This is a genomic window from Exiguobacterium sp. s146, assembly GCF_018618415.1.
GTDB lineage: Bacteria > Bacillota > Bacilli > Exiguobacteriales > Exiguobacteriaceae > Exiguobacterium.
In genome coordinates this window covers 509,281-970,653 of record NZ_JACSMA010000001.1, presented here as the reverse complement: position 1 = coordinate 970,653, position 461,373 = coordinate 509,281, and the positions used below count along the sequence as shown (strand labels likewise).

457 protein-coding genes, 3 tRNA genes, 1 other RNA gene, 1 pseudogene, 4 riboswitches and 2 other annotated features (1 of these 468 only partly in view) are annotated in these 461,373 nt (G+C 53.1%); of the genes and pseudogenes, 100 read left to right on the top strand and 362 right to left on the bottom strand.

All coding sequences use genetic code 11. The features are described 5' to 3' along the window. Positions 1–98 precede the first annotated feature (98 nt). Complete coding sequence (locus KNP83_RS04970; RefSeq protein ID WP_021067727.1) at positions 99–362, top strand: DUF2626 domain-containing protein; 264 nt, start codon at positions 99–101, stop codon at positions 360–362. Positions 363–399: 37 nt separating this feature from the next. Here KNP83_RS04970 and KNP83_RS04965 read toward each other — a convergent pair whose 3' ends face one another. Beyond that, a complete protein-coding gene (locus tag KNP83_RS04965; RefSeq protein WP_214761059.1) occupies positions 400–1,020 on the bottom strand; it encodes an MBL fold metallo-hydrolase in 621 nt (206 codons plus the stop codon). Positions 1,021–1,177: 157 nt separating this feature from the next. Here KNP83_RS04965 and KNP83_RS04960 point away from each other — a divergent pair, with 157 nt between their 5' ends. Then, positions 1,178–1,357 (top strand): DUF2759 domain-containing protein, encoded by a 180-nt coding sequence (locus KNP83_RS04960; protein WP_214761055.1) that lies wholly within the window; start codon positions 1,178–1,180, stop codon positions 1,355–1,357. Between the two features lie 84 nt (positions 1,358–1,441). Here the strand turns inward: KNP83_RS04960 and KNP83_RS04955 are convergent, their stop codons facing one another. From KNP83_RS04955 to KNP83_RS04850, 22 genes are all read right to left on the bottom strand, one after another. Next, entirely contained in the window at positions 1,442–3,358 is a 1,917-nt protein-coding gene (locus KNP83_RS04955; protein ID WP_214761052.1) for an LTA synthase family protein, read from the bottom strand. Positions 3,359–3,600: 242 nt separating this feature from the next. Then, entirely contained in the window at positions 3,601–4,563 is a 963-nt protein-coding gene (locus tag KNP83_RS04950) for an ROK family glucokinase (protein ID WP_214761050.1), read from the bottom strand. 93 nt (positions 4,564–4,656) lie between these two features. Further along, on the bottom strand, positions 4,657–4,851 hold the full coding sequence (locus KNP83_RS04945) for a YqgQ family protein (RefSeq protein WP_021065735.1): 195 nt from the start codon (positions 4,849–4,851) through the stop codon (positions 4,657–4,659). Next, positions 4,848–5,870 carry a M42 family metallopeptidase gene (locus KNP83_RS04940; RefSeq protein ID WP_214761048.1) on the bottom strand — a complete coding sequence of 341 codons (1,023 nt, stop codon included), beginning with the start codon at positions 5,868–5,870 and terminating at the stop codon, positions 4,848–4,850. Before KNP83_RS04940 ends, KNP83_RS04945 begins: the two co-directional genes overlap by 4 nt. Before the next feature lie 15 nt (positions 5,871–5,885). Next, positions 5,886–6,938: a rhomboid family intramembrane serine protease gene (locus KNP83_RS04935; protein WP_214761046.1), complete on the bottom strand. Its 1,053-nt coding sequence runs from the start codon at positions 6,936–6,938 to the stop codon at positions 5,886–5,888. Between the two features lie 154 nt (positions 6,939–7,092). Further along, the gene (locus KNP83_RS04930) at positions 7,093–8,049 is read right to left on the bottom strand and encodes an L-lactate dehydrogenase (RefSeq protein ID WP_214761044.1); all 957 of its coding nucleotides are present in this window, start codon (positions 8,047–8,049) and stop codon (positions 7,093–7,095) included. 169 nt (positions 8,050–8,218) lie between these two features. After that, the gene (locus tag KNP83_RS04925) at positions 8,219–8,938 is read right to left on the bottom strand and encodes a DUF92 domain-containing protein (protein WP_251139185.1); all 720 of its coding nucleotides are present in this window, start codon (positions 8,936–8,938) and stop codon (positions 8,219–8,221) included. A 29-nt stretch (positions 8,939–8,967) separates the two neighbouring features. Then, positions 8,968–9,522, bottom strand: a complete 555-nt coding sequence (locus tag KNP83_RS04920; protein WP_214761040.1) for a 5-formyltetrahydrofolate cyclo-ligase — start codon at positions 9,520–9,522, stop codon at positions 8,968–8,970. Positions 9,523–9,576: 54 nt separating this feature from the next. After that, the gene (gene rpmG, locus KNP83_RS04915; protein ID WP_255313299.1) at positions 9,577–9,741 is read right to left on the bottom strand and encodes a 50S ribosomal protein L33; all 165 of its coding nucleotides are present in this window, start codon (positions 9,739–9,741) and stop codon (positions 9,577–9,579) included. Positions 9,742–9,825: 84 nt separating this feature from the next. After that, complete coding sequence (locus tag KNP83_RS04910; RefSeq protein WP_214761037.1) at positions 9,826–12,027, bottom strand: 1,4-alpha-glucan branching protein domain-containing protein; 2,202 nt, start codon at positions 12,025–12,027, stop codon at positions 9,826–9,828. A 14-nt stretch (positions 12,028–12,041) separates the two neighbouring features. After that, positions 12,042–12,812, bottom strand: a complete 771-nt coding sequence (locus KNP83_RS04905; protein ID WP_214761034.1) for a DUF4912 domain-containing protein — start codon at positions 12,810–12,812, stop codon at positions 12,042–12,044. 118 nt (positions 12,813–12,930) lie between these two features. Further along, positions 12,931–13,593: a phosphate signaling complex protein PhoU gene (gene phoU, locus KNP83_RS04900; RefSeq protein WP_214761032.1), complete on the bottom strand. Its 663-nt coding sequence runs from the start codon at positions 13,591–13,593 to the stop codon at positions 12,931–12,933. Between the two features lie 15 nt (positions 13,594–13,608). After that, positions 13,609–14,370, bottom strand: a complete 762-nt coding sequence (gene pstB / locus KNP83_RS04895; RefSeq protein WP_251026185.1) for a phosphate ABC transporter ATP-binding protein PstB — start codon at positions 14,368–14,370, stop codon at positions 13,609–13,611. A gap of 103 nt (positions 14,371–14,473) precedes the next feature. Next, positions 14,474–15,385: a phosphate ABC transporter permease PstA gene (pstA, locus tag KNP83_RS04890; protein WP_214761028.1), complete on the bottom strand. Its 912-nt coding sequence runs from the start codon at positions 15,383–15,385 to the stop codon at positions 14,474–14,476. A gap of 1 nt (position 15,386) precedes the next feature. Next, complete coding sequence (gene pstC, locus KNP83_RS04885; RefSeq protein ID WP_214761026.1) at positions 15,387–16,331, bottom strand: phosphate ABC transporter permease subunit PstC; 945 nt, start codon at positions 16,329–16,331, stop codon at positions 15,387–15,389. Positions 16,332–16,414: 83 nt separating this feature from the next. Further along, positions 16,415–17,350 (bottom strand): PstS family phosphate ABC transporter substrate-binding protein, encoded by a 936-nt coding sequence (locus tag KNP83_RS04880; RefSeq protein WP_214761024.1) that lies wholly within the window; start codon positions 17,348–17,350, stop codon positions 16,415–16,417. 153 nt (positions 17,351–17,503) lie between these two features. Continuing rightward, positions 17,504–19,561 (bottom strand): peptidoglycan D,D-transpeptidase FtsI family protein, encoded by a 2,058-nt coding sequence (locus tag KNP83_RS04875; protein WP_214761022.1) that lies wholly within the window; start codon positions 19,559–19,561, stop codon positions 17,504–17,506. Positions 19,562–19,727: 166 nt separating this feature from the next. Next, on the bottom strand, positions 19,728–20,336 hold the full coding sequence (locus tag KNP83_RS04870) for a superoxide dismutase (protein WP_128122266.1): 609 nt from the start codon (positions 20,334–20,336) through the stop codon (positions 19,728–19,730). Between the two features lie 84 nt (positions 20,337–20,420). Then, positions 20,421–21,890, bottom strand: a complete 1,470-nt coding sequence (locus KNP83_RS04865; protein WP_214761018.1) for an alpha-amylase — start codon at positions 21,888–21,890, stop codon at positions 20,421–20,423. Between the two features lie 125 nt (positions 21,891–22,015). Next, a tRNA-Ile gene (locus KNP83_RS04860) sits at positions 22,016–22,089 on the bottom strand. 5 nt (positions 22,090–22,094) lie between these two features. After that, positions 22,095–22,171: transfer RNA gene (locus KNP83_RS04855), tRNA-Met, on the bottom strand. 111 nt (positions 22,172–22,282) lie between these two features. Continuing rightward, positions 22,283–23,929 carry a Na/Pi cotransporter family protein gene (locus KNP83_RS04850; RefSeq protein ID WP_214761016.1) on the bottom strand — a complete coding sequence of 549 codons (1,647 nt, stop codon included), beginning with the start codon at positions 23,927–23,929 and terminating at the stop codon, positions 22,283–22,285. 180 nt (positions 23,930–24,109) lie between these two features. Here KNP83_RS04850 and KNP83_RS04845 point away from each other — a divergent pair, with 180 nt between their 5' ends. From KNP83_RS04845 to KNP83_RS04835, 3 genes are all read left to right on the top strand, one after another. Continuing rightward, positions 24,110–24,559 (top strand): hypothetical protein, encoded by a 450-nt coding sequence (locus KNP83_RS04845; RefSeq protein ID WP_251139183.1) that lies wholly within the window; start codon positions 24,110–24,112, stop codon positions 24,557–24,559. 211 nt (positions 24,560–24,770) lie between these two features. Beyond that, entirely contained in the window at positions 24,771–25,892 is a 1,122-nt protein-coding gene (gene ispG, locus KNP83_RS04840) for a flavodoxin-dependent (E)-4-hydroxy-3-methylbut-2-enyl-diphosphate synthase (RefSeq protein WP_021065716.1), read from the top strand. A 71-nt stretch (positions 25,893–25,963) separates the two neighbouring features. Continuing rightward, positions 25,964–26,545: a hypothetical protein gene (locus KNP83_RS04835; RefSeq protein ID WP_251139182.1), complete on the top strand. Its 582-nt coding sequence runs from the start codon at positions 25,964–25,966 to the stop codon at positions 26,543–26,545. 51 nt (positions 26,546–26,596) lie between these two features. Here KNP83_RS04835 and KNP83_RS04830 read toward each other — a convergent pair whose 3' ends face one another. From KNP83_RS04830 to KNP83_RS04815, 4 genes are read right to left on the bottom strand one after another with little or no spacing between them, the layout of a single operon-like run. Then, complete coding sequence (locus tag KNP83_RS04830) at positions 26,597–27,994, bottom strand: NAD(P)H-hydrate dehydratase (protein WP_214761014.1); 1,398 nt, start codon at positions 27,992–27,994, stop codon at positions 26,597–26,599. A 58-nt stretch (positions 27,995–28,052) separates the two neighbouring features. Then, a complete protein-coding gene (locus tag KNP83_RS04825) occupies positions 28,053–28,463 on the bottom strand; it encodes a Fur family transcriptional regulator (RefSeq protein ID WP_214753275.1) in 411 nt (136 codons plus the stop codon). Beyond that, complete coding sequence (locus KNP83_RS04820; RefSeq protein ID WP_214761012.1) at positions 28,450–29,313, bottom strand: metal ABC transporter permease; 864 nt, start codon at positions 29,311–29,313, stop codon at positions 28,450–28,452. Before KNP83_RS04820 ends, KNP83_RS04825 begins: the two co-directional genes overlap by 14 nt. Continuing rightward, a complete protein-coding gene (locus tag KNP83_RS04815; protein WP_214761010.1) occupies positions 29,310–30,068 on the bottom strand; it encodes a metal ABC transporter ATP-binding protein in 759 nt (252 codons plus the stop codon). Before KNP83_RS04815 ends, KNP83_RS04820 begins: the two co-directional genes overlap by 4 nt. A 188-nt stretch (positions 30,069–30,256) precedes the next feature. Here KNP83_RS04815 and KNP83_RS04810 point away from each other — a divergent pair, with 188 nt between their 5' ends. The 3 genes from KNP83_RS04810 to KNP83_RS04800 all read left to right on the top strand — a co-directional run bounded on the left by KNP83_RS04810 (position 30,257) and on the right by KNP83_RS04800 (position 34,214). Next, a complete protein-coding gene (locus tag KNP83_RS04810) occupies positions 30,257–31,789 on the top strand; it encodes a Ppx/GppA phosphatase family protein (RefSeq protein WP_214761008.1) in 1,533 nt (510 codons plus the stop codon). Next, positions 31,786–33,951 carry an RNA degradosome polyphosphate kinase gene (locus KNP83_RS04805; RefSeq protein ID WP_214761005.1) on the top strand — a complete coding sequence of 722 codons (2,166 nt, stop codon included), beginning with the start codon at positions 31,786–31,788 and terminating at the stop codon, positions 33,949–33,951. The genes KNP83_RS04810 and KNP83_RS04805 overlap by 4 nt, the downstream gene beginning before the upstream one ends. 92 nt (positions 33,952–34,043) lie before the next feature. Further along, positions 34,044–34,214 carry a DUF1427 family protein gene (locus KNP83_RS04800; RefSeq protein ID WP_021065708.1) on the top strand — a complete coding sequence of 57 codons (171 nt, stop codon included), beginning with the start codon at positions 34,044–34,046 and terminating at the stop codon, positions 34,212–34,214. Positions 34,215–34,246: 32 nt separating this feature from the next. Here KNP83_RS04800 and KNP83_RS04795 read toward each other — a convergent pair whose 3' ends face one another. The 5 genes from KNP83_RS04795 to KNP83_RS04775 all read right to left on the bottom strand — a co-directional run bounded on the left by KNP83_RS04795 (position 34,247) and on the right by KNP83_RS04775 (position 39,899). Next, positions 34,247–34,852, bottom strand: a complete 606-nt coding sequence (locus KNP83_RS04795; protein ID WP_251139181.1) for a hypothetical protein — start codon at positions 34,850–34,852, stop codon at positions 34,247–34,249. Beyond that, positions 34,812–35,714 (bottom strand): deoxyribonuclease IV, encoded by a 903-nt coding sequence (locus tag KNP83_RS04790; protein ID WP_214761003.1) that lies wholly within the window; start codon positions 35,712–35,714, stop codon positions 34,812–34,814. Before KNP83_RS04790 ends, KNP83_RS04795 begins: the two co-directional genes overlap by 41 nt. Before the next feature lie 81 nt (positions 35,715–35,795). Further along, positions 35,796–37,148 carry a DEAD/DEAH box helicase gene (locus KNP83_RS04785; protein WP_353048513.1) on the bottom strand — a complete coding sequence of 451 codons (1,353 nt, stop codon included), beginning with the start codon at positions 37,146–37,148 and terminating at the stop codon, positions 35,796–35,798. Positions 37,149–37,200: 52 nt separating this feature from the next. Beyond that, on the bottom strand, positions 37,201–38,139 hold the full coding sequence (locus KNP83_RS04780) for a sugar ABC transporter substrate-binding protein (RefSeq protein ID WP_214760998.1): 939 nt from the start codon (positions 38,137–38,139) through the stop codon (positions 37,201–37,203). Then, positions 38,136–39,899, bottom strand: coding sequence for an ATP-binding protein (locus tag KNP83_RS04775; RefSeq protein WP_214760996.1), 1,764 nt, complete (start codon positions 39,897–39,899; stop codon positions 38,136–38,138). Before KNP83_RS04775 ends, KNP83_RS04780 begins: the two co-directional genes overlap by 4 nt. Positions 39,900–40,019: 120 nt before the next feature. Here KNP83_RS04775 and KNP83_RS04770 point away from each other — a divergent pair, with 120 nt between their 5' ends. Beyond that, entirely contained in the window at positions 40,020–40,973 is a 954-nt protein-coding gene (locus tag KNP83_RS04770) for a 4-hydroxy-3-methylbut-2-enyl diphosphate reductase (protein ID WP_214760995.1), read from the top strand. 44 nt (positions 40,974–41,017) lie between these two features. Here KNP83_RS04770 and KNP83_RS04765 read toward each other — a convergent pair whose 3' ends face one another. From KNP83_RS04765 to KNP83_RS04640, 26 genes are all read right to left on the bottom strand, one after another. Next, on the bottom strand, positions 41,018–42,130 hold the full coding sequence (locus KNP83_RS04765; RefSeq protein ID WP_214760993.1) for a Nif3-like dinuclear metal center hexameric protein: 1,113 nt from the start codon (positions 42,128–42,130) through the stop codon (positions 41,018–41,020). Then, positions 42,130–42,846, bottom strand: a complete 717-nt coding sequence (locus KNP83_RS04760) for a tRNA (adenine(22)-N(1))-methyltransferase (protein WP_214760991.1) — start codon at positions 42,844–42,846, stop codon at positions 42,130–42,132. The genes KNP83_RS04765 and KNP83_RS04760 overlap by 1 nt, the downstream gene beginning before the upstream one ends. Before the next feature lie 97 nt (positions 42,847–42,943). Then, positions 42,944–43,282, bottom strand: a complete 339-nt coding sequence (gene cccA / locus KNP83_RS04755; RefSeq protein ID WP_021065699.1) for a cytochrome c550 — start codon at positions 43,280–43,282, stop codon at positions 42,944–42,946. 132 nt (positions 43,283–43,414) lie between these two features. Then, positions 43,415–44,509 carry an RNA polymerase sigma factor RpoD gene (gene rpoD, locus KNP83_RS04750; RefSeq protein WP_021065698.1) on the bottom strand — a complete coding sequence of 365 codons (1,095 nt, stop codon included), beginning with the start codon at positions 44,507–44,509 and terminating at the stop codon, positions 43,415–43,417. A gap of 35 nt (positions 44,510–44,544) precedes the next feature. After that, positions 44,545–46,365: a DNA primase gene (gene dnaG, locus KNP83_RS04745; RefSeq protein WP_353048512.1), complete on the bottom strand. Its 1,821-nt coding sequence runs from the start codon at positions 46,363–46,365 to the stop codon at positions 44,545–44,547. 107 nt (positions 46,366–46,472) lie between these two features. Beyond that, entirely contained in the window at positions 46,473–47,321 is an 849-nt protein-coding gene (locus KNP83_RS04740) for a pyruvate, water dikinase regulatory protein (protein WP_214760985.1), read from the bottom strand. Further along, positions 47,308–47,937, bottom strand: a complete 630-nt coding sequence (gene ccpN, locus KNP83_RS04735) for a transcriptional regulator CcpN (protein WP_214760983.1) — start codon at positions 47,935–47,937, stop codon at positions 47,308–47,310. Before ccpN ends, KNP83_RS04740 begins: the two co-directional genes overlap by 14 nt. A 21-nt stretch (positions 47,938–47,958) precedes the next feature. Then, positions 47,959–50,013, bottom strand: a complete 2,055-nt coding sequence (gene glyS / locus KNP83_RS04730; RefSeq protein WP_214760981.1) for a glycine--tRNA ligase subunit beta — start codon at positions 50,011–50,013, stop codon at positions 47,959–47,961. Further along, the gene (gene glyQ, locus KNP83_RS04725; protein WP_370447070.1) at positions 50,006–50,899 is read right to left on the bottom strand and encodes a glycine--tRNA ligase subunit alpha; all 894 of its coding nucleotides are present in this window, start codon (positions 50,897–50,899) and stop codon (positions 50,006–50,008) included. The genes glyS and glyQ overlap by 8 nt, the downstream gene beginning before the upstream one ends. Before the next feature lie 288 nt (positions 50,900–51,187). Next, entirely contained in the window at positions 51,188–51,937 is a 750-nt protein-coding gene (gene recO / locus KNP83_RS04720; RefSeq protein ID WP_214760980.1) for a DNA repair protein RecO, read from the bottom strand. 3 nt (positions 51,938–51,940) lie between these two features. After that, positions 51,941–52,849, bottom strand: coding sequence for a GTPase Era (gene era, locus KNP83_RS04715; protein ID WP_214753083.1), 909 nt, complete (start codon positions 52,847–52,849; stop codon positions 51,941–51,943). Positions 52,850–52,884: 35 nt separating this feature from the next. Then, a complete protein-coding gene (locus KNP83_RS04710) occupies positions 52,885–53,235 on the bottom strand; it encodes a diacylglycerol kinase family protein (RefSeq protein ID WP_214760978.1) in 351 nt (116 codons plus the stop codon). Beyond that, the gene (gene ybeY, locus KNP83_RS04705) at positions 53,232–53,708 is read right to left on the bottom strand and encodes an rRNA maturation RNase YbeY (RefSeq protein WP_214760976.1); all 477 of its coding nucleotides are present in this window, start codon (positions 53,706–53,708) and stop codon (positions 53,232–53,234) included. Before ybeY ends, KNP83_RS04710 begins: the two co-directional genes overlap by 4 nt. Continuing rightward, entirely contained in the window at positions 53,686–55,767 is a 2,082-nt protein-coding gene (locus KNP83_RS04700; protein WP_214760973.1) for an HD family phosphohydrolase, read from the bottom strand. The genes ybeY and KNP83_RS04700 overlap by 23 nt, the downstream gene beginning before the upstream one ends. A gap of 18 nt (positions 55,768–55,785) precedes the next feature. After that, a complete protein-coding gene (locus KNP83_RS04695) occupies positions 55,786–56,742 on the bottom strand; it encodes a PhoH family protein (protein WP_031199860.1) in 957 nt (318 codons plus the stop codon). Positions 56,743–56,876: 134 nt separating this feature from the next. Continuing rightward, entirely contained in the window at positions 56,877–57,311 is a 435-nt protein-coding gene (locus KNP83_RS04690; protein ID WP_214760971.1) for a hypothetical protein, read from the bottom strand. A gap of 5 nt (positions 57,312–57,316) precedes the next feature. Continuing rightward, positions 57,317–58,297, bottom strand: coding sequence for a flotillin-like protein FloA (gene floA / locus KNP83_RS04685; RefSeq protein ID WP_034778121.1), 981 nt, complete (start codon positions 58,295–58,297; stop codon positions 57,317–57,319). Further along, complete coding sequence (locus tag KNP83_RS04680) at positions 58,294–58,806, bottom strand: NfeD family protein (RefSeq protein WP_214760969.1); 513 nt, start codon at positions 58,804–58,806, stop codon at positions 58,294–58,296. The genes floA and KNP83_RS04680 overlap by 4 nt, the downstream gene beginning before the upstream one ends. A 136-nt stretch (positions 58,807–58,942) precedes the next feature. After that, a complete protein-coding gene (locus KNP83_RS04675; protein WP_021065683.1) occupies positions 58,943–59,392 on the bottom strand; it encodes a GatB/YqeY domain-containing protein in 450 nt (149 codons plus the stop codon). 33 nt (positions 59,393–59,425) lie between these two features. Then, positions 59,426–59,620, bottom strand: coding sequence for a 30S ribosomal protein S21 (gene rpsU, locus KNP83_RS04670; protein WP_029334745.1), 195 nt, complete (start codon positions 59,618–59,620; stop codon positions 59,426–59,428). Between the two features lie 77 nt (positions 59,621–59,697). After that, positions 59,698–60,363 carry a deoxyribose-phosphate aldolase gene (gene deoC / locus KNP83_RS04665; protein ID WP_214760967.1) on the bottom strand — a complete coding sequence of 222 codons (666 nt, stop codon included), beginning with the start codon at positions 60,361–60,363 and terminating at the stop codon, positions 59,698–59,700. 91 nt (positions 60,364–60,454) lie between these two features. Further along, a complete protein-coding gene (gene rarD / locus KNP83_RS04660; RefSeq protein WP_353048511.1) occupies positions 60,455–61,333 on the bottom strand; it encodes an EamA family transporter RarD in 879 nt (292 codons plus the stop codon). Between the two features lie 131 nt (positions 61,334–61,464). After that, positions 61,465–62,622 (bottom strand): bifunctional cystathionine gamma-lyase/homocysteine desulfhydrase, encoded by a 1,158-nt coding sequence (locus KNP83_RS04655; protein WP_214760963.1) that lies wholly within the window; start codon positions 62,620–62,622, stop codon positions 61,465–61,467. Continuing rightward, positions 62,588–63,526, bottom strand: a complete 939-nt coding sequence (locus tag KNP83_RS04650; RefSeq protein ID WP_214760961.1) for a PLP-dependent cysteine synthase family protein — start codon at positions 63,524–63,526, stop codon at positions 62,588–62,590. Before KNP83_RS04650 ends, KNP83_RS04655 begins: the two co-directional genes overlap by 35 nt. Before the next feature lies 1 nt (position 63,527). Then, on the bottom strand, positions 63,528–63,995 hold the full coding sequence (locus KNP83_RS04645; RefSeq protein WP_214760959.1) for an S-ribosylhomocysteine lyase: 468 nt from the start codon (positions 63,993–63,995) through the stop codon (positions 63,528–63,530). Further along, on the bottom strand, positions 63,992–64,636 hold the full coding sequence (locus KNP83_RS04640) for a class I SAM-dependent methyltransferase (protein ID WP_214760957.1): 645 nt from the start codon (positions 64,634–64,636) through the stop codon (positions 63,992–63,994). The genes KNP83_RS04645 and KNP83_RS04640 overlap by 4 nt, the downstream gene beginning before the upstream one ends. A 338-nt stretch (positions 64,637–64,974) precedes the next feature. Here KNP83_RS04640 and KNP83_RS04635 point away from each other — a divergent pair, with 338 nt between their 5' ends. Next, positions 64,975–68,634 (top strand): S8 family serine peptidase, encoded by a 3,660-nt coding sequence (locus KNP83_RS04635; protein WP_214760955.1) that lies wholly within the window; start codon positions 64,975–64,977, stop codon positions 68,632–68,634. Positions 68,635–68,721: 87 nt separating this feature from the next. On the opposite strand, the gene KNP83_RS04630 is transcribed toward KNP83_RS04635, so the two are convergent. The 6 genes from KNP83_RS04630 to hrcA all read right to left on the bottom strand — a co-directional run bounded on the left by KNP83_RS04630 (position 68,722) and on the right by hrcA (position 75,113). After that, positions 68,722–69,468: a 16S rRNA (uracil(1498)-N(3))-methyltransferase gene (locus KNP83_RS04630; RefSeq protein ID WP_214760953.1), complete on the bottom strand. Its 747-nt coding sequence runs from the start codon at positions 69,466–69,468 to the stop codon at positions 68,722–68,724. 3 nt (positions 69,469–69,471) lie between these two features. Further along, positions 69,472–70,410 carry a 50S ribosomal protein L11 methyltransferase gene (gene prmA, locus KNP83_RS04625; RefSeq protein ID WP_214760950.1) on the bottom strand — a complete coding sequence of 313 codons (939 nt, stop codon included), beginning with the start codon at positions 70,408–70,410 and terminating at the stop codon, positions 69,472–69,474. An 18-nt stretch (positions 70,411–70,428) separates the two neighbouring features. Further along, positions 70,429–71,538, bottom strand: coding sequence for a molecular chaperone DnaJ (gene dnaJ, locus KNP83_RS04620; RefSeq protein WP_021065671.1), 1,110 nt, complete (start codon positions 71,536–71,538; stop codon positions 70,429–70,431). Between the two features lie 109 nt (positions 71,539–71,647). Further along, complete coding sequence (dnaK, locus tag KNP83_RS04615; protein WP_214760947.1) at positions 71,648–73,471, bottom strand: molecular chaperone DnaK; 1,824 nt, start codon at positions 73,469–73,471, stop codon at positions 71,648–71,650. 29 nt (positions 73,472–73,500) lie between these two features. Continuing rightward, a complete protein-coding gene (grpE, locus tag KNP83_RS04610) occupies positions 73,501–74,073 on the bottom strand; it encodes a nucleotide exchange factor GrpE (RefSeq protein WP_214760944.1) in 573 nt (190 codons plus the stop codon). A gap of 17 nt (positions 74,074–74,090) precedes the next feature. Further along, on the bottom strand, positions 74,091–75,113 hold the full coding sequence (gene hrcA / locus KNP83_RS04605; protein WP_021065668.1) for a heat-inducible transcriptional repressor HrcA: 1,023 nt from the start codon (positions 75,111–75,113) through the stop codon (positions 74,091–74,093). A 191-nt stretch (positions 75,114–75,304) separates the two neighbouring features. Between hrcA and KNP83_RS04600 the strand changes: the two genes are divergently transcribed. Further along, positions 75,305–75,910: a DUF1054 domain-containing protein gene (locus tag KNP83_RS04600; RefSeq protein WP_214760941.1), complete on the top strand. Its 606-nt coding sequence runs from the start codon at positions 75,305–75,307 to the stop codon at positions 75,908–75,910. A gap of 43 nt (positions 75,911–75,953) precedes the next feature. On the opposite strand, the gene hemW is transcribed toward KNP83_RS04600, so the two are convergent. From hemW to lepA, 5 genes are all read right to left on the bottom strand, one after another. Further along, positions 75,954–77,120: a radical SAM family heme chaperone HemW gene (gene hemW, locus KNP83_RS04595; RefSeq protein WP_214760939.1), complete on the bottom strand. Its 1,167-nt coding sequence runs from the start codon at positions 77,118–77,120 to the stop codon at positions 75,954–75,956. Between the two features lie 65 nt (positions 77,121–77,185). Beyond that, entirely contained in the window at positions 77,186–78,370 is a 1,185-nt protein-coding gene (locus tag KNP83_RS04590) for a DUF1015 domain-containing protein (protein ID WP_214760937.1), read from the bottom strand. Between the two features lie 12 nt (positions 78,371–78,382). After that, positions 78,383–79,546 carry a 3-phosphoglycerate dehydrogenase family protein gene (locus KNP83_RS04585; protein ID WP_214760935.1) on the bottom strand — a complete coding sequence of 388 codons (1,164 nt, stop codon included), beginning with the start codon at positions 79,544–79,546 and terminating at the stop codon, positions 78,383–78,385. Continuing rightward, positions 79,524–80,600: a 3-phosphoserine/phosphohydroxythreonine transaminase gene (gene serC / locus KNP83_RS04580; protein ID WP_214760933.1), complete on the bottom strand. Its 1,077-nt coding sequence runs from the start codon at positions 80,598–80,600 to the stop codon at positions 79,524–79,526. Before serC ends, KNP83_RS04585 begins: the two co-directional genes overlap by 23 nt. Before the next feature lie 101 nt (positions 80,601–80,701). Then, positions 80,702–82,525: a translation elongation factor 4 gene (lepA, locus tag KNP83_RS04575; RefSeq protein WP_214753357.1), complete on the bottom strand. Its 1,824-nt coding sequence runs from the start codon at positions 82,523–82,525 to the stop codon at positions 80,702–80,704. A gap of 220 nt (positions 82,526–82,745) precedes the next feature. Here lepA and rpsT point away from each other — a divergent pair, with 220 nt between their 5' ends. Continuing rightward, entirely contained in the window at positions 82,746–83,006 is a 261-nt protein-coding gene (gene rpsT, locus KNP83_RS04570) for a 30S ribosomal protein S20 (RefSeq protein WP_021065661.1), read from the top strand. Between the two features lie 30 nt (positions 83,007–83,036). Here the strand turns inward: rpsT and KNP83_RS04565 are convergent, their stop codons facing one another. Then, the gene (locus KNP83_RS04565; protein ID WP_214760931.1) at positions 83,037–83,471 is read right to left on the bottom strand and encodes a GNAT family N-acetyltransferase; all 435 of its coding nucleotides are present in this window, start codon (positions 83,469–83,471) and stop codon (positions 83,037–83,039) included. Between the two features lie 9 nt (positions 83,472–83,480). Beyond that, the gene (gene holA, locus KNP83_RS04560) at positions 83,481–84,491 is read right to left on the bottom strand and encodes a DNA polymerase III subunit delta (protein ID WP_353048522.1); all 1,011 of its coding nucleotides are present in this window, start codon (positions 84,489–84,491) and stop codon (positions 83,481–83,483) included. A 90-nt stretch (positions 84,492–84,581) separates the two neighbouring features. Between holA and KNP83_RS04555 the strand changes: the two genes are divergently transcribed. After that, the gene (locus KNP83_RS04555; protein WP_016508105.1) at positions 84,582–84,746 is read left to right on the top strand and encodes a YqzM family protein; all 165 of its coding nucleotides are present in this window, start codon (positions 84,582–84,584) and stop codon (positions 84,744–84,746) included. 60 nt (positions 84,747–84,806) lie between these two features. Here KNP83_RS04555 and KNP83_RS04550 read toward each other — a convergent pair whose 3' ends face one another. The 7 genes from KNP83_RS04550 to KNP83_RS04520 form a co-directional block, all read right to left on the bottom strand. Next, entirely contained in the window at positions 84,807–86,939 is a 2,133-nt protein-coding gene (locus KNP83_RS04550; RefSeq protein WP_214760927.1) for a DNA internalization-related competence protein ComEC/Rec2, read from the bottom strand. Position 86,940: 1 nt separating this feature from the next. After that, the gene (locus KNP83_RS04545; RefSeq protein ID WP_214760925.1) at positions 86,941–87,510 is read right to left on the bottom strand and encodes a helix-hairpin-helix domain-containing protein; all 570 of its coding nucleotides are present in this window, start codon (positions 87,508–87,510) and stop codon (positions 86,941–86,943) included. Positions 87,511–87,665: 155 nt separating this feature from the next. Continuing rightward, a complete protein-coding gene (locus KNP83_RS04540) occupies positions 87,666–89,309 on the bottom strand; it encodes a methyl-accepting chemotaxis protein (RefSeq protein WP_214760924.1) in 1,644 nt (547 codons plus the stop codon). Further along, a complete protein-coding gene (locus KNP83_RS04535; RefSeq protein ID WP_214760922.1) occupies positions 89,306–90,277 on the bottom strand; it encodes a BMP family lipoprotein in 972 nt (323 codons plus the stop codon). Before KNP83_RS04535 ends, KNP83_RS04540 begins: the two co-directional genes overlap by 4 nt. Before the next feature lie 141 nt (positions 90,278–90,418). Continuing rightward, positions 90,419–91,933: a flotillin lipid rafts scaffold protein FloT gene (locus tag KNP83_RS04530; RefSeq protein WP_214760920.1), complete on the bottom strand. Its 1,515-nt coding sequence runs from the start codon at positions 91,931–91,933 to the stop codon at positions 90,419–90,421. Positions 91,934–91,936: 3 nt separating this feature from the next. After that, entirely contained in the window at positions 91,937–92,458 is a 522-nt protein-coding gene (locus tag KNP83_RS04525; RefSeq protein ID WP_214760917.1) for an NfeD family membrane protein, read from the bottom strand. Continuing rightward, positions 92,458–92,859, bottom strand: a complete 402-nt coding sequence (locus tag KNP83_RS04520; RefSeq protein ID WP_214760914.1) for a hypothetical protein — start codon at positions 92,857–92,859, stop codon at positions 92,458–92,460. Before KNP83_RS04520 ends, KNP83_RS04525 begins: the two co-directional genes overlap by 1 nt. 123 nt (positions 92,860–92,982) lie before the next feature. Here KNP83_RS04520 and rnhC point away from each other — a divergent pair, with 123 nt between their 5' ends. The 3 genes from rnhC to KNP83_RS04505 all read left to right on the top strand — a co-directional run bounded on the left by rnhC (position 92,983) and on the right by KNP83_RS04505 (position 96,149). Next, positions 92,983–93,894, top strand: a complete 912-nt coding sequence (rnhC, locus tag KNP83_RS04515) for a ribonuclease HIII (RefSeq protein ID WP_214760911.1) — start codon at positions 92,983–92,985, stop codon at positions 93,892–93,894. Positions 93,895–93,966: 72 nt separating this feature from the next. Beyond that, on the top strand, positions 93,967–94,779 hold the full coding sequence (locus KNP83_RS04510; protein ID WP_214760909.1) for an alpha/beta fold hydrolase: 813 nt from the start codon (positions 93,967–93,969) through the stop codon (positions 94,777–94,779). Between the two features lie 347 nt (positions 94,780–95,126). Then, positions 95,127–96,149, top strand: a complete 1,023-nt coding sequence (locus KNP83_RS04505) for a PTS sugar transporter subunit IIC (RefSeq protein ID WP_214761659.1) — start codon at positions 95,127–95,129, stop codon at positions 96,147–96,149. Positions 96,150–96,190: 41 nt separating this feature from the next. Here KNP83_RS04505 and pheT read toward each other — a convergent pair whose 3' ends face one another. The 9 genes from pheT to infC all read right to left on the bottom strand — a co-directional run bounded on the left by pheT (position 96,191) and on the right by infC (position 103,745). Further along, on the bottom strand, positions 96,191–98,566 hold the full coding sequence (pheT, locus tag KNP83_RS04500; protein WP_214760907.1) for a phenylalanine--tRNA ligase subunit beta: 2,376 nt from the start codon (positions 98,564–98,566) through the stop codon (positions 96,191–96,193). Between the two features lie 12 nt (positions 98,567–98,578). Continuing rightward, on the bottom strand, positions 98,579–99,601 hold the full coding sequence (gene pheS / locus KNP83_RS04495) for a phenylalanine--tRNA ligase subunit alpha (protein WP_214760905.1): 1,023 nt from the start codon (positions 99,599–99,601) through the stop codon (positions 98,579–98,581). A 302-nt stretch (positions 99,602–99,903) separates the two neighbouring features. Continuing rightward, a complete protein-coding gene (locus KNP83_RS04490) occupies positions 99,904–100,650 on the bottom strand; it encodes a TrmH family RNA methyltransferase (RefSeq protein WP_214760903.1) in 747 nt (248 codons plus the stop codon). 1 nt (position 100,651) lies between these two features. Next, a complete protein-coding gene (locus tag KNP83_RS04485) occupies positions 100,652–101,731 on the bottom strand; it encodes a M42 family metallopeptidase (RefSeq protein WP_214760902.1) in 1,080 nt (359 codons plus the stop codon). Between the two features lie 23 nt (positions 101,732–101,754). Then, positions 101,755–102,237, bottom strand: a complete 483-nt coding sequence (locus KNP83_RS04480; RefSeq protein WP_214760899.1) for a dUTP diphosphatase — start codon at positions 102,235–102,237, stop codon at positions 101,755–101,757. Positions 102,238–102,260: 23 nt separating this feature from the next. Then, positions 102,261–102,515 carry a hypothetical protein gene (locus KNP83_RS04475; protein ID WP_128122206.1) on the bottom strand — a complete coding sequence of 85 codons (255 nt, stop codon included), beginning with the start codon at positions 102,513–102,515 and terminating at the stop codon, positions 102,261–102,263. 86 nt (positions 102,516–102,601) lie between these two features. Then, positions 102,602–102,961, bottom strand: a complete 360-nt coding sequence (gene rplT, locus KNP83_RS04470) for a 50S ribosomal protein L20 (protein ID WP_021065642.1) — start codon at positions 102,959–102,961, stop codon at positions 102,602–102,604. Between the two features lie 28 nt (positions 102,962–102,989). After that, positions 102,990–103,184 carry a 50S ribosomal protein L35 gene (gene rpmI, locus KNP83_RS04465; protein WP_021065641.1) on the bottom strand — a complete coding sequence of 65 codons (195 nt, stop codon included), beginning with the start codon at positions 103,182–103,184 and terminating at the stop codon, positions 102,990–102,992. Between the two features lie 30 nt (positions 103,185–103,214). After that, positions 103,215–103,745, bottom strand: coding sequence for a translation initiation factor IF-3 (infC, locus tag KNP83_RS04460; protein ID WP_128122205.1), 531 nt, complete (start codon positions 103,743–103,745; stop codon positions 103,215–103,217). Between the two features lie 338 nt (positions 103,746–104,083). Between infC and KNP83_RS04455 the strand changes: the two genes are divergently transcribed. Beyond that, positions 104,084–104,293: a hypothetical protein gene (locus KNP83_RS04455; RefSeq protein WP_214760897.1), complete on the top strand. Its 210-nt coding sequence runs from the start codon at positions 104,084–104,086 to the stop codon at positions 104,291–104,293. 51 nt (positions 104,294–104,344) lie between these two features. Here KNP83_RS04455 and KNP83_RS04450 read toward each other — a convergent pair whose 3' ends face one another. The 8 genes from KNP83_RS04450 to KNP83_RS04415 all read right to left on the bottom strand — a co-directional run bounded on the left by KNP83_RS04450 (position 104,345) and on the right by KNP83_RS04415 (position 112,497). After that, positions 104,345–105,208 (bottom strand): DUF1002 domain-containing protein, encoded by an 864-nt coding sequence (locus tag KNP83_RS04450; RefSeq protein WP_214761658.1) that lies wholly within the window; start codon positions 105,206–105,208, stop codon positions 104,345–104,347. Between the two features lie 112 nt (positions 105,209–105,320). Further along, complete coding sequence (thrS, locus tag KNP83_RS04445) at positions 105,321–107,258, bottom strand: threonine--tRNA ligase (RefSeq protein WP_214760894.1); 1,938 nt, start codon at positions 107,256–107,258, stop codon at positions 105,321–105,323. Between the two features lie 312 nt (positions 107,259–107,570). Further along, a complete protein-coding gene (gene dnaI / locus KNP83_RS04440) occupies positions 107,571–108,485 on the bottom strand; it encodes a primosomal protein DnaI (protein ID WP_214760892.1) in 915 nt (304 codons plus the stop codon). Between the two features lie 5 nt (positions 108,486–108,490). Continuing rightward, positions 108,491–109,843, bottom strand: a complete 1,353-nt coding sequence (locus tag KNP83_RS04435) for a DnaD domain protein (protein WP_214760890.1) — start codon at positions 109,841–109,843, stop codon at positions 108,491–108,493. Positions 109,844–109,884: 41 nt separating this feature from the next. After that, positions 109,885–110,352: a transcriptional regulator NrdR gene (nrdR, locus tag KNP83_RS04430; protein ID WP_021065634.1), complete on the bottom strand. Its 468-nt coding sequence runs from the start codon at positions 110,350–110,352 to the stop codon at positions 109,885–109,887. 12 nt (positions 110,353–110,364) lie between these two features. Beyond that, positions 110,365–110,736, bottom strand: coding sequence for a hypothetical protein (locus KNP83_RS04425; RefSeq protein WP_214717496.1), 372 nt, complete (start codon positions 110,734–110,736; stop codon positions 110,365–110,367). A 111-nt stretch (positions 110,737–110,847) separates the two neighbouring features. Beyond that, positions 110,848–111,234, bottom strand: a complete 387-nt coding sequence (gene speD / locus KNP83_RS04420) for an adenosylmethionine decarboxylase (RefSeq protein ID WP_029595188.1) — start codon at positions 111,232–111,234, stop codon at positions 110,848–110,850. Positions 111,235–111,465: 231 nt separating this feature from the next. Continuing rightward, the gene (locus KNP83_RS04415) at positions 111,466–112,497 is read right to left on the bottom strand and encodes a glyceraldehyde-3-phosphate dehydrogenase (protein WP_214760888.1); all 1,032 of its coding nucleotides are present in this window, start codon (positions 112,495–112,497) and stop codon (positions 111,466–111,468) included. Between the two features lie 155 nt (positions 112,498–112,652). Here KNP83_RS04415 and KNP83_RS04410 point away from each other — a divergent pair, with 155 nt between their 5' ends. Next, the gene (locus tag KNP83_RS04410; RefSeq protein WP_214717500.1) at positions 112,653–113,135 is read left to right on the top strand and encodes a site-2 protease family protein; all 483 of its coding nucleotides are present in this window, start codon (positions 112,653–112,655) and stop codon (positions 113,133–113,135) included. A gap of 17 nt (positions 113,136–113,152) precedes the next feature. Here the strand turns inward: KNP83_RS04410 and coaE are convergent, their stop codons facing one another. From coaE to dnaE, 15 genes are all read right to left on the bottom strand, one after another. Continuing rightward, a complete protein-coding gene (gene coaE / locus KNP83_RS04405; RefSeq protein WP_214760885.1) occupies positions 113,153–113,758 on the bottom strand; it encodes a dephospho-CoA kinase in 606 nt (201 codons plus the stop codon). A 12-nt stretch (positions 113,759–113,770) separates the two neighbouring features. Further along, positions 113,771–114,595, bottom strand: a complete 825-nt coding sequence (gene mutM, locus KNP83_RS04400; RefSeq protein WP_214760882.1) for a DNA-formamidopyrimidine glycosylase — start codon at positions 114,593–114,595, stop codon at positions 113,771–113,773. A gap of 20 nt (positions 114,596–114,615) precedes the next feature. Further along, positions 114,616–117,213 (bottom strand): DNA polymerase I, encoded by a 2,598-nt coding sequence (gene polA, locus KNP83_RS04395; RefSeq protein ID WP_214760881.1) that lies wholly within the window; start codon positions 117,211–117,213, stop codon positions 114,616–114,618. Between the two features lie 207 nt (positions 117,214–117,420). Then, the gene (gene pnpS / locus KNP83_RS04390) at positions 117,421–119,148 is read right to left on the bottom strand and encodes a two-component system histidine kinase PnpS (RefSeq protein ID WP_214760879.1); all 1,728 of its coding nucleotides are present in this window, start codon (positions 119,146–119,148) and stop codon (positions 117,421–117,423) included. Further along, on the bottom strand, positions 119,145–119,849 hold the full coding sequence (locus KNP83_RS04385; protein ID WP_214714578.1) for a response regulator transcription factor: 705 nt from the start codon (positions 119,847–119,849) through the stop codon (positions 119,145–119,147). The genes pnpS and KNP83_RS04385 overlap by 4 nt, the downstream gene beginning before the upstream one ends. A 186-nt stretch (positions 119,850–120,035) precedes the next feature. Continuing rightward, entirely contained in the window at positions 120,036–120,971 is a 936-nt protein-coding gene (mdh, locus tag KNP83_RS04380) for a malate dehydrogenase (RefSeq protein WP_214760877.1), read from the bottom strand. Between the two features lie 30 nt (positions 120,972–121,001). After that, positions 121,002–122,270 carry an NADP-dependent isocitrate dehydrogenase gene (gene icd / locus KNP83_RS04375; RefSeq protein WP_131437491.1) on the bottom strand — a complete coding sequence of 423 codons (1,269 nt, stop codon included), beginning with the start codon at positions 122,268–122,270 and terminating at the stop codon, positions 121,002–121,004. A 118-nt stretch (positions 122,271–122,388) separates the two neighbouring features. Continuing rightward, entirely contained in the window at positions 122,389–123,501 is a 1,113-nt protein-coding gene (gene citZ, locus KNP83_RS04370; RefSeq protein ID WP_214760875.1) for a citrate synthase, read from the bottom strand. Positions 123,502–123,684: 183 nt separating this feature from the next. Further along, positions 123,685–124,149, bottom strand: coding sequence for a DUF441 domain-containing protein (locus KNP83_RS04365; RefSeq protein WP_214760873.1), 465 nt, complete (start codon positions 124,147–124,149; stop codon positions 123,685–123,687). Between the two features lie 67 nt (positions 124,150–124,216). Next, on the bottom strand, positions 124,217–125,959 hold the full coding sequence (gene pyk, locus KNP83_RS04360) for a pyruvate kinase (protein WP_214760869.1): 1,743 nt from the start codon (positions 125,957–125,959) through the stop codon (positions 124,217–124,219). A gap of 95 nt (positions 125,960–126,054) precedes the next feature. Continuing rightward, positions 126,055–127,023 (bottom strand): 6-phosphofructokinase, encoded by a 969-nt coding sequence (gene pfkA / locus KNP83_RS04355; protein WP_214753413.1) that lies wholly within the window; start codon positions 127,021–127,023, stop codon positions 126,055–126,057. Positions 127,024–127,183: 160 nt separating this feature from the next. Then, positions 127,184–128,119, bottom strand: a complete 936-nt coding sequence (locus tag KNP83_RS04350; protein ID WP_214760867.1) for an acetyl-CoA carboxylase carboxyltransferase subunit alpha — start codon at positions 128,117–128,119, stop codon at positions 127,184–127,186. Beyond that, positions 128,112–128,966 carry an acetyl-CoA carboxylase, carboxyltransferase subunit beta gene (gene accD / locus KNP83_RS04345; RefSeq protein WP_214760864.1) on the bottom strand — a complete coding sequence of 285 codons (855 nt, stop codon included), beginning with the start codon at positions 128,964–128,966 and terminating at the stop codon, positions 128,112–128,114. The genes KNP83_RS04350 and accD overlap by 8 nt, the downstream gene beginning before the upstream one ends. A 14-nt stretch (positions 128,967–128,980) precedes the next feature. Continuing rightward, positions 128,981–129,535 carry a FadR/GntR family transcriptional regulator gene (locus tag KNP83_RS04340; protein WP_021065617.1) on the bottom strand — a complete coding sequence of 185 codons (555 nt, stop codon included), beginning with the start codon at positions 129,533–129,535 and terminating at the stop codon, positions 128,981–128,983. A gap of 74 nt (positions 129,536–129,609) precedes the next feature. Beyond that, positions 129,610–132,780: a DNA polymerase III subunit alpha gene (dnaE, locus tag KNP83_RS04335; protein ID WP_353048510.1), complete on the bottom strand. Its 3,171-nt coding sequence runs from the start codon at positions 132,778–132,780 to the stop codon at positions 129,610–129,612. A 102-nt stretch (positions 132,781–132,882) separates the two neighbouring features. On the opposite strand from dnaE, the gene KNP83_RS04330 reads away from it, so the two are divergent. Continuing rightward, positions 132,883–133,074: a YtzJ family protein gene (locus KNP83_RS04330; protein WP_214760859.1), complete on the top strand. Its 192-nt coding sequence runs from the start codon at positions 132,883–132,885 to the stop codon at positions 133,072–133,074. Positions 133,075–133,092: 18 nt separating this feature from the next. Here KNP83_RS04330 and KNP83_RS04325 read toward each other — a convergent pair whose 3' ends face one another. Then, on the bottom strand, positions 133,093–134,058 hold the full coding sequence (locus tag KNP83_RS04325) for a DHH family phosphoesterase (protein WP_214760857.1): 966 nt from the start codon (positions 134,056–134,058) through the stop codon (positions 133,093–133,095). A gap of 77 nt (positions 134,059–134,135) precedes the next feature. Between KNP83_RS04325 and KNP83_RS04320 the strand changes: the two genes are divergently transcribed. After that, positions 134,136–134,450, top strand: coding sequence for a YtpI family protein (locus KNP83_RS04320; RefSeq protein WP_251139179.1), 315 nt, complete (start codon positions 134,136–134,138; stop codon positions 134,448–134,450). Between the two features lie 43 nt (positions 134,451–134,493). Here KNP83_RS04320 and KNP83_RS04315 read toward each other — a convergent pair whose 3' ends face one another. Beyond that, complete coding sequence (locus KNP83_RS04315; protein ID WP_214760855.1) at positions 134,494–135,804, bottom strand: DRTGG domain-containing protein; 1,311 nt, start codon at positions 135,802–135,804, stop codon at positions 134,494–134,496. A gap of 161 nt (positions 135,805–135,965) precedes the next feature. On the opposite strand from KNP83_RS04315, the gene KNP83_RS04310 reads away from it, so the two are divergent. Further along, positions 135,966–137,063 carry a M24 family metallopeptidase gene (locus tag KNP83_RS04310; protein WP_214760853.1) on the top strand — a complete coding sequence of 366 codons (1,098 nt, stop codon included), beginning with the start codon at positions 135,966–135,968 and terminating at the stop codon, positions 137,061–137,063. A 44-nt stretch (positions 137,064–137,107) separates the two neighbouring features. Here KNP83_RS04310 and KNP83_RS04305 read toward each other — a convergent pair whose 3' ends face one another. Together KNP83_RS04305 and KNP83_RS04300 are read right to left on the bottom strand one after the other, a co-directional pair. Further along, on the bottom strand, positions 137,108–137,830 hold the full coding sequence (locus KNP83_RS04305; RefSeq protein WP_214760851.1) for a metallophosphoesterase family protein: 723 nt from the start codon (positions 137,828–137,830) through the stop codon (positions 137,108–137,110). 12 nt (positions 137,831–137,842) lie between these two features. Further along, the gene (locus KNP83_RS04300; RefSeq protein ID WP_214760849.1) at positions 137,843–138,568 is read right to left on the bottom strand and encodes an SDR family oxidoreductase; all 726 of its coding nucleotides are present in this window, start codon (positions 138,566–138,568) and stop codon (positions 137,843–137,845) included. A gap of 183 nt (positions 138,569–138,751) precedes the next feature. Between KNP83_RS04300 and KNP83_RS04295 the strand changes: the two genes are divergently transcribed. Further along, positions 138,752–139,189, top strand: a complete 438-nt coding sequence (locus KNP83_RS04295) for a universal stress protein (protein ID WP_021065608.1) — start codon at positions 138,752–138,754, stop codon at positions 139,187–139,189. A 48-nt stretch (positions 139,190–139,237) separates the two neighbouring features. Here the strand turns inward: KNP83_RS04295 and KNP83_RS04290 are convergent, their stop codons facing one another. The 5 genes from KNP83_RS04290 to tpx all read right to left on the bottom strand — a co-directional run bounded on the left by KNP83_RS04290 (position 139,238) and on the right by tpx (position 144,242). Then, positions 139,238–140,260: a serine hydrolase domain-containing protein gene (locus tag KNP83_RS04290; protein ID WP_214760847.1), complete on the bottom strand. Its 1,023-nt coding sequence runs from the start codon at positions 140,258–140,260 to the stop codon at positions 139,238–139,240. A gap of 153 nt (positions 140,261–140,413) precedes the next feature. Continuing rightward, positions 140,414–141,007, bottom strand: a complete 594-nt coding sequence (locus KNP83_RS04285; protein WP_214760845.1) for a 3D domain-containing protein — start codon at positions 141,005–141,007, stop codon at positions 140,414–140,416. A 421-nt stretch (positions 141,008–141,428) separates the two neighbouring features. Beyond that, positions 141,429–142,640 carry an acetate kinase gene (locus KNP83_RS04280; RefSeq protein ID WP_214760843.1) on the bottom strand — a complete coding sequence of 404 codons (1,212 nt, stop codon included), beginning with the start codon at positions 142,638–142,640 and terminating at the stop codon, positions 141,429–141,431. 126 nt (positions 142,641–142,766) lie between these two features. Then, the gene (locus tag KNP83_RS04275; protein ID WP_214760841.1) at positions 142,767–143,654 is read right to left on the bottom strand and encodes a class I SAM-dependent methyltransferase; all 888 of its coding nucleotides are present in this window, start codon (positions 143,652–143,654) and stop codon (positions 142,767–142,769) included. A 99-nt stretch (positions 143,655–143,753) separates the two neighbouring features. Continuing rightward, a complete protein-coding gene (tpx, locus tag KNP83_RS04270; protein ID WP_214760839.1) occupies positions 143,754–144,242 on the bottom strand; it encodes a thiol peroxidase in 489 nt (162 codons plus the stop codon). Between the two features lie 155 nt (positions 144,243–144,397). Between tpx and KNP83_RS04265 the strand changes: the two genes are divergently transcribed. Beyond that, a complete protein-coding gene (locus KNP83_RS04265; RefSeq protein ID WP_214760836.1) occupies positions 144,398–145,216 on the top strand; it encodes an NAD kinase in 819 nt (272 codons plus the stop codon). Between the two features lie 43 nt (positions 145,217–145,259). On the opposite strand, the gene KNP83_RS04260 is transcribed toward KNP83_RS04265, so the two are convergent. Together KNP83_RS04260 and ezrA are read right to left on the bottom strand one after the other, a co-directional pair. Next, positions 145,260–146,831, bottom strand: a complete 1,572-nt coding sequence (locus KNP83_RS04260; RefSeq protein WP_214760834.1) for an amidohydrolase — start codon at positions 146,829–146,831, stop codon at positions 145,260–145,262. A 74-nt stretch (positions 146,832–146,905) separates the two neighbouring features. Continuing rightward, a complete protein-coding gene (ezrA, locus tag KNP83_RS04255; protein ID WP_214760832.1) occupies positions 146,906–148,636 on the bottom strand; it encodes a septation ring formation regulator EzrA in 1,731 nt (576 codons plus the stop codon). A gap of 237 nt (positions 148,637–148,873) precedes the next feature. Here ezrA and KNP83_RS04250 point away from each other — a divergent pair, with 237 nt between their 5' ends. Both KNP83_RS04250 and rpsD read left to right on the top strand, forming a co-directional pair. Further along, entirely contained in the window at positions 148,874–149,356 is a 483-nt protein-coding gene (locus tag KNP83_RS04250; protein WP_214760830.1) for a GAF domain-containing protein, read from the top strand. 221 nt (positions 149,357–149,577) lie between these two features. Then, entirely contained in the window at positions 149,578–150,177 is a 600-nt protein-coding gene (gene rpsD, locus KNP83_RS04245; RefSeq protein ID WP_029595169.1) for a 30S ribosomal protein S4, read from the top strand. Positions 150,178–150,219: 42 nt separating this feature from the next. On the opposite strand, the gene KNP83_RS04240 is transcribed toward rpsD, so the two are convergent. Beyond that, positions 150,220–150,846 carry a GTP pyrophosphokinase gene (locus KNP83_RS04240; protein ID WP_214760827.1) on the bottom strand — a complete coding sequence of 209 codons (627 nt, stop codon included), beginning with the start codon at positions 150,844–150,846 and terminating at the stop codon, positions 150,220–150,222. Between the two features lie 107 nt (positions 150,847–150,953). Further along, positions 150,954–152,201 carry a tyrosine--tRNA ligase gene (gene tyrS, locus KNP83_RS04235; protein ID WP_214760825.1) on the bottom strand — a complete coding sequence of 416 codons (1,248 nt, stop codon included), beginning with the start codon at positions 152,199–152,201 and terminating at the stop codon, positions 150,954–150,956. Between the two features lie 46 nt (positions 152,202–152,247). Continuing rightward, positions 152,248–152,445, bottom strand: a binding site (T-box leader). 167 nt (positions 152,446–152,612) lie between these two features. On the opposite strand from tyrS, the gene KNP83_RS04230 reads away from it, so the two are divergent. Then, positions 152,613–155,093 (top strand): transglycosylase domain-containing protein, encoded by a 2,481-nt coding sequence (locus KNP83_RS04230; protein WP_214760823.1) that lies wholly within the window; start codon positions 152,613–152,615, stop codon positions 155,091–155,093. 44 nt (positions 155,094–155,137) lie between these two features. On the opposite strand, the gene acsA is transcribed toward KNP83_RS04230, so the two are convergent. Further along, complete coding sequence (gene acsA, locus KNP83_RS04225; RefSeq protein ID WP_214760822.1) at positions 155,138–156,844, bottom strand: acetate--CoA ligase; 1,707 nt, start codon at positions 156,842–156,844, stop codon at positions 155,138–155,140. A gap of 155 nt (positions 156,845–156,999) precedes the next feature. Here acsA and KNP83_RS04220 point away from each other — a divergent pair, with 155 nt between their 5' ends. Genes KNP83_RS04220 through KNP83_RS04210 form a run of 3 tightly spaced genes read left to right on the top strand, consistent with a single transcriptional unit; the run spans position 157,000 to position 159,440 of the window. Further along, entirely contained in the window at positions 157,000–157,629 is a 630-nt protein-coding gene (locus tag KNP83_RS04220) for a GNAT family N-acetyltransferase (RefSeq protein WP_214760821.1), read from the top strand. Positions 157,630–157,641: 12 nt separating this feature from the next. Then, positions 157,642–158,274: an acetoin utilization AcuB family protein gene (locus tag KNP83_RS04215; RefSeq protein ID WP_214760820.1), complete on the top strand. Its 633-nt coding sequence runs from the start codon at positions 157,642–157,644 to the stop codon at positions 158,272–158,274. After that, positions 158,271–159,440, top strand: a complete 1,170-nt coding sequence (locus tag KNP83_RS04210; RefSeq protein WP_214760817.1) for an acetoin utilization protein AcuC — start codon at positions 158,271–158,273, stop codon at positions 159,438–159,440. Before KNP83_RS04215 ends, KNP83_RS04210 begins: the two co-directional genes overlap by 4 nt. Positions 159,441–159,490: 50 nt before the next feature. Here the strand turns inward: KNP83_RS04210 and ccpA are convergent, their stop codons facing one another. The 4 genes from ccpA to KNP83_RS04190 all read right to left on the bottom strand — a co-directional run bounded on the left by ccpA (position 159,491) and on the right by KNP83_RS04190 (position 163,101). Further along, positions 159,491–160,504 (bottom strand): catabolite control protein A, encoded by a 1,014-nt coding sequence (gene ccpA, locus KNP83_RS04205; protein WP_214760815.1) that lies wholly within the window; start codon positions 160,502–160,504, stop codon positions 159,491–159,493. Between the two features lie 126 nt (positions 160,505–160,630). Further along, complete coding sequence (locus KNP83_RS04200; RefSeq protein WP_214760813.1) at positions 160,631–161,722, bottom strand: bifunctional 3-deoxy-7-phosphoheptulonate synthase/chorismate mutase; 1,092 nt, start codon at positions 161,720–161,722, stop codon at positions 160,631–160,633. Positions 161,723–161,858: 136 nt separating this feature from the next. Then, positions 161,859–162,560, bottom strand: a complete 702-nt coding sequence (locus tag KNP83_RS04195) for a YtxH domain-containing protein (protein WP_214760811.1) — start codon at positions 162,558–162,560, stop codon at positions 161,859–161,861. A gap of 22 nt (positions 162,561–162,582) precedes the next feature. Then, a complete protein-coding gene (locus KNP83_RS04190) occupies positions 162,583–163,101 on the bottom strand; it encodes a DUF948 domain-containing protein (RefSeq protein ID WP_021065587.1) in 519 nt (172 codons plus the stop codon). 173 nt (positions 163,102–163,274) lie between these two features. Between KNP83_RS04190 and KNP83_RS04185 the strand changes: the two genes are divergently transcribed. After that, positions 163,275–164,387 carry an aminopeptidase gene (locus KNP83_RS04185; RefSeq protein WP_214760809.1) on the top strand — a complete coding sequence of 371 codons (1,113 nt, stop codon included), beginning with the start codon at positions 163,275–163,277 and terminating at the stop codon, positions 164,385–164,387. Positions 164,388–164,428: 41 nt separating this feature from the next. On the opposite strand, the gene KNP83_RS04180 is transcribed toward KNP83_RS04185, so the two are convergent. From KNP83_RS04180 to KNP83_RS04155, 6 genes are all read right to left on the bottom strand, one after another. Further along, complete coding sequence (locus KNP83_RS04180; RefSeq protein WP_214760807.1) at positions 164,429–164,881, bottom strand: Dps family protein; 453 nt, start codon at positions 164,879–164,881, stop codon at positions 164,429–164,431. A 101-nt stretch (positions 164,882–164,982) separates the two neighbouring features. After that, on the bottom strand, positions 164,983–166,290 hold the full coding sequence (gene murC / locus KNP83_RS04175; RefSeq protein ID WP_214760804.1) for a UDP-N-acetylmuramate--L-alanine ligase: 1,308 nt from the start codon (positions 166,288–166,290) through the stop codon (positions 164,983–164,985). Between the two features lie 88 nt (positions 166,291–166,378). Continuing rightward, positions 166,379–167,434, bottom strand: a complete 1,056-nt coding sequence (locus KNP83_RS04170; protein ID WP_214760802.1) for a hypothetical protein — start codon at positions 167,432–167,434, stop codon at positions 166,379–166,381. A gap of 53 nt (positions 167,435–167,487) precedes the next feature. Continuing rightward, positions 167,488–168,108: a YtpR family tRNA-binding protein gene (ytpR, locus tag KNP83_RS04165; RefSeq protein WP_214760800.1), complete on the bottom strand. Its 621-nt coding sequence runs from the start codon at positions 168,106–168,108 to the stop codon at positions 167,488–167,490. A gap of 48 nt (positions 168,109–168,156) precedes the next feature. After that, positions 168,157–168,948 (bottom strand): DUF1444 family protein, encoded by a 792-nt coding sequence (locus tag KNP83_RS04160; protein WP_214760797.1) that lies wholly within the window; start codon positions 168,946–168,948, stop codon positions 168,157–168,159. A gap of 5 nt (positions 168,949–168,953) precedes the next feature. Next, entirely contained in the window at positions 168,954–169,265 is a 312-nt protein-coding gene (locus KNP83_RS04155; protein ID WP_214760795.1) for a thioredoxin family protein, read from the bottom strand. A gap of 114 nt (positions 169,266–169,379) precedes the next feature. Here KNP83_RS04155 and KNP83_RS04150 point away from each other — a divergent pair, with 114 nt between their 5' ends. Beyond that, positions 169,380–169,712: a hypothetical protein gene (locus KNP83_RS04150; RefSeq protein ID WP_214760793.1), complete on the top strand. Its 333-nt coding sequence runs from the start codon at positions 169,380–169,382 to the stop codon at positions 169,710–169,712. Positions 169,713–169,759: 47 nt separating this feature from the next. Here the strand turns inward: KNP83_RS04150 and KNP83_RS04145 are convergent, their stop codons facing one another. Together KNP83_RS04145 and KNP83_RS04140 are read right to left on the bottom strand one after the other, a co-directional pair. Further along, positions 169,760–170,776 carry a PTS sugar transporter subunit IIC gene (locus KNP83_RS04145; RefSeq protein WP_214760791.1) on the bottom strand — a complete coding sequence of 339 codons (1,017 nt, stop codon included), beginning with the start codon at positions 170,774–170,776 and terminating at the stop codon, positions 169,760–169,762. A gap of 130 nt (positions 170,777–170,906) precedes the next feature. After that, complete coding sequence (locus KNP83_RS04140) at positions 170,907–171,980, bottom strand: M42 family metallopeptidase (RefSeq protein WP_214760788.1); 1,074 nt, start codon at positions 171,978–171,980, stop codon at positions 170,907–170,909. 136 nt (positions 171,981–172,116) lie between these two features. Between KNP83_RS04140 and KNP83_RS04135 the strand changes: the two genes are divergently transcribed. The 4 genes from KNP83_RS04135 (at position 172,117) to dhaM (ending at position 174,476) form a co-directional block, all read left to right on the top strand. Continuing rightward, complete coding sequence (locus KNP83_RS04135) at positions 172,117–172,419, top strand: PepSY domain-containing protein (RefSeq protein ID WP_021065576.1); 303 nt, start codon at positions 172,117–172,119, stop codon at positions 172,417–172,419. 104 nt (positions 172,420–172,523) lie between these two features. Further along, positions 172,524–173,501, top strand: coding sequence for a dihydroxyacetone kinase subunit DhaK (gene dhaK / locus KNP83_RS04130; protein ID WP_214760785.1), 978 nt, complete (start codon positions 172,524–172,526; stop codon positions 173,499–173,501). Positions 173,502–173,524: 23 nt separating this feature from the next. Beyond that, positions 173,525–174,115 carry a dihydroxyacetone kinase subunit DhaL gene (gene dhaL, locus KNP83_RS04125; RefSeq protein ID WP_214760782.1) on the top strand — a complete coding sequence of 197 codons (591 nt, stop codon included), beginning with the start codon at positions 173,525–173,527 and terminating at the stop codon, positions 174,113–174,115. After that, on the top strand, positions 174,108–174,476 hold the full coding sequence (gene dhaM / locus KNP83_RS04120) for a dihydroxyacetone kinase phosphoryl donor subunit DhaM (protein ID WP_251139178.1): 369 nt from the start codon (positions 174,108–174,110) through the stop codon (positions 174,474–174,476). Before dhaL ends, dhaM begins: the two co-directional genes overlap by 8 nt. Positions 174,477–174,499: 23 nt before the next feature. Here dhaM and KNP83_RS04115 read toward each other — a convergent pair whose 3' ends face one another. Both KNP83_RS04115 and trmB read right to left on the bottom strand, forming a co-directional pair. After that, positions 174,500–175,009 carry a hypothetical protein gene (locus tag KNP83_RS04115; RefSeq protein ID WP_251139177.1) on the bottom strand — a complete coding sequence of 170 codons (510 nt, stop codon included), beginning with the start codon at positions 175,007–175,009 and terminating at the stop codon, positions 174,500–174,502. Between the two features lie 105 nt (positions 175,010–175,114). Continuing rightward, positions 175,115–175,762 (bottom strand): tRNA (guanosine(46)-N7)-methyltransferase TrmB, encoded by a 648-nt coding sequence (trmB, locus tag KNP83_RS04110; RefSeq protein ID WP_214760776.1) that lies wholly within the window; start codon positions 175,760–175,762, stop codon positions 175,115–175,117. 135 nt (positions 175,763–175,897) lie between these two features. Between trmB and cydS the strand changes: the two genes are divergently transcribed. Further along, positions 175,898–176,008, top strand: coding sequence for a cytochrome bd oxidase small subunit CydS family protein (cydS, locus tag KNP83_RS15255; RefSeq protein ID WP_021065570.1), 111 nt, complete (start codon positions 175,898–175,900; stop codon positions 176,006–176,008). 45 nt (positions 176,009–176,053) lie between these two features. Here cydS and KNP83_RS04105 read toward each other — a convergent pair whose 3' ends face one another. The 6 genes from KNP83_RS04105 to pepV are packed head-to-tail and all read right to left on the bottom strand — an operon-like array spanning position 176,054 to position 183,072. Then, on the bottom strand, positions 176,054–176,848 hold the full coding sequence (locus KNP83_RS04105) for a phosphotransferase (protein ID WP_483297896.1): 795 nt from the start codon (positions 176,846–176,848) through the stop codon (positions 176,054–176,056). Between the two features lie 50 nt (positions 176,849–176,898). After that, positions 176,899–179,064 (bottom strand): type I pullulanase, encoded by a 2,166-nt coding sequence (pulA, locus tag KNP83_RS04100; protein ID WP_214760772.1) that lies wholly within the window; start codon positions 179,062–179,064, stop codon positions 176,899–176,901. Positions 179,065–179,085: 21 nt separating this feature from the next. Beyond that, positions 179,086–179,925, bottom strand: coding sequence for an NERD domain-containing protein (locus KNP83_RS04095; protein WP_214760770.1), 840 nt, complete (start codon positions 179,923–179,925; stop codon positions 179,086–179,088). Next, the gene (gene thpR / locus KNP83_RS04090; RefSeq protein ID WP_214760768.1) at positions 179,895–180,470 is read right to left on the bottom strand and encodes an RNA 2',3'-cyclic phosphodiesterase; all 576 of its coding nucleotides are present in this window, start codon (positions 180,468–180,470) and stop codon (positions 179,895–179,897) included. Before thpR ends, KNP83_RS04095 begins: the two co-directional genes overlap by 31 nt. A 5-nt stretch (positions 180,471–180,475) precedes the next feature. Further along, positions 180,476–181,627, bottom strand: coding sequence for an MFS transporter (locus KNP83_RS04085; protein ID WP_214760766.1), 1,152 nt, complete (start codon positions 181,625–181,627; stop codon positions 180,476–180,478). A 59-nt stretch (positions 181,628–181,686) separates the two neighbouring features. After that, positions 181,687–183,072, bottom strand: a complete 1,386-nt coding sequence (pepV, locus tag KNP83_RS04080; RefSeq protein ID WP_214760764.1) for a dipeptidase PepV — start codon at positions 183,070–183,072, stop codon at positions 181,687–181,689. A gap of 306 nt (positions 183,073–183,378) precedes the next feature. Between pepV and KNP83_RS04075 the strand changes: the two genes are divergently transcribed. Beyond that, positions 183,379–183,600: a DeoR family transcriptional regulator gene (locus KNP83_RS04075; RefSeq protein ID WP_081637897.1), complete on the top strand. Its 222-nt coding sequence runs from the start codon at positions 183,379–183,381 to the stop codon at positions 183,598–183,600. Positions 183,601–183,683: 83 nt separating this feature from the next. Here KNP83_RS04075 and KNP83_RS04070 read toward each other — a convergent pair whose 3' ends face one another. Further along, positions 183,684–184,394, bottom strand: coding sequence for a pseudouridine synthase (locus KNP83_RS04070; protein WP_214760762.1), 711 nt, complete (start codon positions 184,392–184,394; stop codon positions 183,684–183,686). Next, entirely contained in the window at positions 184,394–186,091 is a 1,698-nt protein-coding gene (locus tag KNP83_RS04065) for a putative polysaccharide biosynthesis protein (protein ID WP_214760760.1), read from the bottom strand. The genes KNP83_RS04070 and KNP83_RS04065 overlap by 1 nt, the downstream gene beginning before the upstream one ends. A gap of 128 nt (positions 186,092–186,219) precedes the next feature. Here KNP83_RS04065 and KNP83_RS04060 point away from each other — a divergent pair, with 128 nt between their 5' ends. Continuing rightward, positions 186,220–187,494 (top strand): BaiN/RdsA family NAD(P)/FAD-dependent oxidoreductase, encoded by a 1,275-nt coding sequence (locus tag KNP83_RS04060; RefSeq protein WP_214760758.1) that lies wholly within the window; start codon positions 186,220–186,222, stop codon positions 187,492–187,494. A 411-nt stretch (positions 187,495–187,905) separates the two neighbouring features. Here KNP83_RS04060 and KNP83_RS04055 read toward each other — a convergent pair whose 3' ends face one another. The 4 genes from KNP83_RS04055 to KNP83_RS04040 form a co-directional block, all read right to left on the bottom strand. Further along, the gene (locus KNP83_RS04055) at positions 187,906–188,418 is read right to left on the bottom strand and encodes a pyrophosphohydrolase domain-containing protein (protein WP_214760756.1); all 513 of its coding nucleotides are present in this window, start codon (positions 188,416–188,418) and stop codon (positions 187,906–187,908) included. A gap of 14 nt (positions 188,419–188,432) precedes the next feature. Further along, positions 188,433–189,473 carry a hypothetical protein gene (locus tag KNP83_RS04050; RefSeq protein WP_214760754.1) on the bottom strand — a complete coding sequence of 347 codons (1,041 nt, stop codon included), beginning with the start codon at positions 189,471–189,473 and terminating at the stop codon, positions 188,433–188,435. 117 nt (positions 189,474–189,590) lie between these two features. After that, a complete protein-coding gene (leuS, locus tag KNP83_RS04045; RefSeq protein WP_214760752.1) occupies positions 189,591–191,996 on the bottom strand; it encodes a leucine--tRNA ligase in 2,406 nt (801 codons plus the stop codon). A gap of 38 nt (positions 191,997–192,034) precedes the next feature. Further along, positions 192,035–192,252: a binding site (T-box leader), on the bottom strand. 42 nt (positions 192,253–192,294) lie between these two features. After that, complete coding sequence (locus KNP83_RS04040) at positions 192,295–193,485, bottom strand: MDR family MFS transporter (protein ID WP_214760749.1); 1,191 nt, start codon at positions 193,483–193,485, stop codon at positions 192,295–192,297. A 170-nt stretch (positions 193,486–193,655) separates the two neighbouring features. Here KNP83_RS04040 and mnmL point away from each other — a divergent pair, with 170 nt between their 5' ends. Both mnmL and mnmM read left to right on the top strand, forming a co-directional pair. Continuing rightward, the gene (gene mnmL / locus KNP83_RS04035) at positions 193,656–194,639 is read left to right on the top strand and encodes a tRNA modification radical SAM protein MnmL/YtqA (RefSeq protein ID WP_214760746.1); all 984 of its coding nucleotides are present in this window, start codon (positions 193,656–193,658) and stop codon (positions 194,637–194,639) included. After that, positions 194,593–195,165, top strand: a complete 573-nt coding sequence (gene mnmM, locus KNP83_RS04030; protein WP_214760744.1) for a tRNA 5-(aminomethyl)-2-thiouridylate-methyltransferase MnmM — start codon at positions 194,593–194,595, stop codon at positions 195,163–195,165. The genes mnmL and mnmM overlap by 47 nt, the downstream gene beginning before the upstream one ends. Positions 195,166–195,197: 32 nt before the next feature. Here mnmM and KNP83_RS04025 read toward each other — a convergent pair whose 3' ends face one another. Together KNP83_RS04025 and KNP83_RS04020 are read right to left on the bottom strand one after the other, a co-directional pair. Further along, on the bottom strand, positions 195,198–195,914 hold the full coding sequence (locus KNP83_RS04025; RefSeq protein WP_021065554.1) for an alpha/beta fold hydrolase: 717 nt from the start codon (positions 195,912–195,914) through the stop codon (positions 195,198–195,200). Between the two features lie 89 nt (positions 195,915–196,003). Then, a complete protein-coding gene (locus KNP83_RS04020; RefSeq protein ID WP_214760742.1) occupies positions 196,004–196,474 on the bottom strand; it encodes a GNAT family N-acetyltransferase in 471 nt (156 codons plus the stop codon). A 164-nt stretch (positions 196,475–196,638) separates the two neighbouring features. Here KNP83_RS04020 and KNP83_RS04015 point away from each other — a divergent pair, with 164 nt between their 5' ends. Next, positions 196,639–197,136 carry a hypothetical protein gene (locus KNP83_RS04015; protein ID WP_214760740.1) on the top strand — a complete coding sequence of 166 codons (498 nt, stop codon included), beginning with the start codon at positions 196,639–196,641 and terminating at the stop codon, positions 197,134–197,136. A gap of 39 nt (positions 197,137–197,175) precedes the next feature. On the opposite strand, the gene metK is transcribed toward KNP83_RS04015, so the two are convergent. Beyond that, complete coding sequence (gene metK, locus KNP83_RS04010; protein ID WP_214760738.1) at positions 197,176–198,384, bottom strand: methionine adenosyltransferase; 1,209 nt, start codon at positions 198,382–198,384, stop codon at positions 197,176–197,178. Positions 198,385–198,516: 132 nt separating this feature from the next. After that, positions 198,517–198,636, bottom strand: a riboswitch (SAM riboswitch). Between the two features lie 315 nt (positions 198,637–198,951). Between metK and pckA the strand changes: the two genes are divergently transcribed. Beyond that, complete coding sequence (pckA, locus tag KNP83_RS04005) at positions 198,952–200,523, top strand: phosphoenolpyruvate carboxykinase (ATP) (RefSeq protein ID WP_214760737.1); 1,572 nt, start codon at positions 198,952–198,954, stop codon at positions 200,521–200,523. A 35-nt stretch (positions 200,524–200,558) separates the two neighbouring features. Here the strand turns inward: pckA and KNP83_RS04000 are convergent, their stop codons facing one another. From KNP83_RS04000 to KNP83_RS03945, 12 genes are all read right to left on the bottom strand, one after another. Continuing rightward, positions 200,559–201,314, bottom strand: coding sequence for an alpha/beta hydrolase family protein (locus KNP83_RS04000; protein ID WP_214760735.1), 756 nt, complete (start codon positions 201,312–201,314; stop codon positions 200,559–200,561). Beyond that, a complete protein-coding gene (gene ytkD / locus KNP83_RS03995) occupies positions 201,295–201,768 on the bottom strand; it encodes an RNA deprotection pyrophosphohydrolase (RefSeq protein ID WP_214760732.1) in 474 nt (157 codons plus the stop codon). The genes KNP83_RS04000 and ytkD overlap by 20 nt, the downstream gene beginning before the upstream one ends. A gap of 98 nt (positions 201,769–201,866) precedes the next feature. Next, positions 201,867–203,219, bottom strand: a complete 1,353-nt coding sequence (locus tag KNP83_RS03990) for a glucose-6-phosphate isomerase (protein ID WP_214760729.1) — start codon at positions 203,217–203,219, stop codon at positions 201,867–201,869. Positions 203,220–203,326: 107 nt separating this feature from the next. Beyond that, positions 203,327–204,490: an iron-containing alcohol dehydrogenase gene (locus tag KNP83_RS03985; protein WP_214760727.1), complete on the bottom strand. Its 1,164-nt coding sequence runs from the start codon at positions 204,488–204,490 to the stop codon at positions 203,327–203,329. Positions 204,491–204,558: 68 nt separating this feature from the next. Next, positions 204,559–205,557 (bottom strand): Gfo/Idh/MocA family protein, encoded by a 999-nt coding sequence (locus KNP83_RS03980; protein WP_214760725.1) that lies wholly within the window; start codon positions 205,555–205,557, stop codon positions 204,559–204,561. 94 nt (positions 205,558–205,651) lie between these two features. Next, a complete protein-coding gene (yugI, locus tag KNP83_RS03975; protein ID WP_016509788.1) occupies positions 205,652–206,044 on the bottom strand; it encodes a S1 domain-containing post-transcriptional regulator GSP13 in 393 nt (130 codons plus the stop codon). 194 nt (positions 206,045–206,238) lie between these two features. After that, positions 206,239–207,483, bottom strand: coding sequence for a lysine N(6)-hydroxylase/L-ornithine N(5)-oxygenase family protein (locus KNP83_RS03970; protein WP_214760724.1), 1,245 nt, complete (start codon positions 207,481–207,483; stop codon positions 206,239–206,241). A gap of 59 nt (positions 207,484–207,542) precedes the next feature. Then, positions 207,543–208,730 carry an aminotransferase gene (locus KNP83_RS03965; RefSeq protein ID WP_214760722.1) on the bottom strand — a complete coding sequence of 396 codons (1,188 nt, stop codon included), beginning with the start codon at positions 208,728–208,730 and terminating at the stop codon, positions 207,543–207,545. After that, positions 208,727–209,221 (bottom strand): Lrp/AsnC family transcriptional regulator, encoded by a 495-nt coding sequence (locus KNP83_RS03960; RefSeq protein WP_021065542.1) that lies wholly within the window; start codon positions 209,219–209,221, stop codon positions 208,727–208,729. The genes KNP83_RS03965 and KNP83_RS03960 overlap by 4 nt, the downstream gene beginning before the upstream one ends. Before the next feature lie 3 nt (positions 209,222–209,224). After that, entirely contained in the window at positions 209,225–210,025 is an 801-nt protein-coding gene (locus tag KNP83_RS03955; RefSeq protein ID WP_214760719.1) for a glycosyltransferase family 2 protein, read from the bottom strand. Then, positions 210,022–210,270 carry a NifU N-terminal domain-containing protein gene (locus KNP83_RS03950; protein WP_214760717.1) on the bottom strand — a complete coding sequence of 83 codons (249 nt, stop codon included), beginning with the start codon at positions 210,268–210,270 and terminating at the stop codon, positions 210,022–210,024. Before KNP83_RS03950 ends, KNP83_RS03955 begins: the two co-directional genes overlap by 4 nt. A 12-nt stretch (positions 210,271–210,282) precedes the next feature. Further along, on the bottom strand, positions 210,283–210,516 hold the full coding sequence (locus KNP83_RS03945) for a DUF1871 family protein (protein ID WP_214760714.1): 234 nt from the start codon (positions 210,514–210,516) through the stop codon (positions 210,283–210,285). Between the two features lie 509 nt (positions 210,517–211,025). Between KNP83_RS03945 and KNP83_RS03940 the strand changes: the two genes are divergently transcribed. The 3 genes from KNP83_RS03940 to KNP83_RS03930 are packed head-to-tail and all read left to right on the top strand — an operon-like array spanning position 211,026 to position 214,826. Beyond that, positions 211,026–213,293 (top strand): ribonucleoside-diphosphate reductase subunit alpha, encoded by a 2,268-nt coding sequence (locus KNP83_RS03940; RefSeq protein ID WP_214760712.1) that lies wholly within the window; start codon positions 211,026–211,028, stop codon positions 213,291–213,293. 29 nt (positions 213,294–213,322) lie between these two features. Then, positions 213,323–213,829: a flavodoxin domain-containing protein gene (locus KNP83_RS03935; protein WP_214760710.1), complete on the top strand. Its 507-nt coding sequence runs from the start codon at positions 213,323–213,325 to the stop codon at positions 213,827–213,829. Continuing rightward, positions 213,786–214,826, top strand: coding sequence for a ribonucleotide-diphosphate reductase subunit beta (locus tag KNP83_RS03930; protein ID WP_131471322.1), 1,041 nt, complete (start codon positions 213,786–213,788; stop codon positions 214,824–214,826). Before KNP83_RS03935 ends, KNP83_RS03930 begins: the two co-directional genes overlap by 44 nt. Positions 214,827–214,883: 57 nt before the next feature. Here the strand turns inward: KNP83_RS03930 and KNP83_RS03925 are convergent, their stop codons facing one another. Both KNP83_RS03925 and KNP83_RS03920 read right to left on the bottom strand, forming a co-directional pair. Continuing rightward, positions 214,884–216,827 carry an N-acetylmuramoyl-L-alanine amidase family protein gene (locus tag KNP83_RS03925; protein ID WP_214760708.1) on the bottom strand — a complete coding sequence of 648 codons (1,944 nt, stop codon included), beginning with the start codon at positions 216,825–216,827 and terminating at the stop codon, positions 214,884–214,886. 127 nt (positions 216,828–216,954) lie between these two features. Then, positions 216,955–217,743: a MazG nucleotide pyrophosphohydrolase domain-containing protein gene (locus KNP83_RS03920; RefSeq protein WP_214760706.1), complete on the bottom strand. Its 789-nt coding sequence runs from the start codon at positions 217,741–217,743 to the stop codon at positions 216,955–216,957. A gap of 85 nt (positions 217,744–217,828) precedes the next feature. Between KNP83_RS03920 and ytvI the strand changes: the two genes are divergently transcribed. Beyond that, a complete protein-coding gene (gene ytvI / locus KNP83_RS03915; RefSeq protein ID WP_214760704.1) occupies positions 217,829–218,956 on the top strand; it encodes a sporulation integral membrane protein YtvI in 1,128 nt (375 codons plus the stop codon). 4 nt (positions 218,957–218,960) lie between these two features. Here ytvI and KNP83_RS03910 read toward each other — a convergent pair whose 3' ends face one another. Both KNP83_RS03910 and KNP83_RS03905 read right to left on the bottom strand, forming a co-directional pair. Beyond that, complete coding sequence (locus KNP83_RS03910) at positions 218,961–219,620, bottom strand: DUF429 domain-containing protein (protein ID WP_214760701.1); 660 nt, start codon at positions 219,618–219,620, stop codon at positions 218,961–218,963. Positions 219,621–219,755: 135 nt separating this feature from the next. Next, positions 219,756–221,198, bottom strand: coding sequence for a leucyl aminopeptidase (locus tag KNP83_RS03905; RefSeq protein WP_214760699.1), 1,443 nt, complete (start codon positions 221,196–221,198; stop codon positions 219,756–219,758). Between the two features lie 329 nt (positions 221,199–221,527). Between KNP83_RS03905 and ptsP the strand changes: the two genes are divergently transcribed. Then, entirely contained in the window at positions 221,528–223,246 is a 1,719-nt protein-coding gene (gene ptsP, locus KNP83_RS03900; protein ID WP_214760697.1) for a phosphoenolpyruvate--protein phosphotransferase, read from the top strand. Positions 223,247–223,288: 42 nt separating this feature from the next. Here the strand turns inward: ptsP and ptsG (KNP83_RS03895) are convergent, their stop codons facing one another. From ptsG (KNP83_RS03895) to KNP83_RS03875, 5 genes and pseudogenes are all read right to left on the bottom strand, one after another. Beyond that, the gene (gene ptsG, locus KNP83_RS03895; RefSeq protein WP_214761652.1) at positions 223,289–225,319 is read right to left on the bottom strand and encodes a glucose-specific PTS transporter subunit IIBC; all 2,031 of its coding nucleotides are present in this window, start codon (positions 225,317–225,319) and stop codon (positions 223,289–223,291) included. A gap of 139 nt (positions 225,320–225,458) precedes the next feature. Then, a pseudogene (gene ptsG / locus KNP83_RS03890) lies at positions 225,459–226,958 on the bottom strand (glucose-specific PTS transporter subunit IIBC); the annotation flags it as partial. A gap of 217 nt (positions 226,959–227,175) precedes the next feature. Continuing rightward, a complete protein-coding gene (gene glcT, locus KNP83_RS03885; RefSeq protein ID WP_021065527.1) occupies positions 227,176–228,021 on the bottom strand; it encodes a glucose PTS transporter transcription antiterminator GlcT in 846 nt (281 codons plus the stop codon). A gap of 106 nt (positions 228,022–228,127) precedes the next feature. Further along, positions 228,128–228,445, bottom strand: a complete 318-nt coding sequence (locus KNP83_RS03880) for a YuiB family protein (RefSeq protein ID WP_021065526.1) — start codon at positions 228,443–228,445, stop codon at positions 228,128–228,130. A gap of 125 nt (positions 228,446–228,570) precedes the next feature. Then, complete coding sequence (locus tag KNP83_RS03875; protein WP_214760693.1) at positions 228,571–229,782, bottom strand: NAD(P)/FAD-dependent oxidoreductase; 1,212 nt, start codon at positions 229,780–229,782, stop codon at positions 228,571–228,573. A gap of 266 nt (positions 229,783–230,048) precedes the next feature. Between KNP83_RS03875 and KNP83_RS03870 the strand changes: the two genes are divergently transcribed. Both KNP83_RS03870 and KNP83_RS03865 read left to right on the top strand, forming a co-directional pair. Then, on the top strand, positions 230,049–231,026 hold the full coding sequence (locus tag KNP83_RS03870; protein WP_214760691.1) for an NAD(P)/FAD-dependent oxidoreductase: 978 nt from the start codon (positions 230,049–230,051) through the stop codon (positions 231,024–231,026). Between the two features lie 92 nt (positions 231,027–231,118). Next, on the top strand, positions 231,119–231,556 hold the full coding sequence (locus KNP83_RS03865; RefSeq protein ID WP_214760689.1) for a GNAT family N-acetyltransferase: 438 nt from the start codon (positions 231,119–231,121) through the stop codon (positions 231,554–231,556). Between the two features lie 18 nt (positions 231,557–231,574). Here KNP83_RS03865 and KNP83_RS03860 read toward each other — a convergent pair whose 3' ends face one another. Next, complete coding sequence (locus KNP83_RS03860; protein WP_214760687.1) at positions 231,575–232,435, bottom strand: Rossmann-fold NAD(P)-binding domain-containing protein; 861 nt, start codon at positions 232,433–232,435, stop codon at positions 231,575–231,577. A 127-nt stretch (positions 232,436–232,562) separates the two neighbouring features. Between KNP83_RS03860 and KNP83_RS03855 the strand changes: the two genes are divergently transcribed. Then, positions 232,563–232,805, top strand: coding sequence for a hypothetical protein (locus KNP83_RS03855; RefSeq protein WP_214760684.1), 243 nt, complete (start codon positions 232,563–232,565; stop codon positions 232,803–232,805). 40 nt (positions 232,806–232,845) lie between these two features. Here KNP83_RS03855 and KNP83_RS03850 read toward each other — a convergent pair whose 3' ends face one another. Next, positions 232,846–233,202, bottom strand: a complete 357-nt coding sequence (locus tag KNP83_RS03850; protein ID WP_021065521.1) for a HesB/IscA family protein — start codon at positions 233,200–233,202, stop codon at positions 232,846–232,848. A 97-nt stretch (positions 233,203–233,299) separates the two neighbouring features. Next, positions 233,300–233,441, top strand: a riboswitch (FMN riboswitch). Positions 233,442–233,600: 159 nt separating this feature from the next. Between KNP83_RS03850 and KNP83_RS03845 the strand changes: the two genes are divergently transcribed. Continuing rightward, complete coding sequence (locus KNP83_RS03845) at positions 233,601–234,188, top strand: ECF transporter S component (RefSeq protein ID WP_031199812.1); 588 nt, start codon at positions 233,601–233,603, stop codon at positions 234,186–234,188. A gap of 125 nt (positions 234,189–234,313) precedes the next feature. After that, positions 234,314–234,817, top strand: a complete 504-nt coding sequence (locus KNP83_RS03840; protein WP_214761650.1) for a nucleotidyltransferase family protein — start codon at positions 234,314–234,316, stop codon at positions 234,815–234,817. Between the two features lie 123 nt (positions 234,818–234,940). Here KNP83_RS03840 and KNP83_RS03835 read toward each other — a convergent pair whose 3' ends face one another. Then, complete coding sequence (locus KNP83_RS03835) at positions 234,941–236,152, bottom strand: NupC/NupG family nucleoside CNT transporter (RefSeq protein ID WP_214760682.1); 1,212 nt, start codon at positions 236,150–236,152, stop codon at positions 234,941–234,943. Between the two features lie 210 nt (positions 236,153–236,362). Next, positions 236,363–236,599 carry a YuzB family protein gene (locus KNP83_RS03830; protein ID WP_214760681.1) on the bottom strand — a complete coding sequence of 79 codons (237 nt, stop codon included), beginning with the start codon at positions 236,597–236,599 and terminating at the stop codon, positions 236,363–236,365. 97 nt (positions 236,600–236,696) lie between these two features. Between KNP83_RS03830 and KNP83_RS03825 the strand changes: the two genes are divergently transcribed. Together KNP83_RS03825 and KNP83_RS03820 are read left to right on the top strand one after the other, a co-directional pair. Next, positions 236,697–237,752 (top strand): NAD(P)/FAD-dependent oxidoreductase, encoded by a 1,056-nt coding sequence (locus KNP83_RS03825; protein WP_214760679.1) that lies wholly within the window; start codon positions 236,697–236,699, stop codon positions 237,750–237,752. Between the two features lie 238 nt (positions 237,753–237,990). Continuing rightward, positions 237,991–239,421 (top strand): S8 family peptidase, encoded by a 1,431-nt coding sequence (locus KNP83_RS03820; protein ID WP_214760677.1) that lies wholly within the window; start codon positions 237,991–237,993, stop codon positions 239,419–239,421. Between the two features lie 35 nt (positions 239,422–239,456). Here the strand turns inward: KNP83_RS03820 and KNP83_RS03815 are convergent, their stop codons facing one another. Then, a complete protein-coding gene (locus KNP83_RS03815) occupies positions 239,457–239,750 on the bottom strand; it encodes a DUF1462 family protein (RefSeq protein ID WP_214760675.1) in 294 nt (97 codons plus the stop codon). A 96-nt stretch (positions 239,751–239,846) separates the two neighbouring features. On the opposite strand from KNP83_RS03815, the gene KNP83_RS03810 reads away from it, so the two are divergent. Further along, positions 239,847–240,104, top strand: a complete 258-nt coding sequence (locus tag KNP83_RS03810) for a NifU family protein (RefSeq protein WP_232819607.1) — start codon at positions 239,847–239,849, stop codon at positions 240,102–240,104. Between the two features lie 34 nt (positions 240,105–240,138). On the opposite strand, the gene KNP83_RS03805 is transcribed toward KNP83_RS03810, so the two are convergent. Continuing rightward, the gene (locus tag KNP83_RS03805; RefSeq protein WP_214760673.1) at positions 240,139–240,909 is read right to left on the bottom strand and encodes a TIGR01457 family HAD-type hydrolase; all 771 of its coding nucleotides are present in this window, start codon (positions 240,907–240,909) and stop codon (positions 240,139–240,141) included. Between the two features lie 4 nt (positions 240,910–240,913). Then, positions 240,914–241,357, bottom strand: a complete 444-nt coding sequence (locus tag KNP83_RS03800; protein ID WP_214760670.1) for a DUF86 domain-containing protein — start codon at positions 241,355–241,357, stop codon at positions 240,914–240,916. 158 nt (positions 241,358–241,515) lie between these two features. On the opposite strand from KNP83_RS03800, the gene glpX reads away from it, so the two are divergent. Further along, entirely contained in the window at positions 241,516–242,496 is a 981-nt protein-coding gene (gene glpX, locus KNP83_RS03795) for a class II fructose-bisphosphatase (protein ID WP_021065511.1), read from the top strand. Positions 242,497–242,529: 33 nt separating this feature from the next. On the opposite strand, the gene KNP83_RS03790 is transcribed toward glpX, so the two are convergent. The 8 genes from KNP83_RS03790 to KNP83_RS03755 all read right to left on the bottom strand — a co-directional run bounded on the left by KNP83_RS03790 (position 242,530) and on the right by KNP83_RS03755 (position 249,546). After that, positions 242,530–243,198, bottom strand: coding sequence for a DUF975 family protein (locus tag KNP83_RS03790; RefSeq protein WP_214760667.1), 669 nt, complete (start codon positions 243,196–243,198; stop codon positions 242,530–242,532). Positions 243,199–243,297: 99 nt separating this feature from the next. Continuing rightward, the gene (locus KNP83_RS03785) at positions 243,298–243,603 is read right to left on the bottom strand and encodes a hypothetical protein (protein ID WP_214760665.1); all 306 of its coding nucleotides are present in this window, start codon (positions 243,601–243,603) and stop codon (positions 243,298–243,300) included. Between the two features lie 166 nt (positions 243,604–243,769). Next, positions 243,770–244,150, bottom strand: coding sequence for a YutD family protein (locus KNP83_RS03780; protein WP_021065508.1), 381 nt, complete (start codon positions 244,148–244,150; stop codon positions 243,770–243,772). Positions 244,151–244,198: 48 nt separating this feature from the next. Further along, the gene (locus KNP83_RS03775) at positions 244,199–245,533 is read right to left on the bottom strand and encodes a bifunctional metallophosphatase/5'-nucleotidase (RefSeq protein WP_214761648.1); all 1,335 of its coding nucleotides are present in this window, start codon (positions 245,531–245,533) and stop codon (positions 244,199–244,201) included. Between the two features lie 20 nt (positions 245,534–245,553). Continuing rightward, positions 245,554–246,399 (bottom strand): DUF72 domain-containing protein, encoded by an 846-nt coding sequence (locus KNP83_RS03770; protein ID WP_214760663.1) that lies wholly within the window; start codon positions 246,397–246,399, stop codon positions 245,554–245,556. Between the two features lie 17 nt (positions 246,400–246,416). Further along, positions 246,417–247,598 (bottom strand): MFS transporter, encoded by a 1,182-nt coding sequence (locus KNP83_RS03765; protein ID WP_214760661.1) that lies wholly within the window; start codon positions 247,596–247,598, stop codon positions 246,417–246,419. Positions 247,599–247,713: 115 nt separating this feature from the next. Continuing rightward, positions 247,714–249,033, bottom strand: a complete 1,320-nt coding sequence (brnQ, locus tag KNP83_RS03760) for a branched-chain amino acid transport system II carrier protein (protein WP_214760659.1) — start codon at positions 249,031–249,033, stop codon at positions 247,714–247,716. A gap of 240 nt (positions 249,034–249,273) precedes the next feature. Continuing rightward, a complete protein-coding gene (locus KNP83_RS03755; protein ID WP_214760657.1) occupies positions 249,274–249,546 on the bottom strand; it encodes an acylphosphatase in 273 nt (90 codons plus the stop codon). Positions 249,547–249,639: 93 nt separating this feature from the next. Between KNP83_RS03755 and KNP83_RS03750 the strand changes: the two genes are divergently transcribed. Next, a complete protein-coding gene (locus KNP83_RS03750) occupies positions 249,640–251,022 on the top strand; it encodes an alanine/glycine:cation symporter family protein (protein ID WP_214760655.1) in 1,383 nt (460 codons plus the stop codon). A 36-nt stretch (positions 251,023–251,058) separates the two neighbouring features. Here the strand turns inward: KNP83_RS03750 and KNP83_RS03745 are convergent, their stop codons facing one another. The 12 genes from KNP83_RS03745 to KNP83_RS03690 form a co-directional block, all read right to left on the bottom strand. Then, positions 251,059–252,033, bottom strand: a complete 975-nt coding sequence (locus KNP83_RS03745) for an L-lactate dehydrogenase (RefSeq protein ID WP_214760653.1) — start codon at positions 252,031–252,033, stop codon at positions 251,059–251,061. 109 nt (positions 252,034–252,142) lie between these two features. Then, entirely contained in the window at positions 252,143–252,574 is a 432-nt protein-coding gene (locus tag KNP83_RS03740; protein WP_214760650.1) for a DUF6678 family protein, read from the bottom strand. Positions 252,575–253,014: 440 nt separating this feature from the next. Beyond that, positions 253,015–254,412, bottom strand: coding sequence for a Fe-S cluster assembly protein SufB (gene sufB / locus KNP83_RS03735; RefSeq protein ID WP_214760648.1), 1,398 nt, complete (start codon positions 254,410–254,412; stop codon positions 253,015–253,017). A 19-nt stretch (positions 254,413–254,431) separates the two neighbouring features. Next, on the bottom strand, positions 254,432–254,866 hold the full coding sequence (gene sufU, locus KNP83_RS03730; protein WP_029595098.1) for a Fe-S cluster assembly sulfur transfer protein SufU: 435 nt from the start codon (positions 254,864–254,866) through the stop codon (positions 254,432–254,434). Continuing rightward, a complete protein-coding gene (locus KNP83_RS03725; RefSeq protein WP_214761646.1) occupies positions 254,856–256,076 on the bottom strand; it encodes a cysteine desulfurase in 1,221 nt (406 codons plus the stop codon). The genes sufU and KNP83_RS03725 overlap by 11 nt, the downstream gene beginning before the upstream one ends. 1 nt (position 256,077) lies before the next feature. Then, entirely contained in the window at positions 256,078–257,346 is a 1,269-nt protein-coding gene (gene sufD, locus KNP83_RS03720) for a Fe-S cluster assembly protein SufD (protein ID WP_214760646.1), read from the bottom strand. Positions 257,347–257,358: 12 nt separating this feature from the next. Then, positions 257,359–258,120, bottom strand: coding sequence for a Fe-S cluster assembly ATPase SufC (gene sufC, locus KNP83_RS03715; protein ID WP_114166887.1), 762 nt, complete (start codon positions 258,118–258,120; stop codon positions 257,359–257,361). 172 nt (positions 258,121–258,292) lie between these two features. Beyond that, positions 258,293–259,507 carry an MDR family MFS transporter gene (locus KNP83_RS03710; RefSeq protein ID WP_214712833.1) on the bottom strand — a complete coding sequence of 405 codons (1,215 nt, stop codon included), beginning with the start codon at positions 259,505–259,507 and terminating at the stop codon, positions 258,293–258,295. A 101-nt stretch (positions 259,508–259,608) separates the two neighbouring features. Continuing rightward, positions 259,609–260,442 carry a MetQ/NlpA family ABC transporter substrate-binding protein gene (locus KNP83_RS03705; protein WP_214760644.1) on the bottom strand — a complete coding sequence of 278 codons (834 nt, stop codon included), beginning with the start codon at positions 260,440–260,442 and terminating at the stop codon, positions 259,609–259,611. Between the two features lie 29 nt (positions 260,443–260,471). After that, positions 260,472–261,134: a methionine ABC transporter permease gene (locus tag KNP83_RS03700; protein ID WP_021065492.1), complete on the bottom strand. Its 663-nt coding sequence runs from the start codon at positions 261,132–261,134 to the stop codon at positions 260,472–260,474. Next, entirely contained in the window at positions 261,124–262,152 is a 1,029-nt protein-coding gene (locus tag KNP83_RS03695; protein WP_214760642.1) for a methionine ABC transporter ATP-binding protein, read from the bottom strand. The genes KNP83_RS03700 and KNP83_RS03695 overlap by 11 nt, the downstream gene beginning before the upstream one ends. A 77-nt stretch (positions 262,153–262,229) precedes the next feature. Next, a riboswitch (SAM riboswitch) is annotated at positions 262,230–262,335 on the bottom strand. Positions 262,336–262,788: 453 nt separating this feature from the next. Continuing rightward, positions 262,789–263,046, bottom strand: coding sequence for a thioredoxin family protein (locus tag KNP83_RS03690; protein ID WP_214760640.1), 258 nt, complete (start codon positions 263,044–263,046; stop codon positions 262,789–262,791). A 187-nt stretch (positions 263,047–263,233) separates the two neighbouring features. Between KNP83_RS03690 and KNP83_RS03685 the strand changes: the two genes are divergently transcribed. Further along, a complete protein-coding gene (locus KNP83_RS03685) occupies positions 263,234–264,286 on the top strand; it encodes a PTS sugar transporter subunit IIC (RefSeq protein WP_214760637.1) in 1,053 nt (350 codons plus the stop codon). Positions 264,287–264,328: 42 nt separating this feature from the next. On the opposite strand, the gene gcvH is transcribed toward KNP83_RS03685, so the two are convergent. The 6 genes from gcvH to KNP83_RS03655 all read right to left on the bottom strand — a co-directional run bounded on the left by gcvH (position 264,329) and on the right by KNP83_RS03655 (position 271,377). Then, complete coding sequence (gene gcvH / locus KNP83_RS03680; protein WP_021065488.1) at positions 264,329–264,712, bottom strand: glycine cleavage system protein GcvH; 384 nt, start codon at positions 264,710–264,712, stop codon at positions 264,329–264,331. Positions 264,713–264,751: 39 nt separating this feature from the next. Continuing rightward, positions 264,752–265,114: an arsenate reductase family protein gene (locus tag KNP83_RS03675; protein WP_214712825.1), complete on the bottom strand. Its 363-nt coding sequence runs from the start codon at positions 265,112–265,114 to the stop codon at positions 264,752–264,754. Between the two features lie 45 nt (positions 265,115–265,159). Continuing rightward, entirely contained in the window at positions 265,160–265,888 is a 729-nt protein-coding gene (locus KNP83_RS03670) for a hypothetical protein (RefSeq protein WP_251139176.1), read from the bottom strand. A gap of 87 nt (positions 265,889–265,975) precedes the next feature. Next, a complete protein-coding gene (locus KNP83_RS03665) occupies positions 265,976–267,760 on the bottom strand; it encodes an acyl-CoA dehydrogenase family protein (RefSeq protein WP_214760635.1) in 1,785 nt (594 codons plus the stop codon). Between the two features lie 13 nt (positions 267,761–267,773). Beyond that, a complete protein-coding gene (locus KNP83_RS03660; RefSeq protein WP_214760634.1) occupies positions 267,774–268,946 on the bottom strand; it encodes an acetyl-CoA C-acetyltransferase in 1,173 nt (390 codons plus the stop codon). A gap of 19 nt (positions 268,947–268,965) precedes the next feature. After that, positions 268,966–271,377, bottom strand: coding sequence for a 3-hydroxyacyl-CoA dehydrogenase/enoyl-CoA hydratase family protein (locus tag KNP83_RS03655; RefSeq protein ID WP_214760633.1), 2,412 nt, complete (start codon positions 271,375–271,377; stop codon positions 268,966–268,968). A 213-nt stretch (positions 271,378–271,590) separates the two neighbouring features. Here KNP83_RS03655 and KNP83_RS03650 point away from each other — a divergent pair, with 213 nt between their 5' ends. Continuing rightward, positions 271,591–272,493: an SDR family oxidoreductase gene (locus tag KNP83_RS03650; protein WP_214760631.1), complete on the top strand. Its 903-nt coding sequence runs from the start codon at positions 271,591–271,593 to the stop codon at positions 272,491–272,493. Positions 272,494–272,744: 251 nt separating this feature from the next. Then, the gene (locus tag KNP83_RS03645) at positions 272,745–273,155 is read left to right on the top strand and encodes a hypothetical protein (RefSeq protein WP_214760629.1); all 411 of its coding nucleotides are present in this window, start codon (positions 272,745–272,747) and stop codon (positions 273,153–273,155) included. 123 nt (positions 273,156–273,278) lie between these two features. Here the strand turns inward: KNP83_RS03645 and KNP83_RS03640 are convergent, their stop codons facing one another. From KNP83_RS03640 to secA2, 6 genes are all read right to left on the bottom strand, one after another. Further along, a complete protein-coding gene (locus KNP83_RS03640; RefSeq protein WP_214717675.1) occupies positions 273,279–274,196 on the bottom strand; it encodes a proline dehydrogenase family protein in 918 nt (305 codons plus the stop codon). A 157-nt stretch (positions 274,197–274,353) separates the two neighbouring features. After that, entirely contained in the window at positions 274,354–275,025 is a 672-nt protein-coding gene (trhA, locus tag KNP83_RS03635; RefSeq protein ID WP_214717679.1) for a PAQR family membrane homeostasis protein TrhA, read from the bottom strand. A 94-nt stretch (positions 275,026–275,119) separates the two neighbouring features. Then, a complete protein-coding gene (locus KNP83_RS03630; RefSeq protein ID WP_214760627.1) occupies positions 275,120–276,562 on the bottom strand; it encodes a carbon starvation CstA family protein in 1,443 nt (480 codons plus the stop codon). Positions 276,563–276,770: 208 nt separating this feature from the next. Beyond that, positions 276,771–279,515 carry a bifunctional 2',3'-cyclic-nucleotide 2'-phosphodiesterase/3'-nucleotidase gene (locus KNP83_RS03625; protein ID WP_214760625.1) on the bottom strand — a complete coding sequence of 915 codons (2,745 nt, stop codon included), beginning with the start codon at positions 279,513–279,515 and terminating at the stop codon, positions 276,771–276,773. Between the two features lie 290 nt (positions 279,516–279,805). Next, a complete protein-coding gene (locus KNP83_RS03620) occupies positions 279,806–280,627 on the bottom strand; it encodes an SLAP domain-containing protein (protein WP_214760623.1) in 822 nt (273 codons plus the stop codon). 1 nt (position 280,628) lies between these two features. Next, positions 280,629–282,998: an accessory Sec system translocase SecA2 gene (gene secA2, locus KNP83_RS03615; protein WP_214760621.1), complete on the bottom strand. Its 2,370-nt coding sequence runs from the start codon at positions 282,996–282,998 to the stop codon at positions 280,629–280,631. Between the two features lie 237 nt (positions 282,999–283,235). Between secA2 and KNP83_RS03610 the strand changes: the two genes are divergently transcribed. Both KNP83_RS03610 and KNP83_RS03605 read left to right on the top strand, forming a co-directional pair. Beyond that, complete coding sequence (locus KNP83_RS03610; protein ID WP_214760619.1) at positions 283,236–284,531, top strand: Y-family DNA polymerase; 1,296 nt, start codon at positions 283,236–283,238, stop codon at positions 284,529–284,531. After that, the gene (locus tag KNP83_RS03605; protein ID WP_214760617.1) at positions 284,528–284,857 is read left to right on the top strand and encodes a YolD-like family protein; all 330 of its coding nucleotides are present in this window, start codon (positions 284,528–284,530) and stop codon (positions 284,855–284,857) included. Before KNP83_RS03610 ends, KNP83_RS03605 begins: the two co-directional genes overlap by 4 nt. Here KNP83_RS03605 and KNP83_RS03600 read toward each other — a convergent pair. Together KNP83_RS03600 and KNP83_RS03595 are read right to left on the bottom strand one after the other, a co-directional pair. Continuing rightward, positions 284,854–286,410, bottom strand: a complete 1,557-nt coding sequence (locus tag KNP83_RS03600) for a SulP family inorganic anion transporter (RefSeq protein WP_214760615.1) — start codon at positions 286,408–286,410, stop codon at positions 284,854–284,856. The two genes, KNP83_RS03605 and KNP83_RS03600, sit on opposite strands and share 4 nt — an antisense overlap. 140 nt (positions 286,411–286,550) lie before the next feature. Continuing rightward, a complete protein-coding gene (locus tag KNP83_RS03595; RefSeq protein ID WP_214760612.1) occupies positions 286,551–287,963 on the bottom strand; it encodes an NAD-dependent epimerase/dehydratase family protein in 1,413 nt (470 codons plus the stop codon). 132 nt (positions 287,964–288,095) lie between these two features. On the opposite strand from KNP83_RS03595, the gene KNP83_RS03590 reads away from it, so the two are divergent. Next, positions 288,096–288,299: a hypothetical protein gene (locus KNP83_RS03590; RefSeq protein ID WP_251139174.1), complete on the top strand. Its 204-nt coding sequence runs from the start codon at positions 288,096–288,098 to the stop codon at positions 288,297–288,299. A 201-nt stretch (positions 288,300–288,500) separates the two neighbouring features. Here the strand turns inward: KNP83_RS03590 and KNP83_RS03585 are convergent, their stop codons facing one another. The 25 genes from KNP83_RS03585 to KNP83_RS03465 form a co-directional block, all read right to left on the bottom strand. After that, the gene (locus tag KNP83_RS03585; protein ID WP_214760610.1) at positions 288,501–289,763 is read right to left on the bottom strand and encodes a hypothetical protein; all 1,263 of its coding nucleotides are present in this window, start codon (positions 289,761–289,763) and stop codon (positions 288,501–288,503) included. Between the two features lie 2 nt (positions 289,764–289,765). Then, positions 289,766–291,490, bottom strand: a complete 1,725-nt coding sequence (locus tag KNP83_RS03580; protein WP_214760608.1) for an AAA family ATPase — start codon at positions 291,488–291,490, stop codon at positions 289,766–289,768. A gap of 471 nt (positions 291,491–291,961) precedes the next feature. Next, the gene (locus KNP83_RS03575; RefSeq protein ID WP_214760606.1) at positions 291,962–292,609 is read right to left on the bottom strand and encodes a type IV pilus modification PilV family protein; all 648 of its coding nucleotides are present in this window, start codon (positions 292,607–292,609) and stop codon (positions 291,962–291,964) included. After that, positions 292,606–293,085 carry a GNAT family N-acetyltransferase gene (locus KNP83_RS03570; RefSeq protein WP_214760604.1) on the bottom strand — a complete coding sequence of 160 codons (480 nt, stop codon included), beginning with the start codon at positions 293,083–293,085 and terminating at the stop codon, positions 292,606–292,608. Before KNP83_RS03570 ends, KNP83_RS03575 begins: the two co-directional genes overlap by 4 nt. Positions 293,086–293,263: 178 nt before the next feature. Then, positions 293,264–294,229 carry an HNH endonuclease signature motif containing protein gene (locus tag KNP83_RS03565; RefSeq protein ID WP_214760602.1) on the bottom strand — a complete coding sequence of 322 codons (966 nt, stop codon included), beginning with the start codon at positions 294,227–294,229 and terminating at the stop codon, positions 293,264–293,266. Positions 294,230–294,300: 71 nt separating this feature from the next. Next, complete coding sequence (locus KNP83_RS03560) at positions 294,301–294,909, bottom strand: hypothetical protein (protein ID WP_214760600.1); 609 nt, start codon at positions 294,907–294,909, stop codon at positions 294,301–294,303. Positions 294,910–295,099: 190 nt separating this feature from the next. Then, positions 295,100–295,255, bottom strand: a complete 156-nt coding sequence (locus KNP83_RS03555) for an alcohol dehydrogenase (RefSeq protein WP_214760597.1) — start codon at positions 295,253–295,255, stop codon at positions 295,100–295,102. A 127-nt stretch (positions 295,256–295,382) separates the two neighbouring features. Then, positions 295,383–295,738, bottom strand: a transfer-messenger RNA (tmRNA) gene (gene ssrA / locus KNP83_RS03550). Between the two features lie 49 nt (positions 295,739–295,787). Continuing rightward, positions 295,788–296,258 (bottom strand): SsrA-binding protein SmpB, encoded by a 471-nt coding sequence (gene smpB, locus KNP83_RS03545; RefSeq protein WP_029595066.1) that lies wholly within the window; start codon positions 296,256–296,258, stop codon positions 295,788–295,790. A 49-nt stretch (positions 296,259–296,307) separates the two neighbouring features. Then, the gene (gene rnr / locus KNP83_RS03540) at positions 296,308–298,713 is read right to left on the bottom strand and encodes a ribonuclease R (protein WP_214760595.1); all 2,406 of its coding nucleotides are present in this window, start codon (positions 298,711–298,713) and stop codon (positions 296,308–296,310) included. 16 nt (positions 298,714–298,729) lie between these two features. Next, complete coding sequence (locus tag KNP83_RS03535) at positions 298,730–299,470, bottom strand: alpha/beta hydrolase (protein WP_214760593.1); 741 nt, start codon at positions 299,468–299,470, stop codon at positions 298,730–298,732. Between the two features lie 102 nt (positions 299,471–299,572). Beyond that, positions 299,573–299,797, bottom strand: coding sequence for a preprotein translocase subunit SecG (gene secG / locus KNP83_RS03530; protein WP_012726902.1), 225 nt, complete (start codon positions 299,795–299,797; stop codon positions 299,573–299,575). Between the two features lie 73 nt (positions 299,798–299,870). Further along, positions 299,871–300,758 carry a YitT family protein gene (locus KNP83_RS03525; protein ID WP_251139173.1) on the bottom strand — a complete coding sequence of 296 codons (888 nt, stop codon included), beginning with the start codon at positions 300,756–300,758 and terminating at the stop codon, positions 299,871–299,873. A 55-nt stretch (positions 300,759–300,813) separates the two neighbouring features. Beyond that, on the bottom strand, positions 300,814–302,154 hold the full coding sequence (locus KNP83_RS03520) for a glycosyltransferase (protein WP_214760589.1): 1,341 nt from the start codon (positions 302,152–302,154) through the stop codon (positions 300,814–300,816). Then, positions 302,151–303,359 (bottom strand): glycosyltransferase family 4 protein, encoded by a 1,209-nt coding sequence (locus tag KNP83_RS03515; RefSeq protein WP_251139232.1) that lies wholly within the window; start codon positions 303,357–303,359, stop codon positions 302,151–302,153. The genes KNP83_RS03520 and KNP83_RS03515 overlap by 4 nt, the downstream gene beginning before the upstream one ends. Positions 303,360–303,380: 21 nt before the next feature. After that, positions 303,381–304,262: a UTP--glucose-1-phosphate uridylyltransferase GalU gene (gene galU / locus KNP83_RS03510; RefSeq protein ID WP_214760585.1), complete on the bottom strand. Its 882-nt coding sequence runs from the start codon at positions 304,260–304,262 to the stop codon at positions 303,381–303,383. A 245-nt stretch (positions 304,263–304,507) separates the two neighbouring features. Then, entirely contained in the window at positions 304,508–305,305 is a 798-nt protein-coding gene (locus tag KNP83_RS03505) for a phosphotransferase (RefSeq protein WP_214760582.1), read from the bottom strand. A gap of 325 nt (positions 305,306–305,630) precedes the next feature. Then, positions 305,631–306,923, bottom strand: a complete 1,293-nt coding sequence (gene eno, locus KNP83_RS03500; RefSeq protein WP_214760580.1) for a phosphopyruvate hydratase — start codon at positions 306,921–306,923, stop codon at positions 305,631–305,633. 37 nt (positions 306,924–306,960) lie between these two features. Then, complete coding sequence (gene gpmI, locus KNP83_RS03495; RefSeq protein WP_214760578.1) at positions 306,961–308,499, bottom strand: 2,3-bisphosphoglycerate-independent phosphoglycerate mutase; 1,539 nt, start codon at positions 308,497–308,499, stop codon at positions 306,961–306,963. Continuing rightward, positions 308,500–309,252: a triose-phosphate isomerase gene (gene tpiA, locus KNP83_RS03490; RefSeq protein WP_214760576.1), complete on the bottom strand. Its 753-nt coding sequence runs from the start codon at positions 309,250–309,252 to the stop codon at positions 308,500–308,502. It abuts the gene before it with no gap. A gap of 18 nt (positions 309,253–309,270) precedes the next feature. Then, positions 309,271–310,455, bottom strand: a complete 1,185-nt coding sequence (locus KNP83_RS03485; protein ID WP_214760574.1) for a phosphoglycerate kinase — start codon at positions 310,453–310,455, stop codon at positions 309,271–309,273. Positions 310,456–310,554: 99 nt separating this feature from the next. After that, entirely contained in the window at positions 310,555–311,562 is a 1,008-nt protein-coding gene (gene gap, locus KNP83_RS03480; protein ID WP_214717731.1) for a type I glyceraldehyde-3-phosphate dehydrogenase, read from the bottom strand. 58 nt (positions 311,563–311,620) lie between these two features. Beyond that, positions 311,621–312,649 carry a sugar-binding transcriptional regulator gene (locus KNP83_RS03475; RefSeq protein ID WP_251139172.1) on the bottom strand — a complete coding sequence of 343 codons (1,029 nt, stop codon included), beginning with the start codon at positions 312,647–312,649 and terminating at the stop codon, positions 311,621–311,623. 109 nt (positions 312,650–312,758) lie between these two features. Next, entirely contained in the window at positions 312,759–313,016 is a 258-nt protein-coding gene (locus tag KNP83_RS03470; RefSeq protein WP_021065444.1) for a glutaredoxin family protein, read from the bottom strand. Between the two features lies 1 nt (position 313,017). Further along, positions 313,018–314,160 (bottom strand): RNA polymerase factor sigma-54, encoded by a 1,143-nt coding sequence (locus tag KNP83_RS03465; protein ID WP_214760571.1) that lies wholly within the window; start codon positions 314,158–314,160, stop codon positions 313,018–313,020. Positions 314,161–314,283: 123 nt separating this feature from the next. On the opposite strand from KNP83_RS03465, the gene KNP83_RS03460 reads away from it, so the two are divergent. Both KNP83_RS03460 and clpP read left to right on the top strand, forming a co-directional pair. Further along, positions 314,284–314,356: transfer RNA gene (locus KNP83_RS03460), tRNA-Arg, on the top strand. Between the two features lie 151 nt (positions 314,357–314,507). Then, positions 314,508–315,083, top strand: a complete 576-nt coding sequence (gene clpP / locus KNP83_RS03455) for an ATP-dependent Clp endopeptidase proteolytic subunit ClpP (RefSeq protein WP_024370422.1) — start codon at positions 314,508–314,510, stop codon at positions 315,081–315,083. Between the two features lie 42 nt (positions 315,084–315,125). Here clpP and KNP83_RS03450 read toward each other — a convergent pair whose 3' ends face one another. From KNP83_RS03450 to hprK, 13 genes are all read right to left on the bottom strand, one after another. Then, on the bottom strand, positions 315,126–315,821 hold the full coding sequence (locus KNP83_RS03450) for a MerR family transcriptional regulator (protein WP_214760569.1): 696 nt from the start codon (positions 315,819–315,821) through the stop codon (positions 315,126–315,128). 57 nt (positions 315,822–315,878) lie between these two features. Next, the gene (locus KNP83_RS03445; RefSeq protein ID WP_214760567.1) at positions 315,879–316,319 is read right to left on the bottom strand and encodes a hypothetical protein; all 441 of its coding nucleotides are present in this window, start codon (positions 316,317–316,319) and stop codon (positions 315,879–315,881) included. Between the two features lie 62 nt (positions 316,320–316,381). Then, a complete protein-coding gene (locus KNP83_RS03440; RefSeq protein ID WP_214760564.1) occupies positions 316,382–316,897 on the bottom strand; it encodes a DUF2179 domain-containing protein in 516 nt (171 codons plus the stop codon). 95 nt (positions 316,898–316,992) lie between these two features. Further along, positions 316,993–317,229 (bottom strand): hypothetical protein, encoded by a 237-nt coding sequence (locus KNP83_RS03435; RefSeq protein WP_021065439.1) that lies wholly within the window; start codon positions 317,227–317,229, stop codon positions 316,993–316,995. Between the two features lie 87 nt (positions 317,230–317,316). After that, positions 317,317–318,270 carry a DNA-binding protein WhiA gene (gene whiA, locus KNP83_RS03430; protein ID WP_214760562.1) on the bottom strand — a complete coding sequence of 318 codons (954 nt, stop codon included), beginning with the start codon at positions 318,268–318,270 and terminating at the stop codon, positions 317,317–317,319. A gap of 31 nt (positions 318,271–318,301) precedes the next feature. Next, positions 318,302–319,297, bottom strand: a complete 996-nt coding sequence (locus KNP83_RS03425) for a gluconeogenesis factor YvcK family protein (RefSeq protein WP_214760560.1) — start codon at positions 319,295–319,297, stop codon at positions 318,302–318,304. A 1-nt stretch (position 319,298) separates the two neighbouring features. Continuing rightward, entirely contained in the window at positions 319,299–320,171 is an 873-nt protein-coding gene (gene rapZ, locus KNP83_RS03420) for an RNase adapter RapZ (protein ID WP_128124256.1), read from the bottom strand. A 125-nt stretch (positions 320,172–320,296) separates the two neighbouring features. Continuing rightward, a complete protein-coding gene (gene trxB, locus KNP83_RS03415) occupies positions 320,297–321,250 on the bottom strand; it encodes a thioredoxin-disulfide reductase (RefSeq protein WP_214760557.1) in 954 nt (317 codons plus the stop codon). A 68-nt stretch (positions 321,251–321,318) separates the two neighbouring features. Next, positions 321,319–322,791, bottom strand: a complete 1,473-nt coding sequence (locus KNP83_RS03410; RefSeq protein ID WP_251139171.1) for a tetratricopeptide repeat protein — start codon at positions 322,789–322,791, stop codon at positions 321,319–321,321. A gap of 295 nt (positions 322,792–323,086) precedes the next feature. Next, positions 323,087–323,569: an acyltransferase gene (locus tag KNP83_RS03405; protein ID WP_214760555.1), complete on the bottom strand. Its 483-nt coding sequence runs from the start codon at positions 323,567–323,569 to the stop codon at positions 323,087–323,089. Next, a complete protein-coding gene (ppaX, locus tag KNP83_RS03400; protein WP_214760552.1) occupies positions 323,562–324,212 on the bottom strand; it encodes a pyrophosphatase PpaX in 651 nt (216 codons plus the stop codon). Before ppaX ends, KNP83_RS03405 begins: the two co-directional genes overlap by 8 nt. Then, positions 324,212–325,030, bottom strand: a complete 819-nt coding sequence (gene lgt / locus KNP83_RS03395; protein ID WP_214760550.1) for a prolipoprotein diacylglyceryl transferase — start codon at positions 325,028–325,030, stop codon at positions 324,212–324,214. Before lgt ends, ppaX begins: the two co-directional genes overlap by 1 nt. Then, a complete protein-coding gene (gene hprK / locus KNP83_RS03390; protein WP_214760548.1) occupies positions 325,030–325,968 on the bottom strand; it encodes an HPr(Ser) kinase/phosphatase in 939 nt (312 codons plus the stop codon). The genes lgt and hprK overlap by 1 nt, the downstream gene beginning before the upstream one ends. 153 nt (positions 325,969–326,121) lie before the next feature. Between hprK and KNP83_RS03385 the strand changes: the two genes are divergently transcribed. Beyond that, complete coding sequence (locus tag KNP83_RS03385; protein WP_029595046.1) at positions 326,122–326,478, top strand: hypothetical protein; 357 nt, start codon at positions 326,122–326,124, stop codon at positions 326,476–326,478. Between the two features lie 49 nt (positions 326,479–326,527). Here KNP83_RS03385 and KNP83_RS03380 read toward each other — a convergent pair whose 3' ends face one another. The 4 genes from KNP83_RS03380 to uvrB form a co-directional block, all read right to left on the bottom strand. Next, positions 326,528–326,887: a hypothetical protein gene (locus KNP83_RS03380; RefSeq protein WP_214760546.1), complete on the bottom strand. Its 360-nt coding sequence runs from the start codon at positions 326,885–326,887 to the stop codon at positions 326,528–326,530. Between the two features lie 61 nt (positions 326,888–326,948). After that, positions 326,949–328,127 carry a DUF4097 family beta strand repeat-containing protein gene (locus tag KNP83_RS03375; RefSeq protein ID WP_214760544.1) on the bottom strand — a complete coding sequence of 393 codons (1,179 nt, stop codon included), beginning with the start codon at positions 328,125–328,127 and terminating at the stop codon, positions 326,949–326,951. A gap of 66 nt (positions 328,128–328,193) precedes the next feature. Beyond that, a complete protein-coding gene (uvrA, locus tag KNP83_RS03370; RefSeq protein WP_021065426.1) occupies positions 328,194–331,067 on the bottom strand; it encodes an excinuclease ABC subunit UvrA in 2,874 nt (957 codons plus the stop codon). Continuing rightward, positions 331,068–333,044, bottom strand: coding sequence for an excinuclease ABC subunit UvrB (gene uvrB, locus KNP83_RS03365; RefSeq protein ID WP_251139170.1), 1,977 nt, complete (start codon positions 333,042–333,044; stop codon positions 331,068–331,070). 114 nt (positions 333,045–333,158) lie between these two features. On the opposite strand from uvrB, the gene KNP83_RS03360 reads away from it, so the two are divergent. The 3 genes from KNP83_RS03360 (at position 333,159) to glpK (ending at position 336,400) form a co-directional block, all read left to right on the top strand. Further along, positions 333,159–334,043: a sulfite exporter TauE/SafE family protein gene (locus tag KNP83_RS03360; RefSeq protein WP_214760541.1), complete on the top strand. Its 885-nt coding sequence runs from the start codon at positions 333,159–333,161 to the stop codon at positions 334,041–334,043. Between the two features lie 101 nt (positions 334,044–334,144). Continuing rightward, a complete protein-coding gene (locus KNP83_RS03355) occupies positions 334,145–334,852 on the top strand; it encodes an MIP/aquaporin family protein (RefSeq protein WP_214760539.1) in 708 nt (235 codons plus the stop codon). A 30-nt stretch (positions 334,853–334,882) separates the two neighbouring features. Next, positions 334,883–336,400, top strand: coding sequence for a glycerol kinase GlpK (gene glpK / locus KNP83_RS03350; protein ID WP_214760536.1), 1,518 nt, complete (start codon positions 334,883–334,885; stop codon positions 336,398–336,400). A 41-nt stretch (positions 336,401–336,441) separates the two neighbouring features. Here glpK and KNP83_RS03345 read toward each other — a convergent pair whose 3' ends face one another. The 11 genes from KNP83_RS03345 to cspD all read right to left on the bottom strand — a co-directional run bounded on the left by KNP83_RS03345 (position 336,442) and on the right by cspD (position 348,788). Then, positions 336,442–337,578 carry a PDZ domain-containing protein gene (locus KNP83_RS03345; RefSeq protein WP_214760534.1) on the bottom strand — a complete coding sequence of 379 codons (1,137 nt, stop codon included), beginning with the start codon at positions 337,576–337,578 and terminating at the stop codon, positions 336,442–336,444. Between the two features lie 40 nt (positions 337,579–337,618). Beyond that, positions 337,619–339,022, bottom strand: coding sequence for a S41 family peptidase (locus KNP83_RS03340; protein ID WP_214760532.1), 1,404 nt, complete (start codon positions 339,020–339,022; stop codon positions 337,619–337,621). A 98-nt stretch (positions 339,023–339,120) separates the two neighbouring features. Next, a complete protein-coding gene (locus tag KNP83_RS03335) occupies positions 339,121–340,494 on the bottom strand; it encodes a murein hydrolase activator EnvC family protein (protein ID WP_214760530.1) in 1,374 nt (457 codons plus the stop codon). Between the two features lie 30 nt (positions 340,495–340,524). Next, entirely contained in the window at positions 340,525–341,427 is a 903-nt protein-coding gene (gene ftsX, locus KNP83_RS03330; RefSeq protein ID WP_214760526.1) for a permease-like cell division protein FtsX, read from the bottom strand. Continuing rightward, positions 341,417–342,103: a cell division ATP-binding protein FtsE gene (gene ftsE, locus KNP83_RS03325; protein WP_214751732.1), complete on the bottom strand. Its 687-nt coding sequence runs from the start codon at positions 342,101–342,103 to the stop codon at positions 341,417–341,419. Before ftsE ends, ftsX begins: the two co-directional genes overlap by 11 nt. 434 nt (positions 342,104–342,537) lie before the next feature. After that, positions 342,538–342,870: a cytochrome c551 gene (gene cccB, locus KNP83_RS03320; RefSeq protein ID WP_021065416.1), complete on the bottom strand. Its 333-nt coding sequence runs from the start codon at positions 342,868–342,870 to the stop codon at positions 342,538–342,540. Between the two features lie 107 nt (positions 342,871–342,977). Continuing rightward, positions 342,978–343,835, bottom strand: a complete 858-nt coding sequence (locus KNP83_RS03315) for a YitT family protein (RefSeq protein ID WP_214760524.1) — start codon at positions 343,833–343,835, stop codon at positions 342,978–342,980. A 61-nt stretch (positions 343,836–343,896) separates the two neighbouring features. Continuing rightward, a complete protein-coding gene (prfB, locus tag KNP83_RS03310) occupies positions 343,897–344,997 on the bottom strand; it encodes a peptide chain release factor 2 (RefSeq protein ID WP_214760522.1) in 1,101 nt (366 codons plus the stop codon). A 54-nt stretch (positions 344,998–345,051) separates the two neighbouring features. Continuing rightward, entirely contained in the window at positions 345,052–347,574 is a 2,523-nt protein-coding gene (gene secA / locus KNP83_RS03305; RefSeq protein WP_214760520.1) for a preprotein translocase subunit SecA, read from the bottom strand. A 141-nt stretch (positions 347,575–347,715) separates the two neighbouring features. Continuing rightward, entirely contained in the window at positions 347,716–348,276 is a 561-nt protein-coding gene (gene hpf / locus KNP83_RS03300) for a ribosome hibernation-promoting factor, HPF/YfiA family (protein ID WP_214751729.1), read from the bottom strand. Between the two features lie 314 nt (positions 348,277–348,590). Continuing rightward, positions 348,591–348,788, bottom strand: coding sequence for a cold-shock protein CspD (gene cspD / locus KNP83_RS03295; protein WP_021065411.1), 198 nt, complete (start codon positions 348,786–348,788; stop codon positions 348,591–348,593). A 273-nt stretch (positions 348,789–349,061) separates the two neighbouring features. On the opposite strand from cspD, the gene KNP83_RS03290 reads away from it, so the two are divergent. The 8 genes from KNP83_RS03290 to KNP83_RS03255 all read left to right on the top strand — a co-directional run bounded on the left by KNP83_RS03290 (position 349,062) and on the right by KNP83_RS03255 (position 354,713). Beyond that, complete coding sequence (locus KNP83_RS03290) at positions 349,062–349,556, top strand: competence protein ComK (RefSeq protein ID WP_214760518.1); 495 nt, start codon at positions 349,062–349,064, stop codon at positions 349,554–349,556. A 90-nt stretch (positions 349,557–349,646) separates the two neighbouring features. Beyond that, positions 349,647–351,311, top strand: coding sequence for a hypothetical protein (locus KNP83_RS03285; RefSeq protein WP_251139169.1), 1,665 nt, complete (start codon positions 349,647–349,649; stop codon positions 351,309–351,311). Between the two features lie 9 nt (positions 351,312–351,320). Next, positions 351,321–351,611 carry an EscU/YscU/HrcU family type III secretion system export apparatus switch protein gene (locus KNP83_RS03280; RefSeq protein ID WP_214760514.1) on the top strand — a complete coding sequence of 97 codons (291 nt, stop codon included), beginning with the start codon at positions 351,321–351,323 and terminating at the stop codon, positions 351,609–351,611. Then, positions 351,608–351,988: a flagellar export chaperone FliS gene (locus tag KNP83_RS03275; RefSeq protein ID WP_214760512.1), complete on the top strand. Its 381-nt coding sequence runs from the start codon at positions 351,608–351,610 to the stop codon at positions 351,986–351,988. The genes KNP83_RS03280 and KNP83_RS03275 overlap by 4 nt, the downstream gene beginning before the upstream one ends. Further along, positions 351,972–352,796, top strand: coding sequence for a flagellin N-terminal helical domain-containing protein (locus KNP83_RS03270; RefSeq protein WP_214760510.1), 825 nt, complete (start codon positions 351,972–351,974; stop codon positions 352,794–352,796). The genes KNP83_RS03275 and KNP83_RS03270 overlap by 17 nt, the downstream gene beginning before the upstream one ends. A 20-nt stretch (positions 352,797–352,816) precedes the next feature. Beyond that, on the top strand, positions 352,817–353,260 hold the full coding sequence (locus KNP83_RS03265) for a YaaR family protein (protein ID WP_029595028.1): 444 nt from the start codon (positions 352,817–352,819) through the stop codon (positions 353,258–353,260). A gap of 9 nt (positions 353,261–353,269) precedes the next feature. Then, entirely contained in the window at positions 353,270–353,935 is a 666-nt protein-coding gene (locus tag KNP83_RS03260; protein WP_214760508.1) for a DUF2225 domain-containing protein, read from the top strand. Between the two features lie 280 nt (positions 353,936–354,215). Next, on the top strand, positions 354,216–354,713 hold the full coding sequence (locus tag KNP83_RS03255; RefSeq protein WP_214760506.1) for a DUF1572 family protein: 498 nt from the start codon (positions 354,216–354,218) through the stop codon (positions 354,711–354,713). Positions 354,714–354,749: 36 nt separating this feature from the next. Here KNP83_RS03255 and KNP83_RS03250 read toward each other — a convergent pair whose 3' ends face one another. The 4 genes from KNP83_RS03250 to KNP83_RS03240 all read right to left on the bottom strand — a co-directional run bounded on the left by KNP83_RS03250 (position 354,750) and on the right by KNP83_RS03240 (position 356,501). Then, positions 354,750–355,391, bottom strand: coding sequence for a DUF4352 domain-containing protein (locus KNP83_RS03250; RefSeq protein ID WP_251139168.1), 642 nt, complete (start codon positions 355,389–355,391; stop codon positions 354,750–354,752). A gap of 148 nt (positions 355,392–355,539) precedes the next feature. Further along, positions 355,540–355,971: a DUF4352 domain-containing protein gene (locus KNP83_RS03245; RefSeq protein WP_251139167.1), complete on the bottom strand. Its 432-nt coding sequence runs from the start codon at positions 355,969–355,971 to the stop codon at positions 355,540–355,542. After that, positions 355,910–356,167, bottom strand: a complete 258-nt coding sequence (locus KNP83_RS15040; RefSeq protein ID WP_251139166.1) for a hypothetical protein — start codon at positions 356,165–356,167, stop codon at positions 355,910–355,912. The genes KNP83_RS03245 and KNP83_RS15040 overlap by 62 nt, the downstream gene beginning before the upstream one ends. A 148-nt stretch (positions 356,168–356,315) precedes the next feature. Continuing rightward, complete coding sequence (locus KNP83_RS03240) at positions 356,316–356,501, bottom strand: hypothetical protein (protein ID WP_214760504.1); 186 nt, start codon at positions 356,499–356,501, stop codon at positions 356,316–356,318. 190 nt (positions 356,502–356,691) lie between these two features. Here KNP83_RS03240 and KNP83_RS03235 point away from each other — a divergent pair, with 190 nt between their 5' ends. Next, positions 356,692–357,069 carry a DUF3021 family protein gene (locus tag KNP83_RS03235; RefSeq protein ID WP_214760501.1) on the top strand — a complete coding sequence of 126 codons (378 nt, stop codon included), beginning with the start codon at positions 356,692–356,694 and terminating at the stop codon, positions 357,067–357,069. A gap of 52 nt (positions 357,070–357,121) precedes the next feature. Here the strand turns inward: KNP83_RS03235 and KNP83_RS15035 are convergent, their stop codons facing one another. The 11 genes from KNP83_RS15035 to KNP83_RS03175 form a co-directional block, all read right to left on the bottom strand. Next, positions 357,122–358,711, bottom strand: coding sequence for a flagellin N-terminal helical domain-containing protein (locus KNP83_RS15035; protein WP_251139165.1), 1,590 nt, complete (start codon positions 358,709–358,711; stop codon positions 357,122–357,124). Between the two features lie 142 nt (positions 358,712–358,853). Continuing rightward, positions 358,854–359,207, bottom strand: a complete 354-nt coding sequence (locus KNP83_RS03220; protein WP_214760499.1) for a flagellar protein FliT — start codon at positions 359,205–359,207, stop codon at positions 358,854–358,856. After that, positions 359,204–359,578 (bottom strand): flagellar export chaperone FliS, encoded by a 375-nt coding sequence (fliS, locus tag KNP83_RS03215; RefSeq protein WP_214760498.1) that lies wholly within the window; start codon positions 359,576–359,578, stop codon positions 359,204–359,206. The genes KNP83_RS03220 and fliS overlap by 4 nt, the downstream gene beginning before the upstream one ends. A 15-nt stretch (positions 359,579–359,593) precedes the next feature. Then, positions 359,594–361,267: a flagellar filament capping protein FliD gene (gene fliD, locus KNP83_RS03210; RefSeq protein WP_214760496.1), complete on the bottom strand. Its 1,674-nt coding sequence runs from the start codon at positions 361,265–361,267 to the stop codon at positions 359,594–359,596. A 12-nt stretch (positions 361,268–361,279) separates the two neighbouring features. Further along, positions 361,280–361,636, bottom strand: a complete 357-nt coding sequence (locus KNP83_RS03205) for a flagellar protein FlaG (RefSeq protein ID WP_214760494.1) — start codon at positions 361,634–361,636, stop codon at positions 361,280–361,282. Positions 361,637–361,703: 67 nt separating this feature from the next. Next, complete coding sequence (locus KNP83_RS03200; protein WP_214760492.1) at positions 361,704–364,061, bottom strand: methyltransferase domain-containing protein; 2,358 nt, start codon at positions 364,059–364,061, stop codon at positions 361,704–361,706. 25 nt (positions 364,062–364,086) lie between these two features. Continuing rightward, the gene (locus KNP83_RS03195; protein WP_214760490.1) at positions 364,087–365,616 is read right to left on the bottom strand and encodes a glycosyltransferase family 2 protein; all 1,530 of its coding nucleotides are present in this window, start codon (positions 365,614–365,616) and stop codon (positions 364,087–364,089) included. A gap of 69 nt (positions 365,617–365,685) precedes the next feature. Continuing rightward, positions 365,686–366,507: a flagellin N-terminal helical domain-containing protein gene (locus KNP83_RS03190; protein WP_214760488.1), complete on the bottom strand. Its 822-nt coding sequence runs from the start codon at positions 366,505–366,507 to the stop codon at positions 365,686–365,688. A 231-nt stretch (positions 366,508–366,738) separates the two neighbouring features. After that, positions 366,739–368,031: a methyl-accepting chemotaxis protein gene (locus KNP83_RS03185; RefSeq protein ID WP_214760484.1), complete on the bottom strand. Its 1,293-nt coding sequence runs from the start codon at positions 368,029–368,031 to the stop codon at positions 366,739–366,741. Positions 368,032–368,158: 127 nt separating this feature from the next. Beyond that, positions 368,159–368,986, bottom strand: a complete 828-nt coding sequence (locus KNP83_RS03180) for a GNAT family N-acetyltransferase (protein WP_214760482.1) — start codon at positions 368,984–368,986, stop codon at positions 368,159–368,161. A 58-nt stretch (positions 368,987–369,044) separates the two neighbouring features. Continuing rightward, positions 369,045–369,530, bottom strand: coding sequence for a hypothetical protein (locus KNP83_RS03175; protein ID WP_214760480.1), 486 nt, complete (start codon positions 369,528–369,530; stop codon positions 369,045–369,047). Between the two features lie 157 nt (positions 369,531–369,687). Here KNP83_RS03175 and KNP83_RS03170 point away from each other — a divergent pair, with 157 nt between their 5' ends. Continuing rightward, positions 369,688–370,185 (top strand): hypothetical protein, encoded by a 498-nt coding sequence (locus KNP83_RS03170; RefSeq protein WP_214760478.1) that lies wholly within the window; start codon positions 369,688–369,690, stop codon positions 370,183–370,185. A gap of 33 nt (positions 370,186–370,218) precedes the next feature. On the opposite strand, the gene KNP83_RS03165 is transcribed toward KNP83_RS03170, so the two are convergent. The 3 genes from KNP83_RS03165 to KNP83_RS03155 form a co-directional block, all read right to left on the bottom strand. Next, positions 370,219–370,512 carry a putative quinol monooxygenase gene (locus KNP83_RS03165; RefSeq protein ID WP_214760476.1) on the bottom strand — a complete coding sequence of 98 codons (294 nt, stop codon included), beginning with the start codon at positions 370,510–370,512 and terminating at the stop codon, positions 370,219–370,221. A gap of 2 nt (positions 370,513–370,514) precedes the next feature. Next, complete coding sequence (locus tag KNP83_RS03160) at positions 370,515–371,468, bottom strand: DMT family transporter (protein ID WP_214760474.1); 954 nt, start codon at positions 371,466–371,468, stop codon at positions 370,515–370,517. Positions 371,469–371,566: 98 nt separating this feature from the next. Next, positions 371,567–372,427 (bottom strand): YitT family protein, encoded by an 861-nt coding sequence (locus KNP83_RS03155; protein ID WP_214760471.1) that lies wholly within the window; start codon positions 372,425–372,427, stop codon positions 371,567–371,569. 162 nt (positions 372,428–372,589) lie between these two features. On the opposite strand from KNP83_RS03155, the gene KNP83_RS03150 reads away from it, so the two are divergent. Then, a complete protein-coding gene (locus tag KNP83_RS03150; protein ID WP_214760469.1) occupies positions 372,590–373,504 on the top strand; it encodes a YitT family protein in 915 nt (304 codons plus the stop codon). A gap of 30 nt (positions 373,505–373,534) precedes the next feature. Here KNP83_RS03150 and KNP83_RS03145 read toward each other — a convergent pair whose 3' ends face one another. From KNP83_RS03145 to KNP83_RS03095, 11 genes are all read right to left on the bottom strand, one after another. Continuing rightward, entirely contained in the window at positions 373,535–374,590 is a 1,056-nt protein-coding gene (locus KNP83_RS03145; protein ID WP_251139164.1) for a GGDEF domain-containing protein, read from the bottom strand. A gap of 99 nt (positions 374,591–374,689) precedes the next feature. Then, positions 374,690–374,917, bottom strand: coding sequence for a carbon storage regulator CsrA (gene csrA, locus KNP83_RS03140; protein WP_214760467.1), 228 nt, complete (start codon positions 374,915–374,917; stop codon positions 374,690–374,692). Continuing rightward, positions 374,917–375,354: a flagellar assembly protein FliW gene (gene fliW, locus KNP83_RS03135; protein WP_214760465.1), complete on the bottom strand. Its 438-nt coding sequence runs from the start codon at positions 375,352–375,354 to the stop codon at positions 374,917–374,919. The genes csrA and fliW overlap by 1 nt, the downstream gene beginning before the upstream one ends. Before the next feature lie 15 nt (positions 375,355–375,369). Further along, positions 375,370–375,945, bottom strand: a complete 576-nt coding sequence (locus tag KNP83_RS03130) for a DUF6470 family protein (protein ID WP_131472892.1) — start codon at positions 375,943–375,945, stop codon at positions 375,370–375,372. Positions 375,946–375,948: 3 nt separating this feature from the next. After that, positions 375,949–376,878: a flagellar hook-associated protein FlgL gene (gene flgL / locus KNP83_RS03125; protein WP_021066559.1), complete on the bottom strand. Its 930-nt coding sequence runs from the start codon at positions 376,876–376,878 to the stop codon at positions 375,949–375,951. Between the two features lie 6 nt (positions 376,879–376,884). Then, positions 376,885–378,378 (bottom strand): flagellar hook-associated protein FlgK, encoded by a 1,494-nt coding sequence (gene flgK, locus KNP83_RS03120; RefSeq protein WP_214760463.1) that lies wholly within the window; start codon positions 378,376–378,378, stop codon positions 376,885–376,887. 12 nt (positions 378,379–378,390) lie between these two features. Continuing rightward, positions 378,391–378,747 carry a flagellar export chaperone FlgN gene (gene flgN, locus KNP83_RS03115; RefSeq protein WP_214760461.1) on the bottom strand — a complete coding sequence of 119 codons (357 nt, stop codon included), beginning with the start codon at positions 378,745–378,747 and terminating at the stop codon, positions 378,391–378,393. 112 nt (positions 378,748–378,859) lie between these two features. Then, the gene (locus KNP83_RS03110) at positions 378,860–379,111 is read right to left on the bottom strand and encodes a flagellar biosynthesis anti-sigma factor FlgM (protein WP_021066556.1); all 252 of its coding nucleotides are present in this window, start codon (positions 379,109–379,111) and stop codon (positions 378,860–378,862) included. Between the two features lie 24 nt (positions 379,112–379,135). After that, on the bottom strand, positions 379,136–379,525 hold the full coding sequence (locus KNP83_RS03105) for a flagellar protein (RefSeq protein WP_251139163.1): 390 nt from the start codon (positions 379,523–379,525) through the stop codon (positions 379,136–379,138). Between the two features lie 13 nt (positions 379,526–379,538). Beyond that, complete coding sequence (locus KNP83_RS03100; protein WP_214760459.1) at positions 379,539–380,207, bottom strand: ComFC family protein; 669 nt, start codon at positions 380,205–380,207, stop codon at positions 379,539–379,541. Beyond that, entirely contained in the window at positions 380,204–381,361 is a 1,158-nt protein-coding gene (locus KNP83_RS03095) for a helicase-related protein (protein ID WP_214760457.1), read from the bottom strand. The genes KNP83_RS03100 and KNP83_RS03095 overlap by 4 nt, the downstream gene beginning before the upstream one ends. A gap of 183 nt (positions 381,362–381,544) precedes the next feature. On the opposite strand from KNP83_RS03095, the gene KNP83_RS03090 reads away from it, so the two are divergent. Then, on the top strand, positions 381,545–382,288 hold the full coding sequence (locus KNP83_RS03090) for a hypothetical protein (RefSeq protein ID WP_214760455.1): 744 nt from the start codon (positions 381,545–381,547) through the stop codon (positions 382,286–382,288). Between the two features lie 34 nt (positions 382,289–382,322). Here the strand turns inward: KNP83_RS03090 and KNP83_RS03085 are convergent, their stop codons facing one another. The 7 genes from KNP83_RS03085 to KNP83_RS15205 form a co-directional block, all read right to left on the bottom strand. Next, on the bottom strand, positions 382,323–383,636 hold the full coding sequence (locus KNP83_RS03085) for a hemolysin family protein (protein ID WP_214761627.1): 1,314 nt from the start codon (positions 383,634–383,636) through the stop codon (positions 382,323–382,325). 201 nt (positions 383,637–383,837) lie between these two features. Further along, positions 383,838–385,472, bottom strand: a complete 1,635-nt coding sequence (gene treC, locus KNP83_RS03080; protein ID WP_214760453.1) for an alpha,alpha-phosphotrehalase — start codon at positions 385,470–385,472, stop codon at positions 383,838–383,840. An 83-nt stretch (positions 385,473–385,555) separates the two neighbouring features. Further along, on the bottom strand, positions 385,556–387,004 hold the full coding sequence (treP, locus tag KNP83_RS03075; RefSeq protein ID WP_214760451.1) for a PTS system trehalose-specific EIIBC component: 1,449 nt from the start codon (positions 387,002–387,004) through the stop codon (positions 385,556–385,558). Between the two features lie 202 nt (positions 387,005–387,206). Further along, positions 387,207–387,872, bottom strand: a complete 666-nt coding sequence (gene treR, locus KNP83_RS03070) for a trehalose operon repressor (RefSeq protein ID WP_251139227.1) — start codon at positions 387,870–387,872, stop codon at positions 387,207–387,209. A 91-nt stretch (positions 387,873–387,963) separates the two neighbouring features. Beyond that, a complete protein-coding gene (locus tag KNP83_RS03065; protein ID WP_214760447.1) occupies positions 387,964–388,812 on the bottom strand; it encodes a DegV family protein in 849 nt (282 codons plus the stop codon). 94 nt (positions 388,813–388,906) lie between these two features. Continuing rightward, complete coding sequence (locus tag KNP83_RS03060; protein ID WP_214760444.1) at positions 388,907–389,599, bottom strand: response regulator transcription factor; 693 nt, start codon at positions 389,597–389,599, stop codon at positions 388,907–388,909. Positions 389,600–389,624: 25 nt separating this feature from the next. After that, complete coding sequence (locus tag KNP83_RS15205; protein WP_214760442.1) at positions 389,625–390,749, bottom strand: sensor histidine kinase; 1,125 nt, start codon at positions 390,747–390,749, stop codon at positions 389,625–389,627. A gap of 174 nt (positions 390,750–390,923) precedes the next feature. Here KNP83_RS15205 and KNP83_RS03050 point away from each other — a divergent pair, with 174 nt between their 5' ends. Continuing rightward, positions 390,924–391,565, top strand: a complete 642-nt coding sequence (locus tag KNP83_RS03050; protein WP_214760440.1) for a YigZ family protein — start codon at positions 390,924–390,926, stop codon at positions 391,563–391,565. A 41-nt stretch (positions 391,566–391,606) separates the two neighbouring features. Next, positions 391,607–392,629, top strand: coding sequence for an LCP family protein (locus tag KNP83_RS03045; RefSeq protein WP_214760439.1), 1,023 nt, complete (start codon positions 391,607–391,609; stop codon positions 392,627–392,629). 49 nt (positions 392,630–392,678) lie between these two features. On the opposite strand, the gene KNP83_RS03040 is transcribed toward KNP83_RS03045, so the two are convergent. From KNP83_RS03040 to KNP83_RS03020, 5 genes are all read right to left on the bottom strand, one after another. Beyond that, positions 392,679–393,731 carry a glycosyltransferase family 4 protein gene (locus KNP83_RS03040; protein ID WP_214760438.1) on the bottom strand — a complete coding sequence of 351 codons (1,053 nt, stop codon included), beginning with the start codon at positions 393,729–393,731 and terminating at the stop codon, positions 392,679–392,681. Positions 393,732–393,855: 124 nt separating this feature from the next. Then, positions 393,856–394,269: a Rok-like winged helix domain-containing protein gene (locus tag KNP83_RS03035; RefSeq protein WP_214760437.1), complete on the bottom strand. Its 414-nt coding sequence runs from the start codon at positions 394,267–394,269 to the stop codon at positions 393,856–393,858. A gap of 220 nt (positions 394,270–394,489) precedes the next feature. Further along, a complete protein-coding gene (gene pgmB / locus KNP83_RS03030; RefSeq protein WP_214760433.1) occupies positions 394,490–395,155 on the bottom strand; it encodes a beta-phosphoglucomutase in 666 nt (221 codons plus the stop codon). A 200-nt stretch (positions 395,156–395,355) separates the two neighbouring features. Further along, a complete protein-coding gene (locus KNP83_RS03025; protein WP_214760431.1) occupies positions 395,356–395,691 on the bottom strand; it encodes an Asp23/Gls24 family envelope stress response protein in 336 nt (111 codons plus the stop codon). A 73-nt stretch (positions 395,692–395,764) separates the two neighbouring features. Beyond that, positions 395,765–396,820: an acyltransferase family protein gene (locus KNP83_RS03020; protein WP_214760429.1), complete on the bottom strand. Its 1,056-nt coding sequence runs from the start codon at positions 396,818–396,820 to the stop codon at positions 395,765–395,767. Between the two features lie 276 nt (positions 396,821–397,096). On the opposite strand from KNP83_RS03020, the gene KNP83_RS03015 reads away from it, so the two are divergent. Further along, positions 397,097–397,585, top strand: coding sequence for a hypothetical protein (locus tag KNP83_RS03015; RefSeq protein ID WP_214760427.1), 489 nt, complete (start codon positions 397,097–397,099; stop codon positions 397,583–397,585). Here KNP83_RS03015 and KNP83_RS03010 read toward each other — a convergent pair. Then, positions 397,582–398,181 carry an alpha/beta hydrolase gene (locus KNP83_RS03010; protein WP_214760425.1) on the bottom strand — a complete coding sequence of 200 codons (600 nt, stop codon included), beginning with the start codon at positions 398,179–398,181 and terminating at the stop codon, positions 397,582–397,584. The genes KNP83_RS03015 and KNP83_RS03010 overlap by 4 nt on opposite strands. Continuing rightward, positions 398,178–399,122 carry a VOC family protein gene (locus KNP83_RS03005; protein ID WP_214760423.1) on the bottom strand — a complete coding sequence of 315 codons (945 nt, stop codon included), beginning with the start codon at positions 399,120–399,122 and terminating at the stop codon, positions 398,178–398,180. The genes KNP83_RS03010 and KNP83_RS03005 overlap by 4 nt, the downstream gene beginning before the upstream one ends. A 118-nt stretch (positions 399,123–399,240) precedes the next feature. Between KNP83_RS03005 and KNP83_RS03000 the strand changes: the two genes are divergently transcribed. The 3 genes from KNP83_RS03000 (at position 399,241) to KNP83_RS02990 (ending at position 401,803) form a co-directional block, all read left to right on the top strand. Beyond that, positions 399,241–400,131 carry an ABC transporter ATP-binding protein gene (locus tag KNP83_RS03000; RefSeq protein ID WP_214760421.1) on the top strand — a complete coding sequence of 297 codons (891 nt, stop codon included), beginning with the start codon at positions 399,241–399,243 and terminating at the stop codon, positions 400,129–400,131. Then, positions 400,121–401,314: an ABC transporter permease gene (locus KNP83_RS02995; RefSeq protein WP_214760419.1), complete on the top strand. Its 1,194-nt coding sequence runs from the start codon at positions 400,121–400,123 to the stop codon at positions 401,312–401,314. Before KNP83_RS03000 ends, KNP83_RS02995 begins: the two co-directional genes overlap by 11 nt. A 63-nt stretch (positions 401,315–401,377) precedes the next feature. Further along, a complete protein-coding gene (locus KNP83_RS02990) occupies positions 401,378–401,803 on the top strand; it encodes a hypothetical protein (RefSeq protein WP_214760416.1) in 426 nt (141 codons plus the stop codon). Between the two features lie 66 nt (positions 401,804–401,869). Here the strand turns inward: KNP83_RS02990 and KNP83_RS02985 are convergent, their stop codons facing one another. Continuing rightward, positions 401,870–402,469 (bottom strand): helix-turn-helix domain-containing protein, encoded by a 600-nt coding sequence (locus KNP83_RS02985; protein WP_214760414.1) that lies wholly within the window; start codon positions 402,467–402,469, stop codon positions 401,870–401,872. 86 nt (positions 402,470–402,555) lie between these two features. Continuing rightward, the gene (locus tag KNP83_RS02980) at positions 402,556–403,056 is read right to left on the bottom strand and encodes a PTS sugar transporter subunit IIA (protein WP_029594982.1); all 501 of its coding nucleotides are present in this window, start codon (positions 403,054–403,056) and stop codon (positions 402,556–402,558) included. Positions 403,057–403,262: 206 nt separating this feature from the next. On the opposite strand from KNP83_RS02980, the gene KNP83_RS02975 reads away from it, so the two are divergent. Further along, complete coding sequence (locus KNP83_RS02975; protein ID WP_214760412.1) at positions 403,263–404,957, top strand: M3 family oligoendopeptidase; 1,695 nt, start codon at positions 403,263–403,265, stop codon at positions 404,955–404,957. Positions 404,958–404,968: 11 nt separating this feature from the next. On the opposite strand, the gene KNP83_RS02970 is transcribed toward KNP83_RS02975, so the two are convergent. Further along, positions 404,969–405,397, bottom strand: coding sequence for a carboxymuconolactone decarboxylase family protein (locus tag KNP83_RS02970; protein ID WP_214760410.1), 429 nt, complete (start codon positions 405,395–405,397; stop codon positions 404,969–404,971). A gap of 118 nt (positions 405,398–405,515) precedes the next feature. On the opposite strand from KNP83_RS02970, the gene KNP83_RS02965 reads away from it, so the two are divergent. Further along, complete coding sequence (locus KNP83_RS02965; RefSeq protein WP_214761625.1) at positions 405,516–405,944, top strand: Lrp/AsnC family transcriptional regulator; 429 nt, start codon at positions 405,516–405,518, stop codon at positions 405,942–405,944. Between the two features lie 29 nt (positions 405,945–405,973). Here KNP83_RS02965 and KNP83_RS02960 read toward each other — a convergent pair whose 3' ends face one another. From KNP83_RS02960 to KNP83_RS02950, 3 genes are all read right to left on the bottom strand, one after another. Continuing rightward, on the bottom strand, positions 405,974–406,864 hold the full coding sequence (locus KNP83_RS02960; RefSeq protein WP_214760408.1) for an aldo/keto reductase: 891 nt from the start codon (positions 406,862–406,864) through the stop codon (positions 405,974–405,976). Beyond that, entirely contained in the window at positions 406,861–407,364 is a 504-nt protein-coding gene (locus KNP83_RS02955; RefSeq protein WP_214760407.1) for a cupin domain-containing protein, read from the bottom strand. The genes KNP83_RS02960 and KNP83_RS02955 overlap by 4 nt, the downstream gene beginning before the upstream one ends. Positions 407,365–407,446: 82 nt before the next feature. Then, complete coding sequence (locus KNP83_RS02950; RefSeq protein WP_021066521.1) at positions 407,447–407,773, bottom strand: winged helix-turn-helix transcriptional regulator; 327 nt, start codon at positions 407,771–407,773, stop codon at positions 407,447–407,449. Between the two features lie 260 nt (positions 407,774–408,033). Here KNP83_RS02950 and KNP83_RS02945 point away from each other — a divergent pair, with 260 nt between their 5' ends. Together KNP83_RS02945 and KNP83_RS02940 are read left to right on the top strand one after the other, a co-directional pair. Next, positions 408,034–409,236 (top strand): MFS transporter, encoded by a 1,203-nt coding sequence (locus tag KNP83_RS02945; RefSeq protein WP_214760405.1) that lies wholly within the window; start codon positions 408,034–408,036, stop codon positions 409,234–409,236. Positions 409,237–409,246: 10 nt separating this feature from the next. Next, a complete protein-coding gene (locus tag KNP83_RS02940) occupies positions 409,247–410,194 on the top strand; it encodes an LLM class oxidoreductase (protein WP_214760402.1) in 948 nt (315 codons plus the stop codon). 51 nt (positions 410,195–410,245) lie between these two features. Here KNP83_RS02940 and KNP83_RS02935 read toward each other — a convergent pair whose 3' ends face one another. From KNP83_RS02935 to KNP83_RS02885, 11 genes are all read right to left on the bottom strand, one after another. Continuing rightward, complete coding sequence (locus tag KNP83_RS02935; RefSeq protein ID WP_214760400.1) at positions 410,246–411,091, bottom strand: pentapeptide repeat-containing protein; 846 nt, start codon at positions 411,089–411,091, stop codon at positions 410,246–410,248. A gap of 80 nt (positions 411,092–411,171) precedes the next feature. Then, positions 411,172–412,425 (bottom strand): hypothetical protein, encoded by a 1,254-nt coding sequence (locus KNP83_RS02930; protein WP_214760397.1) that lies wholly within the window; start codon positions 412,423–412,425, stop codon positions 411,172–411,174. A 76-nt stretch (positions 412,426–412,501) separates the two neighbouring features. Next, a complete protein-coding gene (locus KNP83_RS02925; RefSeq protein ID WP_128123335.1) occupies positions 412,502–412,930 on the bottom strand; it encodes a CBS domain-containing protein in 429 nt (142 codons plus the stop codon). Between the two features lie 389 nt (positions 412,931–413,319). Then, the gene (locus tag KNP83_RS02920) at positions 413,320–414,120 is read right to left on the bottom strand and encodes an alpha/beta fold hydrolase (protein WP_214760395.1); all 801 of its coding nucleotides are present in this window, start codon (positions 414,118–414,120) and stop codon (positions 413,320–413,322) included. An 86-nt stretch (positions 414,121–414,206) separates the two neighbouring features. Then, positions 414,207–415,319 (bottom strand): M14 family metallopeptidase, encoded by a 1,113-nt coding sequence (locus KNP83_RS02915; RefSeq protein ID WP_214760393.1) that lies wholly within the window; start codon positions 415,317–415,319, stop codon positions 414,207–414,209. An 88-nt stretch (positions 415,320–415,407) separates the two neighbouring features. Next, on the bottom strand, positions 415,408–415,809 hold the full coding sequence (locus KNP83_RS02910) for a hypothetical protein (RefSeq protein WP_214760391.1): 402 nt from the start codon (positions 415,807–415,809) through the stop codon (positions 415,408–415,410). Positions 415,810–415,919: 110 nt separating this feature from the next. After that, complete coding sequence (locus KNP83_RS02905; RefSeq protein WP_214760388.1) at positions 415,920–416,390, bottom strand: flavodoxin family protein; 471 nt, start codon at positions 416,388–416,390, stop codon at positions 415,920–415,922. 72 nt (positions 416,391–416,462) lie between these two features. Then, the gene (locus KNP83_RS02900) at positions 416,463–416,822 is read right to left on the bottom strand and encodes a hypothetical protein (RefSeq protein ID WP_214760386.1); all 360 of its coding nucleotides are present in this window, start codon (positions 416,820–416,822) and stop codon (positions 416,463–416,465) included. A gap of 297 nt (positions 416,823–417,119) precedes the next feature. After that, on the bottom strand, positions 417,120–417,362 hold the full coding sequence (locus KNP83_RS02895; protein ID WP_214760384.1) for an SWIM zinc finger family protein: 243 nt from the start codon (positions 417,360–417,362) through the stop codon (positions 417,120–417,122). Next, the gene (locus KNP83_RS02890) at positions 417,359–417,781 is read right to left on the bottom strand and encodes a hypothetical protein (RefSeq protein WP_214760382.1); all 423 of its coding nucleotides are present in this window, start codon (positions 417,779–417,781) and stop codon (positions 417,359–417,361) included. The genes KNP83_RS02895 and KNP83_RS02890 overlap by 4 nt, the downstream gene beginning before the upstream one ends. Beyond that, complete coding sequence (locus KNP83_RS02885; RefSeq protein ID WP_214760380.1) at positions 417,778–418,428, bottom strand: SIMPL domain-containing protein; 651 nt, start codon at positions 418,426–418,428, stop codon at positions 417,778–417,780. The genes KNP83_RS02890 and KNP83_RS02885 overlap by 4 nt, the downstream gene beginning before the upstream one ends. A 222-nt stretch (positions 418,429–418,650) precedes the next feature. On the opposite strand from KNP83_RS02885, the gene KNP83_RS02880 reads away from it, so the two are divergent. Then, complete coding sequence (locus tag KNP83_RS02880; protein WP_214760378.1) at positions 418,651–419,331, top strand: excalibur calcium-binding domain-containing protein; 681 nt, start codon at positions 418,651–418,653, stop codon at positions 419,329–419,331. A gap of 61 nt (positions 419,332–419,392) precedes the next feature. Here the strand turns inward: KNP83_RS02880 and KNP83_RS02875 are convergent, their stop codons facing one another. From KNP83_RS02875 to KNP83_RS02825, 11 genes are all read right to left on the bottom strand, one after another. After that, positions 419,393–419,566, bottom strand: coding sequence for a hypothetical protein (locus KNP83_RS02875; RefSeq protein ID WP_214760377.1), 174 nt, complete (start codon positions 419,564–419,566; stop codon positions 419,393–419,395). 33 nt (positions 419,567–419,599) lie between these two features. Further along, entirely contained in the window at positions 419,600–420,343 is a 744-nt protein-coding gene (locus KNP83_RS02870; protein ID WP_214760374.1) for a hypothetical protein, read from the bottom strand. Next, positions 420,340–420,885 carry an RNA polymerase sigma factor gene (locus tag KNP83_RS02865; protein ID WP_214760372.1) on the bottom strand — a complete coding sequence of 182 codons (546 nt, stop codon included), beginning with the start codon at positions 420,883–420,885 and terminating at the stop codon, positions 420,340–420,342. The genes KNP83_RS02870 and KNP83_RS02865 overlap by 4 nt, the downstream gene beginning before the upstream one ends. 57 nt (positions 420,886–420,942) lie before the next feature. Then, positions 420,943–421,452, bottom strand: coding sequence for a HEAT repeat domain-containing protein (locus tag KNP83_RS02860; protein WP_214760370.1), 510 nt, complete (start codon positions 421,450–421,452; stop codon positions 420,943–420,945). A gap of 74 nt (positions 421,453–421,526) precedes the next feature. Continuing rightward, positions 421,527–424,097 carry an ABC transporter permease gene (locus KNP83_RS02855; RefSeq protein WP_214760369.1) on the bottom strand — a complete coding sequence of 857 codons (2,571 nt, stop codon included), beginning with the start codon at positions 424,095–424,097 and terminating at the stop codon, positions 421,527–421,529. Continuing rightward, positions 424,094–424,777 carry an ABC transporter ATP-binding protein gene (locus KNP83_RS02850; protein ID WP_214760367.1) on the bottom strand — a complete coding sequence of 228 codons (684 nt, stop codon included), beginning with the start codon at positions 424,775–424,777 and terminating at the stop codon, positions 424,094–424,096. Before KNP83_RS02850 ends, KNP83_RS02855 begins: the two co-directional genes overlap by 4 nt. Positions 424,778–424,862: 85 nt before the next feature. After that, a complete protein-coding gene (locus KNP83_RS02845; protein ID WP_214760365.1) occupies positions 424,863–425,864 on the bottom strand; it encodes a sensor histidine kinase in 1,002 nt (333 codons plus the stop codon). A 1-nt stretch (position 425,865) separates the two neighbouring features. Continuing rightward, positions 425,866–426,546, bottom strand: a complete 681-nt coding sequence (locus KNP83_RS02840; RefSeq protein WP_214760363.1) for a response regulator transcription factor — start codon at positions 426,544–426,546, stop codon at positions 425,866–425,868. A gap of 96 nt (positions 426,547–426,642) precedes the next feature. Then, positions 426,643–427,134 (bottom strand): hypothetical protein, encoded by a 492-nt coding sequence (locus KNP83_RS02835; protein ID WP_214760361.1) that lies wholly within the window; start codon positions 427,132–427,134, stop codon positions 426,643–426,645. A 34-nt stretch (positions 427,135–427,168) separates the two neighbouring features. Continuing rightward, entirely contained in the window at positions 427,169–427,339 is a 171-nt protein-coding gene (locus KNP83_RS02830; protein ID WP_214760358.1) for a hypothetical protein, read from the bottom strand. A gap of 98 nt (positions 427,340–427,437) precedes the next feature. Beyond that, complete coding sequence (locus tag KNP83_RS02825; protein WP_214760356.1) at positions 427,438–428,451, bottom strand: tRNA dihydrouridine synthase; 1,014 nt, start codon at positions 428,449–428,451, stop codon at positions 427,438–427,440. A 138-nt stretch (positions 428,452–428,589) separates the two neighbouring features. On the opposite strand from KNP83_RS02825, the gene KNP83_RS02820 reads away from it, so the two are divergent. After that, the gene (locus KNP83_RS02820) at positions 428,590–429,144 is read left to right on the top strand and encodes an AAA family ATPase (RefSeq protein ID WP_214760354.1); all 555 of its coding nucleotides are present in this window, start codon (positions 428,590–428,592) and stop codon (positions 429,142–429,144) included. A 65-nt stretch (positions 429,145–429,209) separates the two neighbouring features. Here KNP83_RS02820 and KNP83_RS02815 read toward each other — a convergent pair whose 3' ends face one another. The 6 genes from KNP83_RS02815 to gatC all read right to left on the bottom strand — a co-directional run bounded on the left by KNP83_RS02815 (position 429,210) and on the right by gatC (position 435,568). Further along, positions 429,210–429,782 (bottom strand): dihydrofolate reductase family protein, encoded by a 573-nt coding sequence (locus tag KNP83_RS02815; RefSeq protein WP_214760352.1) that lies wholly within the window; start codon positions 429,780–429,782, stop codon positions 429,210–429,212. Positions 429,783–429,859: 77 nt separating this feature from the next. Next, complete coding sequence (gene rlmD, locus KNP83_RS02810; RefSeq protein ID WP_214760350.1) at positions 429,860–431,221, bottom strand: 23S rRNA (uracil(1939)-C(5))-methyltransferase RlmD; 1,362 nt, start codon at positions 431,219–431,221, stop codon at positions 429,860–429,862. Between the two features lie 96 nt (positions 431,222–431,317). Beyond that, positions 431,318–432,319, bottom strand: a complete 1,002-nt coding sequence (locus tag KNP83_RS02805) for a diacylglycerol kinase (protein ID WP_214760348.1) — start codon at positions 432,317–432,319, stop codon at positions 431,318–431,320. A gap of 61 nt (positions 432,320–432,380) precedes the next feature. Then, entirely contained in the window at positions 432,381–433,811 is a 1,431-nt protein-coding gene (gatB, locus tag KNP83_RS02800) for an Asp-tRNA(Asn)/Glu-tRNA(Gln) amidotransferase subunit GatB (protein ID WP_214760345.1), read from the bottom strand. 12 nt (positions 433,812–433,823) lie between these two features. Continuing rightward, a complete protein-coding gene (gene gatA, locus KNP83_RS02795) occupies positions 433,824–435,266 on the bottom strand; it encodes an Asp-tRNA(Asn)/Glu-tRNA(Gln) amidotransferase subunit GatA (protein ID WP_214760343.1) in 1,443 nt (480 codons plus the stop codon). An 11-nt stretch (positions 435,267–435,277) separates the two neighbouring features. Next, positions 435,278–435,568, bottom strand: a complete 291-nt coding sequence (gatC, locus tag KNP83_RS02790) for an Asp-tRNA(Asn)/Glu-tRNA(Gln) amidotransferase subunit GatC (RefSeq protein WP_021066487.1) — start codon at positions 435,566–435,568, stop codon at positions 435,278–435,280. Positions 435,569–435,785: 217 nt separating this feature from the next. Here gatC and KNP83_RS02785 point away from each other — a divergent pair, with 217 nt between their 5' ends. Beyond that, complete coding sequence (locus tag KNP83_RS02785) at positions 435,786–437,489, top strand: methyl-accepting chemotaxis protein (protein ID WP_214760341.1); 1,704 nt, start codon at positions 435,786–435,788, stop codon at positions 437,487–437,489. A 39-nt stretch (positions 437,490–437,528) separates the two neighbouring features. Here the strand turns inward: KNP83_RS02785 and KNP83_RS02780 are convergent, their stop codons facing one another. From KNP83_RS02780 to KNP83_RS02770, 3 genes are all read right to left on the bottom strand, one after another. Further along, positions 437,529–438,905: an alanine/glycine:cation symporter family protein gene (locus tag KNP83_RS02780; protein ID WP_214760339.1), complete on the bottom strand. Its 1,377-nt coding sequence runs from the start codon at positions 438,903–438,905 to the stop codon at positions 437,529–437,531. A gap of 231 nt (positions 438,906–439,136) precedes the next feature. Next, on the bottom strand, positions 439,137–439,574 hold the full coding sequence (gene bcp / locus KNP83_RS02775; protein ID WP_214760338.1) for a thioredoxin-dependent thiol peroxidase: 438 nt from the start codon (positions 439,572–439,574) through the stop codon (positions 439,137–439,139). A 12-nt stretch (positions 439,575–439,586) separates the two neighbouring features. Further along, positions 439,587–440,402: a nuclear transport factor 2 family protein gene (locus KNP83_RS02770; RefSeq protein WP_214760336.1), complete on the bottom strand. Its 816-nt coding sequence runs from the start codon at positions 440,400–440,402 to the stop codon at positions 439,587–439,589. A 171-nt stretch (positions 440,403–440,573) separates the two neighbouring features. On the opposite strand from KNP83_RS02770, the gene pruA reads away from it, so the two are divergent. After that, complete coding sequence (gene pruA / locus KNP83_RS02765) at positions 440,574–442,118, top strand: L-glutamate gamma-semialdehyde dehydrogenase (protein ID WP_214760334.1); 1,545 nt, start codon at positions 440,574–440,576, stop codon at positions 442,116–442,118. 55 nt (positions 442,119–442,173) lie between these two features. Then, on the top strand, positions 442,174–442,542 hold the full coding sequence (locus tag KNP83_RS02760; protein WP_214760331.1) for an iron chaperone: 369 nt from the start codon (positions 442,174–442,176) through the stop codon (positions 442,540–442,542). Between the two features lie 48 nt (positions 442,543–442,590). Here KNP83_RS02760 and KNP83_RS02755 read toward each other — a convergent pair whose 3' ends face one another. The 6 genes from KNP83_RS02755 to KNP83_RS02730 all read right to left on the bottom strand — a co-directional run bounded on the left by KNP83_RS02755 (position 442,591) and on the right by KNP83_RS02730 (position 448,048). Next, the gene (locus KNP83_RS02755; protein WP_214760329.1) at positions 442,591–443,406 is read right to left on the bottom strand and encodes a ZIP family metal transporter; all 816 of its coding nucleotides are present in this window, start codon (positions 443,404–443,406) and stop codon (positions 442,591–442,593) included. A 93-nt stretch (positions 443,407–443,499) separates the two neighbouring features. Continuing rightward, positions 443,500–443,964: a 6,7-dimethyl-8-ribityllumazine synthase gene (ribH, locus tag KNP83_RS02750; RefSeq protein ID WP_285801532.1), complete on the bottom strand. Its 465-nt coding sequence runs from the start codon at positions 443,962–443,964 to the stop codon at positions 443,500–443,502. Then, a complete protein-coding gene (locus KNP83_RS02745; protein WP_214760327.1) occupies positions 443,961–445,145 on the bottom strand; it encodes a bifunctional 3,4-dihydroxy-2-butanone-4-phosphate synthase/GTP cyclohydrolase II in 1,185 nt (394 codons plus the stop codon). Before KNP83_RS02745 ends, ribH begins: the two co-directional genes overlap by 4 nt. Next, positions 445,145–445,786 (bottom strand): riboflavin synthase, encoded by a 642-nt coding sequence (gene ribE, locus KNP83_RS02740; protein ID WP_214760325.1) that lies wholly within the window; start codon positions 445,784–445,786, stop codon positions 445,145–445,147. The genes KNP83_RS02745 and ribE overlap by 1 nt, the downstream gene beginning before the upstream one ends. Continuing rightward, entirely contained in the window at positions 445,767–446,846 is a 1,080-nt protein-coding gene (gene ribD / locus KNP83_RS02735) for a bifunctional diaminohydroxyphosphoribosylaminopyrimidine deaminase/5-amino-6-(5-phosphoribosylamino)uracil reductase RibD (protein WP_214760323.1), read from the bottom strand. The genes ribE and ribD overlap by 20 nt, the downstream gene beginning before the upstream one ends. A 152-nt stretch (positions 446,847–446,998) precedes the next feature. After that, positions 446,999–447,141: riboswitch (FMN riboswitch) on the bottom strand. A 94-nt stretch (positions 447,142–447,235) separates the two neighbouring features. Further along, entirely contained in the window at positions 447,236–448,048 is an 813-nt protein-coding gene (locus KNP83_RS02730; protein WP_214760320.1) for an undecaprenyl-diphosphate phosphatase, read from the bottom strand. 452 nt (positions 448,049–448,500) lie between these two features. On the opposite strand from KNP83_RS02730, the gene KNP83_RS02725 reads away from it, so the two are divergent. After that, positions 448,501–449,142 (top strand): homing endonuclease associated repeat-containing protein, encoded by a 642-nt coding sequence (locus KNP83_RS02725; RefSeq protein WP_235045171.1) that lies wholly within the window; start codon positions 448,501–448,503, stop codon positions 449,140–449,142. 341 nt (positions 449,143–449,483) lie between these two features. Here KNP83_RS02725 and KNP83_RS02720 read toward each other — a convergent pair whose 3' ends face one another. Together KNP83_RS02720 and KNP83_RS02715 are read right to left on the bottom strand one after the other, a co-directional pair. Then, complete coding sequence (locus KNP83_RS02720) at positions 449,484–451,166, bottom strand: GGDEF domain-containing protein (RefSeq protein ID WP_214760317.1); 1,683 nt, start codon at positions 451,164–451,166, stop codon at positions 449,484–449,486. A gap of 127 nt (positions 451,167–451,293) precedes the next feature. Continuing rightward, the gene (locus KNP83_RS02715; protein ID WP_214760315.1) at positions 451,294–452,127 is read right to left on the bottom strand and encodes a DegV family protein; all 834 of its coding nucleotides are present in this window, start codon (positions 452,125–452,127) and stop codon (positions 451,294–451,296) included. A 169-nt stretch (positions 452,128–452,296) separates the two neighbouring features. Between KNP83_RS02715 and KNP83_RS02710 the strand changes: the two genes are divergently transcribed. The 3 genes from KNP83_RS02710 to KNP83_RS02700 all read left to right on the top strand — a co-directional run bounded on the left by KNP83_RS02710 (position 452,297) and on the right by KNP83_RS02700 (position 456,137). Further along, positions 452,297–452,995, top strand: coding sequence for an ABC transporter ATP-binding protein (locus tag KNP83_RS02710; protein ID WP_214760313.1), 699 nt, complete (start codon positions 452,297–452,299; stop codon positions 452,993–452,995). Positions 452,996–453,000: 5 nt separating this feature from the next. Beyond that, complete coding sequence (locus KNP83_RS02705) at positions 453,001–455,322, top strand: ABC transporter permease (protein WP_214760311.1); 2,322 nt, start codon at positions 453,001–453,003, stop codon at positions 455,320–455,322. Positions 455,323–455,408: 86 nt separating this feature from the next. Continuing rightward, positions 455,409–456,137 carry a DUF4261 domain-containing protein gene (locus KNP83_RS02700; protein ID WP_251139162.1) on the top strand — a complete coding sequence of 243 codons (729 nt, stop codon included), beginning with the start codon at positions 455,409–455,411 and terminating at the stop codon, positions 456,135–456,137. Between the two features lie 9 nt (positions 456,138–456,146). On the opposite strand, the gene KNP83_RS02695 is transcribed toward KNP83_RS02700, so the two are convergent. The 6 genes from KNP83_RS02695 to pulA (KNP83_RS02670) form a co-directional block, all read right to left on the bottom strand. Next, entirely contained in the window at positions 456,147–457,064 is a 918-nt protein-coding gene (locus KNP83_RS02695) for a DUF5996 family protein (protein WP_214760307.1), read from the bottom strand. A 106-nt stretch (positions 457,065–457,170) separates the two neighbouring features. Further along, positions 457,171–457,494 carry a thioredoxin family protein gene (locus KNP83_RS02690; RefSeq protein ID WP_021066467.1) on the bottom strand — a complete coding sequence of 108 codons (324 nt, stop codon included), beginning with the start codon at positions 457,492–457,494 and terminating at the stop codon, positions 457,171–457,173. 20 nt (positions 457,495–457,514) lie between these two features. Then, positions 457,515–458,366, bottom strand: a complete 852-nt coding sequence (locus KNP83_RS02685; RefSeq protein WP_058764323.1) for a DegV family protein — start codon at positions 458,364–458,366, stop codon at positions 457,515–457,517. Positions 458,367–458,499: 133 nt separating this feature from the next. After that, on the bottom strand, positions 458,500–458,916 hold the full coding sequence (locus KNP83_RS02680) for an RDD family protein (protein ID WP_251139161.1): 417 nt from the start codon (positions 458,914–458,916) through the stop codon (positions 458,500–458,502). A gap of 18 nt (positions 458,917–458,934) precedes the next feature. Next, positions 458,935–460,008: a nitric oxide synthase oxygenase gene (locus KNP83_RS02675; RefSeq protein WP_214760302.1), complete on the bottom strand. Its 1,074-nt coding sequence runs from the start codon at positions 460,006–460,008 to the stop codon at positions 458,935–458,937. 198 nt (positions 460,009–460,206) lie between these two features. After that, positions 460,207–461,373, bottom strand: the 3' end of a protein-coding gene (pulA, locus tag KNP83_RS02670) for a type I pullulanase (protein ID WP_214760300.1). It continues 1,755 nt past the right edge of the window; only the last 1,167 of its 2,922 coding nucleotides appear in the window; its start codon lies beyond the right edge, outside the window; it ends in the stop codon at positions 460,207–460,209.

The window sequence follows — 461,373 nt, the reverse complement described above, 5'->3', positions numbered from 1 at the left end:
ATTATTTTGCTCAATTCACACGTTTTCATAGCATTTTTCTGAATGTGTTGGTAAAATAGTGAATGAGAATGGAATAATGCACGTATGGGGGGATTAACATGGCGAGAATGTTCCGTGTCCTAGGCTTTTGGACTGGGTTGATCGCGGCGCTTGCTTTCGTAGGCGCACTCGGTGGAGATCAAAGCAGTAGCGAACATAGTGGTGACTTCGTCGTAATGGGTCTTGTCTTTTTAGCTCAAACTATTTTCTTCGTCGCACTAGGCTACTTGAAACTTACTGAAAAAACGTATGTATACGTGTTCGGCGCGTATTTGACTGTCTTCTTCGTCGTCTTCACGTATTGGAGTAACTTCCAAATGTAAAAAAAGATTGTCTCCTCGTGAGACAATCTTTTTTTGCTTATCTGTCGAAAAACGGGTTCGACCGAATCTCGGCCTCGAGCGTCGTCTTCGGTCCATGACCTGAATAGAGCACCGTCTCCCCCGGCAACAGTTGGCGCATCCGATCGATCGATCCGAGCAACGTCGCCTGGTCGCCCCCGTATAAATCGGTACGCCCGACAGACTGTTTGAAAATCAAATCCCCACAAAAGGCGACACGTTCGGTCGGGATGTGGAGCGTGACACTTCCCGGTGAATGGCCAGGCGTGTGGTGCAACTCGATGGTGAACGCACCGATCTCAAGCGTCTTGCCTTGATAGACCCGTTCGGCCGGTCGCATCGCCGAACTCGGCAGATGAAACTTCGCCGCCCCGTTCTTCTCGTCGTCCATCAGCCACGTCCGTTCCGCTTCATGGACATAGACCGGGACGTTGTAACGATCGCGCAAAGCGTCGATTCCCCCGATGTGGTCAAAGTGGGCGTGCGTCAACAGAATAGCGTGCAAGACTCCGAATCGGTCCACCGCCTCAAAGAATTTCGGGTCGTCCGTGCCCGGGTCGACAATCAGGACCGTGCCTTCTTTTTCGAGCACGTAGCCGTTCTCTTGGGCCAGGCCCGATGTGATTCTTACTATGTTCATCCAGAACACCTCCCCCATCATTCTAATCGATATTGTGGCAAAATTGTAGCGGAGGCTTTCTTTTCTCGACAGCGTCTACATTATCGGATAAAATAATAATGATATTTCAGTGAAATTTTTATGAATTTCATGACGTATAATAAAGGGGGAACTCGTCATGCATTTGTATGAACCATTTGGATGGATCTCGCTCATCGTTGCACTCGTTGCAATCTGGGGAATGGCCCGTTCGTTTAAGAAGCGCCAATTCTTTCCACTTGCTTTCGCCGCGATCACTGTACTCGTTTTCGGATTTTTCGGCGTCGCGACATTGATTTACGGTGGAATTCCAGGTTAATGAGCACCAAGACGACTCTGGTCGTCTTTTTTTGTATAACAAAACAAGCGCCGTCCCGACGAAACCGGAACGGCGCTTGTTTTGTTATTGTTCGGTCTGCTCTTTAAAGCGGAGCAAATCGGAGTAAATCAAGTCATCGTTCATTTGGAGAATCTTCTCTGCTTCCGCACTATCCGGCCCACAGAGTGAGACGTCCTCGACGGCTTCACCGCTCGAGGCGTCATAACATGTCGACTGCGTCCACACGTATTCGTCGGTGATGACGGTGCCATCCCGGAAGATGGCGCGGCTCGTCCGTTCTTCTGAGAACAAGTCGCTTCCGAAACCGACCGTGTTCGACGTGTCGATTCCGAGCAAGTGCAAGATTGTCGGCTTCATGTCGACATGACTGCCGATCGTCTCGTGCACTTCACCCTTGTCTTGTCCCGGCAAATGAACTGCGAATGGGACCGCTTGGAGCTTGGCGACATCGTATGGTGTCAACTCGTCTTTGCCGAGCAAATCGGCCATCGCGTCGTTATGGTTCGTCGAGATGCCGTAATGGTCGCCATAGACGACGAAGATCGTGTCGTCCCACATGCCGTTCGCCTTCAACTCGTCAATGAACAAGCCGAGCGCGTAGTCTTGGTACGCGAGCGCTTGCGGGAAGTTGTTGAGCGTCGTCGAGCTCGTCTCGAATTTCGGCACGAGCTCGTAGTCCTCGCTCGGCATCGTGTACGGGAAGTGGTTCGTGAGCGTGATGAACTTCGCGTAGAACGGTTCCGGCAGCTCCTCGAGCATCGGAATCGACTGTTCGAAGAAGCTGTCATCGAGCAGTCCCCATTCCGTCATGTCCTCGGGATTGCCAAGGTCATAGCTCTTCTCATCGAAGAACTGGTCGACGCCGATGTTTTTATACATCAAGTCCCGGTTCCAGAACGATTTGTTGTTCGCATGGAATACGGCCGAGTAATAGTTATCTTCCTTAATCAATTCAGGGAGCGCCTGATACTTGTTATCGGCGTTCGTGAAGTAAACGGCACCGCGCGGGAGTCCGTATAGCGAGTTGTCAAGTGCGAACTCGGCATCTGACGTCTTCCCTTGGCCGACCGTATGGTAATAGTTCGGCCAGTAGTGGGATTCTTCAATCAGTTTGTTCAAGTTCGGCGTGATGTACTCGCCGTTTGGAGCCTTCATGTTGTGCGTGAAGTTTTGGGCCGACTCGAACGAGACGACGACCACGTTTTTACCTTTATACTTCCCGAAGTAGTCAGGGTTCGGTGCCGCGTAGTGTTGACGGGTATACTTCTCGATTTTTGCGAGTTCTGACCCGTCCGCCATCGCCTTCTGGGCCGACGTCTTCGTTTGTAGCATGGCATCGTAGACGTGGAAGTTGAACGTCCCGATATTTTTGACCAACAGTTCCCGGTCGAACGAACGCGTCAACAGTTCCGGACGCTCCGTTTCAGCGAGCGACAAGTTGAACAAGAACACGACGACGGCCGTCGCGAACGTCACGAGCGCTCTCCGATGAGAGGCGGCCGTCGCTGTCGCATTGATCCGCCAGAGGATAAACGGCAAGACGAGCACGTCCCCGAGGATGATCAAATCTTTCCATTCCAACAGTGACGTGAACGATGTCGACAACGTCTCCATGTTCGACGGTTGCAAGATGACCGGCATCGTCAAGTAGTCGGTGAACTCGCGGTAATAGACCGCATCCGCAAACAAGATGAACGATGCTGCCGCATACAGCATGTACAAGACCCATTTCTGCTTATTTCCTTTAAAGAAGAAACTGAACGCGAATAGGAATAGCGTGGAGCTGATCGGGCTGATCAGCAAGATGAATGCTTGCGCGGTGTTTTCAATCGGGATATTGAAGAAAAATTGGTAAACTACGTACGTCTTCGTCCAAAGCAATAACGAGAAAATCCAGAATAACCGATATTCATGAAACGAAGCGCGGACCGTATCATTCAGTCGCATAGTAAGCTTCGAGAAGCTCTGAGATGACTTCATCTGACGGCCTCCTCCTCTGTTCAACGGGCGACGAGCTCTACAGACTCGGTGCCCCTATTTTTATATAAGTCCAATCGACTTGTTATCTATTTCACGTAAGATAACAGTCCGGTATCAAGTCCAAATCTTACCCCTTTTTTAACAAAAAATCAACTCCGTCATTACAAATTTTACATTATCCCATACCCGTTCCAAATGAAAAACACGCCTGCAACAAAAACGCAGGCGTGCATGGACAAACGTTATACACGAGTCGGGATAAAGTGTTTCCGGGCGAGCCACGCACAACCGATGACTCCCGCGTCGTTCTCGAGTTCCGCGATTTTAAACGCGGTCGACGTATAGACTCGTTCGAGGGCGAACCGTTTGAACTGTTCGTCGAGCGGCTCAAGGAGCGCTTCACGCGCTTTCGAGACGCCGCCGCCGATGACGATCATCTTCGGGTTCAACGTGTTGGCGATATTCGAAATCGTCAATCCGAGATATTCGGTCATCTCGTTCACGACCTCTGTCGCGACGGCATCGTTCGCTTTATACGCCTCGAACACGTCGCGTGCCGTCACTTCTTTCAGCTCGTTCAACGAGGTCGTCCGGTCTTTACGCTTCTGTAGCGCCAGTCGGGCGACACCGGTCGCCGAGGCGATCGTCTCGATACAGCCTTTGCGGCCACAGCCACACATGACCGCTTTCGTTTCATCGCGTTCGACCGTGATATGACCGATTTCCCCAGCCATGCCGGCAGCCCCGTGGACGATGCTTCCGTTCGTGATGACACCGCCACCTACTCCCGTGCCGAGTGTGATGGCGAGCAGTTCAGACGCGCCTTCGCCCGCTCCTTTCCACATCTCACCGAGTGCGGCAGCGTTGGCGTCGTTCTCTAAGACGGCCGGCAAGCCGACCGCTTTCTCGAATTCGCTGACGAGCGCAAAGTTTTTCCACCCGATGTTCGGCGAATATTCGACGACCCCTTCGGAAAAATTGATGTAGCCTGGCGCCCCGATGCCCGCACCTGCGAAATCTTGTTTTGCTTTGCCCGACGTTTCTAAGTAGGCTTCGAATGAAGCGGCGATATCGGTCGGAATATGTACCCCGTTCTCACGAATATCCGTCGTAATCTCCCACTTGTCAGAAATAATCCCGTTCATATCAAGGACGGCCATCTTCACCGTCGTTCCACCAATGTCGATTCCTAATAACCACTTCATATGTTCCACTCCTCGTCTCGATTAAATCGCTTTCATCCCATAGTTTACACTAATAAACCCCTAGTGCAAACCTTTGCACTAGGGGTTTTTCTGTCAATCTCTTGAATTTTTCAATTCGTGGGTCAAAATGATTTTGGCCGTGTCATACTCCCGTTGTTCAATCATCCCGCCCGCATGCAACTCATCGAGTTCCATCATCATGAGCCCGATCTCGGCATCGCGTTCTCCGATATAAATGATTGTGCCGAACGACTTCAAAAATTGCTGGACGTCATAAAAATTTTTCATCGTCCGTCCACCATCGCTGTGAGCACGTAACGGTACAGCAGTTCCCGTGTCGCTTCGAGCGATTTGAGATGCGTCCGCTCATAGCTGTGGCTCGACTCGATGCCAGGCCCAACGAGCGCGTGGCGCACGTCGTAACCGGCCCCGATCGCCGCCGAGGCGTCCGATCCATAATACGGATAGATATCGACTTTATAAGCGATGTCATGTTCCCGGCATAGTGCCGTGAATTGACGGCGCAATCCGAGGTCATACGGACCAGACGAATCTTTCGCGCAAATCGAGACCGTGTATTCGTCCGAATGTTGCCCGTCCCCGAGCGCCCCCATATCGACGGCGATATACTCGGTCACCGCTTCCGGGATTCCGGCATTTCCACCAAATCCGACCTCTTCATAGTTCGAAATCAAATAATGGACCGGGTGCGGCAATTCCGCCTCGGCCAAATCTTTCGCCAAATCGAGCAAGATGGCAACGGATGCCTTGTCATCGAGGTGACGCGACTTGATATAACCGGCATCAGTCTGACGGAAGCGCGGGTCGAACGAGACGAAGTCCCCGACCTCGATCCCGAGGGTCCGTACGTCTTCGGCTGAATGGACGTCAGCGTCCAAACGTACCTCGATATTGGCCGCCGTCCGCTCGGCGCCGTTCGTGTCTTTATAGACATGGACGCTCGATTGATGAATGAGAATCGTCCCTTCAATCGGTGCACCCGTCTCAGCATGCACCAAACAGTTCTCTCCTTCGATTGCGGTCCAGGCGTAGCCGCCGACCTGCGTCAACCGCAAGCGGCCGCTCGGCAATATCTCTTTCACCATCGCCCCGAGCGTATCGACATGGGCCGTCAACAGACGCGCCCGCTCCGATGCCCCTTCAAACGTCGCCAGAAGTGCCCCCTTGTTCAAGCGTTTCGTAGGGATTCCGAGCGCCATAAGTTCTTGTTCGACGAATCCGATCGCCTCGTCCGTCATCCCGGACGGACTTGGAATTTCAACCAATTGCTTCAACGTTTCAATCATAGCCTTACTCCTTTGTCATCGATTGTAGCCGAGCCAAAATAATGCGCCGGACGCCACGAGCGCGAATCCCGCAAATAGCAGGCGCCGCTTCTTCACGTGTTCATCCGGTAAGCCGACCACTCCCGCCATCAGAAAGCCCCCGACGAGTCCACCCGCGTGTGCGGAATGGTCCAAACTAGCGCCAAGGACGAAAGCGAGTCCTACATTCAATCCTAACATAATAAACAGCGGAGGACCGAGCGTCTTCATAAATAAGGAGCGGTCACGGAGTCCGAAATAGAGCAGTGCCCCGACAAGCCCGAACAACGCCCCTGATGCCCCGGCCGAGATGGCTTCGCTGAACGCATATGAGGCGACCGTGGCGATGACACCCGCCAACAGATAAATGGTGGCGAAACGCATCGACCCATACATCCGTTCCACGAGCGGGCCGAGTGACCAAAGCGCGAACATATTGATGACAAAATGGAACCAACCGATATGGAGGAACATCGGGGTGATCAGACGCCACCATTCCCCTTCATCGATGAGCGGATTCACTTTCGCGCCGAAGCGGATGAGCGTGTTCGGATTGAGCGTCGAGCCAATCGATTCGGCGAACCACATGACGAGGAACGTCACGAACATGAGCGCATAGACGAACTGCGGCTTCCCAAAGGCGAACCGTTGCTTCAGTTCGTTCTTCCGCTGTTGGTCGAGGGCGACGGCACGCGGGCGATACGACGTTTCCGTCTCGGTGCACGGCCGCATCTCGAGCTTCACTTTCGCCGCAATCGGGAACGTGAGCGACGACAGCCGCTCCTCATCGACGAGCGGGTCACCATAAATGTGCACATGCAGCTTCTCGCGGCCGATGCGGGCCAACCGAAACGAATTCATGACCTCCTCGACGTCCATGGCGACATGGTTCGCCCACGCCTTGTCCGTCCGTATGTAGAGGTGATAGACGTCCCCCGCTTTCGTATCGAACAACAAAAGTGCACGCGACGGCTCCAAGACGCTTTCGATGCGCCCTCCTGCTTCAACGGCACGATACACATCTTCCCAAAAACAAGCTGGTTCTGTCATCTTGGCTCACCTCCTTCTATACCTTCATTCTAAAGGAATTTAGCCGTGAGAACAAAATCGAGCCTCGCCCCAATCTTCCCCTTTCATCCTTTTGTTCACAAAAAAACCGTAGTGGCGGAAGCCGACTACGGTCAGGATGGAACGAGCGATATGCTTATAGGACAGGTTGCATCGTTTTCATTAACACGTCTGCCGAATGATGCATCTTTTGTTTTTCTTCGTCTGACAACTCGATCTCCACGACTTGACGGACGCCTTGACGGTTGATGATCGCCGGTACGCCGATGTGGATATCGTTCAAGCCGTATTCCCCATCCAAGTGTGCGCCGACCGTCAACAACGTGTTCTCGTTACGGAGCACGGCTTTGACGAGACGGAGCAGACCGAGACCGATGGCGTAATAGGTCGCGCCTTTCCGCTCGATGATGTGGTAGGCCGCGTCACGGACGTTGACGTAAATGTCTTCGAGGTCTTCCCATGTGTACTCATCGTTCTCTTCAAGCAACTGTTCGACCGATTTTCCGTAAATGCGGGCGTTGCTCCAGGCTGCAAATTCCGTGTCCCCGTGCTCACCCATGATGTAGGCGTGGCAGTTGCGTGGGTCGACGTTGAAGTAGTCGCCGAGCATATAACGGAGACGTGACGTATCGAGTACCGTTCCTGAGCCGAACACACGGTGCTTCGGTAGACCGGAGTATTTCCAGGCCAAGTGCGTCATGATATCGACCGGGTTCGAGGCGATGATGATAATCCCGTCGAATCCAGATGCCATGATGTCCCCAATCATCGATTTCATGATTTTGGCGTTTTTCTCGACGAGATCGAGGCGCGTCTCACCCGGCTTTTGCGGAGCACCGGCAGTGATGACGACGATATCTGCTGCACCACAGTCCGTATAGTCCCCTGCCCAGACGCGCATCGGTGAAGAGGCGAACGAGACGCCGTGGTTCAAGTCCATCGCTTCGCCTTCCGCTTTCGATTTGTTGATGTCGATAATGACGAGTTCCTCGCAAAGACTGGCTGTTGTCAATTGATACGCAAAGCTGGCACCGACCGCTCCGGCCCCGACGAGCGCGACCCGTGTTACTTTGGCATGATTTAATGTTTCCATATTGATTCTCCACCCTTCGAACAATCTGTTTCATGTTTTTGTTATGTCTGTTACATAAAGATTGTAACATCATTCACAAACACTCACTACTAAGGAAACCGTTTTCACTTTGGCGATATTGTGACAAAATTCACATTCATTTGAAACATCTACATTTTCTGTACTACCCTCATCGTAACAAGAGGAAACTAATCGTCGCGGCCGCGGCGATTGACAAGAAGTTGACGGCGTCATTGCCGAGAAAACGCCAGCCCGACACATAGACCGTCGGCTCACGGTGATGCACCTTCTTCTCGGTCAACTTGCCGCACACTCGGCATCGGTATTTGCGTTGCACCGTGGCCCCTAACAGCGTATCGACGACGCTGCCGCTCAATCCGAGGGCGATCAAGACGAGCACGAACGTCACGTCGATTTCGATAAACGGAAGCGAGGCGACGATGATGACCGTGGCCCCGACGATCGACATGATCGTTCCGAACACCGACACGCCACCGCTCGTTCCCGGTTCGACTTCACGGAACGTCCGAATCGAGCGCGGCTTGCGCTTGGCGAGCACCCCGAACTCGGATCCCCACGTATCGCTCGTCGCCGCGGCAATCGAGGCGATATAGGCGAATAACCAGGCGTCGTTCGGGAGAAGTACCATCCCGAACGCCGTCACCATGCCGATGCCTCCGTTGGCGAGCACTTGGACGAAATCACGGGGACCCGATTTTTCAACAATCTCATCGATGGGCGCCTTGTCCCGGGCACGATATTTCGAGGCGAGCGACGATGTCGAGAAGAAGACACCGAGTAAATACAGCCCGAACCAACCGAAGCCGTAGCCGATGACCGTCCCCGTCACGACCGTCAAGACGGCACCGGAGCGAGTCAAGGAGTGCAATCGATAGCCCGCAAAGGCCACCATGCATGTTACAACGAAGATGGCGAACATAAAATCGTTTCCCTTTCCGTCACGATGAATTCGACAGGAATGTCGTGTGGCTCAATCGGAATCTCATCGAGCAGTTGGACGTCATAGGCCAATGCGATGGTCGTCCCATTGTATGTGGCGAGGTAGCGGTCATAATAGCCACCTCCCCATCCGATGCGATAGCCGGCTCGGTCAAACACACGGCCAGGGACGATACAGACGTCAATCATGCGCGTCGTCGCTTCAGTCGTGGGTTCTAGTATGTTCATGACGCCCGGCTCGAGATCTTCAAGCGAATGAATCTCATGGAACGTGAGCCCCTGATTCGTAACTTTCGGCACGAACACTGATTTTCCTGCCTGCCAAGCCAATCGGATGAGCGGTAACGTATCAATCTCTAAATCGAGGGCGAGCGTGACGGCGACCGTATCCGCTTCTCGCCATGCCTTCAGTTCGGTCAATGTATGTATCATGACGCGGTCCCGGTCCGACCGATCGCCGAGCTCACGAATTCGACGATGAACGTCTTGCCGAAGTTGTTTCTTTTCAATCACTTCAATTCCCCCTTGTTCAAAAAAAGGCCGCCACATGAGTGACGGCCAGTCTCATTATTTCACTTCGCGGTAAAGCGTGTGACGACGGAGACGTGGGTTGTATTTGCGCAATTCGAGGCGCTCTGGGTTGTTACGTTTGTTTTTCTTCGTGATGTACGTGCGATCGCCTGTTTCTGTGCAAGCTAGTGTGATTTTAACGCGCATTTCTTTCACTCCCATCTTACTAATGTTGTATCAAGTGCTTTTGCTTTACAGTCTAAGCATACTCAATTATCCTACCAATTTTTATTTGAAAAAGCAAGGTTATTTCGTGTTCTTTTTCAAACGTTTTTGCCCGTATGGCGAAGCATCGAGCGGCAGGCAGGTTTTTACGTTATCGCCAATCGCATAGCGCATTCCGACTTCCTCGGTCGATAGTTGTTCGCAGATATACACCGTATCGGCTTCAGCGAGGACGCTGTTCTCGATTCGATGGATTGCGTCGAACAAACCGCCGTGTCCGTGCGGATTGCGGGTCGTTTCAAAGGACAACATAGTTGAGTATAACGGAACTTGTAGTGCTTTCGCAAGCGAACGTGCCGCAGGAATTGTCATCCAATCAAATTGATGGATCACTTTGAATGCGACTTTGGTAACTAGTTCATGCACGAGTTTGACGTACGCCACGTTTTGGGCCGCGACCTGGTTCATCACGTGTTCCAAGAATGGGCTCGTCAGGCGGACCCGATAGACGTGTACGTGGTTGTGACGTTCATACTCCGGTAACCCTTCCTTGAACGGAGTCAAGACGTACACCGTCTCGCCTTCCGCCGCCCGCGCTTCGACTTCGTCGATGACACGGCGTCCGAGGTCACCGACGACGTTGCCCGTATATTCTGGCGTCAAGACGAGAATCGCCTCGCCTTCACTGCCGCGTTCCTCGGTCACATAATAATCGTGCGGAGACAGGAACGTGTCGATGTCAATGTCCACATCATCTAGGAACGGATAGGCGCGATAATGGTCGGCGAGCAGTTCTTCCGACAACTTGTCCTGATACAGTGCCGTTTCGAGCTCGGCGAACAGGCGTGTATGCTCACGGAAACGTTCGGCCGCGTATTGGGCCGTCGTCTGGCCGTCGAGGATGAAGGCCCAGTCACTCGATACGGCGAGGACGTAATGTCGCACGAGTTGGATGAGCGCCCGGTCGACGAGCGGTGAGGCGTGACGATAGTCGGCCACGTCTTTGACGAGCTGTGTCTCCATCATGTGCAAGTGACGGAGCATCCATTCGTTGCGCTCGTTAATCCACACATCCCCATACCCTTTGCGCCCCCACGTGTTCATCGAGACATGGACCGTCTCGAGGTCTTGGAAATGGCGCTCGAGGAACAACGCCGGCGTGATCGTCTCGATGCCGAACTCTTCGAGCCGTTCGGCGACTTTGCCGAGGAATTCAGGTCCTTCAAACCACCAATGTCCGAACAACTCGGCATCGAACGGCGCCGTCACAAGGAACGGCGGGAACGTTTGTCCACCATGGGCCTCGAGATGGCCTTCGAGCGTCTGAGCGAAATCGAGGGCGTGGTTGTCGATTTGATGCTCGGCCCAAGCGCGGACGTAAAAGTCTTTCTCATCCGTGTCGCCCGTGATACGGTGCATCTTCAGGCCGGTATCGAAACGAATCCCTTCCGGGTGCATGAACTTTTCGATATACGCCCAATCACGATCATAGGCGAGGTCGCGATAAAACTCGCGATAGTCAGGATGACCAGGGTACCCGATCATCGAGCTCCAAATCTTCCCGGAGATGATTTGGTCACGCGGGAACAAGGCGACGCCGTGCGGCGAGTAGACCGGTGCGCCAATGCCTTTGTCCGGCGTCGGGTCGGCATCGAGCAAGGCGTGCTCATCGACGAACGTATAACGGATGCCTTCCTCGTATAAGATGCGGTCGACACCCGGCGTATAGGCACACTCCGGCAACCAAATCCCGGTCGGGCGGAACCCGTAATGACGTTCGAAACAGTTCAACCCGGTACGGATTTCCGCGCGGGCGGCCTGCTCTGTGAACAAATGCGGATTGAAGCCGTGGGTCGCCGTACATGTGACCATATCGATGAACCCTTGCTCACGATATGTACGGAACGCATGGTTCAAGTTTTTCTCCCAATGCAAGAACGTTGTTTTCAAATCGTTGTAGCGCTGACGATAAAAATGGAGCGTCTCGACTTCCGGTTCGCTTCGTCCTTCGGCGAGCTCGATGTCAATCAATTCGAGCATCTCATCCAAATGTTCCACGTAACGGTCCTGGACGAGCGGGTCGGCGAGCATCTCGACGACGGGCGGTGAGATACTGACCGTCCAATGGAGCGGTCGCTGTAGACGGTCGACTTGCCACAGAATCGGGATATATGTCTCGGAGATGGCTTCATACACCCATCTCTCTTCTAAGCGGTGTTTCTCTTCATGTCGCACGTACGGAAGGTGGGCATGAAGGACGAGTGAAAAATAACCTGGTTTCATCAAATAAATCCTCCTCAGCGCACGAATCGGTATGCAGAATATTTAGGTAGCGTGTCGAGCAGTTCTGGAGACTCGACTTCTCCATATTGCCAACGTCGTACCGGTTCAGCGAAACGACCATGGCCGGCTGGCTCCGCACGTGGCGTGTCAATCGGTGAAGATGCGAGCAACGGAAGGAATTCCCCTTCCATCGTCCGAATCCCAAACTCGAACACATATGTCGTGTTCGGATCGAGTGGTCGAACGAACCAACTGTTCGTCATCTCTGGCAATTCGAACGTATACGACCGGTTCGCATGACCGCTCGCATAATCGAGCAAGGTGATGTCAAGGATTCGGAACGCCTTCGGCAAATCTTCCCACGGACGCATGAACTGCATCGACAACGTCTCTTTGACGCTGTCTGACACTTCCCAAAAGACGTAGACGGCGTTCGGCGATTGGACGACCGCATGCATCAAATCTTGATCATAGCGGTCTGGAAGCTTCCAGAACCCGCCTAGGCCTTTATCTAACAGTGGTGATTGGACTGGCAGCTCGTGTTGCAGCGTCGAAGCGACCTGCTTCCCAGATGAGGCGGGTACTTGCTTCGGTTTCGGAGTCATTGCTTTCTTCCCTTCGGTCTTTCGTTTTGAAGCGGCGGCGACCGGTTTGGCCGGTTCGCCGTGTTGGGAACGCCATTTACGCCAAGCGTACTGCACTTTCCCGATTGGCATGTCTAATTGTTCTGCAATCTGTTTTAACGTTAGTCCTTGTTGCTTCAAGGAAACGATTTTCTCTTCCATCTATAGGTGGCTCCCTTCCTAAAAAAAATCCATGTGTTCTACTATTCGCCTCCAACCCGTGAATTCCTGCACAAAAAAAAGTAAAGAACAACTGGTCTGTTGTTCTTTACCACTCTTCTTACTGGTTTAAATCATAATGTTTCCCTTTTTCGAGGAAAATGAGGTGTTCTCCGAAATTCGTCACGTGATCACCCATGCGTTCTAAATAGCGGGCGATGTTCGAAAACTCATAGACGTCGTTCGTGCCGACAGCCATCGTCGGCACAGACCCCATATATTGTTTAATCGTTTGCAAGTTCAAGTCGTCGATGACTTTATCCATCTCGTTCAAGTCACGGACTCGGCTGACCTCGCCTTTTCGGTAAGCACGCGTCGCCAGCTCGAGCATGTCAATCAACTGTTCGGCCATCTGTTTGAGCGGCTTGATGTCTAACACGTATGGCACGTGCTCGATGCGCGCGACGGCTTTGGCGATATTCGTCGCATAATCTGCGATCCGCTCAAGGTCGGTCGCCGATTTCATCGTCACGATTAAGCGGCGCAAGTCGGTCGCGACCGGTTGTTGTTTCGCTATCAATAGGATCGCCTCGTCATTGATTTCAAGCTCGAGTTCATCGAGTTCGTTGTCATTGTCGATGACCGTCTGGGCGAGCACGAGGTCGCGTTTCTCAAGTACTTCGATGGCCGTGGCCGTCTGACGCATCGTCAAATTCGCCAAGCGAACGACCTTGTCTTCTAATTCGTTTAACTTCGTATCAAAAAATGTGCGATTTTGTGCCATGATTGTCTCCCCTTCTTAACCGAACCGGCCAGAAATATAGTCTTCAGTCCGTTTGTCCGTTGGATTCGAGAAGATTTTGTCAGTCGCATCGAATTCGACGACTTCTCCGTTCAAGAAGAACGCTGTCTTATCCGAGACACGGGCCGCTTGCTGCATGTTGTGTGTAACGATGATAATCGAATACTGCTCTTTCAACTCTTGAACGAGCTCTTCGACTTTAAGCGTCGAAATCGGGTCAAGTGCTGATGTCGGCTCATCCATGAGGATGACGTCCGGTTCGATGGCAAGTGTCCGGGCGATACAGAGACGTTGCTGCTGTCCACCCGAGAGGCCATACGCGTTCTCGTTCAAGCGATCTTTCACTTCATCCCAGATGGCAGCGCCGCGAAGCGAGCGTTCGACAATCTCATCAAGCACTTTTTTGTTTTTAATGCCGTGCGTCCGCGGTCCGTACGCCACGTTGTCATATACCGATTTCGGGAACGGGTTCGGTTGTTGGAACACCATGCCGACCGATGTCCGAAGATCTTCGACTTTATAATCGCGGTCGAAGATGTTGCGGCCATGATACAAGATTTCACCATTCGTACGGACAGACGGCACGAGCTCGACCATCCGGTTCAACGTCTTGATGAACGTCGACTTCCCACAACCCGACGGACCGATGATGGCCGTCACTTCGTTCTTCTTGATATCGAGGTTGACGTCGATCAACGCCTGATCGTCGCCATACCATAAGTTCAAGTTGTTCACGACATAGGCACTGTCTTTTTGCATCACCGTTTCGTTCGGTTGAGTTGTCGTTGTATTCACTTCATGATCTCCTTTGAGTTCTATTTGTTTCATCATCTCGAGAGTCCTCCTCGTTACCTGCTACGACTTAATGTCGATTCGTGTACTTGTTACGGATATAGATGGCAGCCGAGTTCATGATGATCAACATCGTCATCAAGACAATGATTCCGGCAGCTGCTAGGTTTTGGAATTCAGCTTGCGGACGGCTCGTCCAGTTGTAGATTTGAATCGGGAGCGCCGTGAAGTCTGAGAAGACACTGCTCGGCGTCGTCGAAATGAACGTCGCCGCTCCGACCATAATCAATGGGGCCGTCTCCCCGATGGCACGTGATACGGCCAAGATGATTCCGGTGATAATCCCTGGAATCGCCGACGGCAAGACGACGTTGAACGTCGTCTGCCACTTCGAGGCTCCGAGTGCGAGCGACGCGTGGCGCAATTCCATCTTGACGGAACGAAGCGCTTCTTGCGACGCGACGATGACGATAGGAAGACTCATCAATCCAAGTGTCAACGCACCCGCCATAATCGAGTTCCCGAGTTCCATGACGCGAACGAAAATCGTCAACCCGAGCAATCCGAAGACGATTGACGGGACGCCGGCCAAGTTCGAGATATTCACCTCGATAAATGACGTGACTCGGTTTTTTGGTGCGTACTCTTCTAAATAGATGGCGGCACCGACACCGACGATGAACACCATCGGCACGATGAGGAACATCAACCATAACGTCCCGATCAAGGCTGGATAGAGACCGGCCTGTTCCGGGCGACGGGATGGGAAGTTGCGGAGGAAGTCCAAGTTCACCCAGCCGCCACCTTTCGAGACGACGTCATAAATCAACGTCGATAGGACGAGCAGGGCAAAGACGAGACCTGCTAAAAAGACGTACTTAAAAATTTCATTTAATTGAAGACGGCGCTGGATCCGTTGTGAAACGGAAGCACGGTCCATCAAGTTCTTCGTATTCTTGAACTCACTGTTCGGCAATGCCATATTAGTACTCCTCTCTGAAGCGGCGCGTCACCCAGTTCGCGAACAAGTTCATCACTAGGGTGAAGACGAACAATAGCGCACCGACCGCATAGATACTGTAGTATTCGATTGTCCCGTAGCCTGCGTCACCTTTGGCGATTTGGACGATATACGCTGTCATCGTTTGAATCGCGTTCAGCGGGTTGAACTCGAAGTTCGGTTGCGACCCACCGGCGATTGTCACGATCATCGTCTCACCGATGGCGCGGCTCATCCCGAGGACGATCGAGGCGATAATCCCTGAGAGCGCGGCTGGCATGACGACTTTGATGGCGACTTCGAGACGCGTCGCGCCAAGGCCGAGCGCACCTTCACGAATCTTTTTCGGGACGGCGCTCATCGCGTCTTCCGAAATCGAAGCAATCATCGGAATGATCATGATGCCGACGACGATTCCTGGGCTAAGCGCGTTATAAATCTTTAATCCAGGAATGAGTGCTTGCAAGATTGGTGTGACGAACGACAAGGCGAAGAATCCGAAGACAATCGTCGGTACACCAGCGAGCACTTCAAGAATCGGCTTCAAAATCGTACGGGCCCGTTCAGACGCATATTCGCTCAAATAAATCGCTGACGCCAAACCAAGCGGTACAGCAACAATCATGGCAATGACGGTAATCTGGAGCGTCCCCATGACGAGGGCCCAGACGCCGAACCGTTGATCGGCACTAAGCGGATACCATTCAGTCGAGCCTAAAAATTCGGCGACCGGAACGCGCTCGAAAAACTTGAACAGTTCAAACCCGAGTGTGAACGCGATGCCGACCGTCGTGACGACCGAAACGAATGCGCTCAAGAATAATAAGAACGGCATGATTTTATCAAACACGTTCGTCGTGCTATATTTCTTTTTCTTATTGGTTTCAATCATCTCTCGAATTGAAAACCCTTTGTTTGGTTGATTCATCTCGTGTATCGCTCCCTACCTCTTCATACTAGAAAGCACGGCGAGAAGGCGAGAGCGACTCTCACCTTCTGCCTTCTGCGCTATTATTCGCCAGCAATCTCGTCGATCACTTCAGCGTTCTCATCGTATCGTGCTTGTTCCATGCCGACATATCCAACTTCTTCCGCAAGAACGGCTGCGTTCTCGTTCAAGAAGCGTGTGTAGTCAGCGACTTGTGGCTTGTCTTTCAATGACGCGTTGTTCACGTATGTGTAAATCTCACGTGAGAGCGGGTAAGACAAATCGTTGATCGTATCAGTCGTCGGTTCGATGCCTTCTACGTTGAGTGCACGTAACGTGTCTTTGTTTTCAATGTAATACGCATAACCGAAGAATCCGATCGCACCTTTCGTACCGGCGACACCTGTCACGAGGACGTTATCATCTTCTGACAATTGCGCGTCTTCACGAATGTCCGTGTCTTCAAGGACGGCTTCATTGAAGAAGTCGAACGTTCCTGAGTCTTTACCTGGTGAGAAGAATGAGATTTCTTCGTCCGGCCAGTCCGAGCGGACGTCTTTCCATGTCTTCACGTTAGGGTCAGTCCACATCTTGTTGAGTTCGTCGATTGTGATATCTTGGGCCCAATCGTTCTCTGGGTTGACGACGAGCGAGAGACCATCGAGGGCGACAGCGAGTTGCGTGTACTCGACACCATTCTTCTCAGCTTCTGCCGCTTCTTCTTCCTTGATTTCACGTGATGCGTTCGAGAAGTCTGTCTCGCCTGTGACGAAACGCTTGAATCCGCCACCTGTACCTGAGACACCTACCGTTACTTCAACGTCTGGCTGTTCAGCTGAATATTCTTCGGCTACGGCTTCCATGATTGGGAAGACTGTTGACGAACCGTCCATGACGACTTTACCTGAAAGTCCTTCACCGTCGGCTGCGCCACCTTCTTCATTGTTCCCACACGCTGCACCGATAATGGCCACCGAAGTGATTGAAGCGACTAACGCTGATTTTTTCATCCAAGACATTTCTGACGTCCTCCTTGAGTTTGCTTTGATTTGTGTTGTGGCTTCGTTGTTCTGTCCTACAATTAACATCCTAATAAACTACTATTAACGAGAAATAAACGGAACGTAAAAGAATTGTAAAGACGAAAAAAAGAAGCCACCGAAGTGACTTCTTTACTGAATCTGTGCTTGGACGTCTTCTAAATCAAAATACGCCTTCATGATATCGTGCGCGACACGGGTGTTAATCCCTTCTGCCTCGAGGCCTGGCATGATGATGGCCCAGGCGATTTCCGGGTCGTCATATGGTGCCCAGCCGACGTGGTTCGAGTTGAGGGTCTTAATCGGTTCCCCGTTCGCATTTCGCTTCGCCTGACCATCTGGCCCTTCCGCGATCGCTTGAGCGGTACCAGTCTTCCCGGCCGCCGTGATTCCCGTCTGTTGGAGGATGCGCGACGTTCCGCTCTCGACCCCTTGCCGGAATCCTTGACGCGCCCGTTGAAGAAATTCATCGCGAATGTCGACTTTATTGAGCGCGTTCGGTTGGAACGTGCTGACGACTTGCTTGTTCGACTCGTCGAGTGAGCCGGGTTCGATGATTTCTTTCAAGAGATGCGGTTGAATGCGGTAGCCGCCGTTCGCGAGCGTCGACGTATACTGTGCCAACTGAATCGGCGTGTACGAGATGAACTGCCCGATCGACATGTCCATCAGGAGCGTGACACGGTCCGGGACGCTCCGGAATCCGATTGATTCGTACGGGAGATCAATCCCTGTCTCGATGCCGAGTCCGAACTGTTTATAGTAATGTTCCATCGTATTGAACGCCTCGGTCACGTTCTCCCCGACGATTTGACCGGTCGAATAGTAATCGGCGAGCCGTAGGGCGATTTGGAACATATAAATGTTCGATGACAAGGCGAGGGCATCCAGGTCGTTGATGTTCCCCATATTCCGGTACGACGACTTGAGCGACGAACCGATGCGAATCGGCGTGTCATAAATATATTCACCCGGTTGGATGACTTCTTCTTCAAGTCCGAACGCGACCGTCGCACCCTTGATTGTCGAGCCGATTTGACTCGCCCGCAGGACCGTCCCGGTCGAGACGTCTTTGAATTCGTTCGTTTCATAGTCGAGCTCTTGTCCCGAGAGGGCGAGCAATTCACCCGTTTGTGGGTTCATGACGACGGCGAAGGCACGGTCAAAGTGCGGGCTGCCCGAACGGCCGGCTCGAATCGCTTTCTTCAAAATCTCATCGATTTCTTTTTGGAATTCGATGTCCGTCGACAAGATGATATCTTTCCCTGGGTTTCCGCTGACGCGGGTCGGTTCTCCGACCGGCTCCCCTTTATACGTCGTGAAGACGTCATAGGCTGGTGTCCCGCGCAGCACGTCCTCATACTGTTGCTCGAGATAAGACGTTCCGACCCGATCGTTCAAGCCGTAGCCTTTCGCTTGATATGAGGCGCGTTGCTCGGCCGGGATTTGACGATAACTTCCGAGGAAGCTTTGGAACGTCTCGCCGAACGGATAATCCCGTTGGTAATACGGTTCGACGCTGACACCAGGAAGCAACTCCAAGTTTTCTTCAATCAGTGCCATCTCTTTTGGAGACGCCCCGATTTTAATGACTTGCGGGTCGAGCGCGTAGCCCGACTCCATATTGTGTTTGATGGCGATGATTTCCTCGGTCGCATCATCAAACGTGATTTCCGCGTCCGTGATCGAATCGAGCAACAACTGGTCGACGTCTTGGTTCGACAAGGCAGCGCGTTCCTCTTCCGATAAATCGGCCAACAGGTTTTGGACCCGTTCTTGCGAGCGCTCCGGATCGATGGCAATCCAATAATCCTTGCGGTCCCGCTCCGTCACTTTGCGATCCTTCTCTGGCACGTCGACAATCTCCGAGAGCTTGATGGCGACTTCGAGCCGCTCTTCCGTCTTCGTCACTTGCGACCGGCGATACATGACCGAGTAGTTCGAAATCGTGTCGGCGAGCACTTGGCCGTTGCGGTCATAAATCTTCCCGCGCGGCACCTCGTACTTGATTTTGCTTGATTCTGTCTTTTGAACTTCCCGGGCAATCAACTCACCGTTGACGATTTGAACGACTCCTAAACGGAAAATGAGCGTCGCAAATAGGATGAAGACGATAAAGAACAATAGGTTCAATCGCAACGGAAGGTGGTTGCGCCGTTTTCTCGGCACTTTCACACGGTTTTTGGCCAATTCAGTTGTCTCCTCTCTGATTCGTTTTCTTCTATAAGTATAGGTCATATATTTGTCGGAGTTATTTCTATTTTTCGACTCGATTTTCACTATATCATAATTTGTTTACAAATTAATGAAATGTATAAAAAATCCCGAGATTCGATCGAATCTCGGGATGACGTCATTATTTTGCGTCTGCGTAAAGCTTCGCGACGTAATCCCAGTCGATGACGTGGAAGAACGCTTGGATGTAATCCGGGCGACGGTTTTGATAGTTCAAGTAGTACGCGTGCTCCCAAACGTCGAGACCGAGGATTGGCTGAACGCCTTCCATGATCGGTGAGTCTTGGTTTGGTGTCGAAGTGACTTCGAGCTTGCCGTTTTTCACGACGAGCCAAGCCCAACCAGAGCCGAAACGAGTTGTCGCCGCTTTCGTGAACTCATCTTTGAACGCGTCGAAGCTGCCGAACGCTTCGTCGATGGCAGAAGCGAGTTCGCCGGTCGGAGCGCCGTTCTCGTTCTTCTTCAACAATTTCCAGAAGAATGAGTGGTTCCAGTGACCGCCACCGTTGTTGCGGACCGCTGTTTGAATGTCAGCAGGAAGTGAATCGAGATTTTGAAGCAACTCTTCGAGTGAAGAGTAGTTCACGTCTTTTCCTTCGAGTGCATTGTTTACGTTCGTGACGTATGTGTTGTGGTGTTTCGTGTGGTGGATTTCCATCGTGCGTGCGTCAATGTGTGGTTCAAGTGCATCGTATGCGTAATCAAGTTGTGGTAATTCAAATTTAGCCATAACTAAAATCCCCCTTAAAATTGGTTTGAACAACGTTCGTTTTAAATGTAACAGATTTGTGACGGCTGACTCAATTGTAATGCTTCATTCGACGTCTTGTTCTGGCAACGCCCAAACCGAAATCGAACCTGCCGATACTTTAAATACCCCATTCCCGTCTTCATCAATCTCGACGACCTCATCGACGGTCTGCGTCAAATCGACCCATTTCTCACCGGCACGATGCTTGCCGACGAACATTTGTTTTTCGGCCGCTTCACTGTTCGAGATGAGGACGGCACAACCTGATCGTTCGATCTCCTCGACACCGTGACGAACCCAACCGATGACATGTTCGTCATCGAAGTAGTCGTCCTGTTGTCCGTATGCCTTTTCACGACGTGCATAAAGGAGCGGATCGATGGCCACTTTCTTCCCGTCGGCCGGGTGCGGTCCGTTGATGCCATAGTAGTCACCATAGAACACACATGGGTAACCGTCTTGGCGAAGCAAGATTAAACCGTAGGCGATTTGTTTGAACCAGTCTTCGACCCATGACTCGAGCGCTTCCGCCGGTTGTGAGTCGTGGTTGTCGACGAACGTCACCGAATGGAGCGGGTGGGACTGGACGAGCGTATCGTCAAAGATCGTCCGCATATCAAACGATTCCCCTTCTGTCGAGGCGCGTTGCAAGTTGTAATGGAGCGGCACATCGAACAAGTCGACGTGGTAATCAATGTTGTCGAGGAACTCACGGCAGGCATCGAGCTCGGACTTCCAGAACTCGCCGACCAAATAGAAGTTGTCGCCTTTTTCAGCTTTCATTTGCTGGCTGAACTCTTTGACGAAATCATAGTTGATGTGTTTGATGGCATCGAGTCGGAACCCATCGCACTGCGTCTCTTCGATGAACCATTTACCCCAGCTCAGTACTTCTTCCCGCACTTCTGGATGGTGATAATCGATATTGGCGAACATCAAATAGTCATACACGCCAAACTCGTCGTCGACGTTGTCGTTCCATTTCTTATTTTCACCAAGGATAAAGAAGATACCGCTGTGATCGTTCGCCGCGTCATAGTCTGTCCCGTTGAAGTGATGGAAGTTCCATTTAAAGGACGAGTATTTTTCGTTTCGACCTTCAAAATCGAACTTGGTCCATCCTTCAATCTCGAACGGTTCTTCCGACAATACTTTCGTCCGATCTTCCGGGTCGACTTCGAGTACATCGAACTTCTCCGTCTCATCGGCCCCGGCTTTATGGTTTAAGACGACGTCCATGTAGACTTGCATGCCAAGTTCTTGAGCGTGCTTTGTCGCCTCGAGCAACTCTTGTTTCGTCCCGTATTTGGTCGCGACCGTTCCTTTTTGGTCAAACTCGCCTAAATCATACAAATCGTACACGCCATACCCCGTATCCTCGTCGCTCTGTCCTTTCGTGACAGGTGGCAACCACAATGCGGTAATTCCGACTTCCTTCAATTCAGAAGCTCGTTCTTTCAATCGCTTCCAATGTTTCTGGTCAGCCGGGACGTGCCATTCAAAAAATTGCATCATCGTATGATTTCGTTCCATCTCGCTTCGCCTCATTTCATATTTTTCAAAAAACAAAATGCTAACGGATATTTACCCAGGAGTTTGGATTTGAAAACAAAAATTGAAAACAAAAAACAGCTTTCATCAGAAAGCTGTTCACAAAATGGACCCTGTAGGACTTGAACCTACGACCGGACGGTTATGAGCCGTCTGCTCTAACCAGCTGAGCTAAGGGTCCTTTATTGGTAGCGGCGGAGGGAGTCGAACCCACGACCTCACGGGTATGAACCGTACGCTCTAGCCAGCTGAGCTACACCGCCACGTTGTTATACAGTAATAATATACTGAATGAACCCCTTACTGTCAATCAAAAGTCACAACCAGACAAAAAATCCCTCCGGTTCGTCTAAACCGGAGGGAAACGTAATCGCTTAAACCGTTACTTCGTTTGTAGCATCTTCAAGCGTGATCTCTGTGATGTTCATTGCGTGGTCACCGATTCGCTCCAAGTTCGAGAGCATATCGACGAAGAACATACCTGCTTGACCGTCACATTCGCCTGTATTCAAGCGGACGACGTGGTTTTTACGGAATTGTCGCTCGAGCATATCGAGTTTCGCTTCCATTTCGATGACTTGACGGGCTTCGACCATGTCTCCACTCGCGAGCGTCTGGAGCGACTTCTCAAGCGTGGCACGTGTCAAATCGTACATTTCCGTCAATTCTTTTTGAGCGTCAGTTGAGAGCGTGACGCGTGTCGCTGTCTTATAATCGATTAACTCGATGATATTTTCGACGTGGTCACCGATGCGCTCGATGTCGTTGATGGCGTGCATGAGCGTCTTGTGTTCTTGTGATTCTTGCTCCGTCAAATCGACAGCGGCGAGTTTCACAAGATAATCCGTGATTTTCGAGTTGAGCGAGTTGAGCGCTTCTTCGATATGCGCCGACTTCTCAGCGTGCTTCTTATCACCGGTCGCCATATAGTTCCGCGCCTCATTAAGTCCGAGTTTCGCGAAATCACCCATGCGGATGACTTCAAACTTCGCTTGTTCAACCGCGATTGATGGTGACTGTTGGATGAAGATTGGATCCAAGTGCTGCGCTTTCGTATCGACGATTGAATCTTCACCTGGTACGAGTTTCGTCACGATCCATGCAATCGTTCCGATGAACCAGAACTGGATGAACGTATTGACGACGTTGAACGTCCCGTGGGCGAAGGCGATTTGCATCTTGTCTTCAATCGCTAAGAAGTCTGTGATCCAGTAAATATATTGTGTGAACGGAATCAACAAAATCATGAAGATGGTCGTCCCGACAATGTTAAAGATGACGTGGGCTGCTGCCGCACGACGGGCTGCGACCGAGGCACCGATTGAAGCGAGTACCGCTGTGATCGTCGTCCCGATGTTGTCTCCGAAGAGGACCGGAAGTGCCGCGTCCAAGTCGATTGATCCGCCGGCGTACAATTCTTGTAGAATCCCGATTGTTGCGGATGACGATTGAACGATGACAGTGAAGACCGTACCGACGATGACACCGAGGAACGGGTTGTCACTCATTGATTGCGTCAAGTCGATGAAATATTCGCTTGAACGAAGTGGCTTCATTCCGCTTCCCATGAGTTCGAGACCGTAGAAGAGCATCCCGAAACCGAAGAAAATTTGACCCAAATGTTGCAACTTCTCTTTTTTGAAGAAGAACAAGAGAATCGCACCGATCGCGATAATCGGCAACGCATAGGCGCCGACGTCGAAACCGATGATGAATGCCGTCACCGTCGTCCCGATGTTCGCACCCATGATGACGCCGATTGCTTGACGGAGCGTCATAAAGCCAGCGCTGACGAGACCGACCGTGATGACGGTCGTACCTGACGACGATTGAATTAAGACCGTTACGATAATACCTGCCAGTACTCCGAGGAACGGATTCGATGTATACTTATCAAGGATGTCACGCAGGCGGTTACCTGCTGACTTTTGGAGGCCGTCTCCCATCGATTTGATACCGAAGAGGAAGATCCCTAATCCTCCAAAAAACATGAATAACATTTCTTGCAAATTGTATTCCACGATTTTTGTACTCCTTTTGATTGTAAGTTAGTTGTGTTTGCTTGGTTTTTAATGCCCTACTCATTATGCCCGCATCACCCAGTCGATGTAAACAGGTTTAATGTTAAGGTTTTATTAATCCACTGTATGATTTTTGTTTGTTTTTTAGAGTTTGTACTATAACAGATTGGAGTTCCGTTTATGCTCAAGACAACGATTCAGTTTGTACGTCATAGCCTTTACCCATCAAAACAGGCGCTTCGCCTTCGTTTGGCCCCGCTCCACGCCTATATGTTGGCGAGTTTGATGTTGACGTTGACGGTAACGGTGTTAGATTACATCGTGTTACAACCCGATTTCTTTTGGCCGATGTGGTTGTTTTTACATGCTTTTGCGATTTTCTTCTTCTATATGGGACTCGTCGCTCTAAGCGCCCTGCTCGTCCAACTCGTCACGAGATGGCGTACAAAGAAGATGTGGGCCTATCGCCAAGCCTGGCCGTATACGGTCGCGATGTCGCTCATTCCGACAGTCAGCCTCGTCGTTCTGTATCACATCGCACCATCTGCGGCTTGGTTCGGGATTCTTCTATTACTCATGTACTTGATTGTTCCGCTGTTCCAAGCTCCAATCAAGAAGACACGTTCCTGACAACAAGTGTCATCCCATTTTCCGCGTACATAAATCGGTCTGTAGACGGTGGAAAATTATGAAGCATCTGTTAAGATAACGTTAGCGTTTCGTCAGAGCACATCTCGCAAGCGCTTGCTGGGTGCTTTTTCACAAACATTTCGTTATGATAAGAAGGAAACCAACCATCTTAAATCGATTGGAACCTTTCCAAAAGAAGGAGATTACGTATATGTCAGAAATTTTGCATCGTTCATTAACTCGTCCGATTCGTGTCGGTAACCTCATCATCGGTGGATCGAATGAGGTCGTCATCCAATCGATGACGACAACAAAAACGCATGACGTAGAAGCGACCGTCGCCGAGATTTTACGTCTCGAAGAAGCAGGCTGCCAAGTCGTCCGTGTCGCTTGCCCGGACGAGCGCGCTGCCGATGCCCTCGCTGAAATCAAGAGCCGCATCAATATCCCGCTCGTCGTCGATATTCATTTCGATTATAAATTGGCGCTCAAAGCCATCGAGAGCGGTGTAGATAAGATTCGAATCAACCCGGGTAACATCGGTCGTCGTGAGAAAGTTGAAGCGGTCGTCAACGCCGCCAAAGCAAAAGGCATCCCAATCCGTATCGGTGTCAACGCCGGCTCGCTCGAAAAGCAATTCCTTGAGAAGTACGGTTATCCGACGGCACAAGGAATGGTCGAGAGTGCCATGCACCACGTGAAAATCTTAGAAGACCTCGGCTTCTATAACACGATCATCTCGCTCAAGGCGTCTGACGTAAACTTGGCCCTCGAAGCGTACACGCTCGCGGCCAAGACGTTCGATTACCCGCTCCACGTCGGAATTACGGAATCGGGCCCGCTCTTCTCGGGATCACTCAAGTCAGCGGCCGGTCTCGGGGCAATCCTTTCGCTCGGTATCGGTTCGACGGTCCGCGTCTCGCTATCTGACGACCCAGTCGAAGAAATCAAAGTCGCCAAAGAAGTACTCAAATCGTTCGGTCTCGCGGCCAACGCGGCGACACTCATCTCGTGCCCGACATGCGGACGCATCGAAATCGACTTGATTTCAATCGCGAAAGAAGTAGAAGAGTATATCCAGAACATCAACGTCAACATTAAAGTCGCTGTTCTCGGCTGCGCGGTCAACGGACCGGGTGAAGCCCGTGAAGCCGATATCGGTATCGCCGGTGCCCGTAACGAAGGTTTGCTGTTCCGTCACGGAAAAATCATCCGTAAAGTCCCGGAAGCCACGATGGTCGAAGAATTGAAGAAAGAAATCGATGCCATCGTCGCCGAGAAACTTGCCGCTCGTGAACTCGAGGAGCAAGAACTCGCCAACCAATCTAACTAATCCTTCGCCCGCTCGGTTGCAACCGAGCGGGCTTTTGGTACAATAAGGGTTATGAGCAAGGAGGGACGAACATGCATATTGGAATAGACATCGACGGAACCGTCACGGATCCGCAAAGTTGTTTTCATTACATGAACGACGCACTCGGGTACGCCATCGATTACCATCAGGCGACCGAATATGAGTTGCATACGTATACAGATATGACACAAGAGGCATTTTGGCGCTTCATGATTGAGCAAGGCCACGAGGAGGCGATTTATCGTCGCTCACTTCCCCACTCTGAAGTGAACGCCGTTCTCTGGCACATGCGAAAAGCACACCGTCTCCATTACGTCACAGCTCGTAGTGAAGCCGTCCGCTCCGTCACCGAGGAGTGGATTCGGCAACATGAGCTCCCACTCGATTCGCTCATCATGACAGGGAGCCATGACAAGGTCGGCGTCGTCAAACAGCTCGCGCTCGACTTGTTCATGGAGGACCGTTACGAAAACGCCATCTCGATCCATGAACAGACGAATATTCCGGTCCTATTGTTCGATGCGCCGTATAACCGCAAACCGTTACCGGACGGGGTGAAACGAATTTCGTCTTGGAACGAGGCGCAACACATCGTCAATCACTTCGAGACGACCAAGTCCATCACCATTTAAAAAAAGCCTCATACACGTTGGATAAGAGTATCCATTGTGTATGGGGCTTTTTTATATGCGTCCAATCGCTTCGATGACGTCCGTTGCGAGGACACTCGCTGGATGCATCTGCCGGCTCGCGGCTTGAGCCGCGAGGGCGTGCCACAGGACGGCTTGTTCGTTCGGAGACGGGTCCGTGTCGATTCGGTCCGTCCGAGCCCATAGCGCGAGCAACATGCCGGTCAACACGTCGCCGCTCCCTCCTTTCGAGAGGGCCTCGGCTTGAATCGTATTGACCGCTCCCGTCCCGTCCGGTTTGACGATGAGCGTATGCGTCCCTTTTAAGATGAGGTGAATCCTGTGTTGGCGGGCGAAGTCCGACGCGATCCGGAACCGGTCTGCTTCAATCTCGGCGACAGACAGTCCCGTCAAGCGGGCGAACTCCCCCGGATGCGGCGTCAACGTGAGTGGACCCGCTGCCTCAAGATGACTCGTCGTCAAAGCGCCCGCATCGACGATGAGTGGTTTTGATTGACGACTGACGGTTCGCCATAACCGGTCCGACCGTTCGTCGTCGACGAGTCCCGGACCAATTGCTGTAGCCGCATATGCTTTGTCCGGTAACTCATCGATCGTGTAATACATCGCCTCCGGTAAACTCGACGCCATGACGAGCGCTTCGGGCGGGATGGCGAGGTCGAGCAACCCGATTCCCGTTCGCAGCGCTGCCCGGGCGGCTAAGAACGGAGCTCCCATCAAATGACGGCTCCCGCCAATCAAGCAACCATGACCGTATCGATTCTTATGTCCGTATGGATCGCGCTCGAGTAAGTCCCGGTCAAAGTCTGACTCCGTCAAGACGCGCCATTCAGACGTGTGGGGCAGTCCAATCTCGACTACCTCGACCGTGCCGTAATACGGGGCCGTCTGTGATAAAAAGGCACTCCGTTTATAACCGTGTAGCGAAAACGTCGTCTCCGCTTCGACGGCATGACCGTCAAATCCCGTCGCGTCATCGCTCGGGACACCCGACGGTACATCGATGGCCATAACGGGTGCCGCTTGTGCACGCACCCAAGTGATGACATCTCTCGCTGTTCCAGTGACCGGACCGTGAAATCCAACCCCGAACAAGGCATCGACGATATAGTCTGCGTCTCGAGGTTCCTCGACGATGGTGACGAACCGGCGCGCATACGCCGCATGCCGTCCCGCTTCCGGTGACTTCGGTTCACCGAACGGGGCATATACGGAGACGTCACACCCTCGCTGTACCAATTCTCGGGCCACGACCCAGCCATCCCCACCGTTGTTGCCAGCCCCGCAGATGACGAGGACAGACGAGTGGGCTGGGAAGGTCAGACGTGCCGCCACGGCCGAAGCTGCCCGCTCCATTAAGACGTCGCCCGGCATCCCTTGGTGAAGTGCCGACGCATCGGCCTGTTTGATTTCGGCTGCGGTGTAAATCATCTCGACTCCCCCTCTCTCGATTCGACAAAAAAGGGATTGAATTCACAATCCCTTCTCGTCACTTACATTGTTTACAATACCCGTAAATCTCAAATTTATGATCGACGACCTCAAAATCAGGATCGAGCGTCTCGACAAAGCGCATCGGGCACAGTTCGAGTAGCTTCGTCTTGCCGCAACCGCGGCAAATCAAATGGTGATGATGATGATTCGACCCACATGTGACGCGGAACGCCTTCTCTCCGTTCAATTCGGTCGCTTCGAGCAACCCTTCCTCGGCGAACGATTTCAAGTTGCGGTATACCGTGTCAAAACTCATCGTCGGATGTTTCGCCCGCATATAGTCGAGGACGTCCTTGGCGCTGACGTAACGCTCTTCAGCTGCGAGAAAGGCAAACATCTCAATCCGTTTCGGTGTCACTTTGAGCGACGACGATTGCAGACGGGTCAATTGTTCAGTTTCCTTCATAACGAACCTCCTTCTTCCGAGCGAGTCCGAGTCGTTCGGCCAACATGACGACGGCTAAGATGATGACGGCGAGCAAGACGATGACACCACCCGGGGCGACGTCGAGCTCATAGGCAAGGACGAGTCCGCCGATCGTCGCGACTTCCCCGAACACGATTGACCAAACAATCGTCTGTTTGAAGCTGTTCGTGAACCGGAGCGCGGCCGCGACTGGCAATGTGATCAGGCTCGAGACGAGCAGCGTACCGACGATCCGCATACTGACGGCAATCACGAGCGCGACGACGAACATGAACAACACGTGGAGCATCGTGCTCGGCAGACCCGACACTTTCGCCTGTTCTTCATCGAACGACAAGAACAACAGCTGTTTATAAAATACGACGATGACGAGCAACGTGATGCCCGCCACAGCGAGAATCATCCAAATGTCTGATAAACTGACCGCCGAAATCGATCCGAACAGGAGCGTCGACAAATCAATCGAGAATCCGCGCGATAACGAGATGAAGATGGCACTGAGTCCCATCCCGGCCGACATCATGATCGGAATCGACAACTCTTGAAAATGGACGTATTTTCCGCGGAGCCAATTGAGGCCGAGCGCGGCGAGGACCGAGACGAGGGTCCCCAGGTAGAGTGGGTTCAAGTCGCTGAACAGCAGAATATACTGCCCGAGGAACAGACTGAACGAGATTCCGGCAAGCGTCATATGAGACAACGCGTCGGCAATCAAGCTCATTCGTCTGACGACGACGAACGAACCGATGAGCGGCGCAGTGAACCCGATGACGACGGCTGCGATGAACGCATAACGTAAAAAGCTGTACGTGAACAGATCCGAAATCATGACGTACCTTCATGAACGAGCACTTTGACCGGGTACGGCTTAATCGCCGTCAATTCGCCGAGCTCACTATATTCTTTTAAGCCACAGTTGCACGCCATCCGGCCGTGATCGAGATGGACGACTTTCGTGACGAGGTCGGTGACGACGTTCAAATCGTGGGTCACGAGAATGAACGTGCATGACGTGTGCTCGCGTAACAGATGGAGCACCTCATAAAAGTCGCGCAAATGTTTTTGGTCGACCCCGACCGTCGGCTCATCCAAGATGAGCAAATCCGGTTGATTGACGATGGCTCGAGCGATAAAGACGCGCTGTTGCTGCCCGCCTGACAGGCTACCAATCTTCCGATGTCGGAACTGCCACATATTGACCGTCTCAAGCGCATTTTGGATGGCCGCCTTGTCTTCGATGTTCAACCGTTTGAATAGACCGAGGCGTCCATAGCGGCCCATGGCGACGACTTCCTCGACCGTCACCGGAAATCCTGAGTTAAAGGACGCGGCTTTTTGGGAAACGTAACTGATACGAGACTTGTCTTTAAACTGTCCTTGAGGACGTCCGAACAGCTCGACCGATCCGGTTTGCGGCGATAACAGGCCAAGAATCGTCCGAATGAGCGTCGACTTGCCGGACCCGTTCTCCCCGACGACGGCGACGAAGTCGCCTTGTTTAATCTCGATGGACACGTCCTGTAGCGCGGCGGTCCCATCGTAATGATAGGAAACATGATTTAATTTTACGACGGATGTCGTCATAAGCTACCCTTCTCTCGTGTGATAAATCGTAATCATTTCTACTTGCTTGGCGTCTGTATTATACAGAATATCAGTCCATGCTTCAAGTATGAGGCGACGCGAGCCGATTGACGTCGCACGAACTGAAATCCGAATGTATTTTGATGATCTTCGTTGTACACTAGAGATAACGCAGAGGGGGTTTTTCCGTGGAGAAAAAACTAGCAGTCATCGATATCGGGTCCAACTCGATTCGTAACGTCATTTTTGAAGTGAACGGCCACGGCCAGTATTTTGAACGGTTGAACGTGAAGGAAGTGGCTCGGCTGTCGAGCCATATCACCGATGACAATGAACTGTCCGAATCCGGCATCGAGGCGCTCATCGAGACGCTGAACCACTTTCATCGCTTGAACGTGCATCACGAAGTGAAAGAAGTGTTGCCCGTCGCGACGGCCGCCATCCGCAACGCCAGCAATTCCGAGGCCATTTTAGAAGAAGTCCGGCAAGCGACCGGTATGGAGATTCGGTTGTTGAGTGACTATGAAGAGGCGTTTTACGGCTACTCGGCCATCATCAACTCGACGTATATCGAGGACGGCTATTCGGTCGATATCGGCGGTGGTTCGATGGAAGTGACCTATTTTAAGGACCGTGAGCTCGTCTTCTATCACAGCTTCCCGTTCGGGGCCGTGACGCTGACCGAGGATTTCATGAAAGGTGACACGCTCACGAAAGAAGAACGCAAACAGTTGACGGCGTTCTTGAAGAAGTCGTTTAAAGAGATTGATTGGCTCGAGCCGCACGGCGTCCCGCTCGTCGGTGTCGGCGGGACGGCCCGAAACCTCGTCCGGGTCGAACAATCGCTGTCCTTGTTCCCGCTCGAAGGGATTCACCAATATACGATTGGGGCCGACCGGCTCCATGACGTCGTCGATGAACTCATTCACATGTCGCCGAAACAGCTCGGGCGTCTCGACGGTTTGTCGAAGGACCGGATGGACATCATCGCCCCGGCCGTGACCGCCATCGATGAGTTGGCCCGCTATTTGAAAGTACCTGAGTTCATGATGAGCAATAACGGGCTACGCGAGGGCTTGTTCTATGAATACTACTTATCAGAAAATAATCGGGTCCGTTTCGAGGACGTCAAAGAAGAGAGTTTCCGTCACTTCGAGAAACAATACGCCGTCGATCTGGTCCGGCATCAACACTTGATTCACCTGGCTCGCCAAATCTATACCGGTTTGATTGAGACGAAGACGATTAAAGCGAAACCGTTCGAACCCGGACTCTTAGAGGGCGCGTGCCGACTCGCATATGTTGGAGAATATATCGACCATAACAATAAGAGCGATCACACGTTCCACTTGATCACGACGAACGACTTTAAAGGGATGAACAACGAGGACCGGCTCGCCCTCGCCTTGGTGACGTCGTATAAATCGAGGCGTCTGCTTGACCAACATATCGAAGGCTTCCCCGAATGGTTCGACTCGAAGATGTTGAAGAGCCTAGAGTTGCTCGGCTCAATCGTCAAGCTCGTCGACGCGCTCGATTTGACCGAACGTCAAGTCGTCGAGAACGTCGAGGTATCCTCGAACGATGAAGGTCTTGTCTTGACGCTTCATACGCACACATCTCCGCGCTTTGAACTACAGCGCGGCATCCGCCATAAAAAACATTTGGAACGTGCGATTGACCAACCGATCGAGTTACGTGTAGAGGAGAGAGAGTCATGACCGTCTACTTACCCGAACATTTCAATAACCGTGAGCTCAGCTGGCTGAGTTTCAACGAGCGCGTCTTACAGGAAGCGATGGACGAACGCAATCCGCTCATGGAACGACTGAAATTTCTTGGCATCTTCAGTTCGAACCTCGACGAATTTTATATGGTCCGTTTCGGCGGATTGAAAGATGAGGTGCTCGCCGGCTTCAACCGTCCCGAAGACAAGGCCGGGCTGACGCCGAAGCAACAAATCAAAGCCATCTCGATTAAAGCGCAAGAACTCGTCGAGATTCAATACGCGACGTATAAGAAGATCCTCAAACAGCTCGCCGCGGAGAATGTCCGTTTCTTGCGGCCGAAACATTTGAATAAGGCGCAACTCGAGTTCGTCAAACTCTATTTCCGGACGCACGTCTTCCCCGTTTTGACACCGATTGCCGTCGACGCCTATCGGCCGTTCCCGATGCTGTTGTCGAAATCGCTCAACATCGCCGTCGAGATCGCCTCGACCGATGAAGGCAAGAAACGGCTCGCCCTCGTCCAAGTGCCGGCCGTGTTGCCACGTTATCTCGAACTGCCGACCGACGATGAGGAACATACGGACTTGATGTTGCTCGAGGACGTCATTATCCAGTTCATCGACTCGCTGTTCAAAGGGTTCGAAGTCGAGTCGACGATGCCGTTCCGCATCACGCGCAACGCCGATATGCCGTTCCATGAGGAAGGCAGCCGCGACGTCTTGAAACAGATCGAGAAAGAGTTAAAGAAACGGCGATACGGGGTCGCGATTCGGCTCGAGGTCCAGCAACGGTCGCTCAGTAAAGCGTTGCTGTTCATGCTCCAGGACGTGCTCGACCTACATGACCGAGACATCTTCCTCGTCGACGGACCGATCGATTTGACGTTCTTGTTCGGCGTCTATAATAAAATCGGGATTGAATATGACGAGATGATCAACGAGACGCTCATCCCGTTCGTCCCGGAAGGACTCGAACCGGGGAAGGACTTATTCCAGGCGGTATTGAAAAAAGACTACTTGCTCCATCATCCGTACCATTCGTTCGACCCGGTCGTCCGCTTCATCGCCCAGGCGGCCAAAGACCCGAACGTGCTCGCCATCAAGCAGACATTGTATCGCGTCTCCGGCGACTCGCCGATCATCAAGGCGCTGACCGATGCGGCCGAGAGCGGGAAGCAAGTGACGGTGCTCGTCGAATTGAAGGCCCGGTTCGATGAGGAGAAGAATATCCAATGGGCGAAGCAGCTCGAGAAGGCCGGCGCCCACGTCATTTACGGCTATAAAGAGTTAAAGACCCACTCGAAAATCACGCTCGTCGTCCGCATTCTCGAAGGCGGTGTGTTACAACGGTTCGTCCATCTCGGCACCGGCAACTATAACGACTCGACGGCCAAACTGTACACCGACATCGGCTTGTTGACGACGAATGAAGAGCTCGCCGAGGACGCGACCAATTTCTTCAACTGGCTGTCCGGGTACGGAGAGCGTCCGTCGTGGCATAAGTTCGAGACGTCGCCGGACGATATGCACGACTTCTTCCTTCAAAAGATTGACGACGAGATCAAGCTCCACGAGAAGTACGGCAACGGTCGAATCGTCGCCAAGATGAATTCGATCACCGATAAACCGATTATCACGAAACTATACGACGCCTCGCAGGCCGGCGTCAAAATCGATTTAATCGTCCGCGGCATCTGCTGTCTACGTCCGGGCATTAAAGGCATCTCGGAAAATATTCGCGTCATCTCCATCATCGACCGCTATTTGGAGCATTCACGCATCTTCTACTTCTATCAAAACGGAAAAGAAGACTTGTATTGCTCGTCTGCCGATTGGATGACCCGCAACATGCGCAAACGGATCGAGATTCTCTTCCCGATTCTTGACGCGGGACATAAATCGTACATTAAAGACATGCTCGCCTTGCAACTCGTCGATAACGTGAAAGCCAGAATCCAGCGCGCCGACGGCAGTTACGTCTACTTAAAACAAGAAGCTGGACAAGAACGGATTCAATCTCAAATCATCATCCACCAATATACAGGGGGGCGCTGGAACAACATTCCGAGCGTGTTCGAACGGGAACCTTCGAACTGGGCCGAGCGAGAAGTCCTTCGCTTACGGGCTGAAAACGAGAAAATGACAGATGACTGATGTTAGACTTCTCAAACGAGAATGAACATTGTATAATAAGTTCGGTTACCTGTTAATAAAGCGTTTTCATTTCGATTATGGAGGAATCATTCATGCAAGAAATCCTATTGTCATTGCTCGCTGGTCTCATTTGTGGCATGATTTTCACCGCTTTGAAGTTGCCGCTCCCTGCCCCGCCGGTCTTACCTGGCGTCATCGGCATCTTCGGCGTGTTTCTTGGGATGAAAGTATATCAATTCGCACTCGCGAACTGGCCATTTTAATGCAAAAAACGAAGCCTGCGGGCTTCGTTTTTTTATATCTCGTAATGTTTTGCTTTGTGACACGTCGGACAAAGCCACGTGCCGTTCCCCGCTTCAAGATGATACTCCATCAGTTGAATCCCGATTGCGCCGAAACGGTTCAAGTCATCCCCGCACGCTGCACAGACGGTCGTCGGGGCGAGTTGGGACAACGCCTGTTCCTCGGTCAAGTGCGCACGATACGTGTCTTGGGTCCATTTCGCAGAAGGGACGCGGTAGCCTTGCTCCCATTTGGTGCGGATGACGTCGTCCGCATCTCCTTCATACATCCCGGCTCGAAGGAACGGGTGATGAAAATCAAGGCCGATCACGTCGACGAGGCTATACGCTGTCATCTCTGGCCCCGCTTCCGTCCGCCAATAGCGGTCGAACGGGCGCTCTGTCGTCTCGACGAGCATGACCTCGACTTCGGCCACGATCCCGTGTCCGACAATCTCAATCCAGGCCGTGGCCTCGTCAATCCGCCCCTCGACATAAAACGGGCTCGCTTCTTGAAAATACGTCGGGAGCGCGGACCAGACATCATACACGTTCGGGTCGATTCGAATGAGGCTCATCTTATTGGTGCGAGAGCGTGAACTGTTCGCGCCATTCAGCATCGAAGCGGTTCGCTCGGAACATCTCAATTTCTTGCTTATACGGTGCCACTTTCGTTTTCTCACTGATTGGAATATATGGCGTCTCTAAGATTTTAGGCAAGTGGGTGAACGCCTCATGATGGATGATGCGGTTCAACGTATCAAACCCGATCTCCCCGTACCCGATATTCTCATGCCGGTCTTTCTTCGCGCCGCGGACGTTCTTCGAATCGTTGACGTGAATGACACCGAGACGATCGAGTCCGACGATGCTGTCGAATTGTTCGATGACACCATCCAAATCGCCGACGAGGTCATAACCTGCGTCGTGGACGTGACACGTGTCGAAGCAGACCGACAGGCGATCGTTATGTGTCACCCCATCGATGATCGTCGCCAGCTCCTCGAACGTCTTGCCGAGCTCGCTGCCTTTGCCGGCCATCGTCTCGAGCGCGATTTTGACCGTCTCATCGCCGGTGAGCACTTCGTTCAACCCTTCGATGATGCGGGCGAGTCCGACATCTTCGCCGGCACCGACATGGGCACCCGGATGGAGCACGACGTGACGGGCGACTTGGAGCGCCTCGGCCCGTTTAATCTCAGCGGCCAAGAACGACACGGCGAGTTCGAACGTCTCCGGTTTCGTCGTATTGCCCAAGTTGATGATGTATGGGGCGTGGACGACGATTTCCTCGATGTCGTGCGCCGCCATGTGGGCCAGCGCCGCATCGATATTCAAGTCTTCAATCGGCTTGCGACGTGTGTTTTGGGGCGCACCCGTATACACCATCATCGTGTTGGCACCATAAGATACAGCCTCTTCACTACCTGCGAGCAACATCTTCTTACCGGAAACTGAAACGTGGGAACCAATTTTTAACATAATCATTTCTCCTTCATTCTCATCTGTCTTTAGTGTACACAAAAAGAAGAATCGACTCCACGAAGTCGATTCTTCTTTTGCTTAGCGACGGTTCTTCTTACGAACTTCGCGACGTTCCTTACGTTGGCTCTGCATATGCTCACGTGAGGCCGTCTCTTTCAATTTATACTTGAACTTCTTCTTGTAACCAGGCTTGACTTTTTTCTTCGCCTTCTTGATTTCGCCCGCCATCCGGCTGTGAGCGGTTTGTGAGACTTTCATCTTCCGGTCGGTCGTGCGGCGTTTGCGCGTCTTAATCTCTTGGAGCGAACCGTTCTTCACATCGACATGTTTGAACGTGAAACCACGCTCTTCGAGTCGATTGATCGGACCGTTCTCGTGATCTTCATACAACGTGTACGCTTCGCCCGTCTCTCCAGCGCGGCCCGTCCGGCCGACACGGTGCGTATAGAAGTCGAGGTCTTTCGGAATGCCGAAGTTGATGACATGCGACACACCTTTGATATCAATACCGCGCGCCGCCAAGTCGGTAGCAATCACGAACTGATATTTCGCGTCGTTGATGTCTTTGATCGCTTGCTTACGGCGACGGGCTTGCATGTCCCCGTGAAGCGTGCCGACGTTGAGTCCCGCCTCGCGGAACGACGTCTCCAACTCATCTGCATCTTGTTTTGTGTTCGTGAACACGAGACAGACGAACGGGTTAATCGTTTTAGCGATTTCGACCGTCAACGCCTTACGGTCACGGTGACGGACCGGGATGACGTGATGCTTGATTTTCGGAACGACACGATGCTCTTCACTCGCTTCCGCGTAGCGCGGATCGTGCAAATATTTCTTCAAGAACGGCTGTAACTTCTCAGGGATCGTCGCTGAGAAGACCATCGTTTGAAGTTTTTCCGGCAACGCCTGCGCGATGCGGTCGACTTCAGGCAAGAAGCCCATGTCGAGCATTTGGTCAGCTTCATCGACGACGAAGTGCGTGACTTTGTGCGGGAATAACGCTTGGACTTTCATCAAGTCGAGCAAACGACCTGGTGTCCCGATGATCAGTTGTGGTGGGTTTTTCATCTTGTCGATTTGTCGTTCCCGGTCAGTTCCTCCGACAATCAGACTCGTTTTAATATAGTCCGGCTGTTTGACGAGGAGTGTTTTCAACTCTTCGTGAATCTGCCAAGCGAGTTCGCGCGTCGGTGCGACGACGATGGCTTGGACCGATTCTTCTTTCGGATCGATTGCTTCTAAAATAGGTATGAGGAATGCAAGCGTCTTCCCCGTCCCGGTTTGTGATTTCCCAATGATATCGCGGCCATTCATGGCAGCCGGGATAATCCGGGCCTGAATGTCCGTCGGTACTGTGATGCGCTTTTCTGTCAAGGCATCGACGATAAACGGTAACAATTTGAACTGTTGGAAGCTGTTCAATCGATACACCTCCTGTTTCTTTCCACTTTTCCTAGCATAGCGGAATCTAATCATTTGTCAATTAATCTTTTACGAGCCCTTCATATAAATAGCTCGATGTGTAGTAGTGTGGTGCGATTTTCTTGCCGCTCAAATGGAGTTCGAGCGCTTTGAATCCGACCTCGATCATCTCGTTCGGAGATTGGACGACCGTCGCATTCACTTTGCCGTTATGAATGAGCGGATAAATCCCCGTCACCCCGTCGACCGACACGAGTGTTTTGTCGCTGAGGCCATGACTTTCGAGGGCACGGACGACACCGAACGTATTGTCATCGTTATGCGAGAAGACGGCATCGAACGGGATGTCGGCCTCGAGCCAGCGTGACATCTCAATCTCGGCTTGGAACGTATCATAGTTGCCGGTGATGGAGGCGACGACTTGAAGGTTGTCGTTCGCCTTATCATATTCCGTCAATCCGAGGCTCCGGTCAATCGTCGAGCGGACCTTGGCCGTCCCGCGCACTTCGACGACTCGAATCGGACGGTCGAGCCCGGTGTGTTGGGCGGCGATATGGTTCGCCGCCATGCGGCCGATCTCGACGTTGTCGGACATGACGGACGTCAATACGCTCTCATGATCGATCATGCGATCAATCGCGATAATCGGGATTCCTTCCCGTTCGGCACGCTCGAGTGACGGACGGATGAACGCCTCGTCGAGCGTCGTCACGAAAATCGCTTCGACCCCGCGATCAATCAAGGCGTCCAATTTTTCTTTTTCAAGCACCCGTGAGTCCTCACTCGTCGTCGGGACAGGGATGAACCCTTTTTGATTCGCCGTGCGGACGAAAGCAGCCAATAATTTATTGGCGTGTTCATGCTTCTCACTGACGAAGACGAAACCGACTTCGTTATTCTCGCTCGTCCGTTCCGGCAATTGAATCGATGTGATCAATAAAATCGAGAATGCCCAAACGACAGGCAGCCATAACCAGTAATGTTTGAATCCTTTCGTCATGGGTTCGACCGCCTTGGGATTTTAATCATCATGGCCGTACCTTCTCCTTCAACGCTCTCGATTTCCATTTCACCGTTCACGGCTTTCAAGTATTCGCGAATCATATAGAGACCTAAGCCGTTGCCATTCTCTTTCGTCGTGTAAAACGCCGACCCGACCGATTTGACTTGGGACTCAGTCATGCCGATGCCGTTATCCTTAATCAAGAAACGGTAATCCCGCTCCGTGAATTGAATCGTGACCGTGACATTCCCGGCGGCCCCTTTCGAATCGACCGCTTCGACCGCATTTTTGAACAAGTTGTAAAGGACTTGAATGAGCATATCGCTCGAGCAGTAAAACGGCGGCATGTCTTTCGGGACGTTCAATTCCCAATTCGTGACCCGCTTATAACATTCGGCGTCGAGCAAAAATTCGAGGCGGTTCGCGAATTCCGTCATATCGAGCCACTCTTCCTGCAGTTTCGCCTGGTCCGGCTTGGCGAGCGTGAGCATCGTCGTAATCAAATGGTTGGCCCGGTCGAGCTCCGACAGGGCGAGGTCGAGCATTTCTTGACTACTATGGCCTTCTTTCACCATCTGTAACGTGATTTGAACCGGTGTGAGCGGGTTCCGGATTTCATGAGCGATTCCGGCCGCCAGCTGTCCGAGCGAGGCGAGCTTCTCTTGCTGGAGCAACAGTTGTTGCTGGCTGAGCTGTTCGCGCCGCGCCGTCTCCATGCGGCGGGAATAGTCGTTGTACGTATCAAGCAACGTCTCGACTTCTTTGGAGCCGGTCCGTTCCAGTTGAATCGGTTCGAGCGACTGCTGCTTCTTGATGTTTTGCACGAGCTCGAGGAGCGGACTCGTCAACGTCTTCGATAAGAGCAGTCCGACCATGATACTTAAAAAGAACGTGACGAGCGTAATCATCAAATATTGCCAACGCGTCGCATAGACCGCCTCATACACGGAATCGGTACTATGTTTGGCGAGGACGCTCCAGCCGGTGACGCGTGCGTCCGGTTCATACATGATGACGTCATCCTCGGTGCTGAACACCGTCCGCACCGCATAGTCGTCCGTCGCCTCGATAATCGAACGGGACAGACGCCGTTCCGCGTCCGTGACGAGATTGAATGAGGTCGATAACACTTCGCCCCGCTCGTTCAACAAGTAAAGAATCATATCGTCGTTCGCCGATTCGAGCATCCGTCGATATAAATCGGAATTGAGCACGCTGATGCTGCCACCGAACATTCCGACCAACCGGTTATCCTCTAGTACCGGTACGTATAAGAACGTCCCGACGTCTCCAGAGATAGAAATCGGTTCGCTCATGAACAAGTCGTTGCCCCCACCGTTGAGCACTTCTTTGAACTTCGCATCGGCCTTCAACGTCGTGGCCGGCACTTGACGCTGCGAATACCAGGTAAAGGCGTCGCCCTGTAAATCGTAATAAAAGATGGAAGTGAAGCTCGTGCGCTGATTCAAATAACCGGTACGAATCCGTTCTTCGATGTACGTCTCGTTTCCGACGTAGGCGCCGAGATAAACCAAATCTTCATACAGTTTACCGAGTCGCGTCTCCAAGTTCTCGATACTCCCGTCAATCGCATAATCAAATTGTTCTTTCGCTAGCTCTTCCGCCCGGGACACCGTCACACGATCGGCAGAGAACGCTAGTGAAGAGATGACAAGTCCTAGTATAATGAAGATAATAAATGTAATCTGAAAGAAGTACGATTTTCGAACTTCAAGCAATGTTCTTAAGCGTTCCACGGTGTCCCTCCTTTCTAACCTTAAGATTATAGCATGAATACACGCAATTCTTTTCGTATTTTCGAAACAATGTTAGACTAATACGTATGAAAGCATCGCGAAAGGAGCGTTCCTTACAAAATGAAAGTTAAAAAAATCAGTCCACGCGGATATTGCTACGGCGTCGTCGATGCCATGAAGCTCGCCAACGAAGCTGTGGCCAACCCAGATTTACCGCGTCCCATCCATATACTCGGCATGATCGTCCATAACCGACATGTCACCCAAGCGTTCGAGGACCTCGGCGTCAAGACGGTCGACGGCGAAGATCGCATGAAAGCACTCGAGACCATCGACCGCGGAACGGTCGTCTTTACCGCTCACGGCATCTCGCCGCTCGTGCGGAAACGTGCCATCGAGAAAGGATTGACGATTGTCGACGCCTCGTGCCCGGACGTTTTGGTCACGCACGATTTGATTCGTGAAAAGACGGCCGTCGGTTATGAGGTCATCTATATCGGGAAACATGGACACCCGGAACCAGAAGGTGCCATGGGCGTCGCCCCGGGCAAAGTCCACCTCATACAATATGAACGAGATTTCGAGGCATTGCCGGCCCATCTCTACGAGACGAAAATCCTCGTCACGAACCAGACGACGATGAGCCAATGGGACGTCTCGGCCTTAATTGAAATGATTCAAGCACGCTATCCGCACGTCGAAGTGCATAACGAGATTTGTAATGCAACGCAAGTGCGTCAAGAAGCAGTCGCCGAACAAGCTGGCGATTGCGAACTGTTAATCGTCGTCGGCGACCCGAAATCGAACAACTCGAACCGTCTGGCCCAAGTCTCGAAAGAGATTGCCGGCACGAACGCCTATCGCATCGGTGACTTGAGCGAGCTTGACCTCGCTTGGCTCGATGGTGTCGAGACCGTCGCCGTCACGTCGGGCGCGTCGACCCCGACGCCGATCACGAAAAAAGTGATCGACTTCTTGAGCCAGTACGACCCGCTCGATTTGAGCACACATGACAAGACGCCTTATCTTGAACTTCGTAGCATCCTCCCGAAAGTGAAGGCGCTCCGCAAATGACGTCGAAACGCCGCTCTCCTAGGAGAACGGCGTTTTTTTACTAATCAATAAAAACGAAACGGATTCGTATCGGCTTCGGATACAAAGAATTCGACATCGAGCTTCGCGCGTTCTCCTTTTTGACGCATGACCTCGACGACGCCTTGCTTCATGACGCTCTCGACATGATGACCGGGGTCGACGACCGAAAGGCCGAGTGCCATCGCGTCGTGGGCCACATGGAAATACAAGTCGCCCGTCACGTACGCGTCCGCGCCTTTGAAATGGGCGGCCGATACATACTTATTGCCATCACCACCGAGGACGGCCACTTTCTCAATCATTCGATTCGAATCGCCGATGACACGGACCGCCTCGACGCCGAAACTCGCCTTCACGTGCTCGGCGAAATCGGCGAGCGTGAGCGGGGTCGAAAGACGACCGATACGCCCAAGCCCATAGACGGGCCCGTCAATCTCATCCCGAACCAAGTCGTAGGCGACCTCTTCGTAAGGGTGTGCCTCTATCATCGCCTTGAGCACGCGCTTCTTCCGGCTCTCCGTGACGACCGTTTCAATCTTCACTTCCTCGACGTGCTCCGTTTTCCCGTGACGACCGAGGTACGGGTCGGATCCTTCGAGCGGCGTGAACTGGCCTTCGCCGGCGACAGTGAACTGACAATCCGCATAGTCACCAATCTGTCCTGCGCCGGCCCGACCGAGCGCCTCTGATACGACTTTTCGGTGCGTCGTCGGGACGAACACGGACAGTTTATACACCGGTTCTTCATACGTCGGAATCAGTACTTTCGGCTCGACCAATCCGAGCGCCTCGCTCATCCAATCGTTGACGCCACCCTGACAGACGTCCAAGTTCGTATGGGCCACATAGACGGCGATCTCATGCTGAATACATTTCATGACGATGCGCCCTGCGGCACTGCGGTCGTTCACTTGTTCGAGCGCACTGAAAATCGGTGGATGATGAGCGATAATCAAGTCGACGTCCCGTTCAATCGCCTCATCGACGACCGATTCGAGCACATCGAGCGTCACCATGACCCGACGTACCGGTTTATTCAATGTACCGATTTGAAGACCGATTTTATCGCCCTCGACGGCAAGATGTTTCGGCGCAAACTCGTCAAACAATTGGATGACATGGTTTCCGTTCGCCATTAGTTGCTCACCTCTCTCATTTTGTCACGCAGCGTCTTGAACTCCTCCTGTTTCCGGATGAGCGCCTCGGTCTGTGCCCCTTCGGCCATTTGACCGAGCACGTAATCGAGCTTGTCCGCTTCGCGTCCCCACTTCAGCTTGAACGCCTCGGGACGCGTCTCGAGCAGGTATGGACCGAACATGAGCTGCCACGCCCGTTCCGTTTCATCCGAATGATAGCGCGTCTCCGTCCCACGTTCACCGACGAGAATCTCATATACTTTATCGTTCTCTTCGACAATCGACTCGGCGATTAAGACGAAGCCGGCGTCGAGCAACCACTCGCGGACGTGTTGTCCATCCACGTTCGGCTGCAAGACGAGCCGTTCGACGGCACCTAACTTGTCACGACCGCTTTCTAAAATCGACCGAATCAAACTTCCGCCCATCCCACAGATGGAGATGCAGGTCGCCTCATCTGCTTCGAGCACGGCGAGCCCGTCACCGAGCCGGACATCAATCTGTTCCGTTGCGCCAATCAACGCGACTTGCGCTTTGGCCGCCTCCATCGGTCCCCGGTTCACTTCGCCGGCGATGGCTCGATCGACAATACCTTGTTGCACGAGATAGCACGGCACATAGGCGTGATCCGATCCGATGTCGGCCACCACGCTGCCTTTCGGGATGAAATCGACGACTTGCTTCAATCGTCGGTCTAACGTCACTTGTTCTTGCATAGGGACAACTCCTTTTTCTACTTCTTCACTATTAGGGTAACGAATATTGATACTGACGACAATAAAAAACGTACCCCGCTAGGAGTACGTTTCCCTCTTATTGTTCGAGCAACCAAGTTGCGAGCACGTCCGCCTCTTCGGCAGTCGCGAGGCCAGCTGGCATCGCACCTTTACCGTTGACGATGATGTTCGTGATCTCTTCTGCTGACAAACGTTCGCCGACACCCGTCAAGGCTGGACCGACGCCGCCTTCAAGATTTCCACCGTGGCAACCTGTGCAGCCTTTAGCCGCGTACAAGTCTTCCGGGTTCATCTCAGTGACCGACGGACCTTCAGCAGCTTGTTGTGCTTGGTTGACGCCGAAATACGATAATGAGACCATGGCAATGATTGCGACGATCGCAATCGCTGCAAACGGTAACAATGGATTACGCATTGCATTTCCCCCTCATGTTCATTCCAAATTTCTACCCATCACTATTTTACTCAAAAAATAATAAAGAAGGAAGGAAAATCACTCATTTTCCTTCCTTTCTTCTAAAACTTCACATTTTATTCAAAAACACGATTAATCGAGGAAGTCTTTCAAGCGTTTCGAACGGCTCGGGTGACGAAGTTTGCGAAGTGCCTTCGCCTCGATTTGACGAATCCGCTCACGGGTGACGCCAAACACTTTCCCGACTTCTTCAAGCGTACGCGTGCGACCGTCATCGAGACCGAAACGGAGACGGAGAACGTTCTCTTCACGGTCCGTGAGCGTGTCGAGCACATCTTCAAGTTGTTCTTTAAGCAATTCATACGCGGCCGCATCTTGCGGTGCCATCGCATCTTGGTCTTCAATGAAATCACCGAGGTGTGAATCGTCCTCTTCACCGATTGGCGTCTCGAGCGAGACCGGCTCTTGAGCGATTTTCAAGATTTCACGCACCTTCTCAGGTGTGAGTTCCATCTCTTTGGCAATCTCTTCAGGTGACGGTTCACGACCGAGGTCTTGCAACAACTGACGTTGGACACGAATCAATTTATTGATCGTCTCGACCATGTGGACCGGAATCCGGATTGTCCGGGCTTGGTCGGCGATGGCGCGGGTGATCGCTTGACGGATCCACCATGTCGCGTATGTCGAGAACTTGAACCCTTTCATATAGTCGAACTTCTCGACGGCTTTAATGAGGCCCATGTTCCCTTCTTGAATCAAGTCGAGGAAGAGCATGCCACGTCCGACATAGCGTTTCGCGATTGAGACGACGAGACGGAGGTTGGCTTCGGCAAGGCGCTTCTTCGCCTCTTCGTCACCTTGTTCAATCCGCTTCGCGAGTTCGGTCTCGTCTTTCGCGCTGAGCAAATCGACGCGTCCGATTTCTTTCAAGTACATGCGGACCGGGTCATTGATTTTAATGCCTGGCGGGACGGACAAGTCGTTCAAATCGACCTCTTCGTCCTCTTTTTTCGATGGTGTCTCTTCGGCATCGGCCGCATCTTCTGTGACGCGGATATCTTTACCTTCTAAATCTTCGATGAAGTTATCGATAAAGTCTGAATCCACCTCGAAATGGCTGAGACGGTCTTGAATCTCCTGCATCGATACGACGCCTTTTTTCTTCCCTAATTTCTCAAGTTCCTCTATGGCGTTAAATAAATCCTCTTTTTTCTTCTCTGCCATCTAGCAGTTCAACTCCTTCCAAACTTCCTCCACGTTCATCGTTCACGAAGACGACGACTCCGGGTAATCAATTCTTGTAACTTGGATGCCTGGTCTACTATACTTTCGGCATCTTGTCCGATTTCCCTTTTCGCCCGTTCGATTTGACGCTGTTCCTCATAACTGTTTATGACCTTAATGTATTCATCTAAAACCTCTTCGGTCAGTTCATCCGGTGCGGCCATGAGTCGAACCTCGGCATAACGATTCGCGTAGTCCGGACGTTGGTCGCAATACCGTTCCATGAATGGCGGTGCGACTTGTTCGAACTCTTCATGCGTCATGTCTTCGGAGACGATTTCATACAGTGCCGTCGCCAACATACGATGTACCTCGTCCTGGTAGGCCAGGCCGAGACGGTCCCGGACGAAACGAACCCGCTCCGGTCCGCTCAACATCGCGCGCAGCAATAACTTCTCCGCCTTGACGTAGCGTGGTTCGTTCGCTTTAGACGAACGCCGGCGGACCGGCTCCGGTTCGCGTATAGGCTGCGGTGCGGCTTCTTTCGAGGCCGCCTTCGGCATGCGCGACAAGAGCGTGTCGACCGGGATCTCAAATTCGTCGGCCAGTTTCTTCACATACAGGTCGCGACGAATCGAATTATCCGTTTTACTGATTTCCACAAGCATAGATTCAATAAACCGAATCCGTTCTCCTTCTCGATTCATGTTTTTCCCACGCCGGAGCGTGCGGTTCATGAAATCGAGAACGGACAACCGTTCCGATTCGACCAATTTACGCCATTGTTCCGCCCCGTTCGTCCGAATGTAGTCGTCCGGGTCGGTCTTTTCAGGTAGCATCAACACTTGCACGTCGAGCGGAAAACTTTCGAGCAGGCGGACGACTTTCATCGTCGCTTCTTGCCCGGCCGTATCGCCGTCGTAACAGATGATGACTTCTTCGACCATGCGGGCCAAGGCGCGAGCATGTTGGGACGAGAACGCCGTCCCGAGCGAGGCGACGACTTCTTTCGTCCCGGCTTGTGCGACTTGCAGGACGTCGACGTTTCCTTCGACGAGCAAGACACGTTTTTGTTTGCGCATCGTGGCCCGGGCCTGGGAGAACCCGAATAAGAGTTCACTCTTGTTGAATAACGGTGTATCCGCCGTATTGACGTACTTTGGCTGTCGCTCATCGATCGCCCGTCCGCTAAATCCGACGATGGTGCCGTCTCGATCCGCAATCGGAAAGACGACTCTGCCTTCGAACCGGTCGAAATATTCACCGGACCTCGACTTAGAAATCAATCCCGCTTCTACCATGACCTCGAGGTCGAAACCTCTCCGCTCTAATGAATCCACGGTGAACCGGCGATGGTCGGGCGCGTAACCAATTTTATACTGCCCGATCGTCGATTCCTCTAAACCGCGCTGTTGCAAGTACGTCAATCCGACTTCGCCCGCCTCGGTCTTCATCAACACTTCATGATATAAGTCGGCCACGACCCGATGGGCATCGCGCATCTGTTTGCGGAGGACTTGGTCACGCGACAACTCTTCATCGCCCGACACGCCGCCCTCGATGGCGATATTCGCCCGCGTCGCGAGACGTTCAATCGTCTCGGGAAACGATAGTCCTTCCGTCTCCATGACGAACGTGAACACGTTTCCACCGGCGCCGCACCCGAAACAGTGATACATCCCTTTCTCGGGGGACACGGAAAACGATGGGCTGTTCTCCGAGTGGAACGGACAAAGCCCGACGAGGCGATGTCCTTGCTTCTTCAACTCAACGCGTTCACTGATTAAATCAACGATATCTGTGGCTTGTTTTACTTCCGCAATGACTTCATCCGGTATCCGCGGCAACTTGACCACTCCCTATCCAAACTCGCAACGAAACGGAACGTTCACCACGTTCCGTTTCAATGTCATGTCAGTACTCTATTATACCGTTATCACCAGTCGATTACTAATCCGAGTGCTCAATCCTCTTTTGATTGATCGAGCATCCGCAAAATGATGCCGGCCGTCTCTTCGACAGCCTTGTTCGTCACATCGATGACCTCACAACCGATTCGCTCGTAAATCCCACGGGCATATTCGAGCTCTCGGTTAATTCGTTCAAGTTGGGCGTAGTCGGCCTCGGGTTTTAGGCCGAGCGACTTCAACCGTTCCATCCGAATCGAGATCAATTTGTCAGGTGAGATGATCAAGCCAACACACTTGTCCGGCGGCAGTTCAAACAGTTCTTCCGGCGGGCGTGACTCTGGCACGAGCGGGACGTTCGCGACCTTATAGCGCTTCAGTGCCAAATACTGCGAGAGCGGCGTCTTCGACGTCCGAGAGACGCCGACGAGGACGATATCCGCCTTTTTCAACCCGCGTGGATCACGTCCGTCATCGTATTTGACCGCGAACTCCATCGCTTCGATTTTACGGAAGTAATCCTCATCCAACCGATAGATGAGTCCCGGTTTTTCGCGCGGACTCTCGCCGAGTTGGCCTGCGAGCACATCGAGCAAGTCCCCTAACAAATCGACCGTCTTGACACCGTACTCATGTCCGAGACGGACGAGCAGCGACCGATGTTCTTCATTGACCAACGTGAAGGCGATGACCGCTCCTTGGGCACGCGCTTGTGTCACGACATCCTGAATCGTCTGTTCATCTTCGACGAACGGGATGCGGAGCGTCTCAATCGCATTCTCATGGAATTGGATGCTCGCGGCCCGGACGACGAGTTCACACGTCTCGCCGACCGAGTCGCTCACGACAAATACGAGTTGTTTTTGTGTCAGTGTCAAACCAGATTCCTCCTCAGAACGACTCATCGTTAGCGAGCGCGATCAATACTTTCGTCATGTTCGTCTTCGTCATGCGACCGAGCACGATCAGCTTGCCATCCTTCTCTTCAACGACCGGCATGGCATCGATTTGTTTCTCAATCAACTTCATTCCGGCCCGAATCAACGTCTCACTCTTCTCACACACCGTGATGTTCGGCATCCGGGTCATGATGACGTTGACCGGCAATTGATCGAGATCTTGATTGCCGATGGCGGCCCGGAGCAAATCTTTACGTGATAGGACGCCGACGAGCTCATTGTCTTTCCCGACGACGAACAGCGAGCCGACGTCTTCTAAGAACAACGTCACGACAGCGTCATACACCGTCATCTCGTTACTGACGACTTTCGCCGACGACATAAAGTCGCCGACCGTCAGCGAGTCGAGTTTTTCTCGAAGCAAAGATGAGTTTCGTTTGCCGACGAACGTGTAGCCGACACGCGGTCGAGCTTCTAGTATTCCAGTCATCGTCAAGATGGCAAGGTCCGGTCGGAGCGTGGCCCGGGTGAGCGATAATTCTTGGGCGATCTGCTCTCCCGTGATTGGTCCGTTGACCCTTACGATTTCAACGATCTTCTGTTGGCGTTCATTCAGCTGCATAGCCAACCCCCTCAAGTTTGGTCAGAGTACGAGCGCGCTAAAATCGGCGACACGCTCGATCGTCGCAGCGAGTCGCTTCATCTCGCGCAGACGGTTCTCACGAATCGCCTCGACATCGCTCATGACCATTGTATTTTCAAAATAAGCGCTAATCGGATGTTCTAGAGCGCGCAATGATGCGATTGCCTGATGATAGTCGCCCACCTCGACCGCGCGTTCCGTCTCCGGTAACGTCGCTTCGATGGCAGCGTGGAGATCTTTCTCCTCCGTATTTTCAAACAATGATGAATCGACGTCCCCTGCCTCGCCTTTTTTGGCGATGTTGACGACGCGTGTCAATTGTTCGATGAGCGTTTTCGCCTCGCTCGTGAGCATGGCTTGAACCGCATCCGCTCTCGCATCGAGTCGGTCGATTGCAAGGCCAGTCGTCAAGACGGCGTCAATGACATCGTAACGGACGTGTCGCTCTTGCAGACGATACTTCAAGCGAAGCATGAAGAAGTCCTCGAGTTGCGCCTTGACTTGTTCTTTATCGGCATCGTAAAGTCCTGCCTGAAGTTGCGAATCGACAACTTGTGAAAGTAATTTGTCGAGTGGCAAGGCAATCTTCCAATCTGCCAAAATTTGAACGACCCCTTGGGCTTGGCGACGGAGCGCGAACGGGTCTTGTGAACCGCTCGGGATCATGCCGATTCCGAAGAAGGCGGCAATCGAATCCAGTTTATCGGCAAGGGCAAGTACGGCACCCGTCGGCGTCGCCGGCGAGTCATCCCCAGCAAAGCGCGGCATGTAGTGCTCACGGATTGCCGCGGCCACTTCCTTGTCCTCACCTTGTTGAAGCGCATATTTCTCGCCCATCACCCCTTGGAGTTCTGTGAACTCGTACACCATTTGGCTGACGAGGTCGAACTTATGGATGGCACCGGCACGAGCCACTTTGGCCGCATCCGCCTGGAACAATGGTGCAAGCGTTCCTGCGAGCTGTTCGACGCGACGGACCTTGTCTCCCGTCGTGCCCAATTTTTCATGGAAGACGATGCGGTCGAGACGGACGAGTTGCTCGTCAATCTTCGTCTTTTGGTCTTCCTCATAGAAGAAGACGGCATCAGCAAGACGGGCCCGGATGACCTTTTCGTTCCCTCTGGCAACGTTTTGAAGGTGTTCGGCATTCCCGTTACGGACGGTCACGAAATAGTTTTGAAGCGTTTCACCGATATAGACCGGGAAATAGCGTTGATGTTCTTTCATCGTCGTAATCAAGACCTCTTCCGGAAGTTCGAGATAACGGACATCGAATTCACCGAACAGTGCAGTCGGCCACTCGACGAGGTTCGTCACTTCTTCGAGCAACGACGCGTCAAGCGGGACGGTCCAGCCCTGTTCTGAAGCCAATTCCTCGATTTGACGTTCGATGCGTCCTTTCCGGTCCTCGTACGAAGCGACGATGAACTCGCGTTCAAGCGTCTCGGCGTAAGCGGCCGGTTCTGGGATGACGACGTCACCCTTGCTCAAGAAACGGTGACCACGTGTCACGTTCCCCGTCTTCACGCCTTCGATTTCGAAATCGATTTGTTCGGCACCGAATAAGGCGACGAGCCAACGAATCGGACGCATGTAGCGCAGGCTGCTCGTGCCCCACTTCATGTTTTTCGGGAACGTCATGCCACGGACGACGTCTTCGAGTGCCGGGAGCAACGTGCTCGTCGGTTGACCTGATTCATGACGGTCGGCGAAAACGTACTCGACACCCTTCTCTTCAGCGAAATACAAGTCGTCGACCGACAGACCGCGGCCACGGGCAAAACCAGCGGCTGCTTTCGACCAGTTCCCTTCAGCGTCTTGGGCGATTTTCTTCGCCGGTCCGCGAAGCGTCTCCGTCAAATCTTGTTGGTTCTCTTCCACGTCCTTGACGAGAACGGCGAGGCGGCGCGGTGTCGAATAAACGGTGATCGCACCGAATTGGACACGGGCTTCCGTCAAGAAGTTCGTGACGCGTTCCGCCAATTGTTTCTCTGAACGAAGGACGTATTGGGCTGGCAATTCTTCAAGTCCGATTTCTAATAAAAGGTCACGCATCAAGGGCACCTGCTTTCTGTTGGTTCAAAAGTGGGAAACCGAGGCGTTCCCGCTCTTCGATAAATTTGGCGGCACATGCACGAGACATGTTACGGACGCGTTGAATGAAACCGGTCCGTTCTGTCACCGAGATGGCGCCTTTCGCATCGAGAAGGTTGAACGTATGCGAACATTTAAGGATATAGTCGTAAGCCGGGAAGACGAGGTTTTCGTCCAAGGCACGCTTCGCTTCTTTTTCATACGTGTCGAACAACGTGAACAACATGTCGACGTCCGAGAGCTCGAACGTATATTTTGAATGTTCGAATTCCGGCTGATAGAAGATATCGCCATACTTGAATCCGTCTGTCCAGACGAGGTCGAACACGCTCTCGACTTCTTGGATGTATGACGCGAGACGTTCGAGACCGTACGTGATCTCGACGGCGATCGGGTCACACTCGATTCCACCGACTTGTTGGAAATACGTGAACTGGGTGATCTCCATCCCGTTCAACCAGACTTCCCAACCGAGTCCGGCCGCACCGAACGTCGGGTTTTCCCAGTTATCCTCGACGAAACGGATGTCGTGCTCGAGCGGGTTGATGCCAATCAACTCTAAGCTCTCTAAGTAAAGCTCTTGGATGTTGCTTGGCGACGGCTTCATGATGACTTGGAATTGGTGGTGCTGATACAGGCGGTTCGGGTTTTCTCCGTACCGACCATCTGCCGGACGACGTGATGGCTCTGTGTAGCAAACGTTCCACGGCTCGGGTCCGAGACTCCGTAGGAACGTCATCGGGTTCATCGTGCCGGCCCCTTTCTCCACGTCATACGCTTGCATCGTCAAACAGCCTTTCGACGCCCAGAAGTTTTGCAACGTCAAAATAATTTCTTGCACGGTCATGTGCTTCATATGTGACACCTCCAAAAGTATTGAAACGACAAAAAACGCCCCTATGTGCCATGCACATAGGGACGGGATTACCCGCGGTTCCACCCTACTTGCCTCGAGATGAGGCCACTCTTTGGATTGTGGGCGCTCCGGAATTGCCATTCACTTCAACCTGGCGTTCGGCTTCCACCTTCCCGAACTCGCTGCACCCACGGTATAAAAGCTACTTGTTTTCCTTCATTGCGCACGCTATTTCATTTGTCTAATCGTAGATTATGGTATCGAATCTTGTCGAAAAAGTCAATCATCGTTCAAGTACAATCGTTGCATTTGGTCGAGGACCCGTTTCGTCTTCAACCGCAGCCCGCTATAGGAGTCCATATACGCATCAAACAGCTGTCTGAGCAGAATCCGTGTCTCTTTCGTGAGCGGGACGTTACTGAATTCGGACAGCTCGTGCCGGCTCATCAAATAGATCAGCTTCGCCAAACGCTCGCTCATGCGAATCGATCCTTCTTCTTGGTGCCGGGCACAAAGAAAACCGCCGGCCGTCACCGAGAAGTACATCGGGTCGGTCACATCGTTACACCGGATACATCCGGTCAAGACCGGTGCAACCCCGAGCAAGTGCAATATGCGCAGTTCAAAGTGATGCGTGATCACGTCAGGGTCCATGCCTGCGTTGAGCGCCTGTAAGGCGTCGTTCAAGATGCGATAGAGCGGGCGGTTCGGGACGCGGTCCTCCACCGTCCGGTCGACGAGTTCGAGCCAGTACATGGCGTATGCCATGCGCTCGACGTCTTTTCGGATTTCAGGATAAGACGTGATCACGTCCGACGATTTCAATTGGCCGAGGCCACGACTCGCCGGAAAGATATACACCGCCTCGACGAACGGCTGACTCGACGAATGCAGACGGCTACCCGGCTTCTTCGCCCCTCGTGCCATGACGGCAACTTTTCCGAGTTCTTCGGTGAACAAGGTGACGACTTTGTTCGACTCTCCGTAATTGACGGTCCGAATAACGATTCCCGTGACCTTTTGCAACATGGCTTAATACTCGTCGTCGCGGAAACCGAGGTCGCGGAGTTGGCCCATCTTGTTACGCCAATCTTTTTGCACTTTCACCCATAGGTTCAAATAGACTTTCGTCCCGAGGAGCGCCTCGATGTCGTGACGCGCCTCTGTCCCGATCTCGCGAAGCATCGCACCTTTTTTACCGATGACGATTCCTTTTTGCGAATCACGCTCGACCATGATGACGGCCTCGACATCGATCATTTCCGAGTTTTCCCGTTTCTTGATCGATTCGATGGCGACCGCGATGGAGTGCGGCACTTCATCTCGCGTTTTATGGAGCACTTTCTCACGAATCAATTCCGAGATGATGAATCGTTCCGGGTGGTCGGTCACTTGGTCGGCCGGGTAATACATCGGTCCTTCCGGGAGCAACTTTTTGATTTCCTTGAGGAGCGGTTCGACGTTGTTGCCTTGAAGTGCCGAAATCGGGACGTACGCCGCGAAATCAAGTTGGTTCGTATACTGCTCGATGACAGCCGGAATCTCGTCCGGATGAATCAAGTCGATTTTGTTCATGACGAGAATAATCGGCGTATCGAGCCCTTTCAACTTCTCGATGATGAACTCATCGCCGGCGCCGCGCGGTTCCGTGACGTTGACCATGAAGAGGATGGCGTCGACTTCACGAAGTGCGTTCGTCGCGACTTTCATCATGAAATCGCCGAGACGGTGTTTCGGCTTATGAATCCCTGGCGTGTCGATAAAGATGATTTGTGAATCATCCGCCGTATAGACACCTTGGACCTTGTTGCGCGTCGTCTGAGGCTTGTCTGACATGATGGCAATCTTTTGTCCGATAACCCGATTCAAGAACGTCGATTTCCCGACGTTCGGACGACCGATGATGGACACAAAACCTGATTTAAAATCTTCTTGATACATAGTGCACCTGCTTTCTAAATTTCCAATACGCTCAATCATATAACGAATTTGTCGATTATATAAGGGCCAAAAATGAATAATGCCGTGATGGCGGCCCCGATTGCTGCGACGAGGACCGACCCGGCCGCGACATCTTTCGCTTGTTTCGCGAGCGGGTGGATGTCTTTCGTGACGAGGTCGACCGTGCGTTCGACCGCTGTGTTCATCAATTCGAGCGCGATGACGAGCACGACCCAGCCGAACAGAATCAAGTTCTCGAGTTTCGTCGTCGGGAGCCACCAGGCAAACGCGACGACGAGCAGACTCGATACGAGATGAATCAGCATGTTGCGTTCGGTCCGCACCGCGTGCACGATCCCGTGCAAGGCGAACCAGAACGGTTTCACACTTCGCCTCGTTTCAGCTCGAAGTGAGCGAGCACTTGTTCTTGGCGTGCCGTCATCTCTGCTTCTTCCTCGGGCGTCATATGGTCATATCCGAGCAAGTGGAGGAATCCGTGAATCGCCAAGAATCCGAGTTCCCGTTCGAACGAGTGGCCATAATCGGCCGCCTGTTCCCGGCAGCGCTCGACCGAGATGAGAAGGTCTCCGAGGAGACGGGGCTCGTCTTCATCGAGCATGAAGTCCATCTCGTCTTCTCCCATCTCGTCGAAGGCGAAGCTGATGACGTCGGTTGCCGTATCTTTACCGCGCCATTCTCGGTTGATTGCTTGAATCTCATCATTCGTCAAGAATGTGACCGATAGCTCACTCGGTTCTTCGACGTCTTCTTCTGTCGCCGCATGGACCAATATAGATTCAACGAGCTCGATTTGAGCATCCGACAATAAGCCGTGCTCATCGTTCGAAATGATTTGCATGTAAGTCTCCTTCTTTCTTCAGTTCTGGATACTCGATCCGTTCGTGGAACAGGCCGGTCAGCGTCTCACACGCGCTTTCCCCGACGCGCCATATTTCTTTCGTCGTCAACTCGCAGTCTTCGAATTGTCCGTCTTGTAGCTTATCACGAATGATCGAACTGACGAGCTGACGAATCCGTTCTGGCGTCGGTTGCTTCTGCGACCGGACCGCCGCCTCGATTGAATCGACGATCATGACGACCGCCGCCTCGCGCGTCTGCGGCTTCGGTCCCGGATAACGGAACCGCGATTCACTGACGTCACGCGTTTCTTTCGCTTTCACATAAAAGAACTTCAAGAGCGATGTGCCGTGATGTTGCTCGGCGATATCGATAATCTCTTTTGGCAACTTATACCGACTCAACAGGTCGGCCCCGTCATACGGATGGGCCATGATGATGTCGGCCGATTCCTCCGGTGTGAGCCGGTCATGCGGGTTGACGCCGTTCTGCTGATTCTCGATGAAATGGAGCGGGCGCTCGGTCTTCCCAAGGTCATGATAATAACTGGCGACCCGGGCGAGCAGACCGTCGGCGCCAATCGCCTCACATGCCGACTCAGCCAAATTGGCGACCATCATGCTGTGATGATACGTGCCTGGCGCCTCCATCAACAACTTGCGCAAGAGCGGATGCGTCGGGCTCATCAGCTCGATGAGACGACCCGACGACAGCACGCCAAACCACGGTTCGAGGAACGGCAAGAAGCCGAACGTGAGCACGATGGAGAGCAACGCGCTCGTGATGGCGAAGCCGGACAAGTACGCGACCATCTCCCACGTCACTTGCGTGTTACGCAAGAACAACAGTGCGAGCACCATGATGATATTGATGATGCCGAGCAACACGCCGGACAGGAATAGTCGCTTGCGCTGAATTTTCGGTTCGACGAGGAAGACGGCCAAGAAACTTCCGGTCGCGAAATAGACGACCGTCATGAAGCTCGTATTTTGCCCAAAACTCGCCACAACCGACCCGGCAATCATCGTAATCAAAGCCGAGGCGAGCGCGACCCGCTCATCGACGAGGATGCGCAGCAAGAGGACGACGAACGCCGTCGGTGCGAGCACATACGCATACGTCGTAAACTCGATGCCGATATACCCGACACCAAAGAAGATGCCGAGCTGTAACAATAATAAGCCATAGACGGTAATCAAGATTTTAGGGCGGAGTAACAATTGTTGAATTTTCGACCGAATCAACATGAAGAGAAATCCGGACGTCAACAGTCCGCTCAGTAAGTATGACCCGAATAACGGTGCGAACGAACGATTGGGATCGATGGCTCCTGTCAATTCGAGCTTTCGATAGATTTCGCGCGTCACGACCTCGCCTTGATTGACGAGTAGCTGGCCTTCTTGAATGATGACCGGCTCGACTGCATCGACCGCCTGCTGTTCCCTTTCGCGCGTCGCTTCGGAGTCGAACACGTAGTTCGGGACGATCAATTGATCGCTCAGGCTATTGGCGATGGCCCGGAACTCGAGTGAGAGCGGTGATTGGTCGACGAGCGTCTCGGCCCGTTCTCTCGCTTCTGAGATCGACTGTGAGCTCGTCTCGATGCGGTTTTCCATCACTTCTTGGAGTGCGGTCACGGTGACGTCTTCGACCGTACGACGCGTGTTCTCGCTCGCCTCGAGCAGAAGGTTCAGTTCATCGTCACCGAGGAATCCGTTCACTTCGGTCGAGTTCAAGCGATTTTTGATGTCCGACAGCTCGGTGTCCGCTTCCGTCTCTTCGAACGCCGCGAACAGTTGCTCGACTTTGGCGATTTGTTGATCGGCGAATTCGCGCCGCAACGAGAACTGACTGCCGACGCTGTTGACCGCCTCTTGACGCAACCGCTCCGTCGCTGTCCGATCTTCAATCGTGACCGGTGAGCGGATGTCCTGCTCGGCAATGCCGAGTGGTTCGACGCTAATGATGGATGGGCGCACTGTAAAGTATAGAATCGCGCCTAGAATGAGAAAAAAGAGGACGGAGATTGTCGCGACCGTCCAATGACGTGCTTGCTGCATCAGTGCCCCCCCTTTTGGTTATGTGAGTTCGGTGCTATAGGCGTTAATGATTTTCTTGACGAGCGGATGGCGAACGACGTCGGACGACGTGAAGTGTTCGAAGTGAATCCCATCGACCCCTTCGAGCAGGTGAAGCGCTTCTTGAAGCCCAGACGCCTTCCCTTTCGGTAAATCGACTTGCGTCAAGTCACCGGTGACGACCATTTTTGAGCCGAACCCGAGTCGCGTCAAAAACATCTTCATCTGTTCTTTCGTCGTGTTCTGCGCCTCGTCTAAAATGACGAACGCGTCTTCAAGCGTCCGACCGCGCATGTAGGCGAGCGGCGCGACTTCGATTGTGCCGCGTTCGAGCAACCGGTTCGTCTGTTCGACGCCATAGACGTCAAACAGGGCGTCGTATAATGGACGCAAGTACGGATCGACTTTCTCTTTCAAGTCCCCGGGCAAGAAGCCCAAGTTCTCCCCCGCTTCGACCGCCGGACGCGTCAAAATGATCCGTTTGACTTGCCCTTCTTTCAACGCCCGTGCCGCCAAGACGACGGCCAAGTATGTCTTCCCGGTCCCCGCCGGTCCGATTCCGAACACGAGGTCACGTTTTTCGATGGCCCGGACGTAGCGGCTCTGCCCGACCGTCTTCGCCCGAATCGGTTTCCCTTTGTTTGTCGTAAAGACGACCCGCTCATAATGCTCGAGCAATTCGTCGCCTTTGCCGACCTTGATGTGTTGAATCACACTGATGGCATCGCTCTCGTTCAAGCGAGCCCCTTTTTTTACGAGTTGTTGCAACGTCTTGATGACGGCCTTCGTCAATTCGAGCGTATCGGCCGTATCGGCCTGAATGATCAATTCTTCTCCGCGAGGAGTGAGTGCGACCGCGAGTTCTGCCTCGATGGCTTGAAAGACCTCGTCCTTCGGTCCGAGGAGCGCCTGCGCTTCGTTCGCATGTTCCATGACGAACGGAATTTTATCAGTCATAATCAATGGTTGTTTCTCCTCCCCATCAGTAGATTGTTCCTTCTTTACTTTAGCACTATCAAGCCGTTCGTGAAAGAAAGACCGTTCATTCCTCCAACAAAAAGAGGCAGTGACACGGAGTCACTGCCTCAGGTTTAACGACGGCGTTTCGACACCGGCGGTTGCAAAATTTCACTCCACACGACCGCTTGTCGAACTTGCTTCATCGACATGCGCGGTTGTGGCCGCGACTCGGTCGTCTCGGTAATCGGTGGAATCTTGACCGTCTGTTCGAACTGGGCACTCACGTGCGGCAGTTCTTCACGTCGACGCGGTGCCTGTCGGTCTGTCGTTTCGGCCGGTGCGGCGACACGGCGGCGCAGTTTCTGAGGAGCCGGCTTGTCTTGATTGTTGCGCGGCTCGTCGAACGTCGCCTCGACTTCCTTCATCATGTCACCGACCGTATCGAGATACCGCTTCAAATCAGTACTCGGCGGCCGTTCTCCAGTAGATGATGATTTCTCCATCCGCTTCATGACCGCCGAGGCGATTCCGAAGGCGGCGAGGAGTAATACCCATAATCCATCCATTCCGGTCACTCTTTGTCAGATTCGACTGGGTGACCGATCGCTTTGCGCATTTCCGTATCTGCTTGAACATTCAAGTAGTTGACGTAGTCCATGACCCCAAGTTTGCCGTGACGAAGCGCATCGGCCATGGCGAGCGGAACTTCCGCCTCGGCCGCGACGACTTTGGCGCGCATCTCTTCGACAGACGATTTCATCTCTTGTTCACGGGCAATCGCCATCGCGCGGCGTTCTTCCGCTTTCGCTTGCGCGATTTTCTTATCTGCTTCGGCTTGGTCGGTCTGAAGGACCGCCCCGATGTTTTTACCGATATCAATGTCGGCGATATCGATCGATAGGATTTCAAACGCGGTCCCTGAATCAAGACCTTTTGTCAATACGGTACGTGAAATCATATCCGGGTTCTCCAAGACGTGTTTATGGTTGTGCTGTGAACCGATCGTCGAGACGACCCCTTCACCGACACGGGCGATAATCGTCTCTTCCCCGGCACCCCCGACAAGACGGTCGATGTTGGCGCGGACCGTGATGCGGGCTTTCGCCTTCACTTCAATCCCGTCCATGGCCACACCGGCAATGAACGGTGTTTCGATAACTTTCGGGTTGACGGACATTTGGACCGCCTCTAACACGTTACGGCCAGCGAGATCGATCGCGGCGGCACGTTCAAATGAGAGTTCGATATCGGCACGGTGGGCCGCAATCAAGGCGTTGACGACACGGTCGACGTTACCGCCGGCCAAGAAGTGACTCTCGAGCTGGTTCGTGTTCAAGCCGATGCCGGCTTTGACTGCTTTGATGAGCGGGTTGACGATTTTCGACGGGACGACGCGACGGAGTCGCATCCCGATTAGTGTGAAGATCGAGACGTGGACGCCAGCGGCGAACGAGCTGATCCACAGCCCGACCGGTACGAACGTGAAGAACACGGCGAGTGCGATCAATCCTCCACCTGAGATGAGTAACGTAGTCAATAGTTCTGGTGTCATTCTGTTACATCCTCCTTCGGCTCAATAAAGCTACGGACGACGACGCGTCCTGAATCGACTTTATACACCTGAATTTTAGTTTGCGAATCGAGATAGCTACCTTCTGTCACGACATCAATCCGTTCTCCGTCAATTTCAGCGGTACCCGCCGGGCGAAGCGGCGTCAACGTGACCCCGACTTTCCCGAGCAACCGTTTGCGGTCATCGTGGGACAAATACCCTTTGTCGGTCGACGTCGAATCGGTCAAAATTAACCCTTTATACATGAGCGAACGATTGGACTGCAGGCGACGATAGGCCCAAAATCCGAGTCCGGCGACGATGGCCGTGGCTAAACCGAGTGACAACCATAGTTGACCAATCGTGGCGCCCGCCATAATCAAACTGGCGACGACCGCCCCAATCCCTAGCACGCCGAACAATCCAAAACCGGCAACGAACACTTCAATTCCTAGAAGGACGATTCCGACAAAAAACACCGTCAGAATCACTCCGAGACCAAATGTCATCGTATTGCTACCCCCTTCCGAGTTACAAAGCTACCTCTTATCTCTAGTGTATACGAAACAAGTTTGCTTTTGGTTTCGGAATACGCAAAAAAAGACAGAAACTTTTGGTTTGACCCAAAAATCTCTGTCTCTCTCATTAATTCGTCAATTGTTGTTTGACAATGCGGTTCACAAGACCACCGTCTGCCTTGCCTTTAACTTGAGGCATGACGACGCCCATCACCTTACCCATATCCGACGGGCCTGTAGCATTCGTTTGAGCAATAGCTGCTTTCACGATTGCCGTGACTTCATCTTCAGAAAGTTGTTCAGGCATATAGGCCTCTAGTACGACAATCTCGTCAGCAACTTTAGATGCAAGGTCTTCACGACCAGCGCTTTCGAATTCTCGGAGGGAGTCTCTGCGCTGTTTCATCTCTCGGTTGAGCACCGTGAGTTCCTCTTCCTCAGTTAGATCTTGTCGACCAAATTTGATGGCCTCATTTTGGAGCGACGCTTTGACCATCCGGATCGTCGTGAGACGATCTTTCTGTTTCGCGCGCATGGCTTGCTTCATGTCGTCCGTCAAGCGTTCTTGAAGACTCATGAGCTAACACCCTCTCTACAAATGAAACTGAAATTAGAATTTCTTACGCTTACGCGCAGCTTCTGATTTCAATTTACGTTTTACGCTTGGCTTTTCGTAGTGACGACGTTTGCGAACTTCGGCAAGAGTGCCATCTTTCGAAACACCGCGTTTGAAACGACGAAGAGCGTCTTCAAGCGATTCGTTTTTACGGACACGAGTTTCCACTAGTTTTCCCTCCCTCCGAATTACACGACTAAGGAAACGTGTTTCACACGTCATAACATATTATAGTGAAAGTAAGTCGTGCGGTCAACCACTAGTTATTAATAGTCGCTGTCTGAACGTCCGCCTGTGACGATGGCGATTCCAGCCGATGCGCCGATGCGCGTCGCGCCGGCATCAATCATCGCTTGTGCGCCTTCGTAATCACGTACGCCGCCTGAAGCTTTGACGCCGAGATCCGGTCCGACCGTCTCACGCATGAGGCGGATGGCTTCTACCGTCGCGCCGCCTGTCGAGAAGCCAGTCGACGTTTTCACGAAGTCTGCGCCGGCTTTGACTGAAAGCTCAGCCGCTTTTTTAATTTCTTCTTTAGTAAGGAGGCATGTCTCGAAGATGACTTTGACAAGCGTCCCGTTCGCCGCTTCAACGACAGCACGGATGTCACGCTCGACGAGGTCGAAGTCGCCGTCTTTCATGGCACCGATGTTGATGACCATGTCAATCTCATCCGCTCCGTTGGCGATCGCGTCTTTTGTTTCGAACGCTTTCACTTCTGGCGTGTTGGCTCCGAGTGGGAAGCCGATAACCGTGCAGACTTTGACGTCGTCATCTGATTTGAGTTGTTCCGCCGCGTACTTGACCCATGTCGGGTTGACACAGACGCTTGCGAATTTATATTCGAGCGCCTCGGCACAAAGTTTCGTGACTTGATCTTTCGTTGTTTCTGCTTTCAAGGCTGTGTGGTCGATATAACGTGCTAATTCCATCGTAAAATTCCTCCTCTGATATATCGGTCTGACATATAGGTCTGACATCTAACATATTATCATGTTTTGCTGAAATGTAACAGCTTTCAATTTAGACGAGTTGACGGCGTTTCCGTGTCTGCACCCAGCTGTTCCAAGTAAAGAAGAAAATGGCAATCCATATACATGTGAACGCAAAGATGTGATAGCCCGTGAACGGTTCATTATAAAGGATGACGCCAATCGCGAGACTGAGCGTCGGCGCGATGAACTGAAGAAACCCGACGAGCGTGAACGGGATATGTTGCGCCCCGTACCCGAACAACAGCAACGGCAACGCCGTCATCACGCCCGTCCCGACCAAGGCGACCCAAATGACCGGCTCGGTCGTCATCGTCAGTCCGCCCTGTGACGTCTGCCAGCCCAAGAATAGAATCGCGACCGGCACGACAGCGAGCGTCTCGATACCGAGACTGACCGTCGACGCAAGCGGACGGCGTTTCTTCACCATGCCGTAAAACCCGAACGTACTGGCCAGGATGAATGCGATCCATGGGAACGATCCATAACCGAACGTCAACACGAGCACGCCAATCGCCGCCACGGTCACGGCCAGCCACTGGACTCGATTTAATGATTCCCGAAAAACAAGTACACTTAACACCATGCTCACGAGCGGATTGATGTAATAGCCGAGTGACGCTTCGATGATATAGCCGTGATTGACCGCCCATATGTAGACGAACCAGTTGGCGCTGACGATGAAGCCGTTCAACATGAAGGCGTTCCTTGTCGCCCGGTGCCGGAGCGCATAGTTGAACTCGGACCACTGTTTCGTCCATTTCAAGACGAGTAAGATGAAGAGGAACGACCAGACGATGCGATGGGCCAAAATTTGACCGCTCGGTATTTCTTGCAAAAACTTCCAATAAATCGGTAGGACGCCCCACATGACGTAGGCCCCAACCGTCGGCATGACGCCTTTGTTCACTCTGTTCACCCGCTCTCGTAATCAATTATCGTCAGTGTAGTCGATGCGATTAGGACATTCAAGCGAATTCTTTCGCTTTCGGCACGATAAAAAAGGTGCGCTCGCGAGCGCACCTCGAATCATTATGCAGCTTAGTTTGGAATCGTCGCCACGGCCGCGAGCGCCTGCTCCAAATCTTCCTTCAAATCTTGGACATCTTCGAGACCGACCGAGATGCGGACGAGTCCGTCCGTAATCCCGAGTTCGAGACGACGTTCGGCCGGGATGGACGCGTGCGTCATCCGGGCCGGGACGCTAATCAAGCTCTCGACTGCGCCGAGACTCTCGGCGAGCGTGAAGTAGTTCGTCTTCGCGACGACAAGTTCGGCCGCCTCGGCTGAACCGACGTCGAAGGCGATCATGCCACCGAAGCCGCGTGCCTGCGACAAGTGCACCCGCTTCGCTTCCTCGCTACCGACGCTCGGATGCAGGACACGGCTCACTGCCTCGTGCTTCGTCAAATAATCGACGAGGGCGAGCGCGTTCGCTTCAATCTCTTCCATGCGGACCGCGAGCGTCTTGATGCCGCGGACGACGAGGAAGCTGTCTTGCGGCCCGAGCACCGCGCCGACGGAGTTTTGCAAGAACGCCAAGCGCTCCCCAAGCTCTTCCGTGCGGGCGACGACGAGACCGGCGACGACGTCGCTATGACCGCCCAAATATTTTGTGGCGCTATGAAGCACGTAGTCCGCCCCGAGTTCGATCGGGTTTTGGAAATATGGTGTCATGAACGTGTTGTCGACGACGAACAGAACGTCCGCCTCGTCGGCGATGGCGCGGATAAGACGCATGTCGGTCACGTTCAACAGCGGGTTCGTCGGTGTCTCGACGTAAATCATTTTCGTGTTCGGTTGGAGCGCTTCCCGGACCGCTTGCGTATCGGCCGTATCGACAAAAGATGCCTCCAGGCCAAGTGATTGAAATACTCGATTGAATACACGGTACGTTCCCCCATATACGTCAGAACCGACGATGACGTGGTCCCCTGATTTCAGTAGCATTAAAATGGTCGAGATGGCTGCCATGCCAGAACCGAACGCGAACCCGCGGGCACCACCCTCGATATCGGCGATTAGCGTTTCAAGTGCCGTCCGTGTCGGGTTGGCCGTCCGCGAATATTCATACCCTTCGCGGAGATTGCCGATGCCGTCTTGCTTATACGTGCTCGTCTGATAAATCGGTGGCGTGACGGCTCCCGTCAACGGGTCCGTCGTCTTACCGCCGTGAATGAGTGCTGTTTTTGTACGCATATTCTGCCTCCTTGACTATTCCTTGACTTAAATAACGTTCAACGCTGTCCGGTAAAATCGTCACGATGACCCCTTCGGTCATGTGTGACGCTTCTTTCACGCAAGCCGCGATGGCCGCGCCAGATGAACTACCGACGAGCAAACCTTCTTGCTTGGCCAGATGGGCGACGTAATAGAACGCTTCTTCGTCCGTAATCGTATAAATCCCGTCGACGAGGTCGCGTGGCAAGAACGCCGGCCACGCCTCGACACCGATGCCTTCGGTCTTGTGCGGTCCTGGAGCCCCGCCATTTAAAATCGACCCTTCCGGCTCGACGACGATTGTTTTCGTCCCGTTCGGCCGTAACTTGCTGGCGACACCTGTGAACGTGCCGCCTGAACCGGCCCCGGCGACGAACACGTCGATGTTCGGAAGGTCTGCCTGAAGTTCGAGCGCGAGCGTGTCGACGTACGCATCCGGATTATCCGGATTCGAGAACTGTTCCGGCACGTAGGCGGCGTGTTCTTCGGCGAGCTCTTTCGCCCGCGCGATGGCGCCTTTCATCCCGAGCTCAGTCGGCGTGTTGACGACGGTCGCCCCGAGGAGCGCCATGAGTGCTTGCTTTTCTTGACTGAACTTTTCGGGTGTGACCGTCATCAAGTTGATGCCGTAACGTTGACAGGCGAGCGCGAGCCCGATCCCGGTATTCCCGGCCGTCGGTTCGACGACCGTTGCCCCGCGTTCGAGTTGTCCACGTTCAAGCGCCCGTTCAATCAATTGCAGACCGAGCCGATCTTTGACGCTTCCGCCAGGGTTCATCATCTCGAGCTTGCCGTATACTTTGACGCCTGGAGGCACCGGTAACGTCCGCAATTCGAGAAGAGGCGTCTCCCCAATCAAGTCATAGACGCTTTGGACAATCATTTTATGCTTCGTCCTTGAAGATGATGTGCCACTCGTCACGCTTGGCGAGCATATCAGCCGCAAGCTTCTTCGCGCCTTCGAAATCATGATGGTTCGCACTTCCGCATTGAATCGGGTTTTGCGCCGGCAATTCCGTCGCATTTGCCGCATCACGGAGTGTCTTTTCGACGAGGTCGAGCATCGCTTCGTAGTCCCCATCGTTCAACATCGTCCAATAGAAGCCTGTCTGGCAACCCATCGGCGAGACGTCGATGATTTGATTCGAGTGGCTGCGGCTGTTCTCGGCAATCAAATGTTCGAGCGAATGGACGGCGCGCATCGGCATGAGCCCTTCGTTCGGTTGAATGAAGCGGATGTCATATTTATAAATCGTGTCCGCCGTCCCCTTCTTCACGCCGGCCAACCGGACGTAAGGCGCTTGTACTTTTGTATGGTCCAAATTAAAGCTTTCGACTTTATAACTTTTCATGATTGAGTTCCTCCTGTTTGTTTTGTGGCCACGACGAGCCAAACGAATTTATTTTTTTGCGTGAGTGTCACCGTGTAGCCGTTTGCTTCAAGCATCGCTTGAATCGTTTGCGTATACGGATAAAACTCTCGATTCAAATCTTCGAGTAAATCGGTATAGCCGTTCGCTTCGGCCCAGTCCAAGATGTCCCGTTTCGCCGATTGCGAGGCGAACATCGTATCGAGCAAGACGAATCGCGGGGCGTCGAGATGTTCGACGTAACTCCGAATCGCCGTCCGTTTCTCGTCATCCGTCAAATGATGGAACGCATAGGACGACACGATCGTATCGACCGACCTGTCCGTCGGATAGTTGAGAAAATCACCATCGACGATATCGATTTGTAACTTTTCGGCCGCGACGGCGCGCATTTCTGGAGACGGCTCGACCGAAATCAATTCGTGGCGCTCCAAAATTTTCGCGCTCAAGTTTCCTGTCCCGCTCCCGAATTCCATGACCCGGCCTTCTAATTGGTCGACGACCTCATTGAGCATCGTCTCGTATCCGGCGAACACTTCACGATATTGCTCGTCATGTCCGGTCACGGTCGTGTCGTATTCTGACGCCCATTCTTTAAAAATGTCCATGAATTGTAATCCCATGCTGTCACCCCATCATCTTTATTCCGACTATATCGATAAGTTTTATATGATTAATCTACTACAGACTGTATCAACTTCTGGACAAAATCTCAAGTGAATTGCCCATATAGTTCATAAAGAGCTCGATTTTTTTCTTATTCCGATCAAAAAGTCAGGAAGTGAGAAAAGACCTATCCACCTGTTGACGTGTATAGGTCCAAAGTAATTGTCAGAATCTTTTAATTTGTTCAAATTCATTACCCTATCGTTTAAAAAACAGGGAGTATTTCGGTTGGATATCCGCTATCATTTTCCACAAATGGATTTATTTTTTCAAAAAACGATTGGAGGATACCAAATTGCCACAACCGAAATTTTATTTGAATGTCTCCCTCGCGACTTGCCTCGCGTTGACGCCCGGCCTACTCGGCCTCGGCGCAGAACCTGTCCTAGCCAAGCCATCCGTCAAACAGAGCGTGAGCTCGACCGACAAACATGAAAAATTACGCGTCGTCGTCGAACTCGTCGGGGCCCCTGCCATCGAACAAGCCAAGAAAAAAGGTAAAAAATTTAACGAGTTGACGAAAACGGAGAAAGACGGTGCTCAAAAGCTCGTCAAAGCCGAACAGAAGAAAGCGAAAACTGCGATCTCGAAAAAAGGCGTCAAAGCCGTGACGCTCGAAGAGTTTACGACCGTCTTCAACGGATTCAGTACGATGCTCACAGCGACCGACGTCAAAAAGGTCGAAGCGTTGCCTGAAGTCGCAAGCGTCCACGTCGTCAACGAATATGAACGTCCAGAAGTGAAACCGGATATGGTCACGAGTAACGGCATGGTCCAATCTCAGCAGACGTGGGGTGATTACGGGTTCACAGGTGAAGGGACGATCGTCGCTGTCATCGATACGGGTGTCGACGCCGACCACCGCGATTTCCGTCTCACGGATGACTCAAAGGCCGAATTGTCTCAAACAGAAGTTGAGACGGCCGTCAGCACGTTCGGTTTACCTGGAGCTTACATAAACGAGAAAGTCCCATACGCCTATAACTATTATGATGAGAACGATGATATCCGTGACGATTCACCTGGTGCCTCGATGCACGGGATGCACGTCTCGGGTACGGTCGCTGCCAACGGGGATGAAGCGGCCGGTGGCTTGAAAGGTGTCGCTCCTGAGGCACAAGTGCTCGGGCTCAAAGTATTCAGTAACGACCCGAACTACGCTTCGACATATGGCGATATTTACATCAAAGCCATCGATGATGCTATCAAACTCGGTGCGGACGTCATCAACATGAGTCTCGGCTCGACGGCCGGATTCGTCGATGCCGACTCACCGGAGCAACAAGCCGTCCAACGCGCCGTCGATAACGGTGTCTTCATGTCGATCTCGGCTGGAAACTCGGCCTACTTCGGCAACGGGTATGATCTGCCGTACGCCAATAACCCGGACACAGGCGTCGTCGGTGCCCCGAGTGTCAGCTCGGCGTCGACATCTGTCGCTTCGCTCGAGAACGATCAAATTCAATTGGACGCGTTCTCGGTCAAGTCGGGTGACGCCACAGACAAAATCGGTTGGAAAAAACAAGACGGTCCCGCTTTCACACAAGGCAACTACGACCTCGTCTACGTCGGCGACGGCCAACCGAGCCAATACGTCGGCAAAGACGTCAAAGGGAAAATCGTCCTCGCGGTCCGCGATGGCAGTTACTTCTATTCAAACATTCAACAGACAGCCGAAGCGAACGGCGCGGCCGGCGTCATCGTCCGCGGAGCCGTCGGTCACGGCGATTATGTGAGCATGGCATTGGCGAACCCAAAAATCCCGATGGCCTCGCTCAGCATCAAAGACGGGAACACGTTGCAACAACGTCTCCTCGCTGGTGAACAGATGACGATCGGCTTTGCCGGCGATCGCCTCAGCGTTGTCAACGGCGCGGCCGGTCAGCTCTCGAACTTCACGTCATGGGGTATGACGCCAAACCTTGACTTTAAGCCAGAGATTTCAGCACCGGGCGGACAAATCTTCTCGACGTTGAACGACAACCAATACGGCTTGATGAGCGGGACCTCGATGGCCGCACCTCACGTGGCCGGCGGAGCCGCCCTCGTCCTCGAGCGTGTCGACCGCGACTTCAATTTGACAGGCACGGCACGCGTCACGATGGCGAAGAACTTGCTCATCAACACGTCGAAAGCTGTCACAGACATCGGACCGCTCAACAAACAGTTGCAACAAAACCTTCCGTACACGCCACGTCGCGGTGGAGCCGGTCTCATGCAATTGCATGCTGCCGTCTCGACACCGGCGATCGCATATGAGAAGAAGACGAAAGAAGCCAAAGTCGCGCTCAAGGAATTGAACCGCAGCAAAGCGACGTTCACGCTCGTCGTCGAGAACTTGTCAGACAAGGCCGTGTCGTATAACGTGTCCTCATCACTCCAGACCGATCTCGCCATCGAGCAGACGGCCGGACTCGTTCAGAACGCGATGGAAGCACAAGCGCTCGAGAACGCAAAAGTGACGGTCAACGGGAAGAAAGTCAGTACGGTTAAAGTCAAACCGAACGCGAAAGTAGAGCTCAAAGTTGCGCTCGACGTCTCGAAAGCGAAAGTGCTCAATCCGAAAACGCTCGACGGTCTCGTACCGGCGAAGGACGTCTTCGAGAACGGTTACTTCGTCGATGGATTCGTCCGCTTGACGGACGTCAACGGTGCTGAGGGCAATCCGTCACTCGTCGTACCGTTCGTCGGTTTCGAAGGCGACTGGGGCAAGGCACCAATCTTCGATGCTTCAATCTATGAAGATGGCTCGTTCTATGAAGTATCAGGGATGGTCGACCAAACAGGGAACTATCTCGGTTCGAACCTCGACCAATCGGTCTCTGCCGACGCAATCGCCTTCTCACCAGACAAGGATGGCTCAAAAGATGTTGCCGTACCGGTGTTCTCGTTGCTCCGTAACGCCAAGGACGTCAAGTATCGCATCGTCGACGAGGCCGGTAATGTCGTCCGGACGTTGTTCCAAGACGAAGAACTTCGTAAAAACTACTTTGATGGCGGTGCCAACAAACAATATTATTACTCGGCCGCTTACACATGGGATGGCCAGTTGAACGGCAAGCCAGCACCGGCCGGCAAGTACTTCTATGAAATCGAAGGAAGCATCGATTACATGAAGAAACAAGCCCAGACACTTCGCTTCCCAGTCAAAGTCGATTACACGGACCCGACGTTCACGACGAAATGGCAAGGAGAAAGCTTGGCCGTCCAAGCGAAGGATGAATTCTCCGGAATCCATTCGGTCGAATATTTCTTGAACGGAAAATCGGTCGCCAAGCAAGCGGACGGCAAGGCCTACACGTTCACAGGCGTCAGCGACGCCGATCAAGTCAGCGTTCGCGTCGTCGACCACGCCGGCAACAGCACGACGAAGACGGTCGCTTACTCGACAGACGCGGATAAGCCGGGCGTATTCGTGAACGCCCCCCTCGCTTTGACGCCATACGCGACATCGGTCGTCCCGGTCGCTGGAACGATTCAAGACGCATCTGCGATTCAGTCGTTCCAAGTCGACGGTGTTGACGTGTCGCTCACATGGGACGATGCGAAGAAAGAACACGTCTTCAACACGACGCGGACGTTTGTGGACGGTGTCCATAAGTTACGCTTCGTCGCCGAGGATGCGGCAGGCAACGTCGCCAACTTCCAACGCGCGATTTTCGTGGATACGACACCAGCCAGCATCGAACTTGGAAAACTGCCGAAAAAGATCGGTAAAAAACAAACGTCGGTCGACGTCGCTGTGACAGTGAAAGACAACTTCGACGAAGTGAAACTCGTCGTCAACGGTGACTTGAAATTCAGCCAAGCGCTGAAAGCCCCGTATGAGATGCGTTCATTCGCGAAAACACAGACGGTCACACTTCCTGTGACGTCAGGTGAGAACACGTTCACGTTCGAGGCGACTGACCTCGCCGGCAACGTGACGACGAAGACGATCACACTCGTCAAATAATGAACCCGACAGGCTCGCGCCCAAATCGCGAGCCTGTTTTTGCTTGATAAAAAACGGCTCCCGCATTCGCGAGAGCCGTTTGATGTGTTAATTCAGTTCGAGTGCATAAGAGACAGCCGCGAGCGCATAGAGCGGCGCCGTCTCCGAACGTAAGATGCGTGGTCCGAACGCACAGGCCTGTGCCCCGCGTTCCGTCCATTCGTTCACTTCAGCCTCGTCAAAGCCGCCTTCGGGCCCGACGATGAGCAGTAGCTTCGCCCCAGGTCGAACTGCTCGCAGCACCTTCGCAAACGCTGCTTGCTCCCCTTGCTTCGCTTCTTCCTCATAGGCGATGACGACGGCATCGAATGCATCGATCCGGTCGGTCAATTCCCGAGGTGTGATGAATTGGCACATCGGAACGACGGCACGGTACGACTGTTCGGCCGCTTCCTGCATGATTTTTTGGAGCCGTTCGATTTTTTTCGGTGCCTTTTTGGCGTCCCACTTGGCGACCGAGCGCTTCGACTCGAACACCCAAAAGTGATGCATGCCAAGCTCGGTCCCTTTTTGGGCGACGAGTTCGACTTTATCGCCTTTCGGGAGCGCATAGGCGAGCGTCACATCGACGGGAAGTTCGGTCGTCGCTTGACGGCGTTCGAGGACTCGTGCCGTGCCCGTCTTCTTCTCGAGCGTCACGACCTCGGCCTCATACTCGAGACCGGTACCGTCTAAAAGCACCAAGCGATAACCGGGTGTCTCCCGGAGCACTGTCCCGATATGATGAACGACATCGGCCGGTAACCTGGCCGTGTCATTGACAAACGATTCACGCGGTAAAAAGTAACGTTGCATGGCTCATCCTTTCTTCGCGATGATGGCGACCCAGTCTTCCATGACCCGTGTCTCTTCAATCGCGAATCCAGACGCCTTGAGCGCTTCCGTCACTTCGCCGCGTTTCTGTCCGATGATGCCCGACGTGATGAAGTAGCCGCCTGGCTTAACGCGCGCGTATGCGTCGTCGATGAACAACATGATGACATCGGCCAAAATATTGGCGACGACGAGGTCGTACTCGCCCGTCATCCCTTTCAACAAGTCACCCGTCTTCACGTCGATGATGTTGCCGACACCGTTCGTCTCGACGTTTTGACGCGCCGATTCGACGGCGACCGCATCCAAATCGAGTGCCTCGACCCGTTCGGCCCCGAGCTTCGCAGCGGCAATCGCAAGGACGCCCGACCCCGTACCGACGTCAATCAATCGGTCACCCGGTTGGATATAGTTCTCAATCGCTTGAATGCAGAGCATCGTCGTCGGATGCGTGCCCGTCCCGAATGCCATGCCCGGATCGAGCAAGATGACGTTCTCTTCCGGTTGTGGCTCGTAATCTTCCCAAAGCGGGACGATCGTCAAATGTTGCGAGATTTTGACGGGCTTGTAGTACTGCTTCCACGAATGGGCCCAGTCCTCTTCGTCCATTTCGACGACCGTCACGTCCCCTGTGCCGATATCGAGCACATGACGCAAGCCGTCCACTTCTTTTTTGAACGCGGCGAGCGTGTCTTGGAAATCACCCGAGGCCGGGACGTATGCTTTCACATAGACACCGGACGTCGGATACGATTCACGGCCCGACACGTCCCAAATCTCGCCGAAATGGTCCTCGGCCATCATCTGGTCGTAATCTTCGACGTCCTCGATGACGACCCCTTGTGCCCCCACTTCATGTAGTAAATTCGATACGGCTTCGACTGCCTGCTGTGTCGTGTGGACACAAATCTCAGACCATTTCATTGTTTGAACACGCTCCTTTTACTGGCTAAAAAACTTCTTCATCTTTTGGAACAGGCCGTGTTGTTCTTCGACGCCTGCTTCCCCGCTAATCTCTTCGAATTCACGGAGCAACTCTTTTTGACGGTCGGTCATATTCGTCGGCGTCATGATGACGATATTGACGTATTGGTCGCCATTGCCGCCACCTCGGACGCTCGGCATCCCTTTGCCGCGCAAGCGGAATCGTGAACCTGTCTGCGTGCCGGCAGGAACTTTCAAACTCACTTTACCGTGCACGGTCGGCACTTCGAGTTCTGCACCGAGTGCGGCCTGGGCGAACGTGACCGGCATCTCCATCGTGATATGTTGGTCGACCCGCTCAAAGATCTCATGGGCCCGGACCCGGACGACGATATATAAGTCGCCGGCTGGACCGCCGTTAAAGCCTGGACCGCCTTTGCCTGAGAGACGGATCTGTTGACCGTTGTCAATCCCGGCTGGAATCTTGACTTCGACTTGCTTCTGTTTCTTCACATGGCCAGCACCGTGACACGTCTCACATTTTTCTTTAATCGTCTTCCCGCTACCGTGACATTGGCTACACGTCCGCTGATTGACCATCCGGCCGAGAATCGTGTTCTGTTCGACCGTCTCGACACCGCTGCCGCCACAACGGCTACACGTGTCCGGTTTCGTTCCCGGCTTGGCGCCGCTGCCCATGCACGTGTCACATTCGACTTCGATTTCCAGGTCGATGATTTCCGTCTTCCCGGTGACGCTCTCCATGAAATCGAGATCGACGACGTATTGATAGTCTTCGCCGCGTCGTGGGGCGTTCGGGTCTTGACGACGTCCACCGCCGCCACCGAAGAACATGTCGAAGATGTCGCCGAAGCCGCCTTGGAAGTCGCCACCGCCGCCGAATTGGCTGGCCCCTTCAAAACCGAAACGGTCGTATTGGGCCCGTTTCTGCTCGTCTGACAATACTTCGTACGCTTCACCGAGCTCTTTGAACTTGTCGGCCGCATCCGGCTCTTGGTTGATGTCAGGGTGATATTGGCGTGCCAGCTTGCGATAGGCACGTTTGATGTCTTGCGCCGAGGCCGATTTATCCAGGCCAAGCACTTCATAATAATCTCGTTTCGCCACGTTACTCTCTCCTCTACACTGTCTAAACTAAAATTCTACCGAATCTACCTTAACATGGAAAGAGCCAAAGCAGAAACCTGCTTTGGCGCTCTCCTCTCTATTGGTTGCCTTATTTGCGATCGTCGAGATCTTCAAACTCAGCGTCGACGACGTTGTCGTCTTTCGCTTCCGTCTGTGTCTCGGCACCTTCAGCACCTTGCTGTTCAGCCATGTTCGCATATACTTTTTGCGTCAACTCTTGCACGACGTTCGACAATTCGTCCTTCGCCGTACGGATGGCTTCGAGGTCTGTGCCTTCGAGTGCCGTTTTCGCTTTTTCTTTCGCAGCTTCGGCGCGCTCTTTGTCCGCAGCGTCGACTTTGTCGCCGAGGTCTTTGATTGCTTTGTCCGTAGCGAAGACGAGTTGGTCTGTCTCGTTGCGAAGTTCAGCTTCTTCTTTACGCTGTTTGTCAGCTTCCGCGTTCGCTTCCGCTTCTTTCACCATGCGCTCGATTTCAGCCTCGTCGATACCTGAAGACGATTGAATCGTGATCGACTGTTCTTTGTTCGTACCGAGGTCTTTCGCCGATACGTGAACGATACCGTTCGCATCGATGTCGAATTTGACTTCGATTTGTGGCACACCACGTGGTGCCGGCGGAATGTCCGTCAACTGGAAGCGGCCGAGTGTCTTGTTGTCTGGTGCCATCGGACGTTCCCCTTGAAGGACGTGGATGTCTACCGCTGGCTGGCTGTCAGCAGCCGTCGAGAAGACTTGTGATTTCGATGTCGGGATTGTCGTGTTGCGGTCGATCAATTTCGTCATCACGCCACCCATCGTCTCGATACCGAGCGAGAGCGGAGTCACGTCGAGAAGGACGACGTCTTTGACGTCACCGGCAAGGACACCACCTTGGATGGCTGCTCCGAGGGCAACGACTTCATCCGGGTTTACGCCTTTGAACGGCTCTTTCTTCGTGAAATCATGAATCGCTTTTTGAACCGCTGGGATTCGTGTCGAACCACCGACGAGGATGATCTTGTCGAGGTCAGACGGTGTGAGACCTGAGTCTTTCAACGCGCGGCGCGTCGGCTCCATCGTGCGCTCGACGAGGTCAGCTGTCAACTCTTCGAATTTCGCACGTGTAAGTGTCGTTTCAAGGTGAAGCGGACCAGCTGCTCCGGCCGTGATGAACGGAAGGCTGATGTGTGCGCTTGTCACACCTGAAAGGTCTTTCTTCGCTTTCTCGGCTGCATCTTTCAAACGTTGAAGCGCCATCTTGTCTTGAGCGAGGTCGATGCCGTTCTCTTTTTTGAATTCAGCTACGAGATAGTCGATGACTTTTTGGTCAAAGTCGTCCCCGCCGAGACGGTTGTCCCCTGCTGTTGCGACAACTTCGAAGACGCCGTCGCCAAGTTCGAGGATCGAGACGTCGAACGTACCGCCACCGAGGTCATAAATCAAGATCGTGTGGTCTTCACCTTTATCGAGACCGTAAGCGAGGGCAGCTGCCGTCGGCTCGTTGATGATCCGTTTGACGTCGAGACCGGCGATTTTCCCTGCATCTTTCGTCGCTTGACGCTCTGCATCGTTGAAGTAGGCAGGAACCGTGATGACCGCCTCTGTCACTGATTCACCGAGGTAGTCTTCAGCATCTTTTTTCAGTTTTTGCAAAATGATTGCCGAGATTTCTTGCGGTGTGAACTTCTTGCCGTCCACTTCGACCGTATGCGCCGTTCCCATGTGACGTTTAATCGATTGAATCGTGTTCGGGTTTGTAATGGCCTGGCGTTTTGCCACTTCTCCGACTTGGCGCTCTTCACCTTTGAATGCGACGACAGATGGTGTTGTACGGTTCCCTTCCGCGTTCGAGATGACGACTGCTTCGCCACCTTCCATGACTGCCACACATGAGTTCGTTGTACCTAAGTCAATTCCGATAATTTTACCCATTGTCTATTCCTCCATCTAATTAAGTAATGTTATTCTGAGACTTTTACCATGCTCGGACGAATGACGCGTCCGTGCATTGTGTACCCTTTTTGAAGCTCCATCGTCACAACGCCCGATTCGAACTCATCGCTCGGCTCTTGCATGACCGCTTGATGATAGTTCGGGTCGAACGGTTGGCCGACCGCATCAATCACTTCGACGTTCTCACCGTTCAAGACGTCGAGCAACTGGCGGTGAATCATATCGACGCCCGCTTGAATCTGCTTGGCGTCGTCCGAAGTCGCTTCGACTTGGAGAGCGCGCTCGAAGTTATCGATGAGCGGAATCAATTTTTCGACGACCGTCTGTGACGCGAACTTCACGCGTTTTGCGTTCTCTTCGTTCGTCCGACGACGGAAGTTATCAAAGTCCGCACGGATGCGGAGCTCGCTCGCTTTGAGTGCGTCGATCTCTTTTTGCAAATCCGTCCCTTCAGAAGTTTCTTCCACAAACTCAACATTTGAAACCTCTTCTGCTTCGACAGCCTCTGTCTGTTTCGGATCAAAATCTTTTTCTTCGAGCACTTCTTCTGGTTCAGGCCCGTTTTGTTTGTCAGTTGTCATAATGAGGCTCCTTTCCATCACTCTTCTAATTTCGTTCGCCGTAACGCCTCAATGATTTGTCCCATCATTTGGACACCGTGTCGATAGTCCATCCGGGTCGGTCCAATCATCGCGATCGTCCCGAACGTCTTCCCGTCGAGCGTATAGTCCGACGTGATGACGCTACAATTTTGAAGCGCGACGATGCCATTCTCGCTACCAATGCTCACATAAATTTCGCGGTTTGGCAACGATTCGAGCCAGTCGGTCAACCGTTCCTGTTCATCGATCCATTCGAGGAACGGACGCAACGTGTCGAGCGTCTGAAACTCGGGTTGGTTGAAGATGTTCTTCTTCCCCCCTAGATATAGCGAAGCAGGATGCTGGACTTCGACGGTCGATTGAATGAGTTGCATCATGAACTCAAATTGTTCCTGGTGCGCGAGTCGAAGTTTGGCCACTTCTTCCCCGATTCGGAACTTCAGCTGACCGAGTGGAGTTCCTTTGAGACGATCGTTCAAGAAACGAATCGTCTGTTCGACCAAATCAGGCGCCATCGGGGAGTCGAAAACGACCGTCCGATGTTCGACGTGGCCTTGATCGGTCACGATCAAGACGACGCCGCGCCGTTCGTCGAGCGGCATCAAATCGATTCGGGCCAGACGATTCATCTGGCTGTTCGGACCGAGTGCCACCGTCGTATAGTTGGTCAAATCAGAGAGCAGGTCAGCGGCTTGACGGATGAGCACTTCCGACTCTTGGGCCGAAGCGCGCAGTCGTTCACCGAGACGATACGTCTCACGCTCGTCGATGATTTTCGTCTCGACGAGATGGTCGACATAATACCGATAGCCGACCTCGGACGGGATGCGCCCGGCCGACGTATGCGGTTTTTCAATCAAACCCATGTCTTCTAAATCGGCCATGTCGTTCCGAATCGTCGCCGAACTGAATGATAAGTCATCCCGTTTCGATAACGTCCGCGACCCGACCGGTTGGGCCGTCTGAATATAATCATCGATGATGGCTCGTAAAATGAGCAATTGTCTCTCTGTCAGCACAACGTCACTCCTCTCTGAAGGATTGGCCTCGCTTTATTAGCACTCATATTTACTGAGTGCTAATCACACTTCAAATATTATCACGTTCTCCTTATTTGTCAATTCATTTGGCTCATTTTTTCCAAGCCGTTCGAGCGTCGGATGATGCATGTCTGCCCAACATTCGGTATGATACGACATGAGGTGATTAGATGTTTACAACACAACAATTCGACGTATTCACGCAGGACGGACTCGACGCCCGCATGGCCGGGATCCGCTCCAAGATTCAACCGCTATTCCACCGGATTTATGACGAGGTCGGGCCCCAGCTCGAAGCCGACGTCGGCATTCCGCTCTATCTGCATGTCGCCAAACACGCCCGCCGGACGGTCAATCCGCCGAAAGACACATGGATGGCCATCTGCCACGATAAGCGCGGCTATAAGAAACATCCCCATTTCCAAGTCGGCTTATTCGATGACCGCGTCTTCGTCTGGCTCGCTTTCATCTATGAGATGCCAAATAAGGAAGCGATCGGCCGCCGACTCATGGCGCTCGACCTCAAATCGGATTTCCCCGACTTCCATATCGCCGGGGACCATATGAAGAAGGACGCCTTCTTAATCGAGGACACGTCGTCCGAATCGATTGAGACGATCATGGAACGCTTCGCGACCGTGAAGAAAGCCGACTTCTTGATCGGCCGTCAACTGCCGGCCGACGCGTCCATCCTCCAAAACGAAGCCGCCTTCTTGGCGCTCGTCGAGGATACGTTCAGCCGGCTCATGCCGATTTATCGTGACCTCGTGTTATAACCGAAACAAGGGCGAACCCGCATTGGGTTCGCCCTTTTGTTGTTCAGTTAGATACTTGCGCTTGCGAGTCGTTCCATTTCGCTTCACCGATAAAGGCCGCGAACGCCTCATTGGCGAGCGGGAGTCCTGACTCGGTCAAGCGGACGTGGGTGTCCGTCGTCTCAATCAATCGCTTCGCCTCGAGCTCCGTCAAGACGTGACCGAACACCGAACGCATCGATGCACCGTACTTCGACTCGAACGTCGCAAACGATACGCCTTGACGCATCCGGAGTCCGAGGAACAGCTCTTCTTCCATCTTCTCGACCGTCTCAAGCGTCGTCGTATTGCGCACCGGCAAGCCTTCCGCCTTGATATAGTGCGGAATCGGGGCGATGTTGGCCCGACGTTCCCCATTCAAGTAACTGTGCGCGCCGGCGCCGAAGCCGTAATACTCTTCATTGCGCCAGTACACTTGATTATGACGGCTCTCCCGTCCTTCGAGGCTATAGTTTGAAATCTCATATTGTTTCAAGCCACGCCGTTCGAGCGTCTCCATCACTTTCAAGTACATCGCGACCTCGATATCCTCACCCGGGAGGCGCAGCTTCCCTTTTCGCTCTTGAATCGCGAACACGGTATGCGGCTCGAGAATCAACGAATAGGACGACACGTGTTGAATCGGGAGTTGGAACGCCAAGTCGAGGTCACGCTCGATTTGCTCGAGCGTCTGTTCCGGCAATCCGAACATTAAGTCGATCGAGATGTTATCGAATCGCTTCGCGGCCTCCGTCACGGTCGCAAACACGTCATCGGCCCGGTGCGTACGACCGATGCGCTCGAGTCCGCCGTCATCGAACGTCTGGACGCCGAAACTGACGCGGTTGACCCCGCCTTGTTTCATCGTGTCGAGCTTCTCGGCACTGACGAAATTCGGGTTCGCCTCGACCGAGTATTCCAGATTCGGGGACGCGAGCGGGAGCAGATGACGCGCGACCATGTCCATGAGGCGTTTCATCTGCGCCTCATTGAGCGCCGTCGGTGTCCCGCCGCCGATAAAGATCGTCTCGATCGTATCGGTCGGGTATTGTTCGAGCGAGAGGATCATTTCCCGTTCAAGTGCATCTAAATAGTCATCAACCGGTTGGTTCTTTAAGAACACCTTGTTGAAATCGCAGTAATAACAAATATGTTCACAAAATGGAATGTGAAGATATACGGCTTTAGCCATGGCGGCCACCCCTTTCTTCTCTTCCATTTATAACGCTTTTCACGCCATGATGCCACTCTGCACGTTCAATCGAACCGATGAATGAACAGTCCGCTCTTCAATTTCGGTTCAAACCACGTCGATTTCGGCGGCATTTGCCCGTTCTCATCGGCAACGCGCATCAGCTCGTCCATCGCCGTGGCATGACACGTCAACACGACGACGTCATCCCGTTCAGCCAAGCTGGCGAGGCGTGTTGGGGCATCCTTGCCGCCGATGAAATCGATTCGGTGATCGGTGCGAACTTCTGTGACGTGAAAATACGGTTCGAGCACATCTCGCTGCAACGTCGCGACGTCTAGGACCGTCGTCGTCTGCCGTTTTTTGAGCACGTGATGTTCACCGCGATACGACAATCCGAACGTGCCTCGTTCATTCGGCACGTGCAACTCATCCACCGACTCAATGTCATAGGAGAAAGCGAGACCATCGAGCAGCGTCATCACTTCTTCCGGGGCCACTTGATTCAAAATGCGGTGATACGGCAAAATCGTCAGCTCATCGCTCGGGAACAAGACGCCAAGGAAGTGGTCCCGCTCTTGTCTCGTTTCCCCTTCATGAATCGGGCTGCGGGCGACGACGGCTGCGGCTTTGGCCCGATGATGCCCGTCGGCGATATAGATGGCCGGAATGCTGGCCCCGATCATGATGACGCGTGCTTGATGCTTGGACGGCACGGCATAGCCTTCATGGACGACACCTTGACGGTCTGTGAAAGCGAACAACGCCTCTCCTGTCGTCGCGTCGTCCAAGATGCGACGCAACCCTTCGTCCGGCGCGTGGCTCATCAAAATTGGGCCGGTGTGCGCTTTCGTCGCCGATACGTGCTCGACGCGTTCGCGTTCTTTCACAGCGCGTGTGTGCTCATGAATCTTGATGCGACCTGCCTCATAATCGGTCACCGAGAACGTGGCGACGAGACCTGTCTGGACACGCCCTTGATCGGTGAGCCGATACACGTAAAACCCGTGGGTCCGCTCGGTCAACTCGCTCTCGTAAAGCCGTTCGAGTTCCTGACGGGCTCGTTGCCCCCACGTCTCGAGCGGCATGTCCGCCGTGAACACTTCTGGTTTATCGACCGTAAGGAACGAGTCGGGACGTTGTTTGACGTCCTCACGTGCTTGTTCGACGCTGACGATATCGTACGGGTCGGCGGCGACGTTCTCGGGATGGGTTGGCATGTATGGGGCAAACGGTTTGAATACGACCATGGTCATTCCTCCTTAAAATTCGCGGACGCGCATGACGCCCTCGATGTCATACAAGGCGTGCACAGATAGCGTCTCATGTTTATGGTTGTCGATGTCGATTAACGTATAGGCCACGTCGTTACGACTCCGGTTGACCATGTTGTCGATATTGATGCCGTTCTCAGCGAGCCGGCTGGCGATTTGACCGACCATGTTCGGGACGTTCAAATGGAGCACGGCCAAACGCCGTTTCCCGACATACGGGAGTTCGGTGTTCGGGAAATTGGCCGAGTTCCGGATACTTCCGGTCTCGAGATACAGTTTGAGCGTATCGACGGCTTGAATCGCGCAATTGACCTCAGACTCGTGCGTCGAGGCGCCGAGGTGCGGGAACGAGACGACTTGTGGATGTCCGAGCAACACTTGTTTCGGGAAGTCGGTGATGTAGGTCGCCACGTTGTCATCGAGCGCTTCCAATAAATCGACGTCGTTCACGAGTTCACCCCGCGCGAAATTCAAAACGGTAACGCCCGGTTTCATCTGTTTGAACCACGTCGCATCAATCATGTGGCGCGTGTCATCCGTGAGCGGCATATGAATCGTCAGGATGTCGACATCGGCGAGCAACTCGCTCAACTGTTTCGCCCGTTTCACTTGTTGCGAGATGTTCCAGGCCCCGTCGACTGATAAGTGCGGGTCGTATCCGATGACATCGATGCCGAGGTGGAGCAAATCGTTCGCGAGCGACGCCCCGATTGCACCGAGACCGACGATGCCGACTCGTTTGCCCCGTAGTTCGGACCCGACGAAACGCCGTTTCTGTTGTTCCATCGCTTCTTCGAGCGACGTCTGATCGGCAAACGTGTGATCGTTGACCCAGTTCACGCCTTCTAAAATCGGACGGACCGATAGCAGCATGCTGGCGAGGACGAGCTCTTTGACCGCGTTCGCATTCGCGCCCGGCGTATGGAACACGACGACCCCTTGACGGGCCAACCGGTCGAGCGGGATATTGTTCACGCCGGCACCGGCCCTGGCGATGGCGAGCAAGTAAGGCGGGATGTCCGCCTGATGGACATCATGGCTTCGAATCACCCAGGCGTCGGCTTGCTCGGCGTCATTGACGGCATACTCGCTCGGCTCGAAACGCCGTAACCCGTCTTCTGCGATTTGGTTATACGTTTTTATATGAAACATCTTGTCCCTCCTGTTCAAACTCATGCATCACTTCGATGAGACGTTTCACGCCCTCGAGCGGCATCGCATTATATAGACTGGCTCGCAGGCCTCCGACCGAACGATGACCGCCGAGCTCGATTAACCCATGTGCCTCGGCGAATCGTTGAAACGCCTCATCCGTCCCAGCGTCCCCTGTCGTGAACGGAATGTTCGTCAACGACCGCTCTGTGCCCGAGACGACGGCATGAAACAAGGGCGACGCATCCAACGCATCGTAAAATAGACTACTCTTCTCGACGTTGCGGCGTTCCATCGCCTCGACCCCGCCTTCGTCCTCGACCCAGGCGAGCACACGCTCGGCGACATATAGACTAAACGTCGACGGAGTGTTGAGCAGCGAATCGACGTGCTGACTGTATGCGAGATAGGATGGCAACTGACGGTCGACAATCAACTCGCGACGGATGATGACGAGCGTTAATCCGGCCGGTCCGATATTTTTTTGGGCACCGGCATATAACAGCCCATAGCGTTTGACGTCAATCGCTTCCGCCAAAATGTTTGACGAGACGTCGGCGACGAGCGGGACATCCGTGTCCGGGAGCTCGGTATAGCGCGTCCCTTCAATCGTGTTGTTCAACGTCACATGAAGGTAGTCGACGTCGGAAATCGTCTGCGGCCATGCAGGAAGTTCACGATACTTGGTCGCTGCCGAACTGCCGACGACGACGACATCCCCGAAGTGTTTCGCATCGGCAATCGCCTTCTTCGACCAAACCCCGCTGTCAAGATAGGCGAAGCGGCGGGTCTCGCGCAGGTTCATCGGCACCATCGAAAACTGTAGTGTGGCCCCGCCTTGCAGAAACAGGACGGCATAGTCGTCAGGAATCTGCATCAACCGCCGCAATCTCGCCTCGAGCTGCTCGACAATCGTGGCGAACGCATCAGAACGGTGACTCATCTCAACGATGGACACCCCTTGTTTATAGGAAAGAAACTCGGCTTGCACTTCACGTAACACCGGTTCCGGTAAGACACCCGGTCCGGCTGAAAAATTATAGATCACCGCCACTCCTCCTCTGTTTATCTGTAAGTACGTACTATTCCGTACCAGACGTACCGAATCCTGCCAAATGACAAAAATCGCCCTTATCCGGAGATAAGGGCGAACGATTATTCTTCGTCCATCGACAAGACGGACATGAACGCTTCTTGCGGCACTTCGACGGAACCAACCATCTTCATGCGCTTTTTACCTTCTTTTTGCTTCTCGAGCAATTTACGTTTCCGCGAGATGTCACCACCGTAACACTTGGCAAGGACGTTCTTACGGAGGGCTTTAATCGTCGAACGGGCCACGATCTTCGTTCCGACCGCTGCTTGAATCGGCACTTCAAACTGCATGCGCGGAATGAGTGCTTTCAGCTTCTCGACGATGACTTTCCCACGTTCGTAGGCAAAATCACGGTGTACGATGAAGCTCAAGGCATCGACGAGCTCGTTGTTGAGGAGGATATCCATCTTGACGAGACGCGACGGACGATAGCCGATCAAGTCGTAATCAAGCGACGCATAGCCTTTCGTGCTCGACTTCAACTGGTCGAAGAAGTCATAGACGATCTCACTGAGCGGGATGTCATACGTGATTTTGACGCGGGTCGTGTCGATATACTGCATATCGATGAAGCTGCCGCGTTTCTTCTGACAGAGTTCCATGATGGCCCCGACATAGTCGTTCGGAGTCATGATGGCTGCCTTGACGTATGGCTCTTCAATCGATTCGACTTTTTGTTGCTCGGGCATCTTCGACGGGTTATCGACGTGAACAACCTCGCCCGCCGTCGTCGTGACGTGATAGATAACCGACGGTGCCGTCGTAATCAAATCGATGCCGAACTCGCGCTCGATGCGTTCTTGAATGATTTCCATGTGAAGCATGCCGAGGAATCCGCTACGGAATCCGAAGCCGAGTGCCTGTGACGTCTCCGGCTCGAACTCGAGCGCCGCGTCCGACAACTGAAGCCGTTCAAGTGCTTCACGCAAATCGTTGTACTTCGCTGCGTCAATCGGATAGAGACCGCAGTAGACCATCGGGTTCATCTTCCGGTAACCCGGGAGCTGTTCCGTCGACGGATTTTTAGCGAGTGTGATCGTGTCACCGACCCGAACGTCGCCGACCGTTTTAATCGATGCCGAGAGCGTCCCAACGTCCCCGACATTCAATTCTTTTACCGATAACGGTTTTGGTGTCGAGACGCCGAGGTCCGTGACTTCGAACGATTTACCCGTCGACATCATTTGTACTTTGTCTCCGACTTTGACCGAACCGTTGACGATTCGAATCGAAGCGACGACACCGCGATAGGCGTCATAATACGAGTCGAAAATCAACGCTTGAAGCGGCGCTGACGGATCTCCCGTCGGTGCGGGGACGAGTTCGACGATTTGTTCGAGAATCTCTTCAATCCCGATGCCCGCTTTGGCCGAAGCCGGTACGGCATCACTCGCATCCAAACCGATGACGTCCTCAATCTCTTGACGGACGCGTTCGACATCCGCAGACGGCAAATCAATTTTGTTGATGACCGGGATGATTTCCAAGTCGTTATCGAGCGCGAGATAAACGTTCGCGAGCGTCTGGGCCTCAATCCCTTGTGCCGCATCGACGACGAGGACAGCCCCTTCACATGCTGCGAGCGAACGAGACACTTCATACGTGAAGTCGACGTGTCCCGGTGTATCAATCAAGTGAAGGATGTACTCTTCTCCGTCTTTTGCGGTATAGTTCAATTTAACGGCGTTCAACTTGATTGTAATCCCACGTTCCCGTTCGAGATCCATCGCGTCGAGCGTCTGTTCTTTCATTTCACGCGCCGTGAGCGCACCAGTTCTCTCGAGAATCCGGTCAGCGAGCGTCGACTTCCCATGATCGATGTGGGCGATGATGGAAAAGTTCCGAATCTTCTTCTGACGATTCTCTAATTCTTGTTTGTTCATATATGGGTTCACCTATCCTTCTCATGCATACCGTGTCATTATATCAAAATCCTAAGTTAATGTGTACGACCTACTTCAACAATACCACATATAGTTTTCAGAATAATCATCAAGTGGTTGCTTTTCGAATAAGCGTTTGCTACAATTGTGCTTGTTCTGTTGAATGATTACTTGAAGTAATAAGAACATACACTTTCTTGTTTCAGGGGGTGACAAAACAATGGCAAACATCAAATCAGCAATCAAACGTGCAAAAACTTCTGAAAAGCGTCGCGTCGCAAACTCGCAAGAGAAAGCAGCAATGCGTACAGCAGTGAAACGTGTTGACGCTCTCGTACTCGAAGGAAACAAAGAAGCTGCTCAAGAAGCTTTCGTCCTCGCTACGAAGAAAATCGACAAAGCTGCAGCAAAAGGTCTTATCCACCAAAACAAAGCTGGCCGTGACAAATCACGTCTTGCAGCTCGCATCGCAGCTCTCTAATTAGAGACTAAAACGAAACAGCCGCCTCCATTAGGAGCCGGCTGTTTTTTGGGTTCGCATGACGTAATGGTAGCCGATTCCGGGGATGTCAAACGCGTCACCGACCGTCTTCAATCCGTTCCGTTCATAAAATCGGACCGCGACGGCTCGGGCGTTGCACCACCAATCGGCATCGAGCTCGCGATGGAGCGCCTGCAAGAAGGCCGACCCGATCCCCCTCCCAGCGACATCGGGAGCGGTCGCCATGCCGCGCAATTGAAATGGCACGCGGTCGCCCGCAAACTCACGGCTTTGCCGCATGACGGTCGCGATGGACACGACACGACCATCTTCGACCCAGGCAAAGTGACGCGTCGTCTCCGCATCATCCCCGTCAAAATAACACGTCTCCACCGGCAACCCCGGCCGCAACACTTCATGGCGGAGCGGAATCATCGCTTCTAGCCCTACTTCCTGTAATCCCATGTCCTCACCTCACAATAATGTCAATTGGCAGACGAGCGTATCAAACACGATCTGCTTGTCACCCCGTCCCGTCTTCATCGCCTCATCCGCGTCGGCAATCAAGGTCAGCGCCCGTCCGAGTTGAGCCTCGGAGAAGTTCCGGCTCGCTTGCGAGGCCAATTTCACCGTATACGGATGCGCCCCGATTTTCGAGGCGATTTGCTTCTCGCCATACCCCTTCTCCGTCAACTGTTTGGCGAGATACATATTCCGGTATTGACGCGCCAGAAGCGCCAACAAACCGATCAACTCTTGACCTTGCTTCTCTAAATCACGAACGAGCCGAAGCGCCGCATCCGCACGCCGCGCCACTAAAAACTCGGACAGTTGGAACACGTTGTCTTCGAGTGTGCGCGGGACGAGGTCGTTGACGATCTCAATCGGAATCTCGGCCCCTTCACTCGCGTACAGTTGCAACTTCTCGAGCTCGCGGACGAGTTTGCCCCAATCATCCTGACAAAGGAACAACAGCCGCTCGACGGTCGCCCGCTCCATCTTTTGGCCGCGTCGGTTCAATTCGTCGCTGACGTAGCGCATCAGCTCCGACTGGCTCGGCTTTTTCGCCTCGAGCACGATGGCCCGCTCTTTCAAGCGCTTGACGACCTTTTTCCGTTCATCGAGCTTCTCTGCCTCGATGATAAAGACGAGCACGGAATAAGGCGCCGGTTGTAACGCGTATTCGGTCAGCCGCTCGACGTTTTGTTTTTGCTTCTCTTTGGCTCCCGTCAAAAACTGGGCCTGTTTGACGATGACGGTCCGATATTCGCTAAAGAACGGGACCGTCTCCGCCTCATCGAGCGCCGTGTCGAGTGACGTCTCGTGCAAGTCGAGCTGCATGACATCAAAGTGGTCACCGGATGGGTTGGCCGCTTTGATGATGGCCCGCTCCCACGTCTCTAGCAAATATTTTTCTGTCCCAAATAGGACGTACACGTTCGACAACTTTCCGTTATGCAGCCACGGTTCATTCAAAACACACACCACTTTCACAATTTATTCTTATCTAAACATAGATTATCCTTCACTGATTCGCTATACTTAGGACGGAACCATTTCAAGGAGGGACTCACTATGCATATTAACTCTGTTCGCCCACAAAGCGAAAACCCGTTCGAGAACGACGTACAGTGCAAACGTAACGATGCCATCGATTCAGCAATCGGCTTCATCGTCCCGTTCGGCTTTTTCTTCACCATCTTCGCGATCGGTGTCCTCATCAAGTTCTTGAGCCTATAAGTCAGTCAGAAAGCGATTGCCCCGGGGGAGCAATCGCTTTTTTAGTTTATCATAGTTTTTTCATGGCGGTACCGCCTTCGTCACAATCCCACGACACCGATTTCGTTCACAGACGACCATCCCGTCCTCGTCGGTCCGCAATACCCGCCTTCCTTCGAGACGTTGTAACGTGTCGAGATGCGGATGTCCGTACCGATTGTTCCGGCCGACACTGATGATGACCCATTCCGGATCAATCCGGTGCAACAGCTCCTCACTCGATGATGTGTTCGATCCATGATGTCCGAGTTTGAACACATCGACATCAACAGTCGGAATCATTCCTTCCCGCTCCTCCGGCAAATCCCCAGTCAATAAATATGTGAGCATCCCGACCTGCATGAACAGCGACACCGAGTTCGCATTCTCGTCCTCGCCCGCCTCGCCCGGGGCGACGACCCACATCCATGGGTACGGCCGGTCCCCGCTCTTCAGGAGACGGACCGGAACCTGATAGGCCGCCAGCTCGGCCAGCAAAGCATTTCGTTTGGCTGAATCCGCCACTTCCGCCGACAACCATACCTCATCGACGTCGACGGACGAGAGCAATCCGGACAGTCCGCCGACGTGATCATGATCGGCATGGGTGAGCAACAAAAAATCGAGACGTGTCTCTCCCCGTTTCCATATGTACGGGGCGACGACGTCCGCCCCCGGGTCATACGTGGACCGCTTCGACTCCTTCGGATCTTGAAACACCCCGCCGACATCGATGACGCCCGTGACCTCGCCATACTCGACGACGATGGCATCGCCTTGCCCGACATCCAAAAATGTGACGCGTGGCTCCTCGATCCATTCAAGGCCGCCATGCATGAGCATTAAGCCGAGCACGGCCAGCCCCCAACCGCTCCATCGTTTCCATTCGAGGAGCATCAATCCGCTCCAGAGGACGATCGCCAAGGCAAGAGCGTGCCAAAACGTAAACTCATGCAGCGGGAGCCACGGCTGCCAGTCGTGATGCAAGGCGAACGTCCCGTTCAGGCCATCGAGAATCGGATGCAAGAGCGGTTCAGCGGTCGGCACGATGTACGCGACCAGGGCGAGCGGAATGACGACCCAGGAGATCAAGAACGCACCGACGACGTTATACACGGGTGCCAGCACCGAGATAATCGGTTGGACGGGCCATAACAAGATGAGCCCGAACCATTGGGCGTATACGGCCAGTCCGAATGGCCCGGTCCAAATCGAACGGGTCACGAGCAAGAACAACGTCATCGCGACCGTCAACTGAAACCCTAAATTCCACAACAAGTACGGCTGCAAGGCGAGCAAGAACGCCGCGCACCAACTGAGCAGCCGAATCGGGTCACGGACACGATAGCCGAACAAGGACAGCCCGAGCAGGACGTCGGCGACGAGCACGGCCCGGGCCACCGGCGGCGAAAATCCGGTCAACCATCCGAACAACGTGACCGCCACGAGTATCAACAGCGTCTTCGTCTCGCGTCGGAGCGGTAACGGTTTCGTCAACCAACGCAGCCCGAGCACGAGTAGCGCGATGTGTGACCCGGAGATGACGAGCAGATGAAGCAGACCGGTCACTCGGTAAGAGAACGAGGTGTCCTCGTCGAGCAACCGGCTCTCCCCGAACAATAACGCCTCCATGTAGAGCGCCACATCCGGTCGGTACGTCGCCTCGATTCTCGCGAGCTGTCGCTCCTTCCAACGGAGCATCTCTCCAGCAATTCCATCACTCGGACCGCATGCCTCGATGGCGGTGTCCTTCCCTTTGAACACAAGTCCGGCCCCGTGTGCCCACGCCGCCTCGTCGAATCCGCCCGTATTGCGCAGTGGGGCGAACGGGGTATCGGTGAATGTGACGAGACACGTCTCGCCCGGACGACCGAGCGTGAGTTCACGACCGGTCAACACACCTTCCGTCCCATCGATTTGTCCGTATAGACGTGCCGTCGGACCATTGTCCCGCCGGCTCTCGATGGTGAACGCATAAGGACCGTCCGCCGGCAACGGTGCGGCGTCAGGACGTACGAACACGAATAGGACGAGCAAGGCAGCACCGACGTGCGCATACATGGATTGACCACGCCAAGTGAAGGCGATGGCGACGGACAACAGGACGCAGAGGGCGACCGCCCCGTGTATCCCGGCGAGCAACAGACTGATGGGCAACAACGGATACAGTGGCATGTCATGGAACCAACAGATAGCCTTCCATGCTTTCTAACGTCTTCTCCCCGAACCCTTTGACGTTGCCAATCTCTTCATACGACTTGAACGGCCCATGCTGTTTCAAATGATTGAGAATCGCCTCGGCTTTGGCCGGACCGATGCCCGGTACGGTCATCAGTTCGTCTTTCGTCGCACTGTTGACATGGACCCCGTTCGTCCCCCCGTTCGCTTCTTCAGCGGCCGGCATAACGACCGTCTCCCCCTTTTTCGGGACGCTCACTTTCGTCCCATCGACGAGCAATTGGGCCAAATTCAATTGTTCGGGATCGGCCTCGGCCGTCAAGACGGCGAGAGACAGCACGTCCCCGACACGGGCCCCTTGCGGCATCGTATACATATCGGGCGCCTCGACCGCCCCGGTCACATAGACGACGATTTCGGTCGGGACACTCGGTTCGACCTCCGGCTCGGGTGTCGCGACGAACTGTTCGACCATCGGTGTCTCCGGTTCTTTCGAGTAAAACATGTAGCCCACCCCAATGAATAGTCCGACGAGCAGCACGATGACATACCGTCTCCACTTTTCCATACGTCTCCTCCTCGCGTGAGTCTCTCCTCTAGTATGAGGAAATGGGCATCGGTGCGCCCGGTCCGCCTTTGACGGTTCTGGCGCGCTCCTGACACAGAAGCGCGGGCGTCTCTTCCGTTTCGAGACGACAAAAAAGAGACAAGCCGAAACTTGTCTCAGTGCTCTTCAAAATGTTGGACTTGGCTCGCGAGTGCTGCGGCCTGCCCTTCTAATTCTTGCATCAAGGCGAAAATTTGATCGAAGCTCGCTTGCTGTTCTTTCATCGAGGCCGCGACTTCTTCATTACCGGCTGCGAGTTCCTCGGTCACGCCGCTCACTTCCTCGACCCGTTTCAACACGTTCGTGACTTCCGTGCTCGATGCGACCATCTCGCGTTCGATTGTCCCGACGAACGAGGCGACGTGATCGGTCCGATCATGGATTCGACTGAACGCCTGCTTCGTCAATCCGAACGCTTCAAGCTGTGCCGTCTGCTCACGACTCGATTCTTCGACCATGTCCGTCAAGCGGACGACCTCATCGCGAATCGTCTGCACGACGCCGAAAATTGAACGTGTCGCCACGTTGCTTTCTTCCGCCAACTTCTTCACTTCGCTGGCGACGACCGCAAACCCGCGTCCGGCTTCTCCGGCGCGTGCCGCTTCGATGGCGGCGTTCAAGGCGAGCAGATTCGTCTGGGCGGCGACGTCTTCCACGAGTTTCGCCATCTTCTCGATTTCTTCGGTCTTTCGGGCGAAGTCATCCATCCGATGGACGAGTGATGCGTTGCGCGCGCTCGAACGCTCTAGGATCGCCTCCTGATCCGTCAGCGTCTCGATGCCGGCCGCGACCTCACGGGTCATCTCGGTCGTCTGTTCGGTCGTCTGCTTCGTCTGGTTCAAACTCGTCTCGAACGAGGTCGCCATGATTCCGACCGATTCGAGCGTCTCTTGCAGTTCGGTCGCAATCGACTGGGCCCCATTCGCCATCTCATCGACCGCATTCGTGATGTTCGACGTCGTGCTGACCACGGCCTCGTTCTCGGCGGCCGCCGTCTCCGTCATATCGTTCACTTTCATCGACGTGACACGGATGGACCCGATGACCGTCTGTAGAGACAACGTCATCTCTTGCATGGCCCGTTCCAAACGTCCGATTTCGTCACGTCGCGTCGAATCCGGCAATGAAATCAACCGGCCAGCCGCGATTGCTTCCGCCGCCTCAACGTTTCGCTCGAGCGGATGCGTGATCGAGCGGGCGAAGAAGAAGTTATAGACACTGAGTGCCGCGATGACGAAAGCGGTCAACAAAATCGAAACGAGAAACAGACGTTTCGTCTCGCTCGCCGCTTCGGCCTGTAGCGCCTCGTAGAACGTTCCGTTTTTCAAGAGGAGCGTGTTCACATCGTTCAACACGCCTTCAAGCTTGGCCGCTTGAATTCGGGCCGCAATCCCTGCGGCCTCGGCCGCCTCCACTTCGGCTTCAATCCGTTCATATTTCGTCGTCGCCCGTTCCAGGTGCGTCGCAAATTCCGGAATCAAATATGTTTGTTCGAGCATCGCGAACGTTTCCCCGTTCGTCGCCCGGATGCGCTCGAGTTGCGTCACTGTCGATTGGCTCATCTGCTCTCCGAGCGATGTCCAAAGTGACTGTTCTTGCAAGAGCGACGTCTCGAGCTGTGACAGCTCGATCATTTGCGAGCCGTACTGTTCATTGTACGTCTGCAATCGGTTGAGCGTCGATAATACATAACTCATCATCAACACAATCAACAAGACCGTGAAGACGGTAGAGAAGATAAACCGTTTCCGTAAGCTCATTTCAGCGTCCCCTCCATCAACTGTTTCTGAAACGCTTCGAACCGTTTCATCTCGTCTTCATCAAATTGGACGCGACGAAGCGCGGCCAATCCGACACCGCCTTCATCCATCCCGAGTTCGACGTGGGCACTGAACGCTTCGTCCTCAATTCGATTCGCGATTTCGACGATGGCCAAGTCGACTTGTTTCAACATCGACGTGATGACCGCATCCGGTGCGATCATCGATTGATCGCTGTCGACACCGATCGCCTTCACACCGTTCCGCTCAGCCGTTTCCAACACACCGACCCCGGTCAGTCCAGCTGCCGCATATAAGACGTCCGCTCCGGCCTTGATTTGCTTCTCCGCCAACTTGCGACCGAGTTCAGGTGAGGCAAAATCGTTCGCATAGTCGACGAGCATCGTCACGTCGTTGTTGACGCTTTTTGCTCCGAGTTCGAAACCGGTCCCGAACTTGTTAATCAATTCGTTATCGACTCCGCCGATGAACCCAATCTTGTTCGATTCCGTCTCGAGCCCCGCGACTGCCCCGGCGAGCGCACTACCTTCCGTCTCTTTGAACGTCACGGACATAACGTTCGGCAACGTCGAGACGGCATCAATCAATGCGAATTGTTGCTCCGGATATTCGGCCGCCACCGTCTCCAAGTCCTCCTGACACGCGAATCCAAGGCCGATGATGACATCGTGTCCGTCGGCGACGAGCTGTTCAAATCCGGCTTTATACGTCTCTGTCTCTGTAAGCTCGCGGTAATCGACGAACCATTCCCCCGTCTCACGAAGTTGTCCCATGCCGCGCATCGCCGCGTCGCTGAACGATTGGTCCCCAAGACCAACATCAGATAGCACGACGCCCATCGATTGACGGGTTTCCACAGTTGCTTCGGGCTGGTCAATCACAGACTGACAACCTGGCAACCAAGTCACACATGCGGCCAACAAGCCGATGATGAGTGATTTTTTCATAATAGCTACTTCCTCTCTCTAATGGTCTGACATCTCACTTATCGTCAGAAATCGATTGAGTTTGAAGCCTTTCGTTTCAAATTTAGGGGAATGAGCGTGAAACAAAAAGCCACAGACGATGACGTGTCTGTGGCTTCCTGCTTATTCTTCCGTCGCAGCGAACGTCGATTCGCTCAACTCGCGACTCGCACTAGGCTGAACGTTGCCTTTTCCAGCAAAGTTGTCGAGTAAGTCTTTCATATCGATTCCTGACGACGCTTTGAGCGTCTGTTGTAGCGACGCCATCAAGTCAGTGGCATAACCCGTGACTTTTCCGGCTCCGCCGTCTTTGCCGCTGCCCGTATCGACGACCGTAATCTTGTCGATATTGCCAAGCGGTGCCGCGATCTGTTTCGCATAGTCCGGAAGCATCTTGACGACCATGTCGAGGATGGCGGCTTGACCATACTGCTCGAACGCTTCGGCAATCTTTTGTTTCGCTTCCGCTTCGGCGAGACCCGTCAAGCGGATAATCTCGGCTTCCGCTTCACCTTTCGCTCGTTCCGAATCGGCCTCGGCCACACCGGCGAGGCGGACCCGTTCGGCGTCGGCTTTCGCTTCCGCTTCGATACGGTACTTCTCGGCGTCGGCTGAGGCGATTTGACGAGCCTTGTCGGCTTCGGCAGACTGTTCGATCGCGTAACGATCGGCATCGGCTTTCTTCTTCACTTCTGAGTCATACTGTTTCTCACGACGCATGATTTCTTTCTCTTCGAGCTCGATTTGCTTTTGACGCTCGATGATTTGGACCTGCATCTGTTGCTCCGTGACTTCCTGTTTGGCGCGGGCCTCTTCGAGTTCGTACGCTTGGTCGGCGCGGGCCTTGGCCACGTCTTGTTCACGACGATATGCCGCGATGCGAAGCTGGTTCTCCTTCTCGGCTTCCGCGATTTCCGAAGCCCGTTCGAGTTCCGCTTTCTTCGCGTCCTTCATCGCTTCCGCTTGTTTGATGCGCGTCTCTTTGTCCGCTTCGGCCGTGGCAATATCGGCATCGCGCTTCACTTGAGCGATTCGCGGTTTCCCGAGCGATTCGAGATAGCCGTTCTTGTCACGAACATCTTTGATTGTGAACGAGACGATGACGAGGCCCATCTTGGCCAAATCTTGTGAGGCGACGCGTTGTACTTCTTGTGAGAACTTGTCGCGGTTTTTATAAATCTCTTCGACTGTCATCGAACCGAGAATCGACCGGAGGTGACCTTCGAGCACTTCCTTCGCCTCGTTCTCGCGTTCAATTTTTGGTTTGCCGAGGAATTGTTCGGCCGCCGTGGCGATCTCACTGATCGAGCCGCCGATTTTGATGATGGCTGTCCCGTCCGCCATGACCGGTACACCTTGCTCGGTATACACTTCCGGCGTCGTCACCTCGAGCTTGCTCGAGAGTAGGCTGAGCGGTTCTGCCTGCTGGAACACCGGCAAGACGAACGTTCCGCCCCCACGGATGATTTTGACGCGGTTGCCGGACGCATCGCTATGGACGTTCTTTTTTCCTAAGTAACTTCCGGTAACAATCAACGCCTCATCCGGTCCGACCGTGCGATACTTCAAGACGAAGACGAAAATCAAGGCAAGTAAGATCACCCCGACGATAATACTGGCTAAAATGGCTGTGCTCATAGATTAAAACTCCTTTCGGATTGTCGGCTCGTCATATTCCATGACGACCGCAATGTTTCGTTCGACTTCGATGATGATGACACGGCGATCACTTGGAATCGCCTTGCCGTCTACACTTTGGGCCGTCTTCAAAATCGAACCGATGACTGACTCGACGAGTACTTCACCGTATCCGCCTTCAGGAACAGGGACGGTCAATCGCCCGACAAGTCCGACGAGCGATTCATCGGTCATTCCGATCGATTCTTCCGCGTTCGACAGCGGCAAGAGGATGAATAAGTACAGGAGCGTCGTGAGCGCGAATGAACCGACGAGGGCGACGGCGAGCCCAATCATCGGTGACACGTGGGCAAGCGCGTTTAAAATCAATCCGATGCCCGCACCGAGCGCTAAAAAGGATAAGATGACGGCGGGATTGAACCAACCATCAAATACATCGAACGCATCTGAAAAAATCATGTACACGAATGTCCCGAGACCCGCGATGATGAGTACCCACCAATACAGCTGATCTAACGATTCCATTACCACTCCTCCTCGGCGCGTCGCTGTCGTTCGTACGAAAGAACGCGGCGCAAATGTTCGACTTCGAGCGCGAGCGCCTGTTCAATCGTGTCCCACTCTGCCAACGGTCGGCTCGGTTGACCGACAGACTGGCGGACCCGTCCTAACGTCTGCTCGAGACGCAAGCGATTATAGCGATCGACCGCCTCCGTCCGTTCTTGTCGCAGCAGTGACAAATAGTGATCGACTTCTGCTTGTAACGCAATGATTTGCTCGGTCGCCGCTTCCGACGATTCCTGCATGAGCAAGCGACGCACCCTGACTTGATGGGCGATCAGTTTTGCAATCCGAGCCTCAAGCTCGAGAATATGTTTATAGAGAGATTCTGCCTCATCTTCATCCATGTCATCGCGCCACCACATCTCCGACTCACCTCGCTTCTTTCTTGACTCACTTGTCTATACGTTTAGAGCGAAACTTTGGTTTCAAAATATCTAAAAAAAATGTAAGATTGATTTGCTAGCGTTAGAAAGGAAGTGCTCACATTGGGCAATCAAGTCATCAAATTATCAGTTGCCGCCCAGGAGGAACTCATCGCGAGTTATCGGGCCCATTCAGTCAAGCCTCCGCCACACGCACGATTCAGTGCCAAAACACCTCAGTGTGTGATTACGGTCTACAATTCGGGTAAAGTCATGTTCCAGGGACGCGATGCCGACACGGAAGCCGCCAAATGGGGAACGAGCATTAAAAAAGAACCGAGTGTTCCGAAAAATGTTCTACCGGAAGGCTTTTCGGACTGGTCCGTCATCGGGAGTGACGAAGTTGGAAAAGGTGATTATTTCGGACCGCTCGTCGTCGTCGCCGCCTACGTGCCAAAAGAGAAAATCGCCCTCGTCAAAGAACTCGGGGTCAAAGATTCCAAACTGTTGTCGGACACAGAAATCGTCCGCATCGCCAAAGACTTGCACGTCACCATCACCTATCAGAAGGCGACGCTTCATAATCCGGCGTATAATAAGATGCAACGGACGATGACGCAAGGCAAAATGACGGCCATCGCCCATAACGCCGCTCTGTCCGCCTTATTGCAGAAGCTCGATGCGACACCAGACGCGATTTTAATCGATCAGTTCGCTGAAAAGAACGTCTACTACAACCATCTTCGTTCTGAAAAAGCTGTCGTCAAAGATGATGTCTATTTCTCGACGAAAGCGGAAGGACTGCATGTCGCTGTGGCCGCTGCCTCCATTCTCGCCCGCGCCTTGTTCTTAAAAGAAATGGACAAGTTGAGTGCGACGCTCGGGGTCACGTTACCGAAAGGTGCCGGCGCCAAAGTCGACCAAGTCGCGGCCGATTTGATTCTTCGTTACGGTCAAGCCCGCTTGAACGAGGTCGCGAAAGTTCACTTCGCCAACACGAAAAAAGCAATCCGCTTGAGCGAGTTGAAACGATAGTCCTACATTTGTAGATATGGTATATTGTTTTTAGGGTTTAATGAACTTAAAAATTTTTGGAGGATAGCGTTCATGTTGCATTATAAAACGTACACATTAAGCGACGACCACCCTTGGGTCATCTTTATCCATGGCGCGGGTGGAAGTCTGTCGCATTGGTATCGTCAAATTCGGCCGTTCAAAAAGAAATATAACGTGCTCCTGCTCGATTTACGTGGACACGGCGGCTCTTACAACGCAGAACAGTCGTTGAATCAACCGCTGAACGCGTATACGCTCGACGTCGTTGTCGAAGATGTCGTCGAAGTCATGGACCACTTACAGATTGAAAAAGGTCACATGGTCGGCTTATCACTCGGGACGATTGTCATTCAAGCGATGTTCGAGCACCATCCGGAGCGAATCGCTTCGGTCGTACTCGGCGGGGCCATCGTCAAGTTCAACGTCCGCTCGACGTTGTTGATTCGCCTCGGCAGTCTCGTGCAGAGCTTCGTGCCATACATGTGGCTATATCAATTGTTCGCGTGGATTTTGTTACCGAAAAAACGGCATAAGAAATCACGCATGATGTTCGTCCGCGACGCGGCCAACCTGTGTCAGCGTGAGTTCATTCGTTGGTTCAAGATGACCGAGAATATGAATCCATTGCTTCGTCATTTCTCGTCAATCGAGACGAACGTACCGATTCTCTATATTATGGGTGACGAGGACTACATGTTCCTTGAAGCCGTCGAACGGACCGCCAAACATCAACCGACGGCACACGTCCAAGTCGTCTCGGACTCGGGCCACGTCGTCAATGTCGACCAGCCCGATCACTTCAATTCGATCTCGATGGCCTTCATCGATCAACAAGTCGGCTCATTCGCAGCCAGCACGTCATAACGCATCAATTCAACAGAGGTGACGCTTTCATTTGAAAAGTGGCCACCTCTGTTTTTGTTCGCTTCCCAAATATTTTCAAATAAATTTTCAGAAAATATTGATTATTGAAAATCATCGTGTTACTCTTAGACAAATCTTAACAAACGGAGGAGCTGGCAATGATGAAAACCCATGCGCAACACGGCCTACTGATTATTATTCGACTGAGGGACTAAAAATCGACTCGATGACCGAGACGAATTTTTGGGCCCTTGTTTCGATGGTTTCGGACGAGGCGCTCATGGAATGACCGACGCGCCTATCCCATCCGGATAGGTTTTTTTATTGGATTGACACACATAGAGGAGATGATGGAAGTGAAACAGTACGCAATGGATCGAATGATCAAAATATCAGCAGGAATGGCAAGCGCCGTCCTCGTCACGCTCGGGGTCGGACTCTTGATTGAAACGATTGGGAAGATGGCCGGCATCGAGACACTCGTCTTGATCGGGCAAGTCGCGAAATCATTGCTCGCCCCGGCTCTCGGTGCCGGTGTCGCTTATCAGCTCGGCGGCAACACGCTCATTTTGTTCAGCTCGATGATTGCGGCAACCGTCGGTGGTGCGGCGCTCCAAGCGACCGAGAGCGGGCTCGTCCTCGTTCCGGGTCAACCAATCAGCGCCTTGATCGCAGCAGCGGCTGCGGTATGGTTAGGTAAACGTGTCCTCGGCAAGACGAAATTCGATATGATGGTCGTCCCGGTCACAGCCGTCCTCGGAGGCGGCATCGTCGGCGTCGGCGCAGCCGCCGTCACGACACCGCTTATCAACTCGATTAGCGCTAGCATCACCGCGTCGGTCAATACGTCGCCAATCGCGACATCGCTCGTCATCGCGCTCGTATTCAGTGTCATGCTCATGTCGCCGGCTTCATCGGCTGCCCTCGCCATCGCACTTCAACTCGACCCGGTCGCCAGTGCCGCCGCGTTGATCGGATGTACGGCCCAGTTCGTCGGCTTCACACTCATGGCATATCGTCAAACAGATCCGGGCGGTTTGGTCGCCTCGTTCTTCGTCACACCGAAAGTTCAGTTCCCGAACGTCGTCAAAAACCCTCGTGTTCTCATGCCGCCGTTCATCGCAGCGATGATCAGCGCACCGATCGCGACACTCGTCTTCTCACTCGAAGTGCCTTATGAGATTGCGGGACTCGGGCTCAACTCATTGATTGCGCCGCTCAACATCCTTGCCGCGCAAGGCATGGACGCGTTTCTCATCTTCGTCGGGACCGGAGTCGTCCTTCCGGCCGTCGTCACGCTCGTCTTGTATAAAGTGACATGCCTCGTCGGTTGGACAAAGTTCGGCGACTTGGCACTCGAAGTTCAATAATAAAAAATGGTGCCCACCTCGTGTGGACACCATTTTTTAAGTTATGCGCGAACTTCCGCACCGTGCGCCGTTTGCACGGCAGTGAGAATCGCTTCATAAGACGCCGTCACTTCTTCATCTTGAAGCGTGCGGGTCGGATCTTGATATTTGAGCGAGAAGGCGATTGATTTCTCGTCGTCCCCTACGTTCTCCCCGATATAGACATCGAACAAGGCGAGGTCAATCAGGAGCGGTCCAGCCGCCTGTTTGATCGTCGCTTCGACTTGACCGGCCGGGATATCCCGTTTCAACACGAGCGCCAAGTCGCGTGTGATCGATGGGAAACGTGGCACATCTTCATAGATGAGCTCGGCAGTCTGTTGCAACACGTCCAAGTCAAGTTCGAAGACGTATACTTCTTTCAACCCGTACACGTCTTTGGACACGCCCGGGTGGACTTGTCCGACGTAACCGATGACACGTCCATCGATGAGCACGTTTGCGGTACGACCTGGGTGCATATCCGCAATGACGGCCGCCTCATACGTCGCTTCGATGCGTAGCGCAGACAAGAGCGTCTCGACGGCACCTTTGGCGACGAAATAGTCGACCGGGACACGTGTGCCTTGTGAACGATGATCGTACCAGAGTCCCGTCAATACGCCGGCGACCCGCTCCGTTTCACGTGGCAACGTCTCGCCTTGTTCGACATAGACACGCCCTGTCTCATACAACCGTACGTTCGCTTGTTGACGCGACGTATTATAACGTGCCGCCTCGAGCAGACCTGGGATGAGCGATGTCCGGAGCACCGAACGCTCTTCGCTCATCGGCATCGCCAAGTTCACTTGTGCCAAGTCGGCCCCACTGAAGCGCGAGGCGTTCTCGACGCTCGTGAGCGAGTACGTGATGGCTTGCGACAATCCTGCGCCTTGTAGGATACGACGGACGCGACGACGCAACACGTTCTCTTTCGGGAGGTACCCTTTCGAGTGTGACGCCGGAAGGCTCGACGGAAGGCTGTCATAGCCGTAGAGGCGTGCCACTTCTTCCGTGATATCAGCCGGCAACTCTAAGTCAGGACGACGCGATGGTACATGGACCGTCAACGTCTCGTCCCCGGTCACATCGAGACCGAGTCGTTCCAAGATGCGGACGATCGTCGCTTGCTCGAGCTCCATTCCGAGTCGATGGTTGATATAAGCGACCGAGACGTCAATCGTCCGTGCCGCCGAGGCTTTGTCCCCAGCCACGACGATGTCACTGATTGTGCCACCGCTCACTTCGACGATGAGTTCAGCCGCACGGTCAAGCGCCAGTTGCAGGCGTTCCGGATCGACCCCTTTTTCGAAGCGGGCACTCGAATCTGAACGTAAGCCGAGTACACGGCTCGTCTTACGGACCGATGCCGGTACGAAGTAGGCCGACTCGAGGATGATGCTCGACGTCGTCGCATCGACTTCAGTGTTCGCTCCACCCATGACGCCGGCGATGGCGACAGGCTTCTCGCCGTCGGTGATAACCATCATCGAGGCATCGAGCGTGCGCGTGACGTCATCAAGCGTGACGATTTCTTCCCCGTCATGTGCTTGACGAACAGCAATCGTCGTTCCGAGTTTCGCCGTATCGAACGCATGAAGCGGTTGACCGAGCTCGAGCATGACGTAGTTCGTCACGTCGACGACGTTGTTGATCGGACGGACGCCTTCAGCAATCAAGATGTTTTTCAACCATTGCGGCGAGTCACCGATGACGACGCCGTCGACACGGCGAGTCGCGTAATACGGACAGTTGTCCGTCTCGAGACGAACGCTGACCGTGTTCGCGACATCTGTCGTCACGTCGGCAGCCGGTAATGTGTATGGACGTTCGAGGATGGCCGCGACTTCATGAATGATTCCGTAAAGGCTCAAGCAGTCCGAGCGGTTCGGTGTTAAACCGAGCTCGATCACTTCATCGTCGAGGTCTAACAGGCGGATGACGTCAGCCCCGACTTCGACCGGTTCGCGGAACGTGTGAATGCCGTCCTGCTCATCTTCACGAATCTGCTTCTTCTCGAACCCGAGTTCCTCGAGCGAGCAAATCATCCCTTGCGACTCGACGCCGCGCAGCTTCGCTTTCTTGATCTTCAGTCCCGGGAGACGCGCGCCGACGGTCGCCACGATGACGTGCTGACCGGCGGCCACGTTCGGCGCGCCACAGACGATTTGGACCGGGCTGTCCGCACCGATATCGACCGTCGTCACGTTCAATTTGTCGGCCTCCGGATGCTTCTCGCACGTGAGGACGTGTCCGACGACGAGTCCCGACAAGCCTTCAGACCGGCTGACGACGCTCTCGACTTCAATCCCGTTTTTCGTGATTAAGTCGCCGAGCGTTTCTCCGCTCAAATCGGATACATCAATATATTGATTCAACCATTTTTTTGATAATAACATGTGTGATCCCCCTTAGAATTGCTCGATGAAGCGTAAGTCGTTTGTATAGAAGTGGCGGATATCGTCCACCCCATGTTTTAACATCGCCATCCGTTCGACACCGATTCCGAATGCGAAACCAGACATCTTCGTCGAATCATAGCCTGCCATCTCGAGTACACGTGGATGCACCATCCCGCTACCAAGAATCTCAATCCAGCCGGTCTTCTTACAGACGTTGCAGCCTTTGCCGCCGCACTTGAAACAAGAGATATCGACTTCGACCGACGGCTCGGTGAACGGGAAGAAGCTCGGACGGAGACGAATCTCACGCGTCTCACCGAACAGCTGCTTGACGAACGACTCGAGCGTCCCTTTCAAATCAGCCATCGAGATATGCTCATCGATGACGAGCCCTTCGATTTGCATGAACTGATGCGAGTGTGTCGCATCATCCTCGTCGCGACGGTACACTTTGCCCGGGCAGATGATACGAATCGGCTTCCCTTCTGCTTGGAGCATCGTCCGCGCCTGAACAGGCGACGTATGCGTCCGGAGGAGCGTTTCGTCTGTGACATAGAACGAATCCTGCATATCGCGGGCCGGATGGTCTTTCGGAAGGTTGAGCATCTCGAAATTATACAAATCCGTCTCGACTTCTGGACCTTCGGCGATTGTGTACCCGAGACCGACGAACAGATCTTCCATCTCGTCGACGATTTGTTGGAGCAAATGCGTATGTCCTGGCAGTGACGTCCGACCCGGGAGCGTGACATCGATCGTTTCCGCCGCAAGTTTCGCTTCGAGTTCGACCGCCTTCACTTCCTCGATCCGTGCCTCTAACGTGTCCTGGATCGTTGTCCGGACCGTGTTGACGAGTTCGCCGACGGCAGGACGTTCTTCAGGAGTGAGTTTCCCCATCCCGCGGAGCACCTCGGTCATCGGTCCCTTTTTCCCTAAATATTTGATGCGGACATCGTTCAATTCTTTTTGCGATGCGGCCGCTTGAATCTCGTGCAGCGCCTCTTGTTGTAATTGTTCCAACTGTTCTTTCATTCTTATTTCCTCCTCTACAAAAAAAAGTCCCTTCAGTCGATGACTGAAGGGACGAATAATCGCGGTACCACCCTACTTGGCCGAAATCGGCCCACTTGAGAGCATCGGTATCGGGATGCTACCCCGGTGTTGTCTCCAACACGACTCGAGAGTGAATTCAGCGCCGACCAAGGCATCGGCTCGCAGTCTCGGCCCATGCTCCCTGTACTCGTTCGGTAGTTCGCGTACTATGCTCTTTCAACGTCTATTCGTTATTTTGTTCGATGTAATTAACCTATCACGATTCGTCAGTGCTGACAAGGTTATTGTAATGCGATGCGATACATGAGAATACCGGCCGCGACAGCTGCATTCAACGATTCAGCATCGCCGAGTACCGGGATATGAACGCGTGTGTCACATAGATCGAGCACGTCGTGATGCACGCCTTGTGCCTCGTTGCCGATGACGAGCGCGACCTTGTCACTGAAATCGACTTGTTCGTACGACGTCGCTTTAGCGAGCGCCGTACCATAAATCTGGAAGCCTTCGCTCTTCAACTCAGGCAACGTCTCAAGCAAATCGACCGAGCTCACGTTGACGTGGAACAAGGAGCCTTGTGTCGCTCGTACGACTTTGGCATTGAACGGGTCGACCGTCCCTTTTCCGAGCAGGACCGTATCAAAGCCGGCCGCGTCGGCCGTCCGAATCATCGTCCCGAGGTTACCCGGGTCTTGGATGCGATCGAGGACGAGCACATGCTTCATTTTCCGTTCGACCGGGGCCATCTTGACGACAGCGAAAACACCTTGCGTTTTCTCCGTCTCTGATAACAAATCGGCCACATGGTCGGATAGCTCGAGGACCGGCATCTCATCGAGGCGCCATGATCCTTTCGGGGTATACGACTCCCCCATAATCAGCTGGACGAGACGTCCGGCACGGATGGCTTCGTCGACCAAATGCTCGCCTTCGACCAAAAATTGTCCGGACTCTTGTCTGCCTTTTTTCGTCATTAACCGCTTTAAGCGCTTAATCGTCTCACTTTTCGTAGACGTGATTTTCGTCATATTATCCCTCTTTCAACCATTGAACCGTTTCGTGGTCGAGTCGTTTCGTGAGCGCTACGACCAAATCGACGGCTGCTTCATAATCTGCTTTGTGAATGATGGAGACATTCGTATGCAAATAACGGACCGGTACCGTGAGCGCGACGGCCGGCATCCCGACTCCTGCCAAATGGAAGCGACCTGCGTCTGTTCCACCGCCCGGTGTCAAATCCAATTGGTATTTGATGTCGTTCTCTTTCGCCACTTCGACGATTAAATCGATGAGACGCGGGTTCGTGATGGTCGTCGCATCGAAGAAGATGACTTGGACGCCTTCCCCGAGTTTCGACAATCCTTCTGCCGCTGTCATCCCTGGTGTATCTCCAGGAATCCCCGTATCGACGGCGATGGCGACGTCCGATTTGACCAAGTTGGCTGCCGTGACGGCACCGCGCAACCCGACTTCTTCTTGGACCGTCGCTCCTGTAAAGACGACACCCGGAACTTCGTCGTCTTTCAATCGTTTCGCCGCCTCGATGGCGATGGCACAACCGATTCGGTTATCCCATGCTTTCGCCATCAAGAAGTCTTCATTTTTCATAACCGTGAACTCACAGTGCGGGACGACCGTATCACCCGGACGAATGCCCCACTCCGCGACTTGATCTTTCGATGTCGCGCCGATATCGAGGAACATATCTTTAATCTCGACTGGTTTCTTGCGCGCCTCGAGTGGAAGCACGTGCGGCGGTTTCGCGCCAATGACCCCAGGGATTTTTTCGCCTGAGCGTGTGACGACGTCCATGCGTTGCGCGAGCAACACTTGGTTCCACCAGCCACCGAGCGCTTGGAAACGTAAGAAGCCACCTTCTTCGATTCGAGTCACCATGAAGCCGACTTCATCCATATGGCCGGCAATCATGACACGCGGTCCGTCCGCCTTGCCCGTCACCCGTCCAAACAGACTGCCTAGGCCATCTTGTTCGAATGATTCGACGTGAGGCTCTAAATACTCACGCATCAATGAGCGGACTTCTCCTTCATTTCCCGGGACACCCGTGGCATCCGTCAAGCGTTTCAGCATATGTAATGATTCGTTCATGGGACATCGCTCCTTCGTTTCGATTAATAACCTTGATTTTGTCGCTCATGGTTCTTTTCATTTTTGGCCATATACGCCATCACCATCAACTCTTCATTGATGCCGAGCGTATAGCCCAGTTCGAGATAAGCCGCCATCAGCGTCTCGTACATCGGTTCCGTTTTCGACAAACCAAAGTTCGTCACTTTGCGGAACACGTCCAAAAAAGCGTCAGTCGCATCAAGATACGAGCTACCTGCCGGGAACGAATCGCGTTCATACCCGAGGGCAAGACCGAGCGACAATAGGAAATGAATGCCGTCGACATACTCTTCTAAGATCACGTCTTGAGGCGACGGGCCCTTCGTTGACCAAAATTTAAAACTACGGGTCTCATTGGCGAGTTCCCCAAGTTCGACGAGCAAAGCGAGCAGCCGCTCATCAAATTGGTTCCCGGATAGTTGATGTTCTTCTTTGATCCGCTCATCTAATTCACGCTGCCGATCAAATAATGTTGTCCATTTCACCGGTTGCTCCTCCTATTCTGCATTCAAAGCAGTACTAAAATCATTAAAGACCAGCCGACTGCCAAAATCAATACTTGTATTTGAACGCTTTTTGGGGCATGAACCGCCTTTTTACGCGTCAAATGGAGCCCGAACAGCGCGCCGATCGCACCGCCGGCATAAGCATATAAGACGTTGAAATCACCTTCTCCGAGCGTGTACCGTTTCGCTTGCACATACGTGTAGACGTTCAAGACGATGAGGGCCAATGCGACGATGGCCAAGACAGATGGATTCATAGTCCGTCCTCCTTATCTTAAGTTTAAGGAATTTATCCGAAAAAAGAAAGCGCCGAGATAAGGTCTCGGCGCTGTCGATTGAACGATTACGCGTTCAATTTTGATTTAGCTGTATCAGCAAGTGACGCGAATGCCTGTGCATCTGTCACAGCAAGCTCAGCAAGCATCTTACGGTTGATGTCGATTCCTGCAAGCTTGAGGCCGTGCATCATACGGCTGTATGAAAGACCGTTTGTACGTGCTGCCGCATTGATACGTGTAATCCAAAGACGACGGAAATCACGTTTCTTCTGACGACGGTCACGGTAAGCGTACATGAGTGACTTCATGACTTGTTGTTTTGCTACTTTAAATAGAATGTGTTTCGAGCCAAAATAACCTTTGGCAAGCTTGATTTGCTTTTTACGACGTTGACGAGTCGTATAACCGCCTTTTACGCGTGGCATATGGTTTCCCTCCTAAATTCTTTCTGTATTACTTCGCGATCATGTTGCGAATGCGTTTGAAGTCTCCAGCTGAGACGATAGCACCTTTACGGAGCTTACGTTTCGCTTTAGTCGATTTGTTACCAAACAAGTGACTTGTGTAAGCGTGTGAACGCTTGAGTTTACCTGATGCAGTACGTTTGAAACGTTTAGAAGCACCACGGTGCGATTTCATTTTCGGCATGAGTATTTCCTCCCCACTATGACTCGATGATTAATCTTCTTTCTTCGGAGCCAGCACTAAGAACATGCTGCGTCCTTCCATCTTAGGCTTTTGCTCAACTGTTGCCAAGTCGGCACATTCCGCCGCCAATTTTTCCATGACGCGTCGGCCGATTTCCGAGTGTGTGATGGCGCGTCCGCGGAAGCGGATTGACGCTTTCACTTTGTTACCATTTTCAAGGAATTTGCGAGCGTTACGCAATTTCGTTTGGAAATCGTTTTCCTCGATTGTCGGGCTGAGGCGCACTTCTTTCATTTGGATGACTTTTTGGTTTTTACGCGCTTCTTTTTCCTTCTTCTGAAGTTCGAAACGGTATTTCCCATAGTCCATGATTTTAGCGACCGGTGGGTTAGCTTTGTCGGCGACCAAGACGAGATCGAGTTCAGCCTCTTCTGCTAAACGTAATGCTTCATTACGCGATTGCACACCGAGTTGTGCACCGTCCGCTCCAATAAGGCGAACTTCACGGGCACGAATGTTTTCGTTGATAAAGAGCTCTTTGCTAATGGTTAGCACCTCCATCGTGCGGTTGCACGAGTTTTAGATTGATAAGACAACATGGCAATAAAAAAAGCGTCGGCAGTTTCCCGCCCACACATCATTTCGGAGACAGCAGAGACCAAGCCTCGACTGCTTCACGTACATGATGGACCTGACCGAATCTGTTCGGACGAGGTGAGAAGCGGGCGCTTCTGCTTTGTTGTATTTAATCACTATGTCATCTTAACACCAATAGGATTAAGATGTCAAGAATTCGCGCATGAATAATTGGTAGCTCACACTTTTATGATGATAACAGTCATTTCGCTGTTTCGCAATACCTTTTGCGAGGGAATAAAATAAAAAAGGAGGGATGGACCGTGTCTTGGAGAAAGCAAGTGAAGGATGACCATGATTATCATGACCAAATCAAACACATCGTACAAGAGACGATGCTCCACCACGAGGTAAGTGATGCCAAGCTCGAAGCGATTTTGACGGACTTATTGGAAGAGATGAATCGAATCACGTTAAAAATTGTAGATGACCATGAGTCCGCTCGCGATTATATTCATAAACGATGGTATTAAAAAAGGGCGAGCGCCCTTTTTTAATACCATTTGTCATGTGGTCAATGTCGATCAATTCGTCAACGACTTGAAGAAATTGCTGAGCGCTTCGAACAATCGGGCGAAGAAGCCTTGGACTTCCTCCGTCTCGAGGAACGCCTGAACGTCTTGACCGGCCCCTTGCAACCCGTTGCTAATCGCACCCCAGTCGAGGTTCGCCTGCTGCATGTTCTCGAACAGCGTTGTCAACTGCGTCAACTGTGTGTCCGACAGTTGGACGTTGTTTTGATTCAACACTTGGATGACGATATCACGAATCTCGATGTTCGTCTCCGGCGCCTGGTTGGCAATCGCCGCCTTAATCTCGTTCATGAGACCAGCCACGTCTTCTTGTCCGACCGTCTTCCCGATTTCAGACGTGACGGCCAGCTCTTCTTGCGCCAAGTCTTTCCGCTCCTCGGACAATTGAATGCCCGTCTCTGCCGCGGTCTGATCGTACGCCTTCATGATGCCCGTAAGTGCCGACGTCCCGGTGACGCGAATCGGTGATGTGATATAAATATCGGCATCGGTCACACCGGCCGTCACCAGTGCGTTCGCATACATATCTTCAGTGACCCACGTCACGTTCTCGGTCTTGATATCGAGCCCGGTCCCGTCAGTCAGTTTAATCCGAGCCGACGAGTACATACCCCCTCCGCGTTGCGCTTGTGGGACGGCATCCCCTAAATATTTCTCTTCATCGGCCGCGGTCGTGATAATCGGTTCGATTCCGGCCGGTGCCTCGACTCGTTCAAGCACCCAGTCCCGTTGGCTGGCCGATAACGATTCGCCGAGCGTGACGATTGTGTCATCGACGATGGCTTCTGCGTTTACTTTAGGTATCATGCTTGTCGCGACGACCGAACCGATCGTGAGCGCCACTAGTGGTTTCATATAATTCAAAATGAATCACTCCTTTCTTCTACCTTACGTTTCCATCGCTTGTTCCGCATCCGTCTTGAGACCGAAAAAACGACCACCCTTCCGGTGAAGGATGGTCGACCGATTAACGTGAACGGTTCGCGATTTCTTCTGTGAGCGATGCCAAGAAGTCATCGAGTGTGGCCGATACTTGTTCTTGCTGTCCGTAGCGGCGGATGTTGACCGCACGCTCATCGCGTTCTTTGTCGCCGAGGACGAGTGTCATCGGAATCTTCTTCATCTGCGCTTCGCGAATCTTATAGCCGAGCTTCTCGTCACGGAGATCCGTTTCGACACGGACGCCGCGCTTGACGAGTTCTGCCTTCACTTCTGCGACGTACTCATCGTGGACGTGTGAGACCGGAATCAACTTGACTTGGACCGGTGCGAGCCATGTCGGGAACGCCCCTTTATACTCCTCAATCAAGTAAGCAACGAAACGCTCCATCGTCGAGACGACCCCACGGTGAAGGACGATCGGGCGATGGTCTTTGCCGTCCGGCCCTGTGTACGTCAAATCGAATCGCTCTGGGAGCAAGAAGTCGAGTTGGACCGTCGAGAGCGTCTCTTCTTTGCCGAGCGCCGTCCGGACTTGAACGTCAAGCTTCGGTCCGTAGAACGCCGCTTCGCCTTCGGCTTCAAAATACGGGAGGCCGAGCTCATCCATCGTTTCTTTCAATTGACGTTGCGCTGTTTCCCAAATCGCATCGTTGTCGAAGTACTTCTCTTTGTCGGCCGGGTCGCGGTACGACAAACGGAAACGATAGTCTTTAATACCAAAGTCGGCGTACACTTCTTGAATCAAGTGGACGATATCTTTGAACTCTTGCTTCATCTGTTCAGGCGTGACGAACGTGTGCCCGTCGTTCAACACCATGTAACGGACGCGTTGGAGGCCTGTGAGCGCCCCAGACATCTCGTAACGGTGCATGCCACCGAGCTCGGCGATGCGGAGCGGGAGCTCACGGTATGAGCGCGGCTCATGTTTGTAAATCGTCATGTGGTGCGGACAGTTCATCGGACGAAGGACGAGCTCCTCGTTGTCCATCTCCATTTTCGGGAACATGTCGTCTTGATAGTGATCCCAGTGTCCCGATGTCTTATACAGGTCGACCGAACCGAGGACCGGTGTATAGACGTGTTGGTAACCGAGCTCGAGTTCTTTGTCGACGATATAACGCTCGACCGTACGACGAATCGAGGCACCTTTCGGGAGCCACATCGGCAAGCCTTGACCGACTTCTTGTGATACGAAGAAGAGGTCGAGCTCTTTCCCGAGTTTGCGGTGGTCGCGCTCTTTCGCTTCTTCTAACAGACGCAAATGTTCCGCGAGTTGTTCTTTCGTCGCGAACGCCGTCCCGTAAATGCGTTGCAGCATCTTGTTGTCCGAGTCGCCACGCCAGTATGCACCGGCCACGCTCATCAACTTGAACACTTTCAATTTCGATGTCGATGGGACGTGCGGCCCGCGGCACAAGTCGAAGAATTCACCTTGATGGTAAATCGTGAGCGTCTCGCTCGCCGGGATGTCTTCAATCAATTCGATTTTGAGCGGGTCCCCGAGCTGTTTGTAACGCTCGAGCGCCTCGTCGCGTGAGACGACTTCGCGTGTGATATCCAAGTTCTCGTCGACGATCCGTTTCATCATCTTCTCGATTTCCGGAAGGTCTTCCTCGTTGATGCGGCGGTCCATCTCGATGTCATAATAGAAGCCGTTCTCAATCGTCGGTCCGATCCCGAGGTAGATGCTACCTTCTTCACCGTACAACCGTTTGATGGCTTGGGCCATTAAGTGGGCCGACGAGTGGCGCATCAAGTCGATGCCGTCCTCTGAGTCGGGCATGACGAGCTCGATTTTCCCATCGTGCTCGATCGGGCGACGGTAATCAATCATCTCACCATCGATTTTTGCGGCAATCGCTTTTTTACGGAGTCCCGGGCTAATCGAACCCGCTACTTCTTCTGCTGTGATTCCGGCCTCAAACTCTTTGACGGCCCCATCTGGAAATGTCAATTGAATCATGTGTCAACTTCCCCTCTCTACGTTTAAAAATAAATAAAAAAAGCCCATCCCTATGAAAGGGACGAGCTTTGATTCTCGTGGTACCACCCTCGTTCCCAAGCTGAAAGCTTGGCTCGAACACACGATAACGAGTGTGAATCGCCGCACGATTGACCCGTACGGTGCTCTGAGGGAGTAAGGCGATCGGCGTGTTTAGGAAGCTCTCACCAGCCTTCCCTCGCTTTGAAACCCGTTACGACGTCTCATGTCCTCTTCCATGCATCGGTTATATGCTTATTAGTATAGTCAACTCAATCGAGAAAAACAATCCCTTTACCGTCGGCGATTCTCACCTTTTAACTCGATTTGTGTCGTCGTCGTCGAGATTCGCTGCATGAGCCGCTGCGCCTTCATTTTGTTTTGTGGCGACCCATCAATCGAGAAGTGGGTCTCGAGCTCTTCCCCGCTGAAGTTCGAGCTGTAAAGTGTCGGCAAGCGATGCATCATGCGATACTGCAAAATAATCCCGAACAGTTCATCCCGTACCCACGGGCTGATGGCCTCGGCCCCGATGTCATCAATCAACAACACAGGCACGTGTTGGAACGACGTCAAAAACGAATCGAACGAGTCGGTCCGAATTTTCCGTTTCGCTTCCGAGACGAATCCCGGGGCGTGGACGAGAATCGTCTCGATGTCCGCCTCTTTCAGCTCGTTGGCGATTGCTGCGAGCAAATACGTCTTCCCGACGCCGAAGCTGCCGTGGAGATATAAGCCGTTCACTTTTTGGCGGGTCTTCATGCCCGAAACGAACCGCATCGACTCGCGGAGTGCGATTTTACGGGCGTCATCGGACCAGTCGAACGATTCAAAACTCGCCTCTCGCACTTCTTCCGGCAAGAATAAACTCTTGAACTTCCGGTCCATCTCTTTTTGGCGTCGTGCTTGACGATGTTTGACCGTCTCTTCATAACGGATCGCGATTTGACCGAGATCGACATAGAGTACCGGCTGATGGCCCGGGATAACGGCTTGCTCCTCGACGAGCTTCTTGCCGTCCATCTGTTCTGCATATTCACTGAGCTTCGTGAAGCCGACCTCGACTGCCGTCTCGTCTAACTCCGGATGCGCCTTTAAAAAGGCGACGACTTCTGGATGTTCGAGGGTGCGCCGGCGAATCGATTCGTACGCTTCCCGCACTTCTTTCCGGTTCATCATTTGGGCGAGCGTTTGATTGATGCGTTCCATGTCCCTCATCCTCTCTCTTTCAATTCATTCAACAGCTTGACAAGTTCCGCGTCGTCTGGCACGGATGCCTCGAGCTCTTGTTTTCGTTTTTGATCGTACGTCCGCTGCTCTTTCGCCTCGTTCTCGAGCCACTTCGGCATCTCGGTATTGTCTTTGCGTCTCGAGCCGACGGTCGTCCGCTGTTGCACGTTCTCCCGTTTCTGCTGTTTCTTCTCGATGAGCGCGTCTTGTGTCGCTTCTTGTTCCAGCGCGTCTTTGGCGTTCAAATAGCCCGCCGTTTTCCAACTCGTCGCGATCCGCATGACATAATTCTCACTGAGCCGCGTCTGTTTCTTCACTTCGATGCAGTAATAGAACAACGCATTGATGACACTAGGTGCGAGCCCGAGCGTATCGACGAGGTCGATGATGAGCTGCTCGTCACTCTTCGACAACTGCGGCGTCTTCCGTAGCGTCGATACGTATTGATGCGGATGCGCTTCTTCCATGACCGTCACGTCATGCAAGTCACCGATGTCTGCTTTTACCGCCTCATCCGACTTCACTTTCCGATGGCGTGTCTGTTTCTTCTTCAACTGCAAGACCATCTGGCGGCAACCGTCGCGCTTCTCTTGCTCACTGAGCGGCAAATACGCCTCGTGAACGAAATACTCCTTCAACATCTCGGCCATCGTCTCTTCATCGATTTGGGAGACGTAAGCGAGCTTCGTGATCGTCTCATCGAGCTTCTTCGTGAAGAAGCCGACGGGGAAGTTCGTCAATTTTTTCACGATTTCCATATCGAACGTATAGTTGATTTCGATTTTGGCACGGTCCGGTTTCTCGTAGTTCTTTTGGGTGAACGCCATATGATTGACGCCTTTGACGTCGAACACTTCATTGAAGTCTTTCGTCACCTCGATGATCCCGGCCGGCAATGGATCGATCGTGAATCGCCCTTGCAACTGTTTGAAGCGGACTTCTCCGACTTTATAGAAGAGAAAACTCGACAACAGTCCGTCGTTCAAGAACGTATGGGGTGCGAGCGGGACGCGCAGTTGATACACGTATTGTGTCAACCGTTCGTCTTTCGTTTTATACGTCCGGACGAGGCCGATCGCCTCGAGCCGGAACAGACAGTCCGTCAACTCGTTAATCGAGTAGTCGAGCATCTCACAGAGCGCACTGTGGGACATATAGTTCGATTTCATCTTCCCGGGTTTCAACTCGCTCCAAAGCGTCTGATACATCGCGAGCGCCTTCACGCCGATGACCGGCTGATATAAGTGATACAACGACTGATACGATTCGCGATCGATGAGCCCGGTGCTCATAATCAACAGTTCGTCAGTCCCGTACAGGATTCGTTCTTTTTCCATGATAGGTCTCCCCTGAAAAAAGGCGACCAGCAGGCCGCCCTCTAGTTGGTCGATTTCTCTTGCTTCATTAAATCTTCAAGTTCTTTAAAGAACACAGAGATATCTTTGAACTGGCGATAGACGGACGCGAAGCGGACGTAGGCCACTTCATCGACGCGTGCCAATTCATTCATCACGAGCTCACCGACTTGTTCACTCGGAATCTCCGATTGGCCCAGGGCCCGTAACTGCTGTTCGACTTTCGTGACCACACCTTCGAGTTGCTCCAGCGTGACCGGACGTTTTTCACACGCCCGAATAATCCCGCGGAGCACTTTCTCACGGCTGAACTCTTCCCGATTCCCATCTTTTTTGACGATGATGAGCGGTGTCTGTTCGACCGTTTCAAACGTGGTGAAGCGATAGCCGCACTCCTCGCATTCGCGACGGCGACGAATCGAATAGAAATCTTGTACTGGTCGGGAGTCGAGCACTCTCGTTCCATTATGATCGCATTTAGGACAACGCATGCTCAGCCCTCCTTATCGTTCGACAGATTGATTCCCGATGGCGCGGAGCGGGAACTTCACTTGCAGCGCCTCATAGTAAGCGGTGACGATTTGACCAAGGTCCGGTCCGAGCATCTGGTCACGGTTCAACGTGAAGTCGACAGCCGTGCGTCCGCCATCCACTTGAATGACTGTCGCCAGTGCATCCCAGCCGTCACCGTAAAACGCCACTTCGCCCCGGTCTGCATCGACCCGGCGAACCGTTTGTCCTTGTGCTTCAATCCGTTCGCGGAGCCATGTGAGCACGGCGGTCGGCGATGCTGCTACGTAACGTGTGCGTAGCGCCTCATTTTTATGCAAATCGTCCGTCTGGACATGTGTTTGAAACTTATCCAATAATCCCATTATCCACCTCGAAACCTTATTTATATAGGTTAAGCATATCAAAATTAAGCGGTTAACAAAACAATTAAAAGGGCTGACCGAAATTCGGCCAGCCTCAAAAGGTCAATCTGATTATTTGCTGATTGCAACTTGTGCTTCCGGAACACGAATCGGTCCCATTCCGCGATCAAGTTTAACGTCCTCACGAACTTTTGCTTCCAAGCCTTCCGCAATGTATTGCGAAGCTGTGGCTGGATCGATTCGGTCCCCACATGTGAACACATCGACTGATGCGTAGCCATGCTCTGGGAAACTGTGAATCGTTAAGTGTGATTCTGAGATGATAACGACCCCACTTACACCGTGTGGCGCAAATTTGTGGAAAGCGACTTCGCGGACTTCAGCGCCCGAACGAAGTGCTGCATCGACGAACAAGCGCTCGATGTAGTCGATATCGTTCAATTTGTCGGGATTGCACTCCCAAAGTTCTGTAATAATGTGACGTCCCATAGTATCCATATTAGTGGATCCCCCTTTACATCAATGGTCTCAAAGTAGTTGATGATCACTCACTTTGTGCCTGAATCGCCCACAACCACGGGGGCAAGTTAGTCCTAAGAGGTCCTAACCCTTTAAGTTGCGTTTGTCAGACCAATTGAAGTTCACGAGTTAGAGTGTATCGCGTTTGGGACGTCGATACAAGACATTTGTTTCAATTCCTTAAAAATATTTTTGTGTAAATATATTTCTTCAGACGTGGGTTTCTTGTTGCCCGATTTGCAAGTAGCTCGCGACCATGTCCAACAGGTCGACGACACGGCACGAATAACCCCATTCGTTATCGTACCAGGCGAGGACTTTGACATGATTGCCTCCGAGCACCATCGTCGAATCGGTATCGATAATCGACGAACGCTCATCCCCGTTGAAGTCGATGGAGACGAGTGGTTCGTTCGAGACACCAAGGATACCCGTCATCTCTCCGTGAGCGGCACGTTCGAACGCCTCATTCACTTCATCGACCGTCACATCCCGGCGTAACTCGACGACGAGGTCGACGAGTGAGACGTTCGGTGTCGGGACGCGAAGCGCCATCCCGTTCAGTTTCCCTTGCAGTTCAGGTAAAACGAGTCCGATGGCTTTAGCAGCCCCGGTCGAAGTCGGTATAATAGAACTACCACAAGCACGGGCGCGTCGTAAGTCTTTATGCGGATTATCGATATTGTTTTGATCATTCGTATAGGCATGCACGGTCGTGACGAGCCCCGTCTCGATGCCGAACGTCGAGTCCAATACTTTCACGACCGGGCCGAGACAGTTCGTCGTGCACGAAGCGTTCGAGATGATGTGATCGTGCTCCGGTAAATAATCACGATCGTTCACCCCCATGACAATCGTCCGCAGCTCGCCTTTCCCAGGCGCCGTCAAAATGACTTTCTTCGCACCGGCCGTCAAATGTTTTGTTGCCCCGACGTCTGAATTGAATTTCCCTGTCGCCTCGATGACGATTTCAACGCCGAGCTCGTTCCACGGCAACCGCTCCGGATCACGCTCGGAGACGAGCATGATGCGTTTCCCATCGACTTCAAGCGCATCCCCATGCGCCCTCACCGTGAGTGTGAACGGTCCGTGGACCGTGTCGTGCTTAATCAGATGGGCGAGCGTCTCCGCCGGATAGCTCGCATTGATGGCGACCACGTCGTGACGCCCTTCAAGCATCAATTTCCGGAACACCATTCTCCCGATTCGACCAAATCCATTGATTGCAACTTTCGTCCCCATGTAAAGTCCCCCTTTTTTCTGCGTTACGACACCATTATAACGGAAAAATGGAAGCGTTTTCACTATGAATCGTCACATTTCTTTCACTTTTTTACAGTTTCAGATTTGAAAAAGAGGGGAATTTGGTGTAGAGCTTGGAAAGGAGCTAGGACAGCATGTTCGATTGGACCGATTTAGACAAATTTATCATCTCGTTTTTCATCATTTTGCCAATTGTGACGATTATCCACCAATTCGGCCACTTCTTCTTCGCGAAACTATTTGGGGGTTCGCTCGATATGGAGATTGGGACCGGTAAAAAGTTATTCAAAGTCGGGCGCCTGCAATTCAACCGCGTCTATTTCTATGACGCGTGGTGTCAGTTCAGCGACTTGAAATATAGCAACCGCTTGACCCGCAGTCTCGTGTACGCGGGCGGATCCATCTTCAACCTATCGAGCATCTTGCTCGTGAACGCCTTCATCTTGATGCGAGAGATTGAACCGACGCTCTATACGTATCAATTCGCGTATTTCTCGTTTTATTACGTCTTCTTCTCGCTCTATCCGATTTATTATTCGAACGGTCACCCGAGTGACGGCCGAGCCATCTTCGATACGTGGAAGAAAGGCCGACCGGACTCAGACCCGTTGAACTGAACAAAAAAAGAAGGCGCTCAGTCGCCTTCTTTTTTCATGTCTTCGAATTGTTCGACGAGGCGGGCCACTTGGTCCGCCAAATCACCTAAAGCACCGTTATTGTTGATTAAAAAATCAGCTTGTTGCTTCTTCTCTTCAATCGGCATTTGGGCATGGATGCGCGCGAGCGCTTCCGCTTTCGTCAAGCCGTTCCGCTCCATTAGACGCATCAACTGAATCTCTTCCCGGCAATAGACGACGACCGTATAGTCGACCAGGTCGCGCATCGTCCCTTCGAACAAGAGCGGGATGTCGAAGATGACGACGGTCTCCCCCGCCGCCTCGTAGCCACACATTTCTTCGAGCATCTCCTCACGAATCGCCGGATGCATGAGTTGATTCAGCAACTGGCGTTTGGCGTCATCATGAAAAATCTCACGCCCAAGCGCTTGACGGTTCAACGTGTCACCGGAGAAACATTGTGGGAATGCCTCACGAACGGCCGCGAACGCCTTGCCTCCCGGATCGATGACGATTCGCGCCATCTTGTCGGCATCGATAATCGGGATGTCTTGCTTTCGAAACAGACGGGATACAGTCGACTTCCCTGTCGCAATTCCACCTGTCAAACCAATCTTCAACATCGTGTCCACCTCTTACTGTTGGCAGTGCGGACAGTAGTGCGTGCCCCGTCCGCCCAATTTCATCTTTTCAATCGGTCGGCCGCAACGTTTACACGGCTCGCCGGTCTGACCATACACGTAGAGCGTCTCTTGATACGTCCCGCTCGCTCCGTCGGGATTCGTATAACTTCGAATCGTGCTCCCGCCGCGCTCAATCGCTTCCGTCAACACGACCACAGCCTCTTGGTGCACTAAACGCACCTCGTCAAGTGAGAGCGAAGCCGCCGGGCGGGTCGGATGGACCCCGGCCCGGAACAACGTCTCATCGACGTAAATATTACCGAGACCGACGAAAATCGACTGGTCGAGGAGTGCCGTCTTGATGGCCCGGACGTTCATCCGCTTCAAGCGGGTATGAAGCGTCTCCGCCGTCAATTCAGGGTCGAACGGTTCAAGCGCGAGCAACGACAACGGCGGTGTCATATACAAGTCGTCATTCGTCTTCAGTTCCATCGTGCCGAACTTTCTGACGTCGTTGTAATGGAGCGTCGTCCCGTCCGTGAACGTGAAGACGACGTGCGTATGTTTGACCGGATTGACCATTTCGTCATGCGGAAAGAATTTCCCTTCCATGCGGAGATGCGAAACGAGATATCCGTTCGTCAATTTGAACAAAATAAATTTCCCGCGCCGTTCGACGTCTTGAATCGTCTCACCGAGCAACTGTTGAACCCAAATCTCCGGTTCGTGTCCCCGAATGATTTTCGCGTCGAGCACCTCGACATTTGCAATCGTTTTTCCGGAGACGAACGGTCGCAATCGGCGACAGACCGTCTCCACTTCTGGTAATTCAGGCATAGTGATTTCCTTTCTCGTTCTTATTTCGTGTCGAACCACGTCTCCCCGAACGATCCGTCCGCGCGGAGCGGCACGTCGAGCTTGACCGTGTGTTCCATTGCTTGTTTGACGATTGTCTCGAGCGCCTCTGTCTCTTCTTTCGGTCCTTCAAAGATGAGTTCATCGTGGACTTGAAGCAACAGTTTCGAGCGCAAGCCCGATTCGCGGAGCGCCACGTCGACATCAATCATCGCTTTCTTGATAATATCGGCGGCCGTCCCTTGAATCGGTGTGTTGATGGCCGTCCGTTCGGCGAAGCCGCGCAAGTTGAAGTTACGCGAATGGATATCCGGGATATTGCGACGACGTTTCAACATCGTCTCGACGTAACCGTGCTTCCGGGCCCGCTCGATGGCGGCATCCATGAACCGCTTCACGCCTGGGAACTGCTCGAAGTACGTATCGATGAACGTCTGCGCTTCTTTCCGGCTGATACCGAGGTTTTGCGACAGCCCATAATCACTGATGCCGTAAATAATCCCGAAGTTGACCGCCTTGGCCTGGCGCCGCATGAGCGACGTCACTTCTTCTTTGGCGACCCGGAACACGTTTGCTGCCGTCGACGTGTGAATATCCTCATCATGCAGGAACGCCTCGAGCATCTTCTCATCTTGCGACATGTGGGCCATGATGCGGAGCTCGATTTGCGAGTAGTCGACCGCATAGAGCACCCAATCAGATTCGCTCGCTGTGAACGCCTTCCGAATCCGGCGTCCTTCTTCCAGACGAATCGGGATATTTTGCAAGTTCGGGTTGACCGACGACAACCGCCCGGTCTGTGTCAACGTCTGCGTGTAACGGGTATGAATTTTCCCGTCGTCCTTGATGACTTTTTGTAGTCCTTCGACGTACGTCGACTGCAATTTCCCGAGTTCGCGGTAATGCATGATATGTTCGACGATCGGATGGAGCGGTGCGAGCTTCTCAAGCACGTCCGCCGCCGTCGAGTATCCCGTCTTCGTCTTCTTGACCGGCGGCAACGCCAGCTTCTCGAACAAGATGACGCCGAGCTGCTTCGGTGAATTGATATTGAACGCTTCGCCGGCGAGGTTATGAATCTCGGTCTCGAGTTGGAGCAAGCGGTCGCGGAGATCGTCTTCCATCACCTTCAATGTCGCCACATCGACGTGAATCCCGGCCCACTCCATCTCGGCGAGCACCGAGGCGAGCGGGCGTTCCAAATCCTCATACAGCGATGTCTGCTCATTTTGGACGAGCTCGTTACTGACGTTCACGAACAACGTCAAAATGGCCATCGCCTTCTCCCCGAGGTGTTGGTCGAGGACGTCTTGTTCCGGGACGTGTAGTTTCGCTCCTTTTCCATACACGGCCTCGTCTTCCGGCAACGCGTATTCGAAATGGGCGGCAATCGAGTCGAGTGTCGTCCCGCCCGACAAGTTGAGCAAATAGCCGGCGACGAGCAAGTCCTCGTAGCCTCGGAGCGTCACGCCATGGCGTTTCAATTGAATGATCGTCTGTTTCGCATCGAGACAGATTGTAGCCCGCTTTTCATCGGCCAGCCACTCGCGGACAGCCGGTACGTCCAAGAGTGACACGTCACCGACGGTCACCCCTGCTTTTGATGCGATGGCCACGCCGATGACCGGTTCTTCGAAATAATCGTCGCGCAGTTGTTCGAGGAAGAGCACCGCTTCTGTCAACTCTTGCTCGTCAATCCCGATATGGTTCACATCACGCACTTCCACAGCTTCCTCGCTCGACGCGTCGAGACTCAGTTTCCCGAGGAGCGACTTGAACTGCAGGCTCATGAATAGCGGTTTCACTTTCCCAGCGTCATACGGATGGAACGTGAGCTCGTCGATGCTGACGTCAATCGGGACGTCGGTATAAATCGTCGCCAACTGTTTCGACATGAGCGCTTCCCGCTCGTTCGCCTCGACCTTCTCTTTTTGTTTCCCTTTTAGTTCGTGCGTATGTTCATATAAACCTTCCACGGAACCATAGGCCGTGAGCAATTTGAGGGCCGTTTTCTCACCGACGCCGGGAATGCCCGGAATGTTATCGGATTTATCGCCCATCAGACCTTTCAAATCAATCATTTGAAGCGGGCTCAATCCCTCATACCGCTCATGGAATGCCGCCGCGTCCATCGCCTCGACGTCGGTGATGCCACGTTTCGTCAAGTAGACCGTGACGCGGTCGTCAATCAATTGCAGTAAATCCTTATCACCGGTGACGACCGTCACTTGGTCGAACGCAGTGTTTTTGGAAAGCGTCCCGATGATGTCATCGGCCTCATACTGGTCGAGCTCGAGCACTTTGATGCCGAACGCCTCACAAATCTCACGGACGATCGGGAATTGCTCGCGGAGCTCACCCGGCGTCTTTTGCCGTCCGCCTTTATAATCGGCATACGTGTCGTGGCGGAACGTCTTTTTCGACGCATCGAACGCGACCGCGAAATGGGTCGGCTGTTCGTCTTCCATCAGCTTCAATAACATCATCGTGAACCCGTACACGGCATTCGTGTTTCGACCGCTCGCATCCGTCATCGGAGGCAGCGCGAAAAAGGCACGATACGTGAGTGAGTTTCCGTCAAGGAGTAGTAGTTTATTCATTGGACAACCTCCATTCTATCTGGTTCCATCATATCATACGGGTACATGCGTTCGAAAAAAAAGACCCTTTTCTAGGTACTAGAAAAGGGTCGATCCTCCCGATTGAGTGGAGATGAGCACCAATCGGGACACGAGATGATGAAGAGGTCTCATCCATAGAGTAGCATCGCTTTGTAAAGCCGGTATGAATTCGCCATGAATTCCTTGTTAAGCACTCGGGAATTTGATGGTGAACGTCGTGCCTTCGCCTTCGACGCTGTCGACTTGAATCGTCGCGTGATGGAGATCGACGATATGCTTGACAATGGCAAGACCGAGACCGGTCCCGCCGGAGTTTCGGCTCCGTGCCTTATCGACCCGGTAGAACCGTTCAAAGATACGGCCCACTTCTTTCGGCGCGATGCCGATGCCGTTATCTTTGACGATCAAATAAGAGCCGTCCGGTCTCTTCTCGACGGCGATCTCGACCTGGCTGCCTTCCGGCGAGTAGTTGATCGCATTGGCGACGAGATTCAAGATGACTTGTTTGATGCGGTTCATGTCCGCCTGCAAGACGACTTCCCCATCGTGGCGCGCCTCCAAGTGAATCGATTTCCCTTCCGCCTTCTGGCTCAGCACGAGACAGACTTCCTCAACGAGCTGATTGAGCTGTACCGGGGTGAACTCCAGATGGAAATCTTCCCGTTCGAGCCGTGACAGTTCGAGCAAATCTTCGACGAGCATCTGCATGCGCGTCGCTTCTTTTTGAATGATATCCAAGAATTGATCACGCAGTTCCGGCACTTCTTTCGCCCCGTCGAGCAGCGTCTCGCTGAAGCCACGAATCGATGTGAGCGGCGTCTTCAACTCATGACTCACGTTCGCGACGAAATCTTTGCGCATCTTCTCGAGACGCTTCAATTCGGTGATGTCGTTAAAGAGAAGCGTCGTCCCGCGCAACATGCCCGTATCACTGAAAATCGGCGCGGCCGACACCATATACGTCTTTTGATTGAAACCTGACCGGATCGACAGTTGCCGGCGGTGCGGCTCCTCCGTCAAATAGACGTCCTCGATCAACGTCTCGACGTCCGGACTCGGCAAGATACCATGATAAAACTGGCCGATCATCAATTCATCATATTGGAACATGTCGCGATACGAACGGTTGACGAGCGTCACGATGCCACGTTCGTCGACCAAGAGCAGTCCTGCCCCCATATACTCGATGAGCGACTCAAGCCGTGCCCGTTGAACCGATTCACCGAGTGAGATTGTCTCCAAGTTGCGGGCGAGCACGTTGATCGATCCGGCCAGACTGCCCGTCTCTTCGTCGTTCCGTAACTCGTAGACACGGGCCCGATAGTTCCCGTCTGCCAGTTCACGCAAGACGATGGTCGCCTCGTCGATTGGTCGAATGAATTGGTTCGTCAAGTTGTGTAACACGAAAAGGATTAAGAAGAACGAGAAAATCAACGCCAACGCGATGGTCAGCCAAATCCGATCATATACGCTCTCCAAATCGGAGACATAGCGGATAAAGCTCAAGTACACCGTGTCGCCTGATGACAACTCAATCGGCTTCGTGAACTGAATCAAATCCTCGCGTGTCTCGTTCCCGAACGTTCCGCCTTCCGGAATCGACGCGGCATCCATCCGGAAATCAAATGAGCCGACCCGAAACGGTGTCCCGGCGATGACTTCCATCCGCCGATTGAGGAGCAAGATATCGAAACTGCTCTCGTCATCGATTTGACCGACATAATCTTGAATGTCCGCAAGTTCGCCTCCGTCCAAATAGAGTGCGGCCAACTCAGCGTCTTCTTTCAAACGATCGCGTTCAGAATCCAAATAGAAATCTTTGAACAATTGACCGAGCACAATCCCGAGGGTCAATAGGACGCCCGTCACGAGTAGAATGAGCGTCGTCAAAAACCGGGAGCGGTACGTCTTCATTCGGCCATCGGCTCTTCCATCTTATAGCCGAGACCACGAATCGTCTTGATATAGGTCGGTTTTTTCGTCACAGGCTCAATCTTCTCCCGAAGGTGGCTGATGTGGACGTCGACGATACGCGTATCTCCGACGAAGTCGTAATTCCAAATCGCCGATAAGAGCTGGTCGCGCGTCAAGACGCGCCCTTTATTTTTGGCCAAGTACGCTAACAGTTCGAACTCTTTCGGTGTCAACTCGAGCCGTTCACCGTTCTTGAACACTTCATAGTTTGACGCGATGATTTTCACGTCGCCGATCTCGATGACGTCCGTGTCCGTCGCTGGTGCTTCTTGTGGGGCCGAACGGCGCAGGATGGCTTTGACGCGGGCCACGACTTCTCGTGGGCTGAACGGCTTCGTCAAATAGTCATCGGCACCGAGCTCGAGACCGAGCACTTTATCGAACTCATCGTCTTTCGCAGTCAACATGAGAATCGGTGTGTTCACTTTTTGTTGGCGGAGCCGTTTACAAACTTCAAGACCGTCCATCTCAGGCAACATCAAGTCGAGGACGATTAAGACGGCGTCTTGCTTCTCAGCCAGCTCAAGTCCGGTCTTCCCGTCATGCGCCGTCTCGACTTCGAATCCGGCTTGCTCCAAATTAAACTTTAATAACGTCGCAATCGACACCTCGTCATCGACAACAATTACTTTATCAGCCACGCTTAGTTCCTCCTCTAATCTATCTGTTCAGTCATGTACACTACCTATTTTACAAATCAATGCCACGTCCGACCAACCTCAAAGCAAATCTTTACAAAAACAAAACAAATCCACGTTCTGCTTTCAGTGTAGCATGCGCCGCCCATACAAAAAAACCTCGTCTGCAGATGCAGACGAGGTGAGCCCTCAGTTGAGGACGTTCAAGACAGAGCGGACCGAGTCGGCAGAGCGCTGTAGCGCCGCCGTCTCGTCTTCCGTCAATTCAAGTTCGAGCACACGTTCAATCCCGTTCGCACCAAGAATCGTCGGCACACCGAGATACAAGTCGTGGAAACCGTACTCGCCGTCGAGATACGCGATGGCCGGTAAAATCCGCCGTTGATCTTTCAAGATCACTTCGACCATCTCGACGATGGCCGCCGCCGGCGCATAATAGGCCGATCCGTTCCCGAGCAGTTGGACGATCTCGCCGCCGCCTTTACGGGTCCGATTGACGATCGCGTCGATGCGGTCGGTCGGCAACAATTTCTCGAGCGGGATTCCGCCCGCGTACGAATAACGGATGAGCGGGACCATGTCATCCCCGTGCCCGCCGAGCACGAATCCAGAGACGTCCTTCACGGAGATATTCAACTCCGCAGCGACGAACGTCCGTAACCGGGCCGTATCGAGCACACCGGATTGACCGATGACACGCTCTTTCGGGAAGCCTGACTCTTTGAAGGCAGCGTACGTCATCGCGTCGACCGGGTTCGTCAAGACGATGATAATCGCATCCGGTGAGTACCGGGCCACTTCTTTCGTGACCGCCCGCATCACTTTGGCGTTCGTCGAGACGAGGTCGTCCCGGCTCATGCCTGGTTTGCGCGCGATGCCCGCTGTGATGACGACGATATCCGAGTCCGCGGTGTCCGCATAATCGGACGTCCCCGTAATCCATGAGTCAAACCCTTGAATCGGCGCCGTCTCTTGCATATCGAGCGCTTTTCCTTTCGTCGGGTTCTCGTTCTCTTTGATATCGAGCAACACGACGTTACCGAGCTCTTTTTGAGCCAAATACAGTGCCGTCGTGGCCCCCGTGAATCCGCTACCGATAACCGAGATCTTATTGCGACGAATCATTGTGCTCTCCCCCTTGGTTTAGCTGATGTCTTACATGTTTTTGATTAATTCATCCGCAAACTCTGAACACTTCACTTCTGTCGCGCCGTCCATGAGACGAGCGAAATCGTATGTGACGACTTTCGAGGCGATTGTCTTCTCCATCGAGTTGATGATAAGATCAGCCGCTTCGTTCCAGTTCATATGACGAAGCATCATTTCACCTGACAAGATGACCGATGACGGGTTGACCTTATCGAGGCCAGCATACTTCGGTGCCGTACCGTGTGTCGCTTCGAAGATGGCATGGCCTGTCACGTAGTTGATGTTCGCTCCAGGTGCAATCCCGATTCCGCCGACTTGGGCAGCGAGCGCATCCGAGATGTAGTCGCCGTTCAAGTTCATCGTTGCTACGACGTCGAACTCACGCGGACGTGTCAAAATCTGTTGCAAGAAGATATCAGCGATTGAATCTTTTACGATGATTTTGCCTTCTGCCTCAGCTTTCGATTGCGCTTCGTTCGCAGCCGCTTCGCCAGACTCTTCTTTGATGCGGTCATATTGCGCCCATGTGAAGACTTTGTCGCCGTACTCTTCTTCTGCGAGCTCATAGCCCCAGTTTTTGAAGGCGCCTTCTGTGAACTTCATGATGTTCCCTTTATGGACGAGCGTGAGCGATTTGCGGTTGTTCGCGATCGCGTACTCGAGCGCCGCGCGGACGAGACGCTTCGTTCCTTCAGACGAGATCGGCTTGATCCCGATGCCAGACGTTTCTGGGAAACGGATTTTGTTGACGTTCATCTCTTCTTTCAAGAACGAGATCAATTTCTTTACTTCGTCACTGCCTGACGCGTATTCGATGCCCGCGTAGATGTCTTCTGTGTTCTCACGGAAGATGACCATGTCTGTATCCTCTGGGCGTTTGACCGGTGAAGGAACGCCTGTGAAGTAACGGACCGGGCGCAAGCAAGTGTACAAGTCAAGTTCTTGACGGAGCGCTACGTTGAGTGAACGGATCCCGCCGCCGACCGGTGTCGTCAATGGGCCTTTGATGGCGATCAAATATTCACGGATTTCATCGAGTGTCTCGTTCGGGAGCCATTCGCCTTTTTGGTTGAACGCCTTCTCCCCAGCGTACACTTCCATCCATTCGATTTTCTTCTCGCCGCCGTATGCTTTTTCGACAGCCGCATCAAAGACGCGAACTGAAGCGTTCCAAATGTCAGGTCCTGTGCCGTCGCCGATGATAAATGGAATCGTCGGTACGTTCGGTACGTTTAAAACACCGTTTTCAACTGTAATCTTTTCGTTTTGTGTCAACATAATGAATCCCCCTAAGTACATTTATGTAGGCCGACGCGAACGCCGACCTACGTCAATTGTTAGTTTACCAAAGTTTATGTCTAAATTGTGACTCGAACTTTTCGTCCGGCGTCAATTAACGCTCGTTCACCGGGACGTATGACCGGTTCGTCTCGCCGATGTATTCAGCGCGAGGACGGATCAAACGGTTGTCCGCATACTGCTCGAGGATGTGAGCAATCCAGCCCGACATGCGTGAGACCGCAAAAATCGGTGTGAACAACTCTTCGTCGAGGCCGAGTGCGTAATACGTTGAAGCCGAATAGAAATCGACGTTCGGTTTCAAGCCTTTTTCCGTCTCGACGAGATGGTCGATTTTCTCAGACATCTCGTACCATTCTGGTTCGCCGATTTGGGCCGTCAATTGGCGGCTCATCTCCTTCAAGTGTTTCGCACGCGGATCGCCGTCCTTATAGACACGGTGACCGAAGCCCATGATTTTCTCACGGCGTTCGAACTTGCCGCGGACGTAGTCCTCCACTTTATCGACCGAGCCGATTTCGTGAAGCATCTTCATGACCGCCTCGTTCGCACCGCCGTGGAGCGGGCCTTTGAGGGCGCCCATCGCCGCCGTCACACCTGAATAAATATCCGACAATGTGGCGACGCAGACGCGGGCCGTGAACGTCGAAGCGTTCAATTCATGGTCGGCGTGGAGAATGAGTGCTTTGTCAATCGTCTTCTCGGCGACTTCACTCGGCTCTTCTCCGTTCAACATGTACAAGAAATTGCCCGCATAAGACAAGCCCTGTTTTGGTGCAACCGGTTGTTCGCCTTTACGAAGACGAGCGAACGCCGTCACGATCGTGGCGATTTGCGCTTGGAGACGAATCGCTTTGCGCATGTTCGCTTCCGGACTCATATCTTCAGACTCTTCATCATAAAGCGCGAGCTGTGAAAGCGCAGTCCGAATCGTCGCCATCGCATTGGCCGATTTCGGCGCCCGCTCGAGCGTCGCGATGACATCTTCTGGCAATTTGGCTTCTTTCACGAGCGCTGCTGAGAGCTCAGTTAATTCTTCTGCTTTCGGAAGGCGGTCGTTCCATAATAGGAAAACAACCTCTTCGAATGTGGCGTGGTCTGCCAAATCGTCAATCGTGTATCCTCCGTAAGTCAATTGTCCGTCAATAATCGAACTGACTTTTGAGGCCGCTGCCACAATTCCTTCTAAACCTTTTGTCGTTGACATCAATAACTCCCCCTCAGTCTTTAAAAGTGATCGACCGCATATACAGTCTGTGTGTAGGGAATAAGGGCGAGGAGTCGAAGACTCTCCCCAATCCGTTTCGAGCTCGCTCCACCCTGTCCTTTATCTAGTATAAACAATTTACTGAAAAAAAGAAATGTAAGCGTATCCAGCCGTCAAAAAATGTCAGAACCACTTTTGGAGCAGGTTAAATCCACCTAAAATCAAGGCGGCGATCCCGGCTCCGACGAGCGGTCCGACTGGCACGCCTTTCATGAAACCGACGGCCAGAATGGTCCCGGCGAGCAATGCCGTCGTCACGACAGGATCGACCCGCATCAGTTGGACCCCTTGTCCGGCGGCAAGGGCGACGAAGATTCCAGAGGCGAACGCAACGATCCCGACTGGCCCTTTAATACTATTCCACAATTCCCGGAAGCCGATGTCGCCGGTCGCGATCGGCACGAGGACGGCGATCGTGATGATCGTCACGCCCCAATGGATGCCTTTCGAGGCGAGCGTCGGGAACAGTTGGTCGCCGAATCCGACCGCTTTAATAATCAATAAGACGCTGCTGGCGATGATGACCGACTGGTTATGGGAGATGACCCCAATCAATACGAGCAACAGCAAGAATAAATAGGCACTCATTACACACTCTCTTTCTGAATGGAAAAAGAACCGACCTCATGAAAAGGTCGGTTCGATTGGCATTCGATTACGCGTTGTAGATTTTACCAGTGAGTGGGTCGATTGAAATCATCTGTCCGTCGCGGAACGTTGATGTCGCTGATTCGACACCGACGATAACCGGTTTACGGAGTGATGGTCCGACGATGCCGGCATGGCTCGTCAATCCACCGTCTTCTGTGATGATTCCAGCCGCTTTTTCGATCGCTGGCATCATTTCTTTGTCTGTGAATGGTGCGACGAGGATCATGCCCTCTTTCGCTTTCGCATTCGCTTCGTCTGCATTGTTCGCAACGACGACTTCACCGACGAGACCACGCTCACCGATACCACGTCCGTTTGCGAGGGCGTGACCGACGATGTGAACTTTCATCATGTTTGTCGTACCTGCAGTCGCAGCCGGGATACCAGCCGAGACGACGACGAGGTCACCGTCAGTGACGAATCCAGCGTGACGAGCCGCTTCTGAAGCTTGTACCAACATCTCATCCGTGTTGTTCGGCATCGTGTCAGCCACGATCGGGTAAACGCCCCAAACGAGGTTCAATTGACGTGCCACACGCTCTGACTCTGTCACCGCGATGATGTTCGCCTCCGGACGATACTTCGCTGTACGAGCAGCCGTGTAACCTGATTGTGTCGGCGTCAAGATCGCTTTAGCGTTCAAGTTGATCGCCGTGTGGGCGACCGCTTGTGAAATCGCATCCGTTACCGTGTGCTCACTGCGCTTCTGACGATCTTTGAGCAAGTTTTTGTAGTCGAGCATTTGCTCTGTACGAACAGCGATCGCTGCTTGCATTTGAACTGACTCGATTGGGTAGTCCCCTGCTGCCGTCTCACCTGAAAGCATGACCGCATCCGTACCATCGAGGATGGCGTTGGCGACGTCAGATGCTTCCGCACGAGTTGGACGCGGGTTGCGCTGCATTGAGTCAAGCATTTGTGTAGCCGTGATAACCGGTTTCCCGAGGTCGTTACACTTCTTGATCAATTCTTTTTGAACTGGTGTGACTTCTTCTGTTGGGATCTCGATACCGAGGTCACCACGAGCGACCATCAAACCGTCAGAAATCGCCAAGATTTCGTCGATGTTGTCGACACCTTCTTGGTTTTCGATTTTCGGATAGATTTTGATATGTGACGCGTTGTTCCGCTCGAGAAGTTGACGAATCTCAACGACGTCAGATGCACGGCGGACGAACGATGCCGCGATGACATCGATGTCTTGTGAAATCCCGAACTCGATGTCAGCGATGTCTTTGTCTGTAAGGGCAGGAAGGTTCACTTTGACGTTAGGCAAGTTGACACCTTTCTTCGTCTTGATGACGCCTTCGTTTTCGATGACGCAGCGAAGGTCGCGGTTCGGGAGCTTCTCAACGACAAGGAGACCGATGAGTCCGTCGTCAAGCATGATGCGTGAACCGACTTCAACGTCTTCGTACAAGCCTTCGTACGTGACTGAGAAACGATCTTTCGTTCCGACGATTTCTTCTGTCGAGACGATGATGACTTCTTTGCCTTTTTCGAGGAGTGCTTTTCCTTCTTCAAACGTATGTGTACGAATTTCAGGACCTTTCGTGTCAAGAAGAACCGTCACGACTTTACCGGCAGCTTTCGATGCTTCACGGATGTCGCGGATACGTGCGCCGTGCTCTTCATAGTCACCGTGTGAGAAGTTGAGACGAGCGACGTTCATTCCGGCTTCAATCATTTCCGGAAGACGTTTCTCTGAAGCTGGTCCAATCGTACATACAATTTTCGTTCTACGCATAAATAAAAACCTCCTAGGGGATGTATTGCATTTACACACAGAAAACGGGGGGTCGACCGACCTGATCCCGTCTCTGTGGAATTCACTGCTACTCGTTAAATCGAAAGTTGGTTCGACAAATCGATCAACTGCATATCAATCGTGTGTTTGTTATGGTCAAGCGCTTCATCGATATCGAGATCCATCATCTTGCCACCACGAATACCGACGACACGTCCGGCTTTACCTTCGAGTAGAATCTCGACGGCATAAGCACCCATGCGGCTCGCAAGCACACGGTCAGCAGCAGTTGGGGAACCGCCGCGTTGGATGTGTCCAAGAATCGTCACACGCGTCTCTGAGTTTGTCTTCTCAGCGATCATTTTTCCGATTTCTTCGGCACTGCCTGCGCCTTCAGCGACAACGACGATCGAGTGTTTCTTCCCGCGCGCCACACCATGATTGATGCGGTCAACGATGGCACTCAAATCTTCTGGACGTTCTGGGACGAGGATTGACTCGGCACCACCGGCAAGACCGGCATACAATGCGATGTCACCTGCATCACGACCCATTACTTCGATGACGTACGTCCGCTCATGCGACGACGCCGTGTCACGGATTTTATCAATCGCGTCCAGCGCCGTATTGAGCGCCGTATCGAACCCGATTGTCGCGTCCGTTCCTGGGATATCGTTGTCGATTGTTCCTGGAAGGCCGATGGTCGGGAATCCAAGTTCCGTCAACTTCTGGGCACCACGGTAAGAACCGTCTCCACCCACAACGACTAGTGCGTCGATATTGAATTTCTTCAATTGCTCGACCGCTTTGGCACGGCCCTCTTCCGTTCTAAACTCAGGGCAACGGGCAGAACGTAAGAATGTTCCTCCGCGTTGGATGATATCACCGACAGAACCGAGGTTCAATTCAACGAGATCGCCTTCGATTAGACCTTGATAGCCGTTATACACACCGTACACTTCTAGACCTTCGAAAATCGCTTTTCGGGTCACGGCACGGACTGCAGCGTTCATACCAGGGGCGTCTCCCCCACTTGTCAATACCGCAATACGTTTTAAATTCACGTCACTCACCTCTTATGTGTTTTAACGAAATCTGAAAATAAAATACCATGTCTGACCTTTGTTTTACAACACAAGTATGTGAAAAAAAAGCATGGGGTGTGCTCAAAAGCAGTCAAACCGTGAGTGAATTAACGTGAACGTAAAGCGATTGTTAACGTTTTCACGAGCCAATTGTGCCAATTTCATGATATTTGGCAGCGCGCCCTTGCAACAACTCGTTTTGAGTCCGGTCTCGCAACTCAGTCACGTGTTGTGCTAATACAGGCTTTAAGAGTGATGACTGTAATGACACATCGATATGCGCCCCACCGAACACCTCGGTGACGACTTCATCGACAATCCCTAGTTTCAACAAATCTTGCGCCGTAATCTTCATCGTTTCCGCCGCGCGTTCCGCGAGTTTCGCGTCTTTCCAAAGCAGGGCAGCCGCGCCTTCTGGTGAAATGACCGAGTACGTGCTGTTCTCGAGCATGAGCAACCGGTCGCAAACACCAATCCCGAGCGCCCCGCCCGATCCGCCTTCCCCGATGACAATCGAGATAATCGGAACTTTCAACGTCGCCATTTCGAACAAGTTGCGCGCAATCGCCTCGCTTTGTCCACGCTCTTCGGCCGCTTTCCCTGGGTAGGCGCCTTTTGTATCGATGAACGTGATGACCGGACGATTGAACTTCTCCGCTTGCTTCATGAAACGAAGCGCTTTGCGGTAACCTTCTGGATGTGGCATCCCAAAATTCCGTTTCATATTCTCTTTCGTGTTGCGTCCACGTTGGTGACCGATAATCGTCACCGGGACGCCGTCGAGTGTGGCCAATCCCGCTACAATCGCAGCGTCATCATAGCCGTGACGGTCACCGTGCAACTCGATGAAATCCGGGAACAGGCGATCGATATAATCGAGCGTCGTCGGCCGTTTCGGATTTCGCGCCAGCTGCACGCGATCCCACGGTTTCATATTCCCATAAATGTCTTTTTCTAATCGATGAAGCTTCGCTTCAAGGTGACGAATCTCACGGGATAAATCGATTCCTTTCGTTTCCGCCGTCTCGCGCAACTTCCCGAGCTGTTCATTCACTTCTTTGATTGGATCAAACATGATGGACCCCCCCGCCGTGTAATTCGATCATCTGCTTCAGGAACGAACGCATCTGTTCACGATGAACGACGGCGTCCAGTTGGCCCGCTTCTAATAGAAACTCGGCAGTTTGGAAGTTGTCTGGCAATTTTTCACGAATCGTCTGTTCGATGATACGACGACCGGCAAAGCCGATTAAAGCTCCAGGTTCGGCGACGTTCACATCACCGAGCATCGCGAAACTGGCCGACACACCACCTGTTGTCGGATGCGTCAAATAGGCGACATACAATAGACCCGCCTCGTCATGTTCTTTCAAGGCGATTGACGTATTGGCCATCTGCATCAAGCTGACCATGCCTTCTTGCATGCGGGCACCACCCGAGGCCGTGAACAGGACGACCGGCAACCCGTCTTTCGTCGCGGTCCGGACCGCCGAGGCGATCGCTTCTCCGACGTAGGCGCCCATCGAGCCCATACGGAAACGGGCATCCATGACGCAGACGACGACGGGTAACCCGTCAATCGTGGCACGACCGCAGACAATCGCTTCCTCAATCCCAGTTCGCTCCCTGTCTTTTTTCAATTTATCTTCATAATCTGGAAAATCAAGTGGGTTCTCTTTGACGAGTGGTCCCGCAAATTTTTCAAACGACCCGCTGTCGACCAACATGTGAATCCGCTCATCTGCACTGAGCGGGAAATGGTAGCCGCAATCACACACTTTATGATTCTCGTTCAACTGTTTCGTGTAATGCATATATTTACAAGATGGACATTTCGTCATCAAGCCCTGTGGTGCATCAATCTTTGGTTCTCGTTGACGCAATGGCATATATCGTTTCGGTTTTTTGAAAAAAGCAGTCATCGCTTCCCCCTCGTTCATTCCGGCATCCCCGCCCCACGCCACATCTCCAACAATCGTCTACGTTCGTCTTCCGTATATAAGTCGCCCGCGTCCGTGCCGTCATAAAATCGGTTCACTTCGCTCCAGATTCGAATGAACAGTTCATTCTTTAATCCGAAGATGAGGTTCTGCCGAAAGGCACGGTCCGTTTCGACGCTCGACTCGAGCAAGGCGATGCGTTCCGGGGTCGGTTCGACCTCGGTCAACGCCAAGCGCTCGAGCAAACGTAACATGTCAACGATGTCCGACGCCTTCGTCTGTTTCGTGACGATGAACTCTGACAAAATCTCAATGTAACGGTGCCGATCCTGTTCGCACAAAAACGTGCCGCCGCCGTGCTTCGTCTCGACAATCCCAAGGAAGCTGAGAGCCCGCAACGCTTCGCGGACAGAGGCACGGCTGATGGACAACGTTTCAGCGAGTTCCCGTTCTGACGGGAGACGGTCGCCCGGCTCGAGTGCGGCCTGGACGATTAACGTTCTGATTTTAGAAATGTTTTCGTGAAAAGAGGACGCGTGTTTTCCATGCATCTGACCGTTCAACTCCCTTTTGAATGGCATTATCTCTAAAGTGGTCAGACCAATTAAACAGATTATACCACTTTTTATGACTTGGTACTAGTTCTCGCGCCGGGCAATTTCGTGTCGACCCGTTTCAACACGACATCCGTATCGCCGAACCGCTGCCGCAATCCGTGCAACAAGGCTTCGGTCGGGTTGACCGCATACGTCGAGGCGAGTTGTTTCACTTCTTTTGAATCAGAGAACCGGCAAATGACAGGGACATCCCCCGGCGCCGTCCGCAATAGCTCTTCTAAGTCGGCGAACGACTCCAGACGCAACCGGACGAACAGCGCTTGACCGTGGAGCGGGCGGACGCGTTCGACGACGAGTTGGCGACGTCCGTCGCGTTCATTCGGATGGACCTCGAGCAAGAGGACGTTCCCGACGTAGAGCGAACGAGAAAATTGGGCGAACACGCGCGGGAAAATAACGACCTCGTCTTGCGAGACGCCGTCATCGACCATGACGACACCCATCTCTTCATTCTTTTTCGTCTTGAACGTACGAATCGCATCGACGTAGACGACGATGAATCCGCGTTCGCCGTTCAACACTTCATCAATCGTCACCGTCTCAATCGAGAGCGGCGCGACCGTCGTCAAGGGCGAGTGGACAATCCACGTCCCGAGCGCTTCCCGTTCTTCTTCGGACCAGTTCGGCTCGATTGGTGCCGAGCGCTTCAAGCCGAGTGCGGACAGCTCATCCGGGAGCAGATGCGTCTCCGTCTCTTCCCGAAGCCGTTCGACCGCCTCGAACGCCCGGCGGCGATCCCCGTGATACATGCGGTCGAGGGCACCGGCTCCAAGTAGGCGCCGCAACTTCGGTTGGTCTTTCGAACCCCATTCCATCAGTTCGAGCAGACGTTTCACGTCGGTGAATTCGGTATGGTGTTCAATCAAACGCTCGACGTCCCGTTTCGTCAAGCCTTGGACCGCCTTCAACCCGAGCCGGACACCCGGACCTTCTAAAAAGGCACCAGCTTGACCATGCAAGACGTCAGGCGGATAGACAGGAATTTTCCCTTTCCGCAGCATGCGAACGAGTTGGTTCGTCTTGTCGTACGTGACGAGATAAAAAATCCGCTCGAAGTGCGCCTTCACGAAAGCCAAGCGATAACTGATCAAGCTATAGGCCACCGCGTGCGAACGGTTGAACCCGTAGCCGGCGAACTTTTCAATCCACGAGAACACTTGCCGCATCGAGTCATCGTCGAACCGCTCCGACGAACGTTCCAAGAAGCGGCTCTTCTCGACGTCGATGGCCGCCACATCTTTCTTGGCGATGGCACGGCGAATCAAATCGGCCTCGGCATACGAGTAGCCCGCAAGTTCTCGTAACAGGCGCATGACTTGCTCCTGATAGACGAGCACGCCGTTCGTCGTCCGCATAATCTCCCCGACGACCGGATGGACCGGCTGGTACGGCATGCCATGCTTTCGCTTCGCATACGTGTCGATAAACTGCATCGGGCCCGGACGATAGAGCGACATCGTGACGACGATATCCTCGAACGCGGTCGGCTTCACTTGTCGGAGTGCTTGTTTCATCCCTTCCGACTCGAACTGGAAAATCCCGTCCGTGTCGCCGCGGGCGAGCACCCGCAACGTCTTGGCGTCATTCAACGGAATCGTCTTCAGCGAGAACAGTTCGTCCGTCTCGCGAATGAGCGTCTCCATCTGTCGGAGTCTCGTCAAGTTACGCAGGCCGAGCAAATCGATTTTCAAGAGGCCGAGCGCTTCGAGATCCTTCATATTATATTGGGTCACTTGTTCCCCTGCCGTCGGCTGTAACGGAGTGACCTCATCGAGCGCATCGCGACTGAGCACGAGACCGGCCGCGTGGACCGAGGCTTGCCGCGGCAAGCCTTCGAGTTGGGCGGCGATGTGTAACAGTTGCGATCGCTTCTGACTGCCGGCGAACCATTTCATCTTCGTCGGATTGGCCATGATTCCGGCCAACCCATCGTCTTTCACTTGTTTGCTGGCGGCCTGCCCTTCTTCGAGTGTCAGCCCGAGCGCCCGCGCGACGTCACGCAGCGCCGCTTTTGCTCCGAACGTCGCGAGCGTCCCGATTTGGGCGGCATGATTGGCCCCGTATTTGTCGAGGACATAGCGGACGACCTCGTCGCGCCGTTCGTCCTCGAAGTCTAAATCGATATCCGGCATCGTGATTCGTTCCGGGTTCAAGAAGCGTTCGAACAACAGCTCGAACCGGACCGGGTCAACCTCGGTGATCTGAAGCGCAAAACTGACGAGCGAGCCGGCCGCAGACCCCCGCCCCGGACCGACCTCGATGCCTTGCTCCCTGGCGTACCGGACGATATCCTCGACGATGAGGAAGTATGAGGCGAAACCGGTCCGCGCGATGACGTCGAGTTCATAGCGGGCCCGTTCGATATATTCTTCTTGGAATAAGTCGAGCGCCTTCAATCGTTCGGCGACGAGACGTGTCAGCCGGTCGACCGCATGTTCAATCTCGGGGATGGACGAGGTCGCTTCCGGCAAGCGCGTGACCGAGACGAGGGATTCGAACTGATTTAACGCCTCGAGTTCAATCGGATCGAACCAATCGTTCATCTCGCTCGGCAGCCGCACGTACTTCCCTTTTCGATGCACGTCTTCTTGCGAGATGAGTTCACCTTTGCCGATGGCGACGATGGCGCGATACGCCTCGAAATCCTCCGGTCGCATATAACACGTGTCCGGGGCCGGGACGAGCCGCGTCCCCAGTTCGTCACGCATCTCACGCAACTGACGGAGCATGAGCGTCTGTTCCGTCGTCTGGGGTGCCGGCAACCCGAGCCATAGTCGGTCTTCATTCACATAACCGAGCAAATGGTTATAGAGGCGCCGGCGGTGGACCGGGTCGTTCGCTTTCCAGTTCTCCGGCAACACGAGCACCGCCAGTTCGGTCGCTTCGGTCAAGCCGTCGGCCTGGACGATGCGGTATAGTTCGGGCACTTGTTCATCGTTCAACGCATAGACGAGGACGGAGACGTCGAATCCATCCATCCGCAACGTCGTCCGTAACCCGATGACGGGCTTGACCGCGTAACGTTCACATAATCGGACGAACTGCGGCAAGCCGTACAACGCATCGTCGGCCAAGGCGACCGCTCGACTTCCCCGTTCGGCCATCTGGGCGACATACTGTTCGAGCCGAATCGTACTTTGCATCAAGCTATAGGCAGATCGTACATTCAAGTGGATCACAAGAGTCCCCCTTTCTTTTTTCACAATTGTCAAACTCATTTTGGCACTTGTCTGATACAATAATTATAGACAAAACTTCTCCTAAAAGGGGGTATAAACCGTATGATTATTAATCGGGGTAAAATCGCACGTGACAAGTTAGAGAATTTGCAGAACGGTCAGACCGTCTTCGCCGACAGTCCGGAGATTATCGACCGGCTCCGCCGCTACATCGCCGAGTATCAACTCGATGTCGTCGAGGATGTGACCGACCGCGGGACGTGGTTCATTCCACAAGAACAGGATAAACGCTGAAGAGAGCTGACCAACGGGTCAGCTCTCTTCAGTTTCGAACGTGAACGGGGCCGCGACCTCATCGAGCGCTGCAATCACCTCGTCCATCTCTTCCCATTGATCGATTGTGGCACCGGCTGCCATCGGATGTCCGCCGCCGCGATAGCGCTTCGCGACTTCATTGATGACCGGTCCTTTCGAACGGATCCGAACGCGAATCTCGTCCTTGTTCTCGACGAACATGACCCAACACTTCAAGCCCTCGAGTCCTGAGAAGCTGTTGACGAGCAACGATGCCGCTTCCGGTGTCGCATGGAACGTGCGCAAGACGTCGGCATCGATTTTAACGTATCCGACGCCAGCCTCGGTCACGTTGACGTTTTGTAGCACATAGCCTTGGAGTTGTAACGTCGCCAAGTTCGTCTTATACATTTGACGATATAGTCGATTCGTGTCGATGCCATACCCGATCAAGTCGGACGCGATTTGGAACGTGCGCGGCGTCGCGTTGCGGAACTGGAAGCGGCCCGTGTCGCCGACGATGCCGGCGAACAATAGGAAGGCGGACGCCTCGTCAAGTTCTAGCCCCCAAATCCCCGCAAGTTCAGCGATCATCTCTGAGGTTGAACTGACCGTCGTGTCGACGATTTGATGTGTCGCATATGCATCCTCGTCCGGGTGGTGGTCAATCTTGACGACTGTTTTCCCGGTCAAGGCGTGCGGTCCATCAATCCGTTCCTGGTTGGCCGTGTCGAGCACGATGACGAGCGCCTGTTGATACATCTCGGGCTCGACATGCTCCATCTTCCCTAAAAATTCTAAATCGCGGACGATACCTCCGACGACATAGATTTTTTTTTCGGGATACGCGACTTCAAGAATCCGCTTTAGTCCGAGCTGACTCCCGAGCGCGTCGGGGTCGGGACGGACGTGTCGGTGAATCATAATCGTGTCCGCCGCCTCAATCAGTTTTAATATCGTTGCTGCCTCTGGCCAATGTGCCATTGCCATTCCTCGCTTTCTTGAACACTATTCTATGGTATGATGATAACAGATTACACGTCTGAAAGGGGTTTCTTCACTTGGGTCAATTAGTTATGATCGGACTCATTCTGTTTTCGTTAGGTGCCTATTTCGTGTCTAAACGACGCGCTTACTTGACGAAGACACCGTACCGGAAAGCGCTGTTCAACACGCAAGCGCTCATCTGGCTGAGTATGTTTCTCGCACTCTTCGCTGTCAACCAAATGATCGGCGGGCTCGGGCTCGGCTCGACCATCGGTTGGATCGTCAGCATCGCCATGCTCGTCTTAGGTGTCGGCAACGCCATCGTCGGCTTCATCCGCTACCGCAAAATTTATCCGCTCGCTAGCGAAGAGCCAATCAACCAATCATAAATGAAACAGAAACGAGCTGATGATGGCATCAGCTCGTTTTTTGTTACCGGTCGATCAGTTGGGCCGTGACGAGCGCCTTGGCGACGAGTTGCGTCCCTTGCGTCATCTCGACATCGACTTTCCCAAACTTTCGACCCAGGTCGAATACGTTGGCCGAGACGCGGATTTGACTCTCGATTTGAATCGGCTTCATAAAGTAGACCGTGATATTCTCGACGACGAGGTCGCCTTTTTTCATGTGACGCAGACTCCGAGTCGCTCCTTCGACGAGCAGCGTCGTCAACACCCCTGACGAGGCCGTCCCCATATGGCTCGTCATCTGCGGAGCGACTTCGACGGTGAACGCCGTCCCGTTCGAGGTCGGGTCCTCCTTCAACTGGTTCGTGATCATATTGTCGAACGTCTCGCCGACTTGCGGTTGACGGTTGGCGAGCTGGAGCGCCTTCAACACGTCTTGGCGGCTGATGATGCCGAGCAGCCGGCCATAGTTGTCGACGACCGGCAGCATCTCGATGCCTTCCCATACCATTTGGTGGGCCGCGTTCGTGACGCTCGTCTGAACGCCGACCGTGATCGGGCTCTTCGTCATCACTTTCTCGATTTCCGTGTCATGCGGCCGGTCGAGCAAGTCTTTCGCCGTGATGACACCGACGACTTTCATCTGCTCGTCGATGACGGGATAGCGGTTATGTTTCGTCCGTTCGTTCAGTTCGTGCCACCGTTTGACCGTATCGTCGACTTTCAAATAGAACGTGTCGTGCAACGGGATGACGATATCCGACACGAGTAGAATCTCTTTTTTGATCAAGCGGTCATAGATGGCCCGGTTGATCATCGTCGCGACGGTGAAACTGTCATACGACGTCGAGATGACCGGCATGTGATACTTATCGGCCATCCGTTTCACTTCATCGGTCGTGTCGAATCCCCCCGTGATCAACACGGCGCCGCCGGACTGGAGCACGAGCTCATGCGCCTTCTCCCGGTTTCCGATGATGACGAGCGAGTCGACGTCGATATACCGCATCATCGCCTCGAGCTTCATCGCCCCGATGACGAACTTCGAGAGCGTCTTATGGAGGCCGTCCCGGCCACCGAGCACTTGCCCGTCGACGATATTGACGACTTCCGCGAACGTCAGCTTCTCGATATTCTCTTTATGTTTACGCTTGATGCGAATGGTGCCGACCCGTTCAATCGTCGAGACGAAGCCTAGATTCTCCGCTTCTTTGATGGCCCGATACGCCGTTCCTTCTGATACCGCCAATTCTTTCGCGATTTGGCGGACCGAAATTTTAGATCCGACATCGAGCGACTCGATATGTGCTATGATCTGTTCATGTTTTGTTGTCATGTCACGAGTCCCTTTCCTCAATACATTTTCTGTCATCCTCAGTATACTGTATCAGTCGTTCTTCTTCAAACTGTACTACTGAAAATGTGACATTTCCTTTCCGTTTTGGAAAACGGTATAATGAGACAGAACGCCAATGAACGAGAAGGAAGGGAAACGAGTTGAATCAACGAACCAACCATATTGCACAATCTTTGGCCACTAAAGGGTTAGACGCCGCTTTCGTCACGTCGAAAGCATCGGTCTTTTACTTTTCGGGAGTATACGCCGAGGCGCATGAGCGGCTCATCGCCATCCTCGTCTTGAAGAACGGCACGACCGCTCTCGTCTGTCCGGCACTTGAAAAAGGAATCGTCGAGGCGAGCGACTGGAACGGCGATATCGTCACGTACATGGACCACGAAAATCCATGGGACAAAGTCGTCAAACTGTTCCTCGACCAACAGATTATCCCCGAGCGCATCGGGATCGAAGGTGAGCACTTGACGTACAACCGTGTCGAACAGCTCCGCGCCGGCTTTGCCGGTCTGTCGATTATCGATTTGACGGAAGAGCTGCAGGCGCTTCGCATGATTAAGTCACCGGACGAGGTCCGTTTGATGAAACGTGCCGCCGAACTCGCCGATATGGCGATTGAAGCCGGCATTCGCGTTTTACGTGAAGGTGTGACCGAGCTCGAGGTCATCGCCGAAATCGAATATGCGATGAAGAAACAAGGTGTCCGCGAGATGTCGTTCGACACGCTCGTCTTGTTCGGTGAGAACAGCGCCGACCCGCATGGCGTGCCTGGCAACAACCGCCTGAAGAAAGGTGACTTCGCCTTATTCGACCTCGGTGTCATTTGGCAAGGATATGCCTCGGATATCACACGTACCGTCGTATACGGTGAAGCGAGTACGAAGCAACGTGAGATTTACGAGACCGTCCTCAAGGCCGAAGAAGCCGCCATCGAGATGGCGAACGTCGGCACGACGCTCGGCTCGATCGATATCGCGGCCCGCCAAGTCATCACGTCGGCCGGCTACGGCGAGTACTTCACGCATCGCGTCGGGCACGGACTCGGCATCGAAGTACACGAATTCCCGTCGATGGCTGCCAACAATGATATGACGGCCCAAGTCGGGATGACGTTCACCGTTGAACCAGGGATTTACCTCCCAGGTGTCGGCGGTGTCCGGATCGAGGACGATATCGTCATGACCGAGAGCGGTCCGATTTTGTTGACGAGTTATCCGAAGGCGCTTCAAGAAATCAATTGAGTCACAAACAAAGACCAGCCGCGCGCGGCTGGTCTTTGTCATGGTCAATAGAACAGTCGGAACATGACGTCACGTTGCGGCACGTCATGCCGCTCCATCGCTTCAAGAAACGCCCGCTTGTCATAACGGACTGACCGCGGATGGATGGCGAACCCCGTCTCATCCCATTCGAGGACGCCATAACGGGCCAAGTCGTCACGAGCGACACCGAGCGCACCGGGGTTGAAATAGTGTTTCGCCTCATCCCGGAACATGTGCTCCGGATGATGATGACCGAAGCAGATGACGTCCGCCTCATACGCCCCGTACAGCGACTGCATGTTCGAAAGCGTCGCCTCGACGATGTCATGGAACGGCTCCTCGGTGATTGGCACGCCCCGCTTCTCAGTCGGAATATGATAATGGATGCCATACACCCGCGTACCCTTGACATCGCGTTCGATGGTGCGTGGCAACTTGAACAGCGCATCCGCATAGGCGGGTTTCAGCGTGCGCGCCACCCACTCATGGTGCGGTTTCGTGTGGACATAGCTTTCAGGGTGCCCTTTTCCTTCCAAAAGTGAGAGCACCGCCTCATCGTGGTTACCGGTAATCATGTGTACCCCGCGGTCGAGCAGACGTGCCATCACTTCGTTCGAGTCGGGACCCATCGCAATCATATCGCCCAAACTCCAAATCTCGTCGACCTGCTGGCGGTCAAGCTCGGCCAGCACCGCATCGAGCGCTTGGGCGTTCCCGTGGATATCGGTCAAGATGGCCAATCTCATGTGGTTCCCTCCTTATTTACGATATTGATGGACGACGTTAACGCCGCCGGTCACATCGATGACGGCACCTGTGACCATATCGGAATCACGAGCGAGCAGGAAGAGAATCATGCGGGCGATGTCCTCGCCCGTCCCGTGTCGTCCGACCGGCGTCTGGTCGTCCGGTTCGGCCGATTCGATTCGCATCTCTTTTTGCGCCCCGACGATATTACCCGGGTTAATCATGTTGGCCGTGATGCCGTACGCCGCTTCCTCGAGCGCGACCGATTTCGTTAAACTGACGAGACCTGTTTTGGCGGCCGCGAACGCCGACCGATGAATCCAACCAGGCGCCGTCCCACTTTCCGGGAATCCGTACGTGATGATGCGACCGAACCGTTTCGCCCGCATGCTCGGGATGGCCCGACGCATCAACCAAAACGAGGCCGACAAGTTGCCGGTGATGACTTCGTCCCATTCCTCGTCCGATAAATCGACGAGACACTTCCGTTCAAAGATGTATGGTCCGGCGTTCAAGATGAGCGCATCTGGCTCTCCAAATTTGGCCACTGCCTCTTCATAGCCGTTCAAGACAGCCTCGCGGTCCGTCAACGGGGCCTCGACCATATGTAACCGTTCATGTTCCCAATCGATCGGCTTCCGCTGCAATACGCTGACGTGCCAACCTTCCTCCAATAATCGTTCCGTCACAATGCGGCCAATCCCTTTCGCACCGGCCGTGATGACTACATGTTTCATCGTCATCCCTCCTCTGTATCATCTTACCCGTTCCGGTCGTCCATTTCCAAACTTCAACCTGTCCCATCAGAAAGTTGTGAAAATTTCACACATTTCTGAAAGAACCGGGCGTGAATTTCAAGAGAAGTGGTATACTATACATGTAAGCCGCACGTACATTTCAAGCGAAAGGTTGGGATTTACATGGCAATTGTCTACAAACATATCCTATCTGCCGTCGACGGCTCGAAAGAGGCCGAACGTGCATTTGAAACAGCAATCGACGTTGCACTTCGAAACGATGGCAAACTGTATATCGGTCACGTCATCGATACACGGACATTCGCCACGGTTGAAGCGTATGACCGGACGATTACCGAGCGTGCTGAAACGTATGCGAAAGAACTGCTCGAGGACTACGTCAATCGCGCGAAAGAACGGGGCGTCAAAGAAGTGGAGACGGTCATCGAGTATGGTTCTCCGAAAGTGACGATCGCTAAAAAGATTGCACCGAATCACGACATTGATCTCATCATCTGTGGAGCGACCGGATTGAACGCCGTCGAACGCTTCTTCATCGGTAGCGTCTCTGAAAGCATCGTCCGCTACTCGAAGTGTGACGTCCTCATCGTTCGCCAATAATGAATCAAGGGCCAGCGCGCATGCGTTGGCCCTTTCGTGTGGAGTCGCTTATGGCATCGGGTCGTTAGTCGACCGAACCGTCTCAGCCGCCAGATCACTGAACTCGCGAAGATAATCGAGGTATCGGTCGCCCCCATAGTTATAGCGCTTATTATACATCCTGACGACGACGGCTCGATAGGCGGGAATGACCAATAGCAACGGCCCGGTGTTCCCGAGGATTTGATACGATCCTGCCGGTACAGCCTCCCCTAGTTCGCTCCACGCTTTCGGCTCGCCTTGGACATACCAGAACAGCCCGTTCGTCGGGAACGTTGAGTTGGGATATGCCGGACTTTGAATCGATGTCGCGATACGAATCACTTCTTCCGGCACAATCTGAACGCCGTGATGCCGTCCGTTATTTAAATGAAGATTGCCCCATGCTGCAAATTCTCGCGCAGTCGAATGTAGGTTCGACCCCATCCCATCATCAAATGGATACAACTTATACGACGCTTCCTCGTCAGGATCGTCCACGACTTTGACGAGACTCGGTGCCGCGTCAGTCGCCCATTCCGTCCGCGAGAGTCCCATCGGCCGAAACACCCGCTCTCTCAATAAGTGCGTGAAGTCATATCCATACAACCGTTTAAACAAATCCGTCACGATTTCGACGTTCACGCCCCGATATGCCCATCCTTTACCCGCCTCGAACTCCCGAAATACCACACCCGCCTCATCCCGGTTCAATCCGTGTGAGTGCGTGACCACATGCCGAATCGTCGTCCCTCGAAACGTGTCCGCGTCACACTCGTCAAAATAATCAGAGACCAAATCATCAAGATGCCGAATCTTGCCCTCAAACAACACATAGGCAATCGCCAGCCCTAAATAACTTTTCCGGGCCGAAGCGACGTTGAACATCGAATTGACGTCAACGACTTTTGTATCATGATTCGAATGGAATCCGTCATACTGTTCGAATACGATGCGATTGTCTTGCAGGATTAGCAGCGCGGCGGCACTGCTTTGATTCAAATGCTGAATAGCCTTCACATATGAGACCAACGTGTCGTAAGTCTTCTCCACGTCAACTCCCCCCTTTCAACCTGCATATGATTTTCTCGATAACCATTCAATTTCCTTCTTCTTAAAGCGTCACCCCTCGATTCCCATCGGTGGAATTCGTTTCAGCGCATCAAAAAAGGACCACCGCAAATGCGATGGCCCTTCGTTCACGTATTATAACACCTTGACAGTAACCGTCTTACGACCGAATTTGAGAGCTGAACTCTGCGAGTACATCAGGATGTCGATTTTGTTTCCTTTGATGGCGCCGCCTGTGTCAGCCGCTGTGTATGTGCCCATTAACTTTCCACTGACGTATACTTGTACTTTTTTACCAAGCGGGATAACGCGTGGGTCGACAGCGATGACATTACGTTTTTGTGCCCGTACGTTCCAACCTAGTGCTGTCACGCCTGAGCATCCTTTGCAATACGGTGTGTATGCCGATGCGTTCATCGTATATGTTTTCACACTAGCCTTCGCGACCGTTTTCTTCACGGTGCGTAAGTACTTTGTAGCGATCCAACCTGCCTTGCCTTTGTAGTTGACGCGAATCCAAGCTCCTTTTGAGCCGGTACGCTGAAGTTGTTGTCCTTTATTGATTTTCCCAATCACTTTACCGCTGAGCGTCCCTGCCGAGCGGACGTTCAATCCGTTGACCTGGCTTTGTACGTAAACCTTTGAAGACGCCTCAACTTGTTGTTGGGGTAAGAGCATAGCGAGTGTCATGACCGTCAGTAGTAAGACCGTTCCAATTTTTTTGAGCATGTGGTTTGTCCTCTCCTAGTCGGTTTGTTAGTTGTAAGTTCGTGTTGTCGAATCTGTGGTGCTGTTCCAGTTGAAACATGTCGAATCGATTACCGAATGTTTCGTCCAGATAACTATATGACGAATCGTATGACCGTGCGTTTACAACTAAAATTCATTTGAGTGTCATCAAAGTTACGGTTGTATTACAAAACCGCCATCTTTTAAGGAAAGATGACGGCTTGAATAAAAAACTTTATGTTTCGTCATATTAATTCCCAATTAAAGGAATTAATATGACTTGATTGTTACGTAACCGTTGTTTTCTTCTGCCGATTGTTACAAAAGCAAATTTTATACTGCGTCCAACGTCATATGAATTATGACAAAAGCACTAAAAAAAGCCCGTCCCGTATAAATCCGGAACGGACGCTGCAACAAATTAAACGTGTGACTCGACAAGGTTGGCGACGCGAACAGTATCGCGCGCGATGACCAATTCTTCATTCGTCGGGATGATGATGACTTTGACCGGTGAGTGCGGGTAGTTGATGAACAACTCTTTACCGCGTGCTCCGTTGTTGAGCGATGGGTCCCAGTAGACGCCCATGAACTCAAGGCCACGAAGGATGCGCTCACGGATGACGTCAGAGTTTTCTCCGACACCAGCTGTGAAGATGATCGCATCGACACCGTTCATCTCTGCCGCATATTGACCGATGTAGCCATGGATACGGTTTGAGAAGATTTTGAGCGAGACTTCGGCACGGTGGTTGCCTTCAGCCGCTGCCTGCTCGATGTCACGCAAGTCACTCGAGATACCCGAGAGACCGTAAACACCTGACTCTTTGTTCATGACGTTCAATACGTCTTCAGCTGACTTGCCTGTCTTTTGCATCAAGAACGGAATAAGGGCCGGGTCAAGCGATCCCGAGCGCGTTCCCATCGTAATTCCTTCGAGTGGCGTGAAGCCCATCGTCGTATCGATCGAACGACCGCCGGCAACCGCTGCGATTGACGCACCGCTACCGAGGTGGCACGAGATTAAACGAAGGTCTTCAAGCGGACGGCCGAGAAGTTCAGCCGCACGTTGCGTGACGTACTTGTGGCTCGTTCCGTGGAAACCGTACTTCCGGACGCCGTGCTCCGTGTAGTACTCGTATGGAAGGCTGTACAAGAAGTTCTCTTCCGGCATCGACTGGTGGAACGCCGTGTCGAAGACCGCAACTTGCGGCACGTTCGGTAAAATCGTTTGGAACGCACGAATCCCCGTCAAGTTTGGCGGGATGTGGAGCGGTCCAAGTTCGACGAATGATTCGATGTTCGCCATGACTTCATCGTCGATGACGACCGAATCCGCGTACAACTCTTTTCCGTGAAGGACACGGTGACCGACGCCAGCGATTTCATCGAACGACTGGATGATATCAAGGTCGATCAATTTTTCGAGCGAGAGCTCGACCGCTTCTTTATGTGAATGAAGCGGCGTGACGATATGGAACTTTTGTCCTTCGCCATATTTAATCGTGAAGATCGCATCTTCTTTCCCGACACGCTCGACGAGCCCGACGGCGAGCAACTTCTCAGATGGCATCTCGAGAAGTTGGAACTTTAATGACGAACTACCTGCGTTGACTGCCATAATTTTTGTCATGTCATACACCTCTTACCTTTCGATTTAAACACGAGTCTTTATCTGTTCTCTTAAAAACCGATAACTGTATCATAATGAAGATACTTGATATGGCATATGTTTTTCAAGTCTTTTGCCCAATAAAAATTATGTTGTTTTAAACCAATCGTCAATCTGTTTCACAATATTGGCAACAGCGCGCACGTCCGTGAACGATGGCAACTCGACGAGGAGTGCCTGTTTCGGGCGTTTGACGCCTTCCCCAAGCTTTTGCAACATCAAGAGGCTTTTCGCATACCGCTCATCTTTGAACATCGTCGTCGGCAATTGAAGAACACCTTTGACAACGGCCTCGCGGTCCATCCACTGTTTTAATTTCCCTTCGTCATCCTGTTCAAACAAATTGTTCGGAATGACAAAGACCCCGTGACCGCCTGGTTTCAAATGACGCATCGCCTGCTCGATCAACAAGAAGTGCGAGTAGGAATGGCCTTCGTTCCGTTTCAAGGCATAGCTTGACGCCATGTCGTCGTTCGGATAATAACCGATCGGTAAATCGACGAGCGCCAAGTCGCTCGGTTCGACGAATAGCGGTGCGAGTGCGTCTTGATGGAAATACGACACCGGTTTGCCGAGCAAGTTGCTGATCGCGTACGACAGACGAAGCATCGTCTCATCGACTTCGACCGCCTGCGCGGTGGCATCTTTCAATTGCGTCAACACGGCGTGGACGAGAGTGCCCGTCCCGCTGCCGAGTTCGAGCACGTTCGCCCCGTCTTTGACGAGCTTCGTCGCCAAGTACCCTATGAACAGGCTGACGGCGTCTGGCGTCGGCTGGTGGTTCGGCGGGAGCGTCGTCGTTTCCTCGAGGACGAGCAGACTGACGGCTTTGCGGACATCATCCGTCTTCTCCTGTTCGACATCGACACGCTCAAACACTTCAATCAATGCCTCGAGCGGCAACAGGTCAAGGTCGGTCGTCAGCTTCTTCGCTTCTTTCTTCCAATCGCGATACAGTTGTTCAAATCGTTCCATCTTCGATCATCCTTTCCATACAAAACCGGCCCTCTTGTGGAGAGCCGGTCGGTTCACTTCTATTAGTGTAAGCGATTCGTGGTCGTTTCGCCAAGCGAATCAGTTCGCAGCGTCAAACGCCTCGAGTGCCGCGTCGAAATCGACTTCCTCTGTCATCTCTTCCATGTACTGAACGTACTGGACCGTACCAGCCGAGTCCACGACGAATACCGAGCGTGCGAGTAGACGGAGCTCTTCCATCAATACGCCATACGATTTTGCGAACGATTGGTCGCGGTGGTCCGATAACATGATGACATTATCAAGGCCTGACGCCGCACACCAGCGACGTTGCGCGAACGGCAAGTCGTTCGACACCGTCAAGACGGTTCCCCCGAGCGATGCCGCCTTCTCGTTGAAGGCACGTGTTTGCGTGTCACAGACACCTGTGTCGATCGATGGAACGACACTAATCAATTTCTTGCCTGGGTATGACGCGAGCGTCACTTCTTCAAGTGCCGTCGTGAGCGCTGTAAAGTCCGGTGCCGTATCTCCGACTTTGACCGGGTTCCCTTGCAGTGTAACGGTATTGCCTTTAAATGTTGGCATCGTTTCATCCCCTTTAACATGATTTATACTTCTTCATCATAGCGATGGCGCCGTCTTGATGACAAGCATCCTGCCTCAGACGGCCTGATTGTGATTTTCCCTATATCGAGCGTCTAAAACGCTGTATAATGAAAGAGACTCAATTGACAAAGGGGATGACTAGGATGAGAAACAACGTTTATTTGTACCATCGTAACGTCAACGACTTTACTAAAGAAGTAAAGAAATTAACCGAGATCGGTGAGAAATACGGCTTCAACGTCGTCAATCGTCCGGAAGACGCCAACATCATCGTCGCCATCGGGGGAGATGGCGCGTTCTTGCAGGCCGTGCGCTATACGGGATTCCGTCAAAATGCCATCTATGTCGGGTTCGGCCGCGGCTTGAACGAGTTTTACTGCGACTTCGATATACATAAGCTCGACGAAGTCGATCGCTTGTTCTCGGACAACAGCGCCCGCATCGAAGCTGGTCTCGAGGTGCGGAAATACCCGCTCTTGTCGGCGTCCATCAATGAATCGACGCCAATGCTTTGCTTGAACGAAGCCTCGATCAAGTCGAGTATCATCAAATCGCTCGCCATCGAAGTGTATATCGACGATCTCCATTTCGAGACGTTCCGCGGCGACGGCATGGTCGTTTCGACACCGACTGGTTCGACAGCGTATAACAAATCACTCGACGGCGCCATCGTCGACCCGCTCATCCCATGTATGCAAGTGAGCGAGATCGCCTCGGTGAACAACAACCGCTACCGTACGCTCGGCTCGTCCTTCATCGTGCACGACTCGCGTAAACTCTCGCTCCGCATCGTCGAGGATGGGAACGACTATCCGATTATCGGCATGGACAACGAAGCGCTCAGCTTGAAATACACGGACCGCATCGATATCGAACTGTCCGATCAGGTCGTCAAGACGGTCAAACTGAAAAACAACTCGTTCTGGCACAAAGTCCAGCGTTCATTTTTCTAAACGATAAAAGGCTAGCCGTCCCTCGTGGACGGCTAGCCTTTTCTTATGCGTTGACGACGTCGGCTTCATATACCGGCGTCCCCTCGACGACCGTCATGACGAGTCGATTGTCGAGGATGTCGCGTCCACGCAGGTCGAAGAAGTCCTCTTCCCATACCGTGAACGTCGCGTTATAGCTTTGAATCAACAAACCGTCGCGTCCGTGTGTGCCCGTGGCGACACGTGGCGCATACGTGAAGCTGCGGAGTGCCTCGTACATCGATAGGCGTTCGGGCGGGTTGAGCGCGCCAGACTCTTCAAACGACTGACGCGTGACCGCCGCATACAACCCTTTGCGCACATCGACGGTAGAAATCGGGGCGTCACTGCCTCCAAGGACGAGCGCGCCCGTATCGAGCATCGATTTGAAGCGATACGCGTCATCGACGCGGTCGTTGCCGAGCCGGTCAAACAATAAGTTCATGTCGTCCGACAAGAAAATCGGTTGGGCATCGATTAACACCGGAAGCGCTTGAATCCGTTTCAAGAGCGAGTCGTTCAAGAGTGAGGCGTGGATGATGCGATCCCGCGTCCCGCGCTTGGCCGGATATTTCTCGAGCAGCGTGATAAACTGTTCGGCCGCCGCATCCCCGATCACGTGGGCCGCCACGTTCATCCCGTATGACCGCGCCTTTTTAACGAGTGCCTCGAGATGGTCCGGGCGATGGACCTCGATTCCTCGCTGTGCCGGATCATCCGTGTACGGTTCGGACAAGAGTGCCGTCCGTCCACCGAACGAACCGTCGACGAACAGTTTCATCGCCCCAAAATCAAACCGCGGACGCTTGACGAGCGCATCGTGACGAATCAACGTGTCGACGACTTGTTCATGGACGAGCAGATGCGCGTGGAACGGGAGGTCCGCCAACACGTTTTCATACGCTTGAATCGTCTCGAGTGGGTCGCCGTGATAAAACAGGTCTTCTGTATGGGCGTTGACGATGCCGTGTGCGAACAACGAGTCGATGGCCCGGTGGAGCGAGGCGACGTTTTTCTCGCGATTCCCGCCCAGCTCTTTGTGGAGCAGGTCGAGCGCTGCATCGTACAGCACCCCGTTCAACTTGCCGTCCGCATCGCGTCCGAGCTTCCCGCCTTCGATGACGGTGTGATGAATCAATCCGAGCCGCTCCAATCCTTTCGAGTTGACGACGGCGACGTGGCGACAGACCCGCTTCAACACGACGGGACGGTCCGGGATGACGGCATCAATCATCTCGCGCGTCGGCATCTCGCCGAGCAGACGGTCATTGAACCCTTCCGCGACGATCCAGTCGTCGTTTCCGTCCTTTTGCTTCATCGATTCGAGCAGCGCTTGCAAATCTGTCGTCTCGGTCGCATCGATTCGGTCGAGCGCTTCCCCGTACCCGATCAAATGGATGTGCGAGTCGGTGAACGCCGGATAGACGCTCTTCCCTTCTAGATTCACAATGTCTTTGATTCTCCCGGCGTATGTACGACGAAGGTGGCCTTCTTCCCCCATCTTCAAAATCCGGCCGTGCTCGACGTACATGGCGCGCGCCTGTTCATGCTCTTTATTCATCGTATAAATCTTTCCGTTAACCCATAGCGTTCCCATCACAAAATTCCTCCTCGATTCAAAAAAGATTGACGTACACGTTAATTCCCGTTTACGTCAATCTTCATGCATCATTATTTTCGTAATAGCTCTTGCTGTTCCAATCCTTTTTCGACACGTTGGCGAATTTCACGGGCCGCCCCTTCATCGAAGCGCCCGAGGACACGTTCACCGATCTCGACGGCCGTCCCATACTCCCCATGCAAGAACTTGTTCTCGGCGAGCGTCAAGGCGATATGCACCTCGTTGTCGCGACGGCGATAGCGGTTCGCATACTGCAGGAGCTGTTCGGCATACGTGACTTGGCGCAAAAGTGCTTTGACCCGGTCCCTGAAGTTGTCCATCGTCTCTTCGACGTCGTGGCTAAGGCCGACGATATACGTCATATTGAACGGTGCCTTCTCGAACTGTTCGTCCAACGATTGTACGCCTTTTTGTAATTGGCGCATATCGCTCGTCAAATCGGTCGGGACGACCGGCATGGCGCTCTTCGCGAGCAGACGGCGATGGGCCGACAGTTCGCGCTTCCATGAATCGAGTTTGTTGCGGACTTCGAGCTCTTCTTTACGAAGGGAGTTCGTGTTCTCGATGAACCGCTCATGCATCGCACTGAACTGATCGAGCGAACGCTTCGCTTCTTGTACTTTCGATTTGATCATGCTGAACGGGATCATCTGGGCGACGAGCGCCTGTTCGATGTCGAGCACGTTCGCTGTGAGCGTCGCGCGCTCACGTTCGAGCTGTTCAAACTCTTCGCCGACACGGGCGTTAATCTCGTAGTTGCTGACCAGGCGGGACATCTCTTGATGGAGACGAGCCATCACTTCACTCGTTTGGCGGTCACGTTCTTTCACGGTCGCGAATTCTTTTTTCACGTATTGACGTGCATCGACTTCGGTCCGGAACGCTTCGAACAGCTGGTCGATGTCCGAGCTGAGTTGTTGCATATCCATCTCGAAATGATCGAAGTCGAGTTGTTCGATGCGATCCATGAGCGCGGAACGACGATCTTCAGCTTGCTCGATCTCTTCCATTAAACCGAGCGGCTCAAGCGCGTAGCCGTCCATTTGCATCTCTTTATGACCTGAACGCAACTGGTTGAGCTGTTGTTTCAAGTCGATTTGCACCGTGCGCACGAACTGCGGGATGACACCGACGAGTTCACGAATCTTCGTCACTTTCTCAGACAAGGCTTGACCGGCGAGATACGCCTCAGATACTTGTCCTTCTTGCTTCAACGTGATCATCTCTGTCCGCTTCGCTTCCGCTGCCGCGATTTCAGACTCGACGAGCTCATACGTCGGACCGAACGCGCTGTTTTGGGCGACGAGCGTCTTCCGGAATTGATACAACTCTTTCTCGTCTTTTTTGACGATATCGAGGAGCGACGAATGGTGCTGATTGAATTCATCCATCTCGTCGAGCATGGCGTGTACCATCGCCTCGAGCTCTTCAATCAACTGTTCCGTCGCGTTCAAATCGGATTTCACTTTAAGGAAGCGATATTTGTCCAAATCTTCTTCGGCATGATAGAGTGCCTCATCGATTTGCCCCGTATGTACGCTGACGAGTTCGTCCCAGGACTGGTGCCATCGTTCGAACTTCTCTTTCGTCTCGCCTTCCATCGGCCACTGCTTGAACTTTTGCAGTTCGGCCGGCACACTGGCGCTGAGCACACTTTGTTTACGCATGTCTAAATCATCAATTTTCTGGTAAAAATTCCTTCGTACGAGCATGCTTCCCAGCATGGCCCCTAATGCGATGACAATGATTCCAATTAAAATTCCGTAGATTCCGTAATCCATCTCTGTCACAACCTCCAAGCCGCTTTCATGGACTTATGTATCTGAATGAATAAATGAAGTATTTTATGAGTATAGATAATACTAATCATATTATAGAACCAATGATTTGCATAGGTTTTCCAACGGTTTAGGGAGAGAATGTTATTTTTCACACGAATCTTTTGAGAAGACAAACCGAAAAAATGCGTGTACCATAATGCTAATTCATCTTTCATTCATTAATAGGAGGAAAATCACATGTTCCAAACAACGACTTACACTGGCGACTTGGCCGCTGGTTATGACCTGCTCAATAAACAGCTGGCAGCACTTTTAGAAGGTGAGACGAACCGTGTCGCCAACTTATCGAACGCGAGCGCCTTGCTCAACCAGTTCCTCGACCGCATCAACTGGGTCGGCTTCTATTTAACTGAGGGAGAAGACGCCCTCATCCTCGGACCGTTCCAAGGCCTTCCGGCTTGTGTCCATATCGCGTTCGGCAAAGGTGTCTGCGGCACGGCAGCCTCGACGCAAGAGACACAACTCATCGCAGACGTCCATCAATTCCCGGGCCACATCGCTTGTGATGCGGCTTCTAACTCAGAAATCGTTGTCCCGCTCGTTCGCGACGGCAAGACGATTGGCGTCCTCGATATCGACAGCCCAGAGTTCGATCGTTTCTCAGACATCGACCGTCATGGGCTCGAGCAATTTTGCCAGACATTACTTCGCTTCATCTGATTGACAAGCGAATCGTTTCGTCGTATACTGATTTTTGTGCATGAAATGACGATAGCAGTCATTGACAGACGTATCCACCTTTCGGGCCTCGACTCAGTCGGAGGAGCATCTCGTAGCTTCGCTATCAAGTGAAGGTGCTTGAACCTAGAAAGGGGCGTCACCCGTCTTTGACACCGTTGTTCTTTTGTGCAAAATACATGAACAACAAGGAGGAGTCCAACATGGCTCGTTACACAGGTCCAGCTTGGAAACTCTCGCGTCGCTTAGGCATCTCGCTTAGCGAAACGGGTAAAGAATTAGCAAAACGTCCTTACGCACCAGGTCAACACGGAAATGGTCGTCGTAAAATCTCTGAATACGGTCTTCAGCTTCAAGCGAAGCAAGCACTCCGTCACATGTACGGAATCAACGAGAAGCAATTCCGTCGCATCTTCAATGATGCTGGGAAAATGCAAGGTATCCACGGTGAGAACTTCATGTTCTTGCTCGAGTCACGCCTTGACAACCTCGTTTACCGCATGGGTCTCGCTCGCACACGTCGTGGAGCGCGCCAACTTGTCAACCACGGTCACATCCAAGTTGACGGTTCACGTGTAGACATCGCGTCTTACCGTGTAAAACCAGGTCAAGTCATCTCAGTTCGTGAGAAGTCTAAAAACTTCAAAGCGATCGCTGAAGCTCTCGAAGTAGCACCAGCTACAAAAGACTACGTTACATTCGATGCTGAGAAGCTCGAAGGTACATTCGTACGTCTTCCTGAGCGCGCTGAGCTCAACGACCAAATCAAAGAGCAACTCATCGTCGAGTACTACTCACGTTAATGCTTTTATCCCCTTCCCTGCCTCGGCAGGAAAGGGGATTTTTTATTTCATTAATATTTGTTCGCGAATCCGACCCATTTGGGTATCGAGCGCGTCCGCCATCTTCGCCGCCTCAATCAACTCAAGTTTCGACGCCTCTGGGACGACGTGTTGATACTTATAATGAAGTTTATGTTCTGTTGCCGCCCAAAAGTCCATGGCAAGCGTGCGGATTTGAATCTCGGTCGGTACCCAGATGACGTGTTCCGCCAAATACACTTTCGTCCGGACGATGAGATGCAGGCTCCGATAGCCGCTCGGTTTCGGATGTTCAATATAATCCTTAATCTCATCAATCTGTAAATCGTCTCGTTTCTTCAAATGATCAAGGATGGCATAGATGTCATCACGAAAACTCGTGACGATTCTCACCCCGGCGACGTCAGATATATTGTCCCACAGCGCTTCCACTTCGAGGGGGAGCCCTTTTTGATTCATTTTCCGAATGATGGACGGCAACGTCTTCATCCGCGTCTTGACGTGTTCAATCGGCGAATAACCGAGGCGCGTCTGCCAGTCGAGGTCAATGATGCCGAGATCGCTCTCGAGCTCGGTGATCGCCATCTCATAGTATCGGAACCGCTCCCGCCATTGATGGAACTGCTCGCCAAAAAACTCTTCGATATCCATACGTTTGCCTCCTTGTCGTCTATACTTGCTATCGTAGCAGACCGAATCGATGTTGCGTCAGAAAAAAACGTCCATGTTCGCAACATTAGCGGACATGGACGGATGCATCAGACGTGACGAATCACGAAGTATTTTTTCTTACCTCGACGGATAATCGTGAACTCACCGAGCGTATCGGCGCGTGTCACCGTCTTATCGAGCGACTGCTCCCGCTCGCCGTTCAAGTAAATCGCCCCGTTTTGAACATCTTCACGGGCTTGACGTTTCGATGGTGCAATCTTCGCTTCGACGAGAAGGTCGACGAGGTTACGCTCGCCGTCGAGCTCGAACTGTGGCATGCCTTTGAATGCGGCATCCATATCTTCTGGCTTGAGCGTCTGCAAGTCGCCGCTGAAGAAGGCAGTCGTGATGCGTTGCGCTTGATCGAGACCCGCTTCTCCATGGACGAGTTTCGTCATCTCTTCGGCGAGGCGACGTTGGGCGGCACGCTTCTCAGGTGCAGCGGACACTTCTGCTTCGAGCGCCAAGATGTCTTCGTGCGACATGAACGTAAAGTATTTGATGAACTTGATGACGTCAGCGTCGTCGACGTTAATCCAGAACTGGTAAAACTCGTACGGCGTCGTCTTATCGGCATCGAGCCAGACTGCGCCACCGGCCGTCTTCCCGAACTTCTGCCCGTCCGACTTCGTCACGAGCGGTACCGTCAACCCGAACGCCTTCTCCGAGTGGCCGAATCGGCGGATCAGTTCGAGACCGGCCGTGATGTTGCCCCACTGGTCGCTACCGCCGACTTGAAGGCGGCAGTTCTCGTTTTCGTACAACTTCAAGAAGTCGAACGATTGCAACAGCATGTATGAGAATTCCGTGTACGAGATCCCGTTCTCCAAACGCGAGTCGACCGAGTCTTTGGCGAGCATGTAGCTGATTGGGAAGTGTTTCCCGATATCACGCAAAAAGTCGATAATCGACAATTCAGCCGTCCACTCGTAGTTGTTACGAATCGAGATTGGGTTCTCGCCTTCGAGCGGAAGGAAACGGCTCAATTGGTCTTTGATGCGATCCGAGAATTCTTTGACCGTATCGAGCGTATTGAGTGAACGCTCGTCCGAACGACCAGACGGGTCGCCGATCATCCCGGTCGCCCCACCGACGAGAGCGATGACGTGGTGTCCTGCTTCCTGGAAACGTTTGAGCGTTAAAATCGGAAGCAAATGCCCGATATGGAGCGAGTCCGCCGTCGGGTCGAATCCCGTGTATAATGCCGTCGGTTTTTTAAGTTGTTCAGCTAACCCTGCTTCGTCCGTCATTTGGTTGACGAGACCTCGAAATTCTAAATCCTTCAATAATTCCATCTGTTCCACTCCTTCAATTGACATAAAAAACGTCCCTTCTCATATGAGAAGGGACGGAGATTCCGCGGTACCACCCTAATTGCCACAGTCGTGGCCACTTGTAGCGAGAGATAACGGTCTCGACCCGGCCGAACGGCACGCTCCAAAAGTGTAATTCATCGATTGACATTGGCTAGTTCACAGCACCCACTAGCTTTCTGGACAAGCGGTCAGTCGACTACTTCGCTCTCTTCATCGCGTCTTTGTTTATGGACTATGCTTTACATTTTATAAGTTCCATTTCCAAATTGTCAACTGGAAGATGGAAACTTGCATCCGACAGTGGATTGGGAGGAAGGTCGGCAACGAGTTGTGCTATAATCGTATATATTACTGTCCAAAATAGTTTTACACCATATTAAGGAGGCTGTCATGCTGCAAAAGATTCGAGACATATGGAACCAACCTAAGTCCTTGAAAGCCCGCCGTTATGCCAATGTATTTTACGATGTGTCGTGGAACGTCCTACTCCTAACGATTATATCGGTCGTTCTCATTGGATTTTTAGGCGCTGGGATTGGAGCGGGTTATTTCGCTTCTCTCGTCAAGGATATGCCGGCACCTGCATATAAGACGATGACGTCACAAATCAACACGTACTCATCGACTTCTGACATTTATTTTGGAAGCGGTGAACGAATCGGAAACTATACGACGGATGAAGTACGGGTTCCCGTCGCCGTCGATAAAGTCTCTCCGTTCGTCGTTGACGCGTTACTTGCCACAGAGGACGTCGAGTTTTACGAACACGATGGTGTCGTCCCAAAAGCGACGCTTCGCGCCATCTTACAAGAAGCAACCGGGTCTGAAGATCGGACCGGTGGTTCAACGCTCACCCAACAGCTCATCAAGAACCAAATGCTGACGAACGAGGTGTCGTTCGAACGAAAAGCGAAAGAAATTTTACTCGCCCTTCGCCTCGAGAAAGCAATGAACAAAGATGAGATCTTGAACGCGTACTTGAACGTCGTCTCATTCGGACGAAACTCGATGGGACGCAACATCTCAGGGATTGAAGCGGCCGCTCGCGGTGTCTTCAACACATCGGCTGAGAAGTTGACGTTGCCACAAGCTGCTTTCCTCGCCGGGATTCCGAAAAACCCGTTCTTGTACACACCGTACTACCAAGGCGGTGTCATCAAAGAGGACGTGGCACCGGCCATCAACCGGATGAAGACGGTACTCAACCGGATGTACGTGGCCAAGAAGATCACAAAAGAGGAATATGACGCCGCATACAACTACGACATCACAAAAGACTTCATGAAGACACAATCGAAGCCGCGTGACCGCTATCCATATGTCGTGCAAGAAGCTGAATTACAAGCCCGACAAATCGTCACGAACTACTTGCTTGAACAGGATGGCATCGTCTTGGCAGATTTAAAAACGGAAGAACAAAATACCATCCGGTCAACTTATGCCAAACGTGCACACAACATGTTACGTCAGGGTGGATTCAAGATTCATATGACGCTCGACAAAAAAGTTCATGAGGCGATGCAACAACCGGCTAAAAATGCCAATAACTTTGATAAAGATCAATACATCAAAGAAGAAGATCGGACATTGCCTGAACAGACGGCATCAATCATGATTGAAAACAAAACAGGGCGCATCCTTGGTTTTGTCGGTGGTCGTTATATTAACGGCAAGACCGATGAAGTAAACCGCGCCATGCGAATGGAGCGTCAAATAGGATCGACAGCCAAGCCAATCTTAGTGTATGCAAACGCGATTGAAGCTCGAATGATCACACCTGAGACGGTCATTTTAGATGAAAAATATTTCTATCGCTTCACCGGTCCTGGTCAAGATAAAAAAGAAGTTTTGAATGAGAGCCGAACACATAACGGTCCGGTGACGGCTCGCGAGGCATTGAAGCGTTCCCTCAACGTTCCTGCCGTTAAGATTTATGAAGAACGGAATCAAAAACCTGCCGATACGCAAAAACTCGTCGATATGGGCATCGAAGTGTCGGAAGCGAACCGAAATGCATCATCGATGGCTCTAGGCGTCGGAGAAGTCAGCCCGGTCAACTTGGCTGCATCTTATGCGATGCTCGCAAACTACGGCGAACATGTCGAGCCATACTTCATCGAGCGCATTGAATATAACGGTGAAGCAATCTTTGAGAAAAAAGCAAAGAAAACACGCATCTATTCCGACCGTACGTCTTATCTCGTCATCGACATGTTGCGTGACGTCTATACGTCAGGAACAGCGACGTATGCCAAGTCGCTCTTAAACGTCCCTGGCGATTGGATGGGTAAATCTGGAACGACGAACGAACGACGTGACTCGTATTTGGTCGGATCGAACCCGAACGTCACGCTCGCCGTGTGGTCTGGTTTTGACTCACAATTCGGTGAGATGCAAAACAGCTATGAGGTCGGTCAGTATTATCAACGGACACAACGTATTTGGTCACAAACGGCCAACCGCGTATTCGCCGATAATCCAGAAATCTTCAACACGGGTGCACGCTTTACCCAACCTTCTAGCGTCACTGCCGCTGACTTTAAAGACTCTGGCTCATTCTCCGAGAAGAAAAAAGTCGAAGAGAAGAAGAAGGAAGAGGAAGCGAAGAAGAAAGCCGAAGAAGAAGCTAAGAAGAAAGAAGAAGCCGAAGAGAAGAAACAAGAGGCTGAAGAAGAGAAACAAGAAGCGGACGCTGCTGCGAAGGAAAAAGCAGCTGCTGACGCAAAAGCGAAAGCGGAAGCCGACGCGAAGAAAAAAGCGGAAGCTGACAAAAAGAAAGCTGAAGAAGAAGCAAAGAAGAAAGCCGAGGCTGAGAAAAAGGCTGAGGAAGACAAGAAGAAAGAAGACGCCGAAGCTGCAGACGGCGCCTAATCCGACAAGAAAGGTCGACACATCGCGTGTCGACCTTTTGTCGTTCAATCTTCCATTGTCGATAAGTCACCTGTCTCGAGGTTCAATTCCCATGCTTTCAAGACGCGACGCATGATTTTCCCGCTTCGCGTTTTCGGCAACTTGTCTTTGAACTCGATTTCACGCGGAGCCGCGTGAGCCGCGAGACCTTCTTTGACGAACTTTTGAATCTCTGTTTTCAACTCATCCGACGGCTCATAGCCTTTCCGGAGCGCGATGAACGCCTTGATGATCTCGCCGCGGACTGGGTCCGGTTTTCCGATGACCCCGGCCTCGGCGACAGCCGGATGCTCGACGAGACGACTCTCGACTTCGAACGGTCCGACCCGCTCTCCGGCCGTCATAATGACGTCATCGACGCGACCTTGGAACCAGAAGTAACCGTCCTCGTCCATATACGCCGAGTCACCCGAGACGTACCAGTCGCCCCAGAAATAGCTTTCATACTTGGCGTCGTTCTTCCAAATCTTCCGCATCATCGACGGCCATGGCGTCTTAAGTGCCAAGTTGCCCATCCGGTGCGGCGGGAGCGGTTGACCGCGGTCATCCAAGATGGCCGCCTCACAACCCGGGATGGCTTTGCCCATCGATCCCGGTTTGATATCCATCGTCGGATAGTTGCAAATCATCATCGCGCCGGTTTCCGTCATCCACCACGTATCATGAATCCGTAACCCGAACGATTCGTTCCCCCAACGAATAACTTCCGGGTTGAGCGGTTCACCGACCGAAAGGATATGGCGGAGTGACGATAAATCGTACTTCTCGAACGCCTCTTCCCCGGCGCCCATGAGCATCCGAAACGCGGTCGGCGCGCTGTACCAGACCGTGACACCGAACCGTTCGATGACCGAATACCAGAACTCAGGATTGAATCGTCCCCCGACGATCACGTTCGTCGCCCCGTTCAAGAACGGTGCGAAAATCCCATAGCTCGTACCCGTCACCCAGCCTGGGTCGGCCGTGCACCAGTAAATGTCGTCCGGTTGCAAGTCGAGCACCCATTTGCCGGTCATCAAGTGTTGCACCATGGCGTTATGGACGTGCAAGACGCCTTTCGGCTTCCCGGTCGAGCCTGACGTATAGTGTAAGATCATGCCGTCTTCGCGGTCGACCCACGTGATGTCGAGGTCGGTCGATGCTTCACCCGCCAATTTGCGGTAGTCGATGATTTTACCGGTCTCTTCTACCCCGTCCCCGACGATTAAAATCGTCTCCAAGTGCGGGAGTTGATCAACCGGGATCCGCGGCAAGAGCGCCTCGGTCGTCACGATGACTTTCGCCTCCGAGTCAAGCAGACGGTCGTGGACGGCTTGCTCCATGAACGCTTCGAACAACGGACCGACAATCGCCCCGAGCTTGAGTGTACCGAGCAAAATAAAATAAAGTTCTGGACTCCGCGGCATGAAGATGAAGACGCGGTCGCCTTTCTCCACTCCAACCGATTTCAGAACGTTTCCGGCCCGATTGCTTTCTCGTTTCATATCCTCGTACGTGTAGCGCTCTTCTCGTTCCCCATCGAAATAGAGCAACGCCAGCTTCGTGGCGAGTTCACCTTCTGCGTGACGGTCAATTGCTTCGTACGCCATGTTTACGTTCCCCGTCAAATTCCAAGAAAATAATGCTTCTGCTTGTGTCCACTCGAACGACTGACAAGCATCTTCATACGACGCCAATTGATGCTCCCCTGATAACGCTTTCAATTTTTCCATCGCTAAAGATTCGCCTCCCCTGTAATGAATGGTATAACCACTTTCAGTATAGTGTTAATATTATGACAAATCAATGAATTTCCAAAATCTCCAAAAGAGTGTGAAACAAGCAGAATGAAAGCGCTATAATAGAAGGTGGAAAAGGTGGTGACTCCATGGAAAAACAATATCATTCAAAGGTGTGGGAAACCTCACTCGGAGCCGTAATCATCGATGGACCTATCGAGAGCGACGTGTTGGCCACGTATCGGCTCGATGAGGGATTGACCGCATTTCGTGAACCTGAGGATCAACATAAGGCACTCGTCGAAATCGCTGGTTTGAAAGAAGGCCGTATCATCGTGGCCCGTGTTGATGACCTCGTCATCGGCTATGTCACATATTTATATCCGGACCCGTATGAACGTTGGAGTGAAGGAAACGACCCCTACATCCTCGAGCTCGGCGCCATCGAAGTGAGCCCGCGTTTCCGCGGCCAACGGATCGGCAAGCAGTTGCTCGAAGTGTCGATGATGGACCCGCATATGGACGATTTCTTGATTTTGACGACCGAATATTATTGGCACTGGGATTTGAAAGGGAGCGGACTCTCCATCTGGGATTATCGGAAAGTGATGGAGAAGATGATGAACCACGGCGGACTCATCTTCTTCCCGACCGATGACCCGGAAATCGCCTCGCACCCGGCCAACTGTCTCATGGCACGGATCGGCAAGAACGTCCGACAAGAAACGATCGACCATTTCGATTCACTCCGGCTGCGGCGCCGGTTCATGTATGACTAAGGAGGGACCTGGATGCTGATTGAACAAATGATGAACCGTCATGTCGTGACGATTCAACCGACCAATACGATTGCCCATGCGGCCAAGCTCATGCGCGATCATAAAGTTCGCCATCTCATCGTCACCAACCCGGCCCGACAAGTCGTCGGAATCGTCGGCCAGTTCGAGATGAGCGGGGCCACGAGTGTGTTCCATCCGGAAAGTGAGAGCGCCGACTTCAAAAACCCCGTCTCGAGTATCATGCGTCAAGATGTGACGACGGCACACCCATACGACTTCTTCGAAGACGCGGCCGCCTTGTTTTATGAGTACCGCCTGACCTGTCTGCCCATCGTCGAGCAAGCCAAACTCGTCGGCGTCTTGACCGAGACCGACTTATTGCGTTACTTTGTCCAATTGACGGGTGCGCTCGAGCCGAGCTCTCAAATCGAGCTCTTGGTCGAGAACACGACCGGAACGCTCGAAAAAGTGACCCGCCTCCTGGCCAAGACGAACGTCAACATCATCAACGTGTTCGTTCATCCGACGCCCGACCCGTATAAGCGCATCATCTCGTTTCGCGTCCAAACGATGAATCCGCTTCGCATCATCGAACGGTTGAAACGCGAAGGTTACGACGTGCTCGGTCCGGAGATGTCCCAATGAGACCGGCCTACATATTCGGGGAGAACGAGAACTCGTACCGCTTCCATGCGGATCATCCGTTCAATCCGGTCCGCCTGGAGCTGACGACGTCCCTGCTCATCGCCTCAGGTAAACTTCAGGCCTCTGAGTGCATCGCCCCTCCCATGGCTTCGGCCGAGTCGCTCGCGCTCGTCCACGACCCCGATTATATTGAGGCGGTCCAAGCGGCGGCGGCAGGTGAGCTGTCGACATTGAAAGCAAACAAGTTCGGCCTCGGCACGGAAGACACGCCGATTTTCCCAACTATCCATGAAGGGGCAGCCCGGCTCGTCGGGGGCACCGTTCACGCGCTCGATTTGGTCGCGAGCGGTAAACTGGAACGCGCCTTCCACGTCGGGGGTGGCCTCCATCACGGGATGCGGCGAAAAGCATCCGGATTTTGCGTGTATAACGACGCGGCGGTCGCCATCGCCCACGTCCGTAAAGCGTACGGTAGTCGGGTCCTCTATGTCGATACCGACGCCCACCACGGAGACGGCGTCCAATGGTTGTTTTATGACGATGACGATGTGATGACGTTATCCATCCATGAGACCGGCCGCTACCTGTTCCCGGGGACAGGAGCCGTCACAGAACGCGGCAACGGAAATGGGTACGGCTATAGCTGGAACGTCCCGGTCGATGCGTTCACTCAAGACGACTCGTTCTTGCGCTGTTACGAGACCGTGTTCCGGGAAGCGTGCGAGTGGTTCAAGCCAGATATCATCTTGACGCAGAACGGGGCTGACGCTCATGCCTTTGATCCGTTGACGCACCTCGCCTCGACGATCCGGACGTTCGAACAGATTCCACAAATCGCATCACGACTCGCCGATGAGTATACGGAAGGAAGACTTGTCGCCCTCGGCGGCGGCGGATATGATTGGTACCGGACCGTGCCGCGGGCCTGGTCGCAAGTGTGGGCGGGTCTGACACGCGAGGCGCCTTACAATGGTGACATTCCAACATCATGGATTGACCAGTGGCAGACCAAGGCTGATCAAGCCTTGCCGACACGGTGGGACGACGTCGACTACACGTTCCAACATATCCCTCGACGGCAACAAATCGAGGAAAAGAATTGGGAAGTATCGAAACGGGCGTTTTGGCCGTTCATCTCGAACGACCGCAAATCAATATATGTCTAAAAAAATCCCCTCGTCCGCGGAGTGACTCCGATTGGCAAGGGGATTTTTGTTCAGTCTTGACGTACTGAGTCGCGACGTTCGATGCGGTGTGGCAAGACGACGTTCTTCTCTTCCACTTCTTCCGCATTCAAGATTTTCGTCAAGAGACGCATGGCAACGGCACCGATGTCATACATCGGCTGGACGACCGTCGTCAATTTTGGACGAATCATCGTGGCGAGACGTGTGTTATCGTGACCGACGACTTCAAAGTCGTTCGGGACCGAGAAACCAGCGTCTTGAATCGCGTGAATGACACCGAGTGCCATCTCATCGGTTCCAGCGAAGATTGCTTTCGGGCAATCGTCACGTTCGAGCATCTTCTGCATCGCCTCGAGACCAGACGCATACGTGTAGTTCCCGAGGACGACGTCATTCTCACGGAACGGGAGTCCAGCATCGTCAAGGGCACGGCGGTAACCAGAGAATTTCTTCTCGCCATTGATTTGTTGCTCGAGCGGTCCCGTGATGAAGCCGACCTGTTTATGGCCGTGGCCAATCAACATTTCGGTCGCATCATACGCAGCCTGCTCGTAATCGATGTTGACTGCTGGCAAGTCGTATCCTTGGTTGAGTGTCGCCGCAAGGACGATTGGGACCGGTGATTTTTTAAATTCGTTGACGAGGTCTTCATGTAGACGACCACCCATGAAGATGATGCCGTCGACTTGTTTGCCGAGCAACGTGTTAAACAAATGAATCTCTTTGTCACGGTTCGAGTCCGAGTTCCCAAGGATGATGTTGTACTTGTACATCGTTGCGACGTCCTCGATTCCGCGGGCTAGGTCTGCGAAGAAGATGTTCGAGATATCTGGGACGATGACGCCGACTGTCGTCGTCTTTTTGCTGGCAAGGCCACGGGCAACGGCGTTCGGGCGATAGCCGAGACGGTCGATCGCATCTTGAACTTTCTTGCGGGTCGTCGGTTTGACGTTCGGGTTTCCGTTGACGACGCGTGAGACGGTTGCCATCGACACCCCGGCTTCTCGTGCGACATCATAGATTGTTACATTGTTACTATTCATTAAAACTCCTCCTACAAGCAATGATTTTCAAACGATTTTCAAAAAACGTGTCAAAAAAGGAAGACAGGTATCTGTCATCATTTTACCCTGTCTTCACGCTATATAAAACGTTTCCAATTGGAAAGCTTACTTTTTCACCAAATCAAGTTGAGGGAACTGGGCCGTTAGCCCGTCCACAAATTGATCGAACTGGTCGAAATCGAGTTGTTGCTGGGCGTCCGATAAGGCGATGGCCGGGTTCGGGTGTACTTCCACCATGACCCCGTCCGCTCCGACCGCAAGCGCCGCTTTGGCCGCTGGCAGTAACAAATCGCGTCGTCCTGTCGAGTGCGTGACGTCGACCATGACTGGGAGATGCGTCTCTTGCTTCAAAATCGGGACCGCCGTGATATCGAGCGTGTTGCGTGTCGCTCGCTCATACGTCCGGATGCCGCGTTCGCACAAGATGACTTGGCTGTTGCCGCTCGCCATGATGTACTCGGCCGCATAGATGAACTCTTCAATCGTCGCCGACAAGCCACGCTTCAAGAGTACCGGTTTATCTGTCTTCCCGACTTCTTTCAACAAGTCAAAGTTTTGCATGTTGCGCGCACCGACTTGGATGATGTCCACGTAAGGAAGGGCCGATTCGACCGCGCCTGGTGTCATGATTTCAGAGATGATCCGTAAGTCATGACGATTTGCCGCTTGCTTCAACAGTTTCAACCCCTCAAAGCCGAGACCTTGGAAGTCGTATGGTGAGGTACGTGGCTTGTATGCCCCGCCCCGCAAGATTTTCACACCAGATAACGCCAGTTTTTCGGCGACGGCGTTCACTTGCTCGAACGATTCGACCGCACACGGTCCCGCAATCAGTTGCGGACGTCCATTGCCGATTGTGACATCATCGAGCGTGACGATCGTGTCTTCGGCTTGGCGCTTCCGGGAAACGAGCAACGTCTTGTCCCGGTCTTCGCCCTGCAATTCGGCCGAGGCTTTGAACATCTCTTTGAACAGATGTTGCAGGCGAGCCGTCTCGAACGGACCCGGGTTTTCCGCAGCGACGAAGTCGAGCATCTCACGCTCACGTACCGGATCGTATCGCTCCACACCTTGTAGACGTTTAACTTTTCCAATCTCAACAGCGAGTGTGCCACGGCGGCTGAGCAAGTCAAGCATTTCACGATTCAACTCATCCATCTCGCGACGTAATCGATTCAACTGATCTTGTGGACTCATAATTACCCTCTCATTTCTAAGCCGTTCTTTCCAGATTCCTAATTATAACGAACTTTAATCGCTTTGTCATAGGAAAATGGGCTGACGACACAAAATCAACAAAAAAAGCGCCCGGCTGGTCCGGGCGCGTCATCACTTATTTGTTGCCGTTTTTCAGGTCGTGTTTCAAGTTGTTCAATTCTTGTTTCGACTCGTCGTCGAGCAAGTCTTTCACTGGCGCTTCGAAATCCGACTCGTAGTCTTCCGACTGGTCACGGCTGCTCGTTTCGTTTTGTTTGTTTGCCGAAGCTTTCGCAGCTTTTGACTTGTTGTCCGTTTGTTTCGGTTTGTCTGTTGACGCATCCGACTTCGACGACTCGTTTGACTCATTTGAGGCTTTCGCTTCGTTCGAGTCTTTCACTTCATCCGACTGCTCTTCAGAAGCACGGTCGAGTTGCTCTTTCACTTCGGCTTCCGCCTCCGCAACGAGTTGATCCGCTTTCTCCATCGCCTCTTCGATTGACAACTCGTCCTCATCGACTTGTTGTTTCAATTCAGCCGCTTCACGAGCCTTGTCTTTGACGAGGTTCAAAACCGGAGCCGCTTTATCGCTCGCTACTTTGATCCATTCGCCGACGACCGGTTCTGCTTTTTCACGAACTTCTTTCGATTTGACGGTCAAACGCTCACGCGATGTCGCCGTCTTCTCGTCGAGGTATGTCCGTACTTCACGTCCGCTCTTCGGTGATGTGAGGAGTGCAACAGCTGCACCGATTACGCCGCCGAGGACGACGCCTGCTAAAAACCCACCGCTTGATTGTTGTTCATTCGTATATGTCTTGTTCTTGTCGTACGTCATCGTTACTTCCTCCTTGTGATAGTTATGATTTGATTGTATCGTCTGTCGCAATCAACCCTGGTGAGACCGTAGTCGGTTCTTGTTTACGGTCACGACGGCCGCGACGACGTGATGGTCGTTCGTCTGAAGAGGTTTCGGTTTTGTTTTTCTTAAATAATTCTACAGCGACCGAGCCCCAACGCACCGCTTGGGCGATCTGCTCTTTATTCTCGTCTGCCGCCACGTGAACAGAAGAAGAAACCGTTCGTACCGACTCTGTCACTTCGTTCAGTGACGTGCCGAGCTCATCAAGGGCGTGTGCCACCGGTGCGAGCAATTCTGTTTTCTCTTCGACGTTATCTACGAGACGGTTCGTCTTATGTAAGAGCGCCGTCACTTCCATTGTGATTCCGTCTAATTGACGTTCTAAGTTTTCAGTCGTATTGGCGACGCTGCCGAGTGTCCGATTGACGTTCGACAAGACACGTGCCAAGAAAAATACGAGTACGACAAATGCAAGTGCTGCGACGAGCCCTGCAATGCCTCCTAATGTGATTTCCATGCATTCATTCCTCCTATTCGGTATTGTGGTGGTTTCATTATAGCACCATTATGACTCAAAAGATTTGTCACAACCATTTTCGCCATCCGGTCTGATTATTCCTTTACCCGTTTTTATGTTTTCGATTACACTAAAATAGAAATAAATTTAAAAAAGTAAAAAGGGGTGTTCGTATGAGAGATCCAAGAATCACGCAACTCGCTGATGGATTAATCAACTATTCAGTCAAATTGAAACCGGGGGAACGCGTATTGATTGAAAATTTCGGCGTCGAGGAATCACTCGTCGAAGCGCTCGTCGAAAAGGCGTATGAGGCCGGGGGGCATCCGTTCGTCTTATTGAAAGAGAGTCGCATCTTGCGCAAGCTCTACATGGGAGCGAGCCGGGAACAGCTCGAACTGATGGCCGATATCGAACGCAAACAGATGCAAGCGATGGACGCTTACATCGGGCTTCGTGCCGGTGACAACATCAACGAACTGTCAGACGTGCCGGCCGAGCAACAAAAACTCGTCGGGGCCACCATCGGTAAAATGCATACCGAGGACCGCGTCAAAGGAACGAGATGGGTCGTGCTCCGTTATCCATCGCCGTCGATGGCACAACTTGCCGGTAAATCGACCGAGGCGTTCGAAGACTTCTACTTTAACGTCTGCACGCTCGATTACGGGAAGATGGACCGGGCCATGGATGCGCTCGTCAGCCTCATGAACGAGACCGACCGCGTCACGCTCAAAGGACCAGGGACGGACCTCACGTTCTCGATCAAAGACATCCCGGCCATCAAGTGTTCTGGCCAAATGAACATCCCGGACGGTGAAGTGTTCACAGCGCCGGTCAAAGATTCAATCAACGGTGTGATCACCTACAACACGCCGTCACCGTATCACGGCTTCACGTTCGAGAACGTGTCGTTGACGTTCAAAGATGGAAAGATTGTCGACGCGACAGCGAACGACACAGACCGAATCAATGAAGTGTTCAATACGGATGAAGGAGCCCGTTTCGTCGGCGAGTTCGCCATCGGCGTCAACCCGTACATCCAGCACCCGATGAAAGACATCTTGTTCGATGAGAAAATCGACGGCAGCTTCCACTTCACACCGGGTCAGGCGTATGACGACGCCTATAACGGCAACGATTCATCGATCCACTGGGACCTCGTTAACATCCAACGCCCCGATTACGGCGGCGGTGAGATTTGGTTTGATGACGTCTTGATTCGTAAGGATGGGCGTTTCGTCATCGACGCGCTCTTGCCACTCAACCCAGAGAACTTGAAATAACAAAAAACAAGCGTGCCGTCATCGGCACGCTTGTTTTTTCGTCACAGCTTCGTCTTTTTACCGAGCGCTGCCGACATCATCCAAATCTCTTTCTCGAGTCGCTCGATATGGGACACGAACGTGTCTTCGATGGCTTCGTCCCCATCTTCAAAATTCTCCATCGCATCTTGCATCTCTTGGCGAATCTGTTTGAAATCGCTGATGACATCTTTAATCATCTGATCGGTTTCCGCGTGGCGGTCTCCTTCTTGCAGCGTCGAGTGTTCGAGGTACTCCTTCATCGTCGCATAAGGTTCGCCATCGTTCATCAATAGGCGTTCCGCCACGTCATCGTACAGTTCAGCGACGAGGTTATACAGCTCCTCTAATTTTTCATGATACGTGAAGAAGTGAGGGCCGCTAATATACCAATGGTAGTTGTGCAACTTGACGAATAAAAGGCCATAGTTGGCCACCTCTTTGTTCAATGTGTTCAATGCGCCTTGGCTTGCCATCCTTAACATCTCCTTTTCCAAATTCAGTCGCTAGTATTATTACCGTCTTAGCGCGATGTTAAACACAAAAAAACGAACGGCATCAGCCGTTCGCTCTCGATTCACGCTTCCAATTGGACGTGTTTTTCATATTCGCGTTGATAAGTCTGGATGTCCCCAGCGCCCATGAATAGGAGCACGGCATTGTCATGTGCTTGAAGCACTTGCGTCCCGCCGCGCTTCAACACGTTCGCACCTTCGATGCGCGATTGCAGGTCTTCGATCGTGACCGTACCTTCTTGCTCGCGAGCCGAACCGAAGATGTCACACAAGTAAACGGCATCCGCTTCGGCTAATGCCGCAGCGAAATCATCCATGAATGATTTAAGACGCGTGTACGTGTGCGGTTGGAAGATGGCGACGACTTCACGGCCGACATATTTTTTACGCGCCGCTTCCACTGTCGCACTGATTTCCCGTGGATGGTGGGCATAATCATCCACTAACACTTGGCTTCCGAGCGTCGATTCGCTGAAACGACGTTTCACGCCGTTAAACGTCTCGAGGCGGTCTTTGACCAACTCTTTCGGTAAGTTCTCATAGTCACATGTCGCGATGACGGCAAGTGCGTTCAAGACGCTATGGTTGCCGTATCCTGGAATCCGGAACGTCCCATAGAAGTCGTCACGCAAATACACATCAAACGTCGTCCCGTTCTCCGTCGAGTTCACGTTCTCGGCGCGGAAGTCGTTATGGGCGCCAAAGCCGTAATAGACGATTGGCACGTTCGCTTGAATGTGTTGAAGATTTTCGTCATCACCGCAAGCGATGATGCCTTTTTTCACTTGCTTGGCCATCTCTTGGAAGGCGTCGATGACGTCGTCGAGCCCTGAGAAGTAATCAGAATGATCGAAGTCGATATTCGTCATGATGGCGTAGTCCGGACGATAGTATAAGAAGTGGCGCTTATACTCACAAGCCTCGAATACGAAGTTCTTCGAATCCTCGACACCTTCTCCCGTACCATCGCCAATCAAGAACGATGTCGGCTCGATGCCACGCATGACGTGGGCCAACAGACCTGTCGTCGAAGTTTTCCCATGCGATCCAGTAATGGCGACACTCGTATAGTGGTCGGCCAATTCGCCTAGAAACTCATAGTACTTGTATATCGTCAATCCGAGTTCGCGTGCCCGCACCACTTCAGGGTGATCGTCTGTGAAGGCGTTACCTTGGACGACGATTTGCCCTTCAGTGATATTTTCTGGGTCAAACGGAAGGATTTCAATTCCTTTTCGGTTCAATGCTTCTTCAGTAAAAAATGCTTTGTCAACGTCCGAACCTCGGACCTCATTGTTCATGTCATTTAAAATTTGAGCTAAAGGACTCATGCCCGTTCCTTTAATTCCGACGAAGTGATAACGGTTCATCTGTAAATAGCCCCCCTAATTCATTGCGGTCTGTATCAAAAATGCGACAAACCTTTGTCATTATAGCAAAACTACCGGAGTCATGCTATTACAGATTATTGTTTTTTTTAGCTAGCCGCCGACTCTTATACATCGCCATCCGGTCTTGCGGTGTCATCATGACGTTGAGCGGAGGGCCTTCCGCTTTATAAGACACGCCCATGGTGGGCGTCAATGTTTCTTCATAAGGCACATCGACCGGTTCGTCTGACTGTAATGTTTTCGCAACATCCTCGACAATCGGTGCCACCGTTTCGACTGATGGCTCAATCGGCAACGATGGTTCGGCCATATCCTGTTTTTCTTCGCGAACGGAAATTTTTGACGATTTCAAATCGGTCGACCCCATAAAGACTGAAGCGAATCCGCTCTCGACAATCGAGACTTCTCCGAGAAGCGGTTTAGTGTCTGCTTCCACCGGCTCGTCTACCGAGACGGTCGGACTCTCTTCCATCGGTTCCGACGTTTCCGCGGAAATAATCGACGTTTCGATCGGTGCCTCCACTTGCTCGGCCACCATTTCCTCAAGCGTCTCCGTTTCCGGTGATTCATCCGCTGCGACATCGAGGTCAGGCTGCGACATCGACGCTTCAGGCGCGGTCGGCACCGGTTCATCAACTGTCTCAGTTACCGATTCGTCTACAGACTCACTCACGGGTTCATCAACCGATTCAACCATTGCTTCATCTGTTGGTTCCAAAACTTCATCTGCTGGCTCCATAACCGATTCATCGACCGATTCAACCATTGCTTCATCTGCTGGCTCCATAACCGATTCATCGACCGATTCAATTACCGGTGCGTTTTCAGGCTCAGGCGCCACGCTCGGCGGCACCGCTTCCGACACATCCTCCTCTACCGGGACGGCCACTCGTTTCGCTTGGCGAATCGCTGAATCGTCTCGCGTCTCTGGAGAATGTTCCGTCGGCAGGATGATTTTCGGTTTCGGTCGGGCATATCCATAAATCGGAGACGGCACATCCGACGGCACAAATTCATCCTTCGGCTCGGGCTTCGGTGCAGGCGCACCCTTTTTCCCTTCTTGGGATAGTTCGCGTCGAATTCGGTCTGCTTGCTGTTTTAATGAACGTTCATATGCATCCATACTTGATTCCTCGCTTCTTCACTCAATCCTATTTAGCAAAAAATCGGTCGAGTTTAGCGACCGATTTCAAATGCTTTCCCTACTTCATATTCGTCATCTAATACGAGAATCCCTTTTTCTTGCGGTGCATCCGGCAAGTTCAATTCACGGGCTGAACAAATCATACCGTGCGAGCTTTCACCCCGTAATTTTGACGGACGAATGATCAAACCTGATGGCATGACCGCTCCCGGTTTCGCGACGACGACTTTTTGCCCGGCCGCGACGTTCGGTGCGCCACAGACGATTTGAACCGTTCCTTGATCTATTTCAACTTGGCAGATTGACAATTTGTCGGCATCGGGATGCTTTTCAACTTCTTTGACATACCCGACGACAAATTTCGGTGTGAAATCGACGCCTGTCAACTCGGCTTCAATATTTTGTTTACGTAAGATGACACCAAGTGATTCAATCAGCTCAGCCGTCAACTCGACAGGTCCGTGCCAGTCACTGACATCGAAATAGTTGCTGGCATTAAAAATGTTATAGCCATTGACTTTCCCCGTCGTCGATTTAACGATGGCGACATCGTCTTTTCGTTCTACGACTTGATGATGGCGATCGCCTTCTCTTAACAGGACCATGAGGACATCGCCGATTCCTTCACGGTTATAAAAAGCATTGATTTGCATACGTAAAAACGCCCCTTCTTTCAAACTAGACACAAATAGTTTAGCAGATTATGCGTCGGTTGGTGGGTTCTTTTTTCCGACAATGAAAATTGGCTCGAGTTCGCCGGCCTCATAATGGAAAGAAAGAGCCGTCACCGGAATCCGACCATTCGTGAAAAAGTCGAACATCAGCTGTTGCATCGCATCATAGCCTTGGTCGTTGCGGATGTCCGCGATAATCATCACGTCTTGGTGCGGCACCCCGACGAGCATATCACCTTCGATACGGCGTTTCATAACCCGTAAAAAGTCATCGTTCAAAATCCGTGACGCCTCATAGCCGTCCCGCGCTGCCAAGAAATAGAACGTGTTGCCGGCAACGGTGTCTTCTTTTAAATCGGTCGGTAATTTTTTGACGTTATCCCGTGCCAACTCATCGAGACGTTCTAGCGTCATTCCGCCCAAATGCCGTTCTTCAATCAACCGGTAACCGTTACCTGAATCGAGGGCGTAAAAGATTGCCGTCTCGGCCGTATGCGGCGTCATCGCCAACGACTCACCTCGTTTCGTCTCGGTCGAGAACGAAGCGGAACGGATGACGGGATATATATTGGCCTCATTGCCCGCTAACGTGACGGTATCATCGGCTGTGAGTGCCACTTTGATATAGTCGACGACCTCTTCGACTGCTACTTCCCCCCGGACTTTCGTTTTCGCCACGAGCGGGGCGAGACGGATATTGACGCCGAAGCGATCGGTCGCCCGTTCGATGCGCAATACCTCATTTTCACGATCGTACGAGGTGCGGTATCCGTCTTTGAATTTACTTTCGAGATGACGACGTAACTCATTCCGTTCCATTTAAATCACCCTAACCCATGAAGGAAGGCTTCGACTTGCTCAGGCGTCTTCCGTTCGCGTCCGACATAACGGTCGACTTCTTGTCCGCCGTTGAAAGCGACGAAGCTTGGAATCCCGAAAATGTCGAGTTCTTGTGCGAGTTCCATCCATTCGTCACGATCGACGTAATAAAATGTCCAATCTGAAAATTTCGCTTCAATATTCGGCATGAATGGGTCGAGGAAACGGCAGTCGCCGCACCACGTTGCAGAAAACATGAACACGCTCTTCTCTTGTTTTGCTGCTGTATATTCATTCATTGTTGTCAGTTGTTTCATCTTCACCACTCCTGTTCTTTTTTCCTCATTCATGATAGCATAAGTCCGTTGTCACATTCCGCTCTCGTGTTTTATGACCACCGGGAGTAAAGACTACGTGAAAAAGGTGAAGTCATGACAAAATGGACCCGCGAACAGTTGAATCCAGAAATGAAGCATCCACTTGAACAACTCGTCGGCGTCATCGGTATGTTGGCGATTTTACGCTACGGTTATTTGTTCATCGATACGGACAAGTCACGGGGCGAGATTTTCATTTGGCTCGTCGTCGGATTCGCCGTGATTTACATACTTGAACGCGTCGGCAAGCGCCTTGTGCGCAGGCTACCCATCATTCGAAAACGTTTCTTACTACCCGTCTACGTCGTCTTGCTCGTGTTATTCCTCGCGAGCTTTCGTGTCCCGCGCGAAACGGTCGAGGTCGTCCGGAATTTTTTCGGGTGGTGAACAATCAAGAGCATCCCGCCAGCCGGAAGGGATGCTCTTTTTGTCGCTCAATATTCGATTTTCATGTCGTTCGGTCGAATCCGGTTCATCCGGACCAACACTTGATAGACGGCATAGCTGAGCACCGCCGGCCCGACGATTAAAAAGCCGAAAACGACGATGAACGTATACCAGCTGAAGCCCATCGTCTCGAGCATGACGATCGGTCCGACAAGTCCGCTCGTCCCCATCCCGGCGCCAGCCGCGACGCTCTCGAGTTCAAACAATAGAATCGCGATGGGAGCGAGCACGGCGCCGGCGACGGTCGGCGGCAACAGAATCCATGGGTTTTTGACGATATTGCCGACTTGGAGCATGGACGTACCGATGCCTTGGGCGATGGCGCCCCCGATTCCGTTGTCCCGATAGCTCGTGATGGCAAAACCGACCATCTGGGCGGCGCATCCGACCGTTGCCGCACCGGCGGCAATTCCACTCAAGCCGAGCATGAGGGCGATGGCCGCGCTTGAAATCGGAGCCGTGAGGGCGAGCCCCATCAGCGTCGCGACGACGACACCCATGAACAACGGCTGTTGTTCCGTGCCCCACTCAATCCACGTCCCGAGCTGTGTCATGAACAACCCGACGTACTTGCCGATATACGTCGCACTCAAATAGCCGACGCCAATCGTCGTGAACGGCGTGACCAAAATATCGAGTTTCGTCGACTTCGAGACGAGTTTGGCGACTTCGACGGCGAGCAACGTCGCCACATAACTGCCGGCCGGCCCGAACTCATAGCCGAACGCCCCGACGACGAGCGCCGAGAACAAGATGAGCGGTGGTGCTTGGAGCGCATAGGCGATGGCGATCCCGATGGCCGGTCCGGTCAAACTGATGGCCACGTCACCAATCTCGATGAGCGTCGAACCGAATCCGGACAGGTTCGTCTCGAGCAATTGTCCGCCGCCCGTCTTCATAATCAAGCCGATAATGAGTGTACTGAATAATCCGAGTGCCATATAACTGAGCGCCGTCACAAAGTATAGCGACGGGCTGAGTGTGATGCCTTTTTTCTTGAGCATGGGAGTCCCCCTTATCCTGTCTTGTCAGTCGTATAGTTTCTGTCTTCACACTTTTTTCAGTATAAGCGTTTCTCAAGAAAATTCAATATGAAAAAAAAACGCCACTACAGGAGTGCCGTTTTTCGTTGAATTAGCGTGAGGCCCGGAGCGTCTCCATCGTCGAGCGATCGAGTCGCTTGACGAGTGCTTTCAAGAGCGCTTTCGCCGCGTCATAGTCGTCCGTATGCAAAATCGAGGCATGCGTGTGGATATAGCGTGCCGCGACGCCGATGACGGCCGTCGGTACTCCTTCCCCGCTCATATGGATGCGACCCGCGTCCGTACCACCTGGCGAAACGAAGTATTGCGTCTTGATGTTTTCGTCAGATGCCGTATCGAGCAGGAAGTCCCGCATCTCGGGAGACATGACCATGACCCGGTCGAGGATGCGGATGAGTGCCCCTTCCCCGAGTTGGCCGAATTCCGTCTTATTGCCTGATGCATCATTGGCCGGTGACGCGTCGAGTACGAGCGCGACATCGGGACGAATCATTTCGGCTGCCGTTTGGGCACCCCGGAGACCGACTTCCTCTTGGACGGTCGCCCCGGCGAACAAGATGTTCGGGTGATCGGCTTTCGTCGTCTCTTCGAGCAACTCGACAGCGAGACCGACGCCATAGCGGTTGTCCCAAGCCTTGGCCATAATTTTCTTCGGATGTTTGAGTGGTGTGAACTCACTCGTCGGGACAGCCGGAAGACCCGGACGGACTCCCCACGATTCAGCCTCTTCTTTCGAATCGGCCCCGATATCGATAAACATTTGCTTCATGTCCATCGGCTTGTTCATCGCATCCGGTCCGAGCAAGTGCGGCGGCGTCGATGCGACGACTCCCGGAATCAATCCATCCGCTGTCACGATATCAAATCGTTGTGCCATGAGCACTTGGCTCCACCAGCCACCGAGCGGTTGTATGTACAGCATCCCGTTTTCCGTGATTCGGGTGACCATGAACGCGACTTCATCCATATGCCCAGCAATCATGATGCGTGGTCCTGATTCATCCCCGACCCGTTTTCCAAAAATCGAGCCGATGCCATCCGTCATGACTTCATCGACATGCGGTGTGATTCGGTCACGAACAAATCGGCGGACCTCTGATTCAAACCCAGGCGCGCCCGGAAGCTCTGTCAACGTCTTAAATAAGTCTCTCGTTTTTTGTTCCATTTCCATCCATCCCTTCAACCGTTCTTGTTTCATTATATACAGAACTTTTCGACAGATGCGAATGCTTTTCGTTCCAATGGGGTACAGGTTTTGGTACGATGTACATGATAGCCATAGTTCAAGGGGAGGTAGTCATATGAAGAAAAGATATTGGTTAGTTGGAATCGGGGTTGCCATCGCAGCCGCACTTATGACGAAAAAAGTGTTAGACGAACGAAGCTTATCGGCCGAGGATGCGCTTGAGTACACGAAGCGTGCATTTTCAGCCAAAGGTCACGTCCAAGGGGCATGGATCTCGGCATCACCTGAGATTTATACGTATGACGGACGCGAGTACGACGTCTTCAAAGGCGGCATCTCGGTCCTCGAGAACGACGAAGAGAAGACGTACCAATTCACAGTCGATTCAGAGACTGGCGCTCTACTTGAATATGCATGAGATGAGGTCGGCGAACATGTTCGCCGACTTTTTTTGTTTAATTCACCCAAAAGAGTGGAAAATTGAATATGGTACTTTTCAAACTCAAAAAGGAGTGATCCCTCGTGAAGAAACTGATCGGTGAAGCAAACGAGCTCGTGTCTCAAATGGTCGAAGGTATGGTCCATGCCCATCCTGAGCTGTACGGTCGTGTAGAAGGATTCAATGTCATCTGTCGTGCCGACGGGGCCAAGTCCGGAAAAGTCGGACTCGTCTCAGGTGGAGGGAGCGGTCACGAGCCAGCGCACGCCGGTTATGTAGGTGATGGGATGCTCGATGCCGCCGTATGTGGTGAAGTGTTCACCTCTCCGACCCCGGACATGGTGCTCGAGGGCATCAAAGCGGCCGATGGCGGCAACGGTGTCTTGCTCGTCGTCAAAAATTACGCGGGTGACGTCATGAACTTCGAACTCGCCGCCGAGCTCGCGGACGCCGAAGGGATTAAAGTCGACCACGTCGTCGTCGCCGACGATGTCGCCATCACGAATAAAGAGGACCGTCGCGGCGTCGCCGGTACCGTGTTCGTTCATAAGATTGCCGGTGCGGCCGCAGCTAGCGGGAAATCACTCGATGAAGTGAAAGCGCTTGCAGAAAAAGTCGCAACTAACGTCCGCTCGATGGGGATGGCCGTCGAACCGTGCTACATGCCGGTGAGCGGTAAACCTGGATTCGATTTGAATGAAGAAGAGATGGAAATCGGAATCGGGATTCACGGAGAGCGCGGTGTCGAACGGAAACCGACGACGAACGTTGATGCGATTGTCGACGATCTGCTTGATCATCTGAAAAAAGAGGTCAATCCCGGCGAAGTCGCCGTCATGGTGAACGGTATGGGCGGGACGCCTCTATCTGAGCTGTACGTGACGTATCACTTCGTCGCGAAAAAATTGGAGGATGCCGGCTATACGTTGAAACGGAAATACGTCGGCAACTATATGACGTCACTCGAGATGCACGGATTCTCGATTACACTCTTGCCGCTCGACGAAGAGTTGACGAGCTATCTCGATGCACCATCGGCGGCACTCGGTTTCAAACTCTAATCTACGAATGAGGTGTTCAAGCAATGTTGACGATTGAAGGATTTAAGCAAGCATTACGGCATGCCCAATCAGAGATTGAGGCGAACAAGGATACACTGACCGATCTCGACCGCGCCATCGGCGACGGGGATCACGGCATCAATATGTCGCGGGGCTTCGAAGCGGTCGTCGCTGTCCTCGATGACGACTACGCCAGCCTCGGCGACTTGAGTAAGAAAGTCGGGATGACGCTCATGTCTAAGGTCGGCGGCGCAGCCGGTCCCCTTTACGGTTCCGCCTTCGTCAAGGCCGCACCTAAGTTTGGTGACGCGACCGAAGCCGATTTCAGTCTCGTCAAAGAAGCGCTCGTCGAAGCCTCGACAGCCATCAAGTCACGCGGGAAATCGGAAGTCGGCCAAAAGACGATGGTCGATGTGTGGGAACCGTTCCTGAGTGACCTGAACGAGTCAGACGACTTCGATGCGAAACTCGATCAACTCGTCGGTGCGACCGAGGATATGATCGCCACGAAAGGACGGGCCTCTTATTTTGGTGAAAACTCGCGCGGTACCGTCGACCCGGGGGCACTGTCGAGTTCAATCGTCTTAAAAGCGATCATGAAGGAGGTTGAGTGACATCGTAGAGCTCATCATCGTATCCCATAGCGCCAAAATCGCTGAAGGGATTCAAGACTTGATGAAAGAGATGGCCCCGTCCGTTCCGATTCATTTAGCGAGCGGGCTCGAGGACGGTAGCATCGGGACCGATGTGACCCGAATCCTCGACGCGATCGAAGCCGTCGACAAAGAGGCGCTCATCTTATCGGATATCGGTTCGGCCACGATGAACGCCGAACTGGCCGTCGATATGTATGAAGGCGAGAAGACCGTCCAATTCTATGACGGTCCGATCGTCGAGAGTGCCTTCGTCGCTTCCGTCTCTGCCGGTAACGGGATGGACGTCGCTCAAATCGTCGAACAGTTGAAGATGGCATAAAAAAAGAGCCTCGCGGCTCTTTTTTAACGTGGGTTATCGTTTTTCTCGTAAATCGGGTTCATGTATTCACTCGTCGAGTAGAAACGTGGCACGACAACGAACAAGATGACAACCGGGATTGCAATCAACAGTAACAAGATCAAGACAGGCAACCAATAAACGATTTGTTGGCCGAGCATGTCGATGTTTGCGTCTGCGAATTCAGTCGCGCCTTCGACTTCTGCAAGGTCAGCTGTTGCGAGGATTTTGTTGTCCGTCGCATCATAGTAATGGAACTCAGTCTTACGTGTGATGAAGATGCCGTCACGGATCGTATCAATTTCGACGACCGCCGCGATGACTTCATTGCCATTCGAGTGACGGAGCGTCTCTTCTTTTACGATTTCAGCCGTTCCTTCTTTGTAATCATAGTGCGTGGCCTTCAAATCCTCTTCAAGGGCGTCCAAGAACGCCTCGTTTGCCGAGGTATTAAGTGGTGCGATTGTTAGAATGAAGATTAGTGCAAGCAGGCTTGCCCATGCTTTTTTCAACATCCCCATGTTCCCCCTTCTCTAATTCCAGTTTAGCGTCATTCCTATTGTACCAAGAAGAAAGAAAAAAGTGTGAAGAAAATGCTATTAAAATAAGAAAAAAGCGTGTCAAATTTTCGGGCGGAACGCGGCCTCCATCCGATAAATCGGTTGTCCCATGGCGCTGAAGCGCTCTTCGTACTCGGTCCGGACGTTATCTGCCGGTTCGTTGGCGTGAAGATCAAGTGAAATATCTGTGAAGTACATACCGTATTGGCTCATGCTTTCGAGTGAATATTCGAACAGCCCACGGTTATCCGTCTTAAAGTGAATCTCGCCTCCGCGTGGCAACACAGCCTCATATGTGGCGAGGAATGTCTTGTACGTCAAACGACGTTTCGCATGGCGCGTCTTCGGCCATGGATCGGAGAAGTTCAAATAGACGCGGTCGACTTCACCGGCCTCGAAATAGTCGACGAGTTGCTTGGCATCCACGGTCAAGACGCGGACGTTCGACATCGGCGTCTCGACGAGCTTTTGCACGATCGATACGGCGACGCTCTCGAACAACTCGATGGCGATGAAGTTGACGTCCGGGAACTGCTGGGCCATTCCTAATACGAATTGCCCTTTCCCTGATCCGACTTCGATGAAGAGCGGGTTGTCATTATTAAATTCTGTTTTCCAATTCCCTTTTAACGTTTCAGGATGAGTGATAAAGACGTGTTCTTGAGCTTCCATGTATTCTTTAGCCCAAGGTTTGTGACGTAAACGCATGTTTTTCCAACCTTTCGTTCAAGAAATGTTCAAGTTTCAGCTGACTAGCCGCTTCGCGCGAGCAGTCCCCTTGCGATTATACACGAAATCATTGTTTAATGAACATGAATCATCCTTCACAAGGAGGTTATATCGATGAGCACGTTGGATCAATTTCTCATTTTTTACGCGGCTCCGCTGACGTTCTTCGGCGCCGTCATCGCAACGTTCGTATGGGCGTATTTCATGAAACCTGATGATGTCTGATGCATATGGAAAGGGATGGCTCACACTCGTGATCCATCCCTTTTGTTATTGCGTCCGTTCCTCTGCCTCATCGAGCAGTTCCCGGAGTACCGTCAACCCTTCAGCGCGAGCGACGCCGTTCTGTTCACCATACAAAGTGAGAACCGTCTGGGCAATCGCATACCAGTGCATCCGGTAGTGTAACTCGGACGTGAAACGGATACCATAATGGCTGAACCATTCCTCCCAGTCCACCTCATCGACGTAGCTGTAAACGACCATGGCCAAATCAAAGGCACGGTCCGCGATAATGGCGTCATCCCAGTCGGTCAAATATAACAGACCGGTCTCACCCTCAATCCAATTGTTATGGTTCAAGTCTGAATGACAGACGACAAGCTCACGTTCGTCATCGATCGGCTGATGAACCGTCAACCAACGAATCGCCTCATCAATCGTCACGTCCGCCTCGTCTTGCTCGTATGCGGCACATTGCCGGAGCAACAGCGAGGATGTGACCGGTGTATGATTCAACTGCTGCAACATGAATAATAGCTCTTTCGAATGATGAATCTTCCCTAGCTGTGCCGCCACATCAGCCCGTTTCATATCGGCTGGCGATAGCTCGCGACCTTCGATGAACTGTTGGGCACTGAGGACGTCACCGTTAAACATCCGTTTCGTCCATAGCAATTTGGGGACGATGCCTTCGGCGGAAAGAATGGCTAAAAACGGGGACGAGTTTCGTTTGACAAAGATTTTTTGTTGGCGCGTCGTCGCTACGTACGCTTCGCCTGTAATCCCGCCTGCGGAAGCCACCGTCCACTCTTCTCCGAGCGCACCGATTATATCTGAATACATATTCATCACGCTCAAATCTCATTAAGAATTACAAAGATACAATCACCATATTAACACGCGATAATCGTCATTGACAACGACTCGACTTGAATCTGGCTCGGATTTCGTTCAATCGGGACGAGGCTCGCCGTTTCCCCTTGGACGTAAACGTTCCAGTCCCCTTCCGCTTGGAACGTGACATCTTGGAACGTCCCGTTCAAATAAACGCGGACGCGCTGCCAGGCATCATACGAATGGCTCGCCGTCAGCTCGTAGGCAATCACGCCCGGGGGCGACGGCAGGAACTTGAACTGCTCGATGACTTTCTGCCGGCTGTCGTAGCGGAAACAGGTGTGACGGCGTCGCAATTTAAGGAGCGTCTTCACGAACTCCACTTCGCCTTGTCGCTCGTCACGCAAGTCCCAATCGAAATGATTGATGCGGTCCGGCGCATTGTAGCTGTTCTCGACCCCTTGTTTCGTCCGTCCGAACTCTTGGCCGGCGTGGAGGAACGGGACGCCTTGCGACGTGATGACGATGGCCGTGGCGAACCGTTGCATCCGCAATCGCATCGCCTCATCCATATCCTCACACGACAAGAGCAATTTATCGTACGTCGTATAGTTGTCATGCGCTTCGACGTAGTTGATCGTGTACTGCGGGCTCGGGAAGCGTCCGACGGTAACGTTCGGGATTTGCACCGCTCCGGTGAGACATTCACGAAGCTCCCACTCCCGCCATTCGTTCCCGGAGACGAATCCGCGCTCTCGGTCGTTGAACGTCGACCCTTTCAAGGCGTCCCGCATCATGTCATTGAAATGACCGATTCGAGGCATGAAGGCCGCATTATGCGACGAGGCTTTCAAGGACGGGCTGAGCGGCGTCGCCAAGTCCCACCCTTCCCCGTAGATCAATATCGAGCGATCGATTCTATCGAGTGCGGCACGAATCTGGTTCATCGTCTCGACGTCATGAATGCCCATCAAGTCAAATCGGAAGCCGTCGACGTGATACGTCTCGGCGAAGTACGTCACACAATCGACGATCATCCGTCGCATCATATACCGTTCCGAGGCCGTGTCGTTTCCGACGCCGGTCCCGTTCGCGACCGTGCCGTCATGCTCGTAACGGAAATAATAGTACGGGACGAGTGCTTCGAGCGATGATTGCTCACGGATGAAAATGTGGTTCATGACGACATCGACGACGACGCGCATATCATGACGATGCAAGACATCAACCATTTCGGCATATTCTAAGATGCGCGATAGCGGATCTTCCGGTTTCGAGGCGTAACTGCCCTCCAACCCGAACCAATGAATCGGATCGTAGCCCCAGTTATAAGGCATTCGGGTCGCTTCGTCGACGCTACCAAAATCATGGACCGGTAATAACTGCAAATGCGTGATTCCGAGCTCTTTCAAATAATCGAAACCCGCACTGTTTCCCGCTCGTGTTTTCAAGCCGGTCTCGACGATGCTGGCGTATAGTCCTTGCCATCTGCTCGTCGAGGCAGGATGGCTCGTGAAGTCACGGATATGCAGTTCATAGATGACGGCATCTGTCGCTTTGCGGAGCGGCGGTCGTTCTGCCGGTTCGACGCGCTCCGCGACGGCCGTCTCGACATCGATCAATACGCCAAATTCGCCATTCAGGCTGACGGCTTTGGCGTAGGGATCGACGACCTCGTTCGTTTCGACAGGTGTCTTGACGTACAAGCGATAAAAACAACCTTCGTATAGTCTAGGCACATCGGCATGCCAGACGCCTCGCCCGCTCCGTGACATGCGAAATCGTTCAATCTCGCGATGCGTATCGGGATCATGGATGACGAACCAAATCGAAAACGCGACGGGCGACCACACGTGTGCCTCGATTGATTGCTCAGAAAATGAAAGGCCGAGCGGTCCGTCATAAGCATAACGGCGTTCAAACTCGTCCGTATGCACAATTTCGCGAGGCACGACGACAATCGTCTTATGTCCAGGGTGAAACACGGTATAGACCGCTTCGAGCGTGACCGGTCGCGTCAATTGGATATCCCGTTCAACCGTTCCCGTCTCTGTCGTCCATTCGTTGAGCACCACATAATCGACCGGTCGACCATTCTGTTCGATTTGTACCGGGACGGATTCATATTCGGCAATGACTTCAAGTCGAATCGTCTCGAACGAGAGCAAGGAAGCCCGTTCAATCGTCACGTGAGACGTCGTTTGCTGATCTGGTGTGTGATGCATACGCGTTCCATCCTCTCCTACCTACTGGTCCAAAAATTGTCGAAACGGCATCTGGGCTGTCGCATCTAGTAGTTTCGCCACATCTCGAATTTGTTGGGCTTTGACGATCGGCGCCCGCGTGTTCACTTGCTTCATCCACGGCTCATAATCTGAGCGTGAGATGAACTGGGTCGACCGTGTTTCAGGCACATGATCGAAATAGCCTTGTGGGGCCACCGTCACTTTTTGAATGACCCCGTCATAGGACGGAAGAAACTGTCGCACGATTTCTTCGGTACGCGTCAACGCGATGAGCGGGTTGACTACACGTTTATTTTCCCCTTTGAGCGGTTGATGAATCCATGTCTTCTGCTTCGATATGTGATAGATGCTCCGGTCACCATCGAGCCATTCGACTAGATAAATATGCGACGGCCCGATGATGAGATGGCTCAATTCGACCGTCGCCCCGTTCCATTCGACGACCGGACGATACATAAAGAAGTGTTGGTCGTTCCATTCTGATACCATCTTGCGATAGCCGTATTCTCGCAAAAACGGCAATAGCGGAACGTCCGCCTCGGTCGCCCCGTCACAGGCGTACTGTAATTTTTGAATGTGACGGCGGTTCGTGAGCAGCGTCTGGAACTGCGACTCCGAGAGCGGGGTCGGTTCAAGTTCGATGCGTTCCGTACGACGCCAAAACTTCCACCACGGATTCTCAAACTCCATGATCTCGGGCGGATTCAACCGATTGGCATCGTGAAGACGACGCATGCGGGCGACGTCGGTCTCGACATACTCTTGGTAGCGATTGAACTGGTCGAGCATGTTTCGTTCATATTTGGATGTTACGTCAAAAATTTTAATCGGGATCGCCATGTGTCCTCCTCTGACCGCTGTAACGGAAATACTTCGACTGCCTCATAGGCAGGGGTGTGACTCGGATTGATTCGATAAAGTACGACCGTTTCAACCGGTTCCTCGATGGTGAACGTCGGGGCGATGTACGGGATGCGTGTACCCGTGTCCCACTTCTTCGCGAGTGTGACGTGCGGGACGAACGGTTTACGGTCGAGCGCCGGAATCTCTTCGGATAACTTGCGCCGAAGCGTCCCGGTGAGCGTCGTCAAGTCCACGGACGGTTCCGGGACGATCGTCAAGACACGCGGACGATCCGGTCTCCCGAAGTGATCGATTCGTTGGAACGTAAGTGTGAACGGGCCCGTCGACATTGTCACTTCCCGTGTGAGTTCTTTCACGGCCTCAATTTCATCATCGTCCAACGCGCCGAGAAACTGAAGTGTCAAATGAAATTCCTCCGGACGATACGTCCGGCGATACGAATAAAACGGCAAGATGTCCCGCTGTATGTGTTCGAACGTCTCGTCCTCGATCGGTAGCGCCAAAAAGTAATGTGTCGACATGACCATCATCCTTTCACTCGATAACGTCTTAGTCCAAAGAACAGGACCGCTCCTATAATGCTGACCACCGTGTACATCCAAAATACACCGATGATGCTGTTATATTCAATGATAAATCCACTCAGCAAGTTGAAGCCCGCCGTCGCCAACCCAGACGTGACGGCCATATAGACCCCGATCGCCGTCGAGACGACGTTGCGGCTGACGAGGCTGCGGACAAACTGGAGCGCGACCGGGATCAACAATCCGACGACGAGCCCTTGGACGATGGCAAGAATCCAAACGACCCAAATCGGGGGCTCGAGCGCCAACCAACCGTTGCGAAGCGCTGAAATCAATGCCGCACCCGCAAGCACGTTGACCGTCCCGAGACGTTCGACGATTTGATAAGCCACTTTCATGAACGGGATCTCGCATAATACGGCGACGAGGAACAACGTCCCGACGAGCGTCGTCGAACCGCCGATGCTTGTCACATAAATCCCGAAGTAATAGTTATTCGCGTAAATCGGACCGAAGACGAGCATGCCCCCGATCAAAAAGGCGATGAACGGACCATTCCAGACGGCCGACCATTGGAACGGCGCCGTCGTAGCCACTTGCTTCGGCTCCTGTTCCGATACGCTCCGTACGAACAGCGTCCCGATCGTCAGCATGACCGCGCTAAGCAAAAACGTACTTGCGAGGCCCCACGTCGTGTCCGAGATGCGTCCCATGACGAACACCGCAATTGCAAACCCGGCCGATCCGAACAGGCGAATGGCCCCATAGTCGATTTTGGTGCGTGACGTATACTCGAGCGTCATCATATCCACGAGCGGGATGTGCGCACATTGGAAAATCGACCAGGCGATCATCAACACAATAATCCAAACGTAAGACGTCGCGAACAAGAACGTGAGCGATAAGGCGGCCGCTCCGAGCATCGCGATAATCAGCCAAGCCCGCACCCGTCCCGTCCGGTCGGCGAGCATGCCCCACAACGGCTGCACACCAATCGAGAGAATCGGCATGATAGCGACGATCGTCCCGACCTGACCCGGAGACAAGTCAAAACGTGCCTGCGAGAAGAAAAGTGCCATGTACGGAATGAGTGCTCCTTGGGCAAAGAAGATGGCGACGTAAATCGATTGAAACGATAGTTTTTTTTGGTTCACTGTAAACTTCCTTCCTAACAGACAGAGAGCCGACCGAATTAGTCAGCTCTCACGGGTTATTATTTAGCGAGCTCATAAATCGCTTCCGCATAGATGGCGGCAGCGCGAAGTAAATCTTCAATTTCCATGTATTCATCGACTTGGTGGGCGACGTCTTTCGCTCCTGGGAACAGCGCCCCGAACGCGACACCGGCCTCGAGCGAACGCGCATACGTGCCCCCGCCGATCGCCATCAAATGTGCCGACTCACCGGTCTGGCGCTCATAGACGCCCGCCAACGTTTTCACGAGCGGATGGTCTTCGGCCACGTGGTGCGGCGGCATATGATGACGCGTCGACAGCTCGAATCCGAACGACAACGCAATCTCTCTCAAGTTTTGCAACCGCTCCTCGAACTTCGCAGTATACGGATAACGGATGTTCACCGTTGCCGTCCGCTCCTCGCCTTCATAGCGGAACACGCCACCGTTAATCGTCAAATCGCCCGTCTCGTCACTCGCTTCGATGCCGAGCGAAATCCCGCGCGAATCGGCGAAGACGTGACGGATGAACTCAATGTAGCGCTCTCCTTGAACGTCGAGCGGAAGCGTCAACAAGAAGCCGGCGAGGACGTACGCCGCGTTGACCCCGTTATCCGGTTCCATCGCATGGGCGGCCACACCTTTCATTGTAAACGTATACGTGCCCGCATCCCACGTGCACGTACCGTCTGCTTCATATTTTTCGAGATACGCTTCAAATTTTTCTTCGAGTACGTCTTCCGTCTCGAGTACTGCTGTCGCAAAGTCAGGGACCATGTTCGGCCGTTCTCCGCTTACGAACGAAACCAAGTGATGCTTCGAGCCTGGCACCCGTTGAATCGGGAGCTGTTTCAAGACGCCGTCGTATAGCCCCTTCTCGGCGTTGATGATCGGGAAATCAGCGTCTGGCGCGAAGCCGTATGTCGGCATCGCCTCTTGTTTGAAGTATTCGCGGACACAACGCCATTCGCTCTCCTCGTCACAACCGGCGATGAGGCGGACGCGTTTCGATAGCGGCAACCCGAGTTCTTTGACGATGCGAAGTCCGTAATAAGCGGCCATCGTCGGACCCTTATCGTCATTGCTGCCGCGGGCGAACAGTTTTCCGTCCGCGATTGTCGGATTGTACGCCCCATACGTCCATCCTTCTCCAGCCGGCACGACGTCTAAGTGACAGAGGATGCCAACGATTTCTTCTCCTGAACCGTACTCCAAATGTCCGGCATACCCGGCGACGTCTTTCGTGGCGAACCCGTCTCGCTCTCCGAGTGCGAACATATAATCGAGGGCGCGTCGGACTTCGGGTCCAAACGGTTCGTTCGGGCCGGTCTTCGTCTCATCAAGGACGCTCGGGATTTGTAACAACCCGGTTAAATCTTCTAAAAACGCGTCTTTTCGTGCGTCGACTTCTTGTCTCCAATTCATGTGGATCTCCCCTTTGCGAATGTTCTCTCCCTTATTAGTATATCCAAATGTTAGAAAGACGAACATTCATTTCGAAAATATTTTTTCGTTCGTCTTTTAACCGTTTGTACGGACCTTTACATACCCTTCATTCGATATTTACGTTCATAATCGTTTCTTTACATTTCAATTGTTCGTGCTTTTCCCTTGCAATTCTATGTAGGAGCGGTATACTAAAGATGTAATTTTAGAAAATAACAATTTCATATTTCATTTGTCGTCCGTAGGTTTTGTCTTTCATCATTCTACGCATTGGGAGGTTATCCAATGAAAGGTTCAACAGATCGTATGCTAACCCGCATCAAGTCCATTTATTTGTTCATTAATGAAAGGGAATGCGTCACCACTTCTGAACTTGTAGAGGAGTTCGGAATCACATCACGCACCGTACAGCGTGATTTGAACGTGCTTGAATACAACAATCTGGTTGAAAGTCCGAGTCGCGGAACGTGGACGTCATCAAAACGTTCGCTCAAGACGGCAAATTAAATAACAAGTTACGAGGGATTCCGGCAGCGGGTCCCTTTTTTTGCGCCCAAAAAGGCACGTGTCGGCTGACACGTGCCTTGATTTCATGTGAAGAACAAGTTGACTTCCTCTTCGCTCAACTCCCGGTATGCCCCGGGTTCGAGCGTCGGGTCGAGCTCGAGCGCACCGATTTGGACCCGATCGAGCCGCTCGACGTGTTTCCCGACCGCGGCGACCATCCGTTTCACTTGATGATACTTCCCTTCCGAGAGCGTCAGGCGGACCGTCGAGCGACGTCCGGATTTGCTAATGAGCTCAAGCCGGGCCGGTTTTGTCGTATAGCCGTCTTCAAGCTCGACACCTTCAGCGAAGCGACGCACATCGTCTGCCGTCATCTCCCCATCGACCTCAGCGACATATACTTTGTCGACGTGTTTGCGAGGTGACATGAGTGTATGATTGAACGCGCCATCGTTCGTAAGGAGCAACAGACCGGTCGTGTCCTTATCGAGACGTCCGACCGGGAACAGCTCGTAATGGGCGTAAGACGGGTCGATTAAATCGACGACCGTCGATTCGACCTTGTCCTCGGTCGCGCTGATGACACCTGCCGGCTTGTTCATCATCAAATAGACGAACGGTTTGTATTCGACGACCTCACCTTGCACGGTCACCCGTTCCGTTTCAAGGTTGACTTGACGTTTCGCATCTTTGACAGGTTGGTCATCGACGCGGACGACTCCTTGTTTCAGTAAAATCTTGACGTCTTTGCGCGAACCATATCCCATGTTCGCCAATAATTTATCAATTCGCATTAAGCTTTCCTCCGATACTGGAATCGTTTCCCTAATAGTTTGCCGGCCAAGTGACTTCTCCAACCGAGATAGCCGTATACGACGAGACCGATTCCGAAACCGACGATCGTGGCAACGATATCATTGCCCCAACTTGGTTCATTCATGAGCGTGACGAACAGCGAGCCATATACGGCGATAAACATCGCCCCACCCATGGCGAACATGAGCATCGTCCGACGCAATAGTTGTTTATACGGGAAATGAAGCGCCCGCTGAATTTTCCATACCATGAGGATGATGGCGACGATATAACCCACGATCGTGGCATATCCAGCGCCGATGCCGCCAAGTGCATATACGAACGGTACGTTGAGCACCGCTTTCGTGATGAGACCCATCGCCGTCGCAAAGATGGTGAAGTATTGACGGTTGATCCCTTGCAGGATGGCCGCCGCCACCGAGTAATAGGCGAGGAAGAACGCACTCGGTGCATAGTGGAGCAAGTAGACCCACCCTTCCCGGTCACCGGGGAACAACGTCCCGAACAACGGCTCTGCGAGCGCGACCAATCCGATGACGGCCGGGATTGTGACAAAGAACGAGACTTGGAAAATGTGGTTCACTTGATTACGGACCTTGTTCAAATCGCCGTGCGTGAACGATTTCGTCACGAGCGGGATGGTCGCCATCGACACACTCGCCGCGATCGAGACCGGAATCAACACGATCTTGTGGGCGTTCCCGGTCAAGAATCCGAACGCGGACGTTGCTTCGGCGACCGACTTCCCTGAGTTGAGCAACGTGTTGACCATCGTCAACTGATCGACGAACTGATAGAGCGGCGTCGACAGACCGACCATAACGATTGGAATCGAGTAGCTGAGCAACTCGAGCAAGAGTGATTTCATCGAACGGACCGGTGTGCCGGCCGGATTATCGGTTTGGCGATGGATGTCTTTCCGTTTTCGCCAGTACATGGCGAGCACGACGATACTCCCGATCGCACCGATAAAGGCGCTGAACGTCGCAATCGTGACGGCGAGGACTTTCAAACCGTTCAACTCCGTCGTCGCCACTGCCGCGGTCCCGCCGAGTGAATCGGCGAGCGGACGCACGAGTGCCGAGTCCGAGAAGACGAACAAGACGAGCATCGTCCCGCTGAGCAAGAACATGATGCGGACGATCTGTTCGATGACTTGTGAGATGGCCGTCGGGGCCATGTCTTGATGTCCTTGGAAATATCCGCGCACCATACTCATCGCCGGGATGAGCAGGAGGGCGAAACTGACGCTACGCGTGACGAGCGTCAACGAATCGATGTATTGTTGATTGTTCTCCGAGTTGCGGACCATGAGTTCCGATAACCACGGGGCTGAGAAGAACAGTAATAAAAAAGCGACGACGCCGGTCACGAGCATCAGCTTCATCCCTTGGCGGAACAAGCGCTGACTCGTGCCATATTCGCCGAGCGCGTTATACTTGGCGATGAATTTCGATACGGCCACGGGAATCCCCGCCGTCGAAATGGCGATCATGAGCGCGTAATACGTGTACGCCGCCTGATAGAGCGTGACACCGGCAATCCCGACCATCGCTTGGAACGGGAACGTATAGAGCAGTCCGAGCGCACGTGAAATCAAATTTCCGGCTGACAGCAGCAGCGTGCCTTTGACGAAGGACTCTCGTCCTGAATCTTGTTTGACGCTTGATGACATGAGATACCTCCATCTATTCTTTCACAACTAATGTACCTAATTTTACAAAACGACCGTTTCTCATTATACTCTTACTGTTGCAGATAATAAAGTTACGAATTTGATTTGAAAGAGAAACGAGGGATACCATGATGAAAGATGTAATCGTCATCGGAGGAGGCCCAAGCGGTCTGATGGCGACCTACGCTGCCGCCAAAGCCGGAGCGAACACGCTCCTGATTGATAAAGGTTCGAAGCTCGGACGCAAGCTCGCCATTTCTGGCGGAGGACGCTGTAACGTGACGAACCGCAAGCCCGTCGACGAGTTGATTCAATTCATCCCGGGGAACGGACGCTTCTTGTATAGCGCCCTCGCCCAGTTCGACAACCAGTCGATTATCGACTTGTTCACCGGGTTCGGCATCCCGTTAAAAGAGGAAGACAACGGCCGGATGTTCCCGGTGACGGACAAAGCACAAGACGTCGTCAACACGCTCCTCGGAGCCATCGACGCGCTCGGCGTCGAGATTCGCAAAAACGCGAAAGTGAAGACGCTCCATTTTAATGAAGCAAATGAGTTTGAAGCGGTCGAACTCGAGGATGGCGAACGCATCGAGGCAAGTGCCTGTGTCATCGCCGTCGGCGGACAATCCGTCCCTCACACCGGCTCGACCGGGGACGGCTATCCATGGGCCGAGAAAGCCGGGCATACGATTACCGAGCTGTTCCCGACCGAAGTCCCGATTTTGTTGAACGATGCGTTCATCGGCACGAAACAGCTACAAGGGCTGTCGCTCCGTGACGTCGCCCTCACGGTCCACGGTAAGAAAGGCAAGCCGATTAAGACGCACCGCGGCGACATGATTTTCACGCATTTCGGCATCTCGGGTCCGATCGCCCTCCGGTGTAGCCAATATACGATCAAAGAGCGCAAACGCAGCAAAGAGCGCGTCGTCGCCCTCTCGCTCGACTTGTTCCCGGACATGGCCCGGGACGAGCTGTATCAAGAACTATGGAACCAAGTGCAAGATCAACCGAAGCGGGCCGTCAAGAACGTCTGGAAAGGGTTCATCCCGGAACGGATGCTCGACCTTCTCTTCGCTGAGCTCGGCTTCGGGGAAGAGGATGCCAGCCAATTGAAGAAGCAGTCGGTCATCGATTTCGCGACCCGATTGAAGACGTTCGAGTTGCACGCCACCGGGACGCTCGATTTCGATAAGGCGTTCGTCACGGGTGGCGGGGTCTCCGTCAAGGAAATCGCACCGCAGACGATGATGTCGAAGAAAGCGGACGGCCTGTTCTTTGCCGGTGAGGTGCTCGACATCCACGGGTACACAGGTGGGTATAACATCACGGCCGCCTTCACGACCGGACATTGCGCCGGTTCACACGCGGCCGAGTTCGCGGTACGCACGACCGTATAACTAACATCAATAGAATCGCTCGTCCTTCCGGCGCCCACGCTTTCCGCAGGCAATCCTGGAGCCGCATCGCGACTGATGTCGCTGCTGGGTCTCCGTTGGATTGCTTTCCTGCAGGAGTCGGGGCGCCGTCGGGCGAGCAACGCAAACGGTCGCCGTCGGGCGGCCGTTTGTCTTTTTCTAAGACCTCGATGGCCGAAGAAAAAGTCCCGGACATGTCTTCGAACCGGTGAAAGAGGTCCAGTGCACCAACCTGTTAGCCGAATAAGACCGCCTACATAGCATTTCTTCAATTCTATGCCGGGCAGAGCGCCTCGAGCTCATTGAACACAAAAAAAGACGAACCAAATCGCGATGCGCAATTTGGTTCGTCAACAGCCTGAGAGCACCTCTCGAGGTGCTCTCTTTTTGGTATCACCGTTTTGCTTCGAGTTGACGTCGTACTTCCGCCTCGAGCTCTGGCTCAGGTGGCAACCAGCCTTCCGGCTTCATGACTTTATTGTCTGACGCCCGGAGAATCGGCTTCCCGTCCGGTCCGAGTTTCGCCATGTTGGCCCGTTGCACGATTTCAAACAACGGCACCGGGTCGAGCCCGAGCTCGACGAAACTGCCCATCACGAAGTAAAGCGCATCCGTGAGCGCGTCGCCTTGCCCGACGAGCCGCGCGACGTCGTCCGTCGGTGGTGCGTCCTGAAGCGATTTTTGAACCGCCTGTTCAAATCCTTGTTGAAACGTGGCGACAGCCTCGAGAAACTCAGCCTCATTCCGGGCTGATTGATGTAAGAATTCGACGACGGCTTCTTCTGCCGTCCAGACCGAACGTTTGACGGCACGGTCTAATTCGAGCGGTTGCGGTGCACTCGCTTCCGGGTGACCGAACGTCTCGTGGAATTGACGGACTTCTTCATAAAAATAACGTTTGCTCATCTCATTCTCTCCTATCAGTCGACCGAGACGAAATCGTCGAGGTCGAACACATCTGGTCGCACGATGGCGAATATTTCATTGTCCTGCAGGAACATACCGGTCGATCCGTAGACACGAGGTGTCACCATCTGCCCGTTCATCGTCCCTTCGTCCGGGTTGATCGTATACAGGACGAGCTCTTCCGAATCGAGGACGTAAATGCGCCCTTGGCGTTCGACGAGTCCGACGCCCCGGAAGTTCTCGAACTTCTGTTGAATCGAAGCGCTCATCCCTTCGGTCGTGAGCGGTTTTCTCGACTCGATGGCCCATTCCGTTGTCGGTTCCGGCACAGCTTCCGCATCCGCTTCATCTGTAGGCGATGTCAAATCGGTGTCTGAATCCGTCTCGGTCCCTGCATCCGTTGCCGCCTCAAGATCGTTGGCCGTCTCTTCCTCGAGCGTCCGCTCTTGGACGTACAACATTTCCACGTCCGGCGTATCCGCCAAACGGCTCATGATAATCAGACGTTTCGTCTCCTCGTCGTAACCGAGGCCGAACAATCGGTCTGTCGAGGCGATCCCTTTAATCAATTTGCGTCGTTGTTCCGTCCATCGGCCTTCTACCCGCTCGATTGTGACGAGAACCCCGTTCGCCGTGACGGCATAAATCTTGTCCTCGGAAATCATGCGCATGCCGATGAATTCGCCGAAGCGATACGGCTGTCCCTCGTTCGCCAAAATGAGCGACGCGTTCACACGATTGGCGTTCCCGCTCACTTCGAAGAACTCTTTATTTTTCGTCAAGACGAGATACGAGCCAATCGTGTCACTATAGTACACTTCATCGAGCTGTTGAATCTGTTCGAGGGCATCGGTCGTATCGATGTCCTCCTCGTCCGGCGATGCCTCGACGGGTGGGACCGATGTCGATTGATGGCTCGTTTGAATATCGATTTTCTCAAACGTCGAGGCGATTTGGCTTTGAATGTCCTCATCTGAAAAGACGAACACATAGCATAAAATCACGCCGACGACGACGGCAAATAGCGTCGTATATAGTACGTAAGAACGTTTCATGGACATTTCGTCCCCTTTATATGCAGTATCGCCCTTTAGTGTAACAAACCCGCCCCGAAAAGAAAACGACATGACGAAAAAGAAAGGAACGTGTGACAATGTCACACATTCCTTTGCTTATCCAACGACGATATTGACGAGTTTTCCTGGAACGACGATCACTTTGCGGACCGTCTTTCCTTCCGTGAACTCTTGAACGCGTTCGTTCGCGAGCGCATCGGCCTCGAGCACTTCTTTCGAAGCGTCGCGGGCCACGTGCATCTTCGCACGAAGCTTTCCGTTCACTTGGATGACGACTTCAATCGTGTCGCTGACGAGCTTCGACTCATCGAACGTCGGCCATGCCGCGTACGTCAAGTCTTCCGTCATGCCGAGACGCTCCCACAATTCTTCGGCCAAGTGTGGTGCGACCGGAGCGAGCATCTTGATGAAGTTGACCATCTCTTGCTTCGGAAGCGTGTCTTGTTTGTATGCTTCGTTGATGAAGACCATGAGTTGCGAAATCGCCGTGTTGAAACGGAGCGCCTCGTAGTCTTCTGTCACTTTCTTCACCGTCTGATGGTACGTCCGCTCGAAGTCGGCCGTCGGAGCGGCGTCTGTGAGTTCCGTCTGGTCGAACAAGCGCCAGACGCGGTCGAGGAAGCGACGTGCCCCGTCAAGACCGTTCGTCGACCAAGCGATGGCTGCGTCGAGCGGTCCCATGAACATCTCGTAAAGACGAAGCGTGTCGGCCCCGTGCGATTTGATGATATCGTCCGGGTTGACGACGTTCCCTTTTGACTTCGACATCTTCTCGTTGTTCTCACCGAGAATCATCCCTTGGTTATAAAGCTTTTGGAATGGCTCATTCGTCGGAACGATGCCGATATCGTAGAGCACTTTGTGCCAGAAGCGAGCGTAGAGCAAGTGAAGGACCGCGTGCTCCGTCCCGCCGATATACAAGTCGACCGGAAGCCAGCGCTTCAACTTCTCCGGGTCCGCGATCATGTCTTCATTGTGCGGATCGATGAAGCGAATGTAGTACCAGCAGCTGCCGGCCCATTGCGGCATCGTGTTCGTCTCGCGACGACCCTTCTCACCTGTGACCGGGTCCGTGTACGTCAACCAATCGTCCGCGTTCGCAAGCGGTGATTCGCCCGTGCCTGATGGCTTGATTTCGTCGATAATCGGGAGTTCGAGCGGGAGGTCTTCGACCGGTACCGTCTTGAGCGTCCCGTCTTCCATGTGAACGATTGGAATCGGCTCACCCCAATAGCGTTGACGGCTGAACAACCAGTCGCGGAGACGATATGTCGTCTTGGCGCGGCCGGTGCCGGCAAGTTCGAGTTCTTCGATGATTTTGGCGATCGCGTCAGCTTTGTTGAGGCCGTCAAGTGATCCCGAGTTGACGTGGACACCATCTTCCACGTACGCCGCCTCATCCAAGTTGCCGCCTGTGACGACTTCACGGATTGGAAGGTCGAACGTCTTCGCGAACTCATAGTCGCGCTCATCATGTCCTGGTACGGCCATGACCGCGCCCGTGCCGTATGTCGACAACACGTAGTCGGCAATCCAAATCGGAAGCTTCTCCCCATTGACCGGGTTGATGGCGTAAGCGCCTGTGAAGACACCCGTCTTCTCTTTGGCGAGATTGGTCCGCTCGAGGTCGGTCTTTTTCGAGACTTCTTCGACATACGCTTCGATGGCGACAACTTGTTCCGGTGTCGCGATTGCTTTCACGAACGGGTGCTCCGGTGCGAGCGTGACGTATGTCGCGCCGTAAAGTGTGTCTGGACGTGTCGTGAACACCGTCACGACTTTATCGTGACCGTCGACTTTGAAATCGACTTCGGCGCCGACCGACTTGCCGATCCAGTTGCGTTGCATCTCTTTGACGCTCTCCGGCCAGTCAAGTCCTTCTAAATCATCGAGCAAGCGCTCCGCGTATTCTGTGATGCGAAGCACCCATTGTTTCATTGGCACACGGTACACCGGATGGCTTCCGCGCTCTGACAATCCGTCGATGACTTCTTCGTTGGCGAGTACCGTCCCGAGGGCCGGGCACCAGTTGACGGCGACTTCGTCGACGTAAGCGAGTCCGCGGTCATGGAGCTGTGTGAAGATCCATTGCGTCCACTTGTAGTATTTCGGATCGGTCGTGCTGATTTCACGATCCCAATCGTATGAAAAACCGAGTTCTTTTAACTGACGGCGGAACGTGCCGATGTTGCGCTCCGTGAACTCACGCGGGTCGTTCCCTGTATCGAGGGCATATTGCTCGGCCGGAAGACCGAACGCGTCCCATCCCATTGGGTGAAGGACGTTGTAGCCTTGCATCCGTTTCATGCGGGCGATGATGTCCGTCGCCGTGTAACCTTCCGGGTGACCGACGTGAAGTCCGGCTCCTGACGGATAAGGGAACATGTCAAGGACGTAGAAACACTCCTTGTCCGGGTCCTCTGTCGTCCGGAATGCGTCTTTCTCGTCCCAGCGTTTTTGCCATTTCGGCTCGATGTCTTGATGTTTAAAATAGTCCAACATTCATCCTCCTCTGCATAATAAAAAGCCTTCCGCCCCGGTAATGGGACGAAAGGCTTGAAAGCTCTCCGCGGTACCACCCATGTTGCATTTCTGCCACTTGAGACGCCGGTAACGAGGCGTAACTTCGGTTCACCCTACTCTAGTTCAGGCGAACTGCTCCAAGGCGAGTTCTCGCGGTCCATATACCGGTTTCCACCAACCACCGGCTCTCTATACATATAGACGTCACGATACTATTCCTCTTCAACACATGTGTTTTATCTCACTCGTTCATTTTAGCCCAATCCGTTTTAGAGCGTCAACTTGATTTTTCTGGCATCCGGATGTCCTTCATGAAAATAAAGAACGCGAGTGCGATCGCCGTAAGCAAGAAGAGCATCGTAAAGACAGCACCGATCCCGAATATGTCATAGACGAGACCCGATAAGGTCGGACCGATCATCCGACCGACCGAGGCCGCAATATTGACGAGACCTTGGAACTGACCCGCTTTCCCGGGCGGTGCGAGTTTCGCCGCAATCGTCGGGACGGCCGGCCAAATGAACATCTCCCCGATCGTCATGACGACCATCGCGACCATGAACATCGTAAAGCCGCCCGCGAACGGGACCACCGCGAAAGCGGCGAGAAAGATGATGGCACCGACGATGAGTTGCTTCTTCAAATCATCTTCAAAGTAACGAAGCGCCCGGTTGAGAAGCGGCTGGGCGAACACGATCAACGCGCCGTTCACCGTCCAAAGGAGCGAATACTGGCTGATTGTGACGCCAAGGTCTTTTGAATGGACGGCAATCGTACCTTGCCACTGCACGTAGACGAACCAGAGGGCGGCATAGCCGATGGCGACGAACCACATCGATTTCATCGTTGCGGCAGAGAGCGTCGTCGCCGCTGCTTCGAGCTGCGATTGAACGACCGGACGGACCGGGTCTTTCAAGTAACGAAGTCCGAACAAGAGCACGACGACGAACAAGACCGATAAGAAGAAGTTCGCATAAAAAATCAACTCGATATCGATGCGCGCAATCTGTCCGCTCATCGCTGTCCCGAGGGCGACCCCGACGTTTTGGGCGACGTAAATCGCGTTGAATGAGCGACGTCCCCCTTCCGGCCAAATCAAGCCGGCAAAGGCGTATACTGTCGGGAAGACGAGACCACCGGAGAAGCCGATTAATCCGAGCCACCCTAAGTAGCCGAGGAACGTGGCATGGAACAACAGGAACCCGAGCGAGCTCACGAGCAACAACCCGACCGAGAGGATGAGCGTCCGCTTCCCGCCAATCCGGTCGAACAGCGTGCCCCCGATGTAGTTCCCCGCGATGGCGAGCGCCGAGTTGACGAGGAGCGCAACGCCAGCGAGCGTCATCGATTCGCCTAAATATCCATTTATATACAGGGTATTAAATGGCCATAAAAAAGACGCCGCCGTCGTATTGAGCGCCATCGCAATGACCAAAATCCATACCGAAATCGGCATTTTGTTGTTCATACCAGTTACTCCTTTCACTCCTGTTAAACGATAAAAATTCGGCACGCCGGCCGAATCAAGAATAAGTCCTACTCCAAGCTAACGGAACGCCTCATAACTGTCAAGAAAAATTACTTATTATGAAATAACGGCGCCTTGACTTTGTGATAGCATGAGCAAAGAAGGAGAGGATGTTTATGCAAAATCCGTTTGGCGACGCCAGATATCACAAATTGAATGAGGCGTATCGCCGCGAATTCGGAGGGAAAGTGTTCAAAGTCCCGCTCGACGGCGGCTTCACGTGTCCGAATCGGGACGGGCTCGTCTCGAAAGGTGGCTGTACGTTCTGTTCGGATGACGGCAGCGGCGATTTTGCCGGCAACGCCTGTGATCCGATCCCGGTCCAATTCGCCGAGGTGAAGGCACGGTTGCACCGGAAGTGGAAGGAAGCCCGCTACATCGCTTACTTTCAAGCGTTCAGCAACACGTATGCCCCCGTCGCCCGACTGCGGGAATTGTTCGAGCCCGCCCTCGAGGAAGAAGGCGTCGTCGGTTTATCGATTGCGACCCGACCGGACTGTCTCCCGGACGACGTCGTCGACTATCTCGCCGAGTTGAATGAACGGACGTCACTCACCGTCGAACTCGGCCTGCAGACGATTCACGATGCGACGGCGAAGAAAATAAACCGGGGCCATGATTACAAGACGTTTCTCGAGGGACTGGCGAAACTCCGACGTCGAAACATCGCGGTCGTCGTCCATATCATCAACGGCCTTCCGGGCGAGACGACGAAGATGATGCTCGACACGGCGCGAGAAGTTGCTAAAATGGACGTACAAGGAATCAAGATCCATTTGCTCCACGTCTTGAAGCAGACCCCGCTCGCGAGACAATACGAAAAAGGACTGCTCGAGCTCATGGACGAGACGATTTACGTCTCGCTCGTCTGTGATCAATTGGAAATATTACCGCCCGAGATGGTCATCCATCGGTTGACCGGTGACGGTCCCCCCGATTTGTTGATTGGTCCGACGTGGAGCCGGCACAAGATGGCCGTCCTGAACGCCATCGACGCCGAATTAATGCGTCGTGATTCTTTTCAAGGAAAAAAGAAGGATGAGAGCCATGGGATTAATGAGAGTTTTACCGTTCGCGAAATACCTACTTCATGAACATGTCACGCCAGGTGCCGTCGCCATCGATATGACGGCTGGCAACGGGCACGACACATTGTTTTTAGCCGAACTCGTCGAAGCGACGGGACACGTCTATGCGTTCGACGTTCAAGCCGCAGCCGTCGAGGCGACGCGCGCTCGCATCGAGGAGGCAGCATTGACGGACCGTGTCACCGTCATCCACGACAGCCACGACACGGTCCGGGACATCGTGGCAGACGAGACACGCCTAATCACAGCGGCCGTGTTCAATCTCGGCTATTTACCAGGAAGCGACAAGTCGGTCACAACGACCGGGAATACGACCATCGATGCCCTCGAGCAACTGCTCGACGTCATGGCCGTCGGCGGCGTCATCGTCGTCGTCATCTATCATGGCCATGAGAGCGGCAAAGTCGAGCGCGATGAAGTGCTCGCCTACGTCGAGGCACTCGATCAAAAGCGGGCCGGCGTCCTCCGCTACGGCTTCATCAATCAAATCAATCATCCCCCGTTCATCGTGGCGATTGAAAAACGTTCATAAAAAATCAGGCGACTCATGCGAGTCGCCTGTCTTCATTCTCGAATCAATTCATAAAATGTGATGAGCGTTTCCGCGAACTTCGTATTCAATCGTTCATAGCCGAAGTGCGGGAAGCCCTCGAGCCGGCGGATATACACTTGATCGCCGCCGATTTTCCGGCAAACGTTGAGTGTCAATTTCACATCGGCGAACCGGTCGTCCGGTGCATAGAAACAAGCGAGCGGTAAACGCGGCAAATGTTTCTTCTCTTCTTGATGCTCGACAATCTCTTCTTCGATCTCCCGGTATTGACCGTACGTGATCTCCCCGAAGCGAGACGACTCTTCCCCGCCGCCCATGAATGTCATCATACCGAGCGGGAGGTCGGGACGGAAACGGTCGACCGCACTGGCGACGACTTGTTTCAGACCGCCGATTTGGCGGGACGGATGCCAATCGAACAGCGGTGAGATGTACGTAAGACTGCCGAGCGGCACATCATATTCCTGGAGCAGGCGGTTCGTCAACAGCGCGCCGAGACTGAACGCGATGACGTGAATCGGCAGTTTGTATTGACTCGCCTCACGCAACGTGTTCTTGATTAACAATTTATGGTCTTCCGCCGTCAAACCGACCGTTTGGCCGGTCACGACGAGGACTTCATACTCGTCCCGCAATCGTCCTAAAAACGCCTCACTCAATCGCGACGTGAACTGGAGCGGATATACGATCACGATGACCCCTTTTCGTGATTCTTCTTCATATGCCATGCTGTCACCTCATTTTGTTATCACATATCTTTATACTAACAAAAAACATCAGCCGAGACTGATGTTTGGTTGAAAATCCGTCTAGGGTCTTAGCGCGGCTCGTACCGTAAATGAATCAGCTCCATCGGTTGGTCGTACACTTCCTCTTGGATTCGACTCAACTCGACGAACGACTCATGACTCAAAAAAGCGATGGCTTGCTCGTTCGAGCTTTCGACATACAGCTCAATCGGTTGGACCTTCCGTTCTCGTAGATGCGACAACAGTGCAGTCCCGAGGCCTTGACGGTGATGATCCGGATGAAGATAGAGGCGTAGTACTTCCCATGTGTCCCCGCGATCGATGGCGTGATAGAAGCCGATGACGTCGCCTTCGGCCTCACCGACAATGAACAACTGCTCTTTCGCTTCCTCGCTCGAACTGATGGCGCGGACGATCTCTTCTTGCTGATAGGCGCGTTCCATCACTTTGGTACGAACCTCGTCTCGTTCACTGACCGTCGCGAGCGCAATGTCGCGAATGGTGGCGGCATCTTCTGGCACGGCTTCTCGAATCTTCATAACGGCATCCCCCTTTTGGCCAATCTAGTAGTTACATTCCCCATCAGCAAAAAAATATCCTGCCCGTTCATTACTTTTTGATGTCGAAATGAAGGAACACGTTATTTTCCATTTTGTGTCGGGTATATGAGTATCAATGCCAACTTACAAAAAGGAGTGTTACCATGGAACCGAAGTTACAGCACGACCCACAAGTCGAGCAAGCCAATCATCCGAACCGTCAGTTTGAACAAACGAACACAGGAGGCCCAAAAATCACCGTCGTGACCGGGATGCTCCTAGGCGCCCTCGTCGGCGGCCTACTCGCCTTACTTAGTACATCAAATCGCGAGAACACGAAACAATCGTTCTCGAGCGCGAAGTCATCGGTCGGCGGTCTCGTCGATACGGTCAAACAAGACCCGGCCGGAACGGCGTCACAAGTCATCGGTCAAGTGAAAGCAGCGACCGAGGTCATTCAAGACGTCGCCACCGACGTTCAAAACGTCTACGAGAAAGTCGCCGGTGAAGTCGACACCGTCAAACAAGACGTGAACAAAGTCGTCGGAACGGCGCAAGAAGCGAAATCGGATTTACAATCGATCGGCGAGAAAGTCGTCGAAGCGAAAGATACGGCGCTCGGGAAAGAGAACACGACAACTGAAAACAAGCCGCAAGCGTAAAAAAAACGACCTTTCGAGTGAAAGGTCGTTTTTCTATGCTTATGCGAAGCGTTTCGCGCCTTCTTCAAGCACTGCCGCTTTGTCCGTTTGCTCCCATGGGAGTTCCACGTCTGTACGACCGAAGTGGCCGTAAGCTGCTGTCTGCTTGTAGATTGGACGACGAAGGTCGAGCATCTTGATGATGCCGGCCGGACGGAGGTCGAAGTTCTCACGAACGAGTTCGACGAGCTCAGTCTCGCTCAATTTACCTGTGCCGAACGTATCGACCGCGATTGATACCGGGTGAGCGACACCGATTGCGTAAGCAAGTTGAACTTCTGCTTTATCGGCAAGTCCTGCTGCAACGAGGTTTTTCGCTACATAACGAGCTGCATACGCTGCTGAACGGTCAACTTTGGTAGGATCTTTACCTGAGAACGCGCCGCCGCCGTGACGTGCGTATCCACCGTACGTATCGACGATGATTTTGCGTCCTGTAAGGCCTGCATCCCCTTGTGGTCCACCGATTACGAAGCGGCCAGTCGGGTTGATGAAGTATTTTGTTTCCGCGTCGATGAGTTCAGCCGGGATGACTGCATCGATGACGTGCTCTTTCAAATCAGCTTGGATTTGCTCGAGCGTGATGTCTTCCGCGTGTTGTGTCGAGATGACGATCGTGTCGATGCGGACTGGGTTGTTCGCTTCGTCGTATTCGACTGTCACTTGTGTCTTACCATCTGGACGAAGGTAAGCGAGCGTGCCGTTCTTACGAACTTCTGCTAAGCGACGTGACAATTTGTGAGCAAGTGAAATCGGGAGCGGCATGAGTTCTGGCGTCTCTTTTGTCGCGTAACCGAACATGAGACCTTGGTCACCAGCACCGATTGCATCGATTTCTTCTTCAGTCATTTGTCCTTCGCGAGCTTCGAGCGCTTGGTCGACACCTTGCGCGATGTCTACCGATTGCTCATCAATCGATGTGAGGACGGCACAAGTCTCGGCATCGAAACCATATTTCGCACGTGTGTAGCCAATCTCACGAACAGTTTCACGAACAACTTTCGGGATATCCACGTAAGTTGATGTTGTGATTTCCCCTGCTACGAGCACGAGACCTGTTGTGACAGATGTCTCAGCCGCAACGCGGGCGTTTGGATCTTCAGCTAAAATCGCATCCAAAATCGCATCTGAGATTTGGTCACAAATTTTATCCGGATGTCCTTCCGTGACGGACTCCGAAGTGAAAAGACGACGGTTCAAGTTTGCCATTTCGAAAAACCTCCTATAATAAAGGGTGATGTGTGGACGGTACTCGTTCCCCTTACGCGTTGCTTTGGGACGGTAATGAAAAAAACCTCTCGCCATGTTCAAATGGGAAAGGTTGAATCGTTCTTCCTTACCCTCTTATCGTTCGAAGCTTCCGCTTCGCTTCAGGATAGCACCTTTTCCGAATAACAATGACAAATCGGACGGTTGCTGGGCTTCGTAGGGCCTTGTTCCCTCCACCGCTCAGAATAAGAGTATCCGTTACGAAGACCATCATATAAATGACACCCCGTTCTGTCAAGCGTATCGCCCGAATTCGTCAAACTTTTCACAAACGGTCAAATAGTTATGTTTGTGAAATATCAAACATTTTTTTGTCGGTTTTGGTTTTTGTACTATGACCTGGTACAGAATATGTTAGAATGACAATGTAAGAAAGCGCTTACTTTAAAGGGTGGAAAATGCTTGTTTTTGATTAGTATGTCACATATAATAAAAACGTCATACTGATTAAACGCGGAAGTATGCGGATTTCATCCACATCTATTTAGGGGAAAGGTGGGATTCAGGATGGCGACAACGCTCCTGAAAATCGAAGAATTAATTAAAGGTGCCGACATGATGCGGAACTTGACGGTTCCAGAACTGGTGGAAGAAGCCATTCGTAACGGTGAAGGCGTACTGACGAAAGACGGGGCTTTATCGGTCAGTACCGGAAAATTCACAGGACGGTCACCGAAAGACAAATTCGTCGTGCAAGATGAAGTCAGCAATCATTTAGTAGACTGGGGTCCGGTCAACCAACCGATCGCGGAAGACAAGTTCACCGCGTTGCTCGACAAAGTGTTGACGCACCTCGAAACGAAAGACAAGCTCTATTATCTCGAGGCGTCTGCCGGGGCAGACGAGCACTATACGCTCCCGGTCCGTGCCATCACGGAATACGCATGGCACAACTTGTTCGCCAAACAGCTGTTCTTACGCGAATGGCCGACGAAAGGTGCCTTCGACCCGTTCACGGTCATCTATGCACCGAGCTATAAGGCCGATCCAGCCGTCGACGGGACGAACTCGGAAACGTTCATTCTCGTCTCATTCGCCAAGCGGACCATTCTGATCGGGGGAACAGAATACGGCGGCGAGATTAAAAAATCGATCTTCTCGGTCATGAACTTCCTGTTGCCAGAACAACACGTGTTATCGATGCATTGCTCGGCGAACGTATCGGACGCCGGCGAGACGGCCCTCTTCTTCGGGTTATCGGGTACCGGGAAGACGACACTATCGGCCGACCCGGAGCGCCATTTAATCGGGGATGACGAGCACGGCTGGTCACCCGACGGCGTCTTCAATATCGAGGGCGGTTGCTACGCGAAGACGATCAACTTGTCGCGCGAGAACGAGCCGGAAATCTATGACGCCATCCGTTTCGGCTCCTTGATTGAGAACGTCGTCTTGGACGAGAATCGGGCCCCGGATTATAAGAACATCTCGCTCACTGAGAACACACGGGCCGCCTATCCGATTCAGTTCATCGATAACGCGCTGCTCCCGTCAAGGGCCGGTCATCCGAACACGATCGTCTTCTTGACGGCCGATGCATACGGGGTATTGCCTCCAATCAGCAAATTGACGAAGGAGCAAGCGATGTATCACTTCTTGTCAGGGTATACGTCCAAGCTCGCCGGCACGGAACGCGGCGTCACGGAACCACAGGCGACGTTCTCGACGTGCTTCGGCTCACCGTTCTTGCCGCTCGCACCGGAGCGCTATGCGGACATGCTCGGGACGTTGATTGAGAAGCATGATGTCGACGTCTACCTCGTCAACACCGGTTGGACCGGCGGGGCGTACGGAGAAGGCTCACGCATGAAGCTCGCCTACACTCGGGCGATGGTGAACGCGGCCGTCAACGGCAAACTGCGTGACGTCGAGACGACGCTCCACGACATCTTCAACGTCGAGATTCCACGCCAGATTGACGGCGTGCCCGGCGATGTGCTCAATCCACGGGATACATGGAAAGACGGAGCGCGCTACGATGCCGAGGCAACGGCGCTCGCCCGGAAGTTCCAGGACAATTTCAAGCGATTCACAAAAGCGAGTGAGGCGGTCGTCGCGGCCGGACCAATCATCGTGTAATAAAAAATGAGACGATTGCCGAATCGGCAGTCGTCTCATTTTTTTGCGTTGGCGAGCATCCAGTCCATTGCCGCATCGGTCGTCTTCCACTTTTCCCAGAACGGGAGTTGATGGGCGAACGGGACGACCCATAGTTCGGCCCGCTCCCCCATCCGTTCCGCGACCGCCGTCGCATGGCGGAGGCGGACTTGTTCGTCATCGGTGCCATGAATCAATAACGTCGGGGCATCCCATTCCTTATAGAGCGGCGAGCGCTCGACGTAAGCGGCACGGGCTGCCTCCGGGTCACCCCCTGTCATACGGCGCAACATCTTCCGCATCGAGCGCTGTTCTTCGTACGTCCACTCGAGGTTGGTCACGCCGGCCCACGACGTCACCGACGTGAGCGGTCGTTCCGCGGCGAGCGATAGCGCCATCATCCCCCCACGCGAGAAGCCGAGGGCGTGAATGAGCGTGTCCGTTCCACGGACGCGATCGTAGAGCGACAAGACGTCCTCCAAATCGGCGCCACCGAAGTCTTCTTTCCCGCTCCCGCCGTGGTTGCCCCGGTAAACGGGTGCCACGACGTGAAAGCCTTTGGCCGCGAACTGCATCAACCGGGGCAAGCGCACATCCCCGATGCGTCCCGTTCCGCCGCGTAGATAAAACAAGACGTGCCCGTTCGGCCGCTTCGGCGTGATCGTATAGGCGACGACGTCCTCACCGTCACGCGTCGCATACCAGCCGCGATGGACCGGATAGCCGGCGTACGGCGGCAGGACCTCGATTTTGTCAAACCAATCGTTTTTCATGGAGCACCTTCATCGTCTCCGGTAGGACCCGGTCCTTCATCATGAAACTGTACCGATTGTTCCGAAGCAGATTCGTCGGCAATTCCTTCATGAGGACGGCCCCATCGGTCTCGTCGACCGCCGGGTGATCGTCAAATCGTTCGATTTCGGCGAAATAAATATTTTTAATGACCGTGTCGCCGCGCCCGAGCACGCGATATTGGCCGAGATAATGGAGCGTCTTCACGACACCGCCCGTCTCTTCATACACTTCCCGAATCGCTGCGTCATCCTCGTGTTCGCCAGGTTCGACTTTCCCACCCGGAAACTCGAGTCCACGCTGTTTATGCTTCGTCAGCACCCATTGATTTTCAAAGCGAGCGACGACCCAGACGTGGAGCGGTGTATCCGAAAATGGATAGTGCGCAAAGCTCAATTCGACTTTATTGTGATAGTAGTCCGTGAATGTCAACATAGTCCATCCCTTTCTTTCCCCTGTCTACTCTCACTTTACCTTGTCTTCCCCTAGTTTCAAACAAAAAAATAGGCCCGCCGGAGCGGACCTACACGAAATTATTGGTTCAAGCGCTTTTCAAGCTCAGCTTTTTGCTCTTCGTAACCTGGTTTTCCAAGCAAAGCGAACATGTTCGCTTTATACGCTTCAACGCCTGGTTGGTTGAACGGGTTCACGCCGAGAATGTATCCGCTCATCGCGCATGCCTTCTCGAAGAAGTAGAACAAGTAACCGAGGTGGTACGGTGTCATCTCTGGCAATTCGACGACGAGGTTCGGGACTTCTCCATCCGTGTGGGCGAGGAGTGTGCCTTCAGCTGCCTTGTCGTTGACGAATTGAATCGTCTCGCCAGCGAGGAAGTTCAAGCCATCGAGGTCTTGTGCGTCTTCCGGCACGTTCATTGCGTGACGGACGTTCGTGACACGGATGACCGTCTCGAACAAGTCACGACGACCTTCTTGAATGTATTGCCCCATCGAGTGGAGGTCCGTCGAGAAGTCGACTGCCGCCGGGAAAATCCCTTTGTTGTCTTTTCCTTCTGACTCGCCGTAAAGCTGTTTCCACCACTCTGACACGTAATGAAGAGCTGGTTCGTAGTTGACGAGCAACTCGATCGACTTGCCTTTCGCATACAAGGCGTTACGGACGACCGCGTACTGGTACGCTTCGTTGTCCGCCAAGTTCGGAGACGAATAAGCCGTCTGAGCATCGCGTGCCCCTTCCATGAGGGCGTCGATGTCGATGCCTGCTGCCGCAATCGGAAGGAGCCCGACCGGTGTGAGCACTGAGAAGCGACCGCCGACGTCATCTGGAATGACGAACGTCTCGTAGCCTTCGGCATCCGCGAGCGTCTTCAAGGCGCCACGGGCACGGTCTGTCGTCGCGTAAATGCGTTCACGTGCGCCATCTTGACCATACTTGTCTTCCATGAACTGTTTGAGTACACGGAAAGCGATGGCCGGTTCTGTCGTCGTTCCCGATTTCGAGATGACGTTGACCGAGACGTCTTTGCCTTCGAGCACGTGGAGCAACTCCGTCAAGTAAGTCGACGAGATGTTGTGGCCGGCGAAGAAGACTTGTGGTGCGTTGCGTTCTTCTTTAGATAACACGTTGAAGAATGAATGTTGGAGCATCTCGATTGCCGCGCGCGCGCCGAGGTAAGATCCACCGATCCCGACGACGACGAGGACGTCCGAGTTTTCACGGATCCGTTCCGCGGCCGCTTTGATGCGGGCAAACTCATCCGTATCGTAGTTTGTTGGAAGGTCGACCCATCCAAGAAAATCGCTACCTGCCCCGCTGCGGTCGTGAATGACCGAATGCATTGCTTTCACGGTTTCTTGCAATTGATTGACTTCGTGTTCCCCGACGAAAGACAGGGCGTTTGAATAATCGAAACGTACAGTTGACATGTCATTTCCTCCTTATAAATCGTTCATTGACGAGCCATACATGACCCATCATAAACGGAAACGTCGGATTCGTTCAATCATTATTGCAAAATAGGCATCAAATCGCCTTATTTGCTCAGTTCAAGAATCGCTGCGACGTCTTCACGTTCGAGTGTACGGAAGCGACCGAATGCGCCTCGCTTCATCGCTGAGTCAAGGATGGCGTCGAATGTCGATTCATCGATGTCATAGTCACGGAGCGAACTTGGTGCGCCGAGCTCGTCGAAGAAGGCACGGACAGCCGCAATCGTCCGTTTCGCCGTCTCGAGGTCGCTACCGGCCGGTTCAACGTTGAACACTTCTGTGCCTAATCGTGCGAAACGAGCGGCGTTGTCTTCTTCGAGCACATGCTCCATCCAACGCGGGAACAAGATGGCGAGGCCACCTGCGTGCGGGATGTCATGGACGGCCGAGACCGCATGCTCGATGTTGTGTGACGCCCAGTCGCCCGAGGCGCCCATTTGGAGAACACCGTTCAAGGCGATCGTGCCAGCGAACAAGATGATGGCACGCAAGTCGACGTTTTCCAAGTCGTTGACGAGTTTCGGTGCCGATTCGACGACCGCTTTCAACACACCTTCCGTCATGCGCTCTTGGACCGGAGCGTGGTTCGGGTGGAAGTACTGCTCGAAGCAGTGGCTCATCATGTCGACGATGCCGTAAATCGTTTGGTCTTTCGGTACCGATACCGTATAACGTGGGTCGAGAATCGAGAACGTCGGATAGACGAGCGGGTGGCCCCAACCGTACTTCTCTTGCGTCTCCCAGTTCGTGATGACCGAGCCCGAGTTCATTTCAGAACCAGTCGCTGCGAGCGTGAGCACCGTACCGAACGGGACCGCTTCGGTCGGGATGTGGTCGCGAAGCACGATATCCCAAGCGTCGCCTTCATACGGGATGGCCGCCGAGATGAGTTTCGTACAATCGATGACCGAACCACCGCCGACCGCGAGCAACGCGTCGATGTTCTCTTCGCGTGCTTGTTTGACCGCGCGACGTACTGTCTCGATGCGCGGGTTCGGCTCGACGCCTGAGAAGTCGACGAACTCGATTCCAGCGTTGTTTAACTCGGCCACGACTTCTTCATACGTGCCGTTCTTTTTGATGCTCCCGCCTCCATAGACGAGCATCACTTTCTTGGCGTCAAGCGCCTGCAACTCGCTGGCGAGTTTTTCAATCTGATGCGTCCCGAAAATGAGTTTCGTTGGATTTTTGTATTCAAAGTTGTGCATGATTCATCCTCCTTTGAAAATATGTAACACCTACACTATATACCCTGTTTTTTAGGATTGAAAAGCAATCAGGCCTGAGCGTAGATGCGGTCGATGATTGTATGGAGCGTCACCGCTTGTGCGGCTTGCTCGTAAGACGGCTCCTGACGGCACGCCTCGAGGAACGTTCGAATCTGTCTTGCATACGGGTCCTCGAGCGCGAGGTGGGCCGGTGTCTTATCGAATAACGCCCCGTGCTCTTCCGTATGGATGACGAGCGGGAACAGCGACGCCCCGCCGTTCGTGCCGCGCAGTTCGACCCGCATCGTGTCCGCTGCTTCGACGTTGGCCATGAAACTCGCGTCTAAGAACAAGGACGCCCCGTTATCGAACGTGACCATCGCCCGGGCCGTGTCCTCGACCGAGAACGCGTCCGCGTCCCACTCGCCCATCAGGCCGACACCAGGCCGTGTGCCGAGATATTGACCGACGTGACCGACCACGTCGATTGGTTTCGGATAATCCATCAAATAGAGGGCGAGGTCGAGCATATGCACGCCGATGTCGAGCAGGGCACCGCCGCCCTGTAGCTCTTTATTCGTGAACACGCCCCACCCTGGGATGCCACGGCGTCGAAGGGCAAGGGCGGTCGCGGCATAGACGTGTCCGAGTTCGCCGGCATCAATCATCCGCTTCAACAGTTGGGTATCCGACCGATGCCGATAGTGGAACCCATAATGAAGTGTCCGCTCGGCTCGCTTGGCCGCTGCTAGCATCTCGTTCGCCTCTTCGGCCGAGATGGCCGGCGGTTTCTCGCAGAGGACGTGACAGCCGGCCTCGAGTGCGGCGATGACTTGCTGTTTATGTAAGGCGTTCGGTGTACAGACGCTGACCGCATCTAACTGCTCGGTTTCGAACATGTCTTCGACCGTGTCATACACTCGTTCGATTCCGAACTGCTTCGCCACTGCCTCGCCGCGTTCACGCGTCCGATTCATGACGGCGACGACCTCAGCTCCTGCCGCGATATACTGCGGGATGTGGGCGGTCTTGGCAATCCCGCCCGTCCCGATGATTCCGATTTTCATGGTCCTCACTCCTTTTCTGTACTGTTCGCGAACGAAAGGAACATTTCCTGTACAAAAAAAAGACGACCTGCACAGGGCAGGTCGCCTTAATCACTTACTTTTTGAAGTTCGTGTTTTTGATCCAGTCTTCGAGCTTGTCCTTGAGGACAGTGAAACCTGGAGCTTCTTCTTGCTTGAAGTTAGAAGCTTCGTTGCGGCGTGGTGCGCCACGACGAGCTGGCTTAGCCGACTTCTCGCGTTTTGGAGCTTCTTGTGTCGCTTTCATTGAAAGCTTGATTTTCTTAGATGCTTCATCAACATCAAGAATTTTCACTTCAACTTCTTGACCGACTTGAACGTACTCGTTCACGTCTTTCACGTAGTCGTGTGAGATTTCAGAGATGTGGACAAGACCTTGAGTCTCGTCGTCGAGTGCGACGAACGCACCGAAAGGTTGGATTCCTGTTACTTTACCTTTTAAAACTTGATCTTTTTCGTATTTTGCCATTACAAACACTCCTATGCTAAATTCATCAACTTACTATAACATACTTTTTTCGATAAAGTGTACAAATTAGTAAAAAAGATTATTTGGGATTGTTTTTGTGTTTCAAAGTCGACGGGTCGGGTAAATACAAATCAAGCAAGACTTCAAGTATTCCCCCCTGATTCCGCTAGGCTAACGCCTAGCCCTTTTTTTGTTCAAAAACTTGTAAACGGTTGTTGCGCGGCCACTTCAAATACCGTTTCCCCTATCATTTCATTCAAGATGATTGCGTTTCGATACACCGCCATCCCTAAGTTCGTCGCCGCCGGACCGTGCGAATGTTCTAAATTCGTATGGGTAAATAAATTTCCCGGAAGCGCTGTCTGCGTCGCAATCTGATAGCGGTTATTGACGCGCCACTTCTGTTCCGCTTCCCATTCGATGTCGAACCGTTCGACCCATGTCGGGATGCGCGGTCGATATCCGGTCGCCGCCACGACCGCATCATATTCACCCGTAAACGATTGTCCCGTATATTGTTGCGTCCCTTCGACAGTATAAACGATTTCATGTGCGATGTGCTCGATTTCAATCTGCGTGTACAGGTTCGTCGCTTGCTCACTCCCGTCCGCCGTCCGATGATACAACAGTCCATAAATCGCCCGGAGCGTCTCGGGATTGACCCCGTTCCGGAACCGGTCGAACGCTTTTCCGAGTCGTTCCCGCTCCGCATATGGCAAACGGTTGAAATACTCGACGTACGGCAAGCTGAAAATCTCCTCGCCGAGCTTTCCGCTCTCGAGTGATTCGAATACGTCCGAACGTGTCACCCAGTCGATGCGTTGGCGCGTTTTATCGGACCGCGTCAATAAATCGAGATATACCTCGGCCGCGCTTTGACCGCTGCCGATGACGACGATACGGTCGGTTTCAAGCAATCGCTCTCGCTCCATCCGATACGAGCTCGTATGGACGACGTCTTGAAACGCGTCCGGGATGAGCGGTTCCGCTCCCGTCCCGACGACGACGTGACGCGCCGAGAGCACCGTTTCCCCATCAGGCGTCTCGACCGTGACGACAAATCCATCTGTGGCCGGACGGACATCGATCACCCGATGCGAGAACTTAATCGTGTCGAGCGAGGCGGCGACCGTCTGTAAATACCGGTTGAACTCCGTCCGTGGAATCGTCGGACTCTCTTGGACGATGAACGTCTGGAGACGCCCGTTCTGTTTCAAATAGTTCAAATAACTGTGACGGTTCGTCGGATCGGCGAGCGTCACGAGATCATATAAGTAATGCGTCTGCATCGTCGCCGACTCGAGTAACATGCCTTCGTGCCACTTGAAGTCGTCCCGTTCCTCAAAACAGACACCCGTCAATGACGTCGCTTCACTGAGCGCCATCAATCCGAGATTGTACGGCCCACAGCCGATCGCTACAAAATCCACTTGTTCCATTGGCTTCACCTCGCTCGTCTTTTCCCACCTATTATACCGCTAAAACGCCAAACAGACCCTCATCGCTGAGAGTCTGTTGCTGTCGTCGTCACTTCGAACTGTTTCATAAACCGATCGATGCGACGAATCGCTTCTTGTAATTGTTCGACCGACGTCGCATAACTGGCACGGACGAACCCTTCGCCACTCGCACCGAACGCGTTGCCCGGCACGACCGCGACCCGTTCCTCGAGCAAGAGACGCTCGGCGAACTCCTCGCTCGTCAAGCCCGTATGGCGAATCGATGGGAAGGCGTAGAATGCGCCGCCCGGTACGTGCGTCGGAAGTCCCGCGTCATTGAGCGCCTGGATGAAATAGTTGCGGCGTTGCCGATAGCTCTTCACCATCTTCGGCACGTGCTGGTCGCGGCTGCGGAGCGCCTCGAGCCCGCCGAATTGGACGAGCGTCGGGGCGCACATCATGCCGTACTGATGGACTTTGAGCATCTCTCGTGTCACGACTTCCGGCGCGCACGTGAACCCGAGCCGCCAGCCCGTCATTGCGAACGCCTTGGAGAACCCGTTGACGACGATGGTCCGCTCGCGCATATCGTGGAGCGTCGCGAAACTTGTGAACGGCTCATCATAAGACAGCTCGGCATAAATCTCATCGCTGACGACCCAAAGATCGTGTTTCGTCGCGAGTTCTGCGATTTGGGTGAGTTCTTCCCCCGTCATCGTGGCCCCGGTCGGGTTCGACGGGAAGCAGAGGAGCATCGCCTTCGTCCGGTCGGTGATGGCCGCCTCTACATCGTCCCGGTTCAGCCGGAAGCCGTCTTCTGGACGACAGGCGACCGGTACGACCGTCCCGCCAGCGAGTTCAATGAGCGGTCCATACGAGACGAATGCCGGCTCGACGACGATGACTTCGTCACCTGGGTTGAGCAGGGCCCGAAACGCGATATCGAGCGCTTGCGATGCGCCCGTCGTGACAATCAGTTCCGTCGCCGGATCATACGTCGCCCCGAACCGGTCCGTCATATAGCTCGCGATTTCTTGTCGTAGCTCGAGCAGTCCGGCGTTGGCGCTATAGGCCGTATAGCCTTGTTCGAGCGCCGCATAGCTTGCCTCGCGCACGTTCCATGGCGTGATGAAATCAGGCTCCCCCACCCCGAGAGAGACGACGTTTTCCATCGTTTGCGCCAAATCGAAGAAGCGGCGGATGCCGGACGGCTTCATAGAGACGACTTGTTGAGATAGCGACTTCATGGCGTGATGTTCAACCGTTTGTCTTCGACTTGTGGGGTGAACAAGATGCCGTCATGCTTGTACGTCTTCAATTTGAAGTGTGTCGTTGTCGAGACGACCGAGTCGAGCGGCGACAGTTTATCCGACACGAACGAGGCGACGTCTTGGAGCGAGTTCGCCCGGATGACGACTTGCAGGTCGTAGGCCCCTGACATCAAATAGAGCGCCGTCACTTCCGGGAAGCGATAAATCCGCTCCGCGACCTCATCGAAACCACGGCCGCGCTTCGGTGTGACTTTGACGTCGATGAACGCCGTGACATCGTGCCGGTTGATTTTTTGCCAGTTGACCATCGCCCGAAAGCCGAGCAAAATCCCGTCCGCTTTGAACTTCTCGAGCATCGCCTCAACGGTCGCCTCGTCGGTCGCGAGCAAGTTCGCCAACAATTTCGTCTCGAGATAGCCTTTCTCTTCGAGCAACTCGAGCAGTTCTAATTCTTTTGATGTGTACATAATTTATTCTCCTTCCGTTCTACCGGGGAACGCCCCTGTGAACGTTCTCTCTGTCTGTCTCACGTAGTCACGTCGCTCGGCTTGAACGATATGGAAGTTTTTCATCTCCATATCGACGAGGCCGTGCTTGTGACAGAACCGATCAAAGTAACGACGACGCGTCTCGTCCTGTTTGGCCGACAAGTTGTCGGTGCCGTTGAACGCGTAGAGCACGGTCGCGCGCGCCGGGTGCCGAATCCTCCCGACTTCGCTGACACGTAGAATGAAATCCCAGTCCCAATAGTTATAGACGTCCTCGTCGAACGGTCCGATCGTCTCGTGGAGTGCTTTCCGATACAGTGTGCCGGACGGGATGAACGTCGAGTCTTGGCGGAGTCGTTCCAAATCAAGGTCGTAGGCGAACGCTTCCCAGTCGGTGACGCGGCGGCGACCGTCTTCCCATTTGAAGCGGAACAGTTCCGCGTCCGTGAAGACGAGGTCGGCCGAGCGGATGTCCGCGAGCGCCTGTTCGAGATGTGTCGGCATGAGCAAATCGTCATCGTCGAGCAATAAGATATACTCGCCGCTCGCCTCTTGCACGCCGCGATTGCGCGCCTTGACGTGATGGTTCTCGCCGAGTTCGATATAGCGAATCGACAATCGATTCAAAAAAGGCGCCAAAAGATGCTGTTTTGGCGGCCCGTCATTATTGATTACAAGTACTTCGAACTGTTGGAACGTCTGGACGACCAAGCTTTCCAGCAGCTCCGTCAGTTCCGTCTCCCGGGAGTAGACCGGGATGACGATTGAAACGAGCGGGTTCATCCGCGGTAAGCAGTTTCGACGTGCGGCAAGATGGTTTCCCAGCTCACGCCGTTCTCTTTTGATACCGTGACGAAATCGCCGTAGGCGAAGACGCTTTCGACACCTTCGATGGCGACGAGTTTCGCGAGGAGCGGTTGTTCTGTCTCTTCGCCGGCTTTCACGCTTTGGCTTTTCGCGCCGAAGACGTTCTCAGGAAGTGTGATTTTCATTGCATTTGGATTCGGTGTTGGATCGATACGTAACATCGTGGTTCCCCCTTATAAGTGACAAGATTCTGAAGACGCGAGTAAATTTGCCGCCATGACCCGTGTTTCCGATTCGGTCGGACAGTCGCCGAACGCGTCTGTCAAAATCCGTCTAATCGTTTCATCCAACTCATCGATTGAGTCGATGTGCACGAGCGCCAAGGCGATATCATCAAACTCTGGCCCATACGACCCAAGCCCGTAACCGAGTGGGTCCCATGCTAATAATAAGTCTTCTGCTCTCATTTGTTAAACCCTTCTTTTTACCGTGATTTCAAATCGTACTCCCTCAATCTACCTCACTTTTCAATCCGATGCTAGTGAGCGTTCAAATTTCCCTTGTTTTCAAAAACACACGACCACTATATATAGTAATGAATCATCTAAGCAAAGAAGCAGGATTTTCTCAAAAAATCACGAAGGCGACCTCTAGATGTAATCGCCTACCACTTGATTGACCGCTTACATAAAAATGAATGTGCTGTCGTTAATCCGTCGCTCAAACTTTTTTCTATCTCAAATCTCATCTCAAATCGGATGACAGCGCCGTTTTCGAGTAAAAGTAATTCATGCGTCTGCAGTTTGACGAATGTCAAGATTGCAAAACTAAATATAGGTGATTTATGATTAAAAAGACAAGAAAACGTCAATATATAGTTAACGGACTTTTATCACGTTCCGCTCTTATTGACGTCGTATCGGACAAGTTCCGCTATACCTTTATAATATCTACATCTGAAGAAGGAGTGATCGTTTTGACATCCCCTATCCACCACGAGACGCTGTTGGCCGCGACGCCAACGCTCGCTGACGTCTCGACATTGATCCAATCTCTGAAACAACGCTACCCACAGCTCAGTGTTGAACGATACGAAGAACGGGCCGTTCGGGCGCTAGAAGGAAAGACACTGACACAAGATGTAGTATATGAGCTCTTGACGATGCACGCCCTCGACATGTTGCAGGCAGAAGAGCCGGACTGGACGTTCGTCGCCACGGAGATGTACTTAAACCGCCTTTATTTAGAAGCGGCACGAAACCGCGGCTATGAAGCCTCAATGCGCTACGGTCCGCTTTATCCGATGATCGAGACGCTCACGACGAAAGGTATCTTTACATCGGCCCTGCTCGATACGTATTCAAAAGAAGACATCGCCTACTTGGAGACGTTGATCGACCCGTCACGTGACCGCATGTTCACTTACATCGGTCTCCGGACGTTGTCGGACCGTTACCTCGGCCGTGACCACGTCAAGAACCTGTACGAGTTGCCGCAAGAGCGGTTCATGGTCATCGCCATGACGCTCATGCAAAAAGAGAATGCCGACCAGCGCGTCAAGCTCGTCGAAGAAGCGTACTGGGCACTCTCGAACCTCTATATGACGGTTGCCACCCCGACGCTCTCAAACGCCGGCAAATCATACGGACAGCTCAGCTCATGTTTCATCGATACGGTCGACGACTCACTCCGCGGTATTTACGATTCGAACACAGATGTAGCCACGCTCTCGAAAGGCGGCGGCGGCATCGGCGTCTATCTCGGTAAGATCCGCTCACGCGGCAGCGACATCAAAGGCTTTAAAGGCGTCTCAAGCGGCGCGCTCCCTTGGATGAAGCAGTTGAACAACACGGCCGTCTCGGTCGACCAGCTCGGCATGCGTCAAGGATCGATCGCCGTCTACCTCGACATTTGGCATAAGGACATCTTCGAATTCCTCGATGCGAAATTGAATAACGGGGACGAACGTCTCCGGACCCACGACTTGTTCACGGGCGTTTGTTTGCCAGACTTGTTCATGCGTACGGTCGAAGCCCGCGGTGACTGGCACTTGTTCGACCCGCACGAGATTCGGACGGTCATGGGCTTCAGCCTCGAAGATTTCTATGACGAGACGGAAAACGGCGGCTCATTCACAGAGAAGTATATGGCGTGCGTCAATACGCCTGAACTGACTCGCGTCACGGTACCGGCCATCGACCTCGTCAAACGGTATATGCGCTCACAGCTCGAGACAGGAACGCCTTACATGTTCTTCCGCGACGCCGTGAACCGCGCCAACCCGAACAAACATGCCGGCATGATTTACAGCTCGAACCTCTGCTCGGAGATCGCGCAAAACATGTCGCCGACGACCATCGATGAAGAGTACACAGAAGACGGGAAAATCGTCATCACGAAGACGCCCGGCGACTTCGTCGTTTGTAACTTGAGCTCGATTGCCCTCGCCCGAGCCGTCAAATCGGACGTCCTCGAGCGACTCATCCCGATTCAAATGCGGATGCTCGATAACGTCATCGACTTGAACACGATCGAAGTGCCACAAGCGATGATCACGAACCAGAAATACCGCGCCGTCGGACTCGGCACGTTCGGATGGCATCACTTGCTTGCACTGGAAGGCATCCGTTGGGAATCGGTCGATGCCGTTCAATACGCGGAGAAGCTGTATGAGAAAATCGCCTATTTGACGATTCAAGCTTCGATGGAACTCGCCAAGGAAAAAGGCGCGTTCGGCGTCTTCGAAGGATCGGAATGGCATACAGGTGAGTACTTCAAGCGCCGCAATTACCGTTCACACGACGAACTCGATTGGGACGGTCTCGCGGCAGCGGTTCACCAAAACGGTGTCCGTAACGCTTACATGATGGCGGTCGCACCAAACTCGTCGACGGCCATCATCGCCGGCAGCACCGCGTCAATCGACCCGGTCTACAAGAAAGTGTATTCAGAAGAGAAGAAAAACTATAAGATCCCGGTGACGGTGCCTGACCTCAATCCGGAGACGAACTGGTTCTATAAATCAGCGTTCGAAGTCGACCAACTCTGGAGCATCCGTCAAAACGCGGCGCGCCAGCGTCATATCGACCAAGCGATCAGCTTCAACTTATACGTCAAAAACGACGTCAAAGCGACCGAGCTCCTCTCGATGCACCTCGAGGCATGGTCGCTCGGAATGAAATCAATCTACTACACGCGTTCGACGACCGTTGAAGTCGACGAATGTGAATCGTGTGCTTCATAACGTCACGTAACAGAAAGGTGGGAACGACCATGCATATCGCCATCGTCTACAGTTCCATGAGCGGCAATACAGAAGAGGTCGCCGAGCTGATTCAGGAAAGTCACGTTAATCGGGGCGACCGCGTCGTCTTGTTCGAAGCGGACCGCATCGGCCATCGCGAAGCCCGATTGCTCGCCACGTACGACCTCGTCTATTTCGGGTCGTACACGTGGGCCGACGGCGTCTTGCCGGACGAGATGAAAGACACGTTCCGACTCGTCTTGAAAGAGCTCGACGTGCCGCTTCGCCAAGCCGCCGTATTCGGGACCGGGGACAAGATGTTCGTCCACTTCTGTCGAGCGGTCGATGAGATGGCATACCACCTTTCAAAATACGGGATTCCCCTCGCCGGTGAAACGTTGAAAATCGAGCAATCACCGCGCAATCAACCGTACAACGTCCGTCATTGGGCCGAACGGTTGGCTAGAAACGCCGAAGAAGGAGTATATGTCCATGACCATTCAAAAGATCAAACTACTGTCGCCCAAACATCCTAACCGGGCGACAGCTATTATCGGAGGCGAGACGAGTTCCATCGTGAATTGGAACGACATCGCCTATCCACAGTTTTACACCATTTATAAGCAGTTGCTCTCGAACTTTTGGATTCCAGATGAAATCTCGATGTCCAAAGACATGCAGCAATGGCCGCAGTTGACGGAGCGCGAGCAAGACGCCTTCAAACGCATCATCGGCTTGCTGTCGATTCTTGACTCGGTACAGACGCGTTACATCCTCGAGTCGTCGATGTTCTCATCCGACTCGTCGGTGCACGCTGTGCTCGCCGTCATCGCCCAGCAGGAAGTCGTGCATAACCAATCGTATAGCTATGTCCTCTCGAGCCTCGTCCCGCTCAGCGAACAAAATCGTATTTTCGATATCGCCAAGGACGACGAGATGGTCATGAAACGCAACCAATTCATCTTGGACTTATATGAGGACTTCCGCGCCGATCAAACGGCCGAGACGTTCGCCAAGTCGCTTGTTGCCTCGATCATTCTGGAAGGCATCAACTTCTATTCTGGATTTGCCTATTTCTATAACTTGGCGCGCCATCAGAAGATGGTCGGTACGTCGACGATGATCAGTTATATCCAACGCGACGAGATGCAGCACTCGTATTTCGTTAGCCAGTTGCTCCGGGCCGTCTTGACGGAGAATCCAGAGATTGATGCGGACGGCAGCTTTAGCCAATTCGTCTATGACACGATGGCAGAAGCCGTTGACCTTGAAATCGAATGGTGTGAGTATGTGTTGCGCGATCTCGACGGACTCGACGTCAGCGAGATGCGTGACTACGTCAAATACCTCGCCAACAAGCGCCTCCGTGTCATTGGCTTGAACGATTTGTATGAAGGATTCAACGAGGATGTCATGCCTTGGATTCGCGCCTATTCAGACGATTCATTGAACGCCACGAAATCGGACTTCTTCGAACAGAAGTCACGCTCGTACGCAAAAGTCACCGACGCCAACGGCTTCGACGACCTATAAGTACAAAAAACTCCCCGACTCACGATGAGTCGGGGAGTTTTTATACTGTGATGAAGTTTAATGGTAAGCGCGTACGTACTGGGCAATGCCTTCTGCGACGCCTTCTGCCATCCGTTGACGCGAAGCGTCATTCCGTAAATGTGTGACGTCCTGAGGTGATGAGATGAACCCGAGTTCGACGAGTGCCGATGGCATCGTATTATAACTGATGACATAATAGTTCGCCGTCTTGACGCCACGGTTCGTCATCCCGGACATTTTCCCCATCAAGTTGGACTGGATGTTCGTCGCCAGGACACGGCTCTTGGCGCTATGGGCCGAATAAGACGAATAGAACGTTTCGACGCCCTTGGCCGCAGGCGTCGTCGCCGCGTTCGTATGCAGGCTGACGAACAAGTTGCCGCGAAGCGTCTTGGCGGTCTGAACACGTTGATCGAGCGTCAAATAAACGTCTGTCGAGCGCGTCAACCGAACTTGATATCCATATTTCGAGCGTAGATACGTCTCGACCCGTTTCGTCACATCGAGGACGATCGTCTTCTCATAGAGCGATCCATTGACCGCTCCCGGGTCACCGCCCCCATGTCCTGCATCGAGGACGATGATGGCGCTACTCGTCGCATTCGGTTTGAGTGTCATCGCGTAAGCCGTCGAGATGTAGCCGTCGCGGCCATTGTACTTGATTTTGTAGAAGCCGTTCGCCGAACCGTAATGGTCGACTTGGGTCCCGTGTGCGAGGCGACCGAGAACGGTCGAGCTCGCCGAGGCGCTCGCCCGGACGTTCAAGACGTCGCCCGGCGTGTTCGTGTACACTTTCCCTTGCGGTTTTGCGGCTGGTGCGGCCGGCGCTTTTCCTGCCGTCAATCCAGACGTCGGTGTATAGAACGTTTCCGTCCCGATATAGACGACCGACCAGCTCGTATTATGTTTGCTGTACGTCACCGTCGTATACTTCGGCACCACGCGAGCGACCGGTGAGGACTGAAGCGTCTTCTTATAGAGATTCGCATTCCGATTCGCGTAGCCTTGTACTTTTTGAATGACCGGCGGCTTCGCTGCAGGTGGTTTTGCGACCGGAGGCGCTCCCGTCGTGATTCCAATGGTCGGCGCGTAGTACGTCGCGCTGCCGATATAGACGACCGACCAGCTCGTGTTGTACTTGCTCGAGACGACCTTCGTTTTCGCCGGCAGTACTTTCAGCACCGTCGAACGTTGATTGCGCTGACCGAACAGCTTCAACTCGCGGTTGGCGTATCCGTCCGTTTTCACCACTGACGGTGTTGTTGTCGCCGGAGGAGTGGCTGGCGTTCCCGCCGTGATCCAGGCGGTCGGCGTGAAGTATGTCTCACTACCGAGATAGACGATTGACCAGCTCGTGTTGTATTTGCTCGAGACGACTTTCGTTTTCGTCGGCAATACTTTCAACACCGTCGACCGTTGATTCCGTTCTCCGAACAGCTTCAACTCGCGGTTGGCGTAACCGTCCTCTTTCGTCACGGTCGGTGTCGAGGCGACAATTTTCGGGGCGATATACGCCTTGGCCGCATAATACGTTTTGCCGTTGACGAATACTTTGGCCCAAGATGAGTTGTGGACCGCATATTGAACGGTCGTCCCTTTTTTGAGCGTCCGATAGACGGTCGCTTGGCTATGGGCGGACACCCGGATGTTCAAGTTGACCGTGGTCACACCTGTCGAAGTAGCGGCTTGCTTCGCTACCGTCTTAGCCGGCGTCGAGATTCGCTTGATATACTGGGCCGAAGCGTAATACGTACGATTGTTTAAATATATCTTGCTCCACTCTTTGCTATAAGTTCCATATTTTACTTTTGTTCCCTTTTTTAGCGTTTGAATCAATTTCCCGCTTGTGCTCGGTGTGGCGCGCACATTCAGATTGACAGTTGTTTCTCCTTCCAAGGTAGCCGCTTTAGCTGACGGTATTTGGATTGAAAACAACAAGACGATCATGATGAGGGCAAGTTTAAACAGCTTCATATTCATCCAAAATATTCCTTTCTTCTACGCGCATCGCAACTGACAACACCTTCATAGTAGCACATTGCTTTTAGTAAAAAAGTAAATATTTGAAAAAATGATTAATACTTTTTACAAAAAAAGGGGAATGTTTTTACCCTTGTTTTCGAACGATCAAGAACGTGTCGGCACCATGCCGCTCGGTCTCGACCACGAAAGGTTCCGGGAGCTGGAAAGCTGCAGTCAACGAGCCGTTTGTTTGGAGCGGAGGGTCTGGCTGACGGACGACAAATCCATCAAGTCCTTCCACTTCGGCAATTTTTAAGAATCGCGTCAAATGCCCTTCTCGCTCTCTATATCGGCTCGCCTCCTCGAAAGGTTTAGCCGCCACCCCGCCCCAGTACCGTCCCTGGACATATTCCGAATAGACGCGGACCGATGCTTCTGTGATCGGGTCCGGGGTATGGTCGAAACGTCCGAAGTCACGAGACGACTTATCTTCGATGAGCGGGATGATCGCCCCGTATAAATCAAACCCGTGCTGAGACGCGAGGTCGAGGACCGCTAGTTGGACGGCCTCGATATGACGTTGCAACGACCCCGGCGTCGCCGACGCCTTCAGTTTTTTGTCCCCCTCATAGGCGTTCAAAATCCGCCCGACTTCACCGGCCTCACGGACGAGCCGATAGTACGTCTTGTCCTGCGCTTCCTCACCGCTCCCCGCCTCTTGATGCTGAAGCGTGATCGCGTACTGGTTCGCCAGACACGTCGAAATGACGAACACGTCCATCAATTCTTCCCGTAACGCCGTCTGGTCGTTCGCATACAACGCCCCGCCCACCTCTCCGACTTCTTCCAATAGTCGGGCCAAGCCCGACAACGGTCGCCAATAGCCACCTAAATGAATAATCATTTGATCGATTCGTCGTTGTAATTCCTTCATATTTAATCACCTATCCATCCTCTATATTTACCGCCTGCGTGGTATACTATGCTCAATCCAATTGTTCGGAAAGGGGCTATGTATCGTGTCGCCAGCCAGACTATGGCAATTACTTCGTTTCCTGCTCGTCATCATCGGCCTCGTGTTCGTCATCTGGGGACTGAGTGTCCTCTTCACGTACACCTATCCATTCGTGTTCGCCCTCTTGTTATCCTTGTTGACGGTCCCGCTCGTCAATTGGTTCGAGCGTGAGACCAAGTTGCCACGCGCCCTCGGCACGCTCGTATCCTTATTGATTGTCATGAGCGTCGTCAGCGGCATCATCGCCATCGTCGTGACGCAACTCATTCGTTACTTGACGATTGCCGCCGAAAAATTGCCTGCCCAGATTGAAACGTTCACCGAATACATACAACGCCTGTTCAATGAAAAACTCGCCCCGTTGGTCAACGATGCGTACGACAGCATCCAACGGCTCAATCCCGGCCAGGCGAACTCGCTCGAAGGCGGTATCACCGAAATCGGCGTCCAACTCGGTGCCGCGATCGGCGTCTTGTCACGTGGTGTCGCCGGCTTGTTGCAGGACATCTTGAGCGCATTGCCGCTCGTCTTGCTCTTGTTCATCGTCATCGTGCTCGCCTGGTTCTTCATCACGAAAGACTGGCCGGACTATATGAAGTCCATCGCCCGTTTGAATGCGCGCAAAGGCTTCAAGGAGTTCGAGCTCGTCATGATAAATTTACGATTGGCGCTGTTCGGTTATGTCCGCGCGCAATTGACGCTCATCTCGATTACGTTCGGAATCGTCTTGATCGGCATGTTCATCCTCCGCGTCGACAATCCGTTCTCGTTCGCCTTGCTTGCGGCCATCTTTGACTTGTTGCCGTACCTCGGTGTCGGGACACTATTATTGCCTTGGGCCGCCTATGCTGCCGTCACGGGCGAATGGTTCCTCGCCATCGGGCTCGCCGTCCTCTATATCATCGTCATCGTGCAACGCAATCTGGCCGAACCGAAAATCGTCGGCTCTCACATCGGCCTCGACCCGCTCGCCGCCCTCATCTCGATTTTTGTCGGGCTCCAGCTGTTCGGTGTGCTCGGCTTCATTTTAGGACCGGTGTTGGCCGTCCTGCTCAAAGCCCTCTATAACGCCCAAGTATTTCATTATATGTGGAAGTTCGTCATTGGGCCGACGACACCAAAAGAGCGATGACACGTCATCGCTCTTTTGTCTTCGGTACCGCTACGAACGGTGCCCCTTCAGTTTGGTCCGGATGCGTCACTATCCCGGTCGTGCCCGCCTCATAGGCGGCAACGGCCAAAATACAGGCGTCAATGATATCATCGACTTTCACGTTCGACATCTTCCATTTCCATGGCGAGCTGTTCGAATAGCGGCGCAACAACTCGATCCGTTCGAGCTCTCCCGCCTCGGTCTTCTTGCTGAAGGCCGCCTCGTTACCTGTCATGACGGCGAAGCACACTTCAGGATGTGACTCGTACACGTCCACATCCGTAATCGTTTGAAACTCACGGATTCGCGGCACGAGGTTCCACGCCTGTTTACTGATCCCTTTTCCAACCAGTTCCCGACTCTTCGCGTTCGCCTCGGCATAAGACGCCTCCATGAGCACGTCTTGGATCGGCGGCGTGAAAATCGACGACTTCCGCTGCTTCAATTGCGACCGCATCCAGGCGTCACACGACCGGTCCGGCGCATCGATCGTCGCCAAGTCTTTCGGCATGTCGACAAAATGGACGGCCCCTTCAATCAATAAATCTTCCAACTTTTCTGAGATGGTCAAACAGAGCGAGATGCTATCATACGTGATTCGTACCCAGCTCCCGCGCGCGCCATCAATCCCTACTCCGACCACGTCGTCCCTCCTGCATCAAAAACAATACTCCAAGCACCGCACATAAGACGGTCACTCCTAACAACCATCGACTTGGCCAAGCCGTGTATCCGAGACCGGAGACGACGGCTACGCCAATCAATAACAATCCTACCTTCAACGGTTCCACGTTTCAAGCATCGTCGCGAGCGTACGCACCATGACGCCGGTCGGCCCTTTTGGTCCGAGATCGTTTGCGGCCGAACGTTCGCTCGTCCCGGCGATATCGAGGTGGAGCCATGGCGTGTCGCCGACGAACTCACCGACGAACGCGCCGCCAAAGATCATATGCCCGAAACGGCCCGGCGAGTTGTTCAAATCCGCCACTTCCGATTTCCGGACTTGTTTGATGAAGACGTCAAAGTACGGCATCTGCCAGACGAGTTCGTTCGTCTCACGGCTCGCCGTTTCGAGCGCGCCGTAGAGCGAGTCGTCGTTCGTCAGGCAACCCGTCACTTCCGTACCGAGCGCGACGAGCACGCCGCCCGTGAGCGTCGCCACATCGATGATGGCTTGCGGGTCATACGTCTTGGCGAACGTGACCGCGTCAGCGAGGACGAGACGGCCTTCCGCGTCGGTGTTGAGCACTTCAATCGTCTTCCCGCTCATCGCCGTAATGACATCATCCGGTTTGAACGCATCCCCAGAGATCATATTGTCCGTCGATGGGATGACGCCGATGACGTTCACGTTCGGTTTCGTCGTCGCGAGCGTCTCGAACAGGCCGAGCACGGTCGCAGCTCCTCCCATGTCGCCTTTCATGCCGACGATGCCGTCTTTCGGTTTGATCGAGTAACCGCCCGTGTCAAACGTGATCCCTTTTCCGACGACGGCGACCGGCGCTGCATCGCCTGCACCACGGTATTCGAGGACGATCAACTTCGGCGGGATCGTCGACCCTTGGTTGACGGCGAGCAGTGCACCCATCCCGAGCGCCTCCATCTCCTCTTTCTCCAAGATGCGATGGCTGAAGCCATGACGTTCGGCCAATTCGACCGCATAGTCCGCAAGTGTTTCCGACGTCAAAATATTGGCCGGCATCATCGTGAGCGTCCGCGCCACATTGACACCACGTCCGTAAGCGGCACCCGTCAACGCCTCTTCCTGCCCTTCAGCGCCGAACAACGTGATCGTCACGTCTGACTTCGTCGATTTCGGTTCCGATTTGTATGTAGGGTGCTCATACGTCGCCATCTCATACGCTTCTGCAAACAGTTTCGCCGTGTTCGGTCCGAACGTGTCGAGCGCGACCGCGACGTCCGTGAAGGCGCGTGCTTTGATTTGTTTCGCGACTTTCCCGAACCAATTGCGTACGTTCTCAGGCGAATTCTCGTTGCGTTGTCCGAGACCGACGAAGACGATGCGTTTCACGTTTCCGTCGAACGTCGGGACAATCGATACTTCCCCTGTCTTCGTCGAGACGTCCGACGCTTGGATGAGCGACTTGACGCGCCCGTTAAACAACGTATCGAGGCCTTCGTCAATCGTGTCGGCCGCACCGATTCCGACGACGATCGTGTCGTATGAACCGTTCCAATCTAAATCCTTCACTTGATACATGTTTGCCACTTCCCTTCTTTATATATGGTTAGCATAACGAACTTCGGCGAAATAATGAAACAGTATGCGTAAGAGTCATGAATTCTTCGAATTCAGGCGTTAACTCCTCGTTGTGACGATGATTTATTTTATGATAGGATAAGAAAGTACGCAATCAGGCATCCCTCACTGTTGAGGCGAGGCCATTTTGTTCGGTCGAGGCTTCCCCTAGTAGTAGACCGTTGCTACTTTAATCTTCCAGGTTTTCGTTAGTTCCTTTTTCATTTCGGGTAAGAACTAACGAGATAACATTGGAAACCACTATTTCTTTGAAGAGAGGGACTACGCTTATGTCACACATTAAAGGTATTGGCGCATCTGCAGGAATCGCAGTTGCGAAAGCATTCGTCATGGAGACACCTTCATTCGACATCCCGACAAACAAAATCGAGGACGTAGCAGCTGAGAAAGCCCGTTTCCAAGCGGCCATCGCTCAGTCGAAAACAGAACTCGAAGAAATCCGTCAAATCACACTCCGTGAACTCGGTGAAGACAAGGCAGAGATTTTCTCGGCCCACTTGCTCATCGTCGAGGATCCAGAGATCGTCTCACAAGTGAACGACAAAATTGAAAGCGAACACATGAACGCTGCGAAGGCGCTCGATGAAGTCGCTCAGATGATGGTCATGATCTTTGAATCGATGGACAACGAATACATGCGTGAGCGCGCAGCAGACGTTCGTGACGTCACGAAACGTGTCATGGCGCACATTCTCGGCGTCACGTTCATGACGCCAGCCTCAATCTCAGAAGAAGTCATCATCATCGCTGAAGATTTGACGCCATCTGACACAGCACAGCTCAACCGTAAATACGTCAAAGGATTCGCGACAAACATCGGTGGACGTACGTCTCACTCGGCCATCATGTCTCGTTCACTCGAGATTCCTGCCGTCGTCGGGACAAAAGTAGCACTTGAAGAAATCAAAAATGGCGATCTCGTCGTCATCGACGGGACAGAGGGCGACGTGTTCGTCAACCCGTCTGAAGAACTCGTCAACGAATATAACGAAAAACGCGCAGCATTCGAAGCGTATAAAGAAGAATTGAAACAACTCGTCAACGAAGAGTCAGTCACAGCCGACGGCCACAAAGTCAAATTGGCGGCCAACATCGGTACACCGAACGACCTCGAAGGCGTATTGAAAAACGGCGCTGACGCCATCGGTCTTTACCGGACGGAGTTCCTCTACATGGACTCGGAAACGTTCCCGACGGAAGAAGAGCAGTATACAGCATATAAAGCAGTCATCGAAGGTATGGACGGCAAACAAGTCGTCATCCGTACGCTCGATATCGGTGGAGATAAAGAATTGTCTTACCTCGACCTTCCAAAAGAGATGAACCCGTTCCTCGGCTATCGTGCGATTCGCCTTTGCCTTGAAGAGACGGACTTGTTCCGCACACAGCTTCGCGCGCTTCTCCGTGCCTCGGCGCACGGTGACCTCGCCATCATGTTCCCAATGATCGCGACGCTCGAAGAGTTCCGTGCTGCGAAAGCCATCTTGCTCGAAGAAGAAGCGAAGTTGAAAGAAGAAGGCATCGCTGTCGGTAACTACGAGACAGGGATGATGGTCGAGATTCCATCGACTGCCGTCATGGCGAAGCAATTCGCGAAAGAAGTCGACTTCTTCTCGGTCGGCACGAACGACTTGATTCAATACACGATGGCAGCGGACCGTATGAACGAGAAAGTCTCGTACTTGTACCAACCGTTCAACCCGGCCATCTTGAACTTGCTCCACAACGTCATCACAGAAGCACACAAAGCCGGTAAATGGGTCGGCATGTGTGGCGAGATGGCTGGAGAAGAGCTCGCGATTCCAATCCTTCTCGGACTCGGTCTTGACGAATTCTCGATGTCGGCTTCAAGCGTCCTTCGCGCACGTAGCCTCGTGAAGCGTTTGACGAAGTCGGAAACAGAAGCAATCGTCAACGACGTCCTCAACATGGATACAGCTGAAGAAGTCGTGAACTTCCTCAGTGAAAAATTCGATATTAAGAAGTAACAAAAAAAGAGGCTCTCGCAGTTGCGAGAGCTTCTTTTTCGTTTACTCGGCTCCTTTGTCATCCGTTCTGAAGTCGATCGCTTCTCCGGCGACGACCGTCTCTCCGAATGGAACGACGACGATTTTACCATCCCCGTTCGTCCATATGATAGGTGTGATGAGCGATGGGACTTTGTCACGAATCAAGTTGAGATCGACATCGAGCAAGACGTCCCCTGCTTCGACCCGGTCGCCTTCTTTCACCTTGGCGACGAACCCTTCCCCTTTCAGGTTGACCGTATCGAGCCCGACGTGGATGAGAATCTCCCGTCCGTCGTCTGAGAGTAGACCGATCGCATGTTTCGTCGGGAAGAACGTGGTGATCTGACCAGTGACCGGTGCTACGACTTGTCCCGAGCTCGGCTCGATGGCAAATCCTTCACCCATCATTCGGCCCGAGAAGACTTGGTCTGGCACATCGTCAAGCGATAAGATAACACCCGACATCGGGGCAAGGAATCGATGATCGGCATGTTCGGCTGCTTCTGGCGTGATGACGGCTTTTTCTTTCGGTTTATACTCACCACCTTCGATGATGGCCGCGATTTGCGATTTGAGCGTATCTGATTTCGGACCGAAGATCGCTTGGATGTTATCTCCGACCTCGAGTACTCCGGCCGCCCCTAAATCTTTCAGCAAGTCTTTATCCACTTGTTTGACATCGTTCACGGTGACGCGCAATCGTGTGATACAAGCATCGAGGTGCTTGATGTTCTCCGGTCCTCCGAGACCGACAAGCACTTCATGCGGTAAGTCATCTCCGACAGCGGCGCGGCCGCCTTTGCCTTCGGCGACGGTTTCACGTCCCGGCACTTTCAAGTCGAACTTCGTGATCGCGAAACGGAATCCAAAGTAATAGATGACCGCGAAGACGAGACCGACTGGAATGACGAGCCACCATGCTGTCCGGTTCGGTAACACCCCGAACAAGAGATAGTCGATGAGTCCGCCTGAGAACGTCATCCCGATTTTAACGTTGAGCAAGTGCATGGTCATAAAGGAAAGTCCGGCGAAGACGGCATGAATCCCAAAGAGAAGAGGTGCAACGAAGACGAACGAGAATTCGACTGGTTCAGTGATTCCAGTCAAGAATGAAGTGAGGGCTGCTGAGAAGTAAAGTCCTTCGACGTCTTTCCGACGTTCTTTCGGGACAGTATGGAACATGGCGAGACAAGCGGCAGGTAATCCGAACATCATGAACGGGAATTTACCGGTCATGTACGTCCCGGCTGTAAATTCGACCCCGTCACGAAGCTGGGCGAAGAAGATCCGTTGGTCCCCTTGCACGAGATCTCCCGCTTGGTTCGTATATTCTCCGAACTGGAACCAAAACGGAGAGTACCAGATGTGGTGCAGACCGAACGGAATCAAGGAACGTTCGACCAATCCGAATACGAAAGCGGAGACGGCGACGTTCGCTTCAATGATCGTGCTTGAAAATGTGTTGATGGCCGAACCAATCGGCGGCCAAATGTAGGCGAGCGCAATCCCGATCAACAAGCTGAACGCGGCGGTCGCGATTGGCACGAACCGTTTCCCCGCGAAGAACCCTAAGAAATCCGGCAACTTGATGTTGAAGTATTTGTTGTAGGCGAAGGCGGCAATCAAACCGGCGATGATACCGCCGAATACCCCCATCTGGAGCGTCGGAATCCCGAGTACCGTCGCATAAGCCGGGTCACCCTGGGCAATTTCCGCGGTAATACCGTTCCACGTGCTGATAACCTTGTTCATAATCAAATAACCAACGATAGCTGCTAACCCGGCAACACCGTCCCCGTTGGCTAGCCCGATGGCGACACCGACGGCGAACAGCAGACCTAGATTGGCAAACACGATATCCCCGGCATCGGTCATGACCTGCCAGACGAGGACGAGTGAATCGTTTGCCAAGAAAGGTAAGAGCGAAACGAGATCAGGGTTTTGGAACGCCGTACCAAATGCGAGTAATAGACCGGCTGCCGGTAGAATCGCAACCGGAAGCATGAGTGCCTTCCCGATTCGCTGCAAAACACCAAACACTTTCTTCCACATCATGGTTCCCTCCTTTTGTCAGAATACTTACTTTTCCCCATCTACTAGTTGACCGAAACCGTTTCATCATACAAAAAAAGCCAACCCATAATGGATTGGCTTCTCACATAGATTAGTTGGCTTTCTTTTCGTTACCTGAAGCGATGACCGCTTGCATTTCTGATTTCAAAGCATCCGAACGTGGTCCGAAGATGGCTTGAACGTTGTTACCGACTTCAAGGACACCAGCTGCCCCGAGGCGTTTCAACTCTTCTTTGTTGACTTGGCTCTTATCTTTTACTTCGACGCGAAGACGTGTGATACATGCGTCAAGGTGTTTGATGTTTTGCGAACCACCGAAACCAACGAGGATATCTTGTGCAAGTTCCGAACCAGTAGCAGTTGATTGCTCAACGACTTCATCTTCACGGCCCGGTGTTTTAAGGTTGAACTTACGGATAACGAAGCGGAATCCGAAGTAGTAAACGACTGCGAACACGAGACCGACTGGGATGACGAGCCACCAGTCTGTACGGTTAGGAAGTACACCGAAGAGAAGGTAGTCGATCAAACCGCCCGAGAACGTCATCCCGATTTTGACGTTCAAGATGTGCATGACCATGAATGAAAGGCCAGCGAAGACTGCGTGTACAGCGAACAAGAGTGGAGCAACGAACAAGAATGAGAACTCGATCGGCTCAGTGATACCAGTCAAGAACGATGTAAGTGCTGCCGAAGCCAAGAGACCACCGACGACTGCTTTACGTTCAGGACGTGCTTCATGGTACATCGCGAGTGCTGCTGCTGGAAGACCGAACATCATGAACGGGTATTTACCAGTCATGAACGTACCGGCTGTAAGCTCAGCGCCATCACGAATTTGTGCGAAGAAGATTGCTTGGTCACCACGGACGATGTTACCCGCTGCATCTGTGTACGAGCCGAACTCGAACCAGAACGGTGAGTAGAAGATGTGGTGAAGACCGAATGGAATCAATGAACGTTCAATCAAACCGAAGATGAACGCCGCGAACGTGCGGTTTTCAGTCAACATGAAGTTTGAGAATGAGTTCAAGCCGTGCTGAACTGGTGGCCAGATGAGAAGCATGACGAAACCAGCGACGACAGCGGCAACAGCCGTGACGATTGGGACGAAACGCTTACCAGCAAAGAAGCCAAGGAATTGCGGCAATTCGATGTTGAAGTACTTATTATAGGCCCAAGCGGCAATCAGACCGACGATAATCCCCCCGAATACCCCTGTTTGGAGCGTTGGGATCCCGAGTACTGATGCGTAAGCTGGGTCACCTTGTGCGATGATTTCAGGTGTGAGTTCGAGCCAAACACCCATAACTTTGTTCATGATGAGGAATCCGACGATTGCTGCGAGTCCGGCAACGCCGTCCCCTGCTAACCCAATCGCGACACCGACGGCGAATAAGAGCGCCAAGTTCGAGAAGATGATGCCACCCGCTTGCTCCATGAGCTGAGCGAATTTCACAACGCCTTCGTTCGTTAACCAACCAGCGCGTGATGTAAGGGCCGGGTTTTGCATTGCGTTACCGAATGCAAGAAGAAGACCGGCTGCCGGCAAAATCGCTACAGGAAGCATAAGTGCTTTACCGACTTTTTGAAGAACACCAAAAATCTGCTTAAACATGATAAATCCTCCTTTTGTGATTGTTTCGTGCGGAAAGACGACTGTAGATGTCAGACAACCGACGTATCTAAACGTTTTCATAATAAACGTTTATAAAAACAGAAACAGGCATGAATAAGGTATAGAACGTAGACCTCTCCTATATAGAGAAATCGTTGCGTTCCACTCCTTACTCATGCCTGATCGAATCAGTAACACGTAAGATACGTGGTATCAGTTATCTACTTGTTAGGCGCTGGAGATGCATCGTTAAATATGTCGCTTCACCTCGCGGGACCGGACGCTTTAACTCGCGTTCCATGATGCCCATCAGCTCCCAAGCAGTACTATAGCATAGCGGATATTCTTCGCGCAATACCTTTTCAATTTTTTGTGGGGCCTCCACCATCTCACCCGTCGCAACCCGCTCAACGGCGTACCTTAAGTGCCGAAGTAAGCGCTTATAATCGAGTGAACTTCTGTCCATTTTGACGTTCAAACGACTCTCAATCGTCTGGACGATTTGCCCGATGATTTGGTTGTGCCGATTGACCTCGAGCACGTTTTTGAACGTCGTCGCCGAGTGGATGTGGAGCGCGATGAAACCGATCTCCGCGTCCGGCAATAAGACGTCGAGTCGTTCGTGAATCATATCCACGATGCGTTCGGCGAGCGCGTACTCGTTCGGATAGAGCGATTCGGTCTCGAGCAAGAACGGATTCGTGACCTCCATCCCTTGTTCGATTCGCTTCATCGTGAAGAACAAGTGGTCGGTCAAACCGATATGGATATGTTGGTCGACTTTTTTACCGGTATTGTTCTCGATAAAGCCGACGATTTCTTGCATGAAGGCAATGAAGTCCTCGTCGACATGTTTGACGAGTTCACGATATTGCGATTGTTCTTCTTTATCTGTCAGTTGATACACTTTCTCCGGGACACTGGCCGGGTCGACGAGATCGCCTGCTTTCTTGCCGAAGCCAATCCCTTTCCCGAGTAGAATGACTTCCGGTTCCGGATCATGTTGGCAAATGACAACGCTATTATTCAACACTTTCTTGATCGTATACATCGGTAATGTCATTCGTATCGCATCCCTTACTCACTATAATCGTTTCGTACTAAGTATATCGGTTCATCCCCTAAAAAAGTAGGCGGAAAACAAAAAAAGACGAACATTTCTGTCGTCTTTAAAACATTGAGTAACCACTCTTGCGCAAGTAGCGAATCGTGACCCCAGCCAAAATCGCACCGAGCAATCCGAAACCGAGCATGAACACATCCAGAAATTGAAGGCCGAGCACGCGTTCGTAAACGTTGGCGAGCGCGGTCGATGTCTCCGTGATGTAACTCGAGAGCTTGACGTTATCAATCATCATAATGACGAAAATCGGATAGATGAACACGAGCGTCCATGTTTTTTTAAGCAGCATGTTCAAGATGAAACCGATGCTGAAGAAGATGACCAAATAAAGAATCGCCCCAATGACAGCCTGGATAATATGCATGCGATTGCCCCCTTTTCCCGTTGTCTATTATACCGAATCGTCTGCGCTTAGGTCAAAGGTGAACCGTAGGGCGCGGACAATCAAAAAGCGACCCGCTCGTAGAAGCGGGCCACTCGGTTAGATGCTTAGAATTTACCTTTTTTGAGGACGAGACCGTACTTCTTCAATTCGAGGAAGTGTTTGTTATCAATCACTTTCTTCATGAATGAAGCGTTGCGGCCGAAGATCTTTTTGCCCATGACGATACCGATGCCGTCGTTATGGCCAAGTGATGCGACTGTCCCTTTGCTCTCATATGTGAATTTCGAAGTCGATTTCCCGTTGATGAGGGCCGCGATGTTTTTCGCCACGTTGTGCGCTTGTTGTGTCGCGATTTGGGCAGTCGGCGGGTATGGGCGGTTCGAGACCGGATCCATGACAGCCGAGCAGTCACCGATGATGAAGACGTTGTCGTGACCAGGGGCACGGTTGTCCGCCTCGACCATGACGCGGTTACGGACCGCTTCAAAGCCAGACTTCTCAACGATCGGGCTACCGCTGACGCCACCTGTCCAGAGAATCGTGTTCGCTTCAATCGTCTCTGTCGTATCGCCTTGGAGTGGACCGAACGTGACGACACCAGGCTCAACGCCTTTAATGCCGTTGCCGAGTTTCATCTCGACGCCGTTGCGCTCGAGCCATTTCTGCGCGTACGTCGTGAGTTCTGGGTCGAAACCAGGAAGCACGGTCGGAGCCGCTTCGATGTTCACGATGCGAACCGCTTCACGTGGCACGTCATACTGTTTGCAGAGCTCAGGCACACGGTTGACGAGCTCACCGAGGAACTCGATCCCTGTGAAGCCGGCGCCACCGACAACGATCGTCACGTACGAGCGGTCAGTTGAACCGTTCGTTTTATATTGAGCGAACGAGTACTCGATATGTTCTTTGATTTTTCGGACGCTGTTGAGCGAGCTGATTGTCATCGCATGCTCTTTGAGGCCTGGGATACCGAATGTCTCCGGTACGCCGCCAAGCGCGAACACGACGTAATCATATTCAACTGCTGAACCGTCTACGAGCAAGACTTGTTTTGCCGTAGTATCGACGCGATCGACGATCCCTTTGACAAATTTCACACGTGACGGGTTCACGACGTCGTTGATGTAGATGCGAGCTTGATCCGGTTTCATCGTTCCGGCCGCTGGCTCATGAAGCCACGTCGTCTGATAGTGGTAATCATGCTTGTTGATGAGCGTGATGTTCGCGTCGCCAGCTGAGAGCGTCTTCTGGAGGTTGACCGCTGTGATGAGTCCACCGAAACCTGCGCCAAGAATAACAATGTTAGGTCGTTTCATGTTCATTTCCACCTTGTTTTGATAGTTTTGTTTTCTTGAACAATCATGTTGTGTGTTTTTTCACATGAGTGTTCACAATAAAGCCTAAACCTTGTTCAACCAATGTTCACAATTGCTTCTCGTTCATTGTACGCTGTTTGTTTTGTTTTCTCAATGGAAAAGCATATCTTCTTGAAATTTTTTTGAATGTGTAGCATGTTTGTACAGAATGGATTTAATTCACGATTGTCACTATAATAGATGTATACGTTTTGAGGAGGAATTCGATGCAATCGACGAAAGATGTGATCATCATCGGTGGCGGCCCAGTCGGACTGTTCACCGCATTTTATGCAGGTATGCGCCAACTTGATACGGCGTTGATTGAAAGTTTGCCACAACTCGGCGGACAATTGTCGACACTGTATCCAGAAAAATATATTTACGACATCGCGGGCTTCCCGAAAGTGAAGGCCCAAGATTTGATTGACCAATTGAAAGCCCAGGCCGATCAGTTCGAACAGGACTACCGTCTCGGGGAGACCGTCGAAACGGTCGAGCGTCTTGAAGACGGCACGTTCCAGATCACGACGAATAAAGATGAGTACCATACGAAAGCCATCATCATCACGGCTGGGAACGGGGCATTCGCCGCACGACCGCTCGGCCTCGATGGTTGCGAAGACTATGCGAACCTTCATTACTTCGTCGACAACATGGAGAAGTTCCGTGACCGTCGCGTCATGATCGCCGGTGGCGGCGACTCTGCCGTCGACTGGGCACTCATGCTCGAAGGCATCGCCAAAGAAGTCCATATCGTCCATCGCCGTGACCGCTTCCGTGCCCACGAGCATACGGTCGAACAGTTGAAAGCTTCGACGATTAACGTCTGGACGCCATATAACATCGAATCACTCTCAGGTGAGACGCACATCGAGTCGGTCGAATTGACAGACAAAGACGGCGAATCGAAATTCGTCGAAATCGATGACCTCATCTGTAACTACGGTTTCGTCTCGTCGCTCGGCCCAATCAAAAATTGGGGCATGGAGTTCGAGAAGAACACGATTCGTGTCGACTCACGCATGGAGACTACCGTCGCCGGCATCTTCGCTTGCGGTGACATCGCCACGTACGAAGGAAAAGTGAAATTGATTGCGACCGGCTTCGGAGAAGCCCCGATTGCCATCAACCAAGTGAAGCAGCTCGTCGACCCGACAGCGCGTCACCCGCAACACTCGACTTCGGTATTTGCCGGGAAATAATACGATCCCCCCTGTCGCGACAGCACAGGGGGTTTTGTATGCACTTGCTCGTCTTATGACGATGTCCCCTAAGCTACTTCAAGGAGGAAATTATGAAGATTGTAACGACAACCACACTTACCGAGTCTGAATTAAACGATATCTATCAGATTCACCAAGACGTGTTCGGCGATATCCACCGTTTCACAGATAAGTTGATTCAAAAATCACATCTTGTCTTCACTCTATCGATCGAAAACGAGAAAGTTGTCGGCTATAAAATCGGCTATCCGCTCGATGACAAACGCTTCTATAGTTGGATGGGTGCGGTCGCCCCTGAAGCCCGCAACCGCGGAATCGCGACAAAACTGATGAGCACTCAACATAACTGGGCGCAGTCGCAAGGCTATCAATCGATTGAAACAAAGACGATGAATCGTTGGCGTCAAATGTTGCTATTGAATATTCGGCACGGCTTCGATGTGAAGGCAGTCACCGTCGATGAACATGGAGTTGAAAAAATCCTATTACGCAAGCAACTGTATCAGTAAAACAATCATCTTGTGATTCTACCCTAACTTGCGAATCGTCTGCATAATGACCCGGTCGAGCCAGTCATCGAGTTGGGTAAAGACGAAGCCGGCCTTCTTCGCCTCGGCGATCGACATGTAATAGTCGACGTCCGTATCATATGGCGACGACTCGCCGTCTTTGATGATTTGGACCGGTTTATTCAAGTGATGCCCGATGCGCTCGAGCAGTGCACCCATCGAGATAATCCCTTCACTCGCCGCATTGAACGGACCGGTCACATTGGCCCGACCAACCCACTCTAAAAACGACGCCGCCTCAAAACTTGAGATAAAGCCCATCTTCGATTCGGGATGATGCAGGACGATCGGCTCTTCCCGACGGACGGCATCGATATAAAACTTGAGACGGTCCGTATAGTCGTCCGGACCTAAGACAATCGGCAAACGGACGGTCGCGACCGGGAACGAGGCGCGGTGGAAGAAGTACGACTCGGCTTCTCGTTTACCTTGGCCGTAATCATGTTCAGCCTCGAGATGATAGTCGTGATGAAGCGGATTGAAATCACTTTCTTTCAAGTCGGCGCCCGGTGCGTAGACCGACATCGTCGACGTGAGCACATATTTGCCGACTTGGTCCATGAACGCGTCCGATGCAATTTTCGCCTGATATGGATTGAAACAAATATTGTCATAGACGAGGTCGTAACGGTCACGCGATAAATCTTTCATCGTCGCCACCGACTGTCGGTCCCCTTTGATGGAACGAATTCCTTCAGCCTCTGGCACTTGGAGCTGTCCGCGCGTCACAATCGTCACATCATCGCCAGCCTCCGCCAACCGAAGTGCTAACCGCTTTCCAAAATAGCGTGAGCCACCGAAAATCAATACTTTTCTCATCGTCCCTGCCCCTCCTACATGAAATGACATCTCTTTTCATTTTCCCTTGCAACCTCATGACTAATCTCCCACTTTCTTGAATCTTTTTGTTATTCTTATATATATAATGAAGAAAGAGGCGAGGCGTATGCATCAGATTATGTTAGAAAAAGGATGGACGTGTGAGGTACCGAAACAATACGCCATCTATCAAAGTTTATCCGATTTCAGCCGCTACTCAGTGCTTGACCAAGAGGAAGAGAGCGTCTGTTCATTCCAAATTACGACTGACACATGCAAAATCACGGCGTTCCGCCCGTGGCAACATCAAATCGAACTAGACGCGACATCAAAAGTGATTCGCTTGATTTTGATGGAAGAAGCCGACTGAATCAAAAAAATGCCAATCGTCCACACGATTGGCATTTCGTTTAGCAATCTCCGGGTGTCCCGGCGTTCGACGCCGTGCGGAAACTTGAACCGCAACCGCACGTGGCGATGGCGTTCGGGTTTTTGATCGTGAACCCGCCACCTAGCATCGACTGCTTGTAGTCGATCTCGAGGCCATCGACGACACCGTGGTCGGCTTCGGCGACGATGACGCGGACGCCGTGATGGTCGAATTGAATATCTCGATCCGTTTTATCTTCATCGAATCCCATTCCGTACGAGAGACCGGTGCAGCCTCCGCCTTGAACCTTGATGCGCAAGTACTGATTCTCGGGGTGTTCTGTCTGTTTCATCATATCGATGACTTGTAATGCAGCTGACTCTGTCAAATGAATCATCTGAACTCCTCCTTCATTATCTTAACTTCAAGTCAACTGACTTGAGATTTTGTGAAATATCTTGTATAACTAAACTGTAACAAAAAAAATTAAATCGTTCCATCTTCGGGGCAGGGTGAAATTCCCGACCGGCGGTATTGAAGACATGATCTTCTCAGCCCGTGAGCGAGCAAGGCGTTGCTTGCTGATTTCGTGAGATTCGAAAGCCGACAGTAAAGTCTGGATGGGAGAAGATGGCGGCATCCGACCGATATCCGGATGTTCTCTTTGGCGTGGTCTAAACACCGATTAGAACATCTATTTCGTATGCGCGTAAACTCTCCCGATTGTATGATGCAATCGGGTTTTTCTATGCGACGGGTGCCATTCATCAAGGAGCGACAAAAGGAGAGATTTTGATGAAAACAACGCGCAACAAACGATTGACAACACTGGTGACGCTATCGATGCTCGGGGCCATTTCTTTTGTCCTCATGCTCTTTAACTTCCCGCTGCCATTCCTACCACCTTTCCTAAAAGTGGACTTCAGTGACATTCCCGCGCTCGTCGCCGGAATCGTGTTCTCCCCACTCGCAGGCGTCGTGGTCGTCGCTCTAAAAAACGTCCTCTACTATGTCTTTAACGGTGGCGGCGTTCCGGTCGGTGAAGTCGCAAACTTCTTTGCAGGTGTCGCCTTCATGTACCCGGTCGCATGGTTCTACCATAAACGTAAAACGAATAAAGCGCTCGCTTCAGGTCTCGTGGCCGGCACGATCACGATGGCACTGAGCTTGGCGATTTTGAACTATTTGCTCATCTTACCAGCCTACGCGTTCTTCTTCGGCATGACCGAGATGGCGCAACCGGCAGTCAAAACGGACCTCGTTCTCTATGGCATCTTGCCGTTCAACCTCATCAAAGCGTTGTTGATTAGCGCCTTGTTCGTCCCACTCTTCCTCAAGTTGAAGCCGTGGATCGAACGCCAGCGGATGCAACTCCAGGCTTAATGCGAAAAGCACCTAGAAATAGGTGCTTTTTTGTATGGTTGCGTTATGCTTGAGGAAGAATAGGAGGGAATCACTTGAAAACGATTGAAGAGGTCACTCACTTTTTAGAGAATGATTCGGAATTGATGCGTCTCTTGAAAGACGTCGCTTCCCTCGAGCTACCCGACTGGTGGATCTGTGCCGGATACGTGCGGGCGAAGATATGGGATGACGTGCACGGTTATCGAACACCAACGCCGACCGAGGACGTCGATGTCATCTACTTTGACCGGTCTCAAATTGACGAGGCAATTGAAAAAGAATATGAGGCACAATTACACGTCCTGTCCCCGACCGTCCCGTGGTCGGTCAAAAATCAAGCGCGGATGCATCTGGTTAATCAATTGCCGCCCTATCAGTCGGCAGTCGACGCCTTGGCCCATTTCCCTGAGACCGTCACCGCCATCGGCGTCAGCCTCGATGCGAACGGACGCTTGAAGCTCTCCGCCCCTTACGGTGTTGAAGACATCGTCGGACTGAAGCTACGACCGACCCCAGCGTTCGCGGACGACTCTCCGCATCATCATATCTATCTCGCTCGAATCACTAAAAAGAATTGGCAAGCCACGTGGCCGAGAGTTCAGGAGTGAATGGCCCTCATCACCGACATGACCCGACCGTCTGTTTACGGTCGGGTTTTGCTGTGCGTTCATAAACGTCTTCACAAAAAAGAGTGACCACCGAAGTGATCACTCTGGGTATATCGGATTTGATTAGAGAAGCAGACCAGCAAGCGTGGCTGACATCAAGTTGGCAAGCGTACCTGCGAGAATCGCTAGGACACCCATACGTGCGATGTCGTTCCGACGGGTCGGTGCCATTCCACCGAGACCACCGAGAAGGATCGCAAGTGACGAAATGTTGGCGAATCCACAAAGTGCGAAGGCGATCATCGCTTCCGTACGTGCTGAAAGTTCACCGGTACCGATGATTGGTGCGAATTCAGAGAAGGCAACGAATTCGTTCAAGACGAGTTTTTGTCCGAGGAAGCTACCGAACTGAACGGCATCAGCCCACGGTACACCGATGATAAACGCGAGTGGTGCGAACACGTAACCAAGAATCAATTCAAGTGAGAGGCTCTCAAATCCGACCAAGCCGCCGATTCCACCAAGAATCAAGTTGACGAGCGCAATCAATGAAACGAAGGCGAGAAGCATCGCACCGACGTTCAAGGCGAGGAAGAGACCGTCAGACGCACCGCGAGCAGCTGCATCGACGAAGTTCGCTGCTTTATCCTCTTCATCTTCAGCGATTTCGATGTCATCATTGTACTCTTCTGTTTCCGGAACGATGATTTTTGCGAACAAGAGACCAGCAGGTGCAGCCATGAAGCTCGCTGCGAGCAAGTACTCGAGCGGGACACCAAGGGCAGCATATCCAGCGAGAACCGAACCGGCAACCGATGCGAGACCACCGACCATAACGGCGAAGAGCTCCGATTGTGTCATCGTTGGAAGGTAAGGCTTGATGACAAGCGGTGCTTCCGTTTGACCGACGAAGATGTTTGCTGTCGCTGAGAGCGACTCTTTACGTGACGTGCCGAGTGCTTTCGCAAGGGCTGTACCGAGAATACGGATGACCCACTGCATGACACCGAGGTAGTAAAGCAAAGCAATCAAAGAAGACATAAAGATGATAATCGGCAACACTTGGAATGCGAAGACGAAGTTGTCGCCTCCTACGGCTGTGCCGAAAACAAAGGCGATTCCGTCATTCGCCGTGTTCAAGACGTTTTGAACGCCTCCAGAGATCCATTGTAATGCACTACGTCCTGCTGATGTGAAGAGGACGAGGAAAGCGAACGTGAACTGTACCGCGAAAGCGGCAAGCACGGTACGCCATTTGATGGCTTTACGGTTGGTTGAGAAGATGTAAGCGATTCCAATTAGTGCCAAAATACCAACCACGCTCATGATATTCATTGGTGTTGTGCTCCTTTCATATTGGGAAAACCTGATATTGTGATATACCCGAATCGAGATGTGTCCTACCGTTTGAAACGCTTTCTTTTTATGTTGTTAAACGTCAGACAACCTACATTCGAACCTCTTTGAATATAACAGACCCTTTTTAAAAATGCAACGGGTCAAAACAGTCAAAATAAAAAAAGTTTGAAGTTACTTCAAACTTTTTCACCAAGCCATTTCTTCAATTTTTTCATATACGTTCGTCACGAGTTGGTCTGGCGTATCTCCCGTCACGACCTCTCCGTCGACTAGGCAAAACAAGTCGAGCGAACAGACGCCACAGTAGCCTGTACAGCCGTATTCAACGACATCTAGGTCTGGATCGGACTCTAGTTTGGCCCGGGCGATTTGTGAGCCCATCGCCAAATTGGAGGCGCAGAACTCAATGATCGGATTCATCATGTCATTCACCCTTCCCCTTTCCCTCAAAACAGGAAAATGGTTCTTCTACGGCGTATTATAACATGATACAGTTGAAGTGTAACAAAGGGGGATTTTTATGCGCAAATTAGTCGTCTTGGGAGGCGGTTACGGGGGTATGCGTGTAATCGAACGCGTCCTCGGCCATCAGCTGAAGGATGTATCGATCACACTCATCGATCGTCTACCTTACCATGGGTTAAAAACAGAGTATTATGCACTTGCGGCGGGGACTGTATCGGATCGTGATATCCGAATCGATTTTCCAGAAGAGATCGATTACATATACGGTCAAGTCACCGATATCGATACCGGCGACAAGATGGTCTTGCTCGCGAGCGGTGAAAAAGTGCCGTATGACGACCTCGTCATCGGACTTGGTTGCGAGGACAAGTATCACAACGTGCCCGGTGCCGCCGAGTTCACGTACAGCATTCAAACGTTAGAAGAATCACGCAAGACCCAACAAGCCATCAACGGCCTGTCACCCGGCTCGATCGTCTCAATCGTCGGTGCAGGGTTATCGGGCGTCGAACTCGCCAGTGAGTTACGCGAGAGCCGTCCCGATTTGACGGTCCGATTGTTCGACCGTGGCCCGTCCGTCTTATCGTTCCTCTCGAACCGTGTCTCGATGTACGTCCAGTCCTGGTTCGAAGAGCACGGCGTCGAGGTCATCAACCAGGCGAACATCGTCCGGGTCGACGCCGACGGCCTATGGAATCACGAGCAACACTTCCCGTCCGATTTGACGGTTTGGACGGCCGGGATTCAGCCGGTCGCCGTCGTCCGAAATCAAGGGTGGGAACTCGATGGCGGCGGCCGTGTCAAATTGACACCTCACCATTACGTCCCGGAACAGCCGGACATCTTCGTCGTCGGAGACAACGCCAGTCTCCCGTATGCACCGTCCGGTCAGCTCGCGGAAGCGCAGGCCGAACAGATTGTCCAAGTGCTGCTCTGTAAGTGGAAAGGTGTGAGTTATCCGGATTTGCCGGATATCAAACTCCGAGGGACGCTCGGCTCGCTCGGGAAGAAGGCCGGGTTCGGCGTCTTCATGGGCAAACAGTCGCTCACCGGCAAAGTCGCCCGACTGCTTAAGTCCGGGATTCTCTGGAAACATAAAGTCATTAAATAACATGCACGGGTCGATCATAATGGTCGCCCGTTTTTTTGTGCAACGCGCTCGTTTTGCCGTTCTGCCGCCATCGCCTTGAGTCAAAAGTCTTGTATCTGAATCCCCTGTATCCTTATCTAAATATTCAGATTTTTAATCCCATTGACATATTCTACCCGATGGGAAAACTTGTTACTCTATGGGCATGGCCGAACGACTTCGTGTCACCTCGCCTACATACCCCAAAGGAGGAAACAAGTTGAAAAAAGTTTGCAGCACCGTCCTCGCTTCACTGCTCGTCCTGTCAACCGTTCCAGGAGGCGCAGAAGCCGCCCCGAACAAAGAGAAAGAACGCGTCATCGTCGTCTTCAAAGAATCGGCGAAGAACATCCCGCTCTCGATTGAAGGCATGGAAGTTCGCCAACAGTACAAAAACCTTCCGGCCGCTGCCCTCGAAGTACCGAAGGCTGCCTTGAACGGCTTGAAGAACAACCCGAACGTCGCCCACGTGGAAGTCGACCAAACGGTACAAATTGAAAACCAGACGCAAGACTGGGGCATTCCGAAGTTGAAAGCGCCATCGGCTTGGCAGAGTGGGTACACCGGGAAAGGCGTGAAAGTATCGGTCGTCGATACGGGCATCTCGCCACACCCTGATTTGACGATTGCTGGTGGTGCATCGTTCAGTACGGTCACGAGCTCATACGCGGATGACAACGGTCACGGTACGCACGTCGCCGGGATTATCGGCGCCCGCAACAACAGCATCGGCACGGTCGGAATCGCCCACGAAGCGAGTATCTATGCCGTCAAGGCACTTGAGGCAAACGGTAGTGGGAGCCTCTCGAGCATCATCGCCGGGATTGACTGGTCGATCACGAACGATATGGATGTCATCAACTTGAGTCTCGGGACGACAAGTCCATCGACGACACTTCAACAAGTCGTCGACCGCGCCAATAACGCAGGTATCCTCGTCGTCGCGGCAGCCGGTAACAACGGACGTGCTGACGGTACAGGCGACCTCGTCAACTACCCTGCCCGTTACAGCTCGGCCATCGCCGTCGCAGCGACGGACATTAACAATAACCGCGCCTCGTTCTCGGCGACAGGTAGCACGGTCGAAGTCGCGGCACCAGGTGTCAGCATCAACTCGACACTCGCAAATGGTGGCTACGGACAAATGAGCGGAACATCGATGGCGACTCCTTACGTCGCTGGTAACCTCGCGCTTATGAAACAGGCGTTCCCGACGTTGTCGAGCTCACAACTCCGCACGAAACTGTCACAAGACTCGATTGACCTCGGCACGGCCGGCCGCGACGCCTGGTTCGGGAACGGACTCGTGCAGGCACCGACGTCTGGCGGCACGACGCAACCGGTCCAAGCGCTCTCGACGACGGTGTCGACATCAAAATCAACGTACTACGCAGGTGAAGTTGTCTCAATCTCGTCAACGGTCCGGAATGCGAACGGCCAAGCGGTCGCGAACGCCGATGTCCGTGTGACGGTCACGCAGCCGAATGGCGCGACGCTCACAGGAACAGGCAAGACGAGTTCAACGGGCGCCATCACGTTCACGCTCTCGACGAGCTCTTCGTCACAACGTGGGACGTATCAAGTAAAATCTGATGCGACGCTCACGGGCTACACGGCAGGTTCGGCGACATCGTCGTTCCGGCTTCTCTAATACAAAAAGTCGAGCGATGTGATCGCTCGACTTTTTTATGCAGATGTTTGCTCGATGGCCGAATAGACTTTTCGGAGTTGGACGACCCCTTCGTCCACGACTTCCCCGTCGATGAGCACGAGCGGGTAGAACCACTCGTCTTGCTTGATCGCTTCGGCGATCTCATCATCTGCCGTCTCAAAATCGATGTACTCGAACTCGAACGCCTGATCCGGATATTTGCGCGCTAATGCACTTTGTAGCCATTCATACGTCTCAATCGAACTCGGTGCCCCGACACAGCTCGCACATTGCACTTCTGCCCCATAAACCGTGATTTTCATGTCCATTCCCCCTTTTCTTTCCTATTATACAAAAATGAAGAAGCTGTATCGTCACAAAACGCTCAGCGTTAATGATTGAGAAACAATCTCAAACTTGCTAAAATGAAAGGGAACCAGAAAGGGGTAGATACCATGGAAATGTTTGATCAAGTCCAAGAAGTACTCGATAAATTACGCCCGTTCTTGCTTCGCGACGGCGGTGACGTCGAACTCGTTGATGTAGAAGAAGGCATCGTCAAACTTCGTTTGATGGGTGCATGCGGCAGCTGCCCATCTTCAACTATTACATTGAAAGCCGGGATTGAGCGTGCGCTCATCGAAGAAGTACCTGGCATCGTTGAAGTCGAACAAGTATTCTAAACAAAAAGGGAGACAATCATGTCATCCCTTTTTTTCATGCATGCGTCCATTCGTCCAAGCTCTCGACCATATAGGTTGGGAGCTTTTCTTGTTCCTGGATGAAAGCCGGACCGTGCACGCCGGAGTTGACGTGGAGCGTTCGAATCCCGCCGTTGATCCCGAACAAGATGTCGGTATGGTAGTTATCCCCGACCATGACGACTTCTTCCTTCGTGAGGCCGATCATCTCAAGCGCGATGTCGACCATGACCGGTTCCGGTTTTCCGATAAAGAATGGATTTTTTTCCGTCGTCACCGTCAAGACGGACGTGAGCGCCCCGTTCCCTGGTAAAAAGCCGCGCTCGGTCGGAATGGCGATGTCGCCGTTCGTTGAGATGAAGCGAGCGCCGGCCCGGATTGCGAGCGCACCTTTCGCTAACTTCTCGTACGTGATGTGGCGGTCAAGCCCAACGACGACGTAGTCTGCCTTCGCCTCTTCCGTCACACGGAAACCGCGTTCTTCGAGCGCCAGGCGGAGACCATCTTCCCCGATCATGTATATCGTCGCCCCCGGTGTCATCTTCTCGATATAGCGAGCCGTCGCCATCGCACTCGTCAGCACGTGCTCAGACGTCACGTGCACCCCCATCGACACAAGTTTATCCGCCACTTGTTCCGGCGTCATCGATGCGTTGTTCGTGACGAACAAGTACGGTAAGCCAGTCGCCTCAAGTCGATTCACGAAATCGACCGCTGCTTGAATCGGGGCCGTCCCCGCATACATCGTGCCGTCTAAGTCAAATAAGTATCCTTTAATCGGATTCATCCAATCACTCGCTTTCTGGTAAAAATGCTGATACAGGACCGAGCTCTACTTCGAGATAGCGTCGGACCTGCTCTGGGAACGCCTCGAACGTCGGTCGATTCTGCTCGACCCAGGCGTCGAACTGGGCCGAATCGGCCGTGACGAACTCCCTGACGTAATGAGCCCGTAATCCGACGAGTGCTTTCGTGGCTTCTGCCGTCTCGGCGTCGAGCACACGCTCGTCGAGCAAGATGTCGACAATGTCCTCATAGCTGCCCGGGTCACGCATGATGAACCCATCTATCATCGAGTTGCCGACGTCAATCACGCCCTCCATCAAATGAACGGCCAACCGTTGTTTCGCCAGTTCGATTGTGAACGCGTCCCCCTCTAATTGATCGAGTCGACTGAGCATCGTCTCCATATGGGTCAATGTCTCGTTAATCTTTTCTCTGTTCACAAAATACATCGCAATCCCCCCTGCCTCCTATAGTAATCCTTTTTCTCGCTCGAGAAAAGAATCTCTCCTATTTACATCATTTACGTGATTGTGATACACTAATTCACGGATTAACCTAATGATTAGTATGTCACATTAAATAGATATCACGTGGAGGGTACAACACTATGGAACGAGAATTAGCATTAGAGATCGTACGAGCAACCGAGGCGGCAGCACTGGCTTCATCGAAATGGATCGGTCGTGGCCAGAAGAATGAAGCGGATGATGCAGCGACATCGGCCATGCGTGAAGTGCTCGGCACAATCAATATGGATGCAACCGTCGTGATTGGTGAAGGTGAACTCGATGAGGCACCGATGCTTTATATTGGCGAACGTCTCGGAACGACATTCGGACCAGAAGTCGATATCGCCGTCGACCCGCTCGAAGGGACGTCCATCGTCGCCAAAGGACTCGGGGACGCGATGGTCGTCATCGCAGTCGCGGATAAAGGCGCCCTCCTCCACGCACCAGATATGTATATGGATAAGCTCGTCGTCGGTCCGAACCTGAAAGGGAAAGTCTCACTCGATGAACCGCTCGAGTCGATTATCGAGAAGGCCGCTCTCTATAACGGCAAACGCATCGAGGAAGTGACGGTCATCATGCAAGACCGTGACCGTCACGAACATTTCCGTCAAGCGGCGATGAACATGGGCGCACGCGTCAAATTGTTCGAAGATGGTGACGTCTCGGCCGGAATCGCGGCGGCCGTCAAGTCGAACCCGATCGATATCTTCATCAGTACAGGCGGCGCACCAGAAGGCGTCATCACGGCAGCGGCCGTCAAGGCGCTCGGTGGTGACATGCAGGCACGCCTCCATCCGATGAACGAGGAAGAAACGGCTCGTGTCATCTCGATGGGAATCGAGGACCCGCTCCAATTGCTCACGCTTGACGACCTCGTCAAGAGCGACGACTGCATCTTCGCAGCGACAGGCGTCACATCAGGTGAATTGCTCGATGGCGTCAAATTCTTGACGGACGATATCGTCGAGACGACGTCACTCGTCATGCGCTCTAAGACAAAGACGATTCGTAAAGTCGTCGCCGAGCACACGTTATCGCTCAAGCCATACCTACAAAAACAAGAAGTCAACGCATAAGAAAACGCCGCTCTCATGAGCGGCGTTTGTCGTTTAAAATCCTTGTTCAAAGTCAGTGCCGACATGATTCGTCTGCGGTTGTTCCGCTTTGCGGAGTGAATCGTAGAACGTCGCGTACGTCGTCGTGAAGTACGGATAGACGTACAAGAAACCGATTCCGAGCGTAATGATCCCAAGAAGGAACCAACCGATGAACGAGAGGACGAGTTTGAACGCATCCATCTTATGCCCGTCCATCATCCGGCGTGATTCGGTGATCGCCTCGAGGGCAGATAGTTCCGGCTGGTCACGCAAGATGTAATACGTGAGCGAGTACGAGAAACTTTTGATGATTCCCGGAATCACGAGGAGCAACGACCAAAGGAAGATAAACAATCCCATGAAGAACGGGGCGAGCACGTGCTTGACGTATCCCGTTTTGAACGGCTCGAACAATGTCGAGACAACCGGCTTGTCACCGCGCGATACAGACAGGACGAGCCAAGACCAACCGATGGCGAGCGGTGCAATCAATAGTGTGAGGAGGAGCGACAAGAACGTGAGTCCCGTGTCCGCTGCTGTTGGGACCGCTTCTGGATCTACAGGAGGCGCGAACGATTGTGGAATCCCGTTCAAGACGACGACCAAAATTAATAGCCCGGCGAGTAGCCAACGCTTACCAGTTAACATTTGTTGTGCATGTTGCTTGAGTTGTGCAGTCATTTTCATCATCCTTTTTTAAGTTCTCTCCTAAGTGTACGTCATCCCTTCATGAAAAGTTTCAAAAAACACGAAAAAAAGGAAAAGGTTTTTCCCTTCCCTTCAATACATGATATTGCCCATGAAAAACTGGGACATCGATACGATAAATAAGAGCACTCCTGTGGCCACTGCCGTCAACGAAATAATTTTAAAGAGACGGCTTCTCAAAAACGCCTGACGATATTCAAAGCGGCGGATCAGCAAGACGTGGACAACCTCATAGATCAGGACTGCGGCGGTGAAGTAAAACGTCATGATACTCCCGAACCCGAAGAACAACATCGCGAGTAGCCCCAAGCCGAAATTGTGAATTCGATTATGGACGTCATCGCGGTCACCGACAGTCGCCGTTTGTACGTGTTGCATACTTCCACCTCACTTCCAAAACCCACAAAAACCCAAACAAAATTAATAACCTTAAATATAAGTTATCACAATTTTTCTATTCCTAAACCCGTCACACCGTCTTTTCACCTAAAAGAAACATTTGGAAAATAAATGTAATAAAAAAAGCGCTGATGTCATCAGCGCGTCATGTTCCGGTCGAAGGCTCGGCCTCTTCCGATTTATTGAATTTGCGTTTCAGTTTGAGCGGTTGTTTCGTGCCGCCGAAGACTGGACCGTCTTCTGCTTCATCAATTTCTGTCTCTTTTTTGAGTACAAAGAACGGGCATCCAAAGTTACAGTATTCATACACGTAATCCATCACGTGATCGATTCGATTGTCATACGTCGCGAACTTGGACTTCGTCTCATAGAACCCTTTCAACCGAAGTTGCCCGTGGCCCCAATCGCCGACGATATAATCGTATTTATCGAGCACGTCGCTATAGCGTGCGATGAACGCTTCCTCGTCAAAACCGTCACGCTTCTCTTCGATGACGGTATAGCCGTGGCGATTCACTCTAATCATGTTTCACACCTCCACACTTCTATCATAGCATGCCGAGCGGTCCCGTCCCTATCCTTTTCGGATGGCGTTATGGCGGCTCACGATTGTCTCGCGTAACACGTCACGCAACAGTTCCGGCATAAAGTAACGTTTCGGCTGATCGGCCAAATACGGAAGGAGCGGTCCGAACGTGAACATGTCGACCGTGGCGACACGATACGTCCTGTCTAGTATGATTTCCTTACCATTGATCAAATAGCGACCTTGTCGGCTATCGATGCCATGGAGAATCGGACTACCGAGCACCGTCCCGCGAAAACCGAGGCCACGGACATGCATCGTCGTGAACGCATCTTCTTGGACGTCGTTCAAAAATCGCACGAGGGTCGCCCCGTCAAGCGTCAAGACACACGGATTGATCGGATGCGGACAAATCCGGTGCAACATATTGAGCGTGACGTGTCCGGGGCGCAAACCTTCTAATAAGACGCCGGACGGGATGATACTCATCTCGGCGTCACACCAGTCCGCGAGCCCGCTCGCCAACAAGTCTCCGATGGCCGACGGTCCGAACCAGTCACTCGCATAACCTGGTGTCTCGGCAATGGTCACCTCAAGCAGACGCTCGGCCTGACCATACTCTTCCGCTAAGACCGCGACCGTCGCCGTGTCCGGTTCACGCTCCGACAAATCGTGGAGGCAAGCCCGCTTATCGACGAGCTGTTCCCCTTCGAACGTCAGCTCGACTTGACCGACATACTGGCCGTACTTGCCGGCCTGTGCAATCAGGACGCCGTTCGTGACGACACCGTCATCGAGTACGTGATGGGTATGGGCCCCGAGGATGACATCGATTTCAGGGAACGCCTCGGCAAGCCGTTCGTCAGCATAAAAACCGAGATGGCTGAGCGCGATGATGACGTCGCAGTCTCGAAGCGTCTCGAGGGCACGTGTCGTTGTCGTATGCGGCGCTTCAATCGCCCAACCAAGTTCAGGGTAAAGTTCCTCATACGGTGCGGTCACCCCGAACAGTCCGATTCGGATGCCGTCTCGTTCGACGATGAGCGTCTCCGACGCCCAGTCCGGTCGTTCGCCATCGGCATGATAGACGTTTCCGAGCAGGACCGGGAACGCGGCGTCATCATATAAACGGGCGAGCCAATCGTGCGGGAAGGTGATGCCTTCGTTATTGCCGATGGTGACCGCGGTCGGTTGAATCCGATTGAGCAGGCGCACGTTCACTCGTCCGCGCGTCACCTCCGTCGCCGGATGGGTCCGGTCGGCGTGGTCGCCGAGATCGAAAACGAGCGTATCGTCCGTGCGATGCTCATTCAAAAACGAGACGAGCCGCGGCCAGTTATGAAATTTAGAATGTAAGTCATTATAATGGAACATCGTAATCATTCTCAAGACGATTCCCCTTCCTAGAACAGGCTGATTTGGCTCGGGGCGAGTTCATATTCGGCACCGAGAATCTCAATCAGCCGTTTGGCGTTCGGTACCGCGTCTCTGGCCGAGTTGTTGTTGAAGTAGACGTACACCGACTTCGCCTTCTCGTCGACTTGTCTGAGCGCCGCGGCGAGCTCCTGCAGCTCCTCTTCACTATAGCGGTACAGGCAGCGGACGTGACGCCACTCTTGACTCGTCATGCCCGGCTTTCGGAGCCAGCCGGCGGTATTACGGCCGTGCAGACGCACGACCGCCACGTCCGGGTTGGTCACGACCGGGACGAACGGGATGCTGCTCTCTTTCGTCTGCGGTTCATCACAAATCGTATTGATGAAGCGTTGCTCCGCCAAGAATGCGAGCGTCCGCTCCCGGAACGCCTCGGAGAACCACGTCGGGTTCCGAAACTCGATGGCGATGTCATAGTCGCGCAACTCGTCACGGATTGTCCGTAAATAATCGAGATGCGGCTTCGAGACATCGAACCAAGGCGGGAGCTGGACGAGCACGGCCCGTAGCTTCCCGGCCTGCTTCAGCGGTTCGACGGACGTGCGATAACGTTTGAACAGCTCGGCGAGGGGGAGCTTCGGTTCCCGGTCATGCCCGCTCATTTCCCTGGAAACTTTGACGATGAATTGGAACGTTTCCGGTGTTTCCTGGTTCCATTTCTCGTAATTTTTCACCGGTTGAATCGCATAAAACGAGGAATCGATTTCAACGGTCGGAAAATGTCCCGCGTAGGTCGACAGTTTATGTTTTCGTTCTTCTGGGGTCGTATACAGTAAATCATGGTCTCCCCACCCCGTCACACCGACATAAATCATCACATTCCCTCCTCAACTTATTGTTCGAACGTGGCCGCCGTGTTCCGTTTCGACCAATTCAAAGTCCCCGCGAACGTCACGAGCAACAGGATGAGCCCCATCACAAACGGATAGCGCATATCGATATCGAAGGCGATGCCGGCAAGCGTCGGTCCGACGATATTCCCGATGCTCATGTAGGCATTGTTCATCCCCATCGCAAACCCTTGCTCTTTATCTGCCATTTTCGAGACGAGCGTATTCAATACCGGTCGTAAAATCGACGTCGACAAGAAGATAATCAACGTGACCGCGAAGAAGATCGCGTAAGACCCGGCAAACAGCGAGAACAAGAAGCCGAGTGCGGCCAGCATGATAAAGATGAGCACGACTTTAATCTCACCGAACAGCGAGACGAGACGGTCGACCGCGAACAGTTGCACGATGACACTGACGATTCCCGTCCCGGTGATCATGACCGCGATCTGTTGCGGCGTCGCGCTGAACGTCTCACTGACGAACAGACCGAGGACCGACTCATACGCCATCAAACCGAACGCCATGACCAAGTTGATGACGAGGACGAAGAAATACGGCTTCCGGGTCGACGAGACGAGTTGGCGCGGTAACGATTCACTCTCATTCGTTTGGACGTACGGTTCACGATCTGGTTCTTTCAATAGAATGATTGACGAGATGACGGCGACAAATGACACGATCGCCGACAATAGGAGTGGTGCCTTCAATCCAAATTCGGCGAAGAAACCACCGATTCCTGGCCCGATGACAATCCCGAGCGACATTGCCGCGGAAATATAGCTGTTCCCTTTGGCCCGTTGCTTGAGCGTCGTGATATCCGCGACGTAGGCAAAGATGGCCGGGATGAGCAGAGCGGCCCCGACGCCGCCGATAGCTCGTGATATGAGCAAGACCGTCAAGTTATCGGATAAGTAAAAGACGCCCATCGATACGGTGAAACCGATCAGCCCGAGAATAATCATGAGCCTGCGGCCGTAAACGTCCGCCCATTTCCCGGCAATCGGTGACATGAGCAACTGGGCCCCGGCGAAGACCGAGATCATGAGACCAGCGGCAGTCCCGCCCTCCCCGATCATCTTTAAATAGTCTGGAATAATCGGAATGATAATCCCAAATCCTGCTACAGCGATGAACATGTTCAACATGAGAATCGCCAATTGTTTCTTTTGTTTAGTCGTCAATTGTGGTCACTTCCTTTTCATCCTTTCATTTTACTTGTTGATGATTAGAATGAGCAAACGATAAGACAGCAAAACACCCATCCTTGACCAGAGGACGGGTGTTCGTTCACTTTGCTTATGAGATGCGTGATTGGGCGAGTGATTGATTGGCACGATGTTTCGGTAACAACAGTGCGATCACATACACAATCAAGGTTGGAACTGCCCAGGCGAGTCCGATCTCGGCCATCGGCAAGTTCGTGATCCATGATGTAGCCGCTGATGGCGCCAATCCGTGTGTCGTCTCGAAGAGCGAGAGCACGAGCGCCGTATACACAGTCGCCTTCATGGCGACGTGCGGGTTCCGTTGAATCCGCTCTGTGATGGATACGAGCACGAGCGCGATCATGACCGGATACAAGAGCGTGAGAAGCGGTACCGCGATTTCAATCAACATGCCAAGACCCACGAGTGAAATCATGAAGCCGAACAATGTCGTCGCGATGACGACTTGGTGATACTTGAATGACTCAAACGTATCACTGATAAAGCGTGAGAACTCAGTAATGAGTCCGACCGCTGTCGTCAAACAAGCGAGGAAGACCGCAGCCCCGAGCGCGAGCATTCCGACTTGCCCGAAAGATGAACCTGCAAACGCTTGAAGCAAGCTAGCACCGTCAGTCGTTCCCGTTTGACCAGTCATATTCGCCCCGATTGAACCGAGCGAGATATAGACGAGCATCAAACACGTAACTGCGATCATCCCAGCTGAGCGAAGAAGAGATGATGCTTGTTTCTTATCTGTCATGCCGTTCGCCTTGAGCGTGACGAGCACGATGGCACCGAAGACGAGAGCTCCGAAGACGTCCATCGTCAAGTAGCCTTGCTTGAAGCCCTCCCCGAGAGCACCGATCCACGTTTCATATCCTTCTGCTGGTGCAATCGGCTTTCCTTGAGGAGCCACGAGGTTCGTGATTCCGATTGCCGCAAGCAAGAGCAAGAGGACTGGCGTGATGATGCGTCCGATGACTTCAATCAATTTTTGTGCGCGTAACGTCAAGAAGAACGTCAAACCGAAGAAGACAGTTGAACTGATTGCGAGAGTGAGCGTAGATGGCGCACCGAGAAACGGTACGACTCCCATCTCATACGTGACGGCTGCCGTCCGAGGAATCCCGAAGAACGGTCCAATCGCCACGTACATTAATCCCGTCAAGACGAGCGCAAGTCGCTTCGGAATGTACCGAGCGATTTGATCAGACCCACCGCCGACCCGCGCGACTGCGAAGAGCGCGAGTAATGGCAGCCCTACACCGGTAATGACGAAACCGATCAAGGCTGGGACGAGGTTCTGTCCTGCCATCGCACCTAACATCGGAGGGAACAGCAAGTTCCCGGCCCCGAAGAATAATGCGAAAATCGTAAATGCTAACGGGAATAATGTCGATTTTTTCATACAACTACCTCCACATACGTGTAATACCTTCCGTTTTACCAATGAATCAAATGACTAAATTTTCTGACAATAAACCGCTTGGTCTATTTCATTATACACACTTTCATTTTTTTGACCACCCTATCGTCAAAAATGATGTTTATTTTTTTGGAATGTGTATTTATTGTATGGAACCGTTCCCTCAATTTACAAATTATCGGGGATTTCCACTGCGTGACTTGCTTTTTATGAGAAAACTGGTCAATAACGAATATCGAACTTCCGGAACGATTCCACCGTCGTCTCTTCCGCTTCAATCCGTTCGACCCCGACAAAACGATTGCCGTCATAGAGCGCGCGTTTATAAGATTCTACTCTTTCTTCGTCCCCTTCCGCGTGAAGTTCGACCGTTCCATCATTCAAGTTTCGGACCCAGCCCGTGATGCCGTACTCAATGGCTGTCGCTTGCGCGAAATATCGGAAACCGACTCCTTGGACCCGGCCCGTTACGATAAGATGTTGTGCTCGTTTCATACATGTCTCCTCCTCTGATTTTCAAAGAATGGGTTTAGCCGCTGTCTTGTTAGGCAAAAGTATATAAGTAAAATACTGGATAGGAGTGATGTTGTGGAACAACTTGTGACTGTGGTGACGACGATTTCAGATTGGCTGTGGGGAGTGCCGATCATCTCGTTACTCGTGTTATCTGGACTCTATTTGACGATTCGTTTAGGATTCTTCCAATTCCGATACCCCATCTACATACTGCAACAAACGTTAGGAAGTGTCTTCAAAAAACCAAAAGGTGAAGGGGATATCAGCCCTCGCCAGGCGTTAACGTCAGCCTTATCGTCAACCATCGGTGCGGCGAATATCATCGGGGTGCCGGCCGCCATCATGTTCGGCGGTCCGGGCGCCATCTTCTGGATGTGGGTCATCGCGGTCGTCGGCATGGCCATCAAATTCTCGGAGAGCGTCCTCGCGGTCCGCTATCGTGAGAAGAACGAGGCCGGTGAATTCGTCGGCGGTCCTGTCTACTATATGGCGAAAGGCTTGAAATTGAAATGGCTCGCCTCTTGGTTTGCCTTCGCCCTCATGATTGAGCTCATCCCGAGCATCATGGTCCAAGGTAACGCTGTCAGCTCGGCCGTCCGGGAGACGTTCAACGGGAATACGCTCGTGACCGGCATCATCGTCGCCGGGCTCGTCGGACTCGTCGTCTTTGGCGGCATGAAACGGATTGCCAAAGTGACGGAAGTCATCGTTCCGGCGATGGCACTCGTCTATGTCGGTGCCGGCTTCGTCATCGTCTTGATGAACTTCTCGCAAATCCCAGAAGTGCTCGGGCTCATCTTCTCATATGCCTTCCAACCGATGGCCGCGCTCGGTGGTTTCGCCGGTGCCGCGATTGCCGAGACGATTCGTTGGGGCTTCGCCCGTGGTCTCTATTCGAACGAGGCAGGACTCGGGACGGCCCCGATTGCACATGCGGCTGCCCAGACCGATCATCCGGTACGGCAAGGCTTCTGGGCCGTCATCGGTATCGTCATCGATACACTCATTATCTGTAGCACAACGGCGTTCGTCGTCTTGTCTTCTGGTGTGTGGACACGGGCTGATGCGATGAACGACCCGGCAGCCCTGACGACGATCGCGTTCCAACAGTACTTCGGCTACACAGGTAGTCTGCTCGTCACGATTTCGCTCATCTTCTTCGTCTTGTCGACGATCATCGTCATCATCTTCTACGGGTCACGCCAAGCCGAGTACTTGTTCGGATTGAAGGCCGGCTTCATGATGAAAGTCGTCTATATCGCCTCGATTGTCATCGGTGCGATTGGCGGCGCCCAAATGATTTGGAATTTCCTTGATTTGATGCTCGCGATGATTCTCATCCCGAACATGATTGCCGTCCTGATGTTGAGCGGTGAAGTGAAGCGCTTGACGACCGAGTTCTTCACGTCAGAGAAATATTATAAGAAAGACGTCGCCGAGAAGAAGGCGTCGTAACGACAAACCCGGCTGCAGTGGCAGCCGGGTCCTTTTTTATGAACTCATTTCAATTTTTTCGATTGCTTGACGAATCCGACCGACCGAGGCGTCGAACTGCCCCTGTTCCGTATCAGTCAGTTCAATCTCGACGATTTGACGAATCCCGGTCCGGTCAATCAAGGCTGGGACACCAATATGGAGTCCTGAGGCCCCGTATTCGCCGTCGAGATGGGCCCCGATCGTCACGACCGAGTTCTCGTTTCGGACGATAGCGCGGACGATACGAAGCAAGCCGAGCCCGATGGCATAATACGCGGCACTCTTATATTCGATGATTTGATTGGCCGCATCACGGACACGTTGGTAAATCGCATCCAAGTCTTCTTGGCGATACGACTCATTCTCTGCGAGCAGTTGCTGGACCGATTTCCCGTAAATCCGGGCGTTGTCCCAGGCGACGAAGCCTCCGGCACCGTGTTCGCCCATATAATAGACGTGGCAGTTCCGTGCCGACAAGTCGAAATACTCACCGACCTTATAACGGAGACGAGCCGTATCGAGCACGGTCCCCGAACCGATGACGCGATGCTTCGGTAACCCGGACGCTTTCCAGACGACGTGCGCCATGACGTTGACCGGGTTCGTCGCGACGACGAGGATGCCGTCGAATCCGCTCGCCATGATTTGTTCGGTGACATATTTCATGACCGATGCGTTTTGTTCGGCGAGGTCCATCTGCGTCTGACCAAGCTTTTGCGCGGCTCCGGCCGTGATGACGACGATATCGGCGTCACGGCAGTCCGAGTAGTCGCCCGCCCAAATCCGGACCGGGCTCGGGGCGAATGAGATGCCGTGATTGAGGTCCATCGCCTCTCCTTCGGCCTTGGCGTGGTTTGAGTCAATCAAAACGAGCTCTTCACAGAGCGCGGCCATCGACAGTTGATAGGCGAAACTGACACCGACCCAGCCGGCGCCGACGACGGCGATGCGGGTGATATCTTCTGGGTCAATCGTGTTCAAGTGATCCATGTGCTTCATCCCTTTCTAAACGTGTTCTCTTTCTTAGCATACCCGACTCGTCTTTGTTTCACGACAAAAACTAAACAATCAGTATGTACGAAATACATACAGGATTACGCTACGCATCACGTTTCGGTTCAAATATGCCTGTATCTCGAACATAACCAAAAATCTGAATCGTTTCTTTCCCCTGTACGAATGAGATTCGTTCTTTTTTTAGGATAGATATCAATTCATCAGTCATGTCACATACGTCTGGGTCGACGATGGCTCCCTTATCAATCAATACCTTTGGTCGCAATCGAATCCATTCGATTGATCGTAAAGAAGATTCCACCCAAATCTCACCCCATTCTGCCCATAACACTTCGTACTCAGACAACGACTCGCTTGGAAATAACGTAGCCTCACCTAAGAATTTGATTTGATAAGGCGGAGCATACTTCAAGACTTCTGAGACAACTCGACCGAGACGCTTCCATCTCGTCTCATTCATAACCGATGTCAATTGACGCTCTTCGATTACTTGTAATTCTTTTTGTCGATTCATCCCATTCTCCTCTATAGTGTATGTTCTAATTTTACAATCGCCCGTGACACTTCATCCCGATTCTGTTTTCGTTTCATCCATTCAGGCAATCGACTTTCGATACTTCGATTCGCCCCTTCGCACGTCCGAATCGTTGCCTCGATGTAGCGCTTCATGTATTCGAGATGTTCTCGGTTGTAAGCCCATAACACCTGCCCACTTGCATACAGCTTCTGTAAGTGTGGTTCACACGTCGCATGATTTGATCGATTTCGAGGTCGGTCTTTGCGTTCATTTTGTCAGCGTTGAAATATCCCGTCACCAAAAACATCATGTAATTTTCTCCTCTCAAGACTACAGGCACGCTTCAGCTCATCCCATTCCCTATTCCCTGTTTGTAGGTAGACAAAAAGACGGTCGACATGAGATCATGTCAACCGCCTTTCTCAATCTATTCAGGATTACCCGATCGATCCTTCCATCTCAAACTTGATGAGACGGTTCATTTCGACGGCATATTCCATTGGCAATTCTTTCGTGAACGGCTCGATGAAGCCCATGACGATCATTTCTGTCGCTTCTTCTTCCGAGATTCCGCGGCTCATGAGGTAGAAGAGTTGCTCTTCTGACACTTTAGAGACTTTCGCTTCGTGCTCGAGTGAGACTTGGTCGTTCAAGATCTCGTTGTACGGGATCGTGTCCGACGTCGACTGGTTATCCATGATGAGCGTGTCACATTCGATGTTCGAACGTGCGCCTTTTGCTTTACGACCGAAGTGGACGATTCCGCGATACGAGACTTTTCCGCCTTGTTTCGAGATCGACTTCGAGACGATTGATGACGACGTGTTCGGTGCGAGGTGAATCATTTTCGCGCCCGCGTCTTGGTGTTGCCCTTTACCGCCGAGAGCGATCGAGAGCGTCATTCCGCGTGAGCCTTCACCTTTCAAGATGACGGCCGGGTATTTCATCGTGAGTTTCGAACCGATGTTACCATCGATCCACTCCATCGATCCACCCGCTTCACAGACGGCACGTTTCGTGACCAAGTTGTAGACGTTGTTCGCCCAGTTCTGGATCGTCGTGTAACGGCAGTATGCGTCTTTGTTGACGAAAATCTCAACGACCGCCGAGTGGAGTGAGTTCGTAGTATAGACCGGTGCCGTACATCCTTCGACGTAATGGACAGATGCGCCCTCGTCGACGATGATGAGCGTCCGCTCGAACTGACCCATGTTCTCCGAGTTGATCCGGAAGTAAGCTTGGAGCGGTTGCTCGAGCTTCACGCCTTTTGGTACGTAGATGAATGAGCCACCTGACCATACAGCCGAGTTGAGTGCCGCGAACTTGTTGTCCGTCGGCGGAATCAATTTCCCGAAATACTCACGGAAGATGGCTTCATCTTCTTTGAGCGCCGTGTCTGTATCTTTGAAGATGACACCTTTTGATTCGAAATCTTCCTGCATACTGTGGTAAACGACTTCTGACTCGTACTGAGCCGAGACGCCTGCCAAGTATTTTTGCTCCGCTTCTGGGATTCCGAGTTTGTCAAACGTACGTTTGATTTCTTCTGGAACCTCGTCCCACGAGTTCTCTGTCTTCTCAGACGGTTTGACATAGTATGTGATCTCATCGAAATCAAGTGCCGTGAGATCGCCGCCCCATGTCGGCATCGGCATTTTGCGGAACTGCTCAAGTGATTTCAAACGGAACTCGAGCATCCATGCCGGTTCTTCTTTCATGTGCGAGATCGTCTCTACGATTTCGTTCGTCAAGCCGCGGCCTGAACGGAAAATCGAGATGTCTCGGTCATGGAAGCCATATTTATAATCGCCAATGTCAGGCATGTTTTTCGCCATATCGGTCTCCTCCTTCTGCTTACGCTTCCTCGTCGACTCCCTTTTCAAGCGCTTTCCACGCGAGCGTGGCGCACTTGATGCGAGCCGGGAACTTTGAGACGCCAGACAACGCTTCGATGTCGCCTAGGTCGAACGTGTCTGTATCGTAGTCTTTCCCTTGGACCATCTCCGAGAAGATGTTCGCCAATTGGAGTGCCTCGTCTACAGACTTGCCCTTCACGATTTGAGTCATCATCGATGCCGAGGCGAGACTGATTGAGCAGCCTTCCCCTTCGAACTTGGCATCTTTCACGATTCCGTCCTCGACTTGGAGTTGGAGTCGGAGTGAATCCCCGCACGTCGGGTTGTTCAAGTCGACCGTCACGCCATCTTCGATGACGCCACGGTTTCTTGGGTTTTTATAGTGATCCATGATGACCTGTCGGTACAACATGTCGAGATTGTTAAAACTCATAATTGAAATACTCCTTCGTTTGACGTAGCCCTTCGATGAAGCGGTCGACTTCTTCTTTCGTATTGTACAAGTAGAAGCTCGCTCGGGCTGTCGATGATTGCTTCAGGAGACGCATGAGCGGCTGGGCACAATGGTGGCCGGCCCGGACTGCGATGCCTTGCATATCCAATACGGTCGCAAGGTCGTGGGCGTGCACGTCACCTAAGTTGAACGTGACGAGTCCGACACGTTCCTCTGGCCCGTAAATCTCAATGCCTTCAATCGTCCGCATCTGTTCGATGGCGTACGTCGCGAGCGCCCGTTCGTGGGCTTCGACGTTCTCGAGACCGAGGTCTTCTAAAAAGTCGATGGCCGCTGCCAAACCGACGGCGCCGGCGATAATCGGCGTCCCCGCTTCGAACCGGTACGGGATGTCTTTCCATGTCGACTCATACAAGTCGACGTAATCGATCATCTCGCCACCGAATTCGACCGGTTCCATGTGTTTGAGCAACTGCTTCTTCCCGTATAAGACGCCGATTCCGGTCGGACCGAGCATCTTATGGCCTGAGAAGGCGAGGAAGTCGCAATCGAGTGCTTGCACGTCAAGTTTCCGGTGCGGTGCGCTTTGCGCCGCATCGACGACCATGATCGCCCCTTTTTCGTGGGCGAGCTTCGCCACGTCGGCGATCGGGTTAATCGTGCCGAGCACGTTCGAGACGTGACTCATGGCGACGATTTTCGTCCGGTCCGACAAGACGGCACGGACCGCGTCGAGCGTAACCCGACCGTCCGGCGTCAATTCGACGTAACGGAGCGTGGCCCCTTTACGCTTGGCGAGCTGTTGCCACGGAATCAAGTTCGCGTGGTGCTCCATCGGCGTGAGGACGATCTCGTCCCCTGCTCCGACGTTTGCATCCCCGTAGCTTGATGCGACGAGGTTAATCGCCGTCGTCGTCCCGCGTGTGAAGATAATCTCTTCTGGGACGGCGACGTTGATGAATGAACGGACGCGCTCCCGCGCCCCTTCATACGCATCCGTCGCGTGCGTTCCGAGCGTATGGACGCCCCGGTGCACGTTCGAGTGGATGCGGCGATAGTAATCCTCGATCGCCTCGATGACAGCAAGCGGCTTTTGGGAGCTCGCCGCGCTGTCGAGATAGACGAGCGGATGGCCGTTGATTTCCTGATCTAAAATCGGGAACTGTTTACGAATCGAGGCATCGATCATCTTAACGTACTTTCCCTTCGATGACTTCACGGAGACGGTCTTTGACCGACTCGATCGCGAGTTGCTCGACGACCGGGTTCAAGAATCCGTGAATGATCAAGCGCTCAGCTTCCTTACGTGACAGACCGCGGCTCATCAAGTAGTAGAGCTGCACGTCGTCGACACGTCCGACCGAAGCGGCGTGACCTGCCATGACGTCGTCCTCATCGATGAGGAGAATCGGGTTGGCGTCGCCACGTGCCTTTTCAGACAACATGAGGACACGTTCCGTTTGAACGCCGTTCGATTTCGAAGCGCCATGGTGAATCATCGATGTTCCGCTGAAGATGGCCGTGGCCGAATCTTTTTGGACACCGTGAATCAAAATGAACCCTTCTGAAGACTTCCCGAAATGGTCCGTCCGGATGTTGAAGTTTTGTTTCTGTGCGCCACGACCGATCGTGACGGCTTTCGTGTCTGAGAACGTGTTGTCTCCGACGAGGTGCGTCTTCGTCTCGACGACCGAGTTGCCATCGTTCATGTGACCGAGCGCCCATTCGAGGCGTGCGTTCTCATAGACGACACCGCGGCGGTTCATGAACGAGAGGGCCGATTCAGCGAGCTGATCGACACCACCGAAGACGACTTTCGCGTTCGCACCAGCGAACACTTCCGTCACGGCGTTGACCGTGTGCGGCTCGTTCGTGCTCGAGAGGAAGCTCTCGATATACGTCAATTCACTGCCTTCGTCTGCGACGATGATCGTGTGATGATAGAGCGCGCCGTTCGCTTGTTCCATCGTGAAGATGGCTTGAAGCGGATCTTTCAACTGGACGTTCTTCGGTACGTATAAGAACGCACCGCCGTTCATGAGGGCAGCGTTCAACGCAGACAAACGTTCTTCGTCCACGCGGACACCTTCTGTCATGAAGTATTTCTCGACGAGGTCCGGATGTTGCTCCATCGCTTCGTTGATGCCCATGAAGAGGACACCTTCTGGCGTCGCAAGTTCGTTGTAGACGACATGACCGTTGCGTTCAACGAGCACGTTTGTACGGTGGTCTCCAAGAAGTGCTTCGATTTCAGGCGTCAAGCCGTCGTGCTTCGTGAGCTCGACGTCTCCAGAGACGAAGTCCCATTTATCAATCTTGATCTTTTCAACTTTTGGCAAGGCGAGAGTCGGCGCAAGTTCTGCTGCTTCTTTGCGACGGTTGACCATAAATGCTGGTCCACCGAGCGCCTCTGCACGTGCCGCTACTGCTTGTGCATCCAATTCAAATTGTACGGTCATCGTACAGCCTCCTTACGCTTCTGTGTCTACTGTCATTCCAAGATCTTGCTTCACCCAGTCGTAACCTTCTGCTTCGAGTCGTTGTGCAAGCTCTTTGCCACCTGACATGACGATTTTCCCGTCCATCATGATGTGAACAAAGTCTGGCTCGATATAGTTGAGGAGACGCTGATAGTGCGTAATGATCAAGCAGCCGAACTCTTCTGAACGCATTTCGTTGACGCCTTTGGCGACGACTTTGAGCGCATCGATGTCAAGACCTGAGTCGATCTCATCGAGGATGGCGATGTTCGGTTTGATCATCATCATTTGAAGAATCTCGTTACGTTTTTTCTCTCCGCCCGAGAAACCTTCGTTTAAATAGCGGTGTGCCATTTCTGAAGGAATTTCGAGGACATCCATCTTCGCATCAAGTTCACGGATGAACTTCATGAGCGAGATTTCTTGGCCTTCTTCACGGCGCGAGTTGATCGCTGAACGCAAGAAATCGGCATTCGTGACACCACTGATTTCAGCAGGATACTGCATCGCGAGGAACATTCCGGCTTGCGCGCGCTCGTCGACTTCCATGTCGAGTACGTCTTCGCCGTTCAAATCAACGCTTCCACCTGTGACTTCATACAATGGATGACCCATAAGTGCCGATGCGAGTGTAGATTTACCCGTCCCGTTAGGACCCATGATGGCGTGAATTTCGCCACCTTTAATTTCAAGATTCAGACCTTTGACGATCTCTTTTCCTTCGATTGAGACGCGGAGGTCATCAATTTTCATGTGTGGTACGTTAGACATTCGGATACCCCTTCCGTTTTCTCGCCATTGTTGGCGTAGATTAGATATATTCTAATCTTAATCTAGGCAATTTTTTATTTCAAGCGACTCACCTTATTATTCATTCTCAATAAAACTTAAATGTTGAGAATGAGAATATCGGGAAATCAAGACATTATCCAACTTTTTCCTCAGCTAACGCCAAAACGATTTTCCGTTCTTTTAAGGCGCCGGCGAAGAAGAAGGCGCCGCATGCTGTCAATACGGCCAAGCTTCCAAACACTGGTAGCGCCGCATTGTCGAATCCGTCGAGCAACACTCCCCCGATGACGGGACCAATCGTCTGACCGAGCGCCGTCAACCCCATCGCCCCAAAATACGTCCCACGCAGATGGGCCGGTGCGAGCTCATCGGTCAACACGTCCGTCATCGTGAACATGAGGACCTCGCCGACCGTGAAGATGACCATCGCGACGAATAAGATCCACGTCTCGGTCGCCAAGCCGATGAGGAGGAGCCCTGTCGACAACGTACCGACACCGAAGAAGAGCGACTTGATTGGCGAGACACGAATCCCAAACCGCATAATCGGATACTGGACGACGAGCACGGTGATCGCGTTAACCGTCAATAGATACGCGAACAGGCGGGAGCCGTTATCGAATCCGTCATGGAACGCGATGAACTGCGGCAACGTCGCATTGAACTGACTATAGCCGATGATAGCAAAGATCATCCCGATGATGACAAAGCGGAACGTCTTATCTTGTTGTAACACACGGAACGTCTCCGTCAAGCGTGGTCGGACTTTGACGCCATCGCCTTCTTCGAACGGATACTTCCGGAATAGCGTCGAAATGACGAGTCCATATAGTACATACACGCCCGTCACGACGAAGAAAGCGCTCTTCGCACCGGTGAGCGATAAGACGACCGCGAGCAAAGGACCAATCGCCGCCGCAATATTGATTAAAAAATAGCGGACGTTATAGACGATGACGCGCTGATCCGGCTGCGTCGTGTCGCTGATGAGCGCGCGGGACGCCGGCTCGAGGAACGACCGCGACACACCCATGAGTACCGAGAACATATAAAACCAAAACAATTCCGTCACGAGTGCGAAGCCCGTGAATGTCAAGGCGTTCAAGACGATACCGATCAGCATCAACTGTTTGCGCCCGTAACGGTCAGACAGCGTCCCCCCGAAAAAGCTCATGAACAACCCCGATAGCGCCGAGATGGCGAACACCGTCCCGATCACGCTCGCCGAGAAACCGAGCGTCGCCAAATATATCGCAAAAAATGGCATAACAAAAAATGTCGACAGCCGGGCAAAAAACGTACCGAACAAGACGCCCAGCGTCAGCGGATGAATCTGTCGTATGTTCATCCGAATCCCCCCTTTTTCTACATATATGTAGTGTACTTCTATTGGTGAACCAAAACCACTGCAAACAAAAAAGGCCCGGGATCACCCGGGCCTGGACGAGATTATTGTTTGACCGGTACGACTGCACCTTTGTACTCATCCAAGATCCACTGTTGTGTCTCTTCTGATGTGAGGACTTCAAGGAGTGCTTTGACGCGCTCGTCATCTTCGTCGCCTTCACGTGTGACGATCAAGTTGACGTAAGGTGAATCTTCGCCTTCGAGAGCGATTGCGTCTTCGAGCGGGTTGAGACCGGCATCGATCGCGTAGTTCGTGTTGATGAGGACCGCGTCCCCTTCGCCGTTGTTGAACGCTTGCGGGAGAAGTGCCGCTTCGACGTCCGTCTTGAACTCCAAGTTTTTCGGGTTGTCGACGATGTCTGAAACCGTCGCGTCCGTCGTCTTGCCTTCCGCGAGTGTGAGCAAGCCTTCTGATTGGAGCATCGTGAGGATTCGTCCGTGGTCAGCGACCGACGAGCTCATGATGATTTCCGCGCCGTCTGGAAGCTCATCGAGTGATGCGTAGTCTTGCGAGTACACACCGATTGGCTCGATGTGGACGCCGCCGGCTGAAGCGAATTTGTAGTCTTTGTTTTCAGCCATTTGCGACTCGAGGTACGGTTGATGTTGGAAGTAGTTCGCGTCCAACTCTCCGTCTGCGAGCGTCTTGTTCGGGAGGACGTAGTCTTGGAACTTCTTGATTTCGAGCGTATAGCCCTTCTCTTCGTATTCGTCTTGGACGTGCTCTAAAATCTCAGCGTGCGGGACGTTTGACGCGCCGACGACGAGCGTCTTGTCATCGCCCGAACCTGATTCTGAATCCCCGCCGCCGCAAGCCGCGAGAATCGTGAGTGCTGAAGCTGCCGTTAAACCGAGTACTGTTTTCCATGATTTCATTATAAAACCCCTCCAAATTTTCTATTTGATTAAGCGGAACGCTTATCGATTACAGATACGAGTCGATCGCCGATGAACTGGATGACGAAGACGATGACCAAGATTAAGACGGTCGCGACGAACGTGACGTCACTTTGTGAACGTTGGAACCCTTCGAGGAACGCCAAGTTCCCGAGTCCCCCGCCGCCGACGACCCCTGCCATCGCCGTGTAACCGACGATTGCGACGATCGTGACCGTGATGCCTGACACGATGGCCGGCAACGCTTCAGGGAACAATACTTTATAGACGATCTGCCATTTTGTCGCGCCCATCGATTCAGCCGCCTCGATGACACCGCGGTCGACTTCGCGAAGCGCGAGCTCGACCATCCGTGCATAGAACGGGGCCGCACCGATGATGAGCGCCGGCAGTGCTGCCGTTGACCCGAGCATCGTCCCGACGACGAGTAACGTGAACGGGATGAGCAAGATAATCAAAATGATGAACGGGATCGACCGGAAGATGTTGACGACCGCGCTGATGACCGTGTAAATCGGACGATTCTTCATCATGAGCGGCTCGTTCGTGACGTATAAGAGCATCCCGAGGGCGAGACCGATGACGAACGTTGCGGCTCCGGCGACGAGCGTCATATAGAGCGTCTCCCACGTCTGTTCTAACATGACTTGCCAATCTACATTAGGAAACATCGCTTTCTACCTCCACTTCCACTGCCTGCGATCGGATTGAGGCGATGGCCCGCTCGACTTCAGCCGGCTCTCCGATCAATTGGATGAATAATGTCCCGAGGGCACCGACTTGTGACTGCGTCACGTTGCCGCCGATGATGTTGAAGCCGATGTCATGTTGCTTCAACACTTCCGACAGAATCGGTTGTTCGGCCGTCTCGTTCAAGAATTTGAGCTTGACGATTTGGCCGCTCGGATAACGGGCTTTCAAGTGCTCGAACGTGAGCGACATGTCTTCGACCGCCCCGATCTGTTTGACGAACTCTTTCGTGATCGGCTGTTCCGGATGTTGGAACACGTCGGCGACTTGTCCGGTCTCGACGACCTTCCCGGCCTCCATGACGGCGACGCGGTGACAGATCTTTTGGATGACGTGCATCTCATGCGTGATAAGGACGATCGTCAACCCGAGCTTCTTGTTGATGCTGACGAGCAGTTCGAGAATCGAATCCGTCGTCTTCGGGTCGAGAGCGCTCGTCGCTTCATCGCAGAGGAGCACTTCTGGATTCGTAGCGAGCGCACGGGCAATCCCGACTCGCTGCTTTTGGCCGCCCGATAATTGTGACGGATAGCTGTCTTCTCGTCCGGCGAGGCCGACGAGTTCGACGAGTTCTTGGACGCGGCGTTTGCGCTCGCTCGCCGGTACCCCGATGAGCTCGAGCGGGAAGCTGATATTCTCAGCGACCGTGCGCGACCATAACAAGTTGAAGTGTTGGAACACCATCGAGACGTTTTTACGTACCCCGCGTAGTTCCTTCGGTGTAAGTTTCGTCAGCTCGCTGCCGGCGACGACGATCTCACCGGTTGACGGTGACTCGAGTCGGTTGAGCAGACGGATGAGCGTCGACTTCCCTGCCCCCGAATATCCGATTATTCCAAAAATTTCGCCGCTATCGATTGTAAGCGACACATCATCGACCGCCTGGACCCGACCGTTCTTCGTGTCGAACCATTTGGCCACATTGCGTAATTGAATCAATCCATTTCCCTCCTGACAACAAAAAAAGTACGCACGTTTGAGCAAACGTGCGTACTTTATCGTACGGACAACGATTGCTCTCATCTTCCAAGGTATACACCTTGCTGGAATTAGCACCATTTCGGATTGCTCCGCGGTTGCTGGGCGTCATAGGGCCAGTCCCTCAGCCTCTCTTGATAAGAGTGGTTGCGTATTCGATTAGCCTTATCATAGCGACATATTATTTTCATGTCAAACTATTTTATGCGGAAAACTAAAAAAAGGTGCCATCCGAGGATGACACAGAACGTAGCACCTTGAGTCACTGAAGGACAACCCATAGATGAACCTCTTTTGCCCGATCAGAGCATTCATCCTTATATGGGGGATTTTGACCCGACCATCACTCGGTCTTCGAACGGACCATGCAATTACGCGACCGGTGCCCCGACGCTTGATTTTTTTGGGGGACAATCGAAGGGAAGGTCCACCTGAAATCGCGTAAGCTCATGCAGCGGTTGTTCGAAAACGTCTTGATGACGGGAAAATCTCGTCCTATGTTGTGTTCAAGTAAGATGTTGTAATGAATATATCATTCGTGAACTTTCTGTGTCAACAGATTATTTAAAATTTTCAGATTATTCTCATCAACCTATCTCATTTAACGAAAGATAGGACGTTCTGGACGTTTTGAAATGCGTACAAACGATCGCGAACTTGGCCATTCTCCAGCTTTAAGAGCGCCGGGACGCTCATCACTTGATACGCCTCGAGCTCGTTCGGGATGAAGTTGGCATCACGCTTTTCAATCTTCAATTCTGGGTCGACCGCCTCGACGACCGAGAGCATTCGCTCGGCCACGGCGCATGTACCGCACATCGGGGCGTATATATATAACAATCCGTCAGTCATCATTGTTCTCACCTCTTCTATAAGTATATGAATGCGGACCGCTCGGTTCAAAAGTTGTGCTCAATTGGAAAATTCTGAACATTTCAATATTTCCTGTTGACGCTCGGCTGAAAGAGGCATAGTATGGTCAATAACTTTATTGCTTTTGTACATAACAGCAAACCAGCAGAAAAGGACAGGTGAATCCCCAATGACGGAAGAGAAGCTTACCGGAAAACAATTTTTAATGAACGTCTTGAACGGCCTCAGTCTTGCCATCCTCATCGCCCTCATCCCGAGCGCATTGCTCGGTGAATTAACGAAAGCCATCTTGCCGTATGTTCCGTCCTTGCAATTCATCTTAGATGCGACGACGATTGCGATGCGCCTGTTACCGGTCATTATCGGTGTCGCCGTCGCCATGCAGTTCGGGCGCTCGGCGCTCGAAGCCGGGACAATCGGCATCGCGACCCAGGTCGGGAGCGGCGCCATCCGCATCGAGGAAGGCGCATTCCTCATGGCCGGCATCGGTGACGTCATCACGGCTGGTGTGACGGCTGCGCTGGCGACGTTCCTCGTCATGCAGTTGTCACCACGCTTGAAGACATACACCGTGCTCGTCTTGCCGATGACGGTCATCGTCGTCGCCGGGGGCATCGGCGCCTTCCTGCTCACGTACATCTCACAAATTACAACGTACGTCGGAACGATCATCATGACGATGACGGAACTGCAACCGATTGTGATGGGCATGTTGATCGCGATGGCGTTCTCGCTCATCATCGTCTCGCCAATCTCGACGGTCGGTATCGCCACGGCCATCAGCTTGTCTGGTGTCGCGGCTGGTGCCGCCAACCTCGGCGTCGTCGCCGCCGGGTTCGGTCTCGCTATCGCCGGCTGGCAGATGAACGCGACCGGAACGTCGATTGCCCACTTCCTCGGGTCACCAAAGATTCAAATGGCGAACTTCGTCCGTCGTCCAATCATGATGTTGCCGGTACTCGCCAATGCGGCCATCCTCGGAGCACTCGCAGGCATCCTTCGGATCGAAGGCACACCGATTAGCGCCGGTTTCGGCGTCTCCGGTCTCATCGGTCCGGTCAACGCCTTGCATTTGATGCCGGGTGGCTTCGCACTCTGGAACGTCATGCTCGTCGTCGTGTTGTTTGGTCTCATCCCGATCGCACTCGGCGTGCTGTTCTATCGTCTGTTCAACCGGACGTCGCTCATCAAGCCTGATCATTACCGCCTCGACTTCGATTAATCAAAAAGACCCGGCTTCTCGTAAAGAGAAACCGGGTTTTGTTTAGCCTTGAATCATCGCTTCGTATTCTTCGGCTGACATGAGCTTGTCGACGTCCGACGCGTCGTTCAACTCGACTTCAATCATCCAAGCGCCTTCGAAAGGTGCTTCGTTGACGAGTTCTGGTGAATCGGCGAGTGATTCGTTCACCGCTGTGATTTTCCCAGAGATCGGTGCGTAAAGCTCCGATACGGTTTTGACCGATTCGACCGAACCGAACGGCTCGTCGAGTAAGATCGTGCCACCGACTTCAGGAAGTTCGACAAAGACGATATCCCCTAGCTCGCTTTGTGCGAAATCCGTGATTCCGATGCGGGCGACGCTTCCGTTCACTTCAACCCATTCGTGCTCTTTTGAATAACGTAGATTGGCAGGTACTTTGCTCATCTTAACTTCCCCCTCAAATGAATTAGACTCACACGAGTATTATAGCACTTCGCCCCAAACGTCTGTAAACGACTTTTCTGAAAATCCGACAGTTGATTTTTGACCATCTGTCACGATTGGGCGCTTCAAAAGCATACCATTGCTCGCAAGAAGCTCGAGTTGTTCGTCTTCTGATAGATTTGGTAGCTTGTCCTTGATGCCTTCGTTCCGATACACTTGCCCGCTCGTATTGAAGAATTTCTTCAGCGGGAGGCCCGACTGCTTCCACAGTTCGGCCAACTCGTCTTTCGACGGTGTCGCCTCGACGATATGGACGTATGTATAGTCGACGCCGTTCTCTTTCAACCACTTTTCTGCTTTTTTACACGTACTGCACGGCGGATAACCGTATAGTGTTACCATGTTCATCACCTCTCCTGTTACTGTAGCATATTCCGCTTCAACCCTTCACGCCTGAAGCAAGCGCACAATCTCTCGCTTGAGCGTCGGATTGACCGGGTATTGCGCCTCAATATGGCGAAGGATGGCCGCGGCCGCCTCGACCGATTTGCCGTAACCGGGAACCCACTCCTTGAGACGTGCGACGAGCTCGGGATGCGTCCCCTCGACCCGGCGTGTCGGGTTGAACGGGTCGCTCGTTTCTCCATAAGCCATCAACACGTTGTTGACGGCTGCGACTTGAATCAGTTCGAAGCCGGCGAGTTGTTCACCGCGCCGTTCCCGGAGCAGTCCGACGTATAGGTTCGTCAACGCCTCCTCGTAGCGGTGTGCGGCGTCTGCAGGGCGTGTGACGACCTTTGGCGTCGCGAACGTGTCGAGCGCCTCGTCACGCTGCCAGACGACACGTCCCGGTGTATAGGCGATGCCAGGCATCTCCACAATCTCGAACACGGCGAACTCGGCATAGATACCGTCCGCATACATGACCTTATGTCCGTCTCTCGTGTTTTGGAATTGGTACGCCAACGGCTCGACCGCGAGCCAATCCAAGTTGTCGATGAAGCGGGCCTTATGCCCGTCCTCGACGATTAAAAAGAAATCGAGGTCCGAATAGTCGTCGAGCCGGTCCGTCTCGAGTCCGATCGACCCGAGCGCGAGCAGCATGAGTGTCCCCTCATGCTCGGCGACCGAGCGGCCGATTGCATCCATCCGTTCTAACAAATCATCTCGTCTCATCCATATCCCCTCCTGCATCCATTGTACGGTCTGCAGACAGCAAAAAGAAAGGGCGACCGCGTCCGGTCCACCCTTTCTTTCGCTTGCTTATACGATGAACTTGTTCGCTTTGATGAGGCTCGCAGCGACTTCGCGCTTCGTGCCGATGACGTTGATCGGCTGGTAGCGGCTGAACTTCTTCATCGCCGACAAGAGCATGCGCTGCTCGTCACCCGATGCGGCCGCATACAACACTTCTTTCGCCATGAGTTCGACTTGCTTGAACACTTGCTCGGCGAAGATTTCCGTGTAGCGGACTTTCTGTTGGTTCTTCTCTACGCCTGTGCGGGCGATGGCTTTCTCCGTCCGCGCGATGGCCGCCTCGAGTGCATAGATGGCGCTGATGATGTCGGCGATCTTCGCGAGAATCTCTTGCTCGTTCTGGAGGTTTTGCTGATATTTCTGGACGGCCGTTCCGGCAATCATCAAGTTGATTTTCTTCATGTTCGTTAGAAGCATCTTCTCGCGTGCGAGCGGTGACCCGTCAAGCTCTTGCGGCATGTAGCTCATGAGCTCTTTTTGGAGTTTCTGTGCTTCCGCGAGGAGCGGCAAGTCGCCTTTCATCGCCTTCTTGAGAAGCGTACCTGGGACGATCAACCGGTTGATCTCGTTCGTTCCTTCGAAGATCCGGTTGATGCGTGAGTCACGGTACAAGTTCTCGACTTCATATTCCGTCATGAAGCCATAACCGCCGTGGATTTGGACCGCTTCGTCGACGACGTAGTCGAACGTCTCCGAGGCGAACACTTTGTTCAATGAACATTCAATCGCGTATTCAGCGATGGCTTGGGCGACTTTCGACCCGTCACGCATGTTGTCGTCGCCGAGGGCGTCGAGGCTGTCTTGGAACAGACCGCCCGTGCGGTAGACCGAGCTCTCCATCGCATAGATGTTCGCAGCCATCGTCGCGAGTTTCTCTTGGATGAGCGGGAACTGACTGATCGGCGTCTTGAACTGTTTGCGCTCGTTCGCGTATTGGACCGAGAGATCGAAGGCACGTTTCGACGAACCGACCGCACCGACCGCAAGTTTGTAACGACCGACGTTCAAGATGTTGAAAGCGATGACGTGGCCTTTACCGATTTCTCCGAGGAGGTTGTCGACTGGGACTTCGACGTCTTCTAAGATGAGCGTCCGTGTCGATGAGCCTTTAATGCCCATCTTCTGTTCTTCGGCGCCTGTCGAGACACCTTTGAAGTCACGCTCGACGATGAAGGCGCTGAACTTGTCACCGTCGATTTTTGCGTAGACGACGAACACGTTCGCGAAACCAGCGTTCGTGATCCATTGTTTCTCTCCGTTCAACACATAATGTGTGCCAGCTTCGTTCAAGACGGCCGTCGCTTTCGCACCGAGCGCGTCCGACCCTGAGCCTGGCTCTGTGAGCGCGTAGGCGGCGATCCATTCGCCAGTCGCGAGCTTCGGCAAGTACTTATGCTTTTGCTCTTCTGTCCCGAAGAAGACGATCGGGAGCGTCCCGATGCCGACGTGGGCGCCGTAGCTGAGGGCGAATGAACGCGCTTTGGCGAACCGCTCCGTGATGATCGATGACGAGATTTTATCGAGCTGATAACCGCCGTACTCTTCTGGCACGTCCGCGCCGAGGAGGCCGAGCTCGCCCGCTTCTTTCAACAGTTCGACCGAGAGATCGAATTCGTGTTTCTCGATGCGGCCAAGGACCGGCATGACACGGTCGTCGACGAAGCTCGCCGTCGTGTCGCCGATCATCTTGTGCTCATCCGAGAAGTCTTCCGGTGTGAACAAACGATCCGCGTCGAGTGCGTCGATGACAAAGCTACCGCCTTTAATCAATTCGTGTTCTGTACGTTCCATTGTCAATTCCCCCTTATAGTAATTCGAAGACGCCAGCAGCGCCCATACCGCCACCGATGCACATCGTCACAATCCCATACTTTTCATTGCGTCGTTTCATCTCATGCAAGATTGAGACCGCGAGTTTCGCGCCCGTGCAACCGAGCGGATGCCCGAGGGCGATCGCGCCGCCGTTGACGTTCACTTTCGACGGGTCGATGCCGAGTTCACGGATGACACCGAGCGATTGGCTCGCGAACGCCTCGTTCAATTCGAACAATCCGACTTCTTCGAGCTTCACGCCGGCCATCTCGAGCGCTTTCGGGATGGCGACGACTGGTCCGATGCCCATCACTTCCGGACGGACACCGCCGACCGCGAACGAGAGGAATTTTGCCATCGGCTTCAAGCCTTGACGTTCCGCTTCTTCGCGCTCCATGACGAGCACGGCTGCCGCACCGTCTGATACTTGTGACGCGTTCCCTGCTGTCACCGAACCCTTGATTTTAAAGGCCGGGCGCAGTTTACCGAGCGCCTCGAGCGTCGAGTCGGCACGAACGCCTTCATCGTGTTTGACGACGAATTCACGTTCCGCGACTTTCCCGTCCTCACCGAGCACGTGCTCGACGACCGTGACCGGGACGATCTCTTCTTCGAACTTGCCGCCGGCGATCGCTGCCGCCGCTTTTTGGTGGCTGTCGATGGCGAACAAGTCTTGGTCTTCGCGCGAGATGTTATATTCAGCTGCGACACGTTCTGCCGTGTGGCCCATGCTCATATAGTATTCCGGCGCCGTCTCCATGATCGTCGGGTTCGGACGGATGACGTGCCCGCCCATTGGGACGAGACTCATCGATTCCATACCGCCGGCGATGACCGCCGTCGCTTGGCCGATCATGACTTTTGCTGCCGCGTCGGCGATTGCTTGGAGGCCTGACGAACAATAACGGTTGATCGTGATGGCCGGTACTTCGTGCGACAAGCCGCCGCGGACGGCCGCGTAACGGGCGATGTTCATCCCTTGCTCTGCTTCCGGCATGGCGCATCCCATGATGACGTCGTCAATCGGTCCCGTATAGCCCGACCGCTCGAGCGTCGCTTTAATCGCGTGCCCCGCGAGTTCGTCCGAGCGAACGTTTCGGAACGAACCGCGTTTTGCTTTTCCGACCGGCGTCCGTGCGCCGGCCACGATGACTGCTTCTCTCATCTGTTAAGTCCCCCTTTTGTCAGTTCCGAAGTGGCTTGCCTTTGACGAGCATATGTTGCATCCGCTGCTGCGATTTCGGCTCCCCGATGAGGCTTAGGAACGCCTCGCGCTCGATGTCGAGGAAGTATTGCTCGTCGACCATCGTGCCGTATGCCAAATCGCCGCCGCTGATGACATGGGCAAGTTTTTTCGCAATCTTCAAATCGTGTTCAGAGATATAGCCACCGTAGAACATCTCGTACGCCGCGAGTTCGAGCGTCGCTTTCCCCGTTTGACCGACGACCGGCAACTTCTCACGAACCGGTGCCGTATAACCGTCAGCGAGTCCGAGCACCGTCTGTTTCGCATCGAACGTCAAGTGGTCGCGGTTCATCGAGATGCCGTCGATCGGACGGTGGTAGCCGAGCGCTTTCGCGTCATAGGCCGACTTCGATACTTTCGCCATGGCGATGTTCTCGAACGTCTGTTGCGCCGCCTTCTCGATGTTTTGCATCGACTTCGGCGTTTGCTCGAGGAGTCGACGGTACGTGTTGACGTTACCGCCCCCACCTGGGATGAGGCCGACACCGACTTCGACGAGACCCATATACGTCTCGAACGCCGTTTGCATACGTGCGGCCGGCAAGCTGATCTCGGTTCCGCCGCCGAGCGTCATGCCGTAAGGCGCGACGACGACCGGGCGACCCGCATAGCGAATCTTTTGGACGACTTGTTGAAACTTGTTGATGATCCAGTCGAGCTCGTACCAGTTCTCGTCTTCCGCTTCCATGAGCATCATCGCGAGGTTGGCGCCGACACAAAAGTTCTTGCCGTCGTTAGCGAGGACGAGTCCTTTGAAGTCGGTCTCGACGAGGTCGATCGACTGTTCGATCATCTGCATGATGTCGACACCGATTGCATTGTTCGGTGACGTGAACTCGAGGGCGACGACGTCGTCACCGATATCGATCAGGCGGGCCCCACCGTTCTCGAGCACGATTCCGTTCGACTTGGCGAGCGGTGCGAGTTTCACTTCTTTCGGGTTGACGGTCTTCTCAACGTACGTCTGTGACGCTTGGTCGTAATACTGGTCTCCCTTATAGAATGTCGTGTGTCCGGCAGCGAGCATCTCGTCGATCCACGCCGGGACGTCATAACCTTCCGCTTTCATGCGGGCGACCGATTTCTCGACGCCGAGTGCGTCCCACGTCTCGAACGGTCCGAACTTCCAGCCGAAGCCCCACTTCATCGCGTCATCGATGGCGACGATCGAATCACTGATCTCGCCTGTGAGACGAGCCGAGTAGACGAGCGTCTTCGCCGTGACCGGCCAGAGCAGTTGTCCGATGCGGCCCTTGTTCAAGATGGCACCTTTCAACTTCGCTTTTGAGCCCGGGAGCGACTTGATTTGATCAAGTTCCGGACCTGTAATCGCTTTCAATTGTTCGTACTCGAACGTGTTCAAGTTCAACTCTTGGATGACCTTGCCGTCTTTCTTATAGAAGCCTTGTCCGGCCTTTTGACCGATCCAGCCCTTCTCGACGAGCGTCTTCATTTCAGCCGGGACGTCGAACGTGTCCTTCTCTTCGCCTGCGTCGAGTGTCTCATAGACGTTTCCAGCGACGTGGACGAACGTGTCGATGCCGACGACGTCGAGCGTGCGGAATGTTGCCGATTTCGGCCGGCCGATGAGCGGTCCGGTGATCGAGTCCATCTCGCCGATCGAGGCGTTGTGTTTGAGCATCTCTTCGAACGTGACGAGGAGTCCGTACGTGCCGATGCGGTTGCCGATGAAGTTCGGTGTGTCTTTCGCTTCGACGACACCTTTCCCGAGACGGTCTTCCGCGAAGCGGGCCATGAAATCGATGACCGGGCGCGCCGTCTGCTCCGTCGGGATGAGTTCGAGCAGTTTCAAATACCGTGGCGGGTTGAAGAAGTGTGTCCCGAGGAAACGTGTCTTCAAGCCTTCCGGCAACACGCTCGCCATCGCCTCGATCGAGATGCCTGACGTGTTCGAGCTGAGAATCGCGTCTTCACGGATGTAAGGAGCGATTTTCTCGAACAGCTGTTGTTTCACGTCGAGCCGTTCGACGACGACCTCGATGACCCAGTCCGCTTCCTTCAAGCGCTCGAGATCATCTTCTAAGTTCCCCACGTCGATGAAGTTCAAGTGCTCCGCTGTCGCGAGCGGTGCCGGGTTCTGTTTCAATAGCTTCTGACGGTTCTCGGAAGCGATGCGGTTCCGCACTTCTGGTGACTCGAGCGTGAGCCCTTTCGCTTCTTCTTTCGCCGTCAATTCACGTGGTACGATGTCGAGCATGAGCGAACGAATCCCCGCGTTCGCCAAGTGAGCCGCAATCCCCGCCCCCATTACTCCTGAACCGATGACGACCGCAAAACGGATATTGCTCGTCAAACGGAGGTCGGCTGATTGTTCGATGTGACTCGTCATATTGTTCCCCCCTCAATGAGAATGAATAGTGATTCATTTCAAGCGTAAAAAAAATCGCAATCACCATCGTGTTTACTCTTCTATCATAAATGAATGGCAATTCATTCGCAAGCGTTCATTTTTCAAATTCGTTCCAATTTCGCTAAGGACGATTACATTTTGATAAGTGTGGTATAGACACAAAGAGTCAATTTTAGAAAGGGGAATGTATACATGAGTGAGAATCGTTTAAACACAGTGGGGAACCGACATGATTTTGAGTCGTTCAAAAAGGACGGCCAAGAGCAGGCCCATCAACCGGGGATCGACTCGAAGATGGAGCCGTTCCCGATCTATGAACGTGAAGGCTATAAAGGAAGCGATAAACTAAAAGATAAAGTCGCCATCATCACAGGCGGCGACTCCGGCATCGGGAAATCGGTCGCCATCTTCTTCGCCCATGAAGGTGCGAACACGGTCATCGTCTATAAAGATCAAAACGAGCTCGAGGACGCCGAGGCGACGAAAGAACGGATCGAAGAACTCGGTCAGGCTTGCCTCTTGTTGCAAGGAGACATCGGTGATTCGGACTTTTGCCAAGATATCGTCAAACAGACGCTCGAGACGTTCGGCCACTTGGATATTCTCGTCAACAACGCTGCCGAACAACATCCGCAGGAGTCGCTCCTCGACATCTCCGATGAGCAACTCGAGCAGACGTTCCGCACGAACATCTTCAGCATGTTCTATTTGACGAAGGCCGCCCTTCCGTACTTGAATGAAGGCGCGAGCATCATCAACACGACGTCGATCACGGCGTATCAAGGAAACGACCAGTTGATCGATTACTCATCGACGAAAGGTGCAATCACGTCGTTCACGCGTGCGCTCGCGAGCAACCTTGCCGAGAAGAAGATTCGCGTCAACGGCGTGGCACCTGGTCCAATCTGGACACCGCTCATTCCTTCGACGTTCCCGGCGGACAAAGTCGCCTCGTTCGGTGACTCGGCCGAGATGAAACGCCCGGGTCAGCCGGCTGAACTCGCCCCGGCTTATGTCTATCTCGCAAGTGACGATTCGACGTACGTCAGCGGGCAAGTCATCCACGTCAACGGTGGGACGGTCGTAAACGGATAATCTTGTCGCAGGCCCAGTTTACAGCTGGGTCTTTCTTTTACATATAATGCGTCCTTTCGGCGCCCATGCTTTCAGCAGGCAGTCCCGAAGCCTCCTCGCGCCGTTCCCGGCACTGCGGGGTCTTCGTCGTACTGCTTTCCTGCATGAGTCAGGGCGCCGGTGGACGCATTACCCTGACACTGAAAACGAGCGACACACTCTGTCATTCCACATGTATACTAATGCTAACAAGTAAAAGTGGGGGCCAATCGATGACAAATCAGCATGACGATGAAGACGAGTACGACGAAGACATTTTAGAGTTCGACCCTCACTTTGACCATGATGCCAAGATGGAAATCAAATTGAACGAACAAGGCGTCAATTTCGTCGGCAACGTCGAAGGCTATCTCGCCCTTGCACGAATGTTTACATTTTTAGCGCAAGCACATATGTACGTTCGCATGGAAGAGAACCCTTCGCCAGACGTGAATACTTCCTATGGATATGGTCCGTATCATATGAAATACTTTATCCGAGATGCGTTCATTCAATATAAACAGTACCTGTTTACATCAGGCGCCTTGCAAAATATAGACCCAGAATATGAGCAAGAACTTTTCTTCTGGTTATCTGATCAAATTGGTCCGGAGTTTTGGGTAGAAAAAGATGAAGACGAGTAATGACTTGAATCGAGGCACAGTTTCTTTAAACAAATGCGTCTAGAACACGCGAATCGACGTCATCAAATAATAGAGAACGCATCAAAAAAGCACGAACGTCTGCAACAGACGTTCGTGCTTTACTCATTTCTTGACCATTCCTTTTAAGACGAACGCGACGTTCGCCGGACGTTCCGCGAGGCGGCGCATGAAGTACCCGTACCAATCACGGCCGTATGGCACGTAGACGCGGACTTTGTAGCCTTGGCGGACGAGCTCGAGTTGACGCTCGACCCGGATGCCGTACAGCATTTGGAACTCGAATTGGTCGAGTGGGATATTGTTCAGTTTCACATGCTCGATGACCGCATCGATCATGTGGTCGTCATGTGTCGCGATAGAGGCGTAGTTCCCGTTCGCAAGATGGAGTTTGACGAGCTTCAAGTAGTTGTGGTCGACGTCTTCCTTTTCGGGGAATGCGACCGTCGCCGGCTCTTTGTAAGCCCCCTTGACGATGCGAAGGTTCGGCTTGAGCGGTGCGAGATGGTTGATGTCATCTTCCGAGCGGTACAAGTACGACTGGATGACCGTCCCGAGGCCGTCGAAGTCCGCTTTCAACTTTTTGAACAAGTCGAGCGTCTTCTCGCAGCGTGTCTCGTCTTCCATGTCGATGGCGACGAACACACCGACCGCTTTCGCCGCCGTCAAGATTTGACGCATGTTGTCTTCAATCAACTCGTCCGAGATGTCGAATCCGAGTGATGTCAGCTTGAGCGACATGTAGGCGTCGAGCTTCTCTTCTGCCATGATTTCAATCGCTCGGATGATTTCATCGCGGTTCTCGTTCGCTTCCGCGACCGTCGTGATGAACTCCCCTAAATGGTCGACCGTGACCGCCAATCCTTTCGCGTTCAACTCGCGAATCGTCGGCACCGACGTCTTAAAGTCTTCCCCCGCCACAAAGCGCGAAGCCCCGAACCGAAGCCCGTATTTTTTAGCCAAACTGTTGAGTGTTTTGTTTTGAGACATGTAGATAAATCCATCGCGCAACACTTTTTCCATCTGATTTTCCCCCTTACGTTTACACCCATCTATCTCTATGACGATGTCTGAAATTATTATGACATACAAACGTCAATTCGTCTGTAATTTTGTAATCGTTTTCAGGATTTCATTTCCTTATGTTTAGAAAAAACAGACGCCCCGCAGGACGTCCGTTTCAAAGGCCCGTATTCGGTGCCACGTAGAGCAAGATGCTAAGGAAAACGAACACGCTTCCCGCCAGCACGAACAGGTGCCAAATCGCATGGTTGAACGGAAGCTTCTGCCATACGTAGAAGATGATTCCGACCGAATAGGCGATCCCGCCGGCCAGGAGTAACATGAAGCCGTTATGACCGAGCGACTCGTACAGTGGACGGATGGCGATGAGACAAATCCAGCCGAGACCGAGATAAGTCACGTTCGACACCCACATGTATTTGCCCGTCGAGAACAGCTTCCAGACAATCCCGAGTACGGCGACGCCCCACACGATGCCGAACAACGTCCAACCGAGCGTTCCTTTGAGTGAGACGAGCGCGAACGGCGTATAACTCCCGGCAATGAGTAAGTAAATCCCGGCGTGGTCGAACACTTGGAGCACGCGTTTCGCCCGTGGATGCGGGATCGCATGCATGAGTGTCGAGAAGAGGTACAGTAAAATCATCGATGCCCCGAACACGCTCACCGCGATGACGTTGCCGGTACTGCCCGTCTCCGTCGCCGTCATGATGAGCAAGACGAGCGCGACGATACTGAAGATGATCCCAAGCCCGTGCGTGATGGCACTCGCAATCTCTTCCCCAAGCGTATCCGCATGGAGCATCTCTTTTAGCTTCTCTTGTTCCATTCGCGTCCCACCTTCCCATTTATCCCTCTAGTATGGTCATTTCCCGGTTTCAACGCAAATAAAAACATGGGCCGAAGCGACCCATGTCTGTGAATTATGCGACATCCTTCACCGGAACGTCACATTCCATATTTTGTGCCCGCATCGCTTTGGCGCGCATGTGGAACAAGACGAGCAACGTGATCGTGCCGATGGTGGCGATCACGTACGGGATGACCCCGTCCATCTTGAAGCCGATCGGTGCCGTCAAAATGTAGAACCAGACGGCGTACAACATGAACGTCCCCGGGATGAGCGCGATATAGTGATTGCGCCCCTTGATGTACAAGTACATCGCCCCGACGAACAAGGCGATGACCGCCGTCGTCTGGTTAGCCCAGTTGAAATATTGCCAGAGCATTTGGAAGTCCATGTTCGTGAGCACGTATGAGATCGCGAAGAGCGGAAGTGCGATCCAAAGGCGTGACGAGAATTTCTTCTGCGCGATGCTCATGTAGTCGGCGATAATCATCCGCGCGCTACGGAACGCCGTGTCACCTGACGTGATCGGCAAGACGATGACACCGAGAATCGCGAGCGTGCCGCCGATGCTGCCGAGCATGAGTGTCGCCACTTCTTGAACGACGAGTGCCGGTGTACCCGTTTGAATCAATCCGAGCAATTCGCCTGGCTCAAAGATGGCCATGGCAGCTGCCGCCCAAATCATAGCGATGACCGCTTCGACGATCATCATGCCGTAGAAGATTTCACGGCCGTTGCTTTCTTTCATCGTCGTCCGCGAGATGATCGGCGACTGTGTGGCATGGAACCCAGACAACGCCCCACATGAGATCGTGAAGAAGAGGAGCGGCCAGATCGGCAAGCCGTCCGGGTGCATGTTCGTGAGTGTCATCTCTGGAATTTGGTAGCCTTGTGCGAACAAGCTGACCGCAATCCCGACGGCACTGATCATGAGGAGCGCCCCGAAGAACGGATAGATGCGGCCGATGATCTTATCGACCGGGAGGAGCGTCGCCAAGATATAGTAGGCGAACACGGCGAAGATGACGATTGTGAGCGTCGTCGCATTGCCGTCGAACAAGTTGTTGATCATGTTACTCGGTGACGTGACGAACACGGTCCCGACCAAGAGCAAGAGCAAAAGGGCGAACCCGTTGACGACGTGGCGGAGCGAGCGGCCGAGGAACTTCTCGGCGAGCTGCGGCAAGTGCGCCCCGTTGTTGCGCAGCGAGATCATGCCCGTCAAATAGTCGTGCACCGCTCCCGCGAAGATCGATCCGAAGACGATCCAAAGGAATGCGACCGGTCCGTAGAGCGCCCCCATGATCGGTCCGAAAATCGGCCCGACGCCGGCGATGTTCAACAGTTGAATCATCGAGTTCCGTTTTTTCCCCATTGGCACGTAATCGATGCCGTCCTGTGACGCATAGGCAGGCGTCGTCCGCTCTTCCTTAATGCCGAACGTCTTCTCGACATAGCTGCCATACACTTTGTACCCAACGAATAAAATCGCCAAGGCAATAAAGAATGTAATCATGTGTGCTGTCCCCTTTTGTACATATGTAGCCAATCCCCGTCGGCCCCGAAAAATGAATCCCGTTGTTTTACACGTATAATGTAAACGCTTACGTGACTGATTATACAGTAGTTCCCAAAATTTTGTAAGGGGTTTCGTTCACTTTTTTGACACTTTTTCGAGCATGCCAAAACGGCGTCCACATGGGACGCCGTCACGGTTGAATCGCTTATTTCAAGGCGAACTTCGCTTGCTTCGCGCCTGCCCCTGTATAGTCGCTCGCGATGACCGCGTAGCTTCCTTTGGCAAGGCCTTTTTTGAATGTGAACGTATACGTTCCGGCCCAGCTCGCTTTCACTTTGCCGACTTGCTTGCCTTTCGCGTCCTTCAAGACGACGACGGCACCTGGTGTCGTTTTCCCGACGATTGCTCTCGTACCGGCTTTGACACCTTTCGTGTTCTTCGGTGTCGCGATGGCCGCTTTCTTGAGTGTGAACGCCTTCGCTTTGACGACCGATCCGGTCACGTCTTTGGCGATGACTTCATAGTCCCCATAGATGAAGCCGGCGCGTTTCGTGAACTCGAACAATCCGTTCTTGTCAGCCGTCGCGTAGGCAATCGTCTTGCCGTCACGCTTGAGCGTCAACTTCGTCTCTGGTGTCGCTGATCCTTTAATGACGTTCGTGTTGGCGTACGTCAACTTCGAGGCGAGCGCCGGTGTGCCGACGAAGCCAGCACCGACAACTTTCGTTTCTGTCACAGTCGCGCCATCGAGTTCAGAGACGATCGTGAGCGATTGGCGAAGCTTGAGCGGTTTCGTCACGAGCGTGTAGTTCCCGTCTTTGTCCGCTTTTGCTGTCGCGAGCTCTTTACCGTCAGCTTTCAATGTGACATTTGCGTTCGGTGTCGTCGTACCCGTCACCGCTTTCGCGCCCGGCTTAATCGTGTTCACCGTGAGCGCGAGTTCGACCGCCGCTGTATCAAGGTCGATCGTGTACGTGCGGAACAAGCGGTCCGCTGCATCCGGACGTGTCGTCTCTGTCGCTTCGATGCCTTCATACAAGTCGACGTACTGCTTACCGGCGTCGGCCGTCTCGAACTTGGCTGTCCGTTTCGTGTCGGCGACGATTTTCCAGTTGTCATCCGCTTTGTACTCGAGCTTGCCCGAGACGATATAATCCGAAATCACGTTCCGTGTCTCGTAAGCTGAACGGTAGACGATGTTCTTCCCGCCACCGAGTCCTGGGAACGACGTCGAACCGGCGCGATAGTTGTTCGTCGCGACGAGGAACTCTTGGTCGAGTGTGATCGGTTTGCCGTTATACTTCACGTTTTTGACGCGGTTCGCATCTTTGTTTTCCTCAATCAGTTCCCCGCCTGCATTAAACTTGGCAGGACCCGTGACATCGATCTCGTACGTGAGGCCGTCAAGGACATCAAAGTTGTAGCTGCGGAACTCTAAGTTGAGCAACTCATCGTTCGTATCCGAGACTTGTTTGTACGCCCCGGCTGACATCTCGAGCCAGTCCATCACGTCCGCACCCGTCACTTTGACGACTTCGAGCGTGTTCGGGAAGACGTACAGGTCGGCCACGTTCTTTAACGCGATCGAGCCTTTCGGGATGTTCGTGTAATAGCTCGCGTCCGTCAACTGACGGTTACCGGCTTTGAACGGAGCCCCGGCCGAGAGGATTGGAAGCTCTTTATATGCCGCGAGTTCTGGGTTCGTCGCGAGTTCTCTCTCGACGTACCATTTCTGCGCGTTCGTCACGAACTGGACCGATGCGTCGTCACGGACGAGCGCGAAGTAGCTTTGGATATCGTCTTGAATCTCACCGACTGGGCGGTTGATGTATTCGATTGTCGCCTTATGGTCCGCATCGATGAGCGAGGCGATCGTCGGGTCTACCGGTGTGTCCGCCTTGACCGTGTCGAGTTTCGCGTTCGCGTCGAGCACGCTCCACTTGCCGTCGACGAGCTCGAGGTCGAGGTCGATGACCCCGAGATCTTTCCCTTGGTTGTTCGCCATGACGACCGGCTTGCCGTTGATCGTCCCTTTCTCCATGTTCACGTTCGGGAACGAGGTGAACATCCCTTTCGCATCCGGGAAACGGCCGTGCTGGTGACCGGTCATGACCATGTCGAGTCCTTCGATTTTCGTGAGCGTGTAGCCGACGTTCTCTTCCCCGTCTGATTGCTCATCTGCGAGTGTTGCACTTTCCCCGATCCCTGAGTGCGCAAGCGCGACGACGACGTCTGCGCCTTGCTCTTTCAATTTAGCGACGGCTGCTTTTGCTGCCGGCACCATATCCTCGGCTGTCACCTTGCCTTGCAGGTTGCCCGAGTCCCATGACATGATTTTCGGCGGGACGACCCCGAACACACCGACTTTGATCGTATGTGTCTCGCCGTCCCCGTCGACGACTTGGCGTTCGATGATTTGGACTTCTTGTCCATCTTCGTTATATTTCGATACGATCGGTTCGCCTGACAAGTCCTTCACGTTCGAGTTGACGAAGCGAAGCTTGCCTTTCGATCCTTGCATCGCGTCATACAAGAACTGGAGCCCGAAGTTGAACTCGTGGTTCCCGAGTGTGACCGCATCGAACTCGAGCGCCGACATCGCTTCATACATCGGATGTTCGAACGTGCCCGGTGCTTTCTGATGCTGTTCACGCACGTAATCCCCGAACGGCGTCCCTTGAAGCGTATCCCCGTTATCGAACAAGAACGTGTTCGGTTTGCCGGCGTCCGTGCGATGTTGCTGAATCAACGTCGCGACTTTCGTCAACCCGATCGTGTTGTCGATTTTGTCTTGGAAGTAATCGTAGTTCGTGATGTTCGTATGTAGATCGGTCGTCTCCAAGAAGCGCAGTTTGACGACGTCCTCGTCTTCCGCTGCCGCGTGTTGGAGCGGGATGAGTGTTGGGATGATGAGCGACGTAGCAATGGCCATCTTCGTAAATTTAGACATGATTTTTCTCCCCATTCATGTGGTGTGCATTGCGGACTAAATATACCATAGCGGCCTCTCCATTTTAATGAATCTTACGCCCTATTTCCTTTAAAATTTGGTAAAGAAAGGTCTGGTCCTAGACGACTTTCCGAGAACATGGAAAAAGACCGAATCGGTATGATGGAACGGAACAGACGACTTCGCGTCAAACGATTTTTTGGTCGAACTTGTTTAGAAGCTAGACCTCGCACAAGCAGTCCTTTAGACCTAAAAACCATCCCCGACTCGTGTCAGGGATGGTCATATCGTCACGAACGGATTCGAATCGAGATCGGTCCGTCGCTCTCGCCTTCCGGCCGCTTAAAGCGGACGTGGAGCGGATAGTCATGTTTCGGTAAGATCGGCTCGGCGAGCACGGCGTCGGCTCGGCCGACGACCTCGTCCCGCTGTATCAGCTCGAGCGGAAGACGCGGGATTTGGAGCGCCTGCTCGGCATAGCCATTCCGAACGAGAAGCGAGGCCCCGATTTCCGTGTCGGTCACGTCGAGATGGACGAGCAACAAATCGAACTGGCCTTCGGCAACCGGGCGGCTGAGGATGTTCATCCGTTTCAGGCGATGCCACGCCACGTCCGGGAACGCATCGCGCTCGCTGTCCGTCACGTCTTGAAGCGGTGCCGTCGGGTTCATTTGGAAGGCGAGCTGAATCGACTCGGTATCGAGGGCGTCGATCTCGGTGAACAGTTCCTCCTCGAAGAAGTCGAGATAGACAGGCTTACTCGTCATCGCCTCGAACGACGGCAAGTCCATCCGGCTGAGCATCTTCTGGCCGAGCGGTTCACGCTGTTCGTTCAACAACAACACCGGAATCTCATCGAGCGAGAACTCGGTCGCGACCGTGTTGCGGAACAAGGCGACGACGGACAGGCCGCCCGGGTTCTTCGTCGCACTGAGCAGTTCAATCGACAGCTGGTTGTCCGCGAGCGGCGGCAGCGTCGTCGCGTGGTAGCGGAACACGTACTCATCTTCTTTCGAGATGTCCATCCCTTCGTCGAACACGAGGCGGAGCGTCCGCTCGTCGTCTTGGCGGATGATCGTCTCGACTTTCTTTCGTTTCAACAGTCCGAACATGTCACAGCCCCTCCTCTTCCCGTTGCGCAAAGTATAGGTCTAACTGGCACAGTTGAATCGTCACGTCGCGGGCGATGTCGAGATACGTCTCTTGGAAAATCTCGAGCCCTTCCTTGCCGAACTGACGGCTCGGGTCTTCCTGGCCGTAGCTGCGGAGCCCGATGCCTTCTTTCAAGGCGTTCATCGTCGTCAAATGGTTCGTCCAGCGGATATCGAGATGGCTGAGTAACTGTTGACGGGCAAAGGAGATGACTTCCGGATAGCCTTCGATACGCTGTTTGGCCGTCTCGATGATGCCATCGATCCACGGGGCGACCTCTTGTTGCAACTCATACTTATCGCCGACTGTCTCAGGCCATGGCGGTGTCTGTTGTGTCAAATAGACATAGTCCTCGAGCAAGGCATCTTTCGCCCACTCCTCCGGCACGAGCTCGGCGTCGATGTGACGGTCGAGCGTCTCTTCAAGCGCGAGGCGCATCATCGCAAGCACGTTGTTCAAGATGGCCGTCGCGTTGGCGTCGACCGCCTCGTCACGAATCGTATAGATGATGCGGCGTTGCTCGTTCAAGACGTCGTCGAGTTTGAACATGTAGTCGCGGACCGAGACGCCGACGCCTTCAATCGTCGTCTGGGCGTATTCGATGATGTCGCCGGCTTCTTTATGGCGAATCTCCCCGTGCTCGTCCGGCTTCAGTTTGTGTTCGACCCGTTTCAATCGCTCGGCGGCGTACCGTTTGACGAGGTCGTCCTCGAGCGAGACGAAGAAACGTGACATGCCCGGGTCGCCTTGGCGCCCCGACCGGCCGCGGAGCTGGTTGTCGACGCGAAGCGACTCGTGCCGTTCCGTCCCGATGACATATAAGCCACCTCGTTCGCGCGCCGTCTCGTCTAAGACGATGTCGGTCCCGCGTCCGGCCATGTTCGTCGCGATCGTCACGTGCCCGAGCCGTCCCGCCTCGGCGATGATCTCGGCTTCTTGGGCGACCGTCTTCGCGTTCAACAGCTCATGCTTGATACCTTGTCGCTCGAGCTGTTCACTGACAGCCTCCGACTGGGCGATTGAGGTCGTCCCGATTAAAATCGGTTGTCCCGTCGCGTGGATGGCCGCCACTTCTTGTCCCACCGCCGCATATTTATGGGCGATTGTGTCAAAGACGCGGTCCGGCAAGTCTTCCCGCAGACGCGGCCGGTTCGTCGGCACTTGGACGACGTCCATTTGATACGTCTTCATGAACTCTTCGCGTGACGTCTGCGCCGTCCCGGTCATGCCACCGAGGAGTGGGTACATCCGGAAGTAGTGTTGAATCGTGATCTCGGCCGTCGTCTTGTTCTCTTCGGTGATGTCGAGCTGCTCTTTCGCCTCGAGCGCCTGATGGAGGCCTTCCGACAGGCTGCGTCCTTCCATGACCCGGCCCGTGAACAAGTCGATCAACTCGATTTTGCCCTCTTGGACGATATAGTCGACGTCCCGTTCGAACAGCACGTTCGCCCGGAGCGCCTGCATCATGTAGTGATAGAGGACGTGGTGCTCAGCGGAGAACAGGTTGTCGACCGAGAACAACGCCTCGATTTTCTCGATGCCCTTGTCTGAGAACATGACGGCGCGCGCCTCGAGGTCGAGCGTATACTCGTCTTCCGTCAATTGACCGAACACGGTTTGGGCGAGCCGTTTCAGGCGGACGTGTGACTCGTCCTTCTGGGCGATGATGAGCGGCGTCTTCGCCTCGTCGATCAAGACGCTGTCGACTTCATCGAGCAAGGCGAAATGGAACGGACGCTGCACGCGTTCTTCCGGCGAGCCGACCAAATGGTCCCGAAGATAGTCGAAGCCGAACTCGGTCCCCACCCCGTATGTAATGTCGGCCGCATATGCCGCTTGCTTGTCAGGGAGCTCCATCTCCGGCACGTTCAACCCAACCGTAAGCCCGAGGAACGTGTGAATCTTGCCGATCTGCTCGGCGTCACGTTGCGCCAAATAATCGTTCACCGTGATGACGTGGACGCCTTTCCCTTCGAGTGCCTTGACGAATGCCGGGAGTGCCGCCACGAGCGTCTTCCCTTCCCCGGTCGGCATCTCGGCGATATTCCCTTCCAGTAGCGCGAGACCGCCGATGAGCTGGACGTCATAATGACGGAGCCCAATCGTCCGGACGGATGCCTCGCGGACGAGGGCGAACCCTTCCTCCGTGATGGCACGGACGTCCGCACCGTCCGTGAGCCGCTGTTTCAGTTCGAGCGCGTACTGGCGAAGCGCCTCATCGTCCAACGCTTGCATCGTCTCCTCGTACTCGTTGATGCGTTCGACTTGTTTCTTATAGGTTTTCAATCGTCGTGCCTGATCATTGGTCAATTGCTTCACAAAATCAATCACAGGATAGCCTCCATCGTCCGAAACCATATTTGTCTAGCTACCCTCTCATTATAACGGATTTTGTTTCTTCCTCGCTTTATTATTTCGGTAAATCCCAAAAAGTTGGAATTTCATCATTCATTCCACCCTTTTTTTGACTTCTTTCAAATTTCTTTTCATTTTTCTATTTGAGACGGCGTGAGACCGTGATACGATGACAAAAACAGAACGTTTGTTCGTAAAAAAGGAGAGGTGGCTATGCGACGTCGGATTTTTTGTATCGACAGCGTCTCGTTCTACGCCAGTTGCGAGTGCGCCGCCCGAAAGTTGAACCCGTACAAGACGAAGCTCGTCGTCTTATCGAACCTGCAGGACCACGGTGCGCTCGTCCTTGCCGCGACGCCGCCGATGAAGCAGCTCGGCATCAAGACCGGCTCGCGGCGGTTCCACATCGACCGCTTACCGTGGCACGAACGGCGACACGTCATCTACGCCGAGGCCCGGATGAGCCATTATTTGAACGTATCCGTGCAAATCGTCCACATTTTGCATCAGTTCGCGCCCCCGGAGGCGATTCGCGTCTACTCGATTGATGAGACGCTCGTCGACTTGACCGGGACGGAGCGCCTATTCGGGAACGATGCGCACGTCGCCCGGCTCATCCGCTCGACCGTGTTCCGCTACACGGGCATCCCGGTCACAATCGGCATCGGGCCGAACAACGTCCTCGCCAAGCTCGTCCTCGACCTGCATGGGAAGAAGACGGGTGTCGCCAGCTGCTTCCTCCACGACGTCGAACGATTGATCCATCCCGCTCCGATCGGCAAGATGTGGGGCGTCGGCGCAAAGATGGAAGTCCATCTCCATCGGCTCGGCATCGACACGATCGGCGACCTCGCCCGTTATCCGCTCGAGACGCTGCATGAGAAGTTCGGTGTCATCGGCGCCGAGCTGTGGCACCACGCCTGGGGCATCGACGAGTCGCCGACGATTCTCCCGCCGAGCTCTTTATTCGGGGCGAAACGGCAGCGACCCCGGACGATCGGCCATGGCATCACGCTCATGAAAGATTACACGACGTATGCGGCCATCCGTCTTGTCCTGCAGGCCATTGCCGTCGAGGTCGGGATGCGAACGCGACAGGCCGGGCTCGTCGGCGGCAGCATCCATCTCGGTGTACGCTATACCCGGACGAGCGAGCGGCGCGGGTTCAGCAAACAAAAAAAGCTCGCCCGCTTCACAGCGGACGAGCGCGAGTTCTTGCCGGTGTTGTTGACGCTCTTCCTCGACGCGTGGGACGAGACGGAGGCCGTCCGGTACGTCTCGGTCGCCCTCGGCAAGCTCGAGCCAAGGAGCGACCACGTCCAACTCTCCTTTTTCGAGGATGAGTGGGCCCGGGCGCGCCGGTTCGACTTCCTCGACCTCGTCGATAGCTTGAACGTCCGCTTCGGCCGGGGCACGATCCGCCCGGCGTCGAGCCTATTGAAAGACAGTCCGCTCCGTACCCGCCAGCGGTTAATCGGCGGACATAAACAAGGAGGTGAATCGTCATGAGCCAGACCCGCTACAAAGACCGTGGTGAATTGAAATGGATCCCGTTCCTCATGCCCGAGCACGTGGCGCTCCTGAAGAAATATTACGCCCACGTCCAAAAGATCGAGCTTCCCGACTTGGATGAGCAATTGCTCTATCTGTGGCAGACCGAGCTCGAACGCGCCATCCGGGAAGGTGACGCCGTCGAGCTGACGCTGTTCGACAACGGCATGACCCATATGGTGCGCGGTTACGTCCACGCCATCTATTACGCCGAGCGTGAAGTCGAGCTGTTCGACACCGAGGTGCGTCGTATCCCGTTCGGTCAGATTCTGTCTGTCCGTTAAGACGCGTCAATCGCTTCCTGCGTCGTCTCGAACGTATCAACGTGGTCAAGGACGCCATAATGCATGAGCGTCTGTCGCACCGGTGCCGACAAGTGTGCGAAGACGACACGGCGCTCGGCCGCTTTCAACTCCCGGACGACGCGACGAATCTCTTCGACGGCCGTCACATCGATGACCGGACAGCGATGGAAGTTGAAGATGAACACGTCGGGCTCGTTATGGATATGATGCAAGACATGCTCGAACATCTCGATTGCGCCGAAAAAGAGCGGCCCTTCGACGCTGAAGACGACCTGTCCGTCCCGCGTCACGTATCGTTCCGTCTGTTCGCGGACGTCAATCGTGTCGGCCATCCGTTTCGCGAACAAGGCGAGCGCACAGATGACCCCGACCTCGACGGCAACGACGAGATCGACAAAGACGGTCAGTCCGAGCGTGATGAGCAAGACGAGCGATTCGGCCGACCGATGCCGGAGCATCTCGAAGACGTGGTGCCGCTCGGACATGTTCCAGGCGACGCGCATCAAAATTGGTGCAAGTGCGGCCAGTGGGACGTAGCTCGCGAGCGGTGCCAACACGAGCACGGCGAGGAGCACCGTCAACCCGTGGATGACGCCGGAGCGGCGGCTGACGGCCCCGGCTTGAATGTTCGTCGCCGTCCGGGCGATGGCACCCGTCGCTGGGATCCCGCCAAAGAACGGGACGACGACGTTGGCGAGCCCTTGCCCGAACAGTTCCTTGTCCGGGTTCATCTTCGTGCCGGCCATGCCGTCCGCGACCGCACCCGACAACAGGGATTCGAGCGCCCCGAGGAAGGCGATGGCGAACGCCGACGGCAGCAGCGTCGCAATCATATCGAGGTCGATGGCGAGCCAGTTGAACTCCGGCAGTCCGCTCGGGATGCCGCCATAGGCGCTGCCAATCGTCGCGACTTCGCCAGGGATGACGAGGCTGACGAACGTCGGCACGAGCATTGCCATCAAGAGAAGCGGTAACTTCACGGGCAGTTTCGGCACGAGCCAGAGCGTCAAGAAACCGATGGCCGCAATGAAGACGGGCCAAAGACTCGCCTCCGGCAATGAGGTCACGAGCTGAAGGAAGTTCTCGTGGAAGTGCGGCGCCTTCTCGAACGTGATGCCGAACAGTTCGTCGAGCTGATCGACGAAGATGACGACGGCGATCCCGGCCGTAAAGCCGATGGTGACAGCACGCGGCATGAAGCGGATGAGTCGTCCGACACGGAGCACGCTCATGAGGAACAATAGAATCCCGGCGAGAAACGTCGTTACGAGCAACCCTTCGTAGCCGTGCGCGAGCATAACGCCCGAGACGATCGGGATGAAGGCGCCGGTCGGTCCGGCGATTTGGAACGTCGAGCCTCCGAACAGGCTGACGAGAATACCCGCGATGATGGCCGTATACAGGCCGTACACCGGTCCGACGCCCGAGGCAATCGCGAACGCCATCGCGAGCGGCACGGCGACGACCCCGACGGTGATTCCGGCCGAGATGTCCTTTTGCCAGCCTTGGCGTGGTGTCATGAAGTTGTCCATTCTTGCATTCCTTCTTTCCATGATGTCGAAAACGAGTTCAGTTTACGCCTGTCCCTTCCCTTTGTAAACGACTCTGGCGAAACGTTAACATAATCGACAAAACAAAAAGACGCATCCATCACGAGATGGATGCGTCTTCCTTAATTCGTCGGTGCCTCGACGACTTGATCGCCCTCATCCGCATCTTCCCCAAGCAGACGGACGTGACGACCGAACAGCCACATGACGACGAGGTGGGCTTTTGCCTGCGTCTTCGTATAGAACCACCACGGCAGCGCCGGTACGAATTCATGGATGGCGACGAGACCTTCGTCCGACTCGGGGAGCCGTCTGAACTCGAGTCGGCCTGTCTTGTCATCCTCACTCAACTTCGTGAACAGGCCGCCGTCGATGGAATAGGATGCCATGTCATCCGTCGCCTCGTCTTCGAGCGACAGATGGAGCGCGACGAGTGACGGGCGCAGGAGCGCAATCTCCCAGTCATCGTCTTCTTTCGTCGTCTGGATGAGCGGATATGCGAGCCGGCCGAGCCACTCGAAATACGTGTCGGCCATCCATAGCGCCGATTTGTTCTCGGGCAGGCCGAACCGTTGAATCGAGCGAACGGTATACTGTTGCGGCGCTTTTTTCTTCTTGCCGCCACCCGACTTCTGTTTCTCTTCTTCCTCGAGCGCATGCTCGACCGCTTCCTTGAACGGAATCTCCCCTTGTTTGACGCCGGTCGTGTCTTTCGCGACCATGGCGTGGCCCATGCTCTCGACGAGTGGATAGACGGTGTCTTTCGGTTCACCCGTCACCGCCATGACCCAGAGGCGGGACAGCTTGATCGTCGGGAACGGGAAGTCGATCATGACGCGGCGTTTACCCATGACCTCAGCCGTATCTTCAATCATCTTCCGATACGTCATCACTTCTGGGCCGCCGATATCGATATGATGGTCATACAGCGCCTCGGCCCCAACGACCGAGATGAGCGCCTGGACGGCTTCACGCAGGTCGATCGGATGCGTCTCCGTCTTCGTCCAGTTCGGGAGGATCATGACCGGCAACCGTTTGACGAGTTTCGCGAGGATTGGGAACGATGAACCTTCCGGACCGATGATGAGCCCGGCCCGAATCGTCGTCACGGGCACCCCTTGGCCGCCGAGAATCCGTTCGACCTCGAGCCGGCTCTTCAAGTGACGCGACAACGTCTTCGACTCTTTCGGTATGATCCCGCTCAAGTAGACGATTTGTTCGATGTCGTTCGCTTTCGATGCCCGGGCGAAGTTGTCGGCAATGAGCGCGTCCATGTCTTCGAACGTCGCCTGCGTCAGCCCGCCGTCCGGAATCATCGAGTGAACGAGGAACATGGCGTAGTCCGCCCCCTCACACGCCTCACGTGTCTGTTCATACGAGAACAAGTCGCACGACCGCCACGTGATGTGGTTTTCGTCTTCTTTGTTCTTCGTCGAACGAGATAAGGCGATGATGTCATATTCTTCTTTTAAATGGTCCATCACGTTCGAGCCGATATAGCCGCTCGCTCCCGCGATGACGATGGTTTTCCGCATAGTGGTCACTCTCCCCTTTATTTACACATAAAGGTACTGTACCCGTCTTAGGCTTAGATTAAATCAGTTCTGCGCCCTACAGTATGTACTGGAAAATATATATAAACTAAAGCCAACTACATTCGAGGAGGAATGGCTATAGGGTTTTGGTATTTCTTGATGCTATTGATCGGTGGAGCGCTCGTAATTCGCGGTTTATTCAAAAAGAATACGAACGGACTGATGCGGTTCGGCACACTCATCATCGGAGGTCTGTTAATCGCCCTCGGCTTGTTCATGTTCCAAGACGGAAGTGATGCGATTGTAGCGGATTTGTTAAGGTTATACGATGAATAAATAAATCTATTAAATTATCGGGCAACTACTTTCCTGAGTTCAACAAAAAAATGAACGAAGCTATAAAAAGAAGGAATGACGTGTGTACGTTCGGGCAAATAAAAAAGACTGCAGACAATGTTTTGTCTACAGTCTGATTGAATCTTTTAATAAGGTTCAATTTTTGAATTTAATAAATAAACTTCATCTAAATATTAAAGGTTAAACAGCATCCGTATTACAAAATCCCCAATCGTTTATTCGATCACTTAAATCTTTTAAATATGACTTATGAAATTCATTTAAGTTTTGATGAAAAGACTCAATTTCTTGTAATTTTTCTTCCAAAAAAACTATGTGATTTGCTTTCGCGAGGGAATTAGAAGGGGATTTTTTTATTTTTTCTAATTGTGCTTTGGTTTCTAAATGTATATCTTTTAAAATAAAGTCCTCTAGTACGTCCGAAGCCAACGGAGGAAGTAAATATTTATTTTCAGCTTTCCCATTCTTCACTTCAACTACTAATTTTTCAAATTCCTCTTTAGATCCAATAAACTCTTTGTTAAAACCCCACGTTTCTGTAGTGCTTTTTGCTACAATTCTACAAGGTTCATGGAAAAGCAGTTCATAAAAAGAGCAGTAATTCTTTGCAGAAATCCCTTCTTTTAAATCAGCAAAATTGTAAAGTGGATATAGTAATTCACTATTATATATAGTTATCCAAGGCTCTACAATATTTTTATGCATTTTCCCGAATGTACCATATATTGTTGGAGGCAATAAATTTTCTTTTTCATGTACATATAAAATTTTAAGTCCAAGTACTGAATACCGTTTAAAGCGTTCATATGTTTTTTTCACACTATTGCACGTAGGACCGTGATTATCGTCGGGATGAATTTTGTCACTATCTACGACAATTAGAGACATATTATTATCTTCGACTTTATCTTTAACGACTTTAAATGTAGTGCCACCACCTCCTGAATTTCTAGAAAATATAACATTCGAATTATGATGATAAATGTTTGAAATACCTTTTGCTAATTGGAAATAAAAATTCACATCTGAACTGTTCTCAGATATTAAACATGTTCTTTCTAAAATGGCTGGATGACAAAACCATTTTAAAGGAATATAAAATATAGTTTCGATAATTGAATAGTTATAGTTTTCGTTAAATAACTCGTTATCCACTCGACTAAAAGATTCAGTAGAAGGTATTACGATTACATGACTATGTCTATACCTTGTTTTCTGTTCCAACATTACATATTTTTGATATTTTTTTTTGCTTTGTCTCTTTATATATGTCGACATTGATGGATGAGATGACAAAAAATTAAATAAAAATCGACTTCCAAACACAAAATGATATTTATTATCGTGACTACGAAAAAGCTTATGCAAAGCTTCATCTTCCTCAACTGTAAGTTGATTGGATTGGATATATTCTATTAAAGAATCGTCTAGTTTTAAAAGCATTCTCAAAAATCCTCCATTAAGAAATCTGCTGGCCACTGCTCCAGTAACCCTTCTTCATTAAATGGAATATTTTTAATCGAATTCTCGCTATCAGATTTTGATAAGCCAAATGCCATAATATTAACTTGATTAGATTCTAGTTCTTTCTCGAAAATTAACTGTCCAAGCTTGTTTATGATAGTTTCACTATGAGTCTCAATAATAAATCGTGTTTTAGTTCTTTTAGGATTCGTATAGTTTATACATTTAACTAGTACCTCGCAAAGCTTAGCCTGTAAATGTGGATGCAAATGTAATTCTGGTTGTTCAATTACTATTGTAGTGGGATATTGATTATTATTAATTAGATTTGCATTAGAATTAATACTATTAGAATTATTTATTGTTAACTCATTAGCTCTCCAAATTAAAAGTATTATAGGTAATATTTGAGAAAAACCAAAACCAGTATCAGTTAAGTTCATAACATTATTATCATCAAATTGTATTTGTAAACTTACATGACCACCATTTTCTTTCGTAAATATTTCGAAACCAAAATTGATTTTTGTCCACTTTCTAAACTTTCTTTTCTCACCATCGTTCATGTTATTTATAGCCATAGGAATATTCTCACCCTGAGGATCAATTTCTTCTACTGCTAAACCTTGCGTCCTATAATAACGTTGCGCGCTGGCTCTAACAGGAGCGATATAATGAACTTTCCCAAAATATCCAACTAAATATTCGTTACAAATATCAACTATCATCTTCCAATAAATAGAAAGTAAGAGCGTGTTAATTTCGGCTTTTTCTTTTTCAGAAGCAATATTCAAAGCTTCAAGAAAAATATTATAAGGTGTTTTAACAATTTTACTGTTACTTTTTTTCATTCTATTTATGTATCTCTCTTGAATCTCGTAAAAAAATTGATAATCTTTGTTTCCAACTTCTTTTAAATAATTTATATTTAATTCGGAAATAAATTCTTCAATTTGGGCTGACAATATAAAATCTTTATCGGATTCAAACTCATCATTTCTAATAGTATTTAAATAATTATCTGGGTTTTCTTCTATCAAATTATCGAAATAAGGTAATATAATTTTTTTTATCTCATTAACTATATAGTCAATGAAAAGACCGTTAACATGTCGTATTCTAACTCTATTTCTTTCCATTTTAATTTTTAATTCAGGTACAATAACAGGAAGGAAGTTTCTACCATAAAAAGAGTTGTTCGTTTCTTGACTAAACTCAATATTTAATGGAATCTCGTTTATGACTAATGTAAAAGAATCAGGTGTCTTATCATCAAACGTCCTTGCTGTAAGCTCAAATTTTTGATCTAATATTTGAACCTGAATTTTTTTAAATCTTTTTTTCAAAACTTCAACATGTAGTTTAATGTCAAGATATTCTTTTGGACGACTTCTCGAAATAGGATTACCATAATACATTGAAGCTGCTAATGTTTTAAATTTAAAATCAAAAGATATTGGTTCATTAGATAATTTCTTATATTTATTTATACTAGTCTCAAAATCTCCAAAATCTACTGACTTATCACTGTACCAAAGAATGGGTTCCGTAATAGGCGTCATTATACTCTGTTTTAACAAGGGAAATGTTCTTAGAAAGGTACTTTTTCCTGAACTATTTTTCCCTAATAATACCACTAGAGGAGCTAACGATACGTCACCTGTGTCTTCAAGACTTCTTAAGTTTTTCACTCTAATACTCTCCAACGGAATACCTCCTAAAATTGACATATGTAAATTTTATACCAAATAAAGTACATTGTCATATTTAATAAAAATTCAAAGTATTGAGCAAAAAAATAATAAAAAATACCATTATAATAAACGATAACAGCACTCTATATACAAAAAATACTGGAGATTTTCGGGAATCGAACACTCGTATGAAGACAAAGTTAACAAATGCTTCTACGTGTTTAGTGTACCCATTAAGTCTCAATGTTAGACTGCCAATAAATATGCGATATTTCATCCAGTCAGTTGGCTCGTGGTTCGCAACCTATTAAAAAGCAGAGGTAACTTATGCGGTTCAGCACCCTCATCAAGGGAGATCTGTCAATTACACTCCGATTATTCATGTTCCAAGACGGAAGTGATGCGATTGTGGCGGATTTGTTTAACTTGTGTTGACTATTGACTGAACAAAAACACTTCCTTCGCGCAGAAAGTGTTTTTTCATTAAAATGATAGAATTAACGGGGTCCCATCATTGAGGATCTCTCCGTTTTTAGCGACATAGTCGACATGAACTTCCGCATGGCGTAACATGTCGCTCTCTTTTAGCGCTGTCATCCAGGTGCGGATGAGGGCCTCGTCTCCTGACGCTGGCTCTCGATGAATCGTCACCAAGATTGTCGGTACGACGTCGGCCGTTTTATAGGCGAGCGGGTTCGCCGCCGAGGCGTCGAGTTGTCGTACGGCTACTTCATCGTAAAAAACGTCGTACGTGACGTCGCTTCCAAACGCCATCATGACCGAATCCTCGATGACATCCGTCACGTCATCTTCCCATTTCGATGCCAGGAACGTGTCGACGACTTCTCCTGTCGTCTCGTCCGCATAAACGAAAAACTCGGTCCCTGTCACAGCATCCACGGCGGTTGCCGCATATTTGAACGGGAAATTCCCCATGTTGTCGAACGTGACCTCTGTCGTCAATTCGGCATTGTCGAAACGCTCAGCTACATACTGCTCAGCGAGTTGAATTGCTTTTGCTTCTTCATCCGGATCGGACTGCATCGACTGAACGAACAGAAGAGCGAGTCCCCCAATCCCGACGACAAGTACTCCGATTCCGACCAAAGTCCATTTCCAAAAGCGCTTCACCTCGATACCTCACCTAAAAGCTTGTTCATCGCAATCGAAGCTTGTTGGAATCCGAGGCGTGCATAAAGTCGCTCAGCATCCGGATTTGAACCAAACACACTCAAACCGATCGAAGTTGCCCCGAGTTCGTGCACTTCAATCGTCTCAAGTCGTTGCAATGCTGCCGTCGCATATCCACGTCCGCGATAGGCATCTTGCATCCAAACATGATATATGAAGACACGTTTTGATTCTTCCTGAAAGGCGTACCATAAAATCCCGACTCGTGTCGCACCGTCCATTACATGGACAACCGTTTGCCCGTCCGCCGGTCGATTGTCTGGAAACAGGCTATGAATCAATTGTGTCGACTCTTCTTGCGCCAGTGCAGCAGGCAATTGATAGTTGCGGGCGACGTCATTCGCATAATCGTCAATCAACCACGTCAAATAAGAAGTAAGTTCCCCTTCGTCCATCTTTTCAAAGTGAATATTCATCATTGTTCCCCTCACAATCTTCTTTCCCTCAGTTTATCATACAATTTACGGGAAAATTTTCGGATTAAATACTCATCCAATCTCTATATCCTGTTGGACGTGTTCTGAAAATGTTTTATGTAAGAAGGAATAATCAAAAAAAAATAAAATGAGTCGAACCTTACTCATCAGGTTCGACTCATTTTATTTTCTTCGGTGCCCAATTGGCTTCAAATCCATTTTGCACTGCATACTCGTACAAGTGAATCAATTTCGTCTTTTTATATGTCTCCATCTGCTCTGCTACTCGCAATTCCTGATTTCGTTCCACGAGTGCATAAAGATAATCCACCTTCGCCATCCGATTATTCTTGCTCGTGTTGCAACTCGGGCATGCCAACACAAAGTTCCACAAGACATCATTCTGCATATACGACCACGGAATGAAGTGATCGACATGAATCTGTTTGAGCGGCTTCATGCAATAAAAACAGGCGGAATGACCATGACTCAGCAAAATTTGTTTGAACTCATCGAGCGATTGCCGAGCCGAGACAAACTCGAGTTTGCTCAAAATTCGCTCCATTGCATCACGTGTATTGTATTTCTCTAAGAAGACAGCGAGTTGATAGTTCGTGACGTTCATCAATACCCGCTTATATTTCTCAAAGAAAACGATATAGCTTGGCACGAGTTTGACCCATTCCTCTTTCCGATTGAACGAATAAATGGTTCCATCGAACGAGGCATAAAACGAGCCGTACACGTATTTCTTATAGAACCGATTCACTTCCCGAATCAATTGTTGCTGCTGCTCATCTGGCAGACGGTCAAAGTTCCATGAAGACGGAATTTCATGCGTCGCTTGAAATGCGAGCATTGTTTGTTCCACCGAACTCATCTTTCCAGTCTGATTCACTTGTCGCAATCCGTGCGTCACAATCAAATTCCAATACATCTTCGTCACATGTTTTGAAATTTGCTCGAACGTCAGGACACCGGAATCACTCAGTTCAGTCGTACATTCGAGCAACGCCTTCATGAGCATATGTTTGTACGTCGTCGTATGTGTCGCATTCATTAAAAATTGCTGTGTATAGCGCCATAAGTCAGTTTCTGTTAAGTAGACGTCCTTCGCTTCAGCAACACTCAAATCCCAGCCCAATGACCTCACCCCCACTGCTTCGTTACATCATCGATTATAACGAAGGAGGAACAAGAACGGATCAAGGTAACTCAAACAGGAGCCGAAAACTCTTTTTTGATTTGTTCTATATCGATATTTGTTTTTTCATGAATATAGTGGACTAACGTATCATACTGTTCGATAGTATTTAGTTTTTTAAATTTCTCAACATCTCCTTCAAAGCCTTTAAAATACTCGCTTTGATATTCCGGGTTGTTAAAGAGCTTTAAATATTCCATATAATCTTTCACGGTCATCTGGCTCACGATTTGAGACAGGATTGCATCCCACTCTTTTATCCGACTCTCATGAATCTGTTTTTTGATGACGATGTCCTGCGCCTGCTCCAATTTAATTTGTTGAATGCATTGCTCCACTTCTAACTTGTACTGGAACAACTCGTCTCGGTTTCGAGTATCTACTGTAGGGATTACCTCTGTTAAATAGTATTGATATCTCTTCTTTCGAGGATGCATGATTTTGTCTTTTGCTTTTTTAGGATTTGATTCTTTATTCGTACGCTTTTTAAGTTGTTCCTTTACACCGAGTGCACCAATTGCTCCAACAATTTCTTTTTTATGTTCAATTGCAAACTTGCCTACTGCCGGACCATACTTCTTGACCCCATTGATAATTAATTCCGTAGATTTTTTTGACATGAGGATTCCTCCTATGATGGTTATGTATATTCTCGTGACGTTTTTTTAAAAACAGCTCATAGATTATATTCAATAAAATACTATTCAATCCTTTGACCCCGTTCAAAAACCCAAATAATGGTGTCGTCCATTCACAAAGAAAGGGTTATTGAGCAAACACTCAACAACCCTTTCGCTACAATGATTCTGATCATTCACCAGACTCTTTTTTGTCTTTTTGCTTCTGCAAATATGCTTCTCGAATCTGATTGATCTTATCTTTTTTATTCGAGACAGATGGTTTTTTACCGTCTTGATACTTGGCAGCCGCTACTTTACTTTTCGTATCCAATTGATATTTTCCCATTCGATTCACCTACTTTCATCTCACTATGATTGAGTTGCTCCATAAAATTCAAAAGACCTTCTAATCTCAATGAAATTAGAAGGTCTTCATGAAATATCATTGATCACAGTCTGTATAGACTGTTTAAAAATGGAGACGGCGGGAGTCGAACCCGCGTCCGAAGGCATCGTAACGCATGCTTCTACGTGTGTAGTTTATCTATTGAATCTCAATGTGACACTGCCGATAAACAGGCGTTGTCCCATCCAGTCTGGTTCATCTCTTCTTCGCGCCCTCAGACGGCGAGGTTGAAGCGTAGCTTGCTTAGTTTGAGACCCTGATAATCATCCACACAAGCGATGGATGTCAGGATCCGCAGGGCACTTAGGCTGCTGCGAGTTGTGTGTTAGTTTTGCCAGTTATAGGCGTTTGCGTTTTAACGAGGCCGACCCCTCGACACGCCACATACGACCGACCTACCCCCGTCGAATCCATAACGTCCCCGAGGTGGTAATTGGTACTACAACAACTATACCACAATCAGGTCTCGCTGTCAGTATTTTTGCCGGTCCCGGAGTGCCCGGTCGACGTCGCGCTTCGCATCTTTCTTCTTCAAGTCGTCGCGCTTGTCATACTTCTTCTTCCCGCGCCCGATGCCGAGGAGACATTTGGCGAAGCCGTTCTTGAGATACACTTTGAGCGGGATGATCGTATACCCGTCACGGCCTTGCGCGCCGATGAGCTGATTGATTTGCTTCTTATGCAACAATAGCTTTCGGACACGGAGCGGCTCGTGGTTAAACCGGTTCCCTTGCTCGAACGGGCTGATATGACAGTTATGAAGCGTCGCCTCGCCACCGTCGAAGCGGACATACGCGTCGGCAATGTTGATTTTCGACTGGCGCACCGATTTAATCTCGGTCCCCGTCAACACCATGCCGGCTTCAATCGTATCTTCGATCGCATAATCGAAGGACGCTTTTCGGTTTTGCGCGAGCGCGTTCGAATCTTTCTTCTTGGCCATAGACATTCAGTCCTTTACTTCAATATGGAGGAGGGGACGTCCCCTCCCGTCAGCGACGCTTCTTCGCTCCGCGTTTGGCGTCGCCTTTTCGTTTTTGTTTGTCTTTCTTCTTCAAGTCGAGCGCCGAACGGCCTTGTGACGACTTCGGCTTCTCGCCTGGTTTCGACGGTTTCCCGGCTTGGCCCGGTTTCCCCGGTTTGCCCGGTTTGCCGCGCTTCGGACGTTTGTCATCGCGACCGCGTCCCCCGCGCTTGTCGTCTTTCTTCGGACGGCTTTCTTTCGCCTTGATCGTCGTCGGTTGGCGACGGCGCGACTGTTCCCGCTTCGGCATACCGACGACGGTGAAGTCAATCGTACGCTCGTCCAAGTTGACGGCGTCGACCTTGACGCGCACCGCGTCCCCGATGCGGAACTGACGGTTCGTCCGCTCGCCGAGCAACATAAGCTGCGACTCGTCGAAGTGGTAGTAGTCATCCATCGACTGGAGACGGACGAGCCCTTCGATCGTGTTCGGGAGCTCGATGAACATCCCGAAGTTCGTGACGCCGCTGACGACGCCGTCGAACTCTTCCCCGAGACGCGATTCCATGTACTCGGCTTTCTTGAGCGCTTGCGTCTCACGTTCGGCATCGACCGAACGACGCTCGCGTTTCGACGCCTGTTCGGCGATCGGCCCGAGACGGTCCTCGTACTTCGCAATCGTCTTCTCCGACAAGTCACCATTGAAGGCGTACGTGCGCATGAGACGGTGGACGATCAAGTCCGGATAGCGACGAATCGGCGACGTGAAGTGCGTATAGAAGTCGGTCGCGAGGCCGAAGTGGCCGAGCGAGACGTCATCGTACTTCGCCTGTTGCATCGAACGGAGCATGATCGTGCTGATGACCGGCTCTTCCGGTTCGCCCGAGATCGTCTTCAAAATCTTCTGAAGTGTCTTCGGTTCGACCTTCTGACCTTTGAACCGCTCGATGTGCACGCCGAAGTTCGCGACGAAGTCGAAGAAGAAATCGAGCTTGTCCGGTTTCGGGTTATCGTGGACACGATAGATGAACGGCACGTCCATCTTGTGGAAGTGTTCGGCGACCGTCTCGTTGGCCGCGAGCATGAACTCCTCGATCAACTTCTCGGCGACCGAGCGCGGACGCAAGACGATGTCGGCCGGTTTGCCTTCTTCGTCGACGACGACTTTCGCCTCAGCGAAATCGAAGTTGATGGCACCGCGCGAGTTGCGGCGCTTCCGGAGCACTTCCGCGAGTTCGGCCATGAGGTCGAACAACGGGATGTACGGCTCGTACCGTTCGAGCGTCGCTTCGTCATCACGTTCGATGATTTCACGGACGTTCGTATACGTCATCCGCTCCGTCGTCTTGATGACACTCGGGAACAGCTCATGGTTGACGACCTTCCCGTTTTGCGGGGAAATCTCCATGACGCAACTGAGCGTCAACCGGTTGACGTGCGGGTTGAGGGAACAAATCCCGTTCGAGAGACGGTGCGGCAACATCGGGATGACGCGGTCGACGAGATACACACTCGTCCCCCGTTCGAACGCCTCGACGTCGAGCGGCGAACCTTCCGTCACGTAGTGTGACACGTCGGCGATGTGGACGCCGAGCTCATAGTTGCCGTTGTCGAGTTTCTTGACGTGGACGGCATCGTCCAAGTCTTTCGCGTCTTCGCCGTCGATCGTGAAGATCGTCTCGTTGCGAAGGTCGACGCGGCCCATGAAGTCCTTCTCGTCGGCCTCGTCCGGCACGGCGTTCGCCTGGTCGATGACATCTTCCGGGAACTCCGTCGGGATCCCGTGCTTATAGACGATCGACAAGATGTCGACGCCCGGGTCGTTCTTGTGTCCGATGATGCGGACGACGTCACACGTTCCGGCGAAACGTCCATCCGGATACTTCGTGATGCGGACGACGACTTTATGGCCATCGACGGCACCGAGCGATTTGTCCGGGTTGACGACCGGCCAGAAGTTGATGCGCTTGTCGTCCGGCTCGATGAAAGCGAACTGGTCGAGGCGTCCGCTCGGAAGCGTATACGTCCCGACGAACTCTTTCAAGCCGCGCTTCAAGACTTTGAGGAGCACGCCCTCGGTCTTGCCGCGATTGTCCTCGCGTTTTTTGACGAGGATTGTGTCGCCGTGGTAGACGTCTTTCAATTGGTCGGGCGGCAAGAACACGTCTTCCGTCTCCCCTTCGACCGATAGGAAGCCGAAGCCGCGTTGGTGAATCGAGATGATTCCCGCTGCTTGGCCGAGTACGGCGAGCGTCCCGTAACGGTTCGTCCGTGTGCGGCCGATTAAACCCTCTTCTTCGAGGGCGTTCAAGGTGCGGATGAGCTCTTTAAAGGCATCCGTCGACTCGAGCGCAAGACGCTCGGTCAATTGGTCCACCGTCAGTGCTTTATCACTGGCTTGGATGATTTCTAGTAGTTGGTCACGTAAATTCAACGTGACACCTCCTTTTTCACACTGACCAGTCTAACGTTTCGAGAAAATCGAGCACGTCCTGGTGCAGTTTCTCTTTTTCCTTATCGAGCGTGATCACGTGTCCCGACTCCTCATACATGAGCAGTTCTTTTTGGAACGCGTTAATCGCCTCGTAAATCTCGTGTGCAGATTCAGGATCGACCATTTGATCTTTCGCCCCTTGGACGACGAGCGCCGGGACGAAAATATCTTCTAGTTTTGTCGTCGTGTCACGGACGAAGGCACGGAGGTCCTTGAGCGTCGGCATCGGTTTGAAGTCCGCCATCTCCTGTTCGATCTGTTCAGGTGATTTGTCTTCTCGAGATTTATATTCTCGAGCGTAGGCTTTGACTCCTTTGTATAACCGGTCCTCGGCATCGATTCCGGTCGGGGCGCACATCGGGATGACGCCTTTGACGTTCTCCTCCGAAGCGAGGCGTAACGACATGACGCCGCCGAGCGAGAGACCACAGACGGCAATCTCCTCATAGCCTTTCTCTTTCAACGACTGGTAGGCGTTCAACACGTCTTCCCACCAGTCGACCGGTCCGTATTGAAGCAATTCTTCCGGCGGGACGGCATGGCCCCGGTACTGGGGACCCATGCACGTATAGCCTTCTTTTTGCAGGAAACGACCGAGCATGCGGACATCCGCGCTCGATCCGGTAAAGCCATGTAACATCAACACGGCACGTGGTCCGCCTTCAAAGAAGAACGGTTTCGGTGCTGTAATCTTCATTGCTAACGTCATCTCCTCATACAATCCATTATTCCCAAAAAATAATTGAAAAAAACAAAAGCCGACCGCCTCACGTGAAAATCGAGAACGATCAGCCTTTCATCATAGTGATGCGACTAGTAATCCTAAAATGAAAAACAACGTGCCTAGTACAGCTGCAGTTCGGTTCAAAACAGCGTCGAAGCCGCGCGCTTTCTGGCGGCCGAACAACTGCTCCGCGCCACCTGCAATCGCCCCAAGACCTTGCGACCGACCTGACATGAGCAGTACGACGACAATCAATAAAACAGCCACGACGAGTAGGCTGATTGTAGCGATCGTTTGCATAGTAGTCAGTTCCTCCTTCTTTTTACACGCTTCTTATTATATAGAAGTTGGCGTCAAAACACCAGCTTTCAAATTATCGGGACGGGTAGCTGAACCCTTCCCCGATGACCTCTTTTACTTGGTGGATGACGACGAAGGCACGTGGGTCTGTCACTTCTACGATTTTCTTGAGCGGACCGACTTGACGCTTGTCGACGATCATATAGAGCATGTTCTTATCTTGCTTCGTGTAGTAGCCGTGGCCGTGGATAATCGTTGCCGACCGGCCTAGCGTCTCCGTCAACACGACGGCGAGCTCTTCTTGCTTGTCGCTGATGATGGTGACAGCCTTGCGGATGTTGAGCCCTTCGGCGACGAGGTCGATGACCCACGAGCCGATGATGATGGCGATCAACGTATAGAGCACGACTTGTTCGCCGAGGATGAAGCCGGACGCCCCGACGACGATGGCATCGATGATGAACATCGATACGGCGACGCTCATATGCAAGTACCGCTCCATGAGCCGGGCGATGATGACCCCGCCGCCGGTCGTCCCGCCGACGCGGAGCACCATGCCGATGCCGACCCCGATCATGATTCCCGCGTACACGGCCGCGAGCAGTTTGTCCTCGGCCGGGCTGCCCCAATCATGGGTCAGGCTAAGGAAGAACGACGTCGCGATGACGGCGACGACCGAATAGACCATCGTTCGGCGGTCGAGCAACTTATACCCGACGATGAATAAAATCCCGTTCCCGATAATCGACGTGACCCCGAGGTCCCAGCCGAACAAGTAGTACAGGATGATGGTGACCCCGAGCAGGCCGCCTTCCGAGAAGTCGTTCGGGACGGTGAAGTAGTTCACCCCGAACGAGAGAATAAATGAGCCGGCGACGATCCAGGCGATATCCTTCAAGGAAATCGATTGGAGCTTCTTCCAGACTTGTTGACGCAATAGATGTTGTTGTTGACGTTTCATTGATTGTCCCCCTTCCATATAAAAAAGACCGCGGCACAAAGCCGCAGTCTAAGTCTTACAGTTGAACTGGCTTTGGCGCACCGTCTTTCATAATCGGCAACTTGCGGTCCACGACGTTCGTGTAGACGTTCAAGAGTGCCTCTTTTTCCAAATCCCAGTTATATTGCTCACGCGCTGTCTTCGTGTTTTCTTTGACACGGGCGTAGAGTGCTTGGTCGTCGAGCAGGCGGTTGACGCCTTCGGCGATTGAATGTGGGTCGTGCGAATCGACGACGACACCGACATCGTTGCCGGCGACGACCCGTTCGATTTCCGGGAAGTCACATGACACGACCGGTACTTCGGCCATCAAATATTCGAACAGTTTGTTCGATGATGCTGAATAGTGGTTGAAGCAGACGTTATTCAACACTTGGAAACCGAGATACGCGTTCATCGTATAGTACGGTAACGCCTCGACCGGTACTTTGTCAATCATCTTGACGCGGTCGCTGACGCCTTCGTCCTCGATCATCTGTTTGATTACCGGCTTGAGCTTCCCGTCCCCGATCATGACGAGCGTGCCTTCGTTGAAGTCCTTGACGGCGAGAATGAGTTGCTCGAGTCCGCGGCCGGCTTGGATGCCGCCTTGGTACAATAGGATCTTCTCATCTTTCGGCAAGTCGAGGAGCGCATGCAAGTCTTTGCGGAGCGTGAAGTCGAGCGGACGATAGAACGGATAGTTGTGGAGCACGTACGGATAGAAGCCGTACAACTCTTCGTTATGCGCCGCGCGCGTATGGTTTTCGACCATCATCGAGTCGACGTACGGCAAGAGCCAGCCCTCGAGGTTACTTTGGATATAACCGTAACCGGTCCGGTCCGTCTGTACTTCGTGCGAATCGTAGACGATTTTACCTTTGTTGACGAGTTTCCCGGCAATCAACGCCTGCGGGAGCGTGTTCAAGTCGTTGGCGTGATAGAAATCGTACGACTTCTTCGTCGAAGTGAACACCATCTCGAGCATCGCGCTCGCGTTGACGATGTTTTTGCGCACCGGTGGGAACAAAATCGCACCCGCTGCCGCGCCGAGTCCGATCATCGTCAGCGGTGCGAGCAAGACGAGTCCAGCGCCGACGAGTCCGGCCCCAAGTTGACGCGTCTTCTTCGCACTGACCCATGTGCGGGCCGTTTTCAGCGCCTTCATCCCGTTGGCGAGAATCGACGGCTGACGTTTGACGCGGATGACGCGGAAGCCTTCCGGACGCATCTCTTCTTTCGGGAGCGACGGATTTTTCGGGTCTTGGAGCGCTATTAAATCGACTTCATAGCCCGCCTCGGCGAGTGCCGAGCATTCGCGCAAGACGCGCGCATCATTCGTAAAATGGTTCCATACAAACATACATACTGACTTCATCGTGTTTCCTCCATCGTTACTTTTTCTATCACGTCTTCGAGGACGTGTATATTGTTTTCCCAGCACAGATTGTCTTTCACATAACGGATCCCGTTCACGCCGTACTTCTCACGCAAGTCGGGACGTTCGAGCAGTTTCCGGAGCATGAGCTCGATTTCGTTGATGTCACGCTTCCGTGACACATAACCGACCTCGGCCGCTTCGATGACATTCGCCGCATGTCCTGACACCGCCGCGACAATCGGTTTGCCGACCGCCATATAATCGATCAGTTTGCCCGGGATGACCGTATCGAACACTTCTTGCTCGATCAGGCTGACGAACGCGACGTCCGCGTTCTTGATGGCTTGAAACGCCTCCGTCCGAGGCATCGCCTCGAGGAAGAGAAAGTTCTTGAAGCCACGGGCTTTAATCATGTCTTTCAACTCGTTCTTCCGGTACCCGTAGCCGATCAACTTGAAATGGACGCGCGGCTCGTCACGGAACCGCTCCGCGAGTTCGAGCAAGAGTGACACGTCTTGGGCAAGGCCCATATTGCCGGCGTACAAAATTTCCATGCGGTCATCTTCAGGGACGGTGCGCTCGAGGTTGCGTTCGCTCTCACGAATCGAGTTCGGCATATAGTGAATCATCTCGTTCGGGACGCCACGTTGGCGCAAATAGCTGCGGAAGCCTTCCGAGTTGATGATGATCTCATCGGCCTCCTTATACAGCCGCTTCTCGAACCAGAACGCCGGGGCGAGCATCCAATCGTGTTTGAACACGCCGACGCCTTTCACCGACTCCGGCCAGAGGTCACGGACGTCCAAGATGAAAGGGACGCCGTACTTGCGTTTCGCATACACACCGACGAACGCCATAAAAAAAGACGGGGTCGTCGCAAAGACGACATCCGGTTTCGAGTCGAGCTTTTGGACGGCGGCGACGCCTTTAATCATCTGTTCCAAAAACAAGGCGAGCCGGCTCACCATGTTCGACGTATGTTTGCGTTTCTTCGTGATGAGACGCTTGATGAACGGCTGCTTGTTCAGCGCCTGGTCGTTCCAGAAGCGGTCGTCTTTATACAAGTTGAAGTTCGGATACGACGGGGCGGCCGTGATGACCTCCACCTCGTAGCCACGTTCTTTCATGAGATGCGTAATATTTTGCATCCGGTTCCCGGCGCTGCCGATCTCCGGATAATAGTTTTGACAGACCATTAACATTGTTTTCAAAAGTAACACACCTTACTGTTGTTCGAGTTCGTCCACGAAGCGCTTCAACAGCGTGTGGACGTTGGCTTTTAAATCTGGGTCGCAGAGTGCGTGGGCAATCGTCGCTTCGATGAAGCCGATCGGTTCCCCGACGTCATAGCGGCGCCCGTCAAATTCATAGGCGAAGACGGTCTCCCCCTCGTTCAAGCGGGCGATGGCGTCCGTCAGTTGAATCTCGCCTCCCGTTCCGATTTCTTGGGCCGACAACGTCTCGAAGACGTCCGGCGTCAAAATGTAACGGCCGAGGATGGCAAGGTTCGACGGGGCCTCTCCGACGGCCGGCTTCTCAACGAACGTCCGGACCGGGATCAGCTTCCCTTCGACGGCAAGCGGGTCAATTATACCATATCGATTCGTCATTTCATACGGGACGCGTTGCACGCCGATGATGGAGCGTCCATACTGCTCGTACTGGTCGATCAACTGCTTCGTCGCCGGCACGTCCGCCTCGATGATATCGTCTCCGAGCAGAACCGCGAACGGTTCATCACCGATGAACTTGCGGGCACACCAAATCGCGTGGCCGAGTCCTTTCGGCTCCTGTTGCCGTATGTAGTGGATATTGGCGAGGTTCGACGAGTGACGGACCGACTCGAGAAGTTCGGTCTTGCCTTTCGATTCGAGGTTTTGTTCAAGTTCGATGGCCCGATCGAAATGGTCCTCGATGGCGCGCTTGTTCTTCCCGGTCACGATGATGATGTCCTCGATGCCGGAAGCGACGGCTTCTTCCACGATGAATTGGATCGTCGGTTTGTTGACGATCGGGAGCATCTCTTTTGGCATCGCCTTCGTCGCCGGCAAGAAGCGGGTACCGAGCCCGGCGGCCGGGATGATGGCTTTCCGTACGCGTGTCATGGACGTCTCTCCTTTTTCTAGTCTGTATCTGATTATACCCAATTTTCAAGCGTTCACGCACACAAAAAAACGGCCGTGACATACGTCATGACCATTTCCGGTCTTCCAACAGGAAGTAACCACCGACACCGAGCGCAATGAGAAGAAGGAGAAAACCGCTGAACATCATGTCGAACGCCTCCTTTCACCTACACTAATCTATTCCCGGAATGGCAAGTCGGCAAGCACTCGTCTTCCATCATTTCTCAAAACCACTTCTTGCCGTTCGCCTCGATGAAACGATACTCTGCTTGATAATGGTCATAGTGCCCGTCATCGATCATGCGTTGGAATGCGACGTCCCCTTCCGCCGCTTTCCGTTTCATTAATCGACAGAGCGCATCGATGCGTAACAGTAACATCGTCAGCAACTCCGTGGTCGAACCTTCCCAGCCGTATGCTTCCAAGAAGAGAGCGACTCGTCGTTTGTACGTCCCATCATCACGTTCCGCTTCATAGTGAACGACTTCACCCGACTCGGCTTGATGACGCCGGCTGAGCGGGACGAACGTATAGAGCGCATAGACGATATCCCAGGCACGTGGTCCGGGCGCCGCCAAGTCAAAGTCGATGACCCCTGCCACTTTACCGTCATGGAAAATCGTGTTGTAGACGGCGAAGTCGTTGTGGCAAACCACGTCAAACGGTTGTGGCGTATGGTCGAGCGGTTTCCAGTCCGATGGCCACTTGACATCCGCCGTCGCGTCATGCAGCCGACGCATCAGTCGAGCTGCGTCTTGAATCGCCTCATCGGACCACATATACGCCTTTAACGGATAATCGGCCGTCTCGCCTTCGAGGTACGTCAACACCTCTCGACCCTGTTCATCGATTCCCACGAACCGTGGAACACCCGATACCCCGCTCGCCTCCAAATGGTTTAACAACCAATGGACATTCGCACTCCCGTCTTTCTGCGTCCGATAGACGTGATTCCCCTTTTTGTAGACGGTCGACACGTTCCCTCCGCTCAACCGCTCCTCTTGCTCATGTGATTGGTCCATCCAATCCCCCCTACTTTTCATCAGTCACGTTCAGTATACAGCACGAAGAAGTGTTGATGACGCATTTTTGCCATCGTGCTCGAGACAGGCGAATCTCGGAATATACGTACACCCAGTGTCGACTCCTGCAAGACGATCGATTGGCGCGAGACTGAATCAGGCGGTGGGCGACTCCTTGGGGAGAGTGATGCAAGGATGACCCCGTAAAGCGCGCATGCGCTGCGGAGGCATCCGCATCACCCCAGGAAAGCGTCCCACCGCCTGATGAACGTCTTCTTCAACCACAAAAAAACAGGCCCGCACGAGGCGGACCTGAAACAATCAATTATTTTTTGAGGTTGTAGAACGACTTGATGCCGTCGTATTTCGCTACATCGCCGAGCATGTCTTCGATGCGGAGAAGTTGGTTGTACTTCGCGATACGGTCTGTACGCGAGAGCGAACCAGTTTTGATTTGACCAGCGTTTGTCGCAACAGCGATGTCCGCGATAGTCGCATCTTCTGTTTCACCAGAACGGTGTGAGATAACAGCTGTGTAACCAGCTTTTTTAGCCATTTCGATCGCGTCGAATGTTTCTGTGAGCGTACCGATTTGGTTAACTTTGATGAGGATCGAGTTCGAGATTCCTTTTTCGATACCTTCAGCAAGCTTCTCAGTGTTCGTTACGAAGAGGTCATCCCCAACGAGCTGAACTTTGTGACCGATTTTGTCAGTCAACAATTTGTGACCTTCCCAGTCGTTTTCGTCGCAACCGTCTTCGATTGAGAGGATTGGGTACTTGTCAACGAGCTCAGCGTAGAAGTCTACAAGCTCAGCAGTTGAGAGCGACTTGCCTTCGCCAGCGAGTTCGTACTTGCCAGTCGACTTGTCGTAGAACTCAGAAGATGCAACGTCCATTGCGAGGTAGATGTCTTCGCCAGCTTTGTAACCAGCTTTTTCGATCGCTTCAAGGATAACTGTGATCGCTTCTTCGTTCGACTTAAGGTTTGGTGCGAAACCACCTTCGTCACCGACAGCTGTGTTAAGACCCATACCAGAAAGAACTGATTTGAGGGCGTGGAATACTTCTGCACCCATGCGGAGCGCTTCACGGAACGTTGGCGCGCCAACAGGCATGATCATGAACTCTTGGAAGTCAACGTTGTTGTCCGCGTGTGAACCACCGTTGATGATGTTCATCATTGGAGTTGGAAGCGTCTTCGCGTTGAATCCACCGAGGTACGTGTAAAGTGGAAGGCCGAGCTCGTCTGCTGCTGCGTGTGCTGCTGCCATTGAGACACCAAGGATCGCGTTTGCGCCGAGTTTACCTTTGTTTTTCGTACCGTCGAGCTCGATCATTTTACGGTCGAGTGCGTTTTGGTCGAAGACATCGTAACCGATGAGTTCTGGTGCGATTGTGTCGTTTACGTTCGCAACGGCTTTGAGTACGCCTTTACCAAGGTAACGTGACTTGTCGCCATCACGGAGTTCTACTGCTTCGTGCTCACCAGTAGATGCGCCTGATGGGACGAGGGCACGGCCGAAACCGCCGTCTTCTGTGAAGACTTCTACTTCGATTGTTGGGTTACCGCGTGAATCTAAAATTTCGCGTGCGTAAATTTCTGTAATCATTGACATGAAAATTCGCTCCTTTTTGTTTGAAAAGTTTTTTGAGTTACTTCGTGACGATTGATGTTCCGGTCATTTCGGCCGGTTGCTCTCCACCGAGAAGGTGAAGGAGCGTCGGGGCGAGGTCGCACAAGGCGCCTTGAAGAACTGGTTTCAGTTCCACCCCTTCTTTCGTGACGATACATGGTACAGGTTCCGTCGTGTGGGCCGTCATCGGTGAGCCGTCCGGGTTCGTGACGAGGTCAGCGTTCCCGTGGTCCGCCGTGATAATCGCCGCGCCGCCTTTGGCAATGAGTGCGTCCACTACTTTACCGAGACATTCGTCGACGACTTCGATGGCTTTCTTCGTTGGTTCGAGCATACCGGAATGGCCGACCATGTCCGGGTTCGCGTAGTTGATGATATACGCGTCATACGTGTCCGATGCGATGCGCTCGAGGAGACCTTCTGTGAGCTCGTATGCGCTCATTTCCGGTTGCAGGTCGTACGTCGCCACTTTCGGTGACGGGACGAGCAAGCGATCCTCTCCTTCGAACGGTGTTTCTTGCTGTCCGTTCAAGAAGAACGTGACGTGCGGGTATTTCTCAGTTTCCGCGGCGCGGAGCTGTTTGTACCCTTGCGCGGCAAGTGTCTCACCGAGCGTGTTTTTCAAATCTTCCGGTGGGAAGACGATGTCCGTGTCGATTTCATCCGAGAACTTCGTCATTGAGACGAGCAAGATGTTCTCAGGATGTGTGCTCGGAAGTTCGAAGCCTTTGAAACCGGTCTTCTCTTTGAACACTTTTGCGAGTTGGATCGCCCGGTCCGGACGGAAGTTGAAGAACATGATCGCGTCGTTGTCTTTGATTGTCGCGACCGGTTGTCCGTTTTTCTCGATGACCGTCGGTAAGACGAATTCATCCGTCAAGCCGTCTGCGTACGACTGTTTAAGAACGTCGACCGCATTCGTGCCGACTTCGCCTTTCCCGTTGACGAGCACGTCGTATACTTTCTCGACGCGTTCCCAACGGTTGTCGCGGTCCATGGCATAGTAGCGTCCAGACACGCTAGCGACTTGACCGAGTCCGAGTTCAGCCAGCTTCGCTTCCGTCTGTTCGAGGAAGCCAGCGCCTGATTTTGGATCACAGTCACGGCCGTCCGTGAAAGCGTGAATGTAAACTTTTTCGATGCCATGGAGTTTCGCGAACTCGACGATGGCGAACATGTGGTTGATGTGCGAGTGAATCCCACCGTCTGAGACGAGGCCCATGATGTGGAGGCTCGAATCATACTTTTTCACATGTCCGGCCAAGTGATTCATCGCTTGGCGGTCGAAGAGTGAACGGTCTTTGATGGCGTTGTTGACGCGTGAAAGTGACTGATAGACGACCCGACCGGCACCGATGTTCAAGTGACCGACTTCCGAGTTCCCCATCTGACCTTCCGGAAGGCCGACGTACTCGCCTTTCGCGTTGAGGAGCGTATGTGGATACTGCTCCCAGAAGCGGTCGAAGTTCGGTTTGTTCGCCGCAGCGACCGCATTACCGAACGTTTCGTTCCGCATTCCAAAACCATCTAAGATGATGAGGGCGACTGGTCTTGCCATTTAAATCGCCTCCAACAACTTGAGAAACGAAGCAGCTTCAAGTGAAGCACCGCCGACGAGCGCGCCGTCGATGTCTTCTTGCGCCATATACTCCTTGATGTTCTCAGGTTTTACAGAACCGCCGTATTGGATGCGAACCGCAGCCGCCACGTCTTCACCGTAAAGACCTTTTACCACGTCACGAACATATTTGCATGAGCTTTGCGCGTCTGCTTCGTCCGCTGATTTACCAGTGCCGATTGCCCAAACTGGCTCGTACGCGATGACGAGTTGTTTGACTTGGTCAGCTGAGAGGTCCGCGAGGCTACCTTCGACTTGCGTCTTGATGACGTCTTCGAACTTGCCGCCTTCGCGCTCTTCCAATGTCTCACCGACGCAAACGATTGGCGTAAGACCGTGTTCGAACGCTTTTTTCGTTTTGCTGTTGATGAATGCATCAGATTCGCCGAAGTATTCGCGACGCTCTGAGTGTCCAAGGATGACGTATGTCACGCCGAGGTCAGCGACCATGGCCGGGCTGATTTCGCCTGTGTATGCCCCGCTGTCTTTGTCGTACATGTTTTGTGCACTGAGCTTCAAGTTCGATCCTTTAGCCGCTTCTACCATTGGGGCCAAGAATACTGCTGGTGCACCAATCGCCGCGTCAACTTTGTCTGTTGACGGGATATTGTTTTTAACTTCTTCTACGAAAGCGACGGCTTCCGAGAGTGTTTTGTTCATTTTCCAGTTACCTGCAATAATCGGTTTACGCATCGATAACCCTCCTCTGTTTTACTTGTCGTTCAACGCTTCGACGCCTGGAAGTTTCTTGCCTTCCATGAATTCGAGTGAAGCGCCGCCACCAGTTGAAATGTGGCTCATTTGGTCAGCAAGGCCGAACTTGGCTGCTGCTGCCGCTGAATCCCCACCACCGATGATTGAGTATGCATCGCTGTCTGCAAGTGCTTGAGCGACACCTTTCGTTCCGTTGGCGTACTTATCAAGTTCGAATACGCCCATCGGCCCGTTCCAAACGACAAGTTTCGATTCGCGAATCGCTGCCGCGTAAAGTTCGACTGTCTTCGGTCCGATATCAAGACCCATGTGATCCGCTGGGATCGAGTCGATATCGACTGGTCCGACGTATGTCTCTTCGCCGAATTCTTTCGTGATGACGCAGTCGACCGGCATCAAGAATTTCACGCCTTTGTCTTCTGCTTTTTTCATGAACTGACGAGCGAGGTCGAGCTTGTCTTCTTCAAGGAGTGATGTCCCGACTTCGTGCCCGAGTGCTTTCGAGAACGTGTACGAGAGACCACCACCGATGATGAGTGTATCCACGATGTCAAGAAGGTGGTCGATGACCCCAATCTTGTCAGCCACTTTCGATCCGCCGATAATCGCCGTGAACGGACGGTCAGGATTCGAGAGTGCCTTGCCGAGGACTTCAAGTTCTTTCTCCATCAAGAAACCAGCAACCGCGTGGTCGACGTGGTGCGCGATTCCTTCTGTCGAAGCGTGGGCACGGTGAGCCGCACCGAACGCGTCGTTGACGAAGATATCAGCGAGTGCCGCGAAACCTTTCGCGAGTTCTGGATCGTTTTTCGTTTCACCAGGGTAGAAACGGACGTTCTCGAGAACGACGACGTCACCTTCACCAAGTTTTGAAACGGCTTCTTCTGCGACTGGACCGTACGCCTCTTCGACGAGTGGCACATCTTTGCCGAGAAGTTCAGCGAGACGTTTAGCGACCGGTGCGAGTGAGAACTCGAGGTTCTTTTCGCCTTTTGGACGGCCGAGGTGGCTCGCCAAAATGACTTTCGCGCCGCCGTCAATCAAATGTTTGATCGTTGGAAGTGCCGCTTGAATCCGCGTTTCATCTTGAATGACGCCATCTTTGAGTGGAACGTTGAAGTCAACGCGGCAAAAGACGCGTTTCCCTTTTACATCGATGTCACGAATAGACTGTTTGTTCATAACCTTCGCCTCCATAATGTCGTGCGTGTCAATTTCATAAATAGAGCGGAGAACAATCTCTTGTTTCCGCTCCTATTTGATTCTATTTAGTTCACGAACTTACTTCGCGATTTCAGCGAAGTGCTTGAGTGTGCGAACCAATTGTGCAGTGTAAGACATTTCGTTGTCGTACCAAGAAACTGTCTTAACGAGTTGCTTGTCGCCAACTGTCATTACTTTTGTTTGCGTTGCATCGAAGAGTGAACCGTAAGTGATTCCGACGATGTCAGAAGATACGATTTCGTCTTCAGTGTAACCGTAAGACTCGTTCGCTGCTGCTTTCATTGCTGCGTTGATTTCGTCAACAGATACAGTTTTCTCAAGAACTGTTACGAGCTCTGTGAGTGAACCTGTAGCAACTGGTACACGTTGTGCCGCACCGTCAAGTTTACCTTGAAGTTCTGGGATAACGAGGCCGATCGCTTTAGCCGCACCAGTTGTGTTCGGTACGATGTTCGCTGCTGCTGCACGCGCACGACGGAAGTCGCCTTTCGGGTGTGGAGCGTCAAGCGTGTTTTGGTCGCCTGTGTAAGCGTGGATCGTCGTCATGAGACCTTCAACGATTCCGAACTGGTCTTGGAGAACTTTCGCCATTGGCGCCAAGCAGTTTGTCGTACATGAAGCACCAGAGATAACTGTCTCTGTACCATCGAGGATGTCGTGGTTTGTGTTGTAAACAACAGTCTTCATGTCACCTGTAGCTGGAGCCGAGATGACAACTTTTTTCGCGCCAGCTTTCAAGTGAAGCTCCGCTTTCTCTTTGTCTGTGAAGAATCCAGTACATTCGAGGACGATGTCAACACCGAGCTCGCCCCATGGGAGTTCTTCTGGGTTACGGTTAGCAAGTGTGATGACTTTCTCGCCGTTTACGAGGAAGTGATCGTCATGTACTTCAACGTCTCCGTCGAAACGACCTTGAGTCGTGTCATACTTGAGAAGGTGAGCAAGCATCTTCGTGTCAGTCAAGTCGTTGATTGCAACAACTTCGATTCCTTCGTTTTTGATGATCTCGCGGAATGCCAAACGACCAATACGTCCAAATCCGTTAATACCAACTTTTACTGCCATGTTAATTTCCTCCTTAGGGTAGAAGCTATTTATTGAAGAGCCAACGGGGGTCAACTCTTTAATAACGATTTAATAATTCTGTCGCCGCACCTTCGTCTGTGACGAGGATGATGTTCGGCGTGTGTTTCGCATATGCGGCAATCGCCTGTGCCTTCGATTTCCCTCCAGCGACAGCGATGACGGTGTCCATGTTGTCGAGCTCCTCCAATTGGATCCCGACCGTCTTGACCCGATGCACGATTTCACCTTCTGCGTTGAAGTAATATCCGAACGCTTCGGCGACGGCATCGTGGCGTTCGATCATCCGCAAATGCTCTGGTGACGCGTGACGGCGTTTCGCCATCGTTTCCGCCTCACCAATTCCATGTACCACAATTCGCGCCGCTCTAATCATTTCCAGTACATTTTTAATGCTAGGTTCCTCCACCATCCGCTCGAATGTCTCTTGCGAAACCTCGTCCGGAATGTGGAGTAAATGATAGTCGGCATGGGCCCGGTCGGCCATCCGAGAACAGACGGTGTTCGCCTGTAACTCGAGCGTCTCTCCGAGTCCGCCGCGTGCTGGCACGAAATGCATCGGTCGTTCTTTTTTATCGGGCGACATCATGGCCGCAACCGATGCCATCGTCGTCCCGCCTGTGACCGCGATGATATTGTCGTCCGGTGCCAGTCGCGCTTTTAATTGCGTGACGGCGGCCCGGCCGATATCTCGCTGGACCCAGAACGTCTCGTCGGAATCACCCGGTACGATGACGACTTGGCGAACGCCTAGTTTTTGCTCGAGTTCTCGCGCGACTTCCGAGATGCCTAGGATCTCTCCCATGACCTCGTGCAAGTCCCGGAGAACGTTTCGGCCCGATTCCGTAAGGGAAATACCTTGAGTAGCGACCATTAATAGACCTTGGTCTTTCAAAAAGTCAACTTCTCGTCTTAGGATTCGTTCCGTCAGCCCAAGGCTTGTGGCCAATGTCCTGCGGCCGATCGGCTGCATCAAACGGACATAATGTAAGATATCGTAACGATGTCGGAGCGTATCGAGCATGTCGGGAACGATTTGCTTCTGAACTTGAATCAGTTGCTGGATCATACTCATTCCCCCTCGACTTAAAGCATGGACATTTTTTGTCCCACTTTTATATTTGCGTCCCACCGCTACGACTTCATCTTATCAATCACCTTTCCGTCTTGCAACCCCTTCAAACGTTTTTTTTCGATGTAAGCGTATACTTAACAAAATCTTCAACTTTACTGTCATCGTATCGACCTTGACTAATCACCCGTCCCTCGTGTAAGACGACAGGGATCTCAAACAAGTACTTCGCCTCGAGTTCTTCGTTGCCGGTGATATCGATTTGCTCGAGCTCGAACGGATAGTCTTCCATGAGCCATTCAAGCATGACGAGCGCCTCCTCGCAAAGCGAACAGTTGGCGCGGCGGTATAACGTCAGAACCATGTCAGTCCCCTCCTTTCCATAGTTGTCGTTCCCGCTCCCGCGAGTTTCCAAAACCGAGCGCCTCCCGATAGTTTGCCACGGTCCGTCGTGTCACCGTATAGCCGAGCCTTGCCAGCTCGCGCATGAGTGCGGCATCGCTCAACGGCGACGTCTCTTGTTGAATCAGTTCGGCGAGCGCCTTCTTCACCATGAACGGCGATTGCCCGTGCGAGGCCCGGACGAAAAAGTGACGCCACGCCATCACGCCGCCTTCGGTCGTCACGTATTTGCCTTGAATCGCCCGGCCGACGGTCGACTCGTGCTTGCCGATCTGTTCGGCGACTTCTTTTCGCGTCAACGGATGCAAGACGAGCTTCCCGTCCAACCAGTCGCGTTGCCGTTCGGCGATGACGGCCCATACCATTCGAAGCGTCGCGTTCCGCATCTCGAGCGTCTCATGCCACCATTTCGCCTCGCGGTCGTCCCCAATCCGAGCCACATCGAGCGTCGGACTGAACCATATCGTCACGAGCTCGCCGTCACGACGGACGACTTCAAGTTCCGGGACGACGTGTTCGGTTACTTCATATAATAGTGGCGTCTTCGGAAGTGTCGCCACGATGCGCGTCACACGTTCGTACTCGGCAACCGAGATGTCGAGTCGCTTGGCGATGTCATCGAGGTGCGCGTCGAGCGCCTCGAACACGTCCAAGACGAGCGGGTCGTCATGTTCAATCGCATGCCGATATTGGCAGTCACGTTCGTTCCGGGCCCCGACGCCCGTCGGTTCTAGAAACAAGAGCGCCTGGCGCGCCGCCTCGACGTCCGCCACATCGACATCGAAACGATGGGCGAGCACGGAGTCGCTCTCCGGTAGTAGACCACGATGGTCGAGCGCGAAAACGAGCCGTTTCTGGAGCGCACGCTGGACCTCGGTCCCGCTCCCTTCCTCGATCTGCTTGAACAAGCGTTCCTCGAAACCGCTCGCCGTATCGGCCACCCACTCGACCGCACCGCTCCCCGTGGCGATGCTCGGATTGCGTCGTGCCAACCGGCCGAGCTGAAAGGCGATCGCCGTCCGGTCCGCCTCGAGAATCGGCAGCCGCCGGACCATGTCCTGGGTCAGCTGTTGGGTTTGAAGTTGTTGCTGTTCTTGCCGTTGCATCGGTCACACCCCTCTCGCTTCCTATTGTAACGAACAGCGGGAAATCGCGCTCAAAAAAAAGTGAGCCGAACAGGATTGCTTTTTTAAAAAAACAAATGTATAATAAATCGTGTCAGAGAACATGCACCCGTAGCTCAGGGGATAGAGCACTGGTTTCCGGTGCCAGGTGTCGGGAGTTCGAATCTCTCCGGGTGTATCACAGCAAGAGGTCAGGCAGATGCCTGGCCTCTTTTGTCGTTTTAAAATCTCGAATGCGTGGAATAGGTCAAAAACGATGACTATCGTTTGACCAACATTGACTATAGCGGTATGATATGTTTACAACCTACATAAAGGAGGCAGATTCAATGTTAATTCCAACAGTTATCGAACAAACAGGTCGCGGGGAACGCGCGTACGATATTTACTCACGCTTGCTCAAGGACCGCATCATCTTGCTCGGAAGTGCGATCGACGACAACGTCGCCAACTCGATCGTCGCCCAGCTGCTCTTCCTTGCAGCCGAGGACCCAGATAAGGACATCTCACTTTACATCAACAGCCCGGGTGGTTCGATCACTTCCGGAATGGCGATTTATGACACGATGAACTTCATCAAGCCGAACGTGTCGACGATTTGTATCGGAATGGCCGCATCGATGGGTGCCTTCTTGCTCCAAGCCGGTGAAAAAGGCAAACGCTTCGCGCTTCCGAACGCGGAGATCATGATTCACCAACCGCTCGGCGGTACGCAAGGTCAAGCATCGGATATCAAAATCCATGCCGAGCGCATCATCAAGATGCGTGAGAAATTGAACCAAATCATGGCCGACAACACTGGCCAGCCGCTTGAAGTCATCGAGCGCGACACAGAGCGCGACTACTTCATGTCAGCTGACCAAGCGAAAGACTACGGTCTCATCGACAAAGTCATGACGCGTTAATCCAAAAGTGCCTTTCCCAACTTCGGGAAAGGCACTTCTTTGTTATTGGACGGGCAACCAAATCTCAATCAAGTCGTCGGCTCCGTCTTGTCCATGAATGTAGCGCTCAAAATCGAGTGCATCTCGCAACGTTACATCCGGCAATGCTAGAAGTTGATTATATGTTGTAGGAATGCCTGGAATTCCCCCTTCGACCGTGGCGACAAGATACCGTCCTGCCGACAGTTCAACCTGTCTTCCGTCTTCACCTGTGACAGGATTAGTCATCCCTGCTAAATAGGTTTCTTCTTTCGCTAAACAGACGCCATATGATTCGTCTGTCGTCAGCTCTGGTTGCAGCTTTTCCCAAACGAATGGGATTTTGGTGAGTTCTGATACATAGCCGTTTACGATTTTCGGTTGGTCCCACATCTCATAACGTACTTTCATTGAATCTCCCCCTGTTTGCATCCATTTAATTTGTTGCTCAACTTGTCGCAACGCCTCGATTTCACGTTGGACCTCATCAAGTCTGCTGTCGAGTAACCCACTCACACTTTCTGCCGTTTGAATTTGTTCGAGCGAGATGCCCATTTGACGTAGTAATTTGATTTCGTTCAAGCGCCTTATTTCTTCCATCCCGTATAACCGATACTGATTGTCTAAACGAGTCGGTTGGACAAGTCCTTTCGCTTCATACCATTTGATTGCCTTAGTGGACAACCCCGTTAGATGAACCACTTTTCCGATTTGAATCATTGGCGTCCCCCCTTCTCGTTTATCATAAAGCCGCCCGTAGCGGACAGGTCAACATTTTTATTCCTTGACCTCGACCCCGAACACATAGCGACTATCGCCTTGCGTCCAGTCTCCGCCCGTCTCGAATACATAGACGCCGGGTTCGTCGGGCACGACCGGTTCAGCCGGGACGAGCTCCCCGTCAATCACTTGATGGAACGAGGCGTTCGACGGCTCGGCGTGAAACTCGACATCAATCTCGGCCCCCGCTTCGACCGGCACGAGCTTCAAGTCGTCCGCCTCGGGTAACCCATGGTCCTCACATACCGCCTCGCCTCCGTCCGACCAACAGAACGTCGACTGTTTCACTTCCGCGGTCACGCTGCCTACCCGGACCGTCGGGAGCGGCGGTTTGAGCGACGTCTCCGACTTCCAAAACGAGGTGGCGTACAACGCCCCTCCGACCACGAGCAATCCAATCACAGCGATCCATAATCCTTTTCGTCTCAATCCGCTCATCCCCTTTGTACGTCTATTCCCCGTTCCACGAAAAAACGACCCACTTCCGTGAGTCGTCCCGTTCATTTCGGGCGTCGGAGCCCTTTCATCATATAGCCGCCTTTAAAGTCGATTGGGTCGAAAGCGACGAGGAACGCCTTCGGCTCATACTCCTCGACCATTTGACGCAAATCCTTCATCCGTGTCCGTGCCGCCAAGACGTCGAGACGATAGCGGATGCCGTCACGTCCCTGACCTTGATAGTGCGTCACCCCGTAGCCGCTGTCGCGCATCTTCTGGATGAGCTCGGCCGGGAACTCTTGCGTGTGCACTTGAATCATATTGTAGCCGATCGCAAGCTTGCGCTCGACGTAACCGCCGACGAGAATACCGAGCCCGAAGCCGACCGCATAGACGATCATCCCAATCGTCGTCAAATCTTGGAACACGATGCCGAGCGCGAAGATATAGATGAGCGTCTCAAGCGTACCGAACAGCCCCGCAATCATCGTTTTCCCTTTGACGAGCATGATGGTCCGAAGCGTCAACACCGGTACATAAAGTAGTTGTAAAACAAGGATGAGCAAGATTTGCCCCATTGGAACGACCTCCATTCAAATTCAATACAACCACTATTTCAAATTTCAGGGCCGGATGCAACCAAAAAAGGCTGACCGGAGTCAGCCTTTCGCAATTATTTGTCTAAGTTATCAACGCTCGTGAGCAGTTCATAGTCTTTACGGATGACCTGATAGATGGCATTCGTGTCGCCTGACAATACTTCTTCAGCCCGCAATTGGTTGAGGAAGAGGCTTGTCGCGAACGTGACGAGAGCGCTTTTCGGGATCCCGATTTGTTTCGCACGCTCCGTGATGACCTGGTCTAAGTCAGCGTCAATCGTGAGCGAGATTCTTTTCTTTGCATTCGACATAATCATGAAGCTCCTTTAAGTTACATTATCTAAGTCTTATACACAATTGCTAATTATATAGGAAGAATGGTTTTGGCGCAACCAGCGTCACGTTGAGCTGATTTCTTCCCCATTGCGCACCTTGTCCGCAATCTGGTCGATCTTGCGGAGCCGGTGATTGATTCCCGACTTCGAGATTGGTCCCGTCTCGAGCATCTCACCGAGTTCTTGGAGCGAGACGTCTTGATGGGTGACGCGGAGCTCGGCGATCTCACGGAGTTTGACCGGTAAGATTTCAAGCCCGACCGTGCGCTCGAGGAACTTGATGTTCTCGACTTGGCGGAGCGCCGCCCCGACGGTCTTGTTCAAGTTCGCCGTCTCACAGTTGACGAGCCGGTTGACTGAGTTGCGCATGTCCTTGATGATGCGCGCGTCCTCGAAGTCGAGCATGCCGCGCGTCGCCCCGACGAGCTTCAGGAAGTCCGAGATTTTTTCGCTCTCCTTGATGTAGAGGATATGCCCTTTCTTCCGCTCGAGCGTCTTCGCGTTCAAGCCAAAGCGGTTGGCGAGGTCGCGGAGCGCCTGGTTATGGTTCTCGTACAGGCTGTACACCTCGAGGTGATACGACGACGTCTTCGGATGGTTAATTGACCCGCCGGCGAGGAACGCTCCGCGCAAATAGGCCCGGGCGAGATTCTCGTCACGCGTCATATCCGAGTTGAGCGTCCGAATCATCTCATAGTTCTCCCCGAGAATCTCGAGGTCCTTCAACATCGTCTCGGCGCGTTGGGCGACCCGGACGATATAGACGTTGTTCTTCTTCAACCGCATTTTCTTCCGTACGAACAAATCGAGATGATGGTCGTACAGCCGTTTCATGAGGGAATAGATTCGGCGTGCGATGGCGGCGTTCTCGGTCGAGACGTCGAGCGTCATCCCCCGCCCTAAGGCGAGCGAGATGACCCCGTTCATCCGGACGAGTGCGGACAGTTCCGCTTTCGCCTCGGCATCGGTCACGACGAGTTGCGTCAGTTCTTTTTTGACGTCAGAGGCAAAGCTCATGTCAGTCCCCTCCTTTCTGTTCAATCACAACTTATTTCAGCTCGAGCTCTTGGAACGAGCGTGGTTTCTTGATGCGCAGCACGCGCTGCATGACGAGTCCGGCGATGGCGTCTGAGTCGTGGCGGATGTAATCGCGGTTATAGTCGACGATGTCACCGGCGAGCACGTTCGTGCCATAGTTCCGGAGCTTCTTGCGGTCGAACCGGACCTCTTCCGAACCGTCCTCGAGGTAACGCTCTAAATAGATGTCCTCGATCGGTTCGTTGTTGACGACAATCGTGTCGACCGTCGACTTGCCGAGATACGCCTCGATCGATTTCAAATGCTTCATCGCGTCGTACCCTTTCGTCTCACCCGGTTGCGTCATGACGTTGCAAATATAGACGACCGGCTTCCCGGAGCGGACGATGGCGTCACGCACTTCCGGAATCAACAAGTTCGGGATGATGCTCGTATAGAGGCTTCCTGGTCCGAGTACGATCAAATCGGCGTCCTCGATTGCCTCGACGACACCGGCCGCCGGCTTGATGCCCTCTTCGAGCAGGAACAAGCGCTTGATCGGTTTTTCGACGAGCGGGATTTTCGATTCGCCTTTGACGATCGTCCCGTCCTCGAACTCGGCCGCAAGCGTCATGAGCGTCTCCGTCACCGGGAGCACCTTGCCTTGGGCGTTCAACAGCTGCGACAAGACGTCGACCGCCTTAACGAACGACCCTTCACAGATGTGCGTCGCCGCCGTCAACATGAGGTTGCCGAGTGAGTGACCTTCGAGCCCATAGCCGCTGTCGAACCGATATTGCAAAATCTTGTCCATGAGCGGCTCGACCTCGGACAAGGCGAGGATGACGTTTCGGATATCGCCGGGGGGTAACATATGGAACTCGTCCCGGAGGCGTCCCGAGCTGCCCCCGTCGTCCCCGACCGTGACGATGGCCGTGATATCGAGCGGATAATGTTTCAAGCCCCGTACGAGCGTTGACAGGCCCGTACCGCCACCGATGGCCGTAACTTTTCTGTCGCGTCTCATCTTATTTCTCCTTCGTCGCATGCGCGAGGTCGCGATGGACGGTCTTGACGTTATAGCGCTCGGCGAAATGGGCCGACACTTTCTCGGCGAATGTGATCGAGCGGTGCTTCCCGCCCGTACAGCCGAAGGCGACGACGACTTGCGTCTTCCCTTCGCGCTTGTACTGCGGCAACAGGAATTCGAGCATGTCGATCAGTTTCTTATAGAACGCCCGCGCCTCGGGGTGCGACATGACGTACGTCTGGACTTCTTCCGTCTGCCCGGTGAGCGGACGGAGCTCCGGGATATAGAACGGGTTCGTGATGAAGCGGACGTCGAACAACAAATCGATGTCGAGCGGGACGCCGTGCTTGAACCCGAACGACATGAAGTTGACCGTGAACGGGATTCGTTCCTCGTTGAATTGGAGCAAGATGCGGTCTTTGAGCATCTGCGGCTTCAAGTCGGTCGTATCATAGAGCGTATGGGCCCGGTCACGGAAACCTTCAAGCAACGAGCGCTCGAGACCGATGCCGACGAGCGGCGCGTCTTCCGGGGCGAGCGGATGCGACCGGCGCGTCTCTTTATAGCGACGTACGAGCACTTCGTCCCGTGTGTCGAGATAGAGCAAGTGCGGATGCACGTTCTTCTGTTCCAAGTCGTCGATGACGATGAACAGGCTGTCGATGAAGTCGCGCGTGCGCGTATCGATGGCGACGGCGATTTTCGGCCGGACCGAGCTGATGACGTCAATCAATTGCGGCAACAAGACCGGCGGCAAGTTGTCGACGCAAAAATAGCCGAGGTCCTCAAAGCTGTTCATCGCGACCGATTTCCCGGCCCCGCTCATCCCGCTGATGATAATCAATTCTTCTAATCCTTTAAAGTCTTCCATGTCACTGACGCCCCCTTAAAATTGACAACCGAGCCGTGTGTGTAGCTCTCTTCTGTCTTTAGTATAACGAACGCCTGAAAAAAAGAGAAGGGATTGCGGTTGCCCGCAATCCCTTCTGTCTCCTGTCACGCGTTTTGTTCGTGCAACGCCTCGAGGAGTCCCTCGATATAGTGTTGCGCGTTTTGAGCGGCGATCGATCCGTCGTTCGTCGCGGTGACGACTTGGCGGAGCGTCTTTTCGCGAACGTCTCCGGCTGCGAAAATCCCAGGGATTGTCGTCTCCATCGCTTCGTTCGTGACGATATAGCCTTGCTCGTTCGTGATGCCGAGGTCTTTGACGAAACCAGTGATCGGGTTCATGCCGATATAGATGAACACGCCGTCGATCTCATGGTCCGACTCCGTCCCGTCGACCGTGCTGACGAGACGGGCCCCACCGACTTTTCCGTCCGCTTCTTTAATCTCTTTGAGCGTATGGTTCCAGATGAAGTCGATTTTCGGGTTGTCGAACGCCCGTTTTTGAAGAATCTTTTGCGCGCGAAGCTCGTCGCGACGGTGGACGATCGTGACTTTGTCAGCGAAGCGTGTCAAGAAGACACCTTCTTCGACTGCCGAGTCACCGCCACCGATGACGAACAAGTTCTTGCCTTTGAAGAATGCGCCGTCACAGACCGCACAGTACGAGACACCGCGGCCGCCGAGCTCTTCTTCGCCCGGGACACCGATTTTCTTGTATTGCGCGCCTGAGGCGAGAATGATGGCCCGTGCTTTATAGTCGCGGTTGTGAGCGTGAACGACTTTATACTCCGTTTCGTCCGAGATGCTTTGAACGTCGCCATAGGCGTATTCCGCACCGAACGCTTTCGAGTGGTCAAACATTTTTTGAGACAAGTCTGGGCCGAGGATACTGTCGTAGCCCGGATAGTTTTCGATATCTTCCGTGTTCGCCATCTGTCCACCAGGGATGCCACGTTCGATCATGAGTGTCGATAAGTTAGCACGCGACGCGTAAAGTGCCGCTGTCATTCCGGCTGGGCCGGCCCCGATAATAATGACGTCATAGATTTTTTCTTCTGTCATAATGATTCCACCTCTGCATGAAATTGATTGACTTCAGTATAAGAAACCTAGGGAGGTATCGTCTATCTTTATGCTTGTTCGAGTGTCTGTTTGAACGAACGGATCGTCTCTGTGAGCGTCGCGACATCGATACCGAACGTATCGGCACAGTCATCGAGGATGAGGGCGTCCCGCTTCGCATAGAACATCCAGACGAGGGCCGCGGCCGATGCCGTGGTGTCCTCGAATGATGCGCCGGCGAGCAACAAGCGCGCGAAGCGTTCATAGAAGTCGCCGTCGAGGCTCATCAGTTCGGCTTCCGACACTTCCGTCTCGGCGAGCAGAAGCGCGTCATACGCCCGATTGATGCGGACATCGCCTTTGAATGGGGCCTGGCAAATCTCGGCCCGGCACTTCTCGGCGAAGGCGAGCACCGTCTCGTTGTCGGTAATGCCGCCCGTCAATGCGAGCGCTTCGAACGCCTCGTCATCGGCGAGCTTCGAGATGATTCGGATAATCTCGATCCGTGCCGCGTCTTCTTCTTGGCGCAAGCCTTGGACGAGCGCCGAACGGAACTCGAGGTTGTCGCGGATGTCGTACGGGCTCTTCTCTTCGAATTGTTTCAACTCGTCACTGTTCAAATAGGTAGCCGCTTCTTCAAGACGCCCTGTCTTGTAGGCGGATACGCTGAGCCAATGCCCGAACAGTGAATCCCCACGGAACCCGCGTTCTTTCAACAGGCGGAGTTCTTCGTACGCGCGGTCGTATTGACCGACGAGCGCGAGCGTCGTGGCGAGTTTGTAGCGTAAATCGAACTGGAGCGGACGGACACGTGTCAGCGGGACCGACAGTTGCAGCGCCGCGTCCGATTGTCCGGCTTCATGCAACAACAGAATTGTGTTCAAGAGCGCATGCAAGTTGCCCGGGTTCTCGTCGAGCACATGCTCGAGCGTCTCGAACGCCGCGTCATCGTTGCCGAGATAAAAGTTGACGACGGCCAAGTTGTTGAACGCCGGCCAAAAGCGCGGGTAGCGGTCGATTAACCGTTCGAGCGTCGACTTGGCGGCGAACAGGCGGCCTTTGTCGATATGCTGCTGGGCCTCGGTGTGCCACGTGATCAGTTCGTCTTCTTCATCGTCCTCGAGCTCTTGCTCGAGTTCGATCAGTTCCAACAACGATTGTACCGAGTCCGCGTAGCGTCCGTGCGCCTCGACTTCGAGGTAACGGTTCGCATACATCGCTGCTTCTTCATATAAAGAGATATAAGCGCAGTTGCTCGCAAGGTGATACAAGGCCTCGGTTGACGTTTCATCGAGTTCAAGCACCCGTTTCCACACGTCATTGGCGTGGTAGATCTCCCCTACTTCAAATAACAGTTCAGCGTACTGTTTGTGATAGTCGACGCGGTGGGCTGCAGCCGCTGTGGCTTCAGCCATGAAAAAAGTCGCTTCATCTAGGCGACCTTCACGTAACGCACGACGACCTCTATAGTAGTGGAGCTCCGCGGCGAGCGGAGATTCTGGTTCGGGTAGCGTCATTACTGCTTCATAGTTCGCTTCCATATTCTAAATCCTCCACATCATCTCTAAATCTTTTTTTAGTTGCAGGGTTAAGAATACCGCACTCAATCAGTGAGGGCAACTGAAAAACTTAAAAAAAATCGGGACTATATTCCTTCTATAATGAATATATTTTGCTAGGTCCCATAAATGCTTTTTGACAAAAATATGAGCGTTTCGTGTCAGCGCCCACAGACACAAAAAAGCGGCATCTCCTTTAAAAAAAGTGATACCGCTCTAGTAATTTTATGAGGACTGACATATCTTGACCTCAAAATGATTTCGCGCTAAATTGTGTCTATTTTGTGTCGACAGTTTGGAGCTTTGCGCCTACGACGCGCTCTCCAGGCCGGACGTCCCGATGCACGATGGCGCCGGCACCGATGACGGCCCGGTCACCGATCGTGACGCCAGGCAGGATCGTCACGTTCGCCCCAATCAACACCTCGTCCCCGATATGGACGTCCCCGATCCGATACTCGTCGACGAGATACTCGTGACAGAGAATCGTCGAGTTGAACCCGATGACCGTGTTACGGCCGATCGTGATTCGCTCCGGGAACATGACGTCCGGCGTCACCATGAGAGCGAGCGCACTATACTCTCCAATCCGCATGCCGAGGAACGTCCGGTACAACCAGCGTTTCGCTTTGACCGATGGGAAGTAGCGGCCGATCAAGACGACGGTCGTGTTCTTGAAGACGCGGAGGAAACGGATTGTCCGATACATCTGCCAGAGCGGGTTCGGCCCGTCGAGACGAAACCGTTCCGTCTTACGCATGGACCGTGACCTCGTCGAGCCACGCCTCGAAATGTTCCATCGAGTCGATGATGACGTCGGGCTCGAGTGATTCCAAGAACGCGCGGCCTTTCAACGCCCAGCCGACGGCGACCGTCTTCGTGCCGGCGTTCTTGCCGCTGAAGATGTCCGTGTCGTTGTCACCGACCATGACGGCGCGGTCCGCCGTCGACCCGAGCGCGCCGAGCGCCCGCTCGACCGGTTCGGCGTGTGGCTTCTCATGAATGACATCGTCGGCCGTGATGACGACGTCGAACAAGTGGTCGATGTTGAACAGTCGTAGCCCTTGCTCGACGACGGGACGGCCTTTCGACGTGACGACACCCATCTTGTAGCCTTTGGCGTGAAGGCGGTACAACCCTTCGATCACACCCGGGTACTCGGCGACGAGTTGGTCGTGCATGGCGATGTTGAAGCTACGATAGAACGCCTGCATCTCTTTCCATTCCGGTTCATTGAGCGCTTTGAACGATTTCTCGAGCGTCGGTCCGATGAACGGGAAGATGTCCTCATCGCGGTACGTCTCGTCCGGGAAGTAATACCCGAGCGTATGACGGAAACTCGCGATGATGAGCGGGTTCGTATCGAGCAACGTACCATCCAAATCGAATAGAAGCGTATCCATCAATCAAACAGTCCTTTCTCTGAAGGGTCATCGTATCGTTTAGCTTTGCGGCGGACAATCATCATGACGATACCGAACACGATCATCGCGATCGAGACGAGCTGTGCCGTCCGGAGGTCACCGGCCATCAAGCTATCGGTCCGCAGTCCTTCGATATAGAAGCGGCCGATCGAGTACCAGACGAGGTACGACAAGAAGATATAGCCGCGCGGCGGGTTACCGACCATGCGCCACACGACGAGCAAGATGACGCCGATGATGTTCCAGATGCTCTCGAACAAGAACGTCGGCAAATAATAGGCACCGTCGATATACATCTGGTTGACGATCCAGTCCGGGAGGAGCAGCGTCTCTTTCAAGACACGGCTCGTCGTCTCGGCCCCGTGTGCCTCTTGGTTCATGAAGTTGCCCCAGCGTCCGACCGCTTGTCCGAGGAGAAGCGACGGTGCGAGGATGTCCGTGATTTTCCAGAACGACATCGACTTGCGCATGCAATAGATGACGACGACGAGCAGCGCCCCGAAGATGGCCCCGTGAATGGCGATGCCGCCTTGACGGATGTCGATGATCTGTCCGAGGTTCTGGCTATAGTAGTCCCATTGGAAGACAACGTAATAGATACGGGCGAAGACGATACTAATCGGAATCGACCAGATGATGACGTCGACGACCCGTTCTGAATCGTAGTTGAGCCGTTTCGCCTCGAACAAGGCGAGGATGAGGCCGAGCATCGCCCCGAAGGCGATAATCATGCCGTACCAATAGATCGGGAGCGACCCGATTTCAAACGCGACGCGGTCAAACGTTGGCTCTACCATTATTCCATGTCCCCTTCGTTGTCATGGATGGCGTTCGCGAGCCGTTCCGCGAACTCTTCGGCCGTATTGATGCCCATGTTCTGCAGGCGGTAGTTCATCGCCGCGACTTCGACGATGACGGCCAAGTTGCGTCCCGGACGGACCGGAATCGTCAAAATTGGCACTTCGCTATCGATGATTTTCATCGTGTTGTGATCGAGCCCGACGCGGTCATACACTTTGCCCGCATCCCAGTTCTCCAGGTTGATGATCAAGCTGATCTTCTTGTGCGACCGGACGGCACCGGCGCCGAACAACGTCATGACGTCGATGATGCCGATTCCGCGAATCTCGAGCAAGTGGCGAATCAGCTTCGGTGCCGAACCGACGAGCAACTGGTCCCCGGTCTGGCGAATCTCGACCGAGTCATCGGCGACGAGGCGGTGACCCCGCTTGACGAGTTCGAGGGCGGTCTCGGATTTCCCGACGCCGCTCTGCCCTTTGATGAGCACGCCGACGCCGTAAATATCGACGAGCACGCCGTGCATCGCCGTCATCGGTGCAAGTTCCATCTCGAGGAAGTTCGTGATTTGCGACTCGATCGACGTCGTCACCGCGTTCGTGCGCATGAGCGGTACGTTCGCCGCCTCGGCTTCCTGTTCAATCTCTTTTGGAATGTCGAAGCCGCGCGTGATGAGGATGCCCGGTGTCAATTCCGTGCATAAAATCTTCGCCCGCTCGCGGCGGCTCTCTTCCGACAAGCTCGCATAAAACGTGAGCTCCGTCTTCCCGAGCACTTGAATCCGATTTTTCGCATAGTGGGTATAGTAGCCGGCAAGGACGAGTCCCGGTCGACTGAGGTCCGGTGTGGCGACGGGACGGTGAAGTCCCTCTTCTCCGGCGATGACTTGAAGTTTGAAGCGCTCAACGAGTTGAGCCGTGCGTACGATATTTTGCATGAGTAATCTGCCCCTTTCACGCTCATTATTGTATCATAGCTCTTCTTGAGAAGCGTCAACGAAAGTGAGCCGAAGCGTGTCGAAAAAATGGGGTGAAACTAAATTGTGGCAAATCCGTAGAACGGGTATAGACGAATAGGGAGGTGAAATCACATGAATTCACTATTTTGGATTGCCATTGTCTTTATTTTTATCGTCGGGATTGCGGCGCTCGTCTACTTGGTCAAGTCACTGTTTGACATGTGGCGCGAGTATGCCGCGACGAAGAACGAGACGGTGCTGTTATTGTTCATCTTGAACATCGTCGGCTTGTTCTTGTCCGGGTCGCTTCTATCGATGATCGTCGCCATCATCTTCTATTGGAAACGGTCGAAGACGATGCGGAACCTCGGCATCTTCTTGCTCATCGCCGGACCGGTCCTCTTCATCTTGTTCATCATCGGCTCATTCACGCTGTATGACGGTCAAATGATGGATTGGGAACAGATGGAGTATCAAATGAATCTATGACATGACAAAAACCCGGAGGCGCTCGCCTTCGGGTTCTATCATGCTTGCATCATTCGCCCGGCAAATAGCCGATCACAGTATCCGACTCCGGTGCGACCAAAATCGTCGGGACGCCGACGCTGCTGTTCGGGTCCGCTTCGAACGAGACGGCGAGCGCCTCGGTGCCCGCATACGCATCGTCCAACAATTCATAGCCGTCATCGACCGTGACACGATCCACCTCGGCACTTGCTCCCGCATCGAGTGCAGGTTCTTGCCAGTTGCGCGCGGTCACATACGCCCAAGCGACGGCAATCGCCTCGTCGTCAGCCGGCTCGTTCCCGTTGACGATGCGCTGTTCGTCGTCACACCCACTGAGCAACAGCACCGCAATCATCATCCATCCGTACGTGGACACGAATCGCCTCATCCCATCCCTCCTTCTATCAAGTTGAAAGAAACCCGAAGGCGAGAGGCCTTCGGGTTGTCGGTCATTGCTGATGGAACGGGTTGTTCAAGTCGGCCGGATTGACCGGGTCGACGGGATCGATCGGTTCGACCGAATCGTGCTTGTCCTCCTCGAGGAACGTCGACGGCGTATGGAGCGAGCCGTGTTCGAGGTCGATTGTACCGGTACGTGTCCCGGCCTCGACTTCGATGCGCGGCGTCTGCCCACGTCCCGACAGGAATTCAAGACGACGCTGGGCGACGTCTTTCCGGTCACGGATCAACTCGAGCTCGTCCAAGTTACAGTGGAGGCCACCGAAGTTCGTCTCAAGCTCCCCTTCGACCTCGACGCCGTGCGGCAAGACGAGGCGGATGTTCCCGGCGAGCGAGGCGAGTTCGAACTTGGCCGGACGTGCCGTCGCGAGTTCGGCCCGGATGTTCCCGTTGCCGGTCTTGAGCGACGCCTTGTCATATTTCCCGTTCACGATGACGGCACCGTTGCCGGTCCGGACGTGGACGAGTTCAGACTCGACCGCTTCGACTTCGACCGTGCCGTTCCCCGTATTGAGGAGCAGCTCCGAGGCGTGCACTTCATGGAGCACGACTCGACCGTTCGCCGTCTGGATGCGGACGCTCTCGACGTCGAGGCCGTCCGCGCGGACTTCCCCGTTGAGCGTCTGCACGTGCAGGTGATCGAAATGATGATGTGGGACGTACAGTTCGACGTGGGCCCGGACGAGTTTGTCACGGAGCGACACGACGAGACGGTCACCGATGACCGAGTGCTTGACCGCCGACTGGAGCTGTTCGAGCGCCTTGTCCGCATCTTGTTGACGGAGCGGACGGCCGGTGACGATCAGTTCGCACTCGTCGTGGTCCGACGAGACGATTGTCGCCGAAGCGTTGAACAAGTCGAGGGCGATGTCTTTCCCGGTGAACGGGAACGATTTCGAGTACGTCACTTCCGGTCCGAAGTTCGAGCTGAACGAGAAGTCGCTGTCGCGAAGTTTTGTCACGAGCCCTTCGACGGCCGACGTCAGTTTCGTCGTGAGCGACTCGACCGAGTACGCATCGACTTTCTCCGTCTCTTGACGTTCCTCGAGCGCTTGGACGCGCTCCGGTTCGAGCCGTTCGAGTCGCTCGAGCTGGGTCATTCCCTCTTCAATCGTCAGCTTCCCATCCTTCACTTGCTGGAGAATCAGTTCACGCATTTCTTGTTTCACTGTTCGTTTCCCCCTTCGATTTGGTTACACGTCAATCATGTTCCCGTTTCTCATCATTTCTATACCTTACTTCCGTTTTCCTGCTTTTGGTTTGGCTCGGGCTGAATCCCGCTCGAGCACCGGCTTCAAATACTTGCCGGTATACGAGGCCGCCACTTCCGCGACTTCCTCCGGTGTCCCGGTCGCGACGATCGTTCCGCCGCCGTCCCCGCCCTCAGGTCCGAGGTCGATCAAGTAGTCGGCCGATTTGATGACGTCGAGGTTATGCTCGATGACGAGCACCGTGTCCCCGTTCTCGACGAGGCGTTGCAGTACTTTCAACAGGCGGGCGATATCGTCGACGTGAAGTCCCGTCGTCGGCTCGTCCAAGATGTAAATCGTCTTGCCGGTCGAACGCTTGTGGAGTTCGGAGGCGAGCTTGACGCGCTGCGCTTCCCCGCCCGACAGTTCCGTCGCCGGTTGGCCGAGTTTCATATAGCCAAGACCGACGTCATAAATCGTCTGAATCTTGCGCTTGATTTTCGGGATCTTATCAAAGAAGTCGAGCCCTTCCTCGATCGTCATATCGAGCACGTCGGCGATCGTCTTGCCTTTATATTTCACTTCGAGCGTCTCACGGTTATAGCGTTTCCCGTGACATACTTCACACGGCACGTAGACGTCCGGCAAGAAGTGCATCTCGATTTTGATGATTCCGTCCCCACGACACGCCTCGCAACGGCCGCCCTTGACGTTGAAACTGAAGCGGCCTTTCTTATAGCCGCGCATCTTCGCCTCATTCGTCGAGGCGAACACGTCGCGGATATCATCGAACACGCCGGTGTACGTCGCCGGGTTTGACCGCGGCGTCCGTCCGATCGGCGACTGGTCGATATCGATGACTTTATCGATATGGTCGAGCCCTTCGATCTTCTTATGCTTCCCTGGCTTCGCCTTGGCCCGGTTGATGTGATGGGCGAGCGATTTATACAGAATCTCGTTGATGAGCGTCGACTTCCCGGAACCGGACACACCGGTGACGGCGATGAACATACCGAGCGGAATCGAGACGTCGACCCCTTTCAAATTGTTCTCCTCCGCCTTCAAGATCTTCAAGAAACGCTCGTCCGGCACTTTGCGTTCGGCCGGGAGCGGAATAAATTTCTTGCCGGACAAGTATTGGCCCGTCAGTGAGTTTTTGTTTTTCATGAGTTGCTTCGGTGTGCCGGCGGCGATGACTTGACCCCCGTGTTCCCCGGCGCCCGGTCCGATGTCAATCAAATAATCGGCCTCCATCATCGTGTCCTCATCGTGTTCGACGACGATGAGCGTGTTGCCGATATCGCGCATCTGTTTGAGCGTCGCGATCAAGCGGTCGTTGTCCCGTTGATGCAACCCGATTGACGGTTCATCGAGGACGTAGAGCACGCCCGTGAGTCGCGAACCGATTTGCGTCGCGAGACGAATCCGTTGCGCTTCTCCGCCCGATAACGTCCCAGCGGCGCGTGACAACGTCAAATAGTCGAGACCGACGTTGTTCAAGAAGCTGAGCCGCTCGCAAATCTCTTGCAAGATGAGACGGGCGATGGCGATATCTTTTTCGCTCAGTTCCGTCATGATCGAATCGAACAGGTCGATGGCGTTGACGACCGACAAGTTCGTCACTTGGCCGATATGGTGGCCCGTGATTTTGACGGCGAGCGTCTCTTCTTTCAACCGGTAGCCGCTACATGTCGGACAAGCGTGCGTCGCCATGTACGTCTCCATCTGTTCACGGATATAGTCCGACGTCGTCTCTTTATAGCGACGCTCGATGTTACGGAGCACCCCTTCGAAGAAGATTGTGTTCGTCCGGACTTGTCCGAAATCGTTCTCGTAACGGAACAGGAACGACTCTTCGTCCGTCCCATGCAAGACGAGGTCTTGGTCGCGCTTCGATAACCGTTCGAACGGCACGTCCATGTCGATGTCGAAGTGTTTGCACATCGAGGCGAGCAGTTGCGGATAATATTGCGAACTCGTCGGCTGCCAGGCGACGACCGCACCTTCCTTCAGCGTCTTCGACGGATCGGGGATGACGAGTTCCGGGTCGACGTCGAGCTTCGTGCCGAGGCCATCACATGTCGGACAAGCGCCGAACGGCGAGTTGAACGAGAACATGCGCGGTTCGAGTTCTCCGATTGAGAACCCACAAATCGGACAGGCGTGATGCTCGCTGAACAACAGCTCGGTGCCGTCCATCTTGTCGATGATGGCCCGACCATCGGCGAGGCGAAGCGCCGTCTCGAGCGAGTCGGCGAGACGTCCTTCGACGTCGGCACGGACGACGAGGCGGTCGACGACGACTTCAATCGAATGTTTCTTATTCTTGTCGAGCTCGATCTCATCGGTCAGTTCAATCGTCTCCCCGTTGACACGGACGCGGACGAACCCTTCCTTTTTGAGCGAGTCGAACACTTTGACGTGCGTCCCTTTGCGACCCGAGACGATTGGCGCCAAAATTTGCAGGCGCGTTTTCTCCGGCAGCTCCATCACTTGGTCGACCATCTGTGAGATCGTCTGGCTCGAGATTTCGATGCCGTGACGCGGACAGACCGGTTTCCCGATGCGGGCGAACAAGAGGCGTAAGTAGTCGTAAATTTCCGTCACCGTCCCGACGGTCGAGCGCGGGTTGCGGCTCGTCGTCTTCTGGTCAATCGAGATGGCCGGGCTCAGCCCCTCAATCGTATCGACGTCCGGCTTGTCCATCTGTCCGAGGAACTGACGGGCGTAGGCCGATAAGCTCTCGACGTAACGGCGTTGCCCTTCGGCGTAGATGGTGTCGAACGCGAGTGACGACTTCCCGGAACCGGACAAGCCCGTCAAGACGACGAGCTGGTCCCGTGGAATATCGATATCAATGTTTTTCAAGTTGTTGACGCGCGCCCCTTTGATGACGATCGCATTTTTCTTTTCAGCCATTTAATTCCCTACCTTCAACTCCAAGATTAAGTCACGCAATTCGGCCGCCCGTTCGAACTGGAGGTCGCGGGCCGCTTGTTTCATTTCTTCTTCTAGCTTGGCGATGGCTTCTTCGCGCTCGGCCGGCTTCATCGAGCTGAGCGATTCGAGCACATCCTCCTCGGCGTCGACCGTCGCCCGGATGACGCCACGCACTTCTTTGCGAATCGTCTGCGGGGTGATGCCGTGTTCTTCATTATAAGCCTGTTGAATCGAGCGACGACGGTCGGTCTCTTCAATCGCACGCTTCATCGAGTCGGTCATCTTATCCGCAAACAAGATGACGTGCCCGTTCGAGTTCCGCGCCGCCCGGCCAATCGTCTGGATGAGCGACCGGTCCGAACGGAGGAAGCCTTCCTTGTCGGCGTCGAGAATCGTGACGAGACTCACTTCCGGGATGTCTAGCCCTTCTCGCAGCAAGTTGATCCCGACGAGGACGTCGTATTTCCCGAGACGCAAGTCGCGGATAATCTCGATCCGCTCGAGCGTCTTGATTTCCGAGTGCATATAGTTGACCTTGATGCCCGCTTCCCGTAGATAGTCCGACAAATCCTCGGCCATCTTTTTCGTGAGCGTCGTCACGAGGACGCGTTCGTCACGTTTGATGCGGTCGCGAATCTGATCCATCAAGTAGTCGATTTGTCCTTTGATCGGATGAATCTCGATCGTCGGGTCAAGCAGTCCCGTCGGCCGGATGATCTGTTCGATCATGTGCGGAGTGTGTTCGAGCTCAAACGGACCTGGTGTCGCCGAGATAAAGATCGCTTGCGACAACTTCTTCTCGAACTCGTCGAACTTGAGCGGACGGTTATCTTTAGCTGAAGGCAGACGGAAACCGTGGTCGACGAGCACTTGTTTCCGGGCCTGGTCACCGTTATACATGCCGCGCACTTGCGGCAGCGTCACGTGCGACTCATCGGCGATGAGCAAGAAGTCTTTCGGGAAGTAGTCGATAAGCGTGTACGGTGTCGCCCCGGCCTCCGTCAAGTTCAAATGACGCGAATAGTTCTCGATGCCTGAACAGTAGCCCATCTCACGCATCATCTCGAGGTCGTAGTTCGTCCGCTGTTCGAGACGCTGGGCTTCAAGCAGTTTGCCTTCCTCGCGGAACTTGGCGAGTTGTTCTTCGAGCTCGGCCTCGATGTTGACGATTGCTTTTTGCAGCTTCTCGTCGCGGGTGACGAAGTGGGACGCCGGGAAGATTGAGACGTGCTCGCGGTCGGCGATAATCTCGCCGGTGAGCGGGTCCATCTCGCGGATGCGATCGATTTCGTCACCGAAAAACTCGACGCGCAAGCATTGTTCGTCGCGTGACGCCGGGAAAATCTCGACGACATCGCCGCGGACACGGAACCGGCCGCGCTGGAAATCAATATCGTTCCGTTCATATTGGATGTCAATCAGTTTGCGGAGCATCTGGTCGCGCCCCATCTCTTTCCCGACACGGAGACTTAAGACGAGACTGTTATATTCTTCCGGGTTACCGAGACCGTAAATACAGGAGACGGAAGCGACGATGATGACGTCGTCGCGCTCGAACAAGGCCGATGTCGCCGAGTGGCGGAGTTTATCGATCTCATCGTTAATCGAGGCGTCTTTCTCGATGAACGTGTCGGTCGACGGAACGTACGCCTCCGGCTGATAGTAGTCATAATAACTGACGAAATATTCGACGGCGTTGTTCGGGAAGAACTCTTTGAACTCGGAGTAGAGCTGTCCGGCGAGCGTCTTGTTGTGGGCCAAGACGAGCGTCGGCTTCTTCACTTCTTGGATGACGTTCGATACGGTGAACGTCTTCCCTGTACCGGTCGCCCCGAGCAACGTCTGATATCGGTCGCCGCGCTCGATGCCTTCGACGAGCTGACGAATCGCTTCCGGTTGGTCGCCGCCCGGCTTATATTCTGATTGTAAGTCGAACGGAACGCTAATCTTATCCATGTATATTCCTCGCTTTCTGTACCTTGCATAGTGCCTTGATTATATCACATACACGAACAAATATTCGCTTCTGACACGCTTCCCAAATCGTTCCGCTTTTCGTTATCATGGAGAATGAATCTAAACAGAAACGAGTTGGTCGTCATGTGGTCGCTTCTCTTTATCCCGCTCGGTGCCATCGTCGGCGCCTTGTCCGGTTTTTTCGGCATCGGCGGCGGGGTCATCATCGTCCCGGTGCTGCTCTTTAGTGGATACTCGGCGGCCGAGGCCGTCGCCACGTCGCTCTTGTTCGTTGTCGGGACGAGCCTGTCCGGCGCCAAGAAACATACGTCTCTCGGCAACGTGTCGTGGTCGACAGGTATCACGGTCGGCTTGGCCGGTGCCGTCACGGCGCAACTGTCGAGCCGGCTCGTCCTCTCGATCTCGGGAACATATGACTGGTTGCTCAACCTATTTTATCTGGCTATCCTATCTTATTTTGCCGTTACGCTATTAAAGAAAACATCGAAACCGCAGAAGCCGAAAAAATCATCGCTCGTCGCGGCTCTCGTCATTGGGATGATGGCCGGTTTTTTGTCGGCCCTGCTCGGCATCGGTGGCGGCTTTATCATCGTCCCGCTGCTCGTCAGTTGGCTCGGCTTCTCGACGCATCGCGGGGTCGGGACGAGCCTGGCCGCCGTCCTGTTCATCTCGCTCGGCGGACTCGTCGGCTACCTTCCGTCACTGTCGCTCGACTATATGACACCGCTCGCGTTGGTCGTCGGGGCGTTCATCGGGGCCCCGCTCGGCGCCTCACTCACGAATCGTTATCACGATAAAGAGATCTCCACCCGGCTCGCCTGGTTATATGTGGCCGTCATCGTCTCAATCGCGCTCGACCTCGGTGCCGCCCTCTACGCGCCGCTCGCATACGTCAGTTTGGCGGTCCTGCTCGTCTTTCTGATCGGGATTGCATTCGACTTCAAACGGCATTTTGTCAATCAAAACCACTTTTCATAAGAAAAGTGGCTTTTTTTGCATACTCGGTTTTGAAACGCTTACATTTGGGGCATATAATGAAGTGGTAAGCCAAATTTAATATGGAAGGAAGGGAGTATCACATGTCAGCATTCGTCAGCGAAATTATTGGTACAATGCTACTCATCTTGCTCGGAAACGGTGTCGTCGCCGGCGTCGTCCTCCGCCATTCGAAAGCGGAGAACGCAGGCTGGGTCGTCATCACGTTCGGTTGGGGCTTCGCCGTTATGATCGGGGTATACGCGGCCGGAATCTACGGAGGGGCGCACTTGAACCCTGCCGTCACGGTCGGGCTCGCGACAGCAGGCTCATTCCCTTGGGCTGATGTGCCAGGCTACATCTTGGCGCAGTTTATCGGGGCGTTCATCGGGGCCGTCCTCGTATATGTCCATTATAAGCCTCACTATGATGCAACCGACGATCCAGGCGCCAAACTCGCCACGTTCTCGACCGCACCGGGAATTCGTAGTACGCCGTATAACGTAATCGGGGAAATCATCGGGACGTTCGTTCTCGTCTTTGGGATTTTATCATTCGGGGCTAACACGTTCACGGACGGTTTGAATCCGTTAATCGTCGGTTTCCTCGTCGTTTCAATCGGTCTCTCGCTCGGTGGTACAACGGGATATGCGATCAACCCAGCGCGTGACTTAGGGCCACGGATTGCCCATGCGATCCTTCCAATCAAAGGCAAAGGTACGTCGGACTGGGGCTATTCATGGATCCCGGTCGTCGGACCAATCATCGGTGCAATCATCGCCGCCTTGATTTACGGCATTCTCGTACCATAATCTTTCTAATTTCTAAGGAGGCTCTCTCATATGGAGAAAGAAAAACGTTACATTTTAGCACTTGACCAAGGAACGACGAGCTCACGCGCCATCATCTTCGACCACGACGGAAAAATCGTCACGGTCGCTCAACGTGAGTTCAAACAGTACTTCCCGAAACCGGGCTGGGTCGAGCATAACGCCAACGAGATTTGGGGTTCTGTCCTCGCCGTCATGGCCGAGGCGTTCGGATCGGCGGATATCGATCCAAAAGAGATCGCTGCCATCGGGATCACGAACCAACGGGAAACTGCCGTCGTCTGGGAGAAATCGACAGGACGACCAGTCTATAACGCGGTCGTCTGGCAATCGCGGCAGACGGCTGGCATCTGTGACGAGCTGAACGCGGCCGGACATGGGGACTTGTTCCGCGACAAGACGGGCCTCTTGATTGACGCCTACTTTTCAGGAACGAAAGTCAAATGGATTCTCGATAACGTCGAAGGTGCCCGCGAGAAAGCGGAAGCCGGCGACCTCCTCTTCGGGACGATTGACACGTGGCTCATCTGGAAACTGTCAGGCGGTCACGCCCACGTCACGGATTACTCGAACGCCTCGCGGACGCTCATGTACAACATCTATGAGCAGAAGTGGGACGATGAGCTCCTCGAGATTCTGACGGTACCAAAATCGATGCTCCCGGAAGTCAAACCGTCGAGTGAAGTATACGCCAACACGATCCCGTATCATTTCTTCGGCTTCGAAGTGCCGATTGCCGGTGCGGCCGGTGACCAACAGGCTGCCCTCTTCGGTCAAGCTTGCTTCGAGTCAGGGGAAGGGAAGAACACGTACGGTACGGGTTGCTTCATGCTCATGAACACGGGCGAAGAAGCCGTCAAATCGGACCACGGGTTGCTCACGACAATCGCTTGGGGTTATGGCGGTAAAGTCGAATATGCGCTCGAAGGATCGATTTTCGTCGCAGGTTCGGCCATCCAATGGCTTCGCGACGGACTCCGCATGCTTAAGTCGGCGAAAGATACAGAACAGTACGCCAACCGGGTCGAAACGACTGACGGCGTCTACGTCGTCCCTGCCTTCGTCGGTCTCGGTGCACCGTACTGGAACTCAGACGTACGTGGTGCCATCTTCGGCCTTACACGTGGTACGGAGAAAGAACATTTCGTTCGGGCGACGCTTGAATCCCTCGCATATCAGACGCGCGACGTATTGACGGCGATGGAACAAGATTCTGGCATCGAGTTGAAAACGCTCCGCGTTGATGGTGGTGCGGTCAACAACAACTTCCTCATGCAGTTCCAATCGGACATCTTGAACGTGCCAGTCGAACGTCCGGAAGTGAGCGAGACAACGGCCCTCGGTGCCGCCTACCTCGCAGGACTCGCTGTCGGGTTCTGGAAAGACCAATCCGAAATCAAGCAACAGTGGAAACTCGATCACAAGTTTGAACCGAACATGGACGAGTCACACCGTGAAAATCTGTATAAAGGCTGGCAACACGCTGTCGAAGCGACGATGGGCTTCAAACCATCGAAGCTTGAACTTTAATCGAACGAACGAAAGGGAGCACCCGCTGAGGATGCTCCCTTTTATAATTTCCGTAACCGTAGACGCGGGCTCGCCGGTTCGACGACGAACAAGATGCCGAGCTCGTGCGGGTCGGTCTCATACATCGCCCGTTGCACGAAACGAATGTCTCCGTTCAAATTGAGCACCTCGAGCTTGATGTACGGCTTATGGAGCTGGAGCGCCTCATAGAAGCTACTCCCGCCTGTGATGACCGTGCCGTTCACTTTATAGATTGACTCGCCCGGGATGAGCTGCATCGCCTCACCCGGCGAACCCGGGAGCGTGTCGATGATGACCGCGCCCCGATTCCCGTTAATGAACACCGGTGTCGTCCCCCGATTCTCGCGCTTGATGAGTTGCAACGCGAGCTCATACAAGACGAACACGCCGAGCAACCCGTAGGCCGCATACGGTATGTCGATGACGTACGACGCCCCGAACATGCCGAGCGCGACGAGCGCGAGCAGACCGCGATACAGGCTCAGGCGCCCGAGGAGCGTCCCCGGCAAGGCGCCGGTCGACAACAGGCTGACCCCAATCGGAATCGGCAAGATGACCGGTACCGGCATGTCGAGTCCGAACGATGGTGGCAAAAAGACGACGAGCGGGAAGAACCAAAGCCGTTTGACGACATGCCCGCCGATGAACTGGCCTCGTTTGGACAAGATGAGCGTCGGTGACGTCTCGATTGGTCCGTTCCAACGTAAGAGAATCGCTTCCGCCAAGGTGACGACACCGAACACGAGCGCGTATACCGTCCACTCGACCTCGGCCAGCCGGTCCATCCAACTTGAGACGGCGCCATAGTCGACGACGTCACGCAGTGCGATGGCCATCAACATGAGCAGGAACGGGAACGCCGGACTGCTGAAGCGCGGGTGCATCGTCAAGACGATGAGCGCATACAGCACGCTGAACGTCATGAGCCACTCCCAGTTGACGGTCGTCTCGAGTAAAATCAATGCGGCTGAACCGATGACGGCGAGCAACAGGCTCGGCCATACGAAATGGCGCCAGTCCGATTTCGGCGAACGTCGCCGCGAGCGGAACATGCCCCGCTCCCGTTTGATGCGCGTCATGGATATGTAAGCGAGGGCGACGAGCGTCGCCCAGAGTAGCGGACTACCGATCAAGGTCAACAAAGCAGTAAAACTCATTCGTAGAACGTCCACACTTGTCCAATCCTTTCCCTAATCCTTATTTTGCAGCTTCTTCGAGCGCACGGTTCAATTGGGCATCGTTCGCCTCATCTTGAATCACCTCGAGCAAGCGTGACTCGAGCGCCGACGCCGTCGCCTCATTGACGACCCCGTCTTCCGGCAAGTTATTGTCGGCCTGGAAGTCGCTGACGGCACGGGCCATCGTGTCACCGAAATACCCCGGCTGCCCGCCCGGCTCATAGCCGATGCCCGACAGCACAGTGTGCAGGTTCGACACCGCCTCGCCGAAGTCGCCGACTTTGAGTTCGTCCGTATCGGCGAGGATGCGGTTCACCCCGAAGTAATCCGGTTGATTGACCTCGACGTCCGGCTCGATGCCTTTCTCGTTAATCCAGTTGCCGTCCGGCGTGAGCCATTTGCTCGTCGTCAGCTTCAAGTTGCTGCCGTCCTCGAGATCGAACGCCGTCTGGACGACCCCTTTTCCGAACGTCTTGTTGCCGATGATTGTGGCGCCGGCCCCTTCTTTGAGCGCCCCGGCCAAAATCTCAGAGGCCGACGCCGATCCCTCGTCCGTCAAGACGAACAAGTCGTATGGTTTCGCCTCGCGGGCGCGGCCGCTCTGCGATTCGCGTTCCCCGTCCGCGTTCTCGATTTGGACGACCGGTTTATTCGTCGGGACGAACCCTCCGGTCATCTCGATGACGGCAGGAAGCAAGCCACCCGGGTTCCCGCGTACGTCGATGATGAGGCTGTCGATGTCTTCTGACTCGAGCGTCTCGAGCTGCTCCAAAAACTCATCGGCCGTCGGCTCAGAGAACTGGGTCACCTCGATATAGCCGATTTTCTTCCCGTCCTGCTCTTTCACTTCCGAGTAGACGGTCTCGATCGGAATCGTGTCACGTGTGATCTCATAGTCGGCCTCTTGGCCACCGCGACGGATCGTGAGCGTGACGACGGTCCCTTTCTCGCCTCGGATGAGTTGGACCGCCTCTTCGACGGCCATCCCTTCAATCGACTCCCCGTCGACCGCCGTGATGACGTCTCCGGCCCGGAGGCCCGCCGCCTCGGCTGGTGCGCCTTTGATTGGAGCGACGATTAAGATGTCTTCTCCTTTCTTCTCCAAAGTCGCGCCGATTCCTTCAAAGCTCGACTCAATCGAGTCGGTGAACTGCGACGTCTCTTCGGCGTCGAGGAAGTCCGAGTACGGGTCGTCGAGCGCTGCCGTCATCCCGTCGAGGGCACCGGTCAACAAGTCCTCTTCTGAGATATCCTTCAACGAATGCGTCTCAATCAATTGGCGGACTTGTTCCACCTTGTCCCAGCCTTCTGCTTTCGGTTGAAGCGGTAACGGCGCATCGGTGAACGCCATCGTCGCGAGCCCAGCACCGGCTCCGGCGACGAACGTGGCGCCAGCTAATAATCCTGCGGTTGTATTTTTCACGGGTAGTCCCTCATTTCTCTTTGTCAGTCTTTCATCCAGTATAGCAAAAAGTTCAGAAAAACGGACGTGTTCCAGAAATTTGGAACACGTCCGTCTCATCAGTAACCGATGTATGGACCCGGGTCGACCGCGTTCGGTTGCCCTGGCGCCCATTGTCCGCGATGCAATTCGAAGTGGAGATGCGGGCCGGTCGACCAGCCCGTGTTGCCGAGCGTGCCGACGGTCTGACCGGCGCCGACCGTCTGACCGGACGTGACCGTGATCGCATTGAGGTGCGCATAGACGGTCGTCCACACTTCCCCGCCGACGATATGGGACACGAAGACGACGTTGCCGTAACCGGTCGCCGGGGCCGCCTTGATGACGATGCCAGGTGCCGCTGCGACGATCGGTGTCCCGGTCGCATTGACGAGGTCGATGCCGCGATGCGACTCGGCCACGCCCGTGAGCGGGTTTTGACGAGGGCCGAACGGGCTCGACACGTAGCCTGATACCGGACGCACGAACGAGGTCGCCGGTCCCGTCACGTTCGTCGGCGCCTCTGCAGGCGGTGGTGGTGTCGGGGCTGGCGCCGGGGCGGTCGGCGCTTTGGCGTCCGCCCGCTTGTCCGCTTCCGCTTTGGCATCGGCCCGTGCTCTCGCCTCTGCCTCGGCTTTTGCCTGCGCTTCCGCTTGGGCCTTCGCCTTCGCTTCGGCCTCGGCGCGGGCGGCGGCTTCCCGCTCCGCTTGCGCGATCGCTTCGAGTTGACCGGCGATGATGCGGCTCTGCTCACTCATGAGCTCCTGTTCTTCTTCACGGCTCATCTTCTCGAGCTCGAGCAGTTCGACTTGTTCGTTCAGTTCCGACAACAAATCGCGCTTTTGTTCGGCGGCGACGTCGAGCGCTTGTTTCGTCACGACGAGTTCTCGCTCTTTCTGTTTAAGGAACGAGAGCTGGGTCCGCTGCCGTGCCTCGAGCGCTTCGAGCCGCTCGACTTCACTCATATAGCTATGTATGAGGTCCCGGTCCTGATCGGCGATCGTCTGCGCGGTCAATAGCCGCGTCACGAAGTCTCCGAATGAACGGGACTCAAAGACGACTTGGAGATAGGACCGGTCCTCGTGTATTTGAAGCACACGAAGGCGCTCACTAAGGAGCGCCTTCTGGCTTTCGAGGTACTGCCCTTGGGCAGTGAGTTGATCACGGGTGACCTCGAGCTCGGTGCGCGCCGCGTCCGCTTCTTCCTGCTGGACGGCGATCTGTTCACTTAAGCCTTCGAGACGTTCATTGACGGCACGGATTTCTGTCGATACCGCGTCGCGTTCCGCCTCGGTGACTTCGAGCTCGGCGTCCGTCTCGTCTTGCGCTTTCTTGGATTCCTCCAATTGATTGGATAACCGATCTTGTCGTGCTTTCAGCGTGTCTTTCTCCGTCGCCCATACAGGCGAGGCAAGTAGCGTCAAACTTAATCCAAGCGCAAGCGAACGTTTCATCCGCCAACTCCTCCTCATATTTAAATTAGATTAGACTTTCAAGAATCGACCGAGCGATGTCGTCGAACCCCAGATCCCGATGAAGGCACCGAGCGCCAAGAGGACGAGTGACACTTGCGTCGTCAAAATCGATGGATCAATCAATTTAAATATATCACTATTCAGTTGATCTAGCGATGGTTGTAAAGCACTATATGCGACGTCATAACCGAAGTAAATGACGGCGATCGGGATGAGCGCACCGAATACTCCAAGGAGAAGCCCTTCGATGAAGAACGGCCAGCGGATAAAGCTGTTTTTCGCTCCGACGAGACGCATGATCTCGATTTCGCGACGGCGTGAGAAGATCGTCATCTTGATCGTGTTCGAGATGAGGAACATCGCCATGAGCGTGAGACCGACGATCAATACGAGTCCGCCGATGCGAATCCCGTTGAAGAAGGCGAACATCTTATCGATATAGTCCTGTCCATATGTGACCTTATCGACGTTCGCGAGTGATTGCACCGCGTCCGCGACCGTCTCCGTGTTGAGCGGGTCTGACGCCTTGACGATATAGCGGTCGTGGAGCGGGTTGTCCTTCTCGACCGTCCCGTAGGCGTTCGCATCTTCGCCGAGCTGGTTGCGGAAGTTCTCCAGTTCATCCTCTTTCGAGCTGAACGTGACTGAGGCGACGCCTGGAATCTGCTCTATATTCTCGCCGAGCTTCTCGACGTTCGCTTCCTCCGCGGTCCGAGTGACGAATACTTGGATCTCTACGTCGTTCTCGACGTTCTCTGAAATCTCATTGACGTTGAACATGACGAGGGCGAATACCCCTACAAGTAACAAGGTGATGGTAACGGCACTGATGGCCGCGAACGTCATCCAACCGTTGCGTAGTGTTCCCTTGAACCCTTCGCGTAGATGACGGAATCCACTTTTAAATATCATAGCCATAAGCTCCTTTCTCTTCATCGCGTACGACTTTCCCGTTCTCGATCGCGATGACGCGATGGCGGATCTTGTCGACGATATCACGGTTGTGGGTCGCCATGACGATAGTCGCCCCGCGACGGTGAATCTCTTCAAACACTTCCATGATGCCCCAAGCCGTATCCGGGTCCAAGTTACCCGTCGGCTCATCGGCGATGATAAGTTTTGGCTTGTTGACGATGGCCCGAGCGATCGACACACGCTGTTGCTCCCCACCCGATAGTTCATCTGGATAGTTGCGCGCCTTGTGCTTTAGTCCGACGAGGTTCAACACGTCCATGACTTGCTTGCGCATCGTATTCGTGTCGGCCTGGACGACTTCGAGCGCGAACGCCACGTTCTCATATACCGTCAATGACGGCAACAACTTATAGTCTTGGAAGATGACGCCGAGTTGACGGCGCAGTTTCGGGACGTGGCGGTTTTTCAACTTGCCGACGTCAATCCCATCAATCAAAAGAAGACCACTCGACGGTTTCTCCTCCCGATAAATCATTTTCATAAACGTCGATTTCCCGGCGCCGGATGGTCCGACGACGTATAAGAACTCGCCGTCTTGAATCTCTAACTCGAGGTCATCGACGGCGACGACGCCGTTCGGATATACTTTGCTGACTTTTTGCATCGAGATCATAACGTATTCCCTACCCTTTTTATATATTTTTCATGCATCTATCCTATTTCATGCATCTATGACGAAGATTGGATTAGTTAGTTAAGTGAATATTTTCGTCTAGCCTCTGTTCTACACGATAAGCACTCGTCCTGTCAAGGGACGCCGTTCGTGTCCACCTGTCTGTAAATTACGCCAGGCGATATTGTTCAAGCGCCTACAATTATAGCAATCGGACTTTTAAATAACCATTACAGGAATGTTTCAGTTGGATGGGGTTCGGTGTGAAATTGTCGCGTTGAAGAATGATTTCACGACTCGGACACAGATGATGAAACGCACATTCAAAAGATACCTGCATCTGTGAATGCTTCCACTGAATCATGGGCGCTTCATATTTAGTTAAAGGAAATGAAGACAAAAAAAACCACGAGTCGCCTCGTGGTTCCCCATGATTATTTTTTCTCGGCGAGCCAAGCCGCGACGGCCGTGATTTCTTCTTCGTCCTCAATCACGTTCGCAGGCATGGCGCCTTTCCCGTTCTTGATGACTTCTTCGATTTCACTCGCCGATAGACGTGAACCGACGTCCGAAAGTTTCGGACCGCTCATGCCTTCTAGGTTTGCACCGTGGCAGGCCGCACAGTTTTGTGCGTAGACCGCTTCCGCGTCGACCGACGCCGTGTTCGCGCCGTCCCCGTTGCTCGTCGACTCTTCTTCATCGCCACCGCCACACGCACCGAGCGTGAGCATGGCGCCAAGTCCGATCGCCATCATCCATTTCTTCATAATCAGGTTCCCCTCCTATGTCGTAGAAATAACCTACTTTTACCATTATAGCCGTTATGAACCGCTTTCTAACCTAACTCACGAAAAATACACAAAGATTCCACAACTTAGGGAACGTTGATATAGCGCTTATCGGACGTGAACCCTTGCCCCATCACCTCGTGCGCCTCGCTGAAGATGAGGAACGCGTCGGGATCGATACGGCGAATGATCTCTTTCAAACGACTCACCTCGTTCTGACGGACGACGACGAGCAACATCGGGCGGTCGAGACGCGAATACGCCCCGATCGCTTGAATCTCTGTCGCGCCGCGGTCGAGCTCATCGAAGACGGCACGCGTGATGACGTCCCGCTTCTCCGAGATGACGTACGCCATCTTGTCCTGCGTGAAGCCGAGCTGGACGAAGTCGATCATCTTGATTGTGATGAAGAGGGCGATGAGTGCATATAGCCCCGTCGTGAACGAGAACGTGACGGCAGCGACGAGGACGACCGCTCCGTCGAGGATGGCGATACAGAGATAGAGCGGGATGTGGGTGAACTTATGTAGAATCTGCGCGAGCAAATCCATCCCCCCGGTCGAGGCGCGCCCCCGGAAGATGAGGCCGAGCCCGATCCCGACGCCGGCCCCGCCGAACACGGCCGCGAGCAGTGTATCATTGACGGCCGCCCCCGCGTCGATCGCTTCATAAAATAAGATCACGCTCGGCAAGAAAATCGACCCGACGAGCGACTTCACGCCGAAGCCAAGCCCGAGAATCATCCAGCCGACGAGCAGGAGCAACACGTTCGACACGAGCTGGAACGCCCCCGGCGAGATATTGAACAGCTCGTACGTGATGATCGAGATGCCACTGACGCCGCCCGAGGCGAGGTTGTTCGGCAACAGGAACAAGCTGAACGCCGAGGCGACGAACACGGACCCGGTCAGTAAATACATGTAGTCTTTGACGATTTGCTTCATTAAAGGTTTTCTCCTCTACATACAACGTGGCCCAAAGACAGGAGTCCTTGAGCCACTTGCATCACATATTTGTCTTGCGGAGGTAAGCGTCGATGAAGCCCATGATGTCCCCATCCATGACGCCGCCCGTATTCCCGACTTCATAGCTCGTCCGGTGGTCTTTGACCATCGCGTACGGGTGGAAGACGTACGAGCGGATTTGGCTGCCCCAACCGATGTCTGTCTTCTCGCCGCGGATCTCATCGAGCTTGCGTTGCTGCTCGTCGAGTTCGCGTTGATACAGTTTCGCCTTGAGCATCTTCATCGCCGACTCACGGTTCTTGATTTGCGAACGCTCCGTCTGACACGAGACGACGACGCCCGTCGGCACGTGTGTGATCCGGACGGCCGAGTCGGTCGTGTTGATGTGCTGACCGCCGGCGCCTGACGCGCGGTACGTATCGATTCGGAGGTCTTCGGTCTTGATGTCAACTTCGATGTCGTCATCGAACTCCGGCATGACGTCACACGAGACGAACGACGTATGACGGCGGCCCGACGAATCGAACGGCGAGATGCGCACCAAGCGGTGAATCCCTTTCTCCGCCTTCAAGTAACCGTAGGCGTTGTGCCCGACGATGCGGAGCGTGACCGACTTGACGCCGGCCTCTTCGCCCGGCAGATAGTCGACCGTCTCGACTTTCCAGCCTTGCTTGTCGGCGAAGCGCTGATACATGCGGAGGAGCATCGATGCCCAGTCTTGCGACTCGGTACCGCCCGCCCCCGGATGAAGCTCGAGGATGGCGTTGTTGGCGTCGTACGGCCCGTTCAAGAGGATCTCGAGCTCGAAGGCGTCGAAATCGGCTTTGAGCGCCGTGACCATTTCTGCCAACTCGTCTTGCATCTCGGCGTCCGGCTCTTCTTTGATCAGTTCGAGCGTGACTTCGCCGTCTTCATGCCCATCGGCGAGCTCTTGATATTTGTCGACCATCGCTTTGAGCGCGTTCGACTCGTCGATGACTTTCTGTGCCTTCTCTTGGCTGTCCCAGAAGTCTGGGTACGTCATCTCGTTCTCGAGCTCGGCGATGCGGGCCTGCTTCTCTGTCAGGTTGAGCGATTGGCGATAATTCTCGAGGCGTTTCGCCATCGCCTCGAGTTCGTTGCGAATATCTGAAATTTCCATAGTGTAGGTCACCTTTCCGTAGGAAAGAGGCGAGCGGGCCCGCCTCTTTCAAAATTAAGCCTGTTGTTTGCCGTGGCAGTTTTTGAACTTCTTGCCTGAACCACACCAGCACGGGTCGTTGCGCCCGAGCCGTTGGTCTTCCGAACGACGGACCGGCTTTTTCTTGAGCGGCGTATCGTCCTTGCCAGACACCGCCACTTCCTCCTCGACGACTTTCTCGCGTCGGAGGTTGTCACCGACTTCGGCACGAAGCACGAAGCCCGTCACTTCTTCGGAGATGGCCGCGTTCATCGCGTCGAACATGTTGACACCTTCCGCCTGATACTCGCGGAGCGGGTCGTTCTGACCGTACGCACGCAAGTGAATTCCTTGACGGAGTTGGTCCATGTGGTCGATGTGCGCCATCCAGTGTGAGTCGACGGCACGGAGCACGATAATCTTCTCGAACTCGTTGAAGCGTTCCGGCGGCGCGAGTTGGCGTTTCGCCTCATACTGCGCGTTCGTGCGTTCAGCGAGGAGCTCGATGATCTCTTCGCGCTCTTTGCCGTAGAAGTCCTTGCCTTCGACCGGCTGTTCGAGGGCGAGAGTCTGGTTGGCCCAGTGCGCGAGCTCGTCGATGTTCCACTCTTCCGGTACGAGCTCGAGCGGCGTATATTGCGCCACACCCGTCTCGACCGTCTCTTGAATCATCGAACGGACGATGTCCGTGACCGATTCGTTCTCGAGGATGCTGGCCCGGTCTTTGTACATGACCTTCCGTTGGTCGGCCATGACGTTATCGTAACCGAGGAGCTGTTTCCGAGCGTCATAGTTGTTCCCTTCGACACGTTTCTGGGCCGACTCGACCGCTTTCGAGACCATGCGGCTCTCAATCGGTTGCGTGTCGTCCATGCCGAGGCGCTCCATCATGTTCTGGAGGCTGTCCGTCCCGAAGCGGCGCATGAGTTCATCTTCGAGTGACAAGTAGAACTGGGATTTACCCGGGTCTCCTTGACGTCCGGCCCGTCCACGGAGCTGGTTGTCGATCCGGCGTGACTCGTGGCGCTCGGTCCCGATGATGTATAATCCGCCGAGCTCGATGACGCCTTCACCGAGCTTGATGTCGGTTCCGCGTCCGGCCATGTTCGTCGCGATCGTGACCGAACCTTTTTGACCGGCGTTCTCGACGATCTCGGCCTCACGGGCGTGGTTCTTCGCGTTCAAGACTTCGTGTTTGATTTTCTTCTTCGAGAGAAGCTTGCTTAAATGCTCCGACGTCTCGACGGCGACCGTCCCGACGAGGACCGGTTGTCCCGTCGCGTGGGCTGCCATGATTTCTTCGACGACGGCTTTGAACTTGCCGTCCATCGATTTGAAGATGAGATCCGAGCGGTCTTCCCGAAGGATCGGTTTGTTCGTCGGGATCGTTACGACTTGCATGTTGTAGATGTTACGGAACTCTTCTTCCTCCGTCTTCGCCGTTCCGGTCATCCCGGCCAGCTTCTCATACATACGGAAGTAGTTCTGGTACGTGATCGTCGCGAGCGTCATCGATTCGCGTTGAATCTCGACGCCTTCTTTCGCCTCGATCGCCTGGTGCAACCCTTCCGAGTAGCGGCGTCCGTCCATGACCCGACCGGTGAACTGGTCGATGATCATGACTTGGCCGTCGCGGACCATATAGTCGACGTCATGATGCATGACGGCGTTGGCACGAAGGGCGAGCCCGACGTGGTGGTTGACCGAGACGTGCTCGATTGCGAACAAGTTGTCGATACCGAAGAACTTCTCGGCGAGGTCGACCCCTTTGTCAGTAAGGAGAACCGACTTCGTCTTCACGTCGACCGTGTAGTCGTCCTCGATTTTGAGCGTGCGGACGAAAGCATCGGCCCGCGTGTAGAGCTCTGTCGATTTCTGGGCCGACCCGGAGATGATGAGCGGGGTCCGCGCTTCATCGACGAGAATCGAGTCGACTTCATCGACGATTGTGAAGTAGAGCTCGCGTTGGACACGGTCTTCTTTATAAAGGACCATATTGTCACGCAAGTAGTCGAAACCGAGCTCGTTGTTCGTCGAGTAGGTGATGTCACAGTTGTACGCCGCCTGCTTCTCGACACGGTCCATGTTCGACACGTTGAGGCCGACCGAGAGGCCGAGCGCGAAGTAGAGCGGCTCCATGAGTTCTTTGTCACGGCGGGCCAAATATTCGTTGACCGTCACGACGTGGACGCCACGGCCCGTGAGCGCGTTCAAATAGACTGGGAGGGTCGCGACGAGCGTCTTCCCTTCCCCGGTCTTCATCTCAGAGATGTCACCGTTATGGAGCACGTAGCCCCCGATGAGCTGGACGCGATAGTGGCGCATACCGAGCACACGCTCGGACGCCTCGCGGCAGACCGCGAACGCTTCCGGCAAGATATCATCGAGCGTCTCGCCCTTGTCCAAACGTTCCCGGAACTCGACCGTCTTCGCCTGAAGTGCTTCGTCAGACAAGGCTTTAATCGGTTCGGCGAACGACTCGACGAGGTCGGCCGCTTTTTCTGCTTTTTTCAATACTCGTTTCTGTGGAGCAAATAAATCTTTCAAAAAGTTCGCCATACGCTTTATCTCCTCTGCATTCACTGAAAAATGCATGTTTTTTCCCTAATGTACAGTTTAACCGAAGTGACCCTCGCTTTCAAGGAAAGGCCAAACGAAACGGCCCTCCGCATTGGAGGGCCGTGTGGTTTCAAGGTTGAATTATTCTGGTTCGATCAAGCCGTATTTCCCGTCTTTACGACGATAGACGACGTTCGTGTTGCCCGTTTCTGCGTCTGAGAAGACGAAGAAGCTGTGGCCGAGCATGTCCATCTGAAGAATCGCTTCTTCCGTATCCATCGGTTTGAGCGTGAAACGCTTCGTCCGCACGAGTTCGAGTTCTGCCTCGTCCTCGTCGTAAACGACCACGTCCTCAGGACCTTCGAGTGACTTGAAGTACTCGCCGATACCGCCTTCTTTGGCACGCGATTTACGGTTGAGTTTCGTTTTGTGCTTACGGATTTGACGTTCCAATTTATCGACGACGAGGTCGATCGCCGCGTACATGTCGAGGTTTGTTTCCTCAGCACGGAGCAACAAGTTCGGCATCGGGATCGTCACTTCCACTTTTTGTTTCTCGTTGTACACTTTCAAGTTGACGTAAGCCGTCTGTGCATCCGTAGGAGTTGTGAAATACCGAGTCAATTTGTCCAACTTTTTCTCGACATAGTCTTGAATAGCTGGTGTGACTTCAATGTTTTCGCCGCGAATGTTATAAATCATCTGAACTCCTCCTTAAAATAACCACTTGACCCAATGATTCGTCGATGTGGACCGAATCTCCTGCTTCATTTCTAAAAAAAGAAAGTGGAACCAGGTGGCTCATTTATAGTATACCCCGAATTCAAATCGTTTGAAAACGTTATCATCAGAAAATAATGACAATTTTGTTCCGAATGGATCGTCTTCAACTTGAATCGGCGGTATAGAAACAAACTACCCGTTCTCCCTGTTCTTAAACGCGATTTTGATTCGAAAGACGTTATGTAAAAAAAATAAAAGCCGGCTCCACGAGGGAACCGGCTTCCGGTTTGAAATTATAATTTTGTAACGTTAGCCGCTTGTGGGCCACGCTCGCCATCAACGATTTCAAATTCTACCTCTTGACCTTCGTCAAGTGATTTGTAGCCGTCAGTTTGGATTGCAGAGAAGTGTACGAATACGTCTTTGCCGCCTTCTACTTCGATGAATCCAAAACCTTTTTCTGAGTTAAACCATTTTACTTTACCTACCATGTGTAAATCCATTCCTTTCACCATTGAAGAATACAGAGGCTTTCCCTCTATCGGTAATCTTACCACCTTCTTGGAAGCGTGACAAACACTTTCTCAATTTTTTGTAAATGAATCGTCTTTTGGCTTACATTGGAATTATATTTCCCTACTTTTCATATAGAGTTATTGAATTTACATATTTTGTGATATATCATGAAGGGGATGATTTAGGTTTGTACGCCATCCGGGCGAGCCGAGCCTGAAAATCTAATACGAAAAGGACGGTGCAGCCATATGCGCCCCTACCATTCCGAGGAAAAGTACCGTATTACGAAGCGAACGGTCGCTATTATGCCATGTTACGAGACAGCTTGGGAATCACGAGTCATTCTCGAGGACGGCTCCGAGATCAAGACCCCGCTCCGGCCCTACCAGCTCTTGCAGCTCTCCTGCCGCCAGTACAGCAGTTCGATTGAGGAGCGCATCTTTGTCGCCAAGCGCGTCGCCGGAATCAAAGGCAAAGTGCCGGTCGTCATCGAACCGACGTCCGGGCTCGTCTTCTTCCCGACGATGTCCCCGAAACGGCCTGAATGTGAATGGTACGCCTGGTCGCACATCCGTGACATCACGAGCGACCCGATCGAGTCGAAAGGCTTGGTCGTCACCCAGAACGGTCACCGGATCACCACGAATGCGACCTCATACGTCCTCCGCAATCAGTTGAAAGCGACGGGCGAACTCGTCGCGCGGTTCCAACAATTAAACCAGAGTGCCACGCTCAACTCTTGACCCTTCCGTCGATTCGACGGGAGGTTTTTTTCTGCCGGTTTCACTTCACTTTTTGAAAAAGAGGTCGATATATTGGTCGAGGTGACAACTATGCAAATCCAAGCCCCCATGACCGCGGCCGTCGCGGTCACAGCCGGCATCCAGACGAACCGCATCTATAAAGCCGAGCTCGTCAAACAGACCGGACCCGACACCGGGATCGTCAAAATCAACGGCGAGCACGTCGAGGTCACGTTCGAGGGCGGGCTCCCGAAGACGAACCCGTTTCAACTGACGCTCGCCGAACAGGACGGCCAGCTCATCGCGACAATCGTCGTCAAGCCCGAGAGCGAGACGCCGGACACGTCAACCGGTCAACCGGTGAAACTCGATACGAAGATTCAGGCGTTGCTCGCATCGCTCCCGCCCGAGGTCCGCAGCGCCGTCAGCCGTCTGCTCCAATCGGGACGGTTGCCGATGAACGAGGACACGGTGCGACTGCTCGAGACCGTCTTCAAAGGCGACATGCGCGACGCCGTCCTTTGGCTGAAGACAGTCGAGGCGCCGACGCTCCCGCGTGACGTCGCGCGCGATCTCGCCATCGCGTCATTAGATGAAGCGAGACAACAACTTAAACTACCGGCGCCCGACGCGCCATACCCGCAGAAAGAACGGTTCATCGAGCACGTCAACCTGTCGCGCCCGGTCAGCGAGCGTATGACACCGACACCGGAGACGGTCGACCGGCTCATCAACGAGTTGCCGGAGCCGCGCCCTGTGCGCATCGAACCGCGCGAGGCGTTACCGCCTGCCCTCGGACGCCCGGTGCTCGTCAAAGAAGTGACGACGCATCTCGCGACCGTGACGAACACGTTCCGAAGCGAACAAGTGACGGTGACGAAACAACTCGGCCAAGTCGCCACCCTCGTCGAGACGAACCCGCATCAGGCCCGGCCCGCGCTCGAGACGGTATCGACCCGCTTGACGCAACTCATCCAAAAGACGGACGCCTTGTTACATACGAGCGCGACCCAAGAGAAGGCGCTCGTCGCGATGACAGCGAAGCTCGACGTCGCCCTCGGGTTGCTGTCGACGAAACCGGCCGAGAGCGCCGCGCTCATCAAAGAAGTGCGCGCCAGCTTGAACGAGTTCCGGTACGTGCCGAATCACGTCCGTCTCGAATACATCCCGCATCAGGCGACCCGTGCCGGCGAACTGCCGCGCGTCACGCCGTTCAAAGTCGACCCGAACCTATCGGGCCGCGTCATCCAAGAGACGGCGCAGCGCGTCCAGGCGTCGACGCTGTCGATGAAAGCCGACGCGGCGACACCCGAGGCGCAACGGCTCGCCTCGTTCTTCCAAGTCCAACAGACGTTGAATCGGCTCGACGGCGGGCAGCTCCACCAGCTCATCCTCGCCTTGCCGGCGAAAGTCCAAGAGATCGACACCGGCATCCACGTCCATATCCAAAACCGGGAGGCTGGGGACGTCGTCGACTGGGAGAACAGTGTGCTCTATATCCGGCTCGAGACGCCACGGCTCGGCGAGATCGGCGTCAAGCTCGAAGCGATCGACCGGAATCTCCGGCTCACGCTCGAACACGATGACCCGACCGTCGAGGCACTCGCCCGTCCCCTACTCGGCAAGATCGAGACGACGCTCGAGGCGATCGGCTACAAGAGTGTGACGACCCAGTTCCGCCCATTGACGAAGTCTGACCGACCGGAGACCGAGCGCCCGACGCTCGAGACGACCGGCTATGATTTCCGCATCTAGGAGGCTGTTATGTATCAACGCATGGATTTGACAAAGCGCAAGACGGCCGCCGTCGTCCGCTATGACGAGACGATTGACCGCTCCCCGGTCATCGTCGCCCGCGGCACCGGCGCCGTCGCCGATAAAATCTTAGATGAGGCGAGAGCGCGCGGCGTCGCCATCGAGCATGACCATTCGCTCCTTGGCCACCTGCTCGACCTCGACCTCGGGGACGCGATTCCGCCCCAACTGTATGACGTCATGGCCGAAGTGCTATTACTGATTGAAGAACTCGACACCATCAAAGGAGACCCATCATGAACCCGAACCGACTATACGAAATGAGCCCGGAAGAGCTGACCCAAGCGATGCTCCACGCGCTCGTCTATCATTATGAACAAGCCAGGACGGCGACCATCGCCGAACGCAACCGCCATTTGCGCCAAGCGCGTGAACTGCTCGCGAAGCTTCACCAAGGCCTCCACGACGGCGGTGGCATTATTTCAGCTCAACTCGATGAGCTTTACCTCTATATGGCGAAATCGAGCCTCGAGGCGCTGATCGAGCAAGACATGGATAAAATCGAGGAGCTTCACGGTCTCGCGACCGAGCTCGACCAGACATGGGGCGAGGCGATCGAGAATGCCCGTCTGAAACCCGTACCGGCAGGAGGAAACCGCTATGAAAATTACCAATAACGTCCAGGCACTGAAAGCCTACTCATCGCTCACCGTCAATCAGGCGACGATGAAGAAGACGATGGACCGCCTCTCGAGCGGGGTCCGCATCAACAAGGCGTCCGACGACGCGGCCGGACTCGCCATCTCTGAGAAGATGCGCATCCGGCTCGACTCGTTGTCGATGGCCGAACGCAACACGCTCGACGGTATCTCGCTCACCCAGACGCTTGAAGGCGGGATGAGCGAGACGCACGCCCTCCTGCAGCGGATGCGCGAGTTGTCGGTCCAAGCGTCGAACGGGACGCTGAGCGGTGATGACGCCAAGGCGATTCAAGACGAGATTGCTGCGCTCACGGATGAAGTGACCCGGATTGCCGAGACGACCGAGTTCAACTCGAAGAAAATCATGAACGGTGACTTTATCGCCGGCAATGAGACGCTCTTCTTCCAACTCGGTGCCGGCAGCGGCGAGGGCGTCGTCTTGAACGTCGACGACATGCGCGCCGGCGCGCTCGGAATCGACGGCTTAGACGTGACGACACAAGGTGGCGCCAATGACGCCATCGCCAAGTTCGACGCCGCGATTCAAAAGGTATCACTCGAACGTTCAAAACTCGGTGCCATCCAGAACCGGCTCGAGGCGAACGTGAGCGTCGTGACGATCGGGTCCGAGAACTTGACGGCGTCCGAGTCACGCATCCGTGACGCCGACATGGCGCGCGAGATGATGGACTTCGCCCGCCTCAACATCTTGAACCAATCCGGCATGGCGATGATCGCCCAGTCGAACGCCTTGCCGCAAGGCGTGCTACAATTGTTGAACTAACTTAAGGAAGGACGGATCCTATGGACATTCGTCGCATCATGGAGACGCAGTCGCTTCACGGCGCCGGTAAGGCGAAACGCCCCGAGGCTGAGCCCGGCGTATCGTTCCAGAACGTCATCGGTCAAAAACGTGAGGACCGCGAGCACGAGCGCTTCCAACGCCAAATCGCGGCCATCCACGAGAAAGGTGAGCTCCTCGCCGAGAGCCAGACGGTCGAGTCACTCGCTGAATATAAACAGCTCATTAAAGACTTTATGAAAGACGCCGTTGACGCGGCGCTTCGCCTCGAGGACAAACGCGGCTTCAACCGCCGCGGTCGCGCCAAAATCTATAAGATTGTCGAACAAGTCGACCAGAAGCTGCTCGCGCTAACGGACCAGGTCATCTCGGGCGAAGCATCACGTCTGTCGCTCCTCGACCAGGTCGGCGAGATTCGTGGCCTGCTCGTCAACGTATACGTGTGAGGTGAGATGATGGCAGAACATATCTTTTCGAAAAAAGTAAAATGTCCGTATTGCTTGAAGCAAAGCGAGACGCCGCGTGTCTTGTCGCGTCATATCCGACCGCAGGAAGTTGCGAAGGACGGGTATACGACGTACGACGGTGCCAACCCGTACTTTTATGAGCCGACCGTCTGTAGCCATTGTCACCTCGTCTTCCACGACTCGTTCGACAAGGTGCGAAAGACGCATCGCGAAGCGCTCGAGAATGGCTACTTCGACCGGGTCAATGCCGAGGCGCTCGCGGGCGACCGCTCGGCCGATCACGTCATCCGGCTCTACAAGTTCGCCGTCGTGACGGCCCAACTGAGCGGCCAGAAGCCGTCCGTCGTCGCCATGCTCGGCATGCGGCTCGTCTGGATGTATCGCCTGACGGGGAATGAGGCGTCCGAGAAGGAATGGATGAAACGGACGCTCGACAAATACAACGAAGTACAAGAGGCGTACACGGACCAAGTCCGGACCGGCCTCCCGTACGACCAGCTCATGCTGCGGATCGCCGACTTGTCGGCCGCGCTCGGTCTGTATGAGGACGCGAGGCGTTGGTACGGCATCTTGCTCGGTAGCAAGGAAGTGTCGGAGCGGATCCGCACACAAGCCCGGTCGCATTGGGAAGACTTTAGAATCGAACACGCGTAAAAGGGAGAGCCGCGGCTCTCCCTTTTCACATACAAAAAACCGCGCTCATCCACTCACGGACAAACGCGATCGATTCTCTATAAGGATGAACCCCCAAACCGAAAGGAGATCGACGGAACATGACTCCCGTCTAAACCTAAACAGGGCACCCAAGAACCGACCACGCGGTGGCGTCTTGCACGGTTCTCTCTTATTATAATTCGAATATCGCTATTTTACTATTATTTTTATCACGTCTAGAATGGGGTATGCTTAGTAGGAATCTAAAGGAGGTCATTCCATGTTTGAAGTCCGCTATATCGAAACGGTACGCTCGATTTTCCAAGAACAGAAACAACTCGCCGAGGATGCGTTGAAGCAAGTGAGCGACGAGGACATGCATCGCGTGCTCGCGAAGGACACGCTCTCGCTCACGGTCATCGTCCAGCACATCTCGAACAACATGAAGTCGCGCTGGACCGACTTTTTGACGACGGACGGCGAGAAGCCGGACCGGAACCGTGACGCCGAGTTCGAGGACCAGCAACAGTCCCGCGTCGAACTGATGGCGACGTGGGATGAACGTTGGCGATTGTTGGACGACGTATTGGCGAGCCTCACACCGGAAGACCTCGGCAAGACCGTTTTCATCCGCGGCGAGGAGAAGACCGTCATCTGGGCGATCGAGAAGCAAGTGTCGCACTACAGTTATCACGTCGGACAAATCGTTTATCTCGCGAAAGTATTCGCCGGCGAGAACTGGAACGTGTTGACGATCCCGTTGCCGCATCAACGATAAATAAAGGAACGCGCATCGTGGAGATGCGCGTTCTTGTTATTTGGTGACATCGATTGTGTATTCATATCGCTCCTCGGCAATCGGACGATATTGATCATCATAAGGGCCTTCGACGACGAATCGGACTTCTGTCAGCTCTTCCGGCATCGATTCGACATGGAACAGTACCCCACCTTCTTTTTTCACTTTCCCTAAAAACTCTCCGCCTACATCCTCTGAAATGACGATGTCAGCATTAACCTGTTCGCCTGTGTTTGTCACAAGCCTGGCTTGGTTCGGATGAAAACTGACCGTCTCGTCACTCGTATTTTCGACAATGACATTGAACGAGACGATGGTCACTTCTTTTTGATCATCGAACATGAATCGATAATCAGAAGCGACTTCTAGACGAAGCGTTTGCACCTTATCGATTTGAAAGATGATTGGCCCAATCGTTTCTTCAATCCCAAGATTCCGATTCTTCATATAAATTTGACTGCGGCCAACCTCATCTTCTTGAACTTCAAATTCTTCCTCCTTCACTGTTTCTGTTTCTTGCGGTTTTTCTTGGCTGTCTGTCGACGGAACGCTTTCACTTTGACTGGTAGGTTCGGTAGTAGTCGATGAAGACCCCGCGTCTCCACATCCGACTAACATGAGCAAGGGAATGGCTAAGATGAATCCGTACGACTTCAATCCAATCCTCTCCTTTACCTCTAGACTTTTCCAACTTATATAAATCTTATTCCCCATTTTTAGAAGGGAATTCGAGTGAAACGTAAAATTTTTTAGGTATTAGTCAGGACACAAAACGGCCGCACCAGTTCCCTGGAGCGGCCATTGCTTATTTCTCGACGTTGATTGTATATTCGTAACGGGATTCCCCGATTGACTGATAGTTCGCATCAGAAGGTCCATCGATGACGACTTTCACGTCCCCTAGCTTTTCCGGCATCGCTTTGACGAAGAAGAGGACGTTCCCTTCCTTCTTCACTTTGCCGAGGAACTCCCCGCCGACATCATCCGAGAACCATAAGTCGGCTGACACTTGTTCACCCGTGTTCGTCACGAGCGTCGCCTGATTCGGATGGAAACTAATCGTGTCGTCAATCGTGTTTTCGACGATGACATTCATCGCGACGACCGTCACTTCTTCTTGTCCATCGAACGAATCGCGATACGCTTCGTTGACGGTGAGCCGTGACGTCTGCACTTTATCGATGGCGAAGTTGACGGAGCCAATCGTCTCTTTGATATCGAGCGCCTTGTTCTTCATGTAACTGGTTCGAGCCTAGCTCACTCTCCTGTACTTCCGCATCTGTTGTGGATTCCGAAACCGGTTCTTCCGTCTTCTCCGCCTCGACGACTTCCTCTGTGTCGGTCGCGGTCGTCTTCAGTTCATCGGCTTCCCCGCATCCGACAAGTAGCGTCAATGGTAAGGCTAGCAACAATCCGTATCGTTTCATGTTCATTTTAACTCTCTCCCTTTTCGTGTGAGTGGTGGTTGATAAGATGAGCATACTGGATTGTCTAGCCTGACCGGTGTAAGAAAAAGTTGAAGGTTATTACCCTGAACAAATAAAAGTCAAGGTCATGGAAACGACCTTGACTTCGACTTATTTATCCTCTTGATTTGAGCTCTTCTTCTTCATACGGATCGGGACCGTCTTCGATTGGCGCATCGTCCTCGACATACGCCTCAAGTTTCGGGTCACGTTCCACGTACTCATCGTACGCCCCTTCTGGACCATAGACGAAGTAACGACGGTCTTTCGCTGACTCAGGTTTCACTTTTTTCTCACTCATCTCGTTTCCCTCCCCTTTCCAGAAAAGAAGCAACGGTTACAGTGGTATTTACCCGGTTTTTTACCGGTTTAAGTGGTATTTGTTCGATTGTAAACGAAAACAGACGATATTGCACCATTACTTCGAAATTGAAACTTTTCATAAGTTGAGTCGTAGATAAGGACAACGAATGAGTGAAGGGACGATCTAGATGACTTTATTGAAACGAGGATTGGTTCGCGGTGTAAAGTGGTTCACGCTATTCGGATTGCTTGCGGCGTATCAGTGGTGGGATGGAAATATGGAAGGTATACATAATATGCTCGTCTATGGCGGAATGGCATTTTTCCTTGGTCTGACGAGTGTCATCTATGAAGTTCGAAAGTGGTCGTTCCGAAAACAGATTCTGATACATTGGGCCACGATGCATGTGACGATTCTGCCGCTCGTCATATTCAGTGGTTTTCTGCCGGTTTCGTCACCTCAAGATGCCCTGATGGTTTACTTGAAGTTTAATGTGAGCGGGCTGGTTTTGTTCACGCTATCCAGAGTGCTTTTGAAAGTGCGGCAACAAATCAAAACTTCATAAATCAAAACAGCTCGAAGGCGCGGCGCCTTCGAGCTGTTTGAAGTACCTATATTTAGCGAAGCAGTTGAAGGATGGCCTCTGGCTGTTTATTGGCTTGGGCAATCATTGCCTGAGAAGCTTGGCCTAAAATGTTTGATTTCGTAAATGCCATCATTTCTTTTGCCATATCGACATCTCGGATTCGGGATTCGGCAGCCTGCAAGTTCTCAGCCGATATCGAAACATTTGCCACTACATGATCTAAGCGATTTTGCCATGACCCCATCTTTGATCGTTCAGAGGACACGAGTTGGGTAGCTTGGTCAATTTTGCTAATTGCCTGACTGGCACCAGACTGGGTAGTAATGTCTAATGCATACTCAGCGTCTCGATTTCCTTCACGATTTTTAACGACACGTTCAGATGTGAAACCCTCTTCTCCCTTTACCGTAGAGGTCAACCCAATTCGTGCGGCTCTCATATCATTAAGGTCTAACTGCATAGATTGACCAGAATTTGCGCCAATTTGAAGGGTTATTTCTTTACCTCCTCGCGTCAATTTCAACTGATGATATGTACCTTCGTAAGTATAAGTTTCTTCAAATTTTATAGGGTTTGACGACGAATTATGTGTCATATGTGGTGATGCGGCACCACTAACTTCACTCATTAGTTCTGCCAAACTTCTCACATTCCCACCCGATTGAATAGGTGCATCTGGAATAAACGTCAATTCTATTTCACGATTGTTGAACGGTGACTTCCCAATCCATTCTACCTTAATTGTCTCTCCTGGTTTCAAGGGCATAATATCTTGTTCATAAACTTCGAACTCCCCTGGAATAGGTTGACTTCCCCCTCTTCCGGGTCTAACTGTATTTATTGGGGAGCTGATATATGGATCAGGTGATTTGGTAGTACCGATATTAGGTTGAGACCAAGACTCTTCCCCTGTTTTATGCTCGAACCGTAATCCGTTCGGAGTAGGAGTACCTATCACCTGTACCGTGTATCGAGTGTTCAAATCAGGTACAGCACGTATCGCAGTGACTAGTGTCGATAAATCATTGAATTCACCCGATAACAACGGGTCATTTGAAGATTTTAAAAACGTATGTCCATCAACTTGAATCGTATCATTGATATTCAATGATGTCGTATTGATACCAACTGTATAGATTCCCCGAATCGCACCAGGGGTTCCAGGAATACTATGGGTGACTAACGCCTCTCCTCCTTTACCATTTAATCCGTTCAGAACAGTTTTAGTATTAAAGGAAGTCTGATTCCCGATCCGATTTAACTCTGTGGTCATCTCATTAAACTCTTTTTGAATCGCTCCGCGGTCAGCTAAGTTATTTGTATCATTAGCAGACTGAACAGCAAGTTCACGCATACGTTGTAGAATTGAATGAGATTCGTTCAATCCACCTTCTCCAGTTTGAATTAAACTGATTCCATCCACAGCGTTTTGAGCAGCTTGATCTAGCCCACGAATCTGAGCTCTCATCTTCTCAGAGATTGCTAATCCTGCCGCATCATCAGCTGCTTGATTAATTCTTAATCCAGAAGACAGTTTCTGCATCGCTTTACCGGCTTGACCTGTATTTATTTGTGATTGACGTAACGCTTGATTTGCATTGCTGTTATTTTTGATAATCATAAGAAATTCCTCCACAACATTCCATTAATGATAATTCATATCCAAATCATCCCATTGATATTATCGGATGGAAGGTTGTTTTTTTCAACGATACATCAATATTTTATTAAAATAAAAAAGCACTGATATATTCAGCGCTTTTTTATGTCTGTTGATCGAACAATCCTGAGAAGTTCGAATCGACGTCTTCATATGGGTCGACGTATGACTTGACCGTTTTTCGTTCCTGACGAGCCGTCCCGAGCGTCATCCCGAGCCGTTGGTGTTCCGCCTCGATTAACCGCGTAATATGCTGGCTGTCGTCGACGAGTTGGCGAATCACTGTCTGGTCAGCATCCTTCAGGTCCGGTCCATGAGCCGCGAGCAGTTGCTCACGGTCGTCGAGCAATTCATGGATTTGGTCCATCCATGTGTCATACGTCGGTTCTTCTGGTACTTTTTCAAGTAAATCCTTTAATCGTTGCGTTTTGAAGATAATCTCATCGATGGGTCTCATTCCTGCTTCGCGAGTTTCATCGCTTCCTTCCACGTGTCGCGGAGCTCAGTCGTGAAGTCGAGGACTTCATCGAGAATCGTCGTGTCGTTCTTGACGTTCGCATCGACAAGGCGGCGCCACATGTACTCATAGAGCGAGTCTAAATTCGACGAGATTTTAATATTTTTATTGAGTGTCAGACGAAGCTCTTGGAAGATGGCTTGCGTCTTCTGAATGTTCGTGTTCTTTAAGTCTGGATTTCCTTGCTCGATAGCGAGTTTGGCGAGGCGCATGAACTTGAGCGCCCCGTCGTAAAGCATGAGCGTCAGTTCTTGTGGGTTCGCGGTCGTGACCGCATTGTTCTGATATGCTGCATATGGGTTGGCTACCATTTAAAATTCCTCCTCTTACATGCCTCCGCCTAAGAACTGTTGCAATGAGGCGGCTTGTGAGTTCGCCTGGTTCATCGCCGTCTCCATCGCTGCAAAGCGACGGTAATAGGCGTTTTCTTTATCGACTAATAAATCGTTCAAACGCTTAATCCGTGTATCGATTTGCGTCATCTCACGCCCCATCGAATACGTCGGAGCACCGGCACCATCAGCACCAGCAATCCGAGTAATGGACGATCGCGAGTTAGTCGCTGCATCACGAATTTGGGGAAGTAGTCCGCTCTCCGCATTAGTGAAGAGTTGGTATACTTGATCCGGATCCTTTTCAATGGCCGCTTTAAGCTTTTCTTCGTTTAGTTCAATTTTCCCACCATTGGTGAAATCAGCACCGGTTGAGAGCCCGATTTGGAAGAGTTGCTTCATCTCATCGTCGTTAGTACTCGATGTCGCACTTGACCACTTGCCTCGCATCGTGTCCATCGCACTGCGGACAATCGTATCGCCACGCAGCATCCCACTCATCGCTTTTTCTTCCCACTTCTTAATCTCATCATCAGAAAGTTCATCGCGTTGGGCTTGTGTGAGCGGTGCAAACGAACGGAACCGTTCTTCACGGACTTTCTTATTCATGAGATCAATCGTCTCGTTATACTTATCGACAAATCCTTTAATATTATTAAAGATTTTTTGTGTGTCTGTTGCAGCAGAAAGCGTCACCGCACCAGATGCAAATTCCGATTTTAACGTGACGGTCATGTTATCAATCGTAACCGTGTTTGAGCTCTGTGTCATCGGAATACCGTTCACTATGAAGCTTGCATCTGTTCCTGTTTTCGGTAAATCTCCAGGAGCGACACCAAAAGCAGCCTTCGTTGTTGCGTCAAATTCTATGATTGCATTTTCACCGGTCTGCTTTTGAGTAATTGACAATTTACCAGAAATCGGTTCAAAAAATGCTGACACTCCTGATTCTTTTCCATTCAAAGCAGTAACTAGGTTCTCCATTGTGGCGTCTTCCGCCACCTTAATTGTCTGAAAGTCTCCGCCTTCAACGGAACGGATTTGAATCTGATAACCAGATGTGTAAGTGGCCGTTGTGCCAGTCGGTATATCCGAGCCATCATTCATCGTTACTTTCCCAGTCGCTTCATCATAAGTATAACTTGAGGCATCAACAGGTGTATTTGTTGCGTCTTTCAACGAAATAGTCGCTCCGGCTTTTGGCTTAGGAGAAAGCGTCCATTCCTTTGTATCAGTAGACAACTTCACTTCTTGTATGGCCGATTGTAAGTTCATATCAGCAACTTTTGTTGCCTTCGTTACTGCAACTCCATTTTTATCTTTAGGCTCAACGACTTGGGTAGCCGCTGTTGCGAGCTGACTGACAGATTCGATACGAATTGCCGTGTTCCCACTAGAAGGTCCCGCTACGACAGAGACACGTGATTCATCAGATGAACTAGACGTTTTGGCGTAAAAATTACGACTGAACATGAGATCGACCGCACTGTTTCGAAGGGTCATGAGCGAACGGTTGATTTCGCGATACGCATCTCGTTTCCATTCGGTCGTCTGTTTTTGTTGTTCAAGTTTATCAACTGGCATACGTTCAGCTTGCATCAATTGTTTGATAATTGAATCGGTATCAATTCCACTGGCGAGTCCGCCAAATCGGATTGGTGACGTCATCGTATACCTCCTTTAAATACGTTCATCGAAGAGTTGATTGAATTCCATAAATGCCGCAAAAAAATCGAGCGACTTCTTACTTGGAATCTCCCGGATGACTTCGTTGTTCGTATCTACGATTTGAATATAGAAGTCATTCAATTTCTCATGTTTCATGAACTTTAAACCGGTACGTTGTTGCTCTAGTACAAGATTCGCCTTCTTGACAGCCGCCTCTAGTTTTGTAACGTGTTGAGGCGTCGGAAGAATGACAATCCCTTCGTCTGCGAGCGCTTTTTGATTCGCTTCGACGAACACATTTTTCGTTTGTTCGTATGGTAAGACAGAGGGAGGTAGGTGAAGGCGGATTTCAGAGTTAAATAAACTCATCTTGAAAACTCCTTTAATAATGTTTTATCTCCCTTATTATCGGATGATGTTATATTTATTTAAAACATCATTTTTTATTAGCTTTCACTAAATAGATTTTATTTTCTCCGGCTAGCTTATGAATACTAATAGATTTGATATCTAAAATAAGTCTGTATCTTTCGTAAATATCAAAAATTGAATTAAACCATCTTACATGTCCGGGTGAGTCAAAATTTGGAACAGAGAATAAAATAGTTGTGTCCTCTTTGATTTTATCTAAAATTGCAATATCATCCTCAATATGTTCAAGAACTTCGAAGATAATCACTAGATTGTACATATAATGATCAAAGACTTTAGTTTCAAATGCATCGCCCACATGAAATTTTTCGTGATGCATTTTATTTGTTTGCTTTGCCATTTCAATAGCTTTGTCACTAAAATCAAATCCTTGATAATCTGTAACTTTTCTTTCGAATAATAGCTGGGCAAATTGACCTGGACCGCAACCTATTTCTAATATTTTTAGGTCTTTCCCCTTCCCTTTAATTAAGCTAAATGCCTTTTCCCAAATAGGAAAGTAATGAGTATCAGAATAATGTTTGAAATATGTTTGATCCCATCCGCCGTCACTGAAAAGAGAATCATAGAAATTTTTATCTTCTTCTTTGTTAACCGGAATTGTATATTCTTCACTCGTAATATTATTCCTTTGCTCAGTAACATAGTTAAATATTTCACACAATTGTCTTGTTAAGTTTTTTCTCGTAAACTTCTCAATTTCATCTTGAATTCCTTGATTACTGACAACCTTACCGGTTTTCCAAGCAAGATAATTTTCATATATAAAATCAGCCAATATTAATTCATCACCGCATTCGAAATTGAGACCTCTATTTGTGTTGTTAAGAACATTCTCTACTGCGCTATTCGAAGGAGATATAGCTACAATAGGTGCATCAAGTTTTAAATATTCAAATAGTTTACCTGGTATAACATTTTTACACTTAGGTGTGTCACCAACTATTAAAAGTAACAAATTAGCATTTGAAGAAATTTCAATACTATCAGGGTGAGATAAGTATCCAGTGTATTGAATTATTTCACTTAATCCCATTCTTTCCACTAATTGTTGCCAATTTTCTAAATTATGATTTTCAGAAGTAAATATCATTTCAATTTCTTTGATGTTGATTTTTTGATTTTTAACCAACAAATTAATTGCTTTAAAGATGCTCAGCGGAGTTCTATTCATATAAAAACTCCCGTTATGAATCATTCTAAATTTAGTATTAGTTGCATTTTTTGTATCAGAACTTATAAAATCACTTTCGTCGTATCCATTAAATATTGTCGTAATCCTAGAAGGATTTACCGAAAAATCAACTATATAATTATCTTTCGCTTCAACTGTTGTTGTAATGATATGGTCTGCATTTTCTAAAATACTTTTTTCCATTTTTTCAAGAGTACTAAATAATAAATCCGATTTATCTGTATTTTCTAAATAGGCATTATTAGTCCACTCATCCCTAAAGTCTGCTACCCAAGGTAATTTAAACCTTTGCTTTAATAAAAGTGCAGCAATATGCGAGGAGTACGGGCCAGAGGTAGAATATATTAAATCGATATCTTTTATATCTAATATCTCAGGCAGTATCCTAATAATCTCATTTGCAAATAAAATGTGAATATCAGGAATGAGATAATTTGTAATGTCTTCTTTGGAGTTACTAAGTGAATTTAATAATTCTTTTAGAATTTCTAAGTCGTTTTTCAAAACCTTTGCGTACATATCGAATAATTCATTTAATTTTTCACTAGTTAGCACATTCGACTCATCAATATAAATCACTTCAACTTCATTGGGAATTTCTTTTAGAAGAGTAGCGTCCGTAGGGTAGTAAACATGATTTGATGTAGTAACAACAATAGGTTCATAATTAAAGTCTCTACAGTATTTAATAAACTTTAAAGCTCTTTGAACTCCTGAACCTGCTAATGGTGGAAATATATAATCAATAAATAAGACTTTTTTTCTGTTAATATATTCGATAACACTTTGATATTTTTCAAGTGTATTTACTTTTTCAGCAAGTAAGAACTCAAATTTTTTCCCAGTGTTTATTTTTTTTGCTTTTTTATAAATTCTATAAGCAGAGATATAGTTCTCAACATTTTCATTTAGATAGGCTAAATTGTATAAAAGATCGATATTATTAGAATCTATATTTAACCCAGTCTCAAAATGGAACTGAGCGCTATTATATTCTTTTTTATTAAAACAGATAATACCTCTTGCACAGTAAACTAAAGAATCATTCGGAAACAGAAGCTCAAACTCATCAATCAATTTTTCTGCTTTAAGAAATTCATTATTTTCAATTAGTAATTCAAGATGTTGTTCCAATTCATTTTTTAGCGTATCAATTTCAGCTTCCATTAATTAATAGCCCTCTTTCTCGACTCTAAACTTTTAGATTTTTAACTATCAGATTATGAAGTCCGTCTAGTCCATTCTTTTCGTGCACTATCTTCATATATTGATAACAGATATATAAATCAAAATAAATATCTGAATGCTCTAACGATTCTAAAGTCAATTCTAAATTTTTCACGTTATTTATTTTGTTTTTAAAAGGGTATGCCATAAAAAGAAAAGAATTTGAATTATCAATCTCATCTAATAGATTATTGTTATTATCGATTATATTTTCAAAATTTCCAAACATGATATTTTTAAATACATCCGTGAAAGTTAATTCGGAATATTTTAAAAAGTTTGATTTTCTCCATTTTTTATATTCACAAATATCTTGTGTATGTTCATTAAAAAATAGTTTTCCTAAATGATAATTTTCCTGCACTAATAGTTCCCTCAAAATACTTCTTCTTAAAAAATCATCACTAATATTAATATAATGTTTTGCAATATCCGGGAACCTACCTAACATTCCAGCTAAAAGAGAAATATGTCTATGGTTGAACGTTCCATACCTGCTAGATAAAGTATACAAAATTTCAATAGCTGTTTCGTATTCTTCAAATGCACAGTTGTATTTCCACAATAAAGATAATATTTTTTCATACAATAAATCTTTTCCAATAAATGATCCTTCAATTTTCTCCAACGAGTTCATGAGTTTATGGTTAGATTTCACCAATTCTCCAACAAACAACAAACTCAATCCGTTGTAAAATGCATACTCAGGACTGTCCGGATAACCTTCAGTTAAATCAGAACTAATAATTAACAAGTTATTATAATCCTTTTCAACTATTAAAATATCTAGTAATGTTGTCCAAGCAAATGGAACCCAAAGTTGGTCGTAATATTTTTTATCAGACAATGCATTTATAAGTTCTTTTTTCGCCATTTCTAAATTATCTATTGATAAATACTCTTTTGCTAAATAATAATGATCAATTTTTTGATTTGAATTTTTAAGTTTTTCCTTTAATAATTTTAAGTTTCTTTCAGATTTTCGTTTCTCTTTTCGAGTTTTTTCTAGATATCCAGTATGATAAAGTTCAATTGGAGAGATTCCTACATCGCTTGTAATTATTTCTTCATGGACAGCTCCAGTATATTCTAAATTACTGGAGGCGATTCTAACTGCTATGTGTTCTACAACTTTTGAATCATCGGTAAAATTGTGAATTTTAGTTACATAGGCTTTATTGATATGAATTTTTTTTTGAATCCATTCTTTATATTCAGATATTTTTGATACATCTATATATTCATCAGCATCTATGTTTAAAATAAATGTATTCTTCGCATTTTCTTTTCCAAAGTTTCTTGCTGCTGAAAAATCATCACACCACTGAAAGAAATAAACATCATCTGTATATTCTCTAGAAATTTGTACAGTTTGGTCAGTTGATCCTGTATCAACAATTACTATTTCATCCACTAAGTCTTTAATTGATTCCAAGCATCTCCGAATTACCTTCTCTTCATTTTTTACGATTATGACTGCTGATAATTTATTCATTGTATCCACCTTTTAAAAAAAATAGACATCATTCATTTCTGAATGATGTCTATTTTTAGATAATTAACCTTAACGAAGCAATTGAAGCACTGCTTGAGGCTGTTGATTTGATTGCGACATCATAGCTTGTGCAGCTTGATTCAAAATGTTGTTCTTCGTGAAGTTCATCATTTCTTTCGCCATATCTACATCACGGATACGTGATTCAGCTGCTTGAAGGTTTTCCGCACCAACACTTAAGTTGTTAATTGTGTGTTCAAGACGGTTTTGGTTAGCACCAAGTTTAGAACGCTCTTGAGAAACCGCTTTGATTGCAGTATCAATTGTTTCGATAGCTGCAGTTGAAAGTGCAGAAGTTGATCCTAAGTTAATTCCTGAGATTGTTAATGCTGTAGCTCCCATGTTGGCAATTGTCAACTCTAACGTTTGGTCTTTATTTGCTCCAATTTGGAAGCTCAATGAAGCTGTAGCGAGGCTACCATTGATCAATTTTTTAGTGTTAAACTCTGTTTGAGTTGAGATACGGTCAACTTCATTTTTCAACTCTACGAATTCTTTTTGAATTTCAGAACGGTCATCACCAGTATTTGTGTCAGAACTTGATTGAACTGCAAGTTCACGCATACGTTGAAGAATTGAGTGAGTCTCGTTCAATGCACCTTCAGCTGTTTGAATCAATGAAATGGCATCTTGTGAGTTACGTGATGCTTGATCCAAACCGCGAATCTGTCCGCGCATTTTTTCAGAAATTGCAAGACCAGCCGCGTCGTCTCCAGCACGGTTGATGCGAAGACCTGACGATAATTTCTCCATCGCTTTTCCTGTTTGTGCTGTGTTAATGTTCATGTTACGGTGTGCGTTCATCGAATTAAGGTTGTGGTTAATAATCATTGTAATTTCCCTCCATAGGTTTGAGTTTTTCCGCTCTTCCAAATCCATTTGTCCGAGCATACAAGGTTTAGGCCGGCCCCTCACCTTGTACTAGTTGGTAACGTTTTTGCGTTTCCATACTCTATATCGGAGTCATATTCATTCTGTTTAGTGTTTTTCGAAAAAAGTTACTCATTTCGAGTAGTTTTTTAATTTTGAATAAAAAACGACCCATCGCTGGGTCGCTCCTCCTTACGCTTCTACCTTCACTTGCTCCGTCTCATTCTGCAAACTCTCCGCGACACGGACGAGCTCTGTCATCGCGCCGTTCACTTCACCGAGACTCGCCGCCTGTTGGCTCGCCGCTGACGTGACTTCCGTCGCGTAGCGCGAGGCCTCTTCGACCATGCCGACGATGCCGGCCGAGTTCGTGACGACCGAGTCGATCTGTCCACGCGACTCATCCAAGAGCGCATCGACCGAATGAACGTGGCTGTACACCTCGTTCGCCGAGTTATGAATCGATGCGAACGCACCGCCCGCCTTCTCGACGAGACCGACGCCCGTCTCGACTTCGGCTTTCACGTTCGCCATCGATGACGACGTGTCGCCGACCAAACGTTTGACGTCAACGATCAAATCGGTGATCTCTTGCGTCGAGTTTGCTGTCTGTTCGGCAAGCTTCTTGACCTCGGCCGCGACGACCGCGAAGCCGCGTCCATGTTCGCCAGCCCGTGCCGCTTCAATCGACGCGTTCAAAGCGAGCAAGTTCGTCTGCGCCGAGATGTCACTGATGACGTCCGTGATGCGCGAAATCTCACCTGTCATCTCTGTCAACTTGCTGTTGAGCGTCGACGACTGCTCAACCTTGCCGGCAATCGCATGCATCGCATCAACTGAAGATGAAGCGAGGCCTTTGCCGCTCTCCGCTTCTTTTTGCATCTCGCTCGCTGCATTCAAAGCCGATCCCATCTCGTTACGGATATTCTCCATCGTTCGGGCGACGGCACCGAGCAAGTCCATCGAACTGTACGTCGCATTGACGTTGTCTTCAAGCATCTTGTTCAAGGCGTCCATCGCTTGACGGATGTTCTCGCCGGCGATATTGCCCTCTTGGACAGCTGCCGCAATCTCTTGTGCCGAACCGGTGAGCTGGTCCGCCGTGTAGCGCATGTTCGTGCCTTGTTCACGCAAGTGCCCGACCATGTTGTCCATCGAGAGAAGCAGACGTCCCATCTCCGAACGGTCTGTCGTCGTCTCGTCCGCGAACGAGACCGTCAAGTCACCGTTCCCGACCTCGACCGCCTTGTCCGACGCCAATTCGATCGCCTTGAGTGGACGACGGGCGATCAAGTAGATGATGGCTCCGCCAATCCCTGAAATGAGCAACGCCACGGCCGTCCCGACGAGCATGACTTGCCCTTTCGCCATCTCAAGCTCCGTGAGCAACAAGAGCGTGATGTACCCGACCGCACCGCCTGTGATAAACGATGTGACCAAAATCCAAGCGAGCAGCTGGGTCGTAAAGTTTTTGAATAGCTTCACTATGAGTTCCTCCTCTTATGTCTTCATCACCTTTTATATCGTCCGCGTCCCAGCATTTGTATAGCGTTTTCAGTTGAAGTTTTGGTCAATGAAAAAACGCCCTCGTCACCGAGAGCGTCTGTCTAATTCACAGTTCTAACAGATAAAACTCATAGCCGCCGTTCTCCGCGAACCCGGCCCGCTTGTAAATCTCGAGCGCGGCCATGTTCTCCGTCTCGACGTCGAGCTCGAGCTTCGTCCGGCCCATGCGGAACAGCTGTTGGACCATCTGCTTCAACATCTTCGTGCCGTAGCCTTTGCCCTGCTCGTCCGCCTTGACGCCGAACGCGTGGATGCTGCCGGCATCGTCGCCAGCGAGGAGCGCACGGATGACACCGACGGGCCGTCCTTCGACCTCACCGATGTACGTCACCCGGTCCGGCGTGTCAATCTGTTGATAGATGTTCTCCGTCACGTCCTCCGGGTCACCGAACGCCTCACTGAGCGTCGTGATGATGAGCGGACGGTCGGCGTCGGTCGCCTCGCGGAGCGACACCTCGTTCGGCTTCAAGAACAGCTCCGCTTTTTTCAGTACCAAGTTGTACTCCGAGAACTGGTAAGCGGCACCGATATGGTCGATGACCGCCTTGCCGTCCTTCGACTTGCGGTCGATGACGAACGTGAACGCCTCGCAGCCGTTCGCTTTCGCGTCATGTTTCGCCGCCTCGAAGAGCGCCGTGAAGACGCCTTGTTTGCGATAGTCCGGATGGACGAGCGCGTTCACCTCATACTCGTTCGGGAGATATGGGAAGAGCACCATATAACCGACGAGCGTGTCCCCGTCATAGACGGCGTAGTCGTTCTGCCCGACCGTCACGTGCCCGACTTTCACGTCGATCTTGTCAAACGTGTTGACCGCTGCCTCGAGTGCCGCGACCTGGTCTGCCTGTCTCACTTCTTCTACTGTCCAATTCATGAAATCACCTCACGTCATATTGTAGCATAATCGAAAAAGCCCGCCGTAGCGGGCTGACTCATAACGTCCGGAACTCGAGCTCTGGGAGCGTCTCGATGAGTTCTGCAATCTCGTCCGTGTGCGCCTCGGCACCTGGGACGGCCTCGGTCGGCTCGACCCAGAAGAACGTCTTGTCGCTCGCACCGAGGTAGTTGCCGTAGCCGACTTCCTGGGCGAACGCCTCTTCCGATAGTTCACGGTCAATCAAGTCCAAATGGAACAACAATTGGTCGTCGCCATCCTCGACGTTATAGTAGAGGTCGAACGTGCCGTAGCTGTTCTTGTCGCCGACATCGACGACGTCCTGCGCCTTCTCGATATAGACGTCCCCGCGCTCGATCGCCTCGACGATTTTCGACGGGAGAATGATCTCGTAACCGAGCTCACGGTCACGGATCGTCTGCGTCGTATCATCCGTCCGTCCCCGGGACGAGACGACACCGACCGTTGCGACGAGGGCACCCGTCACGCCGAGCGCGACCGCCCATTTCATTGTTTTGTTCATCTGAACCACTCCTTCTGTGAAGTCTGTCATGACTTGATTATCTCATATCTCATCGAGCGTACACTAAATATTCTGAAAAAATGTTTTAGGATGCGTTGACGCACGTCCGTCAATCCCATACGATGAAGATATCGTATCATAGAAAAGAGGAACTCATATGTCAAACGAGCAACAATTGTCACGCGCACAGCTCGACGCGCTCTTAAAAAACGTCTTCGCCCTTCAAATCCCGGTCATCGAGAAGTTCATGACCGACCTGTTCAGAAAGTACGTCTCGACGGCGTCCACGTTCAAGCAGGACATGGACACGATGAAAGCGTCGGAGTGGCATAAGCAGTTCTTCGGCCAGAAAGTGATGCCGCACTTGTTCATCGAGAACCTCGGCTTCGGCGCGTCGTTCCGTCATCAGGAACAAGACAAAGTCGTCAAAATCCCGGACAACATGACGGTCGTCAAACCGGACTCGGACGACCAAATCGAAGAGATCCTCCAAAACCTCGACAAGACGATGGCGTCGATGGACGGCATCAAAAACAAAGGACTCGTCAAAAAGTTCTATAAAGAGACGCTCGAACTCATCTGCCAGCTCGGTAGCCGGACTGGGATGATGGACGAATTTTATGAGCAAGTCAAAGGCAGCTTGACGAAAGCATAATGCCCAACACCACGTCCGCAGACGTGGTGTTTTTTAGTACCCGCTTCTCGGTTCGAATACGGCCAAGCGCTCGATATTGGCCAGAATCGGCCGTGCCTTCCCAATCAACGTCTGCGTCGTCTCGAGCGACAGCGATTGCTGATGCGCCTCCATACTCTCCCACACCTCATAGACGACGATCGACTCGTCATCGAGCGAGACGTTCACCCGGTATGTTTCGCACGTCGGCTCTCGTTCCATCGCCGTAGCCGCCTCGAGCAAAATCGCGAGCAGCGTCTCGCGCTCGCCCGGCACAGCCGTCATTTTCCCAATCAATCCATAGGACATGTTCATCCCTCCTTCCCGTATCGATTCGTCACCGGTACGACAGTCTCCTTTACGTTGAATTGGCTACGACTATGCAGCACGACCCCGACCATAACGAGCGAGATGCCGACGAGCGACAACCCGGACGGCAGATGCGCTTGGAGGAAAATCAGCTCGCCGATGAGCGCGAACAACACCTCGAACGCCTGGGTCGCCTCGACGGTGGCGAGTTTTCCCATATCGTGTTTGACGAGGTCGGTCGCCTTGAAGAAGAGCACCGTCGCGACGACGCCCGATAAGAGTGCGACGAGGAGCGTCTGCGTCAGTTGCGAGTTCGTAGGTGCCCCTGTCGTCAGCCCATAGCCGAACAACAGGAGCCAGACCGGGAGCGAGCCGATGCACATGCCGAGGATGCGCTCGAACACGTCGAGGTCGGTGTGGGCCATCATCTTCCGGTTGCCGAGTGGATAGGCGAACGCGGCGATCAACACCGGTACCACCCCGATCCACAGAAAGCGCGGCTCGAAATCGGCGAGGAACTCGACTTGCATCAAGACGACGCCGAACAGGATCAGCCCCGAGAAGCGGAGCGCCGTCCACGGGATCCGCTCCCGCGTCCCGTCGCTCCGGCGAAACAGTGGTGACAACAGCGCCCCGGCGATGATGGTCACTTGCCACGTGCCGGCGATGAGCCAAGGCGGGGCGACCTCGGCGGCGAGACAGATCGGGACGTAAAACAGGCCGAAGCCGACCGTCCCCCAGACGAGCCACGGGAGCGGGGTCTCGGTAAGGGCACGACGCACCCGATGCATCCCGCCCCGGATAGCCACGACGAGCATGAGCAGCGGGATCATGAACAGGAAGCGGAGCGAGGCACTATACGCCCAACTGCCCCCGCCGACCTGCATCGATTCATTCAGGACGAACGTGCTCGCGAAAAACAAGGCGGCGAGTACACCTAATAACAGCGGACGCATACGTTCTCTCCTTTCTGAATCCTCACTTGTTCCCTATCTTCCTCACATTTCCCTGCCTCCAACAAAAAAATCAAGCAGCGTCGGCTGCTTGATTCGTCTCAATGGATATCACGTTTGCGGAAATTCCCGCCTTTGACCTCCGACACCTCGTATACGACGACGAACGCCTCGGGGTCGACTTGGTTGATGATCTCTTTCATCTTCCGCTCCTCGAGCCGGTTGATGACGCACGTGATCTCGTAATAGCACTCTTTCGAGTAGGCGCCTTGAATCTGGTTGAGCGTCGCGCTCCGGCCGAGCCGGTCCCGCACCGTCTCGACCATGACGTCCGGTACGCTCGTGATGATTTTGAACGTCTTCGCCCCGCTGAGCCCCTCCTCGACGATATGAATCACTTTCGAGGCGATGAAGTAGGCGATGGCCGACAGGACCGCTCCTTGCAGGCCGAACACCGTCGAGACGACGATGAAGACGAACACGTTCAAGAACAGAATCAAGTCGCTCGTCCCGAACGGCAACTTCTTCGATAGCAGGACGGCCAGCATGTCGATGCCGTCGAGCGCGCCCCCGTTCCGGAGCGACAGCCCCATGCCGAGTCCGAGAATGATTCCGCCGACGACGGTGACGAGGAGCGTGTCCCCATCGATGATCGTCGGGACGCGATGCATGATGACCGTCCCGACCGACAGCGAGGCGATGCCCGTGATTGACAGGATGGCGAAGCTCTTCCCGATCTGCTTATAGCCGAGATAGACGAACGGGAGATTCAGGATGCCGAGGAATACACCGAGCGGGACGCCGGTGAGTTGGGAGACGACGATGCTGATTCCGGTGATGCCCCCGTCCGACACACTGTTCGGGATCAACACCGACTCGAGGCCGTACGCCGCGATCATCCCGCCGATGATGTTCATGATGATTTGAAAGCCCATGAGCCAGGCTCGATTGTCACGTTTCATGAGTAACGTCCTCCTTTTTGTTTTAACTTTCCTAGTCTAGCATAAAAAAATAGTAGAATAACATCTCTGGTGTCACTGAAAAACTTGTGTCAGATTGTCTGCCGCTTCTGCTTCATCCCGTGTGAGGTTTGCTATACTAAAAAGAAAAAGGAGTGACCCCCGATGCAGCGTCCACCGATGCCTTCCCCGTCTCCGGAGGAAGTGCTCCGTTTGAAACGTGTCCACAACCCGATCAAACCGACCGAGCTTCTTGCCAAAGGGCTGCTCCTGTTGATCGGCGCCTTCATCTTCGCCATCGGCCTCGAGGCGTTCCTCGTCCCGAACCAAATCATCGACGGCGGCATCGTCGGCGTCTCGATCATCACGTCGTATTTGACGGAGACGAAGCTCGCCATTTGGCTCGTCTTGTTCAACATCCCGTTCATCTTCTTCGGCTATCGCCAAATCGGGAAGACGTTCGCCGTCGTCACGTTGTTGGCGATCACGCTCATGTCCGGCTTCACGATCTTGCTCCATTCGGTCGAGCCGTTCACTGACGATTTGCTGTTGTCGACCGTGTTCGGCGGCTTCCTGCTCGGGGCCGGTATCGGTCTCGTCATTAGGGCCGGCGGGTCGCTCGACGGGACCGAGATTTTGGCCGTGTCGTTCACGGACCGGCTCCCGTTCTCCGTCGGGGAAATCGTCATGTTCTTCAACATCTTCATCCTCGGAATGGCCGGGTTCATCTTCAGCTGGGACCGGGCCATGTACTCGCTCCTCACGTATTTCATCGCCTTCAAGACGATCGATATCGTGCTCGAAGGAATCGATCAGTCGAAGGCCGCGTGGATCATCACCACCTCACCCGATGACGTCGGTCAAGCCATCATGGACCGGCTCGGCCGGGGCGTGACGTATTTGCACGGGGAAGGCGCCTATACGGGCGACGGCAAGAAGGTCGTCTTCACCGTCATCAGCCGACTTGAAGAGACGAAACTGAAAGACATCCTCGACGACTATGACGAGAAGGCGTTCCTCGCCATCGGCAATATCCATGACGTCCGGGGCGGCCAGTTCAAAAAGAAAAACATCCACTAAAAAATCGGCCCTCGGGACCGATTTTTTTGTTTATCCGATTTTCGCTTGATCACGCCCGCTCGTCTTCGCCGCGTAGAGGGCGGCGTCGGCCCGCTCGAAGACGACCGTGCCCGGTTCGGCGCCGGCGAGCGAGGCCCCGAGCGACACCGTCATCGGGATAGGGGTCCCTTCGAACGAGAACGGCGTGTCGCGGATGACCGTGACGATCTCATCCGCCATCACCCGGACGTCACCGGCATCCTCGAGCACCATCAGAAACTCTTCCCCGCCGTAGCGGCCGACGAAACCGTCCGGCGGACAGTTTGCCTGTAACGTTTGACCGATGTGACGGAGCGCCGCGTCACCGGCCCGATGGCCATATGTATCGTTCAACTGTTTGAAGCGATCGACGTCGATGACGAACAGCGCCCAAGGGATACCCGACATCTCGACCTCGTTCAACCGTTCGAGCGTCATATACCGGTTCGGAAGACCAGTCAGCTCGTCAATCGTCGCCCGCTGCGTATGGAGCCGGAACATGCGCAGATGCGTCTCAATCTGTTTCGCGACCCAGTAACACATCCAGCCGCCGAGGAACGTCATGACGAAATATGGCAGGAACACGGTCGTGAACGCCTGCGTCGGGACGTTGCCGACCACCCGAAACAAGACGAGCACGGCGCCGAACACGAGATAGGCCGAGTAGAGATGACCACGCCTCAGCACGACGCGATTCAACACGAGCGACAACACAAAGAACAGGCCCAGTGTGCCGAACAAGCGGATGAATTGGTCCGTCATGCCGTCGAGGCCGAAGCGACCGAGCAGGGTCATCCCCATCGTGACGGCGACCCCAACCGGACCGGCATAGGCGCCCGCGAGCGCGAGCGGGATAATCCGCAGGTCGACCCGCGCCTCCCCGACTTGGAACGAGTTGACCGTCAACAGCACGGCCGCAAGCCCCATGGCGAGCCCAAACCAGACGCGGACCGCATACGGGGAAGCCGCCTGAATCGGCAACAGCTGGCGCATGAGATACAGGGTCAGCGACAAAACGAGATAGATGATACTGACATTGATGAAAAAGATGTTGATGACTTGACCCAAGCCTTGTCCTCTCCCGCCATTTCTTTCCTCCTATCCTATCGTACAAAAGTGACACATGTCACCCTATCCAAATTTTAGGACAGCTAAAAAGCCGGAAGCTCACGCTTCCGACTTGTTCTGCATCATCTGTTTCATCAAATTGGCGCTGTCGCGGGCCGATTCATTCTCGGCCTGCATCTGGATGTACACCTCATGACGATGGATGTCGATATGGCGCGGGGCGTCGATGCCGAGCTTAACCTGGTCGCCTTCGATGGCGAGCACGGTGAGCGTCACATCGTCCCCGATATGGATGGCCTCGCCTTGTTTTCGTTTCAATACGAGCATCAGCGCACCTCTTCTTTCTGACCGCCGAGCGGGAACCGGGCCGGGTAGATGTCATCCAAGATGACTTGCTTCCCACGGCGTTCTTTCGTCTCAATGACGATTGGGGCCTTCAAGTTGAGCGTCGAGGCGTCGAACGGGTCGCGCAGCGTCACGATGGCATACACCGAGACGTGTTCCGCTTCATCGATGCCGAGCTGCTCTTTCGCACCGTCGGTCAATTCGAACGCATAGTCCTGCTTGTGCCAGAACGGATTCGTCACGACGAAGGCGCAGGCCGGGTCCTCGATGGACTGGAGCGACCAGAACGGGAGCTCGTCGCCGTACGGGATGAGGGCGAACGTCTTCGATTCCGGGAACCCAGGAATCTCGCTGACGAACGAGATCGTCTCGTCTTCATTTACTTCGATCTTACCAAAATAGTCTGTCTCAATGAACATGGCTTGTCCTCACTTTCAACGCGTCTCATCATACATGCCACCGACCGGCCACATCTCGAGCGATGCCTGTTGACGGAGCGAGATGTCCGTCGTCCATGGCGTGAACGAGATGTCGGCCGGGGTGAGTGATACATCAATCTGTGCCGGCGTCAGGTTCCACTCGATTTTGACATCCGCCGGCGTATACGTCAACTTCACGCGGTCGAGCGACTTCGGCATGAAGTCCATGTCGACGACCGGATAGGGGGCACTTGTCTTCTCTGCGGCCATCGCGGCGATCGGATTGCCGTTCTCGATGCGCATGAGCCGATCCCCGTCTCGAGCCGTGGTCGACGTCGCTTCCCGGGCCGCCTGTTCCCCGAGCTGACCGAAATGACGGCCGAGCTCGAGGGCGGCCTTCAAATTGCTTTCACTGCGCGCGACCGACGAGTCGACCTCGAGCGTCCCGCCTGTCGTCTGTTGGGTCATCTCGACCTTGCCTTGTGTCATCGACACGTCGGCCCGACCTTGCCGCATTTCGAGGTGGGGCCGGTTCGACGTGATTTGGATGGCGGCCTGCGTCTGCCGCATCTCAAGCCGGGCGATATTCATCGCTTACCGGAGGAAGTCGAGGAGCGTCGGTTGGATGATGCGGGCGCCGGCCGATAGTGCGGCCCGGTGCACCGTCTCATGCGACTTGAGCTCCATGATGACGCGTTCGATGTCGATGTCCTCGTTATCGGACATGATCGTCTTGGCGATAATCTCATGTTCTTGCAGGCGGTTGTCGACGAGTTCCAACCGGTTGGCACGGGCCCCGAGCTCGGCCCGCTCCGTAATCAAGTTTTGGGCGATGACATCGAGGTCGGCGAGCTCGTTCGAGAGCACTTCACCGGTCGTGTTCGGGTCTGCCAGTTTCGAGACAAGGTCGTGCAGCCCGGCGAACACATCGCTGCCGAACACCGTCTCCGGTTGCATGTTCACTTGGACGGTGATGCCTTTCGATACTTCGAAGGCGACTTTTCCGCTCGCGGCCGGTGCCCCGCCCGGGTAGATGCTGTTGACATCCCCGTTCGGGTCGGCGAGGAACGCCTTCAAGGCGTCCATATCGACGAGCGGTTGATCCGTCTTCGTACCGTTATAGATATATTTCTCGCCCGACTTCGCGTTCGCGAGCGAGCCGAGATGTTCGATCAACTGATTGACCTCACTCTGGATGATTTGACGTTGCGACGACTCGTACGTGTCGTTGGCCGCCTGCGTCGTCAATTCGCGGATCCGCTTGACGGCTTCCGTCACCTCGTTCAACGTCGAATCGGTCAAGTCCATCCAGCTCGTCGCCTCGCTGACGTTGCGACGGAACTGGTCGACCTCGCGCACCTCGGTCCGGTAGCGCATGCCCTGCATGGCGACGACCGGGTCCTCGGACGCCTTCTGAATCCGTTTCCCGCTGATGAGCTGTTCTTGGACTTGGGCGAGCTTGTTATAACTGCTCGATAAATGTTTCAAGTTCGTCTGTGTGAGCATCGTCTGTGTGACTCGCATCAAGCATTACCTCCCTACGACACCCATGCCGTTGATGATTTTGTCGAGCATCTCGTCAACGGCCGTGATGTTACGGGCCGCCGCGTTATAAGCGTGTTGATATTGAATCATCATCGTCATCTCTTCGTCGAGTGACACCGCGCTCACCGCTTGGCGACGCTGGTCCGAGCTCGCCATGAGCGCGAACGTGCTCTTGGCGAGGCGTCCGCTCTGGTCGGCGGCGACGGCCATGTTGCCGATGACGTTCTGATAGTATTTTCCGATTGACGTGTCCGTCTGGACCGACCCGTCGAAGCTGAGCGTCGCCGACTTCAAATTCGCCAAGGCGAGAGCACCGCTGCCGTCCCCGATGTTGCCGTCCTGGGACGCGGCAATCAAGTCGAGGTTGTTCATGACGGCGTCGCTCACTTTAATCGTCGCGGCGCTCGCCGTCCCTTCGAAGAAGTTCGCCGTCCCGGCGTTGCCTTTGGCATCCATGTTATTACTGTGTGCCGAGTTGAACGCCGAGGCGAACTTGCCGGCCATCTCGTCCAAGTCTTTCAACATCGTCGCGTAGACGCCGTTCACGCTGCCTGTTTCCGCCGTGTCCGTGCCGTACATCTCGACGAGCGCTTTCCATTTTCCGTTCGGCATCGTCGCGTGTGTGAGGGCGACGTCCGCCCCGCTCGCGTCGGTCATGTCGAGACCGTCGAACGAACCGACCGTGCCGTTGATGCCGTCGACGAGCTTATGGTCGACGCCATTGATCGAGACGACGATGTCGATGCGGCCCTCTGCGACCTTTTGTGAATTCCCGCGTGACTCCCCGTTCGTATAGTCGACCGGGACGCGGGTGAAGTCCATGTATTGGGCGAGCTCGTCCATATAGCGGTCTCGTTCGTCATACAGTTCGTTCGGGAGCACGCCGAGCGGCTCCGCATCCCCGATTTGACGGTTGACCTGACTGATCTTCGTCATCAAGTCGTTCACTTTCTTGACGACGACATCGCCCTCTGAGGCCAGGTCGGCCTGCACTTTTTGGAGCGAGGACGACATGTAGTTGAACGTCTCGGAGAGTGTCATCGCCCGCTGGCGCACGACGCTGCGCGCACCGGCGTCATCCGGGTTGACCGACAAGTCCTGAAGCGAGGCCCAGAACAAGTCGAGCGATTTGGCGAGGCCCGTCTCGGACGGCTCGTTGACGATGTCCTCCATCCGGCCGAACGCCGCCTCTTTCGTCGCGTAGTAGGCGTTCTTCACCGACTCGTCGCGGTATTGCTGGTCGATCATCAAATCGCGGATCCGGGCGAGCGTCTCACCGCGGACACCGGTCCCGAACTGCCCGGCCTTCGTCCCCCCGAAGTTGACGCTGAGTTGTTCGGTCATGCCGAGCGACAAGCGTTGGCGCGAGTAGCCCGGGTTCGAGGCGTTGGCGACGTTGTTCCCCGTCGCCTGGAGCGCCCATTGGTGCGTCGTCAAACTGCGGCGCGCCGTCTCTAATCCCATAAATGTTGAGCCCATCAAACTTCCTCCTTATACATCCCGGCTGAACGAGCGCGTCTCGAGCGCCTGTTGGCCGTACGTGAAATCATCTGCCTCTGGCATGAGCATGTCCAAATGCCATTCGATATACCGGAGCGACTGTTCGAGCAGGACGGCGTTCAATTCATTCTGCCGTTTCAGCTCGAAGAGAACCGGTCGTAACGCTTCCTTCTCTTCATCGTCCAAAACAAGCGTTCCTTGAAGTCGTTCCGCTTCTTTTTGTTTGATTTGTCGGAGGAGCGTCGCCTCTTCTTTGACGAGCGCGCTGAAAGCGGGCATGTCTCCAGTGACGAGCAAGCGTTCTTTGTCATAAGCGAGTTCGAGCAAGCGTGTATGTAATGTGAGCATAAGTCTCTCCTTTGTCCAAAAAAAGAGCCGACTAAAGAAAGGGTGTCCCTTGTTTAGTCAGCTTCCGTGCCATCTTATTTATGCGAAGGTCTCCCTCGGACCCCGCTTTCATTCATCCTTGTAGAAAGCGTTTGGCGATGTCGCGCGCGTCCCGTGAATACGTCCCGGCGTTAATCTCCGCCTTCAAGGCGTTGATCTTTTCCAGGCGCTCCGGGTGTTTCACCGGTTCTTCAAACCGGGCGCGGGCTTCGGCCGATATCGATAGTTGGTCCGTTTGGCGTGTCAGCTCGGGCTTCGTCTCAGGTTGCGTTTTCTTCTCGTAAGTGTTCGGTAAGTGTACCCACTTTGCAGAATCGATGCGCATACGTGTCCCCCCTCTTCTCAGTTGTTAATCCAAACGATAAGCGCGAACGCTTTGTTTCGTGACGCTGGCTTGTAGCCCTTTCAGTTCTTGCTGCATGTCGGTCTGACAGTCCGCGCATACCTTTCCTTGGTTCGTCGGATTGCCGCAACGCACGCAGGCGATGTTCAGTGACGGGTTGTCCTTGATGATCAAGCGTCCTTCATGGATATATCGCGTGATATCAAGTTCGGAGACGTTCGTCGCTTCGACGAGGGCTCCGATTGTCGTCTGTTTGTTGGCGGGTTCGCGGATGAAGTCCCGGACTTTTAAGAAGTTTTGGAAATCGACTTCCGCGCAGGATGGGCAGTATGGCGAGCGGCCTTGTTTCATGAACAGCCGTCCGCACGTTTGACAAGTTGTTGCTTCCACAGTCATTCACCTCTGCCCTTTATATCGGACGCATTTTTGATTTGTTTAGCGTCCGGAACAGGCAAACAGCAGAAACTTGTTCCGCCCCGGCCCGGCGTAGGGTGAGCGCCGCCTGATGGAGTGTCGTCCCGGTTGTATAGACATCATCGACGAGGACAATTTTGCCACAACGCGGCAACTGCTGTACAGCGAACGGATTGATCCGGTGCCGCCTTTCTTCTTTCCCAAGTTCACGCTGACTCGAAACCTCGGCTTTGATGAGCACCTGCTCGGTCGGCCCGATCAGCCGGGCGAGCAGCTCCGCCTGATTGAAACGCCGCGTCCGCAAGCGTTCCTCACTGAGGGGTATCGGGACGTAGGCGACACCGGGTTCCCGCACCGCGCGTAATCCATCGCGCAGCTGATGCGCCAGAACGACATCGCCACCGAACTTGTAGCGATGGAGCCAATTCGCGCCCGCCTCGTCATAGGCGTAAAGCGAACGGACGGTCAAGTCGAGACCGAGGGCGAGCCAACGGACGCAATCGCCACAAGTCGCCCTGTCCACGGTCGGATGCCCACAGCGCGGACAACCTTCGTTCAGCGGCGTCAACATCTTCTCACAGTCCGGACAGACCCAGTCCCGCTTCAACAACGTCGCCGGACTCCACGGGACGGCGAACGGTTTTCGACAGACGAGGCAGTTCATCGTCGGTTCGCCTCCTCAATCTCACGGATGGCGTTGTCTTGCCGGAACGTGCGCTCCTCGTAAAAGAAGATGACGTCGCCGGTCGGCACGGCCGGTTTTCGTCCGGCCCGCCCGGCCATCTGAATGAGGGCGCGTGACGTGAACAGCGGATGGCAACTGTTTAGGACGGCGACATGTACCCCGGTGACGGTCATGCCCCGCTCCCAAATCGATGTCGCGAGCACGACCCCGTTCGTCGCCTCGAGCCACTCGAGCACGTCCGTCCGCTCATCCGTATCGGCCGAGACGGCCTGATAGATGAACCCGTTCGCCGTGAGCAGTTCCCCGTAACGGACGAGGTCCGGTTTCGTCGGGACGAACAACAGACGCGGGCACGCCTCATACTGACGACAGAAGTCAAAAATCGCTTGTTCCGTCTCACGGACGAGCCGAGGCACGGGCAAGTCGTGGCCGTGATAACGCCGAGACAGATGCACCGTCGGGAACTGACGTTGCCAGACGGTCGGTGTCGCCGTCACGAACAAAAATAGACCCTTGCCGGCCCGGCGGAGCATCCACCAGAGCGCGAGGTCGAAGGCGAACGGGAACGCGTCGGACTCGTCGACGAGCACGTAATCGAACACATGTCGCAAGTTCACGAGCAGCGGCGCCGTCGCGACGGTGATCATGCCAATCGTTTCTTTGTCCCCACCGCCGTAGCGCCGAGTGATCGGGACGGTGAAGGCGGCCTCGAGCCGGTCGGCCCATTCGATGGCGACGTCACGGCGCGGTGAGACGATGAGGACGCGCTTCCCGTCATTGACGGCGCGTGCGATGACCGGGAACGTCATCTCTGTCTTGCCCGCCCCGCAGACGGCATGGACGAGCCCGCTCGTCTTCGTCTCCCACCAAGTAAGGAGCTGTGCGCTCACGCGCTGTTGGTCCGCGCCCAACGCGAACGGCATGACGAGGTCAGTCGGCTCGACCGGCGTTGTCACCTCCGCTTCGGCAAGACGGTCGCACTGACAGACGCGACCGAGGTGGAGGCAGTTGCGGCAATAGCGGCACGGTCCGTGATGGCACGTGTAGGCACGCGTGTCCGTGCTCAGACAGCGCTGGCAGACGCCGAAGCGGATGGCGGGAGTTCCTTCGGGTGCTACGATGAGTTGACCCATAACATCAGTCCTTTTTCTGTTCACGCTAGCAGACGAACATCACGTCCACACGTCATGTTCGTCGATGGAACGGGGACGACTAACGGCAAGATGCCCTCTCATTTCAGGCTGTAGACGGAGGTGAACGAGCAGACAATCGACTATACTCCAAGTAGACCAATTACTGGAAATGAGGAAACAGTCATGTTCAAACGACCCATCCACAACATCTTGACCGGTTTAGGCATGCTCGGCGTCCTCTTGGTAGGATGGTGGGGCTGGTATGTCTTTGACGGCAGCGACAAAGCGGAGCAACGCGCGATGGAAGCAGCACAGGAATATGTCAATGTCACGTACCCGGACCTGTCGCTTCGCGTAGCGGACGTCATGTATCTTTCTCTATACGACCCAAAATACCATGTGACGATGGCTTCTGACACAAGCGTCGATACCGAGTTCGTCGTCCGAATCACTCGAAGCGGCCAAGTCGTCGACGACAGCTATGAAGAAGACGTCGTCTCGAAGGAGAACACCTATCAGCGCATCAGCGAGGCGTATGACACTGCCGTTCAACAGACAATCACACCCACCTTTTCCAACCGTATCGATTTCATGACCGAACTCTCGGATCCTGCTTGGCGTGACGATGTGGCACACGGAGATGCGTTCACTGACTTACAACTCGATCAAACCATCGACCTTGAATTTTACGGCGCGCGTTACGGTATACTCTTCCTTCATGCAAAAGACGATTCCTATACATACGACGACGTGATCGCTTTACTGCGGGACGTGAAACGTGTCGCCGACGAGAACGAGCTTCCCTTCCATTCTTTAAAGTTGCAAATCACAATCGACGGCAACGAACGTTATGTAGAAGGAATCCGATACAGTGACCTCGATTCGCCTCACCTGTTAGCACGCCTCAAGCAACGGATGAAAGACTAAAAAAGGCTCATCCCGCAACGGATGAACCTTTTTCTTATGCCTCTTGGACTTCAGGACGGACGACGAGTCGCACCCGCTCCACGTGATTCTCCGTCATCTCGATGACGGTCAAGACGTAACGGTCGAACTCGAGCGTGTCACCGACCTCGTGCGTTTCGCGGTGGACTTGGAGCCAACCGCCGAGCGTATCGATGCCTTCGGACTGTTCGAACGTGATGCCGAACCGTTCCTCGAGTTCTTCGAGCAAGACGCGCGTATCAATCTCGTACGTCGTGTCGTCGACCGTATGGATCGGGTCGACCTCGTCCTCGTCGAACTCGTCGCGGATTTCCCCGACGATCTCCTCGAGCAAGTCTTCGAGCGTGATGAGACCGGCCGTCCCGCCGTACTCGTCCAAGACGATGGCGATATGGGTCCGGGCCTCACGCATCTGTTTCAATGTATCTTCCAAAGGTGTCATTTCATGCACGACCGGAAGCTCTTTCACGTAAGTAGTGAGATTGATGGACGGGCTGACCGCGAGTCCCATCAATACCTCTTTGACGTTGATGTAGCCGATCAAGTTGTCCTTGTCGCCGTCCTCTGTGATCGGGTAACGGGTATATTGACTGTCCGCGAACGTCTCGAGCACTTCGGCCCGCGTCGCTTCGATGTCAATCGCCTCGACTTTCGTCCGGGGCACCATCACGTCTTTCGTGACGTGCTGATCGAACGAGAAGATGTTTTGCATCATCGCGAGTTCCGTCTGGTTGATTTCACCGCTTTGGAAACTTTGCGCCATGATGATCTTCAACTCTTCTTCCGAGTGTGCTTGCTCATGTCCGGCCGGTTTGACGCCGAACAAGCCGAGCAACAATCGGGCCGACCCGTTCAACAACCAGATGAACGGGAACATGATCCGTCCGAACCAGAACAACGGTCGGGCGAAGATGAGCGTCATCCGTTCCGCATACTGAATCGCGAGCGTCTTCGGTGCGAGTTCCCCGATGACGACGTGTAAGAACGTCACGATCGCGAACGCGACGGCGAACGAGATGACCGATGCGAGCGACGCCGGGATATCAAACTCGTTAAACAGCGGCGTGAGCAAACGTACGATCGACGGTTCCCCGAGGAAACCGAGTCCGAGCGCCGTCACCGTGATGCCGAGCTGACACGCCGATAAGTAATAGTCGAGGTCCGATGCGACCTTTTTCGCGAGAATCGCCGACTTGTTCCCTTCCGCCACCAATTGATCGAGTCGCGACATCCGCACTTTGACGACCGCGAACTCCGATCCGACAAAGAATGCGGTGAGCGCGATTAATAACGCCACCAACGACAACAATACCCAAATCGGGCCTTCCACTTCTCCGCCACCGCCACCGGCAGCTATTACGTGTGTAGAGTAGATCCTGTCCACATGTTCCTCGAGAGACTCGAGGGTCACCTCCATATAAATAATTTACAAGGTCACACGACTGTGTTCCTCGTCTAATGAATAACCTACCATGATAGTCTGCCTCTCGGCAACTAAAAGGAGGCGCCCATGTGGAACGCCTCCTGGCACTTATTTTTTCTTATAGAACATGATCGCCTCGTACGCCCGGAGCGACAGCGTCGTCTCGTCGAGCTGCGGTACGTCATAGTTATGGCTGACGACCTCGGCATGCGTGAAGCCGTCCGGAATCTCGTACGTCGTCTCCGGTCCGTAGAAGTTGGCGACGACGAGCACTTCCTCCTGCTCCGTCTTGCGCGTGTATGCCCAGACGTCGAGCGCGTCCGGCGTGAGAATCGTGTAATCCCCGTCCGTCAAGACGTCGAGCTCTTTACGGAGCGAAATCAAGTTCTTGTAGTGGTAGAACACAGAGTTCGGGTCGTCGAGTGCCGTCTCGACGTTCACGTCCGCATAGTTCGGTGCCACGTTGATCCACGGCGTCCCGCTCGTGAAGCCGGCGTGCGGCGTCGCGTCCCACTGCATCGGCGTCCGCGAATTGTCCCGCGACTTCTGTTTGATGGCAGCCATCATGTCCTCGTGCGACACGCCCTGTTCACGCTTCAACTTGTAGACGTTGAGCGTCTCGATGTCGCGATACTCGTCGAGCGAATCGAAGCCCGGGTTCGTCATCCCGATCTCTTCGCCTTGATAGATGTACGGCGTCCCTTGCAGGCCGTGGAGCACCGTCGCGAGCATCTTCGCGCTCTCGACGCGATGGTCGGTGTCGTTGCCGAAGCGGCTGACGACGCGCGGCTGGTCGTGGTTGCACCAGAAGATGGCGTTCCAGCCCTTGCCGTGCATCCCTTCCTGCCACGTCGACATGATGTCTTTCAGTTGCACGAAGTCGAACGGCGCGGCGACGAACTTCTCCCCGTTCGGATAGTCGACTTTCAAGTGATGGAAGCTGAACGTCATGCTGAGCTCGCGCTCGTCCGGACTCGAGTAGCGGACGCAGTGGTCGAGCGTCGTCGACGACATCTCGCCGACCGTGATGACGTCGTGGCCGTCGAACACCTCGCGGTTCATCTCTTTCAAGTATTCATGGATGCGCGGCCCGTCCGTATAGAACTTGCGGCCGTCCGAGTCGTCTTGTGGGAAGTCCTGTTGCTTCGAGATCAAGTTGATGACGTCGAGACGGAACCCTTTGATGCCCTTATCGCGCCAGAAGCGCATCATCTCATAGACGTCCTCGCGCATCTGTTCGTTCTCCCAGTTCAAGTCGGCCTGGGTCACATCGAACAAGTGGAGGTAGTACTGGCCGCTCGCCTCGTCATACTTCCAGGCGTTGCCGCCGAACTTCGACTCCCAGTTCGTCGGTTCGTTGCGCCAAATGTAATAGTCGCGATAACGCGCGTCACCGGCGAGCGACTTCTGGAACCATTCGTGCTCGGTCGAGGAGTGGTTGACGACGATGTCCATCATGAGCCCGATGCCGCGCGCCTCGGCCTCGCGGACGAGCTCGTCAAGGTCATCCATCGTCCCGTACGATGGGTCGATCGCGTAATAGTCGCTGACGTCATAGCCGTTGTCGTTTTGCGGCGACTTGTAGACCGGTGTCATCCAGATGTATTCGATGCCGAGCTCGGCCAAGTAATCGAGTTTCGCCGTCACCCCTTTGATGGAGCCGGTGGCATTGCCTTCCGGGCTATAGAAACTTTTCGGATAGATTTGATAGACGACGGATTTGCGCCAGTTTGGTTGTGTCATAGATGTAGTCTCCTTTTGTAAGAGTTTTCATTTCAATTGGAAAAGGGGAAGAACCTCCGTCCCTCCCCTTGTCAGTCATCTTCTTATGCAACTTTATTTTGTTCGATTTCACCCTTCTTCATGTAACGCTTCGACAAGACGAGCGTCAACACGAATGGGATGACGAGGGCGATGACCATCCCGACGATGAAGATGAGAATCTTATCGGTGAAGATTGACAGGAATCCAGGAAGACCTCCGACCCCGACAGCGAACGCCTGGACGTCGTTCAATGTGATGAACACTGCCGCGACGGCTGATCCGATCATCGCCGAGTAGAATGGGAACTTGTTCGGCAAGTTTACCCCGAACATGGCCGGCTCGGTGATTCCGAAGAAAGCCGAGATCGATGACGTGGACGCCATACTCTTTTGTTTCGCGTCGTGTTTGAACACGAGGAACATGGCGAGTGCGGCTGCACCTTGGGCGATGTTCGACAAGGCGAGCATCGGCCAGAGGAACGTCCCGTTCGTCTCCGCGATGAGCTGCAAGTCGATGGCGAGGAACAAGTGGTGCATTCCCGTGACGACGAGCGGTGCGTAGAGCAGACCGAACAGGAGTGCCCCGACGACCGGTACCGCTTCGAACACGTTGACGATTCCCGTCGCGATCACGTTACCGAGGCCGCGTGTGAGCGGTCCGACGATCGAGAGGGCGAGGAAACCAGTGATGACAATCGTCGTGATCGGCACGACGAGCAATTGAATCGCGTTCGGTACATGTTTTTTCAAGAAGATTTCAATATGGCTCAAAATGAAGGCCGCGGCCAAAATCGGAAGAATCTGACCTTGGTAGCCGACTTTCTCGATCTCGAACAAGCCGAGGATGTTGAACGTCGGAACGTCGCCTTCAAGCGCCGCTTGTCCGTAACCCCAAGCGTTCAAGAGGTCTGGGTGGACGAGCAAGAGACCCATGACGATCCCGAGCACTTCGCTGCCGCCGAACCGCTTCGTCGCCGACCAACCGACGAGGGCTGGCAGGAAGACGAACGCCGTGTTCGCCATCATGTTGACGAGATCCCATAACCCTTGCAGGTTCGGATACTCCTCAATCAGCGTCGCACCTTCGACGAACAGTCCTTCTGAAGCGAGCAGGTTGTTAATCCCCATCAAGAGACCGGCGACGATGATGGCCGGAATGATCGGCATGAACACGTCCGAGAAGACTTTGACAAGTTTCTGGAGCGGATTCATCTTCTTGCCGCCTGACGATTTGACCTCGGCGACCGTCGCTGCTTCAAGCCCGGCGAGTTTGATGAACTCGGCATAGACGCGCTCGACGTCCCCGGCCCCGATGACGACCTGGTACACACCCGAGTTTTCGAATGCCCCTTTGACGAGATCGGCTTCTTTCACTTTCGCTTCATTGACGAGTGACTGGTCTTTCAACGAAAGACGGAGCCGTGTGACACAGTGTGCCGCTTTGTCGACGTTATCCTTGCCCCCGATGGCTTCTAGGATATCCGCGGCGATTTGACGATAATCTGCCTTCATATTGTAGGCCTCCTTTGTTTGAAAGCGTTTGTTGAAAACGGTTACTTATGAGTACAAACAAAGTTTAACTTATCTATATAAGTCATGTCAACAACTTATATAGATAAGTTAGGTGTGACAACTCTGTGACAGGCGTTCAGTATTTTTGTTCCCTCTTGCCTTGATTCAAAACGAAAAAAAGACTCCTTTCGAAAAAGGAGCCTTACCGGCGCGCCAGATCGCTGAACTGGAACTTGTCGAGCCGGTGGCGGGACTCGGTATATTCGAACTGTCTTCCCTCATAAAGGAACGTGTCATTCGTGATGACGATGACATATTCATAATCGTGCAGATCGAGCCGCAACCGGTCGAGCTCGGTCACGTCCTCGGCCGCAATCTTTCGTTTGGCGTAACTGATTTGCATCCCGAGCTCGTGCTCGACATAGGCGTAAATCGATTGTGCGGCGATCTCTTCTGTCAGGCCGGGCACGAGGTCTTTGACGAAATAATTCACGTCCAAGATGACGTTCTCGCCATCGAAGTTGCGGACCCGCTCGATCCGATACATCCGTGTCCCCGGCGCCAAGTTCATCCGTTCGGCGAGCCACGCCGGCGCCTCGATGTCCTCGAACGAGGCGACCGATGTCTGAATCGAGCGGCCGAGCATGCTGGCATACACTTCCGAGAAACTGACGATGCCGTTGAACTGGAACTCGATCTGATCGCGCCGCAGCACGAACACGCCTTTCCCGTGATGCTTCCGGACATAGCCGTGCTCTTGGAGCAAGTCGAGCGCTTTCCGGACCGTGCCTCGGCTCGCCTCGTACTCGTGCATGAGCTCGGTCTCGGACGGTAGTTTCGACTCCGCCGCATACTCGCCCGTCTTCATCCGCTCGGCGAGGCGCTCATAGATTTGACGATATTTGGCCACAGGCTCACTCCTCTCTATCGAAAAAGACGACCGGATGGCCGTCTTTTGTTTACCATTCGCGGCGATACCACGTGATGCCGATCGCGCCTGGCCCAAGGTGTGTCCCGATGACCGGTCCGAAATAAGCACCCGTGACATGCGCCTGCGGAAACTTCTGTTTCATCGAGGCGATTTCCTCGGCCTGACGTTCCGGGCAGTTGGCGTGGATGATACCGATACAGTAGCCTGCCCCATCGCCTTGAATCGACTGTTCCATCATCTCTTCGATGCGACGGACCGCCTTCTTGTACGTCCGAATCTTCTCGAATGGGACGATCATGCGGTCTTGGAAATGGAGCACCGGTTTGATTTGAAGGAACGACCCGACGAGCGCTTGCGCCGCGCTGAGTCGACCGCCCCGTTGGAGGTGGTCGAGGTCATCGACGACGAAGTACGCCCGAATCAACTCGCGCATCTTTTCCAGGTGGGCCATGATTTCTTGCGCCGACGCGCCTGCGTCGCGTAAATGAATCGCTTCCTCGACGAGGAACGCTTGAGGCATACATGAGATCTCCGAATCGAATGCGTGGACGTTGACGTCGACCATGTCGTTCAAAGCGAGCATCGATTGATACGTCCCGCTGATCCCGCTCGAGAGCGTGATGGCGATCACGTCCGTCACCTCGTTCGGGAGACGCTCAATCAGTTCAATCGTTTCTCCGATGCTCGGCTGGGACGTCGTCGGCAAGTTCCCTGCCTCGATCCGGTCATAAAAAGCCTCGGTCGTGATATCGACGGCTTCGCGGAACGACTCCCCGTCAAAAATCACGCTGAGCGGTGCGACGTGGACGTCGTGGCGCTCACAAAATTCGGCCGGCAAATAGGCGGTACTGTCGGTCAAAATGGCTATGTTTCCCATGCTATATCCTCACTTTACATCGTTTCATTTTCCAATTGAATGTGGATTCCATTCCATATTGTAGCATAAAAACGATGTATTGCATCGGTCGAGGTCAAATCTCGACCCATCCGCGACGGATGGCATCGACGACGGCTTGAGTCCGGTCGTTCACTTCCATCTTGCGGAGCACTGACGAGACGTGGTTCTTGACCGTCTTCTCGCTGATGAACAGCATGTCGCTGATATCACGGTTCGAGCGGCCCTCGGCGAGCAAGTGGAGCACTTCGACTTCACGGCGTGAGAGCAATTGGTAGACGGGATCATCGGTACGGCTCTCGACGTTGCGGCCGGCCTGTTCGCCTTTGAATTGGAGCAAGCGACGGTATTCTTTCAAGACGTTCGTCGTCACTTTCGGGTGCAAGTACGCCCCGTCCTTCGCGACCGAGCGCACGGCCGAGATGAGTTCGGTCGATGCGACTTCTTTGAGCAAGAACCCAGATGCCCCGGCTTCGAGTGCATGCGTGATGTACGACTCATCGTCATGGATCGACAAGATGAGGACGCGCGTCTCTGGTGAGAGCACGGACAACTGTTTCGTCGCCTCAATCCCGTTCAATTCCGGCATGTTGATGTCGAGAATCAAGATTTCCGGCTTGTGGTCCGCGGCGATGCGAATCGCCTCGGTCCCGGTGCGCCCTTCGGCGACGACCCTGAACTCGTCCTCTAAATCAAAAATCCGTTTCAAGCCTTCTCGAAACAGCTCATGGTCATCCACAATCGCGATGCGTGTTTGTAATTGTTCCATCTGGATACTCCCCCTTGTTCTTGTCTTACGTGATCGGAATCGACATGCGGACGACCGTCCCTTTGCCGACTTCCGAATCAATGGTCATACTTCCGTTCACCAACTCGATCCGTTCTCGCATCCCCACAATCCCGAATGACTCTTCGCCAATCGAACTCGGCACGAATCCGACCCCATGGTCGCGTACATGAATATGTATCGCATCATGCGCTTGCTCGACGTTGACGATAATCTCCGCCGTCTTCGAATGTTTGATCGCGTTTTGGACGGCCTCTTGGACGAGCCGGAACACGTTAATCTCCAATCGTTCAGGGAGACGGGCCCGTGAGCCCCGGTAGTTGAGCCGGGTCTTGATAGCCGTGTATTCCTCCGTCTGATGGAGATACCGTTCGAGCGTCGGCAAGAAACCGAGGTCGTCAAGCGACATCGGACGAAGGTCGTAGATGAGACGCCGGACGTCGACGAGCGCGCCGCGGATGAGGCGTTTCAGCTCGTGCAGTTCGGCGAACGCCTCGTCTTTCCCCCGCTTGTCGAACGTCTTCTCAATCAAATCAGCCCGAATCAAGATGTGAGCAAGCGATTGCGCTGGTCCATCGTGCATCTCACGGGCAAGGTGGCGCCGTTCACGTTCGGCCGCCTCAAACACGCTGATCGCCATCTCTTGCTTCTTCATCATGTCCGAGTACTCTTGCTGCAGGTCGTCCCGCAGGAAGTTCAACACGACGGAGACGCGGCTGACGAGCTTGTCGGCCCGCTCAATCGTGTCCTCGAGGATGAGCAGGCGGCGTTCAAGGTCGTTGCGACGCTGTTGGCCGGCCATCTCTTCTTTTTGGATGAGAAAACGCTCGAGCTGCATTTGGTTGGCGCGTTCGTACGCCTCCCGAATCTCTTGCTCGCTATGTATATGAAACTTCTTGCTCACTTGGACGAGTTTGTTCTTCGCCGCTTTGACGAGCAGGTCGAGCCGTTCCGACTCCTCGATGTAAAACTCTATCTTTTGCGTCAACTCTTTCAGTTCGTTCTGAATCAACGAATACTCGTTGGCCGAACTCTCGGTAATCCGGACGATCTCCTCTTTACTTTCCGTCACCGTATCAATCATATTTGTTATGATATGTTCTAAAGCTGTACGATCAGTAATATGATTCACGATGCCATCCCCTAATAATTCGGTAGTAAGTCCTCATCTATTCCTATTATCGTCTGCGGAACGTTCGTTTCCAGTAAAACTTGGAGGCTCTCCTTCCATTTCGCCGCAACTGGCGTTGACGCCTACTTGAATTTTAAAAAAAATATTCAAAAATAGAAAGGAGAATTTTCAGAAATGTCTACTGAACCGAATTATACTATAAAACAAGACGGAGAATACGAGGTCGTCATTCAAAAGTCGAAATTTATCGCCCACTTCAAACGGGTCACGTCCGAGGACGAGGCGCAGGCGTTCATCCAAGCCATCAAGAAGGCGCACTGGAACGCCAACCATAATTGTTCCGCCTATATCATCGGCGCACGGAACGAGTTCCAAAAAGCGAACGATGACGGCGAACCGAGCGGGACGGCCGGGTTGCCGATGCTCGAGGTGTTGCGCAAACGCAACTTGAAGGACACGGTCGTCGTCGTCACCCGCTACTTCGGCGGCATCAAACTCGGTGGCGGCGGTCTCATCCGCTCCTACGGCGGCACGGTGAGCGAAGGGCTCGACGCGGTCGGCATCGTCGAACGCATCCCGATGCAACGCTTGACGATCACGGTCGATTACGGCTGGATCGGCAAAGTCGAGAACGAGCTGCGGCAATCGTCGTACCTCCTCGACGACATCGTCTACGCGGACACCGTCACGTTCCATATCTCGGTGCCGGTCGAAGAGACCGAGGCCGCGCTCGCCTGGCTCGTTGATTTGACGAACGGTCAAGGAGGACTCGAGACCCAGGACCAACGTATCATCGAACGTGATTTTGTGCGGTAGGTCACGTATACTAAAGGAAACGAATGAAATGAGGAGACGACATGGACCAAGACTCCCGCAAGAAACGTCCCGTGTGGAAAATCGTACTGCTCGTGTTCGGCCTCGTCTTGCTGATCGGCGGGTCGGCCTTCGGCTACTTCGTCTATAAGGCGAACGAGACGGCGGAGAATGCGAACAGCGAACTGACACGCGGGGACAAATCGGATCGCCGTGAAGAAACGGTCGATTTGACGAAAGACCACTTCTCCGTCTTACTCGCCGGCGTCGATGGCGGTGCCTCGCTCGAAGAAGGACGGACCGACTCGCTCATGGTGGCGACGTTCAACAAGGAATCGCTCCAAGTGACGCTCGTCAGCATCCCGCGCGACTCGTACGTCGATATCGTCACGACCGACGGCGAGTTCAAGGACAAAATCAACCACGCCTACGCCTACGGTGGCATCGACACGACGATCGCGACGGTCGAGAAGCTGTTCGACATCCCGATCGACTATTACGCGACGATCAACTTCGATGGTATCGAGGATCTCGTCGATGCGGTCGGCGGCGTCGAGGTCGATGTGCTCGTCCCGATCTCCGGACGGGCGACCGGCAACGTCGAACTCCGACCAGGCGTCCAGACGCTAGACGGCAAAGAAGCGCTCGCCTATGCGCGTATGCGCAAAGACGACCCGGAAGGCGACGTCGGACGGGCGAAGCGTCAACAGCAAGTGCTCGAGGCCATCATCAATGAGGCGACGACGATCAATTCGTTCACGAAGCTAAACCGGATCATGAATGCGGTCGGCGATAACATCCGAACGAACATGTCCCTCTCCGAGGCGTCACAGTTGCAGCCGTACACGAAGTCGCTCCGCTCGTTCAATCAGGAGACGCTGGCTGGCGGCGACTTGACGATCGGCGGCGTCTACTATTACGAGCTCGATCCGGCCGATTTGAGCGACAAACGCTCGCTCTTGAAGACCGAGCTCGGCCTCCCGCTCACAGCGGAGGATGGCGACAACGGGACAGGCGACGGCTTGAATGAGACGGAAGACGGTTTCAGCGAGACGACGACCTACTGACCACAAAAACGCCCAAAGACATCATGTCCTTGGGCGTTTTTTTGATGACTCACGTCTTCGGCCGTCCGAGCAGACGCCGGGACGTCTGGATAATCGGCTTATAGTTCGGGTGAATCAACTCGGTCGACTCGACGATCAGCTCGATGACGATCAAGACGATGACGAACGTGATGACGGCGCCGAGCATCGTCGTCTTCGCGAATAAAATCGAGGCGATGCCGAAGAAGAACGTCATCCCATACATGAGCAGGACGGCTTGTCGCGTCGTGAAGCCCATATCGATCAGCTGGTGGTGCATGTGCGACTTATCGGGCGACATCGGCGGTCGGCCTTGCACGAGCCGACGGACGATGGCGAAAATCGTGTCCGAGATCGGCAGGCCGAGCAAGAGGACCGGGACGACGAGCGAGAACAGCGTCACGTTCTTGAATCCGATCAAGGAGAAGACGGCGAGCATATAGCCGAGGAAGAGCGCCCCGGTGTCGCCCATGAATATCTTGGCCGGATAGAAGTTGTGGACAAGAAAACCGAGCGTGCTTGCCAGGAGCAACAGCGCCATCATCGTTAGATAGACGTTCCCTTGGATGATGGCGAGCAGAGCGATCGTCCCGAGGGCGATGCTCGAGACCCCGGCGGCGAGGCCGTCGAGACCGTCAATCAAGTTGATCGCGTTCGTAATCCCGATCAACCAGAGCACCGTCACCGGGATGCTCCATGAACCGAGATACAGCTGTTGGTCGAACGGCAGGTTAATCAATTCGATGCGCATGCCTGAGTTCAAGACGATGACCGTCGCAATCATCTGGCCCATCAGTTTGACGCGGGCCGTCAGTTGGAAGCGATCATCGATCAATCCGGTCAACAAAATCACGACCGCCCCGATCAAGATGGCATCGTTATAACGGCTCGTCGGCAACAGGAGCGCGTAACCGATAAAGAATGCGATGAAGATGGCGAGGCCGCCGATCCGTGGCATCGTCCGTAAATGTACTTTTCGGGCGTTCGGGTGATCGACCGCTCCGATCAGAAAAGCAAACCGGCGAACGAGCGGCGTGATCAAGATGGCCATCACAAAACTGACCAACATGGCAATCCATAGCATGGGCCAACGTTCCTCTCTCATAAAAAAATAGACTCTGGCGAATTATAGCATATTTCCCGTGAGGCGAGACGTATCAGAAATGTTACAGCGAAAAAATCCCGACGAGCGATCTCGTCGGGTCTGGTCAGGCGTGGGCCGGGTGCGTCGTCACGTCGTCCGTGGCTTCGTATGTATACAATCCGCGCCCTACTTTTTTAATGTCAGGATTGACAGACTCGATTTTCACCATCAATTGGTAAATGTTGCTAATATGGTGGCGATAGCGCAACTCGAGCTCCATTTGAATGTCCCGCACGCTCATCGTCTTCCGTTCCTTCAACAGGTCTGTTACCTGATGGACATAGACCTCGAGCGGATAACGTTGATTGACACGACGCGGGCGCATCCGTTTCGACGGATCGAGGAGCGATTCCTCTTCCCGTTTGCTCCGGTTCAGTTCCGAAATCAAATACTCGGCCCGGCGCTGCAGCTGGCGATACGACTCTTCGATTTCCATCAGTTCCCGATAAATGTTTTCATTGACGCCAGTAGATTCCATGCACAAATCCTCCTCTACATCTAATTGATGCTCCCCATTACCCAAATTCATCAATTATTGCCAGTTATTACTTGTTCCCATATAAAAGTGTAACGTTTTTGTAATGTGCTTGTCATCTATTATTAGGCATTTCTATCTATTTTAGGTCTTATGGACCAACGCAAAAAAAGATGACGACTGTTCGGGGCAGTCGTCATCTCACGGAAGATGATCGTAGTCTTTACGCGCCGACGCGTTCGAGGATGCGTGCGAGCGAGAGTTCGTCGGTCGAAGAAACGATGAGGTCTGCATGACCGAGCATCGACTCTTCCCCGACGGCGACAGCAAACATGTTTGCCGCTTTGATTGCAGTGACGCCTGCAGCTGCATCTTCAACGCCGATGGCATGTTCGGGTTTCACGCCAAGGGCAGAGGCAGCCTTCAAAAACACTTCGGGATGTGGTTTTGATTCGGCGACAGTTGCTGCATCGACAATGTGATCGAAGTAATGACGGACACCAAGTGCGTCAACGACCGCGAATGCGTTTTTAGAAGCCGATGCCATTCCGATTTTGAGACCAGCCTCCTTAATTTCATCGAGGAATGAAATGATGCCCGGCAACAAGTCGGCTGAAGAGATGTGTCGAATGAGTTCAACGTAATGCTCGTTCTTCTTCTGCGCGAGTTCCGCTTTTTCATCCGGTGTGAAATCGTCCTGTCTTCCACCGAGCGCGAGGATGCGCTCGAGCGAGTCGGTCCGGCTCACGCCTTTCAGCGTCTCATTGAACTCGCGATCAAACGGAATATCGAGCTCTTCTCCAAGTTGTTTCCAAGCGAGGTAATGGTACTCCGCGGTGTCAGTGATGACACCGTCCAAATCAAAAATGACTGCTTCAATCGTCGACATACATGCTTTCCGCCTTTCCTTCTAATGCTTCTGTCGTCAGACTACATTAAGGGAACTTGACAAGTACCCGTTGCACGATTGGTCATTGATGCAAACGGTTGCACTTGTTCGATTTCTATTATAAATGAAAAAGCCATCATCATGCAACCGCTTTCGCAAAAAAATAAAAAAGCAGGAGAAGCAGGTGCTTCTCCCACGGCTTATAATTGGATCCCGACGACTTTTACGTTCACCGACAACGGTGTCATGGCAAGCATCGTGTCCATGTCTTGCGTGATGCGTTCTTGTACGACCGTCACCGTCTTGACAATCGATTGGCCGTACGCGATGTAAAGCGACAAGTTGATCGTGACGCCTTCTGACGATTCGTCGACTTTGACGTGCTTCATGAGCGCGCGCTCTGATAGTTTCGTATCTTCTTGTGTGAACGACACGTGTTTCGTCTCTTTGACCGCGACAGCGGCGATCATTTCCACGACGTGGCGTGAGACGTTGACGTCTCCTTCAGTGCTGTGCATTCCATTTTCGTATGGCATGGTGTCACTTCCTTAACTCTAGTTTCGCTTCCCATCTTAAAGTGTAGCGGAAAACGCCCGTTTAGAAAAGGGTTTACGATTTCGCGTCCTTCACATCTTGGGCGCGGCGGACGTCAATCTCGACGAGCGGCTTCAACAGCTTGACGACTGGCGAGCTGATAATGACCACGACCATCAAGAACGAGACGCCGAACAAGACGAGCAGCTGGAGCCACGATGTGGGCATGAAACCGGCCGGGACGAACGCCTTCCAGGCGACGACGAGGAAGACGTGCACCAAATAGACGTAGAGACTATACTTCCCGGCCCGGGTGAAGACCGGCAGTTCGCGCCCCGGGATCATCAAGGCGAAGCTGATCGCCATGAGCGTCGATACCGTATAGACGATTAGGAAGGCGAACGGCCCGCTCCAAATTGCCTCCGGCACCGCCGTCTCATAGGCGAACCGGAACTTGAACAAGTTACCGATGTGATAGAACGCACCTTCCTGTTGGAAGCTCATCGAGGCGAGCAACCCGAGCGTGAGCGTCGTGAAGACGGCAAAGCCGCCGATTCGGTAACAGTTGCGTTGCTCGGCCCGCTTCGGCAGTTCGAAGAAGTTCATCGTGTTCCGCTCGCTCATCCAGTTCCCGATCAAGAAGAACGGATAGAACATGATGACTTTCCGGAGCGCGAAGAACCCGGTCGACTCGGCTTGGAAGCCGAACAGGAGCGCGAACAGGAGCGCGAACAGCACGTATCCTTTCAATTGTGTCACGTACGGCGTGATGACATACCAGATGATGATCGCCATCAAATACCAGAGCGCCCAATACGGCGTCAAGATGTTCAACGCCGGATTCTCGAGCGACGTGAGCGGGATGCCCTCGGTGAAGGCGAACCATGAGCCGAGAATGACTTGCCAGATGACGTAGACGACAAACAGCTGGATGACACGTAAATAGCGGTTCTCCCGGAAGAAGTAGCCGCTCAACATGATAAAGAGCGGCATGTGGAACGTGTATAAAAATAAATAGACCCATTTCGGCAAGATGTCGTCGTAGGCACCGCGCACGTCGGTCAACAAGTGACCGAACACGACGAGCAAGACGAGCACGCCTTTAATATTATCGTACCAATGATTTCGCATGTCTTTCCCTCTAGTTCTGATTAGTTTTCTGATGTACTCTCTTTTTTGCCTCATCCATCATAGCCGATTTCTCGACGCGATGAAATTACGATTCGACAAAAAAGTGATGACTTCATTGTCATCATTCCCCGGATTCGCCTTCCGCAAGCCGAAACGTCAAGAAATCTTCATCCACTAGCAGGTTTCGCGCGTATTCAAATAGACGAGAGTGGGTACAGTATAGTATAGTAGTCTTACTAAATAATCAGAATATTCTAATAAAAGGAGGTGTGGAGAATGGCTTCCGTCATCCGTAACCGTCATCACATGGTACATGACCCGAAACGTTCATTCTCTAACTTCGGATTTTGGTGGTTCACCGGCGCCTTTTCCGTCGGACTGCTCATCGTCGCCTTCGAACCCATCCGGGAACGATTCACCGCCATCCATCCGATTCTATCTGTCCTATCGTTCGTGTTCATCTCGTTCGTCATCGGTGTCGCCATGAAGCTCGCCCGGGACGTCTGGTGGCTCAACTATCTGCTCGAGCACACGTCGAACCGGTATATGTACATTGGGGCGGATACGCTCCGCGGTTGGCAGTACACGCTCGACTCCATCTGGTTATTGACCCGCACGTCACAAAAAAAGCTCGGCCGATTGTATATCCAAATCGACCGAACCGTTCGTTCTGAAGAGGCGAAACGTCTGTTCGCCGCCTATTTGATTGATCGCGGTGTGCTCGTCGTCTATTCGAGACCACCAAAACCGAAGAAGATGGCTTAACCGAGAAACCGGGAAATCCAATCCCGGGCCGCCTCGACTTCCTCCATGCGAAGCTCATGCCCACCTCCGTGATAGAAGAGTTCGACGTCCGCTCCGGCACCCCGTAGCGTCGACGTGAGCTCTTCTGTTTCTGTTTGCGGGCAAATCGGGTCACGTTCCCCGGCCGAGATGAACACGTTCGCCCCCGTGAGGTCCGGCAACGTGAGCGAGCGGTCCGGGACCATCGGATGGAACAAGAGCGACGCGTGGAACGCGCTTTCCCGGTACAGTGCCGAGCCGATCAAGTTGGCCCCGTTCGAATAACCGAGCGGAATCATCTTGTCCCGGTCGATGCCGTACTCCGACGTTGCGTCATCCAAAAACGTCAAGAACCGCTCCGTCTGTTTCTTCAAGTCCTCGAGGTCGAGGACGCCTTCCGCGTGACGGCGGAAGAAGCGGGACATTCCGTTCTCAAGGACATCCCCGCGCAGCGTCAAGATGTTCGCCTCAGGGGCGAGGATGCGGGCGAGCGGAATCAAATCCTGTTCCGTCCCTCCTGTGCCGTGCAATAAAACGAGTGTCGTCTCGGTCGTGCCTTTAATGAATTGATGAATCATATGATCTCTCCTTTAGGAATCGTAATCGTCGGTAACGTACGGGTGATCGCCTCACGGTCTTGTTCGAACCAGGCCGGGAGCTTGAGCGTCGAGCCGAGGTCATCCATCCCCTCATCCACCAAAAAGCCAGGGGCATCGGTCGCCAGTTCATGCAAAATTCGGCCGCCGTCATGGAAGTAGACCGAGCGGAAGTAATGACGCTCTTTCACTTCGGTCGGGCGTAATCCGAGCTCGAAAATGGCATCTTGCCACGAGGCGTAGTCTGCCCCGTCGTTGATGCGCCAGGCGATGTGATGGACCGTACCCGAACCGGGAACCCCGTTCGGCAAGATGGTCTTTTTCACGTCGATGACGTTGCCATAGTCGGCCGTCGCCTCGAGGCGAATCCATTCTGAATCTTCCCCTACCGTCTCAAAGCCAAACAGTCCGGTCAACAGGCGGACCGTCGCCTCCGGGTCTTTCGACAGCAGCGTCGCCCCGGCGAACCCGGTGATTGCCTCGCGTGGCGTCACGCCCGGCACGACCCACTTGGTCTGTTTTGTGCTGGCCCGGGCGACGAGCTCGACGACGAGTCCGTCCGGGTCTTCAAACAAGAGCGACGGTTCACCGAAGCGCTCGGTCGCGACCGTGCCGACACCGTGGTCGTTCAATCGTTTCTCCCAGAACAAGAGACTGCCTTCCGGGACGAGATAAGCCGTGACACCGACCTGTCCGCTGCCAACGCTGCCTTTGCCGATACCAGGAATCGGGAAGAACGTGATGGCCGTCCCCGGCGAGCCTTGCTCGTCCCCGAAATAAAGGTGATACGTGCCCGGGTCATCGAAGTTGACCGTCTGTTTGACGAATCGAAGTCCGAGGACATTTCCGTAAAAATCGATCGTACGTTGTGGGTCTTTCACCATCGCCGAAATATGATGGATGCCCGCTGATTGTTTCGCCATGTCATGTCCTCCTTTTTTAATATCTTGATTTCAAGATAAATCATTTTCGAAGAAATGTGAAACTTTTTGCTCAACATGGCGTACGCTAGTAGTAGACACCTATAAGGAGGTACATACTATGACGTTACACATCGATCGTGTCTCGAAACAGTTCGGCGATTTCACAGCTGTCGACGACTTGAGCTTCCATGTCCCGAAAGGCGAGATGTTCGGCCTGCTCGGGGCGAACGGGGCCGGGAAGACGACGACGTTCCGCATGATCCTCGACATCCTCAAACCGAGTGCCGGAACAATCACGTGGGACGGCCGCAACGTCGACCATCGCATCGTCGGCTATTTGCCGGAAGAACGGGGACTGTATCCGAAGTCACCCGTCCGTGACCAGCTCGTCTTCTTGGCGAGCCTGAAAGGGATGCGCCAGGCCGAGGCGAAACGGGCCGTCAAGACGTGGCTTGAACGACTTGAGATCCCACAGTATGAGACGATGCGCGTCGAACAGCTGTCCAAAGGGAATCAGCAGAAGATTCAACTCGTGGCCGCCCTGCTCCACAACCCGGAACTGCTCATTCTCGATGAACCGTTCAGCGGCCTCGACCCGGTCAACGTCGAGATTTTGAAGCGTGAGGTGCTCGCCCTCCGTGACGCCGGGACGACAATCGTCTTCTCGAGCCACCGGATGGAACACGTCGAGGAGCTGTGCCAGCATATCGGCATCTTGAAAGGTGGACGTGCCGTCGTCAGCGGTGACGTCCCGACGATCAAGACCCGTTATGAGGAACCGGTGCTCTTCATCGAGACCGATCGGCCAGACCTGCTTCAAGCGCTCCCGGTCGTCCGAGCGGTCGAACCACATAAGGACGGCCATTTCGTCCGACTCGACTCGTTCGACGACAGCGATGCGGTACTCGGCGCCCTCGTGGCGAACGGTGCCGCCATCAAGACGTTCATGCGTCAACCCGTCTCATTAAACGACATCTTCATCAAGGAGGTCGGCCAACATGTTTCATAACTTCGGACCACTCTATTCGTTCACGTTACGCTCGAAATTGCGCTCGAAAGCGTTCCTCATCTCGACGCTGTTGACGATCCTGTTCATCTTCGGCTTCACGAACATCGACCGCCTACTCGCGAATTTCGAGGACACAGATCAGGCACAAGCCATCCTGGTCACCGACAACAACGAATTGACGACGCTCATGCAGTCGCTCGGCTATGAAGATATCGAATCGTCCGCCATCACCGAGTCCGAGGCACGCGCCGGGCTCGATAACGGGGACTATGAGATTGTTGCCTTCATCGAAGGAGATTCGGCCCGCGTCCTGTCGGAACGGCCGGAACCAGATTTCACGACTGTGCTTCAGACAGCGCTCCGAGAAGTCCGGAACGCCGAACTAATTGAGGCGTCCAATATCGACCCGACCGTCCTCGCGGCGTTGAACGAGCCCGTCACGGTCGAGGAATCATATCTCGGGCGCGGCGGAGAGAACTCGGACGAGCTGTTCTCGTCGTTCGCCTTCGTCTACGTCATGCTCATGTTGCTCTACGTCTCGATCATCACGTACGGGTCGATGATCTCGACCGAGGTCACGACCGAGAAATCGTCGCGCGTCATGGAGCTTATCATCTCGACGACACATCCGGTGACGCACATGCTCGCTAAAATCTCGGCCATCGGGACGCTCGCCCTGCTCCAAATCGCCATTTTCCTCGGCTTCGGTTACTTCAGCGCCCGCAGCAACGAGATGGCCCAGTCCGTCATCGACAACGCCGGAAACGTCCGCGCCGTCGTCTATCTATTGGCGTTCTTCACGCTCGGCTACCTGCTCTATGCGGCCATGTTCGCCGTGCTTGGCTCGCTCGTCAGCCGGGTCGAGGAGTCGCAACAGATGACGATGCCGGTCATCATGCTGCTCGTCGCCGGGTTCCTCGCCGCCATGTTCGGCTTGAACAATCCGGAGGCTCCGATCGTCACCATCCTGTCGTACGTGCCGTTCTTTACGCCGATGCTCATGTTCCTTCGCGTCATGCTCGTCGACGTGCCGGTATGGGAAGTCGCGTTATCGATTGGCATCATGATCGCCACGATCGGTGTGATTTTGTGGGTCGGCTCGAAGTTTTATCGCGGTGGTGTCTTGTTCTACGGCAACAATGCGATTAAACAATGGCGACAAATATTACAGAATCGACAATAACGTTTACAGCATTTTCGTTTTCGTATACTCTAAAGAATGTGCAAAATGAGGAGGAAACGAACTATGCGATCACGATTACTCGCAGCTTTAATCTTTACTTTCATGACGACGCTCACGACGTTCATCTGTTATACCGTCTTCTTGGACGCCGATGCGCTGTGGCAAATCTTGCTCGCATACGCAGGAAGCACGTTCCTCGGGACGCTCGCTTTTTGGTATCCGGTCAGCCGGCGTCCGGAGACGTCGCGGTTCGGCGGCGCGTGGATCGGCATTTTGATCACAGTGACGACGCTCATCGGGTTTACCGCAATCCGCTTCACCGTTCGCGGTGACGCCGCGTCCTTACTCGACTGGCAGACGATGCTCGCGAGCCTCGCCTATACGTTCGGTTACGTCGGCTGGGTGCTCACGATTCTCAATATCGTGCTCGGCTTCCTACTTGCCGGGACACGACCGAAAGTACGCTACGACGCGCGCATGGCGCGTTAACAGAAAACAGCCGTTCCTCGGAGCGGCTGTTTTTGTGTACATAAAAACCGTGGTCTCCCACGGCTGTCACTGCAATTTATACGATTTAGCGACGACCCCGAACTCCGTGTATTGGAACGAGTTGTCGACGAACTGGTCTGGTACGAGCCGCTCGATATAGCGAGCGAACGGGACGATCCGATGCGTCGGTTCGTGCGAGCGACCCAGGTCGAGCACAGCATCGACGAGCGCCTCGAGCGCTTGATGTGACGTCGGTTCCTCATCCTCGGCGAAGATGCGACGGAGTTCTTCCTCATGCATGAGGTCGAAGATGCGCATGCGCGCCTCGAGCTGCCGCTGCATGTCCTCGGGCGACTTGCCGTGCATCGCCTCATCGTAGGCGAGCTTCATCTGTTCGAGCTCCGGGACCGTCCCTTTCATGAGCACTTTGAGCGACTCACCTGTCCAAATATGACGGGCCAAATAGTTCGCGTCGATCTTGAGCGCCTCGGCGAGCGCCTCTATGTAAGGCATCGTCGGGTAGACTTCACTCAGTTCGGTCCGGCGAATAAAGTACGGGGCGACGCCGATGCGGTCGGCGAGTGCCTCGACCGAGATGCCGGCCCGCTCACGTAAAATTCGAATCCGATCCCCATACCCCCGATACGGTGCGTTCTTTCCATCCATGTGTCTCTCCCCCTCTCTTTTTAGTATAGTTCCCGAATCCATAAAAAAATACTCGGAAGCGTATGCCTCCGAGTAAAATGTTCAACTTATTTTTTCGTCAATTCGACGACTTCAGAAGAACCGGCTGTGACCGTGTCGCCTTCAGCAACGAGTTTGTTCACGCCAAAGCTGTCGTGGTTCGTGATGATCACCGGTGTGATCGTCGACGGCGCGTTCGCTTTGATGAAGTCAAGGTCGAATGTGACGAGCGTGTCGCCAGCTTTAACCGCTTGACCTTCTGTCACGTGCGTTTCGAAGCCTTCACCTTTAAGATTGACCGTGTCGAGACCGATGTGAATCAAGTACTCGGCACCGTTGTCAGCGTTTATCCCAATCGCGTGTTTTGTCGGGAAGACAGTTGCGATTGTACCATTGACCGGCGAGACGACTTTGCCGTCTGTCGGTTCGACGGCGATGCCGTCACCCATCATTTTTTGCGAGAACACTTGGTCAGGAACGTTCGTGATGTCAATGACCTTCCCTGTAAGCGGTGAAACCGCGTTAAGTTGTTCTTCTTTACCACCGAATAGTTTTTTAAAGAATCCCATAGCTTAATCCCTCCAACATGTTCTGTTAATCAAAGTCTTAGCTTTTATACCCGAAAAGCTTCCTCTTCAATCCCTACCCTATAAACGGTATAGTTGTAATAAGGTAGTGCGAATTCGTTTACACATCGTAAGAATACGAGTGTGCAATCGCTTTTGCAAGCCCTTTTTACACTTTATAAAAATTTCACATGATGGAGGCGCTTACAATGACGACTTTCACAAAATTGTCATATGAACGGCCCGACTTGGACGCTCTAAACAGCCGATTGTCGGACTATTCAGTCGAATTGCAACAAGCGAGCACACTCGAAGAAGCGAACGAATTGATTCGCCAAATCAACCAGGAACGGAACGAGTTCGAGACGCAAAGTCAGCTCGTCTCAATCCGCCACTCGATCGACACGCGCGATGCGTTCTACGAGGCCGAGCAGACGTTCTTTGACGATGCCTTGCCGGTGTATGAGAAAGAAGTACAGGCGTATTACCGCGTCTTGACGGAGCATGACCTCCGCAGTCAACTCGAACAGGAATGGGGCAGCCAATTGTTCGAACTCGCCGAGCGCGCACTCAAGACGTTCGAGGAGTCGCTCATCCCGAAACTGCAGGAAGAAAACCGATTGGCGACCGCCTATCAGAAAGTCATGTCGGCGGCTCAAATCGAGTTCGACGGCAAGACGCTCAACTTGTCACAGTTCGGCCCGTATCTGCAATCTCCTGACCGTTCAGTCCGAAAAGCGGCGTCCGAGGCCCGTTATACATATCTCGCCGACAACGACGACGAACTCGACCGCATTTATGGTGAACTCGTACGCGTCCGGACCGACATCGCTCACGCGCTCGGCTTCCCGTCGTTCGTAGAGCTCGGTTACGCCCGGATGCAACGTGTCGGCTATGACGAGTCAAACGTCGACAACTTCCGCAAGCAAGTGCGCGACGTCATCGTCCCGCTCGCAACGACGTTAAAAGAGAAACAGGCGAAACGGATCGGCGTCGACACGCTCACGTACTACGATGAGTCGTTCGTGTTCCCAGATGGCAACGCGACACCGAAAGGCGACGAGGCGTTCATCATCGAAGGCGGCAACACGATGTACCGCGAACTGTCGAAAGAGACGGACGAGTTCTTCCAGTTCATGCAACAGCGCGGCGCCCTCGACTTGACGGCGAAACCGGGCAAAGCCGGCGGCGGCTACTGCACGTATCTCCCGTCAGAAGGTCTCCCGTTCATTTTCTCGAACTTCAACGGCACGGCCGGCGATATCGACGTGCTCACGCACGAGGTCGGCCACGCTTTCCAAGTGTACGAAAGCCGTCATTTGACGACACCGGAATACGCGTTCCCGACATACGAGGCGTGTGAGATTCACTCGATGTCGATGGAGTTCTTCTGCTGGCCATGGATGGAACTGTTCTTCGGCGACCAAGTCGACAAATACAAGTTCAACCACTTGGCCGGAAGCATCACGTTCTTGCCGTACGGCGTCCTCGTCGATGAGTTCCAGCACGTCGTCTACCGGAATCCGGACATGACGGCCGCTGAACGTCGCCAGGCATGGCGTGACCTGGAGAAGGTGTACCTCCCGCACCGTGACTATGAGACGAACGACTATCTCGAGTCGGGCGCTTGGTGGCACCAACAAGGACACATCTTCCAGAGCCCGTTCTATTATATCGACTACACGCTCGCGCAAGTGTGTGCCTTCCAGTTCTGGGTGCGCATGCATGAGAACCGTGAAGCGGCGTGGAGCGATTATCTCACGCTCTGCCAAGCCGGCGGCAGCCGCTCGTTCCTCGAGCTCGTCGAATTGGCCGGCCTCAAGTCGCCGTTCGAGGACGGCGTGTTGAAACAGACGATTGGACAGATTGAAGATTATCTGTTGAAACATCCGTTAGCGAACTAAAACGAACCCACTCACGTCACGGTGAGTGGGTTTTCGCGTTCTAGGCCGAGCATGGCACCAACGTATTGTGAGGCCGTCATAAAGGCGATGAAGGCGCATAGCTCACTGATCTCCGCATCCGTGAAGACGTCTTGGAGCACACGAATCGATGAGGCGGGCGTCTTGCCTTTCAGTTGTAAAAACACCTCGGCGAACCCGACGGCGAGTGCTATCCGTTCATCGAATACATCTGGTTCAGGTTTTCCTTTCGCCCGGCAATAGTCACACCCGTTCTGTTGGGCGAGCGTCCGTCGCACTTGTTCTTTCAACGCGGCGGATAGTTTCCCGTCGCTCGTCAACGTGTCACCGAGCGCGGACCATTGCGTCATCACATCTTCGTTATGCCCGAGCAATCGCTCGAACGGCGTCTTTCCGATACTAGCTGGTTGGATTCGACTCATCTCAACACCTCCTATCCGTAGTATAGAAGGTGACAACAAGAATTCCCATTTCATTCATAACGAGTTCACGGTATAATACATGGCATATGAAACGAGATGAGGAGGATTTCTTTCCATGCTGAAAATTGACGACACAGACCGGCTCATTCTGGCTGAATTGACTTCAGACAGCCGTCTCTCGATGAGCGAACTCGGACGTCGTATCAACTTATCGGCCCCGTCCGTCGGTGAACGGGTCCGCCGGCTTGAATCGTTCGGCGTCATCAAAGGCTATACAATCGAGGTCGACCATGAATTGCTCGGTCAACCGATTCAATGTCTGATCGAGGCGACCGTGAAGAACGGGAACTATGAGGCGTTCACTCAGTTTTTGGGTCAGCAATCGAACGTGTCGTTCTGTTATCGCATCTCTGGGAGTGCCTGCTATATGCTAAAGATGCAATTCGCAACGTTCGCCGAGGCCGAGCAGTTCATCGATGCGGCCATCCCGTATGCACAGACCGAGACACGGTTCATCTTTTCAGAGGTCGACTTTAAAAACAAGTGAGCCCCAGCAATGGGACTCACTTGTTTTCGTTAAATGACGTCGAGCGGTTCCTTCCCACTCGGTGGCGGGAATGCCTCGTCGAGCGCGTTGAGGTCGTCCTCGCTCAAGTTGAGCAGCATCGCGGCCCCGTTCTCTTCGACGTGGGCTTTCTGACCTGCTTTCGGGATGGCGATGACGTTGCCGCTCCGCACTGTCCACGCGAGTAAAATTTGGGCCGGTGTCGCACTGTACGCTTTGGCGATCCGGTTCACCGTCTCATCGTTGAAGACTTTCTCTTTCACATCGCTTCCTTCGGCGAGTGGGGCGTAAGCCATCATCGGGATGCCTTGCTCTTGTAAAAATGGCAACAAGTCGTATTCGACGCCGCGGCTGCCGAGATGATACAACACTTGGTTGACCGCACAATGCTTCCCGTTCGGCAACGCGAGCAGTTCCTTCATGTCGTCGACATCGAAGTTCGAGACACCCCACGCCCGAATCTTTCCGTCCGCCTTCAATTGCTCGAGTCCATCGACCGTCTCCTCGAGCGGGATGTTCCCGCGCCAATGGAGCAAATAGAGGTCAAGATAATCGGTACCTAGCCGTTCGAGCGTGGCGTCACACGCCTGGATGAGCTTGTCGCCCCCGGCGTTATGTGGATACACTTTCGACACGAGGAACACGTCTTCCCGCCGGTCTTGGATTGCTTCGCCGACGAGCGCCTCCGATTTTCCTTCCCCGTACATCTCTGCCGTATCGATGACGTGTAATCCGCAGTCGAGTCCCGTCCGGAGTGCCTCGATCTCGGCATCCCGTTTCGATTCGTCTTCCCCCATGCGCCACGTGCCTTGTCCAAGGACTCTCATTTCACGGCCGTCCGGCAGTTCAGCCACGTGTTGTTTCAGTGCCGCCAATATCAATGTGTGTGGTATGCGGTTCATGCCATCTCCTCCTTCGTCCATTGTTCATGTAACGGCCCGGTCGTCCCGAAGACGGGATCGGTCGCCGGCTTGTCGACTCGTTCGATACGCAGCACATTGTCCGGCCGTTCTTCTGGTTTCCCCGTCAACGTGTCGTAGTCACGACCTTCTGGATACGCGCCGACGATGGCGAAGTCCTCACTCGCCTCGAGACGGCGATGTCCCGTCCCGGCCGGTAAAATCAAGACATCCCCCGCTTGAAGCGAGACGAGGTCTCCTGTCGCACCGCCGAGTTGGACCGTCGCCCGGCCTGACTTCACACCGAGCACTTCATGCGTGTTGCTGTGATAGTGGTGATAATCGAACACACCATTGACCCAGCTGTTGCCCCATCCGTTATGTTCGAACGTCGCCTGTATGCCGTTCGTCTCGTCGAACACGCCCCGGTATAACAGCACCGGAAAATCTGGATTGTTCGGGATTGACCCGTCGTCTTCAAATCGATATGTCTTCACATCCATGATTGTCCCCTCCTTTGTCTCTTGTGACTGTACCCGACATGAGGCAACAAAAAACGGCTGCTCGGCATGAGCAACCGTTTCGTCAGGAGATGACGTCTTCCCCTGTCTGTTCAATATGACCTTCGCCCCAGGCACACATCGCATCCAAAATCGGTTGGAGCGACCAACCGTAGTCGGAGAGGGAATAGACGACTTTCGGCGGGACTTGTTCATATACCGTGCGGATGATGACACCGTCCGCCTCGAGCTCGCGCAACTGTTGCGTGAGCATTTTTTGCGTGATGTTCGGCATGAGCTTTTTCAATTCGCTCGTCCGGCGTTCCCCTTTAATCAAATGACACATGATGACGACTTTCCATTTGCCGCCGATGACGTCGAGCGTCGCCTCGACCGGGATGTTGTATGGCATGAAGGTTCCTCCTTGTGGACCGAGATAGGTACTTTTCAGTGCCTATCGTACTTGAAAGTGCGTACTTCCCAACTGGTTTCGATGGACTTATGATAGCAACTGTAGCCCAGCAATACAAGTCCATCTGGCCAGTAATCTCCTCTTGAGACAGTAAGGTTCTTTTTTGACCGTACTGAACGAAATGGAGGATGGCAGAGACTTAGGCTACTTCGAGACGAAGGCCCCTCGTCTTCCCAACCCAACTTTAGGAGGAACTACTCATGAATCAACCGTACACGCAGCCTGTCGACGAACAGGCACCTAAAAGCGGAGGGTTGGCACTGCTCGCCCTCGCCATCAGCGCTTTCGGCATCGGGACGACCGAATTTGTCCCGGTCGGATTGCTCGCCTCGATCGCCAGTGACTTAAATATCGGCATCACGCTCGCCGGACTCATCATCTCCGGTTATGCCATCGGCGTCGCCGTCGGTGCCCCAATCTTGACGGCACTGACGAATCGGATGAATCGCAAGACGTTGCTCATGACACTCATGGTCGTCTTTATCGGCGGGAACTTGGTCTCTGCCTTGTCGATCAGCTTTGAGCTATTGATTGCCGCCCGGTTCATCACCGCGTTCGCACACGGTGTCTTCTTCTCCATCGGGGCCACCATCGCCGTGCAACTCGTGCCACCGCATAAAAAAGCGAGTGCGATCGCACTCATGTTTACCGGTTTGACCGTCGCGACCGTCACCGGCGTCCCGCTCGGCACGTTCATCGGCCAAGCGTTCGGCTGGCGCGCCACGTTCTTCGCCGTCGCCGCACTCGGAATCGTCTCGATTATCGCCAGCTTCTTCTTGATCCCGAAAGATTTGAAACAGTCACCACCCGCAAAGTTCTCCGATATGAAGAAACTGCTCACGAACGGCCGCATCCTACTCGGCTTCTTGATCACCGCACTCGGTTATGGCGGAACGTTCGTCGCCTTCACGTACTTGACACCAATCATGCAGGACGTGACGAACATCAGCCCAAGCTTGATCAGTATCGTCCTACTCGTTTACGGTATCGCTGTCGCCATCGGTAACTGGGCGGGCGGCAAGTTCGCCAATGAAGATCCGGCCAAGGCGTTGTTCTATATGTTCATCGTCCACGCCGCCGTCATGATTGGCATGTCGTTCATGATTCCGTTCAAAATCGCGGGTCTGATGGCCATCGTCTTGATGGGACTGCTCGCCTTTATGAACGTACCTGGACTTCAGCTGTATATCGTCCAATTGGCTGAAAAATATGTACCAGCCGCGGTCGATGTCGCGTCGGCGCTCAACATCGCCGCCTTCAACATCGGTATTGCGCTCGGTGCGACCATCGGTGGCCTCGTCGCCGACTCGATTGGTCTTGTCCACACCCCTTGGGTCGGTGGTATCATGGTCATCCTCGCTGTCATCTTGACCGCCGTCTCACGTCGTTTGGAAGCGAACTAAGGAGGAGCATATGTTCAACAATCACAAAAGCTACAATCGGATGTATCGGGAGGGCGAGCTCACGCTCGGCCTCCACATCCCGTTAGAAAATTTCAAGATGCGCACCCCGACGCTCGAGCGTCAAGTCGAGCTCGCTCAACAAGCAGATGACTATGGCTTCACCGCGCTCTGGCTTCGGGACGTCTTATTGAAAGACCCGAACTTCTTGGACCCGGCCGTCGGTCAGATTTACGACATGTTGATTTACTGGACGCACTTGCTCGGGCAAACGAAAAACATCGCGCTCGGCACGTCCGCGCTCGTCTTGCCGCTCCGTCACCCGCTCCGTTCGGCGAAAGAAGTCGCGACGATCGAGGCGTTGTTCCCGGAACGCTTGATTCTCGGGATCTCGTCGGGCGACCGTCGAGCCGACTTCAAAGGACTCGGAATCGACCATCCGACGCGTGGCGCGTTGTTCAAGGAGTCGCTCCGTGTCATGGAGCAGGCGCTCTATCACAACTATCCGACCATCGACTCCCTGTACGGCGAGGTGCACGAGGCGACGCTCGTCCCGCGTCCGAAGAAGCGCATCCCGACGATGATCACCGGGTTCGCACAACAAGACATGGATTGGCTCGGGCAACACGGGGACGGCTGGATGTATTATCCGCAGGCCCCGTTCGCCCAAGAGCAAGTGCTCACCGCTTGGCGTGAAGCAGGTCAGACATATGGCAAAGGCTTCCGACCGTTCTCGATGCCGATGCACCTCGACTTATCACACGACCCGGACGAACTGCCGACGCCGATTCGGCTCGGCTTCCGCATCGGGCGCAACCCGTTAATCAAACTGCTCGAGGCGTACCGGGGCATCGGCGTCAATCACTTGTTCTTCGCTTTGTTCGACGGACAACGTCCAGCCGACGAGGTCATCGAAGAGCTCGGCGAGTATGTGCTCCCACATTTCCCGCCGCTTTCATAATACTCACGTACTCAAAAAGACGACTTCGCTAAGTGGAAGTCGTCTTTTGCGTTACAGCCAATGGCTCGGTCGCATGTAACCAAGCGCCAGTTTCGTATCCCGGTCCCCGTTCATCGCGTTCACTTGCATCTGTGTCAAAAACAGACTGTCGATTAACACCGCTCCCCGCACGTCGAGATCTCGTACGTCGGCACCCATGAAGTCGACATACGACAGGTCCTGGCCGCTCAAGTTAGCGCCAATCAACAAGGCACCCCGGTAACACGTTCCTCTCACATCATGTCGGCTCACGTTTCGTCCAATCAAATCGGCACGGTCTTGCTCGTGTAGGGGCGTCAACGTCAGGCCGACCTGTTTCAATCCATTCGCGCGTATATGCTGACTCAGTCGGACGAACAAGGGACGAGCCCGTTGTCGGAACGCCATCAGCGCCGTCCCGGTCAACTGTTCAGGCGGAGACTCACGGAACAACAGCAGTTCTTCCAATAGCGTCTCGAGTAACCGGGCATCGCCCTCTGGGATGTCTCGGCTCAGGATGTCACTTATGTAGAGCAGCAACTCGTGGACTTGGCTCATGATTGGCACTATCGCGAACATGCGCGGCCCATCGACCTCCCCCTCTCGCCAGCTTCGTCCGTGAAACGTCACTTGTGACACGAACTGCCCGGCCCCGAGACAGTCATACACCGTACATCCTTTGAAGCCCCGCTCGCGCAGTTCTGAATGGATGTTACAGGCATACGATTCTGCCAAATGGACACACGGCTGTCCCGCCGGTTTATTGATGGGAAAATCCTCAGACTTCAAATAGTGGAACGCCACACAACAGAGACCGAAACAGTTCGCACAATTCGGTTTGAGCGATTCACGCAGCGTATTCAGATCGGGCATCGTCATCCATTGTCACTCCTTCCTCGTACATTTTGACTCTATACGTACAAGTATAAGGAATGTCCCAATTTTTACACAGGCTTTATTCAATTAAGGTTACCTTCATCCTTCTCTCCATAAAGCAGCTGCTCTCTCGCTCGCCTTTTCTCTTCTGCCTCGGATATTTCTTTGTAAAGCTCAATTACGGCATCGAACGAGCTTTCGACGTCGATGCGCTGTTCCAACAGTTGATCAACATAGAATCCGTGGCGCAAATCTTCGAGGTAGAGCTCCGCTGTTTGATTGAACATCATCTCAAACTGCTCTTTTGCGTCTTGAATCTCGTCATGGGGTTCCTTATCCGTTAAAAGTTGCTGGTCGAAAGGGTCTGTTGAATGAATGAGTTCGTCCCACTCTTCCGGTGACAGTCTGGCTTTCCAATAATCATAGCCTGATTCAAAGCGTTGCAACGGTTGACCGGACGGAAACGACTTTTCGGCATACGCTTCGTACAGCTTAAGCCAATGCTCGAAAAACCACTTAATCATCGCCATGTCCCAGTCCATGAACATCTCTGATTTGTCTTGTTCGACATATTGGACCCTTCCGCCTTGATACGTCACCTCGTAACGAATCGTTCCTTGAATGGACTCGTCGCGATAAAACATGTCATCGCGATACTCTATGTCATCTAAATCGAGATTTGCCGGTTTCTCATACGCTTCGAGCGCACTCGCAAGCGATTGGACCGCTCCTGTCGTCACATCGGTGAACGTCACTTCAATCCGCTCGATAGTTCGGGGTGTCTCGATGATTCCTTCGTTGTAACAGACGGCCAACACGAGCGGTCGTAGGCTGTCCGTCGAATCGGGAATGACCATCCATTCATGCAGCAGCGGGTCATGGTAGTACCCCTCTTTGATTAACGATTCTGTGTTATGGGCATCATTTTCAATAATTGAATACAACAGAACGTCGAGGGGTTCAATTTCACCGTATGGGATGACCCCATAGAAGTTCTCTTCAATTTCGTCACCCGTCCGGAAGTCACGACCGCTGCGCCACTCCACGATAAAGCGCCATCGCTCGACGAGCCACCATACCCACTCACCGCCGCTCATACCGGTTTGCCATTCATTCCGTTCATGAGTAACCCACTCGTCTTTGTCGTACGAAACGGACTGAGAGGTTCCGTCCTGGTAGCGGACCTGATAGGTGAAAATGCCATGTAACGTGTCACGATGAAGCAACGAATAGGCGGATTCATTCATAAACAGCATGAAATCGATGAAGTTCACTGCTTCCTCAGACCCTGCCTCTTGAAACCATAGCTCAATCGATTCAATGATTCGTGGTTCCATCTATAGTTCGCCTCCCCGTTACTTGTATTCGCACATACAAAAACCAACCCGCTTCCACACGGGTTGGTCCGTTCGCTCAGTTCACTTTATTCTCGAGTTGTTTCAACTTCGTCGAGTAGTACTCGATGATGTCGCGGCGCCGGATGATGCCGATGAAATACTTCCCGTCATCGACGACCGGCACGAAGTTTTGGTCGGTGATCGCATCAACGAGCTCCTCGATTTGCGCCGTGATGGCGACCGGCTTATATCGCACGCGTTGCTTGATATCTTTCAACCGTGTCCGGAGCACTTTTTCGTAGTCTTCTTCCCCGCGAAGCTGTTCGGCGAGTGCCCAGAGTAAATCTCCTTCTGTCATCGTCCCGGCGTAAAAGCCGTTCTCGGATACGAGCGGCACCGAGGTGAAGCGATGATGTTTCATCTTCTCGAGCGCTTGCCGTACCGTCGACTCCGGGTCTAGATATTTGACGTCTTCTTTCGGATATAAAAAGAAAGCGATATTCATGTACAATCTCTCCTCAATCTAAAAATCAACCTCTTCATTGTACCATGTATTAGGTTCTAGTCAGCACAAATTGACCATCTAATCTGCATCTGTTCTGTCACAAGGAGGCTTATTCTCTCTTTCTCATAAAGCGTTTCCAAACAACCCGTCCGAAGTTGTTGCGAACACACAAACAGGCACGGTCCCGAGCAGCTTCTCCAAAGCCAATCTTGACCGTGAATCCAACACCCTGTCTCACTTGTATATGACCCATCCAAACGGAGTCACCCGAAACGGCTTCACTGTAGCTATACCCGAGTGAAGATCATTCTAGCCTCAAAAACCGTAACAAACGTGCTACAAGCGCCCATGAAAAAAAGCCTAGGAACCCCTAGGCTTGTCTGGCACAATCAAATAAATTCAAGCAACGTCTTGTTGAACTTGTCCATCTCGTCGAGGACGGTCCCATGACCGCTCTCCTCAAATCGCTCGATGCGAGAGTTCGGGATGCCTTTTTCCATCTCGAGCGCGAACTCGAACGGACAGATCTTGTCGTGCACGCCATGGATGATGAGCGTCTCGACATTCACTTTCGGCAAGTCCTCACGCAAGTCTTCATCACGGAGTGCTTTCGCCGAAGCAATCGTCCCGTGACTCGACGCGACGAGCGAAAGATGATGGAACCAGTTTTGCATCGGTTTCGAATGTTCTTTCTCGAAGAAAATCTCACCGAACCCTTCGAGCATCTTCGGACGGTCTTTCAACGTGTCCTCAATCAACGCATCGACCTCGGCTTGTGTCATCCCGTATGGATAGTCCGGACGTTGCGTGAACACCGGTGCCGCGGCGCCTGAGAGGACGAGCTTCTTCAACCCGTCATCCGGGAAATCAACGGCGTAGCGGATGGCGATCGCCCCGCCCATCGAGAAGCCGACGAGTGTGAAATCTTTGACGCCGAGCCCGTTGACGACCATATGCACGTCCGACGCCATCGTCGCATAGTCATAACCGGTGGCTGGTGCATCCGACTTCCCGTAACCACGATAGTCGATCCCGACGTAGCGATAGCCTGCTTCGAGCAACGCGTTCTTTTGATACTCGAACATGTTGTTGTTTGCCGGCCAGCCATGTAGGAAGACGACGGCGTCGCCTGTCCCGACATCCTCTACATAAATATTCGTTCCGTCATGTGCTGTAATATAGTTCCCCATTAGTCAAAACCCCCAGTTGGATTGTTGAGCGACGTTCGCGTTTGCCCACAACCCACTTTTTCCCGTTTGACCGAAGTGGAAACCTGTCAACTGTCGCGCCAGAGCGATTCGGCTTTCAAGACGTGCTCGATTGCCGCTGCTCCTTCACGTAATACGGACGTCCGCCACGTCTCGTCTTCCGGATAAAACATGGCCATGAATTCTTTGCGGATGCCGTTCCGGGCTTCCGGATCTTTTGTCCCTTCGAAGTAAAGACGATTCTCAAGGATAATCGTCAAGAACTCACGGATCGTCGCTTTCGTCGACGTCCCGAACGTACCGAACTCGAATAAGGCCGAGACGAGCTGTTTGTCCGGATAGTGCGTATCGCGCACGTGATAGAAATGGTTCGTCGAGTCTCCGAGTACATCGGTCGGGTCGTACGACTGAATGTTTTTCAAGCCGTATGTCCGCTTCAATTCGTCCACGGCGCGCCCGTCACGTTCACTGATGACCATCGTCACTTCGTTCGTTGGACCGAGCGCCGTGTGCCAGTCCATATGAACGACACGGTCGTAGCGGTCGAGCAAATCGTGCTGAACCTCTTTCAAAAAGATAGCGGACGGCTCATCCGACTCCCCACCGTAATAGACGCCTTTCGGGAACTGATATTGCCCCATCCCCTTCGCCTCGGTCATCGCGTCGAACCCATCGAGCTTGATGCCTGAACCGAGAAACGAATAAATGTGTTCACGTGCCTCATGGTAGTCATCGATGACGCCGTCCGGGACGAACAAGTGCCGCATGACCTCATACTCTTTGTTGACGTTACGTGGAAGCGACTCCCGGTCGATGACATAGTTTCGGTTCAAATCGACGTTATGTTCATTGACGCGGCGGAAGTGTTTCATTCCCCATGGATTCACGGCATGGATGAGACAGATGCCGGTCGACTCATGCCGGACGTGTGGAAGTTGCGTCTCAACGAACTGGTGTGTAACAGCGGCACCAGCGTATCCTTCGATGCCGTGTTCACCGATTGTCATGAAGAGGACCGCCTCGCGTGATCCCGCCGGTTCACCGATGATGACATCAATCGTGTCCTCCCCGATCGAGTGGGACATCACGCGTGCACTCGGATAAAATTGTTTAATCGGCTCAAGTAGCGACAAAAACTTCTCCCGCGACTCTTCATACGACGATGAAAAATACTGACTCATAGTGACTCCCTCCATTCTAATCTTCTGTATCCCATTCCCATTCCTGACCCGACTAAAAACGCCTCCTTCGGGAGACGTCTTCTAACATTTAATGGGCCCCGGCCTTCGTACCCCGGTTTTGACGGCGGAACTCAAACAAATAGACGAGCGGGGCGAACAGCACGGCACCGAACAACCAGTACGCACCCGGACTCACGAACAGCGTCTCGAACGCCCGGAAAAACCAGGCCATGAGCGAGAAGCCAACGATGAGTTCGGCTGTCCAGATGACACCACGGCGGACGGCGAGCGTGAGGGTGTTCGTTTTTTGGAAGAGGGCTGCGAGAAAAGCGATTAAAAAGGCCGGGAAACTACTGAACCAAAGCATCCGATTGAACGTCGATTCGGCAAAATACGTGTTGCCGAGCGACACCGTGATGACATAATGCGCGACGAGCACCAACAAGACGACAATCCAACCGATGAGGACGTCACGTTCCCATTTTTTCATCGTTCTCCCTCCGTTCCACGCAACAGAGCTATGTTTATATTTACCCGTTTTACCAATGCTTCGGTCACATCTACATCAAAAAAGACGCGTCCCATAAGGAACACGCCCGATTATTTGTCCATCAAGTGACGAGCCCATTCGGTCGCCCGCTCGAGTTCTCCGTCTTTGAGCGGTCCTTCCTTGTCGAGAACGATGAACGACTCTTTCAACACCGGTTCCGCTCCCTTGTCCAGCAACAATCGTTCGATCCGGGTCGAGGCATGGCCGAACCATTTGACGATTTTTCCGACGAAAAAGCCTTGATCTTCTTCAGCCATGCTCGTATCGAACGCTGCAGCCCGGATGCCTCGGAGCGCATGATCCGATAAGCCGTCTAAAAAGGTTTTCACGTCCTCGGTCTCGCGTCCGCCGTGCGTCGGTGAACCGACGACGAACAGATCGAGATTCGCCAGGTCGCCGTATCCGACGTGGCTGATTTGCATGATGTCAACTTGGTGCAAGTCGCTGAACCCGTCCTTGATGGCGTGCGCGACTTTTTCGGTGCACCCGTACATCGAGTCAAAGATGATGAGGATTTTCATGCGATTTCCCTCCCATAAATGAACGGCCTCTGTTATCTACACAGAACTATTCCCTTAATAGTGAAGCGTTCATCATGAATCTCTTTTTTTCTCAATCATCCTCAAAAGCACCTCTAACTCCTCAACTTCATAATCATCCGTCTCGGTCTCAAGGTACGTCTCGATATACGTGCTTAACACATCCAACCCGTCCTTCATTTCAAACGTGAGCGATTTCAGAATCTCTAGATGTAAATCTGCCCAATTCCAAGTATCGATTGATTTCAAGACGTCTAACAGTTCAAGGCGCACCGAATCATTTGGTAAGGCATCGATGGCAGAACAGATAGCCGGATCGAGTTCATTTGCCGTCTCCAGACTCATTTCGCTCAACTCTTCAAAGTCATAGTCTGACATCCCGAGTATCAAGGCGATGCCTTGTTTCAGTCTCATTTCAGCATCTTGGACAATGAGTACATCACTAACACGTGCATCCACGAACGACTGGAAGCTCGACAACGAAGTATAATCAAGTTCCAACATGGGAAATTTATCACTGAATCGACGTCGCATTTCCTTGATGACTTGAGCGAACGATTTATGGCTAGTATCAAACGAACGCGCGATTCGTGGATACAGTTCCGGATCATTTGCTAGTCCCACGAGGAGGTCGATAAGTTGTTGTTTCTTTAACTTTTGGAGCTGTTGTCTCACATTACGGTTCGAAGGTGCTGCCACCTTTTCACGCAACTAAAAGTAGGCGGCGACCTCGTGTTTACAGTTCCCTTTCGCATAAGGGCAATCACAAAAAGAATCCTCGATATCGATACCTGTCAACGTGATGCTGACCTCATATCGCTCGGACCCTTCCGCCATGAACCAATAAGTCGATTCATGTTCTGACTCAATTAAGACCCTGCCTTCAAGCCAGTAGTCATAGCCACGGTCGATGATGCGGCTTGAGATTTGATCCTTAAAATCGTATAAATTCATTCTCGTTTCCTCACTCTTATTAAAATGAACAACGCGACTCCAATCCCTACAGCAGCATACGCCACCTTATCTAAGTGGTCACGCATGCTGAACGGGGCGTCATTCCGATACTCGGCCCGCTTCCACCCAGACTCGTCCGCGACCGCGAGCACGTCCTCCACCGCCTCGCCTTTGACGGACCGATACGTCGTCCCAATCGGATACATATTCGAGGCGTCTCCGTAATAGCTGCCATCCATATCGTCGGCCATCGTCTTCACCTCGCCGACGACTTCTCCCAAGTCAGCCTCCAATACGGCAACATTCATCACTTCATACACCCGTCCGTCCAGCACGACGAACGCATAAGCCCATGATAACGCGTGTGCCGACAGTGAGACCGTTAGCAACAAGGCGACCAGCCAACCGACACGTCTCATCGAATCGCCCACACGAACGTCGCCGAGTCGCTCAAATCGATATCGTCCGGTTCGAGCTCCGGCATTGCCGCTTCCGAATAGAGAATTTCATCGTGAAGCGTAAGCCGCGTCGGGGAGTAGAGATGCAGCTCGCCCCACGTATAGTCGATTTGAAGCAAATCGCCGAGCGTCGCCCCGGCACCTTTCGCCAACAGCTCGGCCCGATGGCGTGCGTTCGCCGCCGCGCTCGCGAGCAGTTCGTCCTGGATCGTATCCGCATCTTTGATCGTGAACGAGATGGACAGTTTCGGTTCGGCGAGCGAGTTGCTGACGTGTTCGATGACCGCCGACAATCGCTTCGTATCAAGCGGGAACTCGAGTTTGGTCTTCTGTTGGCAGGCATAACCCCGGAACCGCGATTTATAGTTACCTTGTTTGTCCCGATAGCTCTCATAGTCCGTGTCGATCGAGAAGTCGGTCGTCTTCAAATCCGTTTTCGCAAATCCGGCCAGCTCGATTGCCTTTTGCAGACGCGTCACTGCCGTCGCCGCTAGGTTCATCGTCTCCTCATACCGTACGGCCTTCGAGGTCAACTCCATTTTCACGACAATCAAATCCGGTTTGGCCGATACTTTCCCCGTTCCTTTGACGGTGATGGTGCGATCCATATGATTTCCTCCTTATGAGTTTAAATCAAAATACGATGTTTTAGACTAATGGATGGAACCCTATTCGTATAGTTAAGTTTCACATTTGATTGCGATAGAAATTTTAAAATAAAGAAAATAACTTCTTCATCTGGAAATTAATTATTCCATTCCCCTTTATTGTTAAATGATGGTATATTAGTAAGGTTGTTTTACACATAAATTATTAGGGGGATTTATTCATTGAATAAAAAATTATTCGAACGAACCGACGTCATCATCATTGCACTCATTTTACTTTTCCCACTAGGATTATTTCTGATGTGGCGTCATCAAAAATTTAACGAATCCACACGAGTTTTGATTACTTGCGCCATCTTAATTTTAGTTGGTTCGGCGTACACGCAAGCGACGAAAGTGAGCCGACAAGTGTATGAGCAAGATCTTGCGGCAGAGCAAACAAAATATGTCGCTCTTCAAACCAAAGTCGAGGCCGCCCAACAAGAGTTAGACGATTCGATGGAAGAAGTCGAAGTACTTCGTGTAGAAGCTGACGAAAAAGCCAAGATTCAAATTGTCGAAGCCGAGCAACAAGCTTTACAACTTTTAAAAGAGGCAGAATCTAAGGCCGACACGATTGTTTCGAAAGCTGAGGATGAAGCGGCAAATGTCGCCGAAGCTCAACTCACCGAAGCGAAAGAAGAAGCTGCAAATCTCATTGCACAAGCCGAACAAGAGGCGAGCGCTTTGAAAGCTGCAGCCGCAAATGAAAGTTCGTCTTACTCGGCTGTCGCTGCGCCGACTAGTCAAAAGTTCCAAAACTGTACGGACCTCCGCGGCACTTACCCGGGTGGTGTCAGTTCAGACCATGCGGCTTACCAGCCAAGTATGGACCGCGACAAAGACGGCTGGGCGTGTGAATAATACGTTCAAGAATCAACCTCCCTTATCGGTGAGGTTGATTCTTTTTTACGCTTCTCACTTCTCACGCCCGAGATGTCAACGACACCGCGAGCCCAATGAGATAGCCGAGTGCTGCACCCGCCGCAATCCCATACACTAGTTCAACATCAAATAGGAGCGAACTGATGATGCCAATCCCGGTTCCAAACACCAGTCCGAGTCCTACTGCCGACGCTCGCCAAGTTTGTCCTGTCATCGTAGTCCCCTCCTCTTCCATGTCCCCTTCCCGTTAACGGAACCGGTCCATCATGAACGCTTCCACGTCATCGAGTGTTTCAGCGTCTCGTAACGACGGATAGGCGTCTCGACTGAAGACGAGCCCCTTGTCCGTCTCGAGGAACATATACCGCTCGCCGTCCGGGAAGCCGTAATCACTCACATCTATCAAGTGAAGCGAGGCGCCATTTTGTGACCAGACGAGGGATGCGTCATGCCGTCTCGGCATAAAAATCCCTTCCATGCCGAGGCGAAGCTCGGAGATGACGTCCGCATCCGACTGAAGCACTTTCGAACCGACACCTGCAACGGTGAGTACTTTCATCTCACTCCCAGGCTCTACCTCGCCCCGATAGACGTCTGTCACGCCAATCGTCACGATCGACTGATATTTCTCTTGTCCGTTAAAATCGAGCTCGATGTTGTCAATCTGCTTCACGACGCCCCGTACCACCGAAGGATCCCATTTCGTAAACAGCTCGTCCTCACTCATCTCGACCAGGTTTGCGGACGACATCCCGACATCGATGTCCGCTTCATCGATATACGCGACCGACATATTGCTCGAGCTGTCCGATAACGGAATCAACTCTTTGAAGCCGTCCCACGTCACGGCAAAAAGTGTGACCGCCACAGCTACGATGAGCCCCCCGACCCAACGCCAACGTCTCCGCTTTTTGACCTCCACCACCATCGATTCCTCGACGAATCGGTCATCGACGTTCCCCATCAAACGCGTGAGCCGATCTCCGTTCATAGCGCCACCCCTTCCGCTTCGAGCACTTGCTTCAAATCGTTCCGGGTTCGCAGCAGCACCATCTTGACCTTGCTCTCGCTCACCTGGCGCATCTTCGCGATGTCCTTGATGGACTGAAAGTGAAAGTATCGGCCCATGAAAATCTGTCGGGTCTCTTGCGGCAACTCGGCCAAAAAGTCGTTCAACAGCTCGACGACTTCCGAATCGGTCGCGACCGATGAGGCAAGACAGTGTTCAAGTTCACTGACGATGAGCGGTACTTGCCCCGCTCCGCGCTTCTTGGCGTTCGCCTTCTCATACTTGTGGAGCGAGACGTTCCGGACCAGCTTCGCCAAATAGGCGGCGAGGCGCGCTGGTCGGGTCGGCGGAATCGCTTGCCACGCCTTCATGTACGTGTCATTGACACACTCGTCCGCATCCTCTCGGCTGTTCAAAATATTAAATGAAATGGTATGACAATAGCCGCCATACTTTTGCGCCGTCGCTTCAATCGCCCGCTCGGAACGCCGCCAATATAAATCGATGATCGCTTGATCGTCCAATCGAATCCCCCTCTCGATGTAGTTGCATCTTTATAGACCGGAAATGAGGTCCATCGGTCACAACTTCTGCAAAAGTTTTTTGGAGCGTCTCTTCACGGCCGGACTTCCCGCATCGAGTTGGGTCTCGAGCAAGGCTTTCAGCTCGTCACGGTGTTGCGGATGCACGACGCTCAAATCAAACATCGCCTGCAGAGCATTGACGATGACGATACTGCTCGTCTCTGCGGTAATCCAATCGGTGAGCACGTGAGCGATGTCGGACGCCTCTTCCTCCGTCCACGTCATCCGTGGCATGAGTTGTGCCAAATGCCACCGCACTTCTTGTTGAGGAGTAGTATGTAACTGTTGGAATAACGTCGTTTGATGCGCATGAAGCAACTCCGGATGACGGCGCGTCAGTTTCTCGATCGCGTCTGCGCTTCGCATCCGGACGACGGGACGATCATCGGTCAAGCCGGTCATCAATTCGTTGAATCGGTCTTGATCATTCCCGACAAATTCGACGACTTCATCGACATGACCGATTGAGCGCAAATCTCCACCGTTCAATAATTCTCGGATATCCATCACTCCACCTCTTTCCATACTCTCATTTTACAGAAAAAGGGACTCAGTAGACACTGAATCCCTTACCATGCATATTAGTTATTCTCTTGCTTTAACCGGTCGATGATATTATCCGACTTCACTTTCGAAATGGCATACAGCATCGAAGAACCGACGATGAGGAAAATCACAATCGTGACGAACAAGATGTCGCCCCACGGCAACGTAAACGGGGCTTCGAACGTGTTGATTTGCGCACGATAAATGAGGTACATGATGAGCACACTGACCGGCACGCCATACGCCAGCGCCTTCATGCCGTAGAAGATGCTCTCATAATACACCATCTTGTTGAACCCTTTCGGTGTCATCCCGACCGACCGCAGCATCGCGAATTCGCGGCGCCGGAGCGAGACGCTCGTCGAGATCGTGTTGAAGATGTTTGCCACCGAGATGAGCGAGATTAAGACGATGAACCCATAGACGAAAATCGATAGCAGCAACAACACTTGCTCTTGTTGCTCCCGTTGCTCCGACACGTTGAAGATGTATTGGTCCATGTTCTGTTCCGCTTCAATCACTTGTTGCGTCGCATCCGGGTCATTCGTGTTCAAGGCGATCGATGGGCTTGATTGTTGCATCAACTTCCCAATCGCATCCTCTTCAAACGTGCCTTCTCGCACGATCACATCGAGCCAACCGAGTGAACTTGTCATCACACCGGTCGGGGCGACGTCGGTCATGGCTCCGATTTTGATTGTTTTAAGCGGTGCCGCTTCGTCCGTCGCATTCTCGTCCCGGAGTTCAAGCGTATCGCCAATTTCGGTCTCAATCGTCTTCGAATTGACGAACTTTTTCTTGTCCACATCTTGATACGACACTTCATCAATCAAAACGGCGCTTGGGACGTCTCCATCTTCAAAGTTGCTGGCGGATGCCCCGATCTGCTTCAAGTACGCATCGAAACTGTCGTCATCCAATTGGTAGAGGGAGACGTAGTACATGAACTTCCCATCGACAAAGGTTGATGCCAAGTCTTTGTTCTCGGTCAACACGCTCGGTAATTGCGCTTCGTCGACCATCGTCTGGACGGTCGTGTTCTCGAAGTACGTCCCACCCGTCACATTGTCCAACGTCTCATAGCGACGCAAGTCATCCTTCGTGAGATTCGACCCGTTCACGAGGATATCGAACTCGTACGTGCCTTGCGACATCTCGAGCGACTGTTCGAGCCGGTCCGTGAAGTAACTGACAACTAAAAACAGCACAATACTGATGACGAGTGAGAACACGGTCGCCAAATACCGTTTCCGGTTACGTTTCGTGTTTTTCAATCCGATCTCTGCTTCCAACCCGAAGATACGGCGCACAAATTTTGACGTCTTCACGTTCTTCGACGTCAGTCGCACGTCCTGGGTTTGACGAATCGCGTCAATCGCCGAAATCTTCGAAGCGCGGCGCGCCGGCAGATAACACGAGATGAAAATCGTCACGCTCGAAATGAGGACCGTCAACAGGAGCGTGAGCGGTGTGACGACGACCTCAAACTTCTCCGTCACGTTGAGCGCTTTTTCCGCGAAGGCGTTGATGAACAGGAACGTGCCCCCGATTCCGGTCACCCCGGCAAGGATACCGATTGGGATGCTGATCCCTCCGATGACGAACCCTTCAAAGAAGACCGAGTTCCGTTTTTGCCGTTTCGTCGCCCCGACACTCGCGAGCATCCCGAGGTAGCGTGAGCGCTCGGATACACTGATGGCGAAGGCGTTATAGATGAGCGAAATCGAGCCGATGACGATGACCGCCATGATGATGCCCCCGAACCCGTACAGCGTCTTGCGCAAGCCGTCATCATCGGTCACCCCATAATAGCGAAGCAACGAAGAGTTATAATCAATCCCTTCGATTTTCTGTTCGCGCATCACTTGTTTCGTTTCTTCATAAATCGAGCCGTCAACATCGTTCAAGGCGACATACGTATCGACGGTCGCACCGTTCAACGCTTTGTCGTCGATGTATCCGACGACCGTATAGCCAGGCGACCACGTCGGTTCCCACGCCGGACGCGTCATCGTCCCGACGACGGTCAACGTCACCGTGTCCTCGATGTTCAACTCTTCAAGCATCGTCTCCCCGTCACGCATCAAGCCATCGCTTTGCGTCAACACACGACCTGACGATTCGTCAATGCGTTCACCGATCTCGAGCGTCAATTCGTCACCGATGTTGTACGTGACTTGTGCGTTTTGACGGATGGCCTCGGAAATGACGACTTCGCCTTCTTTGTTCGGTAAGCGTCCCTCCGTCAAGTCGACAGGAAAATTCTTCAGCCCCGAGATGTTATAGTTCCTGACATATAAGTATGGTTTATAGGCATTCTGTGATTCTTTTAATTCCGCATAGCCGTCACTCGACAGGATGACGTCCTTCGTGGCCGCGTCATTCCGGATTGCCTCGACCTGGTCTTCGTTCGTGTTGACATATTTGACGTGCCACTCCCCGTTGTCCGCGATGTCTTGACGAATCATCAAGTCTAAGAACGATGAACCGAGTGTCGTCACAGCCGTGATCATCGAGACCGAAATGATGACCCCGATAATGGTGACGAGCGAACGCCGCTTGTTCTCGCGTAAGTGCCGAAGCGTCATTTTATTGATGATGTTCATGCGCGGACGACCTCGTTCTTCGCAATCTTCCCATCCTCGATCGAGATGATCCGGTCGGCCTGTAAGGCGATCCGTTCGTCGTGGGTGATGATGATGAGCGTCTGATTGAACTTCTTGTTGAACAGTTTGAGAAGGCTCATGATCTCTTCACTGTTTTGACTGTCCAAGTTCCCCGTCGGCTCGTCAGCCAAGATGATGGCCGGGTTGCTGATGAGTGCCCGGCCGATTGAGACACGTTGTTGCTGCCCGCCAGACAGTTGGTTCGGCAGATGTGTCAACCGGTTCGACAATCCAAGGATGCCGATGATGCGCTCCAAATGGGCGGCGTCGACTTTTTGCTCGTCCAACAACATCGGTAACGTGATGTTCTCCTCGACCGTCAAAATCGGGATCAAGTTATAAAATTGATAAATCAACCCGATTTGACGACGGCGGAAGATGGCGAGCTGTGTCTCATCCAACTTGTAAATATCGGTGTTGTCGATCAACACCTGTCCACTCGTCGGCACGTCGACACCGCCGAGCAAATGCAACAACGTCGACTTCCCCGAGCCCGATGGTCCGACGATGCAGACGAACTCGCCTTTTTTGACGGTGAACGATACGTCATCGAGCGCCCGCACTTCCATCTCGTCTTTCCCGTATACTTTTGATAAGTGTTGTACTTCTAATATGTTCATGGTTGCACCCTCCAGTACTTGATCTACTTTGAGTGTACCGAGCGAGTGTGACACGTCCGTGACTCAAAAGTGACTGTTTCGTCACTTAGACGATTGCTTTATAATATCGAACTTGAAACGCGGTCCCGGCTCCCCGTTCACTGCGAACGGTCAATTCCCCTTGCTGGCTCGTGATGATGCTGTGGGCCATCGCGAGCCCGATACCGACGCTGTCGTCGCTCGCATTCATGCCTTTATAAAAACGTTGGAAGATGTACGGGACGTCTTGTTTGGCGATGCCGCTACCCGTGTCACGGATGACGATTTCCGTATAGAGTGTGTTCTCGCTGAATTCGATGAACAGCTCGCCTTGTTCCGGTGTGTGTTCGACGCAATTCTTCAAGATGTTGATGAGCGCCTCGGTCGTCCATTTCAAATCACCTTCGAACGTTACATCGCGCTCACCCGTGATTTGAAGCCGCTGCATTTTAATATCGATCGGCACGAGCATCGGTTCCGTCACGGCTTGAACGAGCGCGGGAACGGACACCGGTTCCCGTTTGAACTGAATCGTCCCGGCATCGATTTTAGACAGCTTGAGTAGCGACGACACGAGCCATTCCATCCGCTCGAGCTGTACCTGCACGTTATGTGTGAACTCTTGACGCTTGTCATCCGACAGTCTCGGGTCACTGAGCAAATCTGCCATGACGGTCATTGACGTGAGCGGTGTCTTCAACTGATGAGAGATGTCGGAGATGGCATCCGTCAGCTTCTGCTTGTCTTCCTCGAGATGCATCCCTTGTTCGGACAACATCTTCGTCACTTTATAGATCTGGCTCTTCAATAGACTGAGCTCGCCTTCGCGATTGTCCCGGACGTCGAGTTTATAGTTGCCGTTGCTGATCTCCTGGAGGTAGCTCGACAGCTGGTCGATTTCCCGATAGCGCCACGCCGTGAATCGATACGTCACCATCAAGAGCGCGATGGATAAGAGGACGACGAGGAGCATTGCTTCGCGCGAGACGAACAGCGCCACCCCCACGGCCAAGCTGATGATTGCAAAGAAGCTTAGCAAATAAATTCGAATTTCTTTATTTCGCAACATGTCAGCGTTCCACCTTGTAGCCGATACCGCGAACCGTCTTAATCAACGTCGGCCGCTGCGGGTCATCCTCGAGTTTCTCACGTAACCGTTTGATATAGACGGTCAACGTATTGTCATTCACGAAGTCCCCGCCCACGTCCCAAATCTGGTCGAGCAGCTGGGCCCGTGACAACACTTGGCCCGTATGTTTTCCGAAGATGAGCAGTAAACGATACTCAAGCGCCGTCAACAAAATCTCGCTTCCATTCTTGTTGACTTTCGCGTCTTGCGTGTTGATTTCGACCGACCCGATCGTCAGAATTGGCGAGCTCGCCTGTTTATGGTAGCGCCGCAACACCGAGTGAATCCGTGAGATCAGTTCACGGACCCGGAACGGTTTCGTGATGTAGTCGTCCGCCCCCATATCGAGTCCCATGACGACGTTCACTTCATCATCGAACGCTGTCAAAAAGATGACAGGTATGTCCTGTTTTTGCTTCACAAGCCGACATAAGTCATAGCCGCTCCCGTCCGGCAAAGACAAATCGAACAGGCACAGGTCAATCGAATGTAACTGTTGTTCAATCAAACGTGTCGCATCGGCCACGTTGTGGCACAACGTCGTCGTAAATTGTTCTTGCTCGAGCGAATATTGTAGACCGGAAGCGATTGTCCGGTCGTCTTCAACGATTAGAATATGCATGGTATTCCCTCCTGACTCTTCTTCTCATAATATAGCAGTCTTTTTCAAGTGAGGAGACATAACAAAAAACCGAACGAAAAATCTCGTTCGGTCAGATTATGCTTTTGTCACCCGAAGGCACTCCGGTCGTTCGAATCCGACGTCGCCTAAAAATCGTAGCGAATCAATCGTCAACTCGTCGCGCGTAATCGTCTTGATGCTCGGTTCCGTCTGTTCATCGACCCATACTTTCCAAATCTCAACCTCATCCGCTGTCTCGAGATGATCGACGATATACTCAACTAGCTGTTCAGCTCTCGCATCCGTATAACGCCAACGCAATTCTACGATATGTGGTTTTGAAGAATACGACTCGACATTTTCTTGTTCATAATACAGGTCGCGCTTGATTTCAATCTCATCGAGGTGTTCTTCTGACTCGACGTTCATCAAAATTTTTTCGTCACGGTCGAGGTCCTCATCGTCTGTGAGCATTTCAGGCAAGATGACACCTTTTTTGATGGCCTCGTTGATGGATAAGAACTCGATATATGGATTTTCGACTTCTTTTAATGGATGGTCGCTCGTTATAAATTGGAATTCACTCATTTAAAAACCTCCTCCTGTTTTGATCAATGGGTCGTCATCGCTTCATCGCACGGATGGAAATCATCAGTCCAATCCAATACCCGATAATCGAACCGATTACAATCCCATACATGGACGGAACATCGAATAATAAAGAGATGATCAGCCCGCCAGTCGTTCCAAACACAAGGCCTAGACCGACTGCTGATTCACGCCACTCGTTCATGTTCATCCCTCCCATCCCTTCATACGAACCAAGTTAACCAAACGTTTCAATTCCTTACCACCGCATAAAAAAAGGGACCCAACATCTGCTGAATCCCTTCAAAGCTTATTCGACTGTCGACGCCGCCTCGGCGAGCGCCGCTTCTCCTTATGGTAGTTCTCGACGAACGCATCGAGGTGCGCCCGCACTTCGTCTGTCGATTTCGTGTCCATGAGCTTCACACGGAGGTCGCTCGCCCCACGGAAGCCTTTCACGTAAATCTTGAAGAAGCGATGCAAGTTCGAGATTGAACGCGGCACGTCTTCTTGGAACTTGTCTTGCAGGTCGAGTTGAAGACGGAGCAAGTCGAGGTGTTCTTCCATCGAGTGCTCACGCGGCTCTTTCTCGAACGCGAATGGGTTCTTGAAAATCCCGCGGCCAATCATGACGCCGTCGACGCCATACTTCTCGACGAGTTCTAATCCCATTTGACGGTCGAGGATGTCCCCGTTGATCGTGATGAGCGTGTCCGGTGCAATCTCATCGCGCAGTTTGACGATGTCCGGGATCATCTCCCAATGCGCATCGACTTTACTCATCTCGTTGCGCGTACGCAAGTGAATCGACAAGTTGGCGATGTCTTGTTTCAAGAGATGCGTCAACCAGTCGCGCCACTCGTCGAGCTTCGCGAAGCCGAGACGCGTCTTGACGCTGACCGGGATGCCGCCGGCTTTCGCCGCTTGAATGAGTTCCGCTGCGACGTCAGGACGGAGGATGAGTCCGCTCCCTTTTCCGCGCTTGGCCACGTTCGGTACCGGGCAACCCATGTTGATGTCGAGGCCCTTATAACCCATCTCGGCCATGCCGATGCTCATCTCGCGGAAGTAGTCCGGGTTGTCGCCCCAAATATGGGCGACCATCGGCTGTTCGTCCTCTGTGAACGTCAAGCGGCCACGCAGGCTGCCTTTCCCTTCCGGATGGCAGTAGCTGTCCGAGTTGGCGAACTCGGTGAAGAACACGTCAGGCCGCCCCGCATGGGCGACGACGTGACGGAAGACGACGTCGGTGACGTCTTCCATCGGGGCAAGTATAAAGAATGGACGCGGAAGATCGCGCCAGAAGTTTTCTTTCATAAAATCATTCCCTTTCGTAATCAATCCAACAAAATCACTTTATCCATTCTATTATGGACCGGGGAATGTATCAACTGTTTCACCTAAATGATAGGGTACAATAGATAAAAAACGCTATTATGTTTGAGGAGAATTCATATGATTATTTGGATTAACGGCGCATTCGGCTCAGGCAAGACGACAGCCGCCAAACAATTGCAACAACGCCTGACGAACGCTTATCTGTACGATCCGGAACAAGCCGGCTTCTTCATTCGCGACAATCTGCCAAATAACATGCAGCTGCCCGACTTCCAACAACATCCGGAATGGCGGGCGTTCAATGTTGAGATGTTGAAGAAGATTACTCGTTCATACGATGGTGTGGTTGTCGTCCCGATGACGATTGTAGACCGCACTTATTATGATGAAATGATTGGCACGTTGCGCCACGACGGGATTCGTGTCGACCATTATATTCTCCATGCCAACAAGAACACGCTCAACAAACGGTTAAATAGACGCTTCGAATGGTTCAACTCATGGGGCAAGGCCCAAATCGACCGTTGTCTCCGCGCCTTTCAACACGACATCACCCATGACAAAATCGAGACCGATCACCTTACAGTCGAACAAGTCGTCGAGGAAATCGCGAAGCGTAGCGGCTTGACGCTCAAAGCGACGAAGCGTCGTTCCGTCCTTCGCTCGTTCTAAATCACGCCCGTCGAATAATGAGTGAGGTCTATATCTTCAGGGACTACTTAAACCGCAATGTGTCATTACTTCTTATAATAATGAGAGACTACAACTCCGTTTGGCATCAGATGATGCTCAAGTGATATAAAAGTGATTGGATTGATTCCCCCATTCGGAAACAAGCGCTTCCCTGACCCTATGACGATTGGATAGATAATCAACCAACATTCATCGACGAGGTCGTTTTGAAACAAGGCATGGCCCAAATCACTGCTTCCCCAGACATGAAAATCGGGCCCTGACTCTAACTTCAATAACTTTAACTGTTTGATGGGGTCCATCAAAAAGACGGTCGGCTCCCATATGCTATCATGCAACGTTTGTGACGCTACATACTTTGTCGCAATTTGTGCTTCCGGCCAAATATCCGCGTGTTGGGGCCAATAGTCTCCCCATTGTACATACGTCTTTCTCCCAAGTAGCAATGCAAAGTCGCTGTGCATTTGTGTCCGAATCAGGCGACCCAACTCATGACTCGCAAACGGTCCTGTCCATCCGCCGTGCGTAAAACCTTCGCTTACGTCTTCGTCTTTCCCACCTGGTGACTGAATCACACCATCCAAGGATACATGTTCAAGTACAATGATTTTTCTCATCTTCACCACCCCTTATGACACGACTAAACAAAAAACCTCCGATTTCAAACAAAATCGAAGGTCTATCTGCATTCATCTTATTCCATTTTTTCTAGCCACGCCACCGTCTCCACATGCGCCGTATGCGGGAACATGTCGACCGGTGTCACTTCGACGAGGCGGTAACCCCGGTCGGCGAGATAGCGCATATCGCGCGCCTGCGTTGCGACATTGCACGACACGTAGACGATTCGCTTCGGTGCCATCTCGACCATCGTCTCGAGGAACGACTCGGCACAGCCTTTGCGCGGCGGGTCGACGACGATGACGTCCGGGTTAATCCCGTCTTTCTTCCACTGCGGCAATACATCTTCCGCTGCGCCACACGCGTACGTCACGTTGTCGATCTCATTGACGAGCGCGTTCTGTTTCGCGTCCTCAATCGCTTCCGGCACGACTTCGACGCCGTATACGTGCGCCGCTTTCCGGGCGAGGAACAGACTGATCGTCCCGATGCCGCAATAAGCATCGACGACTTGCTCCGTCCCGGTGAGTTGCGCGTATTCGAGCGCCTTGCCGTAAAGCTTCTCCGTCTGGACCGGGTTGACCTGGAAGAACGAGTGCGGGGAGATCGTGAACGTCAGTCCACCGATTTTATCCTCAATCGTCTCATGACCATATAACAATTTGTTCGTCGACCCTAAGATGACGTTCGTCTTGTCCGGGTTGACGTTTTGCATAATCGATGTCACATCGGGCAGACGCTTCAAAATGTCGGCGACGATCTCGTTCACACCTTTGATTTTCGTCGTCTTCGTGATGAGGACAATCATCAATTCACCCGAATGGTATCCGTAACGGGCCATGACGTGGCGGATGACGCCGCGCCCTGTCTTCTCATCGTACGCCGGCACACCGTGCGCCGCAAGCACGTCGCGGACGACTTGGACGGCCTCATCGTTGCGCTCGTCTTGGATGAGACATTCTTTCATCTCGACGATATCGTGCGAACGTGGGCGATAGAAACCGGCGACGAGGCGACCGGCCTCGTCTTTGAACGGCACTTGCGCCTTGTTGCGGTAACGCCATGGTTCCGGCATGCCAATCGTCTCGTGGACGGGCACGTCGAACTGGCCGAGTCGCTTCAATGCATCGACAACGCGGTCCCGTTTTTGGCGGAGTTGGCCGTCATAGCTGAAGTGTTGGAGCTGACAGCCCCCGCACTGATAGAAAATCGGGCACGGTGGCTCGACGCGGTCCGCGCTCGCTTGTTTCACATCAATCAAGCGGGCGAACCCGTACTGTTTATTCGTCTTCGTCACGACAATCTCCACGGTCTCTCCCGGGAGCGCGTTCGGGACGAACAACGTATAACCGTCGACGCGTGCCACGCCCGCGCCTTCGTGGGTGAGGTCGTGGATGTGGACGTCGAGACGGTCATTTTTTTGGACTGGTAACATGAGTCTCTCCTTTCCCGATTCAAAAAATAGTGTGTATTGGTTCATACCCGTTCCAAGCGAACGAAAAGCTCGGCGTGTGCGCCACGCCGAGCCGTGTTATTCTGCTTTCTCGTTTGACACGTTGAACAGCTGTTTAATCATCTGTTCGCGTTCATACTGGGCGTTCAAATCTTCCATCTCACGGATGCGCGCGTTCGGAGCGAGCACCGTCAAGTGACGGAACAAGTTCCGCATCTCGCCTGTGCATTCGCCGCCGTACTCGCCGTCGATGTTGAGGCTCATCCGTTCCGTCGTCGTCTTCATCTTGACGCGTCCCGTCTTGACGTGCTCGACGAGCGGGCTCGACAAATGCTCACCACGGAGCAACAAACGGACGACGTGGATGAACTCGAACAAGTTACACTTGCGCAAGATGAACAAGTCGAATAGACCATCGTTCAGCGAGGCGTGCGGGGAAATCTTCTCAAAGCCACCGACCGAGTTCGAGTTCGATGTAAGGAAAATCATGACCTCGCCGCTGAACGTCCCTTCGTCATGCTCGAGCTCGATATACGTCGGCTTGATGAGCGGCAACTTCTCCATCCCTTTGACGTAATAGGCGAGCTGTCCGAGCGCCGTCTTCAGTTTCGACGGGACCTCATACGACAGCTCCGTCATGATGCCACCCCCGGCGATATTGATGAAGTAGTGGATGTCTCCCTTTTCCCCTTCAATCTCCCCGAGGTCGACCGGCATCTCGAAGCCGTCACAGATGACGTCGAGGGCACCGACGACGTTGAGCGGAATCCGCATCGCCCGGGCGAAGTCGTTCGTCGTGCCGACCGGGATGAGCCCGATTGTCGGACGCGTGTCGAGCGGGGCGAGTCCCGAGATGACCTCGTTCAGCGTCCCGTCCCCACCGGCCGCGATAATCAAGTCGAAGTCGGCCTCTGCGGCCCGAACGGCCTCGAGCGTCGCGTCGCCGATCGCTTTCGTCGCGTACGTCGACGTCTCATAACCCGCATCCTCGAGGCGGTTCAAAATGTACGGGAGTTCCCGTTTGATCACTTCTTTTCCAGATGTCGGGTTATAGATGACCCGTGCGCGTTTTCGTTGCATACTATTCTCTCCCCATGCTCAAATCGAGCGAAAAGCGAGACACAAGTGCCTCGCCGCTTGTTTAGCGTTTGGCGATCTCTTCGTGGAACAAGCCATCGAGGAGTGCCGGGTTCGCCATCCCTTTCGTCTGCTTCATGATCTGCCCAATGATAAAGCCTTTGGCACGGTCTTTCCCGTTCTTAAAGTCTTCAATCATCTGCGGATGCGCTTCGAACAAGTCGAGGATGTAGCCGCGGAGCAAGTTCTCGTCCGAGATTTGGGCGAGACCGTTCGCTTCGACGTACGCCTTTGGTTCGGCACTTTCTTCGATCATGGCTGTGAACACGCGTTTGGCGATCTTCGAAGAAATTGTACCTTCTCCAATCAAACGAATCAACTCCGCGAGCGAACTCGGCGTCAATTTCATCGTCTCGATCGTATCGGCCGATTTGTTCAAGTGACCGAGCACTTCGCCCATGAGCCAGTTCGCGGCCGCTTTCGGTTCGGCACCGGCCGCCGTCGTCGCTTCGAAGAAGTCCGAGAACTCCCGCGTCGCTGTGAGCGCCTTGGCGTCATACGCCGACAGACCGTAATTGTTCATATAGCGTTCGCGACGTGCGACCGGAAGTTCCGGAAGCGTGGCGCGGATGCGTTCTTTCCATTCCTCATCGATTTCGAGACGGACAAGGTCCGGCTCTGGGAAGTAGCGGTAATCGGCCGCTCCTTCTTTGACACGCATGAGGATCGTCTTCTTCGCCGCCTCGTCAAAACGGAGCGTCTCTTGACGCATGACGCCGCCCGTGATGAGCAGTTTGCGGTGACGGTCTTCCTCATACTCGAGCGCCTTCAAGACGTTCGAGAACGAGTTCAAGTTTTTGAGCTCTGTCTTCGTGCCGAACGGCTCTTGACCGAACGGACGGACCGAGATGTTACAGTCGCAACGAAGCGACCCTTCTTCCATCTTGACGTCCGAGACGCCAGCGAACGAGAGCACTTCTTTCAAGCGCTCAAGATAGGCGACGGCGTCTTTCGGTGAACGCATGTCAGCCTCACTGACGATCTCGATGAGGGGTGACCCGGTCCGGTTGAAGTCGACGACCGAGTGCTTCTCGCCCGTGTGGTTCATCTTCCCGGCGTCTTCCTCGAGGTGGACGCGCTCGATGCGGAAGCGTTTCATCTCGCCGTCGACTTCGACGTCGACGTGACCGTTGAAGCCGATCGGCTGGTCGAACTGCGAGATTTGGTACGCTTTCGGCGTATCCGGATAGAAATAGTTCTTGCGGTCGAATTTCGTGTCGGTCGCGATTTCGCAATTGAGTGCCATCGCGGCCTTGATGGCGAGGTTGACCGCCTCTTCGTTCAATTTAGGCAAGACGCCCGGGTGTCCGAGACAAATCGGACACGTCTGTGTATTCGTTTCGGCACCGTATGTGCGCGAGCAGCCACACCAAATCTTCGACTTCGTGCTCAGCTCGGCGTGCACCTCGATCCCGATGATCGTTTCAAAGTTCATCGTACGTCCTCCTTAGAGCTGTGGCATCTTGAAACCGCCGTTTGCTTGTTCAAAAGCATGGGCCACGCGGTAGAGTGTTGGTTCACTGAAATGGTTCCCGATGATCTGTAAACCGACCGGGAGGCCTTCTGACAAGCCAGCCGGTACCGAGATGGCCGGGATGCCCGCCAAGTTGACCGGAATCGTCATAATATCGTTGGCATACATCGTGAGCGGATCTTCGAGCTGGTCACCGAGTTTGAACGCGACCGTCGGCGCAGTCGGTCCGATGATGGCGTCGTAGTCGGCGAACACGTTCGCGAAGTCTTGCTTCATGAGTGTGCGGACCTGTTGCGATTTCTTGTAGAACGCATCGTAATAACCCGAGCTGAGTGCGTATGTCCCGAGCATGATGCGGCGTTTCACTTCTTCCCCGAAACCTTGTTCGCGCGAGTAAGTGAACACTTCTTCGAGCGCGTCAGCTTCAGCACGACGTCCGTAACGGATGCCGTCAAACCGGGCGAGGTTCGAAGACGCTTCAGATGAGGCGAGCAAGTAGTACGTCGGGAGCGCGTATTTCACCGTCGGGAGCGAGACGGTCTCGACCGTCGCCCCGAGTGATTTGAGCGTCTCGACCGCTTCTTCAATCTGTTTACGGACACCGTCCGACACGCCTTCGGCCATGAACTCTTTCGGAAGTGCGAGCTTCATGCCTTTAATGTCGCCGGTTAGCGATTTCGTATAGTCCGGTACGTCGACCGTCGCCGATGTTGAGTCCATGTCGCAGTGACCCGCGATGGCGTTCAACAAGTAGGCGTTATCTTCGACCGTACGCGTGAGCGGGCCGATTTGGTCGAGCGATGAGGCGAATGCGACGAGGCCGTACCGTGAGACGAGGCCGTACGTCGGTTTCATCCCGACGACGCCACAATAGGCTGCCGGTTGACGAATCGATCCACCCGTATCCGAGCCGAGGCTGAAGAGCACTTGCCCAGCTGCGACCGTCGCCGCTGAACCCCCCGACGAACCACCTGGTACGCGCGTCGGGTCCCACGGATTACGGACGACTTTGAACGCCGAGTTCTCGTTCGATGAACCCATCGCGAACTCATCCATGTTCAACTTCCCGATTGTAACGGCACCAGCGTCATGGAGACGCTCGACGACCGTCGCGTCATGGGCCGGGACGAAGTTCTCAAGGAACTTCGAGGCACACGTCGTGCGTGTCCCTTTCGTGACGATGTTGTCTTTGACGCCGATCGGTAAACCGAAGAGCGGGTTGTCCGAGGTCTTGGCGAGCTCGTCCATCCGTTTCGCCTGTTCGAACGCGTCTTCGTTGAGCGTCAAGAAGGCACCGATTTTGTCGTCGGTCGCCTCGATGCGGTCAAATGATTCTTTGACGAGGTCGGATACCGTGACTTCGCCTTCTTTTATAAGCGTATGTAGCTTCGCTACACCGTGATCAAATAAACTCATGAAGGGCCTCCTTATTCAAAGACCGCTGGGACACGGACTTGGCCGTTCTCCCAATCAGGTGCCATCCGTTCGACTTCCTCGCGTGGAAGTGAAGGACGAACCTCGTCTTTGCGTAGTACGTTTTTCAAATCTAGGGCATGGGTCGTCGGGATGACGCCCGTCGTATCGAGTTCATCGAGTTGCTCGGCGAACTCGAGGATTTTTGTCAATTGCTCCGTGAAGTGCGTCACTTCATCTTCTGTGATCGCAAGTCGGGCGAGTCCGGCGACGTGCCGAACTTCAGCTTCTGTGATTCGAGCCAAAGGTTCCACCTCCAACAGTTTTCAATACATCGTCCATTATCATACCACTTTTTTATAAGACAAAAAAGAAAATCCCATCTCGCCAAGGATGAACGTTTTTTTGAAAAGTTAGGGAATCCGCCCACACTATTGACTCGTTTCCAAAAACGCCTATTCGGTCCGTCCCCCAATCTCATTATGCTTAGAAAGAAGCATCATTCTTTCGAGGGGGATTCCTATGTCAATCCGTAACAAACTGATCGTCGCCTTCACCGTCTTGCTCGTGTTGTTGCTCGGGGTGAGCGGCTACTCGTTCTATGCGTTGAATGCGTCCAAGGCCGCCCAGCAAGATATGAACGTCTCGTGGGTACCGGGAATGGATCAAATTCATCAAGTCGACAAACAACTGCTTGAGATTCGTCAGCAGATGATGCGCCACGCTTTGGTCGAGGACGAGGTGACGAAGCAAAACGTCGAGCTCAGCATCGAGACCGGCGTCACGATTTTGGAGCAACAGATGAGCGGCTACGAGTCGACCATCATCAACCAGACCGACCAGGAACTGTTCGACCAGGCGACGTCTCAATGGACATCCTTTAAAACGAACATCGAGGAACTCGTTCGCATCTCGACCGAGGAAGGTTCTGCCGCGGCTGACGCCTACATCCGAGATACGGCGACACCGAGTGCCGACGCCCTCTCGAACACGCTCGGCCTGCTCGTCAACTTGAACCGGGATGAGATTCGGTCTGATACGGAAGCGAGTGAGGCGTTGTTCGGTCAAGTCCAATTGACCCTCCTCGTCATCATGGTCGCGGCCGTCATCTTCACCGTGCTCATGATGGTGTTCATCTTCCGTTCCATCTTCGAGCCACTCAAAGAATTCAAGACGAAGATGCGAGAGTTGGCCACGAGCCAAGGCGATTTGACGACAGCGATCCCGGTGAAGCGCCGCGATGAGTTTTCGGGACTCGCCCGCGACTTCAACCAATTCATCGCCAACCTTCGCCAGTTGATTTTGCAAGTGAACGGCGTGTCACACGGCGTGACCGAACAGTCGGCCCACATGTATGACGAGTTAAAAGAACTCGACACGTACATGACGACGACGGCCGCCACGACCGAGGATTTGACGGCCGGGATGCAACAGACGGCCGCGAGCGCCCAAGAGATGAACGCGTCGGCGTCCGACATGGAACGCACGCTCCATCATATCGTCACGATGGCCGCCGAGCGCAAAACCGAGGCCGAACAAGTCGACGCCCGCGCCGTCGCCCTGCGCGACCATGCCGTCGAAGCGAAAGCGTCGGCGCTCCACGTCCTCTCCTCGACGCGCGTCAACTTGGAGAAGGCGATGCAAGACGCTAAAGCAGTCCGGGAAATCGCCACGCTCACGAACGATATTTTAGACATCGCCGCGCAGACGAACCTTCTGTCCTTGAACGCCTCGATTGAAGCCGCACGGGCCGGTGAGGCGGGACGCGGGTTCGCCGTCGTCGCCGATGAGATTCGGAAACTGGCCGAGACGAGCCGGACGACCGTCGAACGGATTCAAGCCATCTCGACGACCGTGCTCCACTCCGTCGACCATTTGAACGACACGTCGAGCGAGATGCTCCATTTCCTCGATACGAACGTTTTGAAAGACTATGATCAGCTTGAGGAAGCGGCCGAACATTACAGCGAAGACGCCGGCCGGTTCGAAGCGACCGCGTCTGAATTCGCCGAGGCCGCCGTCGAACTCGAACAGTTGACGTCGAACATGATCGGGGTCATTCAAGACGTGGCCGTCACCGTCAACAACGGTGCGCTCGGGACACAAGAAATCGCCGAGAAAGTGACGATGTCCGTCGACCGCTTCAGCGAGTTGAACCGTGTCACCGAGATATCGCAACAGAAAATGGATGAGTTGAACGAGTTGATCGGTCAATTCAAAGTATAAGAAAAAGAAGCGCCCTTGCGAGAGGACGCTTCTTTTTGATTAAGCGGCCGATTGCCGCAATTCTTTTTTCCGTTCGATCTCGAAACGCTTCGTCTCGGCGACGACGACACCCGACAAGAACAAGAGACCAATCAAGTTCGGAATCGCCATCAGTCCGTTGAAGACGTCCGAGATGGCCCAAATCAAGTTCAAGTTCGTCGTCATCGCGCCGAGTCCGGCGACGACGATGTACATCATCCGATACGGGACGATGGCTTTCTCCCCGAGCAAGTAATAGACCGACCGTTCCCCGTAATAACACCAGCCGATGACCGTCGAGAAGGCGAAGAAGACGAGTGAAATCGTGACGATCAATTCCCCGATTGGACCGAGGAAGTACGCGAATGACGCTTGCGTCAGCTCGATGCCTTGAAGGCCGCTCGTGTACTGACCGCTCATGACGATCGTCAATCCAGTGATTGAACAGACGATGAGCGTATCAATCAACACTTGCGTCATTGAGACGAGCGCTTGCCGTCCCGGGAAATCTGTCTTCGCAGCGGCGGCTGCGATTGGTGCCGACCCGAGGCCGGCCTCGTTCGAGAACACACCGCGGGCGACCCCGTAACGGATGGCGGCACCGAGCGCCCCACCGCCGATGGCTTCCGCGCTGAACGTACTCGAGAAGATCGTCGCGAATGCCGACGGAATCAACTCGAAATTCATGACGAGGATGACGAGCCCGCCCCCGACATACCCGATAATCATGACCGGCACGAACACACCGACGACTTTCCCGATCGATTTGACGCCACCGAGGATGACGAACCCTGTCAGCACCATGAGCACGATGCCCGTCACGAGCATCGGTACCCCGAACGACGTGTTGAGTGCCATACTGATCGAGTTCGTCTGGACACCGTTACCGATGCCGAACGCGGCAATCGCTGCGAACAAGGCGAACGTCATGCCGAGCCATTTCTTCTTCAAGCCGTGCTCCAAGTAATACATCGGTCCGCCGGCAATCTCGCCCCGCTCATCGACGACACGATATTTGACGGCGAGAATCGCCTCGGCGTACTTCGTCGCCATCCCGATGAAACCGGAGAGCCACATCCAGACGATGGCGCCCGGTCCCCCAAGGACGACCGCCGTCGCGACGCCGACCATGTTCCCGGTACCGACCGTGGCCGCGAGCGCCGTCATAAGCGCTTGGAAGTGCGAGATGTCCCCGCGTTGTTTTTTCTGTTTCTCCGCTTCCGCTCCCGTTTTCTGTTTTGGGAGTAACGCTTCCTTCAACCCGAAGCCGAGCCGGGTCACTTGGATAAAGCCGAGCCGGAACGTCAAATAGACGCCCGTCCCAATCAATAGAATCAATAAGTGTGGCCCCCAGACGAGGTTCGATAAACTCGTCAGGACTGCTTCAAACTTTTCCATGCTACTCTGCCCCCTATGTATATCTCGTGTTCACCGTTCCTTCATATTTTTCAGAACATTCTCAACTTCGTCAAGTTGACAAGGCCATCAAGCATCTGGTATTCGCGTAATACTTTTGTAATATACCTCTCTTACGTATTGAAACGACTTGAATTCCATTTTAGTATTTGAAATAAAAATGTAATGCGAGGCGCACAAAAAAACGGCCCCCGGGTTGGGAGCCGTCTCGTTTCATGTTGCGAGCGCCGCGACGACCTCGTCGACGTGCCCGTTCACTTTCACACTGCGCCATTCCTGTTCGATATAGCCGTCCTCGTTGATGAGGAACGTCGAACGGACGATGCCGTAGTACTCTTTGCCGTAATTCTTTTTCAATTGCCAGACGCCGTACAGCTCCGACACTTCATGCGTATCGTCGACGAGCAAATCGAACGGGAGCTCGTGTTTGGCGATAAAGTTTTGATGCTTCTTCTGGCTGTCGGCCGAGATGCCGAGGACGACGGCCCCGTTCAATCGTGGTGTCGCGTCCCGGAAGTCGCACGCCTCGGTCGTACAGCCCGGCGTCGCGTCCTTCGGGTAAAAGTAGAGGACGACTTTCTGACCACGATAGTCCTCGAGTGAGATCATGTCCCCATTTTGGTTCGGTAATGTGAATGTCGGTGCTAACATGTCGTTTCCTCCTTATCCGAACGACGGGTCGACGAGGTTCTCGTCATAACCGTCGATCGCTTGTTCCAATTTTTGTTTGAGCGGTTCGAGCGCCTCAAGGTACTCGACCGGGTCCTCGGTCGCGGCGGCCTTTTGAAGCGCCGCCTCGTTGTCGGTATACCACGTCCGATACGCCTCGAAGTATTCGGCCATCGTGTCTTGGTTCTCCGGCACGGTGAGCGTCTCGGCCATGAGCAAGAAGACGTTATTGTCGGCCTCGAGCGCGACGTAGTCGGTCTGGGCGTTCACTTGATCGTAAATCGGACCAGCCTCGTCTTCCGGCACTTCGGCGAGACGGGCGTTCGCTTCCGGGTTCACCCCGTACTCGTTCGCCTCGATTCCGGTCAACATATCGCCGACCTCCCCGATCACGTCGGCCGGGAGCAACGCCGGAGTGACGACGAGTTTCCAGTCCTCCCCGTCTTTGATAGCGACTTTCGAGAGTCGGTTCGGCAGTTCGTTGCCGTCCGCGTCCTCCATCTCGTGGACGATGAACGCGACGTCTCCGTCCTCGTTCACCCAGCTCTCGTACATGTCACCCGGTGTCAGGTCACGCATCTCGGCACCGGTCGCCGGGATATCCGTCAACTCGCCCGCATAGTCGATCTCGGCGAGGGCCGCCGCATCTCCGTTCTCGAGCGCTTGTTGGTACGACGTATACAAGGTCTCGACCGCTTCCGGCAGCGGTGCTTTCGTCTCTTCAGTGGCCTCTTCCGTCGGCGTTTCGTCGGCCGTCCCGCAACCCGCGAGCAACACGGTCAGCGCGAGCGGCATCATCCACTTGTTCATTCAATCATTCCCTTCGCAAGTCGTCCTGTACCCTCATCCTACCACGACTCGATTTCGAGCGAAAACGACACGCTTTTCTGGAAAATTGTTTCACTAGGATTTCACTTCGATTTTCGATACAATACAGACGTAAGCGCTTCAATATACGAACACTTTTAAGGGGGAACGAGAATGATTCCATACAAACATGAACCATTCACAGACTTTACGAACAAAGAGAACGCCGCAGCAATCCAAGCGGCAATCGAGAAAGTCAACGGTGAGCTCGGAAAAGACTATCCGCTCGTAATCGGTGGGGAGAAAGTTACGACGGAAGGCAAAATCACGTCTTACAACCCGGCCAATAAAGAAGAAGTCATCGGTCACGTCTCGAAAGCGAACCAAGAGCTCGCGGAGCGTGCGATGCAAGAAGCGCTCACAGCGTTTGACTCATGGCGCCATGTCGACCCAGCTGTCCGTGCCGACGTCTTGTTCAAGGCGGCGAATATCGTTCGCAAACGCAAGCACGAGTTCTCGGCTTACCTCGTCAAAGAAGCGGGCAAGCCATGGAACGAAGCGGACGCGGATACAGCGGAAGCCATCGACTTCATGGAGTACTATGCACGTCAAATGCTCGAGCTCAAACCAGGAAAAAAAGTCGAGAGCCGTCCGGGCGAATACAACCGCTATGACTACATCCCACTCGGGGTCGGGATCGTCATCAGCCCTTGGAACTTCCCGTTCGCAATCATGGCAGGGACGGCCGTCGCAGCTATCGTTGCCGGGAACACGATTCTCTTGAAACCAGCATCGACGACACCGATCGTCGCTGCGAAATTCGTCGAGGTCATGGAAGAGGCAGGCCTTCCGAAAGGCGTCCTCAACTTCATCCCAGGACCAGGCGCTGAAGTCGGTGACTATCTCGTCGACCATCCGAAGACGCGCTTCATCAGCTTCACAGGTTCACGTGATGTCGGTCTCCGCATCAACGAACGCGCCTCGAAATTGAACGACGGCCAAATCTGGCTCAAACGCGTCATCGCCGAGATGGGTGGAAAAGATACAATCGTCGTCGACGAATCAGCGGACCTCGAACTCGCGGCCCAATCGATCGTCAAATCGGCGTTCGGCTTCTCAGGCCAAAAATGTTCGGCTTGTTCACGTGCCGTCATCGTCGACAGCGTGTATGACACGGTGCTCGATCGCGTCGTCGAATTGACGAAAGAACTCTCGGTCGGCAACACGGAACAAAACGAACACTTCATGGGACCGGTCATCGACGCGGCCGCATTCAAGAAGATCACGTCGTACTTCGACGTCGCTAAAGAAGAAGGCAAAATCGTGGCCGGCGGGAAAGCGGACGACTCGACTGGCTACTTCATCGAGCCGACAGTCGTCGCTGACGTCGCGCCGAAAGCACGCCTCATGCAAGAAGAAATCTTTGGACCGATCGTCGCCTTCACGAAAGCGAAAGACTTCAAAGAAGCGATCGACATCGCCAACAACACGGAATACGGCTTGACAGGTGCCGTCCTCACGCGTGACCGCTCGAACCAAGAGTACGCGCGTCAGAACTTCCACGTCGGGAACTTGTACTTCAACCGTGGCTGCACGGGCGCCATCGTCGGCTATCAGCCGTTCGGCGGGTTCAACATGTCAGGTACAGACTCGAAAGCAGGCGGACCGGATTACATCCAGCTCCACATGCAAGCGAAAACGACGTCTGAGACGTTTTAATCGAACAACCCGGCTCCTTTGAGTCGGGTTTTCTTTCACGAAAGGAGGAAATCCTATGGAAACGTTTGATGACTTTTTAGCAACGATTGACGACTCTAAACAACGGGCCAAGCTCGACGACGTATTCGTTTGGGTCCGGAAGACGTTCCCGCAACTTGAGGAGCGCATCGCCTGGAATCAACCGATGTTCACCGACCACGGCACGTTCATCATCGCGTTCAGTGTGGCCAAAGCGCATTTCGCCGTCGCACCGGAGGCCGTCCCGCTCGAGGTGTTCCAGGAACGAATCCAGGAGTCGGGTTACACGCAGACGAAGCAGTTGTTCCGCATCAAGTGGAGCCAAGACGTCGATTACGACTTGCTACGTGACATCATCGCGTTCAACATCGAGGATAAGGCTGGTCACACGTCGTTCTGGCGTTGACCTAAACAGTAGGAGCGATGACGCGCATGTCATCGCTCCTGCTTGTGCTTATCCTAATGCCACGTCCAACATCATCATGATCGTGAAGCCGAGCATGAGCGCCATCGACGCCATGTCTTTATGTCCGTTCTCTTGCGACCCGAGGATGACCTCTTCGACGACGACGAAAATCATCGCCCCGGCGGCAAAGCTGAGCGCGTACGGCAACAGCGGCTCCATGACAAGAACGGCCCAGACACCGACCAAAGCGGCCATCGGTTCGACCATGCCCGACAACTGACCGTAGAAAAAGCTTTTGCGCCGGGAGAATCCGTCCCGTCTGAGCGGAAGTGCGACGGCCGCCCCTTCCGGAAAGTTTTGAATGCCGATCCCGATGGCCAAGGCGATGGCGCCCGTCAGTGAGGCGGAAGGGAAATCGGCCGCGACCGCACCGAAGGCGACGCCGACGGCAAGGCCTTCCGGGATATTGTGCAACGTGATGGCCAAGACGAGCAACGTGCTCCGTTTCCGTTTTTGTGGACGGATGCCCTCGACTTCTTTTAGCGAAGGCGTCGGATGCACGTGCGGAATCAGTTTGTCGACGACCGCCAAAAACAGACCGCCTGCTAAAAAACCGACCGTGGCCGGCAACCAAGCCGGCATCGCGTCTTGTTCCGCCATCTCGATCGCCGGGGCGAGCAGTGACCAAAAACTGGCCGCAATCATGACGCCGCCGGCAAACCCGAGCATGCTGTCCATCAACCGCTCGTTCATCGACTTCGTCATGAAGACGACGGTCGCCCCGAGCGCAGTCATCCCCCATGTGAACATCGTCCCGAGCAGCGCCTGCATGGCCGGGCTCAACTCAGCTACCCATTCCCACATCCCCGTCGCCTCCTTCATCCCTATCCTTTTCCCGGCTCGCATGCGTCGCTAACGACAAAAAAGAGGAGAGCCGTTTCGCTCTCCCCCTGTTGATTAAAACGCGCGCATCAAGTTGGCCATCTCGATAGCCGCTGTTGCCGCTTCCCAACCTTTATTCCCGGCTTTCGTCCCGGCCCGTTCGATTGCCTGCTCGATCGTCTCCGTCGTCAAGACACCGAAGATGACAGGTATTTCTGACTGGTAACTCGCTTGAGCGACACCTTTCGCTGCTTCGCTGCAGACATAATCGAAGTGAGGTGTTGCCCCACGGATTACCGCACCGAGCGTGATGACGGCATCATATTTCTTGCTCATCGCCATCTTCTTCGCGACGAGCGGGAGCTCGAACGCGCCTGGGACGAACGCGAGCTCGACGTCATCTTGTTCGACGCCGTGACGTTTGAGCGCGTCTTTTGCCCCGTCGAGCAAGCGCATCGTGATGAGATCATTGAACCGTCCGACGACGATTCCGACTTTCAAGCCTTTTCCGACCAAGTTTCCTTCGATTGTATGCATCATTGTTCTTCTCCTCCAAAATGGTTCATTTTTTGTTGTTTCGTCAATCTATACTTCTCGTTCGCGGCATGAGCGCCGACGAGAATCGGAACCCGTTCGATGACCGTGATGCCGCACGCCTCCAAGGCGTCGACCTTCTCCGGATTGTTCGTCATGAGCCGGACGTTCGTGACGCCGAGGTCCCGCAACATCGCCGCACTGACGCGATAATCACGCAAATCGGCATGCAGACCGAGCGCGACGTTCGCCTCGACCGTATCGAGCCCTTGTTCCTGCAACTCATACGCCTTCAATTTATTGAGCAGACCGATGCCGCGACCTTCTTGGCGCATATAGAGGACGACTCCGCCCTCGGCCTCGATGCGGGACATGGCCGCGTCGAGCTGTGGTCCGCAGTCGCAACGGTATGAGCCGAAGACGTCGCCCGTTAGACACTCAGAATGAATCCGGACGAGCGGTGCGTGGTCGAGCTCACCTTTCACTAACGCGACATGTTCTTCCCGGTCGAGGACGTTCTGATACCCGATTAATCGGAAGTCCCCTTTCACCGAGGGGAGTGCGACGTCCGCCTCCCGTTCGACGAGGTCCGTCTCCATATAACGGACGAGCGCCTCAATCGTGATAAATTTCAAATCATGTTCTTCGGCGACGCGCTCAAGGTCAGGCACCCGGGCCATCTCGCCGTCCGGGCGGATGATCTCGCAGATGACGGCGACCGGCTCACTGCCGGCGAGTCGCGCCAAATCGACCGACGCTTCCGTGTGTCCGCGCCGGACCGAGACGCCACCTTTTTTCGCGATGAGCGGGAAGATATGTCCCGGACGTTGGAAATCGGCCGGACGGGCGTTGATATTCGCAAGTTCGCGCACCGTATGGGCCCGCTCGCTCGCCGAGATGCCCGTCGTCGAATCGACGTGGTCGACACTGACCGTGAACGCCGTGCCATGCGGGTCGGTACTGTTCGCGACCATCGGCTGCAAGTCGAGCCGGACGGCCACTTCTTCGGCGAGGGAGGCGCAGACGAGCCCTTTCCCTTCCGTGATGAGGAAGTTCATCGTCTCCGCTGTCATTTTATCCGCGAGGACGACGAAGTCCCCTTCGTTCTCCCGGTCCTCATCGTCGACGACGATGATGGGGCGTCCCATCTTCAAGTCTTCGACTGCTTCTTCGATCGAGTGGAACATTACCATCCCGCCTTTCCATATCCTTGTGACGCCAGTGATTCGAGCGTCATCGGTTTTTGACTTACGAGTTTTTCCATATATTTAGCCAACATGTCACATTCCAAATTGACCGCGTCCCCGGCCTGTTTCATCCCAAGCACCGTCTCACTGTACGTGTGCGGGATGAGCGACAACGTGAAGCCGCGTTCCGTGACATCAAACACCGTCAAACTCGTCCCGTCGACTGAAATCGAACCTTTCGGGACGATATAGCGGAGGAGTGATGATTCACAGCTGATGTCGACATAGACGGCGTTCGCGAGTGACCGTTTTTTGACGATACGCCCGACGCCGTCGACGTGACCCGATACGAAATGACCGCCAAAGCGTCCATTCGCGGGCATCGCCCGCTCCAAGTTGACGCTCGTACCGGGGCGGACCCCGTCGAGACTCGACGCCTTGAGCGTCTCCGGCATGACGTCGACCGAGAAACTGTCACGGTCGAACGTCGTCACAGTGAGACAAATCCCGTTGACGGAGATGCTGTCACCGAGTTTTACGTCTTCTAATACGACCTTTCCGCTAAGTGTCAGCCGAAGCGACGGACCGTTCCGTTTCACTGCCTTGACACTACCGATTTCTTCAACGATTCCCGTGAACATTGGACTCTCCCTTTCGCATGATGAGTTTGATGTCGGTGCCGACGGTTTCGACCGATTGCACGTCATATCGATTGATTGCATCGAGCGGACCGTCATGATGCGAGCGGTAAAATCCGCCCTTGCCGCCGAATACGCGTGGCGACTGATACATGACCCACTCGTCGACGAACTGTCCATCCAAGAGCGAGGTGACGAGTGTCGGTCCCGCTTCGATGAGCAGACGACCGATACCGCGTGCGTAGACGTCTTGCAGGACAGCGTCGAGCGATGTGTATACCGCAAGTTCGACGCCGCGCTCGATGAACGCGTCCCGCTTCGTTTGATCGTCAGACGTCGTGTAGAGTAGCACCGGCACATCATTCGCCGCCCGGACAAGCTGACTCGAGATCGGCGTGCGTAAATCGCGGTCGAGTACGATTCGGAGCGGTTGTGTCGTCTCGCGGTCGAGCCGGACGGTAAGGGCCGGGTCATCGGCGAGCACGGTGCCAACACCGGTCAACACCGCGTCGACCGTCGCCCGCAGTTCATGGACGTCCCGTCTCGCTTCCGTCCCGGTCACCCATTTGCTGTCACCGGTATCGAGGGCGACTTTGCCGTCGAGGCTCGTCGCCGTCTTCAAGATGACGTACGGCCGTTTCGTCTCGAGCGAGCGCAAGAACGCCACGTTGAGCGCTCGTGCCTCACTCTCGAGCAACCCGACCTCGACATCGATTCCGGCCGCTTTCAACCGAGCAATGCCTTGCCCGGACACGAGCGGATTCGGGTCGGTCATCGCGAGGACGACCCGTTTGATGCCCGATTCCACGACTAAATCGGCACACGGCGGTGTCTTGCCATGATGCGAGCACGGTTCGAGTGTGACGTACATCGTCGCGCCATAGGCGGCAGCACCGGCCATGCGGATGGCGTGCACTTCGGCGTGCGCCTCTCCTGCCTTCAGGTGGGCGCCGAACCCGACGACCCGACCGTCTTTGACGACGACGGCCCCGACGCGCGGATTGACGCCGGTCGAAGAGGCGGACTTGGCCAATTGGATGGCTTGTTGCATGTACTGTTTCATAATCTCCCTCCTTGTTTCGTACAAACAAAAAGACCTCAAGGAATGATCCTCAAGGTCTCGGTGGGAGTCGTCCGTCGTCATTTGGGCAAGCCAAATAAGCGTTTTCTTTACAGAAAAACGTACGACGAACTACAGGTCGCGTGGACCTGTCATGTTTCCTTCTCCCATCCAGACTATACTGTCGGCTCTAGAATCGCACTAGATCCACCGTTCGCACACGTGCGCCCGGGTCACGGACTTAAGGCTCGCGCCCATCACCGCCGGTTGGGACTTTCACCCGACCCCGAAGGAATATTTGTTTGTACGTCTCCACTTTAGCGCAAAAATAAAGGGATGGCAAAACGAAATGCGCAAAAAAAGCGCCGCTCGTGTGAGCAGCGCCTTGTGCATCAAGCCAAGAATAAAACGACGAGGAGACCGACGATCCAGCAATAGAACGAGAAATATTTGAGCTCGCCTTTCGCTATGATGTGTTGGAACCACTTGAGCGAGATGGCCGTGAGCGCATACGAGGCGATGAACGCCAAGATGAGCGGTCCGAACAAATCGCGCGTCTCTGGATTCGTGAACAGCGCCGGCCCGTCTAAAATCATCGTCCCAAGACTGATTGGGATGAACAGGAAGAACGAGAAGCGGAGCGCCGACTCTTGCTTGATACCGAGGAGCATCGCCATGACGATCGTCGCCCCAGAACGACTGATTCCCGGGATGAGTGCGACCGCTTGAGCGAGACCAATCAAGATGGCGTCGCGAAGCGTGATGCCGCCGTCGCCTTTGTTCCCGCGCATGTTGCGGATGAACCAGAGCGCGAGACCCGTCAAGATGAGCGTATACCCGACTGTGGCGACGCCGCTGAGCGTCTCGCCGATCCAATCGCCGAACAAGACACCGAGCACGCCGGCCGGGACCGTGGCGACGAGCAACAGCCCGATGAACTTGACGTCGACCATCGTCTCGTCACTGCGGTCCTTTTTGAACAAGAACGTCCACAGACTGACGACGAGACGGACGACATCCTGCCGATAAATCGTCAACACGGCGAGCAATGAGGCGAAGTTCACAAAAATCTCGAAGGAGAGACCCGGTAATTGAATATCAAACAGCTCTTGGAAGATGACCAAGTGACCGCTCGATGAGATCGGAATCGGCTCGGTGAACCCTTGAATCAAGCCGAGCAGTAGATAAAATAACCATATTGTCATATCGTAATATCCTCTTTTCTTTTTTACATCAATTCCATTATTTTAGCAGACCGTCCGTTTCACTGACCACCCTTTCAAAAAAAATCGTTATTTTCAAAACTTTCATTTGATTAGTCTGAAAATTAAATTTATTATAGAAGAGTACTCAACTGGTGCGACGGTGATGACCCCATTAGCCAGTTGGGTACTTTTTTCGTACAGATTATTACATATTAGCCACGATAAAACTTTTTGTTTACAATTGAACCCATTTAATATTAAATTTGTAATAGAACTGTTACCATTTTTTCAAAGTAGTAACAGGACTTTAGACCTAATGATTCATAAAATCAGTTTAAAAAACTTGAACAATGCACTTATAAATTGTAAAAACTGGCCGATAGTATGATTGTAGCAGCAATTTCGTCATCTTTGTCGGTTCAGATATGAGTCCATGGAAGGAGGAACCATCATTGAGTCAAACGTTATCCACTAAATCCCACCACTTGTCCACCGAACAGCAGAGGATGATTCACTGCATTAGGCTGCTCGGCGACTTGTTAAAGGAACGTCCACGACGCTCTGTGTATCGTCGCTTCGCGATGGAACAAAGCTGGCCGTCTCCCGAGTCGATTATCCGACAGTTCGGGTCATGGGCCGAGGCGCTTGCCATCGCCGGTTACGAATGGCACGGCGAGGCGACTGTCGATCTCCCGGACAAGATGCCAAAGTACACGCGTGAAGATATCATCGAGACACTGGCTCTCTACTCGCGCGACATGGGATCGATTATCACGCTGAAAAAGTATCAGGAATGGCGCAAACTTCATCCGAAAGCTCCGAGCCATTACCATATCGTCAAGACGTTCGGTTCGTGGCATGACGCCTGCGCCGAAGCCGGACTTGAAGCGAGTGTGACCTACTCGAAATCCGAGCTCTCCACCGCACTCCGTGAAGCGATTCACGAGATGGGCTTCTCTCTTTCATTCGAAGCGTATCGCGAATGGGCAAAACGGAACAACAAACCATCTACGAAAGCGATTCTTCATCGCTACGGTTCGTGGTCGGCTGCGATTCACGCGGTCGAGTCAGAAATTTTCAATCAGAAATTATAATCTTTCATTCATAAGGAGGACGCCGGGTATCCGGTGTCCTCCTTTATTGCGTTAACAATGGATTGCTTGATTACAAATGATGGCCACCTCAGCCGGCCCCCTCCGTTCCTGGGGCGATGCGGATGCCTCCGCAGCGCGTGCCGCGCTTTACGGGGTCATCCTTGCATCGCTCTCCCCTAGGAGTTCGGGCGCCGGCCTTGGTTAGCGAATCCGAACACATCTCACTTGCGTGATAGACAAACTTCGAACGATAGAACCCGATTAAGCTTCATGTACGGATGCGTCTAGTCCAAATGGAATATAAGTAAAGGAGAATCTCGATGATTGAGATTCTCCTTTTATCATTGAATCCGTTCCGTCGACGTGTCGCGATAATGGGCGACACGGTCCCGGCCGTTGAATTTTGCACCGACGTACATGGCTCGGTCAGAGTGACGGAGCAGCGTGTCGAGGTCCTCGTACTCATGGATCGTCTCGATGCCGATACTCGCCGTCACTTGGACCCGAATCCCTTCGGAACCGAGCGGATGTGTGCGGAGCGCTTGACGAATCTTCTCCCCTGTCACAAGCGAGGCTGCCTCGTTCATGCGTGGAAAGACGAAGACGAACTCCTCGCCGCCGTAACGGGTGACAAGGTCACCGCTCCGGATGAGACGACTGAACAACGCCCCGGCCTCAATCAACACTTCATCTCCGAACGCATGACCATACGTGTCATTAATCGCCTTAAAGTGATCCAAGTCGACCAAGAACACGGACAACGGATACGACCCGATATCGTTCAATCGCTCCTTCGTCCAACGTTTGAGCGCCCGTTGGTTCGGCAGCCCCGTCATCGGGTCGGTCAGGCTCTCATGCTGGAGCCGATTCCGCTCGTCAATCCGTTCGAGCGACCAAGATAACGTTTTTAAGAGTCGATGAATCTCGACGGCGATCGCCCCTTCATACGCGCCGTTCGCCGTCGTCGAAATCATGCAACTGACGGCGTTCGTCGTGCTCGACACAGGCTGAATGACGAGGGCCGAATGGTGAAGCTCGGTCTGATGGGCCTGCAGGTCTGGATGCCATTCATGAAGTGAATCGTACACGAAATACGGTTCCTCCGCATCCCGGTGCCGTTCGAGCGTGAAGGCGTCGCCGACCGGTTTCGATTTTCGTCCGCTGACGTCATAGAACGTCCGGTCGCCGGTGCGATTGACTTGTAGCCAGCCCCGCTCGAGTTCGACGACTTCCCGCAAGCCGTTCCAAAACTTCTCGATGAGCAGTTGTTCGTTGTCGACCCGATAGAGCTGTTCTTTCAAACGCTCGACTTGGTCGACTTTCGACTGCGTCTCCTCGGTCTCGGTCGCTTTGGATAGCCCCATCTTGAGGAGCGACAGGATGAGGAACGTCGCCATCAGTCCGGTGTAGCCGAACAGTTGGAACGCCTCGATGGCGACCATCGTGAACAATAGCTCGAGCGAGATGACGAGCCAGTCGAAACGGAGCAATCGCCACATGATCGGGAGCGGAATCCGCTCCCCAATCAAGAACCGCGACAGGAGGAAACTGAATCCGAGGACGAGGAACAGGACAGCAAAGAAGCCGAGTAACGCCGTCCCTTGCTCGAGCAGATGAACGTTCGGCCCGACCTCTCCGCCGAGCCGTAAATAGACGAGACCTGGTAAGACGAGCAACATCGCCTCAATCAGCGTGTTGAGCGGATAGAAATGTAAAAATCGTCGCCGCCCGACCTTGTTCGCGAACGTCCGGGCCTGGAACGTGAGCAACAGCAGCTGCCCCATCAGTAGAGCCGGGAGCAGACCGTATAAGAAAAACGTCATGAAGACGAACATCTCATGAAACGTGAAGTGTAAGTGCCGCCGCTTGAGCGGGTTCATGACGAACAAGGCACCGAGCGTGAAGATGAACCAAAACAGCGACCAATCGAACGTCCCGATACCGAGCCACATATAGGTGAGAATCGCCATGAAGACGATCGACCACGAGAACCAGCTCCTGACGAGGTACTTCCGAAATCGCATCGTCTCCCCCCTTCCTTTTTCCGTTATCATTCTTACATAGTATGAAGGTTCTTGGTTCAAGATTCCAGCCGTTGTTTGAAAGTTTTGACAATGAAAAAAGACCGTGACGCTCGTCACGATCTTGTGATTACTTCTTCGCCTTTAAGAACGAGATGCCGAGCGAACCTGAACCCGTGTGCGCCCCGAGGAGCGGTGCGAGCGTGTCGACCCGAATCTTGGCTTTGTCACCGAGCTCCCGCTTCCACGACTCGGCCAGTTCTGGCACGTTCCCGTGGAAAATCGAGACGTCCGTACACTCGCCTGAATCGATGGCTTGACGAAGTGCTTCGAACAACTGGGCTTGCGCCTTTTTATACGTCCGGACTGTCTGATATGGGACGATGAGCCCGTCTTCGAAGCGAAGCACCGGTTTCAACTGCAGCATGTTTCCGATGAGCGCTTTCGACTTCGAGATGCGCCCGCCCTTTTGCATCTGCGTCAAGTTTTGCAAAATCAACTCGATACGGACGTCCTCGACACGTTGTTTCATATACGCCTCGACGTCCTCGAGTGCGTCGCCACGTTCGACACGTTGAATCAACTCTTCGAGCATGAGTCCCATCGTATAGATGCCGGCCCGCGAGTCAATCGCGAGCAGTTTGAACTCGGCAATCTCGGCGCCTTGGACCGACGCTGAATATGTGCCGCTCAATTCCGACGACAAGTGGACGGCGATGCCCATGTCATATTGGTCTTTGATCCCTTCGTATAATGTGACGAAGTCACCGATGGCCGGTTGGCTCGTCGAGACGCGTTCACCCGCATCGATCCATTCGTACACGGTCTTGGCATCGACCTCGACCCCATCTTTATACGGTTGATCCCCTTTGACGACGTAGAGCGGGACGATATGGATGTCCGGGTGATGCTGAATCGAATCTGGAAGGACAACGGTGCTGTCCGTGATATACGCAATTTTCATGTTAAGGCTCTCCTTCAATCAAAATTAGTACCTGGTAATATTATTTTATCACAGGTGAAGCGGTTTCACTATTTTTTCAAAACACGAATTCCCTTGAAGTTTCACATATTCCCGTCCAGATTACGCCTGAAACGGGTAAAAGATAGCATCGGACAAAGGAGGAATCGGCATGATTCACATCGAGCACGTCAATAAAATCTATAAGACCGGGGATGTCGAGACGGCGGCGTTGAAAGACATCGAGTTGACAATCCAGGACGGCGCATTCGTCGTCATCCTCGGTCCGAGCGGAAGCGGCAAGAGCACGCTGTTGAACGTCATCAGCGGACTTGACACGGTGACGTCCGGGACAATCACGTTCGGTGATACCGTCCTGACCGAGCTGTCCCCGGAACAGATGACGGCGTTTCGTCGCGACCATCTCGGCTTCATCTTCCAACAATATAATCTGCTACAAAATTTGACCGTCTATGAAAACATTCAAATCGGGGCCGACCTATCCGACAACCCGCTCCCGATCGAGGAGTTGCTTGAGCAGGTCGGACTGTCCGCCGCCCGCGACAAGTATCCGTATCAATTGTCGGGCGGCGAACAACAGCGCGTCTCCATCGCCCGGAGCCTCGCCAAAAATCCGTCCATCGTTTTCTGTGACGAACCGACCGGGTCGCTCGACGAGGACAACTCGAAGCGGGTGCTCGAACTGCTCGAACGGTTGAACAAGGACTATGACAAGACCGTCGTCGTCATCACGCACAACACCGGCATCAGCGAAATGGCCGATGACGTCATCAAAATGAACTCGGGTCGAATCATTGAACTGACGCACAACCCGATGAAACGATCTGCTCGTGACATCCACTGGGGGTGAGACAGATGCTCTATAAAAATGTATGGAAGACGCTCGCCGGTAAATGGATGCAGCTCCTCGCCATTGCCGTCATCATCGTCATGAGCTCGCTCACGTACACGATGATGTTTTACGGCATCAGCGGCATCGAGGTCCCGACCGAGGAGTTTTTGGCGTCCTCGAATCAAGAAGACTTCGCCGTCGAGATGCTCAACCGCGTCACCGAAGAAGAGGCGGCTACGCCCGAGTTGACCGCTTTTATTGCCTCCGGGAAATATACGCTCGCCGACTTGAAACAGGCCGACGCGGAAGCGTTCGATGACTTGATGGTGGCACGACTCGACGCCGTCGAGCGTGAGATGGGCGACGTGACGCTCGAGCTGCGCTCCACGAAGCTATTCAATTACACGTTCGATGACCGCGAACATCGCGGGCTCGTTGTAAAGGATGCGGACGCCATCAACCTGTCCTATCTCGAGTCAGGTCGTCGTCCGAGCGCGGACGATGAGGTCGCCATCAATACGAAATCGGCTGAAAAGAACGGAATCGAACTCGGCGACACGATCGATCTCGGTGAACCGTTCACGGTGACCGGGTTCGTCTTGTTCCCGGATTATACGTTGCCGCTATTCGACGACAACTTCTTCAATCTCGACCCGGGCACACAGACGCTCCTGTTCATGACAGATTCCGCCTATGAGGCGATGAACGGGACCGAATCGTTCCGTCTCGCCGGGGTCACCGATGGGACGGTCGAAACGGACGTCGAGCTCCCGTTCGTCATCTCGGTCATGGAGACGGAGAATATCATGCGCAGCGGGGCCATCTATAGCGAAATCTCTTCCGGAAAAGCGATGGCACTCGGTTTGAGTCTCTTCATCGTTTCCATCGCCGTCATCATCGTCGGCATTCTGATTTCGAACATGCTCGAGTCTGAACGTGGCCAAATCGGTCTCTTGAAAGCGATCGGTTATAGCCGTCGGCAAATCGCGACGCCGTACCTCGTGCTCATCCTGGCGTTCGCGACCGTCATGCTCATCGTCGGATATTTCCTCGGTCTCTATTTCGCCGACCCGCTCAAAGACTTGTATCTCGACTTTTATCTCTTGCCATCCATCACCATCGCTCAAAGTCCGTTCGTCTTTCTCACCGCGGTCTTCGCCCCGCTTCTCTTCTTCGCGCTCGTCGCCGGAGCCGTCATTTATAAACTCATGGGTGAGAGCGCGCTCGCCTTACTGTCGCCACGAGACAATTTATCGCTCAATCGCCTGAGCCGACTTGTCAGCCGCCTGCTCCGCAACGCCCGCGGCAAGACGAAGTTCAAATATTTATACGCCGTCAAGAGCACGGGCAGCTTCATCATCTTCTTCCTCGGCATCCTGTTCTCGACGCTCCTCATCGTGTTCGCGCTCATGATGAACGGGGCCGTCGACCAGATGACGGTCGGAGAGATTGGCGAGGCCGACTATGAGTATGAGTCGTTCACCTCGACCCAGCCCGAGCTACGTGACGGACAAGAGCCGTTCCTCACCTACCCGTTCGCGTTTGTCGATGACAAACTCGTCACGTTGAAAGGGCTCGATGAAGCGAACACGCTCTATCGTCTCGAAGACGAGAACGGGGACGTGTTGACGCCCGCCGCCGACGAGGTCATCGTGAGTGCCTCGCTCGCCTTGAAGCTCGGACTCGAGACCGGGGATACGCTCGACATCGAACTCGATGACGAGATGCTATCCTACCCGATTCGCGGAATCGCTGATGAATATATGGGCGACACTATCTACTTGTCACGCACAAGTTTGAGCGACCAACTGTCCGACGGGGAGACAGATGAACTGTTCAACGGCATCTATGCGACCGAACGGCCGGACGAGGCCGACTATGCGACGATTTTGTCGCGCGACAGCTTGATCGACCAATCGACCTCGATTAACGAGTATATGAACTTGATGATGAACGTCCTGATCGGCGGCTCTGCCTTGATCGCCTTCAGTATCCTGTTCGTCTTGACCGCGCTCACGGTCGAGAAAAACTATTACGTCATCTCGCTGTTGAAAGTGATGGGCTATGACCGCCGCGAGGTCCGTTCGATGATTTTGAACAGTTACTTCATCTACGCGCTCGCTTCTGCGCTACTCAGCATCCCGATCGCCTTGTTCGTGTTGCGCGTCATCATCGTCTTGTTCGCCCAAGACTACGGGCTCGTCCTGCCACTCGAATTCGAATGGATCTACCTGCTCTATACGCTCGGAGCGGTCTCCATCCTCTTCTTTGCGAGCACGTTCGTCAGCCGTCGTAAAATCGATCAAATCCCGTTACAAGAAGTATTGAAGACGTATCAAGAATAATTTGTCGCCAAATAGGGCATAATAAGAGAAGAGACCGGGCCTCTCCCTGTGAGGGGCCTGACTATTTGAAGAAGAGGATGATTCTTATGAACCGTACACAAGTATTGCTCGCCATCCCAGGCAACTGGTCATCGGCCGAGGCAGTCAGCGAACAAATCAGTTTACATAGCGAAGGCTACACGATGGCCGGTCTGTTACTGTTAGAAGACGAGACCGGGAAAGCGTTCACGGTCGAAGTCGTCGAGCGCGACCCTGCCCTCGCCGAGGCGATGATTCACGCCAGTTCGGGCGGCTTCACACCGAAAATCGCGAAAGGGATCGCCCGTCACACGCACATCGTCTATTTGATCGTCGACGTCAATGACGTGTCAGACATCGCGGCAGCGCGCCGTGCGGCCAACGCCATCTTGAACGCCGGCGGCCTCGGCGTCATGGTCGAGACGGCTGGTGTCGCCTATTCGAAAGACGAGTGGCAAGAGTCGAAAGAAGAAGACCTCGCCCTCGACTACTCGCTCTTGACGGCCATCACGGAAGAAGAAGACGCATACGTCTCATGGGGCATGAAAGCGTTCGGTCACGCCGACGTCGCCGTACCGGCCACGCTTGAGATCGAAGACGCGATTCACGTCGTCCATTCGTTCAATTTCCACCTCATCTCGGGTGGCTCGATGTTCGGCGACGGGGACAGCTTCACGTTCGAGGACGGCAAGACGTTCACGGTCGAGATGGGGGAAGACGAGCGCACGTCCATCGACAACTTGCTCCATAACCCGTTCGGTTTAATTTACCTCGTGCCTCAAGTCACGGCAGAATAAAACAAGAGCTCATAGACGTTCGTCTGTGGGCTCTTGTTTTGGTTGCGGCGGCATATCGAGCGGCAAGAAATAATGTGCGCACCCTTCCCATCCGAGCTGCTCACTCAACAAATCGAACGAGGTCCGGAAGAACGCTGGGACGTCACTTGACCGATCGACCTTCTCGAGCGACAAGAAACATTCGCTCATATCGGCATCATAATAGGCATCCGCTGGTTGAATCCGGTCCGAGGCGAGCTCGGTGTATTGGAACGGATACGGCAAGATGAAGAACGTCGGCACGTCGACGGACGCATCCCCGAGCCAAAACCCGAACTCGATCATGTGCTCATCGAACGCCGCTTTCTCGATCAGTTTGTCTTCCGGGAACGGCTCGGACTTCCCGTAGACGATGATTGACGAGACATCGAACGTGCCCCAGAACAAGGCCGGTTTCACTTTTCGGCATCGGAGCGGGGCGAGAAATGCCGCTTGTTCCCGCGCGGCGTATTGGAACAACCGAACTCCTTTCTGCGCGGCATCGGCATCGTAAACGAGCGGCGTCTCATCTCGGTCCAGATATCGCAGTTCTCGCATCTCCTGCGTCTTCGGATTGAGTTCGAGTCGAACGCCGGACGCTTGAAGCGTACCGATGATCTCTGCGTAATACGTTTTGAGCGATTTCCCGTCCTCCAGCGGAAACATCGTCCGATTTGACTCGACGTGCACCGTGATGATGCCGGCCGCAACATCGATGTCCACCTCGAACAACGTCTCCCCGCTCCAGAGCGGCCCGGTCGAGAATCCGTTCACGGTGAGTGGCAACGTGACGTGGGCCCATTGCGGCTCTTGCGGGGCGAGTGCAAGCTTTAGTTTCCCTAGAATTTGTGACAAGAGGTGTAGCGTGAGCTTCGTGTCGGCCCAGTCGGAATGGCGGATCAGATTCATGAGCGTTTCCCCATTTCTTCCTTCGAACAAGTGACACAACTACTCTCCTGATTCCCCGTGTCCGGCTCCGACAACCAAAAAAATCCACAGACACGTGTCTGTGGATTTAGCCTCGCATCTCTTGGAGACGCTCGAGTTGATGGGTCAGCTCGCCAATCGGGACGAACCGGGCCCGACGGAGCGTCTCTCTGCCGTCGAGGAAGAACAGGACGACTGGTACGGTGAAAATCGAGTAGGCGCCGGCAATCTCCGGCACCTGATCCGAATCGATGGCGACCGCCTCGATGTCGGGGAACTCCGTCAACATCTCTTCGACTTGCGGTTTGAGCGAGTGACAGACGCTACAGGTCGGATGCGAGACGTAGACGAGCAATTGGTCCGAGTCCGCAATCCGGTCTTGTAGCGCCGTGAGCGTGGTGACAGCTTCCATCGAAAGTCCCCCTTTTCTAATTATGCGTCAAGCCAGAGAATCCCGACCGTCTCAAACCCTGCGTGAACCGCGATCGACGGACAGAAACGCGTCTTGACGATTTCAATGTCAGGCAATTTCGCTTGGATGAGCGCGACGATATTGTCCTGCATCTCTGGGGCGAGCGCCGTCTGGACGAAGACGCGGTTATTGTGAATGCCGTTCGCGGCGTGACGGCGTTCGAGCTCGGTCACCATCTCGGCGTATGCTTTCTTGAGCGACCGTGCTTTTTTGAACGGAATGACTTTGCCCGTCTCATCGAGTGTGATAATCGGTTTGATATTCAAGATGTTAGCTAGGAACATCTCGCCTGACGAGACGCGGCCGCCACGGCGCATCGTTTCCATGTTGCCGATAATCATGAAGAAGTTCTTCTTGTCACGCCATGCCTCGAGCAAGGCGACGATTTCCTCGACCGACTTGCCTTCCGCTTCAGCGGCAAGCCCGAGACGAACGAGCTCTTGCTGCGCCTCGAGCGCTGCGTGCGAGTCGACCGTATACACTTTGAAATCGGCCGCTTCGGCGGCGGCACTCGAGTTTTTCACCGTCGAGCTCAAGCCGTTCGAGCAATGGACAGCGATGGCACAGTCGTACCCTTCTTCTTTCAAGCGCTCATAGCGGGCGATGAAGTCGCCGAAGATTGGCTGTGACGTCTTTGCCTCTTTCTTTTGATCAATCATATAGCGGTGCAAGTCTTCGAGCGACAAGTCCACTTCACTGTAGCCGCTGCCATCGACGATCAGTTGAATCGGGACGATATCGACACCGAGACGGGCCGCCTCTTCCTTCGAGAAATTGGCCATACTATCGGTAATCCATGCGATTTTGGTCATAACAAAAATCCTCCAATGGTCGTTCAATTTTTTCCTTTCTCATTATACCTTATTTTTCGGATTCGTTCCTTTCCGACTGATTTGGACGAAAAAAGACAGCCCGACTCATCGTCGCGCTGTCTTCGGCTTCGACTCATCGTGTCGAAATCAGTTTCGTATGGGCAAACTCATCGTGCGGCAATTCCATGTCTTCGCCCGACTTGATTTGTTGTAACGCTTTTAACAGTGGCAGACCGAGTGTCGCCGGATAGACGACGTCTTTATACAACGTCCGCTTCACGACTTGTTCGAGCGAGAGCGGTCGCCCGTCTTGACTGACGACTTTAATCCCGACGACTTGGTCGCCAATCGTCTGCCCATTTTTGTTGAGTAGGAAATACACTTCCCCGGCCATCGTCACGAGCGTCGGCAAATAGTAACGTTTCACTTCTTTTCCAGGAAACAACTTTTTCCGAATCGTCTTCTCGACGAGTTTCGCAGGCGTTTGAAAAATGAGTTGGTCAATCTGACTGGCAACGGCACGTTTCCAAATTGGGACTGCCACGTTCATCATCCTCTCGTTTCGGTTCTAGGCTTTAGATTCCTCTTTTGCCTTCGCTTGAAACGCCGAAAACGGACAACCCGAACGTGCGAACAAGTTCGGCGTCACAATTTTGTCATCATAATGACGATGGAACACGTGCGTCGCGGCTGGTGACAGCGGCGGGATGAGCCAGCTCCATTGCCCGGTCACATCGCGTCCTGCATCTTGTTCGTTCTTCTCGAACCGTTTGAACTGTTTCGCCGCCGTATGGTGGTCGACAATCGTCACGCCCGCCCGCTCGAACGACTGCAAGATGGCGACGTTCAACTCGACGAGGGCCCGGTCGCGCCAGAGCGTCCGCTCTTTTGACGTATCGAGTCCGAGCGACGTGCCGACGAGCGGCAAGAGATTATAGCGGTCCGTATCGGCCAAGTTGCGCGCCCCAATCTCGGTCTCCATGTACCAGCCGTTGAACGGCACCGAGGTGAAGCGCAGACCGCCAATCTCTAGTTCCATGTCGGCGATGGCCGGGACGGCATGCCACTTAATCGGTCGTCCGGCAAACAGGTCGTACGCGTCATGACGAATCTCGACTTCGAATACCGCGTCGTCCGGCAATTCATAGAGCCGGACCTGACGCCCGTCCGTAATCAACAGCGGCAAGACGTCAAACTCGGTGCCGGCCCCACTCCAGCCGAGTCGTTCGGCCTGTCGCGTCATCGTTAAGGACAGCGGATCGCCGATAATCCCGTCTTCCGTCTCATACGCCGCATACCGGATGAGTTGCGTGTTCAGCAAACGGAACTCGTTCGGGAGCACCGTCATCGTCGAGCGGATTTTTCCGCCGTTCGTCGCGTAACGCAAGTGATCGATGAGTGCTTCGAACACATCGTCGAACGTCTCCGCGCTGCGGGCATCCCGGACGGTGAGCGTCTGCCAAAACAGACGGCCGATGCATCGGTTTGAGTTCCTCCAGGCGAGTTTCGCGCCCTCGGTCAACTCGTCGGTCGTGAGCGTATACGTTCCCGTACGGTCGATTTCTTTCGCAATCTCATCGAGCCGATCCGTCTGATCGCCTTTTAGTTGTGAGAAAAAGTGTCGGGCTGCCTGAATGTCCATCTCATGTATCTCCTCTTTCGTTCTGTCCCTCCCATCTTAAGGGAAACCACACCCGTTTTCTACCCGGACGCGATAAAAAAGCAGGACGATGTGCGGGCTGTTAGATTGAACAAGCATGGGAATGATTTTTCGGAATCGCACATCGAACCGGATGGACATATAAAAAAACCAGAGGTCTTTTGACCTCTGGTGAACTACTTAACGTTGTTTCACGACGACCGAGCTGTATGCTGGTACATCGACCGTGCCCGAGACGCGTTTGATCGCCTTCGTGCCCGCTTGTTTCCCATCGACGATGAGGTTCCATTGCCCGCTCGGCAATTTCACTTTGACCGCCTTGCCGTTGGCGTTGTGCGTGACAAACAAGTCTTTCTTTTGGCCCGGCGCTTTGTCATCGATTGAATAGCTGATGACGTTCGCTTCGGCTTTATAGAATTTCAAGTTTTTCTTAACGTCCGCTGCTTTTGTCATGCGAAGACCTGGGTTGTCTTTACGCATTTCAATCAAGCCCTTCATGTACTGGACGTCCGCCTTGCGGTCAGCGGCCCGTTTCCAGTCCATTTGGTTGATGCGGTCCGGCGATTTGTACGAGTTGTGGTCGCCTTCTTTCGTCCGCATGAACTCTTGACCGGCATGGATGAACGTTGTCCCTTGGCTCGTCAAGAGAATGCTTGACGCGAGACGGTGCATTTTCGTACGTGTCGCTTCCGACGTTTTCGCGTTCGTGAGTTCGAGCTTGTCCCAGAGCGTGTGGTTGTCGTGCGCCTCGACGTACGTGATTGCTTGTGTCGGTTCTTTCGTGAAGCCTTTGATGTCGGCGCTGTAATCGATTTCGCCGACGATGCCTGTCTTGATGCGGTTCTCAAGGCCGGCTTTTCCGTTGATGAAGCCGTTGTCCGTGTCGATGAAGACACTGCCTTTCAGCCCGTCGCGGATGTTGTCGTTGAAGTGCGCGACGCCTGGCATCTTGTAGGCGTTCTTTTGGTTCGCTTTTTTCGCCGGGTCGAGCGGGGTGCTGAGGTCCCATCCTTCGCCGAAGACGAGAATCGATGAATCGACCTTGTTCAACGCCGAACGGACTTGGTTCATCGTCTTGACGTCATGGATGCCCATGAGGTCGAAACGGAACCCATCCCAATGGTACTCTTGTGCCCAATAGACGACCGAGTCGACGATGAGCTTCTGCATCATCTTGCGTTCCGACGCGGTGTCGTTGCCGACGCCCGTTCCGTTCGCGAAGTCGCCGCCCTCTGTGTAACGGTAGTAGTAACCTGGAACGATCTTATGCAAGTTCGAAGCCTGTGCATCGAACATGTGGTTGTAGACGACGTCCATGACGGCACGCAAGTTGTTGTCATGCAGCCC

Excerpts from the sequence above, each read along its gene's own strand:
- KNP83_RS04970 (WP_021067727.1), top strand. The coding sequence starts at position 99 with ATGGCGAGAATGTTCCGTGTCCTAGGCTTTTGGACTGGGTTGATCGCG.
- KNP83_RS04965 (WP_214761059.1), bottom strand. The coding sequence starts at position 1,020 with ATGAACATAGTAAGAATCACATCGGGCCTGGCCCAAGAGAACGGCTAC.
- KNP83_RS04960 (WP_214761055.1), top strand. The coding sequence starts at position 1,178 with ATGCATTTGTATGAACCATTTGGATGGATCTCGCTCATCGTTGCACTC.
- KNP83_RS04955 (WP_214761052.1), bottom strand. The coding sequence starts at position 3,358 with ATGAAGTCATCTCAGAGCTTCTCGAAGCTTACTATGCGACTGAATGAT.
- KNP83_RS04950 (WP_214761050.1), bottom strand. The coding sequence starts at position 4,563 with ATGAAGTGGTTATTAGGAATCGACATTGGTGGAACGACGGTGAAGATG.
- KNP83_RS04945 (WP_021065735.1), bottom strand. The coding sequence starts at position 4,851 with ATGAAAAATTTTTATGACGTCCAGCAATTTTTGAAGTCGTTCGGCACA.
- KNP83_RS04940 (WP_214761048.1), bottom strand. The coding sequence starts at position 5,870 with ATGATTGAAACGTTGAAGCAATTGGTTGAAATTCCAAGTCCGTCCGGG.
- KNP83_RS04935 (WP_214761046.1), bottom strand. The coding sequence starts at position 6,938 with ATGACAGAACCAGCTTGTTTTTGGGAAGATGTGTATCGTGCCGTTGAA.
- KNP83_RS04930 (WP_214761044.1), bottom strand. The coding sequence starts at position 8,049 with ATGGAAACATTAAATCATGCCAAAGTAACACGGGTCGCGCTCGTCGGG.
- rpmG (WP_255313299.1), bottom strand. The coding sequence starts at position 9,741 with ATGGGAGTGAAAGAAATGCGCGTTAAAATCACACTAGCTTGCACAGAA.
- KNP83_RS04910 (WP_214761037.1), bottom strand. The coding sequence starts at position 12,027 with ATGAAACCAGGTTATTTTTCACTCGTCCTTCATGCCCACCTTCCGTAC.
- KNP83_RS04905 (WP_214761034.1), bottom strand. The coding sequence starts at position 12,812 with ATGGAAGAGAAAATCGTTTCCTTGAAGCAACAAGGACTAACGTTAAAA.
- phoU (WP_214761032.1), bottom strand. The coding sequence starts at position 13,593 with ATGGCACAAAATCGCACATTTTTTGATACGAAGTTAAACGAATTAGAA.
- pstB (WP_251026185.1), bottom strand. The coding sequence starts at position 14,370 with ATGCAAAAAGACAGTGCCTATGTCGTGAACAACTTGAACTTATGGTAT.
- pstA (WP_214761028.1), bottom strand. The coding sequence starts at position 15,385 with ATGGCATTGCCGAACAGTGAGTTCAAGAATACGAAGAACTTGATGGAC.
- pstC (WP_214761026.1), bottom strand. The coding sequence starts at position 16,331 with ATGAATCAACCAAACAAAGGGTTTTCAATTCGAGAGATGATTGAAACC.
- KNP83_RS04880 (WP_214761024.1), bottom strand. The coding sequence starts at position 17,350 with ATGTCTTGGATGAAAAAATCAGCGTTAGTCGCTTCAATCACTTCGGTG.
- KNP83_RS04870 (WP_128122266.1), bottom strand. The coding sequence starts at position 20,336 with ATGGCTAAATTTGAATTACCACAACTTGATTACGCATACGATGCACTT.
- KNP83_RS04865 (WP_214761018.1), bottom strand. The coding sequence starts at position 21,890 with ATGGAACGAAATCATACGATGATGCAATTTTTTGAATGGCACGTCCCG.
- KNP83_RS04845 (WP_251139183.1), top strand. The coding sequence starts at position 24,110 with ATGCTCAAGACAACGATTCAGTTTGTACGTCATAGCCTTTACCCATCA.
- ispG (WP_021065716.1), top strand. The coding sequence starts at position 24,771 with ATGTCAGAAATTTTGCATCGTTCATTAACTCGTCCGATTCGTGTCGGT.
- KNP83_RS04835 (WP_251139182.1), top strand. The coding sequence starts at position 25,964 with ATGCATATTGGAATAGACATCGACGGAACCGTCACGGATCCGCAAAGT.
- KNP83_RS04830 (WP_214761014.1), bottom strand. The coding sequence starts at position 27,994 with ATGATTTACACCGCAGCCGAAATCAAACAGGCCGATGCGTCGGCACTT.
- KNP83_RS04825 (WP_214753275.1), bottom strand. The coding sequence starts at position 28,463 with ATGAAGGAAACTGAACAATTGACCCGTCTGCAATCGTCGTCGCTCAAA.
- KNP83_RS04820 (WP_214761012.1), bottom strand. The coding sequence starts at position 29,313 with ATGATTTCGGATCTGTTCACGTACAGCTTTTTACGTTATGCGTTCATC.
- KNP83_RS04815 (WP_214761010.1), bottom strand. The coding sequence starts at position 30,068 with ATGACGACATCCGTCGTAAAATTAAATCATGTTTCCTATCATTACGAT.
- KNP83_RS04805 (WP_214761005.1), top strand. The coding sequence starts at position 31,786 with ATGACCGTCTACTTACCCGAACATTTCAATAACCGTGAGCTCAGCTGG.
- KNP83_RS04800 (WP_021065708.1), top strand. The coding sequence starts at position 34,044 with ATGCAAGAAATCCTATTGTCATTGCTCGCTGGTCTCATTTGTGGCATG.
- KNP83_RS04795 (WP_251139181.1), bottom strand. The coding sequence starts at position 34,852 with ATGCTGAATGGCGCGAACAGTTCACGCTCTCGCACCAATAAGATGAGC.
- KNP83_RS04790 (WP_214761003.1), bottom strand. The coding sequence starts at position 35,714 with ATGTTAAAAATTGGTTCCCACGTTTCAGTTTCCGGTAAGAAGATGTTG.
- KNP83_RS04780 (WP_214760998.1), bottom strand. The coding sequence starts at position 38,139 with ATGACGAAAGGATTCAAACATTACTGGTTATGGCTGCCTGTCGTTTGG.
- KNP83_RS04770 (WP_214760995.1), top strand. The coding sequence starts at position 40,020 with ATGAAAGTTAAAAAAATCAGTCCACGCGGATATTGCTACGGCGTCGTC.
- KNP83_RS04765 (WP_214760993.1), bottom strand. The coding sequence starts at position 42,130 with ATGGCGAACGGAAACCATGTCATCCAATTGTTTGACGAGTTTGCGCCG.
- KNP83_RS04760 (WP_214760991.1), bottom strand. The coding sequence starts at position 42,846 with ATGCAAGAACAAGTGACGTTAGACCGACGATTGAAGCAAGTCGTCGAT.
- cccA (WP_021065699.1), bottom strand. The coding sequence starts at position 43,282 with ATGCGTAATCCATTGTTACCGTTTGCAGCGATTGCGATCGTCGCAATC.
- rpoD (WP_021065698.1), bottom strand. The coding sequence starts at position 44,509 with ATGGCAGAGAAGAAAAAAGAGGATTTATTTAACGCCATAGAGGAACTT.
- KNP83_RS04740 (WP_214760985.1), bottom strand. The coding sequence starts at position 47,321 with ATGAGTCGTTCTGAGGAGGAATCTGGTTTGACACTGACACAAAAACAA.
- ccpN (WP_214760983.1), bottom strand. The coding sequence starts at position 47,937 with ATGCAGCTGAATGAACGCCAACAGAAGATCGTTGAAATCGTAAGGGTC.
- glyS (WP_214760981.1), bottom strand. The coding sequence starts at position 50,013 with ATGCGTGACCTTTTATTAGAAATCGGACTTGAAGAATTGCCAGCCCAA.
- glyQ (WP_370447070.1), bottom strand. The coding sequence starts at position 50,899 with ATGACCGTGCAAGAAATTATTTTGACGTTGCAAAACTTCTGGGCGTCG.
- recO (WP_214760980.1), bottom strand. The coding sequence starts at position 51,937 with ATGTTGCAAAAGGTCACGGGAATCGTTATTCGGACCGTCAATTACGGA.
- era (WP_214753083.1), bottom strand. The coding sequence starts at position 52,849 with ATGTATCAAGAAGATTTTAAATCAGGTTTTGTGTCCATCATCGGTCGT.
- ybeY (WP_214760976.1), bottom strand. The coding sequence starts at position 53,708 with ATGCAAATCATTTCGAACGATGAGCACGGCTTATTGTCGGATGCTCAA.
- KNP83_RS04700 (WP_214760973.1), bottom strand. The coding sequence starts at position 55,767 with ATGCAGCAAGCACGTCATTGGACGGTCGCGACAATCTCCGTCCTCTTT.
- KNP83_RS04695 (WP_031199860.1), bottom strand. The coding sequence starts at position 56,742 with ATGACTGATAAAATTCCGTTCGTCATGGAACATGCGAACGAAGCGCAG.
- KNP83_RS04690 (WP_214760971.1), bottom strand. The coding sequence starts at position 57,311 with ATGGATGGATTATGGGTATTACTCCTCGCCGCCTTCGGAATCGCCTCG.
- floA (WP_034778121.1), bottom strand. The coding sequence starts at position 58,297 with ATGACACCAGAACTATTGACTACGTTACTCATCTCAGGTGGAGGATTG.
- KNP83_RS04680 (WP_214760969.1), bottom strand. The coding sequence starts at position 58,806 with ATGACATTTGGTCTCGGAGTGATTCTGACGGTGTTTTTTGTCGGAATC.
- KNP83_RS04675 (WP_021065683.1), bottom strand. The coding sequence starts at position 59,392 with ATGAGTCTTCAAGAACGCTTGACGGACGACATGAAGCAAGCCATGCGC.
- deoC (WP_214760967.1), bottom strand. The coding sequence starts at position 60,363 with ATGGAATTAGCACGTTATATCGACCACACAGCCTTGAAAGCAGAAACA.
- KNP83_RS04655 (WP_214760963.1), bottom strand. The coding sequence starts at position 62,622 with ATGCGTACAAAAACAGCACTCATTCACGGCGGTAAGACGACGGACCCG.
- KNP83_RS04650 (WP_214760961.1), bottom strand. The coding sequence starts at position 63,526 with ATGATTGTCCAAAGCGTCTATGACTTGATTGGGGAGACGCCTCTTCTC.
- KNP83_RS04645 (WP_214760959.1), bottom strand. The coding sequence starts at position 63,995 with ATGAAAAGTTATAAAGTCGAAAGCTTTAATTTGGACCATACAAAAGTA.
- KNP83_RS04640 (WP_214760957.1), bottom strand. The coding sequence starts at position 64,636 with ATGGGATTACAATTCATGGACATTTTTAAAGAATGGGCGTCAGAATAC.
- KNP83_RS04630 (WP_214760953.1), bottom strand. The coding sequence starts at position 69,468 with ATGCAACGTTACTTTTTACCGCGTGAATCGTTTGTCAATGACACGGCC.
- prmA (WP_214760950.1), bottom strand. The coding sequence starts at position 70,410 with ATGAAATGGTCTGAGATTTGTGTCCACACGACACAGCAGGCAGTCGAA.
- dnaK (WP_214760947.1), bottom strand. The coding sequence starts at position 73,471 with ATGGGTAAAATTATCGGAATTGACTTAGGTACAACGAACTCATGTGTG.
- grpE (WP_214760944.1), bottom strand. The coding sequence starts at position 74,073 with ATGACAACTGACAAACAAAACGGGCCTGAACCAGAAGAAGTGCTCGAA.
- KNP83_RS04600 (WP_214760941.1), top strand. The coding sequence starts at position 75,305 with ATGTTTACAACACAACAATTCGACGTATTCACGCAGGACGGACTCGAC.
- hemW (WP_214760939.1), bottom strand. The coding sequence starts at position 77,120 with ATGGCTAAAGCCGTATATCTTCACATTCCATTTTGTGAACATATTTGT.
- KNP83_RS04590 (WP_214760937.1), bottom strand. The coding sequence starts at position 78,370 with ATGGTCGTATTCAAACCGTTTGCCCCATACATGCCAACCCATCCCGAG.
- KNP83_RS04585 (WP_214760935.1), bottom strand. The coding sequence starts at position 79,546 with ATGTTTCATATAAAAACGTATAACCAAATCGCAGAAGACGGGTTACGG.
- lepA (WP_214753357.1), bottom strand. The coding sequence starts at position 82,525 with ATGAACAAACAAGAATTAGAGAATCGTCAGAAGAAGATTCGGAACTTT.
- rpsT (WP_021065661.1), top strand. The coding sequence starts at position 82,746 with ATGGCAAACATCAAATCAGCAATCAAACGTGCAAAAACTTCTGAAAAG.
- KNP83_RS04565 (WP_214760931.1), bottom strand. The coding sequence starts at position 83,471 with ATGGGATTACAGGAAGTAGGGCTAGAAGCGATGATTCCGCTCCGCCAT.
- KNP83_RS04555 (WP_016508105.1), top strand. The coding sequence starts at position 84,582 with ATGCATATTAACTCTGTTCGCCCACAAAGCGAAAACCCGTTCGAGAAC.
- KNP83_RS04550 (WP_214760927.1), bottom strand. The coding sequence starts at position 86,939 with ATGCCACTGTATCCGTTGTTGCCCATCAGTCTGTTGCTCGCCGGGATA.
- KNP83_RS04545 (WP_214760925.1), bottom strand. The coding sequence starts at position 87,510 with ATGGAAAAGTGGAGACGGTATGTCATCGTGCTGCTCGTCGGACTATTC.
- KNP83_RS04540 (WP_214760924.1), bottom strand. The coding sequence starts at position 89,309 with ATGAGCTTACGGAAACGGTTTATCTTCTCTACCGTCTTCACGGTCTTG.
- KNP83_RS04535 (WP_214760922.1), bottom strand. The coding sequence starts at position 90,277 with ATGAAAAAATCACTCATCATCGGCTTGTTGGCCGCATGTGTGACTTGG.
- KNP83_RS04530 (WP_214760920.1), bottom strand. The coding sequence starts at position 91,933 with ATGAGCACAGCCATTTTAGCCAGTATTATCGTCGGGGTGATCTTACTT.
- KNP83_RS04525 (WP_214760917.1), bottom strand. The coding sequence starts at position 92,458 with ATGGAATCGTTAGATCAGCTGTATTGGTGGGTACTCATCATCGCGGGT.
- KNP83_RS04520 (WP_214760914.1), bottom strand. The coding sequence starts at position 92,859 with ATGTGGTGGCGCGATGACATGGATGAAGATGAGGCAGAATCTCTCTAT.
- KNP83_RS04510 (WP_214760909.1), top strand. The coding sequence starts at position 93,967 with ATGTTGCATTATAAAACGTACACATTAAGCGACGACCACCCTTGGGTC.
- KNP83_RS04505 (WP_214761659.1), top strand. The coding sequence starts at position 95,127 with ATGATGGAAGTGAAACAGTACGCAATGGATCGAATGATCAAAATATCA.
- pheT (WP_214760907.1), bottom strand. The coding sequence starts at position 98,566 with ATGTTATTATCAAAAAAATGGTTGAATCAATATATTGATGTATCCGAT.
- pheS (WP_214760905.1), bottom strand. The coding sequence starts at position 99,601 with ATGAAAGAACAGTTGGAACAATTACAACAAGAGGCGCTGCACGAGATT.
- KNP83_RS04490 (WP_214760903.1), bottom strand. The coding sequence starts at position 100,650 with ATGACGAAAATCACGTCTACGAAAAGTGAGACGATTAAGCGCTTAAAG.
- KNP83_RS04485 (WP_214760902.1), bottom strand. The coding sequence starts at position 101,731 with ATGAACGAATCATTACATATGCTGAAACGCTTGACGGATGCCACGGGT.
- KNP83_RS04475 (WP_128122206.1), bottom strand. The coding sequence starts at position 102,515 with ATGAATCCATCTGTCTTGGCCATCGTCGCATTGGCCCTCATCGTCTTG.
- rplT (WP_021065642.1), bottom strand. The coding sequence starts at position 102,961 with ATGCCACGCGTAAAAGGCGGTTATACGACTCGTCAACGTCGTAAAAAG.
- rpmI (WP_021065641.1), bottom strand. The coding sequence starts at position 103,184 with ATGCCGAAAATGAAATCGCACCGTGGTGCTTCTAAACGTTTCAAACGT.
- infC (WP_128122205.1), bottom strand. The coding sequence starts at position 103,745 with ATGGAGGTGCTAACCATTAGCAAAGAGCTCTTTATCAACGAAAACATT.
- KNP83_RS04450 (WP_214761658.1), bottom strand. The coding sequence starts at position 105,208 with ATGAAACCACTAGTGGCGCTCACGATCGGTTCGGTCGTCGCGACAAGC.
- thrS (WP_214760894.1), bottom strand. The coding sequence starts at position 107,258 with ATGATTCAATTGACATTTCCAGATGGGGCCGTCAAAGAGTTTGAGGCC.
- dnaI (WP_214760892.1), bottom strand. The coding sequence starts at position 108,485 with ATGGAACGCATCAATCAAACGCTCGCCCAAATGATGAACCGGAAAGAA.
- KNP83_RS04435 (WP_214760890.1), bottom strand. The coding sequence starts at position 109,843 with ATGGAAAAAGAACGAATCCTGTACGGGACTGACGAACTGTTGATTATG.
- nrdR (WP_021065634.1), bottom strand. The coding sequence starts at position 110,352 with ATGCGTTGTCCTAAATGCGATCATAATGGAACGAGAGTGCTCGACTCC.
- KNP83_RS04425 (WP_214717496.1), bottom strand. The coding sequence starts at position 110,736 with ATGGGATTATTGGATAAGTTTCAAACACATGTCCAGACGGACGATTTG.
- speD (WP_029595188.1), bottom strand. The coding sequence starts at position 111,234 with ATGGATACTATGGGACGTCACATTATTACAGAACTTTGGGAGTGCAAT.
- KNP83_RS04415 (WP_214760888.1), bottom strand. The coding sequence starts at position 112,497 with ATGGGGACGAAAGTTGCAATCAATGGATTTGGTCGAATCGGGAGAATG.
- KNP83_RS04410 (WP_214717500.1), top strand. The coding sequence starts at position 112,653 with ATGTTCGATTGGACCGATTTAGACAAATTTATCATCTCGTTTTTCATC.
- coaE (WP_214760885.1), bottom strand. The coding sequence starts at position 113,758 with ATGTTGAAGATTGGTTTGACAGGTGGAATTGCGACAGGGAAGTCGACT.
- mutM (WP_214760882.1), bottom strand. The coding sequence starts at position 114,595 with ATGCCTGAATTACCAGAAGTGGAGACGGTCTGTCGCCGATTGCGACCG.
- polA (WP_214760881.1), bottom strand. The coding sequence starts at position 117,213 with ATGAATAAACTACTACTCCTTGACGGAAACTCACTCACGTATCGTGCC.
- pnpS (WP_214760879.1), bottom strand. The coding sequence starts at position 119,148 with ATGAAGACGTACCGCTCCCGGTTTTTGACGACGCTCATTCTACTCGTG.
- mdh (WP_214760877.1), bottom strand. The coding sequence starts at position 120,971 with ATGATTCGTCGCAATAAGATCTCGGTTATCGGTAGCGGATTCACGGGG.
- citZ (WP_214760875.1), bottom strand. The coding sequence starts at position 123,501 with ATGTCAACGACAAAAGGTTTAGAAGGAATTGTGGCAGCGGCCTCAAAA.
- KNP83_RS04365 (WP_214760873.1), bottom strand. The coding sequence starts at position 124,149 with ATGAGTGCCTATTTATTCTTGCTGTTGCTCGTATTGATTGGGGTCATC.
- pyk (WP_214760869.1), bottom strand. The coding sequence starts at position 125,959 with ATGCGTAGAACGAAAATTGTATGTACGATTGGACCAGCTTCAGAGAAA.
- KNP83_RS04350 (WP_214760867.1), bottom strand. The coding sequence starts at position 128,119 with ATGTTTGATCCAATCAAAGAAGTGAATGAACAGCTCGGGAAGTTGCGC.
- accD (WP_214760864.1), bottom strand. The coding sequence starts at position 128,966 with ATGACTGCTTTTTTCAAAAAACCGAAACGATATATGCCATTGCGTCAA.
- KNP83_RS04340 (WP_021065617.1), bottom strand. The coding sequence starts at position 129,535 with ATGCATGGAAAACACGCGTCCTCTTTTCACGAAAACATTTCTAAAATC.
- KNP83_RS04330 (WP_214760859.1), top strand. The coding sequence starts at position 132,883 with ATGATTATTAATCGGGGTAAAATCGCACGTGACAAGTTAGAGAATTTG.
- KNP83_RS04325 (WP_214760857.1), bottom strand. The coding sequence starts at position 134,058 with ATGGCACATTGGCCAGAGGCAGCAACGATATTAAAACTGATTGAGGCG.
- KNP83_RS04315 (WP_214760855.1), bottom strand. The coding sequence starts at position 135,804 with ATGACAACAAAACATGAACAGATCATAGCACATATCGAGTCGCTCGAT.
- KNP83_RS04305 (WP_214760851.1), bottom strand. The coding sequence starts at position 137,830 with ATGAGATTGGCCATCTTGACCGATATCCACGGGAACGCCCAAGCGCTC.
- KNP83_RS04300 (WP_214760849.1), bottom strand. The coding sequence starts at position 138,568 with ATGAAACATGTAGTCATCACGGCCGGTGCGAAAGGGATTGGCCGCATT.
- KNP83_RS04295 (WP_021065608.1), top strand. The coding sequence starts at position 138,752 with ATGGCAATTGTCTACAAACATATCCTATCTGCCGTCGACGGCTCGAAA.
- KNP83_RS04285 (WP_214760845.1), bottom strand. The coding sequence starts at position 141,007 with ATGCTCAAAAAAATTGGAACGGTCTTACTACTGACGGTCATGACACTC.
- KNP83_RS04280 (WP_214760843.1), bottom strand. The coding sequence starts at position 142,640 with ATGACAAAAATTATGGCAGTCAACGCAGGTAGTTCGTCATTAAAGTTC.
- KNP83_RS04275 (WP_214760841.1), bottom strand. The coding sequence starts at position 143,654 with ATGGAACGATTTGAACAACTGTATCGCGATTGGAAGAAAGAAGCGAAG.
- tpx (WP_214760839.1), bottom strand. The coding sequence starts at position 144,242 with ATGCCAACATTTAAAGGCAATACCGTTACACTGCAAGGGAACCCGGTC.
- KNP83_RS04265 (WP_214760836.1), top strand. The coding sequence starts at position 144,398 with ATGACTAGGATGAGAAACAACGTTTATTTGTACCATCGTAACGTCAAC.
- KNP83_RS04260 (WP_214760834.1), bottom strand. The coding sequence starts at position 146,831 with ATGGGAACGCTATGGGTTAACGGAAAGATTTATACGATGAATAAAGAG.
- ezrA (WP_214760832.1), bottom strand. The coding sequence starts at position 148,636 with ATGGATTACGGAATCTACGGAATTTTAATTGGAATCATTGTCATCGCA.
- KNP83_RS04250 (WP_214760830.1), top strand. The coding sequence starts at position 148,874 with ATGTTCCAAACAACGACTTACACTGGCGACTTGGCCGCTGGTTATGAC.
- rpsD (WP_029595169.1), top strand. The coding sequence starts at position 149,578 with ATGGCTCGTTACACAGGTCCAGCTTGGAAACTCTCGCGTCGCTTAGGC.
- KNP83_RS04240 (WP_214760827.1), bottom strand. The coding sequence starts at position 150,846 with ATGGATATCGAAGAGTTTTTTGGCGAGCAGTTCCATCAATGGCGGGAG.
- tyrS (WP_214760825.1), bottom strand. The coding sequence starts at position 152,201 with ATGGAATTATTGAAGGATTTAGAATTTCGAGGTCTCGTCAACCAAATG.
- KNP83_RS04230 (WP_214760823.1), top strand. The coding sequence starts at position 152,613 with ATGCTGCAAAAGATTCGAGACATATGGAACCAACCTAAGTCCTTGAAA.
- acsA (WP_214760822.1), bottom strand. The coding sequence starts at position 156,844 with ATGGAAAAATTGAAAGCGTTATCAGGGGAGCATCAATTGGCGTCGTAT.
- KNP83_RS04220 (WP_214760821.1), top strand. The coding sequence starts at position 157,000 with ATGGAAAAACAATATCATTCAAAGGTGTGGGAAACCTCACTCGGAGCC.
- KNP83_RS04215 (WP_214760820.1), top strand. The coding sequence starts at position 157,642 with ATGCTGATTGAACAAATGATGAACCGTCATGTCGTGACGATTCAACCG.
- KNP83_RS04210 (WP_214760817.1), top strand. The coding sequence starts at position 158,271 with ATGAGACCGGCCTACATATTCGGGGAGAACGAGAACTCGTACCGCTTC.
- ccpA (WP_214760815.1), bottom strand. The coding sequence starts at position 160,504 with ATGAATAGTAACAATGTAACAATCTATGATGTCGCACGAGAAGCCGGG.
- KNP83_RS04200 (WP_214760813.1), bottom strand. The coding sequence starts at position 161,722 with ATGAGTCCACAAGATCAGTTGAATCGATTACGTCGCGAGATGGATGAG.
- KNP83_RS04195 (WP_214760811.1), bottom strand. The coding sequence starts at position 162,560 with ATGACGTACGACAAGAACAAGACATATACGAATGAACAACAATCAAGC.
- KNP83_RS04190 (WP_021065587.1), bottom strand. The coding sequence starts at position 163,101 with ATGGAAATCACATTAGGAGGCATTGCAGGGCTCGTCGCAGCACTTGCA.
- KNP83_RS04185 (WP_214760809.1), top strand. The coding sequence starts at position 163,275 with ATGAGAGATCCAAGAATCACGCAACTCGCTGATGGATTAATCAACTAT.
- KNP83_RS04180 (WP_214760807.1), bottom strand. The coding sequence starts at position 164,881 with ATGGCAAGCCAAGGCGCATTGAACACATTGAACAAAGAGGTGGCCAAC.
- murC (WP_214760804.1), bottom strand. The coding sequence starts at position 166,290 with ATGAACCGTTATCACTTCGTCGGAATTAAAGGAACGGGCATGAGTCCT.
- KNP83_RS04170 (WP_214760802.1), bottom strand. The coding sequence starts at position 167,434 with ATGGATGCATATGAACGTTCATTAAAACAGCAAGCAGACCGAATTCGA.
- ytpR (WP_214760800.1), bottom strand. The coding sequence starts at position 168,108 with ATGCAAATCAATGCTTTTTATAACCGTGAAGGAATCGGCGATGTCCTC.
- KNP83_RS04160 (WP_214760797.1), bottom strand. The coding sequence starts at position 168,948 with ATGGAACGGAATGAGTTACGTCGTCATCTCGAAAGTAAATTCAAAGAC.
- KNP83_RS04155 (WP_214760795.1), bottom strand. The coding sequence starts at position 169,265 with ATGAAACAACTGACAACAATGAATGAATATACAGCAGCAAAACAAGAG.
- KNP83_RS04150 (WP_214760793.1), top strand. The coding sequence starts at position 169,380 with ATGACAAAATGGACCCGCGAACAGTTGAATCCAGAAATGAAGCATCCA.
- KNP83_RS04145 (WP_214760791.1), bottom strand. The coding sequence starts at position 170,776 with ATGCTCAAGAAAAAAGGCATCACACTCAGCCCGTCGCTATACTTTGTG.
- KNP83_RS04140 (WP_214760788.1), bottom strand. The coding sequence starts at position 171,980 with ATGGAACAAAAAACGAGAGACTTATTTAAGACGTTGACAGAGCTTCCG.
- KNP83_RS04135 (WP_021065576.1), top strand. The coding sequence starts at position 172,117 with ATGAAGAAAAGATATTGGTTAGTTGGAATCGGGGTTGCCATCGCAGCC.
- dhaL (WP_214760782.1), top strand. The coding sequence starts at position 173,525 with ATGTTGACGATTGAAGGATTTAAGCAAGCATTACGGCATGCCCAATCA.
- KNP83_RS04115 (WP_251139177.1), bottom strand. The coding sequence starts at position 175,009 with ATGTTGAAAAAAGCATGGGCAAGCCTGCTTGCACTAATCTTCATTCTA.
- trmB (WP_214760776.1), bottom strand. The coding sequence starts at position 175,762 with ATGCGTTTACGTCACAAACCTTGGGCTAAAGAATACATGGAAGCTCAA.
- cydS (WP_021065570.1), top strand. The coding sequence starts at position 175,898 with ATGAGCACGTTGGATCAATTTCTCATTTTTTACGCGGCTCCGCTGACG.
- KNP83_RS04105 (WP_483297896.1), bottom strand. The coding sequence starts at position 176,848 with ATGTATTCAGATATAATCGGTGCGCTCGGAGAAGAGTGGACGGTGGCT.
- pulA (WP_214760772.1), bottom strand. The coding sequence starts at position 179,064 with ATGCATCACACACCAGATCAGCAAACGACGTCTCACGTGACGATTGAA.
- KNP83_RS04095 (WP_214760770.1), bottom strand. The coding sequence starts at position 179,925 with ATGGCGATCCCGATTAAAATTTTTGACGTAACATCCAAATATGAACGA.
- thpR (WP_214760768.1), bottom strand. The coding sequence starts at position 180,470 with ATGTCGACACATTACTTTTTGGCGCTACCGATCGAGGACGAGACGTTC.
- pepV (WP_214760764.1), bottom strand. The coding sequence starts at position 183,072 with ATGAATTGGAGACAAGAAGTCGACGCACGAAAAGACGCGTTTTTAGAA.
- KNP83_RS04075 (WP_081637897.1), top strand. The coding sequence starts at position 183,379 with ATGAAAGGTTCAACAGATCGTATGCTAACCCGCATCAAGTCCATTTAT.
- KNP83_RS04070 (WP_214760762.1), bottom strand. The coding sequence starts at position 184,394 with ATGCGAATTGATAAATTATTGGCGAACATGGGATATGGTTCGCGCAAA.
- KNP83_RS04065 (WP_214760760.1), bottom strand. The coding sequence starts at position 186,091 with ATGTCATCAAGCGTCAAACAAGATTCAGGACGAGAGTCCTTCGTCAAA.
- KNP83_RS04060 (WP_214760758.1), top strand. The coding sequence starts at position 186,220 with ATGATGAAAGATGTAATCGTCATCGGAGGAGGCCCAAGCGGTCTGATG.
- KNP83_RS04055 (WP_214760756.1), bottom strand. The coding sequence starts at position 188,418 with ATGAGCAAACGTTATTTTTATGAAGAAGTCCGTCAATTCCACGAGACG.
- KNP83_RS04050 (WP_214760754.1), bottom strand. The coding sequence starts at position 189,473 with ATGAAACGTTCTTACGTACTATATACGACGCTATTTGCCGTCGTCGTC.
- leuS (WP_214760752.1), bottom strand. The coding sequence starts at position 191,996 with ATGTTGGACTATTTTAAACATCAAGACATCGAGCCGAAATGGCAAAAA.
- KNP83_RS04040 (WP_214760749.1), bottom strand. The coding sequence starts at position 193,485 with ATGAACAACAAAATGCCGATTTCGGTATGGATTTTGGTCATTGCGATG.
- mnmL (WP_214760746.1), top strand. The coding sequence starts at position 193,656 with ATGTTTATGCAAAATCCGTTTGGCGACGCCAGATATCACAAATTGAAT.
- mnmM (WP_214760744.1), top strand. The coding sequence starts at position 194,593 with ATGGGATTAATGAGAGTTTTACCGTTCGCGAAATACCTACTTCATGAA.
- KNP83_RS04025 (WP_021065554.1), bottom strand. The coding sequence starts at position 195,914 with ATGGCATATGAAGAAGAATCACGAAAAGGGGTCATCGTGATCGTATAT.
- KNP83_RS04020 (WP_214760742.1), bottom strand. The coding sequence starts at position 196,474 with ATGAAGATTCGAGAAGCCGTGCCAGAAGATGCCGCCACCATTCGCGAC.
- KNP83_RS04015 (WP_214760740.1), top strand. The coding sequence starts at position 196,639 with ATGGAACCGAAGTTACAGCACGACCCACAAGTCGAGCAAGCCAATCAT.
- metK (WP_214760738.1), bottom strand. The coding sequence starts at position 198,384 with ATGGCAAACTTGAACCGTCGTCTTTTCACTTCGGAGTCCGTCACGGAA.
- pckA (WP_214760737.1), top strand. The coding sequence starts at position 198,952 with ATGGCGACAACGCTCCTGAAAATCGAAGAATTAATTAAAGGTGCCGAC.
- KNP83_RS04000 (WP_214760735.1), bottom strand. The coding sequence starts at position 201,314 with ATGAAAAACGATTGGTTTGACAAAATCGAGGTCCTGCCGCCGTACGCC.
- ytkD (WP_214760732.1), bottom strand. The coding sequence starts at position 201,768 with ATGTTGACATTCACGGACTACTATCACAATAAAGTCGAATTGAGCTTT.
- KNP83_RS03990 (WP_214760729.1), bottom strand. The coding sequence starts at position 203,219 with ATGTCAACTGTACGTTTCGATTATTCAAACGCCCTGTCTTTCGTCGGG.
- KNP83_RS03985 (WP_214760727.1), bottom strand. The coding sequence starts at position 204,490 with ATGCACAACTTTGAATACAAAAATCCAACGAAACTCATTTTCGGGACG.
- KNP83_RS03980 (WP_214760725.1), bottom strand. The coding sequence starts at position 205,557 with ATGAAAATCGGAATCATCGGGACGGGCGGGATTGCCAAGACCGCCCAC.
- yugI (WP_016509788.1), bottom strand. The coding sequence starts at position 206,044 with ATGGCAAAATACGAAAAAGATCAAGTTTTAAAAGGTAAAGTAACAGGA.
- KNP83_RS03970 (WP_214760724.1), bottom strand. The coding sequence starts at position 207,483 with ATGGAACAAGTGGATTTTGTAGCGATCGGCTGTGGGCCGTACAATCTC.
- KNP83_RS03965 (WP_214760722.1), bottom strand. The coding sequence starts at position 208,730 with ATGAAGTCGCTATCTCAACAAGTCGTCTCTATGAAGCCGTCCGGCATC.
- KNP83_RS03960 (WP_021065542.1), bottom strand. The coding sequence starts at position 209,221 with ATGTACACATCAAAAGAATTAGAACTGCTCGAGTTGCTCGAAGAGAAA.
- KNP83_RS03955 (WP_214760719.1), bottom strand. The coding sequence starts at position 210,025 with ATGAACCCGCTCGTTTCAATCGTCATCCCGGTCTACTCCCGGGAGACG.
- KNP83_RS03950 (WP_214760717.1), bottom strand. The coding sequence starts at position 210,270 with ATGTTACGTATCGATCCAACACCGAATCCAAATGCAATGAAAATCACA.
- KNP83_RS03945 (WP_214760714.1), bottom strand. The coding sequence starts at position 210,516 with ATGAGAGCAGAAGACTTATTATTAGCATGGGACCCACTCGGTTACGGG.
- KNP83_RS03935 (WP_214760710.1), top strand. The coding sequence starts at position 213,323 with ATGCATATCGCCATCGTCTACAGTTCCATGAGCGGCAATACAGAAGAG.
- KNP83_RS03930 (WP_131471322.1), top strand. The coding sequence starts at position 213,786 with ATGACCATTCAAAAGATCAAACTACTGTCGCCCAAACATCCTAACCGG.
- KNP83_RS03925 (WP_214760708.1), bottom strand. The coding sequence starts at position 216,827 with ATGAATATGAAGCTGTTTAAACTTGCCCTCATCATGATCGTCTTGTTG.
- KNP83_RS03920 (WP_214760706.1), bottom strand. The coding sequence starts at position 217,743 with ATGAAGGAATTACAACGACGAATCGATCAAATGATTATTCATTTAGGT.
- KNP83_RS03905 (WP_214760699.1), bottom strand. The coding sequence starts at position 221,198 with ATGTATCAAGTGAAGGATTTAGATTGGAACGGTTCATACGACACGATC.
- ptsP (WP_214760697.1), top strand. The coding sequence starts at position 221,528 with ATGTCACACATTAAAGGTATTGGCGCATCTGCAGGAATCGCAGTTGCG.
- ptsG (WP_214761652.1), bottom strand. The coding sequence starts at position 225,319 with ATGTGGAAGAAAGTGTTTGGTGTTTTGCAGCGAATCGGGAAGGCACTC.
- glcT (WP_021065527.1), bottom strand. The coding sequence starts at position 228,021 with ATGACATTACCGATGTATACGATCAAGAAAGTGTTGAATAATAGCGTT.
- KNP83_RS03880 (WP_021065526.1), bottom strand. The coding sequence starts at position 228,445 with ATGCATATTATCCAGGCTGTCATTGGGGCGATTCTTTATTTGGTCATC.
- KNP83_RS03875 (WP_214760693.1), bottom strand. The coding sequence starts at position 229,782 with ATGAAACGACCTAACATTGTTATTCTTGGCGCAGGTTTCGGTGGACTC.
- KNP83_RS03870 (WP_214760691.1), top strand. The coding sequence starts at position 230,049 with ATGCAATCGACGAAAGATGTGATCATCATCGGTGGCGGCCCAGTCGGA.
- KNP83_RS03865 (WP_214760689.1), top strand. The coding sequence starts at position 231,119 with ATGAAGATTGTAACGACAACCACACTTACCGAGTCTGAATTAAACGAT.
- KNP83_RS03860 (WP_214760687.1), bottom strand. The coding sequence starts at position 232,435 with ATGAGAAAAGTATTGATTTTCGGTGGCTCACGCTATTTTGGAAAGCGG.
- KNP83_RS03855 (WP_214760684.1), top strand. The coding sequence starts at position 232,563 with ATGCATCAGATTATGTTAGAAAAAGGATGGACGTGTGAGGTACCGAAA.
- KNP83_RS03850 (WP_021065521.1), bottom strand. The coding sequence starts at position 233,202 with ATGATTCATTTGACAGAGTCAGCTGCATTACAAGTCATCGATATGATG.
- KNP83_RS03845 (WP_031199812.1), top strand. The coding sequence starts at position 233,601 with ATGAAAACAACGCGCAACAAACGATTGACAACACTGGTGACGCTATCG.
- KNP83_RS03840 (WP_214761650.1), top strand. The coding sequence starts at position 234,314 with ATGCGTCTCTTGAAAGACGTCGCTTCCCTCGAGCTACCCGACTGGTGG.
- KNP83_RS03835 (WP_214760682.1), bottom strand. The coding sequence starts at position 236,152 with ATGAATATCATGAGCGTGGTTGGTATTTTGGCACTAATTGGAATCGCT.
- KNP83_RS03830 (WP_214760681.1), bottom strand. The coding sequence starts at position 236,599 with ATGATGAATCCGATCATTGAGTTCTGCGCCTCCAATTTGGCGATGGGC.
- KNP83_RS03825 (WP_214760679.1), top strand. The coding sequence starts at position 236,697 with ATGCGCAAATTAGTCGTCTTGGGAGGCGGTTACGGGGGTATGCGTGTA.
- KNP83_RS03815 (WP_214760675.1), bottom strand. The coding sequence starts at position 239,750 with ATGGACATGAAAATCACGGTTTATGGGGCAGAAGTGCAATGTGCGAGC.
- KNP83_RS03810 (WP_232819607.1), top strand. The coding sequence starts at position 239,847 with ATGAAAGGGAACCAGAAAGGGGTAGATACCATGGAAATGTTTGATCAA.
- KNP83_RS03805 (WP_214760673.1), bottom strand. The coding sequence starts at position 240,909 with ATGAATCCGATTAAAGGATACTTATTTGACTTAGACGGCACGATGTAT.
- KNP83_RS03800 (WP_214760670.1), bottom strand. The coding sequence starts at position 241,357 with ATGTATTTTGTGAACAGAGAAAAGATTAACGAGACATTGACCCATATG.
- glpX (WP_021065511.1), top strand. The coding sequence starts at position 241,516 with ATGGAACGAGAATTAGCATTAGAGATCGTACGAGCAACCGAGGCGGCA.
- KNP83_RS03790 (WP_214760667.1), bottom strand. The coding sequence starts at position 243,198 with ATGACTGCACAACTCAAGCAACATGCACAACAAATGTTAACTGGTAAG.
- KNP83_RS03785 (WP_214760665.1), bottom strand. The coding sequence starts at position 243,603 with ATGCAACACGTACAAACGGCGACTGTCGGTGACCGCGATGACGTCCAT.
- KNP83_RS03780 (WP_021065508.1), bottom strand. The coding sequence starts at position 244,150 with ATGATTAGAGTGAATCGCCACGGCTATACCGTCATCGAAGAGAAGCGT.
- KNP83_RS03775 (WP_214761648.1), bottom strand. The coding sequence starts at position 245,533 with ATGATTACGATGTTCCATTATAATGACTTACATTCTAAATTTCATAAC.
- KNP83_RS03770 (WP_214760663.1), bottom strand. The coding sequence starts at position 246,399 with ATGATTTATGTCGGTGTGACGGGGTGGGGAGACCATGATTTACTGTAT.
- brnQ (WP_214760659.1), bottom strand. The coding sequence starts at position 249,033 with ATGAAAAAATCGACATTATTCCCGTTAGCATTTACGATTTTCGCATTA.
- KNP83_RS03755 (WP_214760657.1), bottom strand. The coding sequence starts at position 249,546 with ATGAAACGAGCACAACATCTTATCGTAACGGGCCGGGTCCAAGGAGTC.
- KNP83_RS03745 (WP_214760653.1), bottom strand. The coding sequence starts at position 252,033 with ATGGATCACTTGAACACGATTGACCCAGAAGATATCACCCGCATCGCC.
- KNP83_RS03740 (WP_214760650.1), bottom strand. The coding sequence starts at position 252,574 with ATGAATCGACAAAAAGAATTACAAGTAATCGAAGAGCGTCAATTGACA.
- sufB (WP_214760648.1), bottom strand. The coding sequence starts at position 254,412 with ATGGCGAAAAACATGCCTGACATTGGCGATTATAAATATGGCTTCCAT.
- sufU (WP_029595098.1), bottom strand. The coding sequence starts at position 254,866 with ATGAGTTTTAACAATCTCGACATGTTGTACCGACAGGTCATCATGGAT.
- KNP83_RS03725 (WP_214761646.1), bottom strand. The coding sequence starts at position 256,076 with ATGATCGATGCCTCGATTCGTAAACAGTTCCCGATTTTAGATCAGGAA.
- sufD (WP_214760646.1), bottom strand. The coding sequence starts at position 257,346 with ATGACCGTACAATTTGAATTGGATGCACAAGCAGTAGCGGCACGTGCA.
- sufC (WP_114166887.1), bottom strand. The coding sequence starts at position 258,120 with ATGAAAATTGATGACCTCCGCGTCTCAATCGAAGGAAAAGAGATCGTC.
- KNP83_RS03710 (WP_214712833.1), bottom strand. The coding sequence starts at position 259,507 with ATGAACATACGACAGATTCATCCGCTGACGCTGGGCGTCTTGTTCGGT.
- KNP83_RS03705 (WP_214760644.1), bottom strand. The coding sequence starts at position 260,442 with ATGAAATCATGGAAAACAGTACTCGGTTTAACGGCAGCTTCAGCACTC.
- KNP83_RS03700 (WP_021065492.1), bottom strand. The coding sequence starts at position 261,134 with ATGTTTCCTAATGTAGATTGGCAAGTCATGTTAGAACAGACGTGGGAG.
- KNP83_RS03690 (WP_214760640.1), bottom strand. The coding sequence starts at position 263,046 with ATGATGACTGACGGATTGTTATATATATACGCCCCGATGTGCGGTACA.
- KNP83_RS03685 (WP_214760637.1), top strand. The coding sequence starts at position 263,234 with ATGACGGAAGAGAAGCTTACCGGAAAACAATTTTTAATGAACGTCTTG.
- gcvH (WP_021065488.1), bottom strand. The coding sequence starts at position 264,712 with ATGAGCAAAGTACCTGCCAATCTACGTTATTCAAAAGAGCACGAATGG.
- KNP83_RS03675 (WP_214712825.1), bottom strand. The coding sequence starts at position 265,114 with ATGGTAACACTATACGGTTATCCGCCGTGCAGTACGTGTAAAAAAGCA.
- KNP83_RS03670 (WP_251139176.1), bottom strand. The coding sequence starts at position 265,888 with ATGAGACGAGATGATTTGTTAGAACGGATGGATGCAATCGGCCGCTCG.
- KNP83_RS03665 (WP_214760635.1), bottom strand. The coding sequence starts at position 267,760 with ATGGAACGTACAGAACACGAATTGATTAAAGGCGGTAGCTTTGTCATC.
- KNP83_RS03660 (WP_214760634.1), bottom strand. The coding sequence starts at position 268,946 with ATGAGAGAAGCAGTCATCGTGGCCGGCGCACGGACGCCGGTCGGAAAA.
- KNP83_RS03655 (WP_214760633.1), bottom strand. The coding sequence starts at position 271,377 with ATGACGAGTCACATCGAACAATCAGCCGACCTCCGTTTGACGAGCAAT.
- KNP83_RS03650 (WP_214760631.1), top strand. The coding sequence starts at position 271,591 with ATGAGTGAGAATCGTTTAAACACAGTGGGGAACCGACATGATTTTGAG.
- KNP83_RS03645 (WP_214760629.1), top strand. The coding sequence starts at position 272,745 with ATGACAAATCAGCATGACGATGAAGACGAGTACGACGAAGACATTTTA.
- KNP83_RS03640 (WP_214717675.1), bottom strand. The coding sequence starts at position 274,196 with ATGGAAAAAGTGTTGCGCGATGGATTTATCTACATGTCTCAAAACAAA.
- trhA (WP_214717679.1), bottom strand. The coding sequence starts at position 275,025 with ATGGAACAAGAGAAGCTAAAAGAGATGCTCCATGCGGATACGCTTGGG.
- KNP83_RS03630 (WP_214760627.1), bottom strand. The coding sequence starts at position 276,562 with ATGATTACATTCTTTATTGCCTTGGCGATTTTATTCGTTGGGTACAAA.
- KNP83_RS03625 (WP_214760625.1), bottom strand. The coding sequence starts at position 279,515 with ATGTCTAAATTTACGAAGATGGCCATTGCTACGTCGCTCATCATCCCA.
- KNP83_RS03620 (WP_214760623.1), bottom strand. The coding sequence starts at position 280,627 with ATGTTCGGACTGTTGAAACGAAAGAAAGTCGAGACGATCATCCGCCAA.
- KNP83_RS03610 (WP_214760619.1), top strand. The coding sequence starts at position 283,236 with ATGCGACGTCGGATTTTTTGTATCGACAGCGTCTCGTTCTACGCCAGT.
- KNP83_RS03605 (WP_214760617.1), top strand. The coding sequence starts at position 284,528 with ATGAGCCAGACCCGCTACAAAGACCGTGGTGAATTGAAATGGATCCCG.
- KNP83_RS03600 (WP_214760615.1), bottom strand. The coding sequence starts at position 286,410 with ATGGACAACTTCATGACACCACGCCAAGGCTGGCAAAAGGACATCTCG.
- KNP83_RS03595 (WP_214760612.1), bottom strand. The coding sequence starts at position 287,963 with ATGCGGAAAACCATCGTCATCGCGGGAGCGAGCGGCTATATCGGCTCG.
- KNP83_RS03590 (WP_251139174.1), top strand. The coding sequence starts at position 288,096 with ATGGCTATAGGGTTTTGGTATTTCTTGATGCTATTGATCGGTGGAGCG.
- KNP83_RS03585 (WP_214760610.1), bottom strand. The coding sequence starts at position 289,763 with ATGCTTTTAAAACTAGACGATTCTTTAATAGAATATATCCAATCCAAT.
- KNP83_RS03570 (WP_214760604.1), bottom strand. The coding sequence starts at position 293,085 with ATGAATATTCACTTTGAAAAGATGGACGAAGGGGAACTTACTTCTTAT.
- KNP83_RS03560 (WP_214760600.1), bottom strand. The coding sequence starts at position 294,909 with ATGTCAAAAAAATCTACGGAATTAATTATCAATGGGGTCAAGAAGTAT.
- KNP83_RS03555 (WP_214760597.1), bottom strand. The coding sequence starts at position 295,255 with ATGGGAAAATATCAATTGGATACGAAAAGTAAAGTAGCGGCTGCCAAG.
- smpB (WP_029595066.1), bottom strand. The coding sequence starts at position 296,258 with ATGGCCAAGAAGAAAGATTCGAACGCGCTCGCGCAAAACCGAAAAGCG.
- KNP83_RS03535 (WP_214760593.1), bottom strand. The coding sequence starts at position 299,470 with ATGAAGATTACAGCACCGAAACCGTTCTTCTTTGAAGGCGGACCACGT.
- secG (WP_012726902.1), bottom strand. The coding sequence starts at position 299,797 with ATGCAAACGATCGCTACAATCAGCCTACTCGTCGTGGCTGTTTTATTG.
- KNP83_RS03525 (WP_251139173.1), bottom strand. The coding sequence starts at position 300,758 with ATGAAACGTCAACAACAACATCTATTGCGTCAACAAGTCTGGAAGAAG.
- KNP83_RS03520 (WP_214760589.1), bottom strand. The coding sequence starts at position 302,154 with ATGAAGTCAGTATGTATGTTTGTATGGAACCATTTTACGAATGATGCG.
- KNP83_RS03515 (WP_251139232.1), bottom strand. The coding sequence starts at position 303,359 with ATGTTAATGGTCTGTCAAAACTATTATCCGGAGATCGGCAGCGCCGGG.
- galU (WP_214760585.1), bottom strand. The coding sequence starts at position 304,262 with ATGACACGCGTACGGAAAGCCATCATCCCGGCCGCCGGGCTCGGTACC.
- KNP83_RS03505 (WP_214760582.1), bottom strand. The coding sequence starts at position 305,305 with ATGGACCAATCACATGAGCAAGAGGAGCGGTTGAGCGGAGGGAACGTG.
- eno (WP_214760580.1), bottom strand. The coding sequence starts at position 306,923 with ATGTCAATGATTACAGAAATTTACGCACGCGAAATTTTAGATTCACGC.
- gpmI (WP_214760578.1), bottom strand. The coding sequence starts at position 308,499 with ATGGCAAGACCAGTCGCCCTCATCATCTTAGATGGTTTTGGAATGCGG.
- tpiA (WP_214760576.1), bottom strand. The coding sequence starts at position 309,252 with ATGCGTAAACCGATTATTGCAGGTAACTGGAAAATGAACAAAACACTC.
- KNP83_RS03485 (WP_214760574.1), bottom strand. The coding sequence starts at position 310,455 with ATGAACAAACAGTCTATTCGTGACATCGATGTAAAAGGGAAACGCGTC.
- gap (WP_214717731.1), bottom strand. The coding sequence starts at position 311,562 with ATGGCAGTAAAAGTTGGTATTAACGGATTTGGACGTATTGGTCGTTTG.
- KNP83_RS03475 (WP_251139172.1), bottom strand. The coding sequence starts at position 312,649 with ATGATCCAGCAACTGATTCAAGTTCAGAAGCAAATCGTTCCCGACATG.
- KNP83_RS03470 (WP_021065444.1), bottom strand. The coding sequence starts at position 313,016 with ATGGTTCTGACGTTATACCGCCGCGCCAACTGTTCGCTTTGCGAGGAG.
- KNP83_RS03465 (WP_214760571.1), bottom strand. The coding sequence starts at position 314,160 with ATGCAACGGCAAGAACAGCAACAACTTCAAACCCAACAGCTGACCCAG.
- clpP (WP_024370422.1), top strand. The coding sequence starts at position 314,508 with ATGTTAATTCCAACAGTTATCGAACAAACAGGTCGCGGGGAACGCGCG.
- KNP83_RS03450 (WP_214760569.1), bottom strand. The coding sequence starts at position 315,821 with ATGATTCAAATCGGAAAAGTGGTTCATCTAACGGGGTTGTCCACTAAG.
- KNP83_RS03445 (WP_214760567.1), bottom strand. The coding sequence starts at position 316,319 with ATGAGCGGATTGAGACGAAAAGGATTATGGATCGCTGTGATTGGATTG.
- KNP83_RS03440 (WP_214760564.1), bottom strand. The coding sequence starts at position 316,897 with ATGGGGCAAATCTTGCTCATCCTTGTTTTACAACTACTTTATGTACCG.
- KNP83_RS03435 (WP_021065439.1), bottom strand. The coding sequence starts at position 317,229 with ATGTCGAATGCAAAGAAAAGAATCTCGCTCACGATTGACGCTGACTTA.
- whiA (WP_214760562.1), bottom strand. The coding sequence starts at position 318,270 with ATGAGCTTTGCCTCTGACGTCAAAAAAGAACTGACGCAACTCGTCGTG.
- KNP83_RS03425 (WP_214760560.1), bottom strand. The coding sequence starts at position 319,297 with ATGAGACGCGACAGAAAAGTTACGGCCATCGGTGGCGGTACGGGCCTG.
- rapZ (WP_128124256.1), bottom strand. The coding sequence starts at position 320,171 with ATGGAAGACTTTAAAGGATTAGAAGAATTGATTATCATCAGCGGGATG.
- trxB (WP_214760557.1), bottom strand. The coding sequence starts at position 321,250 with ATGACAGAAGAAAAAATCTATGACGTCATTATTATCGGGGCCGGCCCA.
- KNP83_RS03410 (WP_251139171.1), bottom strand. The coding sequence starts at position 322,791 with ATGGAAGCGAACTATGAAGCAGTAATGACGCTACCCGAACCAGAATCT.
- KNP83_RS03405 (WP_214760555.1), bottom strand. The coding sequence starts at position 323,569 with ATGCGTAAGACGGAACGGTTTCGTCTCGACGGGCCGAACCCGCTCTGG.
- ppaX (WP_214760552.1), bottom strand. The coding sequence starts at position 324,212 with ATGGATACGCTTCTATTCGATTTGGATGGTACGTTGCTCGATACGAAC.
- lgt (WP_214760550.1), bottom strand. The coding sequence starts at position 325,030 with ATGGTAGAGCCAACGTTTGACCGCGTCGCGTTTGAAATCGGGTCGCTC.
- hprK (WP_214760548.1), bottom strand. The coding sequence starts at position 325,968 with ATGCAAAATATCGTACGCACGGCTCAACTCGTTGAGCGCTTCAAACTT.
- KNP83_RS03385 (WP_029595046.1), top strand. The coding sequence starts at position 326,122 with ATGAATTCACTATTTTGGATTGCCATTGTCTTTATTTTTATCGTCGGG.
- KNP83_RS03380 (WP_214760546.1), bottom strand. The coding sequence starts at position 326,887 with ATGAGGCGATTCGTGTCCACGTACGGATGGATGATGATTGCGGTGCTG.
- uvrA (WP_021065426.1), bottom strand. The coding sequence starts at position 331,067 with ATGGCTGAAAAGAAAAATGCGATCGTCATCAAAGGGGCGCGCGTCAAC.
- uvrB (WP_251139170.1), bottom strand. The coding sequence starts at position 333,044 with ATGGATAAGATTAGCGTTCCGTTCGACTTACAATCAGAATATAAGCCG.
- KNP83_RS03360 (WP_214760541.1), top strand. The coding sequence starts at position 333,159 with ATGAATCTAAACAGAAACGAGTTGGTCGTCATGTGGTCGCTTCTCTTT.
- KNP83_RS03355 (WP_214760539.1), top strand. The coding sequence starts at position 334,145 with ATGTCAGCATTCGTCAGCGAAATTATTGGTACAATGCTACTCATCTTG.
- glpK (WP_214760536.1), top strand. The coding sequence starts at position 334,883 with ATGGAGAAAGAAAAACGTTACATTTTAGCACTTGACCAAGGAACGACG.
- KNP83_RS03345 (WP_214760534.1), bottom strand. The coding sequence starts at position 337,578 with ATGAGTTTTACTGCTTTGTTGACCTTGATCGGTAGTCCGCTACTCTGG.
- KNP83_RS03335 (WP_214760530.1), bottom strand. The coding sequence starts at position 340,494 with ATGAAACGTTCGCTTGCGCTTGGATTAAGTTTGACGCTACTTGCCTCG.
- ftsX (WP_214760526.1), bottom strand. The coding sequence starts at position 341,427 with ATGATATTTAAAAGTGGATTCCGTCATCTACGCGAAGGGTTCAAGGGA.
- ftsE (WP_214751732.1), bottom strand. The coding sequence starts at position 342,103 with ATGATCTCGATGCAAAAAGTCAGCAAAGTATATCCGAACGGCGTCGTC.
- cccB (WP_021065416.1), bottom strand. The coding sequence starts at position 342,870 with ATGAAGAAATGGATGATGGCGATCGGACTTGGCGCCATGCTCACGCTC.
- KNP83_RS03315 (WP_214760524.1), bottom strand. The coding sequence starts at position 343,835 with ATGAAGCAAATCGTCAAAGACTACATGTATTTACTGACCGGGTCCGTG.
- prfB (WP_214760522.1), bottom strand. The coding sequence starts at position 344,997 with ATGGAAATTTCAGATATTCGCAACGAACTCGAGGCGATGGCGAAACGC.
- secA (WP_214760520.1), bottom strand. The coding sequence starts at position 347,574 with ATGGCGAACTTTTTGAAAGATTTATTTGCTCCACAGAAACGAGTATTG.
- hpf (WP_214751729.1), bottom strand. The coding sequence starts at position 348,276 with ATGATTTATAACATTCGCGGCGAAAACATTGAAGTCACACCAGCTATT.
- cspD (WP_021065411.1), bottom strand. The coding sequence starts at position 348,788 with ATGGTAGGTAAAGTAAAATGGTTTAACTCAGAAAAAGGTTTTGGATTC.
- KNP83_RS03290 (WP_214760518.1), top strand. The coding sequence starts at position 349,062 with ATGCGCCCCTACCATTCCGAGGAAAAGTACCGTATTACGAAGCGAACG.
- KNP83_RS03285 (WP_251139169.1), top strand. The coding sequence starts at position 349,647 with ATGCAAATCCAAGCCCCCATGACCGCGGCCGTCGCGGTCACAGCCGGC.
- KNP83_RS03280 (WP_214760514.1), top strand. The coding sequence starts at position 351,321 with ATGTATCAACGCATGGATTTGACAAAGCGCAAGACGGCCGCCGTCGTC.
- KNP83_RS03275 (WP_214760512.1), top strand. The coding sequence starts at position 351,608 with ATGAACCCGAACCGACTATACGAAATGAGCCCGGAAGAGCTGACCCAA.
- KNP83_RS03270 (WP_214760510.1), top strand. The coding sequence starts at position 351,972 with ATGAAAATTACCAATAACGTCCAGGCACTGAAAGCCTACTCATCGCTC.
- KNP83_RS03265 (WP_029595028.1), top strand. The coding sequence starts at position 352,817 with ATGGACATTCGTCGCATCATGGAGACGCAGTCGCTTCACGGCGCCGGT.
- KNP83_RS03260 (WP_214760508.1), top strand. The coding sequence starts at position 353,270 with ATGGCAGAACATATCTTTTCGAAAAAAGTAAAATGTCCGTATTGCTTG.
- KNP83_RS03255 (WP_214760506.1), top strand. The coding sequence starts at position 354,216 with ATGTTTGAAGTCCGCTATATCGAAACGGTACGCTCGATTTTCCAAGAA.
- KNP83_RS03245 (WP_251139167.1), bottom strand. The coding sequence starts at position 355,971 with ATGAAGAACAAGGCGCTCGATATCAAAGAGACGATTGGCTCCGTCAAC.
- KNP83_RS15040 (WP_251139166.1), bottom strand. The coding sequence starts at position 356,167 with ATGAACATGAAACGATACGGATTGTTGCTAGCCTTACCATTGACGCTA.
- KNP83_RS03240 (WP_214760504.1), bottom strand. The coding sequence starts at position 356,501 with ATGAGTGAGAAAAAAGTGAAACCTGAGTCAGCGAAAGACCGTCGTTAC.
- KNP83_RS03235 (WP_214760501.1), top strand. The coding sequence starts at position 356,692 with ATGACTTTATTGAAACGAGGATTGGTTCGCGGTGTAAAGTGGTTCACG.
- KNP83_RS15035 (WP_251139165.1), bottom strand. The coding sequence starts at position 358,711 with ATGATTATCAAAAATAACAGCAATGCAAATCAAGCGTTACGTCAATCA.
- KNP83_RS03220 (WP_214760499.1), bottom strand. The coding sequence starts at position 359,207 with ATGAGACCCATCGATGAGATTATCTTCAAAACGCAACGATTAAAGGAT.
- fliS (WP_214760498.1), bottom strand. The coding sequence starts at position 359,578 with ATGGTAGCCAACCCATATGCAGCATATCAGAACAATGCGGTCACGACC.
- fliD (WP_214760496.1), bottom strand. The coding sequence starts at position 361,267 with ATGACGTCACCAATCCGATTTGGCGGACTCGCCAGTGGAATTGATACC.
- KNP83_RS03205 (WP_214760494.1), bottom strand. The coding sequence starts at position 361,636 with ATGAGTTTATTTAACTCTGAAATCCGCCTTCACCTACCTCCCTCTGTC.
- KNP83_RS03200 (WP_214760492.1), bottom strand. The coding sequence starts at position 364,061 with ATGGAAGCTGAAATTGATACGCTAAAAAATGAATTGGAACAACATCTT.
- KNP83_RS03195 (WP_214760490.1), bottom strand. The coding sequence starts at position 365,616 with ATGAATAAATTATCAGCAGTCATAATCGTAAAAAATGAAGAGAAGGTA.
- KNP83_RS03190 (WP_214760488.1), bottom strand. The coding sequence starts at position 366,507 with ATGATTATTAACCACAACCTTAATTCGATGAACGCACACCGTAACATG.
- KNP83_RS03180 (WP_214760482.1), bottom strand. The coding sequence starts at position 368,986 with ATGAATTGGACAGTAGAAGAAGTGAGACAGGCAGACCAGGTCGCGGCA.
- KNP83_RS03175 (WP_214760480.1), bottom strand. The coding sequence starts at position 369,530 with ATGAACAAAACAATGAAATGGGCGGTCGCGCTCGGCGTGACGGGTGCC.
- KNP83_RS03170 (WP_214760478.1), top strand. The coding sequence starts at position 369,688 with ATGTCAAACGAGCAACAATTGTCACGCGCACAGCTCGACGCGCTCTTA.
- KNP83_RS03165 (WP_214760476.1), bottom strand. The coding sequence starts at position 370,512 with ATGTCCTATGGATTGATTGGGAAAATGACGGCTGTGCCGGGCGAGCGC.
- KNP83_RS03160 (WP_214760474.1), bottom strand. The coding sequence starts at position 371,468 with ATGCGTCCGCTGTTATTAGGTGTACTCGCCGCCTTGTTTTTCGCGAGC.
- KNP83_RS03155 (WP_214760471.1), bottom strand. The coding sequence starts at position 372,427 with ATGAAACGTGACAATCGAGCCTGGCTCATGGGCTTTCAAATCATCATG.
- KNP83_RS03150 (WP_214760469.1), top strand. The coding sequence starts at position 372,590 with ATGCAGCGTCCACCGATGCCTTCCCCGTCTCCGGAGGAAGTGCTCCGT.
- csrA (WP_214760467.1), bottom strand. The coding sequence starts at position 374,917 with ATGCTCGTATTGAAACGAAAACAAGGCGAGGCCATCCATATCGGGGAC.
- fliW (WP_214760465.1), bottom strand. The coding sequence starts at position 375,354 with ATGTTCATTGAGACAGACTATTTTGGTAAGATCGAAGTAAATGAAGAC.
- KNP83_RS03130 (WP_131472892.1), bottom strand. The coding sequence starts at position 375,945 with ATGAATATCGCCCGGCTTGAGATGCGGCAGACGCAGGCCGCCATCCAA.
- flgL (WP_021066559.1), bottom strand. The coding sequence starts at position 376,878 with ATGCGAGTCACACAGACGATGCTCACACAGACGAACTTGAAACATTTA.
- flgK (WP_214760463.1), bottom strand. The coding sequence starts at position 378,378 with ATGGGCTCAACATTTATGGGATTAGAGACGGCGCGCCGCAGTTTGACG.
- flgN (WP_214760461.1), bottom strand. The coding sequence starts at position 378,747 with ATGCTCACATTACATACACGCTTGCTCGAACTCGCTTATGACAAAGAA.
- KNP83_RS03110 (WP_021066556.1), bottom strand. The coding sequence starts at position 379,111 with ATGCGCATCGATTCTGCAAAGTGGGTACACTTACCGAACACTTACGAG.
- KNP83_RS03105 (WP_251139163.1), bottom strand. The coding sequence starts at position 379,525 with ATGACTGTGGAAGCAACAACTTGTCAAACGTGCGGACGGCTGTTCATG.
- KNP83_RS03100 (WP_214760459.1), bottom strand. The coding sequence starts at position 380,207 with ATGAACTGCCTCGTCTGTCGAAAACCGTTCGCCGTCCCGTGGAGTCCG.
- KNP83_RS03095 (WP_214760457.1), bottom strand. The coding sequence starts at position 381,361 with ATGGGTCAACTCATCGTAGCACCCGAAGGAACTCCCGCCATCCGCTTC.
- KNP83_RS03090 (WP_214760455.1), top strand. The coding sequence starts at position 381,545 with ATGTTCAAACGACCCATCCACAACATCTTGACCGGTTTAGGCATGCTC.
- treC (WP_214760453.1), bottom strand. The coding sequence starts at position 385,472 with ATGACACAACCAAACTGGCGCAAATCCGTCGTCTATCAAATCTATCCG.
- treP (WP_214760451.1), bottom strand. The coding sequence starts at position 387,004 with ATGAAGGCAGATTATCGTCAAATCGCCGCGGATATCCTAGAAGCCATC.
- treR (WP_251139227.1), bottom strand. The coding sequence starts at position 387,872 with ATGAAGACGGGCGAGTATGCGGCGGAGTCGAAACTACCGTCCGAGACC.
- KNP83_RS03065 (WP_214760447.1), bottom strand. The coding sequence starts at position 388,812 with ATGGGAAACATAGCCATTTTGACCGACAGTACCGCCTATTTGCCGGCC.
- KNP83_RS03060 (WP_214760444.1), bottom strand. The coding sequence starts at position 389,599 with ATGGAACAATTACAAACACGCATCGCGATTGTGGATGACCATGAGCTG.
- KNP83_RS03050 (WP_214760440.1), top strand. The coding sequence starts at position 390,924 with ATGTCTACTGAACCGAATTATACTATAAAACAAGACGGAGAATACGAG.
- KNP83_RS03045 (WP_214760439.1), top strand. The coding sequence starts at position 391,607 with ATGGACCAAGACTCCCGCAAGAAACGTCCCGTGTGGAAAATCGTACTG.
- KNP83_RS03040 (WP_214760438.1), bottom strand. The coding sequence starts at position 393,731 with ATGCTATGGATTGCCATGTTGGTCAGTTTTGTGATGGCCATCTTGATC.
- KNP83_RS03035 (WP_214760437.1), bottom strand. The coding sequence starts at position 394,269 with ATGGAATCTACTGGCGTCAATGAAAACATTTATCGGGAACTGATGGAA.
- pgmB (WP_214760433.1), bottom strand. The coding sequence starts at position 395,155 with ATGTCGACGATTGAAGCAGTCATTTTTGATTTGGACGGTGTCATCACT.
- KNP83_RS03025 (WP_214760431.1), bottom strand. The coding sequence starts at position 395,691 with ATGCCATACGAAAATGGAATGCACAGCACTGAAGGAGACGTCAACGTC.
- KNP83_RS03020 (WP_214760429.1), bottom strand. The coding sequence starts at position 396,820 with ATGCGAAATCATTGGTACGATAATATTAAAGGCGTGCTCGTCTTGCTC.
- KNP83_RS03015 (WP_214760427.1), top strand. The coding sequence starts at position 397,097 with ATGGCTTCCGTCATCCGTAACCGTCATCACATGGTACATGACCCGAAA.
- KNP83_RS03010 (WP_214760425.1), bottom strand. The coding sequence starts at position 398,181 with ATGATTCATCAATTCATTAAAGGCACGACCGAGACGACACTCGTTTTA.
- KNP83_RS03005 (WP_214760423.1), bottom strand. The coding sequence starts at position 399,122 with ATGGCGAAACAATCAGCGGGCATCCATCATATTTCGGCGATGGTGAAA.
- KNP83_RS03000 (WP_214760421.1), top strand. The coding sequence starts at position 399,241 with ATGACGTTACACATCGATCGTGTCTCGAAACAGTTCGGCGATTTCACA.
- KNP83_RS02995 (WP_214760419.1), top strand. The coding sequence starts at position 400,121 with ATGTTTCATAACTTCGGACCACTCTATTCGTTCACGTTACGCTCGAAA.
- KNP83_RS02990 (WP_214760416.1), top strand. The coding sequence starts at position 401,378 with ATGCGATCACGATTACTCGCAGCTTTAATCTTTACTTTCATGACGACG.
- KNP83_RS02985 (WP_214760414.1), bottom strand. The coding sequence starts at position 402,469 with ATGGATGGAAAGAACGCACCGTATCGGGGGTATGGGGATCGGATTCGA.
- KNP83_RS02980 (WP_029594982.1), bottom strand. The coding sequence starts at position 403,056 with ATGGGATTCTTTAAAAAACTATTCGGTGGTAAAGAAGAACAACTTAAC.
- KNP83_RS02975 (WP_214760412.1), top strand. The coding sequence starts at position 403,263 with ATGACGACTTTCACAAAATTGTCATATGAACGGCCCGACTTGGACGCT.
- KNP83_RS02970 (WP_214760410.1), bottom strand. The coding sequence starts at position 405,397 with ATGAGTCGAATCCAACCAGCTAGTATCGGAAAGACGCCGTTCGAGCGA.
- KNP83_RS02960 (WP_214760408.1), bottom strand. The coding sequence starts at position 406,864 with ATGAACCGCATACCACACACATTGATATTGGCGGCACTGAAACAACAC.
- KNP83_RS02955 (WP_214760407.1), bottom strand. The coding sequence starts at position 407,364 with ATGGATGTGAAGACATATCGATTTGAAGACGACGGGTCAATCCCGAAC.
- KNP83_RS02950 (WP_021066521.1), bottom strand. The coding sequence starts at position 407,773 with ATGCCATACAACATCCCGGTCGAGGCGACGCTCGACGTCATCGGCGGC.
- KNP83_RS02945 (WP_214760405.1), top strand. The coding sequence starts at position 408,034 with ATGAATCAACCGTACACGCAGCCTGTCGACGAACAGGCACCTAAAAGC.
- KNP83_RS02940 (WP_214760402.1), top strand. The coding sequence starts at position 409,247 with ATGTTCAACAATCACAAAAGCTACAATCGGATGTATCGGGAGGGCGAG.
- KNP83_RS02935 (WP_214760400.1), bottom strand. The coding sequence starts at position 411,091 with ATGACGATGCCCGATCTGAATACGCTGCGTGAATCGCTCAAACCGAAT.
- KNP83_RS02930 (WP_214760397.1), bottom strand. The coding sequence starts at position 412,425 with ATGGAACCACGAATCATTGAATCGATTGAGCTATGGTTTCAAGAGGCA.
- KNP83_RS02925 (WP_128123335.1), bottom strand. The coding sequence starts at position 412,930 with ATGAATATCGCTTTCTTTTTATATCCGAAAGAAGACGTCAAATATCTA.
- KNP83_RS02920 (WP_214760395.1), bottom strand. The coding sequence starts at position 414,120 with ATGGGGAACTATATTACAGCACATGACGGAACGAATATTTATGTAGAG.
- KNP83_RS02915 (WP_214760393.1), bottom strand. The coding sequence starts at position 415,319 with ATGAGTCAGTATTTTTCATCGTCGTATGAAGAGTCGCGGGAGAAGTTT.
- KNP83_RS02910 (WP_214760391.1), bottom strand. The coding sequence starts at position 415,809 with ATGAAAAAATGGGAACGTGACGTCCTCATCGGTTGGATTGTCGTCTTG.
- KNP83_RS02905 (WP_214760388.1), bottom strand. The coding sequence starts at position 416,390 with ATGAAAATCCTCATCATCTTTGACTCGATGTACGGGTGCACCGAAAAA.
- KNP83_RS02900 (WP_214760386.1), bottom strand. The coding sequence starts at position 416,822 with ATGAGACTGAAACAAGGCATCGCCTTGATACTCGGGATGTCAGACTAT.
- KNP83_RS02895 (WP_214760384.1), bottom strand. The coding sequence starts at position 417,362 with ATGAATTTATACGATTTTAAGGATCAAATCTCAAGCCGCATCATCGAC.
- KNP83_RS02890 (WP_214760382.1), bottom strand. The coding sequence starts at position 417,781 with ATGAGACGTGTCGGTTGGCTGGTCGCCTTGTTGCTAACGGTCTCACTG.
- KNP83_RS02885 (WP_214760380.1), bottom strand. The coding sequence starts at position 418,428 with ATGGATCGCACCATCACCGTCAAAGGAACGGGGAAAGTATCGGCCAAA.
- KNP83_RS02875 (WP_214760377.1), bottom strand. The coding sequence starts at position 419,566 with ATGACAGGACAAACTTGGCGAGCGTCGGCAGTAGGACTCGGACTGGTG.
- KNP83_RS02870 (WP_214760374.1), bottom strand. The coding sequence starts at position 420,343 with ATGAACGGAGATCGGCTCACGCGTTTGATGGGGAACGTCGATGACCGA.
- KNP83_RS02860 (WP_214760370.1), bottom strand. The coding sequence starts at position 421,452 with ATGGATATCCGAGAATTATTGAACGGTGGAGATTTGCGCTCAATCGGT.
- KNP83_RS02855 (WP_214760369.1), bottom strand. The coding sequence starts at position 424,097 with ATGAACATCATCAATAAAATGACGCTTCGGCACTTACGCGAGAACAAG.
- KNP83_RS02850 (WP_214760367.1), bottom strand. The coding sequence starts at position 424,777 with ATGAACATATTAGAAGTACAACACTTATCAAAAGTATACGGGAAAGAC.
- KNP83_RS02845 (WP_214760365.1), bottom strand. The coding sequence starts at position 425,864 with ATGTTGCGAAATAAAGAAATTCGAATTTATTTGCTAAGCTTCTTTGCA.
- KNP83_RS02840 (WP_214760363.1), bottom strand. The coding sequence starts at position 426,546 with ATGCATATTCTAATCGTTGAAGACGACCGGACAATCGCTTCCGGTCTA.
- KNP83_RS02835 (WP_214760361.1), bottom strand. The coding sequence starts at position 427,134 with ATGAGTGAATTCCAATTTATAACGAGCGACCATCCATTAAAAGAAGTC.
- KNP83_RS02830 (WP_214760358.1), bottom strand. The coding sequence starts at position 427,339 with ATGAACGAGTGGCGTGAATCAGCAGTCGGTCTAGGCCTTGTGTTTGGA.
- KNP83_RS02825 (WP_214760356.1), bottom strand. The coding sequence starts at position 428,451 with ATGAAAGAAAACTTCTGGCGCGATCTTCCGCGTCCATTCTTTATACTT.
- KNP83_RS02820 (WP_214760354.1), top strand. The coding sequence starts at position 428,590 with ATGATTATTTGGATTAACGGCGCATTCGGCTCAGGCAAGACGACAGCC.
- KNP83_RS02815 (WP_214760352.1), bottom strand. The coding sequence starts at position 429,782 with ATGAGAAAAATCATTGTACTTGAACATGTATCCTTGGATGGTGTGATT.
- rlmD (WP_214760350.1), bottom strand. The coding sequence starts at position 431,221 with ATGTTACCAGTCCAAAAAAATGACCGTCTCGACGTCCACATCCACGAC.
- KNP83_RS02805 (WP_214760348.1), bottom strand. The coding sequence starts at position 432,319 with ATGCAACGAAAACGCGCACGGGTCATCTATAACCCGACATCTGGAAAA.
- gatB (WP_214760345.1), bottom strand. The coding sequence starts at position 433,811 with ATGAACTTTGAAACGATCATCGGGATCGAGGTGCACGCCGAGCTGAGC.
- gatA (WP_214760343.1), bottom strand. The coding sequence starts at position 435,266 with ATGAGTTTATTTGATCACGGTGTAGCGAAGCTACATACGCTTATAAAA.
- KNP83_RS02785 (WP_214760341.1), top strand. The coding sequence starts at position 435,786 with ATGTCAATCCGTAACAAACTGATCGTCGCCTTCACCGTCTTGCTCGTG.
- KNP83_RS02780 (WP_214760339.1), bottom strand. The coding sequence starts at position 438,905 with ATGGAAAAGTTTGAAGCAGTCCTGACGAGTTTATCGAACCTCGTCTGG.
- bcp (WP_214760338.1), bottom strand. The coding sequence starts at position 439,574 with ATGTTAGCACCGACATTCACATTACCGAACCAAAATGGGGACATGATC.
- KNP83_RS02770 (WP_214760336.1), bottom strand. The coding sequence starts at position 440,402 with ATGAACAAGTGGATGATGCCGCTCGCGCTGACCGTGTTGCTCGCGGGT.
- pruA (WP_214760334.1), top strand. The coding sequence starts at position 440,574 with ATGATTCCATACAAACATGAACCATTCACAGACTTTACGAACAAAGAG.
- KNP83_RS02760 (WP_214760331.1), top strand. The coding sequence starts at position 442,174 with ATGGAAACGTTTGATGACTTTTTAGCAACGATTGACGACTCTAAACAA.
- KNP83_RS02755 (WP_214760329.1), bottom strand. The coding sequence starts at position 443,406 with ATGTGGGAATGGGTAGCTGAGTTGAGCCCGGCCATGCAGGCGCTGCTC.
- ribH (WP_285801532.1), bottom strand. The coding sequence starts at position 443,964 with ATGATGCATACAATCGAAGGAAACTTGGTCGGAAAAGGCTTGAAAGTC.
- KNP83_RS02745 (WP_214760327.1), bottom strand. The coding sequence starts at position 445,145 with ATGTTCCACTCGATCGAAGAAGCAGTCGAAGACTTGAAGATGGGACGC.
- ribE (WP_214760325.1), bottom strand. The coding sequence starts at position 445,786 with ATGTTCACGGGAATCGTTGAAGAAATCGGTAGTGTCAAGGCAGTGAAA.
- ribD (WP_214760323.1), bottom strand. The coding sequence starts at position 446,846 with ATGAAACAGTACATGCAACAAGCCATCCAATTGGCCAAGTCCGCCTCT.
- KNP83_RS02730 (WP_214760320.1), bottom strand. The coding sequence starts at position 448,048 with ATGACAATATGGTTATTTTATCTACTGCTCGGCTTGATTCAAGGGTTC.
- KNP83_RS02720 (WP_214760317.1), bottom strand. The coding sequence starts at position 451,166 with ATGCGATTTCGGAAGTACCTCGTCAGGAGCTGGTTCTCGTGGTCGATC.
- KNP83_RS02715 (WP_214760315.1), bottom strand. The coding sequence starts at position 452,127 with ATGAAAATTGCGTATATCACGGACAGCACCGTTGTCCTTCCAGATTCG.
- KNP83_RS02710 (WP_214760313.1), top strand. The coding sequence starts at position 452,297 with ATGATTCACATCGAGCACGTCAATAAAATCTATAAGACCGGGGATGTC.
- KNP83_RS02705 (WP_214760311.1), top strand. The coding sequence starts at position 453,001 with ATGCTCTATAAAAATGTATGGAAGACGCTCGCCGGTAAATGGATGCAG.
- KNP83_RS02700 (WP_251139162.1), top strand. The coding sequence starts at position 455,409 with ATGAACCGTACACAAGTATTGCTCGCCATCCCAGGCAACTGGTCATCG.
- KNP83_RS02695 (WP_214760307.1), bottom strand. The coding sequence starts at position 457,064 with ATGAATCTGATCCGCCATTCCGACTGGGCCGACACGAAGCTCACGCTA.
- KNP83_RS02690 (WP_021066467.1), bottom strand. The coding sequence starts at position 457,494 with ATGGAAGCTGTCACCACGCTCACGGCGCTACAAGACCGGATTGCGGAC.
- KNP83_RS02685 (WP_058764323.1), bottom strand. The coding sequence starts at position 458,366 with ATGACCAAAATCGCATGGATTACCGATAGTATGGCCAATTTCTCGAAG.
- KNP83_RS02680 (WP_251139161.1), bottom strand. The coding sequence starts at position 458,916 with ATGAACGTGGCAGTCCCAATTTGGAAACGTGCCGTTGCCAGTCAGATT.
- KNP83_RS02675 (WP_214760302.1), bottom strand. The coding sequence starts at position 460,008 with ATGGACATTCAGGCAGCCCGACACTTTTTCTCACAACTAAAAGGCGAT.